Below are 446,228 nucleotides of genomic sequence, written 5' to 3'. Positions count from 1 at the left end.
TTGACCAACGGCATGAAGTTGCGCCCCTCGGGGGCGGCGGACACCTGCCAGCACAGGAAGCTCAACACGAAGGCGACCAGCCCGGCGCCGAGCAGCAGGGTGAACCAGCGCTTGGGCACGCCGGCCAGCAGCGCGGCCCCGGCGGCGGCGGCGATGACCCCGAACAGGATCGCGCCGATCGTGCCGTTGATCTCCAGGGCGGCGCCGCCCTCGGTCTCGCTGAGCGTGAAGCGGGCCTGCTGGTCGGTGGCGAGCGCGCCGAACAGCACCGCCGCGAGCACACCCAGCGCCAGCAGGACGGCACCGGCCTTGCGGGCCCGCGTCCAGAAACCCTCGTCGACCGCGGTGACCGCGACGTCGGGGACAGCGGTGGTGGACATGCTCACCAGCCCTTCGCGAGGCTCGTCTGCAGCCGGGCGGCGCGGGCCGCCCGGAGCTGGAAGATCGCCTTCACCAGGGCGGGCGCGGCGATGAAGATGACGATGAGCGCCTGGAGCACGGTGACCAGCTCCAGCGAGATCCCGGAGTACGACTGCATCCGGTTGCCGCCGGCCTGGAGCGCGCCGAACAGCAGCGCGGCCAGCAGCACGCCCCACGGCTTCACCCGGCCGAGCAGGGCCACCAGGATGCCGTCGAACCCGATCTGCGCGATCACCAGCGGGGTCAGCGCGTTGGCGGTGGAGCCGAGCACCATGTTCGAGCCGCCGAGGCCGGCCAGCAGACCCGCGATCACCATCACCAGCACGTACGTCTTGGTCACGCTGATGCCGGCGGTCCGGGCGGCGTCCGGGTTGGCGCCCACCGCGCGCAGCTCGAAGCCGAGCGTGGAGCGGTTGAGCAGCCAGGCGATGAACCAGGTGGCCAGCACCGCGAGCAGGATGCCGGCGTGCACCCGCAGGTTGTCGCCGAGCAGCCGGGGCAACTGCGCGGAGGAGTCGACCGGCTTGCTGATCGCGTCCGACCGGTTCGGGTTCTGCACCCCGCTCTGGATGATGATCCAGGACAGGAAGTAGACCGCCACGTAGTTGAGCATGATCGTGTTGATCACCTCGTGGGCGCCGGTGCGGGCCTTGAGGATGCCCGGGATGAAACCCCAGAGCGCGCCGCCGAGCGCGCCGGCGATCAGCGCCACCAGCAGGTGCACCCCGGGCGGCAGCGGCAGCGCGAAGCCGGCGACCGCGGCCAGGATGACACCGATGGTCGCCTGGCCCTGGGCGCCGATGTTGAACAGGCCGCCGCGGAAGGCCAGCGCCACCGACAGGCCGGTGAAGACCAGCGGCGCGGTGTAGGTGAGCGTCTCCGAGATCGGACCCATCGCGGCGGTGAAGCCGACCGCGTCCGGGTCGAAGACCGCGCCCTTGAACAGGTTCGCGTACGCCTCGCTGACCACGGTCCAACTGGCGTTCAACGCGTCCGCCGGGCGCGCGGTGATGTAGCTGTAGGTGGCCAGCACCTCCGGGTCGGAGACGATGATCAGCACCGCGCCGGCAAGCATCGCCAGGACGACCGCGAGCACGGTCACGACGACCGTGTTGGCCGCCCAGAGGTTGTCCAGGAAGAGCCGGCCCAGGCTCGGGCGCGGCTCGCCGGCGGGGGCGGGCTTCGTCGCGGTGGTGGTGACCGCCCGCTCGGTGTCGCCGGCCGGCGCGGTCGGCGTCGCCCGGGCCTCCTCGCGCGCCTGGATCGCCTCGGTCGCCGGCTCCTTGTCCGGGGAGCCCGACGCCGGGTTCGGGTTCGTCATGCCTCGTCCTTGTTGCCGGGGCCCTCGGGGGCCGGGGCGGCGTCGCCCTCGTGCGGGGTGGCGGCGCTGCCCTCGTTCGGGGTCGTGGGCGCGGTGTCCGGCGTGATGCCGGCCATCAGCAGGCCGATCTCCTCGCGGGGGGTGTCCGGGCCGACGATGCCGATGACCCGGCCGCGGTACATCACCGCGATCCGGTCGGCCAGGCCGATCACCTCGTCCAGCTCGCTGGAGACCACCATGACCGCGGTGCCGACGTCCCGCTCGCGGATGACCCGGCTGTGGATGAACTCGATCGAGCCGACGTCCACGCCCCGGGTGGGCTGGGCGGCGATGAAGAGCTTCAGCGGCCGGGAGAGTTCCCGGGCCACGATCACCTTCTGCTGGTTGCCGCCGGAGAGCGTGCCGACCGCCGCGTCGGCGGACGAGGTACGGACGTCGAACTGCTCGATCCGTTCCTTCGCCGACTTCGCGATCGCGTCCGGCTTCAACGACAGGCCCTTGCCGAACGGCGGCCGGTCGTAGATGTCCAGCACCAGGTTCTCCGCCACGGAGAACTCCTTGACCAGGCCGTCGACGCTGCGGTCCTCCGGCACGTAGCCGACGCCGGCGCGCAGCACCTTCTTGGTCGACCAGCCCTGGGTCGCCTCGCCGTCGAGGCTGACCGTGCCGGCGAGCACCGGGCGCAGGCCCATGATCGCCTCGATCAGCTCGGTCTGGCCGTTGCCCTGTACGCCCGCGACGCCGAGCACCTCACCGGCGTGCACGGTCAGGTCGACGCCGTCGACCGCGCGTACCAGCCGGTCGTCGTCGACCACCAGGCCGGCGACCTCCAGGATCGGCTTGCCCGGCTGGGCGGGCTTCTTGTCCACGGTCAGCCGGACGTTGCGGCCGACCATCAGCGCGGCCAACTCGTCCCGGCTGGCGCTCGGCTCGGCGGTGCCGACCGTCTTCCCGCGCCGGATCACGGTGATCCGGTCCGCGATCGCCTTCACCTCGCCCAGCTTGTGGGTGATGAACACGATCGACTTGCCGGCGGCCTTCAGCGACCGCATGACTGTGAGCAGTTCCTCGGTCTCCTGCGGGGTGAGCACGGCGGTCGGCTCGTCGAGGATCAGCAGGTCGACGTCGCGGGTGAGCGCCTTGACGATCTCCACCCGCTGCTGGATGCCGACCGGCAGGTCCTCGATCACCGCGTCCGGGTCGACCCGGAGGTTGTACCGCTCGGAGACCTCGGCGACCTCGCGCCGGGCCCGCCGGCGGTCCAGCAGGCCGGCGAAGGGCACCTTGACCTGCTCGGCGCCGAGCATCACGTTCTCGGCCACGGTGAAGACCGGCACCAGCATGAAGTGCTGGTGCACCATGCCGATCCCGGCCGCGATCGCGTCCGACGGGCCCTTCAGCTTCAGCGGCTTTCCGTCGACCAGGATCTCGCCCTCGTCCGGCTGGTAGAGGCCGTAGAGCACGTTCATCAGGGTCGACTTGCCGGCGCCGTTCTCGCCGAGCAGGGCGTGGATCTCTCCAGGCTCCACCGTGAGGTCGATGTGGTCGTTGGCGACCAGGTCACCGAACCGTTTGGTGATGCCGCGCAGTTCGAGTCTCAGCGCAACCTCCTGGAGTGCGAGCGATGGTGCAGCGTAGCGACTGCCGCGCCGCCACCGCGCCGGGTGGGGTGTGGGGGATCTCCAAGGTGATCGGCCGCCCCGGGCGTCGGGTTCGGAACCCGTACGCCCGGGACGGCCGGCTCGTGCTACCTGGTGCTCGCCGGCCCCGCTGCCGATGATCTCACCGCGGCGGCCGGCGGAGCGGTCACTTGGTCGGCTGGGCCTTCGAGGTGACCGTGATGGTGCCGGCGGCGATGTCCGCCTTGATCTTGTCGACCTCGGCCTTCAGGTCCGCCGGGACCTTGCTGTCGAAGTCGTGGTACGGCGCGATGGAGACGCCGGTGTTGGCCAGGGTGCCGACGAAGCCCGGGGTGGACTGCAGCTTCTCGCCACCGGCGGCCTTCACCACGGCCTCCTTGACGGCCCCCGGGATGTTCTTGACGACCGTGGTCACGATCGCGGAGCAGTCCGGGGTGCTCTCGCAGCCGTCGACGTCGACCCAGACGACCGAGTACTTGCCGCCCGAGGCCTTGGCCGCGGCGGTGGTGCCGAGGCCGGCGCCGCCGGCGACCGGCATGATGATGTCGGCGCCCTGGGCGACCAGCGCGTCGGACACCTTCTTGCCCTCGTCCTGCTTGACGAAGTCGTTGGTGAAGGAACCCTTCTGGGTGGCCTTGTCCCAGCCGATGACCGAGACGTTCTTGTTCTTGGCCTTGTTGTAGTACGCCACGCCGTCGGCGAAGCCGTCCATGAAGATGGTGACCGGCGGGATCGGCAGGCCGCCGTAGGTGCCCACCTTGCCGCTCTTGCTCATCCCGGCGGCCAGGTAGCCGGCCTGGAACGCGGCCTGCGCGGTGTCGAACTGCATCGGGTAGACGTTGCCCACGCCCGGGTTGGCGTCGACGATCGCGAACTGCTGGTTCGGGTTCGCGGTCGCGGCCTTCTTGATGGAGTCCGACATCAGGCCACCGACGGCCAGGATGAAGTCGCACTTCTGGTTGACGAACCCGGTCAGGTTGACCTCGTAGTCCGCCTCGGCCTTCGACTGGACGTTCTTGATCTCGATGTTGTCGTTCTCCTTCTTCGCCTCCTGGAGGCCCTTCCAGGCCGAGGTGTTGAAGGACTTGTCGTCGATACCGCCGACGTCGGTCACCATGCAGGCGCTGTACTTCTTGCCGCCGGTGCCGCCGGCGTTGTCGTCGTCCTTGGGGGCCTCACCACAAGCGGCGGCGCCCAGCACGAGGCCACCCGCCACGAAGGCGGAGGCGATCCGCATCCCACGCACAGAGCGCAAGACGTCTCCTTCCCATTGCCGACCGCGTCGTGCGCGGTGGCAGCCCTTGCGCCGGCCTGCGATGTGCCGCCGGCGTCCCACGTTACGGACGGGAGCGTACGCCCGCGCCCACCCACCGGCCGACAATCGTGCACGACTGTTGAGCGTCCGTTACCCCGGTGTAACCCTTGCGTGGGGCAGATCACTTTTTCGGCCGGTAGGCGTGCGTAGGCGTGTCCTGAACGTCCGTTTCCCGGTGCCTTCCCGTTGCCCGGCGGACTACCGCCAGAACACCGCGACCGCCGCGTTGAGCAGGGTCAACCCGATGATCGCGAGGAAGTGTCCGCGGTTCACGGACTCCCGCTTACGGGAGAAGAAGACCATGACGAAGATGAGCAACGCGAGCACCAACTTGGTAACAAGCTTTGCCGGGGCCGGCTCGTCGCCGTCGCGCAGCGGGGCGGAGAGTCCGAGACCGGTCAGGATCTGGATCACCGCCCCCCACAACATGGCCGCGTTGATCCGCAGTCGGCCGGTGACGTACTGGGCGATCCCGCCGCCGAGCAGCAGCGCGAAGCCGATCAGATGGACGTAGAGAAGGATCAGTCGAAGAGCTTCCACGCCGCCCATCCTCCCCCATCAACGACACCGCGTAGTAGTCAGCTCACCCAGGTGCCGTCATACCGTGACCTGGACCGCCGTCGGCCGGTCCGCCACCGCCGCCAGGTCCACGCCACCGCCGGACCGGCGGCCGACCAGGACCAGCCCAGCGCGTACCCGGCCAGCACGGCCAGTGGCCGGCCGGCGCCCGCCCCGTCGAAGAACGCCGCCGAGCGCAGCAGCGTGCCGCCGTCGGCGCGGCGCTGTTCGGGCTGGTGCCCGGCTACTTCACCCAGCGCATGCGTTGACCAGGGGCCCCTCCTTTCACCAGCGCCAGAGCTGGAAGGTGGGGCCGTCGGCGGGGAGGGTGGCCGCGCCGGGGCGCAGCGCCGGCGCGCCGCCGTAGATGTTGTCCGCGGCGGGCAGGCCGGTCAGCCGGACCGGGGCGCCGGGGGCGCGGCGGGCCAGCGCCAGCACCGTCCCGGTCGGCGCCTCCCGGAGGAAGACAAGCGTGTCCGCGTCGGCGTGCACCCACCGCAGGCCGCCGTGCCGCAGCGCCGGCTCGTCGCGGCGCAGCGCCAGCAGCGACCGGTACGCGTCGAACGTACGCCGGTCCCAGCTCTCCGGCCGGTGCCACGGCATCGGGGTACGCGAGCCCTCCCCGTTCGTGCCGGTCAGGCCCAGCTCGTCGCCGGCGAAGACCACCGGGGTGCCGGGCATGGTGGCGAGCAGCCCGGCGGCGACCTCCTGCCGGGCCGCGTCGCCGACCACGGTGCGGATCCGGGCCGAGTCGTGCGAGCCGAGCAGCTGCCACGAGTGCGTGTACGACCGCCAGGAGACCAGCGACCGGTAGGCGTTCATGGTGGCCAGCACCGCGTCCGCGTCCCGCCGTCGCACCCCGCCCGGCGTGCCGAGGAAGTTCGGCACCGGGCCGTCGCCGTGGCGCAGCCAGGACCAGACCGGGTCGGTGAAGCCGACGTAGTTCATGGTCCCGTGCCAGCCGTCGGCGTCCAGGTCGCCGGTGTGGTCGTGGCCGTGCTCGGCGAGCAGCAGCGCGTCCGGCCGGGTCTCGGCGACCACCTCGCGCAGCAGCCGCGCCACCTCGTGGGTGTAGGCGTCGGCGCCGCGCCGGCCGGTCATGTTCGCCACGTCGACCCGCCAGCCGTCCAGCCCGTACGGCGGGCGCAGCCAGCGGCGCAGCAGCGAGTCCTCGGCGGTGGCGAAGCGGCGGCGCAGCTCCGCGCTGCCCCAGTTGAGCTTCGGCAGCGACCTGACCCCGTTCCACGACTCGTAGTCGGAGCCAGGTAGGTCGAAGTAGTAGAGGTCGCGCTCCGGCGCGTGGACGTCGGAGATCGCGTCGGTGAACCACCGGTGCGCGTCGCCGGTGTGGTTGCTGGTGATGTCGCCGAGCAGCCGCCAGCCCCGGGCGCGTACCGCGTCGGCGAGCCGGACCAGCGCCGCGTCGCCGCCGAGCAGCGGGTCGACGGTGTCGAAGCTGGCCGCGTCGTACCTGTGGTTGGAGCGCGCCGGGAAGATCGGGGTGAGGTAGACCGTGTTGACGCCGAGCCGCTCCAGGTGGTCCAGGCGCTCGGTGATCCCGTCGAGGTCGCCGCCGTAGAACTGGCGGGGCGTCTCCGGGCCGCGACCGACGACCGGGGTGTCCCAGTCGCACGGGACGGCCCAGTCCGGGGCGGTGCGGCCGTCCGCGGCGGCCGAGCGGGCGAACCGGTCCGGGAAGATCTGGTAGATCACCGCGTCCCGGGCCCAGGCCGGCGGCGGCGCGTGGCTGACCAGCTTGAAGTCGCCGTGGTCCGGCACGTCGTGACCGGCCAGGCCGGCCGCGTTGAGCCAGCGGGCGCCCGCGTCGCCGTCGAGCAGGAAGCGGTAGTTGCTGACCGGGTTGCGGACCTCGACGTCGGCCCGCCACCACACGTCACCGCCGGCGGTACGGTCCACGACCGCCTCGACGAAGTGCGGCTCGCCGTCGCCGGTGGTGCGCGCGTGCACCTGGCGGACGCCGGCGCCGGCCGGCACCCGGACGAAGACGGGGACGGTCTGCCCGAGCGCGGGCTCCTGCTCCGGCACGTAGGTGGCGGATCCGTCGTGGTGGGGCTGGAGGAGGGACATGGTGCGGCCTTTCGCGTCGTACCGACAGTGAGTGGGGCGCCCGCCGCGATCGGTCACCCGACCGCGGCGGTCCGCCCTCCAAACCGCTCCGGTGTACGTCGACACGACGCCCTTGCCGCAGCGTGAGCCGAGGAGGCTCAGCCCTTGACCGCTCCGGAGGTGAGGCCGGAGACGATGTAGCGCTGGAGCAGTTGGAACACCAGCACCGTGGGGATCGCGGTGAGCAGCGTGCCCGCCGCGAACATCCCGAAGTTGTTGTTGCGCTCGCCCGCCACCAGGCCGTACATGCCGACCGCGAGGGTCTTCGACTCGGTGTTGGTGAGGAACACGTTGGCGATGATGAACTCGTTGATCGACCCGATGAACGCGAGCAGGCCGGTCACCGCCAGGATCGGCGCCACCAGCGGCAGCATGATCCGGAAGAAGATCTGCACGTGCGAGGCGCCGTCCATGGTCGCCGACTCGTCCAGCTCCTTCGGCAGCGTGTCGAAGAAGCCCTTCATCAGCCAGGTGTTCGCGCCGAGCGCGCCACCCATGTAGAGCAGGAACAGGCCCCACGGGGTGTTGAAGCCGATCCCCGGGTAGAGGTCGGTGATCGTGGTGAAGATCAGGAAGATCGCCACGATCGCCAGGAACTGCGGGAACATCTGGATCAGCAGCAGCGCGAGCAGGCCGACCCGCCGCCCGGCGAAGCGCATCCGGGAGAACGCGTACGCCGCCAGCGCCGACAGGAAGATCGACGCGAAGCTGGCCACGCCCGCCAGCAGCAGCGAGTTGAGGAACCAGTGGCCGAACGCCGTCTTGTCGAACAGGTTCGTGAAGTTCTCCAGCGACGCGCCGGTCGGCAGCAGCTCGGTGGAGGAGAGCGTGCCGAGCGGGTTGAACGCCGCCGAGATCACGAACAGGATCGGGAAGAGGCTGAACAGCACGGCCAGCACCCCGACCAGGTGCCGCCAGCCCACCTGGCCGAACCACCGGCTGCGGGACCGGCGGGCCGGGTTGCGGCCGGTGTCGCGGTTGACCGCCGGCGTTTCCGCGATGCTGGTCACGAGTACACCTCCTCCTGCTTGCGGGTCCGCCGGAAGCTGATCGCCGACACCGTCGCCACGATCGCGAAGATGAAGATCGAGACGGTGGCGGCCAGGCCGAACTCGGCGCCCTGTGCCCCGAACGCGAGCCGGTACGTGTAGGTGATCAGCAGGTCGGTGGCGCCGTTGGTCGGGTTGTCCGGCGCGAACGGGCCGCCCTCGGTGGTGAACAGGATCGCGTTGACGTTGTTGAAGTTGTACGCGAACGACGCGATCAGCAGCGGCGAGAGCGCCACCAGCAGCAGCGGCAGGGTGACCGCCCGGAACGACTGCCAGGGCGACGCGCCGTCGACCGAGGTCGCCTCGGTCAGCTCCCGCGGGATGGCCTGCAACGCGCCGGTGGCGACCAGGAACATGTACGGGTAGCCGAGCCACAACTGCACCAGCAGCACCGCGATGCGGGCCGACCAGGTGCCGCCGAACCAGTCGACGTCCAGCCCGAACAGGTCGTTGAGTAGGCCGAAGTCGGTATTGAACATGTCCCGCCAGATCAGCAGCATGGCGAACGACGGCATGGCGTACGGCAGGATCAGCACCATCCGGTAGAGGTTGGTGCCGCTCATCCGGGGTGAGTGCAGCGCGAGCGCGATGGCCATGCCGAGCAGGAACGTCAGCCCGGTGGAGCCGATCGCGAACGCGAAGTTCCAGGCCAGCGTGCCGAAGAACGGGCCGGAGATGTTGCGGTCGGTGAGCACCGTGGCGAAGTTCTTCAGTCCGACGTCGACCTTCCAGCCCTGGGCGAGGCGTTCGCCGTCGGCGGCGACGAAGGAGCCGGACTCCTCGTCGGCGGTCCACGTCTTGCCGGTCTCGCTGTCCTTGACGCAGTCGCACGCGGCGTCGTACGCCCGGGCCGCCTTGCCCTCGTAGGCCCGGGTGAGGCCGTTGGAGCGGATGGCGCCGTCGTCGGTGGGCACGATCAGCGCGGTGACGGCGTCGCTGCGGCCACTGGCCTGCCCGATGTTCAGCACGGTGTAGCCGTCGGCGGCGGTGATCTTGCCGCTGAGGCTGCTGACGGTGACGTCCCCGGCGTCGAGCCGGCGCAGCCCGCCCGCGTCCCCGGCGAAGACCTGTTTGGTCTTCGGGTCGCTGAGCAGGAAGACCAGGGCGCCGGTCGCCGGGTCGCCCTTGGTGGCGATGGTGAGCGCGTACTCGGTCGAGCCGGGGACCTGCTTCACCGAGGAGGTCTGGATGGCGACGATCGCGTCGTCCTTGGTGCCGCGGTGGCCGTCGCCGAAGTTCGAGAACGCGGTGCTGGCGGTGAAGAGCACCGGGAGCACCTGGAAGGCGATCAGGAAGAGCGTGCCGGGGACCAGGTACTTGGCCGGGATGTGCCGGCGACCCAGGTAGAGGTAGAACAGGGCGGCCGTGGTGGCGACCAGGACGCCCAGGCCGATCCAGTGCTCGGCCTCGATGAGCGGGAAGGCCGCCCAGATCGCGATCCCGGCCACCAGGCCGAGCAGGACCACCTTGACGACGAGGCCGGTCGCGGTGATCGGCGCGTGTTGCCGCGCGGTACGGGACGTGCGCGGGAGCCCACGGCGTACGGGCTCCCGGCCCGGGGCCTGCGGTGCAGACCCCGGGCCGGACAGCGGCGCGCTCATTACTTGATCTGACCCTGGATGGTCTTGCCGGCGGCCGTGATCGTCTTGGCCGGGTCGGCGCCGCCGATGACGGCGGCCTCGGCCTTGCCGAACGGGTCCCAGATCGCGGCCATGGCCGGGATCGCCGGGAGCACCTGGCCGTTCTTGCCGGCCTCGGAGAACTTGGCCAGGTCCGGGTCCTCGCCCTTGACCTGGTCGAAGGCGGCGGTCAGCGCCGGCGGGCGCGGCTCTGCCTTGTACAGCGCGACGGCCAGCTCGGGCTTGGTCACGTAGTTGGTGACGAACTCCTGGGCCAGGGCCTTGTTCTTGCCCTTGGCGGCGACGTAGAACGCCTGGACGCCCACGAACGGCTGGGCCTCCTTGCCACCGGCGAAGCCGGGGACCGGGGAGATGTCGTACTTGATGCCGGCCTTCTTGGCGTCGGCGATCGCCCACGGGCCGGACACCAGGTAGGCGCACTTCTTGCCGGTGAAGGTGGCGATGGAGTTCTCGCCGGTGATGGAGCGCTTCAGCGCGCCGTCACCCTTCTCACCGAGCTTGCCGATCTTCTGGAACGCGGCGATCGACTCCGGCTTGCCCACGCCCAGGTCCTTCGGGTCGTAGTCGCCGTTGGCGGCGGTGCCGAACAGGTAGCCGCCGGCCGAGGTGTACAGCGGGTAGATGTGGTACGCGTCGCCGTTCTGCCCGGACTGGAGGCAGAGGATCTCGCTGGCCTTCTTCTCCGCCTTGAGCTTCTTGCCGGTGGCGACCAGGTCCTCGATCGTCTTCGGCGCCTCGGGGGCCAGCTCGGTGTTGCGGATCAGCGCGACGTTCTCGGTGGCGTAGGGCACACCGTAGAGCTGGCCGTTGAACGTGACGGCCTTGATCGCGGTCTCGTTGAAGCCGGTCTTCTGCTCGGCCGGCAGCTGGACCGGGTCGATGGCGCCGTTCTGGACCAGGTTGCCGATCCAGTCGTGCGCGCCGACCACGACGTCCGGGCCGCTGCCCTGCTGGGAGGCGGTGACGAAGTTGGTCTGCAGGTCCTTGGAGACGGCCTGGACCTCGACGGTCACGCCGTTCTCCTTGCCGAACTCGTCGGCGAAGGGCTGGAGGGCGGCGGTGCGCTTGTCGTCGGCCCAGATGACCAGCTTGCCACCGGGCGCCTTGCTGGCGGACTGCTCGGCGGCCGGCTTGTCGCTGCCGCTGTCACCACAGCCGGACGCGGCGAGCGCCAGGCCGAGGACGGCGACCACACCCGCGGTACGGATGCGCATCGGTACTCCTGTCGTCATGGCGGCACGCCGGGGGAAGGGCGACCGCCAGCGGAATCTCTGAAATTTCTTGCTGCTCGGCGCGGGGGTACTGCGCCGCTGCTCTCGCATGTTGCGGGGACGTTAGCAAGAGGTTGCAGAGAATGGAAGGGCTTGCAGAACTGTACGCAAGACTTTGCGGTTGAGCTAAAGTGCCGCCATGCGCGCTCGACTGTCCGACATCGCCCAACAGGCCGAAGTCAGCGAGGCCACGGTGTCGCGGGTGCTCAACGACCGCCCCGGAGTGGCCCCGGAGACCCGACAGGCCGTCCTCACCGCCCTCGACGTGCTCGGCTACGAGCGTCCGGCCCGGCTGCGCAAGCGCAGCGCCGGGCTGGTCGGCCTGGTCGTGCCCGAACTGGAGAACCCGATCTTCCCGGCGTTCGCCCAGGTCATCGAGTCGACCCTGGCGCAGAGCGGGTTCACCCCGGTGCTGTGCACCCAGACCCCGGGCGGGGTCACCGAGGACGAGTACGTGGAGATGCTGCTGGACCGTCAGGTCTCCGGCATCGTCTTCGTCTCCGGCCTGCACGCCGACACCGCGGCCAACCACGACCGGTACCGGGCGCTGATCGGCCGCCCACTGCCGATCGTCATGATCAACGGCTTCGCGCCCAACATCGCCGCTCCCTTCGTCTCCTGCGACGACCGGGAGGCGACCGAGCTGGCCGTCGCCCATCTGGTCGCGCTCGGCCATCGCCGGATCGGGCTGATCACCGGCCCGGACCGGTTCGTGCCGGTGCAGCGGCGGGTGGCCGGCTTCCGGGCCGCGATGTCCCGGCTCGCCGGCCTGGCCGAGAACGAGCTGGACGAGCTGGCCGAGCTGTCCCTGTTCGGCGTGGAGGGCGGCGAGGCGGCCGCCGGCCGGCTCATCGAGCGGGACGTCACCGGCATCGTCTGCGGTTCGGACCTGATGGCGCTCGGCGCGATCCGGGCCGCCCGGCAGCGCGGTCGCTCGGTGCCCGGCGAGCTGTCCGTGGTCGGGTACGACGACTCGCCGTTGATGGCCTTCACCGACCCGCCGCTGACCACGATGCGCCAGCCGGTGATCGCGATGGCGGTCGCCGCAGTGCGGGCCCTGGTCGACGAGATCAACGGGCACGCCGCCCCGCACTCGGAGTACCTGTTCCGCCCGGAGCTGGTGGTGCGCGGCTCCACCGCCGTCGCGCGTCCCACCCCCGCCGTCACGCGTCAGCGCCCGACGCCCACCTCCCTCGCCGTTCCCGCCTGACCCCACGGCCCTCCCCTCGTCCCGGGATGCGGGACGGCTCGGCGCCCATGATCGGCCTGGCCGGAGGGTGATCGCGGTCATTTCTTGCGCAAAGAATGCTTGACTCTTGCAGAGCCGACGCGGCATCCTGCTCAGACACCCTGCGCCGCCACAGAACGGGAATCGACACCGATGACCTCCGCCCCCACCCCCGCGCCGCTGACCACCGACGACTGGTGGCGGTCGGCGGTCGTCTACCAGATCTACGTCCGCAGCTTCGCCGACGCGAACTCCGACGGCGTCGGTGACCTCCAGGGCATCCGGGGGCGCCTGCCCTACCTGCGCGACCTGGGCGTCGACGCGCTCTGGCTGACCCCCTTCTACACCTCGCCGCAGGTCGACGCCGGCTACGACGTGGCCGACTACCGCGACGTGGACCCGCTCTTCGGCAGCCTGGCCGACTTCGACGAGATGATCACCGACGCCCACGCGCTGGGCCTGCGGATCATCGTCGACCTGGTGCCCAACCACACCTCCAGCGCGCACCCGTGGTTCACCGCGGCGCTCGCCGCCGGCCCGGGCTCGCCGGAGCGCGAGCGTTACCTGTTCGCCGACGGCAAGGGCGAGCAGGGCGAGCTGCCCCCCAACGACTGGGAGAGCATCTTCGGCGGCCCCGCCTGGACCCGGGTCGTCGACGGCCAGTGGTACCTGCACCTGTTCGACCCGGCCCAGCCCGACCTGAACTGGCGGCACCCCGAGGTGCGCGCCGAGTTCGAGGACGTCCTGCGCTTCTGGCTGGACCGCGGGGTGGACGGCTTCCGGATCGACGTGGCGCACGGGATGATCAAGGCCGAGGGCCTGCCCGACGTCGGCTTCAACTCGATGACCACCGGCCAGCGCCAGTCGGAGCTGCTGGGCAAGGGCCGGCTGCCCTACTTCGACCAGGACGAGGTGCACGACATCTACCGCGCCTGGCGGCCGATCCTGGACAGCTACCCCGGCGGCCGGATGGCGGTCGCCGAGGCCTGGGCCGAGACGCCGCAGCGGCTGGCCCGCTACATCGGCCCGGACGAGCTGCACCAGGCGTTCAGCTTCGACTTCCTCGACGCCACCTGGTCGGCCGACTCGTTCCGCAAGGTGATCGACACGGCGCTGGCCGAGTCGACGATCGTCGGCGCGCCGACCACCTGGGTGCTCTCCAACCACGACCGGCAACGCCACGTCACCCGGTACGGCGACGGCGACGTCGGGCTGCGCCGCGCCCGGGCCGCCGCGCTGCTGATGCTCGCGCTGCCCGGTTGCGCGTACGTCTACCAGGGCGAGGAACTGGGCCTGCCGGAGGTGCTGGACCTCCCCGACGAACTGCGTCAGGACCCGGCGTTCCGGCGCACCGGTGAGAGCCGCGACGGCTGCCGGGTGCCGATCCCGTGGAGCGGCGAGCTGGCCCCGTACGGCTTCGGGCCGGACGGCAGCGAGCTGAGCTGGCTGCCGGCGCCGGCGACCTGGCGGGCCCTCTCGGTGGCCGCCCAGACCGGAACGCCCGGCTCGACGCTGGAGCTGTACCGGGCCGCGCTGCGGATCCGGGGCGAGCACCCGGCGCTGGCCGGCCTCGGCGGCATCACCTGGATGGAGACCGAGCCCGGCGTGCTGGCGTTCCGCCGCGCCGCCGGGGACACCGAGCTGACCTGCGTGGTCAACCTCAGCGGCGCCGACGTGACGGTCGCCGGCCACGGCCGGCCGCTCGTCGCCAGCGCCGACCTCACCGAGCGGGGCGACGGACACGTCCTGCCGGTGGACTCAGCCGCGTGGTTCGAACGGCGCTGAGCCGGGTAACCCGCCAACGACCTGGCCGTCCGTTGTGCCCCGCGCCGACGGGCGGCTGGGCTGCCGACCCCTTGTGGTGGGGGGTGAGGTGGTGCCGGCCCCCGGGAGTCCGCTCCCGGGGGCCGGTGTCCATCACCGACCGCGCCGGCGCTCAGCCGCCCTTGGCGGTGAGCAGCGCGGCGATCCGGGCCAGCCCGGCCCGGACCTCGTCGGAGTCCGGCGGGTTCGCCGGCTGCGGCTCCGGCCGGCGCTCGGCGGCCAGCTCCAGCTCGTCGTCGATGACGTCCTCGAAGTCGCCGTAGAGATCCGCCTGTTCGTTCTCGTCCACGGCGGCGATCTGCGCGGCGGCGATCTCACCCCGGATCTCCTCCGGGGTGAGCGCCGGAAGCAGCGGCTCCACGACCGCCATCAGCTGCTCCTCCGCCACCACCGCCTCGGCCAGCGCCAGCGCGTGCGGTCGCTCGTACGGGCCGCAGACCACCGGCTCCCACTCGTCCTCCGGGGCCAGCGGGCCGAACGTGATGATCCACGGCAGGCCCAGCATCGGCGAGTCGTCCGGCAGGTCCAGTGTCACGAGTGCGCCCACCGGCCCATCATGGTCGCTGCGTGCCCGCCCGGGGACGGCAATCCCCCGACTCTCCCCGCTCAGGCGACCGCTCTCAGCCACGCGTACCGGCGTCCAGCGCCGCACGGACCAGCGCGACGGCCCGCTCCGGCGGTACGCCCAGGCGACGCGCCTCGGCCGCGTACCCCTCGGCGGCGCGGTGCAGCCGGTCGGTGGCGTCGTCGCGGCCCGGGGCCACCACGGTGCCGTGCCGGCCGCGCGTCTCGACCAGGCCGGCGGACTCCAACTCCCGGTACGCCCGGGCCACCGTGTTCACCGCCAGCCCCAGGTCGGCCGCGAGCTGCCGGACCGCGGGCAGCCGGGTGCCCACCGCCAGCCGGCCGTCCCCGATCGCGCTCGCGAGCTGCGCGCGCACCTGCTCGTACGGGGGCACCGCAGACTCGGCGTCGACCCGGACCCCGAGGCTCATCCCCCGCCCCCGGGCGTGCCCGGATCGGTCTCCTCGTCGAGCACGTCCGCCTCCACGTCCACCTCCCGCGCCCCGCCCTCGGCCAGGTCCACCACCCGGCCGTACCGGCTGGTGGCGGCGAGCGCGGCGCCGAAGAGCACCAACTGGTTGAGCAGGTAGAGGTAGAGCAGCAGACCCACCGCGGTCGCCACCACCGTGTAGGCCGGGTTCCGCTCGGTGCGCACCACGTAGTAGCGCCCCACGGTGTTGAGCAGGGTGATGCCGACGGCGACGGTCAGCACCGCCGGGCGCAGCCGGCGCCGGCTCATCCGCAGCCGGGGCACGGCCAGCAGCAGCGCGGCGGCGAGCACGGCGTTGACCAGTAGGCTGAGCACCGCGCTGACCGTGGTCAGGCCGACCGAGCCGGTGCTGCGCAGCAGGAAACGCAGCAGCGACTCCAGCGCGTCGACCGCGGCGACCGAGACGAAGAGCAGCACGAAGACCGCGACCAGCACGCCGAGGTCGACCAGGCGGCGCATGACGAGGTTGCCGGGCTGCTGGTTGAAGCCGTACATCAGCCGCTGCGAGGAGCGGATCGCCTCCACCCACCCGATCCCGGTGAAGACCAGGATGACCAGGCCGACCACGCCGACGGTGTTGCTGCTCTCGGCGATCTGCGCCGGGTCGAGGAACGGCAGGTTCTCCCGGAGGAACTCGGCCGCCGCGCGGCTGACGTCCTCGTTGTCCCGCAGCACCGCGCCGAAGATCCAGTACGCGACCAGGGCGAGCGCGAACACGGCGAAGAAACCGTAGTAGGCGATGGCGGCGGCGAGCCGACCGGCGAGCAGGTCGCCGTAGAGCGTCCCGGCCTGCCAGAGGTGGTCGAAGATCGGCGAGCGAGCGCGGGCCGCGTCGATCCGGCGCCCGACCGCCGCCTCGATCCGGCCGAAGACGTTCACTCCGTCATCCTCGCCGATCGCCGCCCCCGGCGGAGGAGGCCCGGCCGGCCGGGTGTTCAGCGCCGGCCGCCGAGCCGGAAGTCGCGGCGGGGCTGCCACCGGGCCGCGCCGCTGTGCGAGAAGAGCGTGAACGCCTCCACCTCGAACAGCGCGGAGAAGTCGGCGAGGTCCTCGTATGCCTTGTCGAGCACCTCGGGCGGCACGTCCTGGGCGACGGTCACGTGCGGGTGGTAGGGGAAACGCGCCTCCCGACGCAGCTCCGGGGCCGAGTTGATGGCGGAGGCGAGCAGCTCGCACTCGCTGATCCCGGCCGCCACCGTCACGAAGACCACCTGGGTGACCGGACGGAACGTGCCGGTGCCGCGCAGGTGCAGGGTGAACGGCAGGTGCGTGGCGGCCACCCGGGTCAGGTGGTCCTCGACGGCGGGCAGCGCGCGGACCGGGATCTCGGTGGGCCCGAGCAGGGTGACGTGGGCCGGCACGGCCTGCGGGTCGCCGGCGGAGACCCGACGGCGGGTGAGCATCCCGCCCCACGGCTCCGGGATGTCCACCGCGATCCCGATCTGGATCGTGTCCCCGCCGTCCGGCGCTGCCTCACCGTCCGTCACGTTGCCCGCCATCTCTCCGGCCACCGACCGCGTCACCGTTCCCGCTCCGCCGGCCGCTACTCGGACCGCACCGGGGGAAAGAAACCGATCCGGTCGTACGCGGCGCGCAGCGTGCCGTCCGCCACCGCCCGGGCCTTCTCCGCGCCCTGCGCGAGCAGCTTGTCCAGTTGGGCCGGGTCGTTCAGGTAGCCGTTGGTGCGTTCCTGGACCGGGGTGACGAACTCCCGCACCACCTCGGCGAGGTCCTTCTTGAGGTCGCCGTAGCCCCGGCCGTCGTACGCCGCGACCAGGTCGTCGATGCCTCGGCCGGAGAGCGCGGAGTAGATGGTGAGCAGGTTGGAGATGCCCGGCTTCCCCACCGCGTCGAAGACGATCTCGCGACCGGTGTCGGTGACCGCCGAGCGGATCTTCTTGGCCGACCGTGTCGGGTCCTCCAGCAGGTCGATGATGCCGGCCGGGGAGGAGGACGACTTCGACATCTTGGCCGTCGGGTCCTGCAGATCGGTGATCTTGGCGGTGTCCTTCACGATGTGCGGCACCGGCACCGTGAACGTCGGGCCGAACAGCGAGTTGAACCGCTGGGCCAGGTCCCGGGAGAGCTCCAGGTGCTGCCGCTGGTCCTCGCCGACCGGCACCGCGTGCGCCTGGTAGAGCAGGATGTCGGCGGCCTGCAGGATCGGGTAGGTGAACAGCCCGACGCTGGCCCGCTCGCTGCCCTGCTTCAGCGACTTGTCCTTGAACTGGGTCATCCGGCCGGCCTCGCCGAAGCCGGTGATGCAGCCGAGCACCCAGGCCAGTTGCGGGTGCTCGGGCACCTGCGACTGGACGAAGAGGGTGCTGCGCTCCGGGTCGATGCCCAGGGCGAAGAGCTGCGCGGCCGCCACCCGGCTGCGCCGCTTGAGCACCTCGGGGTCGTGCCCCGCGGTGATCGCGTGCAGGTCCACCACGCAGTAGAACGCGTCGTGGCTGTCCTGCAGGGCCACCCAGTGCCGCAGCGCGCCCAGGTAGTTGCCGAGATGGAACGAGTCGGCCGTCGGCTGGATGCCGGAGAAGACGCGCGGGCGGACGGGTACGTCGGACATGGCGGTGATTCTGTCAGCAAGCCCCGGGATCCGTCATGACGGGCCGGCGGGTCGGGCCGGTACGGGCGGCGGCGGGGCGCTGACCTCGCGCCGCGGCTCGGGCAGGCGGCGCGTGGAGACCGCCAGCCGGGACACCCGCCGGCCGTCGAGCGCCAGCACCCGCAGCAACCAGCCCTCCGGATCGGTGACGCCCGATCCGTCGATCGGGTCGACGGCGACCGGCACCTCGTCGCCGGCCACCGGCAGGCGGCCCAGCGCGGCCATCACGTACCCGCCGACCGTCTCGTACGGGCCGGCGGGCAGGGGGACTCCGGTGCGCTCGGCGAAGTCGGCCAGGTTGAGCCGGCCGTCGACCACGGCGGGGAGGCCGGCGACGGCCGGCTCGGGTGGGCCGTCGCCCTCGTCGTGGATCTCCCCGACCAACTCCTCGACGAGGTCCTCGCAGGTGACGATGCCGGCGGTGCCGCCGTACTCGTCGACCACCACGGCCAGGTGGTGCCCCTCCCGACGCATCTCGGTGAGCGCCGCGAGCACCCGTTTGCTGCCCGGCAGCCGCTTCACCTCGCGGGTCAGCTCGCCGACCGCGACCGCGCGGGCCGGTTCCGGGCGCAGCAGCACGTCCCGCAGGTGCACCAGGCCGACCACGTCGTCGTGCGTGCCGTCCACCACCGGGTAGCGGGTGTGCGGGTCGGCCCGCACCAACCGCTGCGCCTCGGCCACCGGCAGGCCGGCGGAGAGGAAGACCACCTCGGTGCGGGGCACCATCACCTCGCGGACCAGCCGCGCGCCGGCCACCAGCACCTCGTCGATGATCCGGCGCTCGTCCGCGTCGAGCAGCGTGTTGGCCGCCACCAGGTCGCGCAGCTCGGCTTCGCTGATCCGTTCCCGCCCGGCGGTGGGGCTCGTCCCGAGCAGGCCGGTCACCAGGCGGATGGCGCCGTCGGCGGCCCGCACCACGACCCGGGCCACGGTCCGGGCCAGCGGGCCGGATTCGCGTCGGGGCCGCCCCGGCGGTCGCCGCCGGGGCCCGGGACCACCCGCTTCCCGCATGACAAGCATGGTAGACAGCGCCCGCCGGAGGCCCGACGTGATGTGCGGATCTGTTCAATCCTGGTGGATCGTGATGGAATGGCGGGAGACTCACTCGACCGCCGCGCCACCGTCCGCGCCGTAGGGTGATCACGGACGGCCGACACGGACGCGGCCAGGCAGGAGGACCGACGTGAAACTGCTCGTCACCGGCGGCGCCGGCTACATCGGCAGCGTGGTGACCCGGATGCTGCTCGACCACGGCCACCAGGTGACCGTGCTGGACGACCTGCGCACCGGCCACCGCGAGGCGCTCGCCCCCGAGGCCACCCACGTCGACCTGCCGGTGCACGAGGCGGCCCGGGTGCTCACCCCCGACGCCGGGTTCGACGGCGTGCTGCACTTCGCCGCCCTGATCGCCGCCGGCGAGTCAATGATCCGCCCCGAGCTCTACTGGCACACCAACACCGTCGGCTCACTCGCCCTGATCGACGCGGTCCGCGCCGCCCGGGTCCCGCGGATGGTCTTCTCCTCCACCGCCGCCGTCTACGGCAACCCCACCGAGCTGCCCATCCCGGAGACCGCCGTCAAGGCCCCCACCAGCACCTACGGCGCGACGAAGCTGGCCGTCGACATGGCGCTCACCTCCGAGTCGATCGCGCACGAGCTGGGCGCCGTCTCGCTGCGCTACTTCAACGTCGCCGGGGCCTACCTGCATGACGGCACGGCCATCGGCGAGCGGCACGACCCGGAGACGCACCTCATCCCGATCGCCCTCGACGTGGCCGCCGGCCGGCGCGAGAAGCTCCAACTCTTCGGCGACGACTACCCCACCGCCGACGGCACCTGCGTCCGCGACTACATCCACGTCGAGGACCTGGCCCGCGCCCACCTGCTCGCCCTCGACGCGGCCACGCCGGGCCGGCACCGGATCTACAACCTGGGCAACGGCAACGGCTTCACCAACCGCCAGGTGGTCGAGGTGGTCCGCGAGGTCACCGGCCACCCGGTGCCGGTCGAGGTGGCGCCGCGCCGCGAGGGCGACCCCGCCGAGCTGGTCGCGTCGTCCGCGCTGGCCCGCGACGAGCTGGGCTGGGTGCCGGCGAAGCCCACCCTGCGCGACATGGTCGGCGACGCCTGGGCGTTCTACCGCGAACACCTCGCCGGGCGACCCTCATGAGCGGCGACGTCGCGGACCGCGCCACCGCCGGCTTCCGGCAGCGGTACGACGCCGAGCCGGCCGGCCGCTGGGCGGCGCCCGGGCGGGTCAACCTGATCGGCGAGCACACCGACTACAACGACGGCTTCGTGCTGCCCTTCGCGCTTCCGCTGCGTACCGTGGTCGCCGCCGCGCCCGGCCCGGACGGACGCTGGACGGTCTGGTCGGAGCTGGACGACGAGCCGGTGGAGTTCGGGGCCGTGGAGGCCGACGAACCCGGCCGGGTCGACGGCTGGGCCGCCTACGTGGCCGGTGTGGTGTGGGCGTTGCGCGCCGTCGGCCTCGACGTCCCCGGCGCGCGGCTCGCGATCGCCTCCGACGTGCCGGTCGGCTCCGGGCTCTCCTCGTCCGCCGCCATCGAGTCGGCCGTGCTGGCCGCCCTGGTCGACCTCGGCGGGCTCGACCTGCCCACCGACCGGTGGCCCCGGCTCGCCCAGCGCGCCGAGAACGACTACGTCGGCGCGCCGACCGGGATCATGGACCAGTCCGCGGTCGTCCGGGCCCGGGAGGGTCACGCGCTCTTCCTCGACTGCCGCACCGAGGAGGTCGAGCAGATCCCGTTCGACCTGGACGCCGACGGGCTGGCCGTGCTGGTCGTCGACTCGCGCGCGCCGCACCGGCACGCCGACGGCGAGTACGCGTCCCGGCGGAAGAGCTGCGAACGGGCCGCCGCCACGCTCGGGGTGGCCGCCCTGCGCGACGTGCCCACCGCCGACCTCGACGCGGCGCTGGCCCGCCTCGACGACGACGAGACCCGCCGCCGGGTCCGGCACGTGGTCACCGAGAACCAGCGGGTGCTCGACACCGTCGCGTTGCTGCGCGCCGGGCGGGTCCGCGACACCGGCCCGCTGCTGACCGCCTCGCACGCCTCGATGCGCGACGACTTCGAGATCACCGTGCCGGAGGTCGACACCGCGGTCGAGGCGGCGCTGGCCGCCGGGGCGTACGGCGCGCGGATGACCGGCGGCGGCTTCGGCGGCTGCGTGCTCGCCCTGGTCGACGCCGGCGCCGCCGAACGGGTGGCCGCCGCCGTGGCCGCCGCGTACGCCGAGCGCGGCTTCGCCGCCCCCGGCACGCTGACCGTCCTCCCCGCCGGCGGCGCCCACCGCCTCCCGTAACCCTCGCGCCCTGTTTGACGGAAGAGTGGCTGTCCACGCTCGGACAGCCACTCTTTCCGTGCATCTGCGCGTCGAGGAAGGGGCGTCAGCCGGCTTCCACGATCATGCCGGCGCCTACCGTGCGGTTGGTCGCCTCGTCGATGATGACGAAGCCGCCGGTGGTGCGGTTCCGGCGGTACTCGTCGGCGAGCAGCGGGACGGTGGTCCGCAGCCGGATCCGGCCGATCTCGTTGAGCTTCAGCTCGCCGGCCGCCTCGTCCCGGTGCAGCGAGTTGATGTCCAGCCGGTAGTGCAGCTCCCGCACGATCGCCCGGGCCGAACGGGTGGTGTGCTTGATCGCGTACCTGCCGCCGACCTGGAGCGGCCGGCTCTCGTCCATCCAGCAGACCATCGCCTCGATGTCCTGCGCGACCATCGGGGCGTTGTTCGGCCGGCAGATCAGGTCACCGCGCGAGATGTCGATCTCGTCGGTCAGCCGGACCGTCACCGACATCGGCGGGAACGCCTCGTCCACCGGGCCGTCGGCCGTGTCCACCGAGGCGATCCGACTGGTGAAGCCCGACGGCAGCACCATCACCTCGTCCCCCGGCTTGAGCACGCCCGAGGCCACCTGACCCGCGTATCCCCGGTAGTCGGTGACGGTGGTGGACTGCGGCCGGATCACGTACTGCACCGGGAAGCGGACGTCGACCAGGTTCCGGTCGGAGGCGATGTGCACCCGCTCCAGGTGGTGCAGCAGCGACGGGCCCTCGTACCAGGGCATGTGCTCCGAGCGGGAGACGATGTTGTCGCCCCGCAGCGCGGAGACCGGCACCACGGTCAGGTCCGGCACGTCGAGCTTCGCGGCGAACGCGGTGAACTCGTCCGCGATCCGCTCGAAGACCTCCTGCGACCAGTCGACCAGGTCCATCTTGTTGACGCACAGGACCAGGTGCGGCACCCGCAGCAGCGAGCAGAGGAACGCGTGCCGGCGGGACTGCTCCACCAGGCCCTTGCGCGCGTCCACCAGGATCAGCGCCAGGTCGGCCGTGGAGGCGCCGGTGACCATGTTCCGGGTGTACTGGGTGTGCCCCGGGGTGTCGGCGATGATGAACTTGCGCCGCGGCGTGGCGAAGTAGCGGTAGGCCACGTCGATGGTGATGCCCTGCTCCCGCTCGGCCCGCAGGCCGTCGGTGAGCAACGCCAGGTTGGTGTATTCGTCGCCGCGCGCCGCGCTGACCGCCTCGACCGCGGCGAGCTGGTCGCTGAAGAGCGACTTCGTGTCGTAGAGCAGCCGGCCGATGAGGGTCGACTTGCCGTCGTCGACGCTGCCTGCGGTGGCGAACCGCAGCAGGTCCATCGGCCGTACGGTGGTCTCGCCGTCGGCCGGCGCCAAGGTCTCGACACTCATCAGAAGTAGCCCTCCCGCTTGCGGTCCTCCATGGCGGCCTCGCTGACCCGGTCGTCGCCGCGGGTCGCGCCGCGCTCGGTGATCCGGGTGGCGGCCACCTCCTCGATCACCTTCTCCACCGTGTCGGCGTCCGAGCGGACCGCCGCGGTGCAGGAGGCGTCACCCACGGTCCGGTACCGCACCTGGGCCTTGAACGGCTGCTCGCCGACGCGCGCCCGGAAGAACTCGTTGACCGCGTAGAACATGCCGTCGCGCTCGATCACCTCGCGCTCGTGCGCGTAGTAGATCGACGGCAGCGGAATCCGCTCCCGGGCGATGTAGTGCCACACGTCCAGCTCGGTCCAGTTGGACAGCGGGAACACCCGGATCGACTCGCCGGGGTGGTGCCGGCCGTTGTAGAGCGACCACAGCTCCGGGCGCTGGTTCTTCGGGTCCCACTGGCCGAACTCGTCGCGGAAGCTGAACACCCGCTCCTTGGCGCGAGCCTTCTCCTCGTCCCGGCGGGCGCCGCCGAAGAGCGCGTCGAAGCGGTGCTTCTCCACCGCGTCGAGCAGCACCGGCGTCTGGATCCGGTTGCGCGTGCCGTCCGCCGTCTCGCGGACCATGCCCTTGTTCAGGGCCTCCGGGACGCTCGCCACGATGAGCTGCAGGCCCAGCTCGGCCACCCGCTGGTCCCGGTAGTCGAGCACCTCGGGGAAGTTGTGCCCGGTGTCCACGTGCATCACCGGGAACGGAATGTTGGCCGGCGCGAACGCCTTCTGCGCCAACCGGAGCATCACGATCGAGTCCTTGCCGCCGGAGAAGAGCAGCACCGGCCGCTCCATCTCGGCGACGACCTCGCGCATCACGAAGATGCTCTCCGCCTCGAGCGCGTCGAGGTGCGACACCTGGTAAGCGGCGGGGGACGTCATGACACGAACTCCATGTGCTCGGATCCGTACATCGGATTCCAGGCCTTTCCGGTCGGACTCGTGAAGAAGAACGCTCAGGTTACCCGGAGTGCCGCTGCAACGCTGCAAGCAACCGACTCGCGAGATCCTTGCGGCAGACCAGCAGATCCGGTAGGCGCGGGTCGGCCTCGTTGTATTTCAGCGCAGAACCGTCGATCCGGGAAGCGTGCAGTCCGGTGGCCGTCGCCACAGCGACCGGAGCGGCCGAATCCCACTCGTACTGGCCGCCGGCATGGATGTACGCGTCGACCTCGCCGGTGACCACGGCGGCGATCTTCGCACCCGCCGAGCCCATCGGAACCAGATGAGCGCCGACGTCCGCCGCCAGATCGGTCAGGAAAACCGGCGGACGGCTACGACTCGCCGCCAACCGGATGGTCCGCGACCCCACCGCCGTGGCCGCCTCCACCCGCATCGGCGGATACGCCGGCGGGTAGTCCGTGCCCAGCACCCGGTGCTGCGCCGGCAGGCCCAACGCGCCCGCCACCAGACCGTGCGACGTGGGCGCGCTACGCGACCAGAGCGCCACGTGCACCGCCCAGTCGGCGCGCCCCTCCTCGGCGTACTCCCGGGTGCCGTCCAGCGGATCGACGATCCACACCCGGTCCGCGGTCAGCCGGGGCATCGCGCCGGTGCTCACCTCGGCCGTCCAGGCCAGACGCGAACCCTCGTCCTCCTCCGACAGCACCGCGTCCGCCGGGCGCCACCGGGCCAGCTCGGTCCGGATCAGATCGTGCGAGACCTTGTCCCCGGCCGACCGCAACGCCCCGGCGTCCGCGAAGCCCATCTCCGCGCGCAGGTCCGTCAACGCCTGCCCGGCCCGCGACGCCAGCCAGCGAGCGAACGCGCCGTCGATCATCGGAGGACTGCCCATGGTGTTGCCGCTCCCGTCGCCCGCCTTCGCCCACGCCGAAAGGCGCAGACTACCGGCCGCCGCCGGATCCGCCGGTCAGGCCCCGTGGTACAGGTTCTGCGTCGGCTCCACACCTTTCGTGACCACCGACTCCACCACGTCCGCCGCGCGGTCGACCAGGAACTCCAACTCCTTGCGCTCGGCGGCGGAAAAATCCGAGAGTACGAAGTCGGCCGGGTCCTGCCGCCCCGGCGGACGGCCGACGCCGAACCGCACCCGCACGTAGTCCTTCGTACCAAGCGACTTCGACATCGACCGCAGGCCGTTGTGCCCGCCCTCGCCGCCGCCGAACTTCACCCGCACCTGCCCGTAGCCGATGTCCAGCTCGTCGTGCACCGCGATCACCCGAGCCGGCGGGATCTTGTGGAACTGGGCCAGCCCGGCCACCGGGCCACCGGAGAGGTTCATGTAGGTCAGCGGCTTCAGCAGCACCAGCTTCGGGCCACCGAACCCCAGCCGCCCCTCGGCGACCTCGGCCACCGCGCGCCGGTGCCGGCCGAACTTCGCGCCCACCCGCGCGGCCAGCAGGTCAGCCACCATGAACCCGACGTTGTGCCGGTTGTTCGCGTACTCCCGACCGGGGTTGCCCAGGCCGACCACCAGCCACGGCCCCGCCTCGTCCGTCACCCCGACGCCCCTTCCCGCTCGCTACCCGACGACCCGCCCCGATACGCCGACAGGCGCCCCCGAACCCCCGGGGACGCCTGTCGCACAGCCTGCGGACCGATCAGGCCTCGGTCTTCGCCTCGGCCGGAGCCTCTTCGCCCTCGGCGGCCGGAGCGCCCTCCGGAGCCTCGGCGGTCTCCTCGCCGGCCTCGGCCTCGGCCTCCTCGGTGGCCTCCTCGACCTCGGGGAGGGTGGCCTCGAGCTGCTCGGCGGTCGGGGCGGCGGTCACCGAGGCGATCGGCGTCTCGGCGTCCGCGGCCAGCTCGACGCCGGACGGCAGCTCGACGTCGGCGGCGGTGATCGTGGTGCCCGCCTCGGCGGCCTCGATCGACGCCTCCAGGTGGTCCGGCACCTTGGTCGCGTCGGCGGTCACCGACAGCGTGTCGTGGTCGTGCACGATCAGGGTGTCCTTCGCGGCCTCACCGGTCAGCTGGACCGGGACCTCGACGGTGACCTTCTCGCCGCGGCGGACCAGCAGCAGGTCCACGTGCTCGAAGCTGTCCCTGATCGGGTCACGCTGGATCGCCTTCGGCAGCGCCAGCACCTGGGTGCCGTCGCTGACCTCGATCGCGAAGAGCTGGTTGGCGCCGCCCTTGCGGATCGCGGCGGCGAACTCCCGCGCCGGCAGCGCGATGTGCTTGGGCTTCTCGCCGTGGCCGTACAGCACGGCGGGCACCTTGCCGGCCCGGCGGGTACGACGGGCACCACCCTTGCCGAACTCGGTACGGGGCTCGGCGCTGATCTTTACCTCGGACACGGGGAAACTCCTGATACTTCGCTGCGGCGGCTTGTCGTCTGGCGGTGCTGGGCGAGGGGCTCGCTGGGGCTCAAGGTCATGAACGACCGCCCGGAGCACCGCGTCGATGACGGCGCCTCCGTGCGGTGCTATTCAGCAGCCCGCCGGGCACCCTCGCCGTGGCAACCGCACCAGTCTACCCGAGCGATTTCCCGGTTTGCCGGCAGTCCCCATATCACCGTCCCGGCCGGTCCGCAGGGCAACGGTCCGACCGCCGGACGACGCCGGCGGCCGGACCACACGATCAGCTCAGGCCACCGAAGAGGGTGGTCACCGAACCGTCGTCGAAAACCTCCCGGATCGCCCGGGCCAGCAGCGGCGCGATCGACAGCACGGTCAACTTGTCGAGCTGCTTCTCCGGCGGCAACGGCAGCGTGTTCGTCACCACGACCTCGCTGATCGGGCTGTTCTTCAGCCGCTCCGTCGCCGGGTCCGACAGCAACGCGTGGGTCGACGCGACGACGATCTCCGCCGCCCCCGACTCCTTCAGGATGTCGGCCGCCTTGGTGATCGTGCCACCGGTGTCGATCATGTCGTCGACGATCAGGCACACCCGGCCCTCGACCTCACCGACCACGCGGTTCGCCACCACCTGGTTCGGCTTCATCGGGTCCCGGGTCTTGTGGATGAACGCCAGCGGGCAACCGCCCAGCCGGTCCGTCCAGCGCTCGGCCACCCGCACCCGGCCCGAGTCCGGCGCGACCACCGTCATCGGGCGGCCCGCGTACTTGTGCTCGACGTACTCGGCCAGAATGTCCATCGCGAACAGGTGATCCACCGGGCCGTCGAAGAAGCCCTGGATCTGCGCGGTGTGCAGGTCGACGGTCAGGATCCGGTTCGCCCCCGCGGTCTTCAGCAGATCGGCCACCAGCCGCGCCGAGATCGGCTCCCGCCCCCGGTGCTTCTTGTCCTGCCGGGAGTAGGGATAGAACGGCAGCACCACGGTGATCCGCTTGGCCGAACCGCGCTTCAACGCGTCCACCATGATCAGGGTTTCCATGATCCAGGTGTTCACCCCGTGCGTCACGGACTGCACCACGAAGGCGTCCGAACCACGCACCGAGTCCTTGTACCGTACGAAAATCTCACCGTTGGCGAACTCGTAGGCGTCGGCGGGCGTCGGCGCGACGCCGAGCACCTCACCGATCTCCTTGGCCAGCTCCGGAAAACCCCTTCCGGAGAAGAGCATCAGGCTTTTGCGGTTCTCGGCGACGATGCTGCCCATGGGCCCGTCTGCTCCCGTGTGTCGGTGGTGCCCGGCGGCGGTGGGGCCGGGGAGTGTGCGGTTGCAGTATCCCCCGGGTTCACCGGTCCACCCACGACCCGGCCGCCCCCGTGGATTCAGTCACCTTCGCTTGCGGACCCGCCCGGCTCCGACGCACCCTCGACGGCCTGCCGCGCCGCCTCCGCGGCCGCCGTACCGGCCCGCTTGCGCAGCACCCAGCCCTCCACGTTGCGCTGCTGGCCCCGCGCCACCGCCATCGCGCCCGCCGGCACGTCCGCGGTGATCACCGAGCCGGCCGCGGTGTACGCGCCGTCGCCCACCCGCACCGGCGCCACGAACATGTTGTCCGCCCCGGTGCGGGCGTGACTGCCGATCGTGGTGTGGTGCTTGCGCACCCCGTCGTAGTTGACGAAGACCGAGGCCGCGCCGATGTTGCTGTGGTCGCCGATCGTCGCGTCCCCGACGTACGACAGGTGCGGCACCTTCGAGCCCTCACCGATCGACGCCTTCTTGGTCTCCACGAACGTGCCGACCTTCGCCTTGCGGGCCAGCCGCGACTCGGGCCGCAGGTAGGCGTACGGGCCGACGCTGGCCTGCGGGCCCACCTCGGCGCCCACCGCGTGGCTGCGCACCACGCTCGCGTCCTCGCCCACCACGGTGTCGACGAGCGTGGTGTCCGGCCCGACCAGCGCGCCCGCGCCGACCGTCGTGCCGCCCTGCAACTGGGTGTTCTGGTCGATCACGGCGTCCCGCTCCAGGGTCACCGTCACGTCGATCCAGGTGGTGTGCGGGTCGAGGATGCTCACCCCGGTGCGCATCCAGCCCTCGTTGACCCGGTCGCGCAGCAGCCGACGCAGCCCGGCCAGCTCCACCCGGTCGTTGCAGCCCAGCGTCTCCACGTGGTCGGCCGCGCGGTGCACCGCGACCGGCTCGCCCGCGTCCCGGAGCAGGGCGAAGACGTCGGTCAGGTATTCCTCGCCCTGGTCGTTGTCGGTGGAGAGCTTGCCCAGCGCCTCCCGCAGCCGGGCCAGGTCGAACGCGTAGATGCCGGCGTTGATCTCCCGCAACGCGCGTTGCTGCGGCGTGGCGTCACGTTCCTCGACGATCTGCTCCAGCCGCCCCTGCACGTCCCGCACGATCCGACCCAGGCCCGTCGGGTCCGGCACCTCGGCGGCCAGCACGGTCGCCGCCGCGGCGGCGTCCTCGTGCGCCTCGACCAGGGCCGCGACCGTCTCCGGCCGCAGCAGCGGCACGTCGCCGTTGATCACCACGACCGTGCCGGTGGCGTCCGGCACGGCGTCCAGCGCGATCCGGACCGCGTGCCCGGTGCCGAGCTGGCGCTCCTGGAGGACCGGCGTGGCCGCCGGGGCGACCTCGGTCAGGTGCGCCCGCACCTGGTCGGCGCCGTGGCCGACCACCACCACGGTGCGGTCCGCGCCCAACGGCTCGGCGGCGACCAGGACGTGGCCGAGCAGGGTGCGGCCGAGCAGCGGGTGCAGCACCTTGGGCAGGGACGACTTCATCCGCTTGCCCTCACCGGCGGCGAGCACGACGACGGTGCGGAGGTGGGGCTGGGACACGACGTGCTCCCGTCGGGACGGCGACAGTCTCGCGGTCATGCTAACCAGACCGGCTGGCAGGTTGCCGCGTACCCCAAGAAGGACGCCTATACCCCGAAATGGCTCGGCCGCCAGGATTCGAACCTGAAACACAAGAACCAAAATCTTGGGTGTTGCCAGTTACACCACGGCCGAAGGAACGCTGACAGCTTAGCGGGTCCCGCCTACCTCAGGTGGCCTCGGACAGGGGCATCGACACCGCGCGGACCCACCGCCACGCGGAGGTTGTTCATTCATCGCGCATTCCCGCCACGGCGTCCTCGACGCCGCGGATGACACCCTCGACCCGCCAGTAGAGGTGGCGGCTTCGAGGAACGGTGATCACCAGGCAACCCCGGTAGCCCTCGCCGTTGTTCCGGCGCGTCGTTGCCGGCTCGTGCCGTTTGAGCGTCGCCCGACCGAACCGTTCCAGCGGTAGGCCCAGCCGCTCCGCCCACCAGCGCTGGGTCGCTTCGGCATCGGCGGACTCGTGGATGAGCAATCGGTAGCGCGGCACCCCACGGTTGATGCCGCAGCTGGCCAGGAACGCGAGGAACAGCGCGAGCAACCCGGGGTCGCTGTTGACGAACTCCAGTCGGTCCTGCGGTCGCCACGGTTTCGACTTGCTCCCCTCGCACCAGCAGATCCCGCTCGCTGAGGCCGCCCACCGCATCGGCGGCCCGGGCCTGCTCGGAAGCCTGCGCCGCGTCCCGCGACTGCCGGTACGCGCTCCAGCGGGCGTCCGTCATCACCTTCGCGTGCTTTCGACGCCGCTCGGCCGTTGCCGCGTCCGGGTCCAGCGGCAGGTGCCGCACCCACTGGTAGGCGGTCGACTTCGCGACCCCGAGCTGCTCCGCGATCTGGTTGACCGACCGGCCGACCGCACGCAGCCGCAGGGCTTCGGCGCGGGCCTCGTCCCGGGCCCGGGGCCGGCGGGTCCGTTCCGGCGGCGGGACGCCGCGCAACAGGGCGTACGTCCGGTCCCGGCCGATGCCCAGGCGGACCCGGATCTCCGCGACGGAGAGCTGTTCCTCGACGCGCAGCCGGCGCGCCTCGACGGCGAGCGGATCGGTCACCAGGGCCAAATTAGAACAGGCGTACGACAAGGTGTGGACCGGTCGGCCCCCGCGCGCCGCGCCTGGCAGGATGGGGCGGGTGACCGATGTTCCCGGCAGCGACCGCGCTCGCCGGCGGGCCGTCCCGGCGGCCAAGCCGCCCCGGGTCCGGATGTCCGCCACGCAGCGACGCGAGCAGTTGATCTTGATCGCTCGGCAGATCTTCGCCGAGCGCGGGTTCGACGCCACCTCGATCGAGGAGGTGGCGGCGCGGGCCAAGGTCTCCAAGCCGGTGGTCTACGAGCACTTCGGCGGCAAGGAGGGGCTTTACGCGGTGGTGGTGGACCGGGAGGTCCGCTCCCTGCTGGACCGGATCACCACGGCGTTGACCGCCGGTCATCCGCGGGAGTTGCTGGAGCAGGCCGCGTTGACGTTGCTGACCTACATCGAGGAGGAGACCAGCGGGTTCCGGGTGCTGGTCCGCGAGTCGCCGTTGATGTCGGCGACGGGCAACTTCAGCAGCGTGATGAACGACGTCGCGCACCAGGTGGAGCACATCCTCGGCGCGGAGTTCCACAGCCGGGGGTACGACCCGAAGCTGGCGGAGCTCTACTCGCAGGCGCTGGTGGGCATGGTGGCGTTGGCCGGGCGCTGGTGGCTGGAGGTCCGCAAGCCGCGCAAGGAGACGGTGGCGGCGCACCTGGTGAACCTGGCCTGGAACGGCCTGTCACACCTGGAGTCGAAGCCGGGCCCGCTCAGCGGTTAGGGCCCTCGGCGATTGGGTGGTAGCGGCGGCGGCGCTCCTCCTCCGCGTGCTCGGGCGGCCCGACCTTGTCGTAGAGGCCGGTCGCGAGCAGGATCAGCCCGAACAGCATCGACACGATGACGGTGGACATCGAGAAGTTCAGGAAGTTCGCCGAGGTCTGCAGCACGGACATCATCAGGGTGCCGGTGACCAGGAAGACCACGCCGGCGGTGAGGTTCATGTAGTGCCCGAGGTTGTCGCGGCGGGACGCGCCGAGCAGGAGGACCGCGCCGAAGGCCACCGAGACCAGCGAGAAGGCCAGGTTGGTACGCAGCCCGAGGGCCCAGTTGCCGTCCCGGCCGAACAGCCCGTCGCCCCAGGTCTGGAACACGCCGTAGACGCCGAAGACCAGGATGTAGAGGCCGATGAGCCCGGACAGCACCCGGTAGAGCGGTCGCGCGGGGTGGTTCACCGGGAAGTGCGCCATGGTGCCCTCCAGTCGCCTGACTGATTCGGGGCAATTGTCGCCCGGCCCGCCCGCTCCCGTCCCGGAAAACGCCGACGGCCCGGCGCACCGCGCCGGGCCGTCGGGACGGATCCGATCAGAGCACCAGGCGGGCCTTCTGCCAGGCCTCGTGCTCGTCGGCGCTGCCCACCTTGCCGTACATGCCGACCACCAGGAGCACCAGGGACAGGGTCAGGAGCACGACCACGGTCATGATCGAGAAGTTGAGGATGTTGGCGTCGGTCTGGAGGAACGCCAGCTCGGCCAGACCGATGGCCATCAGGGTGTAGGCCAGCCACTGGTTGATCGCCACGTCGAGGTTGCGGCCGATCGCGGTGCCGGCCAGGATCACCACGCCGATCAGCACCGACAGGAGCGAGAAGCCCATGTTGGTGCCCTGGCCGAGGACCTTGGTGTCGTCCTGGGCGAAGAAGTCGCTGCCGGCGCTGGCGATGACGCCGAGGCCACCGAAGACGACGAAGTAAAGACCGACGAGCCCGCCGATCGCCCGGAAGATCGGCCGCGCGGGGTGGTTGACGGGGGTGTGGGACATCTCTGCGTCTCCAAGACCGATCGGATGAGGGTTCACCGCTGATTGTCCCGTACGCCGGTCAGTGACGCCGCACACCCCCCACGGGTCAGCCGCCGGGCAACTCCTCGGCCAGCGCCAACCAGGTCTCCTCGGTGCGGTCCCGCTCGGCCCGCACCTCCTTGAGCTGGGCGTCCAGCTCGGCGACGCGGGCGTAGTCGGTGGCGTTGGCGGCGAGCTGCTCGTGCAGGCCCGCCTCCTTCTGCTCGAGCTTGGCGATCTGCCGTTCCAGCCGGTTCAGCTCCTTCTTCGCGGTGCGTACCTCGGCGGCGGACATGCCGTCGCGGGCCGGGACGGCCGTGCCCGGGGTGAGGTCGGCGGGCGCCGGGCCGCCGGCCGCGGCAGCGCGCGCCAGGTATTCGTCGACGCCGCCGGGCAGGTGCACCAGCCGCCCGTCGCCGAACATCCCGTACGCGACGTCGGTGACCCGCTCGATCAGGTAGCGGTCGTGGCTGGCCACCACGATGGTGCCGGGCCAGGAGTCGAGCAGGTCCTCCAGCGCGGCGAGGGTGTCGGTGTCCAGGTCGTTGGTGGGCTCGTCGAGCAGGAGCACGTTGGGCTCGCCGGCGAGCAGCCGCAGCATCTGCAGGCGGCGGCGCTCGCCACCGGAGAGGTCGCTCACCGGGGTCCAGAGCCGCCGGTCGTCGAAGCCGAAGATCTCGGCGAGCTGGGCGGCGCTGATCTCCCGGTCGCCGAACTGCACCCGGCGGGCCACCTCCTCGACGGCCTCCAGGACGCGCAGGTGGCCGGGGAGTTCGGCGAGTTCCTGGGACAGGAAGGCGGGCCGCACGGTCTGCCCGGCGGCGAAGCGCCCGCCGTCGGCGCGGGTCACGCCGGCGAGCAGCCGCAGCAGGGTGGTCTTGCCGGCGCCGTTCCGGCCGAGGACGGCGATCCGGTCGCCGGGCCCGACCTGCCAGGTGGTGTCGCGCAGGATCTCCTTCGGGCCGGCGTGCAGGGTGACGTGTTCCAGGTCGTACACCTGCTTGCCGAGCCGGGCGGTGGCCAGCCGTTGCAGCGACATGGTGTCGCGCGGTTCCGGCACGTCGGCGATGAGCGCGTTGGCCGCGTCGATGCGGAACTTGGGCTTGGAGGTCCGTGCCGGCGGGCCCCGCCGCAGCCAGGCGATCTCCTTGCGGAGCAGGTTCTGCCGGCGGGCCTCGGTCGCCGCGGCGATCCGTTGCCGCTCGATGCGGGCCAGCGTCCACGCGGCGAAGCCGCCCTCGTACGCCCGGACGGTCTGGTCGGCCACCTCCCAGGTGGTCGTGCAGACGGCGTCGAGGAACCAGCGGTCGTGGGTGACCACGACGAGCGTGCCCTTGCGGGTGACCAGGTGCCGGGCCAGCCAGTCGACGCCGCCGACGTCGAGGTGGTTGGTGGGCTCGTCGAGGACCAGCAGGTCGGCGTCGCGGACCAACAGGGCGGCGAGCGCGACCCGGCGGCGTTCCCCGCCGGACATCGGGCCGACCGGCGTGTCGAGGCCGAGGTGGGGCATGCCGAGACCGTCGAGGATGGCCCGCACGCCGGCGTCGCCGGCCCACTCGTGCTCGGCGCCCATGCTCTGGTCGAGCCAGGCGGTGCCGAGCACCACGTCGCGCACGGTGAGCTCGGGGGCCAGGTCCAGGCGCTGCGGCAGCCAGGCCACGCGCAGGTCGCGGCGGAGGGTCACCCGGCCGTCGTCGGGTTCCTCGGTGCGGGTGAGCAGCCGCAGCAGCGTCGACTTGCCGGCGCCGTTGAGCCCGACCACACCGACCCGGTCGGCGTCGTCGAGGCCGAGCGAGACGTCGGTGAGCAGCGGCCCGGCGGCGCCGTACCCCTTGGACACCCGGTCCAGGTTGACGATGTTGGCCACTTACCCACCTTCCACGACCAAGGCGCCCCGGGTGCCCGGGACGCCTGAACCCCAAGGGTACGCGGACCGGCCGACGCGCCTCAGACCACGCGGGCGCCGGCGACCGGACCGTGCGCGACCCGGGCCTCCCGGCACACCCCGGCGGCGGTCAGCTCGTCGGCGATCCGCCCGGCGTCGGCGGCGTCGGCGGCGAGGAACACGCAGGTGGGTCCGGAGCCGGAGACGAAGCCGGCGAGCGCGCCGGCGGCCTCGCCGGCCTTGAGCGTGCCGGCCAGCGCCGGACGCATGGTCAGCGCGGCGTCCTGGAGGTCGTTGCCGAGCGTGGCGGCGAGCACCCGCGGATCCCGCTGGCGCAGCGCGCCGAGCAGCGCGTCGGCGCTGCCCAGCGGCTCGCCGGCGGCCCCGGTGTCACGCAGCCGGTCCAGCTCCCGGTAGGCGGCCGGGGTGGAGAGGCCGCTGTCGGCGATGGCCACCACCCAGTGCCAGGAGGTGGGGCGGGCGAGCACCGGGCTGACCGCCTCGCCCCGGCCGGTGCCGAGGGCGGTGCCGCCGTGGATCAGGAACGGCACGTCGGAGCCGAGGTCGGCGGCGATGCCGGCCAGTTCGTCGCGGGACAGGCCGGTGCCCCAGAGCGCGTCGCAGGCGACAAGCGTGGCGGCCGCGTCGGCGCTGCCACCGGCCAGTCCGCCGGCGAGCGGGATGTGCTTGCGCAGGTGCAGCCGGGCGTGCGGGGCGACCCCGGCGTAGCCGGCGAGGGCGTGCGCGGCGCGCAGCACCAGGTTGGTGTCGTCGAGGGCCAGTTCGCCGGCGCCCTCGCCCTCCATGGTGAGGGCGAGCGTGTCGCCGCGGCGGGCGGTCAGCTCGTCGTAGATGGAGATCGCGTGGTAGACGGTGTTCAGCTCGTGGTAGCCGTCCCGGCGCAGCGGCCCCACCCCGAGATGCAGGTTGACCTTGGCGGGCACCCGCACCTTGACCGGACCGCTGGCCCCGCGCCGCTGCCCGTCCTCGTCCTCCGGTCGCCAGGCCTCGGTCACCGGGGGAACTCCCGCGGACGCAGGCGGATGTCGAACGGCTTCTGCACGGTCAGCTCCTCGGCGGGGTCGGGCAACGGCGCCAGCCTACTGGGCGGCGGCGGGGCCGTCCGGGGCCGACGCGGCGATGGCGGCGAACTGCTCGACGGTGAGTGACTCGCCGCGTGCGCCCGGGTCCACGCCGGCGGCGGTGAGCGCGGCGGCGGCCCGGTCCGGCCCGCCGGCCCAGCCGGCCAGGGCGGCGCGCAGCGTCTTGCGGCGCTGCGCGAACGCGGCGTCGACGACCGCGAAGACCGCCCGCCGGGGTACGTCGGGGCGGGGCGGCTCGCGGCGGGTGAACGCGACGAGCCCGGAGTCGACGTTCGGCACCGGCCAGAAGACGTTCGGCGGGACCTTGCCGGCGGAGCGGGAGCGGGCGTACCAGGCGAGCTTGACCGAGGGGATGCCGTACACCTTGGAGCCGGGACCGGCGACGAGCCGGTCGGCGACCTCCTTCTGCACCATCACCAGGCCGTGCCGCAGGGTGGGCAGCTCGGCGAGGAGGTGCAGCACCACCGGCACGGCCACGTTGTACGGCAGGTTCGCCACCAGCGCGGTCGGCGCCGGAGCGGCCAGGTCGGCGGCGGTGACCCGCAGCGCGTCGGCGTTGCGCACGGTGAGCCGGGCGGCGTCCGGGCCGGCGAACCGCTCGGCGGTGGCCGGCAGCGCGGCGGCGAGCGCCGGGTCGAGTTCCACGGCGTGCACGTGCGCGGCGACCGGCAGCAGCGCCAGGGTGAGCGAGCCGAGACCGGGACCGACCTCCAACGCCACGTCGTCCGGGGCGAGCCCGGCGGCGGTGACGATCCGCCGCACGGTGTTCGGGTCGTGCACGAAGTTCTGGCCGAGCTTCTTGGTCGGCGTGACGCCGAGCCGCGCGGCGAGTTCCCGGATCTCCGCCGGGCCGAGGAGTCCAGTCACGCCCCGTAGCGTAAGCGCCCCCGCATCGCGGTAAGGAGGGGCCCCTTGTTGACGCCTGGCGTGGTGGCGGGGCCCCCTCTTCAACGCCACGGGCCGAAGGCACGCTCACTGTTGGTGGAGATCGCGGCGCAGAGGGTGTCCAGGTCGGTGCCGGTGGTGTCGGCGAGGAAGCGGACGGTCAGCGGGATCAGGTACGACGCGTTCGGTCGTCCCCGGTGCGGCATCGGCGTCAGGTAGGGCGCGTCGGTCTCCACCAGCATCCGCTCGGGCGGAGTGACGGCGGCGGCCGCCCGCAGCGCGGTGGCGCTGCCGAAGGTGACCGTGCCGGCGAAGCTCAGCAGATGCCCCCGGCGGACGCACTCGCGGGCGAAGTCGGCGTCGCCGGAGAAGCAGTGCATCACCACGGTGTCCGGCGCGCCCTCGTCGTCGAGGATCCGCAGCACGTCGGCGTGGGCGTCCCGGTCGTGGACGACAAGCGCCTTGCCGTACCGCTTGGCGATGGCGACGTGCGCCCGGAAGCTCTCCTCCTGCGCGGCCCGCCCCTCGGCGCCGGTGCGGAAGAAGTCCATGCCGGTCTCGCCGATGCCGCGGACCCGGTCCCGTCCGGCGAGCGCCTCGATCTCGCGCAGCGCCTCGTCCAGGTCCGCCAGGCGGGGCGCCTCGTTGGGGTGCAGCGCCACGGTGGCCAGGACCGCCGGGTAGCGGTCGGCGACGTCGGCGCTCCAGCGGGACGACTCGACGTCCACGCCGACCTGGACGAGCCGGTCCACGCCGACCCCGGCGGCGACGGCGATCGCGGCGGCCACCGGGTCGCCGGCGGCGGGACCGCCCGGTGGCGTGCCGTACTCCCCGACGGTGATGTCGAGGTGGGTGTGACTGTCCGGCACGGGCGCCGGCAGCGGCTCGGGGACGGGCGGGAACTCGCCGGCCCGTCGGGCGGCGCGCTGCTTGCGGGTCTCGGTCTGCTCGGTCATCGCGGCCAGCATCACACACCCGCCGGCGGCCACGTTCCCGGACCGCCACCGTCCGTTCACACGCCCCACATCTGGCCGGCTTAGCGTCCCGGGGTGACCGTCACTGACCAGGCCGGCGGGGCCGCCTCCGAGCGGACCGGGTTGCGCGTGACGTACGACGGCCGGGTGCACCCGGCCGAGGAGATCGCCCGGGGCGCGGCGTACGAGCTGTTCAGCGCCGACGAGGCGCCCGGCTTCGAGTGGTGCCCCCGGCCCGGCGCCGGTCACCCGTGGCGGAGGTTCGTGCACGCCACCGAGGTGGAGGCGGTGCACGGGGCGGCGGAGCCGACCGACGAGGCCGACGCGCCGCTGCTGATGCCGGTGCACCGCGAGCGCGGCTGGGCGTACGTGCACCAGCTCAGCCAGCGGCCGGCGGCGGCGGGTGACCCGACGTTGGCCGTGGTGCGGGCGTCGGCGGTGGTCCGGCCGGGCACCCGGATGATGAAGGCGCTCTCCGCCCGGCAGCTCGCCGGCTACGTGCGGGGCTGGCTGCCGCACGGCTTCTGCTACCGGGAGCACGACGTGGCGCACCTGCGTACGCCGGCCGGGATGGCGGTGCTGCGGGGCGACCCGGAGGGCGGCGACGTGGCGTACGCGTTGCGCTGGCGGGCCGCCGACCCGGCGGACTACGACGTGCCGGTCGGTCCGGCGCACCGCGGGCTGACCGTCCTGCCGCCCCGGGACCGGCTCGGGCCGCCGGTGCTGGGCACCGGTTTCGTGCCGAGCGACGGCCAACTCGTCCCGGAGTTCGTCACCCGGGACTTCGCCGACCTGCCGATGCCGGCGAACGCCACGTTGCTCGCCTACCCGGCGGAGGGAATGGAGGTGGTGCTCTACGCCTATCAGGCGGAGCAGCGCGGCTGGTTGCGGCTGGCCGGTCCGCAGTGGCGGCACCTGCTGGCGGCGGTGCCGGGGCTCTCGGCCGACCAGGAGTACGTGCCGACCGGCGACGCGCCGCGCTCCACCCAGCTCGTCGGCGTGTACGCCGGGGTGGAGTACGAGGCGGTGGCCGACCAGCCCGACGGTTTCCGGGTGCTGGCGATGACCCGGGCGGCCCGGTATCCGGTGGCGGCCGCGGCCCGCCGGCTGCGGACGGCCGCCTGGCGCGGGGTGCCCTGCCTGGTGCTGCGGGAGGAGGCGGGCTGGCTGCGGTTGCGGCTGCGCCGCCCGGATCCGGACACGGTGGCCCTGACCGGGGCGCAGTGTCACGAACGCGGCGTCTACGAGGTCTGGGCGCCGGGCGCCGAGCTGACCGACGACCGGGTGGTGGACCTGCCGTATCCGCGGCGGAACGAATAGACGGCGGCGGGTCGGGAAGGCGTGGGCGTCCGAGACCCACGCGTAGGGGGAATCCCGACATGCCTTTCGTCACCGTAGGTACGGAGAACTCCGCACCCATCGACCTGTACTACGAGGATCACGGTTCCGGTCAGCCGATCGTGCTGATCCACGGTTTCCCGTTCAACGGCGCCACCTGGGAGAAGATGAGCGGTCCGCTGCTCGCCGCCGGTTACCGGGTGATCACGTACGACCGGCGTGGTTACGGCAGTTCGGCGCAGCCGGCCTCCGGCTACGACTACGACACGTTCGCCGCCGACCTCGACGTGTTGATGACCGAGCTGGACCTGCGCAACGCGATCCTGGTCGGACACTCGATGGGTACCGGTGAGGTCACCCGCTACCTGGGCGCGTACGGGTCGGACCGGGTGGAGCGCGCGGTCATGATGGCCCCGTTGGCGCCGTACCTGCTGAAGGCCCCGGACGACCCGGAGGGCGTCGACAAGAGCATGTTCGAGGGGTTCCAGAAGGCGATCATCCAGGACCGGTTCGCCTACCTGACCCAGTTCTGCGACGCGTTCTTCAACGCCAGCGAGAACCGGGGGAAGCTGGTCAGCGACGAGGCCTACCACGCGCACTGGCAGATCGGCGCGCAGGCGTCGGCGAAGGGCACCCACGACTCGGTGGATGCCTGGCAGACCGACTTCCGCGGCGACCTGCCGAACATCGACGTGCCGGTGCTGATCATCCAGGGCGACAAGGACAACGTGCTGCCGTACCCGGTCACCGGTCAGCGGCTGGTGAACATGCTGTCCGACGCCAAGCTGGTCACGCTGAAGGGCGCGCCGCACGGCACCCCGTGGACGCATCCGACCGAGGTCAACAAGGCGATCATGGAGTTCATCGGCAAGCCGATGATGGCCCGGGCCTGACCCGGGACGACGAGCGGCCCCGGGGGTTCCCCGGGGCCGCCGTCGCGTCGGTGGTCAGCCGGCGAGGCGGGCCAGCTCCTCGTCGACGATGGAGGGGTCGAGCTTGCGGAACACCGGCTTGGGCGCCGCGAGCGGCCGACCGACCTCCAGGGGTACGGACTGCCAGCGCGCGCCGACCGTGTAGTCACCGGTCAGCACCGGGTACGCCGGGCCGCCGTCGAGGTCGTCGACCTCCTCGATCACCGGCATCGGCGCGTGCGTGCCGGTGCCGCCGAGCAGCTCGTGGATCTGCTGGGCGGAGTGCGGCAGGAACGGGGTGAGCAGCGTGTTGGCGTCGCTGACCACCTGGAGGGCGACGTGCAGGATGGTGCCCATCCGCGGCTTGTCGTCGTCGCCCTTGAGCTTCCACGGCGCCTGCTCGGACAGGTACTTGTTGGCCTCGGCGACCACCTTCATCGCCTCGCCGATGGCCTGCTTCTGCCGGTGCCGCGCGATCAGGTCGCCGACGACCGCGAACCCGGCCGTGGCGGTGTCCAGCAGCGCCCGGTCGGCGTCGGTGAGCCCGGCCGGGTCGACCGGCGGGATGGCGCCGAAGTTCTTCGCCGCCATGGAGACGCAGCGGTTGACCAGGTTGCCCCAGCCGGCGACCAGCTCGTCGTTGTTGCGGCGGAGGAACTCGGCCCAGGTGAAGTCGGTGTCGTTGCTCTCCGGGCCGGCGACCGCGATGAAGTAGCGCAGCGCGTCGGCGTCGTAGCGTTCGAGGAAGTCCCGGACGTAGATGACCACCTTGCGGGAGGAGGAGAACTTCCGCCCCTCCATGGTCAGGTATTCGCTGGAGACGACCTCGGTGGGCAGGTTGAGCCGGCCCAGTTCGCCGGGCTCGCCGTCGCGGGCGCCCTCGCCGGAGTAGCCGCCGAGCAGCGCCGGCCAGATCACCGAGTGGAAGACGATGTTGTCCTTGCCCATGAAGTAGTAGCCGCGGGCGTCCTTCCCCTCCCCGCCCGCCGACCACCACCTGCGCCAGGCCTCCGGGTCGCCGGTGCGGCGGGCCCACTCGATCGAGGCGGACAGGTAGCCGATCACCGCGTCGAACCAGACGTAGATCCGTTTGTCGGACCGGTCCTGCCAGCCGTCGAGGGGGATCGGCACGCCCCACTCCAGGTCCCGGGTGATGGCCCGGGGCTGGAGGTCGTCGAGCAGGTTGCGGGAGAACCGGAGCACGTTGGGGCGCCAGCCCTCCCGGCTGTCCAGCCACTGCCGCAGCGCGTCGGCCAGGGCCGGCAGGTCGAGGAAGAAGTGCTCGGTCTCGACGAACTCCGGCGTCTCGCCGTTGATCTTCGACTTGGGGTCGATCAGGTCGATCGGGTCGAGCTGGTTGCCGCAGTTGTCGCACTGGTCGCCGCGCGCGCTGTCGTAGCCGCAGATCGGGCAGGTGCCCTCGATGTAGCGGTCGGGCAGGGTGCGGCCGGTGGACGGCGAGATCGCCCCGGTGGTGACCTTCGGGACGATGTAGCCGTTGCGGTGCAGCCCGGTGAACAGCTCCTGCACCACCGCGTAGTGGTTGCGGGTGGTGGTGCGGGTGAACAGGTCGTACGACAGGCCCAGCGCCCGAAGGTCCTCGGCGATCACCCGGTTGTAGCGGTCGGCCAGCTCGCGCGGGGTGACCCCCTCGGCGTCGGCCTGCACCTGGATCGGGGTGCCGTGCTCGTCGGTGCCCGAGACCATGAGCACGTCGTGACCGGCCATCCGCATGTACCGGGCGAAGACGTCGGAGGGAACGCCGAATCCGGATACGTGGCCGATGTGGCGCGGGCCGTTGGCGTAGGGCCAGGCGACCGCGGCGAGAACGTGACTCATGAGCGTCAAGACTAGTGAGTGCCGTGGACGCCCCGCGAACCAATAGGGCGGCTGCCGCCGCCGAACGCCCGATTTGTCGCCGACACGCTGCCTGAGCTGCCCGATGAGCCCAGTGAGCCGGTGTCCAATGAACGTCGTGACCAGCAGACCAGCGGCACCCGAGCCGTCCGCGGCCGATCGGGCCACCCGGACCGCGCCCGGCGCCCCGGTCGCTCCGCAGCCCCGGTTGGACCCGGCGGACCCGCCGGTGGAGGTGGAGCCGACCACCGGTGCGCCGCGGGACGCCGTGCCCCGGCGGGTGCCGGTGCGGCAGCCGCGCTGGCATCGGCGGTCGGCCCGGCCCGGCGACGAGGTGGCCGGCTGGGCGCCGATCGAGGAGGTGCACTGGGACGGCACGCCGCTGCGCGACGAGCCGCGCCCTCGCGCCGGTGACGCGCCGGCCCGACGCCGGACGGCCCGCCCGGTCCACCCGCCGGACCCGCCCGCGGGGCTGGCCGTGCTGCTGGCGTTGAGCCTGCTCGCCGCGTTCTTCGCCTGGGTGAGCGCGGGCCCGTTCTGGCTGGCGGTGGGGCATTCCACAGGCGGCACCGTGATGATCACCGAGTGCGCCGGGGGCGGGCTCGCCCAGCGCTGTCGGGGGATCTTCCAGGCCGAGCACGACCGCTTCCAGGCCCAGGGGGTACGGGTCAGCGGCGTGCCCGCGGGGCGTACCGCCACCGGCAGCACGCTGCCGGCCCGGATGACCGGGCCGGACGGGGCCACCGCATACGCGGACCGGGGCGTCGGCCGGCACCTGCGCTGGCTGCTCGGGCTGACCCTGGTGGCGGGCTGCGCGGCGGGGATCGCCCGGTGGACCGGCGCGAACCGGCTGGCGGATCAGCGGCAGCGGCGCTGGGCGGTGGGTCTGGCGCTGGCCGGCCCGCTGCTGATCACGGTTGGCTTCCTCGCCGCCGCCTGGTGAGCGGGTAAGGAGGGGCCCTCTGTCAACGCTTCCGGTAGAGAAGGGGCCCCCTCGGAGAGCGACTGCACCTCAGCGGTGCACCACCGCGTAGACCTCACGGCGGCGCAGCCCGTGCGCGGTGGCGACCTCGGTGATCGCGTCCCGCCGGGACGCCCCGGCCGCCTCGCGTTCGGCCACCTCGGCACGCAGCGTGTCGTCGTCCGGGCGCACCGCGGGCGTCGCCGGCGCTCCGGCCACGACCAGCGTGATCTCGCCGCGCACGTCACCCTCGGCGGCCCACCCGGCCAGCTCGCCCAGCGGCCGGCGGACCACCTCCTCGTAGGTCTTGGTCAGCTCGCGACAGAGCGCGGCGGGCCGGTCCGGGCCGAACGCCTCGGCCAGGTCGGCCAGCGCCCCGCCGATCCGGTGTGTCGCCTCGAAAATCACCAGCGTGCGCTCCTCGCCGGCCAGCGCGCGCAGGCGGGAGCGGCGGGCGCCGGGGGTACGGGGCAGGAAGCCCTCGAAGCAGAACCGGTCGCAGGGCAGCCCGGACAGCGCCAGGGCGGTGGTGACCGCGCTCGGCCCGGGCGCCGCGGTGACCGGGACGCCGGCCTCCAGCGCGGCCCGGACCAGGCGGTAGCCGGGGTCGGAGACGCTCGGCATGCCGCCGTCGGTGACCAGGGCGACGGTGTAGCCCGCGGTGAGCACCTCGGCCAGTTCCGGGGTACGCCGTTCCTCGTTGCCCTCGAAGTAGGAGACGATCCGGCCGGGGACGGTGACGTCGAGGTCGCGGGCGAGGCGAGTGAGCCGGCGGGTGTCCTCGGCGGCGACGACGTCGGCGGTGGCGAGTACCTCGCGGAACCGGGCGGACGCGTCGGCCGGGTTGCCCAGCGGCGCACCGAGCAGCACCAATCGCCCTAGCTCGGACATTTCCCCCACGGCGTGCGCCTCTCTTATCGATGGTCGTACCAATTTCGGGGACGATGGACGCCACCGGGCACCCCCGCAGCCTACGATCGCCGGGTGACGAGTGCGTCGACAGCACAGGAGCCCTCCACCACCCACCGGGCCGCCGGCTCGCCGGGCGACGACGGTGGCGACGACGGTGGCGGTGGCGGTGGTATCCCGGCCGCGGTCCGGCGTCGGCTCGCCACCGTCGACGACCGCCTCGGCCGGGGGCAGGCGTGGCTGGCCACCGCCGTGGTGGTGGCGATCGCCGCGATCCTGCGCTTCGTCGGGCTCAGTCATCCGTCCGGCAAGATCTTCGACGAGACCTACTACGCCAAGGACGCCTACGGGCTGATCGACCGCGGCGTCGAGTGGAACTACAAGGACAACGGCCCGTCGTACGTGGTCCACCCGCCGCTGGGCAAGTGGCTGATCGGGATCGGCGAGTGGGCCTTCGGCTACCAGGACGCCGAGAGCAACGTCTCGGTGCCCGGGCACCTGATGACCACCGCGCCGGAGTTCGGCTGGCGCTTCGCCGCGGCGGTCTGCGGCACGCTGTCGGTGCTGCTGCTGGTGCGCATCGGCCGGCGGATGTTCCGCTCCACCACGCTGGGCTGCGCGGCCGGCCTGCTGCTCGCGCTGGACGGTTTCCACCTGGTGCTGTCCCGCACGGCGATCCTCGACATCTTCCTGCTGCTGTTCGTGCTGGCCGCGTTCGGCGCGCTGGTGCTCGACCGGGACGCCCGGCGGCGACGCTGGGCCCGGGCGTTGGCGGACGGGCTCGACCCGGCGGCGCCGGGGCGTGCCGGCCGGCCGGCGTCGGGCTGGCGGAACTGGCCGTGGTGGCGGCTGGCCGCCGGGGTGCTGCTCGGGTGCGCCTGCTCGGTGAAGTGGAGCGGGCTCTACTTCGTGCCGGCGTTCGCGCTGCTGGTGCTGCTCTGGGAGGTCGGCGTCCGCCGCTCGGCCGGGGTCCGCCGCCCGTGGCGCGACGCGGTGCTCGACGAGCTGCCCTGGCTGCTCGCGGCCGGCGTGCTGATGGTGGTCGCCTACGTGGCCACCTGGTCGGGCTGGCTGCTGAGCGACGAGGGCTACTACCGCCTGGCCAGCCGCTACCCGAACGTCCCGGGGCTGAGCGACAGGCCGTTCATCGGCCCGCTGATCAACCTGTGGGAATACCACAAGGCGGCGTACGGCTTCCACGCCCAGCTCGACGACCCGCACAAATACCAGTCCTGGCCGTGGCAGTGGCTGCTGCTGGGCCGGCCGGTGGCGTTCGCCTGGTCCGGTGACGGCGGCTGCGGCGCGCCGAGTTGCGCCTCCGAGGTGCTGCTCCTGGGCACCCCGCTGCTGTGGTGGTCGTTCCTGCCGGCGCTGGCCGCGACCGCCTGGCTGGGCCTGGCCCGGCGGGACTGGCGGGCCGGGGCGATCCTGCTCAGCGCCGCCGCCGGCCTGCTGCCCTGGTTCTGGTTCGCCCTCGACGGCCGGACGATGTTCTCCTTCTACGCCGCGCCGGCGGTGCCGTTCCTGGTGCTCGCGGTGGTGTACGTGCTCGGCGCGATCGTCACCCCCGCGCCGGTCACTCCGACGGCCGCGCCGCCCAGCGCCGAGCAGGTCAACGACCGTCGCCTGGTCGGCGGCATCATCGCGGGCGCCTACGTGCTGCTGGTGGCGCTCTGCTTCGGCTACTTCTATCCGATCTTCGTGGGGAAGATCCTGCCGTACGCGGACTGGTCCGCCCGGATGTGGCTGGACGGTCGCTGGATCTGAGCGCGGGCGGGCGCGCGACGGCCCGGTGGGAGCACCCCACCGGGCCGTAATTCGGTTGCGATCACCACGCCGACCGTGCCAGCCGCTCGGGGGTACGAAAAAGCACGCCCCGATCGCCTGCCACGGGGGAAGCGGGCGATTGGGGCGTGCAAGACAGAGCTTAACCACAGTGCGCCAGCCGCACAACGGGTGCGGCCGGGTCAGATTTCCGACCGACGCGCCACCCCCCGAAAGGTTTACATCGGGCATTTAACAGTGGGTCATCTCGCTGGAACATAACGAGTTCGGCACCATCGCCGGCCGGATCCCACCAGCGGCGCGCCGGGCGCCCCCGGACCCGGATGATCTTCCAAAGTGGATCTCACTACACTTCGCCCGGTGATCAACAAGAGACGATCGACGGCTGTCCTGCTCGGGCTGCTGGCGGCGACCGCGCTGATCGGTCCCAGCCCCGCCGGGGCCGACGACGAGACCACCGAACCTGCCACCGAACCACCCAAGGTCGAGCTGGTCCTCGACGTCAGTGGCTCGATGCGGGCCCGCGACATCGACGGGCGCAGCCGGATCTCCGTCGCGCAGCAGGCGTTCAACGAGGTGGTCGACGGCCTGCCGGACGAGACACAGCTCGGCATCCGCGTGCTCGGCGCCACCTACCGGGGCAAGGACAAGAAGCAGGGCTGCCTGGACACCCAGCAGATCGTCCCGGTCGGGCCGGTGGACCGGACCCAGGCCAAGGCCGCCGTCGCCGGACTGCGCCCGACCGGTTTCACCCCGGTCGGGTTGGCGCTGCGTTCCGCCGCGCAGGACCTGGGCACCGGCAGCACCGCCCGCCGGATCGTGCTGATCACCGACGGTGAGGACACCTGCGCCCCGCCCGACCCGTGCGAGGTGGCCCGCGAACTTGCCGCACAGGGCACCCGGCTGGTCGTCGACACGCTCGGCCTCGCCCCCGACGCGAAGGTGCGCCGGCAGTTGCTCTGCATCGCCGGGGCCACCGGCGGCACCTACACCGCGGCGCAGAGCGCCGACGAGCTGACCGGCCGGATCAAGCAGCTGGTGGATCGGGCCCGCGACACGTACACCGCCGCCCCGGCGGTGGTCGGCGGCACGGCGGCCTGCGCCGGCGCCCCGTTGCTCGCGCCCGGCGTCTACGCCGACCGGGAGACCTTCTCCGAGCACCGCTGGTACCGGGTGCCGGTGCGCCCGGGGCAGGAGCTGCGCGCGTCGGTGAGCGTCGCGTTGGACCGGCCGGTCAACCCCGACTACGGCGTGCTGCTGCGCGCCACCGCGCCGGACGGGCGGGAACTGGTCCGCGGCGTCGACGCCGGCAGCGGGCGCACCGACGTGGTCTCGGCCGGCCTGCGCTGGTCGGCCGCCGAGGAGGAGGAGGCGGCCGGCCCCGAGCCGACCCCCAGCGGTACGCAGGCCGCCCGGACCGTCTGCCTGGTGGTCAGCAACTCGTTCGCGGCGCGCCCCGGCACCCGGGCCGAGCCGGGCATGCCGGTGGAGCTGACCGTGGACGTGGTCGACGCCTCCCCCGCCCCGGACGGGCCGGACCTCGGCCGCGGCTGGGCCCTGCTGCTCCTACTCACCCTGGCCGGCCTCGTCACCGGGCTGGTCGCCGGGCTGCTCACCCGCTGGTGGGTCGCCACCTGGAGGGAGAACTGAGGATGCGTACCCTGATGTGCTTCGCGGCGGCGACGGCCGCCACCGGCCTCGCCCTCACCCCCGCCGCGGCCCTCGCCGCACCGAGCCCGTCGCCGGGCGCGACCACCGTGGCCAAGGCCGGCACCTCGTTCCTCACCGCCACCACCATCACCGCCGGCCAGCCGGTACGGGTGGGCGCCTCGACCGGTGACCACCTCTACTGGTCGTTCCGGGCCGATGCCGGGCAGGTGCACGAGGTCGGCGTCACGGTCACCTTCCCGAAGCCGCGGACCGGCGCGTCCACCTGGACCGTCGACGTCTTCGACGGGCTGCGCCGCCGGCAGGCCTGCACGGCCGGCGCGCAGACGCCCACCGCGGAGCCGGCCGCCACCAGCGTGACCCTCGGGTGCACGCTGCGCCGGGTGCGGCCGTGGGCCGAGCCGTGGTCGGGTGACCCGCTGCCCGGCGCCTACTACGTCCGGCTCTCCGTCACCGACCTGCCCGAGCCCGACCTGGGCGCGCCGATCGAGGTGGACCTGGTGGTGGGCGCCGCCGACGGAGGTGGCGCGTCCGGCGACGACGGCGAGCTGGCGGCGCCGCTGGTGCCGAACACGCGGGCCGGGACGGTGCTGGCCGCCGAGCCGACGCCCGAACCGGTCGCCGAGGAGGAGACCGACCTGACCGGCTGGCTGCCCGAGGCCGGTTCGCGCTGGGTCTGGACCAGCGTGGGCGGCGTGCTCGCCGCCGTGGCCGGCGTCGCCGGCTTCGCCCTCACCCGGCGGCCCCGCCGCCGCTGAAACCGCAACCGGTGGCTCCGCCGCCGCTGAGACCGCAACCGGTGGCCGCCGTGAACCCGACGCGGCGGCCACCGGAAGCGCCGGCCGTCAGACCGGACGCGGACCGCGAGGCACCCAGCCGATGAACCGGTCCTGCAACGCGGTGACCGGCGCGGAACGCAGGTCGTGCGTGGCGGCCGCCAGGCAGGAACCGAGATAGACGCTCAACGACGCCCGGTCCACCTGGTACTCGATCAGCAGATGCCGGCGTTTCGTGGCACAGGGCCAGTCGTCGCCGCACGAGCCGCAGGTCCAGTCGGGCGTCACGGGGACGTGTTCGCCGGACCGTGGTTCCGACGCCTCCACACCGGGGGTCATCGGCCACTCCTTCCATGGATGTCGACGCTGCCTCCCCCCGCAACGTTCCTTCAGCGCCACAGCGCGCTCCGGCGTTACGGTACGGTCACCGCGTGTTCCCGTCACCCACCGACGCTCGTGCGTGACCTGTTGCCGCCCGCCGTCGCCGTGGCGGTGGCGGGCCCGACCGACTGGTCCGGCGAACTGCTGCCGGCCGAGCGCGCCGCCCTGGGCGACCGTGCGGTGCCGAGCCGCCGGCGCGACTTCACCGCCGGCCGGGTGTGTGCCCACCGGGCGCTCGCCGCGCTCGGCCGGCCGGTCACGCCGGTGCCCGCCGGCGCCGACCGCGCCCCGGTCTGGCCGGCCGGCGTGGTCGGGGCGATCACCCACACCGACGGCTACTGCGCGGCCGCCGTCGCCCGCGCCGCCGACCTACGCGCGGTCGGCATCGACGCCGAGCGGCACCGCCCGCTCTCCGCGGGGGTACGCCGGAAGGTCTGCCGCCCCGACGAGGAGGCGGACCTGGCCCGGCTGCCCGCCGGTCCACCCTGGTCGACCGTGCTGTTCAGCGCCAAGGAGACCGTCTACAAGGTCTGGTACCCGCTCGTCGGCACCTGGCTGGGCTTCCCGGACGCCCGGGTCACGCTCGACCCCGACGCGGGGACGTTCCACGCGGAGATCTCGCCGGCCCGGCTCGCCGCCGCTCCGGTGTCCGACCCGCCGTCGTCGATGACCGGACGGTTCGCGGTGGACGACGGTCTGGTGCGTACGGCCGCCGTCCTGGCACACCGGTGAGGGCCTGACGGCCGGGTTGCCCCAGGCTTGTACCGTCGTTCCGACTGAAAATCCCGAAGGTGCCCAAGGAGTACGGTGAGCCACCCTCAGCCTCCGTCCGGGTCGCAGGACCCGAACCAGCAGCCGCAGGAACCGCCGACAGAGGCGTTCCCCACCGCGCCGATGCCGCCGGCGTCCGGCAGCCCCTGGGCGCCCCCCGCCCGGGACGCGTCGCAGCAGCCGACCTCCGGCGCCCCGCAGCAGCCCACCTCGGGCGCGCCCTACCCGGCGCCGCCGACCGAGGCGTTCCCGCCCGCGCCGCCCACCGAGGCGTTCCCACCCGCGCCGCCGACCCAGGCGTTCCCGCCCGCGCCGCCCACCTCGGGCGCGCCGTATCCGCCGCCGGGTAGCGCCCACCCACAGCCGGGTGGCGAGTACCCGCAGGCCGGTGGCTACCCGCCCCCGGGCGGCGCCTATCCGACGCCCGGTGACGCGTACCCGCAGGCGGGTGGCTACCCGCCTCCGGGCGGGGCGCAGGCCGGCGGCTACCCGCCGCCCGGCGGCGCGCAGCCGCCGTACCCGCCCACCTCGGGCGCGCCCTATCCGCCGTCCGGGCAGTACCCGCCGGGCGAGGCGTACCCGACCGGGCCGTACCCGCCCCCGCCGCCGGGACAGCCGTTCGGGCCGCCGGCCAAGAAGTCCAACAAGAACGTCTGGATCACGATCGGCATCGTGGCGGCGGTCCTGCTGCTGCTCTGCTGCGGCGGCGGCATCTTCGCCATCTACAGCGGGGCGAAGAAGACCCAGGAGGCGATCGACAGCCTCCCCACCCCGGGCATCACCTACAGCAACCCGGTCGACGCCCCGCCCACCGGCGACCCCTCCACCACGCCGCAGCCCGGCACGACCGACAACGAGACCTTCAACATCCCGGCCGGCGACAAGCTGATCGTCAACGACGACGAGGGCACCGTCGAGATCACGGTCGGCAACTTCCGGACGAAGGACGCCGCCTGTCGGGAGTTCATGCCCGGCCCGAAGAACGGCATGTTCCTGATCGGCGACGTGACCGCCGAGGTCACCAAGGGCACCGGCTCGATCAATCCGTTCTTCTTCACCTGGAAGGGATCGGACGGCACCGAGGAGAGCGGCATCGGCGGCGCCTTCTCCGGCTGCGGCAAGCTGATGACCTCGGGCAACAACCTGCCCGTCGGTTCCAAGCGCAGCGGCCAGCTCATCTTCGACGTCAAGGACAAGAGCGGCGTCGTGGAGTACGAGCACCACCTGCGTACCGCCGGGTCCTGGAAGCCCTGACCCCCGCGCGACCCCGCACGAGCGGGCCGGTCCCGAGCGGGACCGGCCCGCTCGCCGTTCGGGCGGTACCGTCGAGCCGTTCGGGCCTTTCCATGTGCGCGTGCCGCCCACCGGTCGGCAGGCTCGAACGATGGCGAACGAGACCACCATCCCGCTGCTGCCCTGCCGGCTTCTCGACGACGTGGCGCCGTTCTACCAGGCCCTCGGCTTCCAGGTGACGTACCGGCAGACCTGCCGCAACCCCCCACCGGCTGAATCCCGCCACCTCCCGCCGATCTTGGTACGGAACGGCCCCCGGAAGGGCCGGAAGGTACCAAGATCTCCAACGCGCGCCCTGGCGGCGGGGGGCCGTGCCGGGTGGCCGATCGGGTGGGCATCCGCCCAACTGCCGGCCGTCGGGGTTGGGGCCGAACCGGTGCCCTGGATCGCCCGGGCAGCATGGGGTTTCGTCGGTCGGTCCGAATCCCGCCACCTTCGTCGTGACTGGTTGTCGAACTGTCGACACGGAGCGCTCCGGTTGACCGCTGGCGACTGTTGAGAACGCAAGCAGACTGAAGCGCGTGACGCACCCATCACCGCACCACCCGGCAACCGTCCCGTTCGGTGCGGGGCCGGCGTACCCGATCCCGACGCCGTCGAGGTGGCGCCGACTCTCTATCGGCGCGAAGGTCGCGATCGTGTCCGCAGGCGTGCTGGTGCTCTGCTGCTGCGGCGGAGTGGCGATCGGTATGAGCACCGATTCCCCGGCCGAACCGGGCAACAAGGACGCCGCACCAGCCACGTCCGCGACGAAGGGTGTCGAGGCCGCAGCACCCGCACCGGCGATCGCGGATCTGGCGACCTCGACTCCGGCCGCGTCGCCGACCGAGGCGAGCCAGAGCGCGTCCCCACCGCCCCAGGTCCAGATCAGGACCATCACCTCGACCATGAAGATCGCCTACTCCACCAGGACGGTCAAGGACTCCACCCTGCCGGACGGGACGAAGAAGGTCCGCATTCGCGGGGTCGCGGGTGTCCGCACACTCACCTATCAGGTGACGGTCACCGACGGAACGCAGACCGCGAAGAAGCTGATTCGTTCGGTGGTCACCAGGCAGCCGGTCACGCAGGTCGTCGCCGTCGGCACCAAGCAGACGCGCGGGTGCGACCCGAACTACACCGGGGCCTGCGTGCCGATCGCGAGCGACGTCGACTGCTCGGGCGGCAGCGGCAACGGTCCGGCGTACGTGGACGGCCCGGTCCGCGTCATCGGTAGCGACATCTACGATCTGGACCGGGATGGCGACGGGGTCGGGTGCGACGACTGACGGATGGACCGTCCACCCCGCCTGCCCGGCTTACCAGCACGTCGGGTGCGGACGGTGGCGCGGCCTCCACGAACCTATGCTGGGCCGATGGTTCTCGCGGACGTGACCGGCTCCTGGGCCGGCACCAACGGCTTCCGGATGATGCCCGCCGACCCGCTCGTCGAGTCACCCGCCACGCTCACCGTCGCGACCGCCGCCGGTGGCCACCTGACCACGGTGGCCTACTCCTGGGCGCATCCGGACGACGGCCCGCAGGACGGCCTGGTGGTGATCGCCGCCGGCGAGCAGCCGGGCTCGCTTGTCGCCTGGTGGGGCGACTCGTGGCACCAGCAGCCGACGACGATGACGCTGACCGGCGCGGTGGGCGGGGCGACCCCGGTCGAGCTGACCGGTGAGTACGGCGACGGTTGGGCGTGGCGGATCGGGTTCGAGGCCGTCGAGCCGGGGCGCCTGCGGATGCGGATGGACAACGTCGTGCCGGACGACCGGGCCGCGCCCGACGTGCCCGCCGGCCCGTACCCGGTCATGGTCACCGACCTGCGTTCCGCCTGACCGCTCCCCGGCAGCGGACGCTGCCGGGGAGCCGGTTCGGTGTCAGCTCACCGTGCCGGTGACGGTGCTGCCGGACCTGGTGACGTGGTAGGTCAGCTTGGTGCCGCTCCAGAAGTGGAACGTCAGGGTGACCCGCTGACCGTCGTTGACCTCGGCGAAGAACTCCGGCTTCAACGTGATCGTGTTACTGCTGTAGTCCGGCGCGAACGTCACGTCGAACTCCTTGAACGAGGTCCAGTTCTGCGGGCCGGCGTTGCTGCCGTCCGCGTACTTCGCCTCCATGGTGGCCAGCTGGTCGCCCCGGAACTGCGCCGGCAGGTTGAACCCGCTGGTGGGGCCGGTGGCGTTGCCGAGCACCGGCGGGTCGTACGTGATGATGCTGATCCGCCACGGCACGCCGGCGGAGAAGCGCGCCTGGAGGTTGGCGTTCACCCCGTAGGCCCGGGAGCCGACCAGCCGGGTGAGCGCCGACGCGGTGAGCGTGAGGGTGCTGCCGGAGACCGTGTAGTCGGTGCCGTTGACCAGGTCGGTGGTGCCCTGCCGCAGCCCTTGGAACATGGTGCCGTTGAGGTTCAGGGTCAGGCTCTTGGCGGTGATCGTGCCGGTGCGCGGCACGTACACCTGGTCGCGGGACGCGGTGCCGGAGCGGGTGGTCCAGCTCGACTTGATCTGCGCGAACAGCTCCGGGTCCTTCCACCCGAAGGACGTACGGTCGAAGTGCTGGCCGTTGTCCCAGAGCTGGGTGGTGAGCTTGCGGCTACGCGCGTAGTGGCCGAGGAACTCGAAGAACTTGAGCTTCTCGCCCTGCTCGATGGTGCCGGTGTGGCGGTCGAAGCCGAGCAGGCCGTACTCACCGATGATCACCGGGATGTTCCGGGTGACGAACGCGTTGTAGACCCGGTCGAACTGGTCGGTCAGGTCCTGCTGCACGGTGGCGTCGAACGTCGTGCCGCCTGCGACGTTCACGCTGAACGGCCAGTAGCCGTAGAAGTGGACGGTGGCGATCAGGTTCGGGTCGTTCAGCGCGTTGAACGTGCTGACCAGTTCGTCGACCCGGGCCTGCTCGGCCGAGGTGTGCAGGGTCGGCAGCACGAGCAGCCGGGTGGCGTTGGCGCCGCCGGACTGGCGGACGATCCGCTGGAACGAGGTGTTCAGCTCGTTGAGCAGGGTGGCGTTCTGCGCGTCGCCGGAGCTGCCGGTGAACTGCGGCTCGTTGACGCTCTCGAAGACCAGCTTCGACGAGGAGTCCCGGAACGCGGCGGCGAGCTGCGTCCAGAGCGCGTTGTAGCGGTTCAGCACCGTGGTGCGGTCGGTGGGCATCGTGTTGATCCACTGCCACGAGTCGTGGTGGATGTTGATCACCACGTAGAAGCCGTCCGCGAGGGCCCAGCCGACCACTTCGCGTACCCGGCTGAGCCAGGCGGCATCGATGGTGTAGTTCGGGGCGCCGCCGTGGTGGTTGCTCCAGGTCACCGGGATCCGGATGCTGTTGAAGCCCTGCGCCCGCACGTTGTCCAGCAGCGCCTGGGTCACCCGCGGGTTGCCCCAGGCGGTCTCGTCCGCGCCGACCGCGTCGAACGAGTTGCCGAGGTTCCAGCCGGGCTGCATGGCGGCGACCGCCGCCATGGCGTTGCCGGCCGGCGGCGGCGTGGTGGGTGGCGGAGTCGTGGGCGGCGGCGTGGTCACCGGCGGGGTGCGGCTGGGCGGCGCGGTGGTCCCGACGACGCCGCCGGTGCAGGCGACCCCGTTGAGCGTGAACGATGTCGGTGCGGTGTTGGCGCCGGACCAGGAGCCGTTGAAGCCGAACGAGACGCTGCCGTTGGTGGCGATCGCGCCGTTGTAGCCGGCGTTGGTGGCGGTGACCTGGGCGCCGGAGGAGCTGACCGTGGCGTTCCACGCCTGGGTGACCTGCTGACCGGACGGGAACGTCCAGCGCAGGCTCCAGCCGTTGACCGGGTCGCCGAGGTTGGTGACGGCGACGTTGGCGGTGAAGCCGCCGGCCCACTGGCTGGCGGTCGTGTAGGTCACGCGGCAGCCGGCCGCCGCCTGGGCGTTGGTCGCCAGGAGGGCGGTGCCGGCCACGAGTGTCGCGGCGGTGGCCGCGACGAGGCCGGCCCGCATTCGGGCCCGCTTCGCGGTACGGGAGAAGCCGAGCATCGTGGTTCCTTCGGGTGGTGGGTGTGCGCGTGGACGGGTAGGGCGGGCGCGCACCCCGCCCAGCGCGAGATTAAGTTTGGATTCCAAACATTGTCAATCGGCGACCGTTGATGTCGCTCGACCGCGCCGCCGTCGCGCTACATCAAGTCTTGACCTATACGTCGATCATTTGCTTATGTAGACAGCATGACCAGAACGTCCGCGTCGATGCGCGAACCTACCTACTTCATCCTGGCCGCGTTGCAGGACGAGCCCTTGCACGGCTACGCGATCGTCAAGCGGGCGCAGGAGTTGTCCGACGGGCGGGTACGCCTCACGACGGGCACCCTCTACGCCGCTCTGGACCGGCTCACCGGTGAGGAGATGGTGCGGGTGGCCGAGGAAGCGGTGGTCAACGGCCGCGCCCGCCGCACGTACGAGCTGACCCAGCGAGGCATGTCCGCCCTGCGGGCGGAAGCAGAGCGGATGGCTGCGGCGGCGAGCGTCGTTCGGGACCGTTCCGTCCGCTCGACGCCTGCGGCGGGCTGGGTGGTGCCGGCATGACCGAACTGGAGCGCCGTTACCGGTGGCTCTTGCGGGCCTACCCCCGCGCCTACCGGCAGTATCGGGCCGACGAGATGCTCGAAACCCTGCTTGTCACGGCTGACGACGAGCGGCGGCGGCTGGACCGTCGAGAAGCGGTGGCGCTCGTGGTCGGCGGGCTGCGGGCCCGCACCGGTGTTGACCGTCTCGGCTCGCGATCGGCGCTGGGCTACTCTGCGCTGCGGCTGTCCGCGCTGTCCCTGCTCGTGTACGGCATGACGCAGCGGGCCGGAGGCCCGATCGGGGTCTTGGTGACGATGCTGTCGGAGGGGCCGTACAACCCCGGCGGATGGTGGTTCATCGTCATTCCGACGCTGCTGACCATCGCGCTCTTCGCTGCGGCGTGGGGTAGCTACCGGCCAGCATTCGCTGCGGCGATCCTGACCGTGGCCGCGCAACATCTGTCGGCAAACGGGTGGGACCCGTCGTTCTGGTTCTCGTCGGTTTATGACCTCCAGGACGCGATGCTTCCCGAGTTTTGGCCAGCGCTGCTGGCTTCGCTGGCGTTGCTGCGACTGCTCCGCGCACCCCGAACGCCCGTGGCCCGACCGTGGGCCTGGCCCGTCCTCGGAGCACTGGCAGTCGTCGCTTTGGCGCCGAGCCCGCTCAACGGCTGGTTGGATGCACCACTGATGTCCCTGTGCGCGTTCGCCGCACTGGCCGTCATCACCGCGCCGGTCGATGCACGGATGCCCATCGTCGCCTCGGTGCTTCTCCTGGCGCCGGCCTTGGCACAAGCCACCTATCTGCTCGGTTCGAAACAAGCGGGATGGCCACTGGACATCTCCATCACCGCGATCCTTGTTCTCGCGGCAGTCATGGTGATCACGCTTGCGGCCGGCACAATCGCAGGCCGCCGCCAAGCTCGCATCTAATGCTCTGACCACGAACGTTCAGGGTGTTGGATGACACGCCATCTCGACTGAGCGTGATCGTCCCCCGCCGCACAGGTCGCCCACTCCGTCAGCACCTGCCTATCGGCGAGGAGCGCCGAGGCGAACCGCGCAATCCCCCGTGTGGCCTTGCCCACAGAATAATCCTGGATACCACACATCCAGAATATGATGGCCTGGAACCACCAACCCCAAAGGAGGCAGAAAGTGACAACCCCCGCCACCTCCCAGGCCACCCTCGTCCGCGCCGGCGATGCTGAGATGCTCGACGCCGACCCGACCAGCGTCATCACGCTGCTGGCCGACCCCGAACACACCGGGGAACGGCTCACGAGCAACCGCAGCCTGCTCAAGCAGGGCACCGACGGTGCGCCGCCGCATCTACACAAGCACTCCGCCGAGATGTTCTTCATCCTCGACGGTTCGCTGCAGATGCTCATCGGCAACGAGGTCACGGTCCTCAACAAGGACGACTTCCTCGTGGTTCCGCCAGGCACCCCGCATGCGTTCGCCCCGGCCCCAGGCTGCGACGCCGACGTCCTGGTCGTACTCACGCCCGGCCGCGAGCGCTTTGAGTACTACCGTCTGCTCGACAGGGCGCACCGCGGCGAGGCCACATGGGCGGAGGTCGCCGCCACCGGCGACCGCTTCGACAACCACTACGTCGACAGCCCGGCCTGGCGCGAAGCCCGCGCCACGGCATAGGGCCTCGATCTCTATAGTCACGAACCATGCAGATGAGCCAGGGCGTGGAGTGGGCGCTTCACACCTGCCTGAACCTGAGCTGGCTCCCACCTGACCAGGCGGTGCCGACCGGCAAGCTCGCGGCGTTCTACGAGCTTCCGGCGGCATACCTGAACAAGCAGCTCCAGGCGCTGGTGCGAGCCGGGATCCTCTCGTCGCAACCGGGACCCAGGGGAGGGTTCCGACTCGCCCGCGCCCCCGAGGACATCACGCTGCTGGATGTCGTGCTTGCGATCGAGGGACCCGACGAAGCCTTCGTATGCAATCAGATCCTCCGCCACGGACCGGGCGGCCGTCCGGAGGTCGACTACCGCCAAACCTGCCTGCTCGCCCGCGGCATGCGACGCGCGGACATCGCCTGGCGGCGGGAACTCGCCGCGCAGACACTGGCCGAGATCCGAGAGGACGTGGAACGGCACTTTCCCGAGACACCGCGCAACACACGCGCCCGCTTCGCCGGGCAATGATCCGTTCAATCGCCTGCGCGGTCGACGACTGCTGCACTTCGCTGCAGTACAAGATCGAAAAAAGGCCGTCCCCCACCAGGGGAAACGGCCTTTGAACTGGGTGGAGCTGAGGGGATTTGAACCCCTGACCCCCTCGATGCGAACGAGGTGCGCTACCGGTCTGCGCCACAGCCCCTCCGCCGGCGAACCGGCGCAGGTCCCACCCGGCTTTCACCGGGCGGGCCGGCACCAAGGCTAACAGGCACCACCCCCGCCGCGCGAACCGGCCTGCCCCACACCATCCAGTCCCTCGATCTTGGAGTTGTGGCACCTCTGATAAGCCGCTGAAGGGACAAACCCTGGCACCACAACTCCAAGATCGCAGAGGCCGCCCGCCGACCGGGGAAGGCAAGCAGGGGTCAGGCACCTCGGCCGGACTGGTAGGGGCGGCCGCGCAGGCCACCGGCCCGCCGGTAGGAGACCGAGCCGCCACTCGCGGCCGGCGGCAGGTCCGCCGGTCGGTCCAGGCCCATCGCCGTACGCCGGACCGCCTCCCGCTGGGCGGCCAGCCGGCGCTGCGCCTCCCGGCGGGCCGCGGCGCGCCGGGCCTGCTCGCGGCGCACCTCGGCCTGGCGGGCGGCCAGCCAGGCCGCTTCCCGGGCGTCCGCGCGCCGCCGCCGACGCTCGACCAGGGCCCGCTGCCGCAGGTGTACGACGTACGCGACGAGCAGCGTGCCGGTGACCGAGACGCTGATCCAGAACCCGGGGCCGACAAGCATCACGCCGACCAGCTCGACCAGGTTGAGCAGGAGCAGCGCGGCGAGCACCCGGCGCCGGCGGTAGACCGCCGGGGTGTGCCGGCGTCGGGGCGGGTGCCGTCGGCGGGACTGCGCCGGGACCGCCGACACCGGCCGAAGCCGGCCGGAGCGCCGCCGGACGGGCGGGGCGGAAACCGGCCGGGAAAGACCACCCGTGTCGGAATCCTCACTCAAGGTGACGACTAGTGCACGGGGCGGGTGCAGCGGTTGTCGTCCGGGCACGGTGCGGCGACGACGCTCGCGCTGGAGCACCCGCGCCGTCGACTGCGCCCGCTCCGCCACCAGCCGCTCGGTGGCGTCGTACCGGCGGACCAGCGCCGGAGCGAAGGCGAGCAGACCGGCGGCGGCGAGGACGGCGAGGAGCACCGACGTCGGCACCCTCACCCCTCCCGTCACCAAGTTCGGGGCGAGCGCCACACGGCCGCAACTTCTTCCGTCGACTCTCGTTAACGGCGCACATCATGCGGGCGGACAGCGCTTGCCACAGCTTGCAGTTACTTGAGGTTACGGGCCGCCGACCCGGTTCACCGTGCGCCGCGCCGGGCGGTCACCGCCCGAACGGGTCAGCGCCGGTTGTCACGTACGCGGTGCCAACGGGCCAGCAGCCCGCCCTCGGCGGCCACTTCCTCGCCGGTCATCGCGTATCCGATGTGGTCCCGCCAGGCGCCGTCGATGTGCATGTACCGCACGTGGTAGGCCTCCTCGCGGAAGCCCAGCTTCTCCACCACCCGCCGGGACGGGACGTTCTCCGGCCGGATGTTCACCTCGATCCGGTGCAGGCCACCGGGGCCGAACGCGTGGTCCACGGCGAGCGCGACCGCGGTCGGGATCACCCCCCGCCCGGCCACCCGGGAGTCGACCCAGTAGCCCACGTACCCGGAGCAGAACGCCCGCCGGACGATGCTGCCCACGTTGAGGTGACCGACCAGTCGCTCCTGCCCGTCCTCGCGGAGGCAGACCGCGAACGGCATGCCGTCGCCGGTGCGCGCGGACTTCCGCTGGTCGGCGTGGACCAGGCGGAACGCGGCCGGCGAGTTCGTCTCGTCCCAACCGCCCGGCACGTGCGACTCCCACGGGGCCAGCCAGTCCCGGTTGGCCCGCCGGATCGTCGACCAGGCCACCGCGTCGGAACGCCGGTAGGGCCGCAGCACCACCGGACCGTCCACCAGCACCACCGGCCACCCCGGCGCCCGCCGGAACATCACCGAACCCTCACCGAACCCGAACCGTTCGCGACTGCGGGGCTCCGCTTCGCTGCACTCCTCGCGCTCACCGGCGCCGGTCCAGCAGCAGCACGTCCACGGTGGAGCCCGCGGCGGCGGTGGTGACCCGCTCGCCGAGCACCAGCAGGCCGTTCGCCTCGGCCAGGCCGGAGAGCGTGAACGGACCGCCGGCCAGCGGCTGCACGGTGTAGCCGCCGCCGCGCCGCTCGGCCACGTGCGCGGGGCGGAACTCGCGCAGCCCCACCGGCGACGAGACCGTCTCCAGCAGGTGCGCGCGCACACTCGGCCGGAACACCGGCTCGGCGCCGGCCAGCAGCTGGATGGCCGGGCGGGCCAGCACCTCGAAGCCGATCAACGCCGCGCCGGGCTCACCGGGAAGACACACCACCGGCACCTCCTCGGCGCCGACCGTACCGAACCCGAGAGCCGTTCCCGGATAGAGGGCGACCTCTGTGAAGGAGACCGGCCCGGCCCGGCCGCCGTCGCGGCGGGACAGGATCCGGCGGACCATGTCGCCCGGGCCGGTGCCGGTGCCGCCGGTGGTGATGATCAGATCGGCCCGCAGCGTCTGGTCCTCCAGCAGGCCGCGCAGCGCCTCCGGGTCGTCGTCGCAGATCCCCACCCGGTACGCGAGCCCGCCCGCCTCGGCCGCCGCCGCGGTCAACGCGTGCGAGTTGGTGTCGACCACCTGGCCGGGCTGGCTGCCCCGGCCCACGTCGACCAGTTCGTCGCCGGTGGCCACGATGACCACCCGAGGGCTGGGCCGCACCACCACGTGCCCGATGCCGGTGGCGGCGAACACCGCCACCAGGGCCGGCGAGACGTACGCGCCGGCGCGGGCGAGCAGCGTGCCGGCGACCAGCTCGTCCCCGGCGCGGCGCAGGCCGTAGCCGCGCTTGGGGGCGCGGAAGATCTCCACCGCGGCCATGCCCTGGTCGGTCCACTCCACCGGGACCACCACGTCCGCGCCGATCGGCAGCGGCGCACCGGCCGCCACCGAGAAGCATGCCCCGGGGGTGAGCCGGACCGGCCGCCAGCTCGCCGCGCCCAGGTCACCGACCACGTTGAGCCGGATGCTGCGCCCGCCGGGCATACCGGAGGGGGCCGGGACGTAGCCCGGCCCCCGGCCCCCTCCGGAGATGTCCTCCCAGCGCGCGGCGTACCCGTCCACCGCCGCCTGGTCGAAGGCGGGGAACGAGTGCGGGGCGACCACGTCCTCGGCGAGCACGTTGCCGTACGCCTGGGTCAGGTCGAGGTCGAGCGGAGGCAGCGCGCGTAACCTGCGCAGCACACTGCCCAGGTAGTCGGCGAGCGGCGTCAACTCGTTCGCGGCCGCCTCGGCGTCGGCCGTCGCGGTCATGTATTGGCACCGCCGGACGTGTCACGCAGGCCGTTCAGGACCGCGTCGGTGACGGTCTCGTCGCCCTTGTTGACGAACTCGGCCAGCCACTTGCGGAACTCGGCGCCAAGGTCGTCGCGCTCGGACGCGATCTGGACCACGGTCTGCAGGTAGCCGAGCGGCATACCGGTGTCGTAGCGGGTGCCCCGGTAGACGATGGCGTGCACCGGCACACCCTCGGTGCGCAGCAACTCCATCGCGTCGGTGAGCTGGATCTCGCCGCCGCTGCCCGGCTCGGTGCGCCGGATCGCGTCGAAGATCCGCCCGGGGAGCACGTACCGGCCGAGGACGGCCAGGTTGCTCGGCGCCTCCTCCGCGCTGGGCTTCTCGACCATCCCGGTGACCTTGACGACCTCGGCGATGTCGGCGTATTCCGACTCGGCCGGCTCGACCGACGCGATGCCGTAGCGGCTGGTCTCGGCCGGGTCGACCTCGAAGAACGCGAGCACCACCCCACCGGTGCGGGCCTGCAGCTCCAGCATCGCCGGCAGCAGCGGCTCGGAGGGCTTGACGAACTCGTCGCCGAGCAGCACCGCGAAGGGCGCGTCGCCGACGTGCGACTCGGCGTACCCGACCGCGTGGCCCAGGCCGAGCTGCTCCGGCTGGCGGCAGGTGTAGATGGCGGCCAGCTCCTCGGTGCGCTTGACCGCGGCCAGCAGATCGGGCTTCTTGGCGAGCCGTTCCTCCAGGTCGGGCCGCCGGTCGAAGTGGTCGACCATCGAGGTCTTGCCCCGCCCGGTGATCAGCAGCACGTCGGTGATGCCGGCCTGGGTGGCCTCCTCGACGATGTACTGCAGAACCGGCCGGTCGACGACCGGCAGCAACTCCTTGGGGACCGCCTTGGTGGCCGGCAGGAACCGGGTGGCCAGGCCGGCGGCCGGGATGACGGCCTTGACCGCGCGGGAGCGACCGGAGGTCGCTGAGGGGTTCGCTGAGTGCTCCGACATGTCGCGAGACTATCGGCCACGGCTCTGCCGCGGCGGGTGAGGACCGGAAGACGCGCCGCCCGGTGCGGCGCTCGCCGGGTCCGCCGCGCCCGCCCTCGGCAGCCCGTCGGGCGGGCTGACCGTGGCCGCCACCACCGGAATCTCCTGTGTGCGCACCGGATCTCCGACCGGCGCCAGCCGGTAGCCGTCCCGGCCGGCGGCCTTGGCCGCGTAGAGCGCGTCGTCGGCCGCGTCGAGCACCTGCTGGCCGCCGCCGGCGTGGTCCGGGTAGACGGCGATGCCGATGGACACGGTCACCGGCACCCGCACCGGCTCGTCGCCGTGCCCGTCGACCGGCACCGGCTGGTCGCGCACCACCGCGCCGAGCCGCTCGGCGACGATCGTGGCGCCCCGGGCGTCGGTTTCCGGCAACAGCACCACGAACTCCTCGCCGCCGTGCCGGAACGCCAGGTCCACCTCGCGGATCACGCCACGTACCCGGCGGGCGAACTCGACCAGCACGGCGTCCCCGGCGGCGTGCCCCCAGGTGTCGTTGACGTGCTTGAACCGGTCCAGGTCGAGGGCGAGCACGCTGAGCATCCGGCCGAACCGGTTCGCCCGCTCCACCTCCCGCCGGATCGACTCGCGCAGGTAGCGGTAGTTCCACAGCCCGGTGAGGGGGTCGGTGAGGGAGAGCCGCTGCGCCTCCTCGTGCACCCGGACGTTCTCCACCGCCACCGCCGCGTGCCCGGCGAACGTCCGCAGCATGACCAGGTCGTCGTCGTCGAACTCGTCGCCGCCGAGCCGGTCGTAGAGCGCCAGCACGCCGAGCGCGGCGCTGGGCGGGGCGGGCGGATCGCCGTCGGCCGGTGGGTGGCCGGGGCGGTCCGGGCCACGCGCGTCGGCCGCGCCGGGCGCGGCGAACGGCACCGCCACGTACGTCCCGCAGGTCGGCTCCCCGGTCGGCGCGTCCGGCGGCGCCCACCGGCCGCGCAGCGGCTCCCCGGTGGCGGCCACCGCGCCGACCACCCCGGCGCCGACCGGCACCCGCAGCGTCGCCGGGTCGGCCGGGTCCTCGGTCGGCCAGCGCCCGGTCAGCCCCTCCACGCACTGGCCGACCAGCACGCCGTGGCCGTCGAGCAGCAGCACCGCCCCGGCCCGCGCGCCGGTCCCGGCGATCGCGCTGTCCAGGATCACCCGCAGGATGCGTTGCAGGTCGTGGGTGCTGGCCAGCGTGTCGCCGAGCACCACCAGGTGGTTGCGGAGCTGGTCGCGGCTGCTGGTCAACGCCGCCACGTAGCTGCCGGTCTCCCGGGTCATCCGGTTGAACGCGCCGGCCAGCCGCCCGATCTCGTCCCGGCTGCGTACCGGCACCCGCGCGGTCAGGTCGCCGTGCGCCACCCGGTCCACCGCACCGGCCAGCTCGACCAGCGGGCGGGTGGTCACCCGGGCCAGCCGCCACGCGGCCAGCACGGCCAGCAGCGCGGCCAGCACCACCGCGGCGGCCAGCGCGCCGTACAGGCCGGGCGGGCGCTGCCCCGGCACCGAGAGCACCAGCGGCAGCGGCTGACCAGGGGACGGCCCGACCCGGCGCACGTACCGGCCGTCGCGGGTCCCGGCCACCCGGTCCCCGGCCACCCGGCGGGCGGCGGCCAGCACCGCCGCGCGTACCCCCTGGTCCTCGGTCGTGTGGGTGATCCGCCCGGGGTCGCCGAGGAGGGTGATCCCGACGCCGGTCACGGCCGCGAGCCGCGCCACGAAGGCCGGGTCGACGGGCTGCGCCGCGGCGACCGCGCCGAGGTCGACGCCGGCCGGGTCGCGGAGCCGGACCTGGACGGCGAGCGCGCCCACCGGGCCGGCCGGGGTGCCGGCGCAGTCCTGCCAGGGACCGGCCGGCCCGCCGGCGGTGGCGTAGCTGGTCCGGCCGGTCGGGTCGGCGATCACGACGGCGGCGGCCAGACCGCGGCCGACCACCTGGTCGGCCGCACGTGACCGGGCCGCCGGGTCCACGACCAGCGCGACCGCGTCGGCCGCCGCGCGCAGTTGCTGGCAGAGAGCGTCGACCGAGGTACGCACGCCGGCCGCGGCCAGCCCCAGCCGCTCGGTGGCGCGGCTGCGGTCGACCGCGCTCAGGGTGGTGCCGACGAAGACCGCGCCGAGCAGCACGGGGCCGAGGACGACCACGAGGAAGGCCACCGTCAACCGCCCGCGTAGCGTCAAGCCTTCCCCCCGGAAGTTGCGCGCCCCTTGGTGCGATGCTGACACAGAGCGACCGGTAGGCAAGCGTTGCGTCAGGAGTGTTGCGTGCCGGATTTTTCGGATGAGGTGCACGAGGCGAAACGGGAGCTGCGCGTCGCGCTGCTCGCCGCCCGCCGGTCACTGCCCGCGACCCGCCGGGCCGAGGCGGCGGCGTCCGTGCAGGCCGAGCTGACGTCCCTGGTACGCCGGCTGCGGCCGGCCCGGATGACCGCCTACGTGCCGGTCTCCTCGGAGCCCGGCGGGCACGACCTCCCGGAGGTGCTGCGAGCCGCGCTGCCCGCCGGCGCGGAGCTGCTGCTGCCGGTGCTCCGGGACGACCTGGACCTGGACTGGGCCGTCTACACCGACCGGGAGTCGCTGCGGGCCGCCGGCCGGGGACTGCGCGAGCCGACCGCGCCGCCGTGCGGCCGGGCCGCCGTGGCCGGGGCCGATCTGGTGGTGGTGCCGGCGCTCGCGGTGGACCGCCGGGGCGTGCGGCTGGGCCGGGGCGGCGGCTCGTACGACCGGGCGCTGGCCCGGGTGCCCGCGACCGTGCCGACGGTGGCGCTCCTGCACGACGGCGAGCTGGTCCCGGCGGTTCCCGCCGGCCCGCACGACCGGCCGGTGCACTGCGTGATCACGCCCGGGGACGGGCTGGTCGCGGTGCCGGGTGTGGGACCGGGCGCTTCCGCTGGACGAATCCGGGTGCGATGACGCACCATTGGCACTCGAAGACCACGAGTGCCAGACCGGCCGTGCCAGATCCGGAGGAGAACGTGCCCACGTACCAGTACGCCTGCATCGCGTGCGGTCACCAGCTCGAGGCGGTGCAGTCCTTCTCGGACCAGCCGCTGACCGAGTGTCCCGCGTGTGAGGGGCGGCTGCGCAAGCTCTTCAACTCGGTCGGCATCGTGTTCAAGGGCTCCGGCTTCTACCGCACGGACTCCCGTTCGTCCGGTTCCGACAATGCCGCCGGCGCCACGGACAAGCCCGCCAAGTCGGAGTCGTCCTCGTCCGACTCCTCGTCGTCGGGGTCCTCCTCGTCGGGCTCGTCATCGTCGTCGGGCTCATCATCGTCGTCGGGCTCGTCCTCCTCGTCGGGGTCGTCGTCCTCGTCGGGGTCGGGCTCGGGCTCGTCGGGTTCCGGCTCGACCGCGAGCAAGGCGTCGGCCTCCAGCTCCTCCTGATCTCGCGCTTCCCGGAAGTGGCCGTCCCGCTGGGGACGGCCACTTCTCGCGCTTCGCCCCTCGGGGGCGGTCTCTCCTGGATCGCCCGCGCCACCTCGGCGAGGTGGCGGTATCAACCCGCCCGGAAACAGCCACCTCCCCGACCTGGCAACCGCAACGCCCCGGACCGGGCCGTTGTCCACAGGATGGCGGGTTATCCACAGGGGCGAGAGGCGGGGCGGCGCGGAGCGTCAAGACCCGCTTAGCCTGCTGGCGGGACGGGGCGGACGGTGGGCGGGAGGCCGGCGGTGGCGGGTGCGGAGTCGACGTTGCGACCGGTGCGCTGGCGCGGGCTGCCCCGACGCCGAACGCTGGTCCGGGTAACGCTGGTCGCGGTGCTGCTGGGGCTGGCCGCAGCGGTGCTGCAGACCCCGGGCGACTGCCCACCCGGGCCACCCCGGGTCGGCGACGCCACGGCGCCCGGCCCGGCCGGGCCGACCGGGGCTCCGACGCTCCCCGCCGGGGCCGTCGGCGTACCGATCCGGCTGGCCGAGCCGGCTGCCCTCGCCGTGCTGCGCCCGGGCGCCCGGGTGGACCTGCTGGTGGTGCCGGCCGGCGGGTCGCCCGACCCGAGCCTGCTCGCCCCACGGGCGCTGGTGCTCGACGTGGTGGGCCCCACCGGGGCGGTCGACGGGTCCTCGGCGCTCTACCTGGCGCTCCCACCGGAGCAGGCCCGGCGCGCGGTCGGCCTGCCCGAGGGCAGCCGCTTCGCCGTGGTGGTACGCGGCTGACCCCGGCCCCGACCGGTCACTCCCAGTGCGGCGGGCGCTCCGCGAGCAGCCAGTCGTCGCTGCGGTCGGGGCGTTCGCCCCAGCCGCGGTCGGTGTCGTCGGTGGTCTGCTCGGGCAGCACCACGAAATCTTCGCTGAGGTCGACCACGCGGTCGTCGTCGCCGCGCGGGACCCGGATGCCGGGGTCGGTCACGAGCAGCAACGATACCGCCGCGGACGACCACCTCGGCCCTCCGGACGCCTCAGATCCCGGCCCGCCCTCCCCGCGCCGCCACGCTCTGCACGCGAGCGGCGTCCGGACGGGCTCAGCGGGTCCGGCGGGCTCATGGGCTCAGTGGGCTCGGTGGGCTCAGTGGGCTCGGGCTCGGTGGGCTCGGGAGGGCGAGCCTTCGCCTCGGGCCGGCGTCTCGGGGCGGTCGGTCCAGCGCGCGCGATCCCGGGCCGGCGTCTCGGGCCGAGCCCGGGCTGCCGGCCGAACTTGACGCCGTAGGCGGATCGACGCTCGCCGCGTCGGGCGGCCGACCGGCCGGGGCGTTGGTAGCGTCGGTCGGCGTGACGACGCCGAGCGGTGGCAACTCCGACGACGAGACCTGGCGACGCCCCGAGCAGCCGGCCGCAGCGGACGGATCACCGGCCGCGCACCGGCCCGGTGACGACCGGCCGGCCGGCACGGGACGTACTCCCGAGGGCGCGCCCAGGGAGGTGAGCCCCGCCACCGGCACCGGCCCGGGCGGCCCGGAACATCCCGACGGAGCCGGCCCGGACGGCGGCTCCGCTGGGGCCCGGCGCCGCACCTCCGAGGCTGGTGCCGCCGGAGCCCGGACGGCCGCCACCGGAGCCCGGACGCCCGACATCGGTGCCGCCGGAGCCCGGACGGCCGACACCGGCGCCGCCGGAGCCCCGACACCCGACACCGGCGCGGCTCACGTCCCCGAGGCGGGTGTGACCGAAGGCGCCAGCCCATGGTCGCGTGAGGGTGCCTCGGAGAGCCCGTGGGCCAGGCCGGACCCGGCCGCCCCTGTCGGGGGCTGGACCGCGACCGGCGGTGAGTGGCCCGGCCCGGCCGGTCCCGCCGGCCGCCCGGCGCCGGGCGGGCCGGGCGGGTATGCCGGACCGCCGGCCGGCGCACCGCCGCCGCCCGGTTGGCGACCGCCGGTGCATGTGCAGGTGCCGCCGCCCCGGCGGCTCCCGCCGCAGGACATGGCCGCCATGGACCGTTCCGAGCAGCGCGCCCAACAGCTCACCTACGGCATCGGAGCGGTCGTCGGCGTGGTGCTGTTGCTGCTGACGTGTCTGCTCTGCTCGCGGATCCTGTTCTAGGCGAGCCTCAGACGATGCCGTCCCACACCATCTTGGCCCCGCTGTCGCCGGTCAGGTAGACGTAGATCAGCGCGAACACGGCGAGCACGACCGCCACGGCGGTCAGCGCCAGGGGCACCCAACGGGGCAGGTCGCGGGTGCGGGCGAAGCCCTTGGCGCTCAGCACCAGCAGGAGCGCCACGACCGCCAGCCCGAGCGTGAACCAGAGCAGCGTCTCGCCGTACTCGGCGTGCTCGTGGATCTTCTGGAGCCCCTCGGGCGGGTAGCCGCGCGACTCCAGCGCCTCCTCCAGCTCCTCGCCGGACTCCGTCGCCACCCAGGCGAGGATCGGGGTGACCACGGCCAGCGCCACCACCGCCCAGTCCAGCCGGGACCGCCAGCGGGGCAGCGCCCCGTACGCGACGGTGAGCAGCGCCAGCAGCGGCACCAGCACCACCACGGCGTGAATGACCAGGACGTGGCCCGGGAGACCGTTGACTTCCCTGAACACCTACACCTCCGGCGAATGGACGGATTCGCGCGCGGTCAGCGTACGACGCGGCGTGGACACACATCGACATCCACGCACGGCGCAGCGTTCCGGTTCACCGGCCCGCCCGGATACCGCCACCCGGCGTGGCACTCTTGATCGGTGGACACCGACGACTTCGGCCTGTTCGGTCCGGAATCGGTCACGTGGAAGGTGCACGAGGAACCGGTCCTGATCGTCGCCGGCCTGCGCTCGCTCTACCTGCAGGCGCTGCACCCGCGCGCGATGGCCGGGGTGGCGCAGAACAGCAACTACCGATCCGACGCCTGGGGCCGGCTGGTCCGGACGGCGAACTACGTGGCGACGACGATCTACGGCACCACCGCCGAGGCGGAGGCGGCCGGCCGGCGGCTGCGTACGCTGCACGCCCGGATGCGCGCCACCGACTTGTTCACCGGTGCGGAGTTCCGCGTCGACGAGCCGGACCTGCTGCGCTGGGTGCACGTCACCGAGGTCGAGTCGTTCGTGAGCACCGCGCGGCGGGCCGGGCTCGCGCTGACCGACGACGAGGTGGACGGCTACTACACCGAGCAGCGCCGAGCCGCCGCCCTGGTCGGGCTGGACCCGGCGGACGTGCCGGGCACCGCCGCCGAGGTGGAGGCCTACTACCGGGACGTACGCCCGGAGCTGCGGATGACCCGGGAGGCGGCCGAAACCGCGCTGTTCCTCACCGCTCCGCCGATCCCGTGGAAGCTCAGCCCGACGGTGAAGCTCGGCCTGAACCTCGGCCCGCCGCGCTGGGCGTACCTGGGGGTGGCCGGCACCGCGCTGGGTCTGCTGCCGCCCTGGGCGCTGCGGCTGTACGGCGGGCTCGGCCTGCCCACCACCGCGCTCTCGGCCGAGGTGGGCGTGCGGGCCCTGCGGCTCGCCCTGGCGGCGGTGCCGCGGCGCTACCGGGAGGGGCCGTTGCAGCAGACCGCCAAGGAGCGGGCGGCCCGGCTCGCGGCAGCCTGAAGCTCTTTCAGTCGGCGTCGGCGAAGCGTTCGACGGCCGACCACGGGTCCTTGCCCGGCGCCTGCGCCCCGGCCGGGCAGGTGCGCCGGTAGTCGCACCAGCCGCAGCGCGGCCCCGGCTCGGTGGGGAACTCCTCGTCGGGGTCGGCCCCGCCGGCCACCGCCCGCTCGGCGGCCATGATGTCGCGGGCGGTCTCCTCGGCGCGGGTGAGCTGCCGGTGCAGTGACTCCGGGCTGTGCTCGTGCGCGGCGACCGTGCCGGTGGGCAGGTGGTGCAGCTCGACCCGGCGGCACGGTCGCCGGAACACCCGCTCCGCCGCGTACGCGTAGAGCGCGAGCGCCTGCGAGCCGCGGGCGTCGTCGGCGTCCAGCCCGGTGCGGCCGGTCTTGTAGTCGACGATGACCAGCTCGGGCCGCCCGTCCGGGCCGGGGCGGGAGTCGATCCGGTCGGTGCGGCCGTTGAACGCCAGCACGGCGGTCTTCACCGCGACCACCCGCTCCACGCCGATCGGCTCGTCGGCCGGGTCGAGGCCCGCCACGTAGGACTCGAGCCAGGTCAGCGCCCGCCGGAAGGCGTCCCGCTCCTGCTCGTCGTCGCGGTAGCCCTCGCGGACCCAGGTGCCCTTGAGCAGGGTGCCGAGCGCCTCGGGACGGCGACGGTCGGGGGCCAGCGCATACCAGTTCTTCAGGGCGGTGTGGACGCTGGCGCCCAGCGAGTTGTGCGCCCAGGGCGGCCCCTTCGGCGGGGCCGGCCGGTCCACGTACGCGTAGCGGTAGCGCCGGGGGCAGTCGGCGTAGGCGCCCAGCCTGCTGGGGGTGCAGACGAACAGCCGTTCGGGCATGCCCGCGAAGCCGAGCTGCTCGGCCTGCTCGCCGCGGGGCCGGGGCGCCCGGCCGCCGGCGGGTCGTCCGGTCGGTGAAGGTCGTCGCACACCCGGAGATCCTGCCATCCGGCTACGACATCGGACGGACCGCTCAGGCGTTGTTGAGGTACTCGGTCACGAACGCCGCGATCGCGTCCGCGATGAGCTGCACGGCGATGGCGGCCAGCAGCAGGCCGGCGATCCGGGTCAGCACCTCGATGCCGCCCGGGCGGAGCACCTTGACGATCCCGCCGGAGAAGCGCAGCACCACCCAGACCGCGACCATCACCGCGACGATGGCGAGCGCGATGGCCACGTAGTCGGTCACGCCGCCGGCCCGCTGCACGAACAGCATGGTGGCCACGATGGCGCCGGGCCCGGCCAGCAGCGGGGTGCCCAGCGGCACCAGGGCGATGTTGGAGGTGACCTGCTGGCTCGGGTCGTCGGCCTTGCCGGTCAGCAGTTCCAGCGCGACCAGCACCAGCAGCAGGCCACCGGCGGCCTGCAACGCGGGCAGGTCGACGTGCAGGTAGGCCAGGATCGTCTGCCCCGCCACCGCGAAGATCACGATGACCCCGAGCGCCAGCGCCACGGCCTGCCAGGCGGCCCGGTTCCGGTCGCGGGCGGGCAGCGGCCCGGTGAGCGCGAGGAAGATGGGCATCATTCCGGGCGGGTCGACGATCACCAGCAGGGTCACGAAGACCTCGCCGAAGAGCTTGAGATCCACGCGGACACGGTAGCCGTGCCGCCGGAACGCTTCAGCCTGAAGCGACCGGGGTCACTCCCCGGGCCAGCCCGACCAGCCGCTCGTACGCCTCGGGGCTCGTGGTGTGCGCGCCGAGACGGACGGCCTTGTGCGTGCCGTGGAAGTCCGACGAGCCGGTGACCAGGAGGCCCAGCTCGGCGGCGAGGCGGCGGACGTGCTCCCGCTCGGCCGGGCTGTGGTCCTCGTGGTCGGCCTCCAGGCCGGCCAGGCCGGCCGCCGCCAGGTCGACGATCAGCTCGTCCGGCACGATCCGGCCGCGCCGGCTGGCCCTGGGGTGGGCGAAGACGGGCACCCCGCCGGCCGACCGCACCAGCTCGACCGCGCGGAAGACGTCGATGTCGTCCTTGGGCAGCCGGTACCGCTCCCCCAGCCAGTCCGGCCCGAACGCCTCGGTGGTGGTGGCGACCAGACCGGCCCGGATCAGCGCCTGCGCGATGTGCGGCCGACCGACCGTGCCGCCGGCCGCGCCGGCCAGGATCGCCGACCAGCTCACCGGGATGCCGTCGGCCCGGAGCAGCCGGACGATCCGCTCGCCGCGAACCTCGCGGGCCCGCCGGACCCGGGCCAACTCCGCGACCAGCTCCGGCGCCTCCGGGTCGAAGAGGTACGCGAGCAGGTGCAGCGGGACTGCCGGCTCGGCGCCGAACCAGCGGCAGGAGAGTTCGGCGCCGCGGATCAGGGTGAGGCCGGGCGGCAGGGCGGCGACGGCGGTGGCCCAGCCCGCCGTGGTGTCGTGGTCGGTGAGCGCCACCACGTCCAGCCCGGCCTCGGCGGCGGCCGCGACCAGCTCGGCCGGGCCGAGCGTGCCGTCGCTGGCGGTGGAGTGGGTGTGCAGGTCGATGCGGGCGGGAACGCTCACCCGCCCGACGCTACGCCCCGTCCGGCACGACGGGGGTGTCGGCCACCACCACCGGGCGTTGCCCCGGCGCCATCCCGTCGAGCGTCGACGGGGTCGGCCGTTCACCGGCCAGCACCCGGTCGGGCTTGACCCGGACCAGCCCGCCCGTGGCGTCCACGTGCAGCGCGGCGCCGGCGTGGGTCCAGGCCGCCGTGCCGACCAGCCGCGGACCGGCCGGGTGGGCCGTCGGGGCGCCGGCCGGTGCGGCCAGGTTGATCAGCACGGCGGTGCGGCCGGTGCCGTTCGCCAGCAGCCAGCGCCCGTCCGGCGAGACCGTGCCGAGCCCGTCGGCGGCCAGCTCCGGGCCGCAGCCGGTGCGCGTCGGGGTGAGGTCACGGGCCGGGTCGAGCAGCGCCAGGCAGGGCCGCCGCGCCGGCCCGGTGGCGACCAGGCCGACCACCAGCCCGTCCGGGCGGGTGCCGTAGACGGCGCGTACGTCCGGGTTCGTGGCGCCGGGCACCCCGCCCATCGCGCGTCGCCAGACGCTCATGCCGCCCCGGTCGGGCTGGCTGACCAGCACGTCGTCGCCGGTGAAGCCGACCGGCACGACGCCGGTCGGCGCGGCCACCCGGCTGGGCGCGATGAGCTGGCCGGCGACCACCCCGGCGGCGACCAGGTCCGGGCCGTCCCGCCAGGCCACCTGCCGGCCGTCGGCGGAGACCGCGACGGCGTCCGCGACGGCGAGCATCACCTGCGGCGTGCCGTCCGCGGCGGACACCCACCAGAGGGTACGACCGGCGGCGGTGGCCGCCGAGGTGAGCAGCCAGCCCTCCCGGTCGTGGATCCGCTGCGCCCGTTCGACGCCGCTCACCCCGGTCAACTCCCGCCGCTCGCCCCCGCTGGTGTCCAGCACGTCGCCGACGAGCAGGTCGAGTTCGGCGCGGACCGGACCGGGCCGGGACACCGGAGTGGGCGCGGTGGGCAGCGGGGACGCGGAGAGCCCACGCGGGTCGCCGAGCACCACGGTCGGCGTGCCCTCGCGCCCGCCCGGCTCGCTGAGCTGCGCCATCCCGGTGGTGACCAGCACCGTCGCCATTCCCGCCAGGGCCAGGCCGGTGAGCGCCCGGCGGCGTCCGCTGCGGCGCGCCCGCCGCAGCACGTCGCCCGCCGGATCGGGGCGCAGCGGGCCGGGCCTGTCGACCCGGCGGGAGAGGGTCTCCCGCAGTGCCCGTTCCAGCTCGTCCTCGCCCACGGGGAATGGACGCTCCGGGCTGCTCGTCCGGTTGTCAGCGGCGGGCCGAATGCCGCTCATCGGGTCTCCGCCGCGATCCCGACGGCCGGACGGACCGGGGCGGGCGTCGTCGTCAGTGGCGTGGCCGGGCGGGGCGCCGGGCTCGCGGGCGGGCCGGCGGACCCGGATCGGCGCGCGGGCGTGCGCTGGCCGGCGGGCGTGCGCTGGCCGGCCGATGCGGGCTGCCGCCCGGGCGTGGGCCGGGCCGGCGCGGTGGACGGGGTGGACGAGGCGCGGCGGTCGGCGGGCGCGGGCGGGGACGTCTGCGGCACCTCGGCCGGCAGGCCCAGGGCGGCCTCGGAGCCGAGCCGGCGGCGCAGGGTGTTCAACGCCCGGGAGGTCTGGCTCTTGACCGTGCCCGGAGAGATCTCCAGCAGGGCGGCCGTCTGCGCCTCCGACATGTCCTCGTAGAAGCGGAGCACCAGCACGGCGCGCTGGCGGGCGGGCAGCGCCTGCAGCTGCCGCCAGAGCGCGTCCCGGTCGAGCTGGTGCTCGATCTCGTCGACGCCGGCCCGTTCCGGCAGCACCTCGGTCGGTCGTTCGCCGTGCCAGCGGCGGCGCCACCAGCTGGTCGACGTGTTCACCAGGACCCGGCGGGCGTACGGCTCGATGGCGTCGATCCCGCCGAGCCGTTTCCAGGCCAGGTAGGTCTTGGTCAGCGCGGTCTGGAGCAGGTCCTCGGCGGTCGCCCAGTCACCGGCCAGCAGGTAGGCGGTGCGCAGCAGGGCACCGGAGCGGGCCGCGACGAACTCGCGGAACTCCTCCTCCAGCGGATCCCTGCTCGCCACGCTCACCTCCGCGCCCCCGTCCTGCCTGGCAGGCTCCCACGGCCGAGTAGGTCGGGTCGACGGCGAAAGGTGTGCAGTCCTTCCGATGTTCGGACGAAAAGTTTCAGGCGCCGTCGTCGGCCTTGGCCTCGTCGGCCTCCTTGCCCAACCGCGCCTCGACGGCCTGCGGCTCGTACATCTCCTCCACCACGCGGAGGTAGAGCTCGTTCGGGTTGGGCAGGTTCTTGACCTCGCGCAGCGCCTGCTCCTGACCCGCCGACTCCAGCACGAACGTGCCGTAGTTGAGAGCGCGGCCGGTCGGGGTCTGCTCGTACTTCATGTCGGTGACCCGGACCAGCGGCATCATCGCGACGCGGCGGGTGATGATCCCGTTGACCACCATCACCCGCTTGTTGGTCAGGATGAACCGGTCGTACCACCAGTCGGCGACCCGCCAGGCCACCCAGCCCATCACGGCGAACCAGAGCAGCACCGCGACCGTGGTCAGCGCGCCGACGTCGCGCCCGGCGAGGAAGCCGGAGAGGTAGCCGAGCACGAACGTGGCCGCGATGCCGACGATGATCGGCGTGGTGAGGTGGATCCAGTGCCGCTTCCACTCGCCCCGGTAGCGCTCGGTGGGGAAGAGGTAGCGGGCGACAAGTGAGCTGGGCTCGTCCTCCAGCGGCAGCACGCGGCGTGGGGCCATGCCGGAGGCGTCGACCCGGAGACCGGCCAGCTCCTCCTCGGAGATCGGCTGCTCCGGGTAGCCCTCCGGGTCGCGCGCCCAGGCGCGGCCGGAGCGGCCCTCACCGGCGTAGCCGGGACCGTCGCCGAACGCGGCATCGTCCGACAGGGAGGGCCCGGCCCCGTAGGCGGGGCCGGCGCCGTAGCCGGGACCGTCGTCCGGGTCGATCCGCGGGATCGGCTCGGTGTCGCGCTCCCGGCGTGCCCGGTCGGGATCGTCCGGGTCGAAGGGGGGACCGGAAGGGCTTCCCATGGGCGGCTAGGCGACGAGGTTGGTGAAGAAGTCGCCGAAGCCCTGTGCGATGTCCATGATGCCGCCACCGAGAGACTTGAACACGTCGGCGGCCGAGTTCGGCCGATACGCGACGAAGAAGATCAAGAATGCGATGCCGGCCCAGGTGAGGACCTTCTTGACCATAGCGGGCCATCCTCTCGCGCGGAGCCGGGTCCGTTTACCGCAGCGGCACCCAGAGTATCAGCATGGTGTCGTACCGTGAATATCTGCGTCCGCTCCCCGACTCGCCGGTGCCGGCCGGTCAGGCCTGCCCGTGCAGGTACGGGGACGGTGCGCCGTACACGAGCTCGGGCGGCGTCCACTCGGTGAGGTCGTGCAGCACGACCTCTTCCGCGAGGAGGTGACCCGCGCTCGCCGGCCAGGCTATCGCATGGAGCCACATTCCCCGAGCCTCGCCGGCGTACGCGCTTCGATCCGTTTCGGACCGCACGAGCCACATTGGAGTGGGATGACCCCCCACCCGGATCTTCGCGTGCGGCACACGCTCGGGATGACCAGGGCCGGGATCGGTCAGCGCCTCCTCGACCTGGGGGCCGGGATCGGGGCCGGGCAGTCCCGCGAAGCGGGAACCCAGGCCGACGCCGGGCTCCTCGGCGACGAAGATCAGGTCGGCCGGTCCACCGTCGAGCGGCGCCGGGCCGGCGCAGGCGACCACCGTGGCGCGGATCCCGGCCCGGTCGTCACCCGCCCAGGCCACCCCGGTCAGCGTCCAACCCGGTGGAAGCGGCCATGGGCACCACAGCGGCATCCCCAGCCGGTCGACCGGCTCGCCGTCGGCGGCCACCCGCTGGACCACGCTCGCCATGATCTCGGCGCTGATGTGCTCCGGCACGTGCAGGGGCACGACCGGGCCGCAGCGCGTGCACCGGTACTCGCCGTGCATCAGGTCCGGCTCGCGCACCGGGCCCGCGCATCTCGGACAACTCACCGCGACTGTCACGCCTTCACCGTCACCCGGCCGCGGCGGGGCGTCAAGCGGGCCGGGCCGATGAACATGGGATTTCCGTCCGGCGGCACAACCGTCAGCCGGGAGGCGGTCCGGCGTACGACCGGATCCAGGCGTGCATGGCGATGCCGCTGGCCACCCCCGCGTTGATCGAACGGGTCGAGCCGTACTGGGCGATCGAGAAGAGCGCGTCGCAGGCCGTCCGGGCCACCGGGGAGAGCCCCGGTCCCTCCTGCCCGAACAGCAGCACGCAACGGCGGGGCAGGACGCCGGTCTCCAGCGGCCGGGAGCCGGGCAGGTTGTCGATGCCGACCACCGGCAGCCGCTCCCCGGCCGCCCAGGCGACGAACTCCTCGATCGTCGGGTGGTGCCGGACGTGCTGGTAGCGGTCGGTGACCATGGCACCCCGGCGGTTCCACCGCCGGCGCCCGACGATGTGCACCTCGGCGGCGAGGAAGGCGTTGGCGTTGCGGACCACCGTGCCGATGTTGAAGTCGTGCTGCCAGTTCTCGATCGCCACGTGGAAGTCGTGCCGGCGCCGGTCCAGGTCGGCCACCACGGCCTCCCGCCGCCAGTAGCGGTAGCGGTCCACCACGTTGCGCCGGTCCCCGGCGGCGAGCAGCTCCGGATCGAGGCGCGGGTCGTCCGGCGGGTCACCGGACCACGGCCCCACCCCCACGTCGAGCTGGTCGTCGGTCACGGTCTGCAGAGGGTACGGGCCGACCGGCCGCACCGTCAGCGCAGGTCGAGCGCGCCGCCCAGCCGGTCGAGGAACCGCCGGTCGGCCGGGCTGGGCGGGGTCTGGCCGGCGCGACACACCCGGGCGGCCACCGACTCCACCCACTGCCGGTACGCGGCGGAGTCGGCCGGGTCGGCCCGGCGGCGCAGCACCCGCACCGCGGCCCGGGCCGCGGCGAGCAGGTCCACCAGGTCGGTGAGGCGTTCGCCGCGCTCGGCCGCGCCGTCGTGGCGGGCGTAGATCGCGGTGACCACCGCGCGGATCAGGTCGCTGTCGAAGGCCCGGCCGGCGGCCACCGCGTCCAGGCCGGCCAGCCCGGCGGTGACGCCACGGTGTGGGCGCCCGGGCCCGGGCGAGGCGGCGGCGACGAGGACCCGGCCGGGCAGGTCGGTCAGCAGGTCCCACTCCGCCGCGGTGTACGCGGCGGTGGTGGGCGGTGCGGCGCGGCGACCGGCAGAGGACGGCTCTCCGGCGACGGAGTGGCTCATGGGGACCTCCAGCCAGAGCATATGCCCCGGGCGGAGCTGCGGGCCCCGTCCCCGCCGAACGGCGACGGGACCCGCGTGGCGGGCGTCCGGGTCAGCGCGGCCGGGGGAAGCTCGGGCGCTCCGGGTCGACGCCGTCCGGCGCCGCGGCGGCCGCGTACTCCTGCTTGGGGACCATGACCTTGCGCCGGAAGACGCAGACCATGGTGCCGTCCTGGTTGTAGCCCCGGGTCTCCACCGCGACCACGCCGCGGTCGGGCTTCGAGGCCGACTCGCGCTTGTCGAGCACGGTCGTCTCGCCGTAGATCGTGTCCCCGTGGAAGGTCGGGGCGACGTGCCGCAGCGACTCGATCTCCAGGTTGGCGATCGCCTTGCCGCTGACGTCGGGCACCGACATGCCCAGCAGCAGCGAGTAGATGTAGTTGCCGACCACCACGTTGCGCTTGAACTGGGAGGCGGACTCCGCGTAGTGGGCGTCCAGGTGGAGCGGGTGGTGGTTCATGGTGAGCAGGCAGAAGAGGTGGTCGTCGTACTCGGTGACCGTCTTGCCCGGCCAGTGCCGGTAGACCGCGCCGACCTCGAACTCCTCGTAGTAGCGGCCGAACTGCATCCTGGTCCCTTCGACGGGCGGCGATGGAGTTCGGCACAGCATGCCTTACCGCTGGTTAAGGCGAGGGTCGGGGCGCTCGCGCGGCGGAAATGTCACACCGGGCGCCACCTGGGGGGAGACGCAATGAGCGGCGGGGCCCTCCCCGGCACCCGCCGCCCACGCTCTGATGCAGAAGATTCTGCCGTACGGGGCACCGCGCCGACAGAGATGGACGTCACATTTATCTTTTCGTAACACTACTCAGCGTTATAGGGGCCCCCTCAGTAAGCGATCTCCGCAGGCCGGATACCCCCTCGTCAAGCCGCAAGTTACCGGTTCGTAGCAAGAACTCAGCGTGATCTCCCTGGAAACGCTCCCATCACGTCCCGTCACGCAACTGCGTCCTGCACTTGCGATCCGCACGACCCCTAGGGACAGATAGAGTTCGATGTGCTGAGGATCTCCCCAGGCCGGCCTGGTGTTTCGCCAGGCAGGCCACGGGAATTCCCCTGGATCGACCTTGGTTCCACCGGACGTACGGCAATCCGCGGTGATCGGAGAGTGCAATGTCAACGGTTGAGCTGACCACGGCCAACTTCGACGAGGTGACCGGGCGCGACGGCATCGTCCTGCTCGACTTCTGGGCGGACTGGTGCGGCCCGTGCAAGCGCTTCGCCCCCGTCTACGAGCGCTCCTCGGAGAAGCACCCGGAGATCGCCTTCGGCAAGGTCGACACCGAGGCGCAGCAGGACCTGGCGGCCAAGTTCAACATCAGCTCCATCCCGACCGTGATGGCGATCCGCGACGGCGTCATCGTGTACGCCCAGCCGGGCGCGCTGCCCGAGTCGGCGCTGGAGAACCTCATCGAGCAGGTTCAGCAGCTGGACATGGACGACGTCCGCAAGAAGCTGGCCGAGCACAAGCACTGAGCACGTCCCTGGCCGCCGGCCGGGCCCACCACGGGCCCGGCCGGCGTCGTTCTCCCTGCCTGGTGACCGGCGGGACGGACAGCCAGAAATGGCCGAGCGAGGGACAGTTCCGGACGGTTCACTCCCGTATCGTCACGACCTGATGGAGACCTTGACCGCGCGCGGGCGTGCCGTCCGGCTGGCCGCCACCCTGCTCGGGCTGGCACTGATCCTCCTCGGCACCGTGCACGGTACCGACGACGACTTCCCGTTCGGGCCGTTTCGGATGTACTCCACCTCCGACCCACCGGACGCGCCCGCACCCGACACCCGGGTCGAGGGCGTCGACCGGACCGGCGCCGTGGTCTCCCTCGGTCAGGACGACACCGGCATCCGCCGCGCCGAGATCGAGGGTCAGCAGGACCGGTACGCCGCCGACCCGAGCCTGCTGCGCACCGTCGCCGAGGCGTACGCGGAACGCCACCCCGCCGCCCCGGCGCTGGTGGAGGTGCGCATCGTGGTCCGCTGGTACGACATCCAGGGTGGACGCCCGACCGGCGAGTGGACCGACCGCACCGCCGTTCGCTGGGAGACCGCCGGATGACCGGCTGGCTCACCGAGGCGGTGCCGCGCGGCCGGGTGGCCGCCTTCCGCACCCTCGTCTACCTCTTCGTCGCCGCCGACCTGGTTGTCTTCACCCCCTGGGTACGCACCCGCGTCGACGTTCCCGGCGACCTCTACCAGCCGCTGCTCATCGGCCGGCTGCTGCCGCTGCCCACGCCCGACCCGGCCCTGGTCGGCGTGGTCTTCTGGGTGCTGCTGGTGGCCGCGTTGCTCGCCGCCACCGGCCGCGCGCCGCGGCTGCTCGGCTGGACGGTCTTCGCGCTCTACTTCGAGTGGATGATCGTGGCGATGAGCTACGGCAAGGTCGACCACGACCGGTTCGGGCTCCTGGTGGCGCTGGCCGCGCTGCCGACCGCCGGCCGGGCCCGGCACGGCGACCCGACCCGCACCGAGGCGGGCGGCTGGGCGCTGCGGGTCACCCAGATCGCGGTGATCTGCACCTACTTCCTCGCCGCCTGGGCCAAGTTCCGCTTCGGCGGTCTCGACTGGGCGACCGGCTCGGTGCTGGCCCGGGCGATCATCCGCCGCGGCACCGACCTCGCCGACCTGATCGCGCAGGTGCCCCACCTGCTGATCGTGGCCCAGTTCGGCATCCTGGCGTTCGAACTGCTCAGCCCGCTGGTGTTCGTGGTGCCGGCCCGGTGGCGGACGGCCGTCATCGGCTTCTTCTACTCGTTCCACCTGGTGACCGTCGCGACGATCACCATCTCGTTCGCGCCGCACCTGGTGGCGATGACCGCCTTCCTGCGGTTGGAGAAGGTCCGCCCGGTGATCCTGGCCCGCCGCCTGCTCGGCCGCCGCGCCGCGCCGCCCGCCACCGCGCCGCCGGCGTCTGCCAAGTCGACGATCGCGGTGCTCCAGGCGCCGGACGCGGCACCTTCGTCCGGCCCGACAGGGGCGAGCGCCGGCTCGTAGCGCCGAGTTGTCGACCGGGCACGAGGAAAGGCGGCAGCGGGTCGGTCATGGGGTCGGGTCGGGGCGGCCCGTCGGGCCGTACAACCGCTCCCGGGCCTCCTGCGGCAGGGCGCACGCGGCGGTGCCGCCGGGCAGGCGGTGGCGGTTGCGGGCCACCCAGCGGTACGCGGGCCAGGCCGCGGCGCGTACCGGCGGGAAGCGTAGGCCGCCCCCGACGACGCGCCAGAGCGGTCCGCTGTCGCCGAGCAGCCGGGCGATGGCGTCCGGCCCGGCGGCCCGGGAGCCGTCGGCGCCCACCCACTGGACCGCCTCCTCGCACTCGGCCTCGGTGAGGCCCAGCGCCGCCAGGTCGGCGAACTGCCACGGGACCACCCGGGCGCCGGTGGGGATACGGCGTTCGACGAACTGCGCGCAGCGGGTGCAGAAGGCGCAGTCGCCGTCGTAGACGAAGGTCGACGTCTCCATGCCACCATCCTGCACCCACGCCCGGGCCGGCGGTGCGTGGTGTCCGGCGCGTCACTTGCGCTTCCTTCGTACACGTGTTCGAATGAGCTCCATGCGCTGGGACAACCTCTCCGCTCCCCCGGACGAGGGGACTCCCGACCGGGCAGCGCCGGCGGCTCCACCCCTGCCGCTGGCGCTGCCCGGCGCGGTCGCCCGCACGTTCGACACTCCCGACTTCGCCGGCATGACCTTCTACGAGGTGCAGGCCAAGTCGATCATCAACCGGGTGCCCGGCCGGTCGCGGGTGCCGTTCGAGTGGACCGTCAACCCCTACCGCGGCTGCTCCCACGCATGTCGATACTGCGTCTCCGGCGACACTGAAATTCTGCTGGCGGACGGACGAACGAGGCCCATCAGCGATCTGGCGGTAGGAGATCGCATCTACGGCACCGAACGGCGCGGCACCTACCGCCACTACGTCGTCACCACCGTGCTCGACAAGTGGTCGACGGTGAAGCGGGCCCACCGGGTCACCCTGGCCGACGGCACCACGTTGGTGGCCAGTGGCGACCACCGCTTCCTGACCGAACGCGGCTGGAAGCACGTCACCGGCAGCATGCGGGGCGACGCGCGACGCCCCTACCTGACCACCCGCAACCGCCTGCTCGGCACCGGCCGGTTCGCCGTCGCGCCGAAGCGCTCCACCGACTACCACCGGGGCTACCTGCACGCGTTGGTCCGGTGGCCCGACCCCGACCGCCGGCGCACCCCGCACGACGACGGGTCGAGCATCGCACCGCCCGGCCACGACCACGGCCCGCCCGACGACGCGCCGAGCCACGCATCACCCGGCCACCACCACGGCCCGCCCGACGACGCGGCGAGTCCGGCATCGCCCGGCCACCGGCAAGGTCCGGTCGGCGACGCCGGGGCCGCCGGTGCGCGGCGGAGCTTCCGGCTGGCCACCACGGAGGTGGAGGCGTTGGAGCGCGCCGAGCGGTTCCTCGCCGAGGTCGGTGTCGCCGTCGAGCTGGCGGCCGGCCGGACGACCCGCCGCTCCACCGTGGTCCGGGTGGCGCGGGCCGCCGACGCCGAGGTCGTCGCCGGCCTGGTCCGCCCGCCGGACGAGCCGACCGACGACTGGCGGCTGGGCTTCCTGGCCGGCTCGTTCGACGCCGGCGGCAGTTGCAGCCGGGGCGTGTTCCGGATCGGCGTCGCCGACGACGTCAGCCGGCGGCGGGCAGCCGCCGCCCTCGACCGGTTCGCCTTCCGGTCGGTGCTCGACGAACCGGGCAACCGCAACGGGACAGGCCAGCTCCGGCTGACCGGTGGCCTGCCGGAGCGGCTGCGCTTCTTCCACCTGACCGACCCGGCCGTCACCCGGAAGCGCTCGATCGAGGGCGCGGCGCTCAAGTGCGCGGCGCGGCTCCAGGTGACCGCCGTCGAGGATCTGGGCCTGGAGCTGCCGCTGTGGGACATCACCACCGGCACCGGCGACTTCATCGCCAACGGGGTGGTCAGCCACAACTGTTTCGCCCGCAACACCCACACCTATCTCGACCTCGACGCCGGGGCGGACTTCGACCGCAAGGTGATCGTCAAGGTCAACGCCGGCGAGCTGGTCCGGCGTGAGCTGGCCGCCCCGCGTTGGCGCGGCGCGCACGTCGCGATGGGCACCAACGTGGACTGCTACCAGCGGGCCGAGGGGCGTTACCGGCTGATGCCGCCGATCCTCGAAGCGCTGCGCGACTTCGCCAACCCGTTCTCCATCCTGACCAAGGGCACCCTGCTGCTGCGCGACCTGCCCCTGCTGCGGCAGGCCGCCGAGGTGACCCGGGTCGGGCTGTCCTACTCGGTCGGTTTCGTGGACGAGACGCTCTGGCGGCTGGCCGAGCCGGGCACACCGAGTCCGCGCCGCCGGCTGGACGCGGTCCGCCGGCTGACCGACGCCGGTTTCCAGGTCGGGGTGCTGATGGCCCCGGTCCTGCCCGGCCTCAGCGACGACGAGGAGTCGATCGACGCCACGGTGGCCGCGATCGCCGCCTCCGGGGCCGCCGACGTGACCCCGCTGGCGCTGCACCTGCGACCCGGCGCCCGGGAGTGGTACGCGCACTGGCTGGCCCGCGAGTTTCCCCACCTGGTGCCCCGATACCGGCGGCTCTACCAGGCCGGCGCGTACGCGCCGCAGGCCTACCAGCGGGAGGTGACCGCGCGGGTCCGGATGGCGGCGCGCCGGCACGGGCTGCACCGGGGCGAGGTCGGCGACAACCGCCGGCTGCCCGAGACCCCGCCGACCGCCCCGGCCGCCGAACAGCTCTCCCTCCTCTAGGGCAGCGTGAGCCCGCACCACCGGAGCCATGCGCGTTAGGCTCGGCTGATGCGTTCCGCCCAGCAGCTCCTCGCCGACTCCGCCGTGATCGCCGTGGTCGGGGCCTCCCGCGACCCGGCCAAGGCCGCACACCGCGTACCGCTGGAGATGCAGCGGCACGGCTGGCGGATCATCCCGGTGAACCCGACCGTGGACGAGCTGTTCGGCGAGAAGGCGTACCCGACGCTGGCCGACATTCCGCACCCGATCGATCTGGTCGACGTGTTCCGGCCGGCCCGGGACGCGGTCGAGGTCGTCCGGCAGGCGGTGGCGATCGGTGCGCCGGCGGTCTGGCTGCAGCTCGGGATCGTCTCCGCCGAGGCGCGCCGGATCGCCGAGGAGGCCGGCGTCGACTACGTCGAGGACCGGTGCCTCCTCGTCGAGCGGGCCGCCGCCGGCCTCACCCGGCGCAACTGACCGCGCCGGCCGCCGGCTCGGGGCCGAAGAGCAGGTCGAGTTGGGCGTCGAGCGCGGCCAGTGCGGTCTCCGGCGGGTAGTGCCCGCCGAGCACGTGGACCCCGAGCCCTTCCAGCACGGCGAGCAGACCGACCGCGGCCCGGTCCGGATCCACCCGGCCGTCCGCGACGAGCGGTGATCCGGCGGCGATCCGGCCGGCGACGAACGCGAGCAGCGCGGCCGTCCCGCCGTGCAGCGCGGCGGCGACGGCGGGCCGGACGGCGGTGTACGCGAGGAAGGCGAGCGCCACGCGGCCGTCCGCACGTCGCTCCTCGTCCAGGGGCAGCAGCTCGGCCAGCATGGCGCGTAGCAGCGCCCGGGGAGCCGGCGTCGCGCCGAGCGCCTCGACCGCCCGGCGCACCCGGGCCTCGTTGCGCTCGCTCACCACGGCGAGCGCGAACGTCATCATCTCGTCCCGGGTGCGGAAGTAGTGCTGCACCATCCCGGCGCTGACCTGGGCCGCGGCGGCCACGTGCCGCAGGCTGACCGCCTCCAGCCCCTGCTCGGCGGCGACCCGCATCAACGCGTCGGCGATCAGCGCCCGGCGCTCCCGATGATCGACCCGTTTCGGCATGCTCCCATGCTTTCACAATACGACTGCATTGACACGAGCGTCGTCCGGCCTTTACATTGCGACTGTATTGCAAAGGGGAGGTGCGACGGTGAGACGAACGATCCGGCTGGCGCGACGCGTCGTGGCGTACGAATGGGGCATGTGGCGCAGCCTCGCTCGATGGACGCTGCGCCGCCCCTACCCGGTGGCCCCCGGCGCGGCGACGTTCGCCTACGTCGGCGGCGTGCAGCCGATCCTGCTGGCCTTCCTCGCCCTGTCCACGATCGAGATCCCGATCCTGGACGTGATCCTCCGACACACCGTCGACTCGCCGGCGATCCGGCACGCCGCGATCGCGGTCGGCGTCTGGGGCGTGCTGTGGATGGTCGGGCTGCTGGCCAGCCTGCGGATCCATCCGCACGTGGTCGACGGCGCCGGCCTGCGGGTGCGCAACGGAACCTCGCTCGACATCACGATCCCGTGGACCGCCGTCGCCGGAGTGTCGGTGCGCCGCCGGTCACTGCCGTCCAGCCGCGCGTACCGGTACGACGAGGACGATCCGACGGTGCTGAACCTCGGCGTCGGCAGCCAGACGGCGATCGACGTGACGCTGCGGGAACCGCTGACCGTGCCGCTGCCCAACGGGCCGAGCGCGCCGGTCCGGGAGATCCGGATGTACGCGGACGACCCCACCGCGCTTGTCGACCGCGCGCGCCGGCACCTCCCGGCCGAGCGCCGTTCCGGGTGTTGAGCGGGGGCCCCACCTCTGCCGGAGACGTTGACAGGGGGCCCCGCCTTACAGCTTGTACTCCTTGAGGAGGCCGCGCGAGATGATCGTCTTCTGGATCTCCGAGGTGCCCTCGCCGATCAGCAGGAACGGCGCCTCGCGCATCAGCCGCTCGATCTCGTACTCCTTGGAGTAGCCGTAACCGCCGTGGATGCGGAACGCCTCCTGGACCACCTCGGCGCAGTATTCCGAGGCGAGCAGCTTGGCCATGCCGGCCTCCACGTCGTTGCGCTGCCCGGCGTCCTTGAGCCGGGCCGCGTTGACCATCAACGAGTGCGCGGCCTCGATCTTCGTGCCCATCTCGGCCAGCTTGAACGCGATCGCCTGGTGCCGGGCGAGCGGCTGACCGAACGTCTTGCGCTGCTGGGCGTACGCGACTGCCAGCTCGAACGCCCGGATCGAGATGCCGCAGGCGCGGGCCGCCACGTTGACCCGGCCCACCTCGATGCCGTCCATCATCTGGTAGAAGCCGCGGCCGACCTTCTCCTCGCCGCCGAGCACGGCGGAGGCGGGGACGGTGACGCCGTCCAGCACCATCTCGGTGGTCTCGACGCCCTTGTAGCCCATCTTGTCGATCTTGCCGGGGATGGTCAGCCCGGGCGCGGTCTCGCCGAAGCCGGGCTCCTTCTCCAACAGGAACGTGCTCATGTTGCCGTAGACCGAGTCGGCGCCGGTGTCGGTCTTGACCAGGGTCGCCACCACCGAGGAGTACGCGCCGTTGGTCAGCCACATCTTCTGCCCGTTGAGCACGTAGTCGTCGCCGTCACGGACCGCCTTCGACTTGATCGCCGAGACGTCCGAGCCGCACTCGGGTTCCGACATGGAGAACGCGCCGCGCACCTCGCCGGTGGCCATCCGGGGCAGGAGTCGGGCCTTCTGGTCCGCCGAGCCGTGCTGGGAGATCAGGTACGCCACGATGAAGTGCGTGTTGACGATGCCGGAGATCGACATCCAGCCCCGGGACAGCTCCTCGACGACGAGCGCGTAGGTGAGCAGCGACTCACCGAGGCCGCCGTACTCCTCGTCGATGGTGAGGCCGAACAGCCCCATCTCGCGCATCCCGTCGAGGATGTCGGCCGGGTACTCGTCGGCGTGCTCCAGCCGCTGGGCGTGCGGGATGATCTCCTTGTCGGCGAACTCCCGGACGGTTTCCAGGATCGACCGCTGCACGTCGGTCAGGCCGGGCGTCTGGGCGAGTCGAGCCATCTCAGCCTCCGGGGTCGGCGCATTACTCATGGGTAACTGAACGCTCGGTCAGTATCCGGCCCCGGGACCGGCCGCGCCAAGGTGACCAGTCCACACAACCGCTGTGAAAAGGTTCACCGCTGCGGGTAGCGTCCGCAAGAGAGAGGGCGGTTGACCTGCGACCGAGGGGGCGAGCGTGACCGACGAGCAGCCACCGTCGCCGTACGAGCCGCCGTCGCACGGCCAGCCGTACGGGCAGCCGCAGTACGGGCAGCAGCACCCGCAGTGGGGCCAGCAGCCGCCGTACGCCCCGCAGCCGCCCTACGGTCAGTACGGCCCACCCGGCGAGCACCCGCGGCCGCGCGGCACGAACGTGCTCGCCATCCTGTCGCTGGTCCTCGCGTTCGTCTTCGCCCCGGCCGGCATCGTCTGCGGCCACCTGGCCAAGCGGCAGATCCGGCAGACCGGCGAGGAGGGCGACCAGCTCGCCACCTGGGGGCTGATCCTCAGCTACGTGTTCACCGCGCTCGGCCTGCTGGCCTGCTGCGGCTGGATCGGCCTGGCCATCTGGGCGAACGCGGACAACAACAGCTACTGACCGTCAGCGGAACTGCGCCTCCCGCACGCTGTTGCCGCCGTCGACCACCAGCATCTGCCCGGTGATGTACGACGCGGCCGGCGAGCAGAGGAACGCGATCGCCGCCGCCACCTCGTCCGGCGTGCCGGGACGCCCCACCGGGGTGCCGAGACCCTGCTTGATCTCGACCATGGTGGACGCCGCGGTGTGGATGATGCCCGGCGCCACCGCGTTCACGGTCACCCCGTCGGCGATCATCTCCATCGCGAGCGCCCGGGTCAGCCCGACCACCCCGGCCTTCGCCGCCGCGTAGCCGGCCTCGGTGGGCAGCGCGTTGACCGGCCCGGCGGTGGCCGCCAGGTTGACGATCCGCCCCCAGCCACGCTCGGACATGCCGTTGATGAACGCGCGGCTGCACAGGAACGCGGTGGTCAGGTTGCGGTCGATCTCGCCGCGCCACTCGTCGTACGTCAGCTGGGCCACCGGCCGCAGCACCTCCGGGCTGGCCCGGCTGGCCAGGCCCGCGTTGTTGACCAGCACCTCGACGTCGCCGAGCTGCTCGGCCACCGCGTCGGCCAGCGCGCCCACCTCCGACTCGTCGGTGAGGTCGGCGACGAAGCCGGTGACCCCCAGCTCGCCGGCGCGGTCGTGGATCCGCCGGGTGGTCGACACGATCGCCACCCGGGCGCCCAGGTCGGCCAGCCGGCGCGCGGTCGCGTACCCGATGCCGTCCGCGCTGCCCGCGCCGGTGACCAGCGCGACCCGGCCGTCCAGCCGCATGGTGGCGGTCTCCGGGAGCGGATCGGCCCAGTCCTGGTCGGCGGCGCCCGCCGGCTCGCCGGCGCGCGGGCGGCGCACCGACCCCGGCCGGCTCATGTCCCGTCGCGACCGACCCCCACGCGCGTCAAGTGCCATGCCGAGGATCCTGCCCGCTGTGGACCTTCCGGGCAACGCGGCACCCGGAAAGGGGGTCCTCCAGGTTGTTCCCGGGTGGCTACCCTGACCCCGACCACGTACCTGGAGATGATCAGATGAGCTATCCCCCACCCCCCGGTGGTTGGCACGACCCCTCGGCGGCCGGACCGCAGTCGAGTCCGCCGGCCGACCCGTACTCGCCCGCCGACCCGTACGCCGGCATGAAGTCCGCCGACCCGTACGCGGCGTCCGGTTACCCGCCGGGCGCCTATCCGCAGCCGGGCGCGTATCCGCCCCCGGCTGGTTATCCCGGATACGGGCACCCCTCCGGACCGAAGCAGAACGGCCTGGCCATCGCCGCGATGGTCGTTTCGATCGTCGGCGCGCTCGGCCTCTGCGGTTACGGCCTTGGCGGCTACATCGGCGCGGTGGGCGCGATCCTCGGCCACGTGTCCCGTAAGCAGATCAGGGAGCGCGGCGAGGGCGGCGAGGGCTTCGCCACCGCGGGCATCATCGTCGGCTGGATCGCCACCGTGCTGGCCGTGCTGGCCACCGTCGCCATCGTGATCTTCATCGTCTGGGCAACCAACCAGGACTCGTCCAGCTACGACAGCACGACCTACTGAACTCGGCGGGCCGCCCCGCGAACTCGGGGCGGCCCGGGCCGGTCACTCCGACGGCGGGGTGAACGAGGAGGTACGCGCCATCCCCGCCGCCCGGCCCTTGGCCGCGATCACCAGCGCCATCTTGCGGGACGCCTCGTCGATCATCTCGTCGCCGAGCATCACCGCGCCGAGCTTCCCGCCCGCCTCCGAGGTGTAGAAGTCGTAGGCGTCGAGGATCAGCTCGGCGTGGTCGTAGTCGGCCTGCGCCGGCGAGTAGACCTCGTTGGCCGCGTCGATCTGGCCGGGGTGCAGCACCCACTTGCCGTCGAAGCCCAGCGCCGCCGAGCGCTTCGCCACCTCGCGGAACGCGTCGGTGTCCCGGATCTGCAGGAACGGCCCGTCGATGGCCTGCTTGTCGTGCATCCGGGCGGCCATCAGGATCCGCATCAGGATGTAGTGGTAGGGGTCGCCCGGGTAGTCCGGGATCAGCGCGCCGACCACCAGCGACTTCATGTTGATCGAGGCCATGAAGTCGGCCGGGCCGAAGATGATCGTCTCCACCCGGGGCGAGGCCGCCGCGATGGCGTCCACGTTGACCAGCCCGGCGGCGTTCTCGATCTGCGCCTCGATGCCGATCCGGCCCACCTCCAGCCCCAGCGTCTTCTCGATCTGGGTGAGCAGCAGGTCCAGCCAGTGCACCTGCTCGGCGTTCTGCGCCTTCGGCAGCATGATGCAGTCCAGGTTCGCCCCGGCGCCCTCGACCACCTCGATGACGTCCCGGTAGGTCCACGGCGTGGTCAGGTCGTTCACCCGGACCACCCGGGTCTTGCCGGCCCAGTCCCCCTCGTTCAGCACGGCCACGATGTTCTTGCGCGCGTCCGGCTTGGCCAGCGGGGCCACCGCGTCCTCCAGGTCGAGGAAGACCTGGTCGGCGGGAAGGCCCTGGGCCTTGCCGAGCATCTTGACGCTGGAGCCGGGTACCGCGAGGCAGGACCGGCGGGGGCGACCGACAGCGGTCATGGATACGCTCCTTCCAGCGTCCGGCGGGCAGCACGCCGACGCGGCGGTGGATGTCGAAAAACTTAACGATCCCAAAGGGCGGGGTTGACGTCACGGTAACCTCGTGCCGTGACCGGGGTGAATGGACCTGTGGAAGATCTCACTGAGCGTCGGATCGTGGTGCTCACCGGCGCCAGCTCCGGCATCGGGCTGGCCGCCGCCGTGGAGCTGGCGCGCCGCGGCGACCAGGTGGTGCTGGTCGGCCGGGACCCGTCCCGGCTGCGTGCCGCCGGGGAACGGGTACGCGAGTCCTGCGGCGAGCAGCCGGAGCTGTTCCGCGCCGACTTCGCCGTGCTCGACGACGTACGCGGGCTCGCCGAGCGATTGCGCGCCAGCTACGACCGGATCGACGTGCTGGCCAACAACGCCGGCGCGATCGTGCTCGAACCGATCACCACGGTCGACGGCTTCGAGCTGAGCATGCAGGCCAACCACCTCGCCCCGTTCCTGCTCACCAACCTGCTGCGCGACCGGGTCCGGCGGATGGTGGTGACCGGCTCCGACGCGCACCGCGGCGGCGTGCTCGACCCGGACGACCTCAACGCCTCGCTGCGCCACTACCGGCCGTTCCGCGCGTACGGCACCAGCAAGCAGGCGAACATCCTGTTCACCGCCGAGGCGGCCCGGCGCTGGCCGGAGGTGCCGGCGCACGTGTTCCACCCCGGCGTGGTGCGCACCCGGTTCGGCAACGAGAGCCGGGTGGTGGCGTTCGGCATGCGGCTGCTGCCGTTCCGCAGCCCGGAGAAGGGCGCCGAGACGCTGGTCTGGCTCGCCTGCCAGGACCCGTCCCGGCTGACCGACGGCGGCTACTACGCCGACCGCAAGCCGCACCGGCCGCGCCCGAAGGCGGCCGACCCGGCGCTTGCCGCCCGGCTCTGGACGGCCAGCGCGAAGGCCGTCGGCCTGGACGCCTGACGGGTCCCCGCGCCGACCGTCGCGCTGCCACACTCGACGGCATGACGACGGGGAACGAGGTGCTGCTGGTCGCGTTCGTCGACCTGAGCGCCGACACGGAGGCCGGCCGGCGCTACGAGGACGCGGTGCTGGCGCTGCTCGGCCGGCACGGCGGGCGGCTGGAACGACGGCTGCGCACCGGGGACGGGGAGACCGAGGTACACGTGATCCGGTTCGCCGCCCGCGCCGGGCTGGACGCGTTCCTGGTCGACCCGGACCGCGCCGCCCTGCGCGCCGAGCTGGGCGACGCCGCCCCCACCACCCGGGTGCTGGAGGTGCGCGACGTCTGAGGCGTCACTGCGACACGTGCACCGGGACGCTGGTGACCACCACGCCGGGCAGGGCCCGCAACGCGGCCCGCAGCCGCTGCTCGGCCCGGCTGTGCAGCAACCGGTGCCGGCGCCGGCGCAGCACCACCTCCGGCACGATCACGGTGAGCGTCAGCTCCGGCCGGCCGGTGTGCAACGCCTCCAGATAGTGCGCCAGCGGCCCGATCACCGACCGGTACGGCGACACGATCGTCTCCAGCCGCAGGTGGTCGCCCCAGGCGCGCCACTGTTCCCGGAACCGGTCCGCCTCGGCCTCCTCCGGCGCGATGTGCACCGCAAGCGTCGGCCGGCCCAGTGAGGCCGCGTACGCCAGGGCCCGCAGCGACGCCCGGTTCAGCCGGGCCACCGGCACCACCACCAGGTGGCGTACCTGCTGGGGCAGCTCCTCACCCTCGGCGGACCCGGCCGGGCCGGGCGGCGCGTGCGGTGGCGGCGGGTGCAGCGCGAGCGCGCGGTGCAGCGTGGCGTAGTGCCGGTGGATCCGCCGGAAGAGCAGCACCAGCAGCGGAACCGCGACCACCACCACCCAGGCGCCCTCGGTGAACTTGGCGACCGCCGCGGTGAGCAGCACCAGCCCGGACAGCGTCGCGCCGGCCGCGTTGACTCCGAGCCGGCGACGCCAGCCCCGGCCACGCCGGCGCCGCCAGTGCACCACCATCCCGGTCTGCGACAGCGTGAAGGCGAGGAAGACGCCGACCGCGTAGAGCGGGATCAGCCGCTCGGTGTGCCCGCCGAAGGCCACGAAGACCACCGCGGCGGCGAGCGCCAGCGCGACCAGGCCGTTGCTGAACGCCAGCCGGTCACCCATGTGCAGGAAGCGGCGCGGCACGTGGCCGTCCCGGGCCATGAAGAACAGCAGCCGGGGGAAGTCGTTGAACGCGGTGTTCGCCGCGAGCAGCAGGATCAGCGCGGTGGTCGCCTGGAGGATCGCGTACCACGGGCCGGTCGGGAAGGTGACCCGGCCGAGCTGGGACAGCACGGTCTCGCCCGCCCGCGGCACCAGGCCGTCGAGGTGGATCAGCCCGACCAGGCCGGCGAAGAGCGTGACCAGCATGGCGACCATCCAGCCCAGCGTGGTGCGGGCGTTGCGCCACTCGGTCGGGCGGAACGCCGGCACCGCGTTGGACACCGCCTCGATGCCGGTCATCGACACCGCGCCGGAGGAGAACGCGCGCAGCACCAGCAGCAACCCCAACCCCTCCGCGGCCGGCACCGCCGGCGGCGGCACCGGCGCGAAACCCCGCGCCGCGGCCTTCCCGTAGCCGACCGCCAGCAGCGCGAGGACCACCATCACGAAGGCGTACGTGGGCAGCACGAAGATGTTGCCGGCGGTGCGTACGCCACGCAGGTTGCCGGCGAGCAGCACGGCGATCACCAGCACCCCGAACGGCACGGCCCACCGGGTGAGCCCGGGCAGCGCCGAGGTGACCGCGTGCACGCCGGCCGCCACCGACACCGACACGGTCAGCACGTAGTCGAGCATCAGCCCGGCCGCGGCGGCCAGTCCCGGCGTACGCCCCAGGTTGTCCCCGGCGACGATGTACGACCCGGCGCCGTGCGGGTAGGCCGGGATGGTCTGCCGGTAGGAGAGACCCACCGCGACCATCAGCACCGCCAGCAGCGCGGCCAGCGGCAGGGCGAGCCCGAGCGCGGCGCCGCCGGCCAGCACCAGCACGGCGAGCATCGCCTCCGGTCCGTACGCCACGGAGCTGAGCAGGTCCGACGAGAGCACCGGCAGCGCGACCAGCTTGCGCATCCGCTCGTACAGCACGGAGCTGCTGGCCAGCGGCGGGCCGACCAGGATCCGGCGCAGCCGGGTGACCGCCCGACCGGGCCGGTCGCCGGGCAGGTGCGCCGGACCGGTGGCGACCAGCTCGTCCGGCTGCGCCACGGTGAACAGGTCGATCGGGGTGAACCGGCCGAACCGGGTCGGCCGCGGACGGTGGTCGCGCCGGCCCAGCGTCGGGTCGACCGGCAGGTCCTCGGCGCTGCGCGGCCCGTGCCAGCGTGCGCCGAGACGGCCGAGCGCGGCCCGCTCCTCGGCGCCGAGCGGCGGGAACTCGGCCGAGGGCGTGACGACGGTGCCCGTCTCCCCCGCGTCGTCCCGGTCTGACTCCACCCCCCGCACTTTCGCGTACGGCGGCGTGCCCGGTGACCGGTTCGGCCACAGTTCGGCCGACCGGCATCAGCCGACGGCGACCGGGTCGAGCAGGTCGAGCACGGCGGTGAGCGAGGTCAGCACCGGCCCGTCCCAACCGTGGTCGGCGTTGAAGACCATGTGGCCGGCGAGGTCGGGGGCGGCCAGCCGGACGGCCCGCAGGCCCACCCGCCGCGCGCCGGTGAGCTCCTGGCTGCCGCCGTCGCCCACGTAGAGGCAGTCGGCCGGGGCGCGGCCGAGCCGGTGGCAGGCGGCCAGGTAGAGCGCCGGATCCGGCTTGCAGCGGCCGAGCCGCACCGAGAAGATCCGGGTGTCGAGCAGCGGAGCCACCGCGAGCTGGGGCAGGAACGCCGGCAGTTCGTGGGTGCAGTCGCTGACCAGCCCGGTGCGTACGCCCCGGCGGCGCAACGCGGCCAGCACCGGCACCGCCTCCGGGCGCAGCCGGGTGTCGGCGCGTACGGCCCGGTGCCGGGCGGCGACGGCGGCGCGTACCGCCGCGTCGGAGGGGCGCACGCCGACCTGGGCGCAGACCCACCGCATGGTCGACTCGGCGTCGCCGAAGAACCCGCTGGCACGCTCGTAGTAGCTGCCGTCGAGCACCTCGACCAGGGCCTCGGTGGAGCAGCCGAGCTGCTCCGCGATGAGGTCGTGGGCGGCTCCGCGCCGGACGCTCTGGGTCAGGGTGCCGAAGAAATCGAACAGCACCGCGTGGAATCTGGGCATGGGGAGATGCTCCGGACGTCGAGGGGGAGGACCGCCGGGTCGCGCATGATCGTAACGTGCAGACCGCTCCACACCGCCCGCCGCTCGACGCGCTCGCGCTGGCCGTCGCCGCCGTCTCGTCCTCCGCCCCGCTGATCGCGTTCGCCGCCGCACCGGCCCTGGCCATCGCGTTCTGGCGCAACCTGCTGTCGGTCGCGGTGCTCGGTCCGGTCGCGGTGACCCGGCGGCGGGCCGAACTCCGCGCGCTCACCATCGGGCCGGGCCGCCGGGAGGGGCTGTTCTGCCTACTCTCCGGGGTGGCGCTGGCCGCCCACTTCGCCACCTGGATGCCGAGCGCGAAGCTCACCTCGGTCGCGGCCGCGACCGCGCTGGGCGCCACGCAGCCGGTGTGGCAGGGATTGATCGCCCGCTGGCAGGGTCGGCGGCTGCCGACGGTGGCCTGGGCCGGCATCGGGGTGGCCGTGCTCGGCGCGGTGCTCGCCACCGGCGCCGACTTCGCCGTCTCCGGCCGGGCGTTCGCCGGCGACCTGCTGGCAGTGGCCGGTGGCATGTTCGCGGCCGTCTACACCGCCTTCGGCGAACGTGCTCGGGCCAGCATCAGCACCACCACCTACACCACGGTCTGCTACGGCGTCTGCGCGGCGATCCTGCTGGTGGTCTGCCTGCTCGGCGGGGTACGCCTGCACGGCTGGGACGGCGGGACCTGGCTGGCCATCCTGGGCCTGGTGGCCGGCGCCCAACTGCTCGGCCACTCGATGTTCAACTACGCGCTGCACCGGGTCTCCGCGACCACCGTCAGCGTGCTGATCCTGCTCGAGGCGCCCGGCGCGGCCCTGATCGGCTGGGCCTGGCTGGGCCAGCTGCCGCGACCGCTCGCCCTGCCCGGGCTGGCGCTGCTGCTGGCCGGCGTCGCCGTGGTCGTGCTCGGCGGGGCGCGGGCCGGACGCCGCGCCGCGCCGCCCGCCGTACCCGCCGACGCCACGCCACCCGGCGGCTGACCGGACGCCCCACCGGGCAGGTGACCGACCAAGCGGTCAGCGGCGGCGGACCCGGTGCAGGCGGAACGGCTTGCGTACGGTCCGGACCGCCGGCGTCGGCCGGGGCTGCTCGGTCAGCGGACCGGCCGGCAGGTCGGCGCCGGTCACCGCCGCGCCCACCGGGGTGAGCCGGTTGACCGCGCAGCCCTCGGCCGTCCACCGCGCCACCAGGTCGGCGGCGGAACCGGAGGCGTTGAGCCGCTTCGCCGCCACCAGCGGCGCGGCGGTGTCCCACTCCTCGGTGCCGGGCCGCAGCCGGGTCACCCGCGCGGACCAGGTGACGATCCGGCCGCCGTGGTCGCCGCGCAGCGTCACCTCCGCCGTGTCGCTGTCGGCCAGCCCGGGCGCGGCCTGCTCGCCGGGACCGGTCACCACCAACAGCGCGCCGTCCAGCGGCAGGCACCAGAGCGCGTACGCCGGGCCGTCACCGACGCCGACCCAGCACACGGCGGCCTTCTTCACCGCCTCGTCCACCAGCGGCGGCGTCACCCGCTCGTCCACCTCGTCGCTCACCCGACCATCCTCCCGCATCCCGCGCCCGTCCGGACGCACCGCCGTCCGGACGCACCGCGCGGGAGGACCGGCCGGCCGGCGGGGACGGCTCAGCCGATGAAGGGCGGGACGGCGATCTCGCCGCGCGCCACCGGCATGACCTGCCCGGAGACGGTCGCGCCGAGTGCCGTCCCGCCCGAGGCCGTCACCGTGCAGGACAGCGACGAGGGCCGGTTGATCTCGATGCCCTGGCGCACCGTGTACGGCGTCCGGCCCTCGCCCGGCAGCAGGCCGCTGGCGACCAGCCAGACGCCCAGGCCCAGGGCTGCCGAACCGGTGGCCGGATCCTCCGGCACGCCGATCCCCGGCACGAAGACGCGGGCGTGCGCGGTTTGCGAGTCGGCCTCCCAGGAGAAGAGGCTGATGTGCTCGACGCCGTACCGTTCCGCCGCCACCGTGTTCAACCGCGCCCGGACCACCGCGTCGGGGCGAACCGGAAGGTAGGGGAACTCCAGCCCGCACCCGGCCACCCGCGGCGGCGGTCCGGCGTGGTCGGCCGCGGTGAGACCGGCGATCTCCAGCAGCGGCTCCGGGTCGAGTTCCGGGCCGAGCGTCGGCGTGCCCCCGGTCAGCGTCGCCCCGGTCGCGGTCACCTCGATCGGCAGCACGCCGGCGCCGCACTCCTGGGTGACCCTGCCCACACCGAAGACGCCTCGTCGACCGGCCGTCACCGCGGCGCCCACGCTCGGGTGCCCGGCGAACGGCAGCTCGGCGGTGGGGGTGAAGATCCGCGCCCGGTAGGTCGCGCCGGCCTGCGTGGGCGCCAGCACGAAGACCGTCTCGGACAGGTTGAACTCCAGCGCGAGCGCCTGCATCTGCTCGGTGGCCAGACCCTCCGCGCCGAACACCACGGCCAGCGGGTTGCCGGCGAACGGGCGGTCGGTGAAGACGTCCACGATCTCGTAGGCCAAGGTCGACATGTTGATAGAGAGTAGGCCCTTAGGCTGGTGCCCGTGAGCACGCCGAACCGGGTCTACATCGCTCGACTCGCCGGAGTCGCCGTCTTCGACCCGAACGGCGACCAGGTGGGCCGCGTCCGCGACGCGGTCGCCCGGATCCGTCCGACCCAACGCCCGCCGGAGGTCGTGGGGCTGGTCGCCGAGATGCCGATGCGACGCCGCATCTTCCTCTCCATCAACCGGATCACCTCGATCGACCCGGACGCCGTGGTGCTCGGCAGCGGCACCCTCAACCTGCGCCGCTTCGAGAAGCGCCCGAACGAGCTGCTGGTCCTCCAGGAGCTGCTCGACCGGCGGGTCCAGCTCGACAGCGGGTCGGCCGGTTCGGTGGTGGACGTGGCCATGGAGTCCAGCCGCGGCGGCGAGTGGGCACTGACCCGGGTCGCCGTGCGCGAGCAGACCAGCCGGCTCACCCGCCGCGGCCACCTGCACCAGGTCGAGTGGGACCGGGTCCGCGGCCTCGGCGCGGTGGGCGACAACCGGGGTACGGCGAACCTGCTCGCCATCCTGGAGGACATGCGCCCGGCCGACCTCGCCAACGCCCTCCAGGACCTGCCCGACGCCCGGCGCAACGAGGTGGCCGCCGCGCTGGACGACGAGCGGCTGGCCGACGTGCTGAGCGAGCTGCCCGAGCGCGACCAGGTGGAGATCCTGGCCGCGCTGCACCGCGAACGGGCCGCCGACGTGCTCGAGGAGATGGACCCGGACGACGCCGCCGACCTGCTCAACGCGCTGCCCCCGCCCGAACAGGACGTGCTGCTCGACCTGATGGAGCCGGGCGAGGCCGACCCGGTACGCCAACTGCTGCGCTACGCCTCGGGCACCGCCGGCAGCGTGATGACCTCCGAGCCGGTGATCCTGCCCCCGGACGCCACGGTCGCCGAGGCGCTGGCCCGGATCCGCGAGGTGCAGCTCTCGCCCGCCGTGGCCGCGCAGGTCTTCGTGGCCCGCGCCCCGTTGACCACGCCGACCGGGCGCTACCTGGGTATGGTGCACTTCCAGCGGTTGCTCCGCGAACCCCCGGCCGACCTGCTCGGCGGGATCGTGGTCAACGACATCGACCCGCTCCGCACCTCGACCCCGCTGACCGAGATCACCCGCCGGATGGCCACCTACGACATGGTGGGCATGCCCGTGGTGGACCGGACCAACCGGCTGGTCGGCGCGGTGACCGTGGACGACGTGCTGGACCACTCCCTGCCGCGCGACTGGCGGGCCCGGGACGCGGCGCCCACCCCGTCCGCCACCGACGACGGGACCGTGGACGATGAGTGAGCAGCGACGCGGCGAACGGCTGGACCAGCCGCGCGCCCCCCGGGGCCTGCACCTGCCCCGGATCGACGCCGATTCGTTCGGCCGCTGGGCCGAGGGCATCGCCCGGGGCATGGGCACGGCGAACTTCCTCGTCTACATGACGCTGATCCTCGCCGCCTGGTTCCTGTGGAACACGCTCGCCCCGGCGAACCTGCGCTTCGACCCCTACACGTTCACGTTCCTGACCCTGGTGCTCTCCCTGCAGGCCTCGTACGCGGCCCCGCTGATCCTGCTCGCGCAGAACCGGCAGGCGGACCGGGACCGGATCTCGCTGGACGAGGACCGGCGGCGGGCCACCATGCAGAAGGCCGACACGGAATACCTGGCCCGGGAGATCGCCGCACTGCGGATCGCGATGGGGGACGTGGCGACCCGGGACTTCCTCCGCTCCGAGCTGACCCGGTTGGCCGAGGAGCTGGACGAGGCGGCCGAGCGGCGGCGCAAGCTGGCGCGGCGGCAGCAGGAACGGGTGGCCCGGCGACCGGCCGGCGGCGACCCGCTCGACGAGCCCCGCGACGAGCTCGACGGCGACTACGTCCACGACGGCCGCCACGAGGGCTGAACCGTCCCCTCGACCGGCGCATCGATTCCCTCACACCGCGCCCTGCCAGCGGCGGTCGCCGATGACCACCGACGTAGCATTGCGGGCATGTCAGCACCCGTCAGCACCATCTCCGACGCGATCCAGGCCGCGCTGGCCACCGTCAACGACCCGGAGATCCGTCGGCCGATCACCGAACTCGGCATGGTCCGCTCCGCCGAGCGGGACGACGACGGCGTGGTCCGGGTCGAGCTGCTGCTCACCGTGGCCGGGTGCCCGCTGAAGGACAAGCTGCGGACCGACATCACCGCCGCCGTCGGCGCGGTGCCCGGGGTGAGCGGCGTCGAGATCATCTTCGGCGTGATGAGCCCGGAGCAGCGCCAGGAGCTGCAGTCGAAGCTGCGTGGCGGCGGCACCGCGGAGCCGGTGATCCCGTTCGCCCAGCCCGGCTCCCGGACTCGCGTCTACGCGGTCGCCAGCGGCAAGGGCGGCGTCGGCAAGTCCAGCGTCACGGTCAACCTGGCCGCCGCGCTGGCCGCCCGCGGCCTGTCGGTCGGCGTGGTGGACGCCGACATCTACGGCCACTCGGTGCCCCGCATGCTCGGCGCGGACGGCGCACCGACCCGGGTCGAAGACATGATCATGCCGCCGCAGTCGCACGGCGTGAAGGTCATCTCGATCGGCATGTTCACCCCCGGCAACGCGGCCGTCGTCTGGCGTGGCCCGATGCTGCACCGGGCGTTGCAGCAGTTCCTCGCCGACGTCTACTGGGGCGACCTGGACGTTCTCCTGCTCGACCTGCCGCCGGGCACCGGTGACATCGCGATCTCGGTGGCCCAGCTGCTGCCGAACGCGGAGATCCTGATCGTCACCACCCCGCAGGCGGCCGCCGCCGAGGTGGCCGAGCGGGCCGGCGCCATCTCGCTGCAGACCCATCAGCGGGTGGTCGGCGTGATCGAGAACATGTCGTGGCTGGAGCTTCCGGACGGCACCCGGATGGAGGTCTTCGGGGCCGGCGGCGGCGCGGCGGTGGCCGAGTCGCTGACCCGGACCATCGGCGCGCAGGTGCCGCTGCTGGGGCAGATCCCGATGGACACCCGGGTCCGTGAGGGCGGCGACGCGGGCCGGCCCATCGTGCTGACCCAGCCGGACGCGCCGGCCGCCAAGGCCATGTTCGAGGTCGCCGACCGGCTCGCGGTACGCCGTGAGTCACTGCTCGGCAAGCCGCTCGGCCTGAAGCCCGCCGCCCGCTAGCCGTCCCCCTCCCCCTCCCTCCCCCCTTCCGCTGATTCACGGAAAGCGTGGCTGTCGCGCGCCGAATGGGCACTCTTTCCGTGAATCAGCGCGGATCTTGGGGTGGGGGTGGGGGGTTACGTGGCGTCGTCGTAGGACGGGCGGGGGGCCGGCGTGGTGGGGGCCATCGGGGTCGCCACCGCCGGCCGGGAGGCGCCGTTGCGCAGGTCGGCCGCCTTCGCCACGTCCTTCAGCTCGTCGTGCACGCCAGTGACGTCGGAGCGCAGGTTGTCGTACATGCTCTGCAGCGGCTTCCGGATCGCCTGCTCGTCGTCCTCGCTGAGCAGGTGCTTGCGGATGAACGCCTTGGGGTGCAGATCCTCCAGCTGGATGTCCGTGCCCAGCTCGCGGCTCAGGTCGCCGGTGGCGTTCCGCGCCATGTTCCGCAGGTTGCGGACCATCCGGAGGCCGTCGTTGATCACGTTGGGCAACCGGTCCCCGAAGATCAACAATGCCAGGAGCAGCAGGACGCCGATCTCCCACCAGTTCAGGTTCTCGAACACGCCGGCCTCCTCATCCGTGTCAGGGCAAGCCTACGCACGCGAGGTGGCCGACGGGGAGGGGGTGACCGGTCCTCACTTCGCGTCCGCGGCGAGCGTCACCGAGGTGTTCTGCCGGGCCGACCCGCGCCGGTACTCCACGGTCACCACCGAGCCCGGCGCGTACTTGCGCACCAGCGCCACCAGGTCGGTCGGGTCGGTCATCGGATGGCCGTCCAGCCGGAGCACCACGTCGCCGGTGCGCATCCCGGCGGCCGCCGCCGGGCCGGCCGGCTCGACCGCGTTGAGGCGGACCCCGCCGCCGGTGGCGCCGGTGCCACCGACCGAGGCGCCGATCACCGTACGCCGGGCCCTGCCGGTGCCGATGATCTCCTCGGTGACCCGCTTCGCCTGGTTGATCGGGATGGCGAAGGCGAGCCCGATGTTCCCCGCCTCCTGGCCGTCGGCCACCAGCGACTTGATGGTCGAGTTCACGCCGACCACCCGGCCGGCGCCGTCCACCAACGGACCGCCGGAGTTGCCGTGGTTGACCGCGGCGTCGGTCTGGATGGCCGCGTAGTAGCGGGTCGGCCCGCCCGGCTCACCCGCCTGCATGGTGCGGTCCAGCGCGCTGACGATGCCGGCGGTGACCGTGTTGGTCAGCGACAGCGGCGAGCCCATGGCCAGCACCGGATCCCCCACCGCGAGCGCGTCCGAGTCACCGAACTGCACCGGCGTGAGCCCGCTGCGGGTCACCTTGATGACCGCGATGTCCGACTCCGGGTCCTGCCCGACCACGGTGCCGGCCGCGGTGCTGCCGTCGTTGAAGAGGACCGTGGCCTTGCCCGGGCCGTCCGCCACCACGTGGTCGTTGGTGACGATGTGCCCCTCGGCGCTCACCACGAAGCCGGAGCCCTCGCTGGTCCCGCCGAGGCTGGCCACCCGGATGGTGACCACGCTGGGCAGCACCCGCTCGGCGACCCCGGCCAACGACTCGGGCTTGCGTTGGGCGAGCGCCGGCGCCTGTCCGGCCTGCGCGCCAAGCGTCGGCACGTCGCCGCCGCGCAGGAAGGCGTAGGTCAGGGCGCTGCCGAGCGAACCGGCCAGCAACGCGGTGATCAGTGAGATGAGCACCACCTGGCGCAGCCCCGGCCGGGTCGCCGCGTCCGGGTCGGTGACCGGCTCCGGGTCGGCGGACCCGTCGGGCGCGGCGGCCGGGACCACCACGGCCGCGGGCGCGTAGGGATCCCGCCACGGGTCGGCCAGCGCGTCGGTCCACCAGGGCGACGTCGTCGCACCCCCGGCGCCCTGCGGCGGCTGCCCGGGGGCCGGCCCGCCCGCCGGCGCCCCGGCTCCACCGGGCCGGCGCCAGTCCCAGCCGTCGGTCACGTCCGTGCCTCCCACTTCCGTCCCGCACGCCCCGTCCCGCACGCCCCGCGCCGGGCGTCGACGGAGCCGGACGACCGTGGCGCGCGGGACACGTCCAGGATTGCACGGATGCCCCGGGTGGAGTCAGGGGTTGCCGCCCGTGATCGTCCGGCGGCCGACTCGCGGCTGCGCCGCTACCGGCTCGCCTCTACGCTCACAGTGCCAACCGACCCTTCGCACCAGCCCGCCCCCCGGAGGTGTCCCATCGCCATGGTCGCCGGTCACGGCAGTTCGACGACCCAGGCACTGCAGTTCGCCGAGTCGTACGTCACCGAGGACATCGTGCTGCGCACCGCCCGTGCGCTCGCCCACGAGGTGGGCGTGGAGGCGGTGACGCCGGGCGCCGGCGCCGCGCTGCGGCTGCTCGCCGCCGCCGGCAACGCCCGGGCGGTGGTCGAGATCGGCACCGGCACCGGGGTCAGCGGCGTCTGGCTGATGCGCGGCATGCGCCCCGACGGCGTGCTCACCACGATCGACGTGGAGGTCGAATACCAGCGCCTGGCCCGGCGGCTGTTCCAGGAGGCGGGCTTCCCGTCGGGACGTACCCGGATCATCACCGGCCGGGCCCTCGACGTGCTGCCGCGCCTCGCCGACGGCGTCTACGACCTGGTCTTCGCCGACGCGGCGGCGACCGGCTTCGCGGCGTACGTGGACGCCGCGCTGCGGCTGCTGCGCCCCGGCGGGGTGCTCGCGCTCAACGGCGCGCTGGCCGCCGGCCGGATCGGCGATCCGGCCGCGCGGGACGTGGAGACGGTCACCGTGCGGGAGACGATCAAGGCGATCCGCGAGTCGGAGCACTGGGTGCCCGCGCTGCTGCCGGTCGGCCACGGCCTGCTCGCCGCCGTGAAGTGCTGACCCGCGTCGGTCAGCCGAGCGTCGCGAGCCAGCGCAGCAGTCCGCGTACGCCCCAGCCGGTGGCGCCCTTGACCAGCTCGCCGTGCACGTCGTCGGACCAGGAGGGGGCGGACATGTCCAGGTGCGCCCAGCGGTCCCGCAGCTCGCCGGTGAACTCGCGGAGGAAGAGCGCGGCCACCACCGAGCCGGCGCCCCGGGCCGGGGAGCTGTGCAGGTCGGCGACGTCGCTGGCCAGGTATTCCAGGTAGTCGTCGGCAAGCGGCATCCGCCAGGCCCGCTCGCCGGCCGCGCTGATGCCGGCCAACAGGCCGGTCGCCAGGTCGTCGTTCTCGCTGTAGAGCGCCGCGTGCCGCTTGCCCAGCGCCACCGCGTTCGCCCCGGTCAGGGTGGCCAGGTCGACCAGCAGGTCGGGCTTCAGCTCGCGGACGGCGTACGCCATCGCGTCGGCGAGCACCAGCCGACCCTCGGCGTCGGAGTTGGTGCTCTCGCTGGTCAGCCCGCCGTAGTGCCGGATGACGTCGCCGGGGCGGAACGCGGAGCCGCTGACCATGTTCTCGGCCAGCGGGGCCAGCGTGGTGACCCGTACCGGCAGGCGCAGCGCGGCGGCGCCCAGCGTCGCGGCCACCACGGCGGCGGCCCCGGCCATGTCCTTGCGCATCAGCTTCATGGCCGGCACCGGCTTGATCGAGATGCCGCCGGTGTCGAAGGTGATGCCCTTGCCCACCAGCACCACGTGGGTACGCGCGTCGGCCGGCCGCCAGTCCAGCTCGACCAGGCGGGGGCCGTGGGCGGAACCGCCCCCGACGGCCAGGATCCCGCCGAAGCCCTCGGCCGCCAGCTCCCGCGGGCCACGCACGCGCAGGTGCACGTCGGGCCGCCCGGAAGCGGCGGCGGTGACCTGGTCGGCGAACCACTCCGGGTGCTTCGTCGAGGACGGGGTGTTGGTCAGGTCGCGGGCCAGCCAGGTCATCTCGGCGGTGGTCCGGGCCGAGGCCAGGGTGTCGGCCAGCGCCTCCGGATCGGCCACCAGCACGTCCACCCGGGCCAGCGCGGGTCGTGGGCCGGCCTCGGTGAGCCGGTAGCGGTAGGAGCCGAGCAGCAGGCCCTCGGTCAGGCCGCGCAGCGCCGCGACCTCGTCGGGAAGCGAGATCGTGATCTGCGTCTCATCCCTGGTCGCGCGGGCCAGCGCGGCGCCCGCGGAGCGCCAGTCGGGCTCGTCGCCGTCGCCGACGCCGAGCAGCCAGAGGCGGGTCGGGGCGCCGGCGGGACGCAGGTGCTCGCGCACCTCGCCGGCCGCTCCGGTGAGGCGGGTGGCGGGCAGCAGCGCGGTCGCCTCGGCCCGGACGTCGTCGCCGGGCCAGGCGGTCGGCGCCAGCTCGGGCGCGGCGTCCGGCCCGCCGGGACGCACGGGAAGGACGAGGGTGTCGGGCTGGATGGACCCGCTCACCAGACGAATGGCCAGCACGCTGGACCGTACCTCCGAAAACGCTCTAAGCGGGACACATTGCCGCTTGCCGGCCTATGAAGGACCTGAGCCACCGGCCAAGCCGGTGGCTCAGGGTAGGACGAACCGTCCGCGCGGCGGACGCCGCGCGGACCGCTCCTCGGATCAGCCGGCGGCCGCCTTCAGCGCGTCACCCAGCGCGGTGGCCTCGTCGGGAGTCATCTCGACGACGAGCCGGCCACCACCCTCCAGCGGGACCCGCATGACGATGCCCCGGCCCTCCTTGGTGACTTCCAGCGGACCGTCGCCCGTCCGCGGCTTCATCGCCGCCATGTTGTCTCCCCTCAGACCTACACCAGGGTCGGTGGGTTGCCCCACAGCCACTTCGCCATCGCCACTCGCAAACGTCGCGGAGGCGTCGACCAACGATTTTCCCTGATGAACACCGCCGGACCCAAACCGAAGCAGCATTGATGTAACAGCACCTAGCTTATCTTGGATAGGCCTGTCACAATGTGCGGTCATGCAGGCACGGTCGGCACTCTTCGACCTGTACGGCGACCACCTCCGCGCCAGGGGTGGCCGCGCACCGGTCGCCGCCCTGGTCAAGCTACTGGCGCCACTCGGGATAGCCCCACCGGCGGTACGCACCGCGGTCTCCCGGATGGTCCGCCAGGGCTGGCTGGACCCGCTCCGGCTCGCCTCCGGACCGGGATATTCGATCACCCCGAAAGCGGCCCGTCGACTCGACGAGGCGGCCTCCAGGATCTACCGGACCGGTCGGCACAGTTGGGACGGACGGTTCGATCTTCTCGTCCTCGCGGCGCCCGCGTCCCGGCGGGACCGGCAGCGACTCGCCGCCAACCTCACCTTCCTCGGCTACGGCACCCTCGACGACTGCACCTGGGTGGCCACCCGCCCGGGTGAGGACGTCGACCTGCTGCTCGCCGAGGCGGGCGTGCGCTTCGAACGGTTCACCGCCGCGCACGCCGCCGGCACCCCCGGCGCCATGGGCGTGGTCCGCCGGGCCTGGGACCTGGCCGAGATCGGCCGGGCGTACGAACGTTTCGTCGCCGAGCAGAAACCGTTGCTCTCCGGCGTCACGGTCCGCAGCAGCGACGAGGAGGCGTACGCGGCCCGGTTCCGGCTCGTGCACGCGTGGCGTACCTTCCTGTTCCGGGACCCGCAGCTGCCCCCGGCGCTGCTCCCCGAGCGCTGGCCGGGCACCAGCGCGGCCGGGTTCTTCGACCGCCACGCGACCCGGCTCCGGCCGGCCGCGGACCGGTACGTCGAGCAGTGCCTCGACGCCAGCAACCGCCTCGCCCGACAGAAGGGTCGTTAGAACCGTGACCGAGCCGCTGCTCGTCGACCGCACCGACGCCGTCGTCACCCTGACGCTGAACCGCCCGACGGCGATGAACTCGCTCGACGTGGCGCTCAAGGAGGCGCTCCGGGACGTGCTGGCCGAGTTGGAGACCGACCGCTCCTGCCGGGCGGTCGTGCTGGCCGGCGCGGGCGGCTCGTTCAGCGCCGGGCAGGACCTGCGGGAGCACGTGCGGACGCTGGAGTCGTCCGACGCCCGGCCGCTCGACACGGTGCGGGCGCACTACAACCCGATCGCCGCCCGGCTGGCCAACCTGCCCAAGCCGGTGGTCGCGGCAGTGCGCGGAATGGCCGCCGGCGCCGGCGCGTCGCTGGCGTTCCTCGCCGACTTCCGCATCGGCGGCCCGAGGACCCGGTTCCTGATGGCGTTCGCCGGCGTCGGGCTCGCCGCCGACACCGGCGCCTCCTGGACGCTCCCCCGTTTGGTCGGCCACGCCAAGGCGGTCGAGCTGCTCATGCTCGCCGAGCCGGTCGGCGCCGAGGACGCCTGCCGGCTGGGCCTGCTCACCCGGCTGGTGGACGACGACGAGCAGGTGCTCCCGTCCGCGCAGGAACTGGCCGCCCGGCTCGCGGCCGGCCCGACCGTCGCCTACGGGGCGATCAAGCGTCAGCTCTCCATCGCGGACGCCGGCACGCTTGCCGACGCGCTGGCCGCCGAGGCGCAGGCCCAGGCGATCTGCGGGGCCACCAACGACCACCGGGCCGCGACCATCGCCTTCGTCAACAAGCAGAAGCCGGTCTTCGAGGGCCGCTGAGGCAGTGGGGTGCCGCCCGGCGCCCCACCCGCGTCAGTCGTCCTCCTCCGGATCCTGGTTGGCCTCGACGCCGAGCACGAACGCCTGCATGGCCAGCTCGTCGCCGGAGGGCGAGACGAACGCCGGCAACTCACGCGGGCCCAGCTCCTGCACGTAGGACCAGAAGATCCGCACCGCCTCGGCCCGCGACGCCGCCTCGATCGGCAGGTCGAGGCTGACCAGCCAGGTGCGCCGGGCCGGCGGCGGCCCGAGCCGGTCGGCCAGCGCCCGCCACCGCGCCGGGTCGAGCGCGACGACCGGGCCGTCGAGGGCCGGGCCGTCGACCGGCACCGGCTCGTCGAGCGCCCGACGGGTGTACGTCACCACGAGCGCCCCGGCCGTCGTGTCGGACTGCGGATCGTCCGGATCCTCCCGGCGCTCGGCACCGGCCCGGGCGACCCGGCCGAGCGCCACCAGCCGCAGCGGCTCCCCGACCAGCACCGCCACCCGGTCACCGGGACGGGGGCGGGTCGCCGCCGGCAACCCGGTCAGCTCCAGCACGTCGTGGTGCACCAGCCGCTCGGCCTGGTAGCGCTCGTCGGGCAGCAGCACCGCCCAGGCGCCCGGCGTGGTGCCACCGTCGGTCGTCCCGCTCGTCCGCGGCTCGGTGTCGGTCATGCCCCAATCCCATCACGCCGCCGCGTCAACGCTCGGCCCGGTCGCCGTTCACGTGGCAGTCGGCGAGGTGATCGTCCACCATGCCGGTGGCCTGCATCAGCGCGTACGCGGTGGTCGGGCCGACGAAGCGGAAGCCCCGCTTCTTGAGCGCCTTGGCCATCGCGGTGGACTCCGGGGTGAACGCCGGCACCGAGGCGAACGAGCGGGGGCGCGCCGGCCGGGGCGGGGGCGTGAACGACCAGAGCAGCGCGGAGAGACCCTCGGGCAGCTCCAGCGCGGCGCGGGCGTTGGCGATCGCCGCCTCGACCTTGGCCCGGTTGCGCACGATCCCGACGTCGGCCAGCAGCCGGGCCACCTCGGCCTCGCCGTAGCCGGCCACCGTCTCGATCCGGAACCCGTCGAAGGCGAGCCGGAAGGCCTGCCGCTTGCGCAGGATGGTCAGCCAGGACAGGCCGGACTGGAACGCCTCCAGGGTGAGCCGCTCGTAGAGCGCGTCGTCGCCGCGCAGCGGTCGGCCCCACTCCTCGTCGTGGTAGGCGGCGTAGTCGGGGGTGCTCGCTCCCCAGGCGCAGCGGGGCAGCCCGTCGGGGCCGGTCACCAGGTCAGTCACGCCGTACACGGTAGGTCAGGGCACCGACAGGCCCCGCGCTCCACTCAGCCCCGCGCTCCACTCAGCCCGGCGGCCCGCTCAGCCCGGCGGCCCGCTCAGCCCGGCGGCCCGCTCAGGGCAGGCGGCCCTGCTCGACCAGCCGGGCGAACCGCTTCAACGCCTGGGTGAGGCTGAACTTCGAGCCGGGCCAGAGCACCGGCCACGCCACCCGGCCCGCCGCGCCGCCCGGCAGGTGGAACCACTCGTGCCAGACCACCTGGGTCCGGTCGCGGTCCATCGGGGTGCAGCGCAGCACGCCCGGGCCGCGCAGCAACCGGCCGCAGTGCACCACCCCGACCTCGTACGGCGCGTCGACCCGGACCACGCGCATCTCGTCGCGCAGCGCGGCCGGACCGAGCGCGGTGACCGCCTCGATCAAGCTCCCCTCGCCGCCGTCCCCCTCGACCACCCGGACCGTGGTGAACGGGATCCAGTCGGACTGCCGTTCCCACGCGGTCAGCGCGGCGAACACCCGCTCGGCCGGCGCGTCGACGATCACCGTGGCGGTGACCTCCGCAGCGCCCGGTTGGGCCGCCTCGGCGAAGCCGGCCGAACCCTCCGCGCCGGTCACGCCGACTCCGAGCGGACCGCCGGCCCGCGTTCCCGGTCGTCGGTCGCGGCCCCACCGGCCGGCCCGGCGTCGATCGCGTCCGCCGGGGAGGTGGTCTCCTCCACCGCGGCGGCGGCCGGCGCCTCCGCCACCCCCGCCTCGGCGGCACCGGACGCGGCGGACCCCGACACCGTATCGGCCTTGGCCGCGGTGACGGTGCGCTCGTCGGACGATCCGGAACGGGTGGGCCGGTCGTCGGCCGGTGCCTCCGGCGCCGACAGGTCGATGGTCACCGGGGCGGCGGCGGACGGGTCGGCGGTCGTCGGGTCGGCTTCGGGGACGATCGCGGCGGCCTCCTCGCGCGCCCGGCGCAGCGCGTCGGCGTCCTCGGTCCGGCCCTCGCGCAGCGCGGCGTTCTCGGCCTCCAGCACGCCGATCAGCTCGGACTTGTAGCCGATGTCGTAGGCGGCCCGCCGGAGCGCGGCGTCGACCTGGGCCATCCGGTAGCCGCGCAGCGCGCTGTCGAACCGGACGTCGGTCACGTCCGACTCGTCGAGCGGCCGGGCGCCCGGCAGGGGCACGGACCGCCCGTCCGGCTCGGCCGGCACCAGGCCCGGGTCTCGCCCGGAGACCAGCACCGTCACTCCGAACACCACTGCCGCGACGGTCAGCGCGACGACCAAGAGGAGCAGAACCTGACCCATGCAGAGATCGTGGCATGCGGGCCGGGTTCGGGCGAGCCCTCCACGGCCTCCGGTCCGGAAACACCGCCGTCCCGGCGCGGCAGCGGCGGCCCCACGACCGATGCCGCCACCCCCGCGGCGAACCATATCGAGGGGGCTCGACCTGCCCGTCCTGTCCCGACCCGGCACCACTGCGGGAAACTGGCGGCCTCCGCGCCACCCGAACACCGACACCTCGCCGAAGTGGCGGGAGGGCCGGCAACCTTCCAACCGGGTGGGATCGATCTTCCGAATAGCAGGAAAGGCGAAGATCTTGGTATGAAAACGCCCCCGGAGGGGCCGTTTCGTACCAAGATCTCGGAGCGCCGCCGCGAGGCGAGAGTGGTGCCGAGCCGGGAGCGGGATCGGTGGGCGCGGATCGGTGAGGGCGGGTTCGGCGGGATCGGGATCGGTGGGCGGGATTGGTGGGGGCAGGATCGGCGGGAGCGGGAGCGGGAGCGGCCGGAGCGGAGCGGACCGGAGCGGACCGGATAGCGTCGGTTCGGCCGCGGGGCAGGAATGTCCGAACCGCGCGGCGAACCCGACCGGCCGAGCAGCCCGACGGGCTCGGCCAGCGCGGCGGGTGGCCGGCAGCCCGGTGGGAAGCCGGCAGCCCGAACCGCGCGGAGCAGCCGGCAGGCTCAACGCCCGGTGAGGGCGACCGGTCGGCACGATACGACCGGGCGGAAAGGGCGACCGGTCGGTGAGGGCGACCGGTCGGTGAGGGGCGCGCAGACGAGGAGACGGGCATGACCGGGGCGTTGCGACTCGGTGGGCGGACCTTCGCCCCGGGTGAGCTGGTGGTGATGGCGATCGTGAACCGCACACCGGACTCGTTCTTCGACCGGGGCGCCACCTTCGCTCAGGACAGCGCGCTGCGCGCGGTCGAGCGAGCGGTGGCCGAGGGCGCGGAGATCGTCGACATCGGCGGGGTGAAGGCCGGTCCCGGCGACGAGGTGGACGTGGCCGAGGAGATCCGCCGGACGGTGGACACCATCGCCGCGGTCCGGTCCGCCTTTCCCGACGTGGTCGTCTCGATCGACACCTGGCGGGCCGAGGTGGCGGTGGAGGCGGTCGCGGCCGGCGCGGACCTGCTCAACGACACCTGGTCGGGGGCCGACCCGGCGCTGGCCCGGGTCGCCGCGGCGACCGGCGCCGGGCTGGTCTGCTCGCACGCCGGCGGGCTGGCGCCGCGTACCCGGCCGCACCGGGCGGCCTTCGACGACGTGGTGACCGACGTGCTCGACACGGTCACCGGGCTGGCGGAACGCGCGGTCGGGCTCGGGGTACGGCGGGACGGCATCCTGATCGACCCGGCGCACGACTTCGGCAAGAACACCCGGCACTCGCTGGAGATCACCCGGCGGCTGGCCGAGCTGACCGACACCGGGTGGCCGCTGCTGGTGGCGCTGTCGAACAAGGACTTCATCGGCGAGACGCTGGACCTGCCGGTGCCCGAGCGGCTGGAGGGGACGCTGGCCGCCACCGCGGTCTCGGCCTGGCTCGGCGCCCGGGTGTTCCGCGCCCACCAGGTTCGCGAGACCCGGCGGGTGCTCGACATGGTGGCGTCGATCCGGGGCGACCGGCCGCCGGCGGCGACCCGGCGCGGGCTCGCCTAGGTTTCACGTCCAGCGCAGGACGCCACGCCGCCAGGCGTAGAGGATGCCGAGCGCGACGATCGCCACGAAGACGCCCATCTCCACCACCGTGGTCGTGCCGAACCCGGGTCGGTCGAAGACCAGCGCCCACGGGAAGAGGAAGACCGCTTCCACGGCGAACAGGACGTAGAGGTAGGCGTAGACGTAGTAGCGGATCTGCATCTGGGCCCAGTCGCCGCCGACCGGGTCGAGCCCGCACTCGTACGAGGCGCGCTTGCCCCACGGCTCGGCCGGACGGGCGGGACGTAACACCCGGTTCGCCGAGAACGCCGTGACGAAGAAGAGCACGGCGGCGAGCAGCAGCAGACCGAGTGTGGCGTACGAGCCGAGATATCCGGTCACGACCGGAGCGTACCGGCCTCGTCGAGACGTCTCGGACACGTTACGAATTCGTTTCCTGAGGGGACTAGTGCCGGATAGCAACGGTCCCCGAATAATGAGAACTCCTCGTCACGTCCCCGGAGGACAGATGACCCGCCCACGCGTCCGGCCCGCACCGCGGGTCGCGCACCGCCGTACCCTCGCGCTGTTCGCGACCGCGCTGATCGCCGCGGCCGTCGTGGCGGTGGCGCCGGGCTGGGCCACGGCGGCCACCGCCACCCCGGCCGGGGTGGTGCGGCTGGTCGAGCCGGGCGCGCCGGGCGACCCGGGCGGCGACCCCGGCGGCGACCCGACCGAGCCGACGCCCACCGGGGCCGCGACGACCACCGCGCCGGCGCCGACCAGCGCGCCGCCGACGGAGGAGGCCCCGCCACCCACCACCCCGCCGGCGCCGGCCACCACCACGGCGGCGCCCCCGCCGCCGACCACGGTCGCGCCGGCGCCGACCACCACCGCGCCCACCACCACCGCCCCGGCGCCGCCGCCGGTGCTGCCGCCCGTGCAGCCCCCGCCACCGCCGCGCACCCAGCCGGCCGGCGGACCGCTGGGCGTGCAGGTCACCACGGACGACGTGGTGCTGACGCCCGACTACTGGAACGCCGACAGCACGGTGACCACGCTGCGGGTGACGGTGACCAACACCGGCGCGCGGGCGGAGCAGGTCAGCCTCGGCTACACGCTGCCGGCCGGCCTGGCCGACGCCGGCACGCCCGGCTGCGTCGACGCCGGCGGCGGCAACCACCGCTGCGGCGGGTGGGCCGCCTCGCCCGGCGCCCGGTTCAGCGCCACCATCCGGGTCCGGGTCGCCGGGAACGCCTGGCGCACCATGCCGCTGAGCGGTTCGGTCCAGGTCACCGCCGTCGCGCCCGGGGTCGACGGCGCGGCGTACGACGACGAGGGCTTCGCGGTGCTCTTCCCAGCCGGGCCGCCGGTACCCGGCATCTCACTTCGCGCCGACGAGGTCCTCTTCGACATCAGCGGCGCGCCGAGCACCCTCGCCGTGCGGCTGGGCAACACCGGCGAGGTGGACGCCGCGGGTCGGGTGGAGGTGCTCCTCCCAGCCGGCGTGACGGTGAGCGGCGACGGCTGCGCCCCGGTGGCCCCGGACCGGACCCGGTGCGAGCTCGGCACGCTGCCGGCCGGCCAGGCCGCTACCCTGCGGCTGCCGGTGACCGCGTCGGCGGAGGCCCAGCGCATGGCCCCGCTCGCCGGCGCGGTGATCGGCCGGTTGGACCCGCGGAGCGGGCGCGCTCGGCAGGTCCAGATGAGCTTCCGGATCAGCGCGGCGGCGGCGGGGTCCACCCCGGCGGCCGGGGCGCCCGCCCCGACCGGGTCGCAGGGCGTGCTGGCCTCGTCGGACCGGTCCGGCGACGACGACAGCTCGGCGCGGCGCATCGCGATCGCCTTGATCATCATGTCGGGACTGCTCGTGGTGTTCGCGCTGGCGTTGGCCACCCGTTCGCTGCGGCGCCGTAGCGACATCACCGTGACGGGCCCGACGACGGACCGCTGACACCCCCCTGAATTCGGTGACCTGCATTACGGGGTGGGGTACTAAACCCCGCAAAGCGGGGCATACACCGGCCGAATCGAGTCTCACACGTCGGACCTCCACCAAGGCGGCCCTAACCGTCCGACGTAGGCTCTGACGTGAGAAACGGAGCGGGCCGTGCCGGCGGCGGTGACGGCGCTCAGCGAAGCGAGGTGCGGGAGTGACCAAGCAGATCCGCCAGCTGGACCGGGTGGTCATCCGGTTCGCCGGCGACTCCGGTGACGGCATGCAGCTCACCGGTGACCGGTTCACCTCGGAGACGGCGCAGTTGGGCAACGACATCTCCACGCTGCCCAACTTCCCGGCCGAGATCCGGGCGCCCGCCGGCACGCTGCCGGGCGTGTCGAGCTTCCAGGTGCACTTCGCCGACTACGACATCCTGACACCCGGCGACGCGCCGAACGTGCTGGTGGCGATGAACCCCGCCGCGCTCAAGGCCAACCTGGCCGACCTGCCGCGCGGCGCGGACATCATCGTCAACACCGACGAGTTCACCCGGCGCAACCTGGCCAAGGTCGGCTACGCGAGCAGCCCGCTGGACGACGACTCGCTCGCCGGCTACGCGGTGCACCCGGTCGCGCTCACCTCGATGACGGTCGGCGCGCTGGCCGAGCACGAGGTGTCCAAGAAGGATGCCGAGCGGGCCAAGAACATGTTCGCGCTCGGACTGTTGAGCTGGATGTACTCCCGCCCCTACGAGTCGACGCTGCGGTTCCTGGAGCGCAAGTTCGCGGCCCGGCCGGAACTGGTGGCGGCGAACGTGGCCGCGTTCCGGGCCGGCTGGAACTTCGGCGAGACCACCGAGGACTTCTCCGTCCGGTACGAGGTCAAGCCGGCGCGGATGCGGCCGGGCACCTACCGCAACATCACCGGCAACGCGGCGCTGTCGCTGGGCCTGGTGGCCGCCGGGGTCCGCTCCGGGCTGCCGGTGTTCCTCGGCGCCTACCCGATCACCCCGGCCTCGGACATCCTGCACGAGCTGAGCAAGCACAAGAAGCTCGGCGTGGTGACCATGCAGGCCGAGGACGAGATCGCCGCGGTCGGCGCGGCGCTGGGCGCGTCGTACGGCGGCTCGCTCGGCGTGACCACCACCAGCGGCCCGGGCGTGGCGCTGAAGAGCGAGACGATCTCCCTGGCGGTGGCGCTGGAGCTGCCGCTGGTCATCGTCGACGTGCAGCGGGCCGGACCCTCCACCGGCATGCCCACCAAGACCGAGCAGGCCGACCTGAACATGGCCCTGTACGGCCGGCACGGTGAGGCCCCGGTCGCGGTGATCGCGCCGAAGTCGCCGTCGGACTGCTTCCACGCCGCGCTGGAGGCGGCCCGAATCGCGCTGACCTACCGCACCCCGGTCATCCTGCTGTCGGACAACTACGTGGCGAACGGCTCCGAGCCGTGGCTGCTGCCGGACGTGGAGTCCCTGCCCGACCTGCGGGTCGAGTTCGCCACCCGGCCCAACGGCGAGGACGGCACCACCTTCCTGCCCTACCTGCGCGACCCGCAGACCCTGGCCCGCCCGTGGGCGGTGCCCGGCACCCCCGGGCTGGAGCACCGGATCGGCGGCCTGGAGAAGGCCGACAAGACCGGCGACATCTCGTACGACCCGACGAACCACGACTTCATGGTGCGGACCCGGGCGGCCCGGATCGAGACCATCGGCGTGCCGGACGTGGAGGTCGAGGACCCGGACGGCGACGCCCGGGTGCTGGTGCTCGGCTGGGGCTCGACGTACGGCCCGATCGGCGCCGCCTGCCGTGGGCTGCGCCAGCGCGGGTTCCCGGTGGCTCAGGCGCACCTGCGTCACCTGGCCCCGATGCCGGCCAACCTCGGCGAGGTGCTGCGCTCCTACGACAAGGTGGTCATCCCCGAGATGAACCTCGGCCAGCTCGCCCACGTGCTCCGGGCGCGGTATCTGGTCGACGCGATCAGCTACAACCAGGTCCGCGGCCTGCCGTTCACCGCCGCCGAGCTGGAGACGACGCTGGAAGAGGTCCTGAAGAATGTCTGAGCCCGTCGCCCTGAAGCTCACCGCCAAGGACTTCAAGTCCGACCAGGAGGTGCGCTGGTGCCCCGGCTGCGGCGACTACGCCATCCTGGCGGCCGTGCAGGGCTTCATGCCGGAGCTGAACATCCCCCGGGAGAACACCGTCTTCATCTCGGGCATCGGCTGCTCGTCCCGCTTCCCGTACTACATGAACACGTACGGCATGCACTCGATCCACGGTCGCGCCCCGGCGATCGCCACCGGCCTGTCGGTGTCCCGGCCGGACCTGTCGGTCTGGGTGGTCACCGGGGACGGCGACGCGCTCTCGATCGGCGGCAACCACCTGATCCACGCGCTGCGCCGCAACGTCAACCTGAAGATCCTGCTGTTCAACAACCGGATCTACGGGCTGACCAAGGGCCAGTACTCGCCCACGTCCGAGGTCGGCAAGATCACCAAGTCGACGCCGGTCGGCTCGGCGGACGCCCCGTTCAACCCGCTGTCGCTGGCGCTCGGCGCCGAGGCCACGTTCGTGGCCCGGACCCTCGACTCGGACCGCAAGCACCTCCAGTCGGTGCTGCGGGCCGCCGCCGAGCACAAGGGCTCCGCGTTCGTGGAGATCTACCAGAACTGCAACATCTTCAACGACGGCGCGTTCGAGCCGTTGAAGGAGCCGGCCACCCGGGACGACTTCCTGATTCGGCTGGAGCACGGGCAGCCGATCACGTTCGGCCGGGACGGGCAGTTCTGCGTCGTTCACCCGCCGGGCGGCTTCGGGCTCGAGGTCCGGGAGACCGCGGGCACTCCGGCGGAGGAGATCGTGGTGCACGATGCGACGGTCGCCGACCCGGCGTACGCGTTCGCGCTGTCCCGGCTGCCCGGGCTCGACCTGCGCAACACCCCGCTCGGGGTGTTCCGCGCGGTGGAGCGCCCCGCCTACGACTCGGTGGTGCAGGAGCAGGTCGCCGCGGCGCGGGCCGGCGTCGACCAGACCCCGGAGCAGCAGCTCTCGGCGCTGCTCGGCAGCGGCGACACCTGGACGATCCTCTGATCCACCCCTGATCCACGTGTGCGAGTGGTGGGCCGTCCCCCCTGCGGCCCACCCCTCGCGTCGTTCCGGACGGGTCAGACGACCGCCCCGGCAGGCACCCACAGCTCGTCGATGGCCCGCTCGGCCGCCGCGAGGCTCGCCTCGTGCATCGGGATCAGCTCGGCCATCGCCGGGTTGACCGGGGCCAGGGTCAGCTCGGCCGAGATGAACCGCGGCTCCAGGCCGGTACGCGACAGTCCGTGCGGCAGCCAGGGCTCGGCGTGGTCCCAACCCTCCCGGGGGGTGCCGGCGCCGTAGCCGCCGCCCCGGGTGCCCACCACGATGAACTCGCGACCGCCGAGCAGACCTTCCCCGGTGTCCGGGTCGAGCGCGATGCCGGGCGCGATCAGGTGGTCGACCCAGGCCTTCACGCTGCTCGGCGGCCCGAAGTTGTAGAGCGGCAGGCCGAGCAGGACCGTGTCGGCGGCCTTCACCTCGGCCACCAGTTCCTCGGTCAGCTGCCAGGACGCGCGCTGCTCCGGGGTGTGCTGGTCTGGCGGCAGCGCCCGGGCGAGGCCGCCGGCGGTGTCGAGGTGCGGCAACGGGTCCCGTCCGAGGTCCCGGTAGGCGACCGTGCCGCCCGGGTGGGCGGCACGCCAGGCCGCGGCCGCGCGGGCGGTGAGCCGCCGGCTGACCGACCGCTCGCCGGTGATGCTCGAGTCGATGTGCAGCAGGTGCGCCATTGATTGCTCCTCCGTAGATCATTTGTGTAGCACCAACTATTTATAGCAGGGCGATGTTCCTCGGTCCGCGTAGACTGGGTCACATGTCAGCCGGGCCCGCCGACGAGTCGGAGCGCCGCTCCGGGCCACTGCTCCAACACCTGGCCCGGCGGATGCTGCTGCGCTCCGAGTCGGCGCTGACGCCGCTCGGGCTCCGCCCCCGGCACCTGGTGGCGCTCACCGTGCTGCGCGACTCGGACGGCATCAGCCAGCAGGGGTTGGCCGGCACGCTCCAGATCGACGGCACCAACGTGGTCGGGCTGCTCAACGACCTGGAGGCGGCCGGCCTGGTCGAACGGCGCCGCTCCCCCGAGGACCGCCGCCGGCACGTGGTGAGCCTGACCGCGACGGGCACGAAGCGGCTCGGTGAGGCCGAGTGCGCGCTTGCCGACGCCGAGGACGACGTGCTCGGCGCGCTGGCGCCCGGCGAGCGGGACCAGCTCTACGACCTGTTGCGCCGAGCCAGCCAGGGCTGCGCGCCGCCGTGCGCCGAGGCGGTCACGGAGAACCCGGACGCCTGCTGAGCTGAAAGGCGGGGCCCCCTCTCAACGCCTCCGGCAGAGGCATGCGCCCCGCTTGGCGAAGCTCACCGGGGTCAGGCCGTGGTGGTCGCCTGCGGCCGGTCGTCGCGGACGTGGACCAGCATGTCGCCGGTCTCGATCACCGAGCCGGCGCGGTCGCTCAACGTGATCACCTTGCCCCGGCGGACCAGCGCGATGACCAGCGAGTCCAGCTCACGCGGCGAGCGGCCCACCTCGCTGCGCTCGGCCGAGCGCATCGCCAGCGCCATGCCCTGCCCCGGGGTGAGCAGGTCCTCCACCACGTCGATCAGCGGCGGGGCCGAGGTGGAGAGGCCGAGCAGCCGACCGGCGGTCGCCGACGAGACGATCACGTGATGCGCCCCGCTCTGCTTGAGCAGCGGCGCGTTCTCCGCCTCCCGGACCGCCGCGATGATCCTGACCTGACCGGCGGTGAGCTGCCGGACGGTCAGCGCCACCAGCACCGAGGCGTCGTCGCTGTCGGTCGCGATGATGACCGCCTTGGCGGTGCGGACGTGCGCCTCCTCCAGCACCGACGAGCGGGTCGCCGAGCCCTCGATCGTCACCAGCCCGTTCGAGGTGGCCTGGCGCAGCGCCGCCGCGCTTCGCTCGACCACCACGATCCTGGACTTGTCCGCCCCGTTCTCCAGCAGCGCGGAGACCGCGCTGCGGCCCTTGGTGCCGTAGCCGCAGATGATGACGTGATTCTTCACGGTTCTCCTCCACCGTGACAGGCGACGGCCGGTCCGGTACTGCTCGGTCAGGACTTCCAGCGTGGTGCCGACCAGGATGATCAGGAAGAGCACCCGGGCGGGGGTGACGAACAGGACGTTGACCAGGCGAGCCGAAGGGCTGGCCGGGGCGATGTCGCCGTAGCCGGTGGTGGAGAGGGAGACCACCACGTAGTAGAAGCAGTCGAGGAGGGTGAGCCCGTCCCCGTTGGCGTCGCGGTAGCCGTCGCGGTCCAGCCAGACCACGAAGACCGTGGCGAGGACCAGCCCCAGGGCGGCGAGCAGGCGCAGACTCAGCGCGCTCAACGGCCCACGCCGTTGCGCGGGAAAATGGATCACCGTCGGTCCCGCTCCGCCACCGTCGCCTGCACGCCCTCAAGATAGCGGGTACGCCACCGGCCGGCCGGCCTGGCCGGGGACCGGCCTCGTGCCACGAGCGGTAAGGATCTCGTCACATCCGTCGACGTCCCGGCGGGTGAGACTCATGACCCACCGATCGTGACGAGGGGGAGTCGGATGCGTACTCGTGCGGCACTGACCACGCTGGCCGTGGTCATGGGGATGGTCCTGTCCGGCGCGCCGCCCGCGCTGGCGGGCCGACCGGCCGAGACGACCCGGCCCACGCGGCCGAAGCCCACCGCCGTCCCGTCGCCGACCGGCACGCCGTCTCCCACCGCGCCGGCGCCGATGCCGACGGCGAAGCGCACCGTCGTCGTGCTGCCGACGCTCGAGGGCCGGGGCAGCACGGCGTACGACGTCGACACGGCCGGGGTGGTGGTCGGGTCGGCGGAGCTGACCAGCGGTTACTGGCACGCGGTGCGCTGGGTGGACGGGCGGATCGAGGACCTGGGCACGCTCGGCGGGCTGAACAGTCAGGCCGAGGCGATCGAGGGTTGACCGGCGGAATCTTCTCCGTCGCGAGCGACACGGCCGGGGACCGGGTGGTCGGCGTCTACCACGTCACCGACAGCTTCGCCGGGCGGCGGGCGTTCGTCCGGACCGGAAACACCGAGATCACCATCGACGCGCCGCCGGGTGCGAGCGCCGCCGCGGTCAACGAGGCCGGTACGGTGGCCGGCACCTACGGCTTCAAGGACTGGACCGATCCTCCGTTCGTCAACCAGGCCTTCGTCTGGCGCAACGGGGTCATCCGGTCGCTCGGCACCCTGGGCGGCCCGACCAGCACCGCGAACGGCATCAACGACCTCGGTCAGGTGGTCGGCACCAGCTGGACCGCGGACGGCCAGTTCGCCGCCTTCTTCTGGGACGGCTCGGCGATGCGCCGGCTGGCCACCAGCTCGGCCTCCCCGACGGCACAGGCCGTGAACGACTCCGGCCTGGTGATCGGCACCGACGGCACCGACGGGCGGGCGATGATCTGGCCTGCACCGACGGCCAGCTCACAGCTGCTGCCGTTGCCGGACGGGTCGGTGGGCAGCGTCGCGATCAACGTCAACGACGCCGGTCTGATCGTCGGCCAGGCCGACTTCGTCTCGCCGAGCTGGCACAGCCGAGCGGTCGTCTGGCGTTGACCGACACCGGCCCGGTCGGTGCCACGGGGCCGACCGGGCCGGTCCACGCCGCCGGAACGGGGCATGATGGGTGGCGTCGGCGAACGGCGAACGCGAGGAGGCCGGCATGTCGTTGCTGCGACGGGTGATCGGCGGGGTGCTGCGGCGGATCCGTCTGCGTCAGGGCCGCACGCTGCGCGAGGTGGCCCAGGTGGCCGGCGTCTCCCTGCCCTACCTCTCCGAGGTCGAGCGCGGCCGAAAGGAGGCATCCTCCGAGGTGCTGGCGGCGATCTGCCGGGCACTCGGCATCCACCTCGCCGACCTGCTGGAGGAGGCGCGCGACGAGCTGCGCCGGGAGCGGCCCACGCCGGTCGGCTCCGGGGTTCCGCTGGCCCGGCTCGACCGGGTGCCCGCCGCCCGCAGCGGCCCGCAACTCCGGGTCGGCCCGCCCCGGCTGCACGCCACCCGCCGCCCGGCCGGCCAGAACACGCCGCATCTCGCCCGTCCGATCACCTGGGCGCCACCGCACGCCACCCGCCCGGTCGGGCCGACCCCGCTGCTCGGGGGCGGGCTGCGCCCGGTGAACCCGTCCCCCACGCCGGTCGGCCCGCCGCTCGGCCACGGCGCGCCGGACCTGCTCGGCACCGGCACCCGGATCTGGCTGATCCCGGCGCCGGCCGCGCGCCCGCGTACCTCACCGACGCTGGCCCGCCGACAGGCCCGGGCCGCCCGACGGCGCCCGGTCGCGGCATAGCGCTCACGGCCGGACGGACGCCGGCCGGGGGCGGCGTAGCTCGCGGGGCGACCGGCCGACGCCGGCCGCGCTCGGACGTAGCGCTCGCACCGGGCCGAACGGACGCCCGGCCGGGCGTGGCGACGGCCGGCGCGGCATCGACCCCGGCTTCTGCCGAGGGCGAATCTGCCCGGGGCAGAAAGCCTGGGCCGGGCGGGTGTGCCCGGCGGACGCTGGAGGCCGCCGGCTCGCCGGGCGGTCCCCCGCCCACCGGCGCTACGGAGGTGGGCGGTCATGAGTGGCATCTGGATGCGGGACGAGGGACAGCCGGCCTTCGGCGACCGGGTCTTCGAGCGGCTGCTCAAAGAGCGGATCATCTTCCTCGGCACCGAGGTCACCGACGAGTCGGCGAACCAGATCTGCGCGCAGATCCTGTTGCTCGCGGCCGAGGACCCGGAACGCGACATCTTCCTCTACATCAACTCGCCCGGCGGCTCGGTCAGCGCCGGCATGGCCGTCTACGACACGATGCGGTACGTGAAGAACGACGTGGCGACGCTGGCGCTCGGGATGGCCGGCTCGATGGGGCAGTTCCTGCTCTGCGCCGGGGCAGCGGGCAAGCGGTTCGCGCTGCCGCACTCGCGGGTCATGATGCACCAGCCTTCCGGCGGGATGGGCGGCACGGCCGCCGACATCACCATTCAGGCCGAGAACATGCTGCACGTGAAGCGCACCATGCAGGAGCTGATCGCCGAGCACAGCGGGCGCACGCTGGAGGAGATCCAACGCGACTGGGACCGGGACCGCTGGTTCACCGCCGAGGAGGCCCGCGAGTACGGCCTGGTCGACCAGGTGCTCTCCCGGGTCGACCAGCTCACGGCCTGAGCGGGTACGGCCCGGACGGCTGCACGCCGGCCGGGCCGCCCGCCCCGGTCAGGGGTAGCTGACCACCGGGCTGGTGCCGTACGAGCCGACCACCGGGGTGCCGGCCTCGTTGATCGTGCGCTCGATCCCGCCGCTGCCGTTCAGGAACACGGTGATCGCGTCGTGGAACCGCACGCCGGCCCGGCGCGGCGCCTCGATCGCCCGGTCGCAGCGGATGTCCACGCCCTGGTTGAAGTAGGCGTAGACGCCCAACCCCCACGCCTCGTGCGTGCGGACGTGCGGGGCCACCTTGTAGGAGGCCCAGCCGTCGCCGGTCGGGCTGCGCCAGGCGGCCTGGCTGGGCGGGTCGTAGGGCAGCTCGCTCTGGTAGAACACGGTCCGGCCGCGCTCGCCGTTCCAGATCGTCTGCCAGCGCTGGTAGTGCTCGACGAAGAGCCCGTACGCGGTCACGTCGTCGCCGTTGACCACCACGCCGGTGGCGGCGGTGTTGACGCTCCAGCCGATGGTGCCCGGGTTGCCGTGGTCGCCCCGCCAGGCCCAGATGTTGTCGATCAGCGTGTGCCGGCTGTTCACCACGAGACTGGTCACCGCCCGCCCGGCGTACGGGCCGCCGATGCGGAAGAAGACGTCCTGGAGTGAGATCGGGTTGCCGGCGTGCGACCGGTGACTGTGCCGCCCGCCCACCTCGACCAGCACCTCGGACTCGACCGGCCCGGCGTCGACGAGTACCCCGGCGATCCGTACCCCGTCGGAGTCCTCGATCCGCAGCGCCGCGTCGCCGGTGACCGGCACGAGGCTGGGCATGCCGAGGCCGAGCACGACGGTGTTCGGCCGGCGGATCCGCAGCGCCCGGTCGAGGCGGTAGACGCCGGGGGTGAGCAGCAGGTGCCGGCCCCGGGCGAGTTCGGTGTTGATCCGCTTCGCCGAGTCGGTGGGCCGGGCGACGAAGAAGTCGGTCAGCGGCAGCGAGGGCGTCGGCGCGCCGCCGGCGCCCCAGGTGGTGCCGGCGGTGTCGCGACGCAGCCGGGGCGTCGCGACCCGCCAGCGGCCCGCGCCGTCGACGAAGAGGTACGGCTTCTCCCGGATCACCGGGCTGGTCGGCAGCGTGGTGTACGGCGGGTCGGGGAAGCCCTGGGCGGGCGCGCCGATCACGCCGGAGAAGACCTGGTTCCACACCCCGTTGGTCCAGTCGCCGCCGAGTTCGCTGTCCCGGGTGAGCCACTGCTGTTGGGAGCCGTTGATGGTGATGCCGTCCACCCTGGAGTCGGCGATGAAGCCGCCGCTGGAGTAGCCGCCGTTGCCGGGCTCCAGCCAGAGGACGCCCTTGACGTGCACCCGGCGCATCGGCGATGCCTGGGAGACGGCCCACTGGTTCGACCAGTCGGTGGGGGTGACGGCGAGGTTCTCCGCCGAGCGCCAGAAGTTGGTCAGCGCGGAGATGCCGGCCGGCGAGTTCGGGTCGGGCTGGCCGACCACCCGGACCGCGCCGTGGATCTCCACGTCGTCCGGGTGGGCGCCGAGGCCGGCGACGGTGGTGTAGTAGCCGAGCCGGGCGTCCACCTCGTAGCGGCCGGGCTTGAACAGCACCGCGTACCGGTCGAGGCCCATCTCGTTGTGCTCCTGAGCGGTGAAGATCCGGTCCAGCGTGGACTGGATCTCCGCGACCGGCGTGCTCGGGTCGTAGACGAAGACGTTGGGGCCGAAGTCGGGCTCGTGTGCGGGCCGGGCGGGTCTCGCCGCCGGGGACGCCACGGCGGCGCCGGCCGGGAGGCCGAGGGCGGTGAGCGAGGCCGCCGAGGCGGTGAGGGTGAGGAAGCGGCGGCGGGAGGGGTCGGGTGATCGCATCTGCCTGCCTGTTCGGTGATGGGACGGAGAGCGCTCTCTGGGCCGTTCCTACCTCATCACCGTCGATCCCACCAGCCTTTCGGGTCCCGGAACCGGGAAGCGGTGTACGAGCTGGGCGGCGCGCCGGTCGACTACACCGACCTGCCGGCGGGCCGCTACGCCGAGGTGCTCGTCGCCGCCGGCCTGCCCGAGGGGTACGCGGCCGTGCTGGCCGACAGCGACCTCGGTCTCGCCCGGGGTGAGCTGGAGGTCGGCGCGCGGCTCCGGTCAGGCGCGCTCGGCGCGCTGCTTCACCAGGTCGTCGACCAGGGTCTCGACGTAGTCGGCGGTCTCCTCCCAGCGGGTCACCGCGACGCTGCGGATGCCCATCGCCTTCACCGGGTAGTCGTTGCCGCCCACGTCGAGCCGGTCCCCCACGAAGAGCACGTTGTCGATCTTCAGATCGAGGTGCTCCAGCAGCTTCCGCATGCCGTACGCCTTGTCCACGCCCTTGCGCGTCACGTCGATCGAGGTCGAGCCGCCGCCGCGGACCTCCAGGTCGGGCAGCTTCGCGGCGACCGCGTCACGCAGCCGCTTCTTCTTGCTCCCGTCCGGGTCCCAGCCGTACTTCTCCGCCGGCGGGGCGGACTGCCCCAGCGCGGAGAAGGTGATCTGGCTGCCCCGGTCCTCGACGATGTCGCCCCAGGTCTTCGCCTCCCACAGCCCGAGCGCCTGCGCCGATTCGGTCAACGCGGTGATCACGCGAGCCTTGTCGGCCTCGCTCAGGTCCTCCGCGTAGACCAACCGCCAGTCGCCGGACGACCAGCGGTAGTAGCGGGTGCCGCAGGTCGGCATCAGGTGCAACCGGCCCCGCTGCTCCTCGGTGAGGTCGAGATGCGCCAGCACCTGCGACTGGAACTGCTCGAACCGGCCACCGGAGATGATCAGGACGTCCACCTCGGTGAGCAGGTGGCCGAGCAGCTCCGCCATCCGACGATCGATCCGGGACTTGGAAATCGCCAGGGTGTCGTCGAGGTCGAACGCCACCACTCGAAGATCGTTCACGAATACCTCATGTGTCGTCGCGGGCCGGCCGGGACTAGCAGGGTACCGGTGTGACCTGGCACCTCTCTGAGCGCCCGGGAACTCGGCCCATTGACGGAGGGTAACAAGTCGACCACGGGCGGCGGCCCGGAAAAGCGATCGACACCCGCGGCCTCGACGCCGATGGTGGGCGGATGCGCCAGGAGCAGATCTGGGACGACGAGGCCGCCCGAGGCTACGACACGCCGGGTACCGGGATGTTCGCGCCGGGGGTGCTCGGCCCCACCGTCGACCGGCTCGCCGCGCTCGCCGGCGCCGGACGGGCCCTGGAGTTCGCCGTCGGCACCGGCCGGGTGGCCGTGCCACTCGCCGAACGCGGCGTACGGGTCAGCGGGATCGAACTCTCCGTACCGATGGTGGAGCGACTGCGGGCGAAGGCCGACGCGGCCACCGTCCCGGTGGTCGTCGGCGACATGGCCGGCGCCACCGTGCCGGGCGAGTTCAGCCTGGTCTACCTGGTCTACAACGCCATCGCGAACCTGCTCAGCCAGGCCGAGCAGGTGGCCTGCTTCCGCAACGCGGCGCGCCACCTCGGCCCGGGCGGCCGGTTCGTGGTCGAGCTGTGGGTGCCGGAGCTGCGCAAGCTGCCCCCGGGCCAGCAGGCGACCGTGTGGCACACCGAGGCCGGCTACATCGGGCTGGACACCTACGACGTGCTGCGGCAGCGGGTCGTGTCGCACCACTTCCGTTTCGGCGACGGCCGCGAGGCGCGGGTCTTCCGCACCCCGCACCGCTACATCTGGCCGTCCGAGCTGGACCTGATGGGCGAGCTGGCCGGCTTCACCCTGGAGAGCCGGCACGCCGACTGGACCGGCGCCGAGTTCACCGAGGAGTCCCGCTCCCACGTGTCGGTCTACCGGCTGACCTAGGCTTTCGTGGGGCGCCTGGAACGCCTCGCTGGCGGCTAGCGTGTACACATGTTCGAGAGCGCGCTCGTCAATCTCTACACGAACGACATCGAGGCCGGCATCCGCTTCTACCGCGACCTGCTCGGCTTCACCGAGACGTTCCGGACGCCCACCGAGGGCGTCCCCGAGCACGTCGAGCTGCGGCTCGGCGGGTTCACCGTCGGGCTCGGCACGGTCGACGCGGCCCGCCGGGCGCACGGCGTGACAGCCGAACCGGGACGCCCCGCCATGGCACTGGTGGTCTGGACGCACGACGTCGACTCGGCCTTCGCGCGGCTGACCGCCGCCGGTGTGCCGGCGGTCCAGCTGCCGCACGACTCCGGCAACGACAACCGCAACGCGCTGGTCCGCGACCCGGACGGCAACCTCGTGGAGATCGTCTCAAAGGTGGCGTGAGCGGCTCGGATGTAGCGAGCCGGCGAACCGCGCCGTCCACCCAGGAGGCCACGGCGTCGTCAGCACGCAGGACACGGTGCTGCTGGGACGCGGGACGTACGACTACTGGGTGGACTACTGGCCCGGCTCCGACGTCGAACCGTTCGCCTCGCTCATCAACGGCACGACCAAGCACGTCGACGCTGGCCCACGACGGGCGCAAGCTGTTCGACCACGACGACACATTGCGCCGGCTGACGCTGCTCGGCGCGCAGTCCACACCTTCCGGACACCTGCTCCTGGGATACCGCGCGCTTCCGGCCTGAGGCGCCGATCGAGGCGGAACGGCAGGCCGGCCTGGTGCCCCCGGCAGGATTCGAACCTGCGACACACGGTTTAGGAATGGAGTTGGGCTCGGCAGGCGCGCTGCCCGCTGACCCGCTGCAACGGTTCACGCGTGCCACACCATCACCAAGATCAGTCCGCGCATAGTCCGTGGCCTCGGCAAGCCCTCGCACCCGACGTCACTGCTCTTCGGTAGCGGGCGCAGGGCTGCTCAGCCAATCGATGAGCGACAGGTACTGCCGGAACTCGTCCGGGATCAGGCCCGGCTGGCAGATCCACTCATCGGCAATACGGTCGGGCTGAGCTTGCCCCGCTGGTCGATGATCCGATGGCTGCCCGCCAAGGTTCCACCCAGTGTCGTTGGTTGCTGCACTTCGCTGCCGTAGCCAGTTGAGCCAGTGCCCTTGCCACTGATAGCCAGACGACCACGCCCGAGGTGTTGCGGCGGACAGTTAGCATCACCGATGGCTAGATCTGGCGCAGCAGACATCACGGCATTAGGGGGCGGAGCTTGTTGTCGTCGATCACGTCTTGGATTCAAGGGATCTGGAACCAGGGAACCGCAAACAAGTTTACGTTGGTTGTCTTGTCGGCCATGCTCTACATTCTCTCGATCAAACTAGCCAAGTTCACCGGAAGTACCGTAGCCGCGTTAACCGCAAGGCGACGCGGACAATACCGAGCGGCTGCACAGAGACGCCTCCTTGATTACAAGCCTCGCCACTTCTTGCCGACGTATTTAGGAGTCCTCGCACTAGGCGGCGTCGGAGCTTGGATTACATACAATGTGATTCTCCGAGTCCTGGATACAAGCAACCAAGCTCAAGCACTTACATCGGCCGCGCAGCTCGAAGTCATCAAGACGTCCCTTACGGTGGTCGCCGGAATCGGCGCAGGAACAGGAATTTACGTCGCATACCGGAAACAGCGAGCCGAAGAAGTCAATGCCGTTCGCGGACAAGACGAGACCTACCATGAACGATTCAGTGAATCGATCCAGAAGCTGAACGATCCCACGAATATTATCCGAAGTTCTAGCTTGTCGGTACTTATCGAACTGGCAACGGTGTGGCGATCGGGTCGACAACGCTGCGTCGATGCGATATGCCAATACCTTCGCCAAGCAGTCCAGCAGGACCTAATGTCTGACCTAGACCATGCTGCCGCGCTTCACCGCGTACTGGAGAGCGCACGCGGACGATACCGCTCGTCTGGATGGGATGGCTCGACTCTGAACCTATCCGGTACACCCATACCTGGCGCCAACCTAACAGGCGTACGCCTTAACGAAGCGACATTCGAAGGCTGCACCTTCACCGGGGCGGCGGATTTCGACCAAGCAATATTTTACGGCAGGGTCTCATTTCGCGACGCTGTTTTCGAGAAGCATGCATCATTCACGAACGCAATATTCCTAGACGAATGCGACTTCCATGGTGCCAAGTTTCTGGGCGGGGCAAATTTCTATGGGGCAATATTTCGCGAGCGAGCATCTTTCGCTCATACGCTCTTTCAGATCCACCACGAGGCGCTACTATTTTGCAATACGCGATTTGGGCGCACAACATTTTTTGAAGCGGTCGATTTCACTAAAACCGCCCTGCATGTTAACCTTTCGAGCGCTCGCACCCTCGCCCATTTGATGTTCTCCGAGGCCGTCTTCATTGGCAATATAGGCCTCGATAGTTCTTCATTCACAATCATATGGATGTCTCATCAGCCGGAAGATTCGACTTCTAGCGACCTAGAAGCTAAGGCTCGCCGGGAGCTAAGTGAAATCAGACAGGCAGTACGACGTAACCTTAAGTGGCGGCGGCCGGATCTCTTCCTGGCGGCTGCAAAGAGAGTCTCAGTCGCCGGACCAAAGGTGGTAGCAGCCCGAGCGGCGGAACATTCGCTTTATGGCTAAAGGCTCAATTTATGCGTTACATCGTTCGCCCCAAGCCTGGTTCGTGCCCTTTCAGCCATCCCATCGGCCTTCGTCCGCACACGATGGAGCAGGTGGGGCCCGCCCGGGGTCAAGGTGGAGCACCCCACCGTCTGAGCGACCTTGACCCGGCAGGCCCCTACCTGCTCGGCTTCGCCCCGGACGCAGGTTGTCGGGATGGCGCCACCATCGTTGCTGGCATTCTGCGTAGGGCGCTGCGGCTGCCCCGAGGACGGCCGGAGGCCGCCCGCAGGGTGGGGCCGCGAGCGCAAAGACTCGCCTTACGCAGGACAGCCCAGCTCACTCCCTGGCACTTGATCGTTTGCGTGTGCGCGGGGTCGCGGAGGGTGGTCGCGCTGTGGGATGGTGCAGCCGTGAGTGGAACCGGGCAGAGAGAGCCGGTGACGGGCGCGCCGGAGAGGCCGGATCAGTGGCACGACTTCCGGCGGGGTGTGGCGCTGCTGTCGATGGTGTTGTTCTTCTTCTGCGTCGTGGCTCTGGGCTTCCTCGTCTACAACGCGGCCACCCGAGACGGTGACGTGCCCTTCGACGGATGGTCGTTCTTCCGTTTCCTGTCGACTGCTCTGCCTCTCGGGGTGGCTGCGGTTGCGGGTCTGGGTGTCTACCGGGCAGGCAGCAATGTCGAGGCGAGGAAGCGGGGTCGGGTCATGGGGCTCGGTCTGCTCGCGGCTGCCGTGCTGCTGGTCGTGACCGGGGTGATCGGGGATGCGGTGTCGTGAGTTTCTCGGTCGAGCCCAGCGCCCTTGAACGCGCGGCCAGTCGGATCAGCGATGCCAGCACCGACGCAAGGGCGGCGAAGGCTTACATCGCCAAGCACACGGACATGCCCTGGTATGGGCAAGGGCTGCTCAACGAGGCATGGCCGGCGCATCAGCGGCTCGTCGACGAGATGAACAAGCGCCTCGGGCACCTAATCGAGTTGTTGGAGCAGTCACGCGACGCCCTGCATCGCACCGCAACCCATTACCGGCACACCGACTCCCGATCGGCCGGGCGCCTCGACGCCACGTACCCCTCCGTCGACCGCGGAGAGGACACCATGGCCGGCGAGAAGCCACCCACGAGGTACTTCCCGTGATCGAGCCAACCGATCTGCTGGTGGAACCCGGCGACCCGGACCCTTCCCTGTCCAAGGGCTTCGCCAACCCGATCGGCATCCTCGACGCCATCTCCATCTCGCACTGGATCAACGAGATCATCAAAGAGGTCGCCGGCTACGACGTCATCGGCACCATCACCGCAGCGTTCGTCGGCGACTGGGAGAGCTTCTACAAAGCCGGCGACGCCTACGGCAACCTCGGACAGAGCCTGCAAGCCCTCGGCGGCAACCTCATCGAAGCCACAACACAGCTCGACGCCCAGTGGGACGGCCACGCCGCTGACGCCGCGTTCGTCTACTTCCGCAAACTCGCCGCAGCCACCTCCCAGCAGAACATCGTCCTGGCCCAGGTTCAGGAGAAGTACCACGAGGCCGCCCGCGCCATCTGGCTGCTCGCGGACATGATCGGCGGCCTCATCAAGATGATCATCGACAAGGCCATCATCATCGGCGTCAGCACCGCAGCCGGCACTGCCCTGCTCGAAACCGGCGCCGGAGCAGTCGTCGGCTACGGCGTCGCCGCCTGGCAAGCCATGGAACTGGTCAAGAAGGTCAACGACGCCGCCACCAAAATCCAAGCCGGCGGCACGCTCATCCTCGGGTTCTTCAGCTTCCTCAAGGCCCTCGCCGACCAGGGCGGCGACCTCACGAAGATCCAGCTACCCGATCAGCCCTACATGAGCCCGGTGACACCATGACCCATCCAGACGCCGACCCCGAGCGGCAGTTCCTCGACCTGGCCGCAGGCAGCAGCGGCCTCGCCAAGATCATCCACGCCAGCCTCGAACGGCTACGCGACGGAGCGGCCGGCGCCGACCTCCAGGAGATGGCCCGCGACGTCCTCGCCGGCCACACCAACCTACGTCAGATCGCCGCCACCGACGCCTACGGGCCAACGCTCCTCGACCAATTCCACCGCTTCAAAGAGTGGGAAGCAAACCTCGACCCCGACGAGCGCCGGCGCCTGGCAGACGAGGCCACCGCAGTAGCGCACGACATCGACGGGACAGCCGACTAACGACCTCGCGTGCAACCCGCTGCCGACTCGCTTGCTCCTCTTCACGCCTAGCCCCTACCTTGCGAAGATCAAGCTTACTGTTGGCCGTCGTCGGTGACTGCTGCTGACCTGCTCGCCCTGTCGCTAGCCGTCAGCCTCGGGCTGGGTCCGTCGACCGGCTTGGCTGTACGGATGGCTGCACAGCCGCCGACCTCGTCGGGTGTGAATGTTGATCTCGTTGACCACGACGCGCTACCCGGTGTCATCTTGTGCCGCTGCGCACGTCTGCCCAACCAGCGATAATCCCCTTTCAGTAAGCCGAGCCGAAGCTGTTGTTGACTTTCTGCTGACGCAACGGCCGCCTCAGTTCGGTTAAACTTCCGCGGCGGCCCGAGTGCCAGAACACGGCCTTGGCCGCACTTGCGATCATCCAATAATCTTCTTAATGACCGCCGGAATGTCAATCTGACCGAGAAAAGCTAGGGCAATAATAGCAATAACCACTCCCACTTGCAGCACCACTTGAACCGATCGACCAGTCGGCTCGACGCCACGTCCAATACTCCCGAATACTTGGCGAACTCGCGCAAACCTACGATGGCGGCGAGGAAAGTTGTTGATACCGTCTTCATCGTAAACCTGCCACCGGTCCAAAGCGTCTTCATATATGCGCGACGGCGGCTTATCCAATAGAAGGACACAGACAAGGCCCATCGAGTGACGGACATCAGGAGCGAACGGCTCTAGCAGAGATTGCTTCGATCCCGCATAAGATCGAAAGTATTGCGCTCCGCCAAAGAAGAGAGAAGCGACTGCGGAGGTGGTCTCCGTAGTTAGCCGAGCTTCGGCACGACTGGCACAGCGGTCGAGGGCGACTGCGAGCCTAACCATAGCCTCACGTTGGCCACCACACGGATCTGGCGGCGAGAAGCTCTCGATAGAAGTTGAAAGAACAGCACCACGCAGGACTCGGAGGGCAACGACTTGCGGTGTGAACCTACGCACGAGGCGGTGAACCGTGAACGCAAAGGCCCAACCTACGATTACACCAGAGGCGACCGCCGCCATGATGGGGTACGCCTTCCGCTCCATCTCGGGTACACCGTCGAACTTTGTGCCAGCAGCAGCGATTGAATCGTAAGTTGCGAGCACGCAAGCGAAGGTCAGCGCAGCGCCATGAAAGTCAACAGCGATTGTATTTGCAATCTGCGCCCCGAAGGCCCACTGACTCTTGTCTGCATCTTCCCCAAGGAAATCACGCCGAACCTCTATCCAATCGACGATCATTGGGTACCTAATTTTTATCATGAACCAAGCCCACGGGGCTAGAGAAATAGGGAATATGAGCCAGTACCAAAAAAACGTTGGTAGCACAAGCTTGGACATCCATTCTTCGACCAACCAGGCACCCAAGCTCAACCACGCTAACCAACCTGCGGCCGCGAATGCCCCCGACCACTTTGCCCTGGCCGGAAGGGCGAGTAGGAACTTTGCAGCGGAAGGATGCCGGTAGAATATTCGATGGTGTTTCAGTAAACGCCTTAACGCGACAACTAGCTGGACCTTGCCTCCTGACGTAGCGACGCTTGCCCAGACTACGAGCGCGACGTGGACCAAAGCGACGCGACCGGCCAAAACAGCTAGATCATCGAAGGCCATCCAGATTTTCTAGCATTAGATGTCGCCTAGGTCGATAGTCAACCCTGTCGGACATCCGAACGAAGAGCTAACGCTGACACCTTCGCTTCGTCATCCCGTCTTGCCGCCGACCCACACACCGTGGAGTGGGCCAGGGCCAGGGTGACAAGGTGGAGCGCCCTACCGGACGAGTCTCAATGACAGCTGTCAAGCGCGGGCGCCGGCGGCCGGGGGCGGCCTTCGGATTAGAAGAAGCTCGCGGATGACTGCTCGGGTGGCTGTGCACCTGGTCAGCCCGTCCGTCGTTGTCGGATGGTGTCGGCGTCAGCCCGTGGTCTTGGCTGTACGACTGGCTGTACAGCCACACGGGTTAGGAAGTGTGGACACGTGCGGAGTCCACTCGGCAGTGACCTGGCCTGGCGGCCTGCGCCGCCGCGCTTGCTGCCACGTCCAGGAGTTGACCGCCGTTGACCCTCGGCACCCGTTGCCATCGGGCACGGAACGGGCACGCACCGCTCCCCTGCTTTGCAAAGATCAAGACTGCTGTCGGCCGGCGTCGGCTACTGCCGCTGGCCTGCTCGCCGTGTCGCCCTTCGCCGGTCTCCGACTGTTTCTGTCTGCGGGCTTGGCTGTACAGATGGCTGTACAGCCAAGCCGGCGACTGATGGCACCTGGCGGTTGCCTAGTCCTTACCTTGTCCCTGCTGGGCCGCTGCCTCGCGGATTGCCTGAGCCACTTCCAAGAGAGCGAAGGCGATGGCAGCCAAGCCCTCGCCGATCGCATCGGTCTGCTCATCCGGGCTCGTCCGGCCGGAAGCTCGCTCGGCGTATGTCTCCGCAGCGTGTTCGTACATGTATCCGCCTCCTCACAGGGTTAAGTCGCCATCCTCCATCAATCTCCCCGCCACGGGAACTACCTAAGGTGCGGCCATCTCCTACGGTGTAGGCCATGCTCCTCGCCGCATCGGAAGCCCAAGGACAGCCGCTCTGGGTCGTGTTTGCTGTAGCCGCAGTTCCCGCAGTTGCAGCGGTAATTTCCGCGATCGTTGCCGCCCGATACGCCAAGTCATCTAAGGCGAACGAGATCGAGGCTCAGCGCCTACGGGATCTCGAGTCCCGCATTTCCGACCGGAAGTATGAAACATACAAGCCGATGATCGCGCTGTTTGGCGACGTGCTGAATAAGGAGAAGCGGGCGCAGGTCATGGGCCAGCAAGACCTGGTCAACGGTCTGCACGAATTCGCTACTTGGGCGAGCATCTACGCATCGGACGACGCACTCCGGGCGTACCGCAACATGGTGCAGGCTTCTTTCAATGACGCCCCTGGCCCCATCGTCTTGCGCCTCTACTGCGACTTCGTCTTGGCTGCGCGACGCGACATCGGACATTCAGAAACGACCACTACGGTCGAGGAGGTCCTTGCGCTCCGAGTCAAGGACCTCTACGAGACTGACGGTGTCCGATGGATTGTCAGGGAACCCTTCGAGGAAGTGTGCAGGCGGGTCAACTGGTCGCCGCCGTGGCTGTGAACGGCAAGAGCGGATAAGAGCGGATCTCCTCGTCGGGCAGGCGTAGACCGTCCAGCCTCCCCGGACGGGGACAAGGTGGAGCGCCCTACCGGACGAACGACCTTGTCCCCGTCCGGGGAGGCTGGTAGCCCTTGTGGTGCCCGGCGAGGTGATCGGCGGCGGCATCTCTGAGGAGGGCCGGGGTTCGGGGCGGAGCCCCGAGGTCTTCAAGATCTGGCAATCCCGAAGCGTGGCCGGCGCGCCAGCCGATGCCGGCGCTTGCGCCGCCAGCAGGCCGAGCGCGGCCGGCGCGGCCCGCTTGCGGGCCGCCTTGATCATGAAGAGAGTGTTTCGGCAATCGTGTTCGGTGGCCCCGTGTTCGGTGGCCCCGTTCGGTGACCCCGTATCGTCCCGGTCGACGGCTTGCCGTGCATCACGGGCACAGGTTCGCCCGGACGTGCACCCCGCACCATGCCGGCAGGTCGACGGACCAGACCCGCCACCCGCCGCGATCCTTGCGTAGCTCCCACCGCCACGGATGCGCGGTACCGGCAAGGATCTGCGCGTCATCCCACCAGACCGCGCGTACCTGCTCGGTCACCGTGGCCCGGTCGTCGGCTTGGTGCTCGATTGCGCTCGGCCCCACGCTCTCCAGCTTCGAGGGCTCTCGGCCGGCGCCGGTCATCTCGGCCCGGTAGTCCCGCCACTGCTGCCGCAGCTCGTCATGACGCTCGCCAGCCAGCACCCGCGACAACCCCAGATCCTCACCGGCGCTGAGCTTCAACAGCCACACCCGGGCCGCGGCCTCCGGTGTCGGCTCGCCCCGCTCTGCCTCCAACTGCTTGCGCACGGCCCACGAGGCCGGCACCGCAACGAGGCCGGCGCAACTGATCACCACCAACGCCAACAGCACCCAGGGCCACCGCCGGGGACTTCCAGCTTGTCGGACGCTGCGCAATCGCCATCCGTGTATAACCTCCCCCAAGATCATTCATGTGAGTCTACGAGATGACCTTGGAGGACTCTTCGGTCCGTACTGCGAGAACTGGAAGCGGCTTCGCTATCCGCATGCCTGCCGAAGTCGCTCGACTGCCGCAAAGATCTGTTGCTCGGGTCCCGGCCGACTTGGACGCCACTCAGCGAGTACGGGACGAACCGCGCCGACGATCGCGGCCAAACTTTCCAACGTCGCGGGCTCGGGTAGCACGCTGAGCGCGGTGACAGCGTCCGCCGTCACCGCGTACCGGTGCGCGTTCGTTGGTGTCTCCTGCCAATCGGGGGCGTGCCGCCACTCCTGGACACGTTCGTACACCTCGGCTGCGGCGGCGCGGATGCGGGCCGCGTGCTCCTGCGGTGTGAGGGTGGTGTCGGCGTAACGGCGGTCGGCGGGTTCCTGCGGCGGCGTGTCGGCGTCGCGCATGCCGGCGATCGTACCGGCGCCATGATCCGGCCGGCGTTTGCCGTCAAGCCGCCGGCCGTTGGTCAGCCGGCGTTGGTGGCCCACTCCTGGGCAAGGATGGAGTAGAGCAGGGAGTCACGCCAACCGCCGTTGGTGAAGACGTGGTCGCGTAGTCGGCCTTCGTACTGCATGCCGAGGCGTTTGGCTACGGCTACGGAGGACGCGTTGTCAGGGCCGATGGCGGCAGTGATCCGGTGGAGGCCCAACTCCTGGAAGCCGTAGTTGGTGATGGTGCGGGCGGCGTCGGTGGCATAGCCGTGGCCCCAGTGGTCGGCCCCGATCGCGTACCCGAGCTTGGCGGCCTTGTGCCCCGTGAGGCCCAGTCGCGCGAAGCCGATCATCCGGTCCGTGGCGTCGACAGCGGCAAGGTAGTACTCGGTGCGCGGGGTGAGCTGGGCGCGTTCGATGGCGCCCTCGACCATGGCGACTGCGGCGGCCTGGTCCCGGCTGTCGAACGAGAGCCACTGAGTGACGCGGTCGTCTCCGACGATGGCCCAAGCGTCGGCCGCGTCATCGGGGCGCATGTCGCGCAGGGTGATGACGCGGCCGGGGATGGTGATCGGCTCCATGCCCCGATCGTTCCCTATCGAGGAAGGGCGTTGGCCGGGGTGTGGGTGAAGTGCTCGATGCCGTCGACGAGTTCGCGGGCGTCGTTGGCGTGGCCGGCGCGGGTGATGGCCTGGTGGACCCGGCGCACCGAGTGAACGATGCCGTTGATGCGCTGATCAGCGGGCAGGTCGAGCACGGGCGCCAGGGCGTCGGCGGCGGCGTCCAGGTCCCCGCCGGCTACGCGGGCGATGGCGAGGTTGGCGTGCGAGCCGGCCTGGTCACCGAAGGCCCATGCGGGGTCGTTGGGGTCGGCGTACGCCTGGGTGGCGCGCAGGGCGTATCGCTCGGTGTTGGTGGCCTCACCGGGGAGCCAGGCGAGCGCATCGCTGGCGTAGTAGAGGGTGCGGGGCTGGTTGAAGGTGCAGATGCCGCCCATCTCGTCCATCTCGTCGGGGCGCACCCGGGACCAGGCGTCCTCGGCCTCGGTGATGGCGGCCTTGGCCTGCTCGGCGTTGCCCAGAGCGGCGTACGCGCGGGCGGCGCTGGCGGGCAGCCAGACGGCGGAGGTGCCGCCGGCCTGGGTGGCGTACTCGCGGCCGGCTTCGGCGTAGCGGACCGCCTCGGCGTAGCGGCCGGCCCAGTAGGCGACGAGAGATTGCAGGCCGCGCAGCCACGCCTGAAGTCCGGGATGGCCGGCCTGCTCGGCGCAGAGAACCGCGGTGCGGGCCTGAAGCATGGCCGAGTGGGGGTCGGCCATGTCGTGGGAGACCTTGGCGAGCAGACCGCTGGTGATGCCGGCGAGGAAGTGCAGGTCCCTGGACTGGTTCGGGGCCTGGCGGCGCTCCAGGAGGGTGAACAGGGTGTCCTGTGTCTCGGCCAGGTCGGGCAGCACGTGGCTGACGGGACGCTGCGGGTAGGCGAGCGCCAGGCGCTGCACGTCCTCGGCGAGCTGTTCGATGGCGGCCGGGCTGGTGGACTCGGCGGCGAGCATGGCGTACTGGCGGGCGCGTTGTGCGGCCATGGCGAGGAGGTTCCTTTCCGGGCCGGCGCCGGCGGGGTCGACAAGGAGGTGTCGCTCCGGCGCAGGGGTCAATTGGTGGGGAGCCCAGGGGCGCTGCAGTTCTTCGATGGGCCTGCTGAACATGACCTGTAGCGCCCGCCGGGTGGCGGGGGTTGATGAGGCCAGGTCGCGTTCGCCGCGTGCCAACCGCCCGAGGTGCCGGGCGCTGATCGCCGCCCGGGGGTCCATCCGGGAGAACTCGTCGGCCAGTTCCTCGTATGTGCGGTCGCTTTGCTGGATCAGGTGCTCCAGCACGGTGCGAGGTTCGCGGCGTTCTCGTGCCATCCGTCTACGCCTTCCTGATGGGCTGTCTCCACGCTCGCCCGGGTGAGGTCCTTCCGGCAATGCAGGTCCTCGTGGTGTCCGCTCGATGTCCGCCAGAGGTGCCCCTACGGGTCCTCGATCGGTCCCGTAGGTCCCGTGCAATCTCTCCTACATGGACGGCTCACCCACCGCAATTGTGCATGTGCATCCCGTCGATGCACATGGGCAGCAGCGCCGACGCGGACACCGGGAGGTGAGTTCAGCGAAAAGGGGCGCTGAGCAAACCGGGGTTCGGGTCGTGCGGTGTGTGGATGGGTCGCGCCCGCAGCGAGGGCCGTATCGGTCCTCGTCGGCCGCGCCGGCTGCGTGTCCCGCGTGCGAGGGGCGGGGCTGGAAGATGGCCAGCCCTCGGCGCTCGCTCCGGGCACCCGGTGACCCGAACCGGCTGCAACGGCGTGACTGCCCCGACTGCGCAGGCACCGGCGCCCAAGGGCAGTGGGCGGGGCTGGCGGTCGTCTGACAGCGACGACCGCCAGCTCTCCGATGTTCACGCGGCGTTCCGCCGTGTCCTGAGTTGGCCCGGGGCGGGTGCTGGTGGAAGCGCGGTGTCGGCCGTGCTCGGAAGCCCGCCCGCCTCGGTGCCCCGGTCAGCCGAGGCGTGGAAGGCGGACGGTCATGGTTCCGAAGCCGGGAGACGTGCTCTACGTCAATGGGCGCGCGTCGGTGCAGTTCGGCGGCGACAGAGCCTTGATCTTCCGAGTCATCAAGATCTCCGGCGAACTGGCCCACCACGACTGGATTTGGCTGATCGGCTACGTCCTCGACAAGGCGGGCAATGCCCTGGCCCGTCGGGAGATCTTCGTGCAGAAGGCGGGCCTTTATCGGGCCGACCCGCCGCGGGCCGTGGTCCGCCAACCACGCCGGAAGCCAGCAGCTCCTACGCCGGCCAGCAACGGCCCAAGGCAGGCAACACGCGCGACGACTTGATGGGAGAGTTCGATGCCAGTGGGAGTCTTTCGAGTGGCCTCGCGGCTCGCGCCGATGGTCCCGGACCAGGTGCGCCGACAGCGGTTCCGGCGTACCGGGTTCGGCCGGCGTGGGCTCGTCGAGGCACACGTCTACGCGTTCCTGCATCGCGTCGTCGACGAGCTGATAGCCAGAGACGCGGTCGAGGCGAGCCTCCGGGAAGAAAATGCCCGGCTGAAGAGCGCCCTGCGGGACTGGCAGGGCGGCTTCGCACCGAGGCCGGGTCGGGTGGATGGCAGCGCATGGACAGGGGATCAGCAGCGCAGATAGCCTGTTGACAACTTGAGTTGTCGTCTGGAGTGAAACGGTGCCGATCGAGGTTGCGCCGCCGAAGTACGTGGTGATCGTCAACGCAGTGCAACAGCGCATCGATGACGGCACCTACCCGCCGGGTGCGATGCTGCCCAGCGAGACCGAACTCATCCGCGAGTTCGGCGCGTCCCGGCCCGTCGTGGTCCGGGCCCTGGACCTCCTGCGGCAGGACGGCTGGATCGAGAGCCGCCAGGGCAAGGGCCGGTTCGTCCTGGGCCGTCCGGGCGGTACCGACCAGCGATCACGTGAACGGCGCTATGGCCTGCTCGACGACGACGAGCGGGCCGGGTCGACGCTGCTGGCCGCCGGCACCGTTCCCGCTCCCCCACGAGCCGCTGCCGCCCTCGGCGTGAAACCGGGGACTCCGGTCGTGGCACGTCGGCGTCTCATCACCGTTGATGACGTCGGCCCGGTGGAACTGGGTACGGCGTTCCTGCCCGTCGAGCTGGCCGATGGAACCGGCGTGGGCTCCCAGGACGTCATGCCGGAGGGCCTGCTCAGGCACGTCGCCTCCCGCAAGCGCCTCAAGCTCGACCATGTGACCGAACGCATCTCGGCGCGGCTGCCCAGCGCCGAGGAAGCCGGGCTGTTGCAGGTCCGCGAGAGCGATCCGGTGCTGACCGTGCTCCTGGTCATCTGCGACCGGAGCGCCACGCCGCTTCTGGCGGTGGACGTGCTCCTTCCTGCCGCCCGGCACGATCTCGAAGACGTCTACCCGCTCGACTGACCAAAGTGGATTAGCCACTTGACAAGTCAAGTTGGCACTCTTTACCTTCGATCCAACTTAACAAGTCAACTAGTCGAGTTGTCTTGTGGACTTGGAGGTCTCGTCGTGGTTCCGATGACGTTGAAGGTGCCGGTCCCGTCCGAGTACGTCTTTCCCGCCGGGGCGCTCTGCCTGGGCGTCTCGCCGCAGATCGACTTCGAGCGGCGTGCGGAGGCGGACAACCAGGCGCGGGACAAGGACACCGGTGAGCGGGTCTGGGTGGTGCGGGTGATGGACCTGGATCCGGAGGCCGGGAAGTTCGGCCGGTCGACCGAGGTGAAGGTCAAGGTGGTTGCCTGCCAGCAGCCGGTCCCGCCGCCGTCGACCGTGCCGGGCTATCCGCCGGCGGTGGAGTTCGAGGGCCTGACCCTGACCCCGTATGTGGATTCGCAGCGGTGCAAGCCGGGTCGTTCCTCGGGTGACTGCCGTTCCCGCATGGCGTATTCGCTGCGGGCTACCTCGATCCGTCCGGCGTCGGTGGTGCCGGGTTCGGTGGCGGCCTGACGGCTGCCGCTTTGTGCGCGCGGGGCGGGTCGTTTCCCCGCCAAGAGTCCCGACCCGTCCCGCGCTCTGCCATCCCTCATCTGGTGAAGGAGGGCGTGATGCCCACCGTAATTCCCCCTGCCCTGATCATCGTTGTGCCCCTGCTCCTCGGCGCGGCCCTGACCCTCTTGCGCACCCGCCTGACTGGTCTGCGTCACGCCTACTGGGAGATGGACGCCTTCCTCCGGTCGGTCCTGCGCCTGCCGCCGGCTTCCGCCCGGGTGTGCGCGATCCGCTGCCCTCGTTGCTGCCGGTGGGTGAAGCCGCGCCGGTTCGATCTACGCCGCATGTCGTGTCACTCGTGCATCTCGACGCTGGGGCGCTCGGCTCGCGGTGGTGACCTGTGCCTCTGATCAACGTCATTCCCGGGGACAAGATCCCCATGGCGCCGATGAACGTGCGCCTTCCCGCGTGGCGGGTTCCGGGTTGGCTGCTGGTGTCGTGGTGGCTGGCCCGGGGCCTGTTCCGGCTCACGGTTCTGGCGGTCCGGTACTGGTGGCTGACTGCCCCGGCTGCGCTGGCTCTGTGGATCCGGGTGGAGTTCGGCGGCCTGGTCCTGGCCGGCGTCGCCCTCACTCTTGCCGCCGGCTGTGTGGGGTGGTGGCGGTGGCATCCGTCGTCGTGGCTGCGCTTCGGCTGGTACCCGCTCGTCAGCCGCGTCCGCGCACTGTTCGTCTACCGGCGGCGGTGGGCATCGGTGATGGCCACGTGCGGTCTGGCGACCGCGTTCGCCGGCGACCGATATGTGCCGCAGCTCCTGCGCGTGCGCTGTGACCGGTTCGGCGATGAGCTGACCGTCCGGCTGCTGCCGGGGCAGATCCCGGACGACTGGGGGCAGGCCGCGGAACGCCTCGCCTACGCCTTCCGCCGCCGCAGCGGGCAGGCCCGCTCCACAGACCGGCCCGATCGGGTGGTGGTGCGCCTCGTGCGCCGTGACCCCCTCGCCGCCGTCGTGGCGCCGCTTCCGGTCGCCGACGTGCCGGATCTGGGCGGGCTGACGCTCGGCGTCGACGAGGACGGCCAGCCGTATCGGCTGCGGCTAGCCGGCTCGCATGTCCTGATCGCGGGAGCGACGGGGTCGGGCAAGGGATCGGTGCTGTGGTCGCTGCTGCGCTCCCTGGCCGGCGGCATCCGCTCCGGCCTGGTGGAGGTGTGGGCGTTCGACCCGAAGGGCGGGATGGAGTTGGCGGCCGGGGTGCCGCTGTTCACCCGGTTCGCCTACGACGACCCCGACAGCATGGCCGGCGTCCTCGAAGAAGCCGTCAAGCGCATGCGCCTGCGCGCGGCACGGCTGCGCGGGGTGACCCGCCAGCACGTGCCAACGCCGGAGGATCCGTTGCTCGTCCTGGTCGTCGACGAACTGGCCGCGCTCACCGCGTACATCACGGATCGGAAGGTCCGCGACCGGATCAAGGAATCACTTGGGCTGCTCCTGTCGCAAGGCCGGGCGGTGGGTGTGCACGTGGTCGCCGCGTTGCAGGACCCGCGTAAGGACGTGCTGCCGTTCCGCGACCTGTTCCCCACCCGCATCGGGCTGCGACTGACCGAGCCCGAGCAGGTGGACATGGTCCTCGGCGACGCCGCCCGCGACCGAGGCGCGCTCTGCGACCGCATCCCCGAATCCATGCCGGGGGTGGGGTTCGTGGTCCTCGACGGCGTCCGCGAACCCGTCCGGGTCCGCTTCGCCTACCTCACCGACGACGACATCCGCCAACTCGGCCGCGACTACCGCCGCCTCTGCGACACCGAGCAGGAGGTGACCCGGTGAAGGCTGACACCGAGCGTGTGGAAGGGCTGGCCCTGGTGCTCGTCGTCCTCACCGTCGGCGGGCTGGCCGGGGCCGCGTCGTTCACGCACGTGCACGACTGGACCATGGCCAACTCGCCGGCCGGTACCGGGGACTGGTTCGGCTGGGCCAACGCCGCCATCTCCGAACTGCTGCCGTTCGCGGCGCTGCTGACCATCCGGCGACGCCGCCGCACCGGCGGTCCGGTCGGATATCCGCTGTTCCTGCTCGTCTGCGCCGTCGCCCTGTCCCTCGCAGCCCAACTCGCCGTGGCGAAGCCGAGCCCGTCCGGATGGCTGCTGTCAGCCGTGCCCGCGCTGGCGTTCCTCGGCCTGTCCAAGCTCGTCTTCTCCGCCACCCCGCCGGCGCCCGTCGAACCGACCGGCGACCGGGGCGAAGTGCCACCCGGCTACGACCCGACCGAGGATCACCGGCCCGTCGTGGTCGACGCCGTCGACGAGGACCAGGCGGTCACCGTCGCACCGGCCCGCCCGGCGGCGGTAGCGGTGCAGCGGCCCGGACTGGTGCCCGTCCCCGCAGCGGCGTTCACGGCCCGCAACGGCACGCCGTTTGGCGCGGAGCGTGACCAGTGACCCAACTTCCCCTCATCTCCGAGTCTCCGACAGAGGTGCAGCCGCGGCCCGGATCACGCGCCGACCGGATGCGTAAGCCCCTGGCCAAGGACGCGCTCAAGCAGCTCGCCGAGTCGCACGGCGTCTGCGTTCGCCCCCTGGCGCTGCGTCGCACCGACACCGTCACCGGCCTGACCGAGGTGGTGGAGGTGCCGTGCGGGGCGACGCTGGCCGTGAAGTGCAAGCCGTGTGCGGAGAAGGGCCGGCGGCTGCGCATCCAGCAGATCCGGGAGGGCTGGCACCTCGCCGACGAACCCGCCGTCCGACCCGACAAGCCCGGTGAGGACGCCCTCGCCCTCGTCCGGGTCCGGGCGCACCTGGAGTTCGAACGCGAAGCCGTCCAGTACCAGCAGATGACCCCGGATAAGCGGGCCGCGCAGGTGGCCGAGATCGACGCCGCCATCGCCGAACTGGACGAAGCCCTCGGCGAAACCAGCCTGCGCGGGCACCTCACGCCGAAGGAGCGCGACGAGCGACCCCGCCGCAAGCGGTCCACCCGACGGCGTCAAGACTCGCCGGACCTGCCTCGGCTGCCCGTTGACCCCCGCACGGTGGGCCGGGCCTACTCGGGCCGGACGGGCAAGACGTACCGGCCGTCGATGCTGGTCACGCTGACGCTCGACTCGCACGGGCCGGTGCACTCCCACCTCCGCCGCGGCGCCTATATCGCGCCGTGTGAGTGCGGCACCCGACACGGCCCGCACGACGACGTGCTCGGCACCCCGGTTGACCCGGCCGGCTACGACTACCGGCGTGCGGCGTTGGATGCGATCCACTTCGCCCGGGTCCTCGACCGGTGGTGGCAGAACGTCCGCCGCGCCGCCGGCTGGAACGTCCAATACGCCGGCGCCGTCGAGCTGCAACGCCGCCTCGCCCCACACGCCCACTTCGCCATCCGCGGCACCCTCCCACGCCGGCTGCTCAAGCAGATCGCCGCCGCCACCTACCACCAAGTCTGGTGGCCACCCTTCAACGAACCCGCCTATCGGGTGGACAAGCCGCCGGTCTGGGACGTCGACCGACAGGCATACGTCGACCCGAAGACCCGCGAGCCGCTGCCCACCTGGGGCGAGGCCCTCGACGCCCTGGAGGAACCCGACAGCCGCCCCGTCTACGTCGCCCGCCTCGGCCGCATCGACGCCCGCGGCATCGACCAAGGCACCAAGGACGCCGAACGGTCCATCCGCTACGTCACCAAGTACGTCACCAAGGACCTCACCGACCAGGCCAAGCCCCGCTCAGACCCGCAGAAGGCGCACTTCGACCGGCTCCACGCCGAACTGGCCGTCCTGCCGTGCTCGCCCACGTGCGCCAACTGGCTGCTCTACGGCGTCCAGCCCGACGGCGTCAAGGCCGGCTTGACCCCGGGCCGGTGCACCGGGAAGGTCCACCAACGCTCCACCCTCGGCTTCACCGGCCGCCGCGTCCTCGTCTCCCGCCAGTGGTCCGGCAAGACCTTGGCCGATCACCGCGCCGACAACCGGGCATGGGTGCGCGCCATCCTCGCCGGCGGCATGGCCGACACCGAGGAGCACGACCAGACGGCCGACGACGCGGACGGGTCCAAGCGCTACCGGTTCGAACTCGCCCGCCCCGAAGACCCCGACGTGCCGCCCCTGGAGCACCGACTCCTGCGCGCGGTATCCGCCCGCATCCGATGGCGCACAGACCTTGACACCGCGCGCCTACGAACAGGCGCCGCATCGGCAATCACGGCTTCCCTCTCCCTCGCTGCTTGATGATCTGGAGGACAGAACCCCTCATGGAAAGTGAGCTGTTGACCGTTCCCGAAGTCCTCACTGTGCTCAACGGCGTGTCGCGACGAACCTTCTACCGCTGGCGTGAACTGGGCACCGCCCCGGAGTGCATCAAGCTGCCCAACGGTGAGCTGCGCATCGAGCGGCGAGACCTGCGGGCCTGGCTGGAGAAGCACCGGGAGGCGGCGTGAAATCGCGGTCCGTGCGGGTCTGGCACATTCGCGTCAACCAGGGCGTCAGTAAGAAAAAGACGTACACCGTGCGTTGGATCGTCGGCGGACGGGAGAAGTCGCGGAACTTCGCCACCCGGGCATTGGCGGACAACCACCGGTCAGACCTGATGCAAGCGATCAACCGAGGCGAAGCGTTCGATGTCACCACCGGCCTGCCTGGCTCGATGATTCAGCACAAGGGCGCGGTGTCGTGGCTGGAGTTCATGCAGTCGTACATCGACATGAAGTGGCCTGGCTCGGCGGCGAAGTCCCGGGGGAGCATCGTCGATGCGTTGGTGACGGTGACTCCGGCACTGGTGCGCAATCAGGCGGGGCGCCCCTCGGCGGACGAACTGCGGCGGGTGCTGCGCGATCACCTGCTGCCGCCGGGTCTTCGACAGTCGGAAGTGCCTGCGGAGCTGGGCCCTACGTTGCGATGGCTGCGACAAGCCTCGCTGCCGATGAGCGAGGTAGGCGAGCCCGCGGTCATACGCGCCGCGCTCGACGCCCTGACGCTACGCCTCGACGGGCGGCCGGCGGCGCCGACGACGGTGCGCCGAAAGCGATCGGTCTTCTACAACGTGCTTCAGTACGCCGTCGAGCTAGAGGCGTTGGAGTTCAACCCGATCGACAAGATCCGGGTACGAGCACAGCGGGCGAAAATCGCCGAGTCGGTCGATCGACGAGTGGTGGTCAATAGCCGTCAGGCCCGGGAGCTGCTGACGGCCGTGTCCTACGTCGGCGAGCGGGGGCGGGTCGGCCGCGGCGAGCGCCTGGTTGCGTTCTTCGCATGTCTATACCTCGCGGCGCTGCGACCGAGTGAAGCGTTGGCGCTGCGCGAGCAGGACTGCCACCTTCCGACGATCGGGTGGGGCCGACTAACTCTGGTCGACAACCGGCCGCAGGCGGGCAAGCGGTGGACCGACAGCGGCGAGGTCCACGACCGGCGTGGATTGAAGCACCGGGCAGCGTCGGAGTCCCGCGCTGTGCCGATCCCGCCAGAGCTGGTGTGCGTTCTGCGACACCACATCGACCGCTTCGGCGTCGCCGATGATGGCCGGCTGTTCCGCAGTAGCAAAGGCAATGTGGTTGCCGCGTCGACGTACTCGCGGCTCTGGAAGGCGGCGCGGAAGCTGGCGCTGACTCCGGCACAGGTGGCATCGCCGCTGGCTGGGCGCCCATACGACCTGCGACATGCGGCGGTGTCGCTCTGGTTGAACTCCGGTGTTCCAGCAACCGATGTCGCCGTGCGTGCCGGGCACTCCGTCGACGTGCTGCTGAAGGTATACGCCAAGTGCATCGACGGGCAGGAGGCCGCGGTCAACGAGCGCATCGACGATGCCTTGCAGCGAAGCTAGGCGGCAAGGCGGATAGATGATCATCGGGCGTCAGTTCGGATGATCAAGCTGGATGACGGCGAAAGGCCCCACGGGGCTATAATCCTTCGGTTTGCTCAGCGAGCCTCTACCGCTGTGGTTCGATCGGAGCCATACTGACCTTGTCGTACACACCCATTCCCAGGCCCAGCTACGTCGATGATCTTGAAAACTTGGGGGCGCGCAACGGAGTTCGCCGCTGGCGGGACCGCCATGGGCGCATCTACACCTACGACGGCCAGCACTGCGAGTTGGAGGTCTTCAACCCCAGAGGGCGTCATATCGGCGTCGCAGATGTATATACTGGTGAGTTTACGAAGCCTGCGGTCAGAGGAAGGAAGATCGATGTTTAAGCTTCTCCAACGCAACCGAGCCAACGATCGATCGACCTTCATGGATGACGTGCTACGCGGACACGCGACTCTCGACGAGATCGACGAGTACATCGAACGCTGGCATGACGCCACTGACGGCTCACAAGCAGCATCCATGGAACTTCACGAGTTCCTCGGGATGACGTGGGAAGAATACCGCCTTTGGGGCGAGCGACCGGAGTCGCTTCGCTTCACCGTTGCTGCTCGCAGAGCGAAGCGGCCAGTCGCAGACATACTGCGAACCAATCTATTGGGCGCAGCAGCACGGTCGAGCGACACTACAGACGCCGAGCTAGTACTTGACTGGCTGAAGGCAAAGGGGCGGATTCAGGACTACTAGGCCGAGTGATGACCGACGCCGAGCTTGGCCTCTGGTGCGCTAGTGGGCCTGAAGAGCCCGCAAGATTTCTCGCCTCAGCCATCGTTGAACGATACAACCTGAGCCCTCCCATCAATATCGAGAAGCTCATACAAGACTGCGCAGAACTCTTCTTTGAAGACTGGCCTTACGCCGGGTGTGACGCGCTGGTTCACGGCTTACACCAACGACGCCCGCAGGTTTTCGTACGGCAGGGATTGCACCCCAGACGTCAACGACTGACCCTGGCTCACGAATATGGCCACATCAAAATGGGCTGGCATTATGGCACCGTTGGCTGCCAGGCAGTCGCGAGCGAAGTCAGCACCGGACCTGCGGGAACATATCTAGAGATTGCGCCCAACCTTGATGAGCAGGAGCGCGAGGCCACACGCTTCGCGGGCTATTTACTCATCCCCGATCGATTCATACGGCCACTGATTCGCAGCACTGATATGAAGGCGGTACTGCGAGGGCTTGATCGCACTGGCGTATCGGCCGATGCCGCCTTTATGAGGCTTCGCCATCTTCTTCAGCCCGGGTTTGTATTCACATTCACGGTTCGAGGAGAACGTCGCACATACACCAGCCCTGGCACCGTCACACCAATAGGCACTTCTGCTCGGCGAGACACGCAGGCACTAAAAAGAGCGTCAATTGATTCTGGGCAGAATGTCGTTAGCGACAGAATAGTGGAATGGTTCAGGCTTACTGAATTTGAAGCATTCGAGCCCGTACCTGGATCGCCTTCGGCAACAAATCTTCTACGTTCAGCGATTGCCTTCCATGAGCCCGATGCGAAGCTTCAGCAAAAGATACTTCTTAGCATTAACGGCATCGTCGGCGGCAGCCTTTCCGCAGACAGGGCTCGCACCCCTCAACAGGCACTGGCTATACTACGCCACAAATTTGACGGAAGAGCAGAATACCGAGAGATCATTGAGCATTCCGACTTCGACCTTTACCTACGCCGCAAGGTAGAGGAATGGGCACAGAAAAGAGGATTACTTTAAGTAAACCCTCAAGGTCTGGTCCCTGCCGTGGGCCAGTTCGCGCTGCCCAACCCAGGCGTGCCCGGCTCGACCACGACTCCCATCCACCCAGCACCTAACCATCCGTGACTAAGGTCACTCCTGGGTCTGCCCTATTCGAATACTCCGCTGGGGCTGGCAAGCCTGACCGTCGCCCGGCTCTGGCACTGGTCTCAGCAGGAGTCCCTCCCGTCCGAGCCGTGGCGGCGCGAATCGCAGCACCTGGAAAACCCCTGCAAGATCAGTCCGCGGATAGTCCGTGGACAGCGACAACGGGCGGCTCCGAGCGGCACACCACTGCACGTGTCAGTTGATGGACGCAAGAACTTAGCCGCAGGCCAGGACGCACGATAGCTGATCTTCGAGGTGCCCCCGGCAGGATTCGAACCTGCGACACACGGTTTAGGAAACCGATGCTCTATCCCCTGAGCTACGAGGGCGCGAGGGCCCAGTCTAGCGACCTGGGGGTTCACCTGAGGTGGCAGGGAGCGGCCCACGTTCACCCACGTTCCCCGGACCGCCGTTCTCCCAGCCCAGGACACACCCGGAGCACACGAACCCCGGTTTGCGACCGGCAGTCGACGCGGTGACCCGCGTTGGCACCGGTTTACCCGGGTTGGTATCCGCTGGAGGAGTCTCTACGCGAGTTCGCATGACGCCAGGTCCGCTGATCTTGGTTGTTTGGGCTGGTAGGGGGTCTTGTCGCGGATGCAGGCCCAGAGGACGTTGAGGCGTTGTCTGGACAGGGCTGCGGTGGCCTGGCGGTGGGTCTTTCCTTCGGCTCGTCTCTTGTCGTAGTAGGCGCGTGATCGTGGGCAGTGGGTCAGGGCGGTGAAGCTGGACATGCTGAACACCCGACGTAGGCCGCGGTGGTAGCGGTGGGGTCGAACCTGGTGGCCTTGGCGGCGGCCGGAGTCCCGGGAGATCGGCGCGAGCCCGGCATGGGCAGCGAGTGCCGCGGGACTGGCGTAGGTGGTGAGGGTGCCGGCGTGGGCGAGGAACTCGGCGGCAAGAGTGGTGCCGATACCGGGCAGGCTGGTGACGATCTCCCCCAGCTCGTGCTCGGCGACGACAGCGGCGATGGTTTCCTCGATGGCGATGATGCGGTCGTTGACCGCTTCCAGATCGGTGGCCATCTGCGCCACAATCCCTGCCGCGGTGGCCTCCCCGGCGACGGCGACGTTCTGTGTCCGCGCGGCGGTGAGAACCTTGGCGGTGAGCGCCTTGGCGGCCCGGACGCCGTGCTGGCGCAGGTAGGCCAGGATGCGGGCTTCACCGGCGCGGCGCAGCGCGGCGGGGGTCTGCCACTGCGCGAGGAGCCGCAGCGCGCCCTTGCTGCGCAGGTTGAGCGTTTTCTCCAGGGCGGGGCTGATCATGGTGAGCAGGTCCTGGATGCGGGCGGTGATGCGGACCCGGTCGGCGACCAGGTCGAGGCGGCGGGAGACGAGCAGCTTCAGTTGCTGCTGCACCCCGTCCGCCACGGTGAGGGTCGGAAGGTCGCCGCGCATGCGCAGGGTCTGGGCGATGACGTAGGCGTCGTGGGCGTCGGTCTTGCGTTCGCCGTGGAACGCCTCCGCCATCCGCGAGGTGACCGTGCCGCTGACGTAGCGCACGTCCGCGCCCCGGTCGAACAGGACCGCCAGGAGCAGCGCCGCGGGTCCGCCTCGTAGGTCGAGGGCCCAGCGGATCGGCTTACGGCGCTTGCCGAGCCGCCCGGCGATGCCGGAGATGAATTGTTGATCGTTGGGGATCTTCTCGGACATCACCACGGTGCCGTCGTCGTCGACGACGCACACGTGGTGGTGGGTCTTGCCGACGTCGACGCCGGCCCACAGGCTGCCCATCGGGCATCACCCTTCTCGCTTGTTCTGGTCAAGGGGCGTGGACCCACCGCGGTTCAGTAGCCACAACTTCGGAAAGGGCGATCGGTCGCAAGTCTCCATCCAGTGCTGATACAGCGGTCATCAGCGAGGGCCGGGGCGTCCTACTCCTAGCTGGCCATGACATCGGCAGCACACACCCAGACAGTCACCCGACCCTCCGGGCCCACATCAGCAAACGATGCAATTCGATGTCTGGTTGCGGGTCCGGACGGACTTCTGGAGTCTGCTGCCGTCGGCGTCGGCTGTCGGGGCGTCACGCCGGTACGCCGCGGCGGCCTGAGGACCTCACCCGCCCTTTGGCGATCGCGGCCGGGCCCAGCAGCGAGTCCGCGCTCTGCGGTAGCCGGTCCGGCCCGGAGGCGAGGTGACCCTGAGTGGGAAGCTGGGTGACACCCCTCAGCCCGTTCGCGGAAGAACGTCGGCATGGCTGGGCGTAAGGGCACCCGGCGCTGTCGTCCTACTCGACCCCCCGGGCCGACGACGCGCCCGTCATCGAAGATCGACGTTCTGCACCTCGCGCAGCCGCGCCGCCGGTCCGGTCGGTCCGGTCGGTCCGGTCGGCTCGACGGGTGACGCGGATTCTCCGGCCGGCGGGACGCCGCGCCCCACGCGGTGCAGGTGGCGCAGCGCCTGGCGATACGAGTCGAGCAGGCCGGTTTCGACGTAGGGCAGGCCGCGCTCGCGGCAGAAGGCGCGGACGATCGGCCGGGCGTGGCGCAGTGCGGCGCGGGGCATGCTGGGGAACAGGTGGTGTTCGATCTGGTGGTTCAGGCCGCCGAGCAGGAAGTCGGTCAGCCGGTTGCCGCGGACGTTGCGGGAGGTGAGGATTTGGCGGCGGAGGAAGTCCACCTCCTCGTCCGCACCGAGGATCGGCATGCCCTTGTGGTTGGGGGCGAAGGCACATCCCAGGTACAGCCCGAACAGGCCCTGCTGCACGACGACGAAGGCCACCGCACGCAGCGGGGACAGCACCACGAAGACCGCGGTGAGGTATGCGGCGGCGTGCAGCCCGAGCAGCAGCGCCTCCCGGCCACGCCCCCGGTAGGTGGACCGGGACAACGCACGGACGCTGGCCACGTGCAGGGCCACGCCTTCGAGCAGCAACATCGGGAAGAACAGGAGCCGCTGGTGGCGGGCGAGCAGCCGTCCCGCGCCGCGCCGCCGGTCGGCCTGCGCCCCGGTGAACGCGAGAGCTTCGCCCGCGATGTCGGGGTCGCGGCCCTCGGTGTTGGGGTGGGCGTGATGGCGGTGGTGCTTGTCGACCCACCAGCCGAAAGCGAGCCCGATGGCCAGGTTGCCGTGCACCAGCCCGACCAGGTGATTGGCGCGTCGGGACCGGAAGATCTGCCGGTGGCCGGCGTCGTGGCCGAGGAAACCGCTCTGGGTGAAGACCACGGCGAGGTACGCGGCGGTGACCAGTTGCCACCACGAGTCCCCCACCAGCACGAAGATCGTCCAGCCCCCGGCGACCAGCACGGCGTTGACGGCGATCAGGACCAGGTAGTAGGTCGGGCGCCGCCCCAGCAGACCCGCCTGGCGCACCCGACTCAACAGTTCGGCGTAGTCGCTGCCGTGACGGCGCTGCGGCCCCGGCGGCGCCGCTGAGATGGTCTGGTCGATGGTGCTCATGGATCCTCCCGGCATGGACGCGCAACGCGTCGCCGGGGTCCGGGGCGAACGCCCCCAGCCTACTCCGCCGCCGGCACGGCAGGGCGGTACGGCGATCGTGCCATCGCATCGAGCAGCGCGGCCACCGCCATGGTGGCGAAACCGACCCGGGCGTCGCTGGCCCCGTACGGAAACCACAGCTCGCCGGCGTGGACCAGGCCGCCGCAGGAGTAGACGACGTTGGGTACGTATCCGTCCCGGTCGGCCGCGTCGGGTGACAGGAGCGCGCCGGGGAGCCGTGCGAGGACCCGTTCCGGTCGGTGCAGGTCGAGCAGGAGCGCGCCGATGGCGTACCGGCGCATCGGGCCGACGCCGTGGGTGAGCACGAGCCAGCCGGCGTCGGTTTCGATGGGGGATCCGCAGTTGCCGACCTGGATCAGTTCCCAACTGTCCTGCGGGGCGTGCAGCGGCACCGGTTCCTGCCACCGGTTCTCGCCGTCCAAGCGGGTCAGGCCGATGGTCTCGCCGTCGGCGCGGCACAGGGCGAGGTGCCGGCCGCCGACGGTACGGGGGAACAGCGCGACGCCCTTGTTGCGGACGCCCGGCCCGCGCATCGGGGTGCTCTCGAAGCGGCGCAGGTCGCTGCTGGCCAGCGCGCGGGTGGCGATGTGCCGTCCGTCGTAGGCGGTGTAGGTGGCCCGGTAGACGGGTCCGGACTCGTCGGTGAACCTGACGAACCGGGCGTCCTCCATGCCGTTGCTCTCCGCCGGAACGGCCGGCCAGAGCACCCGTTGGTGCAGGGCGGTGTCGGTGGGGAAGGTCGTGGCGTAACTGGCGGCGTTGGTGCGGCGTATGTGTTCGAGCGTGTCCGGTCCGGTGCTGCGGGAGAGCAGGTCCGGTGGCAGCTCGCCGAGCACCCGCGCGAAGGTGGCTTCGTCGTACCGCTCGGGTAGGGCGTCCAGCACGGTGGCGGTGATCTCGTTGTCGCAGTCCACCTCGGTCAGGCCGGCGGCGAGGAGGTCCCGGCGGTGGCGTACGGCAATCCGCTGCCCGAGCACCGGCGGGCCGGACCGGTCGGCGACGGTGAGCCGGCGCCCGGGTCCGAGGACCGCGGTGGCGAATCCGATGGACGACAGGTGTCCCTCACCGATCTGGCGCAGGCTGATCGCGACCCGCAGTTGCCCGGCGCTCAGACCGGTCTGGTCCGGGTGGATCACCATCGACGGGTTGCACAGCGCGGCGGCCTCGACCGCGTACTCGTGGCTGAAGTAGGCGCCGATCAGGAGCCGGGTGGTGGAAGGTAGATCGCGGACCCGGGCGATGCGGTGCCGGACGAGGTCGTAGTGGTGGTGGAACGTGCCGTCCAGGTCGCGGTGCCGGCTGCCGAAGCGGTCGAAGGTGTCCCGCAGCAGCCGGCCGGTCTCCTCGTCGTCGAGGTGCGCGACGCGGGTGATGAGCGCCGCCGCGCGGCTGCGTACCAGGGCGGCGTCCTCACCCGGGACGAAGAGCTTGACGACGACCCGGCGTGGATCCGGGGCGAGGGTCACGCCGTGCCGGACGGCCAGGGTCCCGGTCACGACCACCGCCGGGCGTGCTGGAGGGTGGAGATCACGGCGAGGGTGGATTCGGCGCCCTGGTTGAGGTTGGGTCCGTGCGCGGTCAGCCCGTCGTAGCCGCCGCCGGTCGCCGAATCCCACATCCGCGTGCCGACGTCGTTGTCGCCGAGGAACCACCCCACCGCCTGCCGCACCCCGACTTCCCAGCCGGGGTCGCCGGTGACGTCGGCGGCGGTGGCGCAGGCGTCGGCGAACGCGGCGACCTCGATCGGCTGCTGGTCGTGGCGGCGCCGCAGTGCCCCGCCTTCCCAACCGCCGGCGGGTACGACCGACAGGTGCCCGTCGCGGAGTTGGAGGTCGCGCAGCCAGGTCAGCATCCGCAGGCCGTCGTCGAGGGGTGGGCCATCGTGGCGCAGTTGGCTGGCGGCGATGACGACCTCTGCAAGGGCCGCGTTGGCATAGGTCAGCCGTGGCTGTGGCCAGGGCCAGAGCGGGTCGGCTCCGGCGGCGCCGATCGTGCTGGCCGCGTCCGCCAGCAGTGCGGCCGCAGCGGCGTGGGCCGGGTGGCGGCGCAGCACCTCGACCGCGCCGAGCCCGGCGAAGGCCATCGCGTGGGGAGTCGGGGCGCGTCGGATGGCACCCCGGCTGAAGGCGACGAGCGCCTCCTCCCGGATCCACGGCGCGGGGCTACGGGCCGCGGCGGTGCCCAGCCCCCACAGCGCCCGTCCCCACCAGTCGCCGAGCCCGGGCTCGTCGGTCCATCGCCGGTCGTGACCGAGGCGGTTGCGGAAGGCGCCGCCGACGTCCTGGGCATGGGTCAGGAAGGCGAGATAGCGCTCGGCGAGCCGGAGCACCTCCTCGGTCGGCTCCGGCTCGCGGCTGGTGACGACCAGGCCGCGCGCGACGTCGTCGGTGCAGTAGCCGTGCTCGCGACGGACGATGGCGTGCCGGGCGTGCTCGAACAGCCCGGTGTCATCACTCAACCGGCTCAGGTGCGCGAAGCTCGGCCGGGGCGTCGGATGCCGGCGGCCGCTGCCCGGCAGGCTGGACAGACCGGTGGTCGCGGTCACGCCGACGCCGCGCTGACCGCGGGACGGCGGGCGGCGACGAGCCGCTCGGCGAGCGCGCCGTAGCGGGCCGCCACCGCCGGCCAGCGCAGGTCCGCGGCCAGCGGCCGGACGCGGCCGGCCAGCCGCGCGCCCAGGCCCGGTTCGGTCAGGATCCGCCGGATCGCGTCGGCCAGCGCCGCCGGATCCTGATGGGGTACGACCAGACCGGGGCCGCCGGTGAGCAGCTCGACGGCGTGCGGGAAGGCCGTGGCCACGACGGGCACCCCGGCGGCCACCGCCTCGATGAGCACCCCCGAGGTGACCTGTTCGCGGGAGTCGTAGGGCAGGACAACCACGTCGGCGGAGCGGATCAGCCGGCCGAGGTCGGCTTGGTCGTGGTAGACGTCCTGGTACTCCACGGCGTGGGCGATGCCCAGCTGCGCGCCGAGCCGGTGCAGTCCCGCCCGGTACGCCTCCCCCTGGTGTTCGACCACCTTCGGATGGGTCCGGCCGGCGACGGTGTAGGTGGGGGTCGGTTCGAGGTCCTGCAACCGCGCCAGGGCCCGCAGCGACCACTCGATGCCCTTGCCCGGGCCGATCAGTCCCCAGGTCAGCAGGTGCGGGCGGGTGCGGCGGTCAGCGGGTGCACCGACGTGCTCGGCGGCGCCGTGCGGGATGACCGTCACCTTGTCCGGACGTACGGTGTAGCCGACGAGCAGCCGGTCACGTGCCGTGTCGGTCATCGTGACGACCGCTCCGGCGGCGGTGACGATCTGCTCCAGCAGGGACTTCTGCCGGGCGGAGGGTCGGCGGAGCACGGTGTGCAGGACCACGATGCTCGGCACGGTGAGCCGGCGCAGCAGCGGCAGGACGTCCTCGCCGTCGGCGCCGGGGTAGATGCCGTACTCGTGTTGCACGACGGCCACGTCGAAGGCGTTCAGGGCCGTCGCGGCGTCCCGCCAGCCGGCCTGGGTGCGGGTCGACCAGGTGTGCACGACCCCGGGTCCGGCCCGCAGGTCGTCGCCGCGGTCGGTGACCCGGACGATGCCGCCGCGCGTACCGTCGGCGGTCAGCTGGGCGGCGAGGGCGCAGTTGAAGGTGGCCAGTCCGCACCGGGTCGGTGGGTGGGTGCTGAGGAATCCATAGCTGGGCATGGGTGTCGGGCCTTCCGGTTGTCGGCCGCCTCGAAAGGGCGGGGGCGAACCTCACGCGGTGTCGGCGCACGCCGGCCAGCGTGTGTGGCCGGCGGAACGAATTCGTAGGCGGTGGCCGGGTTCAGCGGTGCGATCGACGGGTGAGCTGGTCGTAGACCGCCAGATAGTCGGTGACCATCCGGTCCGCGCCGAAGCGCTGCCCGGCCCGGGTCCGACAGGCAGCCCGGTCCAGCCCGGCGGCCCGGGTGACGGCGTCGACGGCCTGCTCGACGGTGTGCACGAGGAACCCCGTCACCCCTTCGTCGACGACCTCCGGCATGGACCCTCGCGCGTACGCGACGACCGGCGTGCCGCAGACCATCGACTCCACCACTGACAGTCCGAACGGCTCGTCGAAGGCGATCGGGTGCAGCAGGGCGGTGCTCGCGCCCAGCACCTCCGCACGGCGGCGAGGGCCGACCGATCCGAGGAAGACGACCTGGTCGCCGTCGATGTGCGGGGCCACCTGTTCGGCGAAGTAACGCTCGTCCTGCACGATGCCGCAGATGGTCAGCGGCCGGCCGGCGCGGCGGGCGATCTCGATGGCGGTGTGGGTGCCCTTGTCGGGATGGATCCGGCCGAAGGCGGCCAGTCCTGGGCCGGCGTCGCGGGTGAACGGCAGCCCAGTGAGGTCGACGCCGTGGTGCACCGTGGCGACGTAGTCGAGCTCGGCGCTCCGGTCGGCGTCAGAGATCGACACGTAGGACGAGCGGGCCCGGGCGTACGCGGGCAGGATCCCCGCGCCGGAGAAGCCGTGCACGGTGGTGAGCAGCGGCGCGCGGCAGTGTTCGGCGAAGGCGAGCGGCAGCCAGTCGAGGTGGCTGTGCACCAGGTCGAACTGCCCGGAGCGGGCCATCGCGTGGGAGACGTGCATCGCCTCCCACACCCGGCCGTCCAGGTCCGGATCGTCGGCGTACCCCCGGGGGCACACGCCGTCGAGGGTGGCGGAGGTGACGGAGTCGAGCGTCGCGAAGAGGGTCACGTCCACGCCGCGGGTGACCAGCCCCTCGGCGAGCAGACCGGTCACCTGCTCCCAGGGACCGTAGTGGTGGGGAGGTGTGCGCCAGGCGACCGGTCCGAGCAGGGCGACCCTCATGGGGACGGTGCGTCGGCGAGGTCAGCCGGATCGAGACGCAGGGTGGCGAGCAGCCCCACGTGCTTGGCGGGGTCCACCCGCTCCGGCAGTTCCCGCTCGATCCACTCGGCTCTGGTCTGCTGTCCGCGCTCGCGCAGCGCGGCAACGATCCGGTGTCTGGCGATCCTCATCGTCTATCCCCTCAATCGGTCGTTCGGGACGGTCGTGGTCAGCGGTTGGCGAACGTCGTGACGAGCACCAGGGGCAGGAGCAGAACGGCTACCAGGAGAAACACCCGCAGTCGGAGCGCGCGGACGTTAAGGGCCCGCCTGACCCGCCCCGCGAAGGTCGAGGGGGTGGACGTCCCGCTGACCGACGGCGACGACCCGATAGCGGCGATCGGACGAACGACCACGTCATCGTCTCCTGGTGCTCTCGACGATTCAGCCTGACTGCTTGAGCGGTACGGCCGGCGAACGATCAGCGGAGCATCCCGGCTCTCAGTTGGGCCAGCGAACGGCTCAGCAGCCGGGAGACGTGCATCTGGGACAGCCCGACCCGGGCGGCGATCTCCGCCTGGGTCAGATCACCGTAGAACCGCATGGTCAGGATCCGGAGTTCGCGTGGGGGAAGAGCCGCGAGGAGCAGCCCGAGGGTGAGCTGATCGTCCACGGCCGTGTATCCCGCGTCGGCGACGCCGCTGAGCGCCGGGCGATCGGTGCCGTCGGCACCGGGCCGTGGCTCGTTCAGCGACGCCAGGCGATAGACACCGAGGGCGGCGACGGCGGCCCCGAGTTGGACGACGGTCACCTCCAGGTCGTCGGCGAGCTCTCGATCCGTCGGATGGCGACCGCGTTGCTGCGCCAGCCTGCCCCGGGCCTCGGGCACCTGCGCACCCAGTTCCTGGGCCGCACGCGGGACCCGGATGGCCCAGGCCGTGTCGCGGAAGTGCTTCCGGATGCCGCCGAGGATGGTCGGGACGGCGTAGGAGGCGAACGGCACGCCCCGACTGCTGTCGTACCCGTCGACGGCCTTGATCAGGCTGAGCGCGCCGACCTGTGCCAGGTCGTCGTAGGACTCCCCGCGACCGGTGTACCGGCGGGCCAGTCGACCCGCCATCGGCAGGTTCGCCTCGATGATCCGGTTCCGCAGCCGGGCCCGGTCGGGATCATCGGCGTTCAGCGCTGCGCGGCGACGCAGAAGTCGTTCGCTGTCCCCGGCAGCCGGGTTCAGCGTCGGAGGGGAGGAAACGGCTGTGGATGTCACGGCGGAGGTGACCATTGTTCCAACGCCCCTAACGGGCTGGTGGCGGCGAGACCGGCGGCCACCGGGGACCCGGGCGACATCGTCACCGTACGCCTTCATCTGCCCGACCGCACCCGGACGGGTTCTGGGCGTCGCACCCGGATGTCGAACCGGTCGTCAGCCGGACCGGTGGGTGACTGACGCTGGCGCGAACTGCTCGGAGCCGTCGACGACCGCCTGGGACAGCTCGGAGAGTCGCCGGTTGCGGCTGCGGGCGCCGTCGCGCAGGATCGCGAAGGCCTGGCCCACGTCCACCTGGAGGCGTTCGGCGAGGATCCCCTTGGCCTGTTCGATCAGGACACGGCTGTTCAGGGCGGTCTGCAACTGCTCGGTGAGGATGTCGCGTCGGTGGATGGCGCGGTGTTGCAGCAGGCCGATGGTGGCCACGCCGGCGAGCGCCTGACCGATGCGGAGCTTGTCCTCGTCGAGGGCCCCCGGCCGGATGTCGAAGAGGTTCAGCGCGCCGATCACCTCGGAGCGCAGGCGCATGGGCAGGGCGTGCACCGCGGCGAAGCCGACCTCGGCCGCGGCGGCGGTGAACCTCGGCCATCGGGCAGTGGTCTGGGTCAGGTCGGCGACTGACACCGGTTGTCCGGTACGGAAGCAGTCGAGGCAGGGCCCCTGGTCGGTTTGGAGCTGGAACAGCTCCAGCAGTCGGGTGCGTTCGGAGGAGGCGGCGACCACCTGCAGCGTGTCCCGCTGGTCGGTCAGGAGCAGCCCGGCCGCCGACACACCCAGCAGCTCGACACACCGCTCGGTCAGCACGTGCAGGAACTCGATCACGTCGAAGTCGTCGACGAGCGTGTCGGCCATCTCCACGAAAACGTCGGCCAGCGGGGTCTCGGCCATGTCAGTCACCTCGTCAATCAGTGGTTCCGCCGGTCGCCCGACGGGGTGGTCCGTAACGCGCCGTCCCGGCGCCGATCCTGTTCACCCGTTCCGGTCACCACGTGTCCTGGCCGGGCCGAGACGCAGATGCCGGGCCACGACGTCAGCTGCCACGTCCCGGAGGCGCCGGTCCTGGGGGTACGCGTAGGCGCGCAACCGGATGAGCGCCACCGCCGCGGGCACTCCCAACTGCACCATGATCATGCCGGTAGCCTGGTGCACCTCGGGGTGGTGCAGCCCGGTCCCCTCGGGCCACTGACCGTCCCGGTCCACCCCGTGGCGCGTCGCGTCGTCCAGCAGCACCGCGCATGCCGTGTCCGCCAGGACCAGTGCGTCGGCCAGTTGCTCCGCCCCGAGGTCACCGGCACGGACCCGGTAGAGGTCCAGGACACCGAGGCGGATCCCGCCCACCCGTAGTGGCAACGCGAATACCGCACCGGCCCCGGCGAGCACCGCCGCCGGCACGAACACCGGCCAGCGGCTCCGGCACTCCGGCACGGTCAGATCGGCGACCAGGACAGGTCCACCGGCGGTCGCGTCCACGCACGGCCCCTCACCGAGGGTGAGGGTCAGGTCTTCCAGCTCCGACGCGGTCCGGTCCGTGGCGTACAGCATCTCGCGCGGCGTGGCATCGAGGACCATTGCGACGGCGGCGGAGTCGACGCGCGGATCGCGACGGCGCCGACGGCTGCCGAGCCGGTCGAGGCGCGGAAGCGTACGCTGGCAGTGTCGCTCGGGACCCCGGTGGCCGACAGCCGCCGCTGGCGGACGCCCCCACCGATCGAGGTCACCGTGTTTGCCCTCCGCCACGCCATCCCCACCGGTCAGGTCGCCGGGCCTCCTCGCGTTCCTGGCCAGGCACCTCCCACCGCACGTCGGACCGCGACGGTCTGTCACGGGTCCGCAATCAACCGGACGCGCCGGCGCACCATCGCGCTCAGGCCGGCCAGATGCTCCTCGGAAGGCGGCGGTTCGTGATGACCGCACCCCGGAACAGTCATGTTCGAATCTTCCCGCACGACGATCACCGTGGCACCGATGCTTCTCGTCCGGTGCCCCCGCGGCCGGCGGTGAAGCGCTCGCGGGTCGGAGGTCTGTGGGTCGCTGCCGTGGTGTTCGCGGTCGTACTCCTGCTGCTGCTCGTCTTCGTACTGCAGAACGGGCAACGCGCTGAGGTGTCGTTCCTCGGCGCGCACGGCACCCTGCCGATGGGGGTGGCACTGCTGCTGGCAGCGGTTTCCGGGGTCCTGCTCGTCGCCCTCCCCGGCACCGCCCGGATCGTGCAACTCAGAATGCTGGGCCACCGTCGCGTCAGGCAGGAAGCCGGCGCGCCCGAGCATCGTGCGACTACCCGGCCGGCTACCGGCGTCGCCAGCTTCCCACTGCCGCCCCGCCCAGAGAATCAGGACGGTTGAGCCATGTCCGTCACCACGCCAGCCACCACGACCTCCGCATCGGCCATCTCCCCGCCCCGGCTCGTCCTCGCCCTCCCCCACGACCGGGCGGTTCTGGACGGCGGGTGGTGGCCGCGCTCCTGGGACCCGGCCACCGAACTCCCCGGCCTGGTCCTCGCCCTGTCCGAACGCCACGGCCGGATCCGGCATCTCATGCTCAACATGCACACCTGGGAAAGCCGGATCCGCCGGTTGACCGTCGGACCGGACCTGATCCGGATCGGCTGGTTCGACACCCTCGACCCCGCCCTGCTGGTCGCCACCACCGGCCGCGATCTCCAGGTCGACCTGCTGGTGGTACCGCCCGCCACCCCAACCGCAGCGGCCGAGTGGGCGATGGCGACCGCCGCCGCCCCGACCAACCTCAGGCGCGCCCCCGACATCCTGGCCGGCGCACCGGCTCCGCCCAGGGCTGCGGCGGCGACCGGCTCCGACACGTACGCGGTGTGGGACAACGAAGGTGGCAGCACCTCGGTGATCGGCGCGAATCCTCACCGAGTTCGAGCCCAAGACGGTGTCGCCTGAATTTAGTCTCAGGTGGGGCCGGCAGACGGCTGCGGTGCCGGTGGGCTGACCGACAAGAACCGCTGGTCGGTCCGACGCAATGTCGGCGGCTCGCCCAGCGCGGCGGTCAGTTGACGACCGAGGAACTCGTCGTGTCCGGTGATGAGGGCGGGGGGCGGACATCGATCGCGCGGAGCCGTTCCGCAACCCGACGAACGGCGGTAGAGCCGACCGAACGCGGCCCGGTCACGGTCGGCGATCCGCTTGACGAGGTCGCGACTGGGGCACCAGAAGGACCAGGGCGGCCAGCCAACTGGGCCATGGCAAGGGTGACGCCGACCGTCGAGAGGACCCGGCACAGGGTCCATCCGTTACCCCTGCCAGCGGCTCCATCCCCCGTCGAGCGGGCCTCGGTTGCGCTGGCTCGCAATCCCGCGATCGGCTCTGGGCGGCCCAGCGGTCGGGCCAGACTGAAGGCGAAGAGGCAGGAAAGTCGGCCGGAAATGCGGGCGGGAAGGGAGCGCAAGGTGACGTCGGTTTCGGCGTGTGAGGATCAAGGGCCTGCTCGACAGCCAGCGGGGCCGTGACCTGATGCGGGAGCAGCGGGAGCCATCGATGAGCGACATCAGCCTTGAAGCCGACCGCCAGCGGGGCAGTGCCTACGCCGACCTGTCCCGGCAGGTCCGCGCGGCGGGTCTGCTCGGGCGGCGGCGAGGTTACTACGCGGTGCGGATCGGTCTCGTCGTCGGTTCCTTTGGCGGGCTGTGGGTCCTGTTCGCCCGATTGGGTGAGTCGTGGTGGCAACTCGGTGTCGCGGTGGGTTTGGCGGTGGTCTTCGCGCAGGCCGGGTTCATCGGCCACGATGCGGGGCACCGGCAGATCGCCCGTTCACGCCAGGCGAACGATCTGATCGGCCTCGTCCACGGCAACCTCGTGACCGGGCTCAGCTACGGCTGGTGGGTGGACAAGCACAACCGGCACCACGCCCACCCGAACACCGAGGGCAGGGACCCTGACATCACCCGCCTTCAGCCAGGTGCCTCAGCGCCCCACCAGCGGGCGTTCAAGGCCAGCGGACAGCTTCCCTGAACCGGCCGGACATGGTCAACGAGGCGAGCGTGCAGTTCGGCCAGGTCGTCACCGCCGGCCCGCCTGTGGCGGCTCCTTTCCACCGGCCGGCTGCCGACCGTCTGGTGTATCGCCCCCGTCATGTTCTGGTGCTCCGCGCTGAGGCGAGCGCGTGCTGATGCGACGGAGCGAGGGCTGGAAGACAGTGGCGGCAGCCGGGGCGCCACCGAGGATGAGTCAGTCGACGCCCCCGAAGGGGGGCAGGGTGACCAGTCGTGCGCCGCTCGGCGTCCAGTACACCGGCAGGTCGGCACGCAGCGTGACCATTTCTTCCATCTTCGTGATCCGCAGCAACCGAAGTGCGCTGCCCCCGGGGCGGCAGACGACCAGGGTGGAATCGGCCGCGAGCGGGAGATACGCCCAGCCGAGAAAATTGGGCAGCGCGGAAGAGTCGAAGGCGACATCAGCCAAATCCACGACGATCTCCGTCGGCGCGATGATCGACAGGCCAACGTGACCGGGCGAATCGCGGCGATCCGCCTCGCCGGGTTTTTCGCAGAGGCGCACCGACCCTGCGCAGGTGCCGCAGCGCCTGCCGGTACGACTGGACCAGGCTGGTCTGCTCGTAGGCGACGCCGATCTCCCGACAATAGGCCTCGGCCCTCGGTTGCCCCCTGCGTCTGGTGGCGGGTGATGAAGCCCTCAGCCCGCGTCGCCCCCGGGCCGACCCACTGGCCCGGATCAACACCTGCGGTGCCACATCCGGGTCGAGCTCGTCATGGTTGGGGTTGTTGTGGTGGCGGGTGTGCTTCTCCATCCACCAGCCGTAACTCATCCCGACCCCGACAGCATCAGTGCCACCACCATCAGGTGATCGATGACTTCCGGGGGACAGGTGAAGTGTCGGCGGATTCGATGACGGGAGAACAGGCAGTCGCGCTCGACATGGGGACTCCTCGGATCTCCTTCCCACGGGAAGGTCCACGGGCCACGTCTTCAGGTGAGGCGAGCGGTGCACTAAGTGCGGACGACAGGCCGCGGGAGTCTGGACGGCCGCCGCGATCCGGACTCGAACAGAGGCACTCATGCATTTACGCCGTTATGCGTTTTTTGGGCGTTGAATGTGCGAAGGTCCGAATAACTACACTCGCAGGCAGGTGTGATTCTCCCATGCCATGCCACGGCAGGTGAGACGCATTCGCGAAAGGGCATGTCGTGACACTCAATTCGTTCCGCCACCGTCGACGGGCGCTCCTGTCGGCCTTGACGACCGTCGCCGCCGGCGGCGCAGCCGTCGCCGTACTCATCATCAGTGGCACGGGCGCGAGCGCCGCCGAAGCACCGGTCAGTCTGGGGACGGCGGCGAACTTCTCCGTGCTGGCCGGATCCACCGCCACCAACACCGGCCCGAGCTTCCTGGCTCAGAGCCTGGGCGTGCACCCCGGCAACACCGCGCCGGGCTTCCCACCCGGAATCGTCGGCGGCGAGATCCACCTCGGCGACGCCGTCGCCCTGCAGGCGAAGAACGACCTGACCACCGCCTACAACGATGCTGCCGGCCGGACCCCGTTCACCAACCTCCCCAGCGAGCTCGGCGGATCCACGCTGACGCCTGGCGTGTACCGGATCGGCGCCGCGCAACTCACCGGAACCCTCACGCTCAACAGCCAGAACGACCCAGCTGCGGTGTTCATCTTCCAGATCGCGTCGACCCTCGTCACCGCGGCCAACAGCAGCGTCGTGTTCATCAACGGCGCCTCCCCCTGCAACGTCTACTGGCAGGTGGGCAGCTCCGCCACGCTCGGCACCGGCACCCGGTTCATGGGCAACATCCTGGCCCAGACCTCGATCACCATGAACACCGGCGCCACCCTCCAGGGCCGCGCGCTGGCCCAGACCGGCGCCGTCACCCTGGACACCAACACCATCAACGCCCCCGTCTGCCTGCAGCCGACGGGATCGCCCACCGCCTCCCCCACCGGTACGCCGACCGGCCAGCCCACCGGCACGCCGACCGGCCAGCCCACCGGCACGCCGACCGGTGGCCCAACGGGAGGACCGACCGGCCGGCCCACGGGATTCCCGACCGGCTTCCCCACTCGCAGCGAACTGCCCGTCACGGGCGGCAGCGGTGGCGGTGCGCTGTTGCCCGTCCTCACGGCGATCGGCACCATCGCCGTCACCACCGGCGCGGCCCTGCTGCTCCTCTACCGACGCCGGATGTCAGAGTCCTGACCTGCGAGCCCCGGCGGCCGGTGACGGTCGCCGGGGCCACCTCGGCGGGGTACCCCCGTTCCCGGCGCTCACCCGTCGCGGTCGCCGCCGGGCGACCGGGACGAGCAGGGGCGCCCCTCACCGGGACGGCGCGTCGGCGAGATCGGCCGGATCCCTCCTTGGCCGTCGAGGTATGCGGCGAGCCGGAGACGTGCCGCCCCCAGACCCAGAGATCCGTGACCTTGAACCGAGTTCCCGGACCCCGCGCCCGCAGGCCCGGGCCGGTTGTAGCGGTCAGATCCGGGGTGGGCGCTGCGGGTTGTCGATCAGGTAGAAGTGCCCGCCTTGCACGTGCCATACGGCACCATCATCACCCTGTCCTGCGACCCTTCGCGGGCGTGGGCTGGGCGGTACGGCCTGCCCCGCCCCCCACCGCAGGTCCCTCGCCAGCCCAAGACCGGAGGCCAGCGGAGGAGAGTCCGATGAAGGCCGACCGAGCAGTCGGGCTGATCCGGGAGGCCGAGGGGCCCCAGCGGGCAACCCTGCTGGAACTGTTTCTCGATCTGGCCTTCGTCGCCGCCCTCGCCCTGACGTCACGAACCTTGGCCCAGCGTCTCGACTGGGTCGGCGTCTTCCAGACCGTGGTGGTGCTGCTGGCGATCTGGTGGGTCTGGTCCGTCACCGCGCTGGTGACCGACCTCTACCACGCGCAGCGGCCTTCCGTCTTCGTCATGACGCTCTGGGTCATGCTCGGAACGCTCCTGATGGCTGGCACGCTGCCCGGCGCCTTCTCCGACCATGCCCTGGTCTTCGCGGGCGCATACGTGGCGATCCACCTGGGACGTAGCATCGTCCTCGTCGCCACGCTGCACAAGCGCGCGGCGCACCTGCACCCCGGCCGGATCGTCTTCTGGTTCCTCGTCTCCGCTGTACCGTGGCTCGCCGGCGGCCTCGTGGCGGACCCGGCGCGGGGCCTGCTGTGGATCGCGGCGCTCGCCATCGACTACGGATCAGCCTGGCTCCGCTACCCCACGCCCCGGCGCGGGCCGATACCCGCATCCCAGTACAGGGTGGCAGCCGACCATCTGGCGGAGCGCTACCAGCAATTCTTCACCCTCGCCCTCGGCGATCTCATCCTTCTCACCACCCTGACCTACGCCGACAACGACACGACACTCGGCAGCACAGCGGCGGTCCTGCTGGCCTTCTTCACCACCGTGCTGTTGTGGCAGATCTACGTCCACCGCGCCGGCGCCCTGCTGAGGGCCACCATCGAAACCTCCCAGGATCCCGGCGGATTCGTGCGGTCCACACCCAACACCCACCTGCTCATGGTGGCCGGCGTCGTCGCCGCCTCCGCCGGCTTCGAGGTCGTCATCGCCCACCCCACCGACCACAGCACACCTTGGCTGGCCGGCGTCATTCTCGGTGGACCCGCATTGTTCCTGGTCGGACGAGCCCGCTTCGAATACGAGGTGTTCAGCCGCGTGTCACCGTTCCGGCTGGTCGCGCTGCTCATGCTGGTCGTCGCCGGCCCCGCTCTGCTGCTCGCACCCGCACTGGTGGCCGCCTTCACCGCTACCCTCGTCCTGGCAGGAGTCGCCGTCGCGGACAGCGTTCGGGCCCGCGGGAACCCACCCGAGCAACCACGCCCCTCCATGTAGCTGAGGGCGCGGGACCACTCGAGCGACTGGCCCCATCTGGACCCGGTCCTCGGCTGAGCTTTGGCACCCGAGCACAGCAGCCAAGCGCTGCGACCGATGCGCGGAGAACCAAGGCGCGGTCATCGGCTGGAGAGTTGACGGTTCCTGGCAGAGTGACCGCGTCGCTACGGCGATGCAGCGGCCGACGTGCGGCGCCGATCAGAATGGTGCGGGTCCGCGGCCCGCCAACGACATCAACACCTGCGTGGCGAGTAGCTTGCGGATGCCGGTGACGGCGACTGTCCCCACCCGATCGTAGGGCAGCTCCAGATGCAGCCCCTCGACTGCGTTGCGCAGATCTGTCGTGAATCTCGTCCGGCCGGAACGTGCCGCCCCAGCCGTTGAGTCCTCCGCGCTGGTTGGTGCTGAGGGAAGCCATGCCGGAGATGCAGGCGCCGTCGACCAGAATCAGCCTCGCCGGACCGGAGTAGGTCGTCGTCATAGTCATCAACCCTTCAGGATGTGACGCCGTGCACCCCGGGTCCCGGCTGACTGACAGTCATCAGGAGGTAAGGCGGCGAGTCCTACCATGGTGTGCTCAACCTCGCCGCGACCGTACGTTAGGAGTATGGGTCGATGTTTGTGTCTGTCCCGCTGATGAGCCAGAGGCGCGCCTTGGACGGCTGACAGTCGACCTTGCCAGACCAGCGCCCGGGGCCTCATCGGTCCACGGGGAGAAGGCGGGGCAGTACTGAGCTGGCTCCACACCGAGATGGCCGGCCTCTTGCCGATCAGACGATTTCGCTATACCGCAGTGAGCGCATGAGACGCCGAACGGCGGCTCGCTGAACCAGTCGGGCCGCCGTTCACAGAACGTGGATCAGAGCGGGCGGATGTTCTCCGCCTGCGGGCCCTTCTGGCCCTGGGTGATGTCGAACTCCACCTTCTGGTTCTCGTCGAGGCTGCGGAAGCCGCTCGCCGAGATCGCGGAGAAGTGGGCGAAGACGTCGGCGCCGCCGTCGTCCGGGGTGATGAAGCCGAAGCCCTTGTCGGCGTTGAACCACTTCACGGTGCCTGTAGTCATGTCTGCTCCTTCGCAGGCTGTCGGAGACCGCACTGTGCGGACCCCTACGCCGCCGCGTTGATCACCCGCGTCGAACCGACACGAAAACCCAGCGCGGGTACGCCCTCGGTCTGGTCTCACGGGTGGGGAAGGGCGCTCGCCCAGCGGGGATCGGCGCCGGCCCTGGTGGAACGATCGTCGCCGTGGTCGCCGTGCCAGTCGAGGACGAGCATGCAGGCGTCGTCGGGCAGGGTCGAACCGACGACGTCGAGGATGGCGTCGCCGAGTACGCGGACGACCTCCCTGGGGTGCAGGTCACTGAGGCCCGGCAGCCGGGCGGGCAGGTCGAGGCGGGCCGCGCCGCGTTCCAGCATGCCGTCGGTGAACAGGACCAGCCGGTCACCCGGCCGCAGCGCGACGTCCGTCGTGCGGTAGATGCCCTGGCGCAGGACACCGAACGGTGGGTCGACCGGTAGGGCGAGGGGTTGGACGTTTCCTTCGTGCACCAGCAGCGGGGTCGGGTGCCCGGCGTTGACCATCGCTAGCACCCCGGTACGTAGATCGAGACGGCCGAGAAGTCCGGTGGCGAAGGTGAACCCGCCTGGCGGGTTCTCGATCAGCGCGGAGTTCGCGGCCTGGGCCTGTTCCAGCAACGTGTGACCCCGGCGGCGGGTGTGGCGCAGGCTCCCGACGCAGAGCGTCGCGGTCAGGGCACTGTCGATGCCGTGGCCCACCGCGTCGGTGATGCTCAGGTGCAGCAGGTTGCGCGCGAGGCTGTAGTCGAAGGTGTCTCCGCCGATGCTGGCCGCCGGCTCAAGCCACGCCGAGAGGGTGAACGAGCCGGCTTCGCAGGTGAACGAGGAGGGCAGGAGTCGGCGCTGGATCTCCGCGGCCAGACTGAACGGAGTCGTCCGCTGGCCCCACTCGAACAGGTCGGTGTGCCGGCGAGCGGCAATCACCACGAACGCCAGCGCGTGCGCGGCTCGGGAGATCTCGGCCACCGCGGTGGCGTCGGGCGCAAACGGCAGGGAAACCTCCAACAGCCCGATGGCCTCGCCCCGCTGCGTGACGGGAGCCATCACGACGTGCTCGTCTCCGCTCGATCGGACCTGCACGCGCTGGGATCGCAGGGCCTGTTCCTGTGGTCCGCCGTCGAACGGCAACACGGTGGCGACGTCCTCGTCCTGCCGACGTCGGTCGGGCCGGTCTGCGAAGGGGACGTCGTGGGTCAGCCGGACGAGAGCCCGGCCGCTCATGTCCGCGACGAGGAACGACACCCAACGCGCCCCGACGTCGACGCCGACGCCGCGGGCCACCGCCTCCACGGCGTCGACCGGGGCGGCATCCTCGACGGCGCGCAGCACCCTGCTCAGGTCCACGCCGGTCCACCGCTTTTCGCTCACGCGCCGAAGCATAGGCCCGGCAACCCGACTGGTCGTTGAGCACGGGCTCGTCGGCTCCCGAACCGTAGGGGTTCCTGGTGCCGAGGAACGCGGTCATCTGCGGCCGGACCCCCACCCGGCTCCACGACGTTCGCACTGCTGGAGCATGACGAAACGCCCACCTTGCTGATCTTCAGCAAGCGATCGCAGCAACGCCGTGGTGCGACCGAAACACGCAGGCCGAAAATCAGAAGCCGCAGGTCATCGGCCTGTGGACACAAGCGGAGCCTCGGGTTAGGAAACCGATGCTCTATCCCCTGAGCTACGAGGGCGCGAGCGCCCAGTCTAGCGACCTGGGGGTTCACCTGGGGTGGCAGGGAGTGGCCCACGTTCACCTACGTTCCCCGAACCGTCGTTCGCCCAGCCCAGGACCACAGCCCGAGCACACGAACTCCGGTTTGCGGGCGGTGAAGCTGGAGATGCTGAACACCCGGCGTAGGCCGCGGTGGTAGCGGTGGGGCCGAACCTGGTGGCCTTGGCGGCGGCCCGAGTCGCGGCCGCGGTGGTCTCTCCGGCGACGGCGACGGTCTGCGTCCGCGCGGCGGTGAGGACTTGGGCGGTGAGTGCCTTGGCGGCCCGCACGCCGTGCTGGCGCAGGTAGGCCAGGATGCGGGCCTCACCGGCGCGGCGCAGCCCGCCGGGGGTCTGCCACCGCGCGAGGAGCCGCAGCGCGCCCTTGCTGCGCAGGTTCAGCGCCTTCTCGAGAGCGGGGCTCCGGATACCGGGCACTCGGCTTCACCCGAACATGAGTGCATCCGATCGCGATCACCATGCCCCTGGTCACACTGGCGACGCCAACACCAAGCACGCGCACGGACCAGCCATTACCGCCGCCGCACCCAACCAACCCATCGACCGGCATCCGGATAACGAACCCGGGCTGCCGTACTAATCCCGCCGGTTAGACAAAGAGCCAAGCATGCTGGGCCTAGCGTTGTAGGCTGACGGGCATGGGTCGGTTTTCCGAGGACGAGCTGCGCGCGGTTGTCTCCCGGTACGAGGCGACGCGGGCGCAGGCGTTGACCGAGCGGGACGAGCAACTGCGGGCATTTCATGCGGCCGGGTGGCGGCCGGTGGATCTGCAGCGGGTCACCGGGTACAGCCGGGAGACGGTCCGTCAGGCACTCCGACCGGAGGTCCGACGGGCGACCAACATCAGCCGGCGCAGGACATCCCCCCAGCCGCCAGCGGACTACCAGCCCTACGGCGACCGGAAGCCCTATGTGGTGGCCGAAACCCTTGCCGCGCTGCACGGTCCTACCGACCGCACGGTAACGCTTCCGCGCCATCTCGACTGGTCCGGGCACGCCGAGTACGACCTGAACCGGCCCGCACGCCTGGCCAGCATGTACAAGGTGGTGCTCACCGAAGCCAGCACGATCGAGGATCTGCACACCTGGCTCGACGCTGACCTCCTCCGGCGGCTCTGGCCCACCCTGTGGCTGCCACCCCAGCTCCGCCGGCGCTGGGAGGACGCCTTCCCTGAACTCGCCGCGACCCGCAGTAACGCGGCATAGCGGTGGACCCCTTCCACGAACGCCTCGCCCGCACCGGGCTCGCGGCGGCCGATCGATACGGCTTCGCGCTGGCCGGCGACTACGCGGTCCAGGCCGCCGGACTTCTCGAACGGCCCAGCGAGGACGTCGACCTGTTCACCGCCTGGGACCGCCGCAGGGAGTTCACCGCCGCAGTCAACGCCGTCGTGCACGCCTACCGAGACGACGGCCTCACCGTCGAAACCGAGCGGCACTACGACACGTTCGCCCGGCTGGCCGTCACCGACGGGGTGCGGGTCTCCAAGGTCGAACTCGGCGTGGACTGGCGCGCCAACGAACCGATCCTCATGGCCATCGGACCCGTACTGCACCCCGACGACGCGGTCGCGAACAAGATGAGCGCCCTCTACGGACGAGCGTTCGCCCGCGACTTCATCGACATCGACGCCACCCTCCGATCCGGCCGCTACACCCGCGAAACCCTCCTCACCCTCGCCCAGCGCGCCGACCGTGGCTTCGACCCGCGCATCTTCGCCGACGCGCTCGGACAAGCCACCCTGCTCGATCCTGACGACTTCGCCCAGTACGGCATCGCCGGCCAAGCGCTCGACAATCTCCGAAGCCGATTCGCCGAATGGCGCCGCGAACTACTCAGCAAAAGGAACCCCCGCGACCTGATGGCTCCGCCAGCTGATCCCCCAGCGCTCGGTAAAGAGCAACCCCAGTAGGAAGCCGCCGCCGATCACCGGCCGCGACGGTGCTCCGTTGGTGCTCGGCGAAACGGTTCTCTGCGCCGCGCCGCACGCATCGCGGACACCGATGGCGGTCTGCGTTCTCTACGCTGCTCCCATGGCAGCGTGTCCCGAGCTGACCAGGCCGGCCCCCCACGTGGGGTCCGGTCACGGTCTCCGGGGCAACCCCGGGGACGCGACACTCACCTCGGCACCACACCACAGGTGCGTCGGCACGCTCCGCGAGCCTGTGCACCCGCACGACCGGGCATCGTCGGGACACGCTGCCACCACCGGCCCAGTCGTGACCACGATCCACGTCCTCGCCACCGCGCTCGCCGACGCGTTCCTCGCCGGCAACGGCTGGCGCCGCGCCGATCTCGTCGGCCAGGGTGGGCTCGTCCTCGGCGTCCGGCGGCGGTGGCTGTGGCCGGTCGCCGACGCGGTGCTGGCCGCCTACCCGCGCCCGCCTGTCGACAGGCCACGCGAGCTGGCCACGTTCCTGAGCACCCTCGATCCGCGTCGCCGGCGCGACGATCCAAGCGTCAGGTGTCGAGGCCTGCGAGGTTGAGGCGTTCGAGCAGGCTGGGCTTGCGGGCGTGCACTGCCCGTAGCTCGGCCAGCCGGTGTCGGAACGATGAGCTGTCTCCGTCGCGTTCGCCGAGGTCGCGCAGGTCGACGAGGAGCTGAACCGCGGTGTCGTACTCGCGGGGCTTCTTTGTGGCGATGAGTTCGTTGACCCGCTGCCAGGCGGCGGATTGGTCGACTGCGAGGGTGTCGAGGTGCCGTTGCCGGGCGGCTGCGGCGGACCGTTCCCGGCGAGCCCGCTCGCGTTCGCGCTGCTCGGCGTCCCGCCGCTCCCGCTGGGCGCGCAGCTCCCCGGCGATGGCGAGCAAGTCCCCGGCGGTACGGGCGGCTGCCGGGGTGGACGCGTCGGTGGGGCGCGCGGCGCGGTAGCGGAGCAGCAGTTGGCTGCGGAGGTAGCTGTCGCCGCCGGTGATCAGGTCGGTCAGGATGGCGTCCTTGTCCCGGGCGGGCAGCCCGACGACCCAGGTCCGTAGTTGCGCGGCGGTCGGTTCGCCAGCGGCGGCCGGCGACGACCCGACCGCCGCGGCCGCGATCAGGTCGGGGTCGATGCGCAGGAACTCGGCGACGGCGGTGAGGGGCGCGTCGAGGGTTCCCATGCCGGCGGGGACGGGCGGTTCGGGCTCGTCGTCGGCGATGTCCTCGGACTGTACGCAGCGGAGCCAGGCCAGGTAGAGCAGGCGCAGGTCGCCGGCGGCGAGGCGGGCCCGGACCGGGATGATGGAGGTGAGCAGGCCGTGGCCGTCGAGGTCCCACTCGTCGGTGCCGTCCTCGTCCTCGTCGTGGAGGTCGATGATGACGTGCTCGCCGGCGATCCACGCGGATGCGCTGTCGCCCTGGCAGTACTGGGCGACGGTGGCGGGGTCGAGCACGTGTTTCGGTAGCCGGAGCATGAGCTGGCGGGTGCCCCAGTTGGCCAGGTAGAGGTGCGCGTCGAAGTACCGTTCCATCAGCGTGCGCGGGTCGCCCTTGAAGTCGCCCCACTCGTAGGTGTTGACGAAGCTGGTGGCGGTGATGTCGGCCCGGATCGACAGCGACCGCAGCTCGGCCCGCTCCCGGCCGGTGAGGGGCCGGTCGACGGCGATGAACTCGTAGTACTGGTACTCGCTCATCGTGACCTAACTTCCGGCCCAGTGCCGGTAGGCGTCGATCCACGCGGTGCCGCCCGGTGGCGGGGTGGGGAGCGGCAGGTCGAGAAGGCCGACCCGCTGCCGGTGGCGGCCTTGAACGCAGACCGCAGCGATACTGTCCGCGGTCAGCTCGACCTTCCGCACGGTGACCTCGACACCGAGGACGGTGGTGGTGAACGGCACCGCCAGATGTTCCTCGATCATGGTGAACAGGCCGGTGCGCTCGTCCTCGTAACCATCCGTGTCGACGGTGGCTTTCTCGATCATCGCCTCAAGTGTGGCGGTCCCCTTCGATGCCATCGGCGGAGGATAACCGACCGGTGTCGGGGTGTTCGGAGCCTGATGCGCGAGGATGGTCGGCATGGGTTCGGTGACCGAGTTCGTCGATCTTCGACGCCGACCTCCTCCGACGGCTCTGGCCCACCCTCTGGCTGCCATCCCAGCTCCGCCAGCGCTGGGAGGACACCTTCCCCGAACTCGCCATCACCCGCAACAACGTGACATAGCGGTAGACCGTTGCAACAAAGCCCCAGAGGCCGCGCAAATCGAACACCGAGCCGCCGCATTTCTAACGCCTTCTTGCCGCAAATCAAATGCGAAGGCCCTCGCAGATCGAAACCCTACTGGTCCGCATCGTCGCCGGCGATCGTCTCGCCGAGCACCGCGACCTTGACCGGGCACAGGACCGGGCGGCGGCGATCGCTGACCCGGTCGGCTTCGTGGACTCCTCCGAACTCCTGGTCGTCGACGAGATCCAGCGCGCCCCGGAGCTCCTACTGGCCATCAAAGCAGCCGTCGACGAGGACCCGCGCCCTGGCCGGTACCTGCTCACCGGCTCGTCCCGCCTCTTCGGCATGGTGGCCGCCCCGGACGCCCTGCCCGGCCGGATGGAAACCGTCGAACTCTGGCCGCTGTCCCAAGGCGAACTCGACCAAGCGCCGGACGGATTCGTCGATGCCATCTTTGCGCTCGGCCCTGACCTGCGACACGAGTCCGACGTGACCCGCGCCGACTACGCGGCCAGAATCGTGCGCGGCGGCCTACCCGAGGCCACCACCCGCACCGATCCGCGCCGCCGCCAACGGTTCCTCGACGCCTACGTCCAAGCGCTCATCGACCGCGATGTCCGGCAACTGTCCGACATCCAGCACAAGGGCGAACTCCGCAAACTGGTACGCCTCCTCGCGGCCAGATCCGCGACCATCATCGCCGCCAACTCCCTCGAATCCGCACTCGGACTGAGCCGGCCGACGATCGCCCGCTACCTCCAGGCTCTGGAGGAGATCTTCCTGATCAAGCGGATCCCCGGCTGGTCCCGCAACCTGGGCACCCGCGCCACCGCCGCACCGAAACTGATCTTCGTCGACTCGGGTGTCGCCGCCAACGAGACCGCGACCGACGCCCGGGCGCTGCTCCGGCCGGGCGCACCATTCGGCCCATTACTCGAATCATTCGTCCTGTCCGAACTCTCTCGCCAGCTCACCTGGTCCGAGCAGCCCGTCGACCTGTCCCACTACCGCGACCAGAGCAGGTACGAAGTCGACGCGGTGCTTGAGAACAGAGCGGGCCAGGTCGTGGGGATCGAGGTCAAAGCAGCCACCACCGTCGGACCCGACGACTTCCGCGGACTACGCCGACTCGCCGACCGTCTGGGCGACGACTTCATCGCCGGCATCGTCCTCTACACCGGCACCTCCACGCTGCCGTTCGGCGACAAACTCCGCGCCCTGCCGGTCAGCGCACTGTGGCAGACTTCCGCACCGCCACCATCCTGACCTCGCCCCTTCCGTAGGCCGCTCCCGGCACGAGAGTGGGCATGCCCGTCAGCCGGGCGGGGGCGGCGGTGTGGCGGCCACGAACAGGGTCAGTTCCCGAACCAGGTCGTCCAGGGACTCCCCGGTCTGCGCACGGACCAGGCCCAGGGCGAGGTCGGCGAGGAGGTAGAAGCCGAGCGTGCGGGCCTGGTCGCTGTCGAACGAGGCGAGCAGCGCCTCCGCGCCGGCGAGGTCACCGCGGTGGCGGGCGGCGATGACCCCGGCGGCGCGTTGGACGAGGTCGGTGGCGACCGGGACCGGGCCGGTCACGCCGGTCAGAGCTTCGGCGCGGCGGCGCGGGCGGCGTCGAACCGGACGGTGACGGAGTCCCGGACGACGCCCAGCGCCCGGATCAGCCACGGGCTGCGCTGGACCAGATCCCGTAGTTCGCCTTCCCGCATTGTTTCCCCTGGTCGCCGCTGTTGGGATTCCTGGTCAGTCGAACAACCGGCCCGCGAGGGCGCCCTGGCCGGCCTGCAGGACGTGCGCGGCCCGTAACGGTATCCAGAAGCACTCGAACCGGGTGGGCTCCTGCTCGCCGTCGTGGTCTTCCTGGCTCGCCCACCGCTCGGGCGTCGGCTCGTGCAGCGCCAGCTCGAAGACGTGGCGACGTTGGATCTCGAAGCGGAGCGGGCTGATGTCGTACTCGATCTCCCCCAGCTTGCGCACGACGGTGAAGCTCGTCAGTCCGGCTTCTTCGCGGGCCTCGCGCAGCGCCGCGTCCGCCGGGTCTTCACCCGGGCGGACGCTGCCGCCGGGCACCTGGATGCCCACCTCCTCGTAGCTGAAGTCGGTGTGCCGGAAGACGAGCAAGTGCCCATCGCGTACGACGTAGCAGAGAACCTTATTGGTGATCACCTTCTCGGGCATGGCGTCTTCCTCTGCTCATTCCTGATGCGGCTGCCCGGGGTCTGGCAAGTGCGGGTCGGGCAGGCCGAAGATGGCTTCCTGGGCTGCTTCGCGCTCACCCAGCCGGTGCCGGGCGAGCCGTGACCGGCTCGCCGCCGGGGCCGCCGACCGTTCGCGGCGGGGGGTGGGGGTGCTTGAACCCGCCGAGGGCGGGTCAGCTCATCGCACGGGCTCGGCGGTCTGCTCCCAGAGGGACCGCATCTCCTCAAACGCCTGTTCCATGAGCTGCACCATCGCCAGCCGGGCGCGCTCGCCGTCGTGCCGCTGGATCGCCTGGGCCACCTCGGCGTGCAGGTGCAGCGCCTGCTCGTGCGGGTGGTGCGGCATGAGGTGGTGCTTGTGCCGGCCGGTGAGCACCTCGGCGACCAGGTCCTGCAGGCGGACGAACATCTCGTTGCCGGAGGCGAGCAGCACCCGCCGGTGGAACTCGATGTCCAGGCGCAGGAAGCGCTCCTCGTCGCCGGCCTTGCCGGCGGCCCACATCTTCGCCGCGAGCCCGACGAGGTCGCTCGCCTCGTCGTGACCGGCCCGGCTGGCCGCCAGCAGGGCGGCGTGCGGCTCGATGGCGGTGCGCAGCTCGGTGATGGACCGGAGCTGGGCGAGCCGGCTCGCCGAGGCCAGCCGCCATCGGATCACCTGCGGGTCGAAGACGTTCCAGTCGTGCGCGGGCCGGATCGTCACCCCGACCCGTCGGCGGGTCTCGATGAACCCGATCGATGCCAGGACACGCAGCACCTCGCGGACCACCGAGCGGGAGACCTCGTACCGGTCGACCAGGTCGTCGATGTTGAGGACCGCCCCGGGGGCGAACTCTCCGCCGCAGATGGCGGTGCCGAGGTGTTCGAGGACGCGGGCGTGCAGCCCGACCTCGGCCGGACCGGGCTGGGCGCCGACGACCCCGGAGGAGTACGGTTCCACGCCAAGGATCATATCAGTTGGGTCAACCCCTTGAATAAATCAGCTTTTTCGGCCTAGCATCGCCTGCTTAAGCGGACGTTACAGCGTTGTGGCGCTCTTCCCCCGGGGCGGCGACCACGAGAAATGGAGAGATGACGTGCGACGTCGATCGATAATCGGTACGTCTCTGGCCGTGGTGGTCGCCATGGGCCTGACCGCCTGCGGCGGCGGAGAGGACGGCGGCGGTTCGAAGACCGTGCGCGTGACGCTGGTGAACCACGTCTGGACGGAGAACATCAAGAAGGCCCTGCCGGAGTTCGAGAAGCAGACGGGCCTCAAGGTCGAGGTGACCCAGCTCGGCGAGGACCAGCTCTCGGACCAGTACAACGTCAAGCTGAACGCGGGGTCCAGCGACCTCGACGTGATGATGTACCGGCCGTTGCAGGAGGGCAAGCAGTTCGGCAAGAACAAGTACCTGGCCGACCTGACCGAGCGGTCCAAGTCGGACAGCGCCTTCGAGTTCAGCGACTTCCAGGCCGGGCCGGTGCAGGCCACCACGTACGAGGACAAGGTGGTCGGCGTGCCGATCATCACCGAGTCGGAGGTCCTGTACTACCGCAAGGACCTGCTGAAGAAGTCCGGCTTCGACGCGCCGCCGAAGAGTCTGGACGAGCTCAAGGCGCAGGCGGCCAAGGTCGAGGCGGACAACCCGGGGGTCGCGGGCTTCGTGGCCCGGACCGGCAAGTCGGCCGCCGTCACCCAGTTCTCCAGCTTCCTGTACAGCTTCGGCGGTGACTTCGTCGACGCCGACGGCAAGGCCTCGGTCAACACCGAGCAGGCCAAGCAGGCGTACGCCTACTACGGCGGGCTGCTGCGCGAGCACGGCCCGGACAACGTCAGCACCGACATGAGCTGGTCCGAGGCCATGGCGATCTTCACGCAGGGCAAGGCGGCCTTCTACACCGAGGCCAACTCGCTCTACAAGAACGCCACCGACCCGGCCAAGTCGAAGGTCTCCGACACCGTCGGCTTTGCGGCCTTCCCGGCCGGCCCGGCCGGCTCGAAGCCCTACAACGTCCCGTCCTGGGCGCTCGGCATCAACGACCAGTCGAAGAACAAGGACAACGCCTGGAAGTTCATCCAGTGGGCGGCCGGCAAGGAGCAGTCGCTGGCGCAGCAGGAGGCCGGCGTCCCCGGCGCCCGTGCCTCGGTCTGGGCCAACCCGCAGGCCATCGCGACCTACCCGAAGGACCTCGCCGAGGCCACCACGGCCAGCACCGCGAACGGCGTCGGCCACGACCGTCCGCTGGTCGTGAAGGTCGCCCAGGCGCGCGAGATCGTCGGCCAGCCGATCGTCGACGCGATCACCGGCAAGGACCCGGCCGCCTCGGCGGACGCGGCGAACGAGGCGTTCCAGAAGTTCCTCGACGACGAGGCGAAGTAACCCGACCGCGGGACGGCGGGGCCAGACCGGCTCCGCCGTCCCGCGCCGGGTCCCGGCCCTGAGCACTCGGAGACCTCATGTCAGCCGTCACCACACCAGTCGCCAGATCGCCGCAGGCCGGCGCGGGCCCGGCCGATTCGGGCTGGTCGCGCTGGGCCAACGCGCACCGCAAGTGGCTCTTCGCGGCACCCGCCATGGCGTTCGTCGCCGTGCTGATCATCTTTCCGGTGGCGTGGACCGGATACCTCAGCCTCACCGACGCCGAGGGTTCGGTCCGCGCCGAGAGCGAGTTCATCGGGTTCCAGAACTACCTCGACGTGCTCGCCGACACCGACCGGTTCTGGCCGGCGGTGTGGCGCACCGTCCTGTTCACCGGCGTCGTGCTCGCCGTCGAGGTCGCGCTCGGCATGGCGATCGCCCTGCTGCTGTGGCGGCCGTTCCGCGGCGAGCGGTGGGTCCGGGTCGCCATCCTGCTGCCCCTGGTCGCCACCCCGGTGGCGGTCGGCATGATGTGGCGGCTGATCTTCGACCCCAGCATCGGCATGGCCAACGAGGTGCTCAGCTGGGTCGGGATCGGCCCGCAGCCCTGGCTGTCCGGGCAGAGCAGCGCCCTGCCGACGACGATGTTCATCGACATCTGGCAGTGGACCCCGATGGTGGTGCTGATCCTGCTCGCCGGCCTCACCTCGCTGTCGGACGAGCCGCAGGAGGCCGCCCTCATCGACGGCGCCAGCACCTGGCAGCGGTTCCGGCACGTCACCCTGCCGCTGCTGATGCCCACCGTGATCGTCGCGATCCTGCTGCGCGGCATCGACGCGCTGAAGACCTTCGACATCCTCTACGCGACCAAGGGTCGCGGCGGCGGGTCGTTCCACGAGGTCGAGACGCTCAACGTCTACGCGTACGGGCTGAGCTTCGACTACAACGACTACGGCGTCTCATCGACCGTCCTGATCATCTTCTTCTTGATCATCATCGGGGTGATGTGGGCCCTCACCTACCGCAAGAAGGGGCTGGACCGATGAAGCCGAGCAAGCCGTTCAGGGTCTTCCGGGCGGTTGCCCTGGCCGTCGTGGTGCTGGCGCTGATCGCGCCGCTGCTCTGGATGATCGCCGCGTCGTTCAAGACCAACGTCGACATCTACGACACCGGCAAGGCCGTTGTTTTCTCGCCCACCCTGGACAACTACGACAACGTGCTCCAGCGGGCCAACTACGTCCAGTTCATCGGCAACAGCCTGTGGGTGGCGTTCGCCGCCACGCTGCTCTCGCTCGTCCTCGGGGTGCCGGCCGCCTACTCGATGAGCCGGTTCAACATGAAGAAATCAGCGCTCGTGGTGCTGATGGCCCGGATCATCCCGGGCGTGTCGCTCCTGGTGCCCTGGTACTACGTCTTCTCGAACCTGCAGATGGTCGGCGGGTACACCGTGCTGATCCTCAGCCACATGTTCGTGTCACTGCCGTTGATCGTCTACATCATGATGGGCTTCTTCGACAGCCTGCCGGAGGACCTGGAGGAGGCGGCGCTGGTCGACGGGCTGACCCACATCGGCGCGTTCCGGCGGATCACCCTGCCGCTGTCCGTGCCCGGCGTCGCCACCGCCGGCATCCTGTCCTTCATCTTCTCCTGGAACAACTTCATGTTCGCCCTGGTGCTCTCCGGCGCGGACACGAAGACCCTGCCCGTGGCGATCTTCGACTTCGTCGGCTACGCCAGCATCGACTGGGGCGGCCTGATGGCCGCGGCCACCGTGGTCACCCTGCCGATCATGGTGATCGCCCTGTTCGTGCAGAAGTACATCGTCTCCGGGCTCACCGCCGGCGCCACGAAGGGCTGAGGACACCATGACAACGATCGCACGGGTGGAGACGTTCCTCGTCGCGCCGCGGTGGCTGTTCGTCCGGGTCGAGACGTCCTCCGGGATCGTCGGCTGGGGCGAGGCGACCTGCGAGGGCCGCTCCGAGACCGTCCGCACCGCCGTCGAGCAGCTCAGCGAGCTGCTGATCGGCCGGGACGCGCTGCGGATCGAGGACCACTGGCAGGTCCTGACGAAGGCCTCGTTCTACCGGGGCGGGCCGATCCTGGCCAGCGCCGTCGCCGGGCTGGACCAGGCGCTGTGGGACATCGCCGGCAAGCACTTCGGCGCCCCGGTGCACCAGCTACTCGGCGGCCCGGTCCGCGACCGGATCCGGGTCTACGGCTGGGTCGGCGGCGACGAGCCCGCCGAGGTGCGCGACCAGATCAGCGCCGCCGTCGAGACAGGGCTGACCGCCGTGAAGATGAACGCGTCCGGGCGGATGAGCCCGGTCGCCTCGGTCGCCGAGCTCAACGGCGTGGTCCAGCGGGTGGCCGCCGCCCGGGAGGTGCTCGGCGACGAGCGGGACGTCGCGGTCGACTTCCACGGCCGGTTCAGCCTGGCCACCGCCCGGCGGGTCGCCCCGCTGCTCGAGCCGTACCGGCCGTTCTTCCTGGAGGAGCCGGTGGTGCCGGAGAACTCGCACCTGATCGGCGAGTTCGTGCGCGCCACGACCACCCCGGTGTCCACCGGGGAACGGCTCTACAACCGGCAGGAGTTCCTGCCGGTGCTGCAGGCCGGCATCGCGGTCGCCCAGCCGGACCTGTCGCACGCCGGCGGCATCACCGAGGTCCGCAAGATCGCCGCGCTGGCCGAGGTGTACGACGTCCAGCTCGCCCCGCACTGCCCGCTCGGCCCGATCGCCCTGGCGTCCTGCCTGCAGGTCGGCTTCGCCACGCCCAACTACCTGATCCAGGAACAGAGCATCGGCATCCACTACAACCTCGGCGCCGAGGTGCTCGACTACTGCCTCGACAAGACCCCGCTGACCTTCGTCGACGGGTACGTCGAGCGGCTCACCGCGCCGGGCCTCGGCATCGAGATCGACGAACACGCGGTGCGGACGGCGAACAAGCGCGGCCACGCCTGGCGCAGCCCCACCTGGCGGCACCCCGACGGCTCCTACGCGGAATGGTGAACAACATGACTGTCGATCTCGTCACTGAACTCGCCGGCGCCCGGATCCTCGCGGTCATCCGGGGCACCGACACCGCCGGCGCGATCGCCGCCGGCACCGCCCTGCTGGAGGAGGGCGTCCGGATCGTGGAGGTGGCCCTCACCACCCCGGACGCGGCGCGGGCCGTCGAGGCGCTGCGCGCGGTCGCGCCGGCCGGTTCCCTGGTCGGCGCCGGCACGGTGCTCACCGCCGCGGACGTCGCCGAGGTGGCGGCGGCCGGCGCGCAGTTCGTGGTGACGCCGGCGGTGGTCGAGTCGATCGCCGAGGCGGCCCGGCGCGGGCTGCCGGTGGCCGCCGGGGCGTTCAGCCCGACCGAGGCGTACACCGCGATGCGGCTGGGGGCGTCGGCGATCAAGCTGTTCCCGGCGTCGGTGGGTGGCCCCGCGTACCTGAAGGCGGTGCGCGACCCGTTCCCGGACATCCCCTTCGTGGCGGTCGGCGGTGTCGGCCTGGCCGACCTGCCCGGCTACTTCGCCGCCGGCGCGATCGCGGTCGGCGTCGGCGGCCCGCTGGTCGGTGACGCCGCCTCCGGCGGCGACCTCGACGCCCTGCGCGAGCGCGCCCGCGCCTACCTCGCCGCCGTCGCATGAGCGCCGCCGGCCTGACCGCCGCGCCCCCGCGCGGCACCCGCCCGTCCGCCGCGCGACCGCGCGCCGGCGGCTACCCGACCACCGCGTCATGACCGCCGTCGACCTGCTCACCTTCGGCGAGGCCCTGGTCTCGCTGCGCACGGCCGGGCCCATCGTCACCGGTGGCGCGCTCACCCCGCACCTGGCCGGGGCGGAGGCCAACGTGGCCGTCGGGGTGGCCCGGCTCGGCCACCGCGCGGCGTTCGCCGGCCGGGTCAGCGCCGACGAACTCGGCGAGTTCCTGCTCCGGCAGATGCGCGCCGAGGGGGTATGCCTCGAGCACGTGGTCCGCGACCCGGACCGCCCGGCCGGGCTGATGTTCCTGGAACGGCGGACCGCCGACCTGACCCGGGTGATCTACCAGCGGGCCGGCTCGGCCGGCTCGGCGGTGTCCGTCGAGGACCTGCGGCCCGCCCTGGCCGCCGGTGCCCGGGTGCTGCACCTGACCGGGATCACCGCGGCGCTGTCCGACGGTGCCCGGGAGGCCACCCGGTGGGCGGCCGAGACCGCCGCCCGGTCCGGGACGCTGGTCTGCCTCGACGTCAACCACCGGACGAAACTGTGGAGCCGGGACGCGGCGCGGGCCGCGCTCGCCGACATCGTCGGCCACGCCTCGGTCGTGGTCGCCTCCGCCGACGAGCTGGACCTGGTCGGCACGCCGGGCGCGGACGAGCCGACCGTGGTCGCCGAGCTGCTGGACCGGGGCGTGTCGACGGTGCTGGTGAAGCTCGGCGGCGACGGCGCCCGCGCGTACACCCGGGGGGGCGTGCGGCACGCGGCGGCGGTGCCCGTGACGGCGGTGGACACCGTCGGCGCGGGGGACGCCTTCACCGCCGGCTACCTCTCCGGCCACCTCGACGGTCTCGACCTGGCCGGGCGGCTGCGCCGCGCGGTCACCCTGGGCGCCTTTGTCGTCGGCGGCCACGGCGACTGGGAGACCCTGCCACGCCGCGACGAACTGTCCCTCCTGAACGACGTGCAGCCCGGCAGCACGCTGCGCTGACATCCCCTCGAGAAAGGCACCGGCATGAAGATCGTCGCCGCGGACGTCATCGTCTCCAGTCCCGACCGGAACTTCGTCACCCTCAAGATCACAACTGACGAGGGACTCACCGGACTGGGCGACGGCACCCTCAACGGGCGCGAACTGGCCGTCGCGTCGTACCTGGCCGACCACGTCGTCCCGCTGCTGATCGGGCGCGACCCGCATCAGATCGAGGACACCTGGCAGTTCCTCTACCGCTCGGCCTACTGGCGGCGGGGGCCGGTCACCATGGCCGCCATCGCGGCCGTGGACGTCGCCCTCTGGGACATCAAGGCCAAGGCCGCCGGAATGCCGCTCTACCAGCTCCTGGGCGGTGCCTCCCGGACCGGGATCCTGGCCTACGGGCACGCCTCCGGGCGGGAGCTGCCCGAGCTGTTCGACTCCATCCGCCACCACCTGGAGCAGGGCTTCCGCGCCATCCGGGTGCAGACCTCGGTGCCCGGCATCAACGCCGTCTACGGCGTGGCCGCCCAGCCCAGCATCGACGGCAAGCGCTACGACTACGAGCCTGCCCAGCGCACGCCGCTGCCCGCCGAGGAGGACTGGGACACCCGCTCGTACCTGCGGCACCTGCCGGGGGTCTTCGAGGCCGTTCGCAACGAGTTCGGCCCCGATCTGCCCCTGCTGCACGACGGGCACCACCGGATGACCCCCATCCAGGCCGCCAAGCTGGGCAAGGCGCTCGAGCCGTACGACCTGTTCTGGCTGGAGGACTGCACCCCGGCGGAGAACCAGGAGGCGCTGCGGCTGGTCCGGCAGCACACCACCACCCCGTTGGCCATCGGCGAGGTCTTCAACACCGTCTGGGACTACCAGACGCTGATCCGCGAACAGCTCATCGACTACGTGCGCTCCGCCGTCACGCACACCGGCGGCATCACCGCCATGCGGAAGCTGCTCGACTACGCCGCCCAGTACCAGATCAAGTCCGGCATCCACGGCCCGACCGACATCTCCCCGGTCGGCATGGCCGCCGCGCTCCACCTCGACCTGGCCATCCACAACTTCGGCATCCAGGAGTACATGCGGCACGGGGCGCTCACCGACGAGGTGTTCCGGCAGTCGTTCACCTTCGCCGACGGGTACCTGCACCCGGGACAGCAGCCCGGACTCGGCGTGGAACTCGACGAGGAGGCCGCGGGCCGGTTCCCGTACCAGCCGGCGTACCTGCCGTTCAACCGGCTCAAGGACGGCACGGTCCATGACTGGTGACCGTCGCCTGCCCACCCGGCACGTGGTGGTGATGGGCGTGTCCGGGGCGGGCAAGACAACGGTGGCGCGGGGGATCAGCGAGTTGACCGAACTGGTCTTCACCGAGGCGGACGAGTTCCACCCGCCGGCCAACGTGACCCGGATGCGCGCCGGCATCCCGCTGGACGACGCGGCACGCTGGCCCTGGCTGCGCGACCTCGCGGCCTGGATGGCCGGCCGGCACGCCGAGGGCGTGTCCACGGTGCTGGCCTGCTCGGCGTTGAAGCGCTCCTACCGGGACGTGCTGCGCCAGGGACCGCCCAGCGTGGAGTTCGTGCACCTGGCCGGCCCGGCCGAGCTGATCCGGGCCCGGATGACCGGGCGGGTCGGGCACTACATGCCGGCCAGTCTGCTCGACTCCCAGCGGGCCACCCTTGAGGACCTGACGCCCGACGAACCCGGGGTGGTGCTGGACGTGGCCGCGACACCGGAGGAACTGGTCGTCGCGGCGGTCGACCGGCTCGACCTGCCCCGACGGACATTCGTCGGCACCGGTTCACCCGGCGACGCCGACGGGAGACCGCGCGGGACGACGGCGCAGTGACCGCCAGGTCGGCAACGAACGCGACAGCACCGCCGAGCAGCGCGCCGATCATCACCACCAGGGCGGCTCGGCCGTGACCAGCCAGATGACCTGCTTCCGGGTCGCACCGGCCAACCGGATCAGCCGCAGGTCTGCCGTCCGGCCGGCGGCGGCCGTCATGAGCGCGGGGCAGGCGTACGGCATGGTGGCCCATGACGGCTGGCCGCCGGCTGCCGTTCCGAGACCGGCCTGATTCCTACGCGAACCACCCGGCAGCGGCTTGAATAGCGGTGTGCGGGTCAACAAGGACGGACGGGACTGGCGCGTCGGCGCCGCCGCCGACGTGGGCTGGAACTGGCCGTACGTGCTGGTCCAGGCCGGCCCCGAGCAAGCCCTCACCTGGCGCACCGATGGGCACATCCGCCACCCGCACGGCGCTCTACCCGACCTGTTCTTCCCCGCCGACCGGTCATGGCTGGTCTCCGCGCTCTGGGACGACACCTGGACCTGCGTCGGCGGCCCGACACCCGTGATCCACACCCTCCAACGCGACCCCGTGGCAAATGCCCGCCGGGTCCGACCCGACGAGGACGCGCTACCACCGGGGCTGACCCGCGAGTGACGACCCACGCCCGGGGCAGCGGTCACCCTCCGATCATGGCTAACGCCTGCGCGCGCGACTCACCCTCGACCGCACCGCCGCCGCACTGATTCCAACACGGATGCCGCATCCGGGTACGACACGCCGGACCACAGGCACAACGCCACCGTCGCCCGCTCGGCCGGTGGCAGCCCGCGGACCACCGAGAGGACCTCAGTCATCCGCCGCTCGTCGTCGAGCCGCGCGGAAACCTCCGAACTCTGGCCGACTGCCCGGCCCGACCGAAGGCACGGGCTGCGTAGAGGCCGCTCACCAGGGCGACCCCGCCGGCGGCGAGGGCGGGGAGCCGGCAGCGTACGGCGGCCGGCCGGGAGTTCATGCCGGCTCTCCGGTGGCATCGGGCAGGGCCAGCCGCACCACACAGGCGTCGGGCGCGCCGAAGGGTTCGAGCACGGCGCCGGCCGGTGGGGCGCCGGCGTGTTCGAGCGTGCCGCGGACGACGCCGACATGCAGCGCGCAGATCGCGTCGGGGTTGCGGTTGACCAGTTCCAGGAAGGGGCAGGTGTGCAGGTGGATCTCGGTCGTCCCGTCGGCCGTGGGGTGCCGGCGAGGGCTGAAGCCCAGCCCGCGCAGGACGTCGAACAACGTGTCGACCGGCTCCCTGCCGGGCGGGGTGGCGGCCGCGAGGTGACGTCCCCAGTCGTGGCCGGCACGGGTGGCCTCGGTCCGGACGTCGCCGTGGCCGCGCCGCGACAGGTGGTCGAGCAGTGCGGCGGCGAGCGCCCGGTACGGCGCGGGAGCCGGCGCCTCGGCGATGGCCATCCGGTAGCGCCACGCCGGCCGTCCGGGTTGGCCGCCACTGGCCCGCGCCTTGACCAGCAGCCCGGCGTCGACCAGCCGGTCGAGGTGGGCGCGTGCGGTGGAGAGGTGCAGACCCGTCCGCTCCCCCACCTCGGCGATGGTCATGCCGGCGTCGGCGGCCCGCACCAGCTCCAGCATCGAGGCTCGGCTGGCGGTGCCGAGGGCCCGGTGACGCTGCGGGTCGATGATCTCGCCGACCGGCCCTGTTCTTGGGGTTTCCACGTTAGATAACGTTACAACGTCATTGGCCCACAAAACCTGGAGGGTTCCCTGTCCGCCGCACGCTCCGGGCGGTGACCGGGCCCCGGCTGACGAGCCGGCCCCGACCCTGAGCATCGACCCCCGGACGGTGGGGTCAGGGCCGGCCGTTCCGGCGCACCGGGGCCGTTCGGCCCTGCTGACCCGGGTTGACGGCACGCACGATGGAACCGCCCACCCCTCGTGGTCAGGAGTTGAACGCTCATGTGCAATTACTGCGGCTGTCGGGAGTTCCCGCTGATCGGCCGGCTCTCGGCCGAGCACGAGGCGATCGCGAACGCGGCGGGCCGGCTCCGCACCGCGGTGCGGGCCGGCGGCGCCGACGCAGCGGCGGCGCTCGACGCGCTGCTCGCGCTGCTGATGCCGCACACCGCCGCCGAGGAGGACGGCCTCTTCGCGGAGCTGCGGGCCGAGGGCAGCCTGGCCGAGGCGGTGGCGAAGCTCTGCACGGAGCACGACGACATCCACGGCGTGCTCGGCGGTGTCGACCGGGCCGACCCGGACTGGCCCGGGGTGCTGGCCGCCCTCGACCGGCTACACCGGCACATCGACAACGAGGAACACGGCCTCTTCCCGGCCGCGGTGATCGCGCTGCCGTTCCCGGCCTGGAACCGGATCACCCCGACGGCCGAGACGGCCAGGTGAGCCGGCGGGACAAGGGACCACGGTCATCGGGCCGGAACCGAAGTTCCGCCCCGAGCCCGCAGGTACCACCCTGCTGATCTCGGGACCTTCGGCCCGGGTTGGCGAAGTAGTACACCGGCAGGATTGCCACGACGCCCCCGGCCGGGCGGTTGCGCGTCGGCGCGCCCATCGGAATGGTGGCATCACGGCTTCTCTATCGAAGGAATGAGGCGTATGTCGCGAGCGACCGAAGGTGCGGGGCGGGCGCTGCTGTCGGTGGGCGGCCTGGTGCGCCGGGCCGAGGTCTCCGCCGACGGCCGGACGCTGCACCAGATCGGCGGCCGGGAGGCGGACGCCTTCTACCGGGACCGCTGGTCCTACGACAAGGTGGTCCGCTCCACGCACGGGGTGAACTGCACCGGCTCGTGCTCCTGGAAGGTGTACGTAAAGGACGGCATCATCACCTGGGAGCAGCAGCAGACCGACTACCCGAGCGTCGGGCCCGACCGACCGGAGTACGAGCCGCGGGGCTGCCCCCGGGGCGCCGCCTTCTCCTGGTACACCTACTCCCCCACCCGGGTGCGCTACCCGTACGCCCGGGGGGTGCTGGTGGAGATGTACCGGGAGGCCAAGGGCCGCCTCGGCGACCCGGTGGCCGCGTGGGCGGACATCCAGGGCGACCCGGAACGCCGCCGCCGCTACCAGAAGGCCCGCGGCAAGGGTGGCCTGGTGCGGATCGGCTGGGACGAGGCCCAGGAGATGGTCGCCGCCGCGCACGTGCACGCGATCGCCGAGTACGGCCCGGACCGGGTCGCCGGCTTCTCCCCCATCCCCGCCATGTCGATGGTGTCGCACGCCGTGGGCGCCCGCTTCATGTCCCTGCTCGGCGGGTCGATGCTGTCGTTCTACGACTGGTACGCCGACCTGCCGGTGGCCTCACCGCAGGTCTTCGGCGACCAGACCGACGTGCCCGAGTCCGGGGACTGGTGGGACGCCTCCTACTTCGTCATGTGGGGCTCCAACGTCCCGGTGACCCGCACCCCGGACGCGCACTGGATGGCCGAGGCGCGCTACCGGGGCCAGAAGGTCGTCGTGGTCAGCCCCGACTACGCCGACAACGTCAAGTTCGCCGACGAGTGGATGCCCGCCCAGCCGGGCACCGACGGCGCCCTGGCGATGGCGATGGGGCACGTCATCCTCAAGGAGTTCTTCGTCGACCGGCGCACCCCACGCTTCGTCGACTACGTCCGCAAGTTCACCGACCTGCCGTTCCTGGTCACCCTCGAGCCGGGCGCCGACGGGGCGTACCGGCCGGGCAAGTTCCTCACCGCTGACGATCTGGGCGAGACGGACAAGGAGGCGGCCTTTCGGACGGTGCTCTGGGATTCCGCCACCGACGCGCCCGCCGTGCCGCGGGGCAGCCTCGGTCACCGCTGGGGCGAACAGCAGGGCCAGTGGAACCTCGACCTGGGCGACCTGGAGCCGGCGCTGACCTGCCTCGACGCGGGCGACGCGGTCGAGGTCGAGCTGCCCCGCTTCGACACGGACACCCCGCAGGTGCTGCGCCGGGGCGTGCCCACCCGCACGGTCGCCGGTCAACTGGTGACCAGCGTGTTCGACCTGCTGCTGGCGCAGTACGGGGTCGGCCGGAACGGCCTGCCGGGGCAGTGGCCGACCGGCTACGACGACGTCGACGCGCCGTACACGCCGGCGTGGCAGGAGCCGATCACCGGGGTCCCGGCGGCGCAGGTGGCCCGGGTCGCGCGGGAGTTCGCCGACAACGCCGAGCGATCCGGCGGCCGGTCGATGATCCTGCTCGGCGCCGGCACCAACCACTGGTTCCATTCCGACGCCACCTACCGGGCGATCCTGGCGCTTGTCACCCTCACCGGCTGCCAGGGCGTCAACGGCGGCGGCTGGGCACACTACGTCGGGCAGGAGAAGTGCCGTCCCGCGACCGGCTGGGCGCAGCTCGCCTTCGGCCTGGACTGGGTACGCCCCCCGCGGCAGATGATCGGCACCGCCTTCTGGTACGTGCACACCGACCAGTGGCGCTACGACACCTACTCCGCCGACGTGGTCTCCTCTCCCACCGGCACCGGCGTGTTCGCCGGCAAGCACACCATGGACCTGCTGGCCCAGTCGGCCCGGTCGGGGTGGATGCCGTCGATGCCGACGTTCGACCGCAACCCGCTGAAGCTGGCCGACGAGGCGCTCGCCGCCCGGCCGGACGATCCGGGGGGCTGGGTCGCCGAGCGGCTCGGCCAGGGAGACGTGAGGTTCGCCTGCACCGACCCGGATGCGCCGGAGAACTGGCCGCGGGTGCTGACCGTCTGGCGGGCCAACCTGCTCGGCTCGTCGGCGAAGGGCAACGAATACTTCCTGCGCCACCTGCTCGGCACCGACGCGAACCTGCGCGCCGAGGAGGCGCCGGAGGAGCTGCGGCCGAAGGACGTGACCTGGCGGACGGAGGCGCCGGAAGGCAAGCTCGACCTGCTGTTGAGCCTCGACTTCCGGATGACCTCCACGACGCTCTTCTCCGACATCGTGCTGCCGGCCGCCACCTGGTACGAAAAGCACGACCTGAGCAGCACCGACATGCACCCGTTCGTGCACGCGTTCACCCCGGCGATCAACCCGCCGTGGCAGACCCGGACGGACTTCGACGCGTTCCACGGCATCGCGAAGGCGTTCTCCGCGCTCGCCGGGCCACGTCTGGGCGTACGCAAGGATCTGGTCGCGGCGCCGCTGCTGCACGACACCCCCGACGCGATGGCGACGCCGCACGGCCGGGTCCGGGACTGGGCGGTCACCGGCGAGACACCGGTGCCCGGCCGGACCATGCCGAAGCTGGTGGTGGTCGAGCGGGACTACGGCGCGATCGCCGACAAGATGGCCGCGCTCGGACCGCTGATGGACACCCTCGGCACCACCGGCAAGGGCTTCTCGGTCGATGTCCGACCGGAGGTGGAGTACCTGCGCCACAAGAACGGCGAGGTCCGCGGCGGCGCCGCCGACGGGCGGCCGTCGCTGGCCCGGGACACGCACGCGTGCGAGGCGATCCTGGCGCTGTCCGGGACCACCAACGGCCGGGTGGCCACCGCCGGCTTCCGGGACGTGGAGAAGCGCACCGGCGTACGGCTGGCCGATCTGGCGGCCGAGCACGAGGGCAAGCAGATCACCTTCGCCGACACCCAGTCCCGCCCGGTGCCGGTGATCACCAGCCCGGAGTGGTCGGGCAGCGAGCACGGGGGCCGGCGCTACTCGCCGTTCACCATCAACACCGAGCGGCTCAAGCCCTGGCACACGCTCACGGGCCGGCAGCACTTCTTCCTCGACCACGACTGGATGCACGAGGCCGGCGAGGCGCTGCCGATCTTCCGGCCCCCGCTGGACATGCACAGGCTGTTCGGTGAGCCGCGACTCGGCCGCACCGGGGAACTGGAGATCACGGTCCGGTACCTCACCCCGCACTCGAAGTGGTCCATCCACTCCGAGTACCAGGACAACCTGATCATGCTCACCCTGTCCCGGGGCGGGCCGACGATGTGGATGAGCGAGGCCGACGCGGAGAAGATCGGCGTCCGGGACAACGAGTGGATCGAGGCGGTGAACCGCAACGGCGTGGTGGTCTGCCGGGCCGTGGTGACGCACAAGATGCCCGAGGGCACGGTCTACATGTACCACGCCCAGGAGCGGGTGATCGACGTGCCGAAGTCGGAGACCACCGGCCGGCGCGGCGGCATCCACAACTCGCTGACCCGGCTGCTGGTCAAGCCCACCCACCTGATCGGCGGGTACGCGCAGCTCTCCTTCGCGTTCAACTACCTCGGGCCCACCGGCAACCAACGCGACGAGGTCACCGTGATCCGTCGTCGCTCCCAGGAGGTGCAGTACTGATGCGGGTCATGGCCCAGATGGCGATGGTGATGAACCTCGACAAGTGCATCGGCTGCCACACCTGCTCGGTGACCTGCAAGCAGGCGTGGACCAACCGCTCCGGGGTCGAGTACGTCTGGTTCAACAACGTGGAGACCCGCCCCGGGCAGGGTTACCCGCGCACCTACGAGAACCAGGAGCGGTGGCAGGGCGGCTGGGTGCGGACCCGCTCCGGCAAGCTGAAGCCCCGCTCGGGCGGGCGGGTGAAGAAGCTGTTCAGCATCTTCGCCAACCCGAAGCTGCCGTCCATGCAGGACTACTACGAGCCATGGACGTACGACTACGAGCACCTGATCAACGCGCCGGCCGGCGAAGACACCCCGGTGGCCCGACCGAAGTCGCTGCTCACCGGGGAGGACACGAAGATCACCTGGAGCGCGAACTGGGACGACTCCCTCGCCGGCGGCAACGAGATCGCCGCCGGTGACCCGGTGCTGGCCAAGGTCTCCGACCAGGTGAAGCAGGAGTTCGAGAAGACCTTCATGTTCTTCCTGCCACGGATCTGCGAGCACTGCCTCAACCCGTCCTGCGCGGCCTCCTGCCCCTCGGGCGCGATCTACAAGCGGGCCGAGGACGGCATCGTGCTGGTCGACCAGGACCGCTGCCGGGGCTGGCGGATGTGCGTGACCGGCTGCCCGTACAAGAAGGTCTACTTCAACCACCGCACCGGCAAGGCCGAGAAGTGCACCTTCTGCTTCCCGCGCATCGAGATCGGCCAGCCCACCATCTGCTCCGAGACGTGCGTGGGGCGGCTGCGCTACCTCGGGCTGATGCTCTACGACGCCGACCGCGTCGCCGAGGCCGCCGCGATGAAGGACGAGGACGACCTGTACGACGCGCAGCGCTCGGTCTTCCTCGACCCGCACGACCCGGCCGTGGTCGCCGCCGCCCGGGAGGCGGGCATTCCCGACGACTGGATCGACGCGGCGCAGCGGTCCCCGATCTGGGACCTCATCATGAGGTACGAGGTGGCGCTGCCGCTGCACCCGGAGTACCGGACCATGCCGATGGTCTGGTACATCCCGCCGCTGTCACCGGTGGCCGACGTGCTGCGCGATACCGGCCACGACGCGGAGGAGGCCGGCAACCTGTTCGGCGCCATCGACGCCCTGCGCATCCCGGTGGACTACCTGGCCGAGCTCTTCACCGCCGGCGACCCGGAGCCGGTGCGCGGGGTGCTGAACCGGCTCGCCGCGATGCGCGCCTACCAGCGCCGGATCAACCTGGGCGAGGAGCGCGACGAGTCCATCGCCGCCGCGGTCGGGATGACCGGCGAGGAGATGGACGAGATGTACCGCCTGCTCGCCATCGCCAAGTACGAGCAGCGCTACGTCATTCCCGCCGCGCACGCCGAGGACGCCCACCGGCTGGAGAAGATCGCCACCGAGTGCAGCCTGGACTACGAGGGCGGCCCCGGGATGGGCGGCGGCGGCCCGTACGGCCAGGGGCCGTTCGGCGAGTCCTCCGGCACACCGGTGCCGGTGCAGGTGGAGAACTTCCACATGCTGCGCGACCGGCAGACCGCCGAGGGCTTCACCGACCCGGGCGACGAACCACGCCGGGTCAACCTGCTCAACTGGGACGGCAAGGGCACCCCGCGGGGTCTCTTCCCGCCCCCGCGCACCGAACCCGAACACGTCGACGGAGGTAAGCCGTGAGCCAGCCGACCTGGCGGGCGGTGGCTGCCCGCGCGGCGTCCCTGCTGCTGCGCTACCCCGACGAGGAGGTGCTGGCGGCGCTGCCCACCGTGCGCGTCGCCCTCGACGGCCTGCCGGACGCGGTGGCCGGCCCGCTGCGCGAGGTGGTCACCCACCGGGCGACCACCGCCCCCGTCGCCCTGCGGGCCGCCTACGTGGAACGATTCGACTTCCGCCGCCGCTGCTGCCTGCACCTGACGTACTACACCTGCGGCGACACCCGCCGCCGCGGCGAGGCGCTTGTCGACTTCGCCGCCGCGTACAAGTCGGCCGGGCTGGCCGTCGTGGACGGCGAGCTGCCCGACTTCTTGCCCGCGGTGCTCGACCTGGCCGCCGTCGACGACGGTGGATGGCAACTGCTGCGGGAGAACCGGGTCGGCCTGGACCTGCTGACCGAGGCGCTGGGCCGCGAGAAGTCGGTGTACCGGCAGGCGGTGCAGGCGGTCCGCGAGATGCTGCCGCCCGCCCAGCCCGGGGACATCGCCGCCGCCGTCCGGCTGGCCCGCACCGGACCACCGGTGGAGCAGGTCGGGCTCGAACCATTCGGACTGGTCGACACGACTGGAGGTCGCCGATGAACATCCTGCTCTGGGTGGTGTACCCGTACCTGTCCATCGCGGTCCTGGTCGGCGGCCTGATCTGGCGCCACCGGTACGACAAGTTCGGCTGGACGACCCGCTCCTCCCAGCTCTACGAAAGCACCGTCCTGCGGTGGGGCAGCCCGCTGTTCCACTTCGGGGTGCTGATGGTCCTCGTCGGCCACATCGGCGGTCTACTGGTCCCGAAGTCCTGGACCGAGGCGGTCGGCGTCACCGAGCACACCTATCATCTGATGGCTGTGTTCGTCGGCACGGTGGCCGGCTTCTGCACCCTGATCGGGCTGGGCATCCTGATCGCCCGCCGCCGGTTGACCGGACCGGTCTTCGCCGCCACCACCCGCAACGACAAGGCGATGTACGTGGTCCTCGCGGGGGTGATCGTGCTGGGCCTCTGGGCGACCGTACGCGCCAACGTCGCCGGCCCCGGCTACGACTACCGGGAGACGGTCTCCCCGTGGTTCCGGTCGCTGTTCTACCTGAGCCCGGACCCGGAGATCATGGCCGGTGTGCCGGTGGGCTTCCAGATCCACATCGTGGCCGCCTTCGCGCTCTTCGCGTTCTGGCCGTTCACCCGACTGGTCCACGCGTTCAGCGCCCCGGTCGGCTACGCCACCCGCCCGTATGTGGTCTACCGCAGCCGGGACGACCGGCCAGGGCTTCGGCCGACCCGGCCGGGCTGGGAGGGCCCGCCCCGGCTGCCCGCCCCGCGCATCGGTCGGACCCGCTCACGCCGGTGACCAGCGCCGCCTCGACCGCCCGGCGACCGCCACCGGCGGGTGCCGGCGGACGACGACCCGACCCGGCAAGGAGGACCGACCGGTGACCATCGCACCGCACCGCCCCGATCGCCACCGTTCGGCACCGACCGCGACAGGTTGGGCCGCGGCGCGGGCGCTGGCTCACCGGCTCCCCGCGCCCCTGCCCGGCGAGTCGGTGCCGCTGGCCTCGGCCATCGGCCGGACCCTGGCTGCGCCGCTGATCGCGGCGGTCCCGCTGCCCGGGTTCGACAACTCCGCGATGGACGGGTACGCGGTGCGCGGTCCGGGCCCGTGGCGGGTGGTCGGCCGCGTCCTGGCCGGTCGCACCCACGCCGTCGCGCCCCTGGTCGAGGGGGCCGCCGTCGAGGTGGCCACCGGCGCCCCCGTCCCGGACCGGGCGGACCGGGTCGTGCCCTACGAGGCCGCCGACCGCGTCGGTGACGTCCTGCGGGCGGCCCCGGGCGATCGCCGGCACATCCGGCGCGTGGGCGAGTACGCCGACCGCGGCCAGGAGCTGGTGCCGGCGGGTTCGCCGGTCACCCCGGCGGTGCTGGGGCTGGCCGCGAGCGTCGGCCTCGACCACCTCACCGTCCGGGCCCGGCCACGGGCACGCCTGCTGATCAGCGGCGACGAGGTGGTCCACGCCGGCCGGCCCCCGTGGGGCAGGGTGCGGGACGCGATCGGCCCGATGCTGGCCCCGCTCCTGTCCGCCTGGGGAGTGAACCTGCTCGATTCCCGGATGGTCGGCGATGAGCCCGGGTGGTTCGTCGAGGCGATCGCGGACAGCACGCGGGACGCCGACGTGACGGTCGTCTGCGGGGCGTCCTCCGTCGGCCCGGCGGACGGGCTGCACGCGTCGCTGCGGCACCTCGGAGCCGTGGCGCACGTGGACGGGGTGCGGTGCCGGCCCGGGCACCCGCAGGTCCTGGCCCAGGCCGGGGCCCGCTGGATCGTCGGCCTGCCGGGCAACCCGTTCGCGGCGCTGGTCGCCACGCTCACGCTGGTCGACCCGCTGCTCACCGGGCTCGCCGGACGGCCGCCGGCCGATCTGGACACCGCCGTCCTCACCGATTCGTTGCGCCCCGACGATCGGAACACCCGGATCGTGCCGGTCCGGCGCGGGGCGCAGGGCCTGCAGGTGGTGGATGGGGCACATCCGGGATACCTGGGCGCGGTGGCAGGCGCCGACGCGCTCGCCGTGGTGCCGCCGGGGTGGCACCACGGCACCCCGGTCGGCCTGCTCGCCCCGCCGTGACAGATGACACGTCCCCCTCGGCCGGGTCTTCCGGCCCTGCCGGGGCGGGTTGGACAGAGCGAGGCTCGTACCGGTTAAGCGGATTCCTGCTTTCCCCTTGACGTCGCGCCAGCAGCACGACGATCCCGACGGAGTTGAACGATGACCGCTATCCGTGACCGGCAGGCCGGAGGCGCCGCCCCGGTCGGGCGCCCCGCTGCCACCTCCGGGGCCGCCCTCCAGCTCGCCATGGCCACCCTCGGCTTCCTGGTGAACTTCTGGGCGTGGGCCCTGCTCGGTCCGCTCGGCCCTGGCATCAAGGAGCGGCTCGGGCTCGGCTTCGCCGCGCAGTCCCTGCTCGTCGCGGTGCCGGTGATCGTGGGCTCGCTGGGACGCATCCCGGTCGGCGCGCTCACCGACCGGTACGGGGCCCGGGTGGTCTTCCCGCTGGTCACTGTCGCCACCATCGTTCCGGTGCTGACCCTCACCACGGTCTCCTCCTACCCGGCGCTGATCGTGACCGGCTTCTTCCTCGGCATCGGCGGCACCGCCTTCGCTGTCGGCGTCCCGCTGGTGTCGGGCTGGTATCCGCCGGCCCGGCGCGGCTTCGCCATCGGCGTGTTCGGCGTCGGCATGGGCGGCACCGCGATCGCCAATTTCACCACCGTCCGGCTCGCCGACGCCTACGGCGAGCGGGCCCCGTTCCTGCTGGTCGCGGCGATCCTGGCGGCGTACGCGGTCCTGTCGTTCCTGCTGCTGCGCGACGCTCCGGGCCGGGCCCGGCCCACCGGGTCGGCCTGGCAGCGGCTCGCCGGCGTCGCCCGGCTGACCGTCACCTGGCAGCTGTGCTTCCTGTACGCGGTCGGGTTCGGCGGGTTCGTGGCCTTCAGCGTGTACCTACCGGCGTACCTGAGCACCGCCTACGGGTTGAGCGCCGTGGACGGTGCCCTGCGGACCGCCGGCTTCGTGGTCCTCGCCGTGCTGGCCCGCCCGGTGGGCGGCTGGCTCTCCGACCGGCTGCACCCGGTGCCGGTGCTGGTGTGGTGCTTCGCCGGGGTGGCCGGATTCGCCGTCGTACAGGCGTTCCAGCCGGCCCTGATGCCGGTAGCCACCGTCGCGCTGCTCGGCATGGCGGTGCTGCTCGGTGCGGCCAGCGGGGCGGTGTTCGCCCTGGTCGGCAAGGTCGCCCCCGTCGACCGGGTGGGTGCGGTCACCGGGCTGGTCGGGGCCGCCGGCGGGCTCGGCGGATTCGTGCCGCCGCTGGTGATGGGCTGGGTGTACGGGTTGCAGGGCTCCTACGCCATCGGGCTGATGCTGCTCTCCGACGTGGCGCTGGCCGCCGCGGTGTTCACCGCGGTGAAGATGGGGGGCCTGGCCCGCCGCGCCGGGTGACGCTCGTCGGTCCTGAGCGGACGGACCCGGGCAGGAGGAACGCCGCCCGGCGGCACCCTCACCCCGCTTCGACGCCGCGTCAGCGCAGCGTGGCGCGTCGCGGCGGCGATGTGGTGGCGGCCGTGCGGCGTACGATCAGAATGGTGCGGGTCCGTGGCCTGCCAACGACACCAACACCTGCGTGGCGAGCAGCTTGCGTATGCCGGTGACGGCGACTGTCCCCACCCGATCGTAGGGCAGTTCCAACTGCAGCCCCTGCACCGCGTTGCGAAGGTCCGTCGTGATTTCGTCCGGACGGAACGTGCCGCCCCAGCCGTTGAGTCCTCCGCGCTGGTTGGTGCTGAGGGAAGCCATGCCGGAGATGCAGGCGCCGTCGACCAGGATCAGCCTCGCCGGACCGGAGTAGGTCGTCGTCATAGTCATCAACCCTTCAGGATGTGACGCCGTACACCCCGGGTCCCGGCTGTCCGACAGTCGTCAGGAGGTGCGGCGTCGAGTCCGGCCATGGTGTGTCACACCCGGCCGAAGACCGGCGCCCGAGGTCCGAATCGATCCAGAGAGGAGAACACGGGGGCGGTACGGAGCCGGCTCCACACCGAGATGACCGGCCTTCTGCCGATCAGACGTTTTCGTGCTGCCGGGGCGCATGAGACGCCGAACGGCGGCCCGCTGAACCAGTCGGGCCGCCGTTCACAGAACGTGGATCAGAGCGGGCGGATGTTCTCCGCCTGCGGGCCCTTCTGGCCCTGGGTGATGTCGAACTCCACCTTCTGGTTCTCGTCGAGGCTGCGGAAGCCGCTCGCCGAGATCGCGGAGAAGTGGGCGAAGACGTCGGCGCCGCCGTCGTCCGGGCTGATGAAGCCGAAGCCCTTGTCGGCGTTGAACCACTTCACGGTGCCTGTAGTCATGTCTGCTCCTTCGCAGGCTGTCAGAGACCGCCCTGTGCGGACCCTTTACGCCGCCGCGTTGATCACCCGCGTCGAAACGACACGAAAACGAAAAGCGCCTGGATGGGTTTCAGATGCCCCACCAGGCGCCGGAAAACGTCTACGGAAATCAAAACTGCAACCCGGTTACCGTAGCACATGATCCGTCGCGGATCACGCGGCGGTGAGCGGACCTGGCCACCGAGCTTGCTTCCCTGCGGCGGCGCGCCCGGACCCACGCCGCGCTCGCCGACGCGGCGCGCTGGCGCGCGGATCCAACTCATCCTCGGTTTCGATGGTTCGATAGGCACTGATGGAGGCCGATTGCCGATAGTGTTCTCCCCTGCACTGTCCGCGCGTCCGGAAGGGTTCCGCCATGAACTTTGGTCGTCGGCGGCTGTCGCGAACTGTCTCCGCCGTGCTGCTCCTCCTCGCCGGGCTGGCCGGCCCCGCCGCTCCCGCCGAGGCGGCGAGGCGGGGTCCGGACCTCGCGGTCGACGCGTCCGGGACGACGATCCCGCTCGGGGTCGAGCGGAAGGTCGCCTATCTGAAGATCAGCAACCTGGGGGACGAGACCCCGAGCGACGTCGTCGTCTACGTCCGCCAGCCGTCGGAGGGCCCTGACCCCTTGCCGGTCGCCCTGATCTGGCATTCCGGAGGTGTGGGCGAGTGCGACGGCGACGTCGGGGGGTTCTACTGCCGACTGTTGCCGGAGCTGATCCCGGGGCCGGGCGAAACCGTCGACGTTCCCATCGACGCGACCGCCTACGGGGCTGCGGAGCCCTACGAGGGCAGGTTCGAAGCTTCCGTCAGCATCAGGCCGGACGAGGACGCGAATCCGGCCGACAACACCAGATGGTTCCCGCTGACGCTGGTCGACCGGTCCAGTGCCGACCTCTCGTTGGTCGCCCGGGACGTGAAGCAGTCGGTGCGGATCGGCGGTGACGGCACGCCCAGGCCCAGCGGGACGCTGAACCCGGGTGAGACGGGTGCGGTGTGGCACACCGTCGCCAACCAGGGCCGGAAAGCGGTCAGCGGAGTGCGGGTCACGCTGCGCCTGCCCAAGGGTGTGACCTTCACCAGGCAGCCGACCCTGTGCGTGCTCGCCGACGCCGGGCGGTCGGCGGTCTGCACCTACGCGAGCCTCACCCTCGTTCCGGCCGCCGAGGACACCGACCCGAACGACACGATCTACTCGGCGGTCGAGCTGTACAACCTGGTGACGACTGCGGCATCGGCCACCGCGCCGGCGACGTTGCGGGGCGGAACCGTACGGGTGGAGGGCCTCGCCGAGCGGCCGACGAACGACCGCTCCACGCCTGCGCGGACCGAGCTGCCCGCGAACGCCGTCGCCGTACGGGTGGCCGACGCGGACCACAGCGACAATCAGGACGGGTTCGCCGTGGTGCTGGCCGCGAAGAGCGGCGGCGGTGACGGCGACGGTGACGGCGACGGCGGCAGTGATGGCGGCAGTGATGGCGTCGGCGGCGGTGACGGCGACGGCGGGTTGCCGGTCACCGGGCCGCAGGCCGGGCTGATCGGCGGAATCGGCATCGTGGCGCTGGCGGCCGGAGGTGTGTTGTTCCTCGCCGCCCGGCGTCGCCGGCTGATCCTGGTGACCCCCGAGGACGAGAGGCCGGCAGCCTGATCCGCCTCGTCGGCCGGCGAGGGCCGTCCAGGTGCGGGCGGGACGGGAGGCCGTCCCGCCCGTGGGCGTCGCTCGGCCGCGACTGTCTCGTGCCGACCCGGCGGGCGAGTGATCTGATCGGCGCCCGGCCGTCCGCGGTCGGCTGACGAGGCGTCCGGCGACCTGGTTGAATATGCTCGACACGTGGAGGACAGCGAGCAGATGGTGCTGGCCGGGATGCTGCAGTCGGCGGAGGACGCCGCACCGGTGGAGGCGGTCGAGGCCGTCACCGGTGCCATCGCGACCGGGTTGGGCGCGATCGGTGTCTCGCTGCTGATCGCCGACCTGGGCGGTCGGGCGCTGGTGCGGCTGACCCACCAGCCGACCGCCGATGGCCCCGAGCGACGTCAGGATGAGGAGGCCGCCGAGGTCCTGCCGTTCGACGGCGGCCCGTACGAGCAGGCACTGCGGCAGCAGGTCACCCAGGTGCTACCCGGTGACGGCCGGTGGAGGGTGCTCTCACCGGTCACCGACCGCGGTGAGGCGATCGGCCTGTTGGAGATCGACCTCCCGGACGAGCCGGACGAGGACGTGATCGCGCAGCTCGCCCGTGCCGCGCACGCGCTGGCGTTCGTGGTCATCGCCAACCGCCGGCACACCGACCTGTTCGAGTGGGGCCAGCGCAGCACCCCGTTCACCCTCTCCGCGGAGATCCAACGCCGGCTGCTGCCCGCCTCGTTCACCTGCGAGGCCGGCGCGTTCGCCCTGTCCGGGTGGCTGGAGCCCGCCGCGAGTGTCGGTGGGGACACCTTCGACTACAGCCTCGCCCGGGACCTGCTGCACCTCAGCGTCACCGACGCGATGGGCCACGGCGTGGCCAGCGCGCTGACCGCCACCCTCGGGGTGGGCAGCCTGCGCAACACTCGGCGCCGCGGCGTCGGCCTCGTCGCACAGGCCGAGGAGGCGAACCGGGCCATCGCGGAGCACGCGAACGTCCGCGGCGCGTACGTGACCGCCCTGCTCGGCCGCGTCGATCTGCCCACCGGGCGCTGTGAACTGCTCAACGCCGGGCACGTCCCGCCGATGCTGGTCCGTGACGAGCGGGTCGCACCGGTGGAACTGCCCGGCAACTTCCCGCTGGGCATGTTCCCGGACGAGCGCTACCGCAGCGCGGAGATCTCGCTGCGGCCCGGCGACCGGCTGGTGGTCGTCACCGACGGGATGCGGGAACGCAACGCGGCCGACCTCGACCTGGCCGCCGCCCTGCTCGAGATCGCCCACCTGCACCCTCGCGAGGCGGTCCGGGCGCTGTCCGACGCGGTGCTGGCGGCCGCCGGGCCGGTCCTGGCCGACGACGCCACCATGCTCATCGTCGACTGGTACGACGGCCACGGGCCGCGACGCAGCGCCGGCGGCGCCGACCCCGCCCGCACCAGCAGCCGCCCCCGGTGAGAAGGGGCTCAGGACACCGCCGGTGACGCCTCCTCGGCGTCCTGCACGGTGTCGAAGAGGCTGATGACCCGGTCCACCGAGGTCACCGAGAACAATTGCCGCACCGGCGGGCGAGCCCCGACCAGACCGAGCCAGCCGTCCCGCTCCCGCAGGTCCTTGTAGGCGAGCACCAGGGCGCCCAGGCCGCTGGAGTCCATGAACCCGACATTGGCGAGGTCGACCACCACCACCCGGGCACCGCCCTGCACCACCTCGGACAACCGGTCGCGCAACTGCGGGGTGGTGCTCATGTCCAGTTCACCGGCGACCTCCACCACCGTGCCGACACGCCCCCGCCGGGTCGTCAACGCGAAATCCACAAGATCCCCTCAATCCGGCATCCCGACCGCTCGCGGTGCCTGTCTACGTCCATTCCCCACCGTGCCAGAACATCGCCCCGACCGCCTCCCGTAGGGCCCACCGGGTGTGGCGAGGAACGCGGCGCACGGCGTGCTCCCATCGGTGCGCAGCCACCCTCGCCGGCCGGGACCGGAACTCTCACGGCACCGCGAATCGAAACCTCCCGCCTGGGTATGGCAGGGTGGTCGGACGGATGACGCACGGGTCGGGGAGGAACTGCGCGATGCGGGTGAGCATGACCATGTCACTCCCCCGCCAACCGTCGTCGGCGACCCACGCCCGCCGCATACTCACCACCCTGCTGAGCCTCACCGACGCCGGCGAGGACACCCGTGCCAACCTGGCGGTGGTGATCAGCGAGGCGTGCTCCAACGCGGTGGTCCACGCTGACCCCGGCACCACCGTCGACATCACCATCAGTATCGACGACCACATCTGCGTCCTCGAGGTCCGCAACCGCGGCAACACCCCGGACAACACCACGCTCGACGCCGGTCTCCCCGCCCCGCTCACCATCGGCGGCCGTGGGCTGCCCCTGATCGCCGCGCTCGCCGACACGGCCACCTTCGTCACCGGACCACCGAATCAGGTGCTGCTACGTATCACCAAACACCTCACCGACGTCGGAGCGGCACCGAGCCGCTGACCGGTCGCGGGCGTGCTGGCCAGTCGGCCGACGCTACTGCTTCTCGTTCTGCCGGAGGGCTTCCTCGAGTTGATCCTCCAGGATGATGATCCGGCAGGCGGCCTCCAGGGCGGTGCCCTGGTCGACCATCTCCCGGGCCCGGGCGGCCAGGCGCATCTGGTAGCGGGAGTAGCGGCGGTGCCCGCCGCCGGAGCGGTGTGGATTGATCAGTTTCGCCTCGTCCAGGCGGCGCAGGAAGTCCTGCGTGGTGCCGAGCATCTCCGCGGCCTGGCCGATGGTGTAGGCCGGGTAGTTCTCATCGCCGAACATGTCCTCGGGGTTCTGCCCCATGTCACCTCCACGTCGAGGGCCCCGGCGCTTACGCGCCGGGGCCCAGGGTTACGGGTCAGAACACCATCTGCCGACAGGAACGTCGGTTTGTCGTATCCGCACCAGCCGTCATCGACGGCTCCGGGTGCGAGGATCGCATATGCGTGACCGAAGACCACCTCTCGTTCGATGGAAACTGCGGTGTCCGCCCGGCCTGACATGACGGCCGACGGCGGGCGATCCAACGGTGTACGGCCCTCCCTTTCCTCTGCTACTTCTACTACTTCTTTCGCCTTGCTGTCGTACGGTCCGCCGGCGCCGGAGCCCACGCGACTTCATGGCCCCGACACGTGCGGCGAACATCAGCTGGAGCCCTGGAAAGAGCATTGGCCCCACCTGCGTCCCGGCGTATGAACCACCGGGCCTGACGTGCTCCTACTGCATGCCGGAGGGAACGGTGAAGCCTGTTCCTCTCCTCGCCACCCGTCGTGGCCTCACGGCCGGGCGGCCCCGTCTGCGTCTTGACGGATCTTTTCTCTCGACTCGAAGAAGAGTATGCCACACCGCAGAAGATGTCTAGTCCCACCAACCTAGATTTTCTGACCGTCGCTCACCAGGATGACTGGTCCCGCCGAACCCGGGGCAGTGCTCGAAGTTCCCCCCACGGCGACAGCGGCACCGCCGATACGCACAGTGCCGCTGTCGCCGTGAGGGCCTTGCTCCCGCCGGTGCTGGTCGTTACCGCCGGAGGGCGGTCGCGGCGGGGGTCCAGGTCGACTCGTCCTCGACGTCGGCGACCGTGATCCCCTTGGCCACCTTCTCCAGCTCGGCCCGGGGCAGCTTGTTGCCCAGGCCGGAGGCGCTGACCTGGAGGGCGACCCTGCCGTCGGCGCTCCAGACGTTGCAGAAACCGCCGACCGCGGGGCCGCCGTCGGGGACCCGCCGGTCGGATCCGTCGTAGCACCTCGTCACGCCGGGCTCCGGCGACTGGTTCGAGCTGGTGCTCGGCGTGACGAAGATGTGGAACCCGTCGGTGATGGTGCCCTCGACCGCGTCGTACGGCGCGGTCAGGCCCGTGGTGGGCGCGGCCGGCCTGGTGTACGTCGCGCCGCCGTAGTCACCGGCACGGGCCGTGGCGATGCCGCTGAGGCCGGGCATCGCGTGCGTGCCGGTCTGCAGCGGCACGTAGCCGGCCGGCACGTAGCCCACCGTGAACGGCACCAGGGCCGGCGTCGGACTGCTGGGCTTCAGGCCCTCGATCAGGCCACCCAGGTCCTCGAAGCTCGGCGTGGCCGCGTCGCTGGAGAACGACGTGACGGCCGCCCAGGCGTTCTCGGCGTACTCCCAGGCGAACAGCTTGTTGCCCTCGTCCACCCGGTCCCACGGGTCGAGGCCGACCGGCACCGTCGCCTGCACGGCCCGGTGCCCGGCCACGGTGACGCTCCTGCCGTCGGGGATCCCGGCGGGGTCGAAGGCGCCCGGCCGGTAGACGGTCAGGTACGCCCACAGGGACGGCTTCCCTCCGGCGGCCTTCTTCTTCTGCTTGAGGACGTCGCCCCGCGCCTCGGCCTCCTCCGCCGTGACGGGCTTGTCGTTCGAGGTGTGGCCGTCGGAGTAGACGGAGGCGATCTGGTACCCGACGGACGTGACGATCGGGTCCTGCACGTGCAGCGTGCCGGCGTCGTACCCCTGGAAGGTGAAGGTGAACGGCGAGGTGTCCGGCCACCGGGCCTCGGCCCCCTGGGACGTCGCCGCGCCGGCCGGGGCCGGGGTGGCCGGGGTGTCCCGCTCGGCGCCCAGGGTCGGCAGCACGAACGCGCCGGTGACCGCGATCGCGACCAGACCGGCCGCGCCGGCCGACGCGAACCCGGCACGACGACGCCGCTCGGCCCGACGCCCCGCCGCGACGATGTCGTCGGCGGTGCGGGCCATCGGCGGCTCGTCGCCGGTCACGGCATCCACGAGATCACGCAACTGCATTTGTCCACTCCTCCATCGGCTGCCCGGTGAGATTGATGTGTTCGCCGCCGAGCGACTCGCGCAGCTTCGCCAGGCCCCGGGAGACCTGACTCTTGGCCGTGCCGACCGTGCAGTCGAGGACGCGGGCCGTGTCCTCCAGGCTCAGGTCCAGGTAGTGCCGGAGCACCACGGCGGCCCGCTGCCGAGCCGGCACGGCGTCGAGCGCCGCCCGCAGGCGCATCCGCTCGTCGGTCGCGCCGGCCGGGTCCCGGAACGCGAGGTCGGGCATGGCGTCGCCGACCGACCGCTCACGTCGCCAGGGGCGACGGGTCTCGTCGACCGCGGCCCGGTAGACCATGGTCTTGACGTAGAGATCGGGCCGTTCCAGCTTTCGCCAGCGGGGGTAGAGCTTGACCAGCGCGTTGGCCACGGCGTCCTCCGCCGTGTGCCAGTCGCCGCAGGTCATGTACGCCAGCTTCCGCAGCGACGCCATCTGTGACGTCACGAACTCGCGGAATGCTTGCTCGTCTTCGGCTTTCACGTCGACTGCCTCCTCGTGACGGAGGTAGAACGGAGCCACCCGCCCGGGACGTTGCACGGTCCGGGGAAGTAGTTCGGGCGAGGTTGTCCGCCGGCGGCTCAGGGCGCGCGTGTCACGGGGCGCGGCGACATCCGGCGAGCAGGCGGGCGACCACGTCCCATTGTGGACGGGGCAGGCGCACTTCCAGCCACGGCGCGGTACGCCGGTAGAACTCGTCGAACGCCCGCCGATTCCCACGGGCGACGCGGCGGACGAGTTCACCCTCGTCCGCCGCGTCCATGCCTGTTCTCACACCCGGTAGGACGACGGGCCGGTCCGGCCGGAGTCCCGATCCAGTGTGGTCCGCGTCGCTCGACGCCTAGCCGGTGATCACCGGCCAGGCGTACGCCAGCAGGGCGCAGGCCGCCCCGAGCAGCGCGAGCGAAACGCCCCGGGTGGGGATGGGCAACGCGGCGAGCACGATCAGGATGACCGCGACCAGGTAGAGAAACGCTTGCACCGACATGGCAGTCTCCTCGGGATCGGCTGACGGGCGGTGTGCCTCTACCCCCGCCGGACCGACCGCGAAACCCGCCTGCCTGCGCCACAAGTTGCTGCCCAGCTCGTGAGGGACGTGAGGGCATGTTCGAGCGTCCTGGCCCCCGGAGGAGCGACTCGACTCAGCGCGGCAACGATTCCTGGTCGGCCAGCACGACCAGTTCGTCGGAGCGCGCCGACAGCGCCGTCCGCACTTCGTCGATCCAGACCTCATAGCCGACCGGCGGCCCCGACGGCCCCCACAGCGCGCCCATGATGGTGGCCGTCCGTCCCTGGTGGGGGTCGCGGAGCAGACGTACCCGGGTGCCCGGGGCGTGACCGTCGTCGGCGACGATGAGAAGCGCGTCCAGGATCTGCCGGACGCCCACGATCGGCAGCCCATCCACAGCACCGCCGGCTCCCGGTCGAGCAGCCGACGGGCCTCACGGTCCAGCTCGGCACAGGCCATGTCGAGCGCGGTCTCCTCACCCATCTCGGAGATCCACGCCAGGTCACCCACCTCGGGCAGCAGCCCTGGCGACTCGGCCGCGACGACGATGTACGACATCGCGAGCAACTCTTGGCGCCCTTCACCGTGGTAGAGCGGCCCCACCCCGGTGCCCTTGGGCCCCCGGGTGGGCGGAAACCGCTCGACGAGGTGTTGGGCGCGCCCGTCGGGCAGTGCCCCGGCCCGCCGGGTGTCCGCCACCCGCTCTTCGAAGGACCGCCGTTCGCGGCGTTCGACGAGCAGTTGGCGGTGTGAGTCGAAGCCGGTCGGATAGATCGTGCGTCCGTAGCTGGAGAGGATCTCGCCGGGCTGGAGACCGACCGTCGCGAGCTGCCGGGCGGCCACCGAGTAGGCGACTCCGGTCCGGGCGGCCTGTTCCCGGATCGCCCGCTTGCGGGCGCGCCCCGGGCGTGGGGTGCTCCGCGGGTTCTGATCAGACATGGCGCCTCCGGTGCAGCCCCACGCCCTCCACCGAACGGCGGCGTGGCGGGCACGCCGAAAGCTCGACACGAACCGCGCGGAGTCGGAGACTCTTGGCCCCAGGACGTGATCAGGCGTGGGCTGTCACATCGGGCGCGGGCAGGCGCTCTGCCTGCCGCCATGATATCGCGATGCCACCACCGTTTCGGACGACGCCCACCGCCGGCTGCGTCAGCCTGTCGCACGCCGACCTGGTCGGCGTGCTCCGGTGGCTCGACCCGGCCGCGCAACCGCGCATCGTGATGTGCCCGCTGGACAGCCCCGGCCGCTACTGACCGGTCCGGCCGGCGGGCCCGGCGCGGAAGGTGGTCCTCCGCGCCGGGCCCTTGGTGTCGGGCGAGGTCAGCCGGCGGTGCAGCTGGCCGTCGCGCCGGGGCCGGTGCCGGTGCCCTGGAAGCCGAAGTTGGTCGACTGTCCGGCGCCGACGCTTCCGTTGTAGCCCACGTTGGTGAACCGGATGGTCCCACTGGTGCCGCTGGCCTGTGCGCTCCAGACGCCGGTGATCGCGGCGCCGCCGGGCAGCGTGATGGTCACGGTCCAGCCGTTCAGGCTCGTGGAGCCGGCGGTGACCGTCACGCTCGCGGTGAATCCGCCGGACCACTGGTTGAGCACCACCGACGCGGAGCAGCCGTTCCCGGTCGGCGGCGGCGTCGTGGTCGGCGGCGCGGTCGTCGGCGGGGTCGTGGTCGGCGGCGCGGTGGTCGGCGGCGCGGTGGTCGGCGGCGCGGTCGTCGGCGGCGCGGTCGTCGGCGGAGTGGTGACCGGCGGGTTGGGCGCGCCGTTGGCCAGGCTGAAGGCCAGGTCCGGCTGGAACGAACCGGCCGTGTAGCGGCAGCCGTCCGCCTCGCCCGGCGGCTTCACCCAGAGGTACCCGTCGATGTTGCCGTCGCCGGTGTTCGTCGTCGGGTACATCCCGATGCGCCGGTCGGTGTTGTCGTCGGCGCACCAGTCCCCGCTGGCGCCACCGTTGCGGCTGGTGTCGATGACCTGGCGCTTGCCCGAGATGCCCATGCCGTTGAGGGCGGAGATGACCGCCCGGCCGAAGTTCGCCTCGCTGGAGGTGGGGTTGAAGTTCGACACGTTGGTGAAGAAGCCGTCGGCGTACTGCACGCCGGCGTTCCGGAGCCGGTTGGCCGTCTCGTTGGCGCTGTTCCAGGTGGAGTGGCCGCCGTCGAGGTAGACCTTGGCGTTGGGGTTGCCCGACTTGATGGTCCGGGTGGCCGTCGAGATCGCCTGGTTGCGCGCGTTCAGCTCGGCGCTGCTCAGGCAGGTCAGCAGGGCGAGCGAGTCGGTCTCCAGGATGATGATGGCGGTCTGGTTGCCGAGCCCTCGGGCGAAATTGGACACCCAGGTCTGGTACTGGTTGAGGTCCGGCGCCCCACCGGCACTGGCCCCGCCGCAGTCCCGGTTGGTGATCTCGTACACCGACAGCACCGGGATCTGCTGCGCCGCGTTGGCGGCGCCGATGAACCCGGAGACCTCGGACTGGATCGTCGACGGGTTGAAGTTGGCGAACCAGCGGGCCTGCGGCTGACTCGCGATCTTGTCCCGGATGACGGCGGCCCGCGAGTCGCCGGGGTTGGCGGCGGCCCAGCGGACGACCGCCGAACTCGGGTCGCGGTAGAGCGATCCGGACAGCGTGCCGGCGGACGCGCCGCCGACGGTCAGGCTGACGGCGGCGGCGGTGAGACCGGCGACGGCTGCCGCACCGATGGCTGCGGATCTGCGGCGGCGGAGGGAGAGGATAGCCACGGCGTGTTTCCTCCTGATCACATAGATGTATCTAAGTTCATGGGAGCGTTCCCATGGACGGTAGCGGAGCCGGGCACCGCTGCCAAGATGCGCGGCTGAACTACCCTCGCCGCCGTGGACACTGCGGAGATCGAGGCACCCGTCGTCGGCGTCACCGTCTATCCGGACCGCGCGCGGGTCACCCGCCGCGGCAGCCTCCGGCTCGCCGCAGGTGAACATCGGGTACGCGTCGCGCCGCTCCCGGTCGGCCTGCGGCGGGACTCGATCCGGGTCGGCGGCCGGGGCGCGGCCACCGTGCTCGGCGTGGACGTGACCACCCGGCGCCAGGCCCACAGCACCGACACGCAGGTGGTCGGCCTGGAGCGACGCCATCGCGAGCTGGCCGACGAGCTGATCGAGACCGAGGACGCGGACGGCGTCGAGGAGCAGCGCGGCGAGTTCCTCACCCGGTTGGCCGAGCGCGCCGCCGGCACGTATGCCCGGGCGCTGGCCGCCGGCGACGCGGCGCCGGCCGACGTGGCCGCCTTCTCCGACTCGGTCGCCGCCCAGCTCGCCGAGGTCCGTGGCCGGCGGCGCGGGCTGTCCCGGCGGCGTACCGAACTGGCGGAGGAGATGGCCGCGGTCGAGCGCGATCTCGACGCCGCGCACGGCAAGCGGGAGCCGGACCGACTGGCCGCCGAGGTGACCGTCGCGGTGGAGTCCGACGACGCCGAGGTCGAACTGGAACTGACCTATCTGGTGGACGGCGCCCGTTGGCAGCCCTCCTACGACCTGCGGCTGGTCGACGACACCATGACCGTCACCTGGTTCGGGCTGGTCAGCCAGAGCACCGGGGAGGACTGGCCGGAGTGCGAACTCCGGCTCTCCACCGCCCGGCCGGCGGCGACGACCGGCGTACCCGAGCTGTCGCCCTGGTATCTCGACCGGTTCCGGCCGGCGTCCCCGCGCGCGGCCTCGGCGGACATGCCGCTCGGGATGCCGATGCCGCCAGCGCCCGGCGCGGCGCCGGCCGGCGGCGGCGGCGGTCTCGCCCGGTCCGCAGCGCCCCGGCCCCGGGTGCGGGAGAGCGTCGCCGAGGTTGAGCAGGGAGTCAGCGCGGCCACCTACCGGCCGGCGCGACCCGTGGCGGTGCCCGCCGACGGCAGCGCGCACCGGGCCACGATCGCGGTGCTGGAGCTGCCGGCCCGGCTGGACCACGTGACCGCGCCGGTCCGCGCCGCCGAAGCCCACCTGCGGGCCACCGTGCGCAACACGTCGGACCACACGCTGCTCGCCGGCCCGGCGGCGGTGTTCCACGGCGCGGACTTCGTCGCGTCGACCCGGCTGCCGGTGTGGGCGCCGGGCGAGGAGATCGAGCTGGCGCTCGGGGTGGACGACCGGCTGCGGGTGGAACGGAAGCTGCACCGGCGCACCGAGACGAAGGCCACGCTTGGCTCGACCCGGCGACGGGAGGTGGAATATCGGATCACCGTCGCCAACCACACGTCGCGGCCGGCGGCGGTCGAGGTACGCGACCAACTGCCGGTGTCGCGCGACGAGGCGGTGGTGGTGCGGGAGACGGCGCTGGCGCCGCCGCCGGCCGAGCGCACCGAGCTGGGGGAGGTGACCTGGCGGCTGTCGCTCGCCCCGGGTGACAGCGGCGAGATCACGCTGGGCTTCCGGCTGGAGCTGGCCAAGGGCGTCGAGGTGACCGGCTGGCGGGAGTAGACGTCAGGCGGGCCCCTTGCTATGCAGAATGCGTTGACAAGGGGCCCGCCTGACAAAGCGTCAGTGGCGACGGCGCCCGTACGCCCCGGCGGCGAGGTAGACACCCGCGGCGGCGAAGACGACCTGGAGCAGCAGCTCGATCCAGTCGATGCCGGCGGTGTCGTCGACCCCGAACAGGCCGGCGACCAGGGTGCCCAGGATCGCGGCGACCACACCGATGACCAGGGTGAGCCAGATCGGGATGTTCTGCTTGCCCGGCACCACCAGGCGGCCGAGCGCACCGATGATGAGACCGATGATGATCGCGGTGAGGAAACCGGTAACTTCCACGAGAGCCGTCCTGTTCTTCCGATGATCTGTCGTCTCGTTCGGTGCCCCGATCGACCCGTCGCCCAAACGTGAGGCGCATTTCTTCACGCAACTGTCATGGCCCGACCGGCCAGGTCAGCGCTCCGAGGGCTGTCGCCGGCGAGGCGCGCCCGGCGCGTCCTCCCGGTCGATCCGCAGTTCCCGCTCCAACTCGGCGACCACCGTACGCAGGTCGTCCAGGCGCTGGCTGATCGCGATCCGGTCCACCTCGTCCGGCACCCCGTCGCCGTCGGAGTCGTAGTCCGGGGCCAGTCCTTCGGTCATCTCCAGCCGGCGCGCCTCCTCCATCGAGTTGACGATGACCGCGATGAGGATGTTCAGCAGCAGGTTGACCGCGATCATCACGAAGCTGATGTAGTAGAGCAGCGTCCACGACGACACCTCGAGGCCCTGTTCCAGCAGGTCAGGCAGCGTCTCCAGGGAGAGCAGCACGAACAGCGTCACAAGCGAGCGGCCGATGTCGCCGTACTGCTCCGGGTAGCGGTCGCCGAAGATGAGCCAGCCGGCCATGCCGTAGACGTAGAGGGTGACGCCGGCGAGCGCGAGGAACGCCGCCACGCCGGGCAGGCTGCGCCACAGCGCCGTGACGATGGTGCGCAGGCCGGGCGAGAAGCGGACCAGCCGCAGCACCCGGGCCACCCGGACGAACCGCAGCACGGTCGAGTCGCCGTGCAGCCCCGGTACGAAGATCGCAACGGTCACCAGCAGGTCGAACACGTTCCAGCCGTGCCGGAGGAAGTCCTGCGGCCGGCGGCCGTACGCGAGCACCCGGATGGTGATCTCCACGACGAAGACCACCCGGAACATCCACTCGGTCCAGCGCAGCACCGACGCCGTGGTGCCCGTGTGCGGGTACGTCTCGATGCCCAGCACCGCCCCGTTGGCCATGATGAGCACGACGATCGCGATCTCGAACGGCCGGGACCGGACCATTCGGGCGCACCCGGCCGCCAGTCCTCCTCGCCCGCCGCCCGGACGGCGCTCCCCCCGCTGGGCCGGCACCTCAGCTCGCCGGTCAACCATCCCGACACCCTATTGGGTACCGTCGGCGGGTGATCCGGGCCGACGTGCGTTCCGTCGACACCTCCATCCGCGCGGTGCTGCGCACGCCGCAGGTCCTCCGGGTGCTCCTGGGCAGCCAGATCGGCCGGCTGCCCACCGCCAGCGGCCCGCTCGCGCTGCTGCTCTTCGCCCGCCAGTCGCTGAGCCTGGCCGCCGCCGGCCTGCTGGTCGCCGCCTACACGGCCGGCATGGCGGTGGGGACGCCGCTGCTGGCCCGGGCGGTGGACCGCTGGCGGCAGCCGCCGGTGCTCTGGGCGGCGGCGGTCGTCTCCGGGCTCGGCTTCGGCGCGGTGGCGCTCACCGGCGGGCACCTGGCCGGCGCGGTGACCGGCGCGGTCGTCGCCGGGTTCGGCACCCCACCGCTGGAGGCGTGCCTGCGGACGCTCTGGCCGGCCCTGCTGCCGCCGGCCACGGTGCCCACCGCGTACACGCTGGACATCGCCGTGCAAGAAATGATCTTCGTGGTGGGGCCGCTGGTCACGCTGCTCGCGGTGACCGTCGGCGGGCCGGCCGCCGGGCTGCTCGCCGCCGCCGTGGTGCAGCTCACCGGCACCGCGATGTACGCGCTCAGCCCGGCCGCCCGGGCCTGGCGCGGGGTGGCCGCGGTGCGGCACTGGGCCGGGCCGCTGCGCGTACCCCGGTTCGGGGTGATGATGCTCGGCGTGGTCGGCGTCGGCGCGGCGGTCGGCAGCATCGCGGTGGCGGTGACCGGCTACGCCGAGGCGGCCGGCGACCGGCGGCTCAGTGGCTGGCTGCTGGCGGCGCAGGCGGTCGGCGCGCTGGTCGGCGGCCTGTGCTGGACCCGGGTCCGGCCGGGCGGCCCCGGCCGGCTGCCGCTGCTGGCCGCCGCGCTCACGGCCGGTTTCCTGCCGCTGCTGCTGGCGCCCGGCCCGGTCCCGATGGCCGGCCTGCTCGCGGTGAGCGGGCTGGCGCTGCCGCCGGTGCTGACCGCCGTCTTCCTCACCGCCGAGCGGCTGGCCGAGGCGGGCACGGTGGCCGAGGCGTTCGCCTGGGTGAGCACGGCGTTCGTGGTGGGCAGCGCCGCCGGCTCCGCGCTCGCCGGCGTGTCGGCCGGCCTCCGGTACGGGCTGGTCGTCGCCCCGGCGGCCGCGCTGCTCGGCACGGCGGTGCTGGTGACGGTCGCGGCCCGGGACCGGACGGCCGGGCTCACAGCCAGCCGCGGCGCTTGAACAGCAGGTAGAGCGCGCCGCAGACGGCGAGCATCAGGGCGACCGCGAACAGGTAGCCGTACCGCCAGCCCAACTCCGGCATGTGGGTGAAGTTCATCCCGTAGACGGTGCCGATCAGGGTGGGCGCGAACAGGATCGCCGCCCAGGCGGAGACCCGCTTGACCTCCTCGTTCTGCTCGAAACTGGCGGCGGTGAGGCTGCGCATCTCCTCGTTCTGCGCCTGTGAGACCAGGGTCGCGTTGACGGTGAGGATGCTCTGCAGCAGGTGCCGGAACCCATCCACCCGCTCCACCACCTGGGTGAGGTGGTCGGCCACGTCACGCAGCCGGCGGCGCAGCTCCTCGTCGGTGCGGTAGCGCTCGAAGCCCCGGGTGAGCGCCTCGACGACCTTCAGCAGCGGTCGCGCCGCCCGCTGGAACTGGATCACCTCGCGGCTCAGCTCGTAGATGCGGCGGCTGGCGTTCGGGTCGCCGCCGAACACCTCGGTCTCGATCTCGTCGATGTCGTTCTCCAGGCCGGCCACCACCGGGGCGTAGCCGTCGACCACCCGGTCGAGCACGGCGTACAGGACGGCCTCGGGGCCGAGCGCGAGGACGCCCGGTTCCGCCTCCAGCCGACGCCGCACGGCGGCCAGGTCGGGCGTGCCGCCGTGCCGGACGGTGATCACGAACCCGGGTCCGAGGAAGAGGTGCAGCTCGGCGAACTCGACCGCCTCCCGCGCGTCCAGGTAGTTGGCGGCGCGCAGCACCACGAACAGGGTGTCGTCGTACCGCTCCAGCTTCGGCCGCTGGTGGGCGTTGATCGCGTCCTCGACGGCCAGCTCGGGGAGCTGGAACTCGGCGGCCAGCGAGGCGATCTGTTCCCGGCTGGGCCGGCGCAGCCCGATCCAGGCCATGGCGTCGTGGAGCTGCTGGAGGCAGCGGAACGTGTCGGCGAGGCTGACCGGCGACGCGCGCCGTACGCCACCGACGTAGACGCCGCTGTCGACCAGGCCGGCCGGCCGCTCCGGCTCCGCCGCGCCGGCGACGGCGTGCTCGTCGAGGCGCCGGCCGAAGCCCTCCGGCGGCGGTGCCGCGAACCGGTCGTCCGCCATGCCCCTCCCCCGCTGCTCGGCCGGCTCGCCGAGTCCCCCACGGCGGCCGGCGCAAACGTCAGGGCCGGTAGCGGTAGCCCATGCCGGGCTCGGTGATCAGGTGCCGGGGCCGGGCCGGGTCGTCCTCCAGCCTGCGCCGTAGCTGGGCCATGTACTGCCGGAGGTAGTTGGTCTCCTGCTCGTATCCCGGCCCCCAGACGTCGTGCAGCAGTTGCCGCTGGCTGACCAGCTTGCCGGGGTTGCGCAGCAGCTTCTCCAGCATGGCCCACTGGGTGGGGGTGAGCTTGACCTCGGCGCCGTCGTCCCGGGTGACGGTCCGGTCGGCCAGGTCGACGGTGTTCCGGCCGATCCGCAACGCGGGGACGGCGGGCGTGGTCGGGGCCAGCCGGCGGGTCACCGCGCGGATCCGGGCGAGCAGCTCGTCCACCCCGAACGGCTTGGTCACGTAGTCGTCGGCGCCCGCGTCCAGCGCGGCGACCTTGTCCTCGCTGCCGGCCCGGCCGGAGAGCACGATGATCGGCACGGCGGTCCAGCCGCGCAACCCGCGGATGACCTCGGTGCCGTCCAGGTCGGGCAGGCCGAGGTCGAGCACCACCAGGTCCGGCGGACGCCCGGCGGCGGCCTTCAGCGCGGCCGCCCCGCTGTCGGCGACCTCGACGTCGTAGCCTCGGACCCGCAGGTTGATCCGCAGGGCGCGAAGGATCTGCGGCTCGTCGTCGACGACCAGGATGCGGGTCATGGCTGCGGCCCTCCCGACTCGGTGGCGGCCGGCAGCCGCAGCACCATGGTGAGACCTCCGCCGGGCGTGGTCTCCGGGATGATGCTCCCACCCATCGCCTCGGCCAGCCCACGCGACAGCGCCAGCCCCAGCCCCACCCCGGTCTGGTTGTCCCGGTCGCCGAGGCGCTGGAACGGCAGGAACACGTGCTCCCACTGGTCCTCCGGGATGCCCGGACCGGTGTCGATCACCCGCAGCTCAACCTGGCCGGCGTGCGCGCTGCCGGTGATCGTCGGCGGCCGGCCGGGTGGGCTGTGCCGCAGCGCGTTGGCCACGATGTTGACCAGCACCCGCTCCAGCAGGCCGGGGTCGACCAGCGCCGCCGGCAGGTCCGGGGCGATGTCCGTGGTCACCTCGGCCGCCGCGGCGCCCAGCTCGTCCAGGGCCCGGGGTACGGCGTCCTCCAGCCCGATCGCGGTCGCGGCGACGCCCAGCGCGCCGGCCTGCAACCGGCTCATGTCCAGCAGGTTCGCCACCAGCCGGCCCAGCCGGTCCAGCGACTCGTCGGCGGTGGCCAGCAGTTCGTCGGAGTCGTCGGCGTCGAACTCGACATCGTGGCTGCGCAGGCTGCTCACCGCGGCCTTGGCCGAGGCCAGCGGCGTACGCAGGTCGTGGCTGACGGCCGCGAGCAGCGCGGTGCGCATCCGGTCAGCGGCGGCCAGCGGGCGGGCGGTGGCGGCCTCCTCGGCCAGCCGCTCCTGGCGCAGCGCGACCGCGGCCTGGGCGGCGAACGCCTCGACCACCCGGCGGTCGGCGGCCTCCAGCCGCCGGCCGGCGAGCACCACGCTGAGCCGCTCGTCGACCGGCACCACGGTCTCCCCCGCGCTCGGGCTGCCGGGTGGTCGCTCACCGACGCTCGCCACCACGCGCCAGGCGTGCTCCTCGGCGGACCGGCCCGGCCGCCCCTCGGCCTCGGCGGCCAGTTCCAGCACGCTTACCGCGCGCACCCCGAACGTCTCCCGGAGCCGGTCCAGCAGCGCGGGCAGGGGACGCGCGCCACGCAGCACGCTGCCCGCGACGGTGGCCAGGGTCTGCGCGTCGGCGGACGCCCGGGCCGCCTCCCGGGTACGCCGGGCCGCCACGTCGACCACTCCGCTGACCGCGACCGCGACGCCGACGAACACGCCCAGCGCGAGCAGGTTGCCGGCCTCGGCGATGGTCAGCGTGTGGAAGGGCGGGGTGAAGAACCAGTTGAGCAGCAGCGAACCGCCGAGCGCGGCGACCAGCGCCGGCCACAGCCCGCCGACCAGCGCCACCCCGACCACGCCGGTGAGGAACAGCAGGATGTCGTTGGTCAGGGTGAGGTCGGGCAGCGTCCGCAGCAGCAGCGTGAGCAGCGGCATGCCGAGCACGGCGAGCGCGTACCCGAGCAGCCGGCGGCGCCGGGACAGCGCCGCCGGCACCGCCGCGCCCCGGCGTCCGCGCCCCGCCTGGGGGTGGGTGACCAGGTGCACGTCGATCGGGCCGGAGAGCGCGGTGGTGGTCACCCCGACGCCCCGGGCGAAGAGCTGCGCGAACCGGCCCCGGCGGCTGGCGCCGAGCACGAGCTGGGTGGCGTTGACGCCGCGGGCGAAGTCGAGCAGCGCGGCCGGGATGTCGGTGCCGAGGACCTGGTGGTACGTGCCGTCGAGGCTCTCCACCAGCACCCGCTGCCGGGCCAGTTGGGCCGGGTCCGCGCCGGCCAGCCCGTCGCTGCGGGCCACGTGCACGGCGAGCAGGTCGGCGCCCTTGCTGCGGGCGGCGATCCGGGCCGCCCGCCGGACCAGCGTCTCGCCCTCGGGGCCGCCGGTGAGCGCGACGACCACCCGTTCCCGCGCCTCCCAGGTGGCGGAGATGCCCTGCTGGGCCCGGTACGCGTCGAGCTGCTCGTCGACCTTGTCGGCGAGCCAGAGCAGCGCCAGCTCACGCAGCGCGGTGAGGTTGCCGACCCGGAAGTAGTTGCCGAGCGCGGCGTCGATCCGGTCGGGCCGGTAGATGTTGCCGTGCGCCATCCGGCGGCGCAACGCCTCCGGCGTCATGTCCACCAGCTCGACCTGCTCGGCGGCGCGGACCACCTGGTCCGGCACGGTTTCCCGCTGGGTGGCGCCGGTGATCTGCGCGACGACGTCGTTGAGCGACTCGAGGTGCTGCACGTTGACCGTGGAGAGCACGCTGATCCCGGCGTCGAGCAGCTCCTGGACGTCCCGCCAGCGCTTGTCGTGCCGGGAACCGGGGACGTTGGTGTGGGCCAGCTCGTCGACCACCGCCACCTCGGGCCGGCGGGCCAGCACCGCGTCGAGGTCCATCTCGGTGAGGTCGACCCCCCGGTAGGTCACCGTCCGGCGGGGCACCACCTCCAGGTCACCGATCATGGCGGCGGTGTGCGGGCGGTCGTGCGTCTCGACCAGCCCGACCACCACGTCGGTGCCGCGCTCGGCCCGGCGCTGGGCCTCTTCGAGCATGGCGTACGTCTTGCCCACGCCGGGGGCCGCCCCGAGGTAGATCCGCAGCTCGCCTCTGCCCACCGCCTCATCCTTTCGGAAAGGAGGGGCCCTCGCTTAACGCATCCGGTAGAGGCGGGGCCCCCGCTCAACACCTGCCGGCGTCAGCGCGCCGGGAACTCCCGGTCCAGCGCGAGGTTGAGGTCCAGCACGTTCACGGTGGGCTCGCCCAGGAAACCGAGCGACCGGCCGGCGGTGTGCGCCCGGACCAGCCGGCGGATCGCCGCCGGGTCCGCCCCGCGCTCCCGCGCCACCCGGGCCACCTGGATCGCCGCGTACGCCGGGGAGATGTGCGGGTCGAGACCGCTGCCGCTGGCGGTGACCGCGTCGGCCGGCACGGCCGGCTCCGCCGGCGCGTCCCCCCGGACCGGGGTGACCACGCCGCCCTCGGCCACGTAGTCGTGGCCGGGCCGGGCCGGCTCGACCGGTACGCCCTGCCAGGTGGTGACGAACGGCGTCGCCGGCGCGACCTGGTTGACGCTGACCACCCGGGTGACGGTGCCGGTCAGGCCGTCGGCGCGGAACACGGCCAGCACCGCGCCCACCCCGTCCGGCGTGCAGTACGGGCGCCGCCCGTCCACGCCGTCCAGTTCGCCGACCGCCCTGCTGCGTGCGCAGACCTGGGTGAGCAGGCTCGGGGTGGAGTCGGCGGGATCGGCGGCGAGCGTGTCCACCACGCTCTCCGGGCCGAGGTTGCCGGCCGCGGTGGCGGTCGGGTCGTAGCCGGCGCCGGCGGCGGACGGGCGGGACTGGAAGTAGCGCGGGACGGGGTCGCCGTCCGCGTCGGTGAACGACTGGCCGATCAGCGAGCTGCCGACGGTCCGGCCGCCGACGGTGACGAGCGAGCCGTCCGCCCGGCCGTCCAGGCCGGGGATCCGGCCCACGACGACCAGGGCGAGCGGGTACGCCAGCCCGAGCAGCACGGTGAGGACGAGCACGGCACGCAGGGCGGCCAGGTGTGGGGAGAGCCAACTGGGCAGGCGCATCACGAGATCCCTGGGATGAACTGGACGAGCAGGTCGATGAGCTTGATGCCGGCGAACGGCACCACGATGCCGCCGAGGCCGTAGCGCCACAGGTTGCGGCTGAGCAGCTTCGAGGCGCTGGCCGGGCGGTAGCGCACGCCGCGCAGGGCCAGCGGGATGAGCGCGACGATGACGATCGCGTTGAAGACGACCGCGGACAGGATCGCCGACTCGGGGCTGGCCAGCCGCATCACGTTGAGCCGGTCCAGCGACGGGTAGATGCCGGCGAACATGGCCGGGATGATCGCGAAGTACTTCGCGATGTCGTTGGCGATGCTGAACGTCGTCAACGCGCCCCGGGTGATCAGCAACTGCTTGCCGATCTCCACGATCTCGATCAGCTTGGTCGGGTCGGAGTCGAGGTCGACCATGTTGCCGGCCTCCTTCGCCGCCGACGTGCCGGTGTTCATGGCGACGCCGACGTCCGCCTGGGCCAGCGCGGGCGCGTCGTTGGTGCCGTCGCCGGTCATCGCGACCAGCCGGCCGCCCTCCTGCTCCCTGCGGATCAGGGCGAGTTTGTCCTCCGGCGTGGCCTCGGCGAGAAAGTCGTCCACGCCGGCCTCGTCGGCGATCGCCTTGGCGGTGCGCGGGTTGTCCCCGGTGATCATCACGGTCCGGATGCCCATCCGGCGCATCTCGTCGAAGCGCTCGCGCATCCCGGCCTTGACCACGTCCTTGAGGTGGATGACGCCGAGCGCCCGGGCCGGCTCGCCGGCGACGTGCTCGGCGACCACCAGCGGGGTGCCGCCGGTGCCGCTGATCCCGTCGACCAGCTCGCCGACCTGCTCGGTCGGGTAGCCGCCGTGTTCGCGTACCCACTTCATCACCGCGGCGGCGGCGCCCTTGCGGATCTGCCGGACGCCGCCGTCGGCGTCCAGGTCGACGCCGCTCATCCGGGTCTGCGCGGTGAACGGCACGAACGTGGCGTGCGGGATGAGGCCGGGCTCGCGCTCGCGCAGCCCGAACCCGTTCTTGGCCAGCACCACCACCGAACGTCCCTCGGGCGTCTCGTCGGCCAGGCTGGAGAGCTGGGCGGCGTCGGCGACGGTGGCCGCGTCCACGCCGTCCACCGGCAGGAACTCGGCGGCCTGCCGGTTGCCCAGGGTGATCGTGCCGGTCTTGTCCAGCAGCAGCGTGTTGACGTCGCCGGCCGCCTCGACCGCCCGGCCGCTCATGGCGAGCACGTTGCGCTGGACGAGGCGGTCCATGCCGGCGATGCCGATCGCGGAGAGCAGCGCGCCGATGGTGGTCGGGATGAGGCAGACCAGCAGCGAGACCAGCACGATGCCGGTGACGCCGGAGTCGGTGATCGCCTGCGTGTTCGGCGCGGCGGCCTGCCAGCCCTTGGCGAAGATCGCCAGCGGCTGGAGCGTGACCACCGCGAGCAGGAAGATGAGGGTCAGCGCGGCCAGCAGGATGTTGAGCGCGATCTCGTTCGGCGTCTTCTGCCGGTCGGCGCCCTCGACCAGCGCGATCATCCGGTCGATGAAGCTCTCGCCCGGCTTCTGCGTGATCCGGACGACGATCCGGTCGGAGAGCACCCGGGTGCCGCCGGTGACCGCGCTGCGGTCGCCGCCGGACTCCCGGATCACCGGCGCGGACTCGCCGGTGATGGCCGACTCGTCGACGCTGGCGATGCCCTCGACCACGTCACCGTCGCCGGGGATGATCTGCCCGGCCTCGACCAGCACGACGTCGCCCTGCCGCAGCGCCGGCGCCGGCACCGCCTCGTCGCGGTAGGCGTTGGCCGCCGCGCCCGGCGTCCAGCCGAGCAGGCGGGTGGCGATGGTGTCCTGCCTGGCCCGCCGCAGCGTGGCGGCCTGGGCCTTGCCGCGCCCTTCGGCGACCGCCTCGGCCAGGTTGGCGAAGACCACGGTCAGCCACAGCCAGACGGTGATCGACCAGGCGAAGACGGACGGGTCGGCCACCGCGAGCACGGTGGTGAAGAGCGCGCCGATCTCGACGATCAGCATCACCGGGTTGCGCCACAGCGTGCGCGGGTCGAGCTTGCGCAGCGCGTCCGGCAGCGACGCGATCAGCTGGCGCGGGTCGAGCAGCCCGCCGCCGACCCGGTTGCCCGAAGTGGCCGGGGAGCCGGCGGCCGGCGCGTCGGCGGTATCGAGAGGTGCCGTCATGTCCTTGTCTCTCATGGTGGTCACAGCCCTTCGGCCAGCGGGCCGAGCGCGAGGGCGGGCAGGAAGGTGAGCGCGACGAGGACCACCGTGACGCCGACGACCATGCCGACGAAGAGCGGCTCGTGGGTCGGCAGGGTGCCCTCGGACGCGGGTGTGGGCTGCTGGCGGGCCAGCGACCCGGCCAGCGCGAGCACGAAGATGATCGGCAGGAACCGGCCGAGCAGCATGCAGAGCCCGAGCGCGGTGTTCCACCAGGGCGTGTTCACGGTGATGCCGGCGAACGCCGAGCCGTTGTTGTTGCTCGCCGAGGTGAACGCGTACAGCACCTCGGAGAGCCCGTGCGGGCCGGTGTTGAGCGCGGTCGAGGCGTTGCCGGTGGCGAACGCGGCGGCGGTGCCGGTGAGCACCAGCGCCGGCGTGATCAGGAAGTACGCCGAGGCGAACTTGATCTCGCGCGCCCCGATCTTCTTACCCAGGTACTCCGGCGTCCGGCCGACCATCAGGCCGGCGACGAAGACCGTGATCACCGCGAGGATCAGCAGCCCGTACAGGCCGGCGCCGACGCCGCCCGGCGCCACCTCGCCGAGCATCATGTTGCCAAGCGTCATCATCCCGCCCAGCGCGGTGTACGAGTCGTGGAACGAGTTGATCGCGCCGGTCGAGGTGAGCGTGGTGGCCGCCGCGAAGGTGGCCGAGTTCGACACGTCGAACCGCACCTCCTTGCCCTCCATCGCCGCGCCGACCGCCTGCGGCACCGTGCCGTGCCCGGCCATCTCGAAGACGTTGGTCAGGGTGATGCTGGCCAGCGCCAGGATCGCCATCACGGCGGCGATGGCGTGACCCTGCCGGTTCTGTCCGACCATCCGGCCGAAGACCCGGGGCAGGCTGAACGGGATCACCAGGATCAGGAAGATCTCCAGCCAGTTCGTCCACGCGGTCGGGTTCTCGAACGGATGGGCGCTGTTGGCGTTGTAGAAGCCGCCGCCGTTGGTGCCGAGTTCCTTGATCACCTCCTGGCCCGCCACCGGCCCGCCGGTGATCGTCTGGCCGCCGCCGGTCAGCGTGGTCACGTCGGTGCCGCCGGACAGGTTCTGCACCACCCCACCGAGCATCAGCGCGATCGCGCCGAGCACCGCGATCGGCAACAGGATCCGCAGCGTGACGCGGACCAGGTCGACCCAGAAGTTGCCCAGCTCGCCGGTGCGACTGCGGGCGAAGCCCCGGACCAGCGCCACCGCGACGGCGATGCCGACCCCGGCGGAGACGAAGTTCTGCACCGCCAGTCCGGCCATCTGCACCAGGTGGCCCATCGTCGACTCGCCCGAGTACCACTGCCAGTTCGTGTTGGTCACGAACGACACGGCCGTGTTCCACGCGCCGTGCGGCACCACCGGGTCGAAGCCCAGCGAGAGCCACAGGTGGTTCTGCAGGCGCTGGAACGCGTAGAGGAACAGGACGGAGACGACCGAGAAGGCGAGCACGGCGCGGACGTAGACGCCCCAGGTCTGCTCGGCGGCCGGGTTGACCCCGACCAGGCGGTAGATCATCCGCTCGACGCCTGACGAGCGGGTGCCGGAGACCACCCGGTACATGTGGTCGCCGAACGGCCGGTGCACGGCGACCAGCGCCACCACCAGCGACAGCACGAACAGCACCCCGGCTGTGGTCGTGCTCATCAGAAACGCTCCGGGAACAGCAGGGCGACGACCAGGAACACGCCCAGCCCGATCGCCAGCACCAGGCCGACGGCGTTGACGGCGTTCACCGCTTCTCCACGCCCCTCACCACGAGGGCGAGGGCCGCGAACAGCCCCACCGTCAGCAACACGAACAGCACGTCAGACACGCTGACCTCTCCTAGCGGACGATGTCCTCGCGACCGCCTCCCGGTCGCGCCGGGCAATCAAAACGCCGGGCCGCGCGCACGGACAGGGGCTATAACGCGACCGTCACGCCGGGCGGCGGTTTCTTGACGCGCCTTTCACGCCGGACGGTCGAGCGGACCGAACGCGGCGCGGACCAACCGGTTCGCCTCGTCCTGGTCGACGTCGGTGGCGACCAGGAGGTCGCTGGCCGTGGTGCGCACCTGGGCCACCAAGACCGCGCCGGAGAAGTCCACCCCGGCCCGGTAGGCGCGGCCGGCCTCGGCGACGGCCCGCAACGCGGACTCGCGGCACCGGGTCGCCTCCGCCGCGCCGTGGGCGAACTCCTTCCGCAGCCTCCGGGTCGCCTCGGCCAGCGCCGCCACCGCGGCCGGCATGGCGTCCGGCACCCGCTCGCCGTCGGCGATCAGGGTGACCGTCCGCCGGAGCAGCGTGCCGCTGTTGCGCATCGCCCGGTCCACCGGTGCGACCGCCTCGGCGTACCGGCCGACCGGTCCTTCCCGAGCGGTCCGGTAGACCGGGGAGAGCGCGGCGGCCTCCCGGGCGCCCTGCGCCGCCTCGCCGAACGCGCCCATCTCCGCCTTGTTGTCCCGCAGCCGGTCGCGGGCGACGCGAGCCGACTCGGCGTCCCGCTCGCGCAGCGCGTCGGCGGCGCGGTCCAACTGGTCGGCGAGCAGGTTCAGCGCCGGGCCGGCCGCCCGGTTGATGATCCGCAACGGGTTCAGCGGCAGCAGCACGGCGGTCACCAGCAGCATGGCCCCGCCCCAGGAGAGGCCGGCGGCCAGTCCCGCCTGGGCGGCCAGGCGGGCGCCCGCGCGTACCCGACGGAACGGGTCGGTCAGCAGCGCCGGCGCGGAGCGCAGCCGGCCGGCGAGGCCCGACCCGGCGGCGGCCCGCCCGCCGTCCCCGCCCGTCCCGGCACCGGCCACGGCCGCGCGTACCCGCTTCCCGGCGGGCCATTCCCGCGCCGTCCGGGAGTCAGTTGCCGGCGGCGTTGGCGACCAGGGTCTCGGCCACCTCGCGCACCCTGCGGTTGGTGTCCTGGGAGAGCTTCGACAGCAACGCGAACGCCTCCTCGGCCGAGCACCGTCGCTCGCCCATGACGATGCCCTTGGCCTGCTCGATCACCGCCCGGCTGCGCATCGCCTCCTGCATCTGCCGGGCCAGGGTGGCGGCGTTGTCGTAGAGGTGCGCGTTGGCCAGGGCGACGGCGGCGTACGCGGCGAAGTTCTCCGCCGTCCGCGCGGCCGCGCTGTCGAACGCGTGCGCGGCCAGGCCGTACAGGTTGAGCGCGCCGGTGACCGCCTCCTGGATCGGCAGCCCGATCGACAGGGAACTGCCGATGCCCGCCTCGCGGGCGTGCGCGGCCCACTCCGGCCAGCGCTCCTCGGCGGCTATGTCCGGCAGTGAGATGCTGGCCGCGCTGGCTGCGGCGTCCAGGCAGGGACCGCGCTCGTGCCGGTACTGCCACTCGTCGAGGTCCCGGGCCAGGTCGCTGGTGCACGCGGCGCTGGAGTTGTGGCCGCCCTGGGCGAGCGTGACGGTGACGTGCGCGCTGCCGGGGACCGCCTGGTTCGCCAGCTCGGCGACGCGCCGCAGCACGTCCTCCAGGCTCATCTCGTTGAGCCGGATCCGGCTCAACTCGGCGAGGGCTTCACCGGGTTCCGTACTCGGGGCTGCCATCAGCGGGTCCTCCGTCGGCCGGCGGTCGGACGGTCGGGCATCGCCCAACCTACCCGCCGGCCGGACCGGCGGCACGGGAACGCGACGTGCGGCGACGGCCGGGACGACGTACTGTCGGGTGCGGGTCAAGACACGTGCCCTCCACCCCGCTCACGGCCGGCCTCGTTCCCGGCCGGGGAGCGTCCGCCGATTCGTCAGGTGGGAGGTGCCATGTCGAGGAAGTTGCCGGGTTTCGGCCGTCATCACGTTCCGACCGCCTCCGGGTCGCTCCGGCCGGACGACCCGATCATGTGGTTGAGCTGCGAGGTCCAGGGGGACGTGACCCGGGTCTCGGTCGCCGGCGAGATCGACCTCAGCAACGCCCATCTGCTCATGGAGCTGTTGGAGAACGTCGCCGCCCCGACGCCACTGGTGGCGGTGGACCTGTCCGAGGTCACCTTCTTCGGCGCGAACGGCACCGACGCGTTGGTCCGGGCCCGACGGCTGGTGGCCGAGCGCGGCGGCCGACTCACGCTCTGTGATCCCTCCCCCGTGGTCCGCCGCGTCCTCGACGTCACCGGCACGCTCACCGGGTTCGAGGTCGCCGACCGTCCGCCGGCCCGTGTCGTCGGCAACCCGTCGGCACGTCCCGTCGTCCCCGCCCGGGCCGGGTCGTAGAGTTGTTCCGTGACTGACGCCCCTCCGGGACGTCACGAACGAGCGTCAAGAAGCGGCGCAGGTGCCGATCCGTCGGATCGGACAGCGGTCCGCGACTGCGGGCCGTCCCCGCCACCCGCCGTCCCACCCCCCCTGGGGCGACGGCGCTTCGCACAAGGACGTCACAGCTCATGCCGCAGGCCCACCCCGACCTCGCCGCAGCCTTGATCAGACTCGGGCGGATCAAGTACGACGAGGTCGACCTCGACGTGGTGTTGTCGACCATCGCGCAGGTCGCCAAGGACACGCTTCGCGGCACCGCCGAGGTCTCGGTCACCCTGGTCCAGGGCGGCGAGGCGCACACCGCCGCCCACACCGGCGACCTGGCCCTGACCCTGGACGAGTGGCAGTACGAGCAGGGCCGCGGCCCGTGCCTCGACGCCGCGACCACCGGCACCGCCATGCTGGTGCCGGACATGTCGGCGGAGAGCCGCTGGCCGGAGTGGGCCGTCCGGGCCGACGAGGCGGGCGCCGCCAGCTCCCTGTCGATCGGCCTGCCGATCCAGGAGGCGGTGGTCGGCGCGCTCAACATCTACGGCGCGGCCCCGGGGGTCTTCGACGACCAGGTCGAACTCGCGCAGACCCTGGCCGGGTACGCCGCCATCGCGCTGGCCAACGTCCACCTCTACGAGAGCACCGCCACCCTGGCGCAGCAGATGCAGGAGGCCATGCAGAGCCGGGCGGTGATCGAGCAGGCCAAGGGCATCATCATGGGCCAACGCCGCTGCTCGGCCGAGGAGGCGTTCGCCATCCTGGCCCGGGTGTCGCAGGACTCCAACCGGAAGCTGCGGGAGGTCGCCGAGTCACTCGTCGACCGCGCCGTCTACGGCGGTCGGGACTGACCGCCGTCGACGGGTTCAGCGTGGCATCTCCCGCCAGCCGGTGCCGCTCGACCGCCAGGCGCCGGCGAGGATGCTCGCCGAGCCGCGGCTCGGGCACTGCTGGATCTTCGATCGGCCGGCGGCGCCGCCGATCTGGGCCTGGACCTGCCACCGCTGTCCGTCGGTGCAGATGTAGACGTCGCGGCGTCCGCGGGGGATGTTGACGCCGTTCCACCAATGTTCCTCGACGACCATGAGGTGACCGTACCGTAGGTGACCCGGTCCGGCCCAGACCCGAGGTGCGGGCCGGACCTCACGCGGGTCGTCCGTCGAGCCGGCGGACCATGTTCATGACGGTCTCCACCTGGGCACCGCGCCCTTGATCGGGTAGTTCGCGAACCCGAGACAGCCCCACCGGTCCCAGCAGCCGTTCGGGTTGACTCCGGTGACGGTCGCCTGCGGGTGGAGCACGATCAGCCGGTCGGTGTATCCGTGTGGTCGACACGTCGCCGGCGCCCGCGGTGTGGCTCACCGAACGCGCTTAACGGATGGCTACGCAGGGTAAGGCCAGATCATGGCACAGTTGCGCACCTCGCCGCCGCCGCCAGAGGCCACCGAGCTGGAGCGGTGGGTGCTCGACACCCCCGAGGAGCTTCGTGACGTGCGGGCGTCGTTGCGCGCCGCGCTGAACCGGCACGGGTTGGTGCAGGGCGAGGACCTGGACGAGGTGCCGCACATGGTCCTGGTCGTCGCCACCGAGCTGTCCAGCAACGCGCTGCGGCACGGCCGGCCGCCCACCATCGTCACGCTGCTCGCCACCGACGACCGGTTCCTGCTCGACGTGGTCGACCACGACGTCAGCTCGGTGCCGGAGCTGACCGACATCAGCCCGACGGACTCGGGCGGACGCGGCCTGTTCCTGGCCCAGTCGATCTCGTTGGACGTCGGCTGGTACGCCACCGACACCACCAAGCACCTCTGGGCCGCGTTCCCGCGGCGGTAGGGCTCAGAAGCCGGACACCGGGTGCGGGACGTACGGCGCCTCCAGTTCCGCCACCTCGGCGTCGGTCAGTTCCAGCTTCAGCGCGGCGACCGCGTCGGTCAGGTGGTGCGGCTTCGTCGCGCCGACGATCGGCGCGGTCACCGCCGGGTTGCGGGCCACCCAGGCCAGCGCGACCTGCGCGCGCGGCACGCCCCGCTGCTCGGCCACCCGACCCACCGCGTCGACCACGGCCCGGTCGTGCTCCTCGGTGCGCGCGTAGAGCTTCCGGCCGAACTCGTCGGTCTCCGTCCGCGTGGTCCGCTCGCCCGGGTCGCGGGTCAGCAGGCCACGGGCCAGCGGGCTCCACGGGATCACCGCGATCCCCTCGTCGAGGCAGAGCGGCAGCATCTCCCGCTCCTCCTCGCGGTAGAGCAGGTTGTAGTGGTTCTGCATGGAGACGAACCGGGTCCAGCCGTGCCGCTCGGCGGCCCACAGCGCCTTGGCGAACTGCCACGCGTACATCGACGAGGCGCCGAGGTAGCGGACCTTGCCGGCCCGGACCAGGTCGTGCAGCGCCTCCAGCGTCTCCTCGATCGGGGTGGCCGGGTCGAGGCGGTGGATCTGGTAGAGGTCGACGTAGTCGGTGCCGAGCCGGCGCAGGCTCGCGTCGATCTCGCTCATGATGTGCTTGCGGGACAGCCCGCCCCGGTTCGGCCCGGGACCCATCCGGCCGTGCACCTTGGTCGCGATCACCACGTCCTCGCGGTCGGCGAAGTCCTTCAGCGCCCGGCCGACGATCTCCTCGCTGGTGCCGTCGGAGTAGACGTTGGCGGTGTCGAAGAAGTTCACCCCCAGCTCCAGCGCCTGCTTGATGAAGGGCCGGGCGGCGTCCTCCGGCAGCGACCAGGGGTGCGTGCCCCGCCCCGGCTCGCCGTAGCTCATGCAACCCAGGCAGAGCCGGGACACCTCCAGGCCGGTGGAGCCGAACGTCACGTAGTCCATGCGCCCATCACACCACCGGCCGGGGACGACCGCAGTCCCGCGGGATCAGTCGCCGTGCTCCGCGGTGGCCGCCGGGACGTCGCCCCAGACCGCCTTCGCGCCGGAGTCGCCCACCCGGTAGACCTGGACCAGGTTCGCCGCGGCCACCGCCACCGCGAGCACGGCCACCACCACGCCGAGCGCGCCGGATCCGGTTTTCGGCCGGTCACCGGCCGGGCGGTCCGCGCGGCGGTGCAGCCAGACCAGCGCGACCGCGACAAGCAGCAGCGGCAGCGCGAACCAGATCAACTGGTCGCCCAGCTCGGCGTGCCGGCCCGGGTCGCCGACCCGGTGCTCCAGGTCCTCCCCGCTCTGGGTGGCGAGCGGGATCGCGGCGGTGGCCAGCGCGGCGACCAGCACCACGAGCCAGCCGAAGCGCCCCCGCCAGGCGGGGCGTACGGCCAGCGCGACGACGCCCAACGCGGCCAGTGGCAGCAGCACCACCACGGCGTGCACCACAAGCGGGTGCAGCGGCAGTCCGTTCACGGAGTCGGGCACGGTGATCTCCTCGGCGGTCGGGGCGGCCGGTCCGGCTCCCACAGTGCCCGGCGTTTCTTGCGAAGTTCTTGCGCCGGAGCGCGCCCGGCGCTCAGGCGGGCGGCAGCAGGACGGTGAAGGTGGCGCCGCGCCCCGGCTCGCCGGTCACCTCGACGGCGCCCCGGTGCGCCCGCGCCACGTGCTGGACCAGGGCGAGCCCGAGACCGAACCGCCGGCCCGCCCCGGCCGTGCCGTGCGCGAACCGGGCGAAGAGCCGGTCCGCCTCCGCCGAATCCAGACCGACCCCGTCGTCGGCGACCTCGGCGGCGACCCGTCCGTCGCGGCGGGCCACGGTGACGGTGACGTGACCGCCGGCCGGCACGTGGCCGATCGCGTTGTCCACCAGCGCGGTCAGCGCGCGGCGCAGCGCCGGCCGGGCGCCCCGGACCGGCGCCGGGCCGCCGGCCGCCAACCGCAGCTCCACCTGCCGCTCCCCGGCGTACGCGGACATGCTCTCCACCACCTCGCGGGCCACCTCGGCCAGGTCCACCTCGGTGTCCGGCAGCGGCTGGTGCTCGGCGGCGGCCGACACCAGCAGGTCCTCGACCACCTCGCCGAGCGCCCGGGTGTCCGCCACGAGCTGGTCGAGCTGCCCGGCCAGCCGTTCCGCCGGCTGGTCGCGGGCGCGCCGGGCCAGCAGCTGCGCCCGGGTGTGCAGCACGGTCAGCGGGGCCCGCAGCTCGTGCGAGGCGTCCGCCACGAACCGGCGCTGCATACCCAGCGCGGTGGCCAGCGGGGCGACCGCCCGCCGGGCCAGCAGCGTTGCCGTGACCAGCGCGCCGGCCAGCCCGGCCAGCTCGGCCACCAGCAGCGCGAGGCCGAGCTGGCCCTGCCGCCGGCGCAGCGGGGCCAGGTCGGCGGCGACCGCCCAGCGGGTGCCGTCCGGCCGGCGCTCCACCGCCACCCGGACCGGCCGGTCGTCGCCGGCCGTCGCGTCGTGGCGGCCGGGCACGCCCCGTACCGCCTGGTCGAGCACCCGGGTCAGCTCCGGCGACGCGCCCGGGGTCACCTCGATCGCCGGGTCACCGGGGCGCTGCCGGGCCAGGAACTGCCCGGGCGGCGGGTCGTCCACGTCCTCGGCGGCGGCCAGCACCCGGCTCAGCTCACCGTCCAGCGCCCGCGACTCCTGCCGGCTGGTCAACGCGTACATCAGCGCGCCGACCAGCAGCAGGACCAGCCCGATGGCGCCGGCGGTCTGGGCCACGCTGCGCCGGCGGGCACGGGCGAGCCGGGCCTCGTCCACGCTCAGCCGGCCCCGAGCCGGTAGCCCAGGCCGTGCACCGTGCGTACGGCGTCCCGGCCCAGCTTGCGGCGCAGGTGGTGGACGCAGGCGTCGACCGTGCCCGGCGCGTCGGCCCGGTCGAACGCGGTGCTGAGCAGCTCCGCCCGGGTGAACACCTTGCTGGGCCGGCCGGCGAGGGCGTGCAGCACGGCGAACTCGCGGGCGGAGAGCGGGATCTCGTCCGCGCCGTCCACCACCCGGCGGTTGCCCACGTCGAGCCGGCGACGGCCCAGCGGCAACCAGCCCGCGCCGTCCGGGTGCCGGCGGCGCAACGCGCGGAGCCGGGCGGTCAGCTCCGCCACCTCGAACGGCTTGACGAGATAGTCCTCCGCCCCGGCGTCCAGGCCGGCCACCCGGTCGTGCACCGCGCCCCGGGCGGTGAGCAGCAGCACCGGGCAGGTGACGCCGTGCGCCCGCAGCCGGGCGACCAGCTCCAAGCCGTCCAGCGCGGGCAGCCCTCGGTCGACCACCATCACCTGGTAGTCCCGGGTGAGCGCGCGGTGCAGGCCGAGGTGCCCGTCGCCGGCCACCTCGACCTCGTACCCCTCGTCGGCGAGCAGGTCGGCGAGGAGGCCGGACAGGGCGCGGTCGTCCTCGACCAGCAGCAGGCGGGGGCGGCTCTCCACCGGGCCAGTATTCACCCGCGACGAGGCGACTCAGCGGTCCCCGGCCGGGATCGGGTCGTCGTACTGGCCGGACGGGCCGGCCAGCGGCTCGCCCCCGACCAGCGGCCAGGCGTTCGGCGCGCAGCCGTGCAGGCCGAGCGTCTGCTGCACCATCACCGGGGCCGGTCCGCCGGCCCGGGGGCAGCGCTCGTGACCCCGGCCCAGCCGGTGGCCGACCTCGTGGTTGAGCAGGTACTGCCGGTAGAGGTCGAGGTCGGGCACGTGCGGCACCCCGTACACCCAGCGGGCCACGTTGATCACGACCCGGTCGCCACTGCGGCAGGACGTGTAGCGGTCGCTCGGGTCGCCGCACAGCTCACCCCGGGTCACCGGCGTGGTCAGCAGCACGGTGAAGTCGGCCGGCCCGTCCCGGCCCACCCGCTGCAGCCGCCACCGGCCGTCGCCGGTCCAGCCCCGCCGGTCGGCAAGCGTCGCCGCGACCTCCCGGGCGAAGCGTTCCACGTCCACGTTGCGGATGCCGTCCTCGACCGCGACCCGGTAGCGCAGCAGCTCACCGGAGCGCCCGGCCACCGCGCCGACCGTGTCGGCGGTACGGAAGCCGCCACCGCCCCGGGCCGGGTAGCCGATGCCGGGCGGCACCCGGCCGGCCACCGGGACCGGTGAGGGCGCGGCCGTCACCGGCGGGCGCGCGGACGGCACCGTCGCCGGCACGGTCCGCTCCACCCCGGCCGAGGCCAGCAGGTCCGGGTGCCGTCGCACCGCGTACCCGCCTGCGGCCGTGAGGCCGGTCACGACGAGGAGCGCCACCAGCGCGCGGACCCCGGCCCGCGACCTCCGTCGCCGCCGATGCGCACCCCGGTCCTGCCCGCCCACGTCGCTCTCCGTCCGTCGCCCCGCCCGCGCTCCGCAGGAGAGTACGGACGCCGGCGCCTCTCGGTTGAACCGGCGGGCCGGGTACCGTCGAGGCCGGGGTGGGCGACCTGCCGCCTGTTGGAGTCCAGGGAGAGCCACCCGTGTCCTCAGCCGAGCCGCTGCTCGACGACGCCCTCGTGGCGGCGCGCGGCACCGACGTACGTGCCGCCGAGCGTGCCCTCGACCGGCTGGTGGTGGGCGACGGCGCGGCGGTGGACGCGGCGCTGCTCGCCCGGTTGTGCCGCACCCTGGGCCGGCTCTGGCCGCGCGGCTGGCAACCGGTCGACCTGGACCGGCTCGCCACCCGGCGGCTCACCCCGCGCGGCGTCCGGCTGCTGCGCGACGCGGTCGCCGCCCAGCGGCGCACGCTGCCCGACCCGGTCCCGGCCTGGTTCGACGAGCAGCTCGCCGAGCTGGGCGCCCGCTGGGACGCCGACGCGGGTTGGCTGGACCGCCGCGCCGAAGGCGACCGGGTCACCGCGCTGCGGGACGCGGTCGACGCGCTCGTCCTGGTCGAAGGACTGCCCCCGATCGCGCTGCTCCGCCCACCGCCCGGCGCCGCCGCCGTCCCGCTCGCCGCCGTCCCGGCCACCGGCTCCCGGATGCTCGACCGGGTACGCGCGCTGCTGGCCAAGGCCGAGTCGACCGCCTACCCGGCCGAGGCGGAGGCGTTCACCGCGAAGGCGCAGGAGCTGATGGCCCGGCACAGCATCGACGCGGCGCTGCTCGACGCGGCAGCCGTTCGCCCCGACCGGCCGGGCGGCATGCGTCTGGGCACCGACGCCCCGTACGCGGCGGCGAAGGCGCTGCTGATCCAGGAGGTGTCGGCGGCGAACCGGTGCGAGTCGGTCTGGTCCGACGACCTGGGCTTCGCCACCGTGCTCGGCTTCCCGGCCGACCTGGCCGCGGTCGAACTGCTGCACACGTCGCTGCTGGTGCAGGCCACCGCCGCGATGCTGCGCGGGCGGGCCGGGCGCGGCAAGAGCAGCGGGCGGCGCACCAAGGGCTACGACGAGTCGTTCCTCAACGCGTTCGCGCTGCGGATCGGCGAGCGGCTGCGGGCGGCCAGCACGGCGGCGGCCGAGGAACACGCCGACGACCGGTTGTTGCCGGTGCTCGCGGCCCGCTCGGACGCCGTCCGGGAACGCGCCGACGAGCTCTTCCCGGGCACCACGCGGCACCGGCTCCAGGTGCGCGACTCGGAGGGGTGGACGTCCGGCACCAGCGCCGCCGACCGCGCCTCGCTCGACGCCGGCGACGCGCCACGCCGCCCGCTGCGCGGAGCCCGCTGAACTTCTTCGAGGGATGATGTCGGATCGGGCCGGCGGGCTCCGACCCGACCGCGAGGCGCCACCGACGACGGTGGCCCCGACCCGAGGAGTGGACCGTGAAGTACATGCTGCTGATCTGGAACCGGCCCGGTTTCGTGGAGGAGCTGACCGAGGCGGAGCGCAACGCGATCTTCGGTGAGGTCGACGTCATCATGAAGGAGCTGACCGAGTCCGGCGAGCTGGTCGGCGGGGAGGCGCTGGCCCACCCGTCGCAGACCCGCACGGTTCGGCACTCGGCCGGCGGCGCGGAGATCACCGACGGGCCGTTCGTGGAGAGCAAGGAGCAGTTCGCCGGCTACCTGACCGTCGACTGCGACACCCCGGAGCGGGCCGCCGAGATCGCCGCGAGCTGGCCGGACGTGCGGCGCGGCTGCGGTGTGCTGGAGGTGCGGGCGGTGATGGAGCAGGCCGGGACGGAGATGTGACCTCCCGGGCGGTCGAGGACCTGCTGCGGGCGCTCGCGCCGCAGGTCCTCGGCGTGCTCGTGCGCCGACACGGCCAGTTCTACGCCTGCGAGGACGCGGTCCAGGAGGCGCTGCTGGCCGCCGCCACCCAGTGGCCGGCGCAGGGCGTGCCGGACCATCCCCGCGCCTGGCTGGTCACCGTGGCGACCCGCCGGCTCACCGACGAGTGGCGCAGCGAGCACGCCCGCCGGGAGCGCGAGGTCGCGGTGGCGATCCGGCAGCCCGCGTACGCGGCGGTCGCCCCGCCCGCCGACGAGGAGCCGCCGAGCGGGGACGACACGCTGAAGCTGCTGTTCCTCTGCTGTCATCCGGCGCAGCCGGTCAACGCCCAGGTGGCGCTCACGCTGCGGGCCGTGGGCGGGTTGAGCACCGCCGAGATCGCCCGGGCGTACCTGGTGCCGGAGGCCACCATGAGCCAGCGGATCCGCCGGGCCAAGCAGCGGATCGAGGCGACCGGAGCGCGCTTCACGCTGCCCTCGGCGGCCGACCGCGACGAACGGCTGGGCGCGGTGCTGCGCGTGCTCTACCTGGTCTTCAACGAGGGTTACACCGCGTCGAGCGGGGACGAGCTGCACCGGGCCGAGCTGACCGGGGAGGCGATCCGGCTGGCCCGGGAGCTGCGCCGGGTGCTGCCGGACGACGGCGAGGTGGCCGGGTTGCTGGCGCTGATGCTGCTGACCGACGCGCACCGGGCGGCGCGTACCGGCCCGGACGGGGCGCTGGTGCCACTGGCCGAACAGGACCGCACCCGCTGGGACCGGGCCGCCGTGGCGGAGGGGATCACGCTGGTGACCGACGCGTTGACCTGGTCGGCGCCGGGCCCGTACCAGGTGCAGGCGGCCATCGCCGCGGTGCACGCGGAGGCGCCCACCGCCGCGACCACCGACTGGCCGCAGATCGTCGCGCTCTACCGGGTGCTGGCCCGGATCGCGCCCAACCCGATGGTCACGCTCAACCAGGCCGTCGCGGTGGCCATGGTGGACGGCCCCCGGGCCGGCCTCGCGCTGCTCGCGCCGCTCGGCGGCGACGACCGGACCGCCGGCCACCACCGGTTGGCCGCCGTCCGCGCGCACCTGCTCGAACTGGCCGGCGACCGGGCGGACGCCCGGGCCGCCTACCTGGCCGCCGCGCGGGCCACCACCAGCCTGCCCGAGCGGCGTTACCTGGAGGTACGCGCCGCGCGCCTGGCAGCCGACCGATGACTCCCGCCCCCGCGGGCGACGGGGAAGCGCGGTTCTGGGTGCATCTGTCGTCGCTGGAGCGACATCAGGTGCACCCAGAGGAAGAGCCGATCGGTCGGCAGACCGCACGCCGGGCCGGCCCGAAGGCCGGCCCGGTGGGTTGCGCGGGTCGTACGTCAGCTCTTGAAGGCGTCCTTGATCTTCTCGCCGGCCTGCTTGAGCTTGGCGCCGGCCTGGTCGTTGCGGCCCTCGGCCTCGAGGCGCTCGTTGTCGGTCGCCCGACCGATGCCTTCCTTGACCTTGCCCGCGGTGTCCTGGGACGTGTTGTCGATCTTGTCGTCGAGACCCATGCGAACCTCCAACTCAGCAGTTGCGTGACGACAACCAGTTACCCCGTCGCCCACCCGCCCAACCATTCCGGTGCGGCGGGTCACCCGATCGGGCGGAACCGCCGCAGCCGGAGGCTGTTCGCCACCACGAAGACCGACGAGAAGGCCATCGCCGCACCGGCGAGCATCGGGTTGAGCAGCCCGGCGGCGGCCAGCGGCAGCGCGGCCACGTTGTAGGCGAACGCCCAGAACAGGTTGCCCTTGATGATCGCCAGGGTGCGGCGGGAGAGCCGGATGGCATCCGCCGCGGCCCGCAGGTCACCCCGGACCAGGGTCAGGTCGGCGGCTTCGATCGCCACGTCGGCGCCGGTGCCCATGGCCAGCCCGAGGTCGGCCCGGGCCAGCGCGGCGGCGTCGTTGACCCCGTCACCGACCATGGCCACCACCCGGCCCTCGCGCTGGAGCCGCTCGACCACCTCCACCTTGTCGGCCGGCAGCACCTCGGCGATCACCTCGTCGATGCCCACCTCGGCGGCGACCGCCTTCGCCACGGTGGCGTTGTCGCCGGTGAGCAGCACCGGGGTGAGCCCCAGGCCGCGCAGCCGGTCGACCGCCGCCCGGCTGGTCGGCTTCACCGGGTCGGCCACCGCGAGCACCCCACGGGCCCGCCCGTCCCAGCCGGCCAGGACCGCTGTGCGGCCGGCCGACTCCGCGCCGGTCGCGGCCCGCACGACCTCCTCGGGTACGTCGAGACCGCGCTCCCGCAGCAGCCGGAGGCGCCCGACCACCACGGTCCGGCCGTCGACCGTGCCGGTCACGCCCAGGCCCTCGGCGTTGGCGAAGTCGCCGACGGCGGGCGGCGTACCGGCCTCGGCCGCCGCCTCGGCGACCGCGCGGGCGATCGGGTGCTCGGAGGCCGCCTCCAGCGCGCCGGCCAACCGGAGCAGCTCGGCGGCGTCCTCGCCGGTCGCGGGCAGCACCTCGGCGAGCGCCATCCGACCGGTGGTGACGGTGCCCGTCTTGTCCAGCACCACGGTGTCGATCCGGCGGGTGGACTCCAGCACCTCCGGCCCCTTGATCAGCACGCCGAGCTGCGCGCCGCGTCCGGTGCCGACCAGCAGCGCGGTGGGTGTGGCCAGACCCAGCGCGCACGGGCAGGCGATGATCAGGACGGCCACGGCGGCGGTGAACGCGGCGGTCGGCCCGGCGCCGGTGCCGAGCCACCAGCCCAGCGTGGCGGCGGCCAGGGCGATCACGATCGGCACGAAGACGCCGGAGATCCGGTCGGCGAGCCGCTGCACCGCCGCCTTGCCGGTCTGCGCCTGCTCCACCAGCCGCGCCATCTGGGCGAGCTGGGTGTCCCCGCCGATCCGGGTGGCCCGGACCAGGAGCCGGCCGCCGGCGTTGACGGTGGCGCCCACCACGGCGTCGCCCGGCCCCACCTCGACCGGCACCGACTCGCCGGTGAGCATGCTGGCGTCGACCGCCGAGGTGCCCTCCTCGACCACGCCGTCGGTGGCGATCTTCTCCCCCGGCCGGACCACGAACCGGTCACCCACCGCGAGCTGGTCGACCGGGATCCGCACCTCCTGCCCGCCGCGCCGCACCGCCACGTCCTTCGCGCCCAGTTCGAGCAGGGCGCGCAGCGCGGAGCCGGCGGTGCGCTTGGCGCGGGCCTCGAAGTATCGGCCGGCCAGGATGAAGAGGGTGACGCCGGCGGCGGCCTCCAGGTAGATGTTGCCGGCGCCGTCGCCCCGGGTGATGTCGAACCGGAACGGGTGGGTCATCCCCGGCATCCCGGCGTCGCCGAGGAAGAGCGCCCAGAGCGACCAGCCGAACGCGGCCAGCGTGCCGAGCGACACAAGCGTGTCCATGGTCGCCGCGCCGTGTCGCAGGTTGACCAGCGCGGCCCGGTGGAACGGCAGCCCACCCCAGACCACCACCGGCGCGGCCAGGGTGAGCGACGCCCACTGCCAGTAGTCGAACTGCCAGGCCGGCACCATGGCCAGCAGGATCACCGGCAGGGTCAGCACGGCGGAGACCCACAACCGGGTACGCGCGCCGCGCAGCTCGTCCACCGGCTCGCCGGCCACGGCCGCCCGGTCACGCGCGGGCGGGGGCGGCACCTCGGCCGTGTAGCCGGTCTTCTCCACGGTGGCGATCAGGTCGTCCGGCGCGATCTCGTCGGCGTACCGGACGGTGGCCTTCTCGGTGGCGTAGTTCACCGTGGCCTCGACGCCGTCCATCCGGTTGAGCTTCTTCTCGATCCGGGCCGCGCAGGAAGCGCAGGTCATGCCGCCGATCTTGAGTTCGATCAGGTTCGGCGCGGTCGGCAGCGTCTTGCCCGTGGTGGTCATCGCGGCACCTCCCCGGTCGGGTCGCCGGCCACGACGGTGAACTCGGCGGTGTGCACCGCGTCGCCGTGCCGGAAGTCCAGGTAGAGACGGTACGCCCCGGCCGAGGGCACCTCGGCCGCGAACGTGACCGCCGGTCCGGCCGGCGTCCGCCCGTCGCCGGGCGCACCCTCCGGGTGCACGTGCAGGTAGGCCAGGTCACCCTGGCGCAGCGCCACCAGGTGTCCGTACGCACCGAGGTAGGGCTGGAGGTCGGTGACCGGGCGGCCGTCCCGGCTGACCGAGAGCGTGAGCCGGCTGGTGCGGCCCGGCTCCGGCGTGCCGGTGAGCGTGACCGTGTAGCCGTCGACCGTGGTGCTGGTGGCCGGCGCCGGCAGCGGCCGGGCGGCCAGCGGGCCGGGGATGGTGACGTCGACGCCGAGGGTCAGCGCCTCCCCGCCGGTGGGGGTGAAGTCGGCGAACGCCCGCCACACGCCGGGTCCGGCGAGCGGCGAGGCGACCCGCCAGGTGCCGTCGTCGGCCAGCTCCGGGTGCACGTGCCGGAAGCCGGACAGGTCGCGCCGGGCGACGATCAGGTGCATGCGCTTGTCGTGGGCCACCTCGTAGCGGGTGACCGGCCGGCCGTCCGGGCCGGTGATCCGGAACGCGAACTGGCCGGTGGGGGCGGTGGTCGGCTGGAGCGTGTAGCCGCGCTCGGAGACGAGCAGCCCGCCGGGCAGGTGCGCGGCGTCGGCCGGGCCCTCGTCGCCGTGGCCGGCGGCGCCGGTCCCGTGGTCGGTGTCGGTGGTGTCGTGGTCGGTGTCGGTGGTGTCGTGGCTGGTCTCGGCGGCCGGGGCGACGGGACCGGCCAGGTGACCGATCCCGTACGCCCCGCCGAACACCGCCGCGAGGCCGAGGGCGAAGCCGCTCAGCTTCGTCGCCGTGTTCATGGTGCCTCCTGGAGATGTGCGATGCGTGGGCCGGTCACGCCTCGGCGAGGTCGTAGCCGGCCTCGTCCACGGCGGCGCGGACGGCGGCCGCGTCCAGCGGGCCCTGGCTGGTGACGGTGACCCGGCCGGTGGCCAGGTCGACCTGGACGTCGGTGACGCCCGGCAGCGCGGTCAGCTCGGTGCTGACGGCGTTGACGCAGTGGCCGCAGGTCATGCCGTTCACCTGGTAGGTGGTGTCCATCTCGCCCTCCGATCTGATACCCCCTGGGGGTACAAGCGGAACGTTACCATACCCCCGAGGGGTACGCTATCCTCGACGGATGACCACGCCGTCCACCCCGACCCGGGGCTACACCGCCAGCAAGGACCAGCTCCTCGCCCGGCTCCGTCGCGTCGAGGGCCAGGTCCGGGGCATCGAGAAGATGGTCGAGGACGACCGTTACTGCATCGACGTGCTGACGCAGATCTCGGCCATCCAGGCCGCGCTGGACAAGGTCGCCCTGGGCCTGCTCGACGGCCACGCCCGGCACTGCATGCACGAGGGCGCCGCCGAGGGCCGCGCCGACGAGATGGCCACCGAGATGATGGCCGCCGTCGGCCGCCTGATGAAGCGCGGCTGACCAGGACTTCCGACCCCGGAAATGGGCCGCGCGGCCCGGCCCGCCCGGCCGCTCGTGCACGTACCGTCGAGGTGACGGCCGGGTCGGCGCCGCGCCGACCCGCCCGAACGGACGGAGGGCGGCCGGATGATGTGGTCGGGCCCGATGATGGGTTGGATGTGGCTCTGGTCCCTGCTGGCGCTCGCGGCGCTCGCGGGGCTGGTCTGGCTGGTGGTCAGGCTGCCCGGGGTGGGCTCCGCGACGCCGGGTACGGCCCGGCGCATCCTCGACGAGCGGTACGCGCGCGGCGAGATCGACGAGGACGACTACCGGCGGCGGCGCGCCGGCCTGAGCTGACCGCCGGTCACCCCCGCCCGGGCGCGGCCGGCGGATGGGCTCCGCAGCGGCCTGCCGGGCGCCCCGGTCGGCGCTGGCTACCATGGCCCGGCGACGACCGGGCGTGGTCAGCACCGTCCGCGCCGGCCGGGGACCGACCGGGCCGGTGACCGGGTCGCGCCGTCGACAGTTGGGAGACGCCGTGGGCGCCGACCACACCCGTCCCGCCCCCGCGCCACCCCGGGTACGCCGGCTTCTCCTCGCGACCGTCGTGCCGCTCCTCGCGCTCACCGTGATCGCGGCGCTGGCGCTCTGGCCCCGGTCGGGACCGGAGCCGGCGGGCGGCGCGAACGTGCCACGTCACCAGGGCACCGTGACCCGGGTGGTGACCGAGCCCTGCCCGCCGACCCCGGAGGCGCCGGAGGGCGCCGACGGCCGCTGCGGCACCGTGACCGTCGCCGCGGAGCAGGGCCCGGACGCCGGCAGGCAGGTCGAGACGCCGATCCCCGCGGGGCCCGGCGCGCCACGGGTCGAGGTCGGCGACGAGGTGATCCTGGTCGAGCTGACCGACCCGGCCGACCCGACGGTGAAGACCTACAACATCGCCGAGCACCAACGCGGCACGCCGCTGGTCTGGTTGGTGGCGCTCTTCGCCGCCGCGATCGTCGCCTTCGGCCGCTGGCGCGGTCTGGCCGCGCTCGGCGGGCTGGCGGCCAGCTTCGCCATCCTGCTCGGCTTCGTGCTGCCCGGGATCGGCGCCGGCCGGTCCCCACTGCCGGTGGCGATCGTCGGCGCCGCACTCATCATGTTCGTGGTGCTCTACCTGACCCACGGGATCAGCGCGCAGACCTCCGTGGCGGTGCTCGGCACGCTCGGCAGCCTGGTGGTCACCGGCGTGCTCGGCACGCTGGCCACCGGAGCCACCCACCTGACCGGCTTCGGCAGCGAGGACGCCACCACGCTGTCCATGTTCCAGGGCGAGGTCGACCTGCACGGGCTGCTGCTGGCCGGCATCATCATCGGCTCGCTGGGCGTGCTGGACGACGTCACGGTCACCCAGGCGGCGACCGTCACCGAGCTGGCGCGCGCCAACCCCGACCTGTCCCGGCGGCAGCTCTACCGGGCGGCCACCCGGGTCGGCCGGGCGCACATCGCGTCGACCGTCAACACCATCGTGCTGGCGTACGCGGGCGCCTCGCTGCCGCTGCTGCTCCTGCTGGTCGCCGACTCCCGCCCGGTGAGCGAGATCCTCACCAGCGAGTTCCTCGCCCAGGAGATCGTCCGCAGCGCGGTCGCCACGCTCGGTCTGATCGCCGCCGTACCGATGACCACCGCGCTGGCCGCGGTCGTCACCACCGCCGGCCGGCCCGTGCCGGACGCCGCCCCGGCGTCGCCACCGCCCGCGTCCCGGCCTCCACAGGGGCGGGACGAGGCGCTGGAGGCGCTCGGCGGACGGCGGCCCGGCGACCCGGGGAGCACGGAGGCCGCATGGTGACACTCCGCAGCGTGACGGCCGACGTCAAACGCGATGCTGCTCACGCTGGGCAATGTCGAATTCTCGCGATTGGTCGCCTTCCGGACGTAGATCCCCGGTCGGGATCTCGGGTAACCTCGCCCCGGTCACCGCCGAAGGCGCGCACCGGCGCCTGCGGTGCCGCCGCCCAATCGCCTCCGGGCGAACCGGGGAACCAGGTACATGGGGTGAATCCGCGCGAGCGGTAGGGGCCGCTTCCGTCCCGAACCCGTCAGCTAACCCGGTCGGCGGTCGACGGAAGGGAACACTGTGACGGCACCCCTGCGCCGCTGGTCGACACCCGTGGTGGCCGTGCTCGCCGCGTTCGCCGTGCTGGTCGGGCCGACCCCGGCGACGGCCGCCCCGCACGCCGCCGCCCCCAAGCCCTCCGGGCACGGGGAGGACGGCGAACCGCCGCTCATCACCGAGGCGATCGACTCCGCCAACCGGTCCTACGTCCAGGCGAAGGCGAAGCTCGCCAAGTCTCAGGAGCGCCAGAAGCGGCTGACCGCCGAGAAGGCGGCGGCGGAGGCCGAGCTGGCGGCGCTCAGCCCGCAGGTCAACCAGATCGCCGCGCAGTCCTACCGGACCGGGCGAATGGGCGCGATGGCGATGCTGCTGGAGAGCCGGTCGCCCGACTCGTTCGTCGAACGCGCCAGCGCCCTGGACGAACTGAACCTCTACAACGCGCAGCGGCTCGCCGCCGTCAACGCCGCCAGGACCCGCGCCGAGCAGGCCAAGATCGCCGCCGACGCCGAGGTGCGCGAGCAGGAGAAGCAGACCAACGCGATGGCCCGCGAGCGGACCGAGGCGCAGAAGGCGCTGAAGCTGGTCGGCGGGCTGGGCTTCACCGGCGGCCTGGTCTCGGCCACCTCGCCGGTCGCCCGGGTCGGCCCCGGCCGCACCGCCGACGGCGGTTGGAAGTCGGAGTCGTGCAGCGAGAACGACCCGACCACCTCCGGCTGCGTCACGCCGCGCACGCTGCACGCGTACAAGGAGGTCAAGCGCGCCGGCTTCAGCCGCTTCGTGGGCTGTTACCGACCGGGCGGGCCGTGGGAGCACCCCAAGGGCAAGGCCTGTGACTGGTCGCTGCAGAACAGCGGCTTCGCGCCGTGGCACAACAACGACACCCGCCGGTACGGCAACGAGGTGGCCGCCTTCCTCATCCGCAACGCGGACCGGCTGGGCATCTACTACGTGATCTGGAACCGGCAGATCTGGTTCCCGGCGACCGGCTGGAGTTCCTACAGCGGACCCTCCAACCACACCGACCACGTGCACATGTCGCTGCTCTGACGCGACAGGCACACGAAGAAGGGGCCGCCCGAGGGCGGCCCCTTCTCGCGTGTCCGGGTGCGACTCAGCCGGCGAGCGCCGGGTCCGCCGGCGCGGCCGGCGCGGGCAGCGGGGTCGGGGACTGCGCCACCGTCCGCACCTCGCCGCCGCTGAGCCGGTACGACATGCCGACCACCGCGCACGCTCCACCGGCCACCCGCTCGGCGAGCACCGTCGAACGGGCCAGCAGGGTCTCCACGATCTGCGCGATGTGGACGTCGACGATGCCGTCGAGGTCCTCGACCCCCTGCCGGGCGGCACGGAGCAGGCTGGGCGAGACGGCGTCCACCACGGCGCCCAGGTGTCCGGCCGGGGCGGAGCCGGTGCGTACCGCCTCGCGGGCCGCCTGGACCGCGCCGCACGAATCGTGGCCGAGCACCACCACGAGCGGCGTGCCGAGCACGGTGACCCCGTACTCCACGCTGCCGAGCACCTCGGGGCCGGCGGTGTGCCCGGCGGTGCGCACCACGAACAGGTCACCGAGACCGCGGTCGAAGATGATCTCGGCGGCGAGCCGGGAGTCGGAGCAGCCGACGATCACCGCGAACGGGTGCTGGCCGTCCGCGACCGCCGTCCGCCGCCCGGCGTTCTGGTTCGGGTGCTGCGGCACACCGGTGACGAACCGGTAGTTACCGGCCCGCAGTTCGGCCAGTGCCTCGTCAGGGGTCATCGCTGCTCACCTCGTCCTCGCGCGGAACGACCAGGCCGGCTGGCGGGTGTCGGCCTCGCGACCCACAGTCACACGCGACCCAAGGCACGTCAAGATTTCGTGATACGCATTTCATACGTCACCGTCGCGGCTCACGCCGGCTCGGGACGCGGGCCGGGGAAAGCCATACGATGACCGCCATGGCGACCACACCAGGCGAGGACGGGAGCCGCCGCAACTGGACCTTCCTCACCAACCACGGGCACGTGCTGCTGGCCATCGCGCGCAACCCCACCGCGCGGCTGCGGGACGTGGCCGACGAGGTGGGTGTCACCGAGCGGGCGGCCCAGGCCATCGTCGCCGACCTGGAGACCGGCGGCTACCTCCGCCGCACCCGGGTGGGCCGCCGCAACGAATACACGATCAACCCCAGTGGCCGCTTCCGGCACCCGGCGGAGGCCGACCAGCAGGTGGGTGCGCTGCTCGGTCTCTTCGCGGTCGAGCCGGTCGCGGACGCCACCGCCGAGTCGTGACCGCGGCCGGACGCACGCCCGTGCCCGCACGCCGCCGGCCGCGACGGTAATCTCACCGCGTGCGCGACAGCTTGCGGCCGAACGGGACGATCGGGCGCGTCCCCACCGGACACCGGATCAGGTCCGTCCTCTCCGGAGTGGCGGTGACCGCGCTGCTCGGTGCGGCGCTGGCGGCGCCCGCGCCCGCCGCGGCGGCGCCGGCCTGCGGGCCCACCGGCGGCCCGGCCCCCACCGAGGCGCCCTGGGCGCTGAGCCGGCTCGACCCGGCGGCCGCCTGGCGGGTCGGCAAGGGAGCGGGCGTCACGGTAGCGGTCATCGACTCCGGCGTCTCACCGAGCCACCCGCTGCTGCGCGGCCGGGTGCTCCCGGGCGAGGACTTCAACCAGCTCGTCCACCTGAAGGGTCAGTGCGACCTGGTCGGCCACGGCACCATGGTGGCCGGCATCATCGCCGGCCGGGAGGGCAGCGGCTCGCCGTACACCGGCATCGCGCCGGAGGCCCGGATCCTGCCGCTGCGCGTGCTGGCCGAGAACAAGGAGAACTTCGACCCGGACGTGCCGACCGAGATCGGGCGGGCGATCCGCTGGGCGGTCGACCACGATGCCGACGTGATCAACCTGTCCCTGGTCACGCTCGACGACCCGGCGCTGAGGTCGGCGGTCGACCACGCGCTCGGCAAGGGCGTGGTGGTGGTGGCGTCCGCCGGCAACCGGCAGGAGAACCGGGAGGACCGGCCGGCCTATCCGGCGGCGTACCCGGGGGTCGTCGCGGTGGCCGGGATCGACGAGCAGGGCGGCCACGTCGGCAGCTCGGTCAGCGCCGACTACGTGGACATCGCCGGCCCCGGCCTGAACATCGTCGGTCCGGCGCCGCACGGGTCCGGCTACCGGGCCGAGCCGCAGGGTGGCACGAGCTTCGCCACCGCCTACGTCTCCGGCGTCGCCGCGCTGGTGCGGGCCGCGTACCCGGACATCAGCCCGGAGGAGGTGGCCTACCGGCTGACCCGCACCGCCGACAACCCGCCCGACGGGCACAACGCCCAGGTCGGGTACGGAATGGTCAACCCCTACCGGGCGGTGACCAGCCTGCTGGGCACCCGGAGTGATCCGCCGCTGGGCGCGATGCCGGCTCCCGCACCGCACGTCGACCCGCTGGCCTGGCAGCGCACGGTCGCGATCTGGGTCGCCGTCGTCGGCGCGCTGCTGGCCGGCGTCCTGCTGACACTGCGGCCGATCCTGGTACGCGGGCGGCGGCGCGGCTGGCGGCCCGGCCGGCGCGACGTCCCCCGGGACGCCTGACCGGGCGTCCCACGCCGGTCCGGCGCGAACGGGCGGTCGCGGCCCCGGAAATGCACCGCGGCCCCGCCCGGCACGGGCCGGAGCGGAGCCGCGACGGACCGGTCGAGGGTCAGTTGCCCCAGACCTTGGAGTTGCTCATCTCCGTGGTCATGTAGTTCTCGCGGGCGATGCCCACCGCCCCGCCGATCTCGTTGAGGACCTTGTTGATGTCCCGCACGGCGGCGTCCCACTGGGCCTGGTGCTGCTGGTAGGCGGCCCGGTCCTGGCCCTCCCACTCGAGCTTCGTCAGCATGGCCCGCAGCGTGTCCAGCTTCTCGTCGATGGTCCGCGAGATGGCCTGCATCTGCTGGTTGCTGCTCTCGAGGACAGCGTAGTCAACCTTGATGCTCATCGATTCCTCCTCTGCCTGTCTTCGCGGATCACGGGTTGAGCGCAGAGTGGAACTTGTCCAGCATCTGCTGCTGCTCTTCGTCGTTGACCTGGTGAGTCGTGCCGGACTTGTCAAGCAGGTCCGCGATGTTGTCCATCGCGGTCAGCAGCTTGGCGGTGTCCTCGGTCCAGCGATTCATCAGGCCCTGGAAGCCCGTGGAGGCCTGGCCCTTCCAGGCCATGGCCAGGTCGTCGACCACGTTCCACAGCTTCTTGAGCTCGCCGTCGACATCGCTGCGCGTGGACCGCACGTCACTCGCGGCGGTGTGCAGACTCGCTGCAGTGACCTCGAACGCCATGCTTCACACCCTTCCGTCATCTTGTGGCGGCGGATCCGCCGCGCCTCTCCCCCGCGGCAAGGCGAACACACCCCACCGACGGACACTTCAACCGAACCGTAGCGGACGACGTCCAACCCGCGCAGCCCTGCTGTCCCATCGTCGAATTCCGACAGGCCAGGCCCGACAACGCGATCCGGTGCGGACCGTACGAGTTGGACGGTGTCGGCCGAGGTCAGCCCGGCTCGGTCCACGCGGTCTGGATCAACTGCTGACCGTCGCGGCGCCGGACCAGCGTGCCCCGGCCCGGCGGCTGCGGGCTCGGCCGCAGGTTGCCGAAGACCGCGCCCTCCTCCCGGCTGCCGGACATCAGCAGGCCCGGCGAGTCCAGCTCGCGCAGCCGTTGCAGCACCGGCTCGTAGAGGGCCCGGGCCACGCCGCCCACCCGCCGCGTGACGATCAGGTGCAGGCCGATGTCCCGCGCCTGCGGCAGCAACTCGTGCAACGCGCTGAGCGGATTGTTGCCGCCGGAGGCGACCAGGTCGTAGTCGTCCACCAGGATGTAGAGCTCCGGTCCCTTCCACCAGCTCCGGTCGCGGAGCTGCGCGGTGGTCACGTCCGGGCCGGGCAGTCGGTTCTGCAGGGCGCTGCGGATCGAGCCGAGGCCCTGGCTGAACACCTGGTTGGACGGGGCGTAGTCGAGCAGGTGGTCGCCCTCGACCGCGCCCAGCAGGCCCCGGCGGTAGTCGGCGATCACCAGCCGCGCCTGGGCCGGCGTGTAGCGCTCGGCGATGCCCCGGGCGATCAGCCGCAGCAGGTTGGTCTTGCCGCACTCGGCGTCACCGAAGACGGTCAGGTGCGGCTCGCCCGCCAGATCCAGGTAGACCGGGGCGAGCGCCGACTCGTTCACCCCGACCGGGATGCCCGGGACGTTCCGGTCGATCACCCGGGCCAGCTCGCCGACCGTGAGCTTGCGCGGCAGCAGCCGGACCTTCGGCGCCGGCCGGCCCGGCCAGTTCGCCGCCACGTGCCCGGACAACGCGATCGACGCCTCGGCCAGGTCCTCAATGTCGCGCTTGCCGTCGATCCGCGAGATCGCGGTCAGGAAGTGCAGCTTGTCGCGGGTCAGACCGCGGCCCGGCGCGCCCACCGGCACGTTCTGCGCGGCCCGCCGGTCGATCTCCGACTCGGAGGCGTCGCCGAGCCGCAGCTCCAGCTTGGTGCCGAGCAGGTCCCGCATGTTGATCCGGATCTCCGCCCAGCGCACCGCCGTGATCACCACGTGCACGCCGAAGCCCAGGCCCCGGTTGGCCAGGTTGGTGATGGTCTGCTCCAGCTCCTCGTACTCCTGGCGCAGCGTGTTCCAACCGTCGACCACGAGGAAGACGTCGCCGAACGGGTCGTCGGCGAACTCACCGGCGGCCCGCCGCCGCCGGTAGCTGGCCACCGAGTCGATGCCGTGCTGGGTGAACCGGGTCTCCCGCTCGTCGATCACGGCGACCACCTCGGCCACCGTCCGCCGGACCGCCTCGACGTCACGCCGGCCGGCCACCCCGGAGGTGTGCGGCAGCCCGTCCAGGCTGCGCAGCGCGCCGCCGCCGAAGTCGAGGCAGAAGAACTGCACCTCGCGCGGCGTGTGGGTGAGCGCCAGGGAGGCCAGCATCGAGCGCAGCATGGTGCTCTTGCCGCTCAGCGAGGCGCCCACGATCACCACGTTGCCGCCCGCGCCGGCGAGATCGACCATCATCGGGTCCCGGCGCTGCTCGTACGGCCGGTCCACGATGCCCACCGGCACCGCCAGCCGGCCCCGACCCGGCCAGTCGGCGGTGGTCAGGCCGAACGTCGGGTGCACGCTCAACGGCGGCAGCAGCTCGGCCAGCCCGGACGGCTCGGCCAGCGGCGGCAGCCACACCTGGTGCGCCGGCCGGCCGGCGCCCTTGAGCTGCTCGATCAGCACGTCCAGCATGGACACCGTCTTGCCGTCGCCGGCCTGCTCCGGCTCCGGCACGGTCTCGGTCGGGGTGGGCAGCGCCGGCGCCGGCACGTAGTCGATGCCGTACGGCACGATCCGGCGCTGCACCTGCGCCCGGGTGGAGCGCTGCACCTGCCCCGGCACCCGGTACGGGCCGGAGACGTAGGCGGCGCGGAACCGCAGCATGGTGGCCGTGTCGGTCTTCAGGTAGCCGTGCCCCGGCGCGCTCGGCAACTCGTACGCGTCCGGCACGCCGAGCACGATCCGACTCTCCACCGCCGAGAAGGTGCGCAGACCGATCCGGTAGGACAGGTGGGTGTCCAGCCCACGCAGCTTGCCCTCCTCCAGGCGCTGCGAGGCGAGCAGCAGGTGCACGCCGAGTGAGCGGCCCAGCCGGCCGATCATCACGAACAGGTCGATGAAGTCCGGCTTGGCGGCCAACAGCTCGGAGAACTCGTCACAGATGATGAGCAGGCTGGGCATCGGCTCCAGCGGCTCGCCGGCCGCCCGCGCCTTCTCGTAGTCGTAGCGGGAGACGTAGTTGCCGGCCGCCCGCAGCACCTCCTGCCGCCGGTTCATCTCGCCGGCCAGGGCGTCGCGCATCCGGTCGACCAGCGGCAGCTCGTCCGACAGGTTGGTGATCACCGCGCTGGTGTGCGGCAACGCGTCCAGCGAGGCGAAGGTGGCGCCGCCCTTGAAGTCGACCAGGACGAAGTTGAGCTCCTCCGAGGAGTGCGTCACCGCCAGCGCGCCGACCACCGTACGCAGCAGCTCGCTCTTGCCGGAGCCGGTCGCGCCGATGACCAGGCCGTGCGGGCCCATGCCCTCGTGCGCGGACTCCTTGAAGTCCAGCTCGACCACGTTGCCGTCCGGCCCCAGGCCGAGCGGGATCCGCAGCCGGTCCCGCTGGCTGCGCGGGCGCCACGTCTGCCGGGTGTCCACCGTCGCCGCGTCACCGACCCCGAGCAGGTCGGGCAGCTCCATGCTGCGGGCCAGCGGCTCGTCGGTGCTGGCGCCCTGCTGCTGGGAGAGCCGGAACGGGGCGATCTGCCGGGCCAGTCCCTCGGCCGCCGTCAGGGTCAGCCGGTCCGGCCGGCCGAGCCGGGACGACGTGGCGCCCCGCACCAGGTCGAGCCCGCTGCCGTCACCGGCGTCCAGGCAGAGCAGCCAGCGGCCGGCGTCCCGCGGCACCGCGCCGGACAGGTCCACCACGGTCGTGCCGAGCAGCCCCGGCCCGGTCAGCGCGCAGGTCGCCGAGACCTCGCCGCCGTCGAGCACCACCACCACGTGCGCCGCGGTGGTGAGCGGCTTCGCCTCGGCCGCGAACCGGGGACGGCCGCCCAGCTCGTTGGCGAGCGCCGACTCCGCCTCGCTCAGACCGGCGAAGACCATCCGGCGCGCGCCGGCCGCGTCCGTACGCCCCGGGTGCTGGGCGTGCGGCAGCCACTTGACCCAGTCCCAGGCCGGCTGCCGGTCCGGCGCGGCCACCACGACCACCAGCAGATCCTCCGGCGCGTGGAACGTGACCAGCTGGCCGAGCGCGGCCCGGGCCAGGTCGAGCACCGCCTCCCGGTCGCCGCGCAACGCGATGCGGCTGAACGCGCGCAGCGACAGCGCGGTGGGCAGGTCCGGCACGCTGGAGTGGGCTCGGACGAACCGGCGCAGCGCGATCGCGCTCATCGGCTCCAGGTCCTCCACCGGCTTGGTCTCCGGCGGCACGATCTCCACCGCCAGCCGCTGCGGGCCGAGCGCGATCCGCACCTCGCCGAAGTCGTCCTCGGTGATCCGCCGCTCCCACAGCCGGCGGGAGGCGGCGATCGACCAGAGCGCGTCCGGCTCCGGGTGCCGCCAGGTCATCGCGGCGCGCTGCTGCTCGGCCGCCCGCCGGGTGCGCTTGCGCATCTGCGCCAGGTAGCGCATGTAGTCGCGCCGCTCGGCGTTCAGCTCGGCCTTGTCCTTGCCGCCGTTGCCGAGCGTGCCGAGCGCCATGCCCAGCATCGACACGCCGAACAGGCCACCGGCCACATAGGTCATCATGCCGCCGCCACGGCCGGCGTAGAGGAAGGCCATCGCGCCGACGCCGCAGAGCATCGGCAGGATCATCAGCACCTGGCCCATGCCCTTGGCCTGCGGCTCCGGCAGCTCGGGCGGGGACTCCAGCAGCACCTCGCCGCGTGGCAGCGCCGGTCCCGGTTGACGCGGAAGTCGGCGGAACACCACCGTACTCACGGCTCTCCCCTCCCCAGAAGGTCTGCCACCGCCGGCGAGCGTCGGGTGGGCAACCTGTGCGACCGCCATCGTAGGTAATCTCCCGGAGGCGTCGTGGACCCGTGGGGGCGACGTCGACGGCCGGGTGGATCGTAGGCGAGCACGAGGAGGCCACTGTGGCGACGAAGACGGCGACCGGCGGGCTGAGCCGGATCACCATCGTGGCGCCGCGCACCAGGATGGATCTGGCGTTGCCGTCCGACGTGCCGCTGGCCGACCTGCTGCCCACGCTGCTGCGCTACGCCGGCGAGGATCTCGCCGACGAGGGCGTGCGGCACGGCGGCTGGAGCCTGTCCCGGCTCGGCGGGCAGCCGCTCGACGGCGGGCGCACCGCCGCGCAGCTCGGCGTCCGCGACGGCGAGGTGCTCTACTTCAACCCCCGGGCCGCCACCGCGCCCGAGATCGTCTTCGACGACGTGGTGGACGCCGTCGCCACCTCCACCACCCAGCGGGCCGGCGCCTGGCAGGTGGGCACCACCCGGGCGTACGCGGTGCTCCTCGCCGGGTCGGCGCTGGCCGCCGGCGCGGTCGCGGCGCTGTTCGCCGGGCCGCCGCACCTGCCCGGCGCGGTGGCCGCCCTGGTGGTCGCGATCGCCCTGCTGGTCGGCGCCGCGGTGCTGTCCCGGGCGGCCGGCGACAGCCGCACCGGCGCGGTGCTGGCCCTGGTCGGGGTCGGCTACGCGGCGGTCGGCGGCCTGCTGGTGCTCGCCGGGGACCGGCCGCTCGGCGAGCTGGCCAGCCCGCACGTGCTGCTCGCCGGCACCGCGGTGGTGCTCTTCGCCGCGCTCGCCGCGCTCGCCGTCGGGGACCGGTTGCCGCTCTTCCTCGGCGCCGTCGGCGTGGGCGCGGCGGTCGGTTTCGGCGCGGTGCTCAGCCTGGCGTTCCGCATCGACGCGGCCGCGTCGGCGGCGGTGGTGTCGGCGGTGGCGTTCGGCGCGTTGCCGGCGCTGCCGATGCTCGCCTACCGGCTCGCCCGGCTGCCGGTGCCGTCGATCCCGACCGGCCCGGAGGACCTGAAGACCGACACCGAGTCGGTGGACGGACCGTCGGTGCTGCGCAACAGCGAGCGCGCCGACGCGTTCCTCACCGGCCTGCTCTGGACCGTCTCCCTGCTGGTGCTCGGCGGCGAGGTGGTGCTCGCCGCCGACGGCCGGCTGCCGGCGATCCTGCTCTGCCTGGTGCTGGCGCTGCTGTCGCTGCTGCGGGCCCGCCCGTTCCTCGGCCGGGGCCAGCGCACCCCGGTGCTGCTCGCCGGCACCCTCGGCCTCGGGCTGGCCGCCGCGGCCGTCTTCGACGCCGGGTCGCTGGCGGTCCGGCTGGGGCTGATCCTCGGCGGCCTGACCGTGGTGGCGGTGATCAGCCTGGTCTACGGGCTGACCGTGGCCGGCAAGCGGATCTCCCCGGTGTGGGGTCGCACCCTGGACATCGTCGAGATCCTGCTGATCATCGCCCTGGTGCCGCTGGCCGTCTGGGTCTGCGGCGCGTACGGCTGGATCGTCAACCTTCGACCGTGACGGTGCCCATCGCGGTGCCGACCGGCGCGGTGGCGTAGACGCCGGGGGCGTGCTGCCCGTCCAGCGGGCGGGCCGGCACACCGGCCCGCCGGGCCATCTCCCGGACGACCTTCACCAGCGCCTCGGCGTGCCCGTCCATCGCCGCCACCCGCAGCAGCGGCGGCATCCGCCGGCCGCCGGGGAGCACCACGGCGGCGACCGTGTGCGAGGGCGCGGAGGTCGCGGTGACCGCGTCCACAAGCGCGCCCAGCGAGCCGTTGGGGCGGACCCGCAGCGCCAGGCAACGCTGGGTCCAGCCACCCCCGCGCAGGCTGGTCCAGGACTCGACCGGGGACTCCGGGGCCAGGTCGAGCCCGGCGCCGGAGACCACCGCCGCGTGCAGCTCGTCGCGGCCGAGCACCCGGTGGCCGAGCCCGGCGGCGTGGAGCGCCTTGCCGAGCCGGCCGATCCCGGCCGCCACCGTCCGGTGCACGCCGCGCAGGCCGCCGCCGCGGCTCACGGTCTCGGACCGGGCATCGCTCACCGACAGGCGCAGCGCCACCCACACCGTGCGGTGCGCCGCGGGCGGCGCGCCCGGCGCGGGGTACCAGACCAGGGTGTGCGAGACGACCTGGGTCTGGGTGACCGGGCCGGCGAAGTCGGCGAGCACCGCGAGCGCCCGGTCCACGGTCGCCGCCTCGATCGACCCGGCCGGCGCGCCGGGCCGGCCGGTCAGCGCCACCGCGGCGAACCAGCCGCGATCGTCCTGGCCGATGCCGAGCCGGGTGCCGCGGTCGGTCAGCTCCACCACGGTCAGCTCGGGGGCGAGCGCGGCCAGCCGGGGGTCGCCGCCGGGCAGTACGCCCCGGGCCCGCTCGCGGCGGCGGCGCAGCCGGCGGCGGAGCATCAGGTCCTCGTACCACCAGCGGCCGCCCCGCCGGACGAACGCGGCCACCACGGCCAGCAGCGCCGCCGCGGCGACGGTGGCGAGCAGCCAGACCGGGCCGGCGGTGGCGAACCAGACGGCGAGCGCCGCGCACTCGACCACGACGAGCTGGCCGACGACGACCGGGCCGAGCCGGCCCCGCCGACGCTTGTCGGCCGGGGTGACCGGCCGGTCCGCCGGCGTCGCGACGGGCGCGGTGGCCGTACGACCGGGTGGCGCCTGGAGCTGCGTCATCGGTGAGCGTCCCTTCTGGACATCCTGGGCATCCGCCGGTGGGTGCGTCCTCGGGTGGCGGACGGGGTCCGGCGCACCCCCGACGGACCCTTATCGTAGGGAAGCCCGCGGCGCTGTTCGGACCTGATCGTCGCGGACCCACCCCTGCCGGAGGTTAGTCATGCGGACCCGCCGCGATCAGGTGCAGGCGTACCGCTTCGTCACCCGCCGCATCGTCTCCGCGCTGCTCTCCGGCGACCCGGAGACCAACGAACTGCCGATGCGGCGCCTCGGCATGGCGGTGTTCGGCAGCGTCATCGCGGCGGCCGTGGTGCTCGGCGGCGTGGGCGCGTACGGGCAGCTCACCAGCAACTCCGCGCCGCTCGCGGCGAACACCGTGGTGATCGAGCGGGAGACCGGCGCCACCTACTACTTCGGCGACGACCAGGTGCTGCACCCGACGCTCAACTACGCCTCGGCCCGGCTCGTGGTCAACGACGCCTCGGCCGAGGTGCGCACCATGTCGCAGGCGTCGATCAAGGACCGGCCACGTGGCCGGATGGTCGGCATCGTGGGCGCGCCGGACGACCTGCCGGACCGCAGGTCGATGGTCGGGCTCCCCTGGTCGGTCTGCGACGTGCCGGACCCGAGCGATCCGCAGCGCTCGACCACCCGGCTGGTGATCGACCGGCCGCTGCCCGGCGGCACGCCGCTCACCGACCAGGCCGTGCTGGTCCGCACCAGCGACGCCCGCTACCTGCTCACCGGCGGCGCCCGGCTGCGCGTCGCCGGTGACGAGCAGGCGCTTGTCGCGTTGAAGATGGCCGGTGCGACGAACCTCGGCGTCGGGCAGCAGCTGCTGAACGCGGTGCCGGTGGGCCCGGTGCTGCGCAAGCCCACGATCGACGGGGACGGCCGCCCGAGCGGGCTCACCGTGGCCGATCGGCCGGCCCGGATCGGGCAGGTCTACCAGTCCGCCGGTCAGTACTACGTACTCACCCGGCAGGGTCTGGCCACGGTCCGCGAGGTGACCGCGCTGCTGCTGCAGGGCGGCGGTGGCGGGGTGACCGAGATCACCCCGGACGAGGCCGGGCGGCTCTACACCGACCAGCGGCTGGAGCCGGAGGGGCTGCCGGTCCGGATGCCCACGCTGCACGAGGTGCGGCCGGGGCGCACGGTGCTCTGCGCCACCTACCGGTCCGGTCCGGCCGGCCAGCCGCCGACCACCACGCTGGAGGTCTTCGACTCCCCGCCGGCGGAGCTGACCGCGTCGGCCGCGGTGCCGGCCCGGCAGGGCGCCCGGGACGCGGTCCGCACCGCCGAGAGCGTGCTGCTGCCCGGCGGCAAGGGCGTGCTGGTGCAGGCCACGGCCGGCGAGAGTGGCAAGCCCGCGGCCGGTTCCACGGTCTATCTGATCACCGCGCAGGGGATCCGTTACCCGCTCGGGACCGACGGCGGCGACGCGCGGAGCGCGCTCGGCTACGGCGACGTGACGCCGGTGGCGGTGCCCGCCTCGCTGCTGGCGCTGGTGCCGACCGGGCCGACCCTGGCCCGGGCGGGCGCCCTGACCTACTTCGATGCGGGGGCGGTGCCGGCGGGCACCGCCTCACCCCCGGCCGGTGGCGAGGCGGCCCAGGTCCAGGGCGGTTGACCCACCGGCGGTACGTCCGAAGTGGAGCACTACGGTCACGGGTCGCCCGGGCTGGCGCGATTCGACTAACCTGAGCGTGGCTCCAACGGCTCGCGACGACAACGGGGATACAGCCATGACCGGGCGCACGACAGTGGACGTACTGTCCTTGGAGGACTTCCACCTGCGGCTTGAGCGGCGTCTGCACGAGGCGGAGTCGGTGCTGCGCAAGCTCAACACCGAGATGCAGTGCCGGCCGCCCGCGCTCGGCACGTTCACCGACGCGACCGACAACTCGCGTCGCTACGCCGAGATCCACCAGAGCTACGTCGACCACGTCGACCGGCTGCGCCGGGCGATCCTGGCCGCCCGCGAGGCGACCGGAACGATCATGACGAACTACAAGACCGCCGAGGCCCGCAACGCCGCTGCGGCGGCCGACATCGCAGCCGCCCTCTCCGGGCTGAACGAGGCGATGAAGCAGCCGAAGGAGGATCCTCGTGTCTGAATACACCCAGCGCTACCAGCACGTCAGCCACGAGGAGCTCTACCAGGGCGTCAACGCCGGCGACCCGACCCAGATCGAAGGGCTGAGCGCCCAGTGGACGTCCCTCAAGGGCACGCTCGACGACCTCACCCGTGACCTCACCGCCGACCTGGACGGGCTGACGAAGACCTGGACCGGCGACGCCGCACGCGAGTTCCAGCGCCGGCTCACCATGGTTTCCGGCTACTCCGGCAACCTGGCCGAGGGCATGACCGGCATCCGGCAGGCGCTCGACATGATGGCCGGCGACCTGCGCGCCGCCCAGACCAAGGCGGAGAGCCCGGAGAAGACCGACGACAACGACAAGGCGCTCTCCGGCGCCGGCAAGGGTTTCCTGCTCGGCGGCGCGCCGGGCGCGGTGATCGGCGGCATCATCGGCCACCAGCAGGACGAGGCCGAGCAGGAGAAGGCGCACCAGCGGATGGTGCAGGTGGTGGCGAAGCTGGCCGAGGGCTACGACTTCTCGGCGTACGGCCGGATCGTCGTGCCGGAGCCGCCCGAGAGCGAGCTTCCCGGCCACAACGACCGGAACGGCCCGACGCTGCACGACGGTCCGTCGGTCAGGACGCCGTCCTCCGGCCCGAGCCTGGGCAGCTTCGGTCCCGGGGCGAACGGCACCGCGACCACGTCGGGCGTGCACCACACGGCCCCCACCAGCGGCACGCCGGGCGACGGCGGTCCGGGCGGCGGCAACCCGGGCAGCCAGACCGGCGCGGGCGCCCCGGGCTCGGTCACCACCGGCGGCACGGCCGACCCGACCGGCACCTCGCTGGCCGGCGCCGGCCCGCTGACCAGCGTCACGGGCGGTCCGACGATCGGTGGCGGCCCGGGCTTCGGTCCGGGCACCGGCAACCCCTCGACCCTGACGGCCGGTGGGGGCGGCGGCGGGCTGTTCGGCGGCCCCGGCGTGCTCAGCACCGGTTCGCTCGCCGGCACCGGGCCCAACGCGGCGTCCTCGGCCCGGCTCGGCGGCGTGCCCGGTGCGGAGAGCCGGTCGGCGGCCGGCACCGGGCGGCTCACCTCGGGCCGTGGCCTGACCGGCGAGACGGAGAGCAGGTCGACCGCTCGCTCCGGCGCCACCGGGCGGCCCGCGATGGCCGGCCGCAACGGCGTGCTGGGGGCGCGCGGCAACGGCGACGACGAGTCGGAGGACCGGCTGACCTGGCTCACCGAGGACGAGATGGTCTGGGGCGACGGCAGCGCCGCCCCGCCGCCGGTGCTCGGCGGCAACTGACCCGGTTCGACCGAACGGCGCGGCGCCCCGGACGGGTGCCGCGCCGTTCGTCATCGCTTTCCGGGGCGTGCCGAAGGGCGTCCGTCCACAGCGATCCGTGGGACGGCTCACGCAACCCGCAAGATCGTCGAGCTGCGCGATCGGGCTTTGACCGATAGGTTGATGTGGTGCTGCCCGTAGCGTTCGCCTCGTCCACCTGGACGGCGATGCTGCGCCGAATCGCCCGCACGGCCGTGACCACCCTGGCGTTGATCGCCGGCCTGCAGGGCATGGCCGCCACGCCGGCCGACGCCGGTGCCACGACGCGTCCCGCCGGCATCACGGTGGCCGACGTCCGTCCGACGGCGACCGTCGAGGTCGGCCACGGAGCGGCCCCGGCCGTCGTGACCGCTCCCGGGTCCGCCGACGAGATCCCCCACTGGGCCGTCAGCCACCCGGCCACGGGTCCGGCCGTCGCCGGTCCGACCGGCGACGCCGACGCCGCGCCGGTCCTGGCCGTCGAGGTGGCGGTCACCGATCCGGGCCGGGCCGCCATCGCCCGCCGCGGACCTCCGCGCGCCTGACGGGCCACCTTTCCGGTACGCCCCGGCGCGACCCCACCGTCGCCGCCTTGCCGCGCATCCCGGCGCGCCCTGCCGCGCACACCGCCCGACACCCCGGGCCGAATCGTCGATCGACAACCGCTCCACCATGAGGTGCCCTAGATGCAGACCGTCTTCTCCACCGTCCTGCCGGACGTTCCCGCCGCCGCCGTGATCTGGCTGGCCCTGCTCGCCCTGGCGGCGGTCGTGGTCGCCGCGCTGGTCGTCCGCCCGACCCGGTTCCGCTCGGTGTTCGGCGAACGGATCAGCGAGGCCGCCCGGCCGAGCAGCATCGATCTGGCCGAGCAGTCCCGGGAGCGGGCCCGGGAACGCAGCCGGTACGCGGACGAGGTCGCCGTGGCCGCGTCCCGCGCGGCGGTGACCGCCGAGCGGAGCCGGGCCGACTGGTCGGCCGCCCAGGACGAGGCCGAGGCGGCCTGGCTGGCCTACCAGGCGGCGGAGGAGGACGTCCGGCGGCTGGCCGCCGCCGCGGCGCTGCCGTTGCCCCGGACCGCCCGGACTCCGGCCGAGTACGCGGACCGGGAGCGCTGGCTGCACCGGGCGGCGTTGGACGCCCAGTGGCGCAAGGAGATCACGGTGCAGCAGCTCAGTGACATCCTCGGTGGGCGCGGTTGGAACCCGAGCCGGCACCCGGTGGAGCAGGAGCTGCTGCTGCGTCGGCTGGTGCGGGACAACCTCCGGGCCCGTCAGCACGCCGCGTCGGAGCGGGAGCAGGCCGCGTGGCGGGCCGCCGAGACGGCCGCGGCCGCGGCGCGGAGCCTGCGCGAGGAGGTGTTCGCGGCGCTGCACCCGGTGGCGGAGCCGCAGGCGGCGCTCTCCATCGTGGGCTTCGCGGGCCCGGAGAACACCCGGGAGCTGCCGAACGCCGAGATCACCCGCGAGCTGGCTCCGGTGGCCCGGGGCCGGGCCGCCGTGGCGGCCTACTGATCGTCCGGCGGCGATGGCCCGGCTCGGCTAGCGTGATGCCGTGTCCCGTGAATCCTGGTTGCTTGTCGGCCTCGCCGTCGTCGTCGCGGCGGCGACGCTGGTCGGGGCGGTGTTGCTCGCGATCCGGGTGGTCCGCACCCGCCGCATGCTCGGGGCGCTCGGCGCCGGCGGCAAGGTCGCGTTCTACGGCGCGCTGATCTACACGATCCTGCCGGTGGACCTGCTGCCCGACCCGATCTACCTGGACGACATGGGCGTGCTGGCCGGCGCGTTGTTCTACCTGGGCCGGCTGGCCGCCAAGCACCGGGCGGCGCAACGGGTCACCGGGGACGCCCCGACCACCTCGCTGCCCGCCGCCCCGCCGGGTGGCGCACCGCGTCGATGACCCATCATCGGCTCGACAGGCACGCGGCGAGCGAGGAGACGGCATGCCCGGCGATCACCGGTTGGACCCGCACGACGGGAGGGTCGCCCGCTTCTTCGCCGACCGGCACCTCGCCACGCTTACCACGTTGCGCGCCGACGGCACCCCGCACGTCGTACCGGTCGGGGTGACCTTCGACCCGGACGCCGGGCTGGCCCGGGTGATCACGTCGGGTGGGTCGGCCAAGGCCCGGCACGTGGCCGCCGCCGGGCCGGCGGGCACGCCGGTCGCGGTGTGTCAGGTCGACGGCCGCTGGTGGCTGACCGTGGAGGGCCGGGCGGTGGTGCGTCGCGACCCGGAGTCGGTGGCCGAGGCCGAGCGGCGGTATGCCGCCCGCTACCGCCCGCCGCGCCCGAATCCGGAGCGGGTGGTCCTGGAGATCGCGGTGACCCGTCTGCTGGGAACCCTGCCCGGCTGAGCCGTCCGTCCGGTTTCCCGGTGGCCCCGGTCACCGTCGGAATGGGGCCACCACCAGGGCCGTTGCACTCTCCGGACGCCGAGCGCCACTCACGGTGCCGCGTCTCCCACGGAGCGTCGACCCCCGAACGGAGCCCCGCATGAACCCGATCGTCCGTAGGTGCCTGCTCTCCGTCGCCGGCCTGGCCGCGGCCGGCAGCGCGGTCGCCGGCCCGGCCGTGGCCGCGCACGCCGCCCCGACCCCGGTCAAGGGCAAGGGTGACCGCAGCGCCAACTACGAGTACCAGGCGCAGCCGAACTTCTTCTACTGCGGGCCGGCCTCGGCCCGGATCGCGCTCTCGGCCGAGGGCAAGGATGTCAGCCAGGACGAGCTGGCCGCCAAGCTGGGCACCACCGAGCGCGGCACCGACTCGGCCATCGACGTCACCCGGGTGCTCAACGAGTACACCGGCGGCAAGTACCGGACCACCGAGATCCGCGACGACGTGGCCACCCGCGAGCAGGTCGAGCGGCTGCGGGCGGACATCCGCGCGGCCGTCGACGCCGACCGGCCGGTGGTGGCGAACATCCTGGGCGGCGCCCTGGACGTCGACGGGGTGGAGCACAGCTACCCCGGCCACTACCTGACCGTGGTGCGGTACAAGGACGACGGGAACACCGTGTTGATCGCCGATCCGGCCCGGCCGGACGAGCCGACGTACTGGATGAGCGTGACCGACCTGGCCAACTGGATCGCCGGTCGCGGCTACAGCTCCTGACCAACCGACCCGGACGGGCCGGCCTCCCTGTGGGAGGCCGACCCGCATGGTTCGGTGCCCGGCGTGGGGGTAGGGACGGGTCAAGCCGTTCCGCAATCCACCCCTGGAGGCCACCGAGATGACCGACGTCACAATGGACCGGGACGTCGTCGACGTCCTGACCGCCGATCACCGGGAGGTCGAGGCGATCTTCGTCGAGCTGGAGAGCCGGCAGGGCACGCCCGAGCACCGCCGGCAGCTCGCCGACGTGGTGATCGCCGAGCTGGTGCGCCACGCGATCGCCGAGGAGGCGTACGTCTATCCGGCCGCCCGCAAGGCCCTGCCCGACGGTGACCAGATCGCCGAGCACGAGATCGCCGAGCACTCCGACGCCGAGCGGACCATGAAGGAGCTGGAGTCCCTGGACCCGTCCGAGGCGCGCTTCGACGAGCTGCTGGCGCATCTCACCTCGACCATCCGCCACCACGTGCAGGACGAGGAGTCGGACCTGTTCCCCCGCCTGCGCGCGGCCTGTGCCCGGGAGGAGCTGGTCGAGCTGGCCGGCAAGGTGGAGGCCGCCAAGAAGTCGGCGCCGACCCGCCCGCACCCGGCCGCCCCGGACCGCCCGCCGGCGAACCGGCTGCTGGCTCCCGGCACCGGCCTGGTCGACCGGATGCGCGACGCGCTCTCCGGCCGGCCCACCACAATGGCGGAACTTCGCGAGAAGTCCTGATCCGACGCCGCCGGCGGCCGGGCTCCGCTCCGGGGCCCGGCCGCGGCGGTGTGTCACGGGCCGGGTGGTACGCGTCGCGCCGGACATGACGGATCCCGAGCCACCGCGCGGGTGGCCCGGGATCCGAAGGGTGGTCAGCGTGCGGTGTCGCCCTCTCCGGTGCGCTGCTGCGCCATGTCGACGCCCTTGTCGATCTGCTCGTCGTGCTTGCCGCCGGTGCGCTTGTCGGCCATGTCGCCGCCCTTGTCGAGGCCCTTGTCGACCTGCTCGTCGTGCTTGTCGGCGAAGTCCTTGGCCTTGTCCATGAAGTCACCCATGTCGCATCTCCCTTCGGTACGTTGAAAGCCTTCCCTGCGGCCGGGGGCGCAAACACCGGGCGGGCGATCACGGCCCGGGTGTCGGATTCACCCGCGTCGGGTAACAACGGCCTCGATCGAGGAGGCGACGTGGACGCTGGTAGGCCCGACCCGGCCCGACCTGACCCGGCCCGGCCCGACGAGGCGCGGCGGGACGCCGTGCGGCGGGACGCCGTGCGGCGGGACGCCGTGCGGCCGGACAAGGCGCGGCCGGATGCCGTGCGGCCCGACGAGACGCGGCCCGGGCCGCGGCAGACCTGGGTGGGCCTGCCCTGGCCGGTGCGGACGGCGGTGACCTGGAGCGCGTGCCTGCTGGTGGTGGCGGCCGGGCTGTGGCTGCTCGGGCAGGTCGCGGTGTTGCTGGCCCCGCTGGCTGTGGCGCTGGCCGGCACGCTCTTCCTCGCCGCGCTGCTCGACCCGGTGCTGGTGCGGTTGCGCCGGCTCCGGGTGCCGGCCGCGCTCGCCGCGCTGCTCACCGTCCTGCTGCTGCTCGGCGTCCTGGTCGGCGCCGGGGTCCTGGTCTGGAACCTCACCGCGAGCCAGTTCGCCGAGCTGAGCCAGCAGCTCGACGAGGGCCTGCAACGCAGCCGCGAGTTCGTCACCTCCACCCTGCCGGTCACCGACCAGCAGCTCGACCGGCTGGTCGAGCAGATCCGCCAGGGTGTCAGCGGCAGCGCCCCCGATCCGGTGGCCGGCGCGCGCAAGGCCGCCGAGGTGGCCGGCGCGCTCCTGCTCGGCCTGGTCCTGCTCTTCTTCCTACTCAAGGACGGCCGGTCGATGTGGCACTGGGTGCTGCGGCGGCTGACCGGGCCGCGGCGCGAGGTGACCGCCGCGGCGGGCCGGGCGGGCTGGCGGACGCTCGGCGCGTACAGCCGGGGCACGATGATCATCGCGGCGATCGACGCCCTCGGCATCGGGTTGGCGCTTGTCGTGCTGCGCGTACCGCTGGCCCTGCCGCTCGCCCTGATCACGTTCCTCGGCGGGTTCGTGCCGATCATCGGCGCCACCGTCGCCGGCGCGGTGGCGGTGCTCGTCGCGCTGGCCGCCAACGGTCCCACCACCGCCCTGCTCACGCTGGCCGCGGTGATCGCCGTGCAGCAGATCGAGGGCAACCTGCTGGAGCCGCTCGTGATGCGCCGTCAGGTCCAGCTGCACCCGGCGGTCATCCTGGTGGTGGTCACCGCCGGCACGCTGGTGGCCGGGGTGGCCGGCGCGTTCGTCTCGGTGCCGATCGCCGCGGTGCTCTGGCGGGTGCTCGACACCGTGCAGCGGCACCGGACCGCCGCGCCCGCCGCAGCCGCCGAAGCCGCAGGCTGAGCCGCCCGCGTTCAGGCCGGGTGCGGCTGGCGCAGGTGGGTGACGAACCAGCCGCCCGCCTGGTCGGCCACCTGCTCCAGCGTGCCCGGCTCCTCGAAGAGGTGGGTGGCGCCCGGCACGATCCGCAGCTCCGCCACCTCGCCCAGCTCGTCCCGGGCCTGCTCGTTCAGCGTGATCACCTGCTCGTCCAGCCCGCCGACGAGCAGCAGCGTCGGTGCGCGTACCGCCGTCAGTGAGCTGCCGGCCAGGTCCGGACGCCCGCCCCGGGAGACCACCGCGCCCACCCGCTCCGGTCGGGCCGCGGCGGCGACCAGGGCGGCGGCCGCGCCGGTGCTGGCGCCGAAGAGCCCGACCGGCAACCGTCCCAGCTCCGGGTCGGCGCCCATCCAGTCGACGATGCCGGCCAGCCGCTCGGCGAGCATCCCGATGTCGAAGCGCAGCTCGGCGGTGACCTCGTCGCGGGCCTCCTCGTCGACCGTCAGCAGGTCGACGAGCATCGTGCCCAGCCCTCGCGCGTTGAGGGTCCGCCCCACCGCCACGTTGCGCGGGCTGTGCCGCGAGCTGCCGCTCCCGTGGGCGAACAACACCACCCCGGCCGCCCGCGCGGGCACGACCACGTCCCCGACCAGCCCAGCCTCCACCACCGGCACCGAGACCTCACGCATCTCCCTCACCCCCGACCCCACATACCCGCAGCCCTCGCGATCATGAAGATGACCGCCAAGGGAGCGTTCCCTCACCCGTCAGGCTCGCGGGGGGCGGGGCGGCGCGTGCGGGGTTGCGTTGACGTCGGCGGCAAGGTCTAGCGTCGGGCTGGCGGACAGAAGGGGGCGCGGAATGCGGATCGGGGAGTTGGCGGAACGGGCCGGTACGAGCACCCGCACGCTGCGCTACTACGAGACCCACGGGCTGGTCCGGCCGGGCCGGTCCGCCAACGGCTACCGGGTCTACGACGAGGCGGAGCTGCGCGTCGTGCGTGAGATCCGCTCCCTGCTGGCGATCGGCTTCGGGCTGGACGACATCCGGCCATTCGTCGCCTGCCTCCGCGCCGGGCACGAGTCCGGCGACGTCTGCCCGGACTCGGTGGCGGTGCTGCGCCGCAAGCTCGCCGAGGTGGACGACTACCTCGACCGGCTCGGCGCGGTCCGTCGCCGGCTGCACGACCAACTCGCCCACGCGATCGCCCATCGGGAGGAAACATGCCTCAGGACACGCGGACCGGCCGGCTGAGCCCGGTCACCGACGCCACGTTCACCGCCGACGTGCTGGCCGCCGACCGGCCGGTCGTGGTCGACTTCTGGGCCGAGTGGTGCCCACCCTGCCGGGTGGTGTCGAAGCACCTGACCGAGCTGGCCGAGGAGTTCGGCGACGCGATGCGCTTCGTCGCGCTGAACACCGACGAGAACCCGGCAACCACCCGGGCCTACCAGGTGATGTCCGCCCCGACGCTGCTGGTGTTCCGCGGCGGCGAGGTGGTCGGCTCGATCGTCGGGTCCCGGCCCAAGAACCACCTGCGGCAGAGCTTCGCCGGCCACCTGGACGGTTGAGCCGGCGCCGGGCGGGAACGCGCGGGGTGACCACGGACCCCGACCGATCGCGAGGATCGTCATGGCGAAACAGGACAGGTCCCGGGACCAGGAACTCACCGACCAGAAACGTCGCGAACAGGAGCTGGAAGGCTCGCCGGAGTGGGCCGACCGCGCCGCGTCGGCGCGTACCCCGGAGGACCCGCGGGCGGTGGCGCCGCGCGACGCCGGCGGGCGTCCGTCCAACGGCCGCCAGTTCTGAGGTACGCGGACAGCGCGGTCCCGCCCTCCGGGGCGGGGCCGCGCGGGCCGCTCAGCCGATGTGCTCCGGCAGGTGCATCAGCGGCGCCCGGCCCAGCGGCTGCTCCGGTTGCGACCCGGGCGCGTGCGCCTGCGGCACCGGCACGGTGACCGGCTGGGCGGAGGAGATCCGCAGCGGCTCGCCGTGATGCAGCAGGTCCAGCACCGTGTCCGGACCGCCGTTGCGCAGCGAGTACGTCGTCTGGTGCGCCCGGACGTCGACGCGCAGCCGCATCGACCGCCACTGCAACGAGAACTCCAGGCGGCTGAGCCGGCTGGAGAGCCGGGGCGCGAAGGACAGCTTCCCGTCGTGGTCGCGCAGCCCGCCGAAGCCGGCGACCAACGCGATCCAGGCGCCGGCCAGGGACGCCATGTGCACGCCGTCGCGAGTGTTCTCGTTGAGGTCGTGCAGGTCCATCAGCGCGGCCTCGCGCAGATAGCGGTGGGCCAGTTCGGGGAAGCCCACCTCGGCCGCCAGCACCGCCTGGGTGCAGGCGCTCAGCGACGAGTCGCGTACGGTGCGCCGCTCGTAGTAGGTGAAGTTGCGCAGCTTCTCGGCGGCGCTGAACGCGTCACCCCGCCAGTGCATGGCCAGCACCAGGTCGGCCTGCTTCACCACCTGCTTGCGGTACAGGTCGAAGTACGGATAGTGCAGCAGCAGCGGGTACTTCTCCGGCGGCGTGTGCTCGAAGTCCCACTCCTGCAACCGGGTGAAGCCCTCCACCTGCTCGTGCACGTCGATCTCCGAGTCGTACGGGACGTGCATGTCCTGCGCGGCGTCCCGCCAGGCGGCCGCCTCCTCCTCGGTGACGCCGAGGTCGAGCGCCTGGTCGCGGTAGCGCATGGCGCAGTCGGCGGCGGTGAGCAGGTTCCGTTGCGCCATCAGGTTGGTGTAGACGTTGTCGTTCTTCACCGCCGTGTACTCGTCCGGGCCGGTCACCCCGTCGATGTGGAACCGGCCGGCGCGGTCGTGGTGGCCGAGGGAGTGCCACAGCCGGGCGGTCTCGACCAGCAGTTCCAGCCCGATCTCCCGCTCCAGCGCCTCGTCGCCGGTGACCAGCACGTAGCGGCGCAGCGCGTCGGCGACGTCGGCGGCGATGTGGAACGCGGCGGTCCCGGCCGGCCAGTACGCCGACGACTCGGGTCCTTCGATGGTGCGCCACGGGAACGCCGCGCCTTCGAGGTTCAACGTGCGGGCCCGTTCCTGCGCCTGGGCCATGGTGTCGTAGCGCCACTGCAGCGTGTCCTTCACCGCGCCGGGCTGGGTGTAGGTGAGCACCGGCAGCACGAACATCTCGGTGTCCCAGAACGCGTGCCCGTCGTACCCCGGGCCGGTGAGGCCCTTGGCCGAGATCGGCCGCCGTTCCGCGCGGGCGCCGGCCTGGAGCACGTGGTAGAGGCCGAACCGGACCGCCTGCTGCACCTCCGGGTCGCCCTCGACGCGCACGTCGGCGGCGTCCCAGAACTCGTCGAGGTATTCGCGCTGGGCGCGGCGCAGCCCGTCCCAGCCGTCGAGGCGGGCGGAGGACAGCGCGGCGCCGACCTGGTCGCGCAGCGCCGGCAGGGACCGCCGGCTGGACCAGCCGTACGTCAGGTACTTGACCACCCGCAGCTTCTCGCCGGGCTTGAGCACGCAGCCGATGGTGGTGCGGACCCAGTCCTGGTATCCCTCGGATTCGATGGTGGTGCGTTCCGGGCCGTGCACGTCGTGGCCCATCGCGGCGGCGACCCGCAGGCCGCTGACCTTGGTGCGGTGGATGAGCAGGCCGCCGTCGGCGGTGGTCAGCTCCTCCTCCGTCTGCAACGGCGATTCGAGTACGGCGGCCACCCGGGGGTCGCGGCTCTGCGGCGGCAGCGACTCGTTCGCCACCAGCTCGGACTGGAGGATCAGCCGCAGCGGCCCGTCGACCGCCTCCACCTCATAGTTGATCATTGCGACCGAGCGATGGGTGAACGACACCAGCCGGGTGCTGCGGACCTTGACCTCCCGGCCGGCCGGGGAACGCCAGTGCAGTTCCCGCTGGAGCGTGCCGGCGCGCAGGTCGAGGACCCGCTCGTGGTCGAGCAGCTCGCCGTAGCGGACGTCGAGCGGTTCGTCGTCGACGAGCAGCCGGATGAGCTTGCCGTTGGTGACGTTGACGATGGTCTGCCCGGACTCGGGGAAGCCGAAGCCGGCCTCCGCGTACGGCAGCGGGCGCAGTTCGTAGAACGAGTTCAGGTAGGTGCCGGGCAGGCCGTGCGGCTCGCCCTCGTCGAGGTTGCCGCGCAGCCCGATGTGGCCGTTGGAGAGCGCGAAGACCGACTCGGACTGGGCCAGCACGTCCATGTCGAGCCGCACCTCGCGGATGTGCCAGGGCTCGACCGGGTAGGACCCTTCCCGGATCATGCGGTCGGCTCCGTGGTCAGCAGGTCGTCGAGGTCGGAGACCACCACGTCGGCGCCGTGCGCGCGCAGCTCGTCGGCCTGACCGACCCGGTCGACGCCGATCACGTACCCGAAGCCGCCGGCCCGCCCGGCGGCCACCCCGGCGAGCGCGTCCTCGAAGACGGCGGCCTGCGCCGGTTCGACGCCGAGCATCCGCGCGCCTTCCAGGAACGTGTCCGGGTGGGGTTTGCCCTGTAGTCCGCGTCGGCGGGCGACCACGCCGTCGACCCGTGCTTCCAGCCAGCGGTCCAGCCCGGCGGCGTGCACCACGGCTTCGCAGTTGGCGCTGGCCGAGACGACCGCCCGGCGCAGGCCGGCCCGGGTGGCGGCCTCCAGGTAGCGCACCGAGCCGTCGTAGGCCTCGACCCCGTCGTGCTCGATCCGTTGAAGCAGGACGACGTTCTTGCGGTTGCCGACGCCGTTGACGGTGTCCGCTTCCGGCGGGTCGTCGCGGGAGCCTTCGGGCAGCGTGATGCCGCGCGAGGCCAGGAACGACCGCACCCCGTCGGCGCGTGGCTTTCCGTCCACGTACCGGTTGTAGTCCGGTCCGGGGTCGAACGGGCGGAACGGCTCGCCGGTCTCGGCCGACCGGCGGCGCAGGAACGCGTCGAACGTCGCGGCCCAGGCGGCGTTGTGCACCTTGGCGGTCTGCGTCAGCACGCCGTCCAGGTCGAAGAGACACGCGGTCACGTGCGTGGGTAGGCCCAGCATTGCCTGAATCTATCCAGGCGGGTCAACGGGCAAACCCGATTCGCGTGTCAGCGGTTCGGGCGCAGCGTCCAGGTGACGGTGAGTGTCGAGGTGATAACGCCGTCCTCGGTGCCGATCTCCACCTCGACCGGGAACTCGGGCCGCTGCCCGGCGTCCAGCTCGGCCAGCACGTCGGCCGGCGGGCGTCCGAGCCGCGCGGTGGCCAGCACCGGGCCCATCGCCACCTTGCGGTAGCCGATGGTCGCGGTCACGGCCAGCGGTACGGCCCGGTCGAGCACCTGCCCGAAGGCGGCCAGGACCACCGCGCCGGAGGCGGTCTCCCCCAGCGTGAACATGGCGCCGGCGTGCGGCCCGCCCACGTGGTTGTGGTGCGCCGGGTCGTCGGGGAGCCGGACGACGGCCCGAACCCCGCCGTCGGCCTCCGGTGCGACCTCCACGACGTCGATGCCGAGGGTACGGGCGAACGGCACCGCTTCGAGGAGACCGGCCGCCACCTGCCGAGAGTCGATGGACATGCCCGAACGCTACTCGCCGGTAACTATGCCGGCAAGAGGCATGGGCGCCTAATGTCTCTTTCTAAGCGACACCGTGGCGGGAAATCACTAGACTTGTCTTCTACTAAGAGACATTAGGACATGAGATGATCTACGCCACCCCCGAACTTGACGTCCACGACCGAACCGTCCTGGCCGAAGTGCACGACATGCGCCGCACGCTTGCCGATGTCCTGCGCACACCTCGCCGGTGGACCGGCGGGCTGCGGCGCACCATGCTGGCGCGGGCGATCCTCGGCTCCAACAGCATTGAGGGCTACGTTGTCGCCGAAGACGACGCCGCCGCCGCACTGGACGACGAGGAGCCGCTCAGCGCCGACGATCGCACCTTCGCCGAAATCCGAGGGTATCGACAGGCCTTGGGTTACGTGCTGCAAACCGCCGGTGATCCGTACTTCAGCTTTGAGACGTCGACGATCCGAAGCATGCACTACATGATGCTCTCGCACGACCTGGCGAAAAGCCCTGGCCAATACCGCCGGGGGCCGATCTACGTGCACGACGAGCGGACCGACCGCCGGGTGTACGAGGGCGCGGACGCCGACGACGTACCGCACCTCATGGAGGAGTTGGCCGAGGACCTACGGTCGGACGCCACCGCCTCTCCCCTTGTCAAGGCGGCCATGGCCCACCTGAACCTCGTGATGATCCATCCGTTTCGAGACGGCAACGGGCGGATGGCCCGCGCGCTTCAGACCCTCGTGCTCTCGCGACGGGCCATCGTCGAGCCTGCCTTCTCCAGCATCGAAGAGTGGCTGGGCAGCAACACCGAGGACTATTACCGAGTGTTGGCAGCCACCGGCCGGGGGCACTGGAATCCCGAAGGGTCGGCGCACCTCTGGGTTTCCTTCAACCTGCGCGCCCATCACATACAGGCGCAGACCGTCGCCCGCCGGTTCCGGGAGGCCTCCGCGATCTGGTCGGAGCTTGATTCCATCGTCGCCGAGACGAAGCTCCCCGAGCGTGTGACCGGCCTGCTCTACGAGGCGGTCCTTGGATACCGCGTCCGCCGTTCCGGATACGTCAAGCTCGCTGACGTCGAGGAGAGGACGGCAACCCGCGACCTCACCAACCTTGCTGAGCAGGGCTTGCTGGAAGCACGCGGTGAGCGACGAGGAAGGCACTACATCGCCGGTCCCATGCTGGCGGAGGTCCGGGAGAGGGCACGCACCGGACGTGCACCGATCAGGGATCCCTACCCGGAGATGCCGGTCGCTCTCGCGGCCGAGGCGGCCACGGTGGCCGAGCCCGGTGACCAGCCGTAGCGTAGGCGACTCGCTCACCACGCTCGGATTCCGCCCCCGACGATTCATCTCCGGCGCCATTAGGTCGCGAGATGGGCCGGAGTACCGAGCACGACGCGGAGCGACTTCTGGCCGGTGCCATCTCGCCACCAAGGGCTTCGACTTCGCGGCGCTCGGCCGTCCGTGGTGGCCACGCCACCTCGGCGAGGTGGCGGTATTCCGAGCCAGCGATACCACCACCTCGCCGAGCTGGAGTCGATCATGCACGCCGGGGGCGTCGGGTGGCGGTCCGCTGGGCATCGGGCGCGCCGGGCCGGCACCGAGGTGCGGCCGGGCGGTCAGGCGCGCTTGGTGTGGGCGACGAACGCCGCCCAGCTCGCCGGCGTGAACGTCAGCGCCGGCCCCTGCCGGTCCTTGCTGTCGCGGACCCCGACCACGCCGGGCAGGTTGTCCGCCACCTCGACGCAGTTGCCGGAGTTGCCGCTGCTGCGGGTGCTCGTGCGCCAGGTCGCGCCGGTCAGCTCCATCGTTTCGCCGCCTCCGAGATCGCCGCCAGGGTCGCCCCGTGCGGCATCGCCTCCGCGCGGACGGACTCCCAGGTCTGCCGCAGCGAGTTTACGTCCACCGTCCGCTCCACGATGGAGCCGTGCAACTGGTTATCCAGGTAGCCGACGTCGTCGCCGTCGGCCGGGGTGGCGAGCACGAACGCGCCGTTGAGCCCCGGGTAGGCGCCGACCGTCTCCGGCACCAGGTGCAGGTGCACCCGAGGGCGCCGCCCCATCTCGATCAGGTGCGCCAACTGCTCCCGCATCACCTTCGGCCCGCCGACCGGGCGGGCCAGCACGGAGTGGTCGAGCACCGCCACGAACTGCGGCGGAGCGGGCCGGTCCAGCACGGCCTGCCGGGCTACCCGGGCGGCCACCTGCTGCTCCAGCGCCTCGCCGACGAGCGGGCTCGCGCCCTCGTGCAGCGCGCGGACGTACTCCTCGGTCTGCAACAGACCGGGGACCACCAACGGCTCGAAGCTGCGCAGCGCGGTCGCCTCCTGCTCGATGCCCACCCACTCCCGGAACCACGGCATCAACGCCTCCTGCACCAGCGCGTCCCGGATGCGGACCAGCAGGCCGCCACCGTTCAACACCTCGTCGCAGCGCTCGGTGAACTCGGCGCGCGGCGCGCGGCGGCACTGCTCGACGGCCGCCACCAGCGAGGCCGAATAGCTCACCCGCTCGGCAAGCGCCTCCTGGGTCAGTTCGGCCTCGGTGCGGAGCCGGCGCAGCTCGCCGGCGAAGAGTTCCCACAACGGCACACGGATCATCTGCACACCTCTGCACACGGCTGCACACGGAAGACGGCCGTTCGGACGGCCCGGAAGGTGGGGGTGGAACGCCTTCCGACCCTAGCCACGCGGTGACGAGACTGTCACGTAGCGAAGCCGAATTCGTCCGTTACCCGCCAACGAAAGGAGCGCCCGTGATGAGCCATCAGCTCGGCCAACCGCCGGACGGACCGGCGGCGGAACGCCCTCGGCCGTACCCCCGGCACGCCGCGCCGCACACACCGCTGCGGCCGATGTGGTGCTGCCGGGCGTGCGGCCAACCGTGGCCCTGCCCGATGGCCCGCCTGCTGCTCCGGAGCGAGTACGAGGACAACCCGATCAGCCTGTCCATCTACCTGTGCGGGCTGCTCTACGAGGCCACGCGCGACCTCTACCGGCTGAACCCGGCGGGCGCGCCGTCCCCCACCGACATGTTCACCCGCTTCGTCGCCTGGGGCCCGCACCGCCGCCCGATCGTCGAGCCTGGCGGCGGGTGTTGAGCGGGGCCCCCTCCCATGCGGAATGCGTTGACAGGGGGCCCCTCCTTACAGCTCAGCGCCAGCCGACGTCGATGCGGTCGCCGCGCTCGTCGAAGAAGTGCAGCGCGTCCATCCGCACCTGCACCGCGAGCGGGTGCCCGGACGACACCTGCGGGTAGGGCGCCAGCCGTACCGCCAGCTCGGCCGGGCGGCGGTGGTGCCGGCCCGGGTCGGGCAGCACGCTGGTGCGGTTGCCGCCGCCGCCACCACCGCCGTTCGAGCTGGGCTCCGCCGACGTCTCCGCGGCCCGGCCGGTGAGCCGCTGCATCACCTGACCGAACCGGCGCAGGCTGCGCTGGCCGGGGGCGGCCCGCTCGACCGGGGTGCCCATCTCGTCGACCACGATCGCGGTGGCGCCGACGTCGAGGAAGGCCAGCGACTCGTGGCCGTGGTGCTCCAGGTAGCGGATCCGGCCGTGCAGCACGTCGCCGGCGGTGTCCGGGGCGACCGGGGTGAGCGCCTCGGCGCGCAGCCCGACCACGATCCGCTCACCGTGGTAGTGCGCCACGGCGCGGCTGCGGATGTCGTCCCAGGGCAGGTACAGCGCCTGCTCACCGAGGTTCAACGTGACGTAGCGGTCGAGGTGGACGTAGACCGACGCCTCCAGCAGGTTCATCCGGGGGCTGCCCAGGAAAGCGGCGACGTAGAGCGTCGCCGGCCGCCCGTACACCTGGGTGGGGGTGCCCACGTCCTGGAGCACGCCCTTGCGCATGATGGCCACCCGGTCGGCCATGGTGAGCGCCTCGGCCTGGTCGTGGGTGACGTAGATGGTGGTGACGCCCAGTTCACGGGTGAGCCCGGAGATCTCCGCCCGCAGCTCGGCGCGAAGCCCGCTGTCCAGGTTGGAGAGTGGCTCGTCCATCAGGAACAGGCCGGGACGGCGAACTATCGCCCGGCCCATGGCCACCCGCTGCCGCTGGCCGCCGGAGAGCTGGCTCGGCTTGCGCCCGAGCACGTCACCGATCCCGAGCGCGCCCGCCACGTCCTGGATCCGTTCGCCACGGGGCCCGGGCTCGATGCCGGAGAGCCGCAGCGGAAAGCCGATGTTGTCGCCCACTGTCATGTGCGGATAGAGCGCGAAGTCCTGGAAGACCATGGCGATCTTCCGGTCCCTCGGCGGCAGGTCGTTGGCCAGCTCGCCGCCGAGCATGACCGCGCCCGAGGTCGGATCCTCCAGCCCGGCCACCATCCGCAGCACGGTTGACTTACCGCAGCCCGACGGGCCCAGCAGCACCATGAACTCGCCGTCGTTGACGTCTAGATTTATGGTGTCGACCGCGATCGTTCCGTCCTGGAACACCTTGGTGACATCCTTGAGCGCGACGGTGGTCACCGTCACCTCCCCCAGTCCCTCGCCCGAACCCGGCAATGACTGTGACCAGGATCATCGGATTCGCACATCGGGTAAACGTGCCATGTTCGGCTCGTGACAGTCCTATTAAGCGGTATTCGCCGGGCTCGACGGCTAAGTGACCAGCCAGTAACCATTTTCAGGGGGTTTCGCCGAGGAATATCCGGCGGACCACCCGCTCGGCGGCGTGCCCGTCGTCAAGCGCGCAGAAACGGGCCCGGAACGCCGCCCGGGCCCGGTCCGCCGCCCCGCCGCGCACCGCGCCCGAGCGGAACAGGTCGAGCAGCCCGGGGAAGTCCACCGCGACCGCGCCCGGCGGCTCGGCCAACAGGTCGAAGTAGACGCCCCGGGCCACCCGGTACGCCTCCCAGTCCGGCGCGTAGACGACGATCGGCCGGTCCAGCACGGCGTAGTCGAACATCGCCGACGAGTAGTCGGTGACCAGCACGTCCGCGGCCAGGTACAGATCCTCCACCGGGCCGTACGCGCTGACGTCCAGCACCCCGCCCGCCGCCGGCCCGCGCGGCCGTCGATCCCGGTCGTGGAAGTAGTGGCTGCGCATCAGCAGCCGTCCGGCCGGGCCCAACACGTCGCGCATCCGGTCCGGGTCGAACGGGGGCCGCCAGCCCGGCAGGTGCTCACGGTGGGTCGGCGCGTAGAGCACCACGTACTCGTCGGGCCCGACACCCAGCGCGGCGCGGACCTGGCGGCACTCGTCGGCGGTGGCCCGGGCCAGCCGGTCGTTGCGCGGGTAACCGACCTCCAGCGCGGTGTAGTCGGCCGGGTACGCCCGCTCCCACATCTGGGTGGAGAAGCTGTTCGAGGTGATGCTGTAGTCCCAGCGGTCCACCCGGCGCAGCAGGGCGGCGAAGTTCATGCCCGTCGCGCCCACCGGGAAGCGCTGCTGATCCAGCCCCATCACCTTCACCGGCGTGCCGTGGTGGGTCTGCACGTGCACCGAGCCGGGGCGCTTGCGCACGAAGTCCGGGAAGTTGACGTTGTTGACCAGCCAGTGGGCCCGGGCCAGCACCCGGTGGTACTCGCGGGTGCCGGCGACGACGTACTCGACGCCCGGCGGCAGCGTGGCCACCCGGTCGCGCCGGACGATCCAGACGCCGCGCACCTGCGGGGCGAGCCGGCGGGCGGCCTCGTAGACCGCCGCCGGGTTGCACGAGTACCCCCGGTACCAGTAGGCCGCGTACACCGCCAGCGTCGGGTCGATCGGACGACGCAGCTCGGCCCGGTAGTACTCGCGCAGCGCGATGTCCCGGGCCCGCCGGGCGGTACGCCGCACCACCGGACCCACCCGCCGCCGGGCCCGGCCGGCCGTCTCCCGCGCCGCGTCCCGCGCCTGGTGGACCTCGCGCAACGCGCTGAACGTCCGCCACCGGCCGGCCGCCACCAGCCGGTGCTTCAACCCTTCCGGGCCGGGCGGCACCGGGTAGCCACCGGGCGGCAGGAAGTGGACGTAGTCGGCGTGCATCTGGGCGAAGAACGGCGCCCGCAGTTCCGGCGCGATCCGCTCGCCGTTGCCGAGCACGGTCAGGTAGTGCCAGATCATCCGCTCGAAGACCGCCGGTCGCAGCCCGTCCGTGCCCCACCGGTCCATCAGCCGGAACACCCGGTGCCACTGGGCGAAGACCTCGAAGTGCCGGTCGCCCCGAGTCCGGGTGATCGCCCCGGTACGGCGCTGCCGGTAGTTCAGGCAGACCCGGTTCAGGACGCCGATCCGGTCGGCCGCCATCAGCGCCGGATAGCTGAACGAGACGTCCTCGTACCAGCCCGGTTCGAAGCGGAGCCCGCGCTCGACCAGGAACTCCCGCCGGACCAACCGGTTCCAGGCGGTGTGCAGCAGCTTCAGCGTCTCCGGCCGGTCCCGCAGCGCGAACGTCTCCGGGCCGGGCGGGTCGGGGAAGACGTCCCGCATGGCGCTGCGGGTGCCGACGTTGTTCCAGTGCGCCCGGACGTGGTCCACGATCAGCACGTCCGGGCGGGTGTCCCGGAGCCGGTCGGCGACGTGCGGCAGGCAGCCGGCCACCAGCCAGTCGTCCCCGTCGACGAACCACACGTACTCGCCGACGGACCGGTCCAGCCCGATGTTGCGGGCCGGACCGAGCCCGACGTTCCCGGTGAGCCGGACCGGGCAGACCCGGGGGTCGCGCGCCGCGTACTCGGCCAGGATCTCGCCGCTGTCGTCCGGCGAGGCGTCGTCCACCCCGATCACCTCGATGTCGCCGAACGGCTGGTCGAGGATCGAGTCGAGGCATTCCCGCAGGTAGCCCTGCACCTTGTAGGCCGGCACGACGAAGCTGACAAGCGTCATCCCGGCCCGCCCTCCGTCAGCCCGGCGAGGGGTCACCCCCACGGGCGCGGGCCGGCAGGACCACCCAGGCGAGGACCACGCTCGCGACAAAAACCACAAAGAGGTACGCAGTCATTGTAGCCAGAGCGAAGCTCACAGTTCCGGCAGTTGCGGCGGCTGCCAGCAACAACGACCGCCCCGTCCAGCCCAGCGTGGCGGCGTGCAGCGGCGGGGCCGACTGCCGCTTCTCCAGCCGGGCGGTCAGGTCGTAGTGGTGCAGCGTGAGCACCAGCACGTACCCGAAGATCAGCCAGGCCGGCGCCCGCCCGGCCACCCCGACCGCGATGGCGAACAGATACTCGGCGGCCCGCAACGCGGCCGGCACCAGCCAGTCCAGCGCCCCGGCGTGCGGCGCCCGCGAATTCGCGCCCAGCAGCAGCACCAGCGCGAGAACGACCCCCCAGCTCGGCAGGTCGCGCCCACCGTGCACCGCCCACAACGCCCAGACCAGCAGCGCCGCCGCGCCGAGCGCGGCCACCACCGCCACCACCAGCGGCCGGCGCGCGGTCGGCAGCGTCCGGGTCAGCGGGCCGTCGTCGCGGTGCAGGCCGGTGTCGACCGTGGTCAGCACCGGCACCCGCATCCAGCGCGCCCGCAGCGTCCGCAACGCCCCGGTGTACGCGAACGCCAACGTGCCCCAGACCAGCACCGCGCAGAGCGCCACCAGCGGCCCGAACAGCGCGGCGGCCAACGCGATAAGCGCCCACCGCTCGCCGATCGGGAACACCACGGTCCGCTTCAGCCAGTACGACACCGAGCCGGTGTCCGCCTGCACCCGGGTCGACGCGGCGTTCAGCTTCCCGCCCAGCCCGCCGGCGTCGCCGGCCACCACCTTCGGTCGGCGCGCCGCCTCGTCGTGCAGCGCGCCGTACCAGGTGTCGGTCATGTGCCGCACGGTCTGCAACGTCATCGCGGCAAGCGCCAACGCCCAGCCGTAGCGGAACCCGGCGTGCGTGGCCCCGAAGCCGAGCCCGGCGTAGACCACGTACTCCTTGAACCGGTCCGCCATCGTGTCCAGCCAGCCGCCCCAGGCGCTGAAGTGCCGGGTGTAGCGGGCCAACTGCCCGTCCACGCAGTCGAGCACGAAGCCCAGGTAGAGCAGCACCGCGCCGGCCACCAGCGCGGGCCGGCCGCCGACACCGAACAGCACCGCCGCCGCCACCGCGAACAGCACCGAGAGCAGGGTGACCCCGCTCGGGCCCAGCCCGACCCGGGCGGCGGCCTTGGTGACGTGCGGGGACCAGGTGCTGACGAAGAACGTGGTGAAGAAGTCGTCCCGCTCCTTCACCGACAGCGTCAACTCGGCCCGGTCCTCGTCGACCGCCGCCACCGCCGCCTCGGCGGCGGCCCGCTGCGCCGCGTCGCCGACCCGGTGCGCCACGAGCAGGCGTACCCGATGGGCGAAGATCAGGACGCCCCGGGCGGCGAGTCCGGCCACCAGCCGGTCCACCGCGGCGAGCGGCCCACCCGACGCGGCGCGGGCGGCGTCGGCGAGCGCGGGCAGGTCGGCCGCGCCGACCCGCAGCGCGCCACCGAACACGCCTGTCGCGTCCGCGTCGTCGCCGACCGCGACCACCTGGCCGCGCTCCTCCCGCACCGTCGCCTGCCCGGCGGCCGGCGGATCGGTGCGGACCAGCGCCACCGTCGGCCCGACCGGGCTGGTCGCGAGATGCTTGAGTACGGCCGTGTGCGCCACCAGGTCGGCGCCGCTGACCAGCACCGGGCCGGTCGCGCCGGCCACCATGTCGGCCAGCTCGGCCAGGTCGGCGGCGACCCGCACCTCGCCCGCCCCGGCCCGCCGCCACTGCGCGGCCAGCCGGTCGGCCGGCGGTTCCCCGCCCTCGACGGCTCCGCCCGCCGCCGGCCCGGCGGCGAGCACGATCGCGAGCGTCACCGCTGCGTCGCGTCGGCGTAGGCCCGCAGCGCCTCGTCGATCGTCCCGTCGACGGTCAACCGTCCGGCGTCGAGGTAGAGCCCCCGACGGCAGAACCGGGTGAGGTCCTTGTCGTTGTGTGACACCAGCACCAGCGTGCGCCCTTCCGCGAGAAGTCGCTCGATGGTCGCATAACACTTCGCGCGGAACTCCGCGTCCCCGACCGCGGTCACCTCGTCCACCAACAACACCGGGTGCGGCAGGTGCGCGATCACCGCGAAACCCAACCGCACCTTCATCCCCGACGAGTAGTGCCGCACCGACGTGTCGATGGCGCGTTCCACCTGCTCACCGGCGAACGAGACGATCTCGTCGAAGTGCTGGCGCAGGTAGGCCGAGGAGAGCCCGTGCAGCCCGCCCACCAGGTACAGGTTCTCCCGTCCGGTGAGGTCGCCGGTGAACCCGGCGGACAGCTCCAGCAGCGGCGCCACCCGGCCGTGCACCCGGATCGCGCCCTCGTCCGGGATGAGCACGCCGGCGATCAACCGCAGCAGCGTGCTCTTCCCGGTGCCGTTGCGCCCCACCACGCCTACCGTCTCGCCCGGCTCGATCCGGAACGACAGGTCCCGCAGCGGCCAGAACCGGCCGGCGTCCGGGTCGCGGGCCCCCCGGTGCACGATCAGCTCCCGCAGCCGGAGTTGGCGACGCCGGTTACGGACGAACCGGATGCCCAGCCCGTCCGCCTCGATGATCGGCGCCACTCAGAGCTCCTTCAGCACGGCCGGTTCGAGGCGGCGGAACGCCCACCAGCCGAGCGCCAGCACCAGCACGCTGCCCGCCACCGTCACGGTGAGCAGCCGGGCGTCCGGGAACTCGTCCGGATACCAGACCGCGTGGTGCAACTGGAAGATCCCCACCAGCGGGTTCAGCTCGTACGCGACCTTGAGCCAGCCCGGCATGCCGGAGTCCCGCACCAGGTCGAACGGATAGATGATCGGGGTGGCGTAGAACAGCAGCCGGATCGCCAACCGCATGATCCGCTCGATGTCGCGCATCAGCACGTTGCCCGCCGACAACAGCAGGGCGAGGCCCACCAGCAGCACGAACTGCACGGCCACGGCCAGCGGCAGAGCGAGCAGGCTCCAGCCCGGGTGGATCTTCCCCTGGGCCGCGTAGAGCGCCGCGATGGCGACCAGGATCGGCAGGCCGGCCAGATACTCGGCGAAGCGGCCGGCGACCCGGCCGATCGGGAAGATGGGCCGGGGCAGGTTCATCGTGGTGATCAGCCGGGCCTGCCCGGTGAGCGCGCCGGCCGCCTCGGTCAACGCCGAACTGGCCCACATCCAGGCGAAGATCCCGGTGATCAGGAACAGCGGGTACGAGCCGGCCGCCTCGCCCAGGTGCCGCCGGGTCGCCCCGGAATAGAGCACCCCGAAGACGAACCAGTAGATCAGGCCCATGCCGAGGGGTTCGATGAGCGACCAGAGGTAGCCCAGCACCGACTGCTGGTACTTCACCGCGAGATCCCGCCGGACCAGGATGCGCAGCGAGGTGCGGGCGGACCAGAGCGCCGCGACGCCGGACGTCACCGCACCATCGTCGCTTGATCTCAGGCTGCCCCGGGCTTCGGACGCGCCGGATCACCCCAACGGAGTCAGCACTCGATCACGTTGACCGCGAGCCCGCCCCGCGCCGTCTCCTTGTACTTGACCTTCATGTCCGCGCCGGTCTCCCGCATGGTCTTGATGACCTTGTCCAGCGACACGTGGTGCACCCCGTCGCCGCGCAACGCCAACCGGGCCGCGGTGATCGCCTTGATGCTGGCCACCGCGTTCCGCTCGATGCACGGGATCTGCACCAGCCCGCCGACCGGGTCGCAGGTGAGCCCCAGGTTGTGCTCCATGCCGATCTCGGCGGCGTTCTCCACCTGCTCCGGCGTGCCGCCCAGCGCCTCCGCCAGCCCCGCCGCCGCCATCGAGCACGCCGAGCCGACCTCGCCCTGGCAGCCGACCTCGGCCCCGGAGATCGAGGCGTTCTCCTTGAACAGCACCCCGATCGCGCCCGCCGCCAGCAGGAACCGGACCACCCCCTCGTCGGAGGCGCCCGGCACGAAGCGCGTGTAGTAGTGCAGCACGGCCGGGATGATCCCGGCGGCGCCGTTGGTAGGCGCGGTGACCACCCGGCCGCCGGCCGCGTTCTCCTCGTTGACCGCGAGCGCGAACAGCGTCACCCAGTCCATCGCGCGCAGCGGGTCGTCCGCGCCGTTCTCCGCCTCCAGGGCGCGCCGCAGCTCGGCCGCGCGGCGGCGGACCTTCAACCCACCCGGGAGTACGCCGTCGCGGGCACAGCCGTTCTCCACGCACTCCCGCATCACCCGCCAGATGTGCAGCAGCCCGGCGCGTACGTCCGCCTCGCTGCGCCAGGACAGCTCGTTGGCGAGCATCACCTCGCTGATCGACAGGCCGGTCTCCGTGGTCACCTTGAGTAGCTCCGCGCCGGTGAGGAACGGGTGCCGCACCCGGGTGCTGTCCGCCTTGATCCGGTCCGCCCCGGCGGCCGCCTCGTCCACCACGAACCCGCCACCGACCGAGTAGTAGGTGCGGGACCGCACCTCGTTCCCGGCCGCGTCGTAGGCCGCGAACGTCATCCCGTTCGGGTGGTACGGCAACGAGCGGCGGCGGTGCAGCACCAGGTCCCGGTCCGGGTCGAAGTCGATCTCCTGGCTGCCGAGCAGGCGGAGCCGCCGCTCGTCCCGGATCCGCGCCACCCGCGGCCCGACACCGTCGGTGTCGACCGTCTCCGGGGCCTCGCCCTCCAGCCCCAGCAGCACCGCCCGGTCACTGCCGTGGCCGTGCCCGGTGGCGCCCAGCGAGCCGAACAGCTCCGCCTGCACCCGGACCACGTCGGCGAGCCGCCCGTCGGCCTTCAGACCACCCACGAACGTACGGGCGGCCCGCATCGGCCCGACGGTGTGCGAGCTGGACGGCCCGATACCGACACTGAAGAGGTCGAAAACACTGATCATGGCTGCACTTTCCTCGCCGTCGTCCCCGTTGTGCGGTTCCGAACCGGTGCGTGCCGCGCCCCCCTGTCCAGGGTCGGAACGGCCGGCGCCAAGGGTGGAGGCGCCGACCGGCGAGCCTACCCGCCCAGCTCAATACCCGCCCCCGCCCCGCCACAAGCCCCCGCACCCCGGCTCCCCGCTCCCCATCCCCTCGACCCCCTCGACCCCTCGACCCCTCGACCCCGAGATCTTGGTACGGGAACCGCCCTCCGGTGGGCGGTTCCCGTACCAAGATCTGCACCGCTCCCAACATGTGAAAGGCGGCCAGTGGTGGAAGATGCTGCAGGCTGAAAAAGATCCGCTCAGCTTTGGGTGCGTTTGTTGTCACCCTGGCAACCACAGATGCACCCAAAGCCCAGTCGCCACCGCCCCACCTTCCGACGGTGGGGCGCGACGACGAGACGACGCGGAGTTCTGCGCTGGTGGTGACCGGAGTCGGTGGGTGAACAGCGTCGGACGGCCGGGGACGGTGCGGGAGACGTCGGTGTACGCGTCGGCGGGGGTGCTCCGGGGTAAGCAACTAAGGGTGCCCGGGTCGCCGATCCTCCTCGGGGCCGAGGGCGCGGCGCGCACCCCTCTCTACCGTGGAATCAGCGCGGCGGATCGCCGCAGAAGTGGGAGACGACGATGAGTCGCAAACTGGTCCGGCCCCGTGAGGGGCGCATGCTCGCCGGTGTCTGCGCCGGCCTGGCGCAGCGGTTCGGCATGTCGGCCGGCATGGTCCGGCTGCTGTTCCTGCTGTCGCTGCTGCTGCCCGGCACCCAGGTGATCGTCTACCTGATCCTGTGGGTGCTGATGCCGAACGAGGACCGCTACCTCGCCACCCGCTGACCGGACGCGGTCCCTCCCCCGGCCCGGGGGCGGCCGGGAGCGGACGGCGGCCGACACGGCGACGCGCCCCGCTCCGGGACCTCCGGGGCGGGGCGCGTCGTGCAGGGTCAGGGTGCCGTGTAGGTGATGGTCACCTTCTGGTAGCCGAGGGAGCGCAGCAGCCCCTCCAGCATCTTGCGGGTGTTCTCCTCCGCCCGGGCGGCGACGCCGCTGTCCCGGGCCGCCGCGGTGATCCGGTCCTCGGCCAGCTTGTAGATCTGCTGCTGCCGGTTGGGGTCACCGGCCACCAGGTCGTTGAGCCGGTTGATCAGACCTCGCTTCTCGGCGAAGACGTAGCTCTTGTCCATGTCCAGGTCGGTCTCGCCGAGCTGCGGCGCGGGCAGTTTGATCTCGACGGACTTGCCGTCCTCGGAGACCACCACCGCCCCGTCGCCGATCTTCGCGAAGTCGACGTACGCCTCGACCCGGCCCGCCCCGACGAAGAGCGTGCGCTCGTTGAGCAGGAAGTCGGGCACGTTGCGCCGGTCGTTCTGCACGTCGACCACCACCTGGAAGTTGCCTTCCGCCGCGACGTAGCGGCTCAGGTCGCGGATCGACATGAGCAGCGGCGGCTGACTGCGGTCGGTCTGCTCCTTGGCGAACGGGTTGCGGAAGTCGGGCAGCAGGCCGCTCGCCTGCACGCCGAGCAGCACCACCACCGCCAGCGCGGCCGCGCCGAGCACCCAGAGCAGGCCGCGGGCGGGCCCGCCGGCCGGCGCGGGGGCGCCGGGCTCCGGGGCGGGCGGGTAATCCGCCCGATCGTGCAGGGACTCGCTGGTCGGGTATTCGGGGAACTCCCTGGTGGGCTGCTGGGTGTCACCGTCGCGGGCCATCGCCCCTCACCGTCCTCGTCCGACACATCGACTGACAATGACGGTACGGGCACCGTGCGACACTCGCTCGCCGAGTGCCACGATCGGGTGAAGGCGCAGGTCAGGCGAACGCGGAGAGCCCGGTCAGCCGCTGCCCGATGACGAGCTGGTGGATTTCCGAGGTGCCCTCGTAGGTGAGCACGCTCTCCAGGTTGTTGGCGTGCCGCATCACCGGATAGTCGCCGGAGACACCGTTCGCGCCGAGGATGGTGCGGCACTGCCGGGCGATCGCGAGCGCCTCCCGGACGTTGTTCAGCTTGCCCACGCTCACCTGCTCGGGGCGCAGCGTGCCGGCGTCGGCGAGCCGGCCCAGGTGCAGCGCCAGCAGCAGCCCCTTGTTCCACTCGACCGCCATGTCGGCGAGCTTCGCCTGGGTGAGCTGGAAGCCGGCCAGCGGCCGGCCGAACTGGGTGCGGGTGGTCGCGTACTCCAGGGCGGTCTCCAGGCAGTCCCGGGCCGCGCCGAGCGCGCCCCAGACGATGCCGTGCCGGGCCTCGGTCAGGCAGCTCAGCGGCGCCTTCAGCCCGACCGCCTCGGGCAGCTGGGCGTCCGCCGGCAGACGCACGTCGTCGAGCGCGATCTCGCCGGTGAGCGACGCGCGCAGCGACATCTTGCGCCGGATCTCGCGCGCCGTCACGCCCGGCGTGTCCATGGGTACGGCGAAGCCGCGTACGCCGGAGTCGGTGCGGGCCCAGATCACCGCGACGTCGGCGATCGGCGCGTTGGTGATCCACATCTTGCCGCCGGTGAGGATCCAGTCGTCGCCGTCTCGACGGGCCCGGGTGGCCATCGACGCCGGGTCGGAGCCGTGGTCCGGCTCGGTCAGCCCGAAGCAGCCGATCGCGTCGCCGGTCGCCATCGCCGGCAGCCAGCGCTGCTTCTGCTCCTCGCTGCCGAAGCGCCAGATGGCGTACATGGCCAGCGAGCCCTGCACCGAGACCAGCGATCGGACGCCGGAGTCGCCGGCCTCCAGCTCCAGGCAGGCCAGCCCGTACGCGACGGCGGACGCCCCGGCGCAGCCGTAGCCGGTCAGGTGCATGCCGAGCAGGCCCAGCTTGCCGAACTCGCGGGCCAGTTCGCGGGCCGGCACCTCGCCGTCCTCGTACCAGCCGGCGACGTGCGGACGGACCCGGTCGGTCACGAGCTGGCGCACGACGGCGCGGATCTGGCGCTCCTCCTCGCTCAGCGACGCGTCGAGGTCGAGCAGGTCGAGAGGAGTCATGGCGTCACCTTAACCAAGACTCAGGAGGGCGTCACTCGCCCTGTTCGCCGAGGACCAGCACCCGGGCATGGATCTGGTTGCGCTGCTGCAACGCGGCGCGCAGCGCCCGGTGCAGGCCGTCCTCCAGGTAGAGGCCGCCGTGCCACTGCACCACGTGCGGAAAGAGGTCGCCGTAGAAGGTGGAGTCCTCCGCGAGCAGCTTGTCCAGCGCCAGTTCCCGCTTGGTGGTGATGAGCTCGGCCAGCCGCAGTGGACGCGGTGGGATCTCGGCCCACTGCTTCAGCGTGAAGTTGTGCTCCGGGTAGGGACGCCCGTCCCGGACCGCCCTGAAGATCACAGCACGCTCTCCTCCCCCAGGCCCGGCTGACGATGTGGCTGCCAGCCTAGCGGCTCAGCTCCACCGCCCCCGCCGCACCACATCATCCACCGGACGCCGCCCCCGGCGCAGCGACGGTGACTTGTGGTCGACGGCCCGGTAACCGATGGTGATGGCACCGATCGGGTGCAGTTCCGGCGGTACCCCGAACGCGTCCCGGTAGTCCCCGATGCGCTGCGGCGGGATGCCGAAGAAGCAGGCGCCCAGCCCTTCGTCCACTGCGGTGAGCAGCATCAGCAGCGCGGCGAAGCCGGTGTCCACGTACCAGTAGGGCACCGGCCAGCGCTCCTCGGCGCGGTCCGCCCAGCCCTTGTCCGGCTCGGCGTAGCGGTCCAGGTAGGCGTCGCGGTTGGCGTGCGGCACCACGACCAGCGGGGCCCGGCGCATCCCGGCCAGCCAGCGTTCCCGGCCGCCGCCGCCCGGCGTGGTCGCGGCCCAGAACCGCTCCCGGTCGGCCGGCTCCTCCAGCACCAGGAAGCCCCAACCCTGCGCGAACCCGGCCGAGGGGGCCCGCACCGCGTGCTCCAGCAGCCGGTCCACCGTCTCCGGCGGCACCGGCCGGTCGGGGTCGTAGTTGCGGACCATCCGGCGACGCCGGACGACGTCGGCGAACTCCACGCTCAGACCTCCGGCCGGACGCCCCAGGCACCCCGCCAGGTCTGCTCCGGGTCGAGCGTGATCAGGTCCTTGCCGGACCGGAACGCGTCCGGCGGGCAGGTCATCGGCTCCACCGCGACCGACCGACGGTGCCGCTCCCCGCCGAGCGTGTCCCCGGTGAACACCTGCCACCAGCCGAACTCGCGATCGGCCCAGATCCGCAGCCCGGACGCGCCGTCCGGCGCGCCGAGCGTCACCGCCGAACCGCCGTCGGCGTCCCGCACCACGTCGCCGAAGGCCAGGTCGAGCACCAGGTCGCCGATCGGGCGGGGCGCGGTGAAGTCGTACTCCGTCCCGGTCACGTCGGTCGCCGCCACCGGCAGCAGCCGGCCGTCCACCAGCACCCGGTTCCGCCCCGGCACGCGCAGCAGCAGGTCGTCCACGGCGACCTTGGGCAGCTGGAAGTAGGGGTGCACGGAGAAGCCGAACGGCGCCGGCTCGGCGGCCAGGTTCGTCACCTCGTGCTCGGCGCGCAGGCCGTCCGGGCCGACGCTCCACCGGCTGCGCAACCGCAACGACCACGGGTAGCCGGGGGTGGGCGGCAGGTCGTAGCCGATCGTCACGCTCGCAGGCGACTGCTCGACCAGCTCCCACCGGACCCAGTTGACCAGGCCGTGCAGGGCGTTGTGCCGCTCCGGCTCGGTCAGGTCGAGCTGGAGCGAACGGTCGCCGAACGTGTACGCGCCGTCGCGGATCCGGTTCGGCCACGGTGCCAGCACCTGCCCGGCGCAGCCGGGAGTCAGTTCGTCCTCGGCGTACCCGTCGAGGTAGTCCACGCCGTCGTGCCGGTAGGCCCGCAGCCCGCCGCCGACCTCCACCACGACGGCCTCGTGGCCGTCGGCGGAGATGGTCCACTGTGCCCCGGAGGCTGCCCGCACGTCTTTCCCCATTCGGCGACCCTACCGTCAGCGGCGGTCCTCGGCGGGGGTGGAGGCGCGATATCGGACCAGCGCGGGGAACGCCACCACCAGCAACGTCGCCAGCACGGCGGCGGCGATACCACCGCCCACCATGGCGACGCCGGTGCCGAAGCCGGCGGCCGTCGCGCCGGCCCGCAGGTCGCCCAGGCGCGGACCGCCGGCCACCACCACCGTGTTCACGCCCTGGAGCCGGCCGCGCATCCGGTCCGGCGCGTAGACCAGCAGCATCGACTGCCGCAGCGTCGCGCTGACCAGGTCGGCGGCGCCGGCCACGCCGAGCAGCAGCACCGCCAGCCAGAGCCGGCCGGCCAGCCCGGCGAGCGCGATCGCCACGCCCCAGCCGACCACCGCCACGGCGAGCGCCAGCCCCTGCCGGCGGACCCGGCCGATCCAGCCGGAGGTGAGACCGCCCAGCATCGCGCCGATGGCGATCGAGCTGTAGAGCCAGCCGACCGCCGCGCCGCCGCCGAAGCGCTCCTGCGCCAGCTCCGGGAAGAGCGCCCGCGGCATGGCCAGGATCATCGCGATCAGGTCGATCGCGAAGGAGAGCAGCAGCACCGGCGTGGTGGCCAGGTAGCGGAAGCCGTCGACGATGCTGCCCAGCCCCGCCTTGCGTACGCCGCCGCCCGGGTCCGGCTCGGGCGGCATCGCCGGCAGCCGCAGCGTCGCCCAGAGCGAGACGGTGAACAGCAGCGCGTCCAGCCCGTACGCGACGGGCAACGCCGTGTCGACGGGCCAACCGGCGAAGATCAGCCCGGCGGCCAGCGGGCCGAAGACGGCCGCGGCGGTGAACGTGGTGTAGTTCAGCGTGGTGGCCGCCGGCACCAGCTCGGCCGGCACCAGCCGGGGCAGGATCGCGCTGCGGGCCGGCGAGGTGATCGCGAACGCCACCGCCTGCACGCCCACCAGCAGCAGGAGCAGCACCGGGCTGCGCGCCCCGGCCAGCGACTGCACCAGCAGCCCGAGCGTCGCGGCCCAGAGCAGCGTGCCGGCCGCGAGCAGCACCCGCCGCCGGTCCCGGGCGTCGGCGACCGCGCCGCCCCAGAGCCCGAATACCAGCAGCGGCACGAACCCGGCGAGGCCGAGCAACCCGACCCAGAACGAGCCGCCGGTGAGGTCGAACATCTCCACCGGCACCGCCACGGCGGTGAACTGGAAGCCGAACATCGCCACCGCGTTGCCGAGCCACACCCGCCGGTACGCGGGCACGCCCAGCGGACGCAGGTCGATCGCCCAGCGGCGCGGTCCACCCGCCCGGGCCTGCTTGACCTGCGTCACGGGGCGAGCCGCTCGACGACCCAGACCCCGTCCTCCGCCAGCCGGAACCGCAGCCGGTCGTGCAGCCGGCCGGACCGGCCCTGCCAGAACTCCACCGTCTCCGGGCGGACCCGGAACCCGCCCCAGTGCGGCGGCGCGGGGATCGGCTCGACGCCGGCGAACCGCTCGGCCGCCGCCCGGTACTCCGCGTCCAGCGCGGCCCGGTCCGGCACCACCGCGGACTGGGTGCTGGCCCACGCCCCGAGCTGCGAGCCGCGCGGCCGGACCGCGAAGTATGCCTCGGTCTCCGCCCGGGTGACCTGCTCGACCCGGCCGGTGACGGTCACCTGCCGCTGCATCGGGAACCACGGGAAGACCAGGCTGGCCCACGGGTTGGCGGTCAGCTCGGCGCCCTTGCGCGACAGGTGGTTGGTGTAGAAGACGAAGCCCTCCGCGTCGTACCCCTTGAGCAGCACGGTGCGGCCGGTGGGTCGCCCCCGGGCGTCGGCGGTGCCGACCACCATCGCGTTCGGCTCGGGCAGCGGGTGGGCCACCGCGTCGGCGAACCAGCGGGTGAACTGGGTGTGCCAGTCCGCGGCCAGGTCCGTCTCGGTCAGGCCCAGGTCGGCGGCGTACTCGTTACGCATGCCGGCCGGGGCGGGTGTGTCGCCTGTCACTCTCGCCGTTCCTCTCCCGGGCTCGCCCGCGTCCCCCGACGCTGGCCAGACCCCGCCGCCCAGTCTTCTCCTACCCGCACCGGCGTCCACCGGCGGGGATGTCGCGTGGCGCACAGTGGCTGCGGGTCGCGCATCTGGTTACCCACCGGGCAAGATGTCACGAACCACATCCCTGATGGTCGCCTGAGCTGCGGGGCCGGATCGGCCCCACCGGGCGCACCGAGCCGGAAGCCAGGAGACGACATGTCCGATTTCAAGCCGGGCCTGGAGGGCGTCGTAGCCTTCGAGACCCAGATCGCCGAACCCGACCGCGCGGGCGGTTCGCTGCGCTACCGGGGCGTGGACATCGAGGATCTGATCGGCCAGGTCTCCTTCGGCAATGTCTGGGCGCTGCTGGTGGACGGCCGGTTCGGCCCGGGCCTGCCGCCGGCCGAGCCGTTCCCGGTGCCGGTGCACTCCGGCGACATCCGCGTCGACGTGCAGTCCGCGGTCGCCATGTTGGCCCCCTACTGGGGTCTCAACCAGATGCTGGACATCTCCGACGAGCAGGCCCGCGAGGACCTGGCCCGGGTGTCGGTGACCGCGCTCTCCTTCGTCGCCCAGTCGGCCCGCGGGCTGGGCCTGCCGGCCGTGCCGCAGAAGGAGATCGACAAGGCGGAGACCATCGTCGAGCGGTTCATGAAGCGCTGGCGGGGCGAGCCCGACCCGCGGCACGTCAAGGCCGTCGACGCGTACTTCATCTCGGCCGCCGAGCACGGCCTGAACGCCTCCACCTTCACCGCCCGGATCGTCGCCTCCACCGGCGCGGACGCCGCGGCCTGCATCTCCTCCGGCATCGGCGCCCTCTCCGGCCCGCTGCACGGCGGCGCGCCGTCCCGGGTGCTCAGCATGCTGGAGGCGGTCGAGCGCAGCGGCGACGCCGAGGGTTACGTCAAGGGCGTTCTCGACCGGGGCGAGCGCCTGATGGGCTTCGGGCACCGGGTCTACCGGGCCGAGGACCCGCGTGCCCGCGTGCTCCGGCGCACCGCCAAGGAGCTGGGCGCGCCGCGCTTCGAGGTCGCCGAGGCGCTGGAGAAGGCCGCCCTGGCCGAGCTCCAGGCCCGCCGCCCGGACCGCGTGCTCGCCACGAACGTCGAGTTCTGGTCGGCCGTGGTGCTGGACTTCGCCGAGGTGCCCGCGCACATGTTCACCTCGATGTTCACCTGCGCCCGGATGGGCGGCTGGTCCGCGCACATCCTGGAGCAGAAGAAGCTCCAGCGGCTGGTCCGCCCGTCCGCCACCTACGTCGGCCCGGGCACCCGCAAGCCGCAGCAGGTCGAGGGCTGGGACGCCATCCCGCACGGCGTCTGAGAGGTAAGGAGGGGCCCCCGCTTGACGCATTCGGTATAGGCGGGGGCCCCTTCTCAACGCCCGCCCTGTGTCGTACGCCTCAGGGCTCGGCGTGGGACCAGCGGCCTGGTGGGGTCGGGTGGGTGCGAGGATGAAGGCCGGCAGCGCTGCCGGCCGGGTTCGGATCCCGGCCGTCCCCGTGCGCCCGGCGCACGAGCCGGTCGGTCCGCGCCCGCAGGAAGGGCCCGCCCTCGCCCATGCGGAAGGATCGAGAAAACCGTGGCTGACGCACCGACCATCCGGATTCCCGACGACCTCAGGCCCGCCGACGGACGTTTCGGCTGCGGCCCGTCCAAGGTCCGTCCGGCGGCGGTCTCCGCGCTCGCCGACGTCGCCACCAGCTACCTGGGCACGTCGCACCGGCAGAAGACGGTCCGCGACCAGGTCGCCCGGCTGCGCCGCGGGCTCGCCGAGTTCTTCTCCCTGCCCGAGGGCTACGAGGTGGTGATCGGCAACGGCGGCACCACCGCGTTCTGGGAGGTCGCCACGTTCGGCCTGATCCGGGACCGGGCCCAGTTCGCCAGCTTCGGCGAGTTCGGGGCGAAGTTCGCCAAGTCGGTCAAGGACGCGCCGTTCCTGGGCGAGCCGACCGTCCGCAAGTCCGAGGCGGGCAGCGCGCCGTCCCTGGTCGCCGAGGCCGGCGTGGACGTCTACGCCACCCCGCACAACGAGACCTCCACCGGCGTGGCGGTGCCGATCAGCCGGGTGCCCGGCGCGGACGAGGGCTCGCTGCTGCTGGTCGACGCCACCTCCGGCGCCGGCGGGCTGGACGTCGACGTCGCCGAGACCGACGTCTACTACTTCGCCCCGCAGAAGTGCTTCGGCTCCGACGGCGGCCTCTGGCTGGCCCTGATGTCGCCGGCCGCGCTGGCCCGGGCCACCGAGGTCAAGGAGTCGGGCCGCTACATCCCGGCCTTCCTCGACCTGGTCACCGCGATCGACAACTCGCGGCTGGAGCAGACCTACAACACGCCGGCGCTGGCCACCATCTTCCTGGCCGCCGAGCAGACCGACTGGATGAACGCGCAGGGCGGGCTGGCCTGGGCGGCCAAGCGCACCGCCGAGAGCGCCGCCGCCGTGTACGGCTGGGCCGAGCGCTCGTCGTACGCCAGCCCGTTCGTGTCGGACCCGGCGCTGCGCTCCAACGTGGTGGCCACCGTCGACTTCGCCGACGGGGTGGACGCGACCGTGATCGCCAAGGTGCTGCGCGCCAACGGCATCGTCGACACCGAGCCCTACCGCAAGCTCGGCCGCAACCAGCTACGGGTGGCGCTCTTCCCGGCCGTCGAGCCGGCCGACGTCGAGGCGCTCACCGCGTGCGTCGACCATGTGGTGGAGCGACTCTGATCACGCCGTGACGCTGGGTGGTCGCCGGGGCTCCGGCGGCCACCCACCGTGATCATCGCCGCAGCTCAGTCGCGACATGCCGGGGTGTCGCTCTCCCCACGGCTGGGAAGATGAGCGTACGGTGGTTCGAGACGCCCGGGTGGCCGGCTCGTGGCGTGACGGCCAGCGAAGCGGGACGGAGGCAAGCCGATGCGCCCAGTACGCTTCGTCGCTCTCTCCGAGGACGGCCAGGCCCTGGTGCTCACCGACGAGGTGGGCCGGCTGCTCGCGCTGCCCATCGACGAGCGCGTGGCCTCGGTGCTGCACGCCGAGCCGGGCGCGACCCCGCTCGCGGTGGTGCCCGCCTCCACCGATCCCACGCCGTCACTGTCCCCGCGCGACATCCAGGCCCGGATCCGCTCCGGCGAGTCCGCGGAGGACGTCGCCCGCATCGCCGGCGTCCCGGTCGACCGGGTGCTGCGCTACGCCGGCCCGGTGCTCCAGGAGCGGGCCATGCTGGCCCAGCACGCCCGCCGCACCCGGCTCAAGGGCGCCGAGAAGCCGACCCCGCTGGCCGAGGTCGTCAACGGCCGGCTGGCCCAGCACGGCATCGACACCGAGAAGATCTCCTGGGACGCCTACCGCCGCGACGACGGCACCTGGCGGATCATCGCCACCTGGCCGTCCGGCAAGGCCACCGCCCAGGCGGTGTGGGATCTCGACAAGTCCCGGCAGAACGTCGTCGCGCACGACGACATGGCGCAATACCTGTGCGCCGAGCGTCCCACCCCGATCCTCGGCCAGGAGCCGGCGCCCGAGCGGGGTGGCCACGCGCTGCCCGGCCCGTCGCGCGGCGAGCCGAGCCGGGGCGGGCACGGCCTGCCGTCCGGGGTGGAGCAGGCCCGCCCGGGGCGGGACCCGATCCGCGCCGGCCGGGACGCGCTGCTCGCCTCGCTGGACCGGCCGCTCGGCGGCACGTCCGGCCGCGGGCTCGACACCCGTTCCCCGGCCGCGCTGGCCGGTTCGGACGGGCCCCGGCAGCGAGCGGTCGCCGGTGGCGCCGCCGCGCTGCTCGGTGGTGGCCAGGGCTCGGCGTTCGACGACGACTCGGACGCGCCGAAGGAGATCCCGGCCGTCCCTTCGCTGGCGGTGCTGCGGCCCCGGCGCACCGGCAACCCGCCGGCGTCCGGCGGTTCCGGCAACGAGTCGGGCGAGGCCGGCGGTAAGCCGCGCAAGCGGCTGCCGAGCTGGGACGATGTCCTCTTCGGCAGCGCCCCGGCGGCCCGCGAGTCCTCCTGATCCACCGGTTCACCCTGGGACGCACACGTGAAGTGAGGCACTCGAAGTGCCCGCGTGCCAGGGTGGACCCATGGAGTACACGAACCTGGGACGCACCGGCCTGTCGGTGAGCCGGCTCTGCCTCGGCACCATGAACTTCGGGCCGCAGACGAACGAGCCGGACAGCTTCGGCATCATGGACCGGGCGCTGGAACACGGGATCAACTTCTTCGACACCGCGAACGTCTACGGCTGGAAGCTCGGCGAGGGCGTCACCGAGCAGATCGTCGGCCGCTGGTTCGCCCAGGGCGACGGGCGGCGCGACAAGGTCGTCCTGGCCACCAAGGTGTACGGCAAGATGAGCGAATGGCCCAACGACCAGGGCCTGAGCGCCCGGCACATCATCCGGGCCTGCGAGGACTCGCTGCGCCGGCTGCAGACCGACACCATCGACCTCTACCAGATGCACCACGTCTCCCGGACCACGCCGTGGGAGGAGATCTGGCAGGCGATGGAGACGCTCGTCGCCCAGGGCAAGGTGCTCTACGTCGGGTCGTCCAACTTCGCCGGCTGGCACATCGCCCAGGCGCAGGCGGCGGCCGGCAGGCGCAACTTCCTCGGCCTCGTCTCCGAGCAGTCCATCTACAACCTGCTGACCCGACACGTGGAGCTGGAGGTGATCCCGGCCGCACAGCACTACGGGCTGGGCATCATCCCCTGGTCGCCGCTGCACGGCGGGCTGCTCTCCGGGATCATCCGGAAGATGGCCGACGGCAGCGCGGCGCGGGGCACCACCGGCCGCTCGGCCGACGCGCTGGCCGAGCACCGGAACACCATCGAGGCGTACGAGAAGCTCTGCGCCGACCTGGGCCACGACCCGGCGGACGTGGCGCTGGCGTGGCTGCTCTCCCGGCCGGGCGTGACCGCCCCGATCGTCGGCCCGCGCACCATGGACCAGCTCGACCGCAACCTCGGCGCGCTGGACGTCCAGCTGGACGAGGCCACGCTGACCCGCCTCGACGAGCTGTTCCCGCCGATCGGCAACGGCGGCCCCGGCCCCGAGGCCTGGGCCTGGTAGGTGTAAGGCGGGGCCCCCTCTTGACGCATTCGGTATGGGCGGGGGCCCCTTTTAACAAGCGGCGGGGGGTCAGAGCGGCCAGGCGGCGAGACGGGTGTAGCGCGGATGACGGCCGAGGTGGCTGCGGACCAGCACCAACTCGTCGGCCGGCCACTCCGGGCCGGCGTACCCGTGCAGTGTCTCCCGGTCGGTCCGCACGTCGGCGCGGTGCAGACGGTCGCCGGGACGCGCGATGGTCAGGTGGGCCCGGAACGGCTTGTCGTCGTGCGGCAGCTCGGCCCGGCGCAACGCGTGGCGGACCAGGCGGGCGAGCGTGTCCAGCGCGTCGGTCTCACCCCGAACGTCCACCCAGAGCACGGTCGACCGGCCCGCACCGAAGCTGCCTCCACCGCCGAGGCGCAGCCGGGGCGAGCTGCCCCGGCCGTCCCGGAACGACTCCGCGGCCAGCCCCAGCGCGCTCTCCACCTGGACCAGCCGCTCGTCCGGCACGTCGCCGAGGAAGGCCAGCGTGAGGTGGAGGTGGACCGGGTCGGCGAGTCGGACGTCCACGCCGTTCGCGGCGGCGACGCCGACCCGAAGCTCGGCGACCCGCGCCGCCAGGTCGGTGACCGCCGCCGGAGGCGGGTGGATCGCCGTGAAGAGCCGCACCCGGTCAGCGGTGCCGCTGGTGGTGCGCCGCACGGGCGGCCGGCAGGGTCAGCCCGGCGGCGTGCAGCAACCCTTCGACGCGTACCCGTTCGATCTCCCGGTCGACACCGTCCAGCTCGGTCAGGTGCTCGGCGATGCCGAGGGCCTGGCAGGCGGCGCGCAGCCGCTCGTCGTACGCCTCGATGACCGCGCCGTGCCACACCACCGAGCGGTCGGCGGCGGCCAGCCGGTGGCCGCCGAGCCGGCGCAGGTCGACGGCGAGCTGCTCCAGCGGGCGGCGGCCGTCCCGGTCGAACTCGGTGAGGTCGATGTCGCGGGTCAGCGCCTCGGCCTCGATGGCCCGGTCGAGCCGGGCGATGGTGCGGCGCTCGCGGCGCTGCTCCCGCCACTCGGCCCAGCCGCAGGCGACCCGGTCGATGATCTCGTCGGCGCAGAAGATCAGCGCGAAGAGGGCGGGCAGGCAGCAGACGGCGAGGATCGCCAACGCCAGCAGCAGCCCTTGCCCCAATCCCACACATCGACGCTAAGCCCTGCCGGACGCACCCGCCACCCGTTTGCCGAAACCGGCAGGTACGGGTACGCAGGTGTTGAGCGGGGCCCCCTCCTACGCAGAAAATGTTAAGAGGGTGCCCCTCCTTTCACTCGGCTCCGGCGGACACCACGTAGAAGCGGGGCATCGGCAGCATCCGCATCCGCAGTCGGGCGCCGGAGCGGCGCAGCTGCCAGGTGAGCGCCAGCAGCGCGGCGGCCAGTGAGATCAGGCCACCGATCCAGATGCTCGCGCTGGCGCCGAACCGCTCGGCCACCCACCCGATGATCGGCGCGCCGACCGGGTTGGTACCCAGGAACACCAGCACCCACAGCGCCATCACCCGCCCCCGGAAGGAGGCGTCGACGCCGAGCTGTACCCGCTGGTTGGCGGCCTGGGCGAAGAAGACCATGAAGAACCCGGTGGGCAGCAGCAGCGTCACCACCATCCAGTACGCGGAGGCGAGCCCGACCAGCGTGCCGAAGCTGGCGCAGCCGATCGCCGAGCCGAGCACCAGCCAGACCGAGGGCCGGCTGCGCCGGCCGGTGCCGGCGAGCGCGCCGACCAGCGCGCCGACCGCCAACGCGGTGCTGAACAGGCCGAACGAGGCGGCGCCGGTCTGGAACACGGTCTTGGCCAGCGCGGCGAGGGTGAGTTGGAAGTTGAACAGGCTCATCCCGATCACCGACATGACGACCATGGGCAGCAGCAGGTCGGGGCGGCGGGCGACGTAGCGGAGGCCGTCCACCACCCGGGCCTGGTCCCGTTCGCCGGCCGGCAGCAGGTCCTTGCGGTGCAGTTCGGCCGGACGCATCCGGACCACGTTCACCAGCGGGGCGATCGAGCTGAGCGCGGTGAACATGAAGACCGGGCCGACGTCGAAGGCGGCGATGGCGAGGCCGGCGACGGCGGGGCCGACGATCCGGGCGGAGTTGAACACGGCCGCGTTGAGCGAGAGCGCGTTCGGCAGCAGCGGCATGCCGACCAGCTCGGAGACGAACGCCTGCCGCACCGGGGTCTCCACCGCGTTGGCGACGCCGAGCAGGGCGGCGAACGCGAAGACGTGCCAGAGCTGCACCATGCCGGTGACGACCAGCAGGCTCATGCCCAGCGCCAGCACGGTCCAGAACGCGTTGGCGACGAAGAGCAGCATCCGCTTGTCGTACCGGTCGGCGAGGCGGCCGGAGAGCAGGGTGAGCAGGAGTACGGGGGTGAACTGCAGCGCGGTGACCACGCCGAGCGCGGTCGCCGAGTTGTCGCTCAGCTCGAGGACGAGCCAGTCCTGGGCGATGAACATCATCCAGACGCCGATCAGTTTGATCAGCTGTCCGGTGGCGAAGAGTCGGTAGTTGCGGACTCGTAGGGACTGGAACATCGTGCTCAGCGTGGCCTGCACTCTAGGTGCGCCTCCTCGCGTCGGGTACGCCTCATCCACAACGGACGAAGCGGACCGTGCGACCCGGGGTCAGGCGCGAGCGATTCCCTGGAGGATGTCGGCGGCCCGCCGTAGCGTGTCGCGTTCCTCCTCGGTGAGCGCGGCCAGCCGGCTGGCCAGCCATCCGTTGCGGGCCCGCTCGAACTGGTCGAGCACCGCCCGTCCCCCTTCGGTCGCCGCCAGGATGACCTGCCGTCCGTCGGTCGGGTGGGGGGTGCGCTGCACCAGGCCGCGCTCCTCCAACTTCGCGACGATCTTGGTCATCGTCGGTGGCTGCACCCGTTCCACGTCGGCCAGTTCCCGTGGCGTGAGGGCGCCCGCCAGTTTGAGGCTGGTGAGCGCCGACAGCTGGGTGACCGTGAGGTCGCCGACCGGTCGGGCTTGCCGTACCCGCCGGTTCAGCCGGGTGATCGCATCTCGCAGCTGGGGGGCCAGCTGCGCCGGTGGCACGCGCTTCGCCGTCACCGTCCGCTCCGTCACACTAGTTAGCCTAACTAATGAGCCTGGCTAACGACGTGCGTTATGACCAGGCTCACCAGCGTCAGAGCAGCACGGACTCGATCGGCCCGCGCAGGAAGTAGAGGACGAAGAGCGCGGCCACGCCGTACAGCAGGGGGTGGACCTCCCGGGCCTTGCCCTTGGCCAACTTCACCAGCACGTAGCTGATGATGCCGGCCCCGATGCCGTTCGAGATCGAGTAGGTGAACGGCATCAGCACGATGGTGAGGAACGCCGGGATGGCGATCTCGTAGTCGGTCCAGTCGATGGTCCGGACCGCCGTCATCATCAGGAAGCCGACCACCACCAGCGCCGTCGACGCGGCCTCGAACGGCACGATCGCCGACAGCGGCGCCAGGAACATGGCCAGCAGGAACAGCACGCCGGTGACCAGGTTGGCCACCCCGGTCCGGGCACCCTCACCGACACCTGCCGCACTCTCGATGTACGACGTGTTGCTCGACACCGAGGCCGCGCCACCCGCGGCGGCGGCGATCGAGTCGACCAGCAGGATCTCCTTGGCCCGCGGCGGGGTGCCCTGCTCGTCGAGCATGTCCCCCTCCTGGCCGATCGCGACCATCGTGCCCATGGTGTCGAAGAAGTCCGTGATCAGCAGCGTGAAGACGAACATCAGCGGGACCAGCCAGCCCACCCGCGTCCACGAGTCGAGCACGTTGAAGTTGCCCAGCAGCGACAGGTCCGGCAGGTCCACCACCTGCTTCGGCAGCTCGGGCACGTTCAGCGCCCAGCCCTTGGGGTTCACCTTGCCGTCGACGAAGGACGGCCCGATGTTGCCGATCGCCTCGACCACGATGGCCAGCACCGTGGAGGACAGGATGCCGATCAGGATCGCGCCACGGACCCGGCGTACCACCAGCACCACGGTGACCAGCAGGCCCACCACGAACACCAGCATCGGCCAGCTGACGATCTTGCCGTTGATGCCCAGCCCGACCGGCACGGTGCTGTTCGCCGCGTCCGGCACCCGCCGGACGAACCCGGCGTCGACCAGCCCGATGATGGTCAGGAACAGCCCGATGCCGACACCGATCGCGGTCTTGAGCTGCGTCGGCACCGAACGGAACACCGCGGTACGCAGCCCGGTGAGCACCAGGATGCCGATCAGCACACCCTCGATGACCACCAGGCCCATCGCGTCCGCCCAGGTCATCTGCGGCGCGATCTCGAACGCGACGAGCGCGTTCACGCCCAGCCCGGCGGCCAGCGCGATCGGGAACCGGGCCACCACCCCCATCAGGATGGTCATCAGGCCCGCGACCAGGGCGGTCGCCGCCGCCAGCGCGGGGATGGCCAGGGTACGGCCGTCGCCGTCCTCCGCGCCGCCGAGGATCAGCGGGTTCAACACCACGATGTACGCCATCGTGAAGAAGGTGGCGAAGCCACCGCGGATCTCCCGCCCCGGTGTCGACCGGCGGGCGGAGATCTCGAAGTATCGGTCGAAGGCGTTGCGCGGGTGCGCGGGATCGGGCGGTGTGCCGTGGTCCGCCGGCGGGGCAATGGCCATCGGGTCCTCATCTTGTCGATCAGCCGGTTTCGTCGCGCGCATCGTGCCAGATCACCCGGCGGACAGGGAAGGACGATCACGTACGCTGGGCCGGTGCCCCAGGAGCAACAGCCGCGGCCCGAGCCGCTCGACCCGCCGATGGTGCCGATCGCCGTCGCCGGGCTGATCGCCTGGGCGGTGGCCGGCCTGGTGCTGCTGGTCTTCTTCCGTGGCTGGCTCACCGCGCACGGTCACCAGAACTGGCTCTGGACCTGCCTCGCCGGTTTCCTGTGGGGCTTTCCCGGCCTGGCCACGATGATGCGGCACGACGCCAACCGGCGTCGCCGACAGGCCGCCGCCGAGCGTCAGCGCTGACCGGTCAGGAGTGGCCGTACGGCTCCGCCGGCTCGGCCGCTTCCACCGAACCGGGCGCGCGGCTGACCGACATCGCCTCGACCGCGCTGTCGTCGTAGACCGTGGGCAGCTCGTCGACCGGCGTCTCGACCGCACCGACAAGCGTCTCGGAGTGCGCGCCGCAGCCGTGGTCGGCGCTCACCACCCGGCCGTCGTCGGGGGCGAAGAAGTTTCCGCACGCCCCGAAGGACTGCCGGAGCGAGCCGGCCAGCGGCAGGTAGAAGCCGCAGGTGCCGCAGCGGGCGGCGGCCGGCGCGGCGGCCGAGATGGCGGCGTCGGGCCCGTGGTCGCCGTCGTACCAGCGCTGGGCGGTCTCGGCGCGACCCTCCCGGGACAGCACCCGGGCCCGGCCGAGGCCCAACTCCCAGGCGGTCTCCTCCACGGCCGGGTCGTCGGAGAGCAGGTAGCCCGGGGCGAGCCGTTCGTCGTCGGCCGAGGTGGTCAGCAGGTCGCCGGGGCCCAGGTCGCCCGGCTGGAGCCGCTCCTGCCAGGGCAGCCAGCCCGGGGCGAGCAGCGCGTCGGGGCCGGGCAGCAGCACGGTTTCGCAGATGGTGACGTGCTTGCTGCGCGGCACCCGGGTCACCGTGACGGCCCAGCGCCAGCCGCGGTAGCCGGCCATCCGGCACTCGAAGTAGTGGGTGACGACCCGGTCGCCCTCGGCGACGGCCTGGAGGTGATCACCGATGTCGGTCGGCTCCACCTCGGTGATGGCGTCGCGGGCCACCTCGACGGCGGCGGCGCAGACCTGGTCGAGCCGGGGAGCGCGGGCGGAGGCGGGCCTGGTCACCCGTCCATTGTTCCCCATGCCCCTCGGCGGGCGACAGGCACTCCCCGGAGTCGTTCTCCGCGGGTGATGCGGCGCGCGCGGAACGGATGGGCGAGGATGGGACACATGGCGCTGTCCTCCCGCTCCGGCCGCTCCTTCCTCGGGCGGACCGTGGGCACCGGCATCCGCGCCACCCGGCTGCTGCTGCGGGGATCGCTGCACGGCGGGCGCTGGATGACCCGCCGGGCCGGCACCGCCCGGGCCCGCAGCGCCGGCAACGAGGTGGGCATGGTCCGCCTGTTCGACCTGCACGCGCTCTCCTGCGCCGGGGACACGCTGATCGCCATCGGCCTGGCCGGGACGATCTTCTTCGACGTGCCGCTGGGCGAGGCGCGCAACAAGGTCGCGCTCTACCTGCTGGTGACCATGGTCCCGTTCGCCATGCTCGCCCCGGTGGTCGGCCCGCTGCTCGACCACTTCCGCCACGGCCGCCGGTACGCGCTGGCCACCACCATGCTCGGCCGGGCCTTCCTGGCCTGGCTGATCTCCGACTACATGGGTGGCCTCGGGCTCTACCCGGCGGCGTTCGGGGTGCTCGCGCTCTCCCGCGCCTACGGTGTGGCCCGGTCGGCGGCGGTGCCCCGGCTGCTCCCCGAAGGGCTGGGGCTGTCCCAGGTGGGCGCGCGGGCCAGCGTCTACGGCACGGTGGCCGGCGCGCTGGTCGCCCCGATCGGGCTGGCCGCGTTCTGGCTCGGGCCGCAGTGGCCGCTGCGGGTCGCCTCGGTGATCTTCCTGCTCGGCATGGTGATCTCGCTCCGGCTGCCGCCGAAGGCCGACTCGGAGCCGCCGGAGCGGATGCCGCACCCGCTGCGCGCGATGCGCCGCCGCGACGGCGAACGCCCGCTGGGCCGGGGTCGCCCCGCCGGTCGCGTGGTGATCGCCACCCTGGTCGGCGCCGCGGCGCTGCGCGGGCTCTACGGCTTCCTGCTGCTCTTCCTCGCCTTCGCCATCAAGGCCGGCGACCTGACCACCGACTTCTTCGGCCGCGAGCTGAGCGACCAGGCCGCGCTGGGCCTGGTCGGCGGCGCGCTGGCGGTGGGCACATTCCTGGCCACCGCGCTCGGCACCCGCCTACGGATCCACCGGCCGACCGCGATCCAGTCCAGCGGCACGATCATCGTGGCCGGCGTGGCCCTACTCGCCGCGCTCAAGTTCTCGCTGCCGATGGTGGCGCTGCTCTGCCTGGTGGCCGCGCTGATGAGCGGGATCGCCAAGCTGGCGGTGGACGCCTCGATCCAGGAGCGGATTCCGGAGCGGCTGCGGGCCAGCTCCTTCGCGCACTCGGAGACCGCCCTGATGCTCGCGTTCGTGGCCGGCGGCGGGCTCGGGCTGGTGCCGTTCACGGGCCTGATCGGCGTGGCGGTCGCCGCCGGCGTGGCCGTGCTGGTGGCCCTGCGCGGGGTCCTGGTCGCCAGCCGCCTGCGCGGCGAGCACCTGCTCGGCCGCCCGTTGGGCGACGACGAGCTGACCGTGCCGCGGACCGACCCACCGGTCACCTCGTTCGACGACCCGGCGCCCACCTCGCCGGCACCGCAGCGGGTCGACGCGCCCCCGCCGGACGACGACGGGCTCGCGCCGCCCGGCTTCCACATCTATCGTCCCTCCTCGTCGGTCGGCGGTCCCGGCGCGACCGAGGACGAGAACCGGCGCGACCCCCGGGGGCCGGTGGCGTGAGCGGCCTGCTGGTGGTCACGGCGGTGCCCGCCGAGGCCGAGGCGGTCCGCGCCGGCCTCACCGACCCGAGCGTGACGGTGCGACCCGTCGGGGTCGGCCCGGCCGTCGCCGCCGCCGCCACGGCCCGGCTGCTGGCGCTGGCCGAGGTGGCCGGCCGGCCGTACCGGGCGGTGGTGAGCGCCGGCATCGCGGGCGGCTTCGTCGGCCGGGTCGCGGTCGGCGGCACCGTGCTGGCCGACCGCAGCGTCGCCGCCGACCTGGGCGCCGAGTCACCGGCCGGCTTCATCCCGGTCGAGGAGCTGGGCATGCCCCCCGAGCTGCTGGGCGTCGGCCGGACCGTGCCGAGCGACCCGACCCTGCTGGTCGCCCTGCGCGCCGCCCTGCCGGCGGCCACCGTCGGCACGGTGCTGACGGTCAGCACGGTGACCGGCGCCGCCGCGAGCGCGGCGGCGCTCGCCGACCGGCACCCGGACGCCGTGGCCGAGGCGATGGAGGGGTACGGCGTGGCCGTGGCCGCCGCCCTGGCCGACGTGCCCTTCGGCGAGCTGCGCACGATCTCGAACCCGATCGGCCCCCGCGACCGCGACGCGTGGCGCATGCGCGAGGCGTTCGCCGCGCTCACCACCGCCGCTGCCGCGCTCCGCTGACCGTCTGGTCGAACCGCATCGCCGCCGGCCGGCTCGGCTCGATAACGAAGCCGCACGCGCACAGGAAGTCGATTCCCGCCTGCTCGGTCAACGCCCGCACGCAGACCGGGCCGCGATTCCCGGCGATCGCGGCGATCAACGCCTCGACCAGACGCCGACCGATCCCCAACCGCCGGTACGCAGCCACGATCAGCACCCCGTCGAGCACGGTCTCCCGCTCCGTCGGCAGGAAACCGTCACCCCACCGCAGATGCGGGCTCTCGTCGTGCGCCCGCAGCTCACCGATCAGCTCGCCGCCGGGCAACTCGGCCACGAACCGCCAAGCCGTGGCCGGCACGGTCGGACCGGTCACCCGCCGCACGGTCGCCGACCGCCGGACCCGCGCACGGGCCCGGCGCTCGTCCCGGTAGCTCCGATTCAGGCGGTAGCTCGCCGGCGGCAGGGGCAGCGGCCACGAACTCGGCGGCAACGTGTACCACTCGGCCCACCACGCGCCCGGCCAGTCCCGAGGCTCGCGCACCTCCCAGACGTCGAGGTGGGCGGGATAGCGACGGCCCGCCTGGTCGCGCATGTCGTCATGGGGTATCGGCCCCGGTTCGGCCGACCCCGTCGCCTGCATGTCGCAGGCCGGTTCGAGTTCAACGCTGATCTCGCCACCCGCCGCCCGCACCAGCCGCTCTACGGTGCGGTAGCGCGGATCCGTCGCCCGACCGGACTCGATCCGGGCGACCGCGGCCTGCGGGACTCCAGCTTTGCCGGCCAGCTCCCGCTGGCTCAGATCGGCTCTCCGCCGCAGCCGTCGGAGCAGGTCACCCAGGTCGCCCCCCGGGTCGACAGGTGATTTCGGATCAGCCACCACGTCATGGTCCCGACGGTGCGCCGCGTTCTCAACAGGGCGCGCCCGCCTGTGGATAACCCTGTGGACGACGAGGTTGTCGCGGGACAGAGGTGTGGACAGCCGGAACCCTTTAGAGCTGAGTCGTTGGTGATATCGCCGCGACCTGGCAGCGCTGGACAGCGAGCCCGGCCGAGCGGCGCACCGGTCCGAGCAGCGAGGCGAGCCGGCCCGAGCAGTGACCCGGCCCGAGCAGTGAGGCGACCCGGTCCGAGCAGTGAGGCGACCCGGCCCGAGCAGTGAGGCGAGCCGAATCCGGCCGACCGGGCTCGTGCCGCCGGCATAGCAACCGGTCGAGCAGGGCGGGAGCGGCTCGTCCGGGTGCGACGGCCGGTGCGGGCGAGGCGCAGCGGCGGGCGGCAGGGCCGGGTGGGACCCGACCGGACGAAAGCGGCCAAGGGCCGGGGCAGGACCGGACGAGAGCGGCAGGGCACGGTGGGACAGGAAGGCGGAGCAGCAGGCCGGAGCGGACCGAGGCGGAAACGGCCGTGCAAGGCGGGAGCCGCAGGGCGGGGGCATGCGGCGGGCAGTCGCGGCGGGGGTGGGGCAAGCCTGAGTCGTTTCTGACGTCAGCTCTAAAGGCAACCAGCACCAGCCGTCGTGCCGGGCCTGGCGGCGGAGGGACCGACTTCGGCGGGGGCGGGCCAGACCCACCCCCGCCAGTGACAGCTCACATCCCGAAAGCCGGGGTGGCGGGCGGTGGAGCGGGCGGAGTTACGGTGGGGACGTGACGCTCTCCCTGGCGATCTCCCCCTGCCCCAACGACACGTTCGTCTTCGACGCCCTAGTGCACGGGCGGGTGCCGGGCGCCCCGCCGGTCGAGGTGACCTACGCGGACGTGGACGTCACCAACACCGCCGCCGAGCGGGGCGCGTTCGACCTGGTGAAGGTCAGCTACGCGGCGCTGCCCTGGCTGCTCGACGACTACCACCTGCTGCCCTGCGGCGGCGCGCTGGGCCGGGGCTGCGGCCCGCTGGTGCTGACCCGGGGCGACCGCGCCGACCTGTCCGGCGCGACCGTGGCGGTGCCCGGCGAGCGGACCACGGCGTACCTGCTGTTCCGGCTGTGGGCTGCCGGGCAGGCGCCGGAGCGGATCGAGGTGGTGCCGTTCCACGAGATCATGCCCGGCGTCGCAGCCGGCCGGTACGACGCCGGTCTGGTGATCCACGAGGCCCGCTTCACCTACCCGCGGCATGGACTGACCGCCCTGGTGGACCTGGGCGAGTGGTGGGAGGGCGACACTGGGCTGCCGATCCCGCTCGGCGCGATCCTGGCCCGCCGCGGCGCGGTCGACCCGGTCGAGGCCGCCGCGTGGGTCCGCGAGTCGGTGCGGCAGGCCTGGGCCGACCCGGAGGCCAGCCGCGGGTACGTGCTCGCGCACGCGCAGGAGATGGAGCCCGACGTGGTGGACCGACACATCGGCCTCTACGTCAACGAGTTCACCGCCGACCTGGGTGAGGCCGGCTTCGCCGCCGTGGAGGCACTGCTGGGCCGGGCCGCCGACGCCGGGCTCGTCCCTCAGACCTCCAGCTCGCGCGCCACCGCGTGGACCAGCTGAGCGATCTTCTGCGCGGCCTTGCGATCCGGGAAGCGACCCCGGCGCAGGTCCGGCTGCACCTTCGCCTCCAGCACCTTGATCATGTCTTCGACCAGGCCGTGCAGTTCCTCGGCCGGCCGGCGACGCAGCTCCGCCACGGACGGCGGCGCCTCCAGCAGCTTGACCCCCATGGCCTGGGCGCCCCGCCGGCTGTCCACCACGCTGAAATCAACCCGCTGGCCACCCTTGAGGTCGGTGACACCCGCCGGTAGCGCGCCCTTCGGCAGGAACACGTCGCCACCCTCGTCACTGGTGACGAACCCGTATCCCTTGGCCGCGTCGTACCACTTCACTCGACCCGTCGGCACCTGTCGAACCCCGCTCCACTCGAACCGTCTACCCCTCCAAGGCTAGCCCGATGATCCGGTCGACCGCCTTCGGGAATTCGACAAGGTCGTCGAGCACCAGGTACGCGCCCGCCGCGCTCAACTCCGCCACCGGGCAGGGGCCGGTCGCCACTCCCACGCCCGGGATTCCCGCCGCCCGCGCCGCGGCCATGTCGGCCACGTGGTCGCCCACGTAGAGCGTGGCGCCGTGCTCCCGCAACGCGGTCGCCTTCTGCTCGGCGAACAGGTCACCCGCCAGCTCGTCGACGGCCAGCCTCAGGTGGTCCAGGTGCAGTTTCGCCAACCGCCCGATCTTGGAGGTCACCACCATCACCCGTCCGCCGCGCTCGTGCACCGCGCGCACCGCGGCCTCCGCGCCCGGCATCGGCACCGTCGGAGTGATCGCGTACGCGGGATAGAGCTCCCGGTAGAGCGTCACCGCCTCCTCGATCCGCTCCGGCGGAAACCAGTGCGCCAGCTCGGTACGCAGCGGCGGGCCCAGCCGGGACACGGCCAGTTCCGCGTCCACCGGCACACCCGTACGCTCGGTCAACGCCCGGTAGGCGGCGGCGATGCCGGGGCGCGAGTCGACCAGAGTCATGTCGAGGTCGAAGCCGACCATCAGCGGAGACATGCCGAGAACCTACCCAGCGGGCTAGCGTGGTACGACGATGACCACCTCACTCGCCGACCACCTGCGGGCCCTCCCCGACGAGTCCCTGGCCGCGCTGCTCCAGCTGCGGCCGGATCTCGTCGTGCCGGTGCCGGCCGACGTGTCCGCCCTCGCCCTGCGCGCCCAGTCCCGGGTCTCCGTGGCCCGGGCGCTCGACGGACTCGACCAGTTCACCCTGCAGATCCTCGACGCCGCCCGGCTCACCCGCGGCCCCGAGGGCGCCACCTCCACCGACCAGATCCTCGCCATGGCCACCACCGGGCCGCACCCGCCCGCACCGACCGCGATCCGCGCCGCGATCGACCGGCTCCGGGCCCGGTTCCTGCTGTACGGCCCCGAGCACGACCTGTACGTGGTCGGCGGCGTCGACGAGGTCTCCCCGTACCCGGCGGGGCTGGGCCGGCCGGCGGCGGAGCTGGACCCGCGCGCGGCGGCCCTGTGCGCGGACCCGGCGAAGCTGCGGCGGACGCTGCTCGCCGCGCCGCCCTCGGCCCGGGCGGTCCTGGACCGGCTCGCCGCCGGCCCGCCGGTCGGCACCGTGGCCCCGGGCGCGCTGGAGGCGCCCGCCACCGGCGTCGAGGACGTGCTCCCGCCCGACCTGGTCAACGGCGGCGCCCCCACCGGCTCCCCGATCCGCTGGCTGGTCGAGCACCGACTGCTGGTGCGGATGTCCGGCGGCCCGCACGGCACGGTCGAACTGCCCCGCGAGGTGGGGCTGGTGCTGCGTCGCGACGCCGGACCGCTCGGCCCGCTGCGCACCGGCCCGCCGGTGGTGTCCGGCCCGCCCCGGGAGGTCAAGGCCGTCGACTCGGCCGGCGCCGGGCAGACCATGGAGGTGGTCCGGCACACCGAGGCGCTGCTGGAGACGCTTGTCGTCGAACCGGCCCCGGTGCTGCGGTCCGGCGGCGTCGGGGTGCGGGACCTGCGCCGGCTCGCCCGTGGTCTCGGGCTGGACGAGCCGACCACCGCGCTGATCTTCGAGGTGGCGTACGCGGCGGGGCTGACCGGCGAGCTGGAGCTGACCGGGGCGGCCACCACCCGCTACGGCGGCGACCAGCAGATCCTGCCCACCGGCGGGTACGAGGTGTGGCGCGCGGCGTCGCTCGCCCAGCGCTGGGAGCAGCTCGCTCGGGCGTGGCTGGCGATGCCCCGCCAGGTGGGCCTGGTCGGCCAGCGGGACGACCGGGACCGGCCGATCTCGGTGCTCTCGCCCGAGGCGGAACGCGCCGGCGCGCCCGCCGCCCGCCGGGCGGTCCTCGCCGTGCTGGCCGACCTGCCGCAGGCCACCGCGCCGACCCCGGACGAGGTGCTGGATCTGCTGGACTGGCGGGCCCCCCGCCGGGCCCGGGGGCGGGAGACGGCGCACCGCGAGGTGCTGGCCGAGGCGGCCCGGCTCGGGGTGACCGGGCTGGGCGCGCTCACCTCGTACGGGCGGCTGCTGCTGGCCGAGCTGACCGAGGCCGACGAGCGGGGCGACGACCCGCTCGGGCTGCGCTCCGACGCCGAGTCGGGCGACCCGTCCACGGCGGTACGCGCACTGGACGGGCTGCTGCCCGCCCCGGTCGACCACGTGCTCGTGCAGGCCGACCTGAGCGTGGTGGTGCCCGGCCCGCCCGACCCGGCGCTCGCCGCCGAGCTGGACGTGGTCGCCGAGCACGAGTCGGCGGGCGGCGCGAGCGTGCACCGGGTCACCACGGCGAGCATCCGGCGGGCCCTGGACGCCGGCTACACCGCCGACGACCTGCACGCGCTGTTCCGCCGCCGGTCCCGGACCCCGGTGCCGCAGGGGCTGAGCTACCTGGTGGACGACGTGGCCCGAAAGCACGGCGGGCTGCGGGTCGGTTCGGCCGGCGGGTACGTGCGCAGCGACGACGAGGCGCTGCTCACCGAGGTGCAGGCGGACCGGCGGCTGGAGTCGCTGGCGTTCCGCCGGCTGGCCCCGACGGTGCTGGTCACGCCGTACCAGGTGAACCGGATGCTGCTCGCGTTGCGCGACGCCGGGTACGCGCCGGTGCCCGAGGACGCCAGCGGCGCGACGGTGCTGGCCCGGCCGAAGACCCGGCGGGCGCCGGCCCGGACGCCGGTCACCGGCCGCGCGGTGGATCCGCTGGCCACCCCGAAGCTGCCGATGCCCCGCCTGCTCGGCGTGGTGGAGCACATGCGCCGGGGCGACATGGCGGCCCGGGTGGCGCGGCGGGCCCCGGCGGTGGTCCGCGGCGCGGCGGCGGCCACCGGCCCGGCGCCGGCCACCGGGCACGGCGACGCGCTTGCCGTGCTCCAGCAGGCGGTACGCGACAAGGCGCTGGTCTGGGTGGGTTACGTCGACGCGCACGGGGCGACCGCGTCCCGGCTGGTCCGGCCGGTCTCGATCGGCGCCGGCTACCTGCGCGCCGAGGACGACCGCACCGAGATGCTGCACACGTTCGCGTTGCACCGGATCACGGCCGCCGTGCTGGAGGAGTGACTGCCTATTCCCCGTTGCGCCGCAGCGTGCCGATCACCGAGACGGCCAGCAGCAGCGCGAACGCCGCGCCGGCGGACTCGCCGACCGAGTCGACGAAGCCCTGCCGCTGCACCAGCAGCCCGAACAGGAACCAACCGAACACGCCCACGGCGGCGACCGCGTAACCGACCATCGCCGCCGTGGAGACCTGCTGCTGTGTCCGCTCGTCCTCGGGAAGCACGTCCTGATCGACGGTCATGCCAGCCCCTCCCCGCCCCGTGGTGGACCCGGCTTCCAGAGTGGCACCGACCGAACCGCGCGGACAGGGGTTAAAACCCTGATTCGGGCGGCCCGGTCACAGGCACGGGCGGGCTCAGGTGCCGGGACGGCGGCCGATCACCACCACGCGGGTGCCGATCGATCCCAGCTCCCAGAGGCGTACCGCGTCGCGGTGCAGCAGGTTGACGCAGCCGTGCGAGCCGATCGCGCCGTTGTGCAGGTAGGTGGTGGTTTCGTGGAAGCCGATCCCGCCGTTGAACCGCTGCCAGTAGGGCAGCCACACCTCGTACGGGTTGGACCACTCGCGCGGGTTCCGGCCGCCGACGGAGTAGGTGCCGGCCGGGGTGGCGTAGCCGGACATGCCGGTGCGGGTGACCGTCGGGCCGAGCACCACCTTGCCGCCGCGCATCGCCCACACGGTCTGCCGGGTCAGGTCGACGCAGAACGTGAGGTGGGAGCCGGCCCCGCAGCGCGACACGTTCGTGCCGGCCAGCCGCTTCGCCACGTCGTACGTGGTCGGGCCGGCGCGCCCGGTGGCCGGGCTGATGCCGTACCGGATCTGGAACTTCTTGATCGCGGAGCAGTCGGCGGCGGACTGCGCGCCGTCCACGGTCAGCGTCCCGAACCCACCCAGCCGGCTCAGGTAGCTCTCCACGGCCCGCTGGTGCTCCCCCTGCGGGCACCCGGTGGACCGGGACGGCTTCGGCGTGGGCTCCGGAGAGGCGGTCGCCGACGGCGACCGGGAGGGTTTCGGCGTAGCCGTCCGGCTCGGCTGCGCCGACGGGGACGTCGCCGACCGCTCGGGCGTGGGCGGCGCGCTCGCCCCCGATGCTCCCTCCGTCAGCCCGACCGGCGCGGGGGTGGTGACCCCGGCGCCCTCCGTCTGCGGATCGAGCGCGCACGCGCCGACGCCGACCAGCACGACCACCACCAGGCCGGCGACCCGGGCGAATAACCGGACACGCTGCATGGGCCCTCCCTGGTCGGTTGTCCCGCTTGCTAGACGTGTGGGAGGAGTATGGCGTTGCCTGTCCAGCGAGACTTTTTTCCGGTGTTCGCCGGCGTGCAACACTTGATGGTCCGCCTTCGGCAGGTCAGCCGCCGTGCGGGCAGGGATCCCGGACGATGCGAGGAGGACGCGGCGTGAGCGGTGGACCACTGATCGTGCAGTCGGACAAGACGCTGCTGCTGGAGATCGACCACCCGGACGCGCAGGCCTGCCGGATGGCCGTCGCGCCCTTCGCCGAGCTGGAGCGCTCGCCCGAGCACGTGCACACCTACCGGCTCACCCCGCTGGGCCTGTGGAACGCGCGGGCCGCCGGCCACGACGCCGAGGGCGTGGTCGACTCCCTGATCAAGTACTCCCGCTACCCGGTGCCGCACGGCCTGCTGGTGGACATCGCCGAGACGATGGACCGGTACGGCCGCCTCCAGCTCGCCAACGACCCGGCGCACGGGCTGGTGCTGCGCGCCCTGGACCGGCTGGTGCTGATCGAGGTGGCGAAGAGCAAGAAGCTCGCCGGCATGCTCGGCGCGAAGCTCGACGACGACACCATCGCGGTGCACCCGTCCGAACGGGGCCGACTCAAGCAGGCGCTGCTGAAGCTCGGCTGGCCGGCGGAGGACCTGGCCGGTTACGTGGACGGCGAGGCGCACCCGATCGAGCTGGCCGAGTCCGGCAAGGACGGTGGCAGGCCGTGGACGCTGCGGTCGTACCAGCGGGAGGCGGTCGAGGCGTTCTGGGCCGGCGGCTCCGGCGTGGTGGTGCTGCCCTGCGGCGCCGGCAAGACGCTGGTCGGCGCCGCGGCGATGGCGGAGGCGAAGGCGACCACGCTGATCCTGGTGACCAACACGGTGGCCGGCCGGCAGTGGAAGCGGGAGCTGATCGCCCGCACGTCGCTGACCGAGGAGGAGATCGGCGAGTACTCGGGTGAGCGCAAGGAGATCCGCCCGGTCACCATCGCCACGTACCAGGTGCTCACCTCGCGGCGCGGCGGCGCGTTCACCCACCTGGACCTGTTCGGCGCCCGCGACTGGGGTCTGGTCGTCTACGACGAGGTGCACCTGCTGCCCGCGCCGATCTTCCGCTTCACGGCGGACCTCCAGGCCCGCCGCCGGCTCGGCCTCACCGCGACGTTGGTACGCGAGGACGGCCGGGAGGGCGACGTGTTCAGCCTGATCGGCCCGAAGCGGTACGACGCGCCGTGGAAGGACATCGAGCAGCAGGGCTGGATCGCCCCGGCCGAGTGCACCGAGGTACGGGTGACGTTGACCGACGCGGAGCGGTTGACGTACGCGACCGCGGAGGCGGAGGAGCGTTACCGGATGGCGGCGACCGCCCGCACCAAGCTGCCGGTGGTCCGTGCGCTGGTGGAGCGGCACCCGAACGAGCAGGTGCTGGTGATCGGTGGCTTCCTCGACCAGTTGCACCAGCTCGGTGAACATCTGGACGCGCCGATCGTGCAGGGCTCCACCACGAACAAGGAGCGGGAGCGGCTGTTCGACGCGTTCCGGTCCGGCGAGGTCCGCACGCTGGTGATTTCGAAGGTGGGGAACTTCTCCATCGACCTGCCGGAGGCGGCGGTGGCGATCCAGGTGTCCGGCACGTTCGGGTCGCGGCAGGAGGAGGCGCAGCGGCTGGGCCGGGTGCTGCGGCCGAAGGCCGACGGCCGGCAGGCGCACTTCTACACGGTGGTGTCCCGGGACACGATCGACACCGAGTACGCCGCGCACCGGCAGCGCTTCCTCGCCGAGCAGGGGTACGCGTACAGCATCGTGGACGCCGACGACGTCCTCGGCCCGAAGCTGCCGACGGTCGACTGATTGGTCTCTCGGTTGTCCGGCCGGGCGGTCCGCTGTGTCGCGGCCCGCCCGGTCCTCCGGTCAGCCCTTGCCGCTGGCGCGGAACGCGACCCAGGCGTCGCTCATCCGGTCGGCCTGGCCCGGGGTGAACATGTTCATGCAGGAGTCCTGCGTGTAGTCCATGAAGTTGTGGATCGGGTCGAGCCCGGGCGCGGTGCAGGTGTCCGCGCCGATCGGGCAGTTGAACTGCGGCGCCGCCTCACGCGGAGTGTCGGCGACGAAGTCGCCGGAGGCGGAGCAGCCGTGCGCGAACGTGTGCTCCAGCATCAGCCAGTGCCCCACCTCGTGGGTGAGCGTGTCGCCGAGCGCGTACTTGCCGGCCGTGCCGCCCGGCATCGACTCGTCGAGCATCACCACGCCGTCGATGTAGTCGCGGCCGTTGTTGTAGCCCTTCGGGAAGTACGCCCAGCCGAGCAGTCCGTCGCCGATGTTCGCCGCGTAGACGTTGAGCGTGCGGGAGTCACCCTGGTAGAGCGCCTTCTTCATGTCCCGCTCGTTCTTGCCCGGCACCACCGCGTACCAGGCGCTGTTCACGGTCCACGTGGTGTCGACCAGCGAGAACCGGAACGGCGTGTTGGAGGCGTCGGCCGCGGTGCGGCCCGCGAACGAGTCGTTGAGCACGGTCATCTGCGCCGCGATCAGCGTGTTCCAGCGGGCCTTCTCGGCCGCGCTGAGCGCGTGGTCGGAGACCATGTGGAAGATCGTCGGCACGGTGACGCTGCCGTCGGCCAGGCGCGGCACGTCCTTGATCACGCCGTACGCCTTGGCCTCGTTCGTCGAGTAGAGCGCCGGCTCCTGGGCGGTGGCGCCCTCGCGGACCCGGGCGGCGCTGTGCGTGTCGGCACCGGGCTGGCAGGTCGCCGCCGTCGTCGGGGCCGCGGACGCCGTGGCGGGCGCTCCTCCGGCGGTGAGGAACGTGGCGGCGGCAGCGGCGAGCACTGCCAGGTGGATGGTCGGTTTCCTGTGCATCGCTGCACCTTTCGAGAGGCAGGAAGGAACACCGACGCGGGGTTGTCAAAGCTGCGGATCGATGACGTCGTCGTCCCGACATAAGACCACGTCAGCGGCGTTCACAACAGCCCCGGACGCTCGGCACGGTGGCGACCTCCAGCTGCCTACAAACTTGATGGCGTGGATGACTCAGCGGGTATCGGCGCTCGGAGTGATGCCGCCGCCCGCTCGCTTTCCAGCCACAACCCTCCCACCAAGGGAGATTCGCGCTCCAGCTCACGGACACCGAAAAGATCGATCTTGGTAAGGAATGGCCCCTGGAGGGGCCATTCCTTCCAAGCCACCCGGCCCTTCGACTGCCGGGCAGGCGTGAAAACGGGGCATCTAGGCGCAAGGCGGGTCTTTTTTTTTCGGTCGGATCTCGTGCAAGGCAGGGCGGGTGGCGAATTTCGGTCAATGATCGACACCAGTTCGGTGAAGTGGTGGCATCCCGACCGGCCGGATAACGCCACTTCGCCGAGCTGGCGTCCGGACACCCGGTCGGCCCCGGCACCCGGCCTCCCGGGGCGCCGCGCAGGTGTGAAAGCGGGGTAACACGTGCAAGACCGGTCTGTTAACCGGTCAGATCTCAAACGATCAGCGGCGATCGGACTCGGCGACGAAGACGCCTCGGCCGGGCCGGCCCACCAGCACGCCCCGCTCCCGCAGCCGCGCCACCGCGCGGCTGATCGTGGACTGCGACACGTCGTAGTCGTCCGCGAGCTTCCGTCCGGAGGGAAGCTGAGAACCCGGCGGATAGGTGCCGTCCTTGATCTTCTCTGACAGGTCGGCCAGCAGTTCGTCCATCGTGGGCGGGATAGGCACGTCAGGCCCCTTGCAGTCGGTTGGCCCGCCCAGTATCGATCAACGACTTCGACAGAGGCAACGCATGTAGCACGGGTGACCGAGGTGGGTAGCTGACTCAAAGACGTGCTTGACATAGGTGACTCGGTAGCAATACCGTCGCTCTCGGTGATGCGGTGCTGCTGCGGTCGGTTGGCGCCTCTCGTACCGGTCTCGCATCGCCGTCGAGACCCACGCATCCGCGACCCTCCCGAAGGGTGGTCACCCCGTGCGCAATCCGTTCCGTCGGCTGACCCGCCGGCCCGACGAGCCCCCACCTCCGTACCGCTCCCCGCTGCGTCCCGCGCAGGTGCGGGAACGCTGCTTCACCGTGCGCCGGCACGGCCTCGACCCGGCCGAGACCCGCGCCTTCCTGCACCGCGTCGCCGACGAACTGGCCGTCGCGCAGAGCACGCTGGTCGCGTTGCGGGAGGAGAACGTACGCGTCAAGAACGCGCTCCGCGCCTGGCAGAGCGCCCAGCCGGCGCAGCACCGCTACCCCCGATGACCGAGCGTTGGGTGATCCACCTGCCGGTGACCGCGCCGGACCTGCACCGGGCGCGCATCTTCGCGCGTACCGCCGCCCGGGTGCTGGCCCAGCTCAGCGCGCGGGTGGAGCCGGGCGGGGTGACCGTGTCGGCGGAGGACGCGCAGTGCGTACGCCATTGGGTCTTCTGCGATCGGCCGTTGCCGGACGGGGCCGGGCGGTGTGCGCTGCCGGTGGATCACGTCTCGGCGTGCGCCCGTCGCGCGCCCTGGCTCCGACGCCGCTGATCCGTTCACGTCATCACGTTTGTAGGCGGCCTCGGGTGGAGGTGCGGGGACAGAAAGGAAGCACCCGCCCCGTCGTCTCGACCAGGTCGAGGGGGATGGTTCGATGGCCGCCGGTCAGCGGCGCAGGTAGCGGGCGCGGCGGCCGGCGTCGGCGAACCCGAGCCGGCGGTACAGCCCGGCCGCCGGGTTGTCGTCGTTGACGCAGAGCCACGCGGCGTCCGCGCCCGCCTCGGCGAGCCCGCGCAGCACGCGCGCCACCAGGTACGCGCCGATCCGCCGGCCACGCCAGCCGGGCACCACGCCGACCTGGTCGATCCAGTCGCCGAGCACGGTGACGAATCCGGCCGCGTCGCCGTCCGGGCCGCGCGCGATCAGTGACAGCTCCGGCCGGTGGTCCTCGTCGTCGCGCAGCTCGCCCAGCCACTCGTCCGCCGCCGGCTCGACGAACCCGGGCCGGTCGGCGAAGGACGCGCGGTAGGTGCCGAACAGCTCCGGCCCGAGCGTGGCCGGCGCCACCGTCACGCCGTCCGGCGCGGCCACGTCGGGCGGCGCGTCCAGATCGTGTCGCAGCACCCATTCCAGGAACGTCCGGGTGTAGCCGCGCGCGGTGAACAGCGCCTCCGCGCCGGCGGTCCACGTCTCGGTGGTGAGCAGCAGGTCCGCGCCGGCCGCCTGTTCCTCGGCCCGGTCCAGCAGCCGGGAGCCGATGCCCCGCCCGCGCCATGCCGGATGCACCAGCCCGGTGGCGGTGACCGGCGTGCGGTCCGCGCCGACGCTCACGGCCGCGATGAGGTCGCGGCCGTGCCAGGCGCCGAGGGTACGCGGCTGCAGCAGTCGCGCCCGCAGCAGCGGCGCGGTGGTGAGCAGCGGCAGCCCGCCGTCGGCGGCGAGGGCTGCCTCGGCCAGCCCGGTCAGCGCCGGCAGGTCAGCCTCGCCCACCCCCCGCCAGATCAACCCGTCCACTGTTCTCCTCGGTGTTGGAGGGGCCCCTTCTCTACCGGAGGCGTTAAGCGGGGGCCCCTCCTTGCACCCCGAGCGCGGCGAGCAGCGTGCGGAGCTGGCGTTCGCGGCGGAGGCGGCCGGCGTAGAGGCCGACCTGCCAGGCGGCGGGACTGCCCACCCGGTCACGCCAGTGCTCGGCCAGCTTGCCGGTGTCCTCGTCGGCGAGCAGCGCCGCCGCCGCCTCGGGCGGCAGGTCGAGGACGAGGATCGGGCTGCCGGGGCGGTCGCGTTCCACCCGCACCCCGGTGAGCGCGCCGGCCGGCAGCCGCAGGTCCCACCAGGACGGATCGGTCGGGTCGGCGGCGGCGACCTCGTCGGCCCACACGCCGCGCAACCGGCCCCGGACCTCCCCGTCGACGATCGAGAGCATCGGGTGTCCGGCGCCGCACGCGTACCAGGTGGCGGCCCCGAAGGTCAGGACCGGATACGGCAGCGCGATGGCCGCGGCCACGACGAACGCGAGGACGTACGGCAGGGTCGAGCCGCGCGAGCCCAGCGGCGCGGCGACGACGAGCAGCACGAACGCGACGGCGGCGAGGACGAGGAGCGCCACCAGGGTGGCCGGACGCATCCGGTAGCCGGCGCTGAGCGGGCGCAGCGTGCCGAGCACCCGCAGCAGGGGGCGACGCAGGCGCAGTTCCGCGACCGCGGGGCTCATGACCGGCCGAGGTTGCCGCGGAGCTGTTCGAACTTGTCCCGCTGCGCGTCGACGAGCCGCTGGTACTGGGCCATCTGCTCGCGGGCCTGACGGACGGCGTCGCTGCCGTAGACGTCGGCGCTGCCGGTCATCTGCGCCACCACCTCGGCCAGCTTGGCGGCGGCCGAGTCGGCGGCCCGGCCGGTGGCGGCCAGGATCGCCTCACGCAGCTCGTACGTCTGCATCCGTCGGGTCTCCGCGGCCAGCTCGATGTCGACGAGGCGGCCGCTGGCGGCGCACGTCGCCCGCACCAGCCCCGCGTCGTCGCTGCCCTCGCCGGTGAGGTCCGAGATGGTGGCGGCGAACTGGTTGGCCTGCTCGGCCATGCCCTCGATGCGGCGCCGGGCGTCCGGGTCGATCACGACGTCTCCTCTCCCACGGCTCAGGCGAAGTTCTCGCCGACGCGGAACTCGGTCAGGTCCGGCGTGCCGGCCGCGCCGTCGTCCGGCAGCGTCATCAGCTTGAGGAAATCCTTGGCGAGGCCGTTGATCAGCGCCAGCGCCAGCCCGCCCAGCGCGCTCACCGCCGCCACCATGGTGGTGACCGAGCCGGCCACGACCGCCCCCGTCGCCTCGATGATCGGTTCGAGGACGACGGCGGCGCCGGGCACCAACTCGGCGGCGCGCATGGCGATCAGCCAGGTCAGGAACGGCACGGTCATCGCGCCCAGGGCGATCCACAGGCCGCCGAGGGCGATCTCCAGGGAGTGCAGCGCCTCGCCGAGAACCCGGATGTACGCGCCGAGTTCGTCCAGGTGCGCCTTGAGCTTGGTGGCCATGATGACGAAGCTGTCCTTGCCCTCGCCCTTCCAGGTGCCGGTGGCGGCCGAGCAGATCTTGTCGAAGTTGGCGTTCAACGCCTTCTGGAGCTGGTCGCCGTGGCGCATCAGGTCGGCGCCGGCCTGCGCGATGCCGACCGGGTTTGCCACGAAGAGCGCGGCGCCGGCCAGGCCGATGATGAAGGTGGGGCAGAGCGCGGCGCAGGCCGCCATGCCGCCCAGGATCCCGCCGATCTCGGCCAGCGTGATCGAGGCGCCGATGGTGGCGGCGGCGCCGAGCGTGGTCGGGTCGGTGACGAGTTGCGCCACGCCCGTCCGGCCGTACGCGTCGCCGAAGCCGCCGGTCGGCGCGGGCGTGCCACCGAACCCGCCGACGTGCAGGTCTTCCGCGCGCTCGTACTGGTCGGCGACGGTGCCGAGTTTCGCGCCGATCTGCCGGCACACGTCGGCCGCGCCCCGCACGTCGTTGACCAGGAACTCGACGCGCTGGATGTAGAGCGCCTCGACCGGCGACAGGGCGACGCCGAACCCGGGCGGATCGATGACGCTGTCCCGGGCGATCTCCTGCGCCTGCTGCGCGTAGTCCTCGGCGACGGTGCTGCCCAGCGTCCGCCCATGGATACGGACGTCGTCCGGGTCCACGGTGAAATCGGCCATGCTGCCCTCCCGGTGCGTTCCTCGGGCATCGTAGGCGAATCACCACGCGACGGGGTGCCCGCGACGGGCGCGTGGAACGGCGGAGCGGGACCCCGCTCAGAGGATGCGGGTCACCTGGTCGGCGGCGCGGTGGGCGTCCAGCCGGGCGCGGTCGAGGTTGGCGTGCACGACGATCGAGGCGCCGGCGGCGAGTGGGGCCAGCAGCCACTTCAGGGGCTGTTCGTGCTCGGCCGGATCGACCAGCAGCCGGTCGCCGGCGCGCAGGTCGAGCTGCGTGGCGACCGCCGCGGCCAGCCGCCGCCAGGCGCCGAAGCTGGTGCCGTCCGGTGTCGCCGGACCGGCCGGGTCCACGGCGGTGTAGTCCGGCGGGTCGGCGGGGTGCCGCAGCACCTCGGCCGACCAGTCCAGCCAGCCCGGCGGCACCTCGTCGAGCGGGCCCGACCCGGCGCCGACCAGGTAGCGGTGGGTCCCGTCCGGCACGTCCTCCAGCCAGTCGTCGAGGCGTTCCGGGGTCACGAACACCGCGTCGTACGGCCGGTCCGCCCCCGGCTCCAGCACCGGCAGCCCGGCCAGCGCCCGGGGCCGGAAGGAGACCGTCAACCCGACCGACCAGGCTCCGAGCAGCACCGCCGCGGTGCGCCAGTGCGGCGGCAACAGGACCGCCACCCGGTCGCCGGGGCGCAGTCCGCAACCGTCGCGGAGCAGCCCGGCGCTGCGGGCCGCCCACGCCCCGAGCTGTGCCGCGCTCAGGTCGGTGCGCTCGCCGGTCGCGTCGTCGCGGTAGCTGAACAGCGGCTGGTCGGTCGTCACGGCGGTGGGTGCGGGTGCGGCCATCCGGTGTGCTCCTGTCTGGCGGTCAGCTCACCCTAGCCGGGCGAAACGGTCCACCAGGAGGGCAAGTCGGCGTTCGTGTCCGGCCCTTCGCAGCCGCTCGTTGCGCATCAGCGTGATCAGGCCGTGCAGCCCGCTCCAGAACGTCTCGGTGAACGTCTCGAGGTCGTTGTCACCGGCGAACGGGCGCAGCGCCTCGGCCAGTTGGGCGAAGCCCCGGGCCAGGTCGACCGGGACGTCCTGGCTGGCGAAGGGCAGCTCGACGGCGAGGGTGAACATCGCGTCGTAGAGGGCGGGCCGACGCTCGGCGAACGAGACGTACGCCGTGGCGACATCGGCAACCGCGCGGCGCGGGTCGGTCGCGGCGGTCCGGACGGCGGTGAGGTCGTCGGCCAGGTCACCGAAGCCTTCCACGGCGACCGCCGCCATGATGGCGTCCTTGCCCTTGAAGTGGCTGTAGAGAACGGGCTGGCTGTATTCGATCTCGGCGGCGAGGCGGCGGGTGGTGACCGCGTCCCAGCCCTCCGACTCGGCCAGCTCGCGGGCCGTGGCGACGATGGCCCGCTCTCGTTCCGCCCGCTCCCGCTCCCGGCGCGCCTGAATCGACATGAGCCTGATCCTAGCACCGCTAGCCAGACTGCCGACGCTCTGATAGCGTCGCCTTTACATCTAGCAGCGCTAGCTTTTGGAGTCGACCATGCTCAGCCCCCTCGCCTACGGGCTCGCCATCGTCCTCAGCCTCTTCATCGCCTTCATCGGCGTCCGCTTCCTCGTGGCGCCGCGAGCCTCCGCCGCCGGCTACGGCGTCCCGGCGGCGCCGAGCGGAGGAGATCCCGCCTACCTGACGATCAAGGGCGTCCGCGACCTCACCTACGGCCTGGTCGGCCTCGCCCTGATCGCCTTCACCAGCGCCCACGCGGTCGCCTGGTTCATGCTGGTCGTCGCGCTGGCCCCGCTGGGCGACACCGTCATCGTGCTCCGGCACGGCGGGACCCGGGCCACCGCGTTCGGCATCCACTTCGCCACCGCCGTGGTCGTGCTCCTCGACGCCGCCCTGCTGTTCGCCCTCTAGAGGCCCCGCCGTCCGGGCCCGCGACCGTCGACTTTGGTCGCGGGCTCCGGCGGCCGACGGCCGTATCGACGGGCCGGACGGCTACGGCACGGTTCGGGCATGACGACCGAACCCCTGCGTCGCCGGCTCGTACCGGCGGTCGCGTTGCTGCTGCTCGCGCCCTGGACCGCGGAGTGCGTCTGGGGCGGCTTCACCCTCACCGGCATGCCGTTCGTGGTGCTCGCGCTCGCCCCGATGTACGGCGGGGCCGCGCTGCTGATCCGGGAGACCGCCCGTCGCCTCGGGCTGGGCTGGCCGGGGATCGTCCTGTTCGCCGCCGCCTTCGGCGTGGTCCAGGCCGGCCTGGTCGACCAGTCGCTGTTCAACCCGGACTACCTCGACGACACCCAGTTCGCCGACACCCGCGCCACCGCCGAGGCGACGCTGGTGCCCGGCCTCGGGTTCAGCGCCCGGCAGGCGGTCGACTACGTGGGCAACCACGTGGCGTTGACCATCTGCGCGGCGATCGCGCTGGTCGAGTCGTACCTCGGCGCGGGCCGCCGGTCGCGGCCCTGGCTGGGCCGTCCGGGGCTGGCCGGGACCGCGTTGCTCTGGCTCGGCGGCAGCCTGCTGGTCTTCGCCGACCCGGGCGGGCGCAAGGGCTTCCTGGCCTCGCCGGTCCAGCTCGGGTTCGCCGCCGGAGTGGCGCTGGCCCTGATCGCCGTCGCCCTGCTGCGTGCCCGGCGACCCACCGACCGGACTGCCGCCGGGCCGCACCCCGAACGGACCCGCGCGGCCGGCCCGCGCGTCGACCCGCCGCGGCCGGCCGGTACCGGGTCGGGGCCGGCGGTGGCCGGTAAGGTGCCTGCCGCGCCGTGGCCGGCCTGGCCGGGGGCGGTGGTGCTGGTCGCCTACCTGGGCGCCGCGATCGTGCCGGGTTGGGCCGGCGTCGGGTTGGCGCTCGTGCTCGCCGCGGGCACGGCCGTCCTGCTCACGCGCTGGTCCCGGCGGGTCGGCTGGGGGCAGCCGCACGTGCTCGCGGCCGGCTCGGCCAGCGTGCTCGCCGCGGCCGTCTCCGCGTACGACGTGCCGACGTACTCCCCGTCGAGCCCGGCGGCGGACCTGGCGGGTGACGTGGCGATCAGCGTGATCGTGGCGCTCCTCGTCGGCGGCGCGTGGTGGCGGGTCAGCGGGCGGGCAGCTCGGGACCGCCGTCGAGCAGCGGGGCCAGCAGGTCACCCTGCTTCGCCACCCGCCTGAGCACCTCGGTCGCGGTGTAGGGGCGGGTCGACGGCCGCTTGCCGGCCGCGCCCGCCTCCACCTCGTCCCAGGTCAGCGGCGTGGACACGGCCGGCGCCGGCTGGGCTCGCAGCGAGTAGGGCGCCACCGTCGTCTTCGCCGCGTTGTTCTGGCTCCAGTCGATGAAGACCTTGCCGGGGCGCAGGTTCTTCGCCATCTTCGACACGATCAGCTTCGGGTGCGCCTGTTCCAGCTCCCGCGCGATCCGCCGGGCGTAGCCGGAGACGAGCTCCGCGTCCTGCGTGCCGGCGATCGGGCAGCAGAGCTGCATGCCCTTCTTGCCGGACGTCTTGGGGTACGCCGCCACGCCGTCACCGGCCAGCCGGTCGCGCATCAGCAGCGCCACCTGGCAGCACTGCCTCAGCGACGCCGGCGCGCCCGGGTCCAGGTCGACCACCATCAGGTCGGGGTGCGCGCCGATCTTCCACTGCGGCGTGTGCAGCTCCAGCGCGGCCAGGTTGGCCAGCCAGACCAGCGTGGGCAGTTCGTCGCAGACCACGTAGTCGATCGTCTCCCGCCCCTTGCTCGACCCGGGGGCGGGCAGCTTCTCGGTGCGTACCCAACCGGGGGTCGCGGCGGGTGCGTTCTTCTCGAAGAACGAGCCGCCGTCGACGCCGTTGGGAAAGCGGATCCGGGTGAGCGCGCGGTCGGTCAGGTGCGGAAGCAGCACCGGGGCGATCCGGGTGTAGTAGTCGATCACCTCGCCCTTGGTGAAGCCGGCCTGCGGGAAGAGCACCTTGTCCAGGTTGGACAGCTCCAGCGCGCGCCCCTCGACCTCGACCTTGAGCCGGTCAGCCGGCATCGGAGACCTCCTCGGGCGGCTTGTCCGGGCGCAGGCGCAGGATCCGCGGGAAGCGCAGCCGGCCGTCCGGCGTGCGCTGGCCGTACTTGACCTCCACCACGACCCGGGGTGATACCCAGATCGCGCCCCGGGCATCCTCGCGCGGCACGCCGTCGGCGAACGGCGACGTGGCCGCGCGCAGCGGCTCCAGCTCGCGCAGCAGCTCCCGCTCGATCGCCGCGCCGATGCCACCGCCGACCCGCCCCCGGTAGACGAGCCGGCCGTCCGGCCCGGGCACGCCGACCAGCAGCCCGCCGACGCGGCGCGCGCCGGGCCGCCAACCGCCGACCACGAAGTCGCCGGTGACCTCCAACTTGACCTTCACCCAGTCCGGCGAGCGCACCCCGGGCCGGTAGAGCGAGTCGGCCCGCTTGGCCATCACCCCCTCCAACCCGTGCTCGCCGGCCGCCGCGTAGGTGGCCGGGCCGTCGGTGAAGACCGGGGGCACCGCCCACCGGGCGGCGCCGAGCCCGAGCGACTCCAGCGCCGCCCGCCGCGCCCGCCAGGGCCGGGCGGTCAGGTCCACGCCGTCGAGCCGCAACAGGTCGAAGATCATGTACGTGACGGGCACGGTCGCCGCGAGCCGTGCCGCCTTGGCCGGGTTGCGCACGTGCATCCGCTCGGCCAGCGCGGTGAACGAGGGCTGCCCGTCGGTGAAGAGCACCACCTCGCCGTCGAGCAGCGCGTCGTCGACCTGCTCGGCCAGGTTCAGCAGCTCCGGGTAGGCGGTGGTGATCTCGACCCCGGACCGGGCGTAGAAGTGCCGGTCGCCGTGGGAGATGTCGGCGAGCGCGCGGACCCCGTCCCACTTGAACTCGTACGCCCACGCGGCACCGGCCGGGAGCTGCCCGGTCATCGCGAGCATCGGCTTCAGCGGCGCGCCGGGCACCTCCTGACTGTAGTTGCACGCCGAAGGGCGTGCGCCCCGTTCGATCATTTGCGATTCTGGTGTTCAGCCGGGGAGAGGAGCGCGGGGATGCGGGCCATCTGGAAGGGAGCGGTGTCGTTCGGCCTGGTGTCGATCGGGGTGAAGGTCTACTCGGCCACCGAGGAGAAGGACATCCGGTTCCATCAGGTGCACCGCGAGGACGGCGGCCGGATCCGCTACAAGCGCACCTGCTCGGTCTGCGGCGAGGAGGTCACCTACGACGACATCGCCAAGGGCTACGACCTCGGCGGCGGCGAGATGGTCATCCTGACCGACGAGGACTTCGCCGAACTGCCGCTGAGCACCTCGCACGCGATCGACGTGCTGGAGTTCGTGCCGGCCGAGCAGGTCGACCCGATCCTCTACAACAAGGCCTACTTCCTGGAGCCGGAGGGCACCGCCACCAAGCCGTACGTGCTGCTGCGCGACGCGCTGACCGACTCGGAGCGGGTGGCGATCGTCAAGGTGGCGCTGCGCCAGCGGGAGCAGTTGGCCACCCTGCGGGTCCGCGAGGGGGTGCTGCTGCTCAACACCATGCTCTGGCCGGACGAGATCCGCCGGCCCGACTTCGGCTTCCTCGACGAGGACCTGAAGGTCCGCCCGCCGGAGCTGGCCATGGCCAGCTCGCTGATCGACTCGATGGCCGGCGAGTTCGAGCCGGACGCCTTCACCGACGACTACCGGGCCGCGTTGCAGGAGGTCATCGACGCGAAGGTCGAGGGCCGCGAGGTGGTGCAGCCGGAGGAGGAAGAGGCCGCGCCGGCCGCCGCGGTCGACCTGATGGCCGCGCTGAAGGCGTCGGTCGAGCGGGCCCGGGCGGCCCGGGGCGAGGCGCCGTCCGGCGGCGGGGCGGAGCCGACGCCGATCTCGTCGGCCCGCTCGGCGAAGAAGACCGCCGCAAAGAAGACCGAGCCGGCGAAGAAGACCCCCGCCAGGAAGACCGCCGCGAAGAAGACCGAGCCGGCGAAGAAGACGGCCGCCAAGAAGACCGCGGCGAAGAAGACCCCCGCCAAGAAGAAGACCGCCTGAGGTGTAAGGAAGGGCCCCCGCTTAACGTCTCCGGCATAGGAGGGGCCCCCTCTCATCACCCGTGGCCGAGCTTCTCGGTCGGCGTGACGCGACCGATGACGCGCTCCTCGCCCGGGCGGCGCCGGACCGGGTCTTCTTCGATCCGGATCGCCGTGGTCGAGAAGTACCTCGATCGGTTGTCGGCCGCCGCCGGTACGCTGCGCCGGCCGTCGGCCAGCGAGAGGACGTTCCCATGCCGTACACCCCAGATTTCGCGCGGCTGCTCACCCCGGGCGCGCGGTTCGCGGACGGGACAGCCGAGCACGTGATCGAGGTGCACCCGACCGGTGAGGTGGTGCTGCCGAGCGGACATCTGGTGGGGTGCGACCCGCTGGTCTGCCCGGAGAGCGACCCGTACACCGTCTCGGTCGCGCCCGGCCGGTACCCGGCGCGTGCCTGGGTGTCGTCCGTGCGCTACGACGGCGGCGGGACCGACCGGCGGGTGGCGGCGCTGGAGATCGTCGTCCGGGACGAGCCGGTCACGCGGTGGGAGATGGCCGTCGTGGACGGCCAGGACGTCGGCGAGCTGGGATCGAACGACTTCTTCGGGTACGGCGTGGACGCGGGCACCGGCACGCTCGCCGACCGGGACGCTCTCGCCGTCGTCGAGGGTTGGGACGAGGACCGGATCGAGGAGGTCTTCCTCGCCGAGGACGGCGACTCCGGCCGCGGTCCGGTTCCCGGCCTGGTCGACGTGGTCGTGGACGAGGTGACCGGCGCGAACGTGGTGACGGTCTGGTCGGGTTGGGGGGACGGCTGCTACGGCACCTGGGTGGGCCGCGGCGCGGACGGCCGGATCGCGAGGTTCGTCACCGATTTCATGGTTGTGCCCGTCGAGGGCTGAGCCGGTCCCGCCGAGGGCTGAGTTGTTGCAAGGGGGCCCGCCTATACCGAATGCGTTAAGAAGGGCCCCCGCCTTTCATCACTGCGGGGGTGTGGGCGGGTACCGTTTGCGCGCATCCACCCACCTGCAGGGAGTCGACGTGAGCGAGCGTGTGGAGAACCGGTCGGAGGACCAGGCCGCCCCGGCCACCAAGGCAGGGCGCCGGTTGGCCGCCCAGCTGGCCGAGAAGAAGGCCGCCGAGGCGCGACGGCGCCGGCAGTCGATGCTGGGCGCGGCGGCCGGTGTGCTCGCCGTGGTGGCCCTGGTCGGCGGCCTCGTCTGGCTGAACGGCGGGGACGACGACAAGCCGGCCTCCACCGCGGCCCCGGCCAGCCCCAGCGCTCCGGTCGAGCCGAGCGCACCGCCCGCCCCGGAGCTGCCCGCCAACATCGACCCGGCGCTGAAGACCAAGCCGACCGTGAAGGCCGGCACGGGCGAGCTGAAGAAGCTCACCGTCACCACCCTGGTCAAGGGCACCGGGCCGGCGGTGAAGGCCGGGCAGACCATCACCACGAACTACGTGGGCGTCTTCTACAAGGACGGCAAGCAGTTCGACGCGTCCTGGGACAACGGCCAGCCGGCCACCTTCCCGATCGGTGTGGGCCGGGTCATCAAGGGCTGGGACCAGGGCCTGGTCGGCGTGCCGGTGGGCAGCCGGGTTCAGCTGGACCTGCCGGCCGCGCTGGCGTACGGCGACAAGGCCGAGGGTGGCGGCCCGGCCGGCCCGCTGCGCTTCGTCGTCGACGTGCTGGCTGCGCAGTAGATCACTCCAGGCTTCCGTCCGGTCACCCACCGGCAGTAGGTTCATGGTCACCGCGGGCGGCCCGACCGCTCGCGGTGACCTGCATACCGACGCGGAGGTGCACGTGGCGGCGCTGGACGACCCCGGGGTGGCCCGGCAGATGTGGACGCTCTTCGAGCCGGTCCACGCGGTGACCTACTTCCACCCGCGTGCCCGGGCCGCGTTCGAGGCGGTCGGGCTGCGCGGCTACTGGCGTGGCTACTTCGCCGGCCGGGCCGCGCCGCTCGGGCCGGTCGACGCGCCGACGGTGACCGCGGCGTTCTTCAGCTTCGCGCCGCCGATGGTGGCCCGGGCGTTGCCGTCGGTGTGGCGGCTGACCTCCCCGGAGGAGGCGCTGCGCGCCCGGCTCACCGGGGGCGTGCAGGCGCTCGCCGAGTTCACCTACGAGCTGCCCGAGTCGCACCTCGTCGAGGCCGCCGGCCTGCTGGAGGAGGCGGCCGGGCGGGTGGACACGGCCGGCCGGGTGCTCGGCGCCGTCAACGCCGCCCTGCCCCGCGGCGAATACCCGCTGGCCCGCCTCTGGCAGGCCGCCGCCACGCTGCGCGAGCACCGGGGCGACGGGCACGTCGCGGCGCTCGTCGGCACCGGCCTGGACCCGGTCGAGGTGGTGGCGTGGCGGTGCCGGGTGGACCAGTTCCGCGAGTTCCACCAGCCGGCCCGGGGCTGGACCGACGAGGAGTGGTCCGCCGCCGAGGAGCGGCTGGTGGACAAGGGCTGGCTGACCGAGGACCGCAGCCCGACCGAGCACTCCACCGCCGCGTTCCGGGCCGTCGAGGAGGCCACCGACCGAGCCGCGTCGGGCCCGTGGCGAGCGCTTGGCGCGGAGCGGACCGCGCGGCTGCGGGAACTGCTCGAACCGATCGCGAACCGATGCCGCACCATCATCCCGCCGAAGGCCCCGATCGGCCTGCCGGCCCAGCGTTCCGCCGAGGCGACGCTGCCCAGCTGAGCCGGGTCGACTGAGGCAGGATGGCGGCATGGTGGACGCGGTGCTCTTCGACCTGGACGGCGTGATCGTGGACTCGGAACCGGTCTGGGAGGAGGTCCGGCGGGCGTACGTGGCCGCGCACGGGGGCACCTGGCAGCCCGACACGCAGCGCCGGCTGATGGGCATGAGCACCGGCGAGTGGGCCGACTACCTGAGCGGGGAGCTGGGCGTCGGCAGGTCGGCGCAGCAGGTCGCCACCGAGGTGGTGGCCGAGATGATCAGGCGCTACGCGGAGCGCGTACCGCTGATCGACGGGGCCGACGCGGTGGTGCGCGGCGTGGCCGCGCGGTGGCCGCTGGGGCTGGCCAGTTCGTCGCCGACCCGGCTGATCGCGGCGGCGCTGGACGCGACGGGCCTGGCCGGCGCGTTCGGGGCGACGCTGTCGACCGAGGAGACCGCCCGGGGCAAGCCGGCGCCGGACGTGTGGCTGGCGGTGGCGGCGCGGCTGGGCGTCGACCCGGCCCGGTGCGTGGCGGTGGAGGACTCGTCGAACGGCGTCCGCTCGGCGGCGGCCGCCGGGTGCCGGGTGGTGGCGGTGCCGCACGGGTCGTACCCGTTGGATCCGGACGCCGAGGCGCTCGCGGCGGTGCTGCTCCCCTCGATCGACGCGCTCACCCCCCAGCTGGTCGAAACGTTGGGGTGTTGAGCGGGGCCCCTTCCTCTACCGGAAGCGTTAAGCGGGGGCCCCGCCTTACGGTGGGGGTAACGACGGCGGAGGGACGGCGATGAGGGCGATCGTGTACGAGCGCACCGGAGACGCCTCGGTGCTCCAGCTGGTGGAGCGGCAGGTGCCGGAGCCCGGCCCCGGCGAGGTGCTGGTGCGGATGGCCGTCTCGGGGGTGAACCCGACCGACTGGAAGGCCCGCGAGGCGTGGCCGCTGCCGGCCGGCTGGCAGATTCCGCACCAGGACGGCGCCGGGGTGGTCGAGGCGGTCGGCGAGGGCGTCGACCGGATCCTGATCGGCGAGCGGGTCTGGTTGTGGGAGGCGGCCTGGCAGCGTCCCTGGGGCACCGCCGCCGAATACACCGTGGTCCCGGTCCGGCACGCGGTGTCGCTCGGCTCGGCCTCGTTCGACCTGGGCGCGGCGCTGGGCATCCCGTTCATGACCGCGCACCGCTGTCTCACCGCCGGCGAGTTCATGCCGGACAAGCTGCACGCCGGCGCGTTGAGCGACCACGTGGTGCTGGTGCAGGGCGGCGCGGGCGCGGTGGGCAACGCGGCGATCCAGCTCGCCCGCTGGGCCGACGCCTGCGTGATAACCACGGTGAGCACGCCGGAGAAGGCACAGCTCGCCGCCGCGGCCGGGGCCGATTTCGTGATCAACTATCGCGAGCAGGACGTGGTGGAGGAGGTCCGCAAGGTCGCGCCCGACGGGGTGCACACGATCGTCGAGGTCTCCGCCGCCCGCAACGCCGCCGCCGACGTGCGGATCCTGCGTACGGGGGGCGCGGTCTGCGTCTACGCCGACGACGGCGGCGACGAGGTGACGCTGCCGATCCGGCCGCTGATGGGCCCGAACGCGCGCTGGCAGTTCGTGCTGGTCTACACCGCGCCGAAGGTGGCCAAGGCGCAGGCGGTCACGGACATCGCGGCGGCGGTGGCTCAGGGCGCGATCCGGGTCGGAGAGGAGGCCGGCCTGCCGCTGCACCGCCATGCGTTGGCCGAGACCGCGGCGGCGCAGCAGGCGGTGCGGGACGGCGCGGTGGGCAAGGTGCTCGTCACCACCGCCGACGAGTAGGAACGGGAATCGGATTTTCCCGACACCGGGACAGAGGCGAACAAGTTTCGCAACAATGACGGTGCGGGTCACCCCGTAACGGACGGGCGGCCCCGGCGCGGTGCGAACGCCGGGGCCGCCCTCTGGGAGGAATGTCCGTTGGGAACGTGTTCCTACCCGTGTTGGCGACGGTACGCCGGAAAGTGTTACGGCGCGGTCAGTTCCCGCACCTCCAGCCCGCCGTCGGCGTAGCGCGAGCGCACCACCTTCTTGTCGAACTTACCGACGCTGGTCTTCGGCACCGCGTCGATGAACGCCCAGCGTTCCGGCAGTTGCCAGCGGGCCACCGAGCCGGCCAGGAAGTCCCGCAGCTCCTCGGCGGTAACCGAGGCACCCTCACGGACCACCACGGTGGCCAGCGGCCGCTCGTCCCACCGCTCGTCCGGCACACCCACCACGCACGCCTCCAGCACCGCCGGATGCGCCATCAGGGCGTTCTCCAGCTCGACCGAGGAGATCCACTCCCCGCCCGACTTGATCACGTCCTTGGCGCGGTCGGTGAGCGTGATGTAGCCGTCCGGCGAGAGCGTGCCGACGTCCCCGGTCCGCAGCCAGCCGTCGCGGAACTTCTCGGAGTCCGGCTCCTCGTCCCCGACGTACCGGGCGGTCACCCAGGGCCCGCGGACCTCCAGCTCACCCACGGACGTCCCGTCGGCGGGCAGCGGCTCGCCCAGCGGGCCGACGATCCGCGCCGCCACCCCGGCCGGGACGCGGCCCTGGGTGTAGCGGTAGCGCCAGGCGGCGTCGCCGGTGGCGCCGGCCGGGGCGCGGGACACCGAGCCGAGCGGGGACATCTCGGTCATCCCCCAGGCGTGGATGACCTCGATGCCGTGCCGCTCGTGGAACGCGTGCATCAGCGCCGGCGGGCAGGCCGAACCGCCGACGATCACCTCGGTCAGCGAGGAGGTGTCCACGTCGTGGCTGTCCAGGTAGGCCAGCAGGTCGGTCCAGATGGTCGGCACCGCGCCGGCCAGGGTGGGCCGCTCGGCGGCGATCATCGCGGCGATCGGCTCGGCCTGGAGGAAGCGGTCCGGCATGATCAGCGAGGCGCCGGAGAGGAACGCCGCGTAGGGCAGACCCCAGGACATGGCGTGGAACATCGGCACGATGGCCAACTCGCGGTCGCCCGGGCCGAGGCCGAAGCCCTCCGGCATACAGACCTGGAGCGAGTGCAGATAGATCGACCGGTGCGAGTAGGCCACGCCCTTGGGGTTGCCGGTGGTCCCGGAGGTGTAGCAGAGCGCCGCCGCGTCCCGCTCGTCCACCTCCGGCCAGTCGAAGTGGTCCGGCCGGCCGGCCAGCAGCGCATCCCAGTGGTGCACCGCGATCCGGTCGCCCGCCGCCGCCACCAGCGGGGCCGGATCGCCGCCGCCGACCACCACCACGTGCCGCACCGTGGACAGCTCGCCGATCACCCGGGCGAGCAGCGGGATGAGCGTGCCGTCGACAAGCACCACCCGGTCCTCGGCATGGTTGGCGATGTAGGCGACCTGGTCGGGGAAGAGCCGGAGGTTGAGCGTGTGCAGGACCGCGCCCATGCTCGGCACGGCGAAGTAGGCCACCAGGTGCTCGTTGTTGTTCCACATGAACGTGGCGACCCGCTCGTCGCCGGTCACGCCGCACTCGTCGCGCAGCGCGTGCGCCAGCCGGGCGGCGGCGCGGCCCACCTCGGCGTAGGTCATCCGGCGGGGCTCGGCGCCGGTCCAGGTGACCACCTCCGCCTCGCCGTGCACGGTGGCGCCGTGTTCGAGGATCCGGGCGACCTGGAGGGGGGCGTCCATCATCGTGCTACGCATGGGTAACAACGTAGTGTCGCCATTCACACGAACGGAACCCCCGGAATGGCCGAGACGGCCGGGAATGCTGCGTAGATTGTCCGGGTGAGCATCTCGTGGGCCGACTCGTACGTCGGGCAGCTCCGCGCGCTGGCCGGTGACCGCACCCTCATGTTCGTCGGCGCCCGTGCCGTGGTGCGCGACAACGCCGCCCGGGTGTTGCTGATCCAGCGCTCCGACAACGGTCAGTGGGCCCTGCCGGCCGGCGCCATGGAACTCGGCGAGTCGATCGCCGACTGCGCGGTCCGGGAGGTCAACGAGGAGACCGGCCTGCGCGCGCTGCGGGTCAGCGCGTTCGCGCTCTACACCGGCCCGGACCGCACCCACACCAACATGTACGGGCACACCTACCAGGTCTTCACCACCGCGTTCCGGGTCGACGAGTGGGACGGCGAGCTGTCCCGGTTCACCGACGAGACCACCGACGCGGGTTTCTTCCACCCGGAGGAGTTCCCCACCCCGCTCTCGTCCAGCGTGCACGAGACGCTCGCCGACCTGGACGTCTTCGAACAGATCAACCGCCTGATCCTCAAGTAGCCGGGCCGGCGGCTCACAGCATCGTCTGCGACTTCGCCTCCATCTCGGCGGCGGCCTCCTCCTTCGACTCCTTGGGCAACGGCTTGCCGCCCGGCGCGGCGGCCTCCCCGCCCAGCGGGTCGGCGCCGCCGGTCGCGCCCTGCGGGCCGGCGCCCCGCAACTGGTGGTTCGGCATGGCCAGGGTGACCAGCACCGCCAGCACCGCGACCAGCCCGGTGGTCAGGAAGACCAGGTGCAGCGACTCGACGAACGAGGCCTGGATCGCGGCGCGCACCGGCCCGGGCAGCGCGAGGATGGTCGCCGGGTCGTTGATCGAGATGTTCTCCGTGCCGCCGGCCGCCACCGCCGCCCGCTGCTGCGGCGGGAGCTGGGCGATCGCGCCCGGCAACCGGTCCGCCAGCGCGGAGCTGAGCCGCGTCGACAGCACCGCCCCCAGGATCGCCACCCCGAACGAGCCGCCCAGCGACCGGAAGAACGTGGCCGAGGAGGTGCCCGCGCCCAGGTCGCGGACGTCCACCGCGTTCTGCACGGCCAGGATCAGCGACTGCATGCACAGGCCCAGCCCGACACCGATCACCACCATGGAGCCGAACGCGACCCAGAGCGACGTGTCCACCTGGAGCAGGCGGAACAACAGCATGCCGGCCACCAGCACCGCCGAGCCCGCCACCGGGAACCACTTGTAGCGGCCGATCCGGCTCATCGCCCGACCGGTCAGGATCGACGTGACGATGATGCCGGCCATCATCGGCAGCATCAGCAGACCGCTGCGGGTCGGCGAGGCGCCCTTGACGATCTGCAGGTAGAGCGGGATGAAGATGATCGAACCGAACATCACCAGGCCGAGCACGAAGCCGGCGGAGTTGGCCAGCGCGAACGTGGCGCTGCGGAACAGCCGCAGCGGCAGGATCGGCTCCCGGGTGCGGGCCTCCTGGAGCAGGAACGCCACGCCCAGCACCGCACCGGCCACGAACAGCCCGACGATCACCGCGGAGCCCCAGGCGTACGAGTTGCCGCCCCAGCTCAGCGCCAGCAGCAGGCAGCTCACGCCGACGACCAGCAGCGCGGCGCCGATCCAGTCCACCGTGTGCTCGCGGCGCTGGAACGGCACCAGCCGCATGACGTGCCAGCAGACCACGATGGCGAGGATCGCCAGCGGCACGTTGATATAGAAGATCCACCGCCAGTTGGTCTCCGCGAAGTAGCCACCGACAAGCGGACCGGCCACCGACGACAGGCCGAACACCGCGCCGAACAGGCCCTGGTAGCGACCCCGCTCCCGGGGCGGCACCACGTCCGAGATGATGACGAACGCCAGCGTCATCAGGCCACCCGCGCCGAGGCCCTGCACGCCCCGGGTGACGATCAGCTGGGTCATGTCCTGCGAGAGCCCGGCCAGCAGCGAGCCGAGCAGGAACGCGCCGATCGAGAAGAGGAAGACCGGCCGGCGCCCGTACAGGTCGGCCATCTTGCCGTAGAGCGGCGTCGAGGCGGTCGACGCCAGCAGGTAGGCGGTGACCACCCACGAGTAGTGGTCGATCCCGCCCAGCTCACCGACGATGGTGGGCAACGCGGTGCCGACGATGGTCTGGTCGAGCGCGGCCAGCAGCATGCCGGTCATCAGACCGAACATCAACAGGCGGATCTGGCGGGCGGGCAGGGCGGGGCGGGCGGCCTGGGCGGTCATCCCGCTTCCTATCCCACCGAGGGCGGATCATGCCCCCGGTGGGACGTCGAGTTTCAGCTCGCGCTGTGCCGGCCCTCGGCGAACTCCTCCACGATCTTCGCGCAGAAGGCCGGCAGGTCGTCCGGCTTGCGGCTGCTGACCAGCCCGTTGTCGGTGACGACCTCCTGGTCCACCCAGTTGGCGCCGGCGTTGGTGAGGTCGGTGCGCAGGCTCGGCCAGGAGGTGATCGTCCGACCGCGCACCACGTCCGCCTCGACCAGCGTCCACGGGCCGTGGCAGATCACGCCGACCGGCTTGCCGGCGTCGAAGAACGACTTCACGAACCGGACCGCGTCCGGGTCGGCCCGCAGGAAGTCCGGGTTCGCCACCCCGCCGGGCAGCACCAGCCCGTCGTACGCCCCGGCGTCCGCCTCCTTGGTGGTGACGTCGACCTGGTACTGCTTGCCGTGGTCCAGGTGGTTGAACGCCTGGATCGTGCCGGACTCGATGGAAACCAGCTCGACCTGGGCGCCGGCGTTCTCCACCGCCTCGCGAGGCTTGGTGTACTCGACCTCCTCGACGCCGTCGGCGGCCAGGAAGGCGATCCGCTTGCCCTGAAGTGTCGCTGCCATGCTGCTTCTCCTCTCCGAGGTGTGTCTGGACGGTTCCCCCCGCCGATGCCGCGAAACCGGGACGAACGGGTGGCCCCCGTCGCAGCCGGCCGCCGGTCGGCCAGGTTTGGCTGGTCGGCGCCGGGGGACCCGGAGGGACATGGCAGGAGCAGCGGCGGAAGAGCGCCGGCTGGCCACCGTGGTGGCCAGCTGGCAGGAGCGTCCCGTGCTGGTCGTCGGCGACGCCATGCTGGACGAGTGGCGGTTCGCCGAGTCGGAGCGGCTCTGCCGGGAGGCGCCCGCGCCGGTCCTCACCCTGCGCCGCCGGATCTCCGCCGCCGGGGGCGCCGCGAACACCGCGGTCAACGTCGCCGCGCTCGGCGGCCGGGCCGCGTTGATCGCCCCGGTCGGCGCCGACGTCGCCGGCGACGAGCTGCACGACTGCCTCGACCGGGCCGCGGTCTGGGACCGCACGGTGAGCCAGCCCGGCCGGCCCACCCCGGTCAAGCGGCGGATGCTCGCCGGCAACCAGATCCTGCTCCGGGAGGACTCGGGCGGCCCGGAGGACGCGCTCGACGACGACGGGGTCGCCCGCCTGCTGACCGCCCTGCACTGCGCCACCGAGGAGCTGCGAGCCGTGGCCACCGGGGCGCCGATCACGCTCGTGGTCTGCGACTACGGGCTGGGCGCGCTGCCCTCGACGGTACGCGCCTGGCTGGTCGCCAACCGCGACCGGTACGGCACGGTGGCGCTGGACGCGCACGACCTGGCGGACTGGCGCGGCCTCAACCCGACCGTGGTGACCCCGAGCTTCGCCGAGGCGACCCGGCTGCTGGCCCGCGCCGCCGCCGGCTTCGCCCACGCCGAACGGGGAGCCGCCCGCAGCGGCGGCGACCTGCACCTGGACCATCCGACGGATGCCGACGGCCCGTCCGAGCTGGTGGTCGGCGCCGCGCCCGGCGGGGCGGGCGAGCGGATCCCGGGCAGCCCGCACCCGACCTCCGGCACGCCCGCCACCGACGCCACCGGCGGTCCGTCCGGGCCGACCGGCGAGCCGACCCCGGGCGAGGAGCGGGTGGCGCTCACCGGGAACGGGCTCAGCGTCACCGGCACCGGGGTGACCGTGAGCGCGTCGGCCGGCGAGGGCGTGGACCGGGCTGTGCTGGCCGAGTCGCGCCTGTCCGAGCTGCGCGCGCACACCGGCGCGGACGTGGTGGCGGTGACCCTGGACACCGAGGGCGCGGTGGTCGGCGGCGCCGACGGCTCGCCCCGGCGCAGCCACAGCACCCCGGTCCCGGCCAGCCACGCCGTCGGCGCCGGCGACGCCTACCTGGCGGCGATGACGCTGGCGCTCGCCGCCGAGGCGGGCCTGCCGACCGCGGCGCAGCTCGCCCAGCTCGCCGCCACCATCACCGTCGCCGACACCGGCACCTGCGTGTGCCGGCGGGAGGACCTGCTCGCCGCGCTGGGCACCGGCGGCGAGGAGGCCGGGCACCCGGCCCTGGTCGCCGCCGAGGAGCTGACCGCGCTGGTCGCCGAGCACCGCGCGGCGGGCCGGTCGGTGGTGTTCACCAACGGCTGCTTCGACGTGCTGCACCCGGGGCACGTCCGGTACCTGACCCAGGCCCGCGCGCTCGGCGACCTGCTGATCGTGGCGGTCAACTCGGACGGCAGCGTACGCCGACTCAAGGGCCCGGACCGGCCGGTCAACCCGGTCGAGGACCGCATCGCCCTGCTGGCGGCGCTGGCCTGCGTCGACCACGTGGTGATCTTCGAGGAGGACTCGCCGGCCCGGCTGATCGAGGCGGTCCACCCGGACGTCTACGTCAAGGGCGGCGACTACCCGCCGGAGATGGTGCCGGAGGCGCCGCTGGTGCGCCGCCTCGGCGGGCAGGTGCGCACGCTCGGCTACGTGCCGGACCGCTCCACCTCGGCGATCATCGACCGGATCCGCGCCCAGTCGCACAGCATGAGCGAACGCACCGAGCGAAGCGAGGGCCGTGAGGCCATGCCCGGCCAGCACAGCATGAGCGAACGCACCGAGCGAAGCGAGGGCCGTGAGGCCATGCCCGGCCAGCACAGCCCCGCCGTCGGCGAGGGCAGGCCCGCGTGACCCGACCGCTCGACCCGGGCACGCCCGAGCAGTTCCGCCACCCCCGGCGGGTCGACGTGCTGATCCCGACCCGCAACCGGCCGGCCGAGCTGGCGGTCACCCTCTCCGGGCTGGCCGCTCAGGAGGGCGTGCCCGGGTTCGGGGTGGTGGTCAGCGACCAGTCCGACGGCGACCCCGCGTACGCGCACCCCGCGGCGGCCACCATGGTCCGGGCCCTGCGCCACCGGGGACACCCGGTGCTGCTGACCCGGCGGCTGCCCCGGCGCGGGCTGGCCGAGCACCGCTCCTACCTGCTGGCGCAGTCGGCCGCCGACCTCGTGCTCTGCCTCGACGACGACGTGTGGCTGGAGCCGGGGAGCCTGTCCCGGCTGGTCGGCGCGCTGGACGAGCTGGGCTGCGGGTTCGTCGGCAACGCGGTGCACGGGCTCTCCTACGCCGACGACGTACGGCCCGACGCGCACCGGCACTACGAGGAGTGGCCGGGCCGGCCGGAGCCGGAGCGGATCCGGCCGGGCACGCCGGAGTGGCACCGGTCGTCGATCCACCCGGCGGCGAACCTGCTGCACGTCACCGAGAAGCTGGCGCTGCCGGCGGGCGCCTGGCGGGCGTACAAGGTGTCCTGGATCGGCGGCTGCGTGCTCTACGACCGGGCCAAGCTGGTCGACGCCGGCGGTTTCGACTTCTGGCAGCGGCTGCCCGAGGGGCACCAGGGCGAGGACGTCGCCGCCCAGCTCGCGGTGCTGGAGCGGCACGGCGGCGCCGGCGTGCTGCCCAGCGGGGCCTACCACCTGGAGTCGCCCACCACGGTCACCGAGCGCGACGTGGAGGCGTGGGAGGTCGTGCTCACCGAGTCGAACGCGGAGGTGTGAGCAGCTCGCGGGCCGCCTCGACCACCTCGACGGCCGGCACGTCGGCCACGAACGACACCCGGTGCGGGCAGTCGCCGTCGCCCGGGCGGTGCGGGTAGATCCCGGGCGTGCAGTCGACCCCGCAGACCGGGCACCGGGTGGTCCAGGAGGCGATCGGGCGGTGCCGGCCGCGCAGCGGCGACGCCCCGTTGATCAGGTTGCCGACCCAGAAGATCCCGACCGTGGGGGTGCCCACCGCGGCGGCCAGGTGCAGCGGCCCGGTGTCGTTGGAGACCACCAGCGCACAGTCCGCGTACGCGGCGGCGAGCGCGCCGAGGCCCAGCGTGCCGACCTGCGGGCGGACCGGCACACCGGCCGCCGCGACCACCGCGTCGACCGTCTCCCGCTCGACGGGCGTACCGGTGACCAGCACCTCGTACCCGTCTGCGGCCAGCGCCCGGGCGACCTCGGCGAAGCACTCCGCCGGCCAGCGCCGCCGGGTGTCGGTGGCGCCCGGGTGCAGCGCCACCCGGGGCCGGGTGGGCGCGCCGAGCACCCCGACGGCCTCGGCCCGGTCGGCTTCGGTCACCGCCAGCGCCGGGGCGATCGTGGTGGCCGGCGCCCCGACCAGGGCGGCCACCTCCAGGTAGCGAATCACCTCGTGCTGGTAGTAGACGTAGCGCAGCCAGCGGTCCAGCGGCGGCGCGTCGTCGGCCCGCAGCCCGGCGGTGACTCGGGCGCCGAGGCCGGCGACGAACGGGTTGGAGTTGGCGCCGCCGCCGTGCACCTGCAACGCGAGGTCGAACCGTTCGGCGCGGGCGGCGGCCAGGAAGTCGGCCGGCTCGACCGGCGACTCGTCCGGGCCGGGTTCGCGGATGCCGGGCCCCGGCGGCACCACCAGCACCCGGTCCACCGGGCCGGGCCGGTCGCGCCAGAGCGCCGCGTGCCACGGCGCGCCGAGCAGCACGATCTCCGCCGACGGGTACGCGGCCCGCAACGCCTCCAGCGCGGGGAGCACGAAGATGAAGTCGCCGAGCGCGTTGGCCCGCAGCACGGCGATCCGCTCGACGTCCGCCACGCGCTCGCCGGTCGGGCCGAGCAACGCCGACGGCTCCGGGTCGCGGCGCGGCGACAGACGCGCCGAGCTGGAGTCGTCGGGCGGGGTGGCCACGGCCAACCTACGGACGGTCGATCTCGTCGACCGTGGTGTCCGGGTGGTGCAGCTCCCGGTCCGCGGCCGGGTCGGCCTGGCTCGGCGTACCACCGGTGGCGACGCGCGGGCCGGTGCGGCCGACGGTGATGGTGCGCGGCGCGGGCCGGGCCGCCCGGGGCAGCCGCACCCGGAGCAGGCCGTGGTCCATCACCGCGTCGATCCGCTCGGGGTCGACGCGCGACGGCAGGTCGACGCGGTACTCGAAGCCCCGGGTGGTGAACCCGCCGGGGATGCCCTGGTCGGCGTTGACCTCGGCCTCCGACCGGGCCCGTACGCACAGCTCCCGGTCGTCCAGCTCGACGGCCACCTCCTCGGGCGCCACACCGGGCAGCCGGACCACCACCTCCCAGCCGTCGGCCGTCTCGGTGACGTCCACGTCCGGGGTGCCGGAGCGGCCGCCGACCAGGCGGCTCAGCTCGGAGCGCAGCGACTGCAGCTCGCCCATCGGGTCCCAGCCCTGCTGGCGGCCCCGCCAGCCCCGACCGCCCTCCTGTTCCGTCATCGCGCGTCTCCGATCCGCCGGTTCGTCGAGGTGGGTCGCAGCGAGCTGGACGCGTTGAGGTCGTGCTCCGGGTCGACGCCGACGCCGAGCCGGTCCACCAACTCGCCGCCCAGCCAGGCGCTGACCCCGAGGATCGCCACGGCGACCACCTCGATGGCGATCAGGGCGCCGCCGGCCGTCCGGTACTCGGCGTTGAGCCGGACCACCCAGACGGCGGCGAAGAGCAGGATCACCGCGACGTTGGCGCCGGCGTGGGTGACCCCGACCCGCTTGGCGCGGGTGCCGGCCGGCAGGGCGAGCAGGTCGACGGCGCCGGCCGCGGCGGCCAGCAGGCCGCCGATCAGCCCGACCGTGATGTTCCAGTAGGCCACCTCGCCCAGGAAGTGCGGCCCGCCGACGGTGTCGATCAGGTCGAAGATCACCGCGGTCACCAGGAGCGCCACCGGGAACATCACCAGCATCGGGTGCACGGGGTGGCCGAGCACCTTGAGTCGGCTCTCCATCTCGGTCTCCATCCGTCGCGTCCGGACACGCGCTGCGGTCCGGTCCCTACCCGTCGGCGTCGGGGGCAAACCCGGCGCCCGACGGGTCCTAGACTGACCATGGCGGATCCCGGCCCGTCGCGGGCCGGAACCGTCGTCGAGGTCAACGGACGGGGGAGGAAGACGTGACGACGCAGGAGATCACCAGCCCGGAGGAACTACGCGACCTGCTGGGTTCGCCGATTCCGCGGGTGCTCGCGAAGGAACGCCGCACGCTGCACCAACGGGACCGGGAGTGGCTGGCCGCCTCGCCGTTCTGCCTGGTCGCCACCGCGGGCGCGGACGGCACCTGCGACGTCTCCCCGAAGGGTGACCCGCCCGGCTTCGCGCTGGTGCTGGACGACACCACCGTCGCCATCCCGGAGCGGCCCGGCAACCGGCGCGCCGACGGCTACCGCAACATCCTGGAGAACCCGCACGTCGGGCTGATCTTCCTGATCCCCGGGCGCACCGACACGCTGCGGATCAACGGCCGGGCCCGGCTGGTCCGCGACGCGCCCTGGTTCGCCGACATGGAGGTCGAGGGTCACCGCCCGGTGCTCGCCGTCGAGGTGGCCGTCGAGCAGATCTTCTACCACTGCGCGAAGGCGTTCCTCCGCTCCGAGCTGTGGCGGCCGGAGAGCTGGCAGCCGGACGTGCTGCCGTCCCGGCCCCGGCTGATCAAGGAGGTGGAGGCGCCGGCGGAGAGCCTGGCCGACCTGGAACGGCACTACGGCCCGGACTACGCGAGGAAGCTCTACGTCTGACCGCCGGCCGGTTAGGCCGGCCCCGCCGGGGTACCGGATCCGGTGTAGACGACGGACGACAAGGAGTGCTCATGACCAGGAAGGTCGAGAAATCCATCGACGTCGACGTGCCGGTCAGCACCGCCTACAACCAGTGGACCCAGTTCGAGGACTTCCCGCGGTTCATGGGCGGCGTGCGGGAGGTGCGCCAGCTCGACGACCGGCGGATGCACTGGGTGGCCGAGATCGCCGGCGTGCAACGCGAGTGGGACGCCACCATCGTCGAGCAGGTGCCGGACCGGACGGTGGCGTGGGCGGCCACCGGCGGCAAGGCCAACGCCGGCATGGTCCGGTTCGCGTCGATCGACGCCGACCGCACCCAGGTCCAGCTCCTTCTGGAGTACGAGCCGGAGGGCCTGGTCGAGCAGGCCGGCGAACGGTTGCACATGGTGGACCGGCAGGCCCAGTCCGACCTGGAGCGGTTCAAGGAATACATCGAGAGTCGGCAGGCGGAGTCGGGTGGCTGGCGCGGGACGATCGCCCCCGGCGGCATTCCCGACTCGTCCGACGAGGTCGAACTGCCGGACCCGGCGGCCCGGCACCGCGCCGACACCGACGAGGAACCGCCGCCGCCGGACACCGAACCCGAGTACGCGCCGACGGGCGGCTTCCCGCCCGACCCGACCCGATAGACCTTCTGCCGCCCTGCCGGAGTGGGCCCGGTGGGCCGGCCGATGCGGCCGTGCCCGCCGGGCTCCCTTCGTCACTTCTCGTCGGAGATGTCCGGTCCGCCAACTGACTCAGGCCGTCACCATCCACAGGTGACCGTCCGGGTCGGCGAACGTGGCGGTGTAACCCCACGGCTGCTCGGCCGGCGGCGTCACCACTCGGGCGCCCGCGGCTCGGGCCCGGTCGACGATCCGCCGGACCTCGGCGGGACCGCCGGCGACCCAACTCAGCACGCACTCGCTGCGGCCCCGGTCGGCGACCTCGTGGTCGCCGATGACCCAGCCGAAACCCCCACTCGGCACCAGCATCAACCGCAGGCCGTCGTTCACGGCGAACTGCAGCGGCTCGGGCACACCGTCCGCCGCCGGTTCGCCGATCGCCGCCCAGCCGAGGGCCTCGACGTAGAAGCGGTGCGACGTCACGCGGTCGGCGATCGGCAGGCTGACGGTCACGGTCGAATCGGCCATGGTGGCAACTCCGGGTCTGTCGGGGGAGGAACTGTCATCCGGGTGGACCGGCCGGTCGATCGGAACTCATCGGTCACACCTGCCCTGGCCCCGACCGATCAGCCACCCCCGCCGGGCGCGAGGCCGATCCGCCAGCCGGGCACGGCGAAGCTGTCGGCGACGATCGTGACGGTCACCCGCTGGCCGGTCCGGGCCGGCACCTTGAACCTGGGCGGCAGATCGTATTCGGACGCGAGCGCGCTACCTGTCCAGCACTCACCGTTCCAGTCGTAGAACGCCCGGCGCTCGACCTCCTTCCCGTCGACCAGGACGCGGATCCGGCCGGGCGCCACGGCGCAGATGTAGATGTTCAACTGCAGCGGCATGGCCAGGTCGAGGCGGTGGGATCCGTTCGGTGACGCCGTGGTGCGGGCGTCGATCTCACCGAGTTCGTTCGGGAAGGGCTGACCGGGATTTCCCGTCGCCGACTTCGTGACCGTGTCCAGGTCGACCGGTTCGGCCGGGCGGGGCGGCATCGGGAAGCTCTCGAACGGCACCGGCGTGTAGACACCGACCGCCATCGTGCCGGCGAGGTGGGCCGCGCCACCGGGCCGCGGTTCCCCGTCGTCGGTCGCCAGCGGCTTGCCGATCTTCACCGTGACCGTCACCGGCTTCCCCGCGCGGACTCCCAGGTCACCCCACTGCCGGAAATGTCCGTTCATCTCGGCCTCGGCCAGCATCGTCGGAGATCCACAATCGGTGGTGCCGATCACCGTCCTGCCGACCGTGACCTGGATCAGGTGATCGGCTCGGCCGTTGGCAGCGTTGGCGCCCAGCCGGTCGTCGCATCCGATACCCAACTGGAAGTCCACGTCATCCGGCGTGAAGGTGAAGGTGACGGTCGGGTTCCGTGGCAGGACCGTCTCGCGCGCCAGAACCCGGCGATGCCCACGGAAGTACTCGGGGAGCAGTTCACCGTCGGACGTCGGCGTCGGACCCGGCGTGACCTCGGTAGGCGGGGCTGCCGAGGACATGCTGGCCAGAGGCGACGGCGGCGGGTCGGCGGGCTGACGCGCGACCAGACCGACCGACGCCACGGTGCTCGCCAACACGACGGCGGCGGCGACGCCTACGGCACGGACCCGCCGCTGCCGGGCGATGCGACGATGCAACACCACCAGGCGGTCCTCGGTGGTCGGAACCTCCGCGCTGCACGTCGTCAGAAGACGGCGCAGGCGCTCCTCTTCGACGGTCAATGGATGAGCTCCTTCTCGTCCCGCCTGTCGACCAGCGCAGGGTGCTTGCGCAAGTTCGCCAACCCTTTGCTGGCCTGGCTCTTGACGGTGCCGACGCTGATGCCGAGCGTCTCGGCGATCTGCGCCTCGGTGAGGTCCTCGAAGTAGCGCAGCACGAGGACCGCTCGCTGCCGCCGGGGGATCTCGGCGAGCATCCGCCACAGCGCGTCCCGCTCGACGTACTGCGTGACCCGGTCGGCCGCTTCGATGCGCTCGGGCACCGCCTGCGGGATCTCACCGGTCCAGCGACGGCGACGCCACGACAGGAAGGTGTTGACGATGGTCCGCCGGACGTACGCTTCGGCGTCGCCCCGCACCCGGGGCCACGCGAACCAGACCTTGACCAGGGCAGTCTGCAGCAGGTCCTCGGCCGCTGCCCAGTCGCCGGTCAGCAGATAGGCGACGCGTAGCAACCGGGGTGATCGGTCGACCACGAACTGGTCGTACTCGGTGCGGTCGGCCAACCGTCCTCCTCCGTCGGGCCTGCACCTCATCTACGCGTTGACCCGATGCGGGGGTTGCCCCGGCGCGCATGTCCCGACGGTATGGGCGGCAGGCGGTCAGGAGGTGCAGAACGACCGAGGTCCTGGCAGTCGTATCCGCTGCCCTCGCCGTAGTACTTCCATCCCGTACCGGCGGTGTAGTGGAACAGGTAGACGCCGTCACCGCCCTTCGGGCCCTGCGGGTCGGCTCCGGCCCAGTCCTCTTAACGCACTCGACACGGCCGAAGGTCACGCCCTTCGGCAGCCCAACCAGCTTCTCCAGGGTCGCCCCCGACGGACAGTCGGCACTTCGATCCCCCCGGACGCCTGGGTGGTCACGGTGGGCGTAGCACCGGAGGTGCGGTCCGCCGGAGCAGCCGAGGCCGGAGCAGTTGGGGTTGGGTCAGGACTGGATAGCGTCGTGGCGCCACAGGCGGTAAATGCCAGCAGCACGGTGACAGCGGGCAGCGACAGAAGACGACGTGCGGACATTTCCGGGCCCCTATGGATCGCGGCGATCCTTGCTCACATCCGGGTACATGCGATCCACCGCCCGCAGGTTGCCGCCCGACCAGATTTTTCTCAGATCCCCACTCGTTCTCCGGAAACGGCGAAGCCCAGGTCTCCTGACCTGGGCTTCTTCACCGAGCCGCCTGACGAAATCGAACCGTCGACCTACGCTCCCCGACCATCGCGCTCCCTAGCTTGTCAATCGTCGTCACAAAAAACGCTGACCTGCACAGACATGCCTGCTCGATGATCAACATCTGCCACCAATCGTCACCCGTTGGCGCGGGTTTTCGAGGGGTAAACGGCGGCCGGATGACCACTTCCGCTCCCTCAGGGCGACTATGTTGCGTCCCTCAAGCGTTAGGACGGCGGTGACATCGGAGTACACGGCAGCATCAGCTTGGCCCAGTCTCTCCGCTAACCGCTAGATACGGCGTACGCAGCGTACGCGCAATTCCTTCATCGGGTCGCATTTCGTCCGTAAGGCGCACGGTCGTGGACCTCGGAGACGACGCGGCAACCGGGGTCAAAGCGTGCCGGGCCTGCCGAAGGCGGTCGAACACCAGGTCCAGGATGTCATGGTGGACCCCGTAGCTGATGCGCCAGCCCGAACCGGGCCCCGACCCGTAATGACTGGCGGGCAGCAGGTCGACGCGGGCCATCGACAGCAGGCGGGACAGGTGATCCGACTCGTCCTCGATCCATCCGATGAGGCCGGTCACGCCCGGTGCGAGCGCCACCCCGATGCCGAGTTCGGGCAGGAAGGACGCCAGGGCCGCGCGGTTCGCGTCCAGCTCGGCGCGCACCCGCGGCAGCCAACCGGCCCCGTGGTCGAGGAAGGCCAGCGATATGGCGGCACCGAACGTGTCCGGCGACGGGAAGGCCTCGTCGGGTACACCGCCGATGCGCTCGGCGGCCGCGGCGTTGGCGTAGGCGAATCCGGTTTTCGTGCCGCTGGATCCGATCGACTTGGAGAGCGACGTGCACACGACCACCGGGGCGTCGTGACAGGCCGCCCGGGACATGAACGACGGGCGGCCCGAGAGCGGCAGGTGCACTTCGTCGACGACCACCGCGCACCGTGCACGCGCGGCAAGCTCTAGGAACCGGTCGATGCCGCCGGCCGACCACGCCGTCGCGAGCGGATTGTGCGGGTGGCACAGCAGGGCGCAGTCGGCGGCCTTCAGCGTCGTGGCGATCAGCTCCCAGTCGGCCGGCGCGCCGGGCACGGGCGGAGCCGGCACGGTCAGCAGCCGCCGGCGCGGATAGCGCGCCAGTCGCCGTAGGTCGGGGTAGAGCGGCTCCTCCACGACGACCGTGCCGTCGGTCGCTACGAGCGCGTCCACCACCGTCCGGCACGCCTGCAGGGTGTCCGAGCACGTTCGCGACCAGGCGAAGCCGGTGATCCCGAACACCCGCTCGCCGAACTCCGCGCACCGCTCGCGCAACGCCGCCGGGTCGAAGTAGCCGACGCCGGTTCCGGTCAGCCGGCCCATGACGGCGTCCAGGACGAAGGGCGGCGTGCGCACGTCCAGTTCCGCGATGGTCAGCGGGATCGCATCCGGGGCGGACCGGCGTTGCCAGCGCAGGGAGCCGCGCTCCCACAGCCGGTCGATACTGGGCTCGAACGCGCTCACACGGCTGTCCCGGGCGTCAAAAGGTAGACCACATACGCCGGGTCGGCCCCGGCTGGACGCAGATCCCAGGTGCGGAACGTGTGCTCCACGACGAAACCCGCGTGCCGGGCGTCCTCTTCGAACTCCGGTCGTCCATAGCCCCGGTCGAGGTCGAACCCCGTGATCAGCCGCCCGTCCGGCGTCAGCCGGCGGCGCAGGTGGGTCAGGACCGGCCGGCGGGTCGGCGGGCTCAGGAACACCATGACGTTGCCGGCGGCGACGATCACGTCGAACGGCTCGGACGCCTCCGGCACGGTTTCGAGTTCCGCCAGGTCCGCACGGACCCAGGTCGGGCCGGGATGATCCGTTCGGGCGGCGTCGAGCAGTTGTGCGTCGGAGTCGACACCGACGACGGTGTGGCCCAGCCGGTGCAAGCGCGCGCCGACCCGCCCGGTGCCGCAGCCGGCGTCCAGGATCCGGGCGCCGCGCGGTGCCAGGGCGTCCACCAGGCGCGCCTCGCCGCCGAGGTCGACGCCATCATCGCGTTCCCAGGCGCGGAACCGTTCGACGTACGCGGGGGCATGACCCGGATCGCGGGCGGTGAGCTCCTGCCACAGTGACGGCTCAGGCATGCTGGGCCCGCCGGACCGCGATGCGGCCGTGATAGGCGTCGATGGCCTGGGCCTTGGCGGCCTCCTCGTCCAGGTCGGCGAAGCGAGCCGGCGCGAGCGCCTGGCTCGCCTCGGCCGCGACATCGGCACTCCCGCGGATCAGATCAGCGAGGATCCGTCCGGCGGCGAGCGCATGCGTCACCAGGATCCCGGCCGCGATCCACACGTCGCCCGTGAGGTGACCGACCATCGGCAGCGCGTCCGGCGTGGCGGGGAACACCCCGTCGAGCCGTTGCAGGGGAGTGAAGAGTCGCCATTCCTTGAACTGCCGGCTGAGCAGCTGCATGGTCTCCTCGAACGTACCGTCCCACGGCAGGTCGGCGCGTTGTCTCCCGGCCATGTCGGCCAGGTGGTCGGGGTGCGCGCGGGTGCCGAAGCCCCACCGGTCACCGTGCCAGCGCCCGTATACGGCCTGCTCCAGGAACCGAACGAACGGCTGGCGCGGGGGCGCGGTGTGACCGGTGGGCCCGTAGACGAACGGGTGCCTGATCGAGACGATGGGGAGGCGCACGCCGAGCGGGGCGGTCAGGGCAGGCGTCCACATGCTGGTGGCCAGCACGACCCGGGCCGCCGTGAACGTCCCCGACGGCGTGGTCACCTCGACGCGGCCGGTGTGCTGCGCGAGCTTGAGCGCCGGCTCGTGCCAATGGAAACGGGCGCCCGCCGCTTCGGCGTGCCCGCGCAGCAGCGCGGTGAGCCGCGGCGCGTCGACGACGGCGTCGTCCGGGAAGTGCAACGCGCCGAGTGCCTTACGCGCGTCGACGCACTGCGGTGCGAGAGCCTGTGCCTGCGCCGGCCGCAGCCAGCGGACGGTGACGCCGGACTCCGCGGCCAGCGCGCGACGCGCCTCCTGGGCCTCGGCGCCCCGCGGCGTCGTCGCGACCTCGATGCTGCCGACACGGTCGAACACCCGCGTGTCGCCGCCCGTCAGACGCTCGCAGAGCGCAGTCGTCTCGACGGCCATCGCGGTCAGCACAGGGTGGTAGCCGAGTTCGCTGATGTAGCCCGGCGAGTGACCGGTGGCTCCCGCGAGTTCGGGCCCAGCGGCATCGATGACGCGGAGACCTTCGTGGCCGAGCGATAGCGCGACCGCGGTACCGACGATTCCCGCGCCGACGACGAGGGTTTCACAGGATTGATGCATGTACGGCACCTTCCGCTGAACGCGAGTGGCTCGAGGCGGGCGCGGCGTCGCGCAGGCGCCGTGCGGCCCACTCGGCGTAGAGCCGCGCGCCGATGGGCAGGACGTCGTCGTCGAACAGGACCGTCGCGCTGTGGTTGGGTATCTGCCGGTCGACATCCGTGCCGCGCGGCCCCGCACCGAGCAGCGCCATTACTCCGGGCACCTGCTCGAGCACGTACGCGAAGTCTTCCGCCGTGGTCAGCGGCGCCGGAAGCTCCGCGTACCGCGCGCCGGGCAGGCCGGCGGCGACGTCGCGGAGCAGGCCGGCCTCGGCCGCGTCACTGACGGTCGGCGGGTAGAACGGCTCGATCGTCACCTCGGCGGTGACGTCATGTGCCGCCGCGATACCGTGGATGACCTGCGGGAAAAGCTTCCGGACCGACTCGCGCCGGGCGTGACTGAACGTGCGGATCGTGGCCTCGAAGTACGCCGTGTCGGGGATCACGTTGCGTCGCGTTCCCGCCCGCATGATGCCGACCGTGCAGACGACCGGGTCGAGCGCGTCGATCCGGCGTGTCACAGCGGTCTGCAGCCCGAGGACCATCTCCGCGGCCGCGGTGATCGGATCGCGGGCGGTGTGCGGCATCGAGGCGTGGCCGCCCCGACCGCGGACGGTGACCCGCAGGGCATCCGAGGCCGCCATGATCGCGCCGGGTCGGGTCAGCACCGTGCCGAACGGGGCGACGCCGGCGAACACGTGCAGCGCCAGCGCCGCACATACCCGTTCGCCGGCCGCGTCCAGCACGCCCTCCTCGATCATGTGGCGTGCGCCGGCGTCACCCTCCTCGCCCGGCTGGAACATGAACACGACGTCGCCCGGCAGGCTTGCCGCTCGCTCGGCGAGCAGCCCCGCCGCGCCGATCAGCATCGCGGTGTGCAGGTCATGTCCGCAGGCGTGCATGGCGCCGGGTTGTGCCGACGCGTACGGCAGGCCGGTCTTCTCCTCGATCGGCAACGCGTCCATGTCCGCCCGCAGCAGGACCGCGCGCCGTTCGCCGGCGGCCGGCGCGCCGCCGCGCAGGACTGCCACGACCGACGACAGGCCTTCACCGGTGCGCGTTTCCAGCGGCAGCGGCGTCAGGGCGTCGAGAACCAGCCGTTGCGTCTGCGGCAGATGCAGCCCGAGTTCGGGCACCTGGTGCAACGCACGCCGGATCGTCCTCAGGCGCTCGAGCGTGCCCACGGGGCGCGGCGTTGCGCTCATCGTGGCCCACCGTTCTCGGGCGGAGGGACCCGGTATGCCGCGCGCCGCGGGTCGCTGACTTCCCAGGGCCGAGCGGCGCGGTACCGGCGCAGCAGTTCGAGCGGCACGCCATTCACTTCCTTTCGACGGTCGGCGCGGAGTGGTTCGCGGGTTTCGGGCAGCCGCCACCGACGGACCGGGGTTCTCCCGGTCCGGGGCGGGTGGAGACGGCGGGCTCAGGCCCGGCGGATCAGCGGAACAGGTGCAGCATCGCGATGTAGACGCCGGTGCCGGCGACGATGCTCAGCAGGGCGTTGCGGCGCCACAGGTGCGCGCTCGCGGTCGCGGCGATGGCAATCAAAGTGGGCAGGCCGTACGGGCGCGTGGTGAACGAGACGGACGAGACGGAGTAGACGACCAAAATGATCATGATGCCGGGCGGCATGGCGACGCCGAGGTACCGCACGATCGGCGCGGCGGCGACCCTACGCAGCGCCAGAAACGGCGCCGCCCGCAGGGCGAAGGTCACTATCGCGATCACCGCCACCGCGGCGAGCAGATACGCCGTCGTCATCGGTCACCTCCTTACGACGTAGCAGGAACCCGGCAATAGTGAGGACGAGGAAGACACCCATCGCCACCGAAAGGAACTGCCCGCGGTCGACCAGCAGGCCCACCGCGCTGGCGGCCACGCCGTTGAGCACCGGGACCAGGTTCGCGGGCCGGACGCAGTGCCCGAGCGCGAGCACCACGAACAGTGCCGTGAGCGCGAATTCGATGCCGTCGATGCCGCGCGGCAGCGCCACCGAGGCGATCGCGCCGACCGTGCCACCGGCCACCCAGTATCCCTGGCTGAGCAGCTGGATTAGGTGAATCCGGTCGCCCGGCAACTCCTCCGCGGGCCGCCCGGCCAGCAGCGAGTAGGTCTCGTCGGTCAGGGCGAAGACGCCGTAGGCACGCCGCCACCGGCTTTCCAGTCGCTGATAGGGAAACGACAACCCGTAGAACACGTGCCGGAAGTTCACCGCGAACGTGGCGAACGCGATGGCCGGCAGTGGCGTGTGCGCGGCGAGCAGCCCGACCGACAGGAACTGCATCGCCCCGGCGAAGATCATCACACCCGACAGCGGGGCGAGCCACCACGGCAGTCCGGTCTGGACGAGCAACACGCCGTACGCCATTCCGAGCGGGATGTACCCCATCGCGACCGGGAACGTCTCGCGCAGGGCCGTACGCAGGGCGGTCGAAGACGCGGTGCTCACGGGGTGGCCAGCTTCTTCACCTGCCGTCCGACCCGGGCCAGCCCCTCCTCGAGGAGCGCCGGTGGCCGTGCAAAGCTGATACGTAGGCCGGCGGTGGCGCCGAAGACCTCGGCGGGCATCACCAGTACCCGTTCCTCGGCCAGAAGCCGCTCGGCGACCTCGTCGGACCGCCCGGCGCGCAGGTGGCACCAGGCGAACGGGGTGCCCTGCGGTTCTACCAGCTCGAGCTGCTCGGCGTGGTCCCGGGCGAAGCTGTCGAGGATTCCCCGGCCGGCGTCGACGAGTCGCTGGTAGCGATCGATGTGCCGCTGCCGATCGGTCAGGACCCGAGTGCCGATTCGCTCGCAGAGCAGCGAGTTCGACACCGTCGTGTACCGCTTGTAGTTCACGATCTGCTCGGCGACCTCCGGCGTGCAGACGACCCAGCCGAAGCGCAGGGAGGGCAGGCCATACACCTTGGACAGACTGGAGACCGAGATGCCCCGCTCGTATTGCTGCGCCACCGAGGCGCCGAAGTCGAGCAGGTACTCCTCGTCGTTGACCAGCCAGATCCCGCGTGTGCGAGCGAAGTCGGTCAGCCGGCGCCACGCCTGCGGGTCGATCAGCCTGCCGCCCGGGTTGTTCGGGCTGTTCAGGGTGATCATGGTGGTCGCCGGCGTGGTCGCGGCGATCAGCGCATCGACGTCGAACGGCGTACCGGGCCGCCAGGTGAACTTGCTGACCTGGCAGCCGATCGCGGCCGGCACCTCCCAGGCCTGCTGCCAGCCCGGTGTAGTCGTCACGACGTGGTCGCCAGGTCGCAGGAGGGATCGGTAGAGCAGATACAACGCTTCTTGAGCGCCGTGCGAGACGACCACGCCGTCGGCCGAGGTGCGGCCGTAGAGCGACGCAATCGCCTCACGGGTGGCCGCCTCACCGCGGTCCGGGCTGTAGTCCAGTTCCCAGCCGGGGTCGATCGTGATGTCGGCCACGCGCTGGAACTGAACCCCGCTCTCGGCGAGGTCGATGTCGTACCGCCCGTGTGCGGTGTCGAACAACCACTGCTGAATGGAGTAGACCTCGATCATCAGGCCGCGTTCTCCCGCGTGAAAGGCTCGCTCACCGCAAAGGTGATCACGATGACGTCGCGGGTCGCGGTGCCGGGCACCTTCGGCGTGACCGGACTGACGTAGTGGCGCACCAGGCGATCGTCGAGGAGCACGGTCTCACCCGGCGGGAGGGCCCGGTCCAAGATGATTTCGTCGTCCTCGGCCGAGTCCGCGACCGAGACGAGCGAGACGCCACCGCTCACGTTGTCGTGAGCGATGCTGGTGACCGCCACGTAATCGAAACCGTCGTGGTGGAAGCCCTCGGGCGCCGGATATCCGTTGAACGAGTCGTCCGCGACGATCCGGATCTGATGGCAGCCGATAAAGAATTCCTCCTGGCGCAGTACGCGGCGTATCCGCGGGTCGCGCACCAACTCCTCGGCGAATTGCTGGGCCGGCTGCGGAAGCGGCGCGAAGCTGCGCGTCATGCCGCCCGCATAGCCGTTGATTTCCGTTTCCTGAAAGAACGTGGTGCTCTCGGCCCAGTGGACCTCGTCGCCCTTGACCTCGGCCTGACCGAAGGCGCGGAATCGGAATCTGTCCGTGCCCTGCAGGTAGTTGTCCGGAGGCAGGTCGGCAAAGCTGCGGATCAACTCGCGGCTTATCTTGTCCTGGTTCTGGAACAGGCGATAATACATTGTTCCCCCATGTCACACGCCGCCGGAGGGCGTGCCTACTTGAACAAGCTGAACCTCTTCGTCAGCGGGTCCAGAATCGCGCGTTCGCCAATGAAGGCGATTCCGTAATACTCCAGGTCGGCCGCCGCGGTGGCTGCCGTATCGAGCAGCTGCCGGGCGGTGCCGCCGTCGGCCATGGTGTTGACGAAGTCGACGCTGCGAACACCGGCTTCGCTCAGCTCGACACGCAGCCGGGCAATCCGGTTGGAGTTGTCGGCCTTCAGGATGATCACCGGATGGGCGCTGATGTCAGGATGCGTGTCGCCGTCGGCGTCGCGGTATGTCTGCAGGTCGAAGAGCCTATGGTCAGGCGCTCCGGCCGCTAGGCCGACGGCCAGATGCCCCGCCACGTTGAGGAGGCGTCCGACATCCAATTTGCGATTGAGCACGATAACCGTGCGAATGCCGGCTTCCTGCGAGTCGGCTGTGGGATTGCTGGTTTCCGTTGAACTCACGGGACGTAAATATACGTGGGACCCGGCGAACCGTCAGGCCGTCCCGACGGCGCTTCCCAGAAAGTGGGAGCAGGCGCAAGCTTAACCGCAGGTCAATCCCATCCCGTGTCCCCCCGCCGCGCGAATGCAGTCGGCCAGGAGTCGGCGCCGGCCCCGTTCGCCAGGTCAAGATGTCGATACAATGATTGACACGTGATCAATGTGGCTCACTCCCCCGTAAACCGTGTCGTCGGTCGACGACAGAACGGTCGCACGGACGGACCTCGTACTCAACCCCCGCCCGCTGGCCTCATCCGGCCATGCCAATAGGAGAAGTCGCGTTGAAGCTGATCACGGGGAAAGACGAGGAGTCGGAGCGCCCCGACGACTCCCTGCTCGCTGCGTACCGGTGCTGCCTGAACAGCGGCTCGTTCGAGGCCGCGACCGTGGCTTCTGTGCTTCAGATCACCGAAGCCGAGGCCGGCGACCTCGCCGACCGGATGGAGTCGCTCGGTCTGCTGACGCGGGGCGAGGACGAGATCCGGGAACCGGTCGATCCCGACGTCGCCGACATGGCGCTCAACGGTCCGCTGGAACGCGAGATCCTCGAACGCCAGATGGCCGTCCAGCGGATCCGTGACGAGCTGAAGGCGCTCCGCCCGATCTACGACCAACTCCGGCGCGACACCACCGCGGCGGGGGCCGGTTTTCGCGAACTCACCAACACAGACGAGACGGTGAACGAGATCGCCGCGTCGTCACGGCGGTGCGTCCGCGAGGTGCTCAGTGCGCAGCCGGGTGGCGGGCGAGGAGCGTCCACCCTCGCCGATGCGCTGCCACGTGACCTGGCGGCGCTGGAGCGTGGCGTCGGGATGCGCGTCATCTATCAGCACACCGCGCGAACCAGCCTCGCGACCCGCGCCTACGTGAGCCGGATCCAGGACGCCGGCGGTGTCGTCCGCACCACCGACGACCCGGTCGAGCGCATGGTCATCTTCGATCGCGCGGTGGCCTTCGTCTCTCGCTACGACGACGAGGGCAATCGCCTGCCGGGAGGTATCCGCATCTCGGTGCCGGCTTGCGTCCGCTTCCTGGCGGCCCAGTTCGATAAGGCGTGGCTCACCTCGGTCCCGTTCGACAGCGACACCGACGTGACGCCCGAGATGAACGACGTACGTCTCGACGTCCTGCGGCTGATGGCGCTCGGCCTCAAGGACGAGGTGATCGCCCGTCGGCTCGGCATGGCGACCCGCACCTGCCGCCGGTACATCGCGCTCGTGATGCAGGATCTCGGCGTGGAAAGCCGCTTCCAGGCCGGCGCGAAAGCCGCCCTGCTGGGGTTGCTTCCGGAAACCGTTGCGCCATCCGGTCCCACGCCGGAGCCCCGCCGCGGAGCGGACGACGCCCGCCCGGCGTAGCCGGCCCCGAAGGTCGGTAAGTCTACTGTGTACTGCCGAGTCGGCCTTGCGACTCACGCACGGAAGGAGATGCGCATGCCGCAGTCCGCCACGTTCCCGTTCCCCTCTCCGCCCGAACGCGACGACGAGCCTCTGCACGCCGAGCTGCGCCGCACCTGCCCGGTCGCGCGGATGCCGCTCGCATCCGGCGGCGAGGCGTACGTCGTGAGCCGGTACAGCGACGTGCGCCAGGTGTTCCTGGACAGGGCGTTCAGCCGCGCGGCGGCCACCCGGCCCGGCGTGGCGACCCTGCGGCCGGCGCCGATGAGCCCGCACATCATGCTGAGCATGGATCCCCCCAACCACACCCGGATTCGCGGGCTGGTCAACCGCGCCTTCACCCCGCGGGCCGTGAACCGGCTCCGGCCGCGGCTGCGGGAGATAGCCGAGCAGCTGGTCGACGACATGGTGGCCGCCGGGCCGCCGGTCGATTTCGTGAGTGCGTTCGCCGCACCGCTGCCGGCCATCTCGGTGTCCGAGATGCTCGGCGTCCCACCCGAGGACCACCGGCAGCTGCAGGGCTGGATGGACGTCCTGATGTCGATCACCGCGCATAGCCGGGACGAGATGCGGCAGGCCAGCCGCGACATGCTCGACTACCTCGGCGCGGAGATCGAGCGGCGTCGCCGAGAGCCCGGCGACGACCTGCTCAGCGACCTGATCGCGGCCCGGGACGAGGAGGACCGCCTTTCCGAGGTCGAACTCGCACACAACGTCTACATCATCCTGATCGGCGGCTACGAGACCACGGCGTCACTGCTGGCCAACTCGCTGTTCACCCTCGACGCCCACCCCGACCAGCGTGAGCTGATGCGGACGCGTCCCGAGCTGATCCCGCAGGCCGTGGAGGAGATCCTGCGCTACGTCCGCATCTCGCAGGCCGGCCTGGAGCGGGTGGCGGTGCGCGACGTGGAGCTGGGCGGCGTGACCGTGCCGGCGGGCTCCACCGTCATCACGCTGAAGTATTCGGCGCATCGCGACGAGGACCTGCTGCCCGAGCCCGACCGGTTCGACATCACCCGGCCGGAGATCCCGCACCTGGCGTTCGGGCTCGGCCCGCACCACTGCATCGGTGCGGCGCTGGCGCGGGCCGAGCTGACGATCGCCTACGAGACGCTGCTGCGGCGGCTGCCGGGCCTGCGGCCGGCACTGCCGCCCGAGCAGGTGGAGTGGAAGGCCGGCCTGATCACCCGGGGCCCCGAGCGGATGCCCGTGGAGTGGTAGGCCGGCCGCCCTTCACGCCCGGTTGGCCGCGCTCAGCACGGCCTTCAGCGAGGCGGTCGTGATGTTGGAATCCATGCCGACACCCCACCGGCGCCCGCCGCCGACGGCGCAGTGCACGTACGCCGCCGCGCGGGCCGTTTGGCCGCTGCCCATCGCGTGCTCGGCGAAGTCCAGGACGCTGACCTCCAGTACCGAGCCGGTGAGCGCGTTGACGAACGCCTCGATCGGTCCGTGCCCGACGCCGGTCACCGTGCGCGGTACGCCGTCCACCGTGATCTCGGCGGTCAGCTGCAGCTCGCCGGCTGTGCCCTCGACCGGCGCCAGCTGGTAGTCGCCCAGCGCGACCCGACCGGCGCCCAGGTAGGTCTGCTCGAACAGATCCCACAGCTCGGCGGGGCTGATCTCGCCGCCCTCGTCGTCGGTGTGCTGCTGCACCACGCCGGAGAACTCGATCTGCAGCGGGCGCGGCAGGTCCAGCTGGTGCTCGGTCTTCATCAGATAGGCCACGCCGCCCTTGCCGGACTGCGAGTTGACCCGGATAACCGCCTCGTAGCTGCGGCCCACGTCCTTGGGGTCGATCGGCAGGTAGGGCACCGCCCAGGTGAACGCGTCCACCTGCACCCCGGATGCGTCCGCGTCGGCGCGCAGCGCGTCGAAGCCCTTGTTGATGGCGTCCTGGTGGGAGCCGGAGAAGGCGGTGTAGACCAGCTCCCCCGCGTACGGGTGGCGCGGGTGCACCGGCAGCTGGTTGCAGTACTCCACAGTGCGCCGGATCGCATCGATGTCGGAAAAGTCGATCATCGGGTCGACGCCCTGGGAGAACAGGTTCGCCCCGAGGGTGACGAGGTCCACATTGCCGGTGCGCTCGCCGTTGCCGAACAGGCAGCCTTCGACCCGGTCAGCGCCGGCCAGCAGCCCGAGCTCGGCCGCGGCGACGGCGCAGCCGCGGTCGTTGTGCGGGTGCAGGCTGAGCACCAGGGAGTCGCGGCGGGGCAACCGGCCGAGCATCCACTCGATCGTGTCGGCGTACACGTTCGGGGTGGCCGCCTCCACCGTGGCCGGCAGGTTGACGATGAGCGGGCGGACCGGGGTGGGGTCGATCACGTCGATCACCGCGGAGCAGATCTCCAGCGCGTACTCCAGCTCGGTGCCCGTGTAGGACTCCGGGGAGTACTCGTAGAAGATCTCGGTGTCCGGCGTGATCGCCTCGGCGTACTTCTGGCACATCCGGGCGGCGCTGGTGGCGATGTCGGTGATGCCGTCCCGGTCCAGGCCGAAGACGACGCGCCGCTGCAGTACCGAGGTCGAGTTGTAGAAGTGCACGATGGCGCGCTTGGCGCCGCGCAGCGACTCGAACGTGCGCTCGATCAGGTGCTCCCGGCACTGCACGCAGACCTGGATGGTCACATCGTCCGGAATCAGGTCCTGCTCGATGAGCGTACGGACGAAGTCGAAGTCGGTCTGCGAGGCGGCCGGGAAGGCTACCTCGATCTCCTTGAAGCCCATCTGCACGAGCAGGTTGAACATGCGGCGCTTCCGCTCGACCGACATCGGGTCGACCAGCGCCTGGTTGCCGTCGCGCAGGTCCACGGCGCACCAACGCGGCGCCTTGGTGAGGGTCTTGGCGGGCCACTGTCGGTCCGGGAGCGAGTAGGGGAACTGCTCGGCGAAGGACTTGTAGCGGTGCGTGGGCATGCCGCTGGGCTGCTGCGTGGTGAACGGATTCATGAGAAAGCTCCAGGTGGGTGTGCGGAAGTCGAATTTCCGGCCGACGCGCACCGCGCCACGACGCGGCCGAACGCCGCAGCGGAGTGTCAGCCGTGATCAGGCTCCGCTGCGGCACCCAAGGAGAAGAGGCCGCCATGCCATGACCCGCCGACTGTACCCAATCCGGGAAGTCCCCGGACAGACATTCCGGGTACCCGGGCGGGCGCATTGGGGTGCCTTCGGGTAAACGCGCAGCTCATTCCGGCGAGGCGTAGCGCGAATCAATTTTCGGTTGATCAGCGAATGATGGCCACGAAGCCACATCGTGAGATCACCGATGACAGCATTGCCGACAGTGGATAGCTTGGCGACCGACGTCAAGACTCGTTCCTGACATCCGTGGCCACACATTGGGCGGGCCACGGAACACGATCCAAGACGGGGGAATCGTGGTCCATCACCCTCATACGGGCGCGCGCACATTTTCCGAGGTGCTGGCGGGCCTGGACGCGGACGACCGTGGCCTCACGTTCGTCGGCACGACCGGCGAGCAGTACGTGCCGTACACCGAACTCGCAGCGCGCACGGCCGAGCTGGCCGCTCGCTGCGCCGGTCTCGGGCTGCGGCACGGCGACCGGGTGATCCTGGTGCTCGACGACCCGGCCGAATTCGTGCCGGCCATTCTCGCTCTGCTGAGGGCCGGCATCGTGGCTGTGCCCTACCTGCCGCCGTTCGTGCTGTCCCAGCAGGAGACCTACGGGACCGGCCTGGGACGCGTATGCCGGGCCGCGGGCGCGCGACTGGCGCTGCTCGGCGCCGCGGCGCGCCGGGTGGTCGGCGAGTCCGACGTGGGCTGTCCGGTCATCGACTTCGCCGGCCTGACAGCCGCGCCGGTCGGCGCGGTCGGCGAGGTGGACCCGGCAGACCCGGCGCTGATCCAGTTCACCAGCGGGAGCACCGGCGCGCCCAAGGGCGTCGTGGTCAGCCACCGGGCGCTCGTCGGGCACGGCCGGGCGCTGGCCGCCGGTCTCGGCATCGACGGCACGGTGGACCGGGGCGTGAGCTGGCTGCCGCTCTTCCACGACATGGGCTTGATCGGCAAGGTGTTCGCCGCGGTGCAGACGCAGACCCCGGTCTGGTACGTCACGCCGCAGCGCTTCGTCCGTGACCCGATCGGCTTCCTGCGGCTGATCTCCCGGGTACGCGGCACCATCGTCTTCGCGCCGAACTTCGCGTTCGGGCTGCTCGCCCGGCGGGCCGCGGCCGAGCCACCGGAGGGCCTCGACCTGTCGTCCTGGCGGATCGCGGGCTGCGGCGCCGAGCCGATCCGGGCCCAGACGCTGCGCGCGTTCGCCGGGGCGTACGCCCCGGCCGGCTTTCGCGCCGCCCAGCTGGTGCCGTCGTACGGCCTGGCCGAGTGCACCCTCGCCGTGTGCGCGACCCTGCCGGGCGAGGGCATGCGCACCCTCAGGCTGGACGCCGACCGGTTCGCCACCGAGCACCGGGCGGTCGAGGGATCGACCATGGAGCTCGTCTCCTCCGGCCCCCCGCTGCCCGGCGTACAGGTGCGGATCGTCGGGAAGAACGGCGCCGGACTGCCCGACGGGCACGAGGGCGAGATCGCCGTCCGGTGCCCCTACCTCGCCGACGGCTACTTCGGCGACCGGGCGGCCACCGCCCGAACCTGGCACGACGGCTGGATGCACACCGGCGACACCGGCTTCCTGCACGAGGGCGAGCTCTACGTGACAGGACGGATCAAGGACGTCGTGATCATCAATGGACGCAACTATCAGCCACACGACATCGAGCTGCTCGCCGAGCGGGTGGACGGCGTGCGGCCGGGCGGGGCGATCGCGTTCGGCACCAGCCGGGACGACACGGAGGCCGTCCACGTCCTCGTCGAGGCGGTGCGCTATCCGCCGGCCGCCGGCCTCACCGAGGCGATCGCGACGGCAGTCCGCAGCGGCCTGCGCATCCCGGTGGACGACGTCACCGTGGTCCGCCGCGGCGCGCTTCCCCGTACCAGCTCCGGCAAAGCCCGCCGGAGGCACGCCGCCCAGCTGCTGCGCGAGGGCCGGTTGGCCGCCGTGGCACCCGCCACCACCCCACCAGGGAGGGATTCATGACCCGACCGGGTCCCGTCATCGGTCAGCCATACGTGGTTCAGCAGGGCGACACCATCACCGAGATCGCGTTCGTCGCGTACGGCGACGCGCGGCGCTACGTGGAGCTGGTGGCGCACAACCGGGACCTACCGGATTTCAATCCGGCCCGGCTGCGACCCGGGATGGAGTTGGACATCCCGGAACCCGACTACCTCCCGCTGCCGGGCGGGGTCGGCGGCTTCCGGGCCTCGGCCGGACGGTCGTTCCAGCTACGCCCGTCCGCGGCGCAGCGGCCGCCGACGCGTACGTCGCACCCGGTGCCGCTCACGCTGAGGACGCGCAAGGAGGAGAAGGACCATGACTGACGTCTTCCATCAGGTACGGCGAGTCATCGCCACGGTCGCGAAGATCCCGGAGGCCGACATCAAACCGGAGAATCCGGTGACCGGCCTGGCCAACGTGGACTCCATCGTGCTGCTCGAGGTGGTGGCGCGCACCGAGATGGAGCTCGGCATCGAGATCGACGAGGAAGCACTGTTCGGCATCGCCACCGTCGGCGAGTTCGTGACCGCCTGTGAACAACAACTGGCCGAGGACGAGAAGGGCGACAACGATGACACGACGACGCAAGCTGCTCCTGATCGCGCCGCAGGCGACGTTCTTCGGGCGTAACCCCGAGCACCAGCGTTTCAAGCGGGAGTCCCGCGAGTTCCAGTTCTTCGACTACACCTGGACCGGCTTCGCCACCGGCCTCATGATCGTCGGCTCGCTCACCCCGCCCGAGTGGGATGTGCACTACGTCGACGAGAACATCGAGCCGGTCGACTTCGACGAGGAGGCGGACCTGGTCGCCCTCACCGGGATGACCGCGCAGGCCGACCGGATGTACGCGATCGCCACCGAGTTCCGCGCCCGGGACGTGCCCGTGGTGGCCGGCGGCCTGCACGCCAACCTGCTCCCGCACGAGGTCGCCCAGTACGTCGACGCGGTCTGCGTGGGCGAGGCGGAGGCGCTGTGGCCGCAGGTCCTGCGCGACTTCGAAGAGGGCGAGCTCCAGCCCATGTACCGGCAGACGGCCCGCGCCGACCTGACCCGCGCACCCCGGCCGCGCTACGAGCTGGCGCAGCAGCGCTACTACCCCAGCATCTGGATCGAGACGTCGCGCGGCTGCCCGCACACCTGCCGGTTCTGTGCGGCCACGATCCGCTACCGCGACAAGCTCGGCTACAAGGACATCGACCAGGTGGTCCGGGAGATCGAGATGGTGCGGGACCGCTGGGACAGCCCATACATCCTGTTCTCCGACGACAACTTCGTCGTGGACCGGCAGCGCACCCGGGAACTTCTCAAGCGCCTCATCCCGCTGGGCATCAAGTGGAGCGGCCAGTCCGACGTCTCGTTCTACAAGGACCCCGACATTCTCGATCTGATGCACGAGAGCGGCTGCATGACGATGCTCATCGGCTTCGAGAGCGTCTCCACCGACAGCCTGCACAACATCGACGAGCGTAACTGGAAATACCGCGCGCTGAAGACGTACGTCGAGGCGACGAAGACGATCCAGGATCACGGCGTCGGCGTCTACGGCGCGTTCACGCTGGGCCTGGACACTGACACCAAGGATTCCTTCGAGGCGACGTCTCAATTCGTCAAGGACAACTATCTGGCCGGCATCCAATGCTCGTGCGTGACGCCGTTCCCCGGCACGCCGCTGCGCGACGACATGGAGCGGGAAAGCCGAATCGATCTCTCGAAGCCCTGGTCGTACTACACCGTCTTCGACTGCGTCTACGAGCCGAAGAACATGACTCCGGCCGAGCTGGAGGCCGGCACGCTCAGTGTCTACCGCGACTTCTACAACCGCGAATTCTCGCTCAAGAAGACCCGGCATTTCAAGGGCATCTACAAGAACCTCGTACGCAAGAAGGTCGAGCGGGAGCAGGCGCTCGCGACGACCGGCCGGAGCATGGTATGAGGGTGGTCGTCGTCGGCCCGGGCGGGATCGGCCGGGCCGTCGTGCGAACCCTGGCCGCCGAGGGCCACGAGGTGGTGGTCGGCTGGCATGGCACCAAGGAGGCGCTCGACGACCTGCCAGCTCGGCCCTTCCAGGTCGACGTGCTCGACCCGGCATCGTGCCGGGACTTCGTGGGCGCGGTGTGGCGTACGGCCGGGCCGTTCCGCGCCCTGGTCACCTGCTTCGGCGAGGTGACCGAAGGCCCCGTGCTGCGCAGCGACGATGCCGCCCTGCGCCGCTCGGTCGAGATCAACCTCGGTGGCGTGGCCAACCTGTGCCGGGCTGCCGCCTTCCGGCTCATGAAGGCCGGCGGGGGCACGATCGTGACGATCGGCTCGGCGGTGTCGCGCATGGGCATGCCCGGCCTGTCGGGCTACTCCGCCGCGAAGGCCGCGCTCTCCGCCTACGGGCGCAGCGTCGCCGCTGAGCTGGCGCCGTACGGCATCACCTGCAACACCATCCTGCCGGGCTTCGTCGACTCGGGGCCGACCGCCACGCGAGACGAGCGGTGGAAGGAGACCGTGGCCCGGCACGTGCCGCTCGGCCGGCTCGCCGATCCCGGCGACGTCGCCGCCATGGCGGCGTTCCTCGTGTCGCCGGGTGCTGCCTACATCACCGGACAGGAGTTCGTGGTCGACGGCGGCCTGTCGCTCGGCGCCGCCGCGCTCGCCCGCGATCTGGTGGAGGTGCACCGTGGTTGAGCAGCACAGCCCACGCCAGACGCTGTGCACGTTCTGCGGGGTGGTCGATCAGGTCACGATCACGCCGAACGACAAGGTCCGCGGCACCGGCTCGATGGGCGTATGCGTCAAAGGCGCGCACTACTTCCAGAAGCACCTCGGCTCTGATCCTCGCGAGGTGGCCCGCTTCACCAGTCCGATGCTGCGCTCACCGTACGGCTGGGAGAGGGTCTCCTGGGATTACGCCATCGACATGGCCGCCGACACCATCCTGGCCGACCGGCAGGAGTTCGGACGGGATTCGCTCGGGTTCTACGGCGTCGGCCAGATGACGTTCGAGGCGCTGTGGGTGGCCAAGAAGTTCTTCCAGGGCCACCTGGGTACCAACAACATCTGCTCGAACGCCGAGCAGTGTCTGGCGAACAACGCCGGCGGTCACGAGCTGGTCTTCGGCAACGAGGGTCCGTTCTCCAGCTACGACGATTACCGGCACGCCGAGGCGATCTTCTTCTACGGCCACAACCCGGCGATCAACCATCCGACCGTGTTCCAGCGTTACGTGCGCCAGAATCGCGCCGCCGTCAAGGTGGTGGTCGACCCGCGCCGCACCGACACCGTCGAGCAGCTGCAACGGGACAATCCGGAGAACATCCACCTGCCTGTACGCAGCGGCGGCGACGTGCTGCTCAACTGCGTCATCGCGCGCTACCTGATGGACCACCGCGCATGGGATCGCGCGTACGTCGCCCGCCATGCCGACCCCGCCCTAGCGGACGAGTTCCTGAGGTTCATCGGCACCGGCCCGTTCGGGCTGGACGAGGCCGTGCCGCGGTTGACGCCGACCGGCATGCCGGTGGACGAGATGCGCGAGCGCATCGTGCGCGCCGCCGAGCTTTGGCGCCGCGACCGCGTGGTGACCACCAGTTCGGTGGGCATCAATCAGACCGTGGGCAGCGCGGGCGTAGCGTCCATCCTCAACCTGCACCTGCTCACCGGGCACATCGGCGAGCCCGGCCGCGGCCACGTGCGCATGGCAGGGCAGTCGAACGCCTCCGCCGAGCTGGCCCTGGGCTATTCCGGGCGGCTGCTGCCCTTCCGCATGCGGATCGCCGAGGAGCGCGACCGAACCGAGATGGCGGCCATCTGGGAGCTGCCGCCCTGGAGAATCAACCCGGAGCCGGGGCTGCCGGTGGCGTCCTTCGCCACCTCGGAACGGCTGCGCACGCTCTTCGTCTTCGGCACCAACCCCGCCCGCAACTTTCCCAACCTGCGGCGGTGGCGGGAGAAGATGATGGATCTCTGCATCGTCTACGTCGACTCCTATTACAACCCGGAGATTCTCGAGTACGCGGACATCGTGCTGCCCTGCCGCACGAAGCACGAGACCGCCGGCATTTTCCTCAACGGCGAACGCCGCCTGCAGTTCATGGAGCCGGTCGAAGAGCCTGCGTTCGAGGCATGGAGCGACGTGCGGATCGTCTGCGAGGTGGCGCGCCGGGTGGCCGCCCGGCTGGAGGAGAACGCGCGGCCCCCCGCCGGCGGTGACGCGCGGCTGACTGTGGCCGAGGTCGACGATCTGGTGGCGGACGGCAACCGCGACATCGATCCGGCGGCACTCGACAAGGCGTTCAGCTATCCCACCGACGACTTCGGTGAACCGCTCAGCGAATACGTCTGGAACGAGGTACAGGCGGCCTCCCGCGGGTTTTACAACGAGTTCGTCGACGGGACCGGCGCCCCGATCACCCTGGATCAGATTCGGGCCGGCGAGGGCGTGCAGTGGGCCGGCGAGCGGCGTTACCAGCCGTCCGGGGAGGCGCCGCTGTCCTCCGCCGTGCGCCGCGCCGAACGCCGCGCGGCCACGTTCTTCGTCCCGCCGCCGGAGCGACTGCTGCCCTTCCAGGAGCGCAACCGCGGCGGCTTCGTGCTGATCACCGGGCGGGGCGTGATGGGCGACAAGGCCAAGCGCCACAACGTGGCCATGTTCAACTCGTCCACCGCGACCGGCGCCGACGACTGGCCCGACGAGAACAGCGTCTACGTCAACGACGCCGACGCCGCCCGGCTCGGCGTGACCAGCGGCGTGCGGGTCGGCCTCCGCAACGAGATCGGGGCGATCGAGTGCCGTGCCGAGGTGAGCCCGGACGTGCCGGCCGGCCACCTCTACCTCACCTTTCACCCTGACAAGGCGGACACCCACCCCAACTTTCTGACCAGCTCCGACAACATCGACCCGCACACGTGGCAGCCGCTGCTCAAGGACACCCGGGTGGACCTGGTCGTAGGCGGAGGGCAGCCCTGACGATGCTCGCGTACCCGGTGCGGCAGTTTCTCCGCTTCGCCCGTCCCGAGCCGCGACCCGACTTCCTTTCGCCGGCCGACTTCGGGCTGGTGGCGTCGCCGGTCGAGATCGTCACGGTGGACCTCGTCCGCATCGCCGGCTGGGCATTCCGGCCGGAGAGCCCGCGCGGGGTAGTGATCCTCTGCCATTCCCGCAGCACCGACAAGTCTCGCGTGCTCGGTCAGGCCGAACTGCTCTTCCGGCGGGGCTACCTGGTCGTGGCGTTCGACTTCCGCGGTTGCGGCAAAAGCGGGCCGCCGCCCCGGCGGCTGTGGGGCAGCCTCTGGGATCCACTCCACGATCTGGAGGCGGTGGTACAGCACACCGTCGACCGGCTGCTGGCTGACCTTCCTTCCCTGCGTACGCGGATCGCCCTGCTCGGCTGCTCGTTCGGCGGCAACATGGTGATCGCGCACGCCGGACACGGCCCCCGCCACTACCCCGCGGTGATCTTCGACTCGACGCCGCTGGTGCGCTGGCAGGACATGCTCGACACGCTGCTGCGCCGGGAACGGCGGGGAGCACGATGGCGGCGGGTCCGGACGGCCGTCGACTGGTGCGTCGTGCGCGCCGTCGTACTGTGGACGCGGGCGACGCCGCTCTACAACCACGCCACCCGGTCGGTCGGCAAGCTGGCCGGCACCGTCGTCCTGCACATCGTCGGCGAGCGGGACAACCTCTTCGACGTGGCGGAAAGCATCCGCTTCCTCGAGGAGAACTGCGGTGGGGAGACCGAGGTCTGGCGGGTCCGCCGCGGGCGGCACCTCACCAACCACCTGGTCGACCCGCAGGGCTACACCGACCGAATCGACGCCGTCCTGACCCGAGCATTCGCCATCCCGACCGTCCGGAGCGAGGAAAATGCCTAAGATCAGCGCCCCCGAGCAGACCGACGAGCTGCGCCACAGCGAGCGGGTGAGCCTCACCATCGCCGACCTCGACCGCGGCTTCCGGCTGAAGTCCCGCACCGCGACCGCGCTCACCTTTCCCTTGGTGTACGGCCAGTTCGGCGCGAACGTGGACGTGACCGCCCTGCGCGCCGCCGGCAACGGTTCGGTGCTGACCTACGCGGAGCACGAGCGCACCGGCGGACCACTCGCGGTCGGCGCGCCGATGGACGTCGACTTGGCGATCCGGCACAGCGAGCTCTCCGGCGCGGGCCTCGGCGACCTGGCGGCCCGGCTCGGCTTCGAGTGCCGCTACGACCTTCGCTCGCCGATCGGGTCCGGTGATCCGAAGCGCTATCGCGACATCGCCGACCCAACCCCGTCACCGTGCGGTCACGGCCGGCTCGTGCTCACGCTGATCCGCCCGTTCGGGCCGGTCACCCGCCGTCTCGTACGGGAACCACTGCCGGAGACCGCCCACCTGCGGGTACATCCACTCGACCCGCCTCACCCCACGGTCGAGGAGCTGAGCACGGTGCCCGGCGCCCTGACCGAGGCCACGCCCGCGAACGTCGAGTCCGCGGGCTGGTTCGGCCTCCAGCACACCGACACCAACCAATATGTGTTCTCCGCCGAGCTGCTACGCCTGCTGGAGGACCACGCCACCCTCCTGGTGGGCGACGCCGGCTTGGCGGTGGCCGGGCACACCTTCGAGAAGGTGGCGGCCCTGTTCAAGAAGCCGTTCGAGGCAGGTAGTCGCTACGTCGTACGCGGACGACTCTGGACCGACGAGCAGATCTCCCTGGCCATCGTCGGCATCCACCAGGTATCCGAGGACGGCGTCGCCCCACAGCCCGCCGTCTACGGCCGGCTGCAGGGACACCTCGACAGCTGACGGGTTCGGCCGGGCCGGTGCCGTTCCAGCGCAGCACTGGGCCGCCTGTCCGCTATGGGGGTCACGACAACCTGGTCGCGCTGATGCGTTTGTGGGGTTTCCGGGGGGTGGTTGAAATCTACATCGATAAACGTGAGGCCCTGACCAGCATTTTTGCTGGCCAGAGCCTCAACCTGGAGCCGCCTGACGGAATCGAACCGTCGACCTACGCATTACGAGTGCGTCGCTCTAGCCGACTGAGCTAAGGCGGCAACGATGGTCAAGTGTACGGCACGCCCGGCCGGGAGCCGAACGGGATCCCCCCGTCCGGAACCGGACACCGGGGCACGGGAAGCCCCGCACGGGAGAGACTTCCCGCCCGGCGCGGACTACCCTGCGGCGGGTGACCGACGATCACGTACCGCCGCGACAGCCGGACCCCGAGACGCGCCCCGGCGAGCGGGCCAGCCGTCGGCCGCACAGCCTGGACCCGCTGGAGCTGGGTTTCACCCCGCGCCGGCCGGTCCCCTGGCTCGCGCCGCTGCTGCTGATCAGCACCGGCCTGCGGACACTGCTGGCCATCCTGTTCGGGGCGTACCTGGACAAGCGGGAGCTGCAGAACGCCTTCGGCGACGACACGTTCCGGCAGGTGGGGCCGGACGGTGGGCTCTGGTTGGACTACGTGGCCGACCTGGGCGACGGCTTCGACGCCACCTACTCGATCGCCTACCTGCTCGCCCAGCCGGAGCTGACCGTGGACGGGCACCGGCTGCCCCGGGCCCAGACGCTGGTGATGGGCGGCGACCAGGTCTACCCGTCGGCCGGCTACGAGGCGTACGAGGACCGGACCAAGGGCCCGTACCAGGCGGCGCTGCCGGTCGCCCCGCCGGAGCGCCCGACGCTCTTCGCGGTGCCGGGCAACCACGACTGGTACGACGGCCTGACCGCGTTCCTGCGACTGTTCGTGCGCTCCCGGGACCGGCACTTCGGCGGCTGGGGCACCGGTCAGTCCCGCTCGTACTTCGCGGTCGAGCTGCCGGCCGGCTGGTGGCTGCTGGGCCTCGACGACCAGTCCGGGTCGTACCTGGACGATCCGCAGCTCACCTACTTCGACGAGGTGGCCCGCAAGCTCACCCCACGGTCCCGGGTGATCGTGGCGGTGCCGGCGCCGACGTGGGTGAAGGCCGCCGAGCACCCCAACGCGTACGACTCGGTCGACTACTTCATCCGTACCATCGTGGCACCCACCGGGGCGCAGGTCCGGCTGCTGGTCTCCGGCGACCTGCACCACTACGCCCGGTACTCGAGCCCGGAGCGGCAGCTCATCACGTGCGGCGGCGGTGGCGCCTACCTTTACCCCACCCACCGCCTGCCGGAGCGGCTGGAGGTGCCGCCGCGGGACACGCTGACCCGGCGGGCCAGCCGCACCCGCGAGTACGACCTGGCCGCCCGCTATCCGGAGAAGGCGCGCTCCCGCCGGTACGGCTGGGGCATCTTCGGCCGGCTGCCGTATCGCAACCCGGGCTTCGCCACGCTGCTGGGCACGCTGCACACGTTGCTCATGCTGGCCATGGCCGGGGTGTCGGCGCAGCGGGCCGACTCCACCGCGCAGCGGCTGTTCAGCGTTCCGCTGGTGGCGATGCTCGTGGTGACGCTGCTGGGCGCGGCGTTCTTCGCCAAGCCGCCCAGCGCGGGCGGGAAGCGACACGCCCGGCACTGGATCCTCGGGGTGGCGCACGGGCTGGGCCACGTGGCGCTGGCCGCCGGGGGCACCTGGCTCTGGCTGCACCTGCCGTTCTACGAGTGGCCGTGGCCGCTGCCGGCGGTCGCGGCGGTGGTGCTCTACGGGCCGGTCAGCGGGCTGGTCGCCAGCCAGTTGGTGGCGCTCTACCTGTTGGTGGCGGGCGCGTTCGGGGTGAACCTGAACGAGCTCTTCGCCGGCCAGGGCATCGAGGACTCGAAGGCGTTCCTCCGGTTCCGGTTCGATCCGGACGGCACCCTGACGATCTACCCGATCGCCCTGGACAGGGTTTCCCACGCCTGGAGCCTGAACCCGGACGACTCACCCACCGCCCCCTGGCTGACCCCCCGAACCCCGCTGACCCCCCGCCTGGCCGAGCCCCCCATCACCCTCCGCTGACCGCCCCCATCCTGTCGACGAAGGAGTTGGCGTCGCGCGGGGGCGCGAAGGGTGATCCGAACTCCTTGGTCGACCCCGAGGGCGCGGGCGGGGTCAGGAGGAGGGGTTGTAGTGCTGGTCGTGGGACTGGCGGGGGGCGCAGACGGAGGCGCGGCTGCACTGGCAGCGGGAGCCGTCGGCGTCGAGGCGCACCGTGACGGCGTCGCGCGGGACGCTGTGGCCCACCACCTTGCCCTCGCCCTGGGGCGTGTCGACGCGGGTGCCGACCGCCGGGGCGGACTCCTGGAATCTTTGATACAGCGGATGTTCATACTTGAGGCAGCACATCAGGCGCCCGCAGGCGCCGGAGATGCGCAGCGGGTTGAGCGGCAGGTCCTGGTCCTTCGCCATCCGGATGGTCACCGGCTCGAAGTCGGTGAGGAACGTGGCGCAGCACAGGTCACGCCCGCAGGAGCCGATGCCGCCCTGCACCCGCGCCGAGTCGCGGGCGGAGAGCTGCCGCAGCTCGACCCGGCAGTGCAGGGTCGCCCCCAGGTCGCGGACGAGGGAGCGGAAGTCCACCCGGTGCGGCGCGGTGAAGTAGATCGTGGTGCGGTCGCTGCCGGTCTCCGGCGTGCCGAGCACGTGGTCGACCGCGACCACCTTCATCGGCAGGCCGTGCTCCCGGATCAGCCGCTTGGCGGCCACCTTCGCGTCGGCCTTGCGCCGGCGCAGCGCCTCGTCGCGGCGCAGGTCGTCGTCGCCGGCCGGGCCGGCCAGCTTCGGGAAACCGTCGGTGTCCTCGCTGACCCACTGCGCGGCCCACACGCACTCGGCCACTTCGGGTCCGTCGTCGGTGGGCACCAGCACCCGGTCGCCCACCTGCGGGCGCAGCTCACCCGGGTCGAGGTAGTAGAGGCGCCCGTACCGGTTGAAGCTGACCGCGCAGAGCATGCCCATGCGCCCACCCTACGCGGACCCGCGCGGCCGGACGGCTTGCCGGTCGCCGTCCGGTCACACCGCGCAGCGATCCATCCCGGTCGACCCGACCGAAGCGACCCCCACGCCTCGCCCGGACGGTTGAAACCTGGGCCGACCCCGGGACAAACGCCTGCCGACCGCGTTGAGTGAAGGCATACCTGCGGGGGGTGCAGGGGAAGGCCACGGCGTCGCACGCCGGTGCCCGGCCACGGCCGGATCGGCGTGCGACGCCGTGGACCGTCAGTAGCCGATCCGGGTGGTGCCGCCGTATCGCGGCGCGGAGACGGCGCGGTCCCGCCAGGTCGTCTCGGCCAGGCTCGGCCCCCACTGGCGCAGCAGCGTCTCGGCTCCGTCGTAGGCCACCCCGAGCACGCCCAGCACCCGGGTGGCGATCTCGGCCGCCGCCGCGGCGCCGACCGGACCGGCCTCGACGCCGGGGCGTACGGCGGCGTGCACGGTGACCGCCTCGGCCGAGCCGAGCACCTCGGCGAGCGCCCGCGCCAGCGCGGCCCGGCTGCTGTCCACCCAGCCGGCCAGCGCGTCCGCGTAGCCCGCGGTCGACTCCAATCGGCCGACCAGGCTCTCCGGCCCCTCGTCGAGGTGCCGGAGCAGGGCGGTGCGGGCGTCGTCGTAGGCCGCGGCGGCCGACCCGGACCAGGCGACCTGATCGGCGAGGACGGCGGAGGCGTCGTCGTATCCCCGGACGAGCCGGCGCACGGCGTGGCCGGCGCCGGTCAGCGGCGCGGGGTGCAGTTCGAGGAACTCGCGCACGGCCGCGCCGGGGAGCACCTGCATCCGGCGCAGCAGCGGCCAGAGCCGGTGCCCCTCGGGCGCGCCGGCGGCGAGCAGCGTGTCGACCCGGCTGAGCAGGTCGAGGCCCGGCTCGGCGAGGCGGTCCAGCGCGTCCATCAGGCCTCCCGGGCCAGCCGGCGCGCGACCGCGTCGTCGGCCGCCGCGTAGCGCTCGGCGGCGCTGCGCAGCGCCGCCGCGGCGGCGGCCAGCCGGTTGGCGGCGGCCTGCGCCTCGCGGGCCCGGTCGGTGGTGGCGGCGGTCCACTGCCGGTGCAGGGCACGCCCCACGTCGCCGGGCCGGCCGGCGGCGTGGGCGCCGAACGCCGGGTGCGGTGGGTCGGTGGCGGTCACCGTGCGGGCCAGCGTGGCGAGCGTGGCGCCGGCATCGTCGAGGCGGGCGGCCAGCGCGCGCAGCGATTCCATGTCAGGCTCCCGCCAGCGGCCGGTAGGCCGCGAAGGTCTCGTTGTGCAGCTTCTCCCGGGCCCACTGCGCCGCGTCGGCGGCGGCGGTCACCGCGGCCTGCACCGAGCCGGCCACGTCGCGCGGGTTGCGCTGGTGCAGCGGGCCGAGGAAGCGGACGTCGGTGATCCGCCCGCCGGCCGTGACGACCACCTCGACCAGGCCGTCGGGCGAACGGACGGTGACCTCCACCGTGGCGACCGCCTGGTCGAACTCGGCCTGCAGGGCTTCGATGCGGCGGTAGCGCCGCACCGCCTCCTCGATCCAGGCCTCGTCGATCTCCCCCCGCGCCATCGGCGCACTCCTCCCGGCCGGTCGGCGCCGCCGGCCCCACCCCGACGCCACCCTCACTGAGCGTGCCGCCTTGGTCACCACGGCATCACCGGACCGTACCGCACGTCAATCGCGCGTGTCGATGCCCTGTGGACAGCGTGCGGGCGGCCGGGTCAGCCCCGCCAGAGGGAGAGCATCATCGCCTCGACCGCGATCCGTGGCTTGACGTTCGCCTCGATCGCCGCCCGGCACTCCAGCACCGCCTCCAGGCGGCGCAGCGAGCCCTCGGCGTCCCACTTCTGCGCACCGGCCGCGGCCGTCGTCGCGGTGTCGGTGTGCACCGGGGCGACCGGCGCCCGCAGCGCCATGGTGAGCGCGTCCCGGTAGAAACCGGCCAGGTCGACCAGCGCCCGGTCGAGCGCGTCCCGCTGCGCCCGGGTGGCCCGCGACTTCTGCCGCCGCTCCAGATCCTTGAGCTGGCCGGCGGCGCCCCGCATGGCGCCGGCCGCGCCCCGGCCGGTGCCGCCCGCGCCGAGCGCGGTCTGCAACGCCGCCCGCTCCGCCTCGTCGGCCTCGGCGACCGAGACGGCGGCCTCCGCCTCCGCGGCCTCGATCAGCGCCGAGGCGGCGTCGAACGCCGCGCCCACGCCGGTGAGCCGGCGCGGCACGGCGAGCACGGCCTCCCGCCGCTGCCGGGCCTCCGGGTCACGGGCCAGCCGCCGGGCCCGGCCGACGTGCCCCTGCGCGGCCGCCGCGGCCCACTGCGCCACGTCCGGGGCGACGCCGTCCCGGCGGACCAGCACCTCGGCCACCGCGCCGGCCGGCGGCTGGCGCAGCGGCACGACCCGGCACCGCGACCGGATGGTCACCGAGACGTCGTCCGGGTGGGTGGACGGGGCGCAGAGCAGGAAGACGGTACGCGGGGGCGGCTCCTCGATCGCCTTGAGCAGCGCGTTGCCCGCGGCCTCGGTGAGCCGGTCGGCGTCCTCGATGATCACGATCTGCCACCGACCGCCGGAGGGCGTGCTCGCCGCGCGCAGCACCAGCGCGCGCATCTCGCCGACCGAGATGGAGAGCCCCTCGGGCACCACGAGCCGCACGTCGGCGTGGGTGCCGGCCAGCGTGGTGTGGCAGCCGGGGCAGCGGCCGCAGCCGGTGCCGTGCACGCACTGCAGGGCGGCGGCGAACGCGCGGGCGGCCACCGACCGGCCGGAGCCGGGCGGCCCGGTGAAGATCCACGCGTGCGTCATCCCGGCACCCGGGGCGGCCTCGGCGGCTGCCGCCCCGCCCGGGTCGCCGGAAGCGCCGGGGTCGCAGGCGGACTCGCCCGAGCCGGACGCGCCGGGCCCGCTCGGGTCGCCGGGGTCGTCGAACTGCTCGGCGAGCGCGTCGAGGTCGTCGTACCCATCGGCCGGAACGCCCACGCGGGCCGCCACCGGCGCGCCGGCCCGCAGCAGCGCGGCGGCCGACGCGGCGGCCCGCCGCAGCGTGACCACCGCCTCGTCCTGCCCGACCAGGTCGGCGAAGACGTCCGTCATCTTCGGCGTTGCTCCATCGTCACCAGCTCCGCGTCGGATAACTCGGGCTGGACCGAGGTGTCCGGGCCCTGCGCCGGGCGCGGGTGCACGATCCCGGCCGGGTCGACGAGGAACTCGTCCACCCGGCGCGCGACCGCGTCGGTGATCTCCTCGACCGGACGCGACGCGTCGAGGACCAGGTAACGCTTCGGGTCGCCGGCGGCCAGGTCGAGGAACGCGTAGCGGACCCGCTCGTGGAACGTCACCGACTCGGCCTCCAGCCGGTCGGCGTCCTCGCTGCGGGCCGCCACCCGGCCCAGCCCGGTACGCGGGTCGACGTCGAGCAGGACCACCAGGTCGGGCTTGAGCCCGCCGGTCGCCCAGGAGGAGAGCCAGGAGACCTCGTCGACCGGCAGCGTCCGGCCGGCGCCCTGGTAGGCCAGGGACGAGTCGACGTAGCGGTCGCTGATCACCACGGCGCCTCGGATCAGCGCCGGGCGGACCACGGTGGCCACGTGGTGGGCCCGGTCGGCGGCGTAGAGCAGCGCCTCGGCGCGCGGCGACGGTGCGTCGTCGTGGGCGGTGCCCAGCACCAGCGAGCGGATCCGCTCGCCGACCCCGGTGGCGCCCGGCTCGCGGGTGACGACCACGTCCCGACCGCCGCCGCGCAGCCGCTCGGCGAGCGCGGCGAGCTGGGTGGACTTGCCGGCGCCCTCGCCGCCCTCGAAGACCACGAACAGACCGGAGGAGACGAACGGCTCGGCCGGCATCAGCGGGCGGCCCCGGATCGAGCCCCAGAGGTCGGCGAGGACCGGTACGCCCTTCTTGTCGTCCATCTGGCCGAACGCGCTGATCCCGGCGAAGATGCCGGCCGCGCCGGCCGCGAGCAGCAGCAGCCGGGTCGAGGAGATGGAGATGCCCAGGTCGGCGATGGTGAGCTGGCGGGAGCCGCCGACGCCGACCAGGAGGCTGCTCAGCGCGATGGCCAGGATCAGCACCAGCCGGGTGCCGATCTGCACCACCGCGAAGACGCGGCCGCGCACCTCATCGGCGACCTCGCCGCCGAGCAGCGTGGTGCCGGCCAGGAAGGCCATGCCGGCGCCGGCACCGACCAGAATCGCGCCGACGATGGCCATGGACAGGTGGATGGCGAACGCGAGCACCAGCACGGAGGCGCTGGCCAGCACGATGCTCATGCCGAACCACCGTCGCCGGGACATGTCCCGCACGATCATCGGGCCGAGCCCGATGCCGAGCGCCAGACCGACGAAGATCGCGCCGAAGAGCAGCGAGAACGCCGCGTCACCGGCGCCGAGCGAGTTGGCGAAGAACTTGGCCGTGCCGACCACGATGCCGCCGCCGGCGAACGCGCCGAAGATGCCCAGCACCAGACCGCGCACCAGGGGCGTCTGGCCGATGAACTTCCAGCCGTCGGCGAACTGGCGGAACATGCTCTGCTCGGCGCGCTCCCCCTCGCCGCGCTGCGCCTCGCTGATCTCCTTGATCCCGAAGGCCACCACGAGCGCGGTGGCGAGCCGGGAGAAGGCGTTGAACCAGAGCGCGAGCTGGGCCGGTTCGGCCCAGTTGGGCAGGTCGCCGCCGACCGCCCCGCGCACGCCTCGGTCCAGCACGGCCAGCGCGACGGCGGCGGCCACCGGGGTCAGGCCGTAGGTGGTGATCAGGGTGAGCTGGTTGGCCGCCTCCAGCCGGGTGCGCGGGATCAGGTTGGGGACCGCCGCCTCCTTGGCCGGGATCCACATCAACGTGATCGACTCGATCAGGAAGGTGGCGATCAGCGCCCAGCCGACCACCAGGCCACCCGCGGCGCCGGTCAGCGCGTAGAGCGGGATCGAGGCGAAGAGCACGAAGCGCAGCAGGTCGCAGATGACCATCGTCCACCGGCGGTCGAACCGGTCGGCGAAGACGCCCGCCACCGGGCCGAGCACCAGCGCCGGCAACAGCCGGATCGCGGTCACGCCGCCGAAGGCCGCGCCCTGGGCGGTGCTGCCGGACACCTGCGAGGCGGCGAACAGGGCGGTGGCGAGCAGGCCGAGCCAGTCGCCGAAGGAGGCCGCGCTGAGCACGATCCACAGCCGGCGGAACGGCCGGATGCGCAGTACCGAGCGGATCGCGGCGACGCCGGACCGGTCGGCCGGTGTGCCGGGCGACGACACGCCGGACGACTCGCCGTTCTTCTGGCTTTCGATGGCCGTACCTCCACGTGCCGGCCCAGGTCTGGGCATCCCCGGTGGAACACTCTAGTCGCGCGGAGGGCACCGCCTCCCGCGACATTCGCCTGCTCGCCGAGCCTAGGCCGCCGGAGCCACCGCCCGCAGCCCGGACAGACGCGAGGGTATTTCGCATTGCCGTCCAGACAGTTAGCGTGCAGACGTGGCCATCGACCGTGCCGAAATTCGCGATCGTCTCGACCGGGCGACCGCCCACCTCGACCCGCCGTACGCGGTGGTCGACCTCTCCGCGTTCGACGCCAACGCCGACGCGCTGGCCGGCCGGGCCGGCGGCAAGCCGCTGCGGGTGGCCAGCAAGTCCGTGCGGGTCCGCGAGCTGCTCACCCGGGCGCTCAAGCGGCCCGGCTGGCACGGCGTGATGGCCTTCACCCTGCCCGAGGCGCTCTGGCTCGCCCGCAGCGGCGTCGCCGACGACGTGCTGGTCGCGTACCCGACCGCCCACCGGGAAGCGCTCGCCGAGCTGGCCGCCGACCCGGCCCGCGCCGAGGCGGTCACCCTGATGATCGACGACGCCGGGCAGCTCGACCTGATCGACCGGGTCTGCCCGCCCGGCAACCGGCCCGCGCTGCGGGTCTGCCTCGACCTGGACGCCTCCTGGCGGCCGCTGCGGGGCCGGGTGCACGTCGGAGTGCGCCGCTCGCCGGTGCACAGCGCCCGGGCCGCCGGCGCGCTCGCCGCCGCCGTCGCCGGCCGGCCCGGCTTCCGGCTGGTCGGCCTGATGTCGTACGAGGCACAGATCGCCGGCCTCGGCGACGCCCCGCCCGGACAGGCGATGGTCGGCTCCGCGATCCGGGTCGCCCAGCGCGGGTCGTACCGCGAACTGCTGGCCCGCCGGTCGGCCGCGGTCGCCGCGGTCCGCGAACACGCCGACCTGGATTTCGTCAACGGCGGCGGCACCGGCAGCGTGGCCGCCACCAGCGCCGACCCGGCGGTCACCGAGGTCACCGCCGGATCCGGGCTCTACGGGCCGACGCTGTTCGACGCGTACCGTGCCTGGCGGCCGACCCCGGCGGCGTTCTTCGCCTGCGCGGTGGTCCGCCGGCCGGCGCCCGGGCTGGCCACCGTGCTCGGCGGCGGCTGGATCGCCTCCGGCCCGGCGGCGGAGAGCCGGCTGCCCCGGCCGTGGCTGCCGGCCGGGCTGAAGTTGCTCGGTGCGGAGGGCGCGGGCGAGGTGCAGACCCCGCTCGCCGGCGAGGCCGCGGACGCGTTGCGGGTCGGCGACCGGGTGTGGTTCCGGCACGCGAAGGCGGGTGAGGTGTGCGAGCACGTCAACGAGGTGCACCTGGTCGAGGGCGACGCCGTGGTCGCGACCGTGCCCACCTACCGGGGCGAGGGCCGGGCCTTCCTCTGACCTGACGACGGCGGGTCCGGGCGCACTCACCGAACCCGCCGCTCGGCATGCCGCTCAACCCTGGTGCACGGCCTCCACCGGGGCGTTGACCTGCCGGTGCAGGTATTCCCGGATCAGCGCCTTCGCCTCGACCAGCACCCGCTCGTCGCCGTCGGCGCGGCGACGGAACGCCAGCTTGATCAGGGCGTCCGCGGCCTCGACCGCGACCTCCAGGTGGAACCGCAGGTCGGGCACCCCGGCCAGACCGAAACGCTCGGTGAGCACGCGGGCGAGCTGCTCCGCGATCACCCCGTTGTTGTCCCGCTGGTCGTCCAGCAGGTGCAGGTCGACCACGTCGCCGAAGTGCAGGGTACGGAAACCGGGAACCGTGCGGTGCATCGAGATGTACTCGTCGATCGCCGCGTCGACCCCGTCCCACCAGTGGGTCAGGTCGTCCGAGGCGAAACGCTCGTCGAGCCGCTGGAGATAGGACTCCATCGTGCGCAGGGTCAGCGCCTGCACGATCGCCCGCTTGTCCGGAAAGAACTGGTAGACCGACCCGATCGCCACCTCGGCACGCTCGGCGAGCAGGGTCGTGGTCAAGCCCTCGTACCCCACCTCGTCGACGAGCTCGGCGCAGGCGTCCAGCATCCGCTGGACCCGCGCGACACTTCGACCCTGCACCGGTACCCGACGCAGCGGCCCGGTCGTGGCGGCTGGTGTGGACACTCGGCGCCACCCCCCTTCGACGGATGAACATATCTGCACGTCACGAGTCTGTGACTACCGGTACAACGAGCCGGGCTCGATTGCGGTATTTACCAGGCACAACGTTCCTGATATGAATTCACTTCATATTCATGTCGAGGAGTGTTCGCCATGGCCGGTCCCCCCGCCGCCTGGTCCAACTGGGCCGGCAACCAACACAGCACGGCGCTGGTCACCGAGCGTCCCCGTACCGTCTCCGAGGTGGCCGAGGCGGTCCGCCGGGCGAGCGCGGCGGGCCGGACCATCCGGGCCGTCGGCAGCGGACACTCCTTCACCGCCACCGCCGTCGCCGACGGGCACCGGCTCGACCTCGCCGAACTGGAGACCGACGTCACCGTCGACGTGACGCGCCGCCTGGTTACCGTACCGGCCGGGATGACGCTGCACACGCTCAACCATCTGCTCGCCGGGCACGGGCTGGCGGTGCCCAACCTCGGTGACATCGACGCGCAGACCATCGCCGGCGCGCTCTCCACCGGCACCCACGGCACCGGCGCCGAGCTCGGCTGCCTCTCCACCTTCGTGGCCGCGCTGACCCTGGTCACCGGCACCGGCGAGGTGCTGCGCTGCTCCGCCGACGAGCACCGCGACGTCTTCGACGCCGCGAGGGTCGGGCTCGGCGCGGTCGGCGTGCTGGTCGAGGTCACCCTGCGCTGCGTGGACGCGTTCGTGCTGCGCGCGCACGAGCGGCCGGCCGCGCTCGCCGAGGTGCTCGACGACCTGCCCGGCCTCTACGAGTCGCACGACCACGCCGAGTTCTACTGGTTCCCCTACACCGACCGGGTGCAGGTCAAGACCAACGACCGGGTACCCGCCGACGACCGGCCGCTGCCCCGCTGGCGCGGCTGGCTCGACGACGAGTTCCTCGCCAACACCGTCTTCGCCGGCGCCTGCCGGCTCGGCCGCGCCGTGCCCGCCCTCGCACCGGGCATCAGCGCCGTCTCCGCCCGGGCGCTCACCGAACGCAGCTACACCGGCCGCTCCGACCGGGTCTTCTGCACCCCACGCCGGGTCCGGTTCGTGGAGATGGAGTACGGGCTGCCGCGCGACGCGCTGCCCACCGCACTCGCCGAACTGCGCCGGATCGTAGACCGGCTGCCGTTCAAGGTGCTGTTCCCGGTCGAGGTGCGGTTCACCGCGGCCGACGACATCTGGCTCTCCCACGGGTACGGGCGGGACTCCGCGTACGTCGCCATCCACCAGTACGTGGGGATGCCCTACGAGCCGTACTTCCGGGCGTTCGAGAAGGTCGCCACCGAACTGGGCGGCCGTCCCCACTGGGGCAAGCTGCACTGGCGAACCGCGGAGTCCCTGTCGACCGCCTACCCGAAGTTCACCGACTTCCTGACCGTCCGCAACCGCCTGGACCCAAACAACCGCTTCACCAACCCGTACCTCCGGCAGGTGCTGGACGCCTGAAGATCTTGGAAGGAAATGGCCCTCATAGGGGCCCTTTCCTTCCAAGATCTCGGCGAGCGCGAGTTACTCCGGAGAGGTGGTGGCCTTCTTTGGGGCCGCCTTCTTGGCCGGGGCCTTCTTGGCGGTGGTGGTCTTCGCCGTCGTGGTCTTCTTGGCGGCCGTCGACTTGGCGGCGGCGGTCTTCTTGGCCGTTGTCTTCTTGGCGGGGGCGGCCTTCTTGGCTGCCTTCTTCTTCGGCGCCGGACCCTTCGCCCGCTTCTCGGCGAGCATCTCGGAGGCCTCCTCGAGGGTCAGCTCCTCCGGGGTCTGCCCGCGCCGCAGCGAGGCGTTGGTCTCCCCGTCCGTGACGTACGGGCCGAACCGGCCGTCCTTGATGACCAACGGCTTCTCGGTGGCCGGGTCGTTGCCCATCTCCCGCAGCGGCGGCGCGGCGGCCCGGCGCTGCCGGGTCTTCGGGGCGGCCAGCAGGGCGAGCGCCTCGTCCAGCGTGACGGTGAACATCTTGTCTTCCGAGTCCAGCGAGCGGAACTCGTCACCGCGCTTGACGTACGGGCCGTAGCGACCGTTGTTGGCGAAGACCTCGACGCCGTCCGGCGCCACGCCCACCAGCCGGGGCAGGCTGAGCAGCCGCAACGCCTGGTCCAGGGTGAGGCTGTCCGGCGACTGCGAGCGCAGCAGCGACGACTTCCGCTCGCCGCTGGCCACGTACGGACCGAAGCGGCCGGACTTCAGCAGGATCGGCTCACCGGTCGACGGGTCGTCGCCGAGCTTGCGCTCGCCACCGCCACCGAGGAACAGCTCGTACACCTTCTCCGGGGTCAGCTCGTCGGGGGCCAGGCCCTCCGGGATCGGCGCCCGGTCGCCCTGGCCGCCGCTCTCCTCGCCCTCGCCGGACGGCGTGGGCTGCTGCTGCTCGCCGGGCACCGTCCGCTGCAGGTACGGCCCGTACCGGCCGACCCGGACGACGACCTCGCGCCCCTCGTCGTCGGTGTGCAGCGGGATCGAGTTGACGCTGCGCGCGTCGATCTCGGTGAGGTTCTCGGTGACCAGCTTCTTCAGCCCGCCGGCGTGCGCGATGGCCTGGTCGCCGGCGCCGTTGGAGCTGCCGAAGTAGAAGGAGGTGAGGAAGTCGACCGCGGCGTGGTCACCGCCGGCGATCTCGTCCAGCTCGTTCTCCATGCTGGCGGTGAAGTCGTAGTCGATCAGGCGCGGGTAGTGCCGCTCCATCAGCCCGATCACCGCGAACGCCAGGAACGTCGGGATCATGGCCTGGCCGCGCTTGGTCACGTACCCGCGGTCCTGGATGGTCTGCATGATCGACGCGTACGTGGACGGGCGGCCGATGCCCAGCTCCTCCAGCGCCTTGACCAGCGACGCCTCGGTGTAGCGCGACGGCGGCTGGGTGTGGTGGCCCTGCGCGGCCAGCTCGTCGGCGGTCAGCGGCTGGTCCTTGACCAGCGTGGGCAGCCGCCGCTCGGCGTCCTCGGCCTCGGCGTTCTCGTCGTCGCTCGACTCGACGTAGGCGCGCAGGAAGCCCGGGTCGGTGATGGTCTTGCCGGTGGCGCCGAAGTCGGCCTCCTCCTGCGCCGACGAGACGGCGCGGATGCGCACCGAAACGCTGGAGCCGACCGCGTCGGTCATCTGCGAGGCGATGGTGCGCCGCCAGATCAGCTCGTAGAGCTTGAACTCCTCGCCGGACAGCTCCTTGGCCACGTCGCCCGGGGTGCGGAAGTTGTCGCCCGCCGGGCGGATCGCCTCGTGCGCCTCCTGCGCGTTCTTCACCTTGCCGGTGTACCGGCGCGGCTCCGGCGGCACGCTGCGCTCGCCGTACAGCTCGACGATCTGGCGGCGGGCCGCGGCGATGGCGGTCTCCGACAGGTTCACCGAGTCGGTACGCATGTAGGTGATGTAGCCGTTCTCGTAGAGCCGCTGCGCGGTGCGCATCGTCTGCTGGGACGAGAACCGCATCTTGCGGGCCGCCTCCTGCTGGAGCGTGGAGGTGATGAACGGCGCGTACGGGCGGCGGCGGTAGGGCTTCTCCTCGACCCGGGTGACCGTGAACGGCCGGTCCGCCAGGCGGGCGGCAAGCCCCCTGGCGCCGCCCTCGTCGAGGTGGACCACCCCGGCGCCGGGCCTGACGCGACCCGTGGTCGGCTCGAAGTCCTTGCCGGTGGCGATCCGGTCGCCGTTGAGCGCGACCAGCGTGGCGTTGAACGTACGCGGGCCGTCGCCCGGCTTCGCCACCGCGAGGGTGGCCAGGATGTCCCAGTATTCGGCGGTGCGGAACGCCATCCGCTGGCGCTCCCGCTCGACCACGATCCGGGTCGCCACGGACTGCACCCGGCCCGCCGAGAGCTTCGGCATGACCTTCTTCCACAGCACCGGGGAGACCTCGTAGCCGTAGAGCCGGTCGAGGATGCGCCGGGCCTCCTGGGCGTCGACGAGGTCGCGGTCGATCTCCCGGGGGTTGGCCACCGCGGCCTGGATCGCCGGCTTGGTGATCTCGTGGAAGACCATCCGCTTGACCGGCACCTTGGGCTTGAGCGTCTCCACCAGGTGCCAGGCGATCGCCTCGCCCTCGCGGTCCTCATCCGTGGCCAGGAAGATCTCGTCGACCTCCTTGGCCAGCTTCACCAGCTTGCTGATCTGCTGCCGGCGGTCGGCGGAGACCACGTAGAGCGCGTGGAAGCCGTTGTCGACGTCGACGCCGAGCCGTGCCCACGGCTCGCCCTTGTACTTCGCCGGCACGTCGGCGGCGTTGCGGGGCAGGTCCCGGACGTGGCCGAAGCTGGCCTCCACGACATACCCCGGGCCGAGGTAGCCCGAGATCGTCTTGGCCTTCGCCGGTGACTCGACGATGACCAGACGGGTGGTTCCAGCGTTGCTCGGCACGTCTCTCCCCGACCTCACTCCTACGCCATGCCCGCTTCGGGCCCTGTTGCACCGTCCGGGCCACCGGTGGCCCGGACGTCCAACGTAACGCGCCGTCCACGTTCCGGGTTTCGTGGGCGGCAAACGGGCCGCCAACCGGGCGGTCGCCGGCCGAACCCTGCCGGACGGCGCCACCGTACACCGTGGGTAGGGCGCCGAGCGGGTGACTGTGACGATGACGGACCCACGGTGGAGGTGACGCCGGTCGTTTTCCTGGGCAAACCGTCGCCCGGGTTGTCCGTGATCGGACAGCCGGCGGGATTGCGCCCGAGCTTCAGCCGTGCGGGCGCGGCCAGTCGGCGGCCGGCGCGGTCGGCGGCCGGTCCCCCACCAGCTCGGCGAGTCGGATCACCCGCCGCCCACCGATCCGGTACGCCGGCCCGCCCTCGTCCGGCTCCACGAACGCGGCCGGCAGCCCCACCGCGGCCAGCGCGGCGCGCACCGCCGGCCAGCTCGGCTCGTCGGCCGGGCCGAGCCGGAGCCGGAACCCGCCCGGCTCGGCCGCCCCGGCGGCGGCGACCCAGAGCCGCAGCCGCCGCCCGTCGAGGTGGAACCGGGCCGGTGGCCGCTTCGCCGTGCCACGCAGCCAGGCCCGGGCGAGCGGGGCCAGCGTGGTCGAGTACGCGGTGCGCACCCGGTGCCGGCCGTCCTCGGTCGGTTCCCAGCTCGCCGGCACACCCCGGGCGCCCATCTCGGCCACCAGCACGTGCACCCGCCAGGCCGCGTCCACCACCACGGAGAGCCGCGCCGTGCCGCCCATCCGCACCACCTCCCCCGGCCCGGCGAGCAGGCCGGAGAGGTCCGCCAGCGTCGGATCGGCCGCCTCGGTGGAGAACAGCGAGGGCTGGCGGGCCGGATTCTTCGCAGGTGGCGTCAGCGACACTCCGGGACCTCGTCGAAGGCCTGTTTGAGTTCGGGTGAGTTGAGCCTGCTGGTGTCCAGCGCGCTCGCGTCGTACTCCTTGTTCAGCGTGTCCACGGCGGCGCGCACGCCGTCGTAGAAGGGGCCGGCCTGGGCGGTGTCGAGCCCGTCGATGGTGGCGCGGGCCCGCCCGTACGCGTCCCGCATCTTGCCCAGCGAGCCCTGGAACCCGGCCGACACCTCGGTGCCGCGCTCGACCTCCGGCACGCCCGCCTCCTCGACCTTGCGCCGGGCCGTCTCGCTGGCCTCCTCGGCCCCGGCGAAGAGCCGCACCAGGTTCTCCTTGGCCTGCGCCGGCGTGGTCTGCGCGGTCATCTGCTGCTGGGTGCTGCTGGTCAGCTTGGAGATCTCCGCGCGCCACGGGCTGAGCGCCTGGCAGACCGAGGCGGCCCAGGCCCGCGGGCTGGGGCCGCCGCAGCCGGCGACGACGAGGACCAGCGTGGCCAGGACCACCGTGAGCTTTCCGGCGGTTGCCGCCCGGCGCGTACGCATGCGTTGCAGCGTACGACCTCCGGGTGGAACTGCCACCGGTCAGGTTTCGTGCGGTTCCCGGCCGGCCGGCGGCCGACCGGGAACCGTCCCGTGGAGATCAGGCGTTGACCGTCTCCGGGTGCTGGTCCGGGGTGCCGGCACCGCTGTCCGAGTCGTCCATCGCCACGCCCTTGCGCTTGCTGAACACCACCGCCGCCACGATGATCAACGCGGACACCACGGCGATCGTGATCCGCAGCGCGTTGTTCTTGTCGTCGCCCACGCTCCAGGCCACCACGGCCGGGGCGATCAGCAGCGAGACCAGGTTCATCACCTTGAGCAGCGGGTTGATCGCCGGACCGGCGGTGTCCTTGAACGGGTCGCCGACGGTGTCGCCGATGACCGTCGCGGCGTGCGACTCGGAGCCCTTGCCGCCGTACGCGCCGTCCTCGACCAGCTTCTTGGCGTTGTCCCACGCGCCACCGGAGTTGGCCAGGAAGACGGCCATCAGCGTGCCCGCGCCGATCGCGCCGGCCAGGTAGGAGGCGAGCGCGCCCGGGCCGAGGCCGAAACCGACCGCGATCGGGGCCAGGATGGCCAGCAGGCCGGGGGTCATCAGCTCGCGCTGCGCGTCCCGGGTGCAGATGTCGACGACCTTGCCGTACTCGGGCCGCTGGGTGCGGTCCATGATGCCGGGCAGCTCGCGGAACTGCCGGCGTACCTCCATCACCACGGCGCCGGCCGAGCGGGAGACCGCGTTGATGGCCAGACCGGAGAAGAGGAAGACCACCGCCGCGCCGATGATCAGGCCGACCAGGTTGCGCGGGTTGGCCACGTTCAGCGAGTTGAGGATCTCGGCGGCGGCGTCGCCCACGCCCGCGTCCTCGTAGGAGGCACGCAGCGTGTCGGTGTACGAGCCGAACAGCGCGGTCGCGGCCAGCACCGCGGTGGCGATCGCGATGCCCTTGGTGATCGCCTTGGTGGTGTTGCCGACCGCGTCCAGCTCGGTAAGCGTCCGCGCGCCGTGCTCGTCGATGTCACCGGACATCTCGGCGATGCCCTGCGCGTTGTCGGAGATCGGGCCGAACGTGTCCATCGCGACGATGACGCCGACGGTGGTGAGCAGGCCGGTGCCGGCCAGCGCGACCGCGAACAGCGACAGCGTGATCGAGCTGCCGCCGAGCAGGAACGCGCCGAAGACGCCGGCGCCGATCAGCAGCGCCGAGTAGACCGCCGACTCCAGGCCGACGCTGATGCCGGCGAGGATGACGGTGGCCGCGCCGGTCTGCGAGCTCTTGCCGATGTCCTGCACCGGGCGCCGGTTGGTCTCGGTGAAGTAGCCGGTGAGCGCCTGGATCGCGGCGGCCAGCACGATGCCGATCACGACCGCGCCGATGGCCACCAGCCGCGGGTTGCGGTCCACGTCGGTCAGCCCGCCCGCCAGCTCACCGAAGGTGGCCGGCAGGTAGGCGAACGCGGCGACCGCCACCAGCACCGCGGAGAGCACCGCGGAGAGGTAGAAGGCCCGGTTGATCGCGGTGAGGCCGTTGCGGTCGCTGGTGCGCAGCCGGGTGATGAACACGCCGACGATCGCGACCAGCACGCCGATGGTGGAGATGATCAGCGGGAAGACCAGGCCGTCCTCGCCGAACGCGGCCCGGCCCAGGATCAGCGCGGCGACAAGCGTGACCGCGTACGACTCGAAGAGGTCGGCGGCCATGCCGGCGCAGTCACCGACGTTGTCGCCCACGTTGTCGGCGATGGTGGCGGCATTGCGCGGGTCGTCCTCGGGGATGCCCTGTTCGACCTTGCCGACCAGGTCGGCGCCGACGTCGGCGGCCTTGGTGAAGATGCCGCCGCCGACCCGCATGAACATGGCGAGCAGCGCGGCGCCGAAGCCGAAGCCCTCCAGCACGGTCGGGGCGTCGCCCTTGAACAGGATGACGACCAGCGCCGCGCCGAACAGGCCGAGGCCGACGGTGAGGAAACCGACCACGCCACCGGTGCGGAAGGCGATCTTCATGGCGCCCTCGCGCCCGCCTTCGCGCTCGCGCGCGGCGGCGGCGACCCGCAGGTTGGCGCGGGTGGCCAGCCACATGCCGGCGCCGCCGATGAACGCGCTGAACAGCGCACCCACCACGAAGAACGCCGACCGGCCGATCTTCACCAGGGTCTGGTTGCCGTCGGTGTCGTGCACCGGCAGCAGGAACAGCAGCACGACGGCGATCACCACGAAGATCGCCAGAGTGCGGAACTGCCGCAGCAGGTACGCCGACGCGCCCTCCTGCACCGCCCCGGAGATCTCCTGCATGTTGGTGGTTCCCGTACCGGCCGCCAGGACCGCCCTGGTGAGGGCGGCCGCGAAGACGAGGGCCACCAGCGCGATGACCGCGGCGATGACGACGTACGTCACGTTGGCTCCGGTAAGGGACAGTGCGCCGCCGTCGGCGGCCAAGGTCCCGGACATCTGTGTCCTCCTGTACCGAACACTCGCGCCGGCTCGTGGAGACACACGGCCGACGCCTGGATGCGAACTCGCCAGCGCGCGTCATCCGCCCGTTCCCGCTGGCTGCGGGCAGCGATCACTTGCTGACAACCCGGGTACTGTAGCCCTCCGGCGTGGTGAGGGTCACACCGAGGGGGCACGGTGTCTCGATGATCTTCGTAACTGTGTTATGCGAGGAAATCTGATATATAGGGCGGTCAGCACGACGAGGCCGCGCTCCCCGTGCGGGGAACGCGGCCTGCGGGAAGAACGGGTCAGGCGCGGCCGGCCGGCCAGGCCATCCGGACCTCGGTGCCGACGCCCTCGTCGACCGGGCGGACCTGCAGGTCCTCCACGAAACCGGCGAGCAGGGCGAAGCCCACGCCGGTGGTGAGCGCGTCCTCGCTGAGCGACTCCTTCGCCAGCTCGTCCGGGCCGAGCGCGGCCAGCCCGAGACCCGCCTCGATCGGGGCCCGGTCCACCACCCGCACCGTGTACGGCCCGCCGTCGGACATCTCCACGTACACCGGTTCCGCCAGCCCGTACTGCCGGTGCAGCGCGACCGCCCGCGTGCACGCCTCACCGATGGCCAGACGCACCTCGTCGAGCAGCTCCTCGCGTACGCCGGCCCGCCGGGCCACCGCGACGCCCACCAGGCGGGCGGTGCGGACGTGGACCGGGGCCGGGGAGAAGGAGAGCTTGACGGTGGCCATCACGCGCCGGTGGAGTCGGCGGCGATGGCCGCGTCGACCGTCGGGTGCAGCGGGAAGACCTGGTCCAGGGCGGTGATCCGGAAGATCTTGAGCAGCGGCTCCTTGCCGCAGACCAGGGCGAAGGAGCCGCCGGCCGAACGGAGCCGCTTGAGCGCGCCGACCAGCACGCCGAGCCCGGTCGAGTCGAGGAAGTCCACCCGGCCCAGGTCCACCACCACGTGGCGGGCCCCGCCGTCGATCAGCTCGATGAGCCGTTCCCGCAGGCGGGGGGCGGTGTAGACATCCACCTCACCACCGACCTCGAGCACCGTGTGCTCCCCCACGGCGTGGGTCGCCAGCGACAGCTCCATCGGCCCCTCCTCGGTAAACTCTCCTAGGCATCTAACCATCCCCCGTGCGACCGCTTCGGGTCACCGGCCCGCCCCTCCCCATACCCCCACCCTGCGGTTCCCAATTCCGAACACCAGTGCGAGAGTGCAGGACGTGACCGACGACAGGCCCGGCCCGAGGCGCGCGCCGGGCGAGCTGCTGCGGCGGTTCCGGCTGCGCCACGCGACCGACCCGGTCACCCACGTCGAGCGGGTGCCGGCCCGCGCCGGCGAGCCCGCGCCGTGGCCCGGCTGGGCGCCGGAGGAACTGCGGGCGGCGTTCGCGCGACGCGGCGTGGCCGCCCCGTGGCGGCACCAGAACGAGGCCGCCGAGCTGGCGTACGCGGGAAAGCACGTCGTCGTGGCCACCGGCACGGCGTCCGGCAAGTCACTTGCCTACCAGCTGCCGGCACTGAGCACCCTGCTCGCCGACCCGCGCGCCACCGTGCTCTACCTGGCCCCGACCAAGGCGCTCGCCGCCGACCAGCTCCGCGCCGTCGCCGCCCTGGAGCTGGACGGGGTACGCCCCGCCACCTACGACGGGGACACGCCGCGCGCCGAGCGGGAGTGGATCCGCCGGCACGCCCGGTTCGTGCTGACCAACCCGGACATGCTGCACCACGGCATCCTGCCCGGGCACGCGCACTGGTCCGGCTTCCTGCGCCGCCTCGCGTACGTGGTGGTCGACGAGTGCCACACCTACCGGGGCGTGTTCGGCTCGCACGTCGCGCACGTGCTCCGGCGGCTGCGCCGGCAGTGCGCCCGCTTCGGGCGTACCCCGGTGTTCCTGCTGGCCTCCGCCACGTCGGGCGACCCGGCGACGGCGGCCGGGCGGCTCACCGGCCTGCCGGTCACCGCCGTCACCGAGGACACGTCGCCGCGCGGCGGCGTGACGTTCGCGCTCTGGGAGCCGCCGCTGCTGCCCCCCACCGACCCGTCGCCCGGCGCCGACCTCGTCCAGGTCCGGCGCTCCGCGCTGCGGGAGACCGCCGACCTGCTCACCGACAGCGTGGTCGAGGGGGTACGCACGCTCGCGTTCGTCCGGTCCCGCAAGGGCGCCGAGGTGGTCGCCGCGACCGCCCGGCGGTCGCTCGACGAGGCGGTGCCCGGGCTGGGCGGTCGGGTGGCCGCCTACCGCGCCGGCTACCTGCGTGAGGAACGCCGGGAGCTGGAACGGGCGCTGCTGCACGGCGACCTGCTCGGCCTGGCCTCCACCAACGCGCTCGAACTCGGCGTCGACCTGGTCGGGCTGGACGCGGTGCTGATCTGCGGCTGGCCGGGCACCCGGGCGTCGCTCTGGCAGCAGGCCGGGCGCGCCGGGCGCAGCGGCGACGAGGCCCTCGCGGTGCTGGTGGCCCGGGACGACCCGCTCGACACCTACCTCGTGCACCACCCGGAGGCGCTGTTCGGGCGTCCCGTCGAGGCCACCGTCCTCGACCCGGCCAACCCGTACGTGCTCGCGCCGCAACTCGCCTGCGCCGCCCACGAAGCCCCGCTCACCCCCGCCGACCTGGACCTCTTCGGCGAGGGCGCGAAGGAGGCGGTGGACTCGCTGGTCGAGGCGGGCGCGCTGCGACAGCGACCCACCGGCTGGTACTGGCGGCACCGGGAACGCCCCGAGGTCGACCTGCGCGGCGAGGGCGGCGCGCCGGTCTGCGTGGTGGAGGAGTCCACCGGCCGGCTGCTCGGCACCGTCGACGGCGGCTCCGCGCACTTCCTGCTGCACACCGGCGCGGTCTACCTGCACCAGGGCGTCTCGTACGTGGTCGACTCGCTCGACCTGGCCGACGGGTGCGCGCTGGTGCACGCCGAGGAGCCGGACTGGTCCACCCACGCCCGCGACGTCACCTCGCTCTCCGTGGTTTCCGTCCGCTCGTACACCGACGCCGGCCCGGTCGGGCTCTTCCTCGGCGAGGTGGATGTGACCAGCCAGGTGGTGTCGTACCAGCGGCGCCGCATCGCCACCGGCGAGGTGATCGACACCCGCCCGCTGGACCTGCCGGCGCGGGAGCTGCGCACCGTCGCGGTGTGGTTCACGCTCTCCCCCGGGTCGCTGGCCCGCGCCGGGGTGGAGGCGGCGGACGTCCCCGGGGCGCTGCACGCCGCGGAGCACGCCGCGATCGGCCTGCTGCCGCTGATGGCGACGTGCGACAGGTGGGACATCGGCGGGCTGTCGACCGCCCTGCACCCGGACACCGAGGCGCCGACCGTCTTCGTCTACGACGGTCATCCCGGCGGGGCGGGCTTCGCCGAGCGGGCGTACCGGACGGCCGCCGCCTGGCTGCGCGCCACCCGCGACGCGATCGTCGAGTGCGGGTGCGACACCGGGTGCCCGTCCTGCGTCCAGTCCCCGAAGTGCGGGAACGGCAACAACCCGCTGGCCAAGCCGGAGGCGGTCAAGGTCCTCGACGTGGTGCTCACCAATCTCGCCACCGCGACTCCCGTCCCGCCCGCGGGTGACCCGCCCGCCGGCGGCCCGGCGCGCAGCCGTCCCCACCCTGACGAGGCAGGCGGCCCGCCCGAGGCCGGGATGGCGTCGGACGTGGGGCGCGGTGGGAGGTTGCCGCGGCAGGACGACCGGACGCCCCGCCGGTCGACGTCCGGCGGCAGCCCACCGGACTGACCGGACTACCCGGCCGTGCCGCGCCCTCCGCGTGCCGGCCGTGCCGCGCCCCCCGCGTGCCGGCCGTGTCGCGCCCCCCGCGTGCCGGCCGTGTCGCGCGCCCCGCGTGCCGGCCGTGCCGCCCCGGCAGGGCCGGCCGCCAGCTCGGGGAGGTGGCGGTGTCGACGGCCGGCGGACCCCGCCACTTCGCCGAAGTGGCGGCCCTGGATCGTCGGCCGCGGCGCTCGATCGGCGGGATCGACGTCTGGTGGGTGGGACGGTGGCATGAGGTCGGGCGCCACGGGGCATTGATCTATGGGAGCGCTTCCATGCATGATTCCGGTAGCGCAGACGCGACCCGAGACCCGTCCGCCGGAGGTGCCACCGTGGCCGACACGATCGCCGAGACCGTCGAGCTGCTCTATACCATCGACCAGGAAAGTCTCACGCCCGACCAGCAGATCGCGCTGGGCACGGCCCTGGCGAACCTGGCCCAGGCGGAGCGGCTGGAACAGATCAACGAACACCTGCGCGGCATCCACCAGGTGCTCAACACGTGGGCGATGAAGGCCACGGTCGACGGCGGACGCTGACGTCCGTCACCGCACGGGCCGCCGCGTCCTGCCGGGTGCGATCGGTGCCGTCGACCGGGCCGCGGCGGGAGCGGCGCCGGCGTTGTGCGGGTGCGCGCTGGTGGCGGCGCTGTGCGACACTCCGGCGACCCCTCGAAGGAGATCAGATGTCGCTCGACAGCCTGCAGGCGCAGCACCGTTTCATCGTCCGTCAGCGGATCCGGATGATGGTCAACCAGTACGAGGTGCACGCCGTGGCACCGGACGGCTCCGAGGGCGGGCTGCTCGCGTTCGCGCAGCAGAAGCGGCTCGCCTTCAAGGAGCAGGTCACCATCTACACCGATGACACCAAGCAGTACCCCCTCCTCGGCTTCAAGGCCCGCCAGCGTCTCGACCTCGGCGCCACGTACGACGTGACCGACCACGCCGGCAACCCGATCGGCCTCTTCCGCAAGGACTTCGCCCAGTCGCTGCTGCGGTCGACCTGGCACGTCGAGCAGCCCGGCCTGCCGCCGGCGACCGGGCAGGAGCGCAGCCTGCCGGTGGCGCTGCTGCGCCGCTTCGTCGACTCGCTCTCCTGGCTGCCCTACCACTTCGACTTCGTGGCCGGCGGTCAGCCGGTGTTCTCGGTCGACAAGAAGTGGGGCCTCCGCGACCGGTACGTGGTGGACATCCAGCACCCGCACATCGACCGTCGGCTGGTCATCGCCATGGCGGTGGGCCTGGACGCCCTCCAGTCCCGCTGACCCCGGCACCGGCCGGCGAATCCCGTCACGGCGGGCTCCGCCGGCCGGACCCGAGATCCTCCGTCACGTGCCTGGCCGGCCTTCGACCGAGGTCCCGGGTCGGGCCCCCACGCCCGACGCCCTGCGCGGTCGGCTGCCACTCCGGTCCTGACCTCACGGATCGCCGCCCGGGTCGGCGGATCCTCCCGACCCGATCTCAGGAGTCGGCGATCCGGGCCGGGCCGGCCCGTGACGACGCGGTGGCGACGCGGGTCAGCCCGGGCAGCGGCGCGACCCGCACCTGCGCCGTGACGATCAGGTCGAGTCCGTCGGTTCGACAGCCGGTCAGCCGGCCGCCGTTGGCCGCCACCAACGCGGCGGCCCGCTCGCACGCGGCGTCCGTTCCGTCGAGCGCACGGCCCGCGCCCGCGAGCGCGCCGAAGTCGGCCGCCACCCGCGCCTGGTGGCGGGCGCACCGGGCGGACCCGAGGCCGGCGCCGAACAGTCCGACGAGCACGAACACCAGGCCGAGCGCGAGCAGGCACACCGTCGCCCCACCGCGGTCCGCCGCTGCCCCGCCCGCGGACGACGCGGAAGCTGACCCGTCGGCGAACCGCCCGGGAACTGCGCCCTCAGCAAGCGGCCCGGGAGCTGCGCCGTCGGCGAACCGCCCGGGAACTGCGCCGTCGGCGAACGGCCCGGGAGCCCGCAGTCCGATGCCGCACGGCGACGACTTCCCTGCCGTCACAGCGCCGGACCGGGAGCACCGGGTTCCACGGCGGCCACCGCGACGCCCGACACGGTCAACCGGGGCAGCCGCGCGCCGGCAGTCCGCACCGGCGCCCGGACGGTGGCGATCACCCGGTCGCCGGCCACCGTCACCGTCACCTCCGCGCCGCCGGGGGCGTACCGGGCACCGGCGGGGACGCCGGACTCGCCCCGGGCGGCGGCGAGTGCCGCCTCCCGGGCCGCGTCGAGACAACCCGCCCGGGTGGTCACCGCGTCGACCGCGGTGAGCCCGGCGAGGAGGAGAAGCACCAGCGCCGGCAGGCCGGCCGCCAGCTCGGCGGTGAACGACCCCCGCTCCCGGGCGTCCCACGGGCGACGCCGCGCGGCACCGCTCGGATCGTCGGGCGGCACCGCCACACCGACCACCGGGACGTTCGAGACATCGGACCGCCGGCCGGCCCACCGGCGCCCGGTCACTTCAGCGCCCGGTCGATCACGGCGGTCAGGGCGGACTGCACGTTTCCGGAGGTGAGCACCTTCAGCAGGATCCCGGCGAAGGCGACCGCGGCGAGGGTGCCCACGGCGTACTCGGCGGTGTTCATGCCGGCGTCACCCCGAAGGCGGGCGAGGAGCTTGCGCATGTCGTACGTCCCTTCTCGATGGTTCACAGCACGTCGCCGAGGACGGCGACGATCACCGGCACCAGACCGGCGAGAATGAAGGCGGGCAGGAAGCACAGCCCGAGCGGCAGCACGATGAGCACCCCCGCACGCCGGGCGGACGCCTCGGCCGCGGTCGAGCGTTCGGCCCGTAGCTCGTCGGCGAGCCGGGTGAGCGCGCCGGCCAGCGCAGCGCCGCTGTTCGACGAGCGGATAGCGGCGCCGACCAGGCTTCCCGCTCCGGGCACGGGTCGCAGGTGGGCCCAGGCCTCCGTCGGCGTACCGCCCAGGCTCAGCGTGCGGCCCACCCGGCCGAGCCGGCCCGCGAGGGGCCCGCCGAGCGCCTCCGCGACCGCGAGCACCGAGCGGTCCACCGGCGCGCCGGCCCGGAGCGCCGCGGCCAGCAGGTCGGCGGCGAGTGGCAGGTCGGAAGTCTCGCGCAGACGCCGCTCCCGCACGGCGCGCGGCTCGATCCGGCGGAGCAGACGGTCGGCCGCCACGCCGGCCAGCGGCCCGGCGAACAGGCCGGCCCAGCCGCCGACGACCACCGCCACGGCGATCCCGGCCAGGCCCGCGCCCAACCGGATCCGGTCCGGCCACCAGGTCGGACGGCCCCGCCGAGGGGCGGAGGCGAGCCTTCGTAACCGCCGGGCCGGGCGAACCCCCGGCGCGCCCGCGACCAGGAGCGTCGCGGCGCCGCCGAGGCAGGCGGCGACCACCACCTGACGGGACATCAGGCGCCCCGCCCCGGCCCCGCACCGAGCCGCTCCGCCCAGAGCAACCCACCGATCTGCAGGACGACTGCCGCCACCGCGCTCCCGCCACCGACCGGCGTGTGCAGGAGCACGGCCACCGGGTCGACCCCGATGGCGTAGCCCAGACCGATCCCGCCGAGCGGCAGGGCGGCGAGCAGCCAGGCGGTCGCCCGGGCGCCGGCGGCCTGCGCCGCGGCAGCCGCCAGCCCGCGGTCGGCCGCACGGGCGTCCGCCTCGATCCGCTCCAGCAGGTCGGCCAGCGGCGCCCCGGTCCGGTCGGCCAGCCGCACCGCGGCCCGGCACAGTCGGGCGATCCGGCCCGTGCCACCGTCGAGCACCGCGCCGGCGGGCAGGCCGGCGCGCAGGTCGGCGGCGGCGCCACCGAGCCGGTCGAGATCGTGGCGGTGGGCCAGATCGGCCTCCCGCTGCGCACGTCGGCGCAGACCGGCGCGGGCCGCGAGCGTGCCGTACGCGGCCAGTACCAGCGCGGCCACCGGGCCGCCGAGGAGCGCACCGGTCCCGCCGCCGAGCAGCGCCGCCGCCGGTAAGGCACGCCGGGCGGACACCGCCGCACGAAGGCGCGGTTCCCCGGTGGGCGGTCGGCCGGCCAGCTCGGGCCACCGGCCGGACAGCTCGGGCCACGGGCCGGCCAGGTGGCCGTCGAGGCCGGACCGACGGCGACCTCCCCGACCCGGTCCGGCACCCGGTCGACGCAACCGGTCGAACCGGCCGGGCGACCGTCGGAGCCCCGCCGACGGCGGACGCACCGGCCCGTGGGCACCGGTGCCACCGGCTCTCCTGCCGGCGACAGGCCGGGAGCCCTCGGAAGCGGCTCGGGCGTCCAGGACCGCCCGCCGCCGGACCCGACCGGTGCGTACCGGCCAGGCGACCACCACGGCGCAACCGGCGAGGAGCGCGAACACCAGCCAGAGCTGCCCGGTCACGACGAACCCGCCGAGCCGGGCCAGACCACCCGGAGGATCGGCGGTACGGGCACGCCCCGCTCCCGCAGCAGGTTGCCGAGCGACCGGGCGGCCAGGCCCAGACCACGGCCACGTATCCAGGCCGGGACCACGGTCACCACCCGGTCGGGCCCTTCCGGCAGGAGCAGGCCGATCGAGTCGAGCACCCGGCCGGTGCCGGTCCGGCGGAGTTGGAGGACCACCTGCAACGCGGCGGCGACCTGGGCGTGCAGCGCGACCCGTGGCAGCCCGCCGAGCATCCCGAGCGCCTCCAGCCGGGCCGGGACATCCGTCGGGGCGTTGGCGTGCAACGTCCCCGCCCCACCGTCGTGGCCGGTGTTCAGCGCGGCCAGCAGGTCGACCACCTCGGCGCCCCGGCACTCGCCCACCACCAGCCGGTCCGGTCGCATCCGGAGCGCCTGCCGGACCAGGTCGCCGAGCCCGACCACGCCGACGCCCTCGACGTTCGCGGTCCGCGCCTGCAACCCGATCACGTGCGGATGCACCGGGCGCAGCTCCGCGGCGTCCTCCACCAGCACGATCCGCTCGTTGCCGGGCACCAGCCCGAGCAACGTGTTGAGCAGGGTGGTCTTGCCGGAGCCGGTGCCACCGGTCACCAGGTAGGCCAACCGGGCGGCCACCACCGCGTCGAGCAGCGGGGCGACCGGCCGGGGCACGGTGCCGTGCTCGACCAGCTCGTCCAACGTGAACGGTCGCTGCCGGAAGGTGCGCAGCGACAGATAAGGGCCGTCGGTCGCCACCGGCGGCAGCACGGCGTGCAGCCGGGTGCCGTCGGGCAGCCGCGCGTCGGCGTACGGCGAGGCGTCGTCGAGCCGGCGCCCTGCGGCCGCGGTCAGCCGCTGCGCCAGCCGACGTACGTCGTCGACCGTGCCGAGCGGCACGGCCACCTGGTGCAGCCCCCGTCCCCGGTCGACCCAGACCCGGACCCCGTTCACCAGCACGTCGGTGACCTGCGGGTCCGCCAGGAACGATGCGAGTGGGCCGGCGCCGACGAGGTCGTCGTGCACCCGGTCGGCGATCCGCAGCAGGGTGGTGTCGCCGAGCACACCGGCGGCCGGTTCGGCGCGTACCGCGGAGACGACCGCGGCGGACGTGACCGGCGTGGCCTCGGCGGCGAGGCGGTGCCGGACACGGACGGCCAGCTCCTCCGGGTCGGCCGGCCCGGTCACGCCGCACCCGCCGCGGACCGCCCGGTCAGCTCGTCGACGAGCCGCTGGCACAGCACGGCGAGCGGGCCCTTGCCGGTGGCGCCCGGCGCCTCGCCGCGTTCCAGCCCTCGGCACAGGCCGGGCTCGGGCCGGAGCGTGCCGGCGAGCGGAAGGCCGAGCGCACGGGACACCTCGGCCGCCCGGAGCCGACCCGGCGCCGGGCCCCGCACGATCACCGACAGGTCGGCGCAGTGCGGGGCCACGACGGCGGCCACCCGGGCCGCGGCGGCGGTGGCGCGCAGCTCCGCGGGCACCACGAGGAGCGCCCGGTCGGCGGCCTGGAGGGCGATCACGGCCGCGTCGTCGAGATGCCGGGGCAGGTCGAGCACGACGAGGTCCCGCCCGCGCCGGCCGGCGTCGACCGTGGCGGCCATCGCCTCGGCCGGCAGGTGCCGCAGGTCCCCCCGGTCCCACGAGAGCACGACCAGGTCACCCCGGCTGGGCAGGGCTCGGACCAGCGCCGGTGGATCGACGCGCCCGTCCGCGCCGGCCAGCTCGGGCCAGCGCAACCCGTCGAGCTGCTCCCAGCCGAGCACCAGGTCGAGACCGCCGCCCAGGGGATCGGCGTCGACCAGGAGCGTGCGCAGCCGAGCCCGGGCCGCACTGACGGCGAGCCCGCCGGCGAGAACGCTGGCCCCGGCGCCGCCACGCCCGCCGAGCACCGCCACGACCCGCGCCGGGCCCGCGCCCGCCGGCTCGACCGCGCACTCGGCGAACCGGTCGACCAGCCAGGGCTCCGCCGCGGGCAGGGCCGCGACGTGCTCGGCGCCGATCAGCTCGGCCAACTCCGTACCCGGATCGAGCTGGCCGGAGCGACCGACCAGGACCGTGCGGGGACGCCGTGGCAGGCGGGCCCGCAGGCAGGCCGCCGCCTGGTCGGCGCCGACCAGCACCAGCGGTGACGGCGCCCAGCGGGCGCGGGCGGCGGCCGGATCGGCCGCCAGCTCGACCTCGGTGCCGCCGGCCGCGGCGAGCCGCAGCAGCTCGTCGAGCAGGTCGCCGTCGGCCGTGACGAGCAGGGGCAGCCGGCGGTACGGCGGGAGCGGGGTACGGGGCGGCATGGCGGCCTCCATCGGTCGGACTCGGACGTGCCGCGGTGCAGCCTGCCCAAGTCGGCCGAGTCGGACGGGGACGCGGGAAGCCCGCTTGTGGACAGTGGCGCGATGTGGACGGACCTCGGCGAAGGAGTGGATCTGCTATGCGCCGGCGCCGCCGGATCGGCGGGAATTCCCTGGCGGCACGGCCGTGCCGAGCCTCCGAAGAGTCGGATCCATCCGGACCCACCGGTCGGCGCGGTGAGACCACCGGCCATTGACTGAGGGGATCGTCCGTCCCGCATAATCGGATCCCTTGCCGCGAACGGACGGCACCGGCGCGCGGAATCGAGGCCATGACCGATCCACCGCACGGCACCGGAACCCCACCCGCCCGCCGCCACGGCCGAGGCGCTCCCCCGGCCGGCGAGGCCTGGCTCCGCGACCCGTCACCGGCCACGCTCGCCTCGGTGGCGATCGGGGTCGTGGTCGTCGTGCTGGTCGGCATACTCAGCTTCTTCGCCATGCCCCGCCGACCCGACCTGCCGCCGCCCGTCAGCGGCGAGCCGTTCCTCGCCTCCCCCGGGAACTCCACGCCGGCGGCGGACCTGGCGACCGAGTCGTACTCGCCGGCGCCGGTGTCGCTCTCCACCCGCGCCGCGCTGCCGACCCGCCGGCCCGCACCGCCACGCCGGACCACCCCGGCCGCCCGGCCGCCCGCGCCGAAGCCGTCGGCCAGCCGCACGACGCCGCCGGCGTCACGGCCGGGCGAACTCACCCCGCTCCCGGCGTCCCGGGAATCGTCACTGCGTTCCCGCAGCGGGGGACCGGAGACCTTCGTCGAATTCGTCAACGCCCGGTCCGCGACCGTCGTCGTCAACTGGCTGGACTACGGCGGCCGGCGCCAGCGGTACGCGGTGCTGCGGCCGGGGCAGACCTACCGGCAGCAGACGTACGTGGGGCACCCGTGGGTGGTGACCGACGACCGGGGCCGGGCTCTGGTCTGCTTCGAACCCGCACCGCAGACCATGCGCGCCGTGATCCGCTGACGACGGGCCGGATCAGCCAGCCACGCTCAACCGTGGTGGTCGAGGCTCAGGACCAGGGCAGCCGCCGAGACGGCGAGAAACACGGCCGGTCCGACAAGGTGGCGGGAGCCCACCCGCAGGTGGGCGACGACCGCGCCGACGAAGTAGGCCACGAGGCCGGCGGCGGCGAGCGTGCCCAGCAGCGGCACGGCGATCCCGGCCAGCAACCCCGACGAACCCGCCGCGAGCACGGTGCCCAGCACCGGCGCCCACGAGCGGGGCAGACGCTTCATGTCCAACTGGGCCCTGGGGTACGAGTGGCCGGCCAGGTAGGCCACGGCCGCTGACCCGGTGAGGACGGCGGCGACGATGGTGACCGTGACGTACGCGATGAACATCGAGTCTTCCCTCTTGACGTTCGACAGCGAGATCCTTCGCTGACAGGTCGAGGTAGCGCGCCGAGATGTGACAGGCCAGGACCGGCATCACAGGCACGGGGGTCTGATGAGGGCGTAGTACGAGGAGTCAGTCCCACGCCCCAGAGTCCAGTGCCCGGACATGCCGGACCTCCCCGCCACGGGTGAGCGCGCTCCCCCACCCGGGGGGCGCCTGCTGTCGTGTCGAGGAAGGGAGGCGACCGGTCGACCCGGTCGGGCAGCGGCGAGAAGCACTCCGACCTGGGCGGGAGCGCTTCCCGCAAAGGGACGACCCCCGTCGGGGGGAGACGGGGGTCGTCGGGTGGTTCGGCTCCGGGGGGGTCGAGCCGAACCGACTCAGCGGTCACGGGGGGTGCAACCGCCGAGGGTCTGTGCGGCGACCGGACGTGAACTCCCGTCGCGAGGACAAGCATGCCGCAGCCGACCCTTATACGTCGAGTGGTGTTCACTCCACGCAAAGCTAATTTCTCGCACGGAGATGTGACCGTCGTCACTCCGCTGGGCATACCTCGGCCCTCGGACCCGGGGTGGGCGGTCGCGGGCGGCCCGTCCGGCTAGACTTTCGCGCCGTGGGCCGTAGTGCCGCTTTCTTCGATCTCGACAAGACCGTGATCGCCAAGTCGAGCGCCCTGGCGTTCGGTCGGCCGTTCTACCGGGACGGGCTGATCACTCGGCGTGACGTGGTCAAGTCGGCGTACGCGCAGCTGATGTTCCGGCTGGGCGGCACCGACGAGCAGACCATGGCCCGCACCCGGGACTATCTGGCCACGCTCTGCAAGGGCTGGCCGGTGGAACAGGTCCGCCAGATCGTCGCGGAGACGCTGCACGAGCTGATCAACCCCTATGTGTACGCCGAGGCGGCCGCCCTCATCGAGGAGCACCAGGCCGCCGGCCGGGACGTGGTGCTGGTCTCCGCCTCGGGCGAGGAGATGGTCCGACCGATCGGCGAGCTGCTCGGCGTGACCGACGTGATCGCCACCCGGATGGCGGTCGTCGACGGCCGCTACAGCGGCGAGGTGGAGTTCTACGCGGCCGGTCCGAGCAAGGTCGACGCCGTGGGCGAGCTGGCCGGTGAGCGCGACTACGACCTGGCCGACTCGTACGCGTACTCCGACTCGTACAGCGATCGGCCGTTGCTGGAGTGCGTGGGGCACCCGAGCGTGGTCAACCCGGACCGGACGCTGCGCAGGTTGGCGGCGGAGAACGGCTGGCCGGTGCTGGAGTTCCGGCACCCGATCCCGCTGGGTCGCCGGCTGCGCGAGCGGCCGGCCGTGCCGGTCGCGGCGGCGGCGCTCGGTGTGGGTGTCGGTGTGGCCATCGGCATCGCGTGGTACGGCCGGCACCGGCGCACCCGCGCCACCGCGACCACCGTGTGACGGCGGGCGGCCCGGGTTCAGGAGGCGGCGAGGAGTTCGTCGCCGATGAGCGTGATCTGGTCCGCGCCGACCTCCACCGCGGCCATGTAGTGCCGTAGCCAGGAGCGCAGGCCGTCCGGGGTGCCGGTGGCGAAGGCGCCGGCCGCGCCGACGTACTCCGGTTCCCGCTCGCGGTGCCCGACGTCCACGGCGACCAGACCGCGCGGGTCGAAGCCGGTGGAGATCAGCACCAGCCGCGCGGCGGCCCGGGCCACCACGCCGGAGGGGCCCGGGAACGGGCGCAGGTTCAGCAGTTCGCCGTGCACCACGGCGGCCAGCACCAGCGGTGGCACCTTCGTGCCGCCGGCCACCAGGCCGGACAGGCCGTCGAGCCGGGCCGCCACCACCGGGTCGGTCACCGGCCGGCCCAGTTCCTCCTCGGTCACCACGTCGCGGGCGGCGAGCACGTGCAGCCGGGCGAGCACCTGGCGGGGGGCCTTCGGCCACAGGTCGCTGAGCCCGGGCAGCGCCCCGGCCACCCGGAGCGCGCCCTGTAGCACCGGGTCGGTGACCGTGCCGGCGCGTACCTCCTCGCGGTCGTGGGCCCGCCCTTCCAGCGCGGCGCTGGCCACCGCCGAGCGGAGGCTGACCTCGGCGGCGAGCGGCCCGCCCTGGCGGCGCAGCGCCCGGTGCCGGTGGGCCTGGTCGACCCGGTCGCGGGCCCGTTCGACGGCGGGCGCGACGTCGGCGAGCGCGAGCAGCGGGGCCAGCGGATCAGTGGTCACCCCGTCACGCTAGCGACAGCCCTGCGGGTGTTAAGCGGGGCCCCTTCCTGTACCGGAGGCGTTGACAGGGGCCCCTCCTTACACCTCAGCGCGGAGGGGGCGCCGCTGGGCGCGCGTGGCGGGGCGGGCGGTCGCGGGGGCGGTACGCCGGGGCTAACCTTCCCGGGAGTAGGGAGACGCAGGTCACGCGACGAAGGAGTCACCGTATGAGCGAGGCATTGGCCAACTTGCTGAACGAGACGCGCCAGTTCCCGCCGCCGGCCGAACTCGCCGCGAACGCCAACGTGACCGCGGCGGCGTACGACGAGGCGGCCGGTGACCGCCTCGCCTTCTGGGAGCGCCAGGCCGGCCGGCTGGCCTGGGCGCAGCCGTGGGAGCAGGTGCTCGACTGGTCGACCGCGCCGTTCGCGAAGTGGTTCACCGGCGGCCGGCTCAACGTGGCGTACAACTGCCTGGACCGGCACGTGGAGGCGGGGCACGGCGACAAGGTGGCGATCCACTGGGAGGGCGAGCCGGGCGACACCCGCACCGTCACCTACGCCGACCTGCACCGGCTCACCTGCCAGGCGGCCAACGCGCTGACCGAGCTGGGCGTGACGGCCGGCGACCGGGTGGCGATCTACCTGCCGATGATCCCGGAGGCCGCGGTGGCGATGCTCGCCTGCGCCCGGATCGGCGCCACCCACAGCGTGGTGTTCGGCGGCTTCTCCGCCGACGCGTTGACCAACCGGATCCAGGACGCCAGCGCCAAGGTGGTGATCACCGCGGACGGCGGGTTCCGCCGGGGCAAGCCGTCGGCGCTCAAGCCGACCGTCGACGAGGCGGTGGCGAACTGCCCGTCGGTGGAGCACGTGCTGGTGGTCCGCCGTACCGGTGAGGAGGTCGGCTGGTCGGCGAAGGACCACTGGTGGCACGACGCGGTGGAGAACGCCTCCCCGGAGCACGAGGCGCAGCCGTTCGACGCCGAGCACCCGCTGTTCATCCTCTACACCAGCGGCACCACCGCCCGGCCGAAGGGGATCCTGCACACCACCGGCGGCTACCTGACCCAGACGTCGTACACCACGCACGCGGTCTTCGACCTGAAGCCGGAGACGGACGTCTACTGGTGCACGGCCGACATCGGCTGGGTGACCGGGCACTCCTACATCGTCTACGGCCCGCTCTCCAACGGCGCCACCCAGGTCATGTACGAGGGCACCCCGGACACCCCGCACCGGGGCCGGCTCTGGGAGATCGTCGACAGGTACAAGGTCAGCATCCTCTACACGGCGCCGACCCTGATCCGCACCATGATGAAGTGGGGCGAGGACATCCCGGCCGGGTACGACCTGTCGTCGCTGCGCCTGCTCGGCAGCGTCGGCGAGCCGATCAACCCGGAGGCGTGGATCTGGTACCGGCAGTACGTGGGCCGTGGTGAGCTGCCGGTCGTCGACACCTGGTGGCAGACCGAGACCGGCGCCATGATGATCTCGCCGCTGCCGGGCGTGACCGAGGCGAAGCCCGGTTCGGCGATGGCCCCGCTGCCCGGCATCGTCGCCGACGTGGTCGACGACCAGGGCCAGTCGGTGCCCAACGGCGGGGGCGGCTACCTGGTGCTCACCGAGCCGTGGCCGTCGATGCTGCGCACCATCTGGGGCGACGACAACCGGTTCCTCGAGACGTACTGGTCGCGGTTCGGCGCGGGCGCCAACACCGGCGACGAGTGGGTCTACTTCGCCGGTGACGGCGCGAAGAAGGACGACGACGGGCACATCTGGCTGCTCGGTCGGGTCGACGACGTGATGCTGGTGTCCGGGCACAACATCTCCACCACCGAGGTCGAGTCGGCGCTGGTCAGCCACCCGTCGGTGGCCGAGGCGGCGGTGGTCGGCGCGACCGACCCGACGACCGGGCAGGCGATCGTGGCGTTCGCCATCCCGCGCGGCAGCGCGGAGATCTCCGGCGACGCGGGCGAGAAGCTCATCGCCGAGCTGCGCAACCACGTGGCGAAGACGCTCGGCCCGATCGCCAAGCCGCGGCAGATCATGCTGGTGCCGGAGCTGCCGAAGACCCGCTCCGGCAAGATCATGCGTCGGCTGCTGCGGGACGTGGCGGAGAACCGGTCGCTCGGCGACGTGACCACGCTCCAGGACTCCTCGGTGATGGAGTTGATCTCCTCGGGGATGAGTGGCGGCAAGTCCGACGAGGACTGACCACGACGGAACGAGGGGGCGGGTCGCGCGGCGGCCCGCCCTCTCGTCGTACGCGGGGATCATGCCGGTCGATCGGCGGAGGCGCACTGGCCTGTTCACCCCTGTCGATGGCGAGCCGGGTCGACTACCTTCAGCCGCAACCGGCGGATTTCGACAGGTGTCGCTGAGTCGACCGGTCTCTCACCATTCCCTACGAACGGAGTGGCATGCTCCCCATTTCGCAGTCCCGGGCAGGCAGGCGGCTACTCGTCGCGCTGCCCGCGATCGCCCTCGCGGCCACGTCGCTGACCGCGACGGGCAGCGCGGCGGCACAGCCGTCCCGGTCCGCACCGGCCACCATCGCGGCGGACGAGTACTACATCAACTACGCCGAGCCCGAGGTGCAGCCGGACACCGGCGGCAGGGAGACCAAGGGCAGGGACGGGGTCTTCTCGTCGCCGGTGGACGAGGCACGCGCCTACGACCGGAAGTACGCCGGCGGCAACCCGGTCACCGCCCGGGAACTGGCGAAGCTCGAGGCGAAGTCGATCCGGACCGGCCAGAGCCCGCGGAAGATCAAGAAGGCGAAGAACACCCAGACCGCCAAGCTGCTCACGCTGCTGGTGGAGTTCAACGACAAGGCCAACGACGACTTCACCGGCGTGATGGTCCCGAAGACGGTCTTCGAGGACCGCACCTGCGTTCCCGGCACGGTGCAGAACGGGCCGCGGCACAACACCATCCCGAACCCGGCCACGCTGCCGCACAAGGACAACAACTCGATGTGGGTGCCGGACTTCTCGCCGGCCCACTACGACAAGATGCTCTACACCAAGACGGGCATCACCGAGCGGGTCCGCAAGGACCTCAAGGGACCGGACGGCAAGCCGGGCATCAGCCTGGCCGGCCGGACCATGCACAACATGTACCTGGAGATGTCCAAGAACGCGTACACCGTGGACGGGCAGGCGAGCCCGTGGATCACGGTCCCGCACTCGGAGGGCTGGTACGCGGCGTCGCGCTGCTTCCAGGACGAGAACGGCAACTGGGTCGCCGGGCGTGAGCAGGCGATGAACGGTCACCCGGACAACCCGCAGGGCGCGGGCCGGCTCGCCACCGACGCGATCGACGCGCTGGCCGCCGCCGACCCGAACTTCCCGTGGGCCGACTACGACATCGAGGACCAGAGCGACCGCGACGGTGACGGCAACTTCCACGAGCCGGACGGCGTGATCGACCACCTGGTGCTGGTGCACGCCAACCAGGGCAAGTCCCGCGGTGGCGGCGCCGTCGGCGTCTACTCGGTCTGGGCGCACTCCTCCACCGTGGCCGGCGGCTACACCATCCCCGGCACCAACCTGAAGGTGTCGAACTACATCGTGCAGCCGGAGGACGCCGGCGTCGGCGTCTTCGCCCACGAGTTCGGGCACGACCTGGGCCTGCCGGACCTCTACGACACCTCCGGCAACGCCGACTCGGACGTGGACTTCTGGGATCTGATGGCGTCCGGCTCGCACTCCGGCGAGATCTTCCAGGCGCTCCCCACCCACATGGGCATCTGGGACAAGTGGGTGCTCGGCTGGGCCGAGCCGAAGACCTTCGGCACGGGTGACCGGGGCAGGCTGGTCAAGCTCGGGCAGACGTCGCGTACGCCGGTCGGCACCGAGGACGGCATCAAGATCGACCTGCCGGACAAGGTGATCTCGCTGGCGACGCCGCACAGCGGCGGCAACATGTGGTATTCGGGCGCGGACCAGAACTGGGCCGACGTCAAGCTGAGCCGCACGGTGACCGTCCCGAACGCCGCCGACGCGAAGTTCTGGATGTGGAACAACTACGTCATCGAGGCGGACTGGGACTTCGGCTTCGTCGAGGTCTCCACCGACGGCGGCGCCACCTGGAACGAGCAGAAGGTGTACGCCGAGGGCGGCGCGCTGGTCTCCACCAACGACGGCTACGCCGACCCGAACGGCCGGATGGTCGACTTCGGCAACAAGAAGTACGGCCTGAGCGGCAGCACCGGTGGCTGGCGGCACGACTACGTCGACCTGTCGTCGTTCGCCGGGCAGACCGTGCAGGTGCGGCTGCGGTACGCCACCGACGAGGCGTTCGTCGAGCGCGGCTGGTTCGCCGACGACTTCTCGGTGACCGGCGGCGGCGCGACCACGTGGAGCGACGACGTGGAGAGCGGCGCGGCGGGCTGGACCCAGACCGGTGGCACCTTCACCGACACCAGCGGCGCGGGTTGGTACATCGACTCGGGCACCCAGGTCAAGTCGCACTACTACCTGGCCGAGTGGCGTAACTTCGACGGCTTCGACAACGGCCTGAAGTACACCTACGACACCGTCTACTCGCACGAGGCCTGGAAAGTCGACCGGATCTCGTACAACGCGCCCGGCATGCTGGTCTGGTACCGGGACACCCAGCTCGGCGACGTCAACCACGTCACCGGGCAGATGACCGCGCTGCCCAGCTACGGCGCCAAGGGCGGGCTGCTGATCGTCGACTCGCACAACGACCCGCTGCGCCGCAAGGGCGAGGCGGCGGCGAAGGACCCGTCGGTGCTGGACAACCTGCCCAGCCGCCCGCAGTCGTCAAACGCCACCTTCGGGTTGAAGCCGACGTACCCGTTCAAGGAGTGCCTGGAGGCGGCGGACGAGCCGTACAGCGAGTACTGCACGAAGTTCGGCGCCCAGGCGCCGGTGCGCGGCTTCACCGACGCCAAGGGCTGGTACCCGGGCATCGAGATCCGCGACGGTTCGGCGTACGCGCGGGACAACGACGCCTCGGTGGTCGTCCCGTCGAAGGGCAACCAGCGGTACACCACCCGGGTGGTGAACCCGGACGGCACCCCGGCGACCGACTGGTACGGCACGGAGCTGGGTGGCGGCGCGATCGTGCTGGGCACCGGCAACCCGCGGGACGCGGGGGTGGCGTACGGCACCTCGATCGTCATCGTGCGGGCCGCCAAGGACAACGCGTACGCCACGGTGTACGTGGTCCCGCCGAGGAGCTGATCAACTGCGGTGAACCGGAACCGGAATGACCGGAAAATGGGCTGAACGGGCCGGATGAGGTAAGGGTCGGGAGCGGCAGCGCTCCCGACCCTTACGCATATCCACCGGTGTCGTTGCGTTCGGGCGGCCGGACATCAGCCCCTGGTCAGTGGCATCACGACGGGCCGGGGTGTGACGGGGAAAGACGTCCCCAACAAAAAGTTGCTACAAATCGACGCGCACATCTTCCCACCGGTCCCAGCAGTGTCTATGTTCACCAGGGGTCCCACTAGTGGGACGTTCCACCGGCCCGTACCCCCAAGGGGCCGGTTCCCTCACACCGGAGGTACCACGTGCGCAAAGTCGCAGTGGGTCTGCTCGGGCTTTCGCTGACCGCGACGGGGCTGATGGCAGGTACGTCCGCCAGCGCCGCGCCGACGCCGAAGCTGCCGACCACCGCCCCGTCGGTGGCCGAGCCTGCGCAGGCTGAACACGACCTGCCCAACCCGCTCGAGGACAAGCGGCGCGCGCTGCGCCAGGAAGGCCTCAGCGAGGTCCTGTCCGGCAGGGCGAAGGCCCAGAAGATCAACGGCAGCACTGTCGTCAAGGTCGGCGAGAAGGCTGCCGCCGGTGCCACGGCGGGCAAGGCGGCCAAGAGCACCAAGGCCGGCAAGGGTCCGACCGAGGACCAGTACGTCGAGCTCTCCCGCGAGAAGACCGACAAGATCTTCGTCATCCTCGCGGAGTTCGGCGACGAGCGGCACCCGAACTACCCGGACCAGGACACCGACCCGGCCGTCGCGGGTCCGACCCGGTTCGACGGGCCGCGCGTCAACCAGATCCCGCAGCCCAACCGCGCGGTGGACAACTCCACCGTCTGGCAGTCGGACTACAGCGCCGATCACTTCCGGCAGCTGTACTTCGGCACCAAGCCGGGTGACGAGTCGCTGAAGCAGTACTACGAGGCCCAGTCCTCCGGTCGATACAGCGTCGACGGCGAGGTCACCAACTGGGTGAAGGTCAAGTACAACGAGGCTCGCTACGGCCGTTCCAACGGCTACCCGTGCGCCTCGAACGTCTGCACCAACACCTGGGCGCTGGTTCGCGACGCCGCCAACGAGTGGGTCGCCGACCAGAAGGCGCAGGGCCGCTCCGACGCGCAGATCGCCGCCGACGTCAAGTCGATGGACGAGTGGGACCGTTACGACTTCGACGGCGACGGCAACTTCAACGAGCCGGACGGTTACATCGACCACTTCCAGATCGTCCACGCCGGCGGCGACCAGGCCGACGGTGACCCGATCCAGGGTGAGGACGCCATCTGGAGCCACCGCTGGTACGCGTTCGCCAGCGACCAGGGCAACACCGGCCCGGCCAACTTCCCGGCCGGTGGCACCCAGATCGGCAACACCGGGGTCTGGATCGGCGACTACACGATCCAGCCGGAGAACGGTGGCCGGAGCGTCTTCTACCACGAGTACGGCCACGACCTCGGTCTGCCGGACGACTACAACGTCACCAGTGGTGGGGACAACAACAACGAGCACTGGACCCTGATGGCCCAGAGCCGGCTCGGCGCCAAGAACGACGCCGGCATCGGCGACCGCGGTGGCGACCTGGGTGCCTGGAACAAGCTCCAGCTCGGCTGGCTCGACTACGAGACGGTCGTCGCCGGTCAGAAGCGCACGCTGGAGCTGGGCCCGCAGGAGTACAACTCCGCCAAGGCCCAGGGCGCCGTGGTCGTGCTTCCGCAGCGGGAGTACACGTTCCAGAACGGCAAGCCGTTCGAGGGGACCAAGCAGTTCTTCTCGGGCAACGACGACGACCTGAACAACACCATGACGCGGGCCATCGACCTCACGGGGAAGACCAGCGCCTCGGTGTCGATGAAGGGTCGTTACAACATCGAAGAGGACTACGACTACCTCTTCTTCGAGGCCTCCACCGACGGTGGCCAGAGCTGGGTCTCGCTCCCGGGTACGGCCAACGGCAAGGCGCTCAAGGAGATCTCGACCGGGCGTTACGCCCTGGACGGCTCGACCGCCGACAAGTGGGTCGACGTCAACGTTCCGCTGGACTCGGTCGCCGGCAAGGTCGTGCAGTTCCGGCTCCGCTACCAGACCGACGGCGGCCTCTCCGCCGGTGGCTTCTACGGTGACGCGCTCACCGTGACCGCCGACGGTCAGACGCTGCTCAGCGACGGCGCCGAGACCGGTGCCGCCGGCTGGACGCTCAGCGGCTGGAGCATCGTCGAGGAGACCTACAAGCGCAAGTTCGACAACTACTACATCGCCGGCAACCGGTCGTACACCTCGTACGACAAGTACCTCAAGACCGGCCCGTACTACTTCGGCTACGCGAACACCCGCCCGGACTACGTGGACCACTACGCGTACCAGGAGGGTCTGCTGATCTCCTACTGGAACCTCCGGTGGGCGGACAACGACACGTTCGCGCACCCGGGCGAGGGTCGCAACATGATCATCGACGCTCACCCGCGGCCGCTCTACAACCTGACCGGGAACCCCTGGCGGGCCCGCGTCCAGGTCTACGACGCGCCGTTCAGCCTGAAGAAGGCGGACTCGTTCACGCTGCACATCAACAGCCAGCCGCAGTACGTCCGCGGTCAGGACGCGCAGCCGCTGTTCGACGACACCAAGCAGTACTGGTACCCGGAGCTGCCGAACCACGGCGTCAAGCTCCCCGCCAGCGGCACCAAGATCAAGGTCCTGGAGCAGAACGGCACCTCGCTGAAGGTCCGCTTCTCCTGAGCCACTGATCCACGCGACACCACGGCGAGGCCCGGGCAGGTCACCTGCCCGGGCCTCGCCCATTCGCGCCGGTGGGAACCGTGGCGGCCGGCGACGCGTCCCAGGCAGGTGACCAGGAGCCTCGACCGCCGCTTGGCCGCGGTCCTCGCGTTACCCCTGGCCCTGACCCTGACCGGCTGCGCCGACCCGGAAGAAGGAGCAGACGTGCCCACGTCCGAGCGTCCCGCCGAACCCGGCGGACCCACCGGGTCCGCCGCACCCGCACCGGAGCAGACCCCACCCACCGCGACGGCGCCCACCCCGGCCGCCTCCTCGGGCCGGCCCCCGCTCTCCGCGACCGACCTGCCGACGCTCCGGCCACCCACCGGGCCGCCACGGCACCCGACCGACCAGCTGAAGCCGAACGTCCTCGCCGGCCGGATCAGCCACGGTGGCGGCGGCCCCTGCTACACGCTGGTCACCGACGACGGCCAGGAGCACGCGCTGTACGGCCGGGACAAGGGCGCCTGGCCCACCGGCGCCTGGGTCCGGGTCACCGTGGGCCCGGCGCCCGAGGGCGTCGAATGCGGACCGGGCCGGCTGGTCGGTCTGCTGCGCATCGAACGCGTCGCCTGACCGGCGGTCGGGCCGTCCCGGAGAAACCCCTGATCCTGCGCACCTGCGGGGCCGGCGCACGACCACCGGCCCTAGGCTGTGCCTCATGAGCGACCAGCGCGGCGGGGCCGCCGACGAGTCCTGCGTGATGCCCGAAGGGCCGTGGACGCACCGGTTCGTCGGCGCCAACGGCAGCAGGTTCCACGTCGTCGAGGCGGGCACCGGCCCGATGGTGCTCTTCCTGCACGGCTTCCCGGAATACTGGTACGCCTGGCAAGAGATGCTCCCGGCGGTCGCCGACGCCGGCTTCCGCGCGGTCGCCGTCGACCTGCGCGGTTACGGCGCGAGCGACAAGCCACCCCGGGGGTACGACGGCTACACCCTCGCCGCCGACGTGGCCGGCCTGATCCGGGCGCTCGGTGAGCGCTCGGCCACGGTGGTCGGCACCGGCGCGGGCGGCCTGATCGCCTGGACCGCCGCCTCGTTCCACCCCACGTTGGTCCGCCGGCTCGTGGTGCTCGGCGCGCCGCACCCGCTCCGGCTGCGGGCCGCCATCGTCGCCGACCCGCGCGGCCAGTTCGCCTCGGCCACCGCGACGCTGAAGTTCCAGCTCCCCCGCTACGAGCACGTGCTGACCCGCAACGGCGCCGCCGAGGTCGAGGAGATGCTGCGCCGGTGGGGCGGGCCGCGCTGGGTGACCGGGCCGGAGTTCGCCGACTACGCCCGGTGCTGCCGGGTGGCGATGCAGATCCCCCAGGCCGCGTTCTGCGCGCTGGAGGGCTACCGGTGGGCGTTCCGGTCGGCGCTGCGGCTGCACGGCTACCGGTTCGTGAAGCTGATGCAGAAACCGCTGGTCACACCGACGCTGCAACTGCACGGCGCGCTGGACGAGGCGTCGCTCCCCCGCACCGCCCAGGGCTCCGGCCGCTACGTCAGCGCGCCCTACGAGTGGCGGCTGCTCGACAGCGTGGGCCACTTCCCGCACGTGGAGGCCCGGGACCTGGTGCTCGGCGAGATCCTGCGGTGGGCGAAGTCCTGACTCAGACCCGCTGCTCACCCAGCCCGGCCACCTCGGTGGCCGGCGCCCAGCCCTGATAGACGCCGAAGTCGAAGGCCTCCAGCCCCATCGCCTCGGCCACCGGCCAGCGGCCGCCGGTGTACTCCACCCGCAACCAGCCCTCGTGCTCGGCCAGCACGATGAACGGCTGGCCCTGCCAGGTGCAGGTGGTCCGCACGTACGCCAGGTCGTCGACCTCGGCCGCCGGCACCACCCGGACGTGCCGTCCGGGGCGCACCTCGGTGAAGCCCTCGCCCGGTTCCGGCTGGTAGAGGCGGACGTCGTCGCCGTCCGGGCTGGCCTGGTACTCCCGGCCGTGCCAGCGGGCCACGTAGCCGTCGCGGGTCACGCCTCGGCCTCCTTCCGCCAGAGCAGCGCGTCGGTGTCCAGGACCGCGACCAGCCGGGCGTCACCGTCGGCGCCCACCCGCCACAGCTCCGCGCCGTGCGGCAGCCGGGCACTGTCCACCTTGAACTCGGCGACCACGTCGCTGCTCTCGCCGGGCGCGAAGCCGTTGCCGCGGAACGGAGGGCGTTCGATCACCCAGCCCTCCATCGCGCGCATCGCGGCCTCGTTCTGGCCCCCGTACGGGATCCGGTAGAGGCTCGGCCGGTAGGCCGGCCAGCGCAGCAGGTAGAGCTCCTCGTCGTCGCGGGAGAACGGGGAGCCGGGATGGCCGAGGCCGAGGGCCTCGTACAGCTCCGCCGGGGTACGCAGGTGGGCCAGCTCACCGGCCCGGTGCACGAAGCCGGAGACCCGGTCGTAGCCACGCTCCAGGTAGTAGGCGAGCTGGCTCGCCGCGATCGCCTTCTGCATCGTCACCGGCCGGTTCGGCTGCGCCGCCGGCGCGTCCGGTCGGGGCCGGGCCGCCGGTGCCGGCCCGGTGGCGGGCGGCTCCGGCTCGGTCTCCGGGTCGTCGCCGAGCCCCACCTCGGCGGCCCAGTTGGCGAGCGCGAGGACCTGCTCCCCCGGGTACGCCGCGCCCACCGGGCTGCCCGGGTTCACCAGGAACGACCAGCTCTCGTCCGGCCACCGCCGGATGAGCTGGACGAACTTGACCCGGATCGTGTCGACTGGGCCCTCGGCGTGCTCGGCGAGCCGTTCCGGCGACGTGAAGACCGCCACGTACCGCACCCCGTCGACCGTCTCGGTACGCCAGGAAAAGCCCGAATCTCCGGGCCGGCTACCCGCCGCCGAGTCGTACGCGACCGGCAGCAGCACCCGGGCGAGCAGCAGCGTGGTGAGGAAGCCGTCGGTGTTCCCGCTGCCGGCCGCGGCCAGCAACTCCTCCTCCACCTCGTTGGCCGGCTCGAAGTCCGGCTCGCCTGCCGGAGCCGAGGAACCGGCGGTCACCGGCTCGGCGGCGCCACCGTACGTCGTGTCCCGCGCCTCGTCCGGCCCGGCCGGCTCTTCCGACGGCCCCGGCGCGAACAGCGCTGTCGTCGACTCCTCCGGCGGCCCCGGCGCGAACAACGACACGGTCGGCTCGGCCGAGGCCGCCGGCACGAACGCCGTCGTCGACTCCTCCGACGGCCCCGGCGCGAACGCCGTCGTCGACTCCTCCGACGGCCCCGGCGCGAACAACGCCGTCGTCGCCTCCTCCGACGACACCGGCGCGAACAACGACACCGTCGGCTCGGCCGGGGACGGCGGCACGAACGCCGTGGTCGACTCCTCCGACGACGCCGGCGCGAACAACGCCGTCGTCGCCTCCTCCGACGACACCGGCGCGAACAGCGACACGGTCGACTCGGCCGGGGACGGCGGCTCGAAGGCCAGCTCCGCCGGCGAACGGGGCTCGAACAGCGACGTGGTGGGGTCTCCCGCGGAGGGCGGCAGTGGAGACGGCTCGTCCGGCGACGGCTCGAACAGCGGGGTGGTCGGCTCGAACAGCGAGACCGTCGGCTCACCGGAGGGCGCGGCCGGCCGGCTGAGTCGCACCGTCACGTCGTCCGGCCCGGCCGCCGGCGGGAGCGGCGCCGTCGTCAACTCGACCGGCGCGGCCAGGTCGGGTAGCGACTCGGTGGAGGCCGCCCAGGGCCCCGTCTCACCGAGGGCCGGACCGGCCGCGGCAGGGCCCGCAGCAGCGGCGGCATCGGCGTACCCGTCCGGGGCCGGCGGCGACCAGGCCGGCGCGGCCTCGGTCAGGTCGCGGGCCTCGATGACGATGCCCTCGATGACGATCGGCGTGAAGTCACGTCGCGGCGGCACGGGCGGGCCGGACACCGGCTCGGCGATCGACGGCGGCAGCTCCTCCGCCTCCGCCGGCTCGTCGAGGGCCGGCCGGCCCGGGGCATCGCGTTCCGGGACGGTCGGCGCCCACTCGTCCGCTCCGGACACGGCCGGGCCGGCGTGCCGGCGGGGCAGCGTCCGGGTGGGGTCCTCGGGCGGGCGGGCCGGCTGGAACGGGGCGGCCGCCTCGACCGGGCGAGACGACGGCGACGGCTCGTCCGGGCCCGTCCCGAACGCCCGGGTCGGGTCCTCGCGCACCGGCTCGTTGAGCGGCCGGCGCCGCGGGAACGGCTGGCCGCCGGCGAACCGGGACGGCGGCGTCGCCCGCTCGGCGGACCGTCGGGGCGCGTCCCGCGACGAGGACCGCCGGCTCGAACGGCCGGAGGTGGGTTCGAAGAAGGACCGGGCCGGCGGTGGCGGCGGCACCACCGGCGTCTCCGCGACCGGTGCGGTGTGGCCGGAGGTGAACGGATCCGGCTCGTCCGGACGGCGGCGCAGGTCGGTGAGCCAGCCGTCGAGCGCGTCCGCGTCGGAGTGGTCGCCCGGCCCGGCCCGGCCCCGCTCGCCGGTGGTCGGCTCCGGGCGGCGGGGCGAGGCGGTCGGGACGCGGCGGCCCAGGACCGGAACGGTGCGCATCGGCACGGTGGCGGGCTCGTCGGGTTCCGCCACCCACCCGCCCCGGTCCGGCGGGAGCGGGGGCGGGGGTGCGGAACCGGCGGGAACCGGCACGGACGGGTCCTCGCGGGCGGACCCGGTCGCGCCGTTGCGGGCGTCCCTGGCGGCGCTCTGCACCCGCTCCAGGCGGGCCCGCGCGCCCATGGTGCGACCGGGCAGCCGGACGTCGCCCCGGGAGAGCTGCGCGACGTACCAGGCAGGCAGGTAGCCCTCGACCGGCAGGCCCGGGTTGACCGCCAACCACCACTCCTGGTTGGGCCATCCGGCGGCCAGGTCCGCGTACGGGAGGCGGCGCGTGGCGCCGGCGTTCTCGCCCAGGCTGGCCCGCAGCGCGGCGACGGAGGTGAACGCCAGCACGTGCGTCCGCCCGCCGGAGGTCCAGGTGCCCCACCCCGGGGTCGACCCGCCGGCGACCGGCAACACAAGATCGACGCGGGTCAGGACGCGGAAGTATTGTTGCTGGTCCTGCGCGCGTAGCGCGTCCCGCATCGCCACCTCGGCCTCGGTGGCCGGCTCCCATCCGGTCACGGCCACCTCTCCTTCCGTGAACAGGCCACAGGCATCGCCTACAACCTACAAGGTGGTAACAAGATCACAATGCCTGGCCATCGACGGTCGGCCGGGGCGTCGACGAGGCGCTAACATCCCGTTCCGGAGTCGACACGTTACGGAGGTCGTCGATGGCTCGGCCCTTCGCGCGTCCGGCCCTGGCCGCCCTGGTGAGCCTCCTCGTCACCGGCCTGCCGGCCGCTCCGGCGGCGGCCCGCGCGCCGTCCGGCTGCGCCACACCGCCCGCGCCGGCCCGTCCGGTGGCCGAGCAGCCGTGGCCCCAACAACGGTACGCGCCGGACCGGCTCGCCCCGCTCGCGACCGGCGCGGGCGTGGTGGTGGCGGTGGTCGACTCGGGGGTGGACCGGTCCCATCCGCAACTCGCCGGCCGGGTGCTGACGGGCGCGGACTTCCTCGACCCCGGCGGGGACGGCACCCGCGACTGCGCCGGGCACGGCACCGGCGTGGCGAGCATCGTCGCCGCCACGCCACGACCGGGCGTCGCGTTCCGCGGGCTCGCGCCGGGCGCGCGCATCCTGCCGGTACGGGTGAGCGAGCAGCAGGTGGTCGAGGGGCGGGAGTCGGGGCGTACGGTCGACGCGGCCGGCTTCGCCCGAGCGATCCGGTGGGCCGTGGACCACGACGCGGACGTGCTCAACCTCTCGGTCGTGCTCTACGCGGACGACCCGGCCGTGCGCGCCGCGGTGGCCTACGCGGTGCGGCGGGACGTGGTGGTGGTGGCTGCCGCCGGCAACCTGCACGACAACGGTGACCCGCGGCCCTATCCGGCGGCGTACGACGGGGTGCTCGGCGTGGGCGCGATCGGGCGGGACGGGGTGCGGGCCGCCTTCTCCCAGACCGGCGCGTACGTCGACCTGGTCGCTCCGGGCGGCGAGGTGCTGATGGCGGCGCCCCGGCAGGGCCACCTCCGGGCGGAGGGGACCAGCTATGCCACGCCCTTCGTGGCCGCCACCGCGGCGTTGCTGCGGCAGTATCGCCCGGAACTGAGCGCGGCCGAGGTCGCCGCACGGATCGTGGCCGGGGCCGACCCGGCGCCGGGCCGGGGCGACGGCTACGGCGCGGGGGTGCTCAACCCGTACCGCGCGGTGACCGAGTCGCCGGGCGGAGTGGAGGCCCGGCCTCGGGACGGGGCGGCGCTCCCGGCCGACCGGCCGGACCCGGCCGCGCTGACCCGCCGGTCCCGCCGGGCCACCGCCCGGGAAAGGGCGCTGCTGGTGGCCGGCGCGACCGGCGGCGCGGCGGGGCTCGTGGCGCTGTTGGCCGTGGTGCTGCCCCGGGGGGCACGCCGGCGCTGGCGCCCGGCCGGCCCGGCCTGACCGGCGGAGGCGGCCCGGGTGGAGTACCCGGGCCGCGCGCCGCTCAGTGGAACAGATTGACGTTGCGCTTCTCGGTGTCGAGGTAGTCGGCCGCGGAGTCCTCCACGGCGAGCTTGATGTCGCGCAGCATCGCCTGCATGTCCTGGGAGGCGGCCCGCCACCGGGACTGCCGCTGCTCGTACGCCTCACGCGCCTCACCGTTCCAGCTCGCCACCAGTGGCGCGGCATCGCGTTCGAGCTGCCCGAGCTGGCTCTCGAGGGTGGTCAACGCCCGTTGGATGTCCGCGCCGGCCTGTTGCAGGGCGGCGAAGTTGACGACCAGCACACCGTGCTCCATGTTCGGTCCCTTCCGATCTCTAGAGCGGCAGCTGGATGCCGCGGTTGGTGCCCGCCACCCGGCCGGCGGCCTCGGTGTCGGAGACGTCGTAGTGTCGGCCGGCGCTGCGGATCGCGGTGGCGGTCTCGCGCAGCGCCCGCTGCAGGGCCGTCTGGTCCTGCGCCCACTGCTGCTTGACCTGTGTGAACGAGCGCCCACCGGCGCCCCGCCAGGCCTGTTGCAGCACCTCCAGCTCGGCCATCAGGCCGCTCAGCATGGTCTGCAGCGACTGGTCGACCTGCTCGAACTTCGCGGCGGTCTGCTGCATCACTGCGGCTTCTGCCTGGGTCTGGGACATCCCGGACGTCACCTCGTCTCCTCGGTCGTGGCTGGTCACCGATGGGTGACCACCGTGGACTCGTCGACGCGGCGCTCGCGGCCGCCGGAGGGGAGGGGAGGCGGCGGGCGCCCGCGTGACGATTTTCGTCGCTGACGGTAGCCGTCCCAGTCCGGTTCTGCTACCCCCCGGGCCTCCCCTGTGGACGACGACGCCACTACGATGAGCCACGGCGGCGTCACCCGACGGGCCGGACGAGGAGGTGTGGTGACCGCGACCACGACCGACCGGTCCACCCCCGCGTCCCTCCCGACACCACTGTGGAGGCGGCGGTCGGCCATGGGCGTCCGCGCCGGCCAGGTGGTGACGACGCAGGTCGCGGCCGCCGTGCTCGTGGCCGCCGTCGGGCGGGGCGTCGTGCCCACCGCCGCCGCGCTGCTGACCGCGACGCTGCTGCTGCCCGCCGCGTGGGTCCGGTTCCGGGGCCGCTGGTTGCACGAGTGGCTCACCGTCGCCGCGGCGTACCTCGGCCGTCGCCGCGCCCTTCCCGCGGCGGCCGATCCGGCGGCGTTGCTGGAGCTGGTCGGGCCGGGCACGGTGGTGCACGCCGCGGAGCTGGCCGGCGGCCCGGCCGTCGTGCTGCACGACGCGGCCGGGTTGACCGCGCTGCTGGCGCTCGGCGATCCGGACGATCTTCTCGGTGACCACCCGCGGGCGCTGCCGGCGCCGCTTGACCTGCTTCCCCCGGCTGGCCCGGAGAGCCCACCGGTCCGGCTCCAACTGCTCTTCTCGGCGTCCCCGGCGCCCGCGCCGGCCGTCGCCGCCGGCCCGGCCGGGACGTCCTACCGCCAGCTCACCGACGGCCGCCTGGCCGGGCGAGCCCGGGTGGTGCTCGCGGTCCGGGTTGTCCGGGCCGACGGCTGGCCGGACGAGGAGTTGCTGCGGGCGCTCTCCGGCACGGTCCGGCGGATCGTCCGCCGGCTCGGCCCGCTCACCGGCCGGCCGCTGGGCGTTCCGGCGGCGCTGCGGGTGATCACCGAACTGGCCCACCACGACGGCGGCGCGCCGGCCCGGGAGACGTGGTCGCTGCTCACCGTGGGTGGGCTGCCGCAGGCCACCTGGCGGCTGCGCCGGTGGCCGGATCCGCGGGGTGAGGCCGTCCGGGGCCTGGTGCCCCGCCTGCTGGCGGTGCCGGCCACCGCCACCACCGTCGCGCTCTGCGTCGGCCCCCGCGCCGACTCCACGCCGGTTCCGGCCGAGCTGACCGTCCGGGTGGCCGCCGGGAGCACGGCGGAGCTGGCGGCGGCCGAGCGGGCGTTGGGCCGGGTGGTCACCGACGCGGGCGGAGAGTTTCACCGCCTCGACGGCGAGCACCTGACCGGGCTGGCCGCCACCCTGCCGCTGGCGGTGACCGGGGCGGGCACGCCCCCGTCCGGCTCGCCGCCGGCCGCGCCGGACCTGCCGGTCGGCGGGTCCGGCCTGATGGTGGGCGCCGACCGGCGTGGCGGGCCGCTCACCGTCCGACTGTTCCGGCCGGCGACGACCCGGGTGCTTCTGGTCGGCGGGGTCCCGGCCGCGCAGTTGGTCGTGCTGCGGGCGCTGGCGCTCGGCGCGCGGGTGGCGGTGCAGACCGCCCGGCCACGGGTCTGGGAGGCGTTCGTCCGGGGGGTCGGTGCCCCGGTGCCGTTGCTCCCGCCCGGGCGGCCGGTCGGCGGCCCGCCCGGTTCGCCGTTGCGGCCACTGCTGCTGGTGGTCGACGCCGGCCCGGTGCCGCCGGAGGTCGGCCCGGCGGCGGCCTGGCAGTCCGTGCTGGTGGTGCGCGACGAGTTGACGCCGGCGGACGCGCCCGCGTTGGCCCGCGCCGACCTGGCCGTCCTGCAGCCGCTCGACCAGGCCGAGGCCGCGCTGGCCGGCACGGCGCTCGGCCTCGGCGCCTCCGCAGACTGGCTCACCCGGATCCGGGACGACATGGTGGCGGTGGTCAACCGGCGGGCGTTGCGGTGGGCGCTGCTCTCGCCGACTCCGGTCGAGTCGCAGCTGGTCGGCCGCCCGACCCGGCACTGAGCCGGCGGCACGGGTTCCACCGGCGGACACGGCGTGGCACGATCCCGGCCATGGATTTTCTGAAGGGTCTTCTGATCCGGGTGGCCACGACGGCGGTGGCCTTCTGGCTCGCCACGCTGCTCATCCCGGGCATCTCGCTGCACTCCGGATCGGCCACCGAGACGGTGACCACGCTGGTACTCGTCACGGTGATCTTCGGCGTGGTGAACGCGGTGCTCCAGCCCATCATCAAGACCGTGGGCTGCGGCTTCTACCTGCTCACCCTCGGCCTGATCGCGCTGGTGGTCAACGGTCTGCTCTTCCTGCTCACCAGCTGGATCGCCGGGGAGGCGGGGCTGCCCTTCCACGTGGACGGCTTCTGGCCGGCCGCGGTGCTGGGCGCGCTCTTCGTCGGCATCGTCACCTGGATCCTCGGCGCCGTCCTCGACCGCGACTGACGAATTCCGGCCGGTCGCCGCTCGTCCGGCGACCGGCCGGTCCGGCAAGCGGGAAACCCACAGGCGTACGACCCGGGCGCGGCACTACCCTCGGCCGGGTGTTCACCATGACCCGCGCCGACGGCTACCAGCTCAGCACCGACCCCGATCGGCTCGACCTGCGCCGGGCGCACGCCTGGCTCGCCACCGACGCCTACTGGGCGCTCGGGCGGGATCGGGAGACGGTCGAGCGCGCCTTCGCCGGCTCGATCGGCTTCGGCGTCTACCGACCGGGTGACGGCCGGCAGGTGGCGATCGCCCGGGTGGTGACCGACCGGGCCACGTTCGCCTGGCTCTGCGACGTCTACGTGGACCGGGCCGAGCGAGGTCGCGGGCTGGGCACCTGGCTGGTCGCCGGTGTCCGTGACCACCTGGCCGAGCTGGGCGTACGCCGGATCCTGCTGGCGACGCTGGACGCCCACGGGGTGTACGCGAAGCTCGGCTTCCAACCGGTGGCGGCGGACCGTTACATGGAGCTGGAGCAGCGGGTGACCCCGGTCACCGGAAAGGACCACTAACCGGATTCACCACTTACGGTAAAACGGTGAACCAGCTCCGCCTCGGCTATCTCTACGGCATCGGCGCGTACCTGCTCTGGGGTTTCTTCCCGGTCTATCTGAAGCTGCTCCGCCCGGCCGGGCCGGTGGAGATCCTCGCGCACCGGATCGTCTGGTCGGTGGCGTTCGTGGCGCTGCTGCTGGCCGCGATGCGACACGTCGGCTTCCTGCGGACGCTGGCCCGGCGACCCCGGGCGCTGGCCGGCATCGCGCTCGCCGCCGTGCTGATCGCGGTCAACTGGGGCACCTACATCTACGGCGTGAACTCCGACCGGGTGGTGGAGACCGCGCTCGGCTACTTCATCAACCCGCTGGTCTCGGTGCTGTTCGGCGTCGTCGCGCTGCGGGAGCGGCTGCGCCCGGCGCAGTGGGCGGCGCTCGGCGTCGGCGCGCTCGCGGTGGCGGTGCTCGCCGTCGACTACGGACGGTTGCCCTGGCTGGCGTTGACGCTCGCGTTCAGCTTCGCCGGCTACGGCCTGGTCAAGAAGCGGCTCGCGCTACCGGCCGCCGAGGGGCTCTTCGTCGAGTCGGCGGTGCTGGCGCTGCCCGCCCTGGCCTACCTGGCCTGGTTGTCCGCGCGCGGCGGCCTGATGTTCGGGCACGTCTCCGCCGGGCACACCGCGCTGCTGGTGCTGGCCGGGGCGGCCACCGCGATCCCGCTGCTGCTCTTCGCCGGCGCGGCGAACCGACTGCCGCTGTCCACCGTCGGCATGCTGCAGTACCTGGCCCCGATCCTCCAGCTCGGCTGCGGGGTGCTGCTCTTCCACGAACCGATGCCGCCGGCCCGGCTGGCCGGCTTCGCCCTGGTGTGGCTGGCCCTCGTGGTCTTCACCGTCGAAGCCCTCCACCACTCCCACTCCCACCGCCGCGGGGGTCAGCGGAGGTCGTAGGCCAGGACGGGGGTCTCGTTGCCGCGCAGGAGTTCCAGGCGGACCAGCTCGCCCCGGGTGAAGCGGGTGACGCCGGAGAAGCGCAGGTCGTCGCCCGGGGCCGCCAGCCAGGAGCCGATCTGCTCGGTCGCACCGTCCGGGCCGTGCGCCACCAGCCGGAACGTGTACGCCTCGCGGTGCCCGGCCCGCCGGTCGTAGCCGCAGTGCATGGTGACCTCGGTGCCCCACGGCGTCTCGGTCAGCCCCACCTCGGCGTGCACCGGCGCGGTGCCGGCGACCGGCCGCATGGAGGTGAGCGCCACCGGTCGGGTGGCCGGCTCCGCCGGCGGCCGGACCACGGCCACCCCGACGCCCGCCAGCACCGCGAGCGCGGCGGCGGCGAGCGCGGTCAGCGCGTACCGCCGTCGGGAGCGGGACCGGTCACGGCGCCGCCGCTCCCGCGCGGCGTCGAGCAGCGCGGGCACCCGCGACGCCTCCGGCCCGACCTCCAGGAACTGCTCCAGCCCGGCCGGGTCGAGCCGACCCAGCAGCCCGGGCAGCACGGCGATCTCGGCCACCGCCTCCCGGCACTGCGCGCAGCCGGCCAGGTGCCGCTCGTAGGCGGCCCGGTCGGCCGGGGCGAGGGCGCCCAGCACGTAGGCCCCATCGTCGTGCGCGAACTCGCAGCTGGTCATCCGGTCACCCCCATCTCGGCCAGCACCAACCGCAGCGAGCGCAGCGCGTAGTGGGTGCGCGACTTCACCGTGCCCGGCGGCACGCCCAACCGGGCGGCGGCCTCCGCCACCGACCGCCCCTGGTAGAAGCACTCGACCAGCACCTCGCGGTGGGTCGGGCTCAGCCGGTTGAGCGCCTCGGCCACCGTCCACGCCTCCACCGCGCGCTCCGTCTCGTCGACCGTCTCGGCGGTTTCGGGCAGTTCGTCGGTGTAGACCTCGCCGACCCGGGCCGAGCGGCGACGCCACGCGTCGATGGCCAGGTTCCGGGCGGTGGTGAAGAGCCAGGCGCGGACCGAGCCCCGTCGCGGGTCCAGCGACTCGGGGTGCCGCCAGGCCCGCAGCAGCGTCTCCTGGACCAGGTCCTCGGCTCGCGGCCGATCGCCGTTGACCAGCCTCAGGGCGTGCGCGAACAGCGCGTCGGCATGCTCGTCGTGCAGCGCGCGCAGCAGTTGGGCGTCGTGGTCACTGATGGCGGTACCTCGCTTCCGGCGGCGGGGAGACCGGCGATGCGTCCGCCCGTCCGGGCGTTGCGTTCGCCCTTCCATACGTGCCGTGACGTCGAACGGTTCAGCCGCAGGTCAAGCCGGAGCTGTTCCCGCCCGGTTCAGATCCGGGCCGACCGGCGCTCACCGCGCCCTCGCACCGTCCGGCAGCCGAGCCGTCCCCGGGGGCGGTCCGGCGCTCGGACCGGCCGCTGGAGGGCCGCCTTCCCGCCAGGATGGTGGCCCGCTCAGTTCTCGGTGGCGATCCCGTCGGCGATCGCCCGCGCCGCGGTGAGCAGCTTCGCCCGGACCACCCGCGCGGACGTCATCATCTCGCCGGCGGGCAACGCGCAGGCCAGCACCACCCGCCGCTCGATGTCCTTGTCCGGGGTGACCAGCACCGCGGCGCACGCCACGCCCTGCCGGAACTGACCCAGCTCCAGCTGCATGCCGCGCCGGTCGCCGGCGGCCAGGTCGGCCTCGAACGCCTCGACCGTGGTGAGGGTGGCGGTGGTGAACGGGCGCATGCCGTATTCGCGCAGGTAGCGGAAGCGCTGCTCGGCGGTGAGCGTGGCGAGCAGGCTCTTGCCGAGCGCGGTGGCGTGCGCACCCTCGTCGAAGCCCGGCACCAGCTCCTCCAGGTAGGGCGAGCGCGGGCCCTCGGCGCACGCGGTCACCGCCACCTGGCCGCCGACGAAGCGGCCGAGGTAGTGGCTCCAGCCGGTGTCGGCCGCGGCCCGGCGCAGCGCCTCACCGACCGGAGGCGGCCCCCGGAACGCGGTGACCAGCTCGCGGTAGCGGTCCGCGATCTCCAGGCCGACGATGTACGTCCCGTCCTCACGCCGGATCACGTAGCCCTCGTAGGCCAGCGTGCGCACCAGGTGGTAGGTGGTGGCGACGGTCAGCTCGCAGCGGCGGGCGATCTGCTTGACGGTGAGGCCCCTCGGCGCACGGCCGACCGATTCGAGCACTCGAAGCGCGCGGGAGACGCTCCGGATCAGGTCCGAAGGTTCCGCCAGGGGGTCGCGCACAGCCACCTCCGACGCCGGGGACTTACACCATATGAAAAAGAGGCCGAGTGCGAAATGCCTGTTCGGGTCGAGGATGCCAGAGCACCGGACACAGACCGTGCACCGACAGACACGATCGGCAGCGAAAACGGGGTCGGCGTAGGTTGGCCGACGATGACCGAAACAATTTCACGAACCGGTCCACCGGCGACCGGACGGGCCGTCCGGGTCGGCGCGGGCGCCACCATCACCACGATCGCCTGTGTCCTGCCGGTGTTCCTGGTCGGTGGCCTCGCCGTGCAACTCGGCGACGAGCTGGGCTTCGGCCCGACCGGGCTGGGCCTGGCCGTCTCGGTCTACTTCGGGGTCAGCGCGCTCGCCTCGGTGCCCTCCGGCGCCCTGGTCGAGCGGTACGGGCCGACCCCGATCGCCCGGGCGGCCATCGGGCTCTCCGCCGGTTCGCTGCTGGCCGTGGCCGGTCTGGCCCGGTCCTACCCGGTGCTGGTGACGCTGCTCGCGCTCAGCGCCGCCGCCAACGCCCTCGGCCAGCTCGCCAGCAACGCCGCGCTCGCCGAGCACGTGCCCGCCCACCGCCAAGGGCTCTCCTTCGGTGTGAAGCAGGCCGCCATCCCGGTTTCCACGCTGCTGGCCGGCGCGGCGGTGCCGACCGTCGCGTTGACCGCCGGCTGGCGCTGGGCGTTCGTGGCGGCCGCCGGGGCCGCGCTGGCCGCGCTGGCCGCCGTACCCCGGGCCGGTCGGGACCGGCGGACCCGGTCCCGCTCCGCCGGCCGGGGCGGCGGGACGGCCGCGCTGGTGGTGGTCGGGCTGGCCGCGACGCTGGCGGCCGGCGCGGCGAACGCGCTGGCCACGTTCCTGGTCGACTCGTCGGCCGGCCGAGGGCTCTCACCCGCCCTCGCCGGCCTCACCCTGACCCTCGGCAGCGCGGTGTGCGTGCTGGCCCGGGTGGGCGTCGGCTGGCTGGCCGACCGCCGGGCGGGCGGACACGTCGGCGTCGTCGCCGGGCTGCTGCTGGCAGGTTCGGTGGGGCTGCTCCTGCTCGCCGTGGCCGGTCCCGCGCCGCTGGTCGTGGGCGTCGTGCTCGGCTTCGGGCTCGGCTGGTCCTGGCCCGGGCTGCTCAACTTCGCGGTGGTCCGCCTCCACCCGCAGGCCCCGGCCGCCGCCACCTCGATCACCCAGACCGGCGTGTACGCGGGCGGCTGCCTCGGCCCGCTCGGCCTCGGCGCGCTGGCCGACGCCGCCGGTTACCCGGCGATGTGGCTGACCGCCGCCCTGGCCATGCTCCTGGCCGCCCTGCTCATGCTCCTGGGCGCCCACCGCCTGGCCCGCACCGCCTGATCCCCGTCCGCCCCGGGGAGTCAGCTGGTGCGGTCGGCGATGTAGTCGCAGAGGGATTCCAGGGCGCGGCGGGCCGGGCCCTCGGGGAGCGGGGCGAGGCGGGCGCGGGCATCCTCGGCGTAGCTGCGCACCGTCTCCCGGGCCCGCTTGAGCGCCGGCGACTCGCGGAGCAGGGTGAGCGCCTCCGCGTGCAGCGCATCGTCGACCAGTGGGCCGGTGGCCAGGATCTCCCGCAGCCGGACGCTGGCCGCGTCCGAGTCGTCGCCGGCGAGCGCGTACAGCACCGGCAGGGTGGGCACGCCCTCCCGCAGGTCGGTGCCGGGTGTCTTGCCGGACTGCACCGACTCGCTGGCGATGTCCAGCAGGTCGTCGGAGAGCTGGAAGGCGACGCCGATGATCTCGCCGTACCCGGCCAGGGCCTCGACGTGCGCGGCGGACGCGCCGCCGAACATGCCCCCGAAGCGGGCCGAGGTGGCGATCAGCGAACCGGTCTTCTCGGCGATGACGTGCAGATAGTGCGCGACCGGATCGGTGTCGCGCGGGCCGACCGTCTCGGCGATCTGGCCGTGCACCAGGCGGGCGAACGTGCGCGCCTGCAACCGGACGGCCTCCGGGCCCAGGTCGGCCGCGATGTCCGCGGCCCGGGCGAAGAGGAAGTCGCCGACCAGGATGGCCACCGAGTTGGCCCAGCGGGAGTTGGCGCTCGGGGCGCCCCGCCGCACGGCCGCCTCGTCCATCACGTCGTCGTGGTAGAGCGTCGCCAGGTGGGTGAGCTCCATCACCACGGCCGCCGGCACGACCTGGGCGGCGTCCGGATCGCCGAACTGGGCGCCCAGCGCCACCAGCAGCGGGCGGAACCGCTTGCCGCCGGCCTCCATCAGGTGCCGGGCCGCCTCGGTGACCAGCGGGTCGGCGCTGGCCACGCCGGACCACAGTTGGACCTCGACGCGGTCGAGGACGCCCAGCACGGACGCTTCGACGCGCGGGTCGGCGAGGTGCAGGCCGAGCGCGCCGAACTGACCTGAACGCTCGCCAGCCGGATTCACCACGTCTTCAACCATGCCACACCCGTTCGACCTGCTCGGCGAGGGGGATACGGGCCGGGGGCCGGCACGCCACGGCGTACCGGCCCCCGGGTGGAACCACTTCCGTCATCGAACGAATTCGGCGGCACCGGTGGTCAGGTCGAGCAGGGGCCCGGGGACCACCCCGAGGACCAGCGTGGCGAGCACGCCGATGACCAGGGCCGCCGAGGTGAGCGCGCCCGGCACGGTCACGGTCGGGGTGGCCTCACCCGGCTCGGAGAGCCACATCATCACCACGACCCGCAGGTACGGGAACGCCAGCACCATGCTGGTCAGCACGCCGGCGATCACCAGCCAGATCTGGTTCGCCTCCAGCGCCGGGCCGAAGACCGCGAACTTGCTGGTGAAACCGCTGGTGAGCGGGATGCCGGCGAAGGCCAGCAGGATGAACGTGAAGATCGCCGCGAAGAACGGCGAGCGGCGACCCAGCCCGGCCCAGCGGGACAGGTGGGTGGCCTCGCCGTCGGCGTCGCGCACCAGCGTCACCACGGCGAACGCGGCGAGCACCGAGAAGCCGTACGCGGCGAGGTAGAACATCGTGCCCGACAGCCCTTCCTTGCTGGGCGCCAGCACACCCACCAGCAGGTAGCCGGCGTTCGCGATCGACGAGTATGCCAAAAGCCGCTTGATGTCCGTCTGGGTGACCGCCAGCACCGCGCCGACCAGCATGGTCAGCACCGCGACCACGCCGATCACCGGGGTGAAGTCCCAGGACGCGCCGGCGAACGCGACGTGGAACACGCGCAGCAGCGCGCCGAACGCGGCGACCTTGGTGCAGGCGGCCATGAAGCCGGTCACCGGCGTCGGCGCGCCCTGGTAGACGTCCGGCGTCCAGACGTGGAACGGGGCGGCGGCGGCCTTGAAGAGCAGGCCGATGGCGACCAGCGCCATGCCGGCGAAGAGCAGCACCTGGCTGGACGAGGACTCGCCGACCGCGGCGTGCACGGTGGCGAAGTCGACGCCGGCGCCACGGCCCGGGATGCCCGAGGTGAAGCCGTAGATCAGGGCGACGCCGAACAGGAAGAACGCCGAGGCGTACGCGCCGAGCAGGAAGTACTTCATCGCCGCCTCCTGGCTCAGCAGCCGCCGGCGGCGGGCCAGCGCGCAGAGCAGGTAGAGCGGCAGCGAGAAGACCTCGAGCGAGATGAACATGGTCAGCAGGTCGTTCGCCGCCACGAAGATCAGCATGCCGCCGATCGCGAACGTCATCAGCGGGTAGACCTCGGTGGCCCCGCCGACGCCCTCGGCCTGCTTGCGGTCCTCCGGCGACTCGGCGGTGACCGCGGCGTGCGCCACGAAGGCGCCGCCCCGCTCCACCGTGCGCTCGCCGACGAGCAGCAGCGCCATGGCGGCCAGGACCAGGATGGTGCCCTGGAGGAAGAGCGTCGGCCCGTCCACCGCGAGGGCGCCACCGGCGGTGATCACCCGGCGCTCGGACTTCAGGATCACCATGGTGATCGCGGCGAGCACCGCCACCAGGGCGAGCCCGAGCTGCACCGCGTTGCGCAGGCGACGCGGCACGAACGCCTCGACCAGGACGCCCAGCAGGGCGGCGCCCAGCATGATCAGGATCGGAGCGAGCGCCACGTAGTCGATCGACGGCAGCTTGAGCTCGGTCATTTTGCGGCCTCCTGGACGCTTCCGACCTCAGGGGCGGGATCGGACTTGCCGACGTCCTGCATGGTCGCCTGGACGGCGGGGTTGATGACATCGGTGACCGGCTTGGGATAGAAGCCGAGCAGCACGATCAGCGCGATCAACGGCGCGACGACGACCTTCTCCCGCAGGCTGAGGTCCCGACGCATGCCCTCGACCTCGGTCAGCGCCGGGTTCAACGTGCCCTGGGTGGTGCGCTGCACCATCCACAGCACGTACGCCGCCGCCAGGATGATGCCGAGCGTGGCGATCACCGCGACCGGCTTGTTGACGGTGAACGTGCCGATCAGCACCAGGAACTCGGACACGAACGGCGCGGTGCCGGGCAGCGCCAGGGAGGCCAGACCGGCGAAGAAGAACACACCGGCCAGCACCGGCACCAGCTTGCCCGCGCCGCCGAAGTCACTGATCAGGGCCGAGCCGCGGCGGGCGATCAGCATGCCGACCACGAGGAAGAGCAGGCCGGTCGCGAGTCCGTGGTTGAGCATGTAGAGCACCGCGCCGGTGCCGGCCTGGGTGGTGAAGGCGAAGATGCCCACGCCGATGAAGCCGAAGTGCGCGATCGAGGTGTACGACACCAGCCGCTTCAGGTCGTTCTGCCCGACCGCCAGCAACGCGGCGTAGATGATGCCGATCACGCCGAGCGCCAGCGCCCACGGCGCGAACCAGCGGGACGCCTCCGGGAACAGCGGCAGGCAGTACCGCAGGATCCCGAACGTGCCGACCTTGTCCAGCACGCCGACCAGCAGCGCGGCCGCGCCGGCCGGGGCGGCGCCACCGGCGTCCGGCAGCCAGGTGTGGAACGGGAAGAACGGCGCCTTGATCGCGAACGCGAGGAAGAAGCCGAGGAACAGCCAGCGGGCGGTGTTGGTGGCGAACTCCGCCTGGCTCAGCGTCTGCCAGTCGAAGGTCTTGCCGCCGACCACCCAGAGGCCGATCACCGCGGCCAGCATGAACAGGCCGCCGACAAGCGAGTAGAGGAAGAACTTCACCGCCGCGTACTGCCGCTGGTGGCCGCCGTAGCTGCCGATCAGGAAGTACATCGGCACCAGCATGACCTCGAAGAACACGTAGAACAGGAAGACGTCGGCGGCGGCGAACACGCCGATCATCGTGCACTCGAGGACGAGCAGCAGGGCGAAGTAGACCGGCACCGAGCGCTTCGACGACTCGGCGTCGTGCCACGACGCCAGGATCACCAGCGGCACCAGGATCGCGATCAGCATCAGCATGACCAGCGCGATGCCGTCCACCTCGAAGGTGAACCGCACGCCCCAGTTCGGGATCCACGCGTACGACTCGCGGAACTGGAACCGGTCGCCGCCGGCGGAGAAGGTGAACCACATCACCACCGAGAGCACCAGCACCAGCAGCGACCAGCCGAACGCCACCAGCTTGGCCAGGTCCGGCCGCTTACGTGGCAGCAGTGCCACCACCAGGGCGCCGACCAGCGGCGCCACGGTCAGCACCGAGAGGAACGGGAAGTTGGACATTATTCGGCCTTACCTCCGTCGTGACTGCGTGGCCCGCCGGCGGGGGCGGCCGCGTTGAGGTCGATCACGCCAGCCACCCCGCCTGCACTGCCAGGAACGCCGCCACCACGAGCAGCGCGCCGGTCAGGATCGAGGTCGCGTACGACCGCACGAAGCCGGTCTGCAGCCGCCGGAGCCGGCCCGAGCCCCCGCCCACGGCGGCGGCCAGGCCGTTGACCAGCCCGTCGACGCCCCGGTTGTCGAGGAACACCAGAGCCCGGGTGAGGAAGATGCCCGGCTTCTCGAAGACCGTCTCGTTGAAGGCGTCCGTGTAGAGGTTCCGGCGGGCGGCGGTGACCACCACGCCGGCCGGCTGCGGCTCGGTGGCCGTACCGCCCCGGAACAGGAACCAGGCCAGCCCGGCGCCCAGCACCGTGACCAGCAGCGACAGCGCGGTGAGCAGCCAGTGCGCCAGCACCGGCGCGTGCTCCCCGCTCTCGGCGCCGAGACCGTTGGTGGCGGTGAGCCAGTCCGGCACGGAGGTGGCGAGCAGGAAGCCCGCGCCGACCGAGCCGATCGCCAGCAGGATCAGCGGGATGGTCATCAGCTTCGGCGACTCGTGCGGGTGCTCGATGTCCTCGGTCCAGCGCTTCGGGCCGTGGAACGTGAGCACGAACAGCCGGGTCATGTAGAACGCGGTGAGCCCGGCGCCGAGCAGCGCGGCCATGCCGAACAGCCAGGCCGTCCAGCCCTCCCGCTCGAACGCGGCCACGATGATCGGCTCCTTGGAGAAGTAGCCGGAGAACGGGAACATGCCGATGATGGCGAGCCAGCCCATCATGAACGTCAGCCAGGTGACCTTCATGTACTTGGACAGCCCGCCGAAGCGGCGGATGTCCACCTGGTCGTTCATGCCGTGCATGACCGAGCCGGCGCCGAGGAACATGTTGGCCTTGAAGAAGCCGTGCGCCAGCAGGTGCACGATGGCCAGCGCGTACGCCGCGCCGCCGAGGCCGACGCCGAGGAACATGTAGCCGATCTGGCTGACCGTGGACCAGGCCAGCACCCGCTTGATGTCGTCCTTGGCCGCGCCGATGACGCAGCCCATCAGCAGCGTGAGCGCGCCGACGCTGACCACCACGAGCTGGAGCGTCTCGTTCGCCGAGAAGATCGGGCTGGAGCGGGCGATCAGGTAGACGCCGGCGGTGACCATGGTGGCCGCGTGGATGAGCGCGGAGACCGGGGTCGGACCCTCCATCGCGTCCGGCAACCACGCCTGGAGCGGGAACTGGCCGGACTTGCCGGCGGCGCCCAGGAGCAGCAGCAGGCCGAGCACCAGCACCGTGGTCGAGGTCAGCGAGCCGACGCCGTTGAACACCTCGTCGTACTGAGTCGTGCCGAGCATGGCGAACATGACGAAGATGCCGATGGCCAGGCCGGCGTCGCCGACCCGGTTCATCAGGAACGCCTTCTTGCCGGCCGTGGCCGCGCTCGGCCGCCCGTACCAGAAGGAGATCAGCAGGTACGACGCCAGGCCGACGCCCTCCCAGCCGAAGTAGAGCATCACGTAGTTGTTGCCGAGCACCAGCAGCAGCATCGCGGCGACGAACAGGTTGAAGTACCCGAAGAACCGCCGCCGGCCCTCGTCGTGCGCCATGTACTCCACGGCGTAGAGGTGGATCAGGAAGCCCACCCCGGTGATCAGCAGGACGAACACCGCGGCCAGCGGGTCGAAGAGCAGACCGAAGTCCACCTTCAGGTCGCCGACCGTGATGAACTGCCAGAGGCTCGACTGGACCTGCTTGTTCTCCAGGCCGCGCAGCTGGAAGAAGTAGGTCAGCCCGAGCACGAACGCGGCGCCGATGGACGCCACGCCCAGCCAGTGGCCCCAGCGGTCCGCCCGCTTGCCGAGCAGCAGCAGGACCGCCGCGCTGACCAGCGGGATCGCCACCAGCAGCCAGACGCTGCCCAGCAGGCCACTCGCCGTCGCGAAAGAGACGGCCTCGGTCGGCTCAGCCGACGCGAGCGTCAGAATCTGTTCCACCGCAGACCCCTCAGTACTTCAGCAGGTTGGCGTCGTCGACGCTGGCCGAGCGCCGGGTCCGGAAGATCGCCATGATGATCGCAAGCCCGACCACGACCTCGGCCGCCGCCACCACCATCACGAAGAACGCCATGATCTGGCCGTTCAGGTCACCGTTGATCCGGCTGAACGTGACCAGGGTCAGGTTGGCCGCGTTGAGCATCAGCTCGACGCACATGAACAGCACGATCGCGTTGCGCCGGACCAGCACGCCGACGGCGCCGATGGTGAACAGCACCGCCGCGAGGATCAGGTAGTAGTCGGGCGTCATTTGTCAGTGCCCTTCAACGAGGTCTCCTCAGCGGTCAGCTCGCGGACCGGCATGATCTCCGAGATGCCGCGGTCGGTCAGCCGGCCGTCCGGCAGGCGGGCCGGCGTGGCCACGGAGGAGGAGGTGGCGAAGACGCCCGGGCCCGGCTTCGGGCCGGGGTAGTTGCCCGGACGGAACCGCGCCTTCATGGTGGCGACCTGGTCCATCCGGTCCTCCTTGCGCCGCTCGATGTGCGCCAGCACCATCGCGCCCACCGCAGCCGTGATCAGCAGCGCCGAGGTCAGCTCGAAGGCGAAGACGTACTTCGTGAAGAGCAGCCGGGCGATGCCCTGCACGTTGCCCTCGGCGTTCGCCTGCTCCAGCCCGACCGCCTGCACGCCGTTGAGCGCGCGGTAGAGCCCGGTGCCGACCAGGCCGGCGAAGCCGAGCCCGAGCACCACCGCGGCGACCCGCTGGCCGCGCAGCGTCTCGATCAGCGAGTCGGACGCGTCCCGGCCGACAAGCATCAGCACGAACAGGAAGAGCATCATGATCGCGCCGGTGTAGACGATGATCTGCACCATGCCGATGAACGGCCCGGCCTGGAGCACGTAGAACACGCCCAGGCAGAGCATGGTCAGCACCAGCCAGAGCGCGGAGTGCACCGCGTTGCGGGCCCACACCATGCCGAGCCCTCCGATCAGGGCCAGCGGGGCGAGGATCCAGAAGGTGACCTCCTCGCCCCCGGAGACCTGGCCCGCCGCGGCGAGCACCGTAGAACTGGTCATACCCCTGCTCCCTTGCCCGCCTCGGAGCGCTGCGCGGCCTGCTCGGCGCCGGGGAAGGTCACGCCGGGGTGCTCCTCCACCTGGTACCGGCCCGGGCCCATCGACGAGTGCTCGGCACCGGCCGAGGTGCCCGGGTTGGTCAGCGCGCCGACGTAGTAGTCCTTCTCGCTGTCACCCAGCCGCATCGGGTGCGGCGGCTGCTCCATGCCCTCGAGCAGCGGCGCGAGCAACTGCTCCTTCGTGAAGATCAGGTCCTGCCGGTTGTCCCGGGCCAGCTCGTACTCGTTGCTCATGGTGAGCGAACGGGTCGGGCATGCCTCGATGCAGAGCCCGCAGAAGATGCACCGGGCGTAGTTGATCTGGTAGTTGCTGGCGTACCGCTCACCCGGGGAGAAGCGCTGCTCCTCGGTGTTGTCGCCACCCTCCACGTAGATCGCGTCGGCCGGGCACGCCCAGGCGCACAACTCGCAGCCGATGCACTTCTCCAGCCCGTCCGGGTGCCGGTTGAGGATGTGCCGCCCGTGGTAGCGCGGCGCCGAGACCGGCGGCTTGAACGGGTAGTCGGTGGTGACGACCTTCTTGAACATGTGCGAGAAGGTGACCCCGAAGCCCTTGAACGTTCCGGTGATCGCGCCCACGTCACACCTCCCTGGATTCGGAGCCGGCGACGACGTTGGCCGGCTCCCGCTCGGCGACCACGCGCTTGGTACGCGGGCTCGGCGGAACCTGAAGATCCATCGGTGGCAGCGGGAAGCTGCCGTACGGCCGGCTGTCCGCCTGCTCCTGCGGCGACGGCTTCGGCTCCTTCTTCCCGCTCGGCCAGAAGAGCGTGGCCAGCAGCAGCACGCCCGCGCCGATCGCGGTGACGAGCAGCCGGTCCTTCGTCTGCCAGTCCTCGATCGAGCGGAGCCCGGCCAGCACCAGGATCCAGACCAGGTTGATCGGCAGCAGCACCTTCCAGCCGAAGCGCATGAACTGGTCGTAGCGGAGCCGGGGCAGCGTGCCGCGGAGCCAGACGAACACGAAGACCAGCAGGATCACCTTGCCGAAGAACCACAGCATCGGCCACCAACCCTCGTTGGCGCCCGACCACAGCGTGATCGGCCACGGTGCCCGCCAGCCGCCGAGGAACAGCGTGGTGGTGACCGCGGACATGCTCACCATGGCCACGTACTCGGAGAGCATGAAGAGCGCGAACTTCAGCGAGCTGTACTCCGTCATGAAGCCGGCCACCAGCTCCGACTCCGCCTCCGGCAGGTCGAACGGCGCCCGGTTGGTCTCACCGACCATGGCGATGAAGAAGATGATGAAGCTGGGCAGCAGCAGGATCGCGTACCAGCCCGGGGTGGGCAGCTCGAACCCGCCGACGCTCAGCCGGGTGGCGTCGCCCTGGGCGGCGACGATGCCGCTCGTCGACATCGTGCCGGCGGTCATGAACACGGCCACGATGCTCAGCCCCATGGTGACCTCGTAGGAGATCATCTGGGCGGTGGAGCGGAGGCCGCCGAGCAGCGGGTACGTCGAGCCGGAGGCCCAGCCGCCGAGCACGACGCCGTAGACGCCCATCGAGGAACAGGCCAGGATCACCAGCACCGCCACCGGCACGTCGGTGACCTGAAGCGGCGTCCAGTGGCCGAAGATGCTCACGCTCGGGCCGAACGGGATCACCGACAGCGCGGTGACCGCGGAGATCACCGAGATGGTCGGCGCGAAGAAGAAGACCACCTTGTCGGCGGCGCGCGGGAGGATGTCCTCCTTGAACGCCATCTTCAGACCGTCGGCGAGCGTCTGCAGCAGGCCGAACGGGCCGACCTGGTTCGGGCCGGGCCGGACCGCCATCCGGCCGACCACCCGCCGCTCGAACCAGACGCCGAGCAGCGTGGCCAGCAGGCCGAACGCGAACGCGAAGACGATCTTCCCGAGGACCAGCCACCACGGGTCCTTGCCGAAGTCGGCCAGCGTCGGGTCCTGCGCCGCGAGGACGACGGTATTCACTCGGAGACACCCCCTGCGTTGAGGAGCGGACCCGGACGCGCGGCGGCGTCCGCGGCGATGGGCGCCGCGGTCACCTTCACGAGGTGACCGGACGTCGCGCCGAGGCTGCGCCGTACGGTCGAGCCGGGTGAGTTGGTCGGCAGCCAGACGACGCCGTCCGGCATCTCGCTGATCGCCGCCGGCAGGGTGACCGCGCCGCGGTCGGTGCCGACCGTGACCGGGTCGCCGTCGACCACGCCGAGCGCCTCGGCGGTGCCCTTGCCCAGCCGGACGACCGGCGGACGGGCGGTGCCGGCGAGGTGCTCGTCACCGTCGGTGAGGCTGCCCAGGTCGACGAGCTGGTGCCAGGTCGACAGCACGGCCTCGCCCGGGCCGGGCTGCGGCACGGCGGCCGGCTCGACCGAGGGCGCGGACGGCCGAGACGTCCGGGTGCGCGGCAGCGCGCCCAGCTCGCGGCGCACGCTCGTCACGTCACCGGTGCCGAGCCGCACGTCGAGCAGCGCGGCGATCGCGTCGAGCACCCGGCCGTCGGTCATCGCGCCGGTGTCCAGCACCCGCTCGAAGGGGCGCAGCCGGCCCTCCCAGTCGAGGAAGCTGCCGGCCTTCTCGACCACCGGGGCGACCGGGAGGACCACGTCGGCCCGGCGGGCCACCGCGCTCATCCGCAGTTCCAGGCTGACCAGGAACGGCACCGCGTCCAGGGCCGCCTCGGCCCGGCGCGGGTCGGCCAGGTCGGCCGGGTCGACGCCGGCCACCACCAGCGCGCCGAGCTTGCCGTCGGCCGCCGCGGCGAGGATGCCGTCGGTGTCGCGGCCGGCCTGGCTCGGGATCACCCCGGCCGGCAGGTCCCACGCCTCGCCCAGCTCCGCGCGGGCGGCCGGCTCGGTGACCACCCGGCCGCCGGGGAGGAGGTTGGGCAGGCAACCCGCGTCGACCGCGCCGCGGTCACCCGCGCGCCGCGGCACCCAGGCCAGCCGGGCGCCGGTACGCCGGGCCACGTCCGCCGCGGCGGACAGGCCGCCGGGCACCGCGCCCAGCCGCTCGCCGACGATCAGAATCGCGCCGGGCTGCCCCAGCGCCTCGGCCACGGTGGCGTGCTCGGCCAGCACGCTGGCCTCCTCGCCCGGCACCACCCGGGCCAGCTTCGCCCCGAGCTTCTCCAGGCCGCGGGTCGCGAACGGCGCGATCGCGTACACCGTGAGCTTCTTCTTCAGGTACGCCTTGCGCAGCCGCAGGAAGAGGATCGGGCACTCCTCCTCCGGCTCCAGGCCGACCAGCACCACGGCGGGCGCGTTCTCCACGTCCGCGTAGGTCACGTCGGTGGTCCCGGCGACGTTGCTGGCCAGGAAGTCGGCCTCCTCGCGGGAGACCGGGCGGGCCCGGAAGTCGATGTCGTTGGTGTGCAGCGCGACCCGGGCGAACTTCGCGTACGCGTAGGCGTCCTCGACGGTGAGCCGGCCACCGGTCAGCACCGCCGTGCCGGTGGCGCCGTCGCGGGCCGCGCGCAGCCCCTCGGCGGCCCGGGTGAACGCCTCGCTCCACGACGCCTCGCGCAGCTCACCGGTCTTCTCGTCGCGCACCAGCGGGGTGGTCAGCCGGTCGAACGCGCGAGCGTACTGGAAGCCCCAGCGGCCCTTGTCGCAGTTCCACTCCTCGTTCACCGCCGGGTCGTCGCCGGCCAGCCGGCGCAGCACCTTGCCCCGCCGCCAGTCGGTGCGCTGCGCGCAACCGGCCGAGCAGTGCTCGCAGACGCTGGGCGAGGAGACCAGGTCGAACGGGCGGGAGCGGAACCGGTACTGGGTGCCGGTCAGCGCGCCCACCGGGCAGATCTGCACGGTGTTGCCGGAGAAGTAGGAGTTGAACGGAACATCCCCCTCGTCCCCCTCCTCGCCGTACGCGTCGTCCCGGTAGATGTTGATCTCCTCGTGCGAGGAGCGTCCCATCAGGTCGATGAACTTGTCGCCGGCGATCTCATCGGAGAACCGGGTGCACCGCTGGCAGAGCACGCAGCGCTCCCGGTCGAGCAGCACCTGGGTGCTGATCGGCAGCGGCTTCGGGTACTCCCGCTTGTGCTCGTGGAAGCGCGAGTCCGTCCGGCCGGTGGACATCGCCTGGTTCTGCAGCGGGCACTCGCCGCCCTTGTCGCACATCGGGCAGTCCAGGGGGTGGTTGAGGAGCAGCAGCTCCATCACCCCCTCCTGGGCCTTCTTGGCGACCGGCGAGGTGAGCTGGGTACGCACGACCATCCCGTCGGCGACGGTCTGGGTGCAGGAGGCGACCGGCTTGCGCTGGCCCTCCACCTCCACCAGGCACTGCCGACAGGCGCCGGCCGGGGCCAGCAGCGGGTGGTCGCAGAAGCGCGGGATCTCGGTGCCCATCTGCTCGGCGACCCGGATCAGCAGCGTGCCCTTGGGCGCGGTGACCTCGACGCCGTCGATGGTCAGCGTGACGGTCTCGGTCTGCTTGGCTACGTCGGTCATTAGTGGGCTCCCACCAGCTGCTTGTCCGACAGCTTCGGCGCGGTACGTCCCTCGATGTAGTCGAGGTAGTCCTGCTTGAAGTACTTCAGCGACGAGGTCACCGAGCTGGTCGCACCGTCACCCAGGCCGCAGAACGAACGGCCGAGGATGTTGTCGCAGGTGTCGAGCAGGGTGTCGAGGTCCTCGTGGGTGCCCTGGCCGGCGAGGATGCGCCGGTAGACCCGGACCATCCAGTAGTTGCCCTCCCGGCACGGGGTGCACTTGCCGCACGACTCGTGGTGATAGAACTCCAGCCACCGGTAGGTGGCGTACACCGGGCAGTCCTGGTCGGAGAAGATCTGCGTGGCCGTGGTGCCCAGGATCGAGCCGGCCGCCGCCACCCCCTCGAAGTCCAGCGGCACGTCCAGGTGCTCGGCGGTGAGCAGCGGCGTCGAGGAGCCGCCCGGGGTCCAGAACCTCAGCTCGTGCCCGGGCTTCATCCCGCCGGCCAGCTCGATCAGCTCGCGCAGCGTGATGCCCATCGAGGCCTCGTACTGGCCCGGTTCGGCGATCCGGCCGGAGAGCGAGTAGATCATCGGCCCGGACGACTTCTCCGTGCCCATCGTCTTCCACCAGTCCGCGCCGCCCAGCACGATGTGCGGCACGCTGGCGATGGTGCCGACGTTGTTGACCACCGTCGGGCTGGCGTACAGGCCGTGGGTCGCCGGGAACGGCGGGCGCAGCCGGGGCTGGCCCCGGAAGCCCTCCAGCGAGTCCAGCAGCGCGGTCTCCTCACCGCAGATGTACGCCCCGGCGCCGGAGTGCACCACCAGGTCCAGGTCGAACTTCGAGCCGAGGATGTTCCGGCCGAGGTAGCCCTTGGCGTACGCCTCGGCGACCGCGCTGCGCAGCCGGCGGGCGGCGTGCACCGCCTCACCGCGGATGTAGATGTAGGCCCGGTTGGCCCGGATCGCGTACGAGGCGATGATGACGCCCTCGACCAGCGCGTGCGGGTCGTGGGTCATCAGCGGCAGGTCCTTGCAGGTGCCCGGCTCACCCTCGTCGGCGTTCACCACCAGGTAGTGCGGCTTCCCGTCGCCCTGCGGGATGAAGCCCCACTTGAGCCCGGTCGGGAAGCCCGCGCCGCCCCGGCCGCGCAGCCCGGAGTCCTTGATCAACTGGATCAGGTCGTCCGGGTGCGCCTTGAGCGCCTTGCGCAGCGCGGCGTAGCCGTCCAGCTTCTCGTAGGTGCCGAGCCGCCAGGCGTCGGGCGACAGCCAGCGCTTGGTGAGCACCGGCGTGAGCTTGGCCAGCGTTTCCGGCCGAGGCGTGGTCACTTCCGGACCCCCGTTCCGCTCGCGTCCGCCGGGTCGGCGCCGTCGGCGTCCGTACCGGCCTCGGCGTCCTTGAGGTTGCGTTCCTGCGCGTCGGCCGCGTCGCCGGCGGGCTTGCCGTCGCCGGCCGGCGGGTTGGCCGCCGCACCGGCCGCCTCCGCCGCCCGCGCGTCGCGGGGCGCCGGGGCCGGGCCGTCCACCGGGAGCTTGGTGCCCGGCGCGTCCGCCACCGCGGTCCGCGCGTCCGGCTGCCGGGTCTCGGCGGTACGCACCTGCGGTGACTTGTCGTCCGGCGCCTTGACGTCCGGGGCGGTGCTGCCGCTGGCCGCCGCGGGCGTCGCCGGCTCGCCCACGCCCGCGTTGCCGGCGGTGCCTGCCCTGGCCGGCTCCGGCGCGGGGGCCGGCTTCTCGGCCTCGGCCTTCGCCTTCGCCTCGGCGGCAGCCCGGTCGGCCTCGGCCTTGCTGCGGATCGGCGTCTTCGGGTCGTAGCCCGGCACCGAGATGCCGTGCCGCTCGGCCAGGCGCAGGCCGCGCAGGCTCGGTTCACCCGGCCCACCGTCGGCCACCGCGCCGTCCCGCTCGTCGGCGAAACCGGCGAGCTGGACCGCCATCTCCTTCAGCGTGCAGAGCCGGGCGCCGCGGGTCGGCATCGGCCGGCCGCCGGCGCGCAGCTCCTCCACCACGCCGAGCGCGCCCTGCGGCTCGACGTTGTCGAAGAAGTCGTAGTTGACGGTCATCACCGGGCCGTAGTCGCACGCCGCCAGGCACTCGGCGTGCTCCAGGGTGATCTTCCCGTCGGCCGTGGTCTCCTCGTGCCCGACGCCCAGGTGCTCGGCGAGCGTGTCGTAGACCGCCTGCCCGCCCAGCACGTCGCACATCGTGTTGGTGCAGACGCTGACCAGGTAGTCACCGGTCGGCTTGCGCTTGTACATGGTGTAGAAGGTGGCGACCGCGCCGACCTGGGCCTTGTTCAGCCCGAGCACCTCGGCGCAGAACTCGACGCCGGCCGGGGAGACGTAACCCTCCTCGGACTGGACCAGGTGCAGCAGCGGCAGCAGGGCCGAGCGGGACCGGTCCGCCGGGTAGCGGGCGATGATCTCCCGCGCCCGCAGCCGGGTCTCTTCGGTGAACGTCGTACTCATCGGTCACAACCACCCATCACGGGGTCCAGCGAGGCGCCGCCGGCGATCACGTCGGCGATCAGGCCACCCTCGGCCATGGCCGGGAGGGCCTGGAGGTTGACGAAGCTCGGCTCCCGGTAGTGCACCCGGTAGGGCCGGGTGCCGCCGTCGGACACCGCGTGCACGCCCAGCTCGCCGCGGGGCGACTCGATGCCGACGTACACCTGGCCCGGCGGGACCCGGAAGCCCTCGGTGACGAGCTTGAAGTGGTGGATCAGCGACTCCATCGACTGACCCATGATCTTGGCGACGTGCTCCAGCGAGTTGCCCATGCCGTCCACGCCGATGGCGAGCTGCGCCGGCCAGGCGATCTTCTTGTCGGCGACCATCACCGGCCCCGGCTTCAACCGGTCGAGCGCCTGCTCGACCAGCTTCAGCGACTCGCGGATCTCGGCCAGCCGGACCAGGTAGCGGCCCCACACGTCGCCGTCGGTGTGCGTCGGCACGTCGAACTCGTACGTCTCGTAGCCGCAGTACGGCATGGTCTTGCGCAGGTCCCAGGCGAGCCCGGCGGAGCGGAGCACCGGCCCGGTGATGCCGAGCGCCACGCAGGCGGTGGTGTCGAGCACCGCGACGTTCGTGGTGCGCTGGATCCAGATCGGCTGCCCGGAGAGGAGGTCCTCGTACTCCTTGAGCTTCTTCGGCATCAGCACCAGGAAGTCGCGGATCTTGCGGATCGCGTCGTCCGGCACGTCCTGCGCCACCCCGCCCGGCCGCACGTACGCGTGGTTCATCCGCAGGCCGGTGATGGTCTCGAAGATGTCGAGGATGTACTCCCGCTCGCGGAAGCCGTACAACATCATGTTGATCGCGCCCAGCTCCATGCCGGTGGTGGCCAGCCAGACCAGGTGCGAGGAGATCCGGTTCAGCTCCATCATCAGCACCCGGATGGTGGTCGCCCGCTCGGTGACGTCGTCGGTGACGCCGAGCAGCTTCTCCACCGCGAGCGCGTACGCCGTCTCGTTGAAGATCGGGGAGAGGTAGTCCATCCGGGTCACGAACGTCGAGCCCTGGACCCAGTTGCGGTATTCCAGGTTCTTCTCGATGCCGGTGTGCAGGTAGCCGACGACCGAGCGGACGTCGCGGACCGTCTCGCCCTCCAGCTCCAGGACCAGCCGGAGCACGCCGTGCGTGGACGGGTGCTGCGGCCCCATGTTGACGACGATCCGCTCGTCGTTGATCGGGTCGGTGCCGGAGACGACCTGGTCCCAGTCCCCACCGGTGACGGTGAAGACCTTGCCCTCGGTGGTCTCGCGCTCGGTCGCGTAGTTCGACGTCGTCACTGGTACGACCTCCTCCGGTCCGGCGGGGGAATTTCCGCGCCCTTGTACTCCACCGGGATGCCGCCCAGCGGGTAGTCCTTGCGCTGCGGGTGCCCCTCCCAGTCGTCCGGCATGAGGATCCGGGTCAGGTTGGGGTGGCCGTCGAAGACGATGCCGAACATGTCGTACGTCTCCCGCTCCTGCCAGTCGGCGGTCGGGTAGACGGAGGTGACGCTCGGCAGGTGCGGGTCCTCGGCGGAGACCGCGGCCTCCAGCCGGACCAGCCGCCGGTAGGTCATCGAGGTGAGCTGGTAGACCACGTGCAGCCGACGTCCGTCGGCGCCCAGATAGTCCACCCCGGACACCGAGGAGCACAGCTCGAAGCGCAGCGACATGTCGTCGCGCATCACCTGGCAGACCTCGGCGATGCGCTCCGGCCGCACGTGCAGGGTCAGCTCACCCCGGTCGACCACGACCTTCTCGATCGCGTCGCCGAACTGCGGGTACGCCTCCTCCAGCGCGTCCCGCACCTCGTCGAAGTAGCTCCCGTACGGGCGGGTGGCTTCCTCGATGGGCTTGCGCTGGCGGACCAGGCCGCCGTAGCCGGAGACGTCGCCGCTGCCCTGGTTGCCGAACATCCCCCGACCGGCCGGGCTGGCCGGCGGGTACTCGGCCGGCGCGGTGGAGCTGGCGCCGGCCGGCGTGGTCGGCACCGGCACCCCGCCGTCGTTGTTCCGGTCGTGGGGCGAGGTCATTTGGGTCCCCCCTGCGTCTGGAGGTGGTTCTGCGCCTTCATCCAGTTCTCGATCCGCAACTGCTCCTCGCGCCCCTCGCGGACGGCCTTCGTCCACTCGGCGCGCCGGGCCTTGTCGTTGCGGTAGGACGACGGCATCGAGCCGTACGGCACGACCGGCACGTCACCGCGCGCCTTGCGGGCCTCCAGCATCTTGCGGCCGTTCGGACCCAGCGGCTCGTACATGATCTTCTCGCGGAGCTTGAGCACCGCGTCGATGAGCATCTCCGGCCGGGGCGGGCAGCCGGGAAGGTACATGTCGACCGGGACGACGTGGTCGACGCCCTGCACGATGGCGTAGTTGTTGAACATGCCGCCGCTGCTGGCGCAGACGCCCATCGAGATGACCCAGCGGGGCTCGGCCATCTGGTCGTAGATCTGCCGCAGGACCGGGGCCATCTTCTGGCTGACCCGGCCGGCCACGATCATCAGGTCCGCCTGCCGGGGCGAGGCACGGAAGACCTCCATGCCCCACCGGCCCATGTCGTAGTGCGGGCCGCCCGCGGCCATCATCTCGATGGCGCAGCAGGCCAGGCCGAACGTGGCGCCCCAGACGGACGACTTCCGCGACCAGTTGACCAGCTTCTCGACGCTGGTGAGCAGGACGCCGGAGGGAAGCTTCTCCTCGATGCCCATCTGCTACCTCCTCAGTCCCAGTCCAGGCCGCCGCGCCGCCACACGTAGGCGTAGGCGACGAAGACCGCGACGATGAACATGACCATCTCCACGAAGCCGAAGATCGGCAGGGCGTCGAAGGAGACCGCCCAGGGGTAGAGGAAGATGATCTCGATGTCGAAGACGATGAAGAGCATCGCCGTCAGGTAGAACTTGATCGGGAACCGGCCGCCGCCGACCGGCTGCGGGCTCGGCTCGATGCCACACTCGTACGCCTCGAGCTTGGCCTTGTTCAGACGCCGGGGGCCGGCGAATCGGGCGGCGGCCACGGAGAACAGCGCGAACCCCGCGGCGAGGGCGAACAGCCCGATGATGGGTGCATAAGGAGAGAGCGTCATCGTTTTCCCCTGCTCGTCCTTCCCTGACCTCGGTGGTTGGCCAAAATCACACTATTCACGTCCCTGACGATCTCGGTCGGCGGGGTCGATCTCCGTCCGACCCGTGGCCGGTTGGCCCCGGGCCGGTGGTCTCCTACACGGCCGGCGCCACCCTCGTCATCGCGTTGATGACCCGGTCCATCGCGTCCCCGCCGCGCGGGTCGGTCAGGTTCGCCAGCAGCTTCAGCACGAAACGCATCAGCATCGGGTGCGGCATGCCGTGCTTCGTGGCCATCCGCATCACCTCGGGGCGGCCGATCAGCTTCACGAAGATCCCGCCGAGCCGGTAGTAGCCGCCGAAGCGGGCCTTCAACTCCTGCGGGTAGGCCATCAGCGCCCGCTCCCGCTCGGCGCCGGCCGGGCGGGCGAGCGCCTGCACGGCGACCTCCGCGGCCAGCTCACCGGACTCCATCGCGTACGCGATGCCCTCGCCGTTGAACGGGTTGACCATGCCGCCGGAGTCGCCGACGAGCAGCACGCCGCGGCTGTAGTGCGGGACCCGGTTGAAGCCCATCGGCAGCGCGGCGCCGAGGATCGGCCCCTCCGCGTTGGCCTCGTCGGTCATCCCCCAGTCCTCCGGGGTGTTGGCCAACCAGTCGGTGAGCAGCCTGCGGTAGTTCGTCTTGCCGAAGGCCGAGGAGGAATTGAGCACGCCCAGGCCGACGTTCACCCGGCCGTCGCCGAGGCCGAAGATCCAACCGTAGCCGGGCAGCAGCGCGTCGTTGCCCTTGGACCGCAGCTCCAGCCACGACTCCAGGTAGTCGTCGTCGTGCTTGGCGGGCGAGCGGTAGTAGCGGCGGACCGCGACGCCGATCGGCCGGTCCTCCCGCTTGGCCAGGCCGAGCGCGATCGGGAAGCGGCCGGAGACGCCGTCGGCGGCGACCACGAGCGGCGCGTGGAAGGTGGCCGGCTGCTTGCCCGGGCCGACCTCGGCCTGCACGCCGGTCACCCGGTCGTCGGCGTCGAGCACCGGGCCCACCACGGTGACGCCGGTGCGCAGCTCCGCCCCGGCGGCCACGGCGCGCCGGGCGAGCAGGTCGTCGAAGTCGAGCCGGGTCCGGACCAGGCCGTAGTTGGGGAAGCTGGCCAGGTCGGGCCAGTCCAGCTCCAGACGGACCCCGCCGCCGATCACCCGCAGGCCCTTGTTGTGCAGCCAACCGGCCTCGGGCGACGTGTCCACGCCCATCCGGATGAGCTGCCGCACGGCGCGGGGCGTGAGCCCGTCGCCGCAGACCTTCTCCCGGGGAAACTCCGTCTTCTCCAGCAGCAGCACGCGTACGCCGTGCCGCGCCAGGTGGTACGCCGTGGCCGATCCTCCGGGACCGGCGCCCACGACGATGACGTCGGCGTCGTTCTCCACCGCGGTCATCCGCGCCTCCTCCCGCATGCTCGTGAAATGCTTCACAAGCCCGATCGGGTTGGAGTCTATGACCGGCGTTACACCAGTACGCGCTGAGGGGGGCCTAACTTCCCGGAAACCGTCCGGTAAGCGGACGGAGACCGGTCACGAGCGGGCCGGCGCGGGCGGCCCGAGACCGGCGTCGAGCCGGATCGTCTCCGGCAGATGATCGCGCAGCGCGCCGCCGGCCGCGCGGTCCAGCGCCGCCAGCACCTCCGCCACCACCTGCCGGACCTCCCCGGGATCCGCGCCGGCCAGCTCCCTCAGCTGCGCGATCAGCTCGGCGGCGTCGTCGTCGGTGGCGGTGTGGTCGGATCCCGTCATGGGCGCGAGCCTACGGTGCGAAGTGGCGCAAAGTCCGACATTCACGAAATGACCGGCGGGACCGGCCGAGCGATCAGTTCCGGACGGCGCGGTGCAGGGCGACCACGCCCCCGGTCAGGTTGCGCCACCCCACCCGGCCCCAGCCGGCCGCACCGACCCGGGCGGCCAGGGCCGCCTGATCCGGCCAGGCCCGGATCGACTCGGCGAGGTAGACGTAGGCGTCGGGGTTGCTCGACACCGCTCGGGCCACCGCCGGCAGCGACCGCATCAGGTACGACAGGTAGACCGTCCGGAACGCCGGGTTGACCGGGGTGCTGAACTCGCACACCACCAGCCGTCCGCCCGGCCGGGTGACCCGGGCCAGCTCACGCAGGGCCGCGTCGGTGTCGTTCACGTTGCGCAGCGCGAAGGAGATGGTCACCGCGTCGAAACTGGCGTCGGCGAACGGCAGCCGCAACGCGTCCCCGGCCAGCAGCGGCACCGACGGGCGGGTGCGCTTGCCGGCGTGCAGCATGCCCAGCGACAGGTCGGCGCCGACCGCGTACGCGCCGGAGTGGGCCAGCTCCTCGGTCGAGACGCCGGTGCCGGCGCCGACGTCCAGCACCCGCTCGCCGGGACGCAGCCCGAGCGCCGCCCGGGTGGCCCGCCGCCAGGACCGGTCCTGCCCGAAGGAGAGCACGGTGTTGGTCAGGTCGTAACGGGCCGCCACGCCGTCGAACATGGCGGCGACCTCGTGCGGCTGCTTCTCCAGGCTGGCGCGCCGGCCCTGCGGGGAACGACTACTCACCCCTCCACTCTGCCAGCCACGCGGACCGGGAGTCCTCCCGGGTACGCGCGAGGGCGGGGTGGTCGCCCACCCCGCCCTCACCGTGTCCGGTCCGGGTCCGGTCAGTCCTCGGTGCGCTCCTCGGTCGGGGCGACCAGGACCACCTTGCGACGCCGGGACAGCATCATCAGCGCCGCGCCGGCGGCGAGCACGACCGCGCCGATGCCGCCGATCAGGCCGACCTGCATGCCGGTCACCGGCAGGCCGCCGTCGCCGGAGCCACCACCGTTGCCACCGCCCGTGGTCGGGCTCGGGGTCGGCACCGCGGTCGGGCTGCCGCTCGGGGTCGGCTCGGCGGTCGGCGTGGCGGTCGGGCTGGGCGTCGGGGTCGGGGTCGGCTCCGCGCTCGGGTCGACGAAGACGTCGAACTGGGCGATGTTGTCGCCGTCGTCGACCTCGGAGAAGGCCCGCCGCTGCGCCGAGCTGGCGACACGCGGCGCCTCCTCGGGCTCACCGGCCGCGGAGTCCTGGCCCTCGGCCCAGACGAAGCCCAGTCGGAGCAGCTTCTCGGTCACGTCCGCGCCGACCTTCACCCGCACGCCTGCGGTGTAGTACTGGCCGGGCTTCAGCACCGCGCCGCGGTCCTCGCAGAGCGCCTGCGCGGTGCCGCCCAGGACCTGCTCGACGCAGCCCTCGGGCAGCTCGGCGAAGGTGACGCCGGCCGGCAGCGTGATCCCGTACGTGATGCCGGTGGCCTTCTTGCTGCCGTCGTTGAAGACGGCCCAGTCCAGCGGCGCGGTCGCGCCGGGGCGGACCGGACGGAGGTTCGCCTCGCCGGCGGAGTCGCCATCGACCTGCACGTCGGCGTACACGTCCTGCACCCAGGTGGTGAGGTCGTAGCCGGGCGAGGTGACGGTGATGTCGTGGTCGACGGTGTCCAGGACCCCGTCGCCGTTGGCCGCGCTGATGGAGACCGTGAGCGTGCCGGCCGCGCCCTTGCCGCCGGTGGAGAAGAGCGGGATGCCGAAGTCCTCGGTGGTGCCGGCGGCGAGGTCGCCGAGCAGGCAGGAGAAGGCGGTGCCGGACACCTGGCAGCCGTCCGGGACGAGCACGCCGACCTTGCGGGGCTTGAGGCCCTTCGTCTCCACCGTGACCCGGACGTCCTTCGCGTCGACGGTGCCCGTGGTGTTGTTCACCTGGAACTTGAACGGCTTGGCCCTGGCCTCGTCGACGCCCTTCGCCAGCTGGTAGCTGAGCGGGATGAGCTGAAGGTCGGCCTCGCCGGCGGCGTGCGCCGGGCCGGTGACCGCGCCGAGGCCGGCGGTGGAGAGCAGGGCCACCACGCCGGCACGCGCCAGTGTGGATCGGTATCGGTTGGTCATCGTTCCCCCGGGGGGTAGGGAAGTTCAAGGTCACGCACGGAACGAACGGACGGTAACGGAGCGACGTGGCGTGGCGCCAGCCGTGCACGGGTGGAAATCCACCTACCTCGACAAACAGCAGGGGCGGGATGGTCACCCATCCCGCCCCTGCCGCGGTGCGTTATGTGAACGGCCCTCATGGGCCGATGGAGGACGATCGTCAGGCGATCGGCTTCTCGTCGCCCGGGGTCACCAGGACGACGCGGCGACGACGGGCGGCCATGAACAGCGCGCCACCGGCGGCCAGCACGGCCACGCCGACGCCACCGAGCAGGCCGGCCTGCGGACCGGTGACCGGCAGGCCACCGTCGTCGTCACCCGAGCCACCACCGGAACCACCCGGGGCGGCGGCGACCACGACAGCGTACGCGTCGGTGTTGTCGGTCGCGTCGACCTCGACGGGCGCGGCGGCCTCGGCGTTCGCCGGCAGGGCGCTGCGGCCGGCGGCGCGGGCGGTGAGCGACTGGACGCCCATTGCCTCGACCGTGACCTTGCCGCCGCTCAGGCTGCCGGCCTTGACGTCCTTGCCGACGGTGAGCAGGTGGTAGAAGCGGCCACCGGCGATCTGGTCGTCACCCGGCTTGTCCTTCGACTCCGGGATCAGGTCCAGGTTCTGGTAGGTGCACACCCGCGAGGACTTGGCGGCGTCGTCCACGCAGCCCTCCTCGGCCTCGGCGAACGTCACGCCCTTGGGCAGCTTGACCGCGATCTTCAGGCCGGACGCGGTGGCGTCGCCCTGGTTCCAGGTGCTGTAGATCAGCTGGGCGGTCTCACCGGCGTGCAGGTCGCCGACCACGGAGATCTTGTTGCCCTCGACCTTGACGGCCTTGTCCACGTCGGACGCGACCACGGTCAGGTCCGGGCCGGTGCCCTCGACCTTGACCTTGACGGTCACCTCGTTGTTGGACTCGTCCGGGTCCGGGCCGTCGTGCAGGATGATGGCGCTGATCTCGCCGGCGTCGCCGACCCCGGCGCCCTTGCGCTTCAGCGGGAAGCCCCAGTCGACGTCCGCGCCGGCCTTCAGCACGTCGCCCTCGATGCCGCAGAGGATGATGCCGTCCTCGCGCTTGTTGCAACCGGACTCGTCGATGTCCACCTTGGTGGTGTCCAGCTTGCTGATGTCCAGCCCGACGAGGATGCCCTTGGCGTCCACCTTGCTCTTGTTCAGCAGGGAGACGCTCGCGGTCTTGCCGGGCGCGCCCACGGCGATGGTGGTGCCGGTGGCCTCGATGGCGAGGTCGGCCGAGTTCGGCTCGGCCATCGCCGGCGCGGCGAAGAGACCGGCGGCGAGGACGCCGGTGGCGCCGGCGAGCACGCGACTACGGATAAGCATGGAAGTGGATCCCCCCGTGGGGTGCAGGAAAGGGTACGGCCGGGGACATTAGCGGTCCGCGATCTCTCCCGCCATCCCGTGCGGCAGAGGTTCACCACCTGCACACCTAAGGATCGCTTAAAGATGGTCCGAATTGATCGCTCTTGCTCCCGTGCGCCCCTCCCGGCGGCCGGACGACCGGCCCGCCGGAAGGACCCATTCGCTCACCAACCATCAGCCGTTCGACCGAATGTCGGCCGTCACGCGCCGTGCGGAGCCGCTCGCCGAGTGCTCAGTTCACCTCGACCAGCGGCAGCGACCGACCCGCGCCGCCGCCCGGCAGGGCGATCGACGAGAAGTGCGAGACCACCCGGTCGTCGCTCGGGTCGTCGGCCGGGGTGTGGTGCACCGCGAGCCGGCGGTAGAGCGTGTCCCGCTGGGCCGGGATCCGGTCCGCCGACCGGATCATGCCGATCAGCTCGTGCAGGTTGGACCGGTGCCGGGCGCCGGCCGAGGAGATGACGTTCTCCTCCAGCATGATCGAGCCGAGGTCGTCCACGCCCATGTGCAGGGCGAGCTGCCCGACGTCCTTCCCGGTGGTCAGCCAGGACGCCTGCAGGTGCGGCACCGTCTCGAAGAAGAGACGGGCCACCGCGATCAGGCGCAGGTATTCCAGCGCGGTGGCCTGGGTTCGGCCCTTCAGGTGGTTGTTCTCCGGCTGGTAGGTCCACGGGATGAAGGCCCGGAAGCCGCCGGTGCGGTCCTGCACGTCCCGGATCATCCGCAGGTGCTCGATCCGCTCCGCGTTGGTCTCGCCGGTGCCCATCATCATGGTCGCGGTCGACTCCAGGCCCTGCCGGTGCGCCAGCTCCATGACCTCCAGCCACCGCGCGCCGGACTCCTTCAGCGGCGCGATCGCCCTACGCGGCCGGTCCGGCAGCATCTCCGCGCCGGCGCCGGCGATCGAGTCCAGGCCGGCGGCCTTGATCCGGGCGATGGCCTCGTCGAGGCTCACGCCCGAGACCTTCGCCATGTGCAGGATCTCGCTCGGGCCGATCGAGTGGATGGCCAGCTGGGGGTAGGCCTTCTTGACCGAGGAGAACAGCTCCTCGTAGTAGTCCACGCCGTAGTCCGGGTGGTGCCCGCCCTGGAGCATGACCTGGGTGGCGCCCAGCTCGACCGCCTCGCCGCAGCGGCGCAGGATCTCCTCGGTCGGGTGGGTCCAGCCCTCGGAGTGCTTGGGGGCCCGGTAGAACGCGCAGAACTTGCACGCCGTCACGCAGACGTTCGTGTAGTTGATGTTGCGGTCGATCAGGTACGTGACGATGTTGTCCGGATAGCGGCGCCGCCGTACCGCGTCGGCCGCCTCGCCCAGCGCGTGGAAGGGCGCCTCGGTGTAGAGCAGCAGGGCCTCCTCGGGCGTGATCCGCCCGCCGTCCGCGCCACGCTGCAGGATGTCGTCGATCTCCCGGCTCACCGTCACGCCTCCGAGCCTACGTCGCGGCCTGGATGGCGGACACGCCACTCCTCGGCCAGGTGACGAGGACCCCAGTCGCCGGGTCAGACCATCCCCGGGCTCGCCACCGGCAACCCCACCGCCTTGGCCGCCGCCAGCAGCCGCCGGTCGTAGGTCAGAAAGGCCACGAACTCCGTGGCTGCCTGGCGGGCCAGGATCTCCGCCGTGGCGAGGTGGATCGCGTCGAGACTGCGCAGCATCGGCTCCGGGTAGGCGCCCGCGGTTGCCCGGACCGCGGCGTCGATCTCCACTCGGTAGAGGCGGCCCAGCACCGACGGGACACCGACAAGCGCCTGCGGCGCGGCGCGGCGCAGCGCTCGCGGCACTTCCACCTCGACCAGGACCGACGAAACCAGGGCCGCGCCGGCACGGTCGTTCAACCAGCCGAGCAGTTCCGGCGTCTCCTCCTCCCGCCGGAGCATCTTGATGACCGCCGCCGAGTCGAGATAGATCACCAGCGCTCCTCGTCGCGCGCCTCGATCAGGGCCGCCGCGACGTCCACCGTCGGGTCGCCGAGCACCGGCGGCATGGGCACCGGCCCGGTCGTGGTCGGCGCCGTCGCCCGCCCCTCGGCCACCAGCCGGCCGAGCAGGGCGTCGCCGGCCAGCACCGGGACGAGACGGGCGATCGGCTCACCCCGGTCGGTCACCTCGACCGTCTCGCCCGCGCGCACCCGGGCCAGCACCCGGCTGGTGTGCTGATTCAGCTCCCGAACAGCGATCTGCTCCATGCGACCAAGTGTAGAACGTCACGTTCTACATGTCACGCGTCGTAGTCGACCGTCAGCCTGTCGGTCACCGGGCTGGACTGGCAGGTCAGGACGTAACCGGCGGCCACCTCGTCCGGCTCCAGGGCGTAGTTGCGCGCCATGGTCACCTCACCCTCGGTGACCCGGGCGCGGCAGGTCGAGCAGACCCCGCCCTTGCAGGCGTACGGCAGTTCGCCCCGGACCCGCAGCGCCGCGTCCAGCACCCGCTCGTCGCGACCCATGGTGAAGCTCGACGAACGCCCGTCCAGCACCAGCGTCACCTCGGTGCCGGCCTCGACGCCGGGCCGCTCGACCGGCCGGCGCGCCGGTTCCGCCGCCGAGTCCACGTGGAACAGCTCGGTGTGCACCGCCTTGTCGGGCACCCCGCGCCCGGCCAGCACCGCCTTGGCGTCCTCCACCATCCCGTACGGGCCGCAGAGGAACCACTCCTCGATCTCGTCGCCCGGCACCACGGTGTCGAGCAGCCGGGTCAGCCGAGCGGCGTCGATCCGGCCGGAGAGCAGCGCCGACTCGCCCATCTCGCGGGAGAGCACGTGCACCAGGTGCAGCCGGCTCGGATAGCGGTCCTTCAGGTCGGCCAGCTCCTCGGCGAACATCACCGTGTTCGCCGTGCGGTTGCCGTACACCAGGGTGAACGTGCTTCTCGACTCGACGGCCAGCGCGGTCGCGGCCAGCCCGAGCACCGGCGTGATGCCGGAACCGGCGACCACCGCGCCGTACCGGCGGACCCGGTCCGGGTCGAACGCGGAGGTGAAGTGCCCGAGCGGCGGCAGCACCTCGATGGTGTCGCCGCCGCGCAGCGCCCCGCAGGCGTACGCGGAGAAGGCCCCGCCCGGGACCTCGCGCACCCCGATCCGCAGCCGGCCGTGGCGGGCCAGCTCGTCCGGGGTGGAGCTGATCGAGTACGACCGCCGCGCCTCCTCGGCCTCCGGGTCGTCCGCGACGGCTGGGCGGCGGACCGTGAGGTGCTGCCCGGCACGGAACGCGAACGTCTCCCGCAGCTCGTCGGGGACCGCGAAGGTGATCGACACCGAGTCGTCGGTGAGCCGGTCGACGGCGGCGACGGGCAGCGGGTGGAAGACCGGCCGACGGCGGACCGGCCGGGTGATCGTGACAGTCACAGCGCCTTCAGGTGGTCGAAGGGTTCGGAGCAGGAGCGGCAGCGCCACAGCGCCTTGCAGGCGGTGGAGCCGAACCGGCTGATCTGCGTGGTCTCGGGGGAGCCGCAGTGAGGGCAGCGGACCGCCAGGGCCAGCGGGACCACCGTGTCGTCGCCGCGCGGGGCGGGCGGGGCGATGCCGGCGGCGGCCAGTTTGGCCCGACCCCGCTCGGAGATCCAGTCGGTGCTCCACGCCGGCCGGTAGACCGTGCGGACCTCGGAGTCCGGATGGCCGGCGGCGGCGAGCGCGCGGCGGATGTCCGCGCGGATCACGTCCATGGCCGGGCAGCCGGTGTAGGTGGGGGTGATGGTGACGACGACCCGGCCGGTGTCCGGTTCCTGCTCGACCTCGCGCAGGATGCCCAGCTCGTCGATGGTGATGACCCGGATCTCCGGGTCCACCACCGCCGCCGCCGCTGCCCTCGGGTCGTTCACCAGCGCGCCCCCGGGTGGGCGCGGTGCAGCACCTGCATCTCGGCCAGCAGGTAGGAGAGGTGCTCGGTGTGCACGCCGTCCCGGCCACCGCCCGGCGTCCAGCCCGTCTCCGGACGGGTCAGCGTCGCCTCGTCCAGCACCGCGGCCACCGTGGCGTCGAAGTCGGGCCGCAGGCTGGCCGGGTCGACAGGCGCCGCCGGGTCCGCGACGAACAACTCGTGGACGTACGGCCACACCTGGTCGACCGCGTCCTGGACGCGGCGGTGCGACTCGTCGGTGCCGTCGCCGAGGCGCTTCATCCAGAGCGAGGCGTGGTCCAGGTGGTAGGCCGACTCCTTGCGCGCCTTCGCGCCGATGGCGGCCAGCCGGTCGTCGGCGCAGCCGGCCAGCGCGGTGTAGAGCGGCAGTTGCCAGGCGGCCAGCAGGAACAGCTTCGCCACGGTCACGCCGAAGTCGCCGTTGGGCAGTTCGACCAACAGGCAGTTGCGGAACTCGCGGTCGTCGCGCAGGTAGGCGAGGGCGTCCTCGTCCCGGCCCGCGCCCTCCAGCTCCCCCGCGTACGTGAGCAGCAGCCGTGCCGCGCCGAGCTGGTCGAGGGCGATGTTGGCCAGCGCGATGTCCTCCTCCATCTCCGGCGCGCGGGTGGTCCACTCGCCGAGCCGCTGCGCCGCGATCAGCGCGTCGTCGCCGAGGCCGAGCGTGAAGTCGAACCGGGTCATAGGTGGGCCACCCCGTCCGGCACCTCGTAGAACGTCGGGTGGCGGTAGACCTTGTCGGCCGCCGGGTCGAAGAAGGCGTCCTTCTCGTCCGGGCTGGACGCGGTGATCGCGCTCGCCGGCACCACCCAGATGGAGACGCCCTCCTGGCGGCGGGTGTAGAGGTCGCGGGCGTTGCGCAGCGCCAGCTCGGCGTCGGGGGCGTGCAGGCTGCCGACGTGGGTGTGCGACAGACCGCGCCGGGCCCGCACGAAGACCTCCCACAGGGGTGAGGACTGGCCGGTCATGCCGTGCTGGCCGGGCATGCCCTCACGGCCCTCGCTTCGCTCGGTGCGTTCGCTCATGCCGCCACCGCTTCCTTCCGCTCCGCCCGCTTCGCGGCGTACGCCGTGGCGGCCTCCCGCACCCACGCGCCGTCGGCGTGGGCCCGCTGCCGGTGCGCCATCCGCTCCCGGTTGCACGGACCGTTGCCCTTGATCACCCGCATCAGCTCGGCGTAGTCGGGCTGGGTGTAGTCGTACGCCTGACGCTCGTCGTTCCAGCGCAGGTCCGGGTCGGGGATGGTCAGGCCGAGCACCTCCGCCTGGCCGACGCACATGTCGACGAAACGCTGGCGCAGCTCGTCGTTGGAGAAGCGCTTGATCTTCCAGGCCATGGACTGCGCGCTGTGCGTGGAGTCGCCGTCCGGCGGGCCGAACATGGCCAGCGACGGATACCACCAGCGGTCGACCGCGTCCTGGGCCATCGCCTTCTGGGCTCCGGTGCCGTGGGCCAGCGTGTGCAGGATCTCGAAGCCCTGGCGCTGGTGGAACGACTCCTCCTTGCAGACCCGGATCATGGCCCGGGCGTACGGGCCGTAGGAGCAGCGGCACAGCGGCACCTGGTTGACGATCGCCGCGCCGTCCACCAGCCAGCCGATGGCGCCGACGTCGGCCCAGGTCAGAGTCGGGTAGTTGAAGATCGAGCTGTACTTCTGCCGGCCGTCGAGCAGCAGCTCCACAAGCTCGTCCCGGCTGATGCCGAGAGTCTCGGCCGCCGCGTAGAGGTAGAGCCCGTGACCGGCCTCGTCCTGCACCTTGGCCAGCAGGATCGCCTTGCGCTTGAGCGAGGGGGCCCGGCTGATCCAGTTCCCCTCCGGCTGCATGCCGATGATCTCGGAGTGGGCGTGCTGGGCGATCTGCCGGATCAGCGTCCTGCGGTACGCCTCCGGCATCCAGTCCCGGGGTTCGATCTTCTGATCGGCGTCGATCACGTCGGCGAAGTAGGCCTCGACGTCCTCGTCCGGCGCCGGAGCGCCCCGCCGGGCCCGCGCCGCCGCCTCGCGCAGCGCCGCCTCCGCGGCTTCCACCTCGCCGAGCAGGCCGCCGCCCGGAGCGTCCTCGGGCGGGGCGAAGTCATTGCCATACATGAAGCCAGTGTTACAGCTCGCGACGAATGGCACCAGAGGGTGTAACAGGATTCCCGAGACACCTTTGGTGACCGGGCGAATGCTCCCCGTGGTCGCCGCTGACCTGGGAAAACTTGGTGTGATGTCGACCACTTGCCCAAGATGAAACCTCCCAAGGGCGGCATAGCGGGTCAATGTCCCGCCCACCCGGCGAGTCGCCGGGTGTCGAGATCTGGCGGATGGCCGGTCCGGAAGTAGACTTCCCCCGGCAACCGATCGGCTGCCGTTGATCGCCACCGCTCAGGCCACCGTCCCCCGGCCTTGTGGCGATCGAGCCGACACACCTGCGCAAGCGCCGGTCCCCCCGGCCAGACATCTGGAGTTCACCCACTCATGCGACCTCGCGTGACCATGGTGCTCGCCGTCGTGGCGGTCCTCGTCGGCGGCGGCATGCTGGTGCCCGCCGCGTACGCGAAACTCTCCGGCGGAGACGGCCTGACCAGCCTCGGCGGCATCGGCGCCGGGGCCGAGCAGGTGCCGGCGCCCAACCCGACCGCGCCGCCGCCGCCGACCCTGGCCGACGCCCCGGTCTCGGTGAACTTCAAGGGCGAGTTCTTCTCCTGGGCCCTGATGGACCGGACGACCGGCGCCGTCACCGGCGCGAAGAACATGAGCCAGACCAGCTCCACCGAGTCGATGCTGAAGACCTGGATCGTCTCGGACTACCTGCGCCAGCTCCGCGACAAGGAGCCGACCGCCGCGCTGAAGAGGGCGGCGAGCGTGGCCATCCGGGACAGCGACGACGACGGGGCGAACCTGGTCTACCGGGCGGCCGGCGGGTCCTACAAGCCGCAGCCCAACGGCAAGCTCGACCCGGTGCTCCTGCGCGCCGTCAAGATCTGCGGCCTGACCGACACCAGGCCCGGCAACGTGCCCTCGTACGAGGGCTGGTGGAGCTTCACCCGGATGTCCCCCCGGGACGCGGTCCGGCTCGGCGACTGCATCGCCGACGGCAAGGCCGCCGGGCCGAAGTGGACGGAGTGGGTACTCGACGAGATGACCAACGTCCGGGGCAGCATCAAGAACCAGCAGGCGAAGTCCGGTGGCGGCAAGTGGGGCATCGTCGACGGCCTGCCGGCCTCGATCAGGTCCCAGGGCCCGGTGAGCATCAAGAACGGCTGGACCCGACTCGCGTACGACGGCAACTGGCACGTCAACTGCCTCGCCGTCACCGACAAGTGGAGCCTCGCGGTGATGATGCGCTACCCCGGCAGCGCCGGCCTGTCGTACGGCTCGAAGGTGTGTGCCAGCGTCGCCACGCAGCTCGTCACCCCGCAGCCCGGCGCTGCCCTCAAGGTGCCGCAGCAGCCGGTCGGGAAGCTCTGATGGCCGGCGCGCGGCGGCGGCCCGGCAGCCACCACCGCCCGTTGGCGTTCACCGCCGTGGCCGTGGCCCTGGTCGGCCTGCTGGTCCTCTCGCTGCGGCTGGTCCCCGGGTCGCCGTTGCGGCAGACCGCCGCGTCGCACCCCGACCCGACCGGGGAGCGGTCCACCACCCAGCCCACCGACCGCAACGCCCGGCCGGCACCCGCACCGGCGCGGTCGCTGGAGCCGCTGCCGTTCCAGGCCCAGGATCTCGACGATCTCAACCTCAAGGGCTGGTACGCCTGGTCGGTGCTGGACAAGCGCACCGGGAAGATCATCGGCTCGAAGAACATGGGCGAGACCAGCACCACCGCGTCCCTGATCAAGTCCTGGGTGGTCGCCGACTACCTGCGCCGCAGCGCCGAGGACGGCAAGACCCCGAGCGACGCGAAACTCGCCGACGCCACGCGGATCATCCGCGACAGCGACAACACCCGGGCCCAGGAGTTCTACGAGAGCGTGGGCAGCGCGGCCTCGATCAAGCGGCTGATCTCGATCTGCAAGCTGACCGACAGCAAGGTCGCCGCCGACGGTGGCTGGAGCCGGACGCTGCTGTCCCCCCGGGACACCGCGCGGCTCGGCCTCTGCATCGACGACGGGCGGGCGGCCGGGCCGAAGTGGACGAAGTGGCTGCTCAACGAGATGCGGCTGGTTCGCGGCGCCGGCGACTTCGGCATCCGTAAGGCGTTCCCGGCCGCCGAGCAGAAGAAGATCGCCATCAAGAACGGCTGGATCGACCGACAGAAGGAAAAGGAATACCACGTCAACTGCCTGGCCGTCGGTGACACCTGGACCATGGGCGTGATGGTCCGCAGCCCGTTCAGCGTCGGCGGGTGGGACTACGGCATGAAGGCCTGCGAGCAGATCACCGAGGCGCTGCTGCGCCCGGCGAACTGAGCCGCGCGCCGCGCGCTCAGCCCTGGAAGAACTCCGGTCCGCCCGGCGGCAACGCCGGCACCTCCCCGTACGCGGCCGCCCGGCGGGCGAACTCGCGCAGCCCGGCCACCTGCCGCTCGCCCAGCGAGAAGTCGAGCGTGCGGAAGTAGGTCGCCAGGGTCGCCGCGTCGAACGGCTCCCAGCGGGCCGCCGCCTCGGCCACCTGGTCCAGCTCGGCCAGGCACAGGTCACGCGAGCGCAGGAACGCCTCGTGCACCTCCTTGACCAGGCCCGGGTGGGCGGCGGCGAAGTCGCGGCGGACCGCCCAGACGGCGAACACCATGGGCAGCCCGGTCCACTCGTGCCAGGCCTGCCCGAGGTCGGTCACCGCGAGGCCCTTGCCGGGCGCCTCGTACAGCGCGCGCAGCGCCACGTCGCCGATCAGCACCCCGGCCTCGGCCTCAAGCAGCATCTGGGTCAGGTCCGGCGGGCAGCGGAAGTATTCCGGGCGCACCCCGTAGCGCTCGGCGAGCAGCACCTGGGCCAGCAGCACCCCGGTACGCGAGGTGGAGCCCAGCGCCACCCGGGCGCCGTCCAGCTCGGCCAGCGGCCGGGTGGAGACCATGTTGACCGAGAGCACCGGGCCGTCGCTGCCGACCGCCAGGTCGGGCAGGAGCAGCAACTCGTCGGCGTGCTTCAGGAACTCCACAAGCGTGATCGGGCCGATGTCGAGGTCGCCGCGGACCAGGTCGGCGCTCAGCCGGTCCGGCGAGTCCTTGTGCAGGTCGACGTCGAGCAACGCCCCGGACCGCATCAGGCCCCAGTAGATGGGCAGGCAGTTGAGGAACTGGATGTGCCCCACCCGGGGGCGGGCGATGCGGTCGGTCATGACCCGACCGTATCCCCGCCGGCGGCGCCCTGCCCCGCAGGGAGCCGCCGGAGTGGCCCATCCCGCACCGGGTGGAAGGAGGGGCCCCTCCTAACCGGGCACCCCGGCGGCGGGCGCCGTGGTGGGCGTCGGCGCGGCCCGCTCGGCACGTACCGCGCGGCGGACCGGCCAGGCCAGCGCCACGACCACCAGCAGACCGGCCACCCCGCAGCCGGCGACCAGCGGTCGGGGCTCGGCCGCCTCCCGCACCAGGCCGAACTTCGCCAACTCGCGCAGGTGATAGCTGGTGGCGCTCGGCGAGAGGCCGGCGATCTCGGCGCACTCGGTGGCGGTCGCACCGCCCTCTCCCGCGCTGAGATGTTCCATGATCGCCATACGGGCGGGATGGGCCAGTGCCCGCATCACCTGCGGGTCGCTGATGGTCACCCGGTGCTGTTCCGGACGCGCCTCGGTCATGCCCCCATGATCCCGCGCCGGCGGGCGCGGGGCGCGAGAGGTGACGCCGTGGCGGTTTCGTCGTCGACACGGCGAGCGACCGTTCCGACCGGGCAAGAAGTGACAGTACGTGACGATTCGCTGCGAGCGGACCACCGATGTCCGCTGCCTTTGCTCTGCAGCCATAGGCGCAGCACGCACGTACCGTCACGGCCGGGGCCCGGACCGGCTCGGACCGGAAGCCGGCCTCGCAGGTCAACCGGCCGATGCGTCGATGGCTGCAGAGCAAAGGCGCCGCAGGGCGCGGCATGGACCCGAGCGAGGCAGACACGCTCGGTAACAGACCCGCCCAACTACTTGAAGTGACGGACAGCGTCAACGGTCGGTGGGACCTCCGGCCGTAATAGGAGCGCGCGCACGCGGAGCGGTTCCGTATAGTGGTTGACCGCCCGACGGCCGCGGTGAGCATGCACCGCAGCGGACGTCCCCGCGCCGGGAGCAGGCCAACCGCCCCGGACACGCGAGCGAGCATCATGTTGAGCCTTGGGAGTTCACAGTGCCCGCAACGGAACTGGAAGACACCACCACCCTGGACGCCGAACTCGTCGCCGAGCGCGCCCACCTGAACACCTCCCGCGCCGCGCTGAGCCGGATGCGGGAGCGCGCCGAGGCGCTCTTCGCCACCGGCGACAAGGTGGCCGGCGACGCGTACACCGCCGAGCAGCTCGGCCGGCACATGGCCCGGCGGGTCAAGGAGCTGGCCGACGACCCGACCACCCCGCTCTTCTTCGGCCGGCTGGACTTCGGCGACGAGGATCCCGACCACGCCGGGCGGGACTACCACGTCGGGCGGCGACACGTCACCGACGAGCTGGGCGAGCCGCTGGTGCTGGACTGGCGGGCCCCGGTGTCCCGGTCGTTCTACCGGGCCAGCGCCCGCGACCCGCAGGGCGTCGCGGTGCGCCGCCGGTTCGGGTTCAGCGGCGGCCTGCTGACCAGCTTCGAGGACGAGCATCTCGACCGGGGCGAGGAACTCGGCACGGCCAGCCGGATCCTCACCGCCGAGATCGAGCGCCCGCGCGTCGGCCCGATGCGGGACATCGTCGCCACCATCCAGCCCGAGCAGGACGAGCTGGTCCGGGCCGACCTGGCCGACTCGATCTGCGTGCAGGGCGCGCCGGGCACCGGCAAGACGGCGGTCGGACTGCACCGCGCCGCCTACCTGCTCTACCTGCACCGGGAGCGGCTGCGCCGGTCGGGTGTGCTGATCGTCGGGCCGAACCGCGCGTTCCTGTCGTACATCGCCGCGGTGCTCCCCGCGCTCGGCGAGGTCGAGGTCGCGCAGGCGACGGTCGAGGACCTGGTCGCCCGGGTGCCGGTCCGCGCGGTCGACGAGCCGGCCGCCGCCGTGCTCAAGCACGACATCCGGATGGCCGAGGTGCTGCGCCGCGCCGTCGACGCCCACATCGGTACGCCGACCGAGCCCATCATGGTCTCGGACGGCTCGTTCCGCTGGCGGATCGGCCTCGACCCGCTGCACCGGGTGGTCGCCGAGACCCGCGCGGAGGGCCTGCCGTACGCCACCGGCCGGGACCGGGTCCGGGCCCGGGTGGTGGGGCTGCTGCAACGCCAGGCCGAGGCCCGTCGCGCCGAGTCGCCCTCCGACGCCTGGCTCCGTCGGATGAGCCGGATCAAGCCGGTCACCGACCTGCTCGACACGGTCTGGCCGGCGCTCACCCCGGACGGCCTGGTGCACCTCCTGCGCACCGACGCCGACGCGCTCGCCGCAGCCGCCGACGGGCTGCTCACCGCCGAGGAGCAGGAACTGTTCCGCGCCGGCAAGGTCGGGCGTACCCCGAAGGCGACCCGCTGGACCGACGCGGACGCGGTGCTCATCGACGAGACCGCCGGGCTGCTGGAACGGCCCGGCGGCTTCGGCCACGTGGTGGTCGACGAGGCCCAGGACCTCTCCCCGATGCAGTGCCGGGCCATCGCCCGCCGCAGCGAGCACGGCTCGATCACGCTCCTCGGCGACCTGGCCCAGGGCACCGCGCCCTGGGCGGCGACCGACTGGCGCGAGTCCCTGACCCACCTGGGCAAGCCGGACGCCGCGGTGGTGCCGCTGAGCGTCGGCTTCCGGGTGCCGGCCGCCGTGGTGGCGTTCGCGAACCGGCTGCTGCCCGCGCTCGCGGTCGACGTGCCGGCGGCGCGGTCGCTGCGCCACGACGGGGCGCTCGACGTGCGTACCGCCGAGGACCTGACCGCCGCGACGGTGGCCGAGGTGCGGGCGGCGTTGGCGTATGACGGCTCGGTCGGTGTGATCGCGGCCGACGACGAGGTGGACCGACTCCACGCGGCGCTCGCCGAGGCGGGCGTGACGACCGCGACCGTCGACGACGTCGGGGCCGCAGCGCGCGTCACCGTGGTGCCGGCGACGCTGGTCAAGGGCCTGGAGTACGACCATGTGGTGGTCGTCGAGCCGGCCGCGATCGTGGCCGCCGAGCCGCGCGGCCTGCACCGCCTCTACGTGGTGCTGACCCGGGCGGTCTCCCGGCTGGCGGTCCTGCACCGCGAGCCGCTGCCCGCGCCACTGGCCGGCTGACCGGCCGGCGGCGCTCAGGCAGCGAGCGCGGCGGCGACGGCGCGCAGCGGCGCGCCCGACTCGGCGATCGGCACGGTGAAGGCGAGCCACGAGCCGTCGGCGAAGGTGAGGCGCAGACGCTTCGGGTTGAGCCGGTGCCAGCCGACCCGCGCGGACGCCACCTCGGCGCGAGGCACGGCCCAGGCCACCTCGGTCTCGGCGAGCGCCCGCTCCTCGGCGTCGCGCCCGGCCAGCAGCTTGACCCCGCCGGTTCGGCAGACCAGCAACCGCCGGTCGGTGACCGCGAGCAGGGTCTCCCGGACCTGCAGGTCGGGCCGGGGTGGGTTCATCGCCCCGTGCAGCCGGGACGCGGCCGAGCCGGGCGTGCCGCGCCCGGCGATCCCCCAGCCGATCAGGTCGACGAGACGGTCGCCGCGCTCCCAGGTGGCCAACGGCAGGAGCACATTCAGCAGCACCGAGCCGACGGTCCGCCGCCCCGGCCCGGCGGTCGGCGTCGGCCCGGGCGGCGGTGGCGGGGTGAGACCGCCACCGACGTCCGCCTTGGCCTGGGCCAGCACGCGCTCGCCCGGCTCGACGAGCCGGCCGATCGCCTCGCGGTATCTGGACTCGTCCATCGGCTCAGTATCGGTCGTGGCCGTAGCCGTCGTCGGCGCGGCGCTCCGCGGCCGGGGCGTTGCCCATCACCTCGCCGACGATCTCGCGCACCCGGGCGGCGGCCGCCTCCTGGGCCCGGTTCGCCGCGGCGGTGAACTCCTCGGCCAGGGTGTAGGAGTCGAAGCGCATGGCCCGCGCATTGATCTCGGTGGAGAGGATCTTGCCGTCGGCCGCGGCGACGACCGTGACCAGGCCGGAGTCGCTCGCGCCCTCGGCGCTGCTCTGCTCCAGCTCGGCCATCCGCGCGCCGAGCTCACGCTGCCACCCGTCCAGGTTGCGGGCCAGCGCCTCGATCCGGTCCAGGGCCGGGAACGTCATGGCTGCCTCTCAGTTCACGATCGAGTCGAACACGTTCTGCACGCCCCTGGTGTAGGGGCCGAGATCCTCGCGGTAGGTGCCGTCCACCAGGTAGTTGCGATCCTTGTGGCCGTCCGAGACGTCGTGCAGGCCGACCCCGGTGTCGAGCAGGGCCCCGCCGATGCCGGGGATGTTCACCGGGGATGCCTGGTTGATGGCGAACTTCCCGGGGAAGAGGATGGCGGTCCGTTTCATCTTGAACGCGAACGCCTCCTTCGTGTAGCCGGACTTGTTCCACGCCCGGTACGCCTTCTTGGCCTTACGCAGCTCCATCACCAGCTTGCGGTAGCGGGTGAGCAGCTCGGCGACCTTCTCCAGCTTGGTGACCAGCTTGGTGAGGATCTCCGCGAACCGCGCCACGATCTTGACCATGCGGCCGACGGTGGTGGCCAGCCGGGCCAGCACCCGCACCACGGTGGCCGCCAGGGTCACGCCGGCGCTGAGCGCGGCCGCCACCGCGGCGATGATCACCTCGGTCAGGAACCAGAGCAGGAACTCCAGGATCAGCTCGACCAGCAGGTTGAACGCCTCGACCGCCGCGTTCGCGGCGTCGACCAGCACCTCCTTGGTGCCGTCCAGCCCTTTGGCCAACTCCTCGATCGCCTCCTCGACGGACTCCATCGAGGCGTGGAACTTCTCCGCCGCGTCGCCGTCCCAGGCGCCGCGCAGCCGGGCCCGGTCGGCGACCTGGTCACCGGCGATCTGCCGGACCGCCTCGCCGGTGGTCAGCGCCAGCTGGGCGGCCTGCATCAGGTCGTCCGGCTCACCGGCGACCAGCTCCAGCAACTGCTCGAACGGCCACAGCACCGCGTTGGAGAGCGGCTTGAACGGGTCGGGCGTGCCCGACACGATCTGCTCGAAGTAGGTCTTGTTGCGCTGGAGCGCCTCGGTGCTCATCCCGCCCCCTCAGACGCCCGGCGTGAACATGTCGGTGGTCGCCACGTCGGTGCCGGTGTAGGCGTCGGCGGTGTCGGTCATCCCCTCGGCGATGTCGGCCATCACCTCGGCGCCCTCCTCCAGCCCCTGCAGACAGGCCTCGAACTGTTCCGCGTACGCGGCGGCCAGGCTGAACGACGCGGGCATCACGCCGAAAGAGTGCCGGGCCACGTGCCCGTCGCGGAACACCCGATGCAGCTCACGGAACCGGGTGGCCCGGTCCCGGGAGGCGGCGGCGAACGCCGTCAACGCCTCCGGCTGGACGTCGAGATTCCTGCTCGGACTGGTCACGGACCCTCCCCAGTGTCCGGTCGGAAACTACCGCCGTCGTCGACGGCGTCCACAGACTAGGCGATGCGCGCACCCCCGCAGGGGGCGGTGCGAGTGGCGTGGGCACGGTAGACAGGGGAGGCACGCCCCCCACCCGAGGAGCCCCGCCATGATCCTGGCCCGCGCCGAACAGGTCAGCCGCCGCTACGGCGAGGTGCTGGCCCTGGACCGGGTCGACCTGACCGTCCGGGCCGGGGAGCTGGTCGGTCTGCTCGGCCCGAACGGCGCCGGCAAGAGTACGCTGATCAATCTGCTGGTGGGGCTGCGCCGGCCGACCGCCGGCCGGGTCGAGCTGCTCGGCGGCGACCCGCGCGACCCGGCCAGCCGGCGGCAGCTCGGGGTGACCCCGCAGGAGACCGGGCTGCCCGGCACGCTGCGCGTCGGCGAGGTGGTCGACTTCGTCTCCGCGCACCATCCCGACCCGGTGCCGCGGGGTGAGCTGCTCGAACGGTTCGGTCTCACCGACCAGGTCCGCCGGCAGACCGGCGGCCTCTCCGGCGGGCAACGCCGCCGGCTGGCGGTGGCGCTGGCGTTCGTCGGCCGACCCCGGCTGGTGCTGCTCGACGAACCGACCACCGGGCTGGACGTGGAGGCACGGCACGCGCTCTGGGAGTCGATCCGCGGCTTCCACGCCGAGGGCGGCACCGTGCTGCTGAGCAGCCACTACCTGGAGGAGGTGGAGGCGCTGGCCCAGCGGGTCGTGGTGATCGGTCACGGTCGCGTGCTCGCCGACGACTCGGTGGCGGCGATCCGCGGCATCGTCGGCGTACGCCGGGTCAGCCTGGTCGCCGACGACCTGCCGGCGCTGCCCGGGGTGGTCGCCACCGAACGCGTGGACGGGCGGGTCCACCTGCTCACCACCGATGCCGACCAGCTCGTCCGGGACCTGGTCGCCACCGGGGCGGCGTTCCGCGACCTGGAGGTGCGCCCCACCTCGCTGGAGGAGGCATTCCTCGCCATCACGGCCGACGACCGGCCCGCGCCCACCCCCGCCTAGGAGGCCGCCGTGCCGCTCGCCCTCGTCCACGCCCGCTACCAGCTCCTGGAGATCGTCCGGATCCCGGTGGCGGTGGTCGGCAGCGCGTTCTTCCCCGCCGCCGCGATGCTCTTCTTCGTGGTGCCGTTCGCCGGCGACGACCCCACCGGGGCCACCTACGCCACCGCCGCCATGGTCACGTTCGCGACCATGAGCGCCAACATCTTCCAGTACGGCGTGGGCGTCGCCGAGGACCGCGACCAGCCCTGGAACCCGTACACCCGGACCTTGCCGGCCGGGCCGGCGCCGCGGCTGGCCGGGCGGATCCTGGCCGGCCTGGTCCTGACCTACCTGTCGATGGTGCCGGTGGTGGTGATCGCCGCGGTGGCCACCGCGGCGAGGGTGACCGCGGCGCAGTTCCTGCTCGGGCTCGCCACGGTCGCCGTGATCTCGGTGCCGTTCACCCTGCTCGGGCTGGCGATCGGCTACTCGCTGCCGAGCAAGGCGGCGATCGTGGTGGCGCAGGTGCTCTTCTTCCCGCTGGCGTTCGGCGGCGGTCTGCTCTCCGGGCCGGACCAGGCACCCGGCTTCGTCCAGGCGATCGCCCCCTACCTGCCGACCCGGGGCGCCGTGGAGCTGATGTGGGCGGCGGTCGCCGGCTGGGAACCCGACCCGAAGGCGCTGGTTATGCTGGCGGTCTGGGTGCTGGTGCTCGCCGCGGTCGCGGGCTGGGCCTACCGGCGGGACGAGGGACGCCGCTTCAGCTGACCTTTTGTCCGGTTCCGGCCCGGTGGCCGACCCGGCGGTGCCACGATGCCGGCAGGGCGGGCCAGCGGGGCCGCTCCCGGCGAGAGGGGTCACCGTGAACGGCGTCGAGCCCGGCACACCCTGCTGGACCGACCTGGCCACCACCGGCCTGGAGGACGCGAAACGGTTCTATCCGCAGCTGTTCGGCTGGACCGGGCGGGTCTCCACGGTGCCGGACGCCGGCGGCTACACCGTCTTCCTCAAGGACGGCCGGGCGGTCGCCGGTGCGGGGCCGCCGGCCACACCGGACCAGGTGCCGATCTGGTCCACGTACGTGGCCACCGACGACGCCGATCTGGTCGCCACCCGGGTGGAGGCGGCCGGCGGACAGGTGCTGGTGTCGCCGTTCGACGTCAGCGGGCAGGGGCGGATGGCGGTGCTCGCCGATCCGGCCGGCGCGGTGTTCAGCGTCTGGCAGCCGATGGCGATGCGCGGCGCCGAGCTGTTCAACGCTCCCGGCGCGATGTGCTGGAACGAGCTGGTCACCCCCGACCCGGACGGGGCGAGGGAGTTCTACGCGCTGGTCTTCGGCTGGCACGCCGAGGAGCGGCCGGCCGGGTCGATCCCCTACGTCGGGTGGCGCTGCGGCGCCCGCATCGTCGCCGGCATGCTGCCGCAGTCCGAGCCGCCGCCGGCGGATCTGCCGGCGTACTGGACGGTCTACTTCGGGGTGGAGGACACCGACGCCACCGCGGCGCGGGCCGCCGAGCTGGGCGGCACCATCCTCGTTCCACCCCGCGACAACCCGGCCGGCCGGTCCGCCGCCCTGCGCGACCCCCAGGGCGGCCTCTTCTCCATCTCCACCCTCCGCTGACCCGCCCGCCCGCGTGTAAGGAGGGGTTAATACTCCAACGTCACTTGGCTTCGGCGTTGAGCGTGGCGTGGGCATGAAGACGGCCACCGCGTTGATCATCGATGGTTTGTGAGGACAACCGAAGA

444 protein-coding genes, 4 tRNA genes, 7 pseudogenes and 1 riboswitch (1 of these 456 running past the window's edge) are annotated in these 446,228 nt (G+C 72.3%); of the genes and pseudogenes, 190 read left to right on the top strand and 265 right to left on the bottom strand.

What is annotated here, in order from left to right; all coding sequences use genetic code 11:
- From ACGFI2_RS08745 to ACGFI2_RS08705, 9 genes are all read right to left on the bottom strand, one after another.
- A protein-coding gene (locus ACGFI2_RS08745; protein ID WP_393512830.1) for an ABC transporter permease crosses the window boundary here: on the bottom strand, nt 1-380 show its 5' portion. It extends 901 nt beyond the left edge of the window; 380 of the gene's 1,281 nt are visible here — the first part of the coding sequence; its start codon is at nt 378-380; its stop codon lies off the left edge, out of view.
- Nucleotides 381-382: 2 nt separating this feature from the next.
- Nucleotides 383-1,741, bottom strand: a complete 1,359-nt coding sequence (locus ACGFI2_RS08740) for an ABC transporter permease (RefSeq protein WP_393512827.1) — start codon at nt 1,739-1,741, stop codon at nt 383-385.
- A complete protein-coding gene (locus ACGFI2_RS08735; protein WP_393513162.1) occupies nt 1,738-3,282 on the bottom strand; it encodes an ABC transporter ATP-binding protein in 1,545 nt (514 codons plus the stop codon). The genes ACGFI2_RS08740 and ACGFI2_RS08735 overlap by 4 nt, the downstream gene beginning before the upstream one ends.
- Before the next feature lie 265 nt (nt 3,283-3,547).
- On the bottom strand, nt 3,548-4,618 hold the full coding sequence (locus tag ACGFI2_RS08730) for a BMP family protein (protein WP_393513159.1): 1,071 nt from the start codon (nt 4,616-4,618) through the stop codon (nt 3,548-3,550).
- Nucleotides 4,619-4,894: 276 nt separating this feature from the next.
- Nucleotides 4,895-5,236 (bottom strand): hypothetical protein, encoded by a 342-nt coding sequence (locus ACGFI2_RS08725; RefSeq protein ID WP_098746061.1) that lies wholly within the window; start codon nt 5,234-5,236, stop codon nt 4,895-4,897.
- A 303-nt stretch (nt 5,237-5,539) separates the two neighbouring features.
- The gene (locus ACGFI2_RS08720; protein WP_393512824.1) at nt 5,540-7,342 is read right to left on the bottom strand and encodes a glycoside hydrolase family 13 protein; all 1,803 of its coding nucleotides are present in this window, start codon (nt 7,340-7,342) and stop codon (nt 5,540-5,542) included.
- 137 nt (nt 7,343-7,479) lie between these two features.
- Nucleotides 7,480-8,391 carry a sugar ABC transporter permease gene (locus ACGFI2_RS08715; RefSeq protein ID WP_393512822.1) on the bottom strand — a complete coding sequence of 304 codons (912 nt, stop codon included), beginning with the start codon at nt 8,389-8,391 and terminating at the stop codon, nt 7,480-7,482.
- Nucleotides 8,388-10,031: an ABC transporter permease subunit gene (locus ACGFI2_RS08710; protein ID WP_393512819.1), complete on the bottom strand. Its 1,644-nt coding sequence runs from the start codon at nt 10,029-10,031 to the stop codon at nt 8,388-8,390. The genes ACGFI2_RS08715 and ACGFI2_RS08710 overlap by 4 nt, the downstream gene beginning before the upstream one ends.
- A complete protein-coding gene (locus ACGFI2_RS08705; protein ID WP_393512816.1) occupies nt 10,031-11,284 on the bottom strand; it encodes an extracellular solute-binding protein in 1,254 nt (417 codons plus the stop codon). Before ACGFI2_RS08705 ends, ACGFI2_RS08710 begins: the two co-directional genes overlap by 1 nt.
- Nucleotides 11,285-11,480: 196 nt before the next feature.
- On the opposite strand from ACGFI2_RS08705, the gene ACGFI2_RS08700 reads away from it, so the two are divergent.
- Both ACGFI2_RS08700 and ACGFI2_RS08695 read left to right on the top strand, forming a co-directional pair.
- Nucleotides 11,481-12,551 carry a LacI family DNA-binding transcriptional regulator gene (locus ACGFI2_RS08700; RefSeq protein ID WP_393512814.1) on the top strand — a complete coding sequence of 357 codons (1,071 nt, stop codon included), beginning with the start codon at nt 11,481-11,483 and terminating at the stop codon, nt 12,549-12,551.
- 171 nt (nt 12,552-12,722) lie between these two features.
- The gene (locus tag ACGFI2_RS08695) at nt 12,723-14,354 is read left to right on the top strand and encodes a glycoside hydrolase family 13 protein (protein ID WP_393512811.1); all 1,632 of its coding nucleotides are present in this window, start codon (nt 12,723-12,725) and stop codon (nt 14,352-14,354) included.
- 151 nt (nt 14,355-14,505) lie between these two features.
- Here ACGFI2_RS08695 and ACGFI2_RS08690 read toward each other — a convergent pair whose 3' ends face one another.
- The 6 genes from ACGFI2_RS08690 to ACGFI2_RS08665 form a co-directional block, all read right to left on the bottom strand.
- Complete coding sequence (locus ACGFI2_RS08690) at nt 14,506-14,940, bottom strand: hypothetical protein (RefSeq protein ID WP_393512808.1); 435 nt, start codon at nt 14,938-14,940, stop codon at nt 14,506-14,508.
- 73 nt (nt 14,941-15,013) lie between these two features.
- The gene (locus tag ACGFI2_RS08685) at nt 15,014-15,388 is read right to left on the bottom strand and encodes a GntR family transcriptional regulator (RefSeq protein WP_393512805.1); all 375 of its coding nucleotides are present in this window, start codon (nt 15,386-15,388) and stop codon (nt 15,014-15,016) included.
- Nucleotides 15,385-16,326, bottom strand: coding sequence for a YhjD/YihY/BrkB family envelope integrity protein (locus tag ACGFI2_RS08680; RefSeq protein ID WP_393512802.1), 942 nt, complete (start codon nt 16,324-16,326; stop codon nt 15,385-15,387). Before ACGFI2_RS08680 ends, ACGFI2_RS08685 begins: the two co-directional genes overlap by 4 nt.
- A gap of 56 nt (nt 16,327-16,382) precedes the next feature.
- The gene (locus ACGFI2_RS08675) at nt 16,383-16,946 is read right to left on the bottom strand and encodes a 2'-5' RNA ligase family protein (protein WP_393513156.1); all 564 of its coding nucleotides are present in this window, start codon (nt 16,944-16,946) and stop codon (nt 16,383-16,385) included.
- A 44-nt stretch (nt 16,947-16,990) separates the two neighbouring features.
- Entirely contained in the window at nt 16,991-18,016 is a 1,026-nt protein-coding gene (trpS, locus tag ACGFI2_RS08670) for a tryptophan--tRNA ligase (protein ID WP_393512799.1), read from the bottom strand.
- 33 nt (nt 18,017-18,049) lie between these two features.
- Nucleotides 18,050-19,066: a hemolysin family protein gene (locus ACGFI2_RS08665; RefSeq protein WP_393512796.1), complete on the bottom strand. Its 1,017-nt coding sequence runs from the start codon at nt 19,064-19,066 to the stop codon at nt 18,050-18,052.
- A gap of 226 nt (nt 19,067-19,292) precedes the next feature.
- Here ACGFI2_RS08665 and galE point away from each other — a divergent pair, with 226 nt between their 5' ends.
- Together galE and galK are read left to right on the top strand one after the other, a co-directional pair.
- Nucleotides 19,293-20,225: a UDP-glucose 4-epimerase GalE gene (gene galE, locus ACGFI2_RS08660; RefSeq protein WP_393513153.1), complete on the top strand. Its 933-nt coding sequence runs from the start codon at nt 19,293-19,295 to the stop codon at nt 20,223-20,225.
- Complete coding sequence (galK, locus tag ACGFI2_RS08655; protein WP_393512793.1) at nt 20,222-21,382, top strand: galactokinase; 1,161 nt, start codon at nt 20,222-20,224, stop codon at nt 21,380-21,382. The genes galE and galK overlap by 4 nt, the downstream gene beginning before the upstream one ends.
- Nucleotides 21,383-21,467: 85 nt before the next feature.
- On the opposite strand, the gene cysN is transcribed toward galK, so the two are convergent.
- The 10 genes and pseudogenes from cysN to ACGFI2_RS08605 all read right to left on the bottom strand — a co-directional run.
- A complete protein-coding gene (gene cysN, locus ACGFI2_RS08650) occupies nt 21,468-22,772 on the bottom strand; it encodes a sulfate adenylyltransferase subunit CysN (protein ID WP_393512790.1) in 1,305 nt (434 codons plus the stop codon).
- Nucleotides 22,772-23,683, bottom strand: a complete 912-nt coding sequence (cysD, locus tag ACGFI2_RS08645) for a sulfate adenylyltransferase subunit CysD (RefSeq protein WP_393512787.1) — start codon at nt 23,681-23,683, stop codon at nt 22,772-22,774. The genes cysN and cysD overlap by 1 nt, the downstream gene beginning before the upstream one ends.
- A 79-nt stretch (nt 23,684-23,762) precedes the next feature.
- Nucleotides 23,763-24,596, bottom strand: coding sequence for an inositol monophosphatase family protein (locus ACGFI2_RS08640; RefSeq protein WP_393512784.1), 834 nt, complete (start codon nt 24,594-24,596; stop codon nt 23,763-23,765).
- Nucleotides 24,597-24,671: 75 nt separating this feature from the next.
- Nucleotides 24,672-25,262: an aminoacyl-tRNA hydrolase gene (pth, locus tag ACGFI2_RS08635; protein ID WP_393512781.1), complete on the bottom strand. Its 591-nt coding sequence runs from the start codon at nt 25,260-25,262 to the stop codon at nt 24,672-24,674.
- A gap of 100 nt (nt 25,263-25,362) precedes the next feature.
- Nucleotides 25,363-26,058 (bottom strand): 50S ribosomal protein L25/general stress protein Ctc, encoded by a 696-nt coding sequence (locus tag ACGFI2_RS08630; protein WP_393512778.1) that lies wholly within the window; start codon nt 26,056-26,058, stop codon nt 25,363-25,365.
- 283 nt (nt 26,059-26,341) lie between these two features.
- Entirely contained in the window at nt 26,342-27,322 is a 981-nt protein-coding gene (locus tag ACGFI2_RS08625; RefSeq protein WP_393512776.1) for a ribose-phosphate diphosphokinase, read from the bottom strand.
- Nucleotides 27,323-27,438: 116 nt separating this feature from the next.
- Nucleotides 27,439-28,941 (bottom strand): bifunctional UDP-N-acetylglucosamine diphosphorylase/glucosamine-1-phosphate N-acetyltransferase GlmU, encoded by a 1,503-nt coding sequence (gene glmU, locus ACGFI2_RS08620; protein ID WP_393512773.1) that lies wholly within the window; start codon nt 28,939-28,941, stop codon nt 27,439-27,441.
- Between the two features lie 60 nt (nt 28,942-29,001).
- Nucleotides 29,002-29,076: transfer RNA gene (locus tag ACGFI2_RS08615), tRNA-Gln, on the bottom strand.
- A gap of 94 nt (nt 29,077-29,170) precedes the next feature.
- A complete protein-coding gene (locus ACGFI2_RS08610; protein WP_393513191.1) occupies nt 29,171-29,488 on the bottom strand; it encodes a hypothetical protein in 318 nt (105 codons plus the stop codon).
- Between the two features lie 292 nt (nt 29,489-29,780).
- A pseudogene (locus tag ACGFI2_RS08605) lies at nt 29,781-29,996 on the bottom strand (resolvase); the annotation flags it as partial.
- Nucleotides 29,997-30,075: 79 nt separating this feature from the next.
- On the opposite strand from ACGFI2_RS08605, the gene ACGFI2_RS08600 reads away from it, so the two are divergent.
- Complete coding sequence (locus ACGFI2_RS08600) at nt 30,076-30,741, top strand: TetR family transcriptional regulator (protein WP_393512770.1); 666 nt, start codon at nt 30,076-30,078, stop codon at nt 30,739-30,741.
- Here the strand turns inward: ACGFI2_RS08600 and ACGFI2_RS08595 are convergent.
- The 6 genes from ACGFI2_RS08595 to ACGFI2_RS08570 all read right to left on the bottom strand — a co-directional run bounded on the left by ACGFI2_RS08595 (nt 30,731) and on the right by ACGFI2_RS08570 (nt 36,637).
- Nucleotides 30,731-31,207, bottom strand: coding sequence for a DUF4383 domain-containing protein (locus ACGFI2_RS08595; RefSeq protein WP_393512767.1), 477 nt, complete (start codon nt 31,205-31,207; stop codon nt 30,731-30,733). The genes ACGFI2_RS08600 and ACGFI2_RS08595 overlap by 11 nt on opposite strands.
- Before the next feature lie 115 nt (nt 31,208-31,322).
- Nucleotides 31,323-31,778: a DUF4383 domain-containing protein gene (locus tag ACGFI2_RS08590; RefSeq protein ID WP_393512764.1), complete on the bottom strand. Its 456-nt coding sequence runs from the start codon at nt 31,776-31,778 to the stop codon at nt 31,323-31,325.
- A gap of 85 nt (nt 31,779-31,863) precedes the next feature.
- Nucleotides 31,864-33,663 (bottom strand): ABC-F family ATP-binding cassette domain-containing protein, encoded by a 1,800-nt coding sequence (locus tag ACGFI2_RS08585; protein WP_393512761.1) that lies wholly within the window; start codon nt 33,661-33,663, stop codon nt 31,864-31,866.
- An 80-nt stretch (nt 33,664-33,743) separates the two neighbouring features.
- Nucleotides 33,744-34,697: a 4-(cytidine 5'-diphospho)-2-C-methyl-D-erythritol kinase gene (locus ACGFI2_RS08580; RefSeq protein ID WP_393512758.1), complete on the bottom strand. Its 954-nt coding sequence runs from the start codon at nt 34,695-34,697 to the stop codon at nt 33,744-33,746.
- Between the two features lie 84 nt (nt 34,698-34,781).
- Nucleotides 34,782-35,651, bottom strand: a complete 870-nt coding sequence (rsmA, locus tag ACGFI2_RS08575) for a 16S rRNA (adenine(1518)-N(6)/adenine(1519)-N(6))-dimethyltransferase RsmA (protein WP_393512755.1) — start codon at nt 35,649-35,651, stop codon at nt 34,782-34,784.
- A gap of 80 nt (nt 35,652-35,731) precedes the next feature.
- Entirely contained in the window at nt 35,732-36,637 is a 906-nt protein-coding gene (locus ACGFI2_RS08570; protein WP_393513150.1) for a TatD family hydrolase, read from the bottom strand.
- An 81-nt stretch (nt 36,638-36,718) separates the two neighbouring features.
- Between ACGFI2_RS08570 and ACGFI2_RS08565 the strand changes: the two genes are divergently transcribed.
- Nucleotides 36,719-37,963 carry a hypothetical protein gene (locus ACGFI2_RS08565; RefSeq protein WP_393512752.1) on the top strand — a complete coding sequence of 415 codons (1,245 nt, stop codon included), beginning with the start codon at nt 36,719-36,721 and terminating at the stop codon, nt 37,961-37,963.
- Nucleotides 37,964-38,022: 59 nt separating this feature from the next.
- The gene (locus ACGFI2_RS08560; RefSeq protein WP_393512749.1) at nt 38,023-38,874 is read left to right on the top strand and encodes an alpha/beta fold hydrolase; all 852 of its coding nucleotides are present in this window, start codon (nt 38,023-38,025) and stop codon (nt 38,872-38,874) included.
- A 54-nt stretch (nt 38,875-38,928) separates the two neighbouring features.
- Here ACGFI2_RS08560 and metG read toward each other — a convergent pair whose 3' ends face one another.
- Complete coding sequence (gene metG, locus ACGFI2_RS08555; protein WP_393512746.1) at nt 38,929-40,731, bottom strand: methionine--tRNA ligase; 1,803 nt, start codon at nt 40,729-40,731, stop codon at nt 38,929-38,931.
- A 127-nt stretch (nt 40,732-40,858) separates the two neighbouring features.
- On the opposite strand from metG, the gene ACGFI2_RS08550 reads away from it, so the two are divergent.
- Entirely contained in the window at nt 40,859-41,692 is an 834-nt protein-coding gene (locus ACGFI2_RS08550; RefSeq protein WP_393512743.1) for a hypothetical protein, read from the top strand.
- 69 nt (nt 41,693-41,761) lie between these two features.
- Here ACGFI2_RS08550 and rsmI read toward each other — a convergent pair whose 3' ends face one another.
- Nucleotides 41,762-42,601, bottom strand: coding sequence for a 16S rRNA (cytidine(1402)-2'-O)-methyltransferase (gene rsmI, locus ACGFI2_RS08545; RefSeq protein ID WP_393512740.1), 840 nt, complete (start codon nt 42,599-42,601; stop codon nt 41,762-41,764).
- Between the two features lie 93 nt (nt 42,602-42,694).
- On the opposite strand from rsmI, the gene ACGFI2_RS08540 reads away from it, so the two are divergent.
- The 3 genes from ACGFI2_RS08540 (at nt 42,695) to ACGFI2_RS08530 (ending at nt 46,830) form a co-directional block, all read left to right on the top strand.
- Nucleotides 42,695-44,386, top strand: coding sequence for a dolichyl-phosphate-mannose--protein mannosyltransferase (locus tag ACGFI2_RS08540; RefSeq protein WP_393512737.1), 1,692 nt, complete (start codon nt 42,695-42,697; stop codon nt 44,384-44,386).
- Nucleotides 44,387-44,764: 378 nt separating this feature from the next.
- The gene (locus tag ACGFI2_RS08535; RefSeq protein WP_393512734.1) at nt 44,765-46,054 is read left to right on the top strand and encodes a VWA domain-containing protein; all 1,290 of its coding nucleotides are present in this window, start codon (nt 44,765-44,767) and stop codon (nt 46,052-46,054) included.
- A 2-nt stretch (nt 46,055-46,056) separates the two neighbouring features.
- Entirely contained in the window at nt 46,057-46,830 is a 774-nt protein-coding gene (locus tag ACGFI2_RS08530; RefSeq protein ID WP_393512731.1) for a peptidase, read from the top strand.
- An 87-nt stretch (nt 46,831-46,917) separates the two neighbouring features.
- On the opposite strand, the gene ACGFI2_RS08525 is transcribed toward ACGFI2_RS08530, so the two are convergent.
- Nucleotides 46,918-47,187, bottom strand: coding sequence for a hypothetical protein (locus ACGFI2_RS08525; RefSeq protein ID WP_393512728.1), 270 nt, complete (start codon nt 47,185-47,187; stop codon nt 46,918-46,920).
- Between the two features lie 117 nt (nt 47,188-47,304).
- Between ACGFI2_RS08525 and ACGFI2_RS08520 the strand changes: the two genes are divergently transcribed.
- From ACGFI2_RS08520 to ACGFI2_RS08505, 4 genes are all read left to right on the top strand, one after another.
- Nucleotides 47,305-47,961 carry a 4'-phosphopantetheinyl transferase gene (locus ACGFI2_RS08520; RefSeq protein WP_393512725.1) on the top strand — a complete coding sequence of 219 codons (657 nt, stop codon included), beginning with the start codon at nt 47,305-47,307 and terminating at the stop codon, nt 47,959-47,961.
- 75 nt (nt 47,962-48,036) lie between these two features.
- A complete protein-coding gene (locus tag ACGFI2_RS08515; protein ID WP_393512722.1) occupies nt 48,037-49,254 on the top strand; it encodes a hypothetical protein in 1,218 nt (405 codons plus the stop codon).
- A 677-nt stretch (nt 49,255-49,931) separates the two neighbouring features.
- On the top strand, nt 49,932-50,561 hold the full coding sequence (locus ACGFI2_RS08510; RefSeq protein WP_393512720.1) for a G5 domain-containing protein: 630 nt from the start codon (nt 49,932-49,934) through the stop codon (nt 50,559-50,561).
- Nucleotides 50,562-50,648: 87 nt separating this feature from the next.
- Entirely contained in the window at nt 50,649-51,113 is a 465-nt protein-coding gene (locus tag ACGFI2_RS08505) for a hypothetical protein (protein WP_393512717.1), read from the top strand.
- 42 nt (nt 51,114-51,155) lie between these two features.
- On the opposite strand, the gene ACGFI2_RS08500 is transcribed toward ACGFI2_RS08505, so the two are convergent.
- Nucleotides 51,156-53,270, bottom strand: a complete 2,115-nt coding sequence (locus ACGFI2_RS08500) for a cellulase family glycosylhydrolase (protein ID WP_393512714.1) — start codon at nt 53,268-53,270, stop codon at nt 51,156-51,158.
- A 186-nt stretch (nt 53,271-53,456) separates the two neighbouring features.
- On the opposite strand from ACGFI2_RS08500, the gene ACGFI2_RS08495 reads away from it, so the two are divergent.
- From ACGFI2_RS08495 to ACGFI2_RS08480, 4 genes are all read left to right on the top strand, one after another.
- Complete coding sequence (locus ACGFI2_RS08495) at nt 53,457-53,813, top strand: PadR family transcriptional regulator (protein WP_393512712.1); 357 nt, start codon at nt 53,457-53,459, stop codon at nt 53,811-53,813.
- Nucleotides 53,810-54,727 carry a hypothetical protein gene (locus tag ACGFI2_RS08490; protein WP_393512709.1) on the top strand — a complete coding sequence of 306 codons (918 nt, stop codon included), beginning with the start codon at nt 53,810-53,812 and terminating at the stop codon, nt 54,725-54,727. Before ACGFI2_RS08495 ends, ACGFI2_RS08490 begins: the two co-directional genes overlap by 4 nt.
- 225 nt (nt 54,728-54,952) lie before the next feature.
- The gene (locus ACGFI2_RS08485) at nt 54,953-55,450 is read left to right on the top strand and encodes a cupin domain-containing protein (protein ID WP_393512705.1); all 498 of its coding nucleotides are present in this window, start codon (nt 54,953-54,955) and stop codon (nt 55,448-55,450) included.
- A 26-nt stretch (nt 55,451-55,476) separates the two neighbouring features.
- Nucleotides 55,477-55,956, top strand: coding sequence for an RrF2 family transcriptional regulator (locus tag ACGFI2_RS08480; RefSeq protein WP_393512702.1), 480 nt, complete (start codon nt 55,477-55,479; stop codon nt 55,954-55,956).
- Between the two features lie 101 nt (nt 55,957-56,057).
- Here ACGFI2_RS08480 and ACGFI2_RS08475 read toward each other — a convergent pair.
- The 6 genes from ACGFI2_RS08475 to ACGFI2_RS08450 all read right to left on the bottom strand — a co-directional run bounded on the left by ACGFI2_RS08475 (nt 56,058) and on the right by ACGFI2_RS08450 (nt 62,521).
- Nucleotides 56,058-56,131, bottom strand: a tRNA-Ala gene (locus ACGFI2_RS08475).
- A gap of 223 nt (nt 56,132-56,354) precedes the next feature.
- Nucleotides 56,355-57,137 (bottom strand): hypothetical protein, encoded by a 783-nt coding sequence (locus ACGFI2_RS08470; protein WP_393512699.1) that lies wholly within the window; start codon nt 57,135-57,137, stop codon nt 56,355-56,357.
- A 179-nt stretch (nt 57,138-57,316) separates the two neighbouring features.
- A complete protein-coding gene (locus ACGFI2_RS08465; protein ID WP_393512696.1) occupies nt 57,317-57,955 on the bottom strand; it encodes a GNAT family N-acetyltransferase in 639 nt (212 codons plus the stop codon).
- Nucleotides 57,956-58,022: 67 nt separating this feature from the next.
- Nucleotides 58,023-59,336 carry a gephyrin-like molybdotransferase Glp gene (gene glp / locus ACGFI2_RS08460; protein WP_393512693.1) on the bottom strand — a complete coding sequence of 438 codons (1,314 nt, stop codon included), beginning with the start codon at nt 59,334-59,336 and terminating at the stop codon, nt 58,023-58,025.
- Entirely contained in the window at nt 59,333-60,322 is a 990-nt protein-coding gene (locus ACGFI2_RS08455; RefSeq protein ID WP_393512690.1) for a UTP--glucose-1-phosphate uridylyltransferase, read from the bottom strand. The genes glp and ACGFI2_RS08455 overlap by 4 nt, the downstream gene beginning before the upstream one ends.
- 9 nt (nt 60,323-60,331) lie before the next feature.
- Nucleotides 60,332-62,521: a diguanylate cyclase gene (locus tag ACGFI2_RS08450; RefSeq protein ID WP_393512687.1), complete on the bottom strand. Its 2,190-nt coding sequence runs from the start codon at nt 62,519-62,521 to the stop codon at nt 60,332-60,334.
- A gap of 84 nt (nt 62,522-62,605) precedes the next feature.
- On the opposite strand from ACGFI2_RS08450, the gene ACGFI2_RS08445 reads away from it, so the two are divergent.
- Together ACGFI2_RS08445 and ACGFI2_RS08440 are read left to right on the top strand one after the other, a co-directional pair.
- A complete protein-coding gene (locus ACGFI2_RS08445; protein ID WP_393512684.1) occupies nt 62,606-63,253 on the top strand; it encodes a 5-formyltetrahydrofolate cyclo-ligase in 648 nt (215 codons plus the stop codon).
- Nucleotides 63,250-63,456, top strand: a pseudogene (locus tag ACGFI2_RS08440) (FmdB family zinc ribbon protein); the annotation flags it as partial. The gene ACGFI2_RS08445 and the pseudogene ACGFI2_RS08440, both read left to right, overlap by 4 nt.
- 14 nt (nt 63,457-63,470) lie before the next feature.
- Here ACGFI2_RS08440 and ACGFI2_RS08435 read toward each other — a convergent pair.
- Nucleotides 63,471-63,701 carry a hypothetical protein gene (locus ACGFI2_RS08435; protein ID WP_393513188.1) on the bottom strand — a complete coding sequence of 77 codons (231 nt, stop codon included), beginning with the start codon at nt 63,699-63,701 and terminating at the stop codon, nt 63,471-63,473.
- A gap of 312 nt (nt 63,702-64,013) precedes the next feature.
- On the opposite strand from ACGFI2_RS08435, the gene ACGFI2_RS08430 reads away from it, so the two are divergent.
- Nucleotides 64,014-64,496: a flagellar biosynthesis protein FlgA gene (locus ACGFI2_RS08430; RefSeq protein ID WP_393512681.1), complete on the top strand. Its 483-nt coding sequence runs from the start codon at nt 64,014-64,016 to the stop codon at nt 64,494-64,496.
- 16 nt (nt 64,497-64,512) lie between these two features.
- On the opposite strand, the gene ACGFI2_RS08425 is transcribed toward ACGFI2_RS08430, so the two are convergent.
- Complete coding sequence (locus ACGFI2_RS08425) at nt 64,513-64,689, bottom strand: hypothetical protein (RefSeq protein ID WP_393512679.1); 177 nt, start codon at nt 64,687-64,689, stop codon at nt 64,513-64,515.
- Nucleotides 64,690-65,651: 962 nt separating this feature from the next.
- Between ACGFI2_RS08425 and ACGFI2_RS08420 the strand changes: the two genes are divergently transcribed.
- Nucleotides 65,652-65,816, top strand: a complete 165-nt coding sequence (locus ACGFI2_RS08420; RefSeq protein WP_393512676.1) for a hypothetical protein — start codon at nt 65,652-65,654, stop codon at nt 65,814-65,816.
- 7 nt (nt 65,817-65,823) lie between these two features.
- On the opposite strand, the gene ACGFI2_RS08415 is transcribed toward ACGFI2_RS08420, so the two are convergent.
- The gene (locus ACGFI2_RS08415) at nt 65,824-66,306 is read right to left on the bottom strand and encodes a DUF2231 domain-containing protein (protein ID WP_393512673.1); all 483 of its coding nucleotides are present in this window, start codon (nt 66,304-66,306) and stop codon (nt 65,824-65,826) included.
- Nucleotides 66,307-66,447: 141 nt separating this feature from the next.
- Here ACGFI2_RS08415 and ACGFI2_RS08410 point away from each other — a divergent pair, with 141 nt between their 5' ends.
- Nucleotides 66,448-67,299, top strand: coding sequence for an oxygenase MpaB family protein (locus ACGFI2_RS08410; protein ID WP_393512670.1), 852 nt, complete (start codon nt 66,448-66,450; stop codon nt 67,297-67,299).
- A 7-nt stretch (nt 67,300-67,306) separates the two neighbouring features.
- Here ACGFI2_RS08410 and ACGFI2_RS08405 read toward each other — a convergent pair whose 3' ends face one another.
- From ACGFI2_RS08405 to ACGFI2_RS08355, 11 genes are all read right to left on the bottom strand, one after another.
- Nucleotides 67,307-68,140: a RecB family exonuclease gene (locus ACGFI2_RS08405; RefSeq protein WP_393513147.1), complete on the bottom strand. Its 834-nt coding sequence runs from the start codon at nt 68,138-68,140 to the stop codon at nt 67,307-67,309.
- Between the two features lie 133 nt (nt 68,141-68,273).
- Nucleotides 68,274-68,888 (bottom strand): MarC family protein, encoded by a 615-nt coding sequence (locus ACGFI2_RS08400; RefSeq protein WP_393512667.1) that lies wholly within the window; start codon nt 68,886-68,888, stop codon nt 68,274-68,276.
- Between the two features lie 31 nt (nt 68,889-68,919).
- Nucleotides 68,920-69,786 carry a PHP domain-containing protein gene (locus tag ACGFI2_RS08395; protein ID WP_393512664.1) on the bottom strand — a complete coding sequence of 289 codons (867 nt, stop codon included), beginning with the start codon at nt 69,784-69,786 and terminating at the stop codon, nt 68,920-68,922.
- A gap of 10 nt (nt 69,787-69,796) precedes the next feature.
- Nucleotides 69,797-71,077 carry a hypothetical protein gene (locus ACGFI2_RS08390; protein ID WP_393512661.1) on the bottom strand — a complete coding sequence of 427 codons (1,281 nt, stop codon included), beginning with the start codon at nt 71,075-71,077 and terminating at the stop codon, nt 69,797-69,799.
- Nucleotides 71,074-71,844 carry a SigE family RNA polymerase sigma factor gene (locus tag ACGFI2_RS08385; protein WP_393512658.1) on the bottom strand — a complete coding sequence of 257 codons (771 nt, stop codon included), beginning with the start codon at nt 71,842-71,844 and terminating at the stop codon, nt 71,074-71,076. Before ACGFI2_RS08385 ends, ACGFI2_RS08390 begins: the two co-directional genes overlap by 4 nt.
- 103 nt (nt 71,845-71,947) lie before the next feature.
- Complete coding sequence (locus ACGFI2_RS08380; RefSeq protein WP_393512655.1) at nt 71,948-72,820, bottom strand: PH domain-containing protein; 873 nt, start codon at nt 72,818-72,820, stop codon at nt 71,948-71,950.
- 6 nt (nt 72,821-72,826) lie between these two features.
- Nucleotides 72,827-72,985 (bottom strand): hypothetical protein, encoded by a 159-nt coding sequence (locus ACGFI2_RS08375; RefSeq protein ID WP_013283898.1) that lies wholly within the window; start codon nt 72,983-72,985, stop codon nt 72,827-72,829.
- Between the two features lie 118 nt (nt 72,986-73,103).
- Nucleotides 73,104-73,790 carry a DUF6758 family protein gene (locus tag ACGFI2_RS08370; RefSeq protein ID WP_393512652.1) on the bottom strand — a complete coding sequence of 229 codons (687 nt, stop codon included), beginning with the start codon at nt 73,788-73,790 and terminating at the stop codon, nt 73,104-73,106.
- 94 nt (nt 73,791-73,884) lie between these two features.
- Complete coding sequence (locus ACGFI2_RS08365) at nt 73,885-74,508, bottom strand: TrmH family RNA methyltransferase (RefSeq protein WP_393512649.1); 624 nt, start codon at nt 74,506-74,508, stop codon at nt 73,885-73,887.
- A 35-nt stretch (nt 74,509-74,543) separates the two neighbouring features.
- Entirely contained in the window at nt 74,544-75,035 is a 492-nt protein-coding gene (locus ACGFI2_RS08360) for a hypothetical protein (protein WP_393512646.1), read from the bottom strand.
- Between the two features lie 91 nt (nt 75,036-75,126).
- Nucleotides 75,127-75,642, bottom strand: coding sequence for a MaoC family dehydratase (locus tag ACGFI2_RS08355; RefSeq protein ID WP_393512643.1), 516 nt, complete (start codon nt 75,640-75,642; stop codon nt 75,127-75,129).
- A 545-nt stretch (nt 75,643-76,187) separates the two neighbouring features.
- Here ACGFI2_RS08355 and trxA (ACGFI2_RS08350) point away from each other — a divergent pair.
- From trxA (ACGFI2_RS08350) to ACGFI2_RS08340, 3 genes are all read left to right on the top strand, one after another.
- A complete protein-coding gene (trxA, locus tag ACGFI2_RS08350; RefSeq protein WP_393512641.1) occupies nt 76,188-76,550 on the top strand; it encodes a thioredoxin in 363 nt (120 codons plus the stop codon).
- Between the two features lie 142 nt (nt 76,551-76,692).
- The gene (locus tag ACGFI2_RS08345) at nt 76,693-77,133 is read left to right on the top strand and encodes a hypothetical protein (RefSeq protein ID WP_393512638.1); all 441 of its coding nucleotides are present in this window, start codon (nt 76,693-76,695) and stop codon (nt 77,131-77,133) included.
- Nucleotides 77,130-78,068 carry an MFS transporter permease gene (locus ACGFI2_RS08340; RefSeq protein ID WP_393512635.1) on the top strand — a complete coding sequence of 313 codons (939 nt, stop codon included), beginning with the start codon at nt 77,130-77,132 and terminating at the stop codon, nt 78,066-78,068. Before ACGFI2_RS08345 ends, ACGFI2_RS08340 begins: the two co-directional genes overlap by 4 nt.
- Before the next feature lie 45 nt (nt 78,069-78,113).
- Here ACGFI2_RS08340 and ACGFI2_RS08335 read toward each other — a convergent pair whose 3' ends face one another.
- A complete protein-coding gene (locus tag ACGFI2_RS08335) occupies nt 78,114-78,533 on the bottom strand; it encodes a thiol-disulfide oxidoreductase DCC family protein (RefSeq protein WP_393512632.1) in 420 nt (139 codons plus the stop codon).
- 91 nt (nt 78,534-78,624) lie between these two features.
- On the opposite strand from ACGFI2_RS08335, the gene ACGFI2_RS08330 reads away from it, so the two are divergent.
- Together ACGFI2_RS08330 and ACGFI2_RS08325 are read left to right on the top strand one after the other, a co-directional pair.
- Nucleotides 78,625-80,841 (top strand): intein-containing Rv2578c family radical SAM protein, encoded by a 2,217-nt coding sequence (locus ACGFI2_RS08330; RefSeq protein WP_393513144.1) that lies wholly within the window; start codon nt 78,625-78,627, stop codon nt 80,839-80,841.
- 48 nt (nt 80,842-80,889) lie between these two features.
- Nucleotides 80,890-81,297: a CoA-binding protein gene (locus tag ACGFI2_RS08325; RefSeq protein ID WP_393512630.1), complete on the top strand. Its 408-nt coding sequence runs from the start codon at nt 80,890-80,892 to the stop codon at nt 81,295-81,297.
- Here the strand turns inward: ACGFI2_RS08325 and ACGFI2_RS08320 are convergent.
- Nucleotides 81,281-81,910 (bottom strand): TetR/AcrR family transcriptional regulator, encoded by a 630-nt coding sequence (locus tag ACGFI2_RS08320; RefSeq protein WP_393512627.1) that lies wholly within the window; start codon nt 81,908-81,910, stop codon nt 81,281-81,283. The genes ACGFI2_RS08325 and ACGFI2_RS08320 overlap by 17 nt on opposite strands.
- A gap of 88 nt (nt 81,911-81,998) precedes the next feature.
- Here ACGFI2_RS08320 and ACGFI2_RS08315 point away from each other — a divergent pair, with 88 nt between their 5' ends.
- A complete protein-coding gene (locus ACGFI2_RS08315) occupies nt 81,999-82,640 on the top strand; it encodes a PH domain-containing protein (protein WP_393512624.1) in 642 nt (213 codons plus the stop codon).
- A gap of 45 nt (nt 82,641-82,685) precedes the next feature.
- On the opposite strand, the gene ACGFI2_RS08310 is transcribed toward ACGFI2_RS08315, so the two are convergent.
- Nucleotides 82,686-83,882 (bottom strand): acyl-CoA dehydrogenase family protein, encoded by a 1,197-nt coding sequence (locus ACGFI2_RS08310; protein ID WP_393512621.1) that lies wholly within the window; start codon nt 83,880-83,882, stop codon nt 82,686-82,688.
- 175 nt (nt 83,883-84,057) lie between these two features.
- Here ACGFI2_RS08310 and ACGFI2_RS08305 point away from each other — a divergent pair, with 175 nt between their 5' ends.
- Entirely contained in the window at nt 84,058-84,459 is a 402-nt protein-coding gene (locus tag ACGFI2_RS08305) for a DUF4190 domain-containing protein (RefSeq protein WP_393512618.1), read from the top strand.
- Nucleotides 84,460-84,462: 3 nt separating this feature from the next.
- On the opposite strand, the gene ACGFI2_RS08300 is transcribed toward ACGFI2_RS08305, so the two are convergent.
- A complete protein-coding gene (locus ACGFI2_RS08300) occupies nt 84,463-85,353 on the bottom strand; it encodes an SDR family NAD(P)-dependent oxidoreductase (RefSeq protein WP_393512615.1) in 891 nt (296 codons plus the stop codon).
- A 116-nt stretch (nt 85,354-85,469) separates the two neighbouring features.
- Between ACGFI2_RS08300 and ACGFI2_RS08295 the strand changes: the two genes are divergently transcribed.
- Nucleotides 85,470-85,979 carry a DUF4190 domain-containing protein gene (locus ACGFI2_RS08295; RefSeq protein ID WP_393512612.1) on the top strand — a complete coding sequence of 170 codons (510 nt, stop codon included), beginning with the start codon at nt 85,470-85,472 and terminating at the stop codon, nt 85,977-85,979.
- A gap of 42 nt (nt 85,980-86,021) precedes the next feature.
- On the opposite strand, the gene ACGFI2_RS08290 is transcribed toward ACGFI2_RS08295, so the two are convergent.
- A complete protein-coding gene (locus ACGFI2_RS08290) occupies nt 86,022-86,978 on the bottom strand; it encodes an HpcH/HpaI aldolase/citrate lyase family protein (RefSeq protein ID WP_393512610.1) in 957 nt (318 codons plus the stop codon).
- Nucleotides 86,979-87,107: 129 nt separating this feature from the next.
- Here ACGFI2_RS08290 and ACGFI2_RS08285 point away from each other — a divergent pair, with 129 nt between their 5' ends.
- Nucleotides 87,108-87,932: an SDR family NAD(P)-dependent oxidoreductase gene (locus tag ACGFI2_RS08285; protein WP_393512607.1), complete on the top strand. Its 825-nt coding sequence runs from the start codon at nt 87,108-87,110 to the stop codon at nt 87,930-87,932.
- A gap of 41 nt (nt 87,933-87,973) precedes the next feature.
- Complete coding sequence (locus ACGFI2_RS08280; RefSeq protein ID WP_393512604.1) at nt 87,974-88,261, top strand: hypothetical protein; 288 nt, start codon at nt 87,974-87,976, stop codon at nt 88,259-88,261.
- Between the two features lie 4 nt (nt 88,262-88,265).
- On the opposite strand, the gene ACGFI2_RS08275 is transcribed toward ACGFI2_RS08280, so the two are convergent.
- Nucleotides 88,266-90,419: an APC family permease gene (locus tag ACGFI2_RS08275; RefSeq protein ID WP_393512602.1), complete on the bottom strand. Its 2,154-nt coding sequence runs from the start codon at nt 90,417-90,419 to the stop codon at nt 88,266-88,268.
- A 66-nt stretch (nt 90,420-90,485) separates the two neighbouring features.
- Nucleotides 90,486-91,181, bottom strand: a complete 696-nt coding sequence (locus ACGFI2_RS08270) for an HAD family hydrolase (protein ID WP_393512599.1) — start codon at nt 91,179-91,181, stop codon at nt 90,486-90,488.
- 56 nt (nt 91,182-91,237) lie between these two features.
- Here ACGFI2_RS08270 and ACGFI2_RS08265 point away from each other — a divergent pair, with 56 nt between their 5' ends.
- The gene (locus tag ACGFI2_RS08265; protein ID WP_393512596.1) at nt 91,238-92,179 is read left to right on the top strand and encodes a DMT family transporter; all 942 of its coding nucleotides are present in this window, start codon (nt 91,238-91,240) and stop codon (nt 92,177-92,179) included.
- 36 nt (nt 92,180-92,215) lie between these two features.
- Here the strand turns inward: ACGFI2_RS08265 and ACGFI2_RS08260 are convergent, their stop codons facing one another.
- On the bottom strand, nt 92,216-92,749 hold the full coding sequence (locus ACGFI2_RS08260; protein WP_393512593.1) for a hypothetical protein: 534 nt from the start codon (nt 92,747-92,749) through the stop codon (nt 92,216-92,218).
- A gap of 71 nt (nt 92,750-92,820) precedes the next feature.
- Nucleotides 92,821-93,690 carry a PhzF family phenazine biosynthesis protein gene (locus ACGFI2_RS08255; RefSeq protein ID WP_393512590.1) on the bottom strand — a complete coding sequence of 290 codons (870 nt, stop codon included), beginning with the start codon at nt 93,688-93,690 and terminating at the stop codon, nt 92,821-92,823.
- Nucleotides 93,691-93,723: 33 nt separating this feature from the next.
- Here ACGFI2_RS08255 and ACGFI2_RS08250 point away from each other — a divergent pair, with 33 nt between their 5' ends.
- The 3 genes from ACGFI2_RS08250 (at nt 93,724) to ACGFI2_RS08240 (ending at nt 96,838) form a co-directional block, all read left to right on the top strand.
- Nucleotides 93,724-95,004: a magnesium transporter MgtE N-terminal domain-containing protein gene (locus ACGFI2_RS08250; RefSeq protein WP_393512587.1), complete on the top strand. Its 1,281-nt coding sequence runs from the start codon at nt 93,724-93,726 to the stop codon at nt 95,002-95,004.
- A complete protein-coding gene (locus ACGFI2_RS08245) occupies nt 94,997-95,605 on the top strand; it encodes a DUF1003 domain-containing protein (RefSeq protein WP_393512584.1) in 609 nt (202 codons plus the stop codon). The genes ACGFI2_RS08250 and ACGFI2_RS08245 overlap by 8 nt, the downstream gene beginning before the upstream one ends.
- A gap of 87 nt (nt 95,606-95,692) precedes the next feature.
- Nucleotides 95,693-96,838 carry a P-loop NTPase gene (locus tag ACGFI2_RS08240; protein WP_393512581.1) on the top strand — a complete coding sequence of 382 codons (1,146 nt, stop codon included), beginning with the start codon at nt 95,693-95,695 and terminating at the stop codon, nt 96,836-96,838.
- Nucleotides 96,839-96,954: 116 nt separating this feature from the next.
- On the opposite strand, the gene ACGFI2_RS08235 is transcribed toward ACGFI2_RS08240, so the two are convergent.
- Together ACGFI2_RS08235 and ACGFI2_RS08230 are read right to left on the bottom strand one after the other, a co-directional pair.
- Nucleotides 96,955-97,380 (bottom strand): preprotein translocase subunit TatB, encoded by a 426-nt coding sequence (locus tag ACGFI2_RS08235; protein WP_091061323.1) that lies wholly within the window; start codon nt 97,378-97,380, stop codon nt 96,955-96,957.
- A gap of 72 nt (nt 97,381-97,452) precedes the next feature.
- Nucleotides 97,453-98,760 (bottom strand): S1C family serine protease, encoded by a 1,308-nt coding sequence (locus ACGFI2_RS08230; RefSeq protein WP_393512578.1) that lies wholly within the window; start codon nt 98,758-98,760, stop codon nt 97,453-97,455.
- A gap of 234 nt (nt 98,761-98,994) precedes the next feature.
- Here ACGFI2_RS08230 and ACGFI2_RS08225 point away from each other — a divergent pair, with 234 nt between their 5' ends.
- Nucleotides 98,995-99,639, top strand: coding sequence for an O-methyltransferase (locus ACGFI2_RS08225; RefSeq protein ID WP_393512575.1), 645 nt, complete (start codon nt 98,995-98,997; stop codon nt 99,637-99,639).
- A gap of 10 nt (nt 99,640-99,649) precedes the next feature.
- Here the strand turns inward: ACGFI2_RS08225 and ACGFI2_RS08220 are convergent, their stop codons facing one another.
- Nucleotides 99,650-101,104, bottom strand: coding sequence for a leucyl aminopeptidase family protein (locus ACGFI2_RS08220; RefSeq protein WP_393512572.1), 1,455 nt, complete (start codon nt 101,102-101,104; stop codon nt 99,650-99,652).
- A gap of 144 nt (nt 101,105-101,248) precedes the next feature.
- Nucleotides 101,249-101,416 carry a DUF3117 domain-containing protein gene (locus ACGFI2_RS08215; protein ID WP_013283866.1) on the bottom strand — a complete coding sequence of 56 codons (168 nt, stop codon included), beginning with the start codon at nt 101,414-101,416 and terminating at the stop codon, nt 101,249-101,251.
- Nucleotides 101,417-101,606: 190 nt separating this feature from the next.
- Here ACGFI2_RS08215 and ACGFI2_RS08210 point away from each other — a divergent pair, with 190 nt between their 5' ends.
- Complete coding sequence (locus ACGFI2_RS08210) at nt 101,607-102,425, top strand: PaaX family transcriptional regulator C-terminal domain-containing protein (protein WP_393512570.1); 819 nt, start codon at nt 101,607-101,609, stop codon at nt 102,423-102,425.
- A gap of 4 nt (nt 102,426-102,429) precedes the next feature.
- Complete coding sequence (locus ACGFI2_RS08205) at nt 102,430-103,221, top strand: enoyl-CoA hydratase/isomerase family protein (protein ID WP_393512567.1); 792 nt, start codon at nt 102,430-102,432, stop codon at nt 103,219-103,221.
- A gap of 33 nt (nt 103,222-103,254) precedes the next feature.
- Here ACGFI2_RS08205 and ACGFI2_RS08200 read toward each other — a convergent pair whose 3' ends face one another.
- The 4 genes from ACGFI2_RS08200 to ACGFI2_RS08185 form a co-directional block, all read right to left on the bottom strand.
- Nucleotides 103,255-103,878: a hypothetical protein gene (locus ACGFI2_RS08200; protein WP_393512564.1), complete on the bottom strand. Its 624-nt coding sequence runs from the start codon at nt 103,876-103,878 to the stop codon at nt 103,255-103,257.
- 25 nt (nt 103,879-103,903) lie between these two features.
- Complete coding sequence (locus ACGFI2_RS08195) at nt 103,904-104,488, bottom strand: DNA-3-methyladenine glycosylase I (RefSeq protein WP_393512561.1); 585 nt, start codon at nt 104,486-104,488, stop codon at nt 103,904-103,906.
- 112 nt (nt 104,489-104,600) lie between these two features.
- Entirely contained in the window at nt 104,601-105,098 is a 498-nt protein-coding gene (locus ACGFI2_RS08190) for an SRPBCC family protein (RefSeq protein ID WP_278107944.1), read from the bottom strand.
- Nucleotides 105,095-105,781 (bottom strand): DivIVA domain-containing protein, encoded by a 687-nt coding sequence (locus ACGFI2_RS08185; protein WP_393512557.1) that lies wholly within the window; start codon nt 105,779-105,781, stop codon nt 105,095-105,097. Before ACGFI2_RS08185 ends, ACGFI2_RS08190 begins: the two co-directional genes overlap by 4 nt.
- A 767-nt stretch (nt 105,782-106,548) precedes the next feature.
- Here ACGFI2_RS08185 and folP point away from each other — a divergent pair.
- Nucleotides 106,549-107,418, top strand: a complete 870-nt coding sequence (gene folP, locus ACGFI2_RS08180) for a dihydropteroate synthase (protein WP_393512554.1) — start codon at nt 106,549-106,551, stop codon at nt 107,416-107,418.
- A 3-nt stretch (nt 107,419-107,421) separates the two neighbouring features.
- On the opposite strand, the gene ACGFI2_RS08175 is transcribed toward folP, so the two are convergent.
- A complete protein-coding gene (locus ACGFI2_RS08175; RefSeq protein ID WP_393512551.1) occupies nt 107,422-107,799 on the bottom strand; it encodes an NADH-quinone oxidoreductase subunit A in 378 nt (125 codons plus the stop codon).
- A 127-nt stretch (nt 107,800-107,926) separates the two neighbouring features.
- Here ACGFI2_RS08175 and ACGFI2_RS08170 point away from each other — a divergent pair, with 127 nt between their 5' ends.
- From ACGFI2_RS08170 to ACGFI2_RS08160, 3 genes are all read left to right on the top strand, one after another.
- A complete protein-coding gene (locus tag ACGFI2_RS08170) occupies nt 107,927-109,351 on the top strand; it encodes a hypothetical protein (RefSeq protein WP_393512548.1) in 1,425 nt (474 codons plus the stop codon).
- A gap of 199 nt (nt 109,352-109,550) precedes the next feature.
- Nucleotides 109,551-111,398 carry a 2-oxoacid:acceptor oxidoreductase subunit alpha gene (locus ACGFI2_RS08165; RefSeq protein WP_393512545.1) on the top strand — a complete coding sequence of 616 codons (1,848 nt, stop codon included), beginning with the start codon at nt 109,551-109,553 and terminating at the stop codon, nt 111,396-111,398.
- Nucleotides 111,391-112,425 (top strand): 2-oxoacid:ferredoxin oxidoreductase subunit beta, encoded by a 1,035-nt coding sequence (locus tag ACGFI2_RS08160; RefSeq protein WP_393512542.1) that lies wholly within the window; start codon nt 111,391-111,393, stop codon nt 112,423-112,425. Before ACGFI2_RS08165 ends, ACGFI2_RS08160 begins: the two co-directional genes overlap by 8 nt.
- Before the next feature lie 74 nt (nt 112,426-112,499).
- Here ACGFI2_RS08160 and ACGFI2_RS08155 read toward each other — a convergent pair whose 3' ends face one another.
- A complete protein-coding gene (locus ACGFI2_RS08155; RefSeq protein WP_393512539.1) occupies nt 112,500-113,147 on the bottom strand; it encodes an FMN-dependent NADH-azoreductase in 648 nt (215 codons plus the stop codon).
- 83 nt (nt 113,148-113,230) lie between these two features.
- On the opposite strand from ACGFI2_RS08155, the gene ACGFI2_RS08150 reads away from it, so the two are divergent.
- On the top strand, nt 113,231-113,710 hold the full coding sequence (locus tag ACGFI2_RS08150; RefSeq protein WP_393512537.1) for a MarR family winged helix-turn-helix transcriptional regulator: 480 nt from the start codon (nt 113,231-113,233) through the stop codon (nt 113,708-113,710).
- Nucleotides 113,711-113,781: 71 nt separating this feature from the next.
- Here the strand turns inward: ACGFI2_RS08150 and ACGFI2_RS08145 are convergent, their stop codons facing one another.
- Entirely contained in the window at nt 113,782-114,795 is a 1,014-nt protein-coding gene (locus ACGFI2_RS08145; RefSeq protein WP_393512534.1) for a potassium channel family protein, read from the bottom strand.
- Between the two features lie 177 nt (nt 114,796-114,972).
- On the opposite strand from ACGFI2_RS08145, the gene ACGFI2_RS08140 reads away from it, so the two are divergent.
- The 4 genes from ACGFI2_RS08140 (at nt 114,973) to ACGFI2_RS08125 (ending at nt 117,585) form a co-directional block, all read left to right on the top strand.
- Nucleotides 114,973-115,353, top strand: coding sequence for a hypothetical protein (locus ACGFI2_RS08140; protein WP_393512531.1), 381 nt, complete (start codon nt 114,973-114,975; stop codon nt 115,351-115,353).
- A complete protein-coding gene (locus ACGFI2_RS08135) occupies nt 115,350-115,988 on the top strand; it encodes a hypothetical protein (protein WP_393512528.1) in 639 nt (212 codons plus the stop codon). Before ACGFI2_RS08140 ends, ACGFI2_RS08135 begins: the two co-directional genes overlap by 4 nt.
- Nucleotides 115,989-116,094: 106 nt before the next feature.
- The gene (locus ACGFI2_RS08130) at nt 116,095-116,721 is read left to right on the top strand and encodes a helix-turn-helix domain-containing protein (RefSeq protein WP_393512525.1); all 627 of its coding nucleotides are present in this window, start codon (nt 116,095-116,097) and stop codon (nt 116,719-116,721) included.
- A 273-nt stretch (nt 116,722-116,994) separates the two neighbouring features.
- Entirely contained in the window at nt 116,995-117,585 is a 591-nt protein-coding gene (locus ACGFI2_RS08125) for an ATP-dependent Clp protease proteolytic subunit (protein ID WP_393512522.1), read from the top strand.
- Nucleotides 117,586-117,633: 48 nt separating this feature from the next.
- On the opposite strand, the gene ACGFI2_RS08120 is transcribed toward ACGFI2_RS08125, so the two are convergent.
- Together ACGFI2_RS08120 and ACGFI2_RS08115 are read right to left on the bottom strand one after the other, a co-directional pair.
- A complete protein-coding gene (locus ACGFI2_RS08120) occupies nt 117,634-119,430 on the bottom strand; it encodes an adenylyl cyclase (RefSeq protein ID WP_393512519.1) in 1,797 nt (598 codons plus the stop codon).
- A gap of 267 nt (nt 119,431-119,697) precedes the next feature.
- Complete coding sequence (locus tag ACGFI2_RS08115) at nt 119,698-120,474, bottom strand: HAD-IIB family hydrolase (protein ID WP_393512516.1); 777 nt, start codon at nt 120,472-120,474, stop codon at nt 119,698-119,700.
- A 173-nt stretch (nt 120,475-120,647) separates the two neighbouring features.
- On the opposite strand from ACGFI2_RS08115, the gene ACGFI2_RS08110 reads away from it, so the two are divergent.
- The 7 genes from ACGFI2_RS08110 to ACGFI2_RS08080 all read left to right on the top strand — a co-directional run bounded on the left by ACGFI2_RS08110 (nt 120,648) and on the right by ACGFI2_RS08080 (nt 126,206).
- A complete protein-coding gene (locus ACGFI2_RS08110; protein ID WP_393512513.1) occupies nt 120,648-121,382 on the top strand; it encodes a class I SAM-dependent methyltransferase in 735 nt (244 codons plus the stop codon).
- 48 nt (nt 121,383-121,430) lie between these two features.
- The gene (locus ACGFI2_RS08105) at nt 121,431-121,817 is read left to right on the top strand and encodes a VOC family protein (protein WP_393512510.1); all 387 of its coding nucleotides are present in this window, start codon (nt 121,431-121,433) and stop codon (nt 121,815-121,817) included.
- A 919-nt stretch (nt 121,818-122,736) separates the two neighbouring features.
- Nucleotides 122,737-124,050 carry a pentapeptide repeat-containing protein gene (locus ACGFI2_RS08100; RefSeq protein WP_393512507.1) on the top strand — a complete coding sequence of 438 codons (1,314 nt, stop codon included), beginning with the start codon at nt 122,737-122,739 and terminating at the stop codon, nt 124,048-124,050.
- A gap of 392 nt (nt 124,051-124,442) precedes the next feature.
- Nucleotides 124,443-124,808 carry a hypothetical protein gene (locus ACGFI2_RS08095; RefSeq protein ID WP_393512504.1) on the top strand — a complete coding sequence of 122 codons (366 nt, stop codon included), beginning with the start codon at nt 124,443-124,445 and terminating at the stop codon, nt 124,806-124,808.
- Nucleotides 124,805-125,167: a WXG100 family type VII secretion target gene (locus tag ACGFI2_RS08090; protein WP_393512501.1), complete on the top strand. Its 363-nt coding sequence runs from the start codon at nt 124,805-124,807 to the stop codon at nt 125,165-125,167. The genes ACGFI2_RS08095 and ACGFI2_RS08090 overlap by 4 nt, the downstream gene beginning before the upstream one ends.
- Entirely contained in the window at nt 125,164-125,886 is a 723-nt protein-coding gene (locus ACGFI2_RS08085) for a WXG100 family type VII secretion target (RefSeq protein WP_393512498.1), read from the top strand. Before ACGFI2_RS08090 ends, ACGFI2_RS08085 begins: the two co-directional genes overlap by 4 nt.
- Nucleotides 125,883-126,206 (top strand): hypothetical protein, encoded by a 324-nt coding sequence (locus ACGFI2_RS08080; protein WP_393512495.1) that lies wholly within the window; start codon nt 125,883-125,885, stop codon nt 126,204-126,206. Before ACGFI2_RS08085 ends, ACGFI2_RS08080 begins: the two co-directional genes overlap by 4 nt.
- 405 nt (nt 126,207-126,611) lie before the next feature.
- Here the strand turns inward: ACGFI2_RS08080 and ACGFI2_RS08075 are convergent, their stop codons facing one another.
- A complete protein-coding gene (locus ACGFI2_RS08075; protein ID WP_393512492.1) occupies nt 126,612-127,598 on the bottom strand; it encodes a hypothetical protein in 987 nt (328 codons plus the stop codon).
- Nucleotides 127,599-128,505: 907 nt separating this feature from the next.
- Nucleotides 128,506-128,676 (bottom strand): hypothetical protein, encoded by a 171-nt coding sequence (locus ACGFI2_RS08070; RefSeq protein ID WP_393512489.1) that lies wholly within the window; start codon nt 128,674-128,676, stop codon nt 128,506-128,508.
- 95 nt (nt 128,677-128,771) lie between these two features.
- On the opposite strand from ACGFI2_RS08070, the gene ACGFI2_RS08065 reads away from it, so the two are divergent.
- Nucleotides 128,772-129,353, top strand: coding sequence for a hypothetical protein (locus tag ACGFI2_RS08065; protein WP_393512486.1), 582 nt, complete (start codon nt 128,772-128,774; stop codon nt 129,351-129,353).
- Nucleotides 129,354-129,765: 412 nt separating this feature from the next.
- Here the strand turns inward: ACGFI2_RS08065 and ACGFI2_RS08060 are convergent, their stop codons facing one another.
- The 4 genes from ACGFI2_RS08060 to ACGFI2_RS08045 form a co-directional block, all read right to left on the bottom strand.
- Nucleotides 129,766-130,245 (bottom strand): hypothetical protein, encoded by a 480-nt coding sequence (locus tag ACGFI2_RS08060; RefSeq protein ID WP_393512483.1) that lies wholly within the window; start codon nt 130,243-130,245, stop codon nt 129,766-129,768.
- Between the two features lie 147 nt (nt 130,246-130,392).
- Nucleotides 130,393-130,752 (bottom strand): hypothetical protein, encoded by a 360-nt coding sequence (locus ACGFI2_RS08055; RefSeq protein ID WP_393512480.1) that lies wholly within the window; start codon nt 130,750-130,752, stop codon nt 130,393-130,395.
- Between the two features lie 62 nt (nt 130,753-130,814).
- Nucleotides 130,815-131,360, bottom strand: coding sequence for a GNAT family N-acetyltransferase (locus ACGFI2_RS08050; RefSeq protein WP_393512477.1), 546 nt, complete (start codon nt 131,358-131,360; stop codon nt 130,815-130,817).
- A 14-nt stretch (nt 131,361-131,374) separates the two neighbouring features.
- Nucleotides 131,375-132,685, bottom strand: coding sequence for a hypothetical protein (locus ACGFI2_RS08045; protein WP_393512474.1), 1,311 nt, complete (start codon nt 132,683-132,685; stop codon nt 131,375-131,377).
- 654 nt (nt 132,686-133,339) lie between these two features.
- On the opposite strand from ACGFI2_RS08045, the gene ACGFI2_RS08040 reads away from it, so the two are divergent.
- The 12 genes from ACGFI2_RS08040 (at nt 133,340) to ACGFI2_RS07985 (ending at nt 142,819) form a co-directional block, all read left to right on the top strand.
- Nucleotides 133,340-133,651 carry a hypothetical protein gene (locus ACGFI2_RS08040; protein WP_393512471.1) on the top strand — a complete coding sequence of 104 codons (312 nt, stop codon included), beginning with the start codon at nt 133,340-133,342 and terminating at the stop codon, nt 133,649-133,651.
- A gap of 33 nt (nt 133,652-133,684) precedes the next feature.
- The gene (locus ACGFI2_RS08035; RefSeq protein WP_393512469.1) at nt 133,685-133,960 is read left to right on the top strand and encodes a DivIVA domain-containing protein; all 276 of its coding nucleotides are present in this window, start codon (nt 133,685-133,687) and stop codon (nt 133,958-133,960) included.
- 37 nt (nt 133,961-133,997) lie between these two features.
- Entirely contained in the window at nt 133,998-134,729 is a 732-nt protein-coding gene (locus ACGFI2_RS08030; protein WP_393512467.1) for a GntR family transcriptional regulator, read from the top strand.
- A 114-nt stretch (nt 134,730-134,843) separates the two neighbouring features.
- Nucleotides 134,844-135,272 carry a hypothetical protein gene (locus tag ACGFI2_RS08025; protein ID WP_393512464.1) on the top strand — a complete coding sequence of 143 codons (429 nt, stop codon included), beginning with the start codon at nt 134,844-134,846 and terminating at the stop codon, nt 135,270-135,272.
- A 382-nt stretch (nt 135,273-135,654) separates the two neighbouring features.
- The gene (locus ACGFI2_RS08020) at nt 135,655-137,079 is read left to right on the top strand and encodes an FtsK/SpoIIIE domain-containing protein (protein ID WP_393512461.1); all 1,425 of its coding nucleotides are present in this window, start codon (nt 135,655-135,657) and stop codon (nt 137,077-137,079) included.
- Nucleotides 137,076-137,690 (top strand): DUF2637 domain-containing protein, encoded by a 615-nt coding sequence (locus ACGFI2_RS08015; RefSeq protein ID WP_393512458.1) that lies wholly within the window; start codon nt 137,076-137,078, stop codon nt 137,688-137,690. The genes ACGFI2_RS08020 and ACGFI2_RS08015 overlap by 4 nt, the downstream gene beginning before the upstream one ends.
- A gap of 68 nt (nt 137,691-137,758) precedes the next feature.
- Nucleotides 137,759-139,468, top strand: a complete 1,710-nt coding sequence (locus tag ACGFI2_RS08010) for a replication initiator (RefSeq protein WP_393512455.1) — start codon at nt 137,759-137,761, stop codon at nt 139,466-139,468.
- A 38-nt stretch (nt 139,469-139,506) separates the two neighbouring features.
- Nucleotides 139,507-139,677, top strand: coding sequence for a helix-turn-helix transcriptional regulator (locus tag ACGFI2_RS08005; protein ID WP_393512452.1), 171 nt, complete (start codon nt 139,507-139,509; stop codon nt 139,675-139,677).
- On the top strand, nt 139,674-141,056 hold the full coding sequence (locus ACGFI2_RS08000) for a tyrosine-type recombinase/integrase (RefSeq protein WP_393512449.1): 1,383 nt from the start codon (nt 139,674-139,676) through the stop codon (nt 141,054-141,056). The genes ACGFI2_RS08005 and ACGFI2_RS08000 overlap by 4 nt, the downstream gene beginning before the upstream one ends.
- A gap of 140 nt (nt 141,057-141,196) precedes the next feature.
- Nucleotides 141,197-141,427: a colicin E3/pyocin S6 family cytotoxin gene (locus tag ACGFI2_RS07995; RefSeq protein ID WP_393512446.1), complete on the top strand. Its 231-nt coding sequence runs from the start codon at nt 141,197-141,199 to the stop codon at nt 141,425-141,427.
- Complete coding sequence (locus ACGFI2_RS07990; RefSeq protein WP_393512443.1) at nt 141,420-141,788, top strand: hypothetical protein; 369 nt, start codon at nt 141,420-141,422, stop codon at nt 141,786-141,788. Before ACGFI2_RS07995 ends, ACGFI2_RS07990 begins: the two co-directional genes overlap by 8 nt.
- An 8-nt stretch (nt 141,789-141,796) precedes the next feature.
- Nucleotides 141,797-142,819 carry an ImmA/IrrE family metallo-endopeptidase gene (locus ACGFI2_RS07985; RefSeq protein WP_393512440.1) on the top strand — a complete coding sequence of 341 codons (1,023 nt, stop codon included), beginning with the start codon at nt 141,797-141,799 and terminating at the stop codon, nt 142,817-142,819.
- A 385-nt stretch (nt 142,820-143,204) separates the two neighbouring features.
- Here the strand turns inward: ACGFI2_RS07985 and ACGFI2_RS07980 are convergent.
- The 11 genes from ACGFI2_RS07980 to ACGFI2_RS07930 form a co-directional block, all read right to left on the bottom strand.
- Nucleotides 143,205-143,277: transfer RNA gene (locus ACGFI2_RS07980), tRNA-Arg, on the bottom strand.
- Nucleotides 143,278-143,475: 198 nt separating this feature from the next.
- Complete coding sequence (locus tag ACGFI2_RS07975; RefSeq protein ID WP_393512437.1) at nt 143,476-144,681, bottom strand: IS110 family transposase; 1,206 nt, start codon at nt 144,679-144,681, stop codon at nt 143,476-143,478.
- A gap of 528 nt (nt 144,682-145,209) precedes the next feature.
- Nucleotides 145,210-146,349 carry a fatty acid desaturase family protein gene (locus tag ACGFI2_RS07970; RefSeq protein ID WP_393512434.1) on the bottom strand — a complete coding sequence of 380 codons (1,140 nt, stop codon included), beginning with the start codon at nt 146,347-146,349 and terminating at the stop codon, nt 145,210-145,212.
- Between the two features lie 59 nt (nt 146,350-146,408).
- On the bottom strand, nt 146,409-147,905 hold the full coding sequence (locus tag ACGFI2_RS07965; RefSeq protein WP_393512431.1) for a glycoside hydrolase family 130 protein: 1,497 nt from the start codon (nt 147,903-147,905) through the stop codon (nt 146,409-146,411).
- Nucleotides 147,902-148,954, bottom strand: a complete 1,053-nt coding sequence (locus tag ACGFI2_RS07960) for a glycosyltransferase (RefSeq protein ID WP_393512428.1) — start codon at nt 148,952-148,954, stop codon at nt 147,902-147,904. The genes ACGFI2_RS07965 and ACGFI2_RS07960 overlap by 4 nt, the downstream gene beginning before the upstream one ends.
- Nucleotides 148,951-150,087: a glycosyltransferase gene (locus ACGFI2_RS07955; RefSeq protein WP_393512425.1), complete on the bottom strand. Its 1,137-nt coding sequence runs from the start codon at nt 150,085-150,087 to the stop codon at nt 148,951-148,953. Before ACGFI2_RS07955 ends, ACGFI2_RS07960 begins: the two co-directional genes overlap by 4 nt.
- 121 nt (nt 150,088-150,208) lie before the next feature.
- Nucleotides 150,209-151,222: a glycosyltransferase family 4 protein gene (locus ACGFI2_RS07950; protein WP_393512422.1), complete on the bottom strand. Its 1,014-nt coding sequence runs from the start codon at nt 151,220-151,222 to the stop codon at nt 150,209-150,211.
- Nucleotides 151,219-151,392, bottom strand: a complete 174-nt coding sequence (locus ACGFI2_RS07945; RefSeq protein WP_393512419.1) for a hypothetical protein — start codon at nt 151,390-151,392, stop codon at nt 151,219-151,221. The genes ACGFI2_RS07950 and ACGFI2_RS07945 overlap by 4 nt, the downstream gene beginning before the upstream one ends.
- 289 nt (nt 151,393-151,681) lie before the next feature.
- Nucleotides 151,682-152,467 carry a sigma-70 family RNA polymerase sigma factor gene (locus ACGFI2_RS07940; RefSeq protein ID WP_393512416.1) on the bottom strand — a complete coding sequence of 262 codons (786 nt, stop codon included), beginning with the start codon at nt 152,465-152,467 and terminating at the stop codon, nt 151,682-151,684.
- 156 nt (nt 152,468-152,623) lie between these two features.
- Nucleotides 152,624-153,355, bottom strand: coding sequence for a GAF and ANTAR domain-containing protein (locus ACGFI2_RS07935; protein WP_393512413.1), 732 nt, complete (start codon nt 153,353-153,355; stop codon nt 152,624-152,626).
- Nucleotides 153,356-153,436: 81 nt separating this feature from the next.
- Nucleotides 153,437-154,009: an ANTAR domain-containing protein gene (locus ACGFI2_RS07930; protein WP_393512410.1), complete on the bottom strand. Its 573-nt coding sequence runs from the start codon at nt 154,007-154,009 to the stop codon at nt 153,437-153,439.
- Nucleotides 154,010-154,344: 335 nt separating this feature from the next.
- Between ACGFI2_RS07930 and ACGFI2_RS07925 the strand changes: the two genes are divergently transcribed.
- From ACGFI2_RS07925 to ACGFI2_RS07915, 3 genes are all read left to right on the top strand, one after another.
- Nucleotides 154,345-154,809, top strand: coding sequence for a lipopolysaccharide assembly LapA domain-containing protein (locus tag ACGFI2_RS07925; RefSeq protein ID WP_393512407.1), 465 nt, complete (start codon nt 154,345-154,347; stop codon nt 154,807-154,809).
- 3 nt (nt 154,810-154,812) lie between these two features.
- Nucleotides 154,813-155,373, top strand: coding sequence for a DUF5994 family protein (locus ACGFI2_RS07920; protein WP_393512404.1), 561 nt, complete (start codon nt 154,813-154,815; stop codon nt 155,371-155,373).
- Between the two features lie 594 nt (nt 155,374-155,967).
- Nucleotides 155,968-156,441: a fatty acid desaturase family protein gene (locus tag ACGFI2_RS07915; RefSeq protein WP_393512401.1), complete on the top strand. Its 474-nt coding sequence runs from the start codon at nt 155,968-155,970 to the stop codon at nt 156,439-156,441.
- A 216-nt stretch (nt 156,442-156,657) separates the two neighbouring features.
- Here the strand turns inward: ACGFI2_RS07915 and ACGFI2_RS07910 are convergent, their stop codons facing one another.
- The gene (locus ACGFI2_RS07910; protein ID WP_393512398.1) at nt 156,658-156,987 is read right to left on the bottom strand and encodes a hypothetical protein; all 330 of its coding nucleotides are present in this window, start codon (nt 156,985-156,987) and stop codon (nt 156,658-156,660) included.
- Nucleotides 156,988-157,683: 696 nt separating this feature from the next.
- Between ACGFI2_RS07910 and ACGFI2_RS07905 the strand changes: the two genes are divergently transcribed.
- Entirely contained in the window at nt 157,684-158,655 is a 972-nt protein-coding gene (locus tag ACGFI2_RS07905; RefSeq protein ID WP_393512395.1) for an ice-binding family protein, read from the top strand.
- Between the two features lie 461 nt (nt 158,656-159,116).
- Complete coding sequence (locus ACGFI2_RS07900) at nt 159,117-160,298, top strand: low temperature requirement protein A (RefSeq protein ID WP_393512392.1); 1,182 nt, start codon at nt 159,117-159,119, stop codon at nt 160,296-160,298.
- Nucleotides 160,299-161,157: 859 nt separating this feature from the next.
- Here the strand turns inward: ACGFI2_RS07900 and ACGFI2_RS07895 are convergent.
- Together ACGFI2_RS07895 and ACGFI2_RS07890 are read right to left on the bottom strand one after the other, a co-directional pair.
- The gene (locus ACGFI2_RS07895; RefSeq protein ID WP_238453676.1) at nt 161,158-161,361 is read right to left on the bottom strand and encodes a cold-shock protein; all 204 of its coding nucleotides are present in this window, start codon (nt 161,359-161,361) and stop codon (nt 161,158-161,160) included.
- A 116-nt stretch (nt 161,362-161,477) separates the two neighbouring features.
- Nucleotides 161,478-162,743 (bottom strand): PP2C family protein-serine/threonine phosphatase, encoded by a 1,266-nt coding sequence (locus ACGFI2_RS07890; protein WP_393512388.1) that lies wholly within the window; start codon nt 162,741-162,743, stop codon nt 161,478-161,480.
- Between the two features lie 989 nt (nt 162,744-163,732).
- On the opposite strand from ACGFI2_RS07890, the gene ACGFI2_RS07885 reads away from it, so the two are divergent.
- The 3 genes and pseudogenes from ACGFI2_RS07885 (at nt 163,733) to ACGFI2_RS07875 (ending at nt 165,580) form a co-directional block, all read left to right on the top strand.
- The gene (locus tag ACGFI2_RS07885; RefSeq protein ID WP_393512385.1) at nt 163,733-164,299 is read left to right on the top strand and encodes a hypothetical protein; all 567 of its coding nucleotides are present in this window, start codon (nt 163,733-163,735) and stop codon (nt 164,297-164,299) included.
- 2 nt (nt 164,300-164,301) lie between these two features.
- Nucleotides 164,302-164,931: pseudogene (locus ACGFI2_RS07880) on the top strand (nucleotidyl transferase AbiEii/AbiGii toxin family protein); the annotation flags it as partial.
- A gap of 382 nt (nt 164,932-165,313) precedes the next feature.
- Complete coding sequence (locus ACGFI2_RS07875; protein WP_393512382.1) at nt 165,314-165,580, top strand: hypothetical protein; 267 nt, start codon at nt 165,314-165,316, stop codon at nt 165,578-165,580.
- Here the strand turns inward: ACGFI2_RS07875 and ACGFI2_RS07870 are convergent.
- On the bottom strand, nt 165,555-166,706 hold the full coding sequence (locus ACGFI2_RS07870) for a hypothetical protein (protein ID WP_393512380.1): 1,152 nt from the start codon (nt 166,704-166,706) through the stop codon (nt 165,555-165,557). The two genes, ACGFI2_RS07875 and ACGFI2_RS07870, sit on opposite strands and share 26 nt — an antisense overlap.
- Nucleotides 166,707-166,712: 6 nt before the next feature.
- Nucleotides 166,713-167,087 carry a hypothetical protein gene (locus ACGFI2_RS07865; RefSeq protein ID WP_393512377.1) on the bottom strand — a complete coding sequence of 125 codons (375 nt, stop codon included), beginning with the start codon at nt 167,085-167,087 and terminating at the stop codon, nt 166,713-166,715.
- Between the two features lie 251 nt (nt 167,088-167,338).
- Here ACGFI2_RS07865 and ACGFI2_RS07860 point away from each other — a divergent pair.
- Nucleotides 167,339-168,499: pseudogene (locus ACGFI2_RS07860) on the top strand (ATP-binding protein); the annotation flags it as partial.
- Nucleotides 168,500-168,547: 48 nt separating this feature from the next.
- On the opposite strand, the gene ACGFI2_RS07855 reads toward ACGFI2_RS07860, so the two are convergent.
- The 4 genes from ACGFI2_RS07855 to ACGFI2_RS07840 all read right to left on the bottom strand — a co-directional run bounded on the left by ACGFI2_RS07855 (nt 168,548) and on the right by ACGFI2_RS07840 (nt 170,365).
- Nucleotides 168,548-168,808: a superoxide dismutase gene (locus ACGFI2_RS07855; RefSeq protein WP_393512374.1), complete on the bottom strand. Its 261-nt coding sequence runs from the start codon at nt 168,806-168,808 to the stop codon at nt 168,548-168,550.
- A 5-nt stretch (nt 168,809-168,813) separates the two neighbouring features.
- Nucleotides 168,814-168,939, bottom strand: coding sequence for a hypothetical protein (locus ACGFI2_RS07850; protein WP_393512371.1), 126 nt, complete (start codon nt 168,937-168,939; stop codon nt 168,814-168,816).
- Between the two features lie 34 nt (nt 168,940-168,973).
- Complete coding sequence (locus ACGFI2_RS07845; RefSeq protein ID WP_393512367.1) at nt 168,974-169,408, bottom strand: NUDIX domain-containing protein; 435 nt, start codon at nt 169,406-169,408, stop codon at nt 168,974-168,976.
- 198 nt (nt 169,409-169,606) lie between these two features.
- Nucleotides 169,607-170,365, bottom strand: a complete 759-nt coding sequence (locus ACGFI2_RS07840; protein WP_393512364.1) for a FadR/GntR family transcriptional regulator — start codon at nt 170,363-170,365, stop codon at nt 169,607-169,609.
- 184 nt (nt 170,366-170,549) lie between these two features.
- Here ACGFI2_RS07840 and ACGFI2_RS07835 point away from each other — a divergent pair, with 184 nt between their 5' ends.
- The 8 genes from ACGFI2_RS07835 to ACGFI2_RS07800 all read left to right on the top strand — a co-directional run bounded on the left by ACGFI2_RS07835 (nt 170,550) and on the right by ACGFI2_RS07800 (nt 178,289).
- Nucleotides 170,550-171,788 (top strand): ABC transporter substrate-binding protein, encoded by a 1,239-nt coding sequence (locus ACGFI2_RS07835; RefSeq protein WP_393512361.1) that lies wholly within the window; start codon nt 170,550-170,552, stop codon nt 171,786-171,788.
- A gap of 77 nt (nt 171,789-171,865) precedes the next feature.
- The gene (locus ACGFI2_RS07830; protein WP_393512358.1) at nt 171,866-172,813 is read left to right on the top strand and encodes a carbohydrate ABC transporter permease; all 948 of its coding nucleotides are present in this window, start codon (nt 171,866-171,868) and stop codon (nt 172,811-172,813) included.
- Nucleotides 172,810-173,625, top strand: a complete 816-nt coding sequence (locus tag ACGFI2_RS07825; protein ID WP_393512355.1) for a carbohydrate ABC transporter permease — start codon at nt 172,810-172,812, stop codon at nt 173,623-173,625. The genes ACGFI2_RS07830 and ACGFI2_RS07825 overlap by 4 nt, the downstream gene beginning before the upstream one ends.
- A gap of 7 nt (nt 173,626-173,632) precedes the next feature.
- Nucleotides 173,633-174,781 (top strand): galactonate dehydratase, encoded by a 1,149-nt coding sequence (gene dgoD / locus ACGFI2_RS07820; RefSeq protein ID WP_393512352.1) that lies wholly within the window; start codon nt 173,633-173,635, stop codon nt 174,779-174,781.
- A 5-nt stretch (nt 174,782-174,786) separates the two neighbouring features.
- Nucleotides 174,787-175,410, top strand: coding sequence for a bifunctional 4-hydroxy-2-oxoglutarate aldolase/2-dehydro-3-deoxy-phosphogluconate aldolase (locus tag ACGFI2_RS07815; protein WP_393512349.1), 624 nt, complete (start codon nt 174,787-174,789; stop codon nt 175,408-175,410).
- Between the two features lie 88 nt (nt 175,411-175,498).
- Nucleotides 175,499-176,452 carry a sugar kinase gene (locus ACGFI2_RS07810; RefSeq protein WP_393512346.1) on the top strand — a complete coding sequence of 318 codons (954 nt, stop codon included), beginning with the start codon at nt 175,499-175,501 and terminating at the stop codon, nt 176,450-176,452.
- A 24-nt stretch (nt 176,453-176,476) separates the two neighbouring features.
- Nucleotides 176,477-177,706, top strand: coding sequence for a D-mannonate dehydratase ManD (gene manD / locus ACGFI2_RS07805; RefSeq protein ID WP_393512343.1), 1,230 nt, complete (start codon nt 176,477-176,479; stop codon nt 177,704-177,706).
- Complete coding sequence (locus tag ACGFI2_RS07800; RefSeq protein WP_393512340.1) at nt 177,696-178,289, top strand: gluconokinase; 594 nt, start codon at nt 177,696-177,698, stop codon at nt 178,287-178,289. Before manD ends, ACGFI2_RS07800 begins: the two co-directional genes overlap by 11 nt.
- 51 nt (nt 178,290-178,340) lie before the next feature.
- Here ACGFI2_RS07800 and ACGFI2_RS07795 read toward each other — a convergent pair whose 3' ends face one another.
- Nucleotides 178,341-178,472, bottom strand: coding sequence for a hypothetical protein (locus tag ACGFI2_RS07795; RefSeq protein WP_393512337.1), 132 nt, complete (start codon nt 178,470-178,472; stop codon nt 178,341-178,343).
- 88 nt (nt 178,473-178,560) lie between these two features.
- Between ACGFI2_RS07795 and ACGFI2_RS07790 the strand changes: the two genes are divergently transcribed.
- Complete coding sequence (locus tag ACGFI2_RS07790; RefSeq protein ID WP_393512334.1) at nt 178,561-178,890, top strand: hypothetical protein; 330 nt, start codon at nt 178,561-178,563, stop codon at nt 178,888-178,890.
- A 354-nt stretch (nt 178,891-179,244) separates the two neighbouring features.
- Here ACGFI2_RS07790 and ACGFI2_RS07785 read toward each other — a convergent pair whose 3' ends face one another.
- Entirely contained in the window at nt 179,245-179,952 is a 708-nt protein-coding gene (locus ACGFI2_RS07785) for a helix-turn-helix transcriptional regulator (RefSeq protein ID WP_393512331.1), read from the bottom strand.
- A 240-nt stretch (nt 179,953-180,192) separates the two neighbouring features.
- Between ACGFI2_RS07785 and ACGFI2_RS07780 the strand changes: the two genes are divergently transcribed.
- The 7 genes from ACGFI2_RS07780 (at nt 180,193) to ACGFI2_RS07750 (ending at nt 190,231) form a co-directional block, all read left to right on the top strand.
- The gene (locus ACGFI2_RS07780; protein WP_393512328.1) at nt 180,193-180,633 is read left to right on the top strand and encodes a hemerythrin domain-containing protein; all 441 of its coding nucleotides are present in this window, start codon (nt 180,193-180,195) and stop codon (nt 180,631-180,633) included.
- A 213-nt stretch (nt 180,634-180,846) separates the two neighbouring features.
- The gene (locus tag ACGFI2_RS07775; RefSeq protein WP_393512325.1) at nt 180,847-184,512 is read left to right on the top strand and encodes a nitrate reductase subunit alpha; all 3,666 of its coding nucleotides are present in this window, start codon (nt 180,847-180,849) and stop codon (nt 184,510-184,512) included.
- Nucleotides 184,512-186,209 carry a nitrate reductase subunit beta gene (gene narH, locus ACGFI2_RS07770; RefSeq protein WP_393512322.1) on the top strand — a complete coding sequence of 566 codons (1,698 nt, stop codon included), beginning with the start codon at nt 184,512-184,514 and terminating at the stop codon, nt 186,207-186,209. The genes ACGFI2_RS07775 and narH overlap by 1 nt, the downstream gene beginning before the upstream one ends.
- Nucleotides 186,206-186,826, top strand: a complete 621-nt coding sequence (gene narJ, locus ACGFI2_RS07765; RefSeq protein ID WP_393512319.1) for a nitrate reductase molybdenum cofactor assembly chaperone — start codon at nt 186,206-186,208, stop codon at nt 186,824-186,826. Before narH ends, narJ begins: the two co-directional genes overlap by 4 nt.
- The gene (gene narI, locus ACGFI2_RS07760; RefSeq protein WP_393512316.1) at nt 186,823-187,584 is read left to right on the top strand and encodes a respiratory nitrate reductase subunit gamma; all 762 of its coding nucleotides are present in this window, start codon (nt 186,823-186,825) and stop codon (nt 187,582-187,584) included. The genes narJ and narI overlap by 4 nt, the downstream gene beginning before the upstream one ends.
- Before the next feature lie 82 nt (nt 187,585-187,666).
- Entirely contained in the window at nt 187,667-188,860 is a 1,194-nt protein-coding gene (locus ACGFI2_RS07755; RefSeq protein WP_393512313.1) for a molybdopterin molybdotransferase MoeA, read from the top strand.
- A gap of 141 nt (nt 188,861-189,001) precedes the next feature.
- Nucleotides 189,002-190,231, top strand: a complete 1,230-nt coding sequence (locus tag ACGFI2_RS07750) for a nitrate/nitrite transporter (RefSeq protein WP_393512310.1) — start codon at nt 189,002-189,004, stop codon at nt 190,229-190,231.
- A 135-nt stretch (nt 190,232-190,366) separates the two neighbouring features.
- On the opposite strand, the gene ACGFI2_RS07745 is transcribed toward ACGFI2_RS07750, so the two are convergent.
- Entirely contained in the window at nt 190,367-190,648 is a 282-nt protein-coding gene (locus ACGFI2_RS07745) for a hypothetical protein (protein WP_393512307.1), read from the bottom strand.
- A 287-nt stretch (nt 190,649-190,935) separates the two neighbouring features.
- On the bottom strand, nt 190,936-191,139 hold the full coding sequence (locus tag ACGFI2_RS07740; RefSeq protein ID WP_013283833.1) for a cold-shock protein: 204 nt from the start codon (nt 191,137-191,139) through the stop codon (nt 190,936-190,938).
- 394 nt (nt 191,140-191,533) lie between these two features.
- On the opposite strand from ACGFI2_RS07740, the gene ACGFI2_RS07735 reads away from it, so the two are divergent.
- Complete coding sequence (locus tag ACGFI2_RS07735; RefSeq protein ID WP_393512304.1) at nt 191,534-192,805, top strand: hypothetical protein; 1,272 nt, start codon at nt 191,534-191,536, stop codon at nt 192,803-192,805.
- Nucleotides 192,806-192,988: 183 nt separating this feature from the next.
- Nucleotides 192,989-194,236 (top strand): PP2C family protein-serine/threonine phosphatase, encoded by a 1,248-nt coding sequence (locus tag ACGFI2_RS07730; RefSeq protein WP_393512301.1) that lies wholly within the window; start codon nt 192,989-192,991, stop codon nt 194,234-194,236.
- An 8-nt stretch (nt 194,237-194,244) separates the two neighbouring features.
- Here the strand turns inward: ACGFI2_RS07730 and ACGFI2_RS07725 are convergent, their stop codons facing one another.
- Entirely contained in the window at nt 194,245-194,583 is a 339-nt protein-coding gene (locus tag ACGFI2_RS07725; RefSeq protein WP_393512298.1) for an STAS domain-containing protein, read from the bottom strand.
- A gap of 275 nt (nt 194,584-194,858) precedes the next feature.
- Between ACGFI2_RS07725 and ACGFI2_RS07720 the strand changes: the two genes are divergently transcribed.
- Nucleotides 194,859-195,281: an ATP-binding protein gene (locus tag ACGFI2_RS07720; protein ID WP_393512295.1), complete on the top strand. Its 423-nt coding sequence runs from the start codon at nt 194,859-194,861 to the stop codon at nt 195,279-195,281.
- A 33-nt stretch (nt 195,282-195,314) separates the two neighbouring features.
- Here the strand turns inward: ACGFI2_RS07720 and ACGFI2_RS07715 are convergent, their stop codons facing one another.
- From ACGFI2_RS07715 to ACGFI2_RS07690, 6 genes are all read right to left on the bottom strand, one after another.
- Complete coding sequence (locus ACGFI2_RS07715) at nt 195,315-195,611, bottom strand: helix-turn-helix domain-containing protein (RefSeq protein ID WP_393512292.1); 297 nt, start codon at nt 195,609-195,611, stop codon at nt 195,315-195,317.
- A gap of 717 nt (nt 195,612-196,328) precedes the next feature.
- The gene (locus ACGFI2_RS07710; RefSeq protein ID WP_393512289.1) at nt 196,329-197,570 is read right to left on the bottom strand and encodes a hypothetical protein; all 1,242 of its coding nucleotides are present in this window, start codon (nt 197,568-197,570) and stop codon (nt 196,329-196,331) included.
- Complete coding sequence (locus ACGFI2_RS07705; RefSeq protein ID WP_393512287.1) at nt 197,557-198,090, bottom strand: SigE family RNA polymerase sigma factor; 534 nt, start codon at nt 198,088-198,090, stop codon at nt 197,557-197,559. Before ACGFI2_RS07705 ends, ACGFI2_RS07710 begins: the two co-directional genes overlap by 14 nt.
- Nucleotides 198,091-198,202: 112 nt before the next feature.
- Entirely contained in the window at nt 198,203-198,370 is a 168-nt protein-coding gene (locus tag ACGFI2_RS07700) for a hypothetical protein (RefSeq protein WP_393512284.1), read from the bottom strand.
- A gap of 78 nt (nt 198,371-198,448) precedes the next feature.
- Nucleotides 198,449-198,595, bottom strand: coding sequence for a hypothetical protein (locus ACGFI2_RS07695; RefSeq protein WP_393512281.1), 147 nt, complete (start codon nt 198,593-198,595; stop codon nt 198,449-198,451).
- 154 nt (nt 198,596-198,749) lie between these two features.
- Nucleotides 198,750-198,995: a hypothetical protein gene (locus tag ACGFI2_RS07690; RefSeq protein ID WP_393512278.1), complete on the bottom strand. Its 246-nt coding sequence runs from the start codon at nt 198,993-198,995 to the stop codon at nt 198,750-198,752.
- A gap of 730 nt (nt 198,996-199,725) precedes the next feature.
- Between ACGFI2_RS07690 and ACGFI2_RS07685 the strand changes: the two genes are divergently transcribed.
- Nucleotides 199,726-199,869 (top strand): hypothetical protein, encoded by a 144-nt coding sequence (locus ACGFI2_RS07685; protein ID WP_393512275.1) that lies wholly within the window; start codon nt 199,726-199,728, stop codon nt 199,867-199,869.
- Between the two features lie 67 nt (nt 199,870-199,936).
- On the opposite strand, the gene ACGFI2_RS07680 is transcribed toward ACGFI2_RS07685, so the two are convergent.
- Entirely contained in the window at nt 199,937-201,346 is a 1,410-nt protein-coding gene (locus tag ACGFI2_RS07680) for a glycoside hydrolase family 6 protein (RefSeq protein ID WP_393512273.1), read from the bottom strand.
- A gap of 114 nt (nt 201,347-201,460) precedes the next feature.
- On the opposite strand from ACGFI2_RS07680, the gene ACGFI2_RS07675 reads away from it, so the two are divergent.
- The gene (locus ACGFI2_RS07675) at nt 201,461-203,053 is read left to right on the top strand and encodes a mucoidy inhibitor MuiA family protein (RefSeq protein WP_393512270.1); all 1,593 of its coding nucleotides are present in this window, start codon (nt 201,461-201,463) and stop codon (nt 203,051-203,053) included.
- Nucleotides 203,054-203,113: 60 nt separating this feature from the next.
- On the opposite strand, the gene ACGFI2_RS07670 is transcribed toward ACGFI2_RS07675, so the two are convergent.
- Nucleotides 203,114-203,383 carry a GlsB/YeaQ/YmgE family stress response membrane protein gene (locus tag ACGFI2_RS07670; protein ID WP_393512267.1) on the bottom strand — a complete coding sequence of 90 codons (270 nt, stop codon included), beginning with the start codon at nt 203,381-203,383 and terminating at the stop codon, nt 203,114-203,116.
- Between the two features lie 114 nt (nt 203,384-203,497).
- Nucleotides 203,498-204,355 carry an ion transporter gene (locus ACGFI2_RS07665; RefSeq protein WP_393512264.1) on the bottom strand — a complete coding sequence of 286 codons (858 nt, stop codon included), beginning with the start codon at nt 204,353-204,355 and terminating at the stop codon, nt 203,498-203,500.
- A 119-nt stretch (nt 204,356-204,474) separates the two neighbouring features.
- Between ACGFI2_RS07665 and ACGFI2_RS07660 the strand changes: the two genes are divergently transcribed.
- Entirely contained in the window at nt 204,475-205,674 is a 1,200-nt protein-coding gene (locus ACGFI2_RS07660; RefSeq protein WP_393512261.1) for an MFS transporter, read from the top strand.
- Here the strand turns inward: ACGFI2_RS07660 and corA are convergent.
- From corA to ACGFI2_RS07615, 9 genes and pseudogenes are all read right to left on the bottom strand, one after another.
- Complete coding sequence (corA, locus tag ACGFI2_RS07655; protein ID WP_393512258.1) at nt 205,652-206,767, bottom strand: magnesium/cobalt transporter CorA; 1,116 nt, start codon at nt 206,765-206,767, stop codon at nt 205,652-205,654. The genes ACGFI2_RS07660 and corA overlap by 23 nt on opposite strands.
- Nucleotides 206,768-206,825: 58 nt before the next feature.
- Nucleotides 206,826-207,506 (bottom strand): response regulator, encoded by a 681-nt coding sequence (locus ACGFI2_RS07650; RefSeq protein ID WP_393512255.1) that lies wholly within the window; start codon nt 207,504-207,506, stop codon nt 206,826-206,828.
- The gene (locus ACGFI2_RS07645; protein WP_393512252.1) at nt 207,503-210,049 is read right to left on the bottom strand and encodes a DUF4118 domain-containing protein; all 2,547 of its coding nucleotides are present in this window, start codon (nt 210,047-210,049) and stop codon (nt 207,503-207,505) included. The genes ACGFI2_RS07650 and ACGFI2_RS07645 overlap by 4 nt, the downstream gene beginning before the upstream one ends.
- Nucleotides 210,050-210,129: 80 nt before the next feature.
- Nucleotides 210,130-211,011 carry a potassium-transporting ATPase subunit C gene (locus ACGFI2_RS07640; protein WP_393512249.1) on the bottom strand — a complete coding sequence of 294 codons (882 nt, stop codon included), beginning with the start codon at nt 211,009-211,011 and terminating at the stop codon, nt 210,130-210,132.
- Nucleotides 211,011-213,185 (bottom strand): potassium-transporting ATPase subunit KdpB, encoded by a 2,175-nt coding sequence (gene kdpB, locus ACGFI2_RS07635; protein ID WP_393512246.1) that lies wholly within the window; start codon nt 213,183-213,185, stop codon nt 211,011-211,013. The genes ACGFI2_RS07640 and kdpB overlap by 1 nt, the downstream gene beginning before the upstream one ends.
- 20 nt (nt 213,186-213,205) lie before the next feature.
- Nucleotides 213,206-214,861: a potassium-transporting ATPase subunit KdpA gene (gene kdpA / locus ACGFI2_RS07630; protein ID WP_393512243.1), complete on the bottom strand. Its 1,656-nt coding sequence runs from the start codon at nt 214,859-214,861 to the stop codon at nt 213,206-213,208.
- A complete protein-coding gene (gene kdpF, locus ACGFI2_RS07625; protein ID WP_088643699.1) occupies nt 214,861-214,950 on the bottom strand; it encodes a K(+)-transporting ATPase subunit F in 90 nt (29 codons plus the stop codon). The genes kdpA and kdpF overlap by 1 nt, the downstream gene beginning before the upstream one ends.
- Before the next feature lie 215 nt (nt 214,951-215,165).
- Nucleotides 215,166-215,831, bottom strand: a pseudogene (locus ACGFI2_RS07620) (aromatic acid exporter family protein); the annotation flags it as partial.
- 214 nt (nt 215,832-216,045) lie between these two features.
- The gene (locus ACGFI2_RS07615; RefSeq protein ID WP_393512239.1) at nt 216,046-216,750 is read right to left on the bottom strand and encodes an ANTAR domain-containing protein; all 705 of its coding nucleotides are present in this window, start codon (nt 216,748-216,750) and stop codon (nt 216,046-216,048) included.
- A 210-nt stretch (nt 216,751-216,960) separates the two neighbouring features.
- Here ACGFI2_RS07615 and ACGFI2_RS07610 point away from each other — a divergent pair, with 210 nt between their 5' ends.
- A complete protein-coding gene (locus ACGFI2_RS07610) occupies nt 216,961-217,407 on the top strand; it encodes an STAS domain-containing protein (protein ID WP_393512236.1) in 447 nt (148 codons plus the stop codon).
- A gap of 170 nt (nt 217,408-217,577) precedes the next feature.
- Complete coding sequence (locus ACGFI2_RS07605; protein ID WP_393512233.1) at nt 217,578-218,288, top strand: GAF and ANTAR domain-containing protein; 711 nt, start codon at nt 217,578-217,580, stop codon at nt 218,286-218,288.
- Between the two features lie 15 nt (nt 218,289-218,303).
- On the opposite strand, the gene ACGFI2_RS07600 is transcribed toward ACGFI2_RS07605, so the two are convergent.
- Complete coding sequence (locus ACGFI2_RS07600) at nt 218,304-218,522, bottom strand: hypothetical protein (RefSeq protein WP_343443817.1); 219 nt, start codon at nt 218,520-218,522, stop codon at nt 218,304-218,306.
- 319 nt (nt 218,523-218,841) lie between these two features.
- Between ACGFI2_RS07600 and ACGFI2_RS07595 the strand changes: the two genes are divergently transcribed.
- The gene (locus ACGFI2_RS07595; protein WP_393512230.1) at nt 218,842-219,270 is read left to right on the top strand and encodes an ATP-binding protein; all 429 of its coding nucleotides are present in this window, start codon (nt 218,842-218,844) and stop codon (nt 219,268-219,270) included.
- 3 nt (nt 219,271-219,273) lie between these two features.
- On the opposite strand, the gene ACGFI2_RS07590 is transcribed toward ACGFI2_RS07595, so the two are convergent.
- The 5 genes from ACGFI2_RS07590 to ACGFI2_RS07570 all read right to left on the bottom strand — a co-directional run bounded on the left by ACGFI2_RS07590 (nt 219,274) and on the right by ACGFI2_RS07570 (nt 223,527).
- Nucleotides 219,274-220,251, bottom strand: a complete 978-nt coding sequence (locus ACGFI2_RS07590) for an aldo/keto reductase (protein WP_393512227.1) — start codon at nt 220,249-220,251, stop codon at nt 219,274-219,276.
- Nucleotides 220,252-220,296: 45 nt separating this feature from the next.
- Nucleotides 220,297-220,788, bottom strand: coding sequence for a DUF2231 domain-containing protein (locus ACGFI2_RS07585; protein ID WP_393512225.1), 492 nt, complete (start codon nt 220,786-220,788; stop codon nt 220,297-220,299).
- Between the two features lie 91 nt (nt 220,789-220,879).
- Entirely contained in the window at nt 220,880-222,070 is a 1,191-nt protein-coding gene (locus tag ACGFI2_RS07580) for a sensor histidine kinase (RefSeq protein WP_393512222.1), read from the bottom strand.
- Between the two features lie 2 nt (nt 222,071-222,072).
- Nucleotides 222,073-222,735: a response regulator transcription factor gene (locus ACGFI2_RS07575; protein WP_393512220.1), complete on the bottom strand. Its 663-nt coding sequence runs from the start codon at nt 222,733-222,735 to the stop codon at nt 222,073-222,075.
- A gap of 30 nt (nt 222,736-222,765) precedes the next feature.
- Nucleotides 222,766-223,527 carry a DUF3152 domain-containing protein gene (locus ACGFI2_RS07570; RefSeq protein WP_393512217.1) on the bottom strand — a complete coding sequence of 254 codons (762 nt, stop codon included), beginning with the start codon at nt 223,525-223,527 and terminating at the stop codon, nt 222,766-222,768.
- Between the two features lie 221 nt (nt 223,528-223,748).
- Here ACGFI2_RS07570 and ACGFI2_RS07565 point away from each other — a divergent pair, with 221 nt between their 5' ends.
- The 3 genes from ACGFI2_RS07565 (at nt 223,749) to ACGFI2_RS07555 (ending at nt 226,644) form a co-directional block, all read left to right on the top strand.
- Nucleotides 223,749-224,939 carry a DUF2786 domain-containing protein gene (locus ACGFI2_RS07565; protein ID WP_393512214.1) on the top strand — a complete coding sequence of 397 codons (1,191 nt, stop codon included), beginning with the start codon at nt 223,749-223,751 and terminating at the stop codon, nt 224,937-224,939.
- 104 nt (nt 224,940-225,043) lie between these two features.
- The gene (locus tag ACGFI2_RS07560; protein WP_393513141.1) at nt 225,044-225,403 is read left to right on the top strand and encodes a YciI family protein; all 360 of its coding nucleotides are present in this window, start codon (nt 225,044-225,046) and stop codon (nt 225,401-225,403) included.
- On the top strand, nt 225,400-226,644 hold the full coding sequence (locus tag ACGFI2_RS07555; RefSeq protein WP_393512211.1) for an RNA polymerase sigma factor: 1,245 nt from the start codon (nt 225,400-225,402) through the stop codon (nt 226,642-226,644). Before ACGFI2_RS07560 ends, ACGFI2_RS07555 begins: the two co-directional genes overlap by 4 nt.
- A 155-nt stretch (nt 226,645-226,799) precedes the next feature.
- On the opposite strand, the gene ACGFI2_RS07550 is transcribed toward ACGFI2_RS07555, so the two are convergent.
- The 4 genes from ACGFI2_RS07550 to ACGFI2_RS07535 form a co-directional block, all read right to left on the bottom strand.
- A complete protein-coding gene (locus ACGFI2_RS07550) occupies nt 226,800-226,973 on the bottom strand; it encodes a CsbD family protein (RefSeq protein WP_091416163.1) in 174 nt (57 codons plus the stop codon).
- An 80-nt stretch (nt 226,974-227,053) separates the two neighbouring features.
- Nucleotides 227,054-229,309 carry a heavy metal translocating P-type ATPase gene (locus tag ACGFI2_RS07545; RefSeq protein ID WP_393512208.1) on the bottom strand — a complete coding sequence of 752 codons (2,256 nt, stop codon included), beginning with the start codon at nt 229,307-229,309 and terminating at the stop codon, nt 227,054-227,056.
- Nucleotides 229,306-230,235, bottom strand: coding sequence for a hypothetical protein (locus tag ACGFI2_RS07540; RefSeq protein ID WP_393512205.1), 930 nt, complete (start codon nt 230,233-230,235; stop codon nt 229,306-229,308). Before ACGFI2_RS07540 ends, ACGFI2_RS07545 begins: the two co-directional genes overlap by 4 nt.
- Nucleotides 230,236-230,269: 34 nt before the next feature.
- Nucleotides 230,270-230,476, bottom strand: a complete 207-nt coding sequence (locus tag ACGFI2_RS07535; protein ID WP_393512202.1) for a heavy-metal-associated domain-containing protein — start codon at nt 230,474-230,476, stop codon at nt 230,270-230,272.
- Nucleotides 230,477-230,555: 79 nt separating this feature from the next.
- Between ACGFI2_RS07535 and ACGFI2_RS07530 the strand changes: the two genes are divergently transcribed.
- The 4 genes from ACGFI2_RS07530 to ACGFI2_RS07515 all read left to right on the top strand — a co-directional run bounded on the left by ACGFI2_RS07530 (nt 230,556) and on the right by ACGFI2_RS07515 (nt 233,979).
- Complete coding sequence (locus ACGFI2_RS07530) at nt 230,556-230,855, top strand: metal-sensitive transcriptional regulator (protein ID WP_091062541.1); 300 nt, start codon at nt 230,556-230,558, stop codon at nt 230,853-230,855.
- Nucleotides 230,856-231,011: 156 nt separating this feature from the next.
- Complete coding sequence (locus tag ACGFI2_RS07525; protein ID WP_393512200.1) at nt 231,012-231,191, top strand: SHOCT domain-containing protein; 180 nt, start codon at nt 231,012-231,014, stop codon at nt 231,189-231,191.
- A 181-nt stretch (nt 231,192-231,372) separates the two neighbouring features.
- Complete coding sequence (locus ACGFI2_RS07520; protein WP_393512198.1) at nt 231,373-232,665, top strand: YibE/F family protein; 1,293 nt, start codon at nt 231,373-231,375, stop codon at nt 232,663-232,665.
- Between the two features lie 153 nt (nt 232,666-232,818).
- Nucleotides 232,819-232,949, top strand: a riboswitch (cyclic di-AMP (ydaO/yuaA leader).
- 4 nt (nt 232,950-232,953) lie between these two features.
- Nucleotides 232,954-233,979, top strand: coding sequence for a coiled-coil domain-containing protein (locus tag ACGFI2_RS07515; RefSeq protein WP_393512196.1), 1,026 nt, complete (start codon nt 232,954-232,956; stop codon nt 233,977-233,979).
- 64 nt (nt 233,980-234,043) lie between these two features.
- On the opposite strand, the gene ACGFI2_RS07510 is transcribed toward ACGFI2_RS07515, so the two are convergent.
- Nucleotides 234,044-234,688, bottom strand: coding sequence for a carbonic anhydrase (locus tag ACGFI2_RS07510; RefSeq protein WP_393512194.1), 645 nt, complete (start codon nt 234,686-234,688; stop codon nt 234,044-234,046).
- A gap of 170 nt (nt 234,689-234,858) precedes the next feature.
- Here ACGFI2_RS07510 and ACGFI2_RS07505 point away from each other — a divergent pair, with 170 nt between their 5' ends.
- A complete protein-coding gene (locus tag ACGFI2_RS07505) occupies nt 234,859-235,200 on the top strand; it encodes a helix-turn-helix transcriptional regulator (RefSeq protein WP_393512192.1) in 342 nt (113 codons plus the stop codon).
- A gap of 59 nt (nt 235,201-235,259) precedes the next feature.
- Nucleotides 235,260-236,498 carry a type VII secretion-associated serine protease mycosin gene (gene mycP, locus ACGFI2_RS07500; RefSeq protein ID WP_393512190.1) on the top strand — a complete coding sequence of 413 codons (1,239 nt, stop codon included), beginning with the start codon at nt 235,260-235,262 and terminating at the stop codon, nt 236,496-236,498.
- A gap of 109 nt (nt 236,499-236,607) precedes the next feature.
- Here the strand turns inward: mycP (ACGFI2_RS07500) and ACGFI2_RS07495 are convergent, their stop codons facing one another.
- From ACGFI2_RS07495 to eccCa, 3 genes are all read right to left on the bottom strand, one after another.
- Nucleotides 236,608-236,889 carry a WXG100 family type VII secretion target gene (locus tag ACGFI2_RS07495; protein WP_013283773.1) on the bottom strand — a complete coding sequence of 94 codons (282 nt, stop codon included), beginning with the start codon at nt 236,887-236,889 and terminating at the stop codon, nt 236,608-236,610.
- A 28-nt stretch (nt 236,890-236,917) separates the two neighbouring features.
- Nucleotides 236,918-237,226: a WXG100 family type VII secretion target gene (locus ACGFI2_RS07490; RefSeq protein ID WP_393512188.1), complete on the bottom strand. Its 309-nt coding sequence runs from the start codon at nt 237,224-237,226 to the stop codon at nt 236,918-236,920.
- Between the two features lie 214 nt (nt 237,227-237,440).
- Nucleotides 237,441-241,406, bottom strand: a complete 3,966-nt coding sequence (eccCa, locus tag ACGFI2_RS07485) for a type VII secretion protein EccCa (RefSeq protein WP_393512185.1) — start codon at nt 241,404-241,406, stop codon at nt 237,441-237,443.
- Between the two features lie 155 nt (nt 241,407-241,561).
- Here eccCa and eccD point away from each other — a divergent pair, with 155 nt between their 5' ends.
- The gene (gene eccD, locus ACGFI2_RS07480; RefSeq protein ID WP_393512182.1) at nt 241,562-242,959 is read left to right on the top strand and encodes a type VII secretion integral membrane protein EccD; all 1,398 of its coding nucleotides are present in this window, start codon (nt 241,562-241,564) and stop codon (nt 242,957-242,959) included.
- Here the strand turns inward: eccD and ACGFI2_RS07475 are convergent.
- Nucleotides 242,943-244,118, bottom strand: a complete 1,176-nt coding sequence (locus ACGFI2_RS07475; protein ID WP_393512179.1) for a type VII secretion protein EccE — start codon at nt 244,116-244,118, stop codon at nt 242,943-242,945. The two genes, eccD and ACGFI2_RS07475, sit on opposite strands and share 17 nt — an antisense overlap.
- Before the next feature lie 160 nt (nt 244,119-244,278).
- Between ACGFI2_RS07475 and eccB the strand changes: the two genes are divergently transcribed.
- The 9 genes from eccB (at nt 244,279) to ACGFI2_RS07430 (ending at nt 251,348) form a co-directional block, all read left to right on the top strand.
- Complete coding sequence (gene eccB, locus ACGFI2_RS07470) at nt 244,279-245,748, top strand: type VII secretion protein EccB (protein WP_393512176.1); 1,470 nt, start codon at nt 244,279-244,281, stop codon at nt 245,746-245,748.
- 115 nt (nt 245,749-245,863) lie between these two features.
- Nucleotides 245,864-246,235: a hypothetical protein gene (locus ACGFI2_RS07465; RefSeq protein WP_393512173.1), complete on the top strand. Its 372-nt coding sequence runs from the start codon at nt 245,864-245,866 to the stop codon at nt 246,233-246,235.
- The gene (locus tag ACGFI2_RS07460; protein WP_393512170.1) at nt 246,228-247,508 is read left to right on the top strand and encodes a WXG100 family type VII secretion target; all 1,281 of its coding nucleotides are present in this window, start codon (nt 246,228-246,230) and stop codon (nt 247,506-247,508) included. Before ACGFI2_RS07465 ends, ACGFI2_RS07460 begins: the two co-directional genes overlap by 8 nt.
- A 167-nt stretch (nt 247,509-247,675) precedes the next feature.
- Entirely contained in the window at nt 247,676-248,071 is a 396-nt protein-coding gene (locus tag ACGFI2_RS07455) for a hypothetical protein (protein ID WP_393512167.1), read from the top strand.
- Nucleotides 248,072-248,212: 141 nt separating this feature from the next.
- Nucleotides 248,213-249,037 (top strand): hypothetical protein, encoded by an 825-nt coding sequence (locus ACGFI2_RS07450; RefSeq protein WP_393512165.1) that lies wholly within the window; start codon nt 248,213-248,215, stop codon nt 249,035-249,037.
- Nucleotides 249,038-249,077: 40 nt separating this feature from the next.
- Complete coding sequence (locus ACGFI2_RS07445) at nt 249,078-249,422, top strand: hypothetical protein (RefSeq protein WP_393512162.1); 345 nt, start codon at nt 249,078-249,080, stop codon at nt 249,420-249,422.
- Nucleotides 249,423-249,465: 43 nt separating this feature from the next.
- Entirely contained in the window at nt 249,466-249,879 is a 414-nt protein-coding gene (locus ACGFI2_RS07440; RefSeq protein ID WP_393512159.1) for a pyridoxamine 5'-phosphate oxidase family protein, read from the top strand.
- A gap of 139 nt (nt 249,880-250,018) precedes the next feature.
- Nucleotides 250,019-250,636: a C39 family peptidase gene (locus ACGFI2_RS07435; protein ID WP_393512156.1), complete on the top strand. Its 618-nt coding sequence runs from the start codon at nt 250,019-250,021 to the stop codon at nt 250,634-250,636.
- A gap of 118 nt (nt 250,637-250,754) precedes the next feature.
- Complete coding sequence (locus ACGFI2_RS07430) at nt 250,755-251,348, top strand: hemerythrin domain-containing protein (protein ID WP_393512154.1); 594 nt, start codon at nt 250,755-250,757, stop codon at nt 251,346-251,348.
- A gap of 134 nt (nt 251,349-251,482) precedes the next feature.
- On the opposite strand, the gene ACGFI2_RS07425 is transcribed toward ACGFI2_RS07430, so the two are convergent.
- Nucleotides 251,483-251,665 (bottom strand): antitoxin, encoded by a 183-nt coding sequence (locus ACGFI2_RS07425; RefSeq protein ID WP_393512152.1) that lies wholly within the window; start codon nt 251,663-251,665, stop codon nt 251,483-251,485.
- A gap of 129 nt (nt 251,666-251,794) precedes the next feature.
- Here ACGFI2_RS07425 and ACGFI2_RS07420 point away from each other — a divergent pair, with 129 nt between their 5' ends.
- Entirely contained in the window at nt 251,795-253,021 is a 1,227-nt protein-coding gene (locus ACGFI2_RS07420; RefSeq protein ID WP_393512150.1) for an AI-2E family transporter, read from the top strand.
- A gap of 11 nt (nt 253,022-253,032) precedes the next feature.
- Here ACGFI2_RS07420 and ACGFI2_RS07415 read toward each other — a convergent pair whose 3' ends face one another.
- The gene (locus ACGFI2_RS07415) at nt 253,033-253,686 is read right to left on the bottom strand and encodes a dienelactone hydrolase family protein (RefSeq protein WP_393512147.1); all 654 of its coding nucleotides are present in this window, start codon (nt 253,684-253,686) and stop codon (nt 253,033-253,035) included.
- Nucleotides 253,687-253,858: 172 nt separating this feature from the next.
- Between ACGFI2_RS07415 and ACGFI2_RS07410 the strand changes: the two genes are divergently transcribed.
- The 3 genes from ACGFI2_RS07410 (at nt 253,859) to ACGFI2_RS07400 (ending at nt 254,809) form a co-directional block, all read left to right on the top strand.
- Entirely contained in the window at nt 253,859-254,251 is a 393-nt protein-coding gene (locus ACGFI2_RS07410) for a MerR family transcriptional regulator (RefSeq protein WP_393512145.1), read from the top strand.
- On the top strand, nt 254,221-254,568 hold the full coding sequence (trxA, locus tag ACGFI2_RS07405) for a thioredoxin (protein ID WP_393512142.1): 348 nt from the start codon (nt 254,221-254,223) through the stop codon (nt 254,566-254,568). Before ACGFI2_RS07410 ends, trxA (ACGFI2_RS07405) begins: the two co-directional genes overlap by 31 nt.
- A 61-nt stretch (nt 254,569-254,629) precedes the next feature.
- Nucleotides 254,630-254,809: a hypothetical protein gene (locus ACGFI2_RS07400; RefSeq protein ID WP_393512139.1), complete on the top strand. Its 180-nt coding sequence runs from the start codon at nt 254,630-254,632 to the stop codon at nt 254,807-254,809.
- Between the two features lie 51 nt (nt 254,810-254,860).
- Here the strand turns inward: ACGFI2_RS07400 and ACGFI2_RS07395 are convergent, their stop codons facing one another.
- The 3 genes from ACGFI2_RS07395 to ACGFI2_RS07385 are packed head-to-tail and all read right to left on the bottom strand — an operon-like array spanning nt 254,861 to nt 258,497.
- Nucleotides 254,861-257,233 carry a glycoside hydrolase family 65 protein gene (locus ACGFI2_RS07395; protein ID WP_393512136.1) on the bottom strand — a complete coding sequence of 791 codons (2,373 nt, stop codon included), beginning with the start codon at nt 257,231-257,233 and terminating at the stop codon, nt 254,861-254,863.
- The gene (locus ACGFI2_RS07390; protein WP_393512133.1) at nt 257,230-257,982 is read right to left on the bottom strand and encodes a beta-phosphoglucomutase family hydrolase; all 753 of its coding nucleotides are present in this window, start codon (nt 257,980-257,982) and stop codon (nt 257,230-257,232) included. The genes ACGFI2_RS07395 and ACGFI2_RS07390 overlap by 4 nt, the downstream gene beginning before the upstream one ends.
- Nucleotides 257,983-258,029: 47 nt before the next feature.
- Entirely contained in the window at nt 258,030-258,497 is a 468-nt protein-coding gene (locus ACGFI2_RS07385; RefSeq protein WP_393512130.1) for a DUF4442 domain-containing protein, read from the bottom strand.
- A 125-nt stretch (nt 258,498-258,622) separates the two neighbouring features.
- On the opposite strand from ACGFI2_RS07385, the gene ACGFI2_RS07380 reads away from it, so the two are divergent.
- A complete protein-coding gene (locus tag ACGFI2_RS07380) occupies nt 258,623-259,801 on the top strand; it encodes a Fic family protein (protein WP_393512127.1) in 1,179 nt (392 codons plus the stop codon).
- Nucleotides 259,802-260,118: 317 nt separating this feature from the next.
- Here the strand turns inward: ACGFI2_RS07380 and ACGFI2_RS07375 are convergent, their stop codons facing one another.
- Both ACGFI2_RS07375 and ACGFI2_RS07370 read right to left on the bottom strand, forming a co-directional pair.
- Complete coding sequence (locus ACGFI2_RS07375; RefSeq protein ID WP_393512124.1) at nt 260,119-260,307, bottom strand: DUF397 domain-containing protein; 189 nt, start codon at nt 260,305-260,307, stop codon at nt 260,119-260,121.
- Nucleotides 260,298-261,098 (bottom strand): Scr1 family TA system antitoxin-like transcriptional regulator, encoded by an 801-nt coding sequence (locus ACGFI2_RS07370; RefSeq protein WP_393512121.1) that lies wholly within the window; start codon nt 261,096-261,098, stop codon nt 260,298-260,300. The genes ACGFI2_RS07375 and ACGFI2_RS07370 overlap by 10 nt, the downstream gene beginning before the upstream one ends.
- A 155-nt stretch (nt 261,099-261,253) precedes the next feature.
- Here ACGFI2_RS07370 and ACGFI2_RS07365 point away from each other — a divergent pair, with 155 nt between their 5' ends.
- Nucleotides 261,254-261,598 carry a hypothetical protein gene (locus ACGFI2_RS07365; protein WP_393512118.1) on the top strand — a complete coding sequence of 115 codons (345 nt, stop codon included), beginning with the start codon at nt 261,254-261,256 and terminating at the stop codon, nt 261,596-261,598.
- A gap of 52 nt (nt 261,599-261,650) precedes the next feature.
- Here ACGFI2_RS07365 and ACGFI2_RS07360 read toward each other — a convergent pair whose 3' ends face one another.
- The 6 genes from ACGFI2_RS07360 to ACGFI2_RS07335 all read right to left on the bottom strand — a co-directional run bounded on the left by ACGFI2_RS07360 (nt 261,651) and on the right by ACGFI2_RS07335 (nt 270,248).
- On the bottom strand, nt 261,651-262,970 hold the full coding sequence (locus tag ACGFI2_RS07360) for an ABC transporter ATP-binding protein (protein WP_393512115.1): 1,320 nt from the start codon (nt 262,968-262,970) through the stop codon (nt 261,651-261,653).
- Nucleotides 262,971-263,127: 157 nt separating this feature from the next.
- Nucleotides 263,128-265,311, bottom strand: coding sequence for a CDP-glycerol glycerophosphotransferase family protein (locus ACGFI2_RS07355; RefSeq protein ID WP_393512112.1), 2,184 nt, complete (start codon nt 265,309-265,311; stop codon nt 263,128-263,130).
- 16 nt (nt 265,312-265,327) lie between these two features.
- Nucleotides 265,328-267,244, bottom strand: coding sequence for a DUF5941 domain-containing protein (locus ACGFI2_RS07350; protein ID WP_393512109.1), 1,917 nt, complete (start codon nt 267,242-267,244; stop codon nt 265,328-265,330).
- The gene (locus ACGFI2_RS07345; RefSeq protein ID WP_393512106.1) at nt 267,241-267,984 is read right to left on the bottom strand and encodes an ABC transporter ATP-binding protein; all 744 of its coding nucleotides are present in this window, start codon (nt 267,982-267,984) and stop codon (nt 267,241-267,243) included. The genes ACGFI2_RS07350 and ACGFI2_RS07345 overlap by 4 nt, the downstream gene beginning before the upstream one ends.
- Nucleotides 267,985-268,812, bottom strand: a complete 828-nt coding sequence (locus tag ACGFI2_RS07340) for an ABC transporter permease (RefSeq protein ID WP_393512103.1) — start codon at nt 268,810-268,812, stop codon at nt 267,985-267,987. It abuts the gene before it with no gap.
- Between the two features lie 65 nt (nt 268,813-268,877).
- Nucleotides 268,878-270,248, bottom strand: a complete 1,371-nt coding sequence (locus ACGFI2_RS07335; RefSeq protein WP_393512100.1) for an L-serine ammonia-lyase — start codon at nt 270,246-270,248, stop codon at nt 268,878-268,880.
- A gap of 666 nt (nt 270,249-270,914) precedes the next feature.
- Between ACGFI2_RS07335 and ACGFI2_RS07330 the strand changes: the two genes are divergently transcribed.
- Entirely contained in the window at nt 270,915-271,118 is a 204-nt protein-coding gene (locus ACGFI2_RS07330) for a PspC domain-containing protein (protein ID WP_091062618.1), read from the top strand.
- A 107-nt stretch (nt 271,119-271,225) separates the two neighbouring features.
- Here the strand turns inward: ACGFI2_RS07330 and ACGFI2_RS07325 are convergent, their stop codons facing one another.
- From ACGFI2_RS07325 to pdxH, 7 genes are all read right to left on the bottom strand, one after another.
- A complete protein-coding gene (locus ACGFI2_RS07325; protein WP_393512097.1) occupies nt 271,226-271,990 on the bottom strand; it encodes a DUF4230 domain-containing protein in 765 nt (254 codons plus the stop codon).
- 100 nt (nt 271,991-272,090) lie between these two features.
- The gene (locus tag ACGFI2_RS07320; RefSeq protein WP_091062623.1) at nt 272,091-273,251 is read right to left on the bottom strand and encodes an acyl-CoA dehydrogenase family protein; all 1,161 of its coding nucleotides are present in this window, start codon (nt 273,249-273,251) and stop codon (nt 272,091-272,093) included.
- Between the two features lie 31 nt (nt 273,252-273,282).
- On the bottom strand, nt 273,283-273,588 hold the full coding sequence (locus ACGFI2_RS07315) for a type II toxin-antitoxin system VapB family antitoxin (RefSeq protein WP_393512094.1): 306 nt from the start codon (nt 273,586-273,588) through the stop codon (nt 273,283-273,285).
- Nucleotides 273,589-273,642: 54 nt separating this feature from the next.
- Nucleotides 273,643-274,245 carry a nitroreductase family protein gene (locus ACGFI2_RS07310; RefSeq protein WP_393512091.1) on the bottom strand — a complete coding sequence of 201 codons (603 nt, stop codon included), beginning with the start codon at nt 274,243-274,245 and terminating at the stop codon, nt 273,643-273,645.
- 2 nt (nt 274,246-274,247) lie between these two features.
- Nucleotides 274,248-275,174: an aldose 1-epimerase family protein gene (locus ACGFI2_RS07305; RefSeq protein WP_393512088.1), complete on the bottom strand. Its 927-nt coding sequence runs from the start codon at nt 275,172-275,174 to the stop codon at nt 274,248-274,250.
- Between the two features lie 15 nt (nt 275,175-275,189).
- Nucleotides 275,190-276,482 (bottom strand): MFS transporter, encoded by a 1,293-nt coding sequence (locus tag ACGFI2_RS07300; protein WP_393512085.1) that lies wholly within the window; start codon nt 276,480-276,482, stop codon nt 275,190-275,192.
- On the bottom strand, nt 276,479-277,108 hold the full coding sequence (gene pdxH / locus ACGFI2_RS07295) for a pyridoxamine 5'-phosphate oxidase (RefSeq protein WP_393513138.1): 630 nt from the start codon (nt 277,106-277,108) through the stop codon (nt 276,479-276,481). The genes ACGFI2_RS07300 and pdxH overlap by 4 nt, the downstream gene beginning before the upstream one ends.
- A 273-nt stretch (nt 277,109-277,381) precedes the next feature.
- On the opposite strand from pdxH, the gene ACGFI2_RS07290 reads away from it, so the two are divergent.
- From ACGFI2_RS07290 to ACGFI2_RS07275, 4 genes are all read left to right on the top strand, one after another.
- Nucleotides 277,382-278,488: a citrate synthase 2 gene (locus ACGFI2_RS07290; protein ID WP_393512083.1), complete on the top strand. Its 1,107-nt coding sequence runs from the start codon at nt 277,382-277,384 to the stop codon at nt 278,486-278,488.
- A gap of 258 nt (nt 278,489-278,746) precedes the next feature.
- Nucleotides 278,747-279,874, top strand: a complete 1,128-nt coding sequence (gene serC, locus ACGFI2_RS07285; RefSeq protein ID WP_393512080.1) for a phosphoserine transaminase — start codon at nt 278,747-278,749, stop codon at nt 279,872-279,874.
- A gap of 189 nt (nt 279,875-280,063) precedes the next feature.
- Entirely contained in the window at nt 280,064-281,152 is a 1,089-nt protein-coding gene (gene sepH, locus ACGFI2_RS07280; protein WP_393512077.1) for a septation protein SepH, read from the top strand.
- A 70-nt stretch (nt 281,153-281,222) separates the two neighbouring features.
- Nucleotides 281,223-282,209, top strand: a complete 987-nt coding sequence (locus tag ACGFI2_RS07275; protein ID WP_393512074.1) for an aldo/keto reductase — start codon at nt 281,223-281,225, stop codon at nt 282,207-282,209.
- Nucleotides 282,210-282,278: 69 nt separating this feature from the next.
- Here the strand turns inward: ACGFI2_RS07275 and thpR are convergent, their stop codons facing one another.
- The 5 genes from thpR to ACGFI2_RS07250 all read right to left on the bottom strand — a co-directional run bounded on the left by thpR (nt 282,279) and on the right by ACGFI2_RS07250 (nt 286,844).
- The gene (gene thpR, locus ACGFI2_RS07270; protein ID WP_393513135.1) at nt 282,279-282,857 is read right to left on the bottom strand and encodes an RNA 2',3'-cyclic phosphodiesterase; all 579 of its coding nucleotides are present in this window, start codon (nt 282,855-282,857) and stop codon (nt 282,279-282,281) included.
- Nucleotides 282,858-282,861: 4 nt separating this feature from the next.
- Entirely contained in the window at nt 282,862-283,371 is a 510-nt protein-coding gene (locus ACGFI2_RS07265) for a hypothetical protein (RefSeq protein WP_393512071.1), read from the bottom strand.
- A 124-nt stretch (nt 283,372-283,495) separates the two neighbouring features.
- Entirely contained in the window at nt 283,496-284,782 is a 1,287-nt protein-coding gene (locus ACGFI2_RS07260) for an MFS transporter (RefSeq protein ID WP_393512068.1), read from the bottom strand.
- Between the two features lie 69 nt (nt 284,783-284,851).
- Nucleotides 284,852-285,301 (bottom strand): MarR family winged helix-turn-helix transcriptional regulator, encoded by a 450-nt coding sequence (locus ACGFI2_RS07255; RefSeq protein WP_393512065.1) that lies wholly within the window; start codon nt 285,299-285,301, stop codon nt 284,852-284,854.
- A gap of 61 nt (nt 285,302-285,362) precedes the next feature.
- Nucleotides 285,363-286,844: an NCS2 family permease gene (locus tag ACGFI2_RS07250; RefSeq protein WP_393512062.1), complete on the bottom strand. Its 1,482-nt coding sequence runs from the start codon at nt 286,842-286,844 to the stop codon at nt 285,363-285,365.
- A 138-nt stretch (nt 286,845-286,982) separates the two neighbouring features.
- Here ACGFI2_RS07250 and ACGFI2_RS07245 point away from each other — a divergent pair, with 138 nt between their 5' ends.
- Nucleotides 286,983-287,198: a DUF2530 domain-containing protein gene (locus ACGFI2_RS07245; protein WP_393513132.1), complete on the top strand. Its 216-nt coding sequence runs from the start codon at nt 286,983-286,985 to the stop codon at nt 287,196-287,198.
- Between the two features lie 4 nt (nt 287,199-287,202).
- Here the strand turns inward: ACGFI2_RS07245 and ACGFI2_RS07240 are convergent, their stop codons facing one another.
- Nucleotides 287,203-288,042 carry a DUF3027 domain-containing protein gene (locus ACGFI2_RS07240; RefSeq protein WP_393512059.1) on the bottom strand — a complete coding sequence of 280 codons (840 nt, stop codon included), beginning with the start codon at nt 288,040-288,042 and terminating at the stop codon, nt 287,203-287,205.
- An 87-nt stretch (nt 288,043-288,129) separates the two neighbouring features.
- Between ACGFI2_RS07240 and ACGFI2_RS07235 the strand changes: the two genes are divergently transcribed.
- Nucleotides 288,130-289,737: an MFS transporter gene (locus tag ACGFI2_RS07235; protein WP_393512056.1), complete on the top strand. Its 1,608-nt coding sequence runs from the start codon at nt 288,130-288,132 to the stop codon at nt 289,735-289,737.
- On the top strand, nt 289,734-290,384 hold the full coding sequence (locus ACGFI2_RS07230; RefSeq protein ID WP_393512053.1) for a futalosine hydrolase: 651 nt from the start codon (nt 289,734-289,736) through the stop codon (nt 290,382-290,384). The genes ACGFI2_RS07235 and ACGFI2_RS07230 overlap by 4 nt, the downstream gene beginning before the upstream one ends.
- Here the strand turns inward: ACGFI2_RS07230 and ACGFI2_RS07225 are convergent.
- Entirely contained in the window at nt 290,356-291,240 is an 885-nt protein-coding gene (locus ACGFI2_RS07225) for a GNAT family N-acetyltransferase (protein WP_393512050.1), read from the bottom strand. The genes ACGFI2_RS07230 and ACGFI2_RS07225 overlap by 29 nt on opposite strands.
- Nucleotides 291,241-292,006: 766 nt before the next feature.
- Between ACGFI2_RS07225 and ACGFI2_RS07220 the strand changes: the two genes are divergently transcribed.
- A complete protein-coding gene (locus ACGFI2_RS07220) occupies nt 292,007-292,837 on the top strand; it encodes a 1,4-dihydroxy-6-naphthoate synthase (protein WP_393512047.1) in 831 nt (276 codons plus the stop codon).
- On the opposite strand, the gene ACGFI2_RS07215 is transcribed toward ACGFI2_RS07220, so the two are convergent.
- Together ACGFI2_RS07215 and ACGFI2_RS07210 are read right to left on the bottom strand one after the other, a co-directional pair.
- Nucleotides 292,798-293,184, bottom strand: coding sequence for a cold-shock protein (locus tag ACGFI2_RS07215; protein ID WP_132184626.1), 387 nt, complete (start codon nt 293,182-293,184; stop codon nt 292,798-292,800). The genes ACGFI2_RS07220 and ACGFI2_RS07215 overlap by 40 nt on opposite strands.
- A 28-nt stretch (nt 293,185-293,212) precedes the next feature.
- Nucleotides 293,213-293,836, bottom strand: coding sequence for an HAD family hydrolase (locus ACGFI2_RS07210; protein ID WP_393512043.1), 624 nt, complete (start codon nt 293,834-293,836; stop codon nt 293,213-293,215).
- 37 nt (nt 293,837-293,873) lie between these two features.
- Here ACGFI2_RS07210 and ACGFI2_RS07205 point away from each other — a divergent pair, with 37 nt between their 5' ends.
- A complete protein-coding gene (locus ACGFI2_RS07205) occupies nt 293,874-296,339 on the top strand; it encodes a helicase-associated domain-containing protein (protein ID WP_393512040.1) in 2,466 nt (821 codons plus the stop codon).
- A gap of 4 nt (nt 296,340-296,343) precedes the next feature.
- Here ACGFI2_RS07205 and ACGFI2_RS07200 read toward each other — a convergent pair whose 3' ends face one another.
- Together ACGFI2_RS07200 and ACGFI2_RS07195 are read right to left on the bottom strand one after the other, a co-directional pair.
- On the bottom strand, nt 296,344-296,577 hold the full coding sequence (locus tag ACGFI2_RS07200; RefSeq protein WP_393512037.1) for a hypothetical protein: 234 nt from the start codon (nt 296,575-296,577) through the stop codon (nt 296,344-296,346).
- Nucleotides 296,578-296,691: 114 nt separating this feature from the next.
- The gene (locus tag ACGFI2_RS07195) at nt 296,692-297,567 is read right to left on the bottom strand and encodes a L,D-transpeptidase family protein (RefSeq protein WP_393512034.1); all 876 of its coding nucleotides are present in this window, start codon (nt 297,565-297,567) and stop codon (nt 296,692-296,694) included.
- A gap of 173 nt (nt 297,568-297,740) precedes the next feature.
- Here ACGFI2_RS07195 and ACGFI2_RS07190 point away from each other — a divergent pair, with 173 nt between their 5' ends.
- Entirely contained in the window at nt 297,741-299,420 is a 1,680-nt protein-coding gene (locus ACGFI2_RS07190; protein WP_393512030.1) for a DNA repair helicase XPB, read from the top strand.
- Between the two features lie 60 nt (nt 299,421-299,480).
- Here the strand turns inward: ACGFI2_RS07190 and ACGFI2_RS07185 are convergent, their stop codons facing one another.
- Both ACGFI2_RS07185 and ACGFI2_RS07180 read right to left on the bottom strand, forming a co-directional pair.
- Nucleotides 299,481-300,428: a zinc metalloprotease gene (locus tag ACGFI2_RS07185; RefSeq protein WP_393512027.1), complete on the bottom strand. Its 948-nt coding sequence runs from the start codon at nt 300,426-300,428 to the stop codon at nt 299,481-299,483.
- A 618-nt stretch (nt 300,429-301,046) separates the two neighbouring features.
- Nucleotides 301,047-301,256 (bottom strand): winged helix-turn-helix domain-containing protein, encoded by a 210-nt coding sequence (locus ACGFI2_RS07180; RefSeq protein ID WP_393513129.1) that lies wholly within the window; start codon nt 301,254-301,256, stop codon nt 301,047-301,049.
- Between the two features lie 265 nt (nt 301,257-301,521).
- Here ACGFI2_RS07180 and ACGFI2_RS07175 point away from each other — a divergent pair, with 265 nt between their 5' ends.
- A complete protein-coding gene (locus ACGFI2_RS07175; RefSeq protein WP_393512025.1) occupies nt 301,522-301,800 on the top strand; it encodes a DivIVA domain-containing protein in 279 nt (92 codons plus the stop codon).
- Nucleotides 301,797-302,066: a hypothetical protein gene (locus tag ACGFI2_RS07170; RefSeq protein WP_393512022.1), complete on the top strand. Its 270-nt coding sequence runs from the start codon at nt 301,797-301,799 to the stop codon at nt 302,064-302,066. Before ACGFI2_RS07175 ends, ACGFI2_RS07170 begins: the two co-directional genes overlap by 4 nt.
- A 114-nt stretch (nt 302,067-302,180) precedes the next feature.
- Here the strand turns inward: ACGFI2_RS07170 and ACGFI2_RS07165 are convergent, their stop codons facing one another.
- From ACGFI2_RS07165 to ACGFI2_RS07140, 6 genes are all read right to left on the bottom strand, one after another.
- A complete protein-coding gene (locus ACGFI2_RS07165) occupies nt 302,181-303,029 on the bottom strand; it encodes a GNAT family N-acetyltransferase (RefSeq protein WP_393512020.1) in 849 nt (282 codons plus the stop codon).
- Between the two features lie 43 nt (nt 303,030-303,072).
- A complete protein-coding gene (locus tag ACGFI2_RS07160) occupies nt 303,073-303,726 on the bottom strand; it encodes a hypothetical protein (RefSeq protein ID WP_393512017.1) in 654 nt (217 codons plus the stop codon).
- Nucleotides 303,723-304,127 (bottom strand): YbaB/EbfC family nucleoid-associated protein, encoded by a 405-nt coding sequence (locus ACGFI2_RS07155; RefSeq protein ID WP_393512014.1) that lies wholly within the window; start codon nt 304,125-304,127, stop codon nt 303,723-303,725. Before ACGFI2_RS07155 ends, ACGFI2_RS07160 begins: the two co-directional genes overlap by 4 nt.
- 20 nt (nt 304,128-304,147) lie before the next feature.
- Complete coding sequence (locus tag ACGFI2_RS07150) at nt 304,148-305,200, bottom strand: hypothetical protein (RefSeq protein WP_393512011.1); 1,053 nt, start codon at nt 305,198-305,200, stop codon at nt 304,148-304,150.
- Nucleotides 305,201-305,296: 96 nt separating this feature from the next.
- Nucleotides 305,297-306,034: a TIGR03089 family protein gene (locus ACGFI2_RS07145; protein WP_393512008.1), complete on the bottom strand. Its 738-nt coding sequence runs from the start codon at nt 306,032-306,034 to the stop codon at nt 305,297-305,299.
- Nucleotides 306,035-306,061: 27 nt separating this feature from the next.
- The gene (locus ACGFI2_RS07140) at nt 306,062-306,640 is read right to left on the bottom strand and encodes a TetR/AcrR family transcriptional regulator (protein WP_393512005.1); all 579 of its coding nucleotides are present in this window, start codon (nt 306,638-306,640) and stop codon (nt 306,062-306,064) included.
- 88 nt (nt 306,641-306,728) lie between these two features.
- On the opposite strand from ACGFI2_RS07140, the gene ACGFI2_RS07135 reads away from it, so the two are divergent.
- The gene (locus ACGFI2_RS07135) at nt 306,729-307,103 is read left to right on the top strand and encodes a DUF4267 domain-containing protein (protein WP_393512002.1); all 375 of its coding nucleotides are present in this window, start codon (nt 306,729-306,731) and stop codon (nt 307,101-307,103) included.
- Between the two features lie 99 nt (nt 307,104-307,202).
- On the top strand, nt 307,203-308,342 hold the full coding sequence (locus ACGFI2_RS07130; protein ID WP_393511999.1) for a hypothetical protein: 1,140 nt from the start codon (nt 307,203-307,205) through the stop codon (nt 308,340-308,342).
- On the opposite strand, the gene ligD (ACGFI2_RS07125) is transcribed toward ACGFI2_RS07130, so the two are convergent.
- Nucleotides 308,269-309,183, bottom strand: a complete 915-nt coding sequence (gene ligD / locus ACGFI2_RS07125) for a non-homologous end-joining DNA ligase (RefSeq protein WP_393511996.1) — start codon at nt 309,181-309,183, stop codon at nt 308,269-308,271. The two genes, ACGFI2_RS07130 and ligD (ACGFI2_RS07125), sit on opposite strands and share 74 nt — an antisense overlap.
- Complete coding sequence (ligD, locus tag ACGFI2_RS07120; RefSeq protein WP_393511993.1) at nt 309,173-310,111, bottom strand: non-homologous end-joining DNA ligase; 939 nt, start codon at nt 310,109-310,111, stop codon at nt 309,173-309,175. The genes ligD (ACGFI2_RS07125) and ligD (ACGFI2_RS07120) overlap by 11 nt, the downstream gene beginning before the upstream one ends.
- 87 nt (nt 310,112-310,198) lie before the next feature.
- Here ligD (ACGFI2_RS07120) and ACGFI2_RS07115 point away from each other — a divergent pair, with 87 nt between their 5' ends.
- The 6 genes from ACGFI2_RS07115 to ACGFI2_RS07090 all read left to right on the top strand — a co-directional run bounded on the left by ACGFI2_RS07115 (nt 310,199) and on the right by ACGFI2_RS07090 (nt 315,630).
- On the top strand, nt 310,199-311,179 hold the full coding sequence (locus ACGFI2_RS07115) for a Ku protein (RefSeq protein ID WP_393511990.1): 981 nt from the start codon (nt 310,199-310,201) through the stop codon (nt 311,177-311,179).
- A gap of 232 nt (nt 311,180-311,411) precedes the next feature.
- Nucleotides 311,412-312,062 (top strand): DUF4241 domain-containing protein, encoded by a 651-nt coding sequence (locus ACGFI2_RS07110; RefSeq protein ID WP_393511987.1) that lies wholly within the window; start codon nt 311,412-311,414, stop codon nt 312,060-312,062.
- Between the two features lie 106 nt (nt 312,063-312,168).
- The gene (locus tag ACGFI2_RS07105) at nt 312,169-312,864 is read left to right on the top strand and encodes an FKBP-type peptidyl-prolyl cis-trans isomerase (protein ID WP_393513127.1); all 696 of its coding nucleotides are present in this window, start codon (nt 312,169-312,171) and stop codon (nt 312,862-312,864) included.
- A 139-nt stretch (nt 312,865-313,003) separates the two neighbouring features.
- On the top strand, nt 313,004-313,852 hold the full coding sequence (locus ACGFI2_RS07100) for a hypothetical protein (protein WP_393513124.1): 849 nt from the start codon (nt 313,004-313,006) through the stop codon (nt 313,850-313,852).
- Nucleotides 313,853-313,880: 28 nt separating this feature from the next.
- A complete protein-coding gene (locus ACGFI2_RS07095; protein WP_393511984.1) occupies nt 313,881-314,537 on the top strand; it encodes an HAD family hydrolase in 657 nt (218 codons plus the stop codon).
- 79 nt (nt 314,538-314,616) lie between these two features.
- A complete protein-coding gene (locus tag ACGFI2_RS07090) occupies nt 314,617-315,630 on the top strand; it encodes an NADPH:quinone reductase (protein ID WP_393511981.1) in 1,014 nt (337 codons plus the stop codon).
- Between the two features lie 185 nt (nt 315,631-315,815).
- Here the strand turns inward: ACGFI2_RS07090 and ACGFI2_RS07085 are convergent, their stop codons facing one another.
- Entirely contained in the window at nt 315,816-317,465 is a 1,650-nt protein-coding gene (locus tag ACGFI2_RS07085; RefSeq protein ID WP_393511978.1) for a fatty acid--CoA ligase, read from the bottom strand.
- Nucleotides 317,466-317,549: 84 nt separating this feature from the next.
- Here ACGFI2_RS07085 and ACGFI2_RS07080 point away from each other — a divergent pair, with 84 nt between their 5' ends.
- The gene (locus ACGFI2_RS07080) at nt 317,550-318,041 is read left to right on the top strand and encodes an NUDIX domain-containing protein (RefSeq protein ID WP_393511975.1); all 492 of its coding nucleotides are present in this window, start codon (nt 317,550-317,552) and stop codon (nt 318,039-318,041) included.
- Nucleotides 318,042-318,054: 13 nt separating this feature from the next.
- Here the strand turns inward: ACGFI2_RS07080 and ACGFI2_RS07075 are convergent, their stop codons facing one another.
- Together ACGFI2_RS07075 and ACGFI2_RS07070 are read right to left on the bottom strand one after the other, a co-directional pair.
- Nucleotides 318,055-319,728, bottom strand: a complete 1,674-nt coding sequence (locus ACGFI2_RS07075) for an MDR family MFS transporter (protein WP_393511972.1) — start codon at nt 319,726-319,728, stop codon at nt 318,055-318,057.
- Between the two features lie 53 nt (nt 319,729-319,781).
- Nucleotides 319,782-320,339, bottom strand: a complete 558-nt coding sequence (locus ACGFI2_RS07070) for a type 1 glutamine amidotransferase domain-containing protein (RefSeq protein ID WP_393511969.1) — start codon at nt 320,337-320,339, stop codon at nt 319,782-319,784.
- 139 nt (nt 320,340-320,478) lie between these two features.
- Between ACGFI2_RS07070 and rfaE2 the strand changes: the two genes are divergently transcribed.
- Nucleotides 320,479-322,431 (top strand): D-glycero-beta-D-manno-heptose 1-phosphate adenylyltransferase, encoded by a 1,953-nt coding sequence (gene rfaE2 / locus ACGFI2_RS07065; protein WP_393511966.1) that lies wholly within the window; start codon nt 320,479-320,481, stop codon nt 322,429-322,431.
- On the top strand, nt 322,428-323,300 hold the full coding sequence (locus ACGFI2_RS07060) for a glycosyltransferase (RefSeq protein WP_393511963.1): 873 nt from the start codon (nt 322,428-322,430) through the stop codon (nt 323,298-323,300). Before rfaE2 ends, ACGFI2_RS07060 begins: the two co-directional genes overlap by 4 nt.
- On the opposite strand, the gene ACGFI2_RS07055 is transcribed toward ACGFI2_RS07060, so the two are convergent.
- Genes ACGFI2_RS07055 through ACGFI2_RS07045 form a run of 3 tightly spaced genes read right to left on the bottom strand, consistent with a single transcriptional unit; the run spans nt 323,275 to nt 325,497 of the window.
- Nucleotides 323,275-324,414: a glycosyltransferase family 9 protein gene (locus ACGFI2_RS07055; RefSeq protein ID WP_393513121.1), complete on the bottom strand. Its 1,140-nt coding sequence runs from the start codon at nt 324,412-324,414 to the stop codon at nt 323,275-323,277. The genes ACGFI2_RS07060 and ACGFI2_RS07055 overlap by 26 nt on opposite strands.
- Nucleotides 324,415-324,457: 43 nt before the next feature.
- Nucleotides 324,458-324,994 carry an Hsp20/alpha crystallin family protein gene (locus ACGFI2_RS07050; RefSeq protein ID WP_393511960.1) on the bottom strand — a complete coding sequence of 179 codons (537 nt, stop codon included), beginning with the start codon at nt 324,992-324,994 and terminating at the stop codon, nt 324,458-324,460.
- Entirely contained in the window at nt 324,991-325,497 is a 507-nt protein-coding gene (locus tag ACGFI2_RS07045; RefSeq protein WP_393511958.1) for a DUF2231 domain-containing protein, read from the bottom strand. The genes ACGFI2_RS07050 and ACGFI2_RS07045 overlap by 4 nt, the downstream gene beginning before the upstream one ends.
- A gap of 164 nt (nt 325,498-325,661) precedes the next feature.
- On the opposite strand from ACGFI2_RS07045, the gene ACGFI2_RS07040 reads away from it, so the two are divergent.
- On the top strand, nt 325,662-326,282 hold the full coding sequence (locus ACGFI2_RS07040; protein WP_393511956.1) for a pyridoxamine 5'-phosphate oxidase family protein: 621 nt from the start codon (nt 325,662-325,664) through the stop codon (nt 326,280-326,282).
- 71 nt (nt 326,283-326,353) lie between these two features.
- Nucleotides 326,354-326,800, top strand: a pseudogene (locus ACGFI2_RS07035) (SRPBCC family protein); the annotation flags it as partial.
- 261 nt (nt 326,801-327,061) lie between these two features.
- On the opposite strand, the gene ACGFI2_RS07030 reads toward ACGFI2_RS07035, so the two are convergent.
- The 12 genes from ACGFI2_RS07030 to ACGFI2_RS06975 form a co-directional block, all read right to left on the bottom strand.
- Nucleotides 327,062-327,457 carry a VOC family protein gene (locus ACGFI2_RS07030; protein WP_393511953.1) on the bottom strand — a complete coding sequence of 132 codons (396 nt, stop codon included), beginning with the start codon at nt 327,455-327,457 and terminating at the stop codon, nt 327,062-327,064.
- A gap of 98 nt (nt 327,458-327,555) precedes the next feature.
- A complete protein-coding gene (locus tag ACGFI2_RS07025; protein WP_393511950.1) occupies nt 327,556-328,692 on the bottom strand; it encodes a hypothetical protein in 1,137 nt (378 codons plus the stop codon).
- Nucleotides 328,689-329,195 carry a SigE family RNA polymerase sigma factor gene (locus ACGFI2_RS07020; protein ID WP_393511947.1) on the bottom strand — a complete coding sequence of 169 codons (507 nt, stop codon included), beginning with the start codon at nt 329,193-329,195 and terminating at the stop codon, nt 328,689-328,691. The genes ACGFI2_RS07025 and ACGFI2_RS07020 overlap by 4 nt, the downstream gene beginning before the upstream one ends.
- Nucleotides 329,196-330,118: 923 nt before the next feature.
- Entirely contained in the window at nt 330,119-331,360 is a 1,242-nt protein-coding gene (locus ACGFI2_RS07015) for a pyridoxal phosphate-dependent aminotransferase (protein ID WP_393511944.1), read from the bottom strand.
- Nucleotides 331,357-331,971: a class I SAM-dependent methyltransferase gene (locus ACGFI2_RS07010; RefSeq protein WP_393511941.1), complete on the bottom strand. Its 615-nt coding sequence runs from the start codon at nt 331,969-331,971 to the stop codon at nt 331,357-331,359. Before ACGFI2_RS07010 ends, ACGFI2_RS07015 begins: the two co-directional genes overlap by 4 nt.
- Nucleotides 331,964-333,154, bottom strand: a complete 1,191-nt coding sequence (locus ACGFI2_RS07005) for an NAD(P)/FAD-dependent oxidoreductase (protein ID WP_393511938.1) — start codon at nt 333,152-333,154, stop codon at nt 331,964-331,966. Before ACGFI2_RS07005 ends, ACGFI2_RS07010 begins: the two co-directional genes overlap by 8 nt.
- Nucleotides 333,138-334,565 carry a M20 family metallopeptidase gene (locus ACGFI2_RS07000; RefSeq protein ID WP_393511931.1) on the bottom strand — a complete coding sequence of 476 codons (1,428 nt, stop codon included), beginning with the start codon at nt 334,563-334,565 and terminating at the stop codon, nt 333,138-333,140. The genes ACGFI2_RS07005 and ACGFI2_RS07000 overlap by 17 nt, the downstream gene beginning before the upstream one ends.
- A gap of 61 nt (nt 334,566-334,626) precedes the next feature.
- Entirely contained in the window at nt 334,627-334,905 is a 279-nt protein-coding gene (locus tag ACGFI2_RS06995) for a branched-chain amino acid transporter permease (RefSeq protein WP_393511928.1), read from the bottom strand.
- Nucleotides 334,862-335,638, bottom strand: coding sequence for an AzlC family ABC transporter permease (locus ACGFI2_RS06990; RefSeq protein ID WP_393511925.1), 777 nt, complete (start codon nt 335,636-335,638; stop codon nt 334,862-334,864). The genes ACGFI2_RS06995 and ACGFI2_RS06990 overlap by 44 nt, the downstream gene beginning before the upstream one ends.
- Nucleotides 335,635-336,705: a pyridoxal phosphate-dependent aminotransferase gene (locus ACGFI2_RS06985; protein ID WP_393511922.1), complete on the bottom strand. Its 1,071-nt coding sequence runs from the start codon at nt 336,703-336,705 to the stop codon at nt 335,635-335,637. The genes ACGFI2_RS06990 and ACGFI2_RS06985 overlap by 4 nt, the downstream gene beginning before the upstream one ends.
- Nucleotides 336,705-337,364: a 2OG-Fe dioxygenase family protein gene (locus ACGFI2_RS06980; protein ID WP_393511919.1), complete on the bottom strand. Its 660-nt coding sequence runs from the start codon at nt 337,362-337,364 to the stop codon at nt 336,705-336,707. The genes ACGFI2_RS06985 and ACGFI2_RS06980 overlap by 1 nt, the downstream gene beginning before the upstream one ends.
- 35 nt (nt 337,365-337,399) lie before the next feature.
- On the bottom strand, nt 337,400-337,858 hold the full coding sequence (locus ACGFI2_RS06975; protein ID WP_393511916.1) for a DUF2000 domain-containing protein: 459 nt from the start codon (nt 337,856-337,858) through the stop codon (nt 337,400-337,402).
- A gap of 320 nt (nt 337,859-338,178) precedes the next feature.
- Between ACGFI2_RS06975 and ACGFI2_RS06970 the strand changes: the two genes are divergently transcribed.
- A complete protein-coding gene (locus ACGFI2_RS06970) occupies nt 338,179-339,255 on the top strand; it encodes a LuxR C-terminal-related transcriptional regulator (protein WP_393511913.1) in 1,077 nt (358 codons plus the stop codon).
- A 75-nt stretch (nt 339,256-339,330) separates the two neighbouring features.
- Nucleotides 339,331-340,518: a cytochrome P450 gene (locus ACGFI2_RS06965; RefSeq protein WP_393511910.1), complete on the top strand. Its 1,188-nt coding sequence runs from the start codon at nt 339,331-339,333 to the stop codon at nt 340,516-340,518.
- A 12-nt stretch (nt 340,519-340,530) separates the two neighbouring features.
- On the opposite strand, the gene leuA is transcribed toward ACGFI2_RS06965, so the two are convergent.
- Complete coding sequence (gene leuA / locus ACGFI2_RS06960; protein ID WP_393511907.1) at nt 340,531-342,246, bottom strand: 2-isopropylmalate synthase; 1,716 nt, start codon at nt 342,244-342,246, stop codon at nt 340,531-340,533.
- Between the two features lie 470 nt (nt 342,247-342,716).
- On the opposite strand from leuA, the gene ACGFI2_RS06955 reads away from it, so the two are divergent.
- The 8 genes from ACGFI2_RS06955 to ACGFI2_RS06920 are packed head-to-tail and all read left to right on the top strand — an operon-like array spanning nt 342,717 to nt 351,150.
- Nucleotides 342,717-344,354: an AMP-binding protein gene (locus ACGFI2_RS06955; RefSeq protein WP_393511904.1), complete on the top strand. Its 1,638-nt coding sequence runs from the start codon at nt 342,717-342,719 to the stop codon at nt 344,352-344,354.
- Nucleotides 344,351-344,698 carry a LysM peptidoglycan-binding domain-containing protein gene (locus ACGFI2_RS06950; RefSeq protein WP_393511901.1) on the top strand — a complete coding sequence of 116 codons (348 nt, stop codon included), beginning with the start codon at nt 344,351-344,353 and terminating at the stop codon, nt 344,696-344,698. The genes ACGFI2_RS06955 and ACGFI2_RS06950 overlap by 4 nt, the downstream gene beginning before the upstream one ends.
- Nucleotides 344,691-345,005 (top strand): acyl carrier protein, encoded by a 315-nt coding sequence (locus tag ACGFI2_RS06945; protein WP_393511898.1) that lies wholly within the window; start codon nt 344,691-344,693, stop codon nt 345,003-345,005. The genes ACGFI2_RS06950 and ACGFI2_RS06945 overlap by 8 nt, the downstream gene beginning before the upstream one ends.
- Nucleotides 344,947-346,308 (top strand): B12-binding domain-containing radical SAM protein, encoded by a 1,362-nt coding sequence (locus ACGFI2_RS06940; protein ID WP_393511895.1) that lies wholly within the window; start codon nt 344,947-344,949, stop codon nt 346,306-346,308. The genes ACGFI2_RS06945 and ACGFI2_RS06940 overlap by 59 nt, the downstream gene beginning before the upstream one ends.
- Nucleotides 346,305-347,048: an SDR family NAD(P)-dependent oxidoreductase gene (locus ACGFI2_RS06935; RefSeq protein ID WP_197087848.1), complete on the top strand. Its 744-nt coding sequence runs from the start codon at nt 346,305-346,307 to the stop codon at nt 347,046-347,048. The genes ACGFI2_RS06940 and ACGFI2_RS06935 overlap by 4 nt, the downstream gene beginning before the upstream one ends.
- Complete coding sequence (locus ACGFI2_RS06930) at nt 347,041-349,329, top strand: molybdopterin oxidoreductase family protein (protein WP_393511892.1); 2,289 nt, start codon at nt 347,041-347,043, stop codon at nt 349,327-349,329. Before ACGFI2_RS06935 ends, ACGFI2_RS06930 begins: the two co-directional genes overlap by 8 nt.
- Nucleotides 349,330-349,346: 17 nt before the next feature.
- Nucleotides 349,347-350,237, top strand: a complete 891-nt coding sequence (locus ACGFI2_RS06925; RefSeq protein WP_393511889.1) for an alpha/beta hydrolase — start codon at nt 349,347-349,349, stop codon at nt 350,235-350,237.
- Complete coding sequence (locus ACGFI2_RS06920) at nt 350,230-351,150, top strand: hypothetical protein (protein ID WP_393511886.1); 921 nt, start codon at nt 350,230-350,232, stop codon at nt 351,148-351,150. The genes ACGFI2_RS06925 and ACGFI2_RS06920 overlap by 8 nt, the downstream gene beginning before the upstream one ends.
- Before the next feature lie 174 nt (nt 351,151-351,324).
- On the opposite strand, the gene ACGFI2_RS06915 is transcribed toward ACGFI2_RS06920, so the two are convergent.
- Nucleotides 351,325-351,401, bottom strand: a tRNA-Thr gene (locus ACGFI2_RS06915).
- Between the two features lie 131 nt (nt 351,402-351,532).
- On the opposite strand from ACGFI2_RS06915, the gene ACGFI2_RS06910 reads away from it, so the two are divergent.
- Entirely contained in the window at nt 351,533-353,269 is a 1,737-nt protein-coding gene (locus tag ACGFI2_RS06910) for a metallophosphoesterase family protein (protein ID WP_393511883.1), read from the top strand.
- A gap of 93 nt (nt 353,270-353,362) precedes the next feature.
- On the opposite strand, the gene ACGFI2_RS06905 is transcribed toward ACGFI2_RS06910, so the two are convergent.
- From ACGFI2_RS06905 to tmk, 6 genes are all read right to left on the bottom strand, one after another.
- Nucleotides 353,363-354,208 (bottom strand): stage 0 sporulation family protein, encoded by an 846-nt coding sequence (locus ACGFI2_RS06905; RefSeq protein WP_393511880.1) that lies wholly within the window; start codon nt 354,206-354,208, stop codon nt 353,363-353,365.
- Between the two features lie 261 nt (nt 354,209-354,469).
- A complete protein-coding gene (locus ACGFI2_RS06900) occupies nt 354,470-355,138 on the bottom strand; it encodes a hypothetical protein (RefSeq protein WP_393511878.1) in 669 nt (222 codons plus the stop codon).
- Nucleotides 355,138-355,443: a hypothetical protein gene (locus tag ACGFI2_RS06895; RefSeq protein WP_393511875.1), complete on the bottom strand. Its 306-nt coding sequence runs from the start codon at nt 355,441-355,443 to the stop codon at nt 355,138-355,140. The genes ACGFI2_RS06900 and ACGFI2_RS06895 overlap by 1 nt, the downstream gene beginning before the upstream one ends.
- Nucleotide 355,444: 1 nt before the next feature.
- A complete protein-coding gene (locus tag ACGFI2_RS06890) occupies nt 355,445-355,774 on the bottom strand; it encodes a YbaB/EbfC family nucleoid-associated protein (RefSeq protein ID WP_358038318.1) in 330 nt (109 codons plus the stop codon).
- Nucleotides 355,775-355,926: 152 nt separating this feature from the next.
- Nucleotides 355,927-357,291 carry a DNA polymerase III subunit delta' gene (locus ACGFI2_RS06885; protein ID WP_393511872.1) on the bottom strand — a complete coding sequence of 455 codons (1,365 nt, stop codon included), beginning with the start codon at nt 357,289-357,291 and terminating at the stop codon, nt 355,927-355,929.
- Entirely contained in the window at nt 357,288-359,354 is a 2,067-nt protein-coding gene (gene tmk, locus ACGFI2_RS06880; RefSeq protein WP_393513118.1) for a dTMP kinase, read from the bottom strand. Before tmk ends, ACGFI2_RS06885 begins: the two co-directional genes overlap by 4 nt.
- A 307-nt stretch (nt 359,355-359,661) precedes the next feature.
- Here tmk and ACGFI2_RS06875 point away from each other — a divergent pair, with 307 nt between their 5' ends.
- Nucleotides 359,662-360,870: an amino acid deaminase/aldolase gene (locus ACGFI2_RS06875; RefSeq protein WP_393511869.1), complete on the top strand. Its 1,209-nt coding sequence runs from the start codon at nt 359,662-359,664 to the stop codon at nt 360,868-360,870.
- 54 nt (nt 360,871-360,924) lie between these two features.
- Here the strand turns inward: ACGFI2_RS06875 and ACGFI2_RS06870 are convergent, their stop codons facing one another.
- Nucleotides 360,925-361,500, bottom strand: a complete 576-nt coding sequence (locus ACGFI2_RS06870; protein ID WP_393513115.1) for a TetR family transcriptional regulator — start codon at nt 361,498-361,500, stop codon at nt 360,925-360,927.
- Between the two features lie 228 nt (nt 361,501-361,728).
- Between ACGFI2_RS06870 and ACGFI2_RS06865 the strand changes: the two genes are divergently transcribed.
- Nucleotides 361,729-363,036: a D-arabinono-1,4-lactone oxidase gene (locus ACGFI2_RS06865; protein WP_393511866.1), complete on the top strand. Its 1,308-nt coding sequence runs from the start codon at nt 361,729-361,731 to the stop codon at nt 363,034-363,036.
- 63 nt (nt 363,037-363,099) lie between these two features.
- On the opposite strand, the gene topA is transcribed toward ACGFI2_RS06865, so the two are convergent.
- From topA to ACGFI2_RS06835, 6 genes are all read right to left on the bottom strand, one after another.
- Nucleotides 363,100-365,928 carry a type I DNA topoisomerase gene (topA, locus tag ACGFI2_RS06860; protein ID WP_393511863.1) on the bottom strand — a complete coding sequence of 943 codons (2,829 nt, stop codon included), beginning with the start codon at nt 365,926-365,928 and terminating at the stop codon, nt 363,100-363,102.
- Between the two features lie 313 nt (nt 365,929-366,241).
- Nucleotides 366,242-366,850 (bottom strand): hypothetical protein, encoded by a 609-nt coding sequence (locus tag ACGFI2_RS06855; RefSeq protein WP_393511860.1) that lies wholly within the window; start codon nt 366,848-366,850, stop codon nt 366,242-366,244.
- A complete protein-coding gene (locus ACGFI2_RS06850; protein WP_393511857.1) occupies nt 366,841-367,380 on the bottom strand; it encodes a hypothetical protein in 540 nt (179 codons plus the stop codon). The genes ACGFI2_RS06855 and ACGFI2_RS06850 overlap by 10 nt, the downstream gene beginning before the upstream one ends.
- A 97-nt stretch (nt 367,381-367,477) precedes the next feature.
- A complete protein-coding gene (locus tag ACGFI2_RS06845) occupies nt 367,478-369,826 on the bottom strand; it encodes a sodium-translocating pyrophosphatase (protein WP_393511854.1) in 2,349 nt (782 codons plus the stop codon).
- 293 nt (nt 369,827-370,119) lie between these two features.
- Nucleotides 370,120-370,557, bottom strand: a complete 438-nt coding sequence (locus ACGFI2_RS06840) for an ATP-binding protein (RefSeq protein WP_393511851.1) — start codon at nt 370,555-370,557, stop codon at nt 370,120-370,122.
- Nucleotides 370,557-370,907, bottom strand: a complete 351-nt coding sequence (locus ACGFI2_RS06835) for an STAS domain-containing protein (RefSeq protein ID WP_393511848.1) — start codon at nt 370,905-370,907, stop codon at nt 370,557-370,559. The genes ACGFI2_RS06840 and ACGFI2_RS06835 overlap by 1 nt, the downstream gene beginning before the upstream one ends.
- A gap of 133 nt (nt 370,908-371,040) precedes the next feature.
- Between ACGFI2_RS06835 and ACGFI2_RS06830 the strand changes: the two genes are divergently transcribed.
- The 3 genes from ACGFI2_RS06830 (at nt 371,041) to ACGFI2_RS06820 (ending at nt 374,845) form a co-directional block, all read left to right on the top strand.
- A complete protein-coding gene (locus tag ACGFI2_RS06830) occupies nt 371,041-373,548 on the top strand; it encodes a DEAD/DEAH box helicase (RefSeq protein WP_393511845.1) in 2,508 nt (835 codons plus the stop codon).
- 365 nt (nt 373,549-373,913) lie between these two features.
- Nucleotides 373,914-374,120 (top strand): hypothetical protein, encoded by a 207-nt coding sequence (locus ACGFI2_RS06825; protein ID WP_393511842.1) that lies wholly within the window; start codon nt 373,914-373,916, stop codon nt 374,118-374,120.
- Nucleotides 374,121-374,266: 146 nt separating this feature from the next.
- Complete coding sequence (locus ACGFI2_RS06820) at nt 374,267-374,845, top strand: hypothetical protein (RefSeq protein WP_393511839.1); 579 nt, start codon at nt 374,267-374,269, stop codon at nt 374,843-374,845.
- 196 nt (nt 374,846-375,041) lie between these two features.
- On the opposite strand, the gene ACGFI2_RS06815 is transcribed toward ACGFI2_RS06820, so the two are convergent.
- The 7 genes from ACGFI2_RS06815 to ssd all read right to left on the bottom strand — a co-directional run bounded on the left by ACGFI2_RS06815 (nt 375,042) and on the right by ssd (nt 380,219).
- Entirely contained in the window at nt 375,042-375,536 is a 495-nt protein-coding gene (locus tag ACGFI2_RS06815; RefSeq protein ID WP_393513112.1) for an Rv3654c family TadE-like protein, read from the bottom strand.
- Between the two features lie 32 nt (nt 375,537-375,568).
- A complete protein-coding gene (locus ACGFI2_RS06810) occupies nt 375,569-375,964 on the bottom strand; it encodes a TadE family type IV pilus minor pilin (protein ID WP_393511836.1) in 396 nt (131 codons plus the stop codon).
- A gap of 62 nt (nt 375,965-376,026) precedes the next feature.
- A complete protein-coding gene (locus ACGFI2_RS06805; protein ID WP_076470820.1) occupies nt 376,027-376,194 on the bottom strand; it encodes a DUF4244 domain-containing protein in 168 nt (55 codons plus the stop codon).
- A gap of 23 nt (nt 376,195-376,217) precedes the next feature.
- On the bottom strand, nt 376,218-376,946 hold the full coding sequence (locus tag ACGFI2_RS06800; RefSeq protein ID WP_393511832.1) for a type II secretion system F family protein: 729 nt from the start codon (nt 376,944-376,946) through the stop codon (nt 376,218-376,220).
- Nucleotides 376,946-377,911, bottom strand: coding sequence for a type II secretion system F family protein (locus ACGFI2_RS06795; RefSeq protein ID WP_393511829.1), 966 nt, complete (start codon nt 377,909-377,911; stop codon nt 376,946-376,948). The genes ACGFI2_RS06800 and ACGFI2_RS06795 overlap by 1 nt, the downstream gene beginning before the upstream one ends.
- On the bottom strand, nt 377,908-379,119 hold the full coding sequence (locus ACGFI2_RS06790) for a TadA family conjugal transfer-associated ATPase (RefSeq protein ID WP_393511826.1): 1,212 nt from the start codon (nt 379,117-379,119) through the stop codon (nt 377,908-377,910). Before ACGFI2_RS06790 ends, ACGFI2_RS06795 begins: the two co-directional genes overlap by 4 nt.
- Nucleotides 379,116-380,219 (bottom strand): septum site-determining protein Ssd, encoded by a 1,104-nt coding sequence (gene ssd / locus ACGFI2_RS06785; RefSeq protein WP_393511823.1) that lies wholly within the window; start codon nt 380,217-380,219, stop codon nt 379,116-379,118. The genes ACGFI2_RS06790 and ssd overlap by 4 nt, the downstream gene beginning before the upstream one ends.
- A 329-nt stretch (nt 380,220-380,548) precedes the next feature.
- On the opposite strand from ssd, the gene ACGFI2_RS06780 reads away from it, so the two are divergent.
- Nucleotides 380,549-381,241, top strand: a complete 693-nt coding sequence (locus ACGFI2_RS06780; protein ID WP_393511820.1) for a hypothetical protein — start codon at nt 380,549-380,551, stop codon at nt 381,239-381,241.
- A gap of 26 nt (nt 381,242-381,267) precedes the next feature.
- On the opposite strand, the gene ACGFI2_RS06775 is transcribed toward ACGFI2_RS06780, so the two are convergent.
- Nucleotides 381,268-381,618 (bottom strand): DoxX family protein, encoded by a 351-nt coding sequence (locus ACGFI2_RS06775; protein ID WP_393511817.1) that lies wholly within the window; start codon nt 381,616-381,618, stop codon nt 381,268-381,270.
- A gap of 608 nt (nt 381,619-382,226) precedes the next feature.
- On the opposite strand from ACGFI2_RS06775, the gene ACGFI2_RS06770 reads away from it, so the two are divergent.
- Nucleotides 382,227-383,033 (top strand): HAD family hydrolase, encoded by an 807-nt coding sequence (locus tag ACGFI2_RS06770; RefSeq protein ID WP_393511814.1) that lies wholly within the window; start codon nt 382,227-382,229, stop codon nt 383,031-383,033.
- Between the two features lie 17 nt (nt 383,034-383,050).
- Here the strand turns inward: ACGFI2_RS06770 and ACGFI2_RS06765 are convergent, their stop codons facing one another.
- Entirely contained in the window at nt 383,051-383,797 is a 747-nt protein-coding gene (locus ACGFI2_RS06765) for an oxidoreductase (RefSeq protein ID WP_393511811.1), read from the bottom strand.
- Between the two features lie 206 nt (nt 383,798-384,003).
- On the opposite strand from ACGFI2_RS06765, the gene acs reads away from it, so the two are divergent.
- The 5 genes from acs (at nt 384,004) to ACGFI2_RS06740 (ending at nt 393,374) form a co-directional block, all read left to right on the top strand.
- A complete protein-coding gene (gene acs, locus ACGFI2_RS06760; RefSeq protein WP_393511808.1) occupies nt 384,004-385,992 on the top strand; it encodes an acetate--CoA ligase in 1,989 nt (662 codons plus the stop codon).
- 206 nt (nt 385,993-386,198) lie between these two features.
- Nucleotides 386,199-388,991 (top strand): immune inhibitor A domain-containing protein, encoded by a 2,793-nt coding sequence (locus ACGFI2_RS06755; RefSeq protein ID WP_393511805.1) that lies wholly within the window; start codon nt 386,199-386,201, stop codon nt 388,989-388,991.
- A gap of 347 nt (nt 388,992-389,338) precedes the next feature.
- Nucleotides 389,339-391,741, top strand: a complete 2,403-nt coding sequence (locus ACGFI2_RS06750) for an immune inhibitor A domain-containing protein (protein ID WP_393513109.1) — start codon at nt 389,339-389,341, stop codon at nt 391,739-391,741.
- A 204-nt stretch (nt 391,742-391,945) separates the two neighbouring features.
- A complete protein-coding gene (locus ACGFI2_RS06745) occupies nt 391,946-392,356 on the top strand; it encodes a hypothetical protein (RefSeq protein WP_393511802.1) in 411 nt (136 codons plus the stop codon).
- An 85-nt stretch (nt 392,357-392,441) separates the two neighbouring features.
- On the top strand, nt 392,442-393,374 hold the full coding sequence (locus tag ACGFI2_RS06740) for an alpha/beta fold hydrolase (protein WP_393511799.1): 933 nt from the start codon (nt 392,442-392,444) through the stop codon (nt 393,372-393,374).
- Nucleotide 393,375: 1 nt separating this feature from the next.
- Here the strand turns inward: ACGFI2_RS06740 and ACGFI2_RS06735 are convergent, their stop codons facing one another.
- Together ACGFI2_RS06735 and ACGFI2_RS06730 are read right to left on the bottom strand one after the other, a co-directional pair.
- Nucleotides 393,376-393,741 (bottom strand): hypothetical protein, encoded by a 366-nt coding sequence (locus ACGFI2_RS06735; RefSeq protein WP_358038388.1) that lies wholly within the window; start codon nt 393,739-393,741, stop codon nt 393,376-393,378.
- The gene (locus ACGFI2_RS06730; protein WP_393511795.1) at nt 393,738-396,827 is read right to left on the bottom strand and encodes an SseB family protein; all 3,090 of its coding nucleotides are present in this window, start codon (nt 396,825-396,827) and stop codon (nt 393,738-393,740) included. The genes ACGFI2_RS06735 and ACGFI2_RS06730 overlap by 4 nt, the downstream gene beginning before the upstream one ends.
- A gap of 152 nt (nt 396,828-396,979) precedes the next feature.
- Between ACGFI2_RS06730 and mycP (ACGFI2_RS06725) the strand changes: the two genes are divergently transcribed.
- The gene (gene mycP, locus ACGFI2_RS06725) at nt 396,980-398,185 is read left to right on the top strand and encodes a type VII secretion-associated serine protease mycosin (RefSeq protein ID WP_393511792.1); all 1,206 of its coding nucleotides are present in this window, start codon (nt 396,980-396,982) and stop codon (nt 398,183-398,185) included.
- 43 nt (nt 398,186-398,228) lie between these two features.
- On the opposite strand, the gene ACGFI2_RS06720 is transcribed toward mycP (ACGFI2_RS06725), so the two are convergent.
- Nucleotides 398,229-398,522 (bottom strand): WXG100 family type VII secretion target, encoded by a 294-nt coding sequence (locus tag ACGFI2_RS06720; protein WP_393511789.1) that lies wholly within the window; start codon nt 398,520-398,522, stop codon nt 398,229-398,231.
- Between the two features lie 19 nt (nt 398,523-398,541).
- A complete protein-coding gene (locus tag ACGFI2_RS06715) occupies nt 398,542-398,859 on the bottom strand; it encodes a WXG100 family type VII secretion target (RefSeq protein WP_393511786.1) in 318 nt (105 codons plus the stop codon).
- Nucleotides 398,860-399,060: 201 nt separating this feature from the next.
- Here ACGFI2_RS06715 and eccE point away from each other — a divergent pair, with 201 nt between their 5' ends.
- From eccE to rarD, 4 genes are all read left to right on the top strand, one after another.
- Nucleotides 399,061-400,902, top strand: coding sequence for a type VII secretion protein EccE (eccE, locus tag ACGFI2_RS06710; RefSeq protein WP_393511783.1), 1,842 nt, complete (start codon nt 399,061-399,063; stop codon nt 400,900-400,902).
- A 50-nt stretch (nt 400,903-400,952) separates the two neighbouring features.
- Nucleotides 400,953-401,339 (top strand): phage holin family protein, encoded by a 387-nt coding sequence (locus tag ACGFI2_RS06705; RefSeq protein WP_393511780.1) that lies wholly within the window; start codon nt 400,953-400,955, stop codon nt 401,337-401,339.
- A gap of 98 nt (nt 401,340-401,437) precedes the next feature.
- Complete coding sequence (locus tag ACGFI2_RS06700) at nt 401,438-401,896, top strand: GNAT family N-acetyltransferase (protein WP_393511777.1); 459 nt, start codon at nt 401,438-401,440, stop codon at nt 401,894-401,896.
- A 26-nt stretch (nt 401,897-401,922) separates the two neighbouring features.
- Nucleotides 401,923-402,825 (top strand): EamA family transporter RarD, encoded by a 903-nt coding sequence (gene rarD, locus ACGFI2_RS06695; RefSeq protein ID WP_393511774.1) that lies wholly within the window; start codon nt 401,923-401,925, stop codon nt 402,823-402,825.
- On the opposite strand, the gene ACGFI2_RS06690 is transcribed toward rarD, so the two are convergent.
- From ACGFI2_RS06690 to ACGFI2_RS06680, 3 genes are all read right to left on the bottom strand, one after another.
- Complete coding sequence (locus tag ACGFI2_RS06690) at nt 402,810-403,499, bottom strand: anti-sigma factor family protein (protein WP_393511771.1); 690 nt, start codon at nt 403,497-403,499, stop codon at nt 402,810-402,812. The genes rarD and ACGFI2_RS06690 overlap by 16 nt on opposite strands.
- Complete coding sequence (locus ACGFI2_RS06685) at nt 403,496-404,086, bottom strand: sigma-70 family RNA polymerase sigma factor (RefSeq protein ID WP_091062821.1); 591 nt, start codon at nt 404,084-404,086, stop codon at nt 403,496-403,498. Before ACGFI2_RS06685 ends, ACGFI2_RS06690 begins: the two co-directional genes overlap by 4 nt.
- Before the next feature lie 185 nt (nt 404,087-404,271).
- A complete protein-coding gene (locus ACGFI2_RS06680) occupies nt 404,272-405,054 on the bottom strand; it encodes an IclR family transcriptional regulator (RefSeq protein ID WP_393511768.1) in 783 nt (260 codons plus the stop codon).
- Between the two features lie 153 nt (nt 405,055-405,207).
- On the opposite strand from ACGFI2_RS06680, the gene ACGFI2_RS06675 reads away from it, so the two are divergent.
- Nucleotides 405,208-406,389: an MFS transporter gene (locus ACGFI2_RS06675; RefSeq protein WP_393511765.1), complete on the top strand. Its 1,182-nt coding sequence runs from the start codon at nt 405,208-405,210 to the stop codon at nt 406,387-406,389.
- Between the two features lie 20 nt (nt 406,390-406,409).
- Here ACGFI2_RS06675 and ACGFI2_RS06670 read toward each other — a convergent pair whose 3' ends face one another.
- The 28 genes from ACGFI2_RS06670 to paaA all read right to left on the bottom strand — a co-directional run bounded on the left by ACGFI2_RS06670 (nt 406,410) and on the right by paaA (nt 435,024).
- A complete protein-coding gene (locus tag ACGFI2_RS06670) occupies nt 406,410-407,450 on the bottom strand; it encodes a polyprenyl synthetase family protein (RefSeq protein ID WP_393511762.1) in 1,041 nt (346 codons plus the stop codon).
- 90 nt (nt 407,451-407,540) lie between these two features.
- On the bottom strand, nt 407,541-409,094 hold the full coding sequence (gene nuoN / locus ACGFI2_RS06665; RefSeq protein WP_393511759.1) for an NADH-quinone oxidoreductase subunit NuoN: 1,554 nt from the start codon (nt 409,092-409,094) through the stop codon (nt 407,541-407,543).
- Nucleotides 409,091-410,623 (bottom strand): NADH-quinone oxidoreductase subunit M, encoded by a 1,533-nt coding sequence (locus ACGFI2_RS06660; protein WP_393511756.1) that lies wholly within the window; start codon nt 410,621-410,623, stop codon nt 409,091-409,093. Before ACGFI2_RS06660 ends, nuoN begins: the two co-directional genes overlap by 4 nt.
- Before the next feature lie 64 nt (nt 410,624-410,687).
- Entirely contained in the window at nt 410,688-412,646 is a 1,959-nt protein-coding gene (gene nuoL / locus ACGFI2_RS06655) for an NADH-quinone oxidoreductase subunit L (RefSeq protein WP_393511753.1), read from the bottom strand.
- A gap of 10 nt (nt 412,647-412,656) precedes the next feature.
- Nucleotides 412,657-412,956: an NADH-quinone oxidoreductase subunit NuoK gene (nuoK, locus tag ACGFI2_RS06650; RefSeq protein WP_089154544.1), complete on the bottom strand. Its 300-nt coding sequence runs from the start codon at nt 412,954-412,956 to the stop codon at nt 412,657-412,659.
- Nucleotides 412,953-413,723 (bottom strand): NADH-quinone oxidoreductase subunit J, encoded by a 771-nt coding sequence (locus ACGFI2_RS06645; RefSeq protein ID WP_393511750.1) that lies wholly within the window; start codon nt 413,721-413,723, stop codon nt 412,953-412,955. The genes nuoK and ACGFI2_RS06645 overlap by 4 nt, the downstream gene beginning before the upstream one ends.
- Nucleotides 413,720-414,361, bottom strand: a complete 642-nt coding sequence (nuoI, locus tag ACGFI2_RS06640) for an NADH-quinone oxidoreductase subunit NuoI (RefSeq protein ID WP_393511747.1) — start codon at nt 414,359-414,361, stop codon at nt 413,720-413,722. The genes ACGFI2_RS06645 and nuoI overlap by 4 nt, the downstream gene beginning before the upstream one ends.
- Before the next feature lies 1 nt (nt 414,362).
- Nucleotides 414,363-415,718: an NADH-quinone oxidoreductase subunit NuoH gene (gene nuoH, locus ACGFI2_RS06635; protein WP_393511744.1), complete on the bottom strand. Its 1,356-nt coding sequence runs from the start codon at nt 415,716-415,718 to the stop codon at nt 414,363-414,365.
- Complete coding sequence (locus ACGFI2_RS06630) at nt 415,715-418,198, bottom strand: NADH-quinone oxidoreductase subunit G (RefSeq protein ID WP_393511741.1); 2,484 nt, start codon at nt 418,196-418,198, stop codon at nt 415,715-415,717. Before ACGFI2_RS06630 ends, nuoH begins: the two co-directional genes overlap by 4 nt.
- Nucleotides 418,198-419,514: an NADH-quinone oxidoreductase subunit NuoF gene (gene nuoF / locus ACGFI2_RS06625; protein ID WP_393511738.1), complete on the bottom strand. Its 1,317-nt coding sequence runs from the start codon at nt 419,512-419,514 to the stop codon at nt 418,198-418,200. Before nuoF ends, ACGFI2_RS06630 begins: the two co-directional genes overlap by 1 nt.
- On the bottom strand, nt 419,511-420,653 hold the full coding sequence (gene nuoE, locus ACGFI2_RS06620) for an NADH-quinone oxidoreductase subunit NuoE (protein WP_393511735.1): 1,143 nt from the start codon (nt 420,651-420,653) through the stop codon (nt 419,511-419,513). The genes nuoF and nuoE overlap by 4 nt, the downstream gene beginning before the upstream one ends.
- A complete protein-coding gene (locus tag ACGFI2_RS06615; RefSeq protein WP_393511732.1) occupies nt 420,650-421,975 on the bottom strand; it encodes an NADH-quinone oxidoreductase subunit D in 1,326 nt (441 codons plus the stop codon). Before ACGFI2_RS06615 ends, nuoE begins: the two co-directional genes overlap by 4 nt.
- Nucleotides 421,972-422,709 (bottom strand): NADH-quinone oxidoreductase subunit C, encoded by a 738-nt coding sequence (locus ACGFI2_RS06610; protein WP_393511729.1) that lies wholly within the window; start codon nt 422,707-422,709, stop codon nt 421,972-421,974. The genes ACGFI2_RS06615 and ACGFI2_RS06610 overlap by 4 nt, the downstream gene beginning before the upstream one ends.
- A complete protein-coding gene (locus ACGFI2_RS06605) occupies nt 422,706-423,383 on the bottom strand; it encodes a NuoB/complex I 20 kDa subunit family protein (RefSeq protein ID WP_393511726.1) in 678 nt (225 codons plus the stop codon). The genes ACGFI2_RS06610 and ACGFI2_RS06605 overlap by 4 nt, the downstream gene beginning before the upstream one ends.
- Before the next feature lie 11 nt (nt 423,384-423,394).
- Nucleotides 423,395-423,760, bottom strand: coding sequence for an NADH-quinone oxidoreductase subunit A (locus ACGFI2_RS06600; RefSeq protein WP_089154551.1), 366 nt, complete (start codon nt 423,758-423,760; stop codon nt 423,395-423,397).
- 133 nt (nt 423,761-423,893) lie between these two features.
- Nucleotides 423,894-425,168 carry a geranylgeranyl reductase family protein gene (locus tag ACGFI2_RS06595; RefSeq protein WP_393511723.1) on the bottom strand — a complete coding sequence of 425 codons (1,275 nt, stop codon included), beginning with the start codon at nt 425,166-425,168 and terminating at the stop codon, nt 423,894-423,896.
- 135 nt (nt 425,169-425,303) lie between these two features.
- A complete protein-coding gene (locus ACGFI2_RS06590) occupies nt 425,304-425,522 on the bottom strand; it encodes a hypothetical protein (protein WP_393511721.1) in 219 nt (72 codons plus the stop codon).
- A 73-nt stretch (nt 425,523-425,595) separates the two neighbouring features.
- Nucleotides 425,596-426,309 (bottom strand): demethylmenaquinone methyltransferase, encoded by a 714-nt coding sequence (locus tag ACGFI2_RS06585; protein ID WP_393511718.1) that lies wholly within the window; start codon nt 426,307-426,309, stop codon nt 425,596-425,598.
- A gap of 101 nt (nt 426,310-426,410) precedes the next feature.
- Entirely contained in the window at nt 426,411-427,670 is a 1,260-nt protein-coding gene (locus ACGFI2_RS06580; RefSeq protein ID WP_393511715.1) for a cell wall anchor protein, read from the bottom strand.
- A 199-nt stretch (nt 427,671-427,869) separates the two neighbouring features.
- The gene (locus ACGFI2_RS06575; RefSeq protein WP_393511712.1) at nt 427,870-429,042 is read right to left on the bottom strand and encodes a hypothetical protein; all 1,173 of its coding nucleotides are present in this window, start codon (nt 429,040-429,042) and stop codon (nt 427,870-427,872) included.
- A gap of 271 nt (nt 429,043-429,313) precedes the next feature.
- Nucleotides 429,314-430,504 (bottom strand): cyclic dehypoxanthinyl futalosine synthase, encoded by a 1,191-nt coding sequence (gene mqnC, locus ACGFI2_RS06570; RefSeq protein ID WP_393511709.1) that lies wholly within the window; start codon nt 430,502-430,504, stop codon nt 429,314-429,316.
- A gap of 77 nt (nt 430,505-430,581) precedes the next feature.
- On the bottom strand, nt 430,582-430,992 hold the full coding sequence (locus ACGFI2_RS06565; protein ID WP_393511706.1) for a PIN domain-containing protein: 411 nt from the start codon (nt 430,990-430,992) through the stop codon (nt 430,582-430,584).
- Complete coding sequence (locus tag ACGFI2_RS06560; RefSeq protein ID WP_393511703.1) at nt 430,989-431,267, bottom strand: type II toxin-antitoxin system Phd/YefM family antitoxin; 279 nt, start codon at nt 431,265-431,267, stop codon at nt 430,989-430,991. Before ACGFI2_RS06560 ends, ACGFI2_RS06565 begins: the two co-directional genes overlap by 4 nt.
- 32 nt (nt 431,268-431,299) lie before the next feature.
- Nucleotides 431,300-432,427, bottom strand: a complete 1,128-nt coding sequence (paaE, locus tag ACGFI2_RS06555) for a 1,2-phenylacetyl-CoA epoxidase subunit PaaE (protein WP_393511701.1) — start codon at nt 432,425-432,427, stop codon at nt 431,300-431,302.
- A complete protein-coding gene (gene paaD / locus ACGFI2_RS06550; RefSeq protein WP_393511698.1) occupies nt 432,424-432,900 on the bottom strand; it encodes a 1,2-phenylacetyl-CoA epoxidase subunit PaaD in 477 nt (158 codons plus the stop codon). The genes paaE and paaD overlap by 4 nt, the downstream gene beginning before the upstream one ends.
- Complete coding sequence (paaC, locus tag ACGFI2_RS06545) at nt 432,897-433,619, bottom strand: 1,2-phenylacetyl-CoA epoxidase subunit PaaC (protein WP_393511695.1); 723 nt, start codon at nt 433,617-433,619, stop codon at nt 432,897-432,899. Before paaC ends, paaD begins: the two co-directional genes overlap by 4 nt.
- Nucleotides 433,616-433,960: a 1,2-phenylacetyl-CoA epoxidase subunit PaaB gene (paaB, locus tag ACGFI2_RS06540; RefSeq protein ID WP_393511692.1), complete on the bottom strand. Its 345-nt coding sequence runs from the start codon at nt 433,958-433,960 to the stop codon at nt 433,616-433,618. The genes paaC and paaB overlap by 4 nt, the downstream gene beginning before the upstream one ends.
- On the bottom strand, nt 433,957-435,024 hold the full coding sequence (paaA, locus tag ACGFI2_RS06535; RefSeq protein WP_393511689.1) for a 1,2-phenylacetyl-CoA epoxidase subunit PaaA: 1,068 nt from the start codon (nt 435,022-435,024) through the stop codon (nt 433,957-433,959). The genes paaB and paaA overlap by 4 nt, the downstream gene beginning before the upstream one ends.
- A 372-nt stretch (nt 435,025-435,396) precedes the next feature.
- On the opposite strand from paaA, the gene ACGFI2_RS06530 reads away from it, so the two are divergent.
- Both ACGFI2_RS06530 and ACGFI2_RS06525 read left to right on the top strand, forming a co-directional pair.
- Nucleotides 435,397-436,389, top strand: a complete 993-nt coding sequence (locus ACGFI2_RS06530) for a hypothetical protein (protein ID WP_393511686.1) — start codon at nt 435,397-435,399, stop codon at nt 436,387-436,389.
- The gene (locus ACGFI2_RS06525; protein WP_393511683.1) at nt 436,389-437,324 is read left to right on the top strand and encodes a hypothetical protein; all 936 of its coding nucleotides are present in this window, start codon (nt 436,389-436,391) and stop codon (nt 437,322-437,324) included. Before ACGFI2_RS06530 ends, ACGFI2_RS06525 begins: the two co-directional genes overlap by 1 nt.
- Before the next feature lie 16 nt (nt 437,325-437,340).
- On the opposite strand, the gene ACGFI2_RS06520 is transcribed toward ACGFI2_RS06525, so the two are convergent.
- A complete protein-coding gene (locus ACGFI2_RS06520) occupies nt 437,341-438,192 on the bottom strand; it encodes a menaquinone biosynthetic enzyme MqnA/MqnD family protein (RefSeq protein WP_393511680.1) in 852 nt (283 codons plus the stop codon).
- A 237-nt stretch (nt 438,193-438,429) separates the two neighbouring features.
- Nucleotides 438,430-438,648: pseudogene (locus ACGFI2_RS06515) on the bottom strand (ArsR/SmtB family transcription factor); the annotation flags it as partial.
- Between the two features lie 535 nt (nt 438,649-439,183).
- Between ACGFI2_RS06515 and ACGFI2_RS06510 the strand changes: the two are divergent.
- On the top strand, nt 439,184-441,229 hold the full coding sequence (locus ACGFI2_RS06510) for a HelD family protein (protein WP_393511677.1): 2,046 nt from the start codon (nt 439,184-439,186) through the stop codon (nt 441,227-441,229).
- 14 nt (nt 441,230-441,243) lie between these two features.
- On the opposite strand, the gene ACGFI2_RS06505 is transcribed toward ACGFI2_RS06510, so the two are convergent.
- From ACGFI2_RS06505 to ACGFI2_RS06490, 4 genes are read right to left on the bottom strand one after another with little or no spacing between them, the layout of a single operon-like run.
- Entirely contained in the window at nt 441,244-441,843 is a 600-nt protein-coding gene (locus tag ACGFI2_RS06505) for a hypothetical protein (RefSeq protein WP_393511674.1), read from the bottom strand.
- A 4-nt stretch (nt 441,844-441,847) separates the two neighbouring features.
- A complete protein-coding gene (locus ACGFI2_RS06500) occupies nt 441,848-442,201 on the bottom strand; it encodes a YbaB/EbfC family nucleoid-associated protein (protein WP_091062885.1) in 354 nt (117 codons plus the stop codon).
- A 9-nt stretch (nt 442,202-442,210) separates the two neighbouring features.
- On the bottom strand, nt 442,211-443,137 hold the full coding sequence (locus tag ACGFI2_RS06495; protein ID WP_393511670.1) for a WXG100 family type VII secretion target: 927 nt from the start codon (nt 443,135-443,137) through the stop codon (nt 442,211-442,213).
- A gap of 9 nt (nt 443,138-443,146) precedes the next feature.
- Complete coding sequence (locus ACGFI2_RS06490; protein WP_393511667.1) at nt 443,147-443,467, bottom strand: type VII secretion target; 321 nt, start codon at nt 443,465-443,467, stop codon at nt 443,147-443,149.
- Between the two features lie 148 nt (nt 443,468-443,615).
- Between ACGFI2_RS06490 and ACGFI2_RS06485 the strand changes: the two genes are divergently transcribed.
- The 3 genes from ACGFI2_RS06485 (at nt 443,616) to ACGFI2_RS06475 (ending at nt 446,103) form a co-directional block, all read left to right on the top strand.
- Entirely contained in the window at nt 443,616-444,503 is an 888-nt protein-coding gene (locus ACGFI2_RS06485; RefSeq protein ID WP_393511664.1) for an ABC transporter ATP-binding protein, read from the top strand.
- A gap of 9 nt (nt 444,504-444,512) precedes the next feature.
- Complete coding sequence (locus ACGFI2_RS06480; RefSeq protein ID WP_393511661.1) at nt 444,513-445,250, top strand: ABC transporter permease; 738 nt, start codon at nt 444,513-444,515, stop codon at nt 445,248-445,250.
- A 94-nt stretch (nt 445,251-445,344) separates the two neighbouring features.
- A complete protein-coding gene (locus ACGFI2_RS06475) occupies nt 445,345-446,103 on the top strand; it encodes a VOC family protein (RefSeq protein ID WP_393511658.1) in 759 nt (252 codons plus the stop codon).
- Nucleotides 446,104-446,228: the final 125 nt, after the last annotated feature.

The organism is Micromonospora sp. NPDC049282 (genome assembly GCF_043197045.1).
Classification (GTDB): domain Bacteria; phylum Actinomycetota; class Actinomycetes; order Mycobacteriales; family Micromonosporaceae; genus Micromonospora.
This window is presented reverse-complemented; position numbering and strand designations above follow the sequence as displayed.

Excerpts from the sequence above, each read along its gene's own strand:
- ACGFI2_RS08740 (WP_393512827.1), bottom strand. The coding sequence starts at position 1,741 with ATGACGAACCCGAACCCGGCGTCGGGCTCCCCGGACAAGGAGCCGGCG.
- ACGFI2_RS08730 (WP_393513159.1), bottom strand. The coding sequence starts at position 4,618 with ATGCGGATCGCCTCCGCCTTCGTGGCGGGTGGCCTCGTGCTGGGCGCC.
- ACGFI2_RS08720 (WP_393512824.1), bottom strand. The coding sequence starts at position 7,342 with ATGTCCCTCCTCCAGCCCCACCACGACGGATCCGCCACCTACGTGCCG.
- ACGFI2_RS08710 (WP_393512819.1), bottom strand. The coding sequence starts at position 10,031 with ATGAGCGCGCCGCTGTCCGGCCCGGGGTCTGCACCGCAGGCCCCGGGC.
- ACGFI2_RS08705 (WP_393512816.1), bottom strand. The coding sequence starts at position 11,284 with ATGCGCATCCGTACCGCGGGTGTGGTCGCCGTCCTCGGCCTGGCGCTC.
- ACGFI2_RS08700 (WP_393512814.1), top strand. The coding sequence starts at position 11,481 with ATGCGCGCTCGACTGTCCGACATCGCCCAACAGGCCGAAGTCAGCGAG.
- ACGFI2_RS08695 (WP_393512811.1), top strand. The coding sequence starts at position 12,723 with ATGACCTCCGCCCCCACCCCCGCGCCGCTGACCACCGACGACTGGTGG.
- ACGFI2_RS08685 (WP_393512805.1), bottom strand. The coding sequence starts at position 15,388 with ATGAGCCTCGGGGTCCGGGTCGACGCCGAGTCTGCGGTGCCCCCGTAC.
- ACGFI2_RS08675 (WP_393513156.1), bottom strand. The coding sequence starts at position 16,946 with ATGGCGGGCAACGTGACGGACGGTGAGGCAGCGCCGGACGGCGGGGAC.
- trpS (WP_393512799.1), bottom strand. The coding sequence starts at position 18,016 with ATGTCCGACGTACCCGTCCGCCCGCGCGTCTTCTCCGGCATCCAGCCG.
- ACGFI2_RS08665 (WP_393512796.1), bottom strand. The coding sequence starts at position 19,066 with ATGCGGGAAGCGGGTGGTCCCGGGCCCCGGCGGCGACCGCCGGGGCGG.
- galE (WP_393513153.1), top strand. The coding sequence starts at position 19,293 with ATGCTGCTCGACCACGGCCACCAGGTGACCGTGCTGGACGACCTGCGC.
- galK (WP_393512793.1), top strand. The coding sequence starts at position 20,222 with ATGAGCGGCGACGTCGCGGACCGCGCCACCGCCGGCTTCCGGCAGCGG.
- cysN (WP_393512790.1), bottom strand. The coding sequence starts at position 22,772 with ATGAGTGTCGAGACCTTGGCGCCGGCCGACGGCGAGACCACCGTACGG.
- cysD (WP_393512787.1), bottom strand. The coding sequence starts at position 23,683 with ATGACGTCCCCCGCCGCTTACCAGGTGTCGCACCTCGACGCGCTCGAG.
- ACGFI2_RS08640 (WP_393512784.1), bottom strand. The coding sequence starts at position 24,596 with ATGGGCAGTCCTCCGATGATCGACGGCGCGTTCGCTCGCTGGCTGGCG.
- ACGFI2_RS08625 (WP_393512776.1), bottom strand. The coding sequence starts at position 27,322 with ATGGGCAGCATCGTCGCCGAGAACCGCAAAAGCCTGATGCTCTTCTCC.
- glmU (WP_393512773.1), bottom strand. The coding sequence starts at position 28,941 with ATGACCGCGAGACTGTCGCCGTCCCGACGGGAGCACGTCGTGTCCCAG.
- ACGFI2_RS08595 (WP_393512767.1), bottom strand. The coding sequence starts at position 31,207 with ATGGCGCACTTCCCGGTGAACCACCCCGCGCGACCGCTCTACCGGGTG.
- ACGFI2_RS08590 (WP_393512764.1), bottom strand. The coding sequence starts at position 31,778 with ATGTCCCACACCCCCGTCAACCACCCCGCGCGGCCGATCTTCCGGGCG.
- ACGFI2_RS08570 (WP_393513150.1), bottom strand. The coding sequence starts at position 36,637 with ATGCTGGCCGCGATGACCGAGCAGACCGAGACCCGCAAGCAGCGCGCC.
- ACGFI2_RS08560 (WP_393512749.1), top strand. The coding sequence starts at position 38,023 with ATGCCTTTCGTCACCGTAGGTACGGAGAACTCCGCACCCATCGACCTG.
- metG (WP_393512746.1), bottom strand. The coding sequence starts at position 40,731 with ATGAGTCACGTTCTCGCCGCGGTCGCCTGGCCCTACGCCAACGGCCCG.
- ACGFI2_RS08550 (WP_393512743.1), top strand. The coding sequence starts at position 40,859 with ATGAACGTCGTGACCAGCAGACCAGCGGCACCCGAGCCGTCCGCGGCC.
- rsmI (WP_393512740.1), bottom strand. The coding sequence starts at position 42,601 with ATGTCCGAGCTAGGGCGATTGGTGCTGCTCGGTGCGCCGCTGGGCAAC.
- ACGFI2_RS08530 (WP_393512731.1), top strand. The coding sequence starts at position 46,057 with ATGCGTACCCTGATGTGCTTCGCGGCGGCGACGGCCGCCACCGGCCTC.
- ACGFI2_RS08525 (WP_393512728.1), bottom strand. The coding sequence starts at position 47,187 with ATGACCCCCGGTGTGGAGGCGTCGGAACCACGGTCCGGCGAACACGTC.
- ACGFI2_RS08505 (WP_393512717.1), top strand. The coding sequence starts at position 50,649 with ATGGTTCTCGCGGACGTGACCGGCTCCTGGGCCGGCACCAACGGCTTC.
- ACGFI2_RS08500 (WP_393512714.1), bottom strand. The coding sequence starts at position 53,270 with ATGCTCGGCTTCTCCCGTACCGCGAAGCGGGCCCGAATGCGGGCCGGC.
- ACGFI2_RS08495 (WP_393512712.1), top strand. The coding sequence starts at position 53,457 with ATGACCAGAACGTCCGCGTCGATGCGCGAACCTACCTACTTCATCCTG.
- ACGFI2_RS08490 (WP_393512709.1), top strand. The coding sequence starts at position 53,810 with ATGACCGAACTGGAGCGCCGTTACCGGTGGCTCTTGCGGGCCTACCCC.
- ACGFI2_RS08480 (WP_393512702.1), top strand. The coding sequence starts at position 55,477 with ATGCAGATGAGCCAGGGCGTGGAGTGGGCGCTTCACACCTGCCTGAAC.
- ACGFI2_RS08465 (WP_393512696.1), bottom strand. The coding sequence starts at position 57,955 with ATGTTCCGGCGGGCGCCGGGGTGGCCGGTGGTGCTGGTGGACGGTCCG.
- glp (WP_393512693.1), bottom strand. The coding sequence starts at position 59,336 with ATGACCGCGACGGCCGACGCCGAGGCGGCCGCGAACGAGTTGACGCCG.
- ACGFI2_RS08455 (WP_393512690.1), bottom strand. The coding sequence starts at position 60,322 with ATGTCGGAGCACTCAGCGAACCCCTCAGCGACCTCCGGTCGCTCCCGC.
- ACGFI2_RS08405 (WP_393513147.1), bottom strand. The coding sequence starts at position 68,140 with ATGCCCGAACGGCTGTTCGTCTGCACCCCCAGCAGGCTGGGCGCCTAC.
- ACGFI2_RS08390 (WP_393512661.1), bottom strand. The coding sequence starts at position 71,077 with ATGAGCGGCATTCGGCCCGCCGCTGACAACCGGACGAGCAGCCCGGAG.
- ACGFI2_RS08380 (WP_393512655.1), bottom strand. The coding sequence starts at position 72,820 with ATGGGAAGCCCTTCCGGTCCCCCCTTCGACCCGGACGATCCCGACCGG.
- ACGFI2_RS08375 (WP_013283898.1), bottom strand. The coding sequence starts at position 72,985 with ATGGTCAAGAAGGTCCTCACCTGGGCCGGCATCGCATTCTTGATCTTC.
- ACGFI2_RS08360 (WP_393512646.1), bottom strand. The coding sequence starts at position 75,035 with ATGAGCCACTCCGTCGCCGGAGAGCCGTCCTCTGCCGGTCGCCGCGCC.
- ACGFI2_RS08355 (WP_393512643.1), bottom strand. The coding sequence starts at position 75,642 with ATGCAGTTCGGCCGCTACTACGAGGAGTTCGAGGTCGGCGCGGTCTAC.
- trxA (WP_393512641.1), top strand. The coding sequence starts at position 76,188 with ATGTCAACGGTTGAGCTGACCACGGCCAACTTCGACGAGGTGACCGGG.
- ACGFI2_RS08345 (WP_393512638.1), top strand. The coding sequence starts at position 76,693 with ATGGAGACCTTGACCGCGCGCGGGCGTGCCGTCCGGCTGGCCGCCACC.
- ACGFI2_RS08340 (WP_393512635.1), top strand. The coding sequence starts at position 77,130 with ATGACCGGCTGGCTCACCGAGGCGGTGCCGCGCGGCCGGGTGGCCGCC.
- ACGFI2_RS08335 (WP_393512632.1), bottom strand. The coding sequence starts at position 78,533 with ATGGAGACGTCGACCTTCGTCTACGACGGCGACTGCGCCTTCTGCACC.
- ACGFI2_RS08330 (WP_393513144.1), top strand. The coding sequence starts at position 78,625 with ATGCGCTGGGACAACCTCTCCGCTCCCCCGGACGAGGGGACTCCCGAC.
- ACGFI2_RS08325 (WP_393512630.1), top strand. The coding sequence starts at position 80,890 with ATGCGTTCCGCCCAGCAGCTCCTCGCCGACTCCGCCGTGATCGCCGTG.
- ACGFI2_RS08320 (WP_393512627.1), bottom strand. The coding sequence starts at position 81,910 with ATGCCGAAACGGGTCGATCATCGGGAGCGCCGGGCGCTGATCGCCGAC.
- ACGFI2_RS08310 (WP_393512621.1), bottom strand. The coding sequence starts at position 83,882 with ATGGCTCGACTCGCCCAGACGCCCGGCCTGACCGACGTGCAGCGGTCG.
- ACGFI2_RS08300 (WP_393512615.1), bottom strand. The coding sequence starts at position 85,353 with ATGGCACTTGACGCGCGTGGGGGTCGGTCGCGACGGGACATGAGCCGG.
- ACGFI2_RS08295 (WP_393512612.1), top strand. The coding sequence starts at position 85,470 with ATGAGCTATCCCCCACCCCCCGGTGGTTGGCACGACCCCTCGGCGGCC.
- ACGFI2_RS08290 (WP_393512610.1), bottom strand. The coding sequence starts at position 86,978 with ATGACCGCTGTCGGTCGCCCCCGCCGGTCCTGCCTCGCGGTACCCGGC.
- ACGFI2_RS08280 (WP_393512604.1), top strand. The coding sequence starts at position 87,974 with ATGACGACGGGGAACGAGGTGCTGCTGGTCGCGTTCGTCGACCTGAGC.
- ACGFI2_RS08270 (WP_393512599.1), bottom strand. The coding sequence starts at position 91,181 with ATGCCCAGATTCCACGCGGTGCTGTTCGATTTCTTCGGCACCCTGACC.
- ACGFI2_RS08260 (WP_393512593.1), bottom strand. The coding sequence starts at position 92,749 with ATGCGGGAGGATGGTCGGGTGAGCGACGAGGTGGACGAGCGGGTGACG.
- ACGFI2_RS08255 (WP_393512590.1), bottom strand. The coding sequence starts at position 93,690 with ATGTCGACCTTGGCCTACGAGATCGTGGACGTCTTCACCGACCGCCCG.
- ACGFI2_RS08245 (WP_393512584.1), top strand. The coding sequence starts at position 94,997 with ATGAGTGAGCAGCGACGCGGCGAACGGCTGGACCAGCCGCGCGCCCCC.
- ACGFI2_RS08240 (WP_393512581.1), top strand. The coding sequence starts at position 95,693 with ATGTCAGCACCCGTCAGCACCATCTCCGACGCGATCCAGGCCGCGCTG.
- ACGFI2_RS08225 (WP_393512575.1), top strand. The coding sequence starts at position 98,995 with ATGGTCGCCGGTCACGGCAGTTCGACGACCCAGGCACTGCAGTTCGCC.
- ACGFI2_RS08215 (WP_013283866.1), bottom strand. The coding sequence starts at position 101,416 with ATGGCGGCGATGAAGCCGCGGACGGGCGACGGTCCGCTGGAAGTCACC.
- ACGFI2_RS08210 (WP_393512570.1), top strand. The coding sequence starts at position 101,607 with ATGCAGGCACGGTCGGCACTCTTCGACCTGTACGGCGACCACCTCCGC.
- ACGFI2_RS08200 (WP_393512564.1), bottom strand. The coding sequence starts at position 103,878 with ATGACCGACACCGAGCCGCGGACGAGCGGGACGACCGACGGTGGCACC.
- ACGFI2_RS08185 (WP_393512557.1), bottom strand. The coding sequence starts at position 105,781 with ATGGGTCAGGTTCTGCTCCTCTTGGTCGTCGCGCTGACCGTCGCGGCA.
- folP (WP_393512554.1), top strand. The coding sequence starts at position 106,549 with ATGACCGGGGCGTTGCGACTCGGTGGGCGGACCTTCGCCCCGGGTGAG.
- ACGFI2_RS08170 (WP_393512548.1), top strand. The coding sequence starts at position 107,927 with ATGACCCGCCCACGCGTCCGGCCCGCACCGCGGGTCGCGCACCGCCGT.
- ACGFI2_RS08160 (WP_393512542.1), top strand. The coding sequence starts at position 111,391 with ATGTCTGAGCCCGTCGCCCTGAAGCTCACCGCCAAGGACTTCAAGTCC.
- ACGFI2_RS08155 (WP_393512539.1), bottom strand. The coding sequence starts at position 113,147 with ATGGCGCACCTGCTGCACATCGACTCGAGCATCACCGGCGAGCGGTCG.
- ACGFI2_RS08150 (WP_393512537.1), top strand. The coding sequence starts at position 113,231 with ATGTCAGCCGGGCCCGCCGACGAGTCGGAGCGCCGCTCCGGGCCACTG.
- ACGFI2_RS08140 (WP_393512531.1), top strand. The coding sequence starts at position 114,973 with ATGCGTACTCGTGCGGCACTGACCACGCTGGCCGTGGTCATGGGGATG.
- ACGFI2_RS08130 (WP_393512525.1), top strand. The coding sequence starts at position 116,095 with ATGTCGTTGCTGCGACGGGTGATCGGCGGGGTGCTGCGGCGGATCCGT.
- ACGFI2_RS08125 (WP_393512522.1), top strand. The coding sequence starts at position 116,995 with ATGAGTGGCATCTGGATGCGGGACGAGGGACAGCCGGCCTTCGGCGAC.
- ACGFI2_RS08120 (WP_393512519.1), bottom strand. The coding sequence starts at position 119,430 with ATGCGATCACCCGACCCCTCCCGCCGCCGCTTCCTCACCCTCACCGCC.
- ACGFI2_RS08110 (WP_393512513.1), top strand. The coding sequence starts at position 120,648 with ATGCGCCAGGAGCAGATCTGGGACGACGAGGCCGCCCGAGGCTACGAC.
- ACGFI2_RS08105 (WP_393512510.1), top strand. The coding sequence starts at position 121,431 with ATGTTCGAGAGCGCGCTCGTCAATCTCTACACGAACGACATCGAGGCC.
- ACGFI2_RS08100 (WP_393512507.1), top strand. The coding sequence starts at position 122,737 with ATGCTCTACATTCTCTCGATCAAACTAGCCAAGTTCACCGGAAGTACC.
- ACGFI2_RS08080 (WP_393512495.1), top strand. The coding sequence starts at position 125,883 with ATGACCCATCCAGACGCCGACCCCGAGCGGCAGTTCCTCGACCTGGCC.
- ACGFI2_RS08070 (WP_393512489.1), bottom strand. The coding sequence starts at position 128,676 with ATGTACGAACACGCTGCGGAGACATACGCCGAGCGAGCTTCCGGCCGG.
- ACGFI2_RS08065 (WP_393512486.1), top strand. The coding sequence starts at position 128,772 with ATGCTCCTCGCCGCATCGGAAGCCCAAGGACAGCCGCTCTGGGTCGTG.
- ACGFI2_RS08055 (WP_393512480.1), bottom strand. The coding sequence starts at position 130,752 with ATGCGCGACGCCGACACGCCGCCGCAGGAACCCGCCGACCGCCGTTAC.
- ACGFI2_RS08050 (WP_393512477.1), bottom strand. The coding sequence starts at position 131,360 with ATGGAGCCGATCACCATCCCCGGCCGCGTCATCACCCTGCGCGACATG.
- ACGFI2_RS08045 (WP_393512474.1), bottom strand. The coding sequence starts at position 132,685 with ATGGCACGAGAACGCCGCGAACCTCGCACCGTGCTGGAGCACCTGATC.
- ACGFI2_RS08040 (WP_393512471.1), top strand. The coding sequence starts at position 133,340 with ATGGTTCCGAAGCCGGGAGACGTGCTCTACGTCAATGGGCGCGCGTCG.
- ACGFI2_RS08025 (WP_393512464.1), top strand. The coding sequence starts at position 134,844 with ATGACGTTGAAGGTGCCGGTCCCGTCCGAGTACGTCTTTCCCGCCGGG.
- ACGFI2_RS08010 (WP_393512455.1), top strand. The coding sequence starts at position 137,759 with ATGCGTAAGCCCCTGGCCAAGGACGCGCTCAAGCAGCTCGCCGAGTCG.
- ACGFI2_RS07990 (WP_393512443.1), top strand. The coding sequence starts at position 141,420 with ATGTTTAAGCTTCTCCAACGCAACCGAGCCAACGATCGATCGACCTTC.
- ACGFI2_RS07985 (WP_393512440.1), top strand. The coding sequence starts at position 141,797 with ATGACCGACGCCGAGCTTGGCCTCTGGTGCGCTAGTGGGCCTGAAGAG.
- ACGFI2_RS07975 (WP_393512437.1), bottom strand. The coding sequence starts at position 144,681 with ATGGGCAGCCTGTGGGCCGGCGTCGACGTCGGCAAGACCCACCACCAC.
- ACGFI2_RS07970 (WP_393512434.1), bottom strand. The coding sequence starts at position 146,349 with ATGAGCACCATCGACCAGACCATCTCAGCGGCGCCGCCGGGGCCGCAG.
- ACGFI2_RS07955 (WP_393512425.1), bottom strand. The coding sequence starts at position 150,087 with ATGCCCAGCTATGGATTCCTCAGCACCCACCCACCGACCCGGTGCGGA.
- ACGFI2_RS07950 (WP_393512422.1), bottom strand. The coding sequence starts at position 151,222 with ATGAGGGTCGCCCTGCTCGGACCGGTCGCCTGGCGCACACCTCCCCAC.
- ACGFI2_RS07945 (WP_393512419.1), bottom strand. The coding sequence starts at position 151,392 with ATGAGGATCGCCAGACACCGGATCGTTGCCGCGCTGCGCGAGCGCGGA.
- ACGFI2_RS07935 (WP_393512413.1), bottom strand. The coding sequence starts at position 153,355 with ATGGCCGAGACCCCGCTGGCCGACGTTTTCGTGGAGATGGCCGACACG.
- ACGFI2_RS07930 (WP_393512410.1), bottom strand. The coding sequence starts at position 154,009 with ATGCTGTACGCCACGGACCGGACCGCGTCGGAGCTGGAAGACCTGACC.
- ACGFI2_RS07925 (WP_393512407.1), top strand. The coding sequence starts at position 154,345 with ATGCTCCTCGGAAGGCGGCGGTTCGTGATGACCGCACCCCGGAACAGT.
- ACGFI2_RS07920 (WP_393512404.1), top strand. The coding sequence starts at position 154,813 with ATGTCCGTCACCACGCCAGCCACCACGACCTCCGCATCGGCCATCTCC.
- ACGFI2_RS07915 (WP_393512401.1), top strand. The coding sequence starts at position 155,968 with ATGAGCGACATCAGCCTTGAAGCCGACCGCCAGCGGGGCAGTGCCTAC.
- ACGFI2_RS07900 (WP_393512392.1), top strand. The coding sequence starts at position 159,117 with ATGAAGGCCGACCGAGCAGTCGGGCTGATCCGGGAGGCCGAGGGGCCC.
- ACGFI2_RS07895 (WP_238453676.1), bottom strand. The coding sequence starts at position 161,361 with ATGACTACAGGCACCGTGAAGTGGTTCAACGCCGACAAGGGCTTCGGC.
- ACGFI2_RS07885 (WP_393512385.1), top strand. The coding sequence starts at position 163,733 with ATGGGTCGGTTTTCCGAGGACGAGCTGCGCGCGGTTGTCTCCCGGTAC.
- ACGFI2_RS07870 (WP_393512380.1), bottom strand. The coding sequence starts at position 166,706 with ATGAGCGAGTACCAGTACTACGAGTTCATCGCCGTCGACCGGCCCCTC.
- ACGFI2_RS07865 (WP_393512377.1), bottom strand. The coding sequence starts at position 167,087 with ATGCCGACCATCCTCGCGCATCAGGCTCCGAACACCCCGACACCGGTC.
- ACGFI2_RS07850 (WP_393512371.1), bottom strand. The coding sequence starts at position 168,939 with ATGCGGGAAGGCGAACTACGGGATCTGGTCCAGCGCAGCCCGTGGCTG.
- ACGFI2_RS07845 (WP_393512367.1), bottom strand. The coding sequence starts at position 169,408 with ATGCCCGAGAAGGTGATCACCAATAAGGTTCTCTGCTACGTCGTACGC.
- ACGFI2_RS07835 (WP_393512361.1), top strand. The coding sequence starts at position 170,550 with ATGGGCCTGACCGCCTGCGGCGGCGGAGAGGACGGCGGCGGTTCGAAG.
- ACGFI2_RS07830 (WP_393512358.1), top strand. The coding sequence starts at position 171,866 with ATGTCAGCCGTCACCACACCAGTCGCCAGATCGCCGCAGGCCGGCGCG.
- ACGFI2_RS07825 (WP_393512355.1), top strand. The coding sequence starts at position 172,810 with ATGAAGCCGAGCAAGCCGTTCAGGGTCTTCCGGGCGGTTGCCCTGGCC.
- dgoD (WP_393512352.1), top strand. The coding sequence starts at position 173,633 with ATGACAACGATCGCACGGGTGGAGACGTTCCTCGTCGCGCCGCGGTGG.
- ACGFI2_RS07815 (WP_393512349.1), top strand. The coding sequence starts at position 174,787 with ATGACTGTCGATCTCGTCACTGAACTCGCCGGCGCCCGGATCCTCGCG.
- ACGFI2_RS07810 (WP_393512346.1), top strand. The coding sequence starts at position 175,499 with ATGACCGCCGTCGACCTGCTCACCTTCGGCGAGGCCCTGGTCTCGCTG.
- manD (WP_393512343.1), top strand. The coding sequence starts at position 176,477 with ATGAAGATCGTCGCCGCGGACGTCATCGTCTCCAGTCCCGACCGGAAC.
- ACGFI2_RS07800 (WP_393512340.1), top strand. The coding sequence starts at position 177,696 with ATGACTGGTGACCGTCGCCTGCCCACCCGGCACGTGGTGGTGATGGGC.
- ACGFI2_RS07795 (WP_393512337.1), bottom strand. The coding sequence starts at position 178,472 with ATGCCGTACGCCTGCCCCGCGCTCATGACGGCCGCCGCCGGCCGGACG.
- ACGFI2_RS07780 (WP_393512328.1), top strand. The coding sequence starts at position 180,193 with ATGTGCAATTACTGCGGCTGTCGGGAGTTCCCGCTGATCGGCCGGCTC.
- ACGFI2_RS07775 (WP_393512325.1), top strand. The coding sequence starts at position 180,847 with ATGTCGCGAGCGACCGAAGGTGCGGGGCGGGCGCTGCTGTCGGTGGGC.
- narH (WP_393512322.1), top strand. The coding sequence starts at position 184,512 with ATGCGGGTCATGGCCCAGATGGCGATGGTGATGAACCTCGACAAGTGC.
- narI (WP_393512316.1), top strand. The coding sequence starts at position 186,823 with ATGAACATCCTGCTCTGGGTGGTGTACCCGTACCTGTCCATCGCGGTC.
- ACGFI2_RS07750 (WP_393512310.1), top strand. The coding sequence starts at position 189,002 with ATGACCGCTATCCGTGACCGGCAGGCCGGAGGCGCCGCCCCGGTCGGG.
- ACGFI2_RS07745 (WP_393512307.1), bottom strand. The coding sequence starts at position 190,648 with ATGACGACGACCTACTCCGGTCCGGCGAGGCTGATCCTGGTCGACGGC.
- ACGFI2_RS07740 (WP_013283833.1), bottom strand. The coding sequence starts at position 191,139 with ATGACTACAGGCACCGTGAAGTGGTTCAACGCCGACAAGGGCTTCGGC.
- ACGFI2_RS07735 (WP_393512304.1), top strand. The coding sequence starts at position 191,534 with ATGAACTTTGGTCGTCGGCGGCTGTCGCGAACTGTCTCCGCCGTGCTG.
- ACGFI2_RS07720 (WP_393512295.1), top strand. The coding sequence starts at position 194,859 with ATGCGGGTGAGCATGACCATGTCACTCCCCCGCCAACCGTCGTCGGCG.
- ACGFI2_RS07715 (WP_393512292.1), bottom strand. The coding sequence starts at position 195,611 with ATGGGGCAGAACCCCGAGGACATGTTCGGCGATGAGAACTACCCGGCC.
- ACGFI2_RS07710 (WP_393512289.1), bottom strand. The coding sequence starts at position 197,570 with ATGCAGTTGCGTGATCTCGTGGATGCCGTGACCGGCGACGAGCCGCCG.
- ACGFI2_RS07700 (WP_393512284.1), bottom strand. The coding sequence starts at position 198,370 with ATGGACGCGGCGGACGAGGGTGAACTCGTCCGCCGCGTCGCCCGTGGG.
- ACGFI2_RS07695 (WP_393512281.1), bottom strand. The coding sequence starts at position 198,595 with ATGTCGGTGCAAGCGTTTCTCTACCTGGTCGCGGTCATCCTGATCGTG.
- ACGFI2_RS07685 (WP_393512275.1), top strand. The coding sequence starts at position 199,726 with ATGCCACCACCGTTTCGGACGACGCCCACCGCCGGCTGCGTCAGCCTG.
- ACGFI2_RS07665 (WP_393512264.1), bottom strand. The coding sequence starts at position 204,355 with ATGGTCCGGTCCCGGCCGTTCGAGATCGCGATCGTCGTGCTCATCATG.
- corA (WP_393512258.1), bottom strand. The coding sequence starts at position 206,767 with ATGGCGGACGACCGGTTCGCGGCACCGCCGCCGGAGGGCTTCGGCCGG.
- ACGFI2_RS07650 (WP_393512255.1), bottom strand. The coding sequence starts at position 207,506 with ATGACCCGCATCCTGGTCGTCGACGACGAGCCGCAGATCCTTCGCGCC.
- ACGFI2_RS07640 (WP_393512249.1), bottom strand. The coding sequence starts at position 211,011 with ATGCGCCTGCCCAGTTGGCTCTCCCCACACCTGGCCGCCCTGCGTGCC.
- kdpB (WP_393512246.1), bottom strand. The coding sequence starts at position 213,185 with ATGACGGCACCTCTCGATACCGCCGACGCGCCGGCCGCCGGCTCCCCG.
- kdpA (WP_393512243.1), bottom strand. The coding sequence starts at position 214,861 with ATGAGCACGACCACAGCCGGGGTGCTGTTCGTGCTGTCGCTGGTGGTG.
- ACGFI2_RS07615 (WP_393512239.1), bottom strand. The coding sequence starts at position 216,750 with ATGGCAGCCCCGAGTACGGAACCCGGTGAAGCCCTCGCCGAGTTGAGC.
- ACGFI2_RS07610 (WP_393512236.1), top strand. The coding sequence starts at position 216,961 with ATGTCGAGGAAGTTGCCGGGTTTCGGCCGTCATCACGTTCCGACCGCC.
- ACGFI2_RS07605 (WP_393512233.1), top strand. The coding sequence starts at position 217,578 with ATGCCGCAGGCCCACCCCGACCTCGCCGCAGCCTTGATCAGACTCGGG.
- ACGFI2_RS07600 (WP_343443817.1), bottom strand. The coding sequence starts at position 218,522 with ATGGTCGTCGAGGAACATTGGTGGAACGGCGTCAACATCCCCCGCGGA.
- ACGFI2_RS07595 (WP_393512230.1), top strand. The coding sequence starts at position 218,842 with ATGGCACAGTTGCGCACCTCGCCGCCGCCGCCAGAGGCCACCGAGCTG.
- ACGFI2_RS07590 (WP_393512227.1), bottom strand. The coding sequence starts at position 220,251 with ATGGACTACGTGACGTTCGGCTCCACCGGCCTGGAGGTGTCCCGGCTC.
- ACGFI2_RS07560 (WP_393513141.1), top strand. The coding sequence starts at position 225,044 with ATGCTGCTGATCTGGAACCGGCCCGGTTTCGTGGAGGAGCTGACCGAG.
- ACGFI2_RS07550 (WP_091416163.1), bottom strand. The coding sequence starts at position 226,973 with ATGGGTCTCGACGACAAGATCGACAACACGTCCCAGGACACCGCGGGC.
- ACGFI2_RS07545 (WP_393512208.1), bottom strand. The coding sequence starts at position 229,309 with ATGACCACCACGGGCAAGACGCTGCCGACCGCGCCGAACCTGATCGAA.
- ACGFI2_RS07540 (WP_393512205.1), bottom strand. The coding sequence starts at position 230,235 with ATGAACACGGCGACGAAGCTGAGCGGCTTCGCCCTCGGCCTCGCGGCG.
- ACGFI2_RS07535 (WP_393512202.1), bottom strand. The coding sequence starts at position 230,476 with ATGGACACCACCTACCAGGTGAACGGCATGACCTGCGGCCACTGCGTC.
- ACGFI2_RS07530 (WP_091062541.1), top strand. The coding sequence starts at position 230,556 with ATGACCACGCCGTCCACCCCGACCCGGGGCTACACCGCCAGCAAGGAC.
- ACGFI2_RS07525 (WP_393512200.1), top strand. The coding sequence starts at position 231,012 with ATGTGGCTCTGGTCCCTGCTGGCGCTCGCGGCGCTCGCGGGGCTGGTC.
- ACGFI2_RS07510 (WP_393512194.1), bottom strand. The coding sequence starts at position 234,688 with ATGACCCCTGACGAGGCACTGGCCGAACTGCGGGCCGGTAACTACCGG.
- ACGFI2_RS07505 (WP_393512192.1), top strand. The coding sequence starts at position 234,859 with ATGACCGCCATGGCGACCACACCAGGCGAGGACGGGAGCCGCCGCAAC.
- ACGFI2_RS07495 (WP_013283773.1), bottom strand. The coding sequence starts at position 236,889 with ATGAGCATCAAGGTTGACTACGCTGTCCTCGAGAGCAGCAACCAGCAG.
- ACGFI2_RS07490 (WP_393512188.1), bottom strand. The coding sequence starts at position 237,226 with ATGGCGTTCGAGGTCACTGCAGCGAGTCTGCACACCGCCGCGAGTGAC.
- ACGFI2_RS07475 (WP_393512179.1), bottom strand. The coding sequence starts at position 244,118 with ATGACGCAGCTCCAGGCGCCACCCGGTCGTACGGCCACCGCGCCCGTC.
- eccB (WP_393512176.1), top strand. The coding sequence starts at position 244,279 with ATGCGGACCCGCCGCGATCAGGTGCAGGCGTACCGCTTCGTCACCCGC.
- ACGFI2_RS07465 (WP_393512173.1), top strand. The coding sequence starts at position 245,864 with ATGACCGGGCGCACGACAGTGGACGTACTGTCCTTGGAGGACTTCCAC.
- ACGFI2_RS07450 (WP_393512165.1), top strand. The coding sequence starts at position 248,213 with ATGCAGACCGTCTTCTCCACCGTCCTGCCGGACGTTCCCGCCGCCGCC.
- ACGFI2_RS07440 (WP_393512159.1), top strand. The coding sequence starts at position 249,466 with ATGCCCGGCGATCACCGGTTGGACCCGCACGACGGGAGGGTCGCCCGC.
- ACGFI2_RS07435 (WP_393512156.1), top strand. The coding sequence starts at position 250,019 with ATGAACCCGATCGTCCGTAGGTGCCTGCTCTCCGTCGCCGGCCTGGCC.
- ACGFI2_RS07430 (WP_393512154.1), top strand. The coding sequence starts at position 250,755 with ATGACCGACGTCACAATGGACCGGGACGTCGTCGACGTCCTGACCGCC.
- ACGFI2_RS07425 (WP_393512152.1), bottom strand. The coding sequence starts at position 251,665 with ATGGGTGACTTCATGGACAAGGCCAAGGACTTCGCCGACAAGCACGAC.
- ACGFI2_RS07415 (WP_393512147.1), bottom strand. The coding sequence starts at position 253,686 with ATGCGTGAGGTCTCGGTGCCGGTGGTGGAGGCTGGGCTGGTCGGGGAC.
- ACGFI2_RS07410 (WP_393512145.1), top strand. The coding sequence starts at position 253,859 with ATGCGGATCGGGGAGTTGGCGGAACGGGCCGGTACGAGCACCCGCACG.
- trxA (WP_393512142.1), top strand. The coding sequence starts at position 254,221 with ATGCCTCAGGACACGCGGACCGGCCGGCTGAGCCCGGTCACCGACGCC.
- ACGFI2_RS07400 (WP_393512139.1), top strand. The coding sequence starts at position 254,630 with ATGGCGAAACAGGACAGGTCCCGGGACCAGGAACTCACCGACCAGAAA.
- ACGFI2_RS07395 (WP_393512136.1), bottom strand. The coding sequence starts at position 257,233 with ATGATCCGGGAAGGGTCCTACCCGGTCGAGCCCTGGCACATCCGCGAG.
- ACGFI2_RS07390 (WP_393512133.1), bottom strand. The coding sequence starts at position 257,982 with ATGCTGGGCCTACCCACGCACGTGACCGCGTGTCTCTTCGACCTGGAC.
- ACGFI2_RS07385 (WP_393512130.1), bottom strand. The coding sequence starts at position 258,497 with ATGTCCATCGACTCTCGGCAGGTGGCGGCCGGTCTCCTCGAAGCGGTG.
- ACGFI2_RS07380 (WP_393512127.1), top strand. The coding sequence starts at position 258,623 with ATGATCTACGCCACCCCCGAACTTGACGTCCACGACCGAACCGTCCTG.
- ACGFI2_RS07375 (WP_393512124.1), bottom strand. The coding sequence starts at position 260,307 with ATGGAGCTGACCGGCGCGACCTGGCGCACGAGCACCCGCAGCAGCGGC.
- ACGFI2_RS07370 (WP_393512121.1), bottom strand. The coding sequence starts at position 261,098 with ATGATCCGTGTGCCGTTGTGGGAACTCTTCGCCGGCGAGCTGCGCCGG.
- ACGFI2_RS07355 (WP_393512112.1), bottom strand. The coding sequence starts at position 265,311 with ATGACGCTTGTCAGCTTCGTCGTGCCGGCCTACAAGGTGCAGGGCTAC.
- ACGFI2_RS07335 (WP_393512100.1), bottom strand. The coding sequence starts at position 270,248 with ATGATCAGTGTTTTCGACCTCTTCAGTGTCGGTATCGGGCCGTCCAGC.
- ACGFI2_RS07330 (WP_091062618.1), top strand. The coding sequence starts at position 270,915 with ATGAGTCGCAAACTGGTCCGGCCCCGTGAGGGGCGCATGCTCGCCGGT.
- ACGFI2_RS07325 (WP_393512097.1), bottom strand. The coding sequence starts at position 271,990 with ATGGCCCGCGACGGTGACACCCAGCAGCCCACCAGGGAGTTCCCCGAA.
- ACGFI2_RS07320 (WP_091062623.1), bottom strand. The coding sequence starts at position 273,251 with ATGACTCCTCTCGACCTGCTCGACCTCGACGCGTCGCTGAGCGAGGAG.
- ACGFI2_RS07305 (WP_393512088.1), bottom strand. The coding sequence starts at position 275,174 with ATGGGGAAAGACGTGCGGGCAGCCTCCGGGGCACAGTGGACCATCTCC.
- pdxH (WP_393513138.1), bottom strand. The coding sequence starts at position 277,108 with ATGCGTAACGAGTACGCCGCCGACCTGGGCCTGACCGAGACGGACCTG.
- ACGFI2_RS07290 (WP_393512083.1), top strand. The coding sequence starts at position 277,382 with ATGTCCGATTTCAAGCCGGGCCTGGAGGGCGTCGTAGCCTTCGAGACC.
- sepH (WP_393512077.1), top strand. The coding sequence starts at position 280,064 with ATGCGCCCAGTACGCTTCGTCGCTCTCTCCGAGGACGGCCAGGCCCTG.
- ACGFI2_RS07275 (WP_393512074.1), top strand. The coding sequence starts at position 281,223 with ATGGAGTACACGAACCTGGGACGCACCGGCCTGTCGGTGAGCCGGCTC.
- ACGFI2_RS07250 (WP_393512062.1), bottom strand. The coding sequence starts at position 286,844 with ATGGCCATTGCCCCGCCGGCGGACCACGGCACACCGCCCGATCCCGCG.
- ACGFI2_RS07245 (WP_393513132.1), top strand. The coding sequence starts at position 286,983 with ATGGTGCCGATCGCCGTCGCCGGGCTGATCGCCTGGGCGGTGGCCGGC.
- ACGFI2_RS07240 (WP_393512059.1), bottom strand. The coding sequence starts at position 288,042 with ATGGGGAACAATGGACGGGTGACCAGGCCCGCCTCCGCCCGCGCTCCC.
- ACGFI2_RS07235 (WP_393512056.1), top strand. The coding sequence starts at position 288,130 with ATGGCGCTGTCCTCCCGCTCCGGCCGCTCCTTCCTCGGGCGGACCGTG.
- ACGFI2_RS07210 (WP_393512043.1), bottom strand. The coding sequence starts at position 293,836 with ATGTCTCCGCTGATGGTCGGCTTCGACCTCGACATGACTCTGGTCGAC.
- ACGFI2_RS07205 (WP_393512040.1), top strand. The coding sequence starts at position 293,874 with ATGACCACCTCACTCGCCGACCACCTGCGGGCCCTCCCCGACGAGTCC.
- ACGFI2_RS07200 (WP_393512037.1), bottom strand. The coding sequence starts at position 296,577 with ATGACCGTCGATCAGGACGTGCTTCCCGAGGACGAGCGGACACAGCAG.
- ACGFI2_RS07195 (WP_393512034.1), bottom strand. The coding sequence starts at position 297,567 with ATGCAGCGTGTCCGGTTATTCGCCCGGGTCGCCGGCCTGGTGGTGGTC.
- ACGFI2_RS07185 (WP_393512027.1), bottom strand. The coding sequence starts at position 300,428 with ATGCACAGGAAACCGACCATCCACCTGGCAGTGCTCGCCGCTGCCGCC.
- ACGFI2_RS07180 (WP_393513129.1), bottom strand. The coding sequence starts at position 301,256 with ATGGACGAACTGCTGGCCGACCTGTCAGAGAAGATCAAGGACGGCACC.
- ACGFI2_RS07170 (WP_393512022.1), top strand. The coding sequence starts at position 301,797 with ATGACCGAGCGTTGGGTGATCCACCTGCCGGTGACCGCGCCGGACCTG.
- ACGFI2_RS07160 (WP_393512017.1), bottom strand. The coding sequence starts at position 303,726 with ATGAGCCCCGCGGTCGCGGAACTGCGCCTGCGTCGCCCCCTGCTGCGG.
- ACGFI2_RS07150 (WP_393512011.1), bottom strand. The coding sequence starts at position 305,200 with ATGGCCGATTTCACCGTGGACCCGGACGACGTCCGTATCCATGGGCGG.
- ACGFI2_RS07145 (WP_393512008.1), bottom strand. The coding sequence starts at position 306,034 with ATGGCCGCACCCGCACCCACCGCCGTGACGACCGACCAGCCGCTGTTC.
- ACGFI2_RS07140 (WP_393512005.1), bottom strand. The coding sequence starts at position 306,640 with ATGTCGATTCAGGCGCGCCGGGAGCGGGAGCGGGCGGAACGAGAGCGG.
- ACGFI2_RS07135 (WP_393512002.1), top strand. The coding sequence starts at position 306,729 with ATGCTCAGCCCCCTCGCCTACGGGCTCGCCATCGTCCTCAGCCTCTTC.
- ACGFI2_RS07130 (WP_393511999.1), top strand. The coding sequence starts at position 307,203 with ATGACGACCGAACCCCTGCGTCGCCGGCTCGTACCGGCGGTCGCGTTG.
- ligD (WP_393511996.1), bottom strand. The coding sequence starts at position 309,183 with ATGCCGGCTGACCGGCTCAAGGTCGAGGTCGAGGGGCGCGCGCTGGAG.
- ACGFI2_RS07115 (WP_393511990.1), top strand. The coding sequence starts at position 310,199 with ATGCGGGCCATCTGGAAGGGAGCGGTGTCGTTCGGCCTGGTGTCGATC.
- ACGFI2_RS07110 (WP_393511987.1), top strand. The coding sequence starts at position 311,412 with ATGCCGTACACCCCAGATTTCGCGCGGCTGCTCACCCCGGGCGCGCGG.
- ACGFI2_RS07100 (WP_393513124.1), top strand. The coding sequence starts at position 313,004 with ATGTGGACGCTCTTCGAGCCGGTCCACGCGGTGACCTACTTCCACCCG.
- ACGFI2_RS07095 (WP_393511984.1), top strand. The coding sequence starts at position 313,881 with ATGGTGGACGCGGTGCTCTTCGACCTGGACGGCGTGATCGTGGACTCG.
- ACGFI2_RS07090 (WP_393511981.1), top strand. The coding sequence starts at position 314,617 with ATGAGGGCGATCGTGTACGAGCGCACCGGAGACGCCTCGGTGCTCCAG.
- ACGFI2_RS07085 (WP_393511978.1), bottom strand. The coding sequence starts at position 317,465 with ATGCGTAGCACGATGATGGACGCCCCCCTCCAGGTCGCCCGGATCCTC.
- ACGFI2_RS07075 (WP_393511972.1), bottom strand. The coding sequence starts at position 319,728 with ATGACCGCCCAGGCCGCCCGCCCCGCCCTGCCCGCCCGCCAGATCCGC.
- ACGFI2_RS07070 (WP_393511969.1), bottom strand. The coding sequence starts at position 320,339 with ATGGCAGCGACACTTCAGGGCAAGCGGATCGCCTTCCTGGCCGCCGAC.
- rfaE2 (WP_393511966.1), top strand. The coding sequence starts at position 320,479 with ATGGCAGGAGCAGCGGCGGAAGAGCGCCGGCTGGCCACCGTGGTGGCC.
- ACGFI2_RS07050 (WP_393511960.1), bottom strand. The coding sequence starts at position 324,994 with ATGACGGAACAGGAGGGCGGTCGGGGCTGGCGGGGCCGCCAGCAGGGC.
- ACGFI2_RS07045 (WP_393511958.1), bottom strand. The coding sequence starts at position 325,497 with ATGGAGAGCCGACTCAAGGTGCTCGGCCACCCCGTGCACCCGATGCTG.
- ACGFI2_RS07030 (WP_393511953.1), bottom strand. The coding sequence starts at position 327,457 with ATGGCCGATTCGACCGTGACCGTCAGCCTGCCGATCGCCGACCGCGTG.
- ACGFI2_RS07010 (WP_393511941.1), bottom strand. The coding sequence starts at position 331,971 with ATGCCTGAGCCGTCACTGTGGCAGGAGCTCACCGCCCGCGATCCGGGT.
- ACGFI2_RS07005 (WP_393511938.1), bottom strand. The coding sequence starts at position 333,154 with ATGCATCAATCCTGTGAAACCCTCGTCGTCGGCGCGGGAATCGTCGGT.
- ACGFI2_RS06985 (WP_393511922.1), bottom strand. The coding sequence starts at position 336,705 with ATGATCGAGGTCTACTCCATTCAGCAGTGGTTGTTCGACACCGCACAC.
- ACGFI2_RS06980 (WP_393511919.1), bottom strand. The coding sequence starts at position 337,364 with ATGTATTATCGCCTGTTCCAGAACCAGGACAAGATAAGCCGCGAGTTG.
- ACGFI2_RS06965 (WP_393511910.1), top strand. The coding sequence starts at position 339,331 with ATGCCGCAGTCCGCCACGTTCCCGTTCCCCTCTCCGCCCGAACGCGAC.
- leuA (WP_393511907.1), bottom strand. The coding sequence starts at position 342,246 with ATGAATCCGTTCACCACGCAGCAGCCCAGCGGCATGCCCACGCACCGC.
- ACGFI2_RS06950 (WP_393511901.1), top strand. The coding sequence starts at position 344,351 with ATGACCCGACCGGGTCCCGTCATCGGTCAGCCATACGTGGTTCAGCAG.
- ACGFI2_RS06945 (WP_393511898.1), top strand. The coding sequence starts at position 344,691 with ATGACTGACGTCTTCCATCAGGTACGGCGAGTCATCGCCACGGTCGCG.
- ACGFI2_RS06940 (WP_393511895.1), top strand. The coding sequence starts at position 344,947 with ATGACACGACGACGCAAGCTGCTCCTGATCGCGCCGCAGGCGACGTTC.
- ACGFI2_RS06935 (WP_197087848.1), top strand. The coding sequence starts at position 346,305 with ATGAGGGTGGTCGTCGTCGGCCCGGGCGGGATCGGCCGGGCCGTCGTG.
- ACGFI2_RS06920 (WP_393511886.1), top strand. The coding sequence starts at position 350,230 with ATGCCTAAGATCAGCGCCCCCGAGCAGACCGACGAGCTGCGCCACAGC.
- ACGFI2_RS06905 (WP_393511880.1), bottom strand. The coding sequence starts at position 354,208 with ATGGGCATGCTCTGCGCGGTCAGCTTCAACCGGTACGGGCGCCTCTAC.
- ACGFI2_RS06900 (WP_393511878.1), bottom strand. The coding sequence starts at position 355,138 with ATGGACGCGCTGGACCGCCTCGCCGAGCCGGGCCTCGACCTGCTCAGC.
- ACGFI2_RS06895 (WP_393511875.1), bottom strand. The coding sequence starts at position 355,443 with ATGGAATCGCTGCGCGCGCTGGCCGCCCGCCTCGACGATGCCGGCGCC.
- ACGFI2_RS06890 (WP_358038318.1), bottom strand. The coding sequence starts at position 355,774 with ATGGCGCGGGGGGAGATCGACGAGGCCTGGATCGAGGAGGCGGTGCGG.
- ACGFI2_RS06885 (WP_393511872.1), bottom strand. The coding sequence starts at position 357,291 with ATGACGGACGTCTTCGCCGACCTGGTCGGGCAGGACGAGGCGGTGGTC.
- ACGFI2_RS06870 (WP_393513115.1), bottom strand. The coding sequence starts at position 361,500 with ATGCTGGACGCCTGCGCCGAGCTCGTCGACGAGGTGGGGTACGAGGGC.
- ACGFI2_RS06865 (WP_393511866.1), top strand. The coding sequence starts at position 361,729 with ATGGCCGGTCCCCCCGCCGCCTGGTCCAACTGGGCCGGCAACCAACAC.
- ACGFI2_RS06850 (WP_393511857.1), bottom strand. The coding sequence starts at position 367,380 with ATGCGTACGCGCCGGGCGGCAACCGCCGGAAAGCTCACGGTGGTCCTG.
- ACGFI2_RS06845 (WP_393511854.1), bottom strand. The coding sequence starts at position 369,826 with ATGTCCGGGACCTTGGCCGCCGACGGCGGCGCACTGTCCCTTACCGGA.
- ACGFI2_RS06840 (WP_393511851.1), bottom strand. The coding sequence starts at position 370,557 with ATGGCCACCGTCAAGCTCTCCTTCTCCCCGGCCCCGGTCCACGTCCGC.
- ACGFI2_RS06835 (WP_393511848.1), bottom strand. The coding sequence starts at position 370,907 with ATGGAGCTGTCGCTGGCGACCCACGCCGTGGGGGAGCACACGGTGCTC.
- ACGFI2_RS06820 (WP_393511839.1), top strand. The coding sequence starts at position 374,267 with ATGTCGCTCGACAGCCTGCAGGCGCAGCACCGTTTCATCGTCCGTCAG.
- ACGFI2_RS06805 (WP_076470820.1), bottom strand. The coding sequence starts at position 376,194 with ATGCGCAAGCTCCTCGCCCGCCTTCGGGGTGACGCCGGCATGAACACC.
- ACGFI2_RS06800 (WP_393511832.1), bottom strand. The coding sequence starts at position 376,946 with ATGTCCCGTCAGGTGGTGGTCGCCGCCTGCCTCGGCGGCGCCGCGACG.
- ssd (WP_393511823.1), bottom strand. The coding sequence starts at position 380,219 with ATGCCGCCCCGTACCCCGCTCCCGCCGTACCGCCGGCTGCCCCTGCTC.
- ACGFI2_RS06780 (WP_393511820.1), top strand. The coding sequence starts at position 380,549 with ATGACCGATCCACCGCACGGCACCGGAACCCCACCCGCCCGCCGCCAC.
- ACGFI2_RS06775 (WP_393511817.1), bottom strand. The coding sequence starts at position 381,618 with ATGTTCATCGCGTACGTCACGGTCACCATCGTCGCCGCCGTCCTCACC.
- acs (WP_393511808.1), top strand. The coding sequence starts at position 384,004 with ATGAGCGAGGCATTGGCCAACTTGCTGAACGAGACGCGCCAGTTCCCG.
- ACGFI2_RS06755 (WP_393511805.1), top strand. The coding sequence starts at position 386,199 with ATGCTCCCCATTTCGCAGTCCCGGGCAGGCAGGCGGCTACTCGTCGCG.
- ACGFI2_RS06740 (WP_393511799.1), top strand. The coding sequence starts at position 392,442 with ATGAGCGACCAGCGCGGCGGGGCCGCCGACGAGTCCTGCGTGATGCCC.
- mycP (WP_393511792.1), top strand. The coding sequence starts at position 396,980 with ATGGCTCGGCCCTTCGCGCGTCCGGCCCTGGCCGCCCTGGTGAGCCTC.
- ACGFI2_RS06720 (WP_393511789.1), bottom strand. The coding sequence starts at position 398,522 with ATGGAGCACGGTGTGCTGGTCGTCAACTTCGCCGCCCTGCAACAGGCC.
- ACGFI2_RS06715 (WP_393511786.1), bottom strand. The coding sequence starts at position 398,859 with ATGTCCCAGACCCAGGCAGAAGCCGCAGTGATGCAGCAGACCGCCGCG.
- eccE (WP_393511783.1), top strand. The coding sequence starts at position 399,061 with ATGAGCCACGGCGGCGTCACCCGACGGGCCGGACGAGGAGGTGTGGTG.
- ACGFI2_RS06705 (WP_393511780.1), top strand. The coding sequence starts at position 400,953 with ATGGATTTTCTGAAGGGTCTTCTGATCCGGGTGGCCACGACGGCGGTG.
- ACGFI2_RS06690 (WP_393511771.1), bottom strand. The coding sequence starts at position 403,499 with ATGACCAGCTGCGAGTTCGCGCACGACGATGGGGCCTACGTGCTGGGC.
- ACGFI2_RS06685 (WP_091062821.1), bottom strand. The coding sequence starts at position 404,086 with ATGGAAGGGCGAACGCAACGCCCGGACGGGCGGACGCATCGCCGGTCT.
- ACGFI2_RS06675 (WP_393511765.1), top strand. The coding sequence starts at position 405,208 with ATGACCGAAACAATTTCACGAACCGGTCCACCGGCGACCGGACGGGCC.
- ACGFI2_RS06670 (WP_393511762.1), bottom strand. The coding sequence starts at position 407,450 with ATGGTTGAAGACGTGGTGAATCCGGCTGGCGAGCGTTCAGGTCAGTTC.
- nuoN (WP_393511759.1), bottom strand. The coding sequence starts at position 409,094 with ATGACCGAGCTCAAGCTGCCGTCGATCGACTACGTGGCGCTCGCTCCG.
- ACGFI2_RS06660 (WP_393511756.1), bottom strand. The coding sequence starts at position 410,623 with ATGTCCAACTTCCCGTTCCTCTCGGTGCTGACCGTGGCGCCGCTGGTC.
- nuoK (WP_089154544.1), bottom strand. The coding sequence starts at position 412,956 with ATGACGCCCGACTACTACCTGATCCTCGCGGCGGTGCTGTTCACCATC.
- ACGFI2_RS06645 (WP_393511750.1), bottom strand. The coding sequence starts at position 413,723 with ATGACCAGTTCTACGGTGCTCGCCGCGGCGGGCCAGGTCTCCGGGGGC.
- ACGFI2_RS06630 (WP_393511741.1), bottom strand. The coding sequence starts at position 418,198 with ATGACCGACGTAGCCAAGCAGACCGAGACCGTCACGCTGACCATCGAC.
- nuoE (WP_393511735.1), bottom strand. The coding sequence starts at position 420,653 with ATGAGTACGACGTTCACCGAAGAGACCCGGCTGCGGGCGCGGGAGATC.
- ACGFI2_RS06610 (WP_393511729.1), bottom strand. The coding sequence starts at position 422,709 with ATGACCTCGCCCCACGACCGGAACAACGACGGCGGGGTGCCGGTGCCG.
- ACGFI2_RS06605 (WP_393511726.1), bottom strand. The coding sequence starts at position 423,383 with ATGGGCATCGAGGAGAAGCTTCCCTCCGGCGTCCTGCTCACCAGCGTC.
- ACGFI2_RS06600 (WP_089154551.1), bottom strand. The coding sequence starts at position 423,760 with ATGACGCTCTCTCCTTATGCACCCATCATCGGGCTGTTCGCCCTCGCC.
- ACGFI2_RS06595 (WP_393511723.1), bottom strand. The coding sequence starts at position 425,168 with ATGACCGCGGTGGAGAACGACGCCGACGTCATCGTCGTGGGCGCCGGT.
- ACGFI2_RS06590 (WP_393511721.1), bottom strand. The coding sequence starts at position 425,522 with ATGACGGGATCCGACCACACCGCCACCGACGACGACGCCGCCGAGCTG.
- ACGFI2_RS06580 (WP_393511715.1), bottom strand. The coding sequence starts at position 427,670 with ATGACCAACCGATACCGATCCACACTGGCGCGTGCCGGCGTGGTGGCC.
- ACGFI2_RS06575 (WP_393511712.1), bottom strand. The coding sequence starts at position 429,042 with ATGCTTATCCGTAGTCGCGTGCTCGCCGGCGCCACCGGCGTCCTCGCC.
- ACGFI2_RS06560 (WP_393511703.1), bottom strand. The coding sequence starts at position 431,267 with ATGGAGCAGATCGCTGTTCGGGAGCTGAATCAGCACACCAGCCGGGTG.
- paaC (WP_393511695.1), bottom strand. The coding sequence starts at position 433,619 with ATGACCCGGTTCGACTTCACGCTCGGCCTCGGCGACGACGCGCTGATC.
- paaB (WP_393511692.1), bottom strand. The coding sequence starts at position 433,960 with ATGAGCGAACGCACCGAGCGAAGCGAGGGCCGTGAGGGCATGCCCGGC.
- paaA (WP_393511689.1), bottom strand. The coding sequence starts at position 435,024 with ATGTATGGCAATGACTTCGCCCCGCCCGAGGACGCTCCGGGCGGCGGC.
- ACGFI2_RS06530 (WP_393511686.1), top strand. The coding sequence starts at position 435,397 with ATGCGACCTCGCGTGACCATGGTGCTCGCCGTCGTGGCGGTCCTCGTC.
- ACGFI2_RS06525 (WP_393511683.1), top strand. The coding sequence starts at position 436,389 with ATGGCCGGCGCGCGGCGGCGGCCCGGCAGCCACCACCGCCCGTTGGCG.
- ACGFI2_RS06520 (WP_393511680.1), bottom strand. The coding sequence starts at position 438,192 with ATGACCGACCGCATCGCCCGCCCCCGGGTGGGGCACATCCAGTTCCTC.
- ACGFI2_RS06505 (WP_393511674.1), bottom strand. The coding sequence starts at position 441,843 with ATGGACGAGTCCAGATACCGCGAGGCGATCGGCCGGCTCGTCGAGCCG.
- ACGFI2_RS06500 (WP_091062885.1), bottom strand. The coding sequence starts at position 442,201 with ATGACGTTCCCGGCCCTGGACCGGATCGAGGCGCTGGCCCGCAACCTG.
- ACGFI2_RS06495 (WP_393511670.1), bottom strand. The coding sequence starts at position 443,137 with ATGAGCACCGAGGCGCTCCAGCGCAACAAGACCTACTTCGAGCAGATC.
- ACGFI2_RS06485 (WP_393511664.1), top strand. The coding sequence starts at position 443,616 with ATGATCCTGGCCCGCGCCGAACAGGTCAGCCGCCGCTACGGCGAGGTG.